The 461,373-nt window shown below is 39.9% G+C and carries 399 protein-coding genes, 7 tRNA genes, 3 rRNA genes, 3 pseudogenes and 1 riboswitch (2 of these 413 cut by a window edge); of the genes and pseudogenes, 219 read left to right on the forward strand and 193 right to left on the reverse strand.

Going from position 1 to position 461,373, the window contains the following annotated elements:
- Together FK004_RS06160 and FK004_RS06165 are read right to left on the reverse strand one after the other, a co-directional pair.
- Window positions 1-1,302, reverse strand: partial view of a zinc-dependent metalloprotease gene (locus FK004_RS06160; RefSeq protein WP_108736480.1) — the 5' portion only. Its footprint begins 936 nt before the window's first position; the window shows 1,302 of its 2,238 coding nt (coding positions 1-1,302); it begins with the start codon at window positions 1,300-1,302; its stop codon lies off the left edge, out of view.
- Between the two features lie 267 nt (window positions 1,303-1,569).
- Complete coding sequence (locus FK004_RS06165) at window positions 1,570-4,845, reverse strand: zinc-dependent metalloprotease (protein WP_108736481.1); 3,276 nt, start codon at window positions 4,843-4,845, stop codon at window positions 1,570-1,572.
- 150 nt (window positions 4,846-4,995) lie between these two features.
- Here FK004_RS06165 and FK004_RS06170 point away from each other — a divergent pair, with 150 nt between their 5' ends.
- From FK004_RS06170 to FK004_RS06180, 3 genes are all read left to right on the forward strand, one after another.
- Entirely contained in the window at window positions 4,996-5,925 is a 930-nt protein-coding gene (locus tag FK004_RS06170; RefSeq protein ID WP_108738768.1) for a bifunctional riboflavin kinase/FAD synthetase, read from the forward strand.
- Window positions 5,926-5,927: 2 nt separating this feature from the next.
- Complete coding sequence (locus FK004_RS06175) at window positions 5,928-7,253, forward strand: HTTM domain-containing protein (protein WP_108736482.1); 1,326 nt, start codon at window positions 5,928-5,930, stop codon at window positions 7,251-7,253.
- A gap of 218 nt (window positions 7,254-7,471) precedes the next feature.
- Window positions 7,472-7,918 (forward strand): hypothetical protein, encoded by a 447-nt coding sequence (locus tag FK004_RS06180; protein ID WP_108736483.1) that lies wholly within the window; start codon window positions 7,472-7,474, stop codon window positions 7,916-7,918.
- Window positions 7,919-7,976: 58 nt separating this feature from the next.
- On the opposite strand, the gene FK004_RS06185 is transcribed toward FK004_RS06180, so the two are convergent.
- The 4 genes from FK004_RS06185 to FK004_RS06200 all read right to left on the reverse strand — a co-directional run bounded on the left by FK004_RS06185 (window position 7,977) and on the right by FK004_RS06200 (window position 11,320).
- Window positions 7,977-8,417 carry a LexA family protein gene (locus FK004_RS06185; RefSeq protein ID WP_108736484.1) on the reverse strand — a complete coding sequence of 147 codons (441 nt, stop codon included), beginning with the start codon at window positions 8,415-8,417 and terminating at the stop codon, window positions 7,977-7,979.
- Window positions 8,408-9,385: a DinB/UmuC family translesion DNA polymerase gene (locus FK004_RS06190; RefSeq protein WP_227871706.1), complete on the reverse strand. Its 978-nt coding sequence runs from the start codon at window positions 9,383-9,385 to the stop codon at window positions 8,408-8,410. Before FK004_RS06190 ends, FK004_RS06185 begins: the two co-directional genes overlap by 10 nt.
- Before the next feature lie 134 nt (window positions 9,386-9,519).
- Entirely contained in the window at window positions 9,520-10,539 is a 1,020-nt protein-coding gene (locus FK004_RS06195; protein ID WP_227871680.1) for a tyrosine-type recombinase/integrase, read from the reverse strand.
- Window positions 10,523-11,320: a tyrosine-type recombinase/integrase gene (locus FK004_RS06200; protein ID WP_157956044.1), complete on the reverse strand. Its 798-nt coding sequence runs from the start codon at window positions 11,318-11,320 to the stop codon at window positions 10,523-10,525. The genes FK004_RS06195 and FK004_RS06200 overlap by 17 nt, the downstream gene beginning before the upstream one ends.
- Window positions 11,321-11,355: 35 nt before the next feature.
- Between FK004_RS06200 and FK004_RS06205 the strand changes: the two genes are divergently transcribed.
- Complete coding sequence (locus tag FK004_RS06205; RefSeq protein WP_108736488.1) at window positions 11,356-11,496, forward strand: transposase; 141 nt, start codon at window positions 11,356-11,358, stop codon at window positions 11,494-11,496.
- 195 nt (window positions 11,497-11,691) lie between these two features.
- Here the strand turns inward: FK004_RS06205 and FK004_RS06210 are convergent, their stop codons facing one another.
- Both FK004_RS06210 and FK004_RS06215 read right to left on the reverse strand, forming a co-directional pair.
- Window positions 11,692-12,285 (reverse strand): hypothetical protein, encoded by a 594-nt coding sequence (locus FK004_RS06210; protein WP_108736489.1) that lies wholly within the window; start codon window positions 12,283-12,285, stop codon window positions 11,692-11,694.
- Window positions 12,286-12,287: 2 nt separating this feature from the next.
- Window positions 12,288-15,713: a DUF6443 domain-containing protein gene (locus FK004_RS06215; protein ID WP_108736490.1), complete on the reverse strand. Its 3,426-nt coding sequence runs from the start codon at window positions 15,711-15,713 to the stop codon at window positions 12,288-12,290.
- Between the two features lie 125 nt (window positions 15,714-15,838).
- On the opposite strand from FK004_RS06215, the pseudogene FK004_RS06220 reads away from it, so the two are divergent.
- Window positions 15,839-17,011: pseudogene (locus tag FK004_RS06220) on the forward strand (IS3 family transposase).
- On the opposite strand, the gene FK004_RS06225 reads toward FK004_RS06220, so the two are convergent.
- On the reverse strand, window positions 16,952-20,497 hold the full coding sequence (locus tag FK004_RS06225) for a hypothetical protein (protein WP_108736491.1): 3,546 nt from the start codon (window positions 20,495-20,497) through the stop codon (window positions 16,952-16,954). The pseudogene FK004_RS06220 and the gene FK004_RS06225 overlap by 60 nt on opposite strands.
- A 15-nt stretch (window positions 20,498-20,512) precedes the next feature.
- Window positions 20,513-22,159 (reverse strand): T9SS type A sorting domain-containing protein, encoded by a 1,647-nt coding sequence (locus FK004_RS06230; RefSeq protein ID WP_108736492.1) that lies wholly within the window; start codon window positions 22,157-22,159, stop codon window positions 20,513-20,515.
- A gap of 411 nt (window positions 22,160-22,570) precedes the next feature.
- Here FK004_RS06230 and istA (FK004_RS06235) point away from each other — a divergent pair, with 411 nt between their 5' ends.
- A complete protein-coding gene (gene istA / locus FK004_RS06235) occupies window positions 22,571-24,118 on the forward strand; it encodes an IS21 family transposase (protein WP_108735486.1) in 1,548 nt (515 codons plus the stop codon).
- A 16-nt stretch (window positions 24,119-24,134) separates the two neighbouring features.
- A complete protein-coding gene (gene istB / locus FK004_RS06240; RefSeq protein WP_056251131.1) occupies window positions 24,135-24,872 on the forward strand; it encodes an IS21-like element helper ATPase IstB in 738 nt (245 codons plus the stop codon).
- Window positions 24,873-25,553: 681 nt separating this feature from the next.
- Here istB (FK004_RS06240) and FK004_RS06245 read toward each other — a convergent pair.
- Window positions 25,554-26,087, reverse strand: a complete 534-nt coding sequence (locus FK004_RS06245; RefSeq protein WP_108736493.1) for an HD domain-containing protein — start codon at window positions 26,085-26,087, stop codon at window positions 25,554-25,556.
- A gap of 664 nt (window positions 26,088-26,751) precedes the next feature.
- Here FK004_RS06245 and FK004_RS06250 point away from each other — a divergent pair.
- Window positions 26,752-27,504 carry an SDR family NAD(P)-dependent oxidoreductase gene (locus tag FK004_RS06250; RefSeq protein ID WP_108736494.1) on the forward strand — a complete coding sequence of 251 codons (753 nt, stop codon included), beginning with the start codon at window positions 26,752-26,754 and terminating at the stop codon, window positions 27,502-27,504.
- Between the two features lie 109 nt (window positions 27,505-27,613).
- Here the strand turns inward: FK004_RS06250 and FK004_RS06255 are convergent, their stop codons facing one another.
- The 18 genes from FK004_RS06255 to FK004_RS06340 all read right to left on the reverse strand — a co-directional run bounded on the left by FK004_RS06255 (window position 27,614) and on the right by FK004_RS06340 (window position 45,051).
- Window positions 27,614-28,990, reverse strand: coding sequence for an NADH-quinone oxidoreductase subunit N (locus tag FK004_RS06255; protein WP_108736495.1), 1,377 nt, complete (start codon window positions 28,988-28,990; stop codon window positions 27,614-27,616).
- Between the two features lie 12 nt (window positions 28,991-29,002).
- Window positions 29,003-30,442, reverse strand: coding sequence for a complex I subunit 4 family protein (locus tag FK004_RS06260; RefSeq protein ID WP_108736496.1), 1,440 nt, complete (start codon window positions 30,440-30,442; stop codon window positions 29,003-29,005).
- A 12-nt stretch (window positions 30,443-30,454) separates the two neighbouring features.
- Window positions 30,455-32,335 (reverse strand): NADH-quinone oxidoreductase subunit L, encoded by a 1,881-nt coding sequence (gene nuoL / locus FK004_RS06265; RefSeq protein WP_108736497.1) that lies wholly within the window; start codon window positions 32,333-32,335, stop codon window positions 30,455-30,457.
- A gap of 6 nt (window positions 32,336-32,341) precedes the next feature.
- Window positions 32,342-32,662, reverse strand: a complete 321-nt coding sequence (gene nuoK / locus FK004_RS06270) for an NADH-quinone oxidoreductase subunit NuoK (protein WP_108736498.1) — start codon at window positions 32,660-32,662, stop codon at window positions 32,342-32,344.
- Window positions 32,663-32,664: 2 nt separating this feature from the next.
- Complete coding sequence (locus FK004_RS06275) at window positions 32,665-33,180, reverse strand: NADH-quinone oxidoreductase subunit J family protein (RefSeq protein WP_108736499.1); 516 nt, start codon at window positions 33,178-33,180, stop codon at window positions 32,665-32,667.
- 1 nt (window position 33,181) lies between these two features.
- On the reverse strand, window positions 33,182-33,727 hold the full coding sequence (locus FK004_RS06280; RefSeq protein WP_108736500.1) for a NuoI/complex I 23 kDa subunit family protein: 546 nt from the start codon (window positions 33,725-33,727) through the stop codon (window positions 33,182-33,184).
- Window positions 33,728-33,872: 145 nt separating this feature from the next.
- Complete coding sequence (nuoH, locus tag FK004_RS06285) at window positions 33,873-34,910, reverse strand: NADH-quinone oxidoreductase subunit NuoH (RefSeq protein WP_108736501.1); 1,038 nt, start codon at window positions 34,908-34,910, stop codon at window positions 33,873-33,875.
- 3 nt (window positions 34,911-34,913) lie between these two features.
- Window positions 34,914-35,957, reverse strand: a complete 1,044-nt coding sequence (locus FK004_RS06290; RefSeq protein WP_108736502.1) for an NADH-quinone oxidoreductase subunit G — start codon at window positions 35,955-35,957, stop codon at window positions 34,914-34,916.
- A 70-nt stretch (window positions 35,958-36,027) separates the two neighbouring features.
- The gene (gene nuoF / locus FK004_RS06295; RefSeq protein ID WP_108736503.1) at window positions 36,028-37,395 is read right to left on the reverse strand and encodes an NADH-quinone oxidoreductase subunit NuoF; all 1,368 of its coding nucleotides are present in this window, start codon (window positions 37,393-37,395) and stop codon (window positions 36,028-36,030) included.
- An 11-nt stretch (window positions 37,396-37,406) separates the two neighbouring features.
- On the reverse strand, window positions 37,407-37,931 hold the full coding sequence (locus FK004_RS06300) for a complex I 24 kDa subunit family protein (protein ID WP_108736504.1): 525 nt from the start codon (window positions 37,929-37,931) through the stop codon (window positions 37,407-37,409).
- A 4-nt stretch (window positions 37,932-37,935) separates the two neighbouring features.
- On the reverse strand, window positions 37,936-39,171 hold the full coding sequence (locus tag FK004_RS06305; RefSeq protein WP_108736505.1) for an NADH-quinone oxidoreductase subunit D: 1,236 nt from the start codon (window positions 39,169-39,171) through the stop codon (window positions 37,936-37,938).
- A 24-nt stretch (window positions 39,172-39,195) separates the two neighbouring features.
- Window positions 39,196-39,717 (reverse strand): NADH-quinone oxidoreductase subunit C, encoded by a 522-nt coding sequence (locus FK004_RS06310; protein ID WP_108736506.1) that lies wholly within the window; start codon window positions 39,715-39,717, stop codon window positions 39,196-39,198.
- A 4-nt stretch (window positions 39,718-39,721) separates the two neighbouring features.
- Complete coding sequence (locus FK004_RS06315) at window positions 39,722-40,276, reverse strand: NADH-quinone oxidoreductase subunit B (protein WP_108736507.1); 555 nt, start codon at window positions 40,274-40,276, stop codon at window positions 39,722-39,724.
- A gap of 88 nt (window positions 40,277-40,364) precedes the next feature.
- Window positions 40,365-40,730, reverse strand: a complete 366-nt coding sequence (locus tag FK004_RS06320) for an NADH-quinone oxidoreductase subunit A (RefSeq protein ID WP_108736508.1) — start codon at window positions 40,728-40,730, stop codon at window positions 40,365-40,367.
- Window positions 40,731-40,992: 262 nt separating this feature from the next.
- Entirely contained in the window at window positions 40,993-41,193 is a 201-nt protein-coding gene (locus FK004_RS06325) for a cold-shock protein (RefSeq protein WP_027310289.1), read from the reverse strand.
- Between the two features lie 201 nt (window positions 41,194-41,394).
- On the reverse strand, window positions 41,395-42,558 hold the full coding sequence (locus FK004_RS06330; RefSeq protein ID WP_108736509.1) for a carboxypeptidase-like regulatory domain-containing protein: 1,164 nt from the start codon (window positions 42,556-42,558) through the stop codon (window positions 41,395-41,397).
- A gap of 137 nt (window positions 42,559-42,695) precedes the next feature.
- Complete coding sequence (gene aspS, locus FK004_RS06335; RefSeq protein WP_108736510.1) at window positions 42,696-44,441, reverse strand: aspartate--tRNA ligase; 1,746 nt, start codon at window positions 44,439-44,441, stop codon at window positions 42,696-42,698.
- Window positions 44,442-44,655: 214 nt separating this feature from the next.
- Complete coding sequence (locus FK004_RS06340; RefSeq protein WP_108736511.1) at window positions 44,656-45,051, reverse strand: hypothetical protein; 396 nt, start codon at window positions 45,049-45,051, stop codon at window positions 44,656-44,658.
- A 287-nt stretch (window positions 45,052-45,338) separates the two neighbouring features.
- Between FK004_RS06340 and FK004_RS06345 the strand changes: the two genes are divergently transcribed.
- A complete protein-coding gene (locus FK004_RS06345) occupies window positions 45,339-45,689 on the forward strand; it encodes a toxin-antitoxin system YwqK family antitoxin (RefSeq protein WP_108736512.1) in 351 nt (116 codons plus the stop codon).
- Between the two features lie 57 nt (window positions 45,690-45,746).
- On the opposite strand, the gene FK004_RS06350 is transcribed toward FK004_RS06345, so the two are convergent.
- From FK004_RS06350 to FK004_RS06360, 3 genes are all read right to left on the reverse strand, one after another.
- Window positions 45,747-46,301: a hypothetical protein gene (locus FK004_RS06350; protein WP_157956045.1), complete on the reverse strand. Its 555-nt coding sequence runs from the start codon at window positions 46,299-46,301 to the stop codon at window positions 45,747-45,749.
- A gap of 38 nt (window positions 46,302-46,339) precedes the next feature.
- Window positions 46,340-47,512 (reverse strand): PepSY-associated TM helix domain-containing protein, encoded by a 1,173-nt coding sequence (locus FK004_RS06355; protein WP_227871681.1) that lies wholly within the window; start codon window positions 47,510-47,512, stop codon window positions 46,340-46,342.
- 128 nt (window positions 47,513-47,640) lie between these two features.
- A complete protein-coding gene (locus FK004_RS06360) occupies window positions 47,641-50,082 on the reverse strand; it encodes a TonB-dependent receptor (RefSeq protein ID WP_108738769.1) in 2,442 nt (813 codons plus the stop codon).
- Between the two features lie 316 nt (window positions 50,083-50,398).
- Between FK004_RS06360 and FK004_RS06365 the strand changes: the two genes are divergently transcribed.
- Together FK004_RS06365 and FK004_RS06370 are read left to right on the forward strand one after the other, a co-directional pair.
- Window positions 50,399-51,373 carry a polyprenyl synthetase family protein gene (locus FK004_RS06365; RefSeq protein WP_108736515.1) on the forward strand — a complete coding sequence of 325 codons (975 nt, stop codon included), beginning with the start codon at window positions 50,399-50,401 and terminating at the stop codon, window positions 51,371-51,373.
- 14 nt (window positions 51,374-51,387) lie between these two features.
- Window positions 51,388-51,738, forward strand: a complete 351-nt coding sequence (locus FK004_RS06370; RefSeq protein WP_108736516.1) for a hypothetical protein — start codon at window positions 51,388-51,390, stop codon at window positions 51,736-51,738.
- A 57-nt stretch (window positions 51,739-51,795) separates the two neighbouring features.
- Here the strand turns inward: FK004_RS06370 and FK004_RS06375 are convergent, their stop codons facing one another.
- From FK004_RS06375 to FK004_RS06385, 3 genes are all read right to left on the reverse strand, one after another.
- A complete protein-coding gene (locus FK004_RS06375; RefSeq protein ID WP_157956046.1) occupies window positions 51,796-52,344 on the reverse strand; it encodes a hypothetical protein in 549 nt (182 codons plus the stop codon).
- Between the two features lie 61 nt (window positions 52,345-52,405).
- Entirely contained in the window at window positions 52,406-53,128 is a 723-nt protein-coding gene (locus FK004_RS06380) for a hypothetical protein (protein ID WP_108736518.1), read from the reverse strand.
- 96 nt (window positions 53,129-53,224) lie between these two features.
- Window positions 53,225-53,770, reverse strand: coding sequence for a hypothetical protein (locus FK004_RS06385; RefSeq protein WP_108738770.1), 546 nt, complete (start codon window positions 53,768-53,770; stop codon window positions 53,225-53,227).
- A 114-nt stretch (window positions 53,771-53,884) separates the two neighbouring features.
- Here FK004_RS06385 and FK004_RS06390 point away from each other — a divergent pair, with 114 nt between their 5' ends.
- Together FK004_RS06390 and odhB are read left to right on the forward strand one after the other, a co-directional pair.
- Window positions 53,885-56,671, forward strand: coding sequence for a 2-oxoglutarate dehydrogenase E1 component (locus FK004_RS06390; protein ID WP_108736519.1), 2,787 nt, complete (start codon window positions 53,885-53,887; stop codon window positions 56,669-56,671).
- 79 nt (window positions 56,672-56,750) lie between these two features.
- Window positions 56,751-57,989 (forward strand): 2-oxoglutarate dehydrogenase complex dihydrolipoyllysine-residue succinyltransferase, encoded by a 1,239-nt coding sequence (gene odhB, locus FK004_RS06395; protein WP_108736520.1) that lies wholly within the window; start codon window positions 56,751-56,753, stop codon window positions 57,987-57,989.
- Between the two features lie 122 nt (window positions 57,990-58,111).
- On the opposite strand, the gene FK004_RS06400 is transcribed toward odhB, so the two are convergent.
- On the reverse strand, window positions 58,112-58,585 hold the full coding sequence (locus FK004_RS06400) for a retropepsin-like aspartic protease (RefSeq protein WP_108736521.1): 474 nt from the start codon (window positions 58,583-58,585) through the stop codon (window positions 58,112-58,114).
- A 165-nt stretch (window positions 58,586-58,750) separates the two neighbouring features.
- On the opposite strand from FK004_RS06400, the gene FK004_RS06405 reads away from it, so the two are divergent.
- From FK004_RS06405 to FK004_RS06420, 4 genes are all read left to right on the forward strand, one after another.
- Window positions 58,751-59,518 carry a TatD family hydrolase gene (locus FK004_RS06405; protein ID WP_108736522.1) on the forward strand — a complete coding sequence of 256 codons (768 nt, stop codon included), beginning with the start codon at window positions 58,751-58,753 and terminating at the stop codon, window positions 59,516-59,518.
- A gap of 248 nt (window positions 59,519-59,766) precedes the next feature.
- Window positions 59,767-60,909, forward strand: a complete 1,143-nt coding sequence (locus FK004_RS06410) for a 1-acyl-sn-glycerol-3-phosphate acyltransferase (RefSeq protein ID WP_108736523.1) — start codon at window positions 59,767-59,769, stop codon at window positions 60,907-60,909.
- Entirely contained in the window at window positions 60,893-61,918 is a 1,026-nt protein-coding gene (locus FK004_RS06415) for an asparaginase (RefSeq protein ID WP_108736524.1), read from the forward strand. The genes FK004_RS06410 and FK004_RS06415 overlap by 17 nt, the downstream gene beginning before the upstream one ends.
- 66 nt (window positions 61,919-61,984) lie before the next feature.
- Window positions 61,985-62,072 (forward strand) — tRNA-Ser (locus FK004_RS06420).
- A gap of 107 nt (window positions 62,073-62,179) precedes the next feature.
- On the opposite strand, the gene FK004_RS06425 is transcribed toward FK004_RS06420, so the two are convergent.
- Genes FK004_RS06425 through FK004_RS06440 form a run of 4 tightly spaced genes read right to left on the reverse strand, consistent with a single transcriptional unit; the run spans window position 62,180 to window position 63,795 of the window.
- Complete coding sequence (locus FK004_RS06425; protein ID WP_108736525.1) at window positions 62,180-62,503, reverse strand: antibiotic biosynthesis monooxygenase family protein; 324 nt, start codon at window positions 62,501-62,503, stop codon at window positions 62,180-62,182.
- Between the two features lie 23 nt (window positions 62,504-62,526).
- On the reverse strand, window positions 62,527-62,988 hold the full coding sequence (locus FK004_RS06430; RefSeq protein WP_108736526.1) for a MarR family winged helix-turn-helix transcriptional regulator: 462 nt from the start codon (window positions 62,986-62,988) through the stop codon (window positions 62,527-62,529).
- Entirely contained in the window at window positions 62,981-63,421 is a 441-nt protein-coding gene (locus FK004_RS06435) for an EVE domain-containing protein (protein WP_108736527.1), read from the reverse strand. The genes FK004_RS06430 and FK004_RS06435 overlap by 8 nt, the downstream gene beginning before the upstream one ends.
- Before the next feature lie 8 nt (window positions 63,422-63,429).
- The gene (locus FK004_RS06440) at window positions 63,430-63,795 is read right to left on the reverse strand and encodes a VOC family protein (RefSeq protein WP_108736528.1); all 366 of its coding nucleotides are present in this window, start codon (window positions 63,793-63,795) and stop codon (window positions 63,430-63,432) included.
- 263 nt (window positions 63,796-64,058) lie between these two features.
- Here FK004_RS06440 and FK004_RS06445 point away from each other — a divergent pair, with 263 nt between their 5' ends.
- From FK004_RS06445 to FK004_RS06475, 7 genes are all read left to right on the forward strand, one after another.
- On the forward strand, window positions 64,059-64,538 hold the full coding sequence (locus FK004_RS06445) for an RNA polymerase sigma factor (protein WP_108736529.1): 480 nt from the start codon (window positions 64,059-64,061) through the stop codon (window positions 64,536-64,538).
- The gene (locus tag FK004_RS06450; protein WP_108736530.1) at window positions 64,522-65,118 is read left to right on the forward strand and encodes a hypothetical protein; all 597 of its coding nucleotides are present in this window, start codon (window positions 64,522-64,524) and stop codon (window positions 65,116-65,118) included. The genes FK004_RS06445 and FK004_RS06450 overlap by 17 nt, the downstream gene beginning before the upstream one ends.
- Entirely contained in the window at window positions 65,108-65,302 is a 195-nt protein-coding gene (locus FK004_RS06455; protein WP_108736531.1) for a hypothetical protein, read from the forward strand. The genes FK004_RS06450 and FK004_RS06455 overlap by 11 nt, the downstream gene beginning before the upstream one ends.
- Before the next feature lie 186 nt (window positions 65,303-65,488).
- Window positions 65,489-66,322: an alpha/beta fold hydrolase gene (locus FK004_RS06460; RefSeq protein ID WP_108736532.1), complete on the forward strand. Its 834-nt coding sequence runs from the start codon at window positions 65,489-65,491 to the stop codon at window positions 66,320-66,322.
- The gene (locus FK004_RS06465; protein WP_108736533.1) at window positions 66,323-66,793 is read left to right on the forward strand and encodes an RNA polymerase sigma factor; all 471 of its coding nucleotides are present in this window, start codon (window positions 66,323-66,325) and stop codon (window positions 66,791-66,793) included. It begins immediately after the preceding gene.
- The gene (locus FK004_RS06470; protein WP_108736534.1) at window positions 66,783-67,376 is read left to right on the forward strand and encodes a hypothetical protein; all 594 of its coding nucleotides are present in this window, start codon (window positions 66,783-66,785) and stop codon (window positions 67,374-67,376) included. The genes FK004_RS06465 and FK004_RS06470 overlap by 11 nt, the downstream gene beginning before the upstream one ends.
- Window positions 67,377-67,622: 246 nt before the next feature.
- Complete coding sequence (locus tag FK004_RS06475) at window positions 67,623-70,607, forward strand: AsmA family protein (RefSeq protein ID WP_108736535.1); 2,985 nt, start codon at window positions 67,623-67,625, stop codon at window positions 70,605-70,607.
- Window positions 70,608-70,718: 111 nt separating this feature from the next.
- Here FK004_RS06475 and FK004_RS06480 read toward each other — a convergent pair whose 3' ends face one another.
- The 14 genes and pseudogenes from FK004_RS06480 to istA (FK004_RS06545) form a co-directional block, all read right to left on the reverse strand.
- The gene (locus FK004_RS06480) at window positions 70,719-72,407 is read right to left on the reverse strand and encodes an alpha/beta fold hydrolase (protein ID WP_108736536.1); all 1,689 of its coding nucleotides are present in this window, start codon (window positions 72,405-72,407) and stop codon (window positions 70,719-70,721) included.
- A 122-nt stretch (window positions 72,408-72,529) separates the two neighbouring features.
- Window positions 72,530-73,855 carry a serine hydrolase domain-containing protein gene (locus FK004_RS06485; RefSeq protein WP_108736537.1) on the reverse strand — a complete coding sequence of 442 codons (1,326 nt, stop codon included), beginning with the start codon at window positions 73,853-73,855 and terminating at the stop codon, window positions 72,530-72,532.
- 248 nt (window positions 73,856-74,103) lie between these two features.
- Window positions 74,104-74,373, reverse strand: coding sequence for an FAD-dependent oxidoreductase (locus tag FK004_RS06490; protein ID WP_108736538.1), 270 nt, complete (start codon window positions 74,371-74,373; stop codon window positions 74,104-74,106).
- A gap of 20 nt (window positions 74,374-74,393) precedes the next feature.
- A pseudogene (locus FK004_RS19675) lies at window positions 74,394-74,580 on the reverse strand (transposase); the annotation flags it as partial.
- Window positions 74,581-74,687: 107 nt separating this feature from the next.
- Complete coding sequence (locus FK004_RS06500; protein ID WP_108736539.1) at window positions 74,688-75,521, reverse strand: IS3 family transposase; 834 nt, start codon at window positions 75,519-75,521, stop codon at window positions 74,688-74,690.
- Complete coding sequence (locus FK004_RS06505; protein ID WP_108736540.1) at window positions 75,518-76,045, reverse strand: transposase; 528 nt, start codon at window positions 76,043-76,045, stop codon at window positions 75,518-75,520. Before FK004_RS06505 ends, FK004_RS06500 begins: the two co-directional genes overlap by 4 nt.
- 187 nt (window positions 76,046-76,232) lie before the next feature.
- Entirely contained in the window at window positions 76,233-76,760 is a 528-nt protein-coding gene (locus tag FK004_RS06510; RefSeq protein WP_108736541.1) for a hypothetical protein, read from the reverse strand.
- A 635-nt stretch (window positions 76,761-77,395) separates the two neighbouring features.
- On the reverse strand, window positions 77,396-77,554 hold the full coding sequence (locus tag FK004_RS19125; RefSeq protein WP_121494806.1) for a transposase: 159 nt from the start codon (window positions 77,552-77,554) through the stop codon (window positions 77,396-77,398).
- Between the two features lie 44 nt (window positions 77,555-77,598).
- On the reverse strand, window positions 77,599-77,835 hold the full coding sequence (locus FK004_RS06520) for a hypothetical protein (protein WP_108736543.1): 237 nt from the start codon (window positions 77,833-77,835) through the stop codon (window positions 77,599-77,601).
- Window positions 77,836-77,910: 75 nt separating this feature from the next.
- Window positions 77,911-78,411, reverse strand: a complete 501-nt coding sequence (locus FK004_RS06525; RefSeq protein WP_108736544.1) for a TPM domain-containing protein — start codon at window positions 78,409-78,411, stop codon at window positions 77,911-77,913.
- Entirely contained in the window at window positions 78,359-78,817 is a 459-nt protein-coding gene (locus tag FK004_RS06530) for a hypothetical protein (protein ID WP_108736545.1), read from the reverse strand. Before FK004_RS06530 ends, FK004_RS06525 begins: the two co-directional genes overlap by 53 nt.
- 632 nt (window positions 78,818-79,449) lie before the next feature.
- Window positions 79,450-79,824: pseudogene (locus FK004_RS19680) on the reverse strand (RHS repeat-associated core domain-containing protein); the annotation flags it as partial.
- 161 nt (window positions 79,825-79,985) lie between these two features.
- Window positions 79,986-80,723 carry an IS21-like element helper ATPase IstB gene (gene istB, locus FK004_RS06540; RefSeq protein ID WP_056251131.1) on the reverse strand — a complete coding sequence of 246 codons (738 nt, stop codon included), beginning with the start codon at window positions 80,721-80,723 and terminating at the stop codon, window positions 79,986-79,988.
- Window positions 80,724-80,739: 16 nt separating this feature from the next.
- Window positions 80,740-82,287: an IS21 family transposase gene (gene istA, locus FK004_RS06545; RefSeq protein ID WP_108735486.1), complete on the reverse strand. Its 1,548-nt coding sequence runs from the start codon at window positions 82,285-82,287 to the stop codon at window positions 80,740-80,742.
- 163 nt (window positions 82,288-82,450) lie between these two features.
- Here istA (FK004_RS06545) and FK004_RS06550 point away from each other — a divergent pair, with 163 nt between their 5' ends.
- Entirely contained in the window at window positions 82,451-82,687 is a 237-nt protein-coding gene (locus tag FK004_RS06550) for a Dabb family protein (protein WP_227871707.1), read from the forward strand.
- 46 nt (window positions 82,688-82,733) lie between these two features.
- Window positions 82,734-83,228 carry a cupin domain-containing protein gene (locus FK004_RS06555; RefSeq protein ID WP_227871683.1) on the forward strand — a complete coding sequence of 165 codons (495 nt, stop codon included), beginning with the start codon at window positions 82,734-82,736 and terminating at the stop codon, window positions 83,226-83,228.
- A gap of 132 nt (window positions 83,229-83,360) precedes the next feature.
- Here FK004_RS06555 and FK004_RS06560 read toward each other — a convergent pair whose 3' ends face one another.
- A complete protein-coding gene (locus FK004_RS06560) occupies window positions 83,361-84,125 on the reverse strand; it encodes a phosphatase PAP2 family protein (protein WP_108736548.1) in 765 nt (254 codons plus the stop codon).
- A gap of 177 nt (window positions 84,126-84,302) precedes the next feature.
- Between FK004_RS06560 and FK004_RS06565 the strand changes: the two genes are divergently transcribed.
- From FK004_RS06565 to FK004_RS06585, 5 genes are all read left to right on the forward strand, one after another.
- Window positions 84,303-85,343 carry a sulfite exporter TauE/SafE family protein gene (locus tag FK004_RS06565; protein WP_227871684.1) on the forward strand — a complete coding sequence of 347 codons (1,041 nt, stop codon included), beginning with the start codon at window positions 84,303-84,305 and terminating at the stop codon, window positions 85,341-85,343.
- A gap of 113 nt (window positions 85,344-85,456) precedes the next feature.
- Window positions 85,457-86,728, forward strand: coding sequence for a chloride channel protein (locus FK004_RS06570; protein WP_108736549.1), 1,272 nt, complete (start codon window positions 85,457-85,459; stop codon window positions 86,726-86,728).
- A 1-nt stretch (window position 86,729) separates the two neighbouring features.
- Window positions 86,730-87,326, forward strand: a complete 597-nt coding sequence (locus tag FK004_RS06575; RefSeq protein ID WP_108736550.1) for an HPP family protein — start codon at window positions 86,730-86,732, stop codon at window positions 87,324-87,326.
- A gap of 92 nt (window positions 87,327-87,418) precedes the next feature.
- A complete protein-coding gene (locus tag FK004_RS06580) occupies window positions 87,419-87,997 on the forward strand; it encodes an NADPH-dependent FMN reductase (protein WP_108736551.1) in 579 nt (192 codons plus the stop codon).
- A 32-nt stretch (window positions 87,998-88,029) separates the two neighbouring features.
- Window positions 88,030-88,812 carry a porin family protein gene (locus tag FK004_RS06585; protein WP_227871685.1) on the forward strand — a complete coding sequence of 261 codons (783 nt, stop codon included), beginning with the start codon at window positions 88,030-88,032 and terminating at the stop codon, window positions 88,810-88,812.
- Between the two features lie 30 nt (window positions 88,813-88,842).
- On the opposite strand, the gene FK004_RS06590 is transcribed toward FK004_RS06585, so the two are convergent.
- From FK004_RS06590 to asnS, 3 genes are all read right to left on the reverse strand, one after another.
- Window positions 88,843-89,448, reverse strand: coding sequence for a hypothetical protein (locus FK004_RS06590; RefSeq protein WP_108736552.1), 606 nt, complete (start codon window positions 89,446-89,448; stop codon window positions 88,843-88,845).
- 56 nt (window positions 89,449-89,504) lie between these two features.
- Window positions 89,505-90,971, reverse strand: coding sequence for an RNA polymerase factor sigma-54 (gene rpoN / locus FK004_RS06595; RefSeq protein WP_108736553.1), 1,467 nt, complete (start codon window positions 90,969-90,971; stop codon window positions 89,505-89,507).
- 86 nt (window positions 90,972-91,057) lie between these two features.
- Window positions 91,058-92,491 carry an asparagine--tRNA ligase gene (asnS, locus tag FK004_RS06600; protein WP_108736554.1) on the reverse strand — a complete coding sequence of 478 codons (1,434 nt, stop codon included), beginning with the start codon at window positions 92,489-92,491 and terminating at the stop codon, window positions 91,058-91,060.
- Between the two features lie 347 nt (window positions 92,492-92,838).
- Here asnS and FK004_RS06610 point away from each other — a divergent pair, with 347 nt between their 5' ends.
- From FK004_RS06610 to FK004_RS06625, 4 genes are all read left to right on the forward strand, one after another.
- Window positions 92,839-93,609: a sensor histidine kinase gene (locus tag FK004_RS06610; protein WP_193844356.1), complete on the forward strand. Its 771-nt coding sequence runs from the start codon at window positions 92,839-92,841 to the stop codon at window positions 93,607-93,609.
- On the forward strand, window positions 93,575-94,294 hold the full coding sequence (locus tag FK004_RS06615) for a LytR/AlgR family response regulator transcription factor (protein ID WP_108736556.1): 720 nt from the start codon (window positions 93,575-93,577) through the stop codon (window positions 94,292-94,294). The genes FK004_RS06610 and FK004_RS06615 overlap by 35 nt, the downstream gene beginning before the upstream one ends.
- A 212-nt stretch (window positions 94,295-94,506) precedes the next feature.
- Entirely contained in the window at window positions 94,507-96,777 is a 2,271-nt protein-coding gene (locus tag FK004_RS06620) for a cation:proton antiporter (RefSeq protein ID WP_108736557.1), read from the forward strand.
- Window positions 96,778-96,904: 127 nt separating this feature from the next.
- Window positions 96,905-97,234 (forward strand): DMT family transporter, encoded by a 330-nt coding sequence (locus FK004_RS06625; RefSeq protein ID WP_108736558.1) that lies wholly within the window; start codon window positions 96,905-96,907, stop codon window positions 97,232-97,234.
- Here FK004_RS06625 and FK004_RS06630 read toward each other — a convergent pair.
- The 4 genes from FK004_RS06630 to FK004_RS06645 form a co-directional block, all read right to left on the reverse strand.
- Complete coding sequence (locus tag FK004_RS06630) at window positions 97,231-99,741, reverse strand: DUF5686 family protein (protein WP_108736559.1); 2,511 nt, start codon at window positions 99,739-99,741, stop codon at window positions 97,231-97,233. The two genes, FK004_RS06625 and FK004_RS06630, sit on opposite strands and share 4 nt — an antisense overlap.
- A gap of 239 nt (window positions 99,742-99,980) precedes the next feature.
- Complete coding sequence (frr, locus tag FK004_RS06635) at window positions 99,981-100,544, reverse strand: ribosome recycling factor (protein WP_108736560.1); 564 nt, start codon at window positions 100,542-100,544, stop codon at window positions 99,981-99,983.
- Window positions 100,545-100,610: 66 nt separating this feature from the next.
- Window positions 100,611-101,318: a UMP kinase gene (pyrH, locus tag FK004_RS06640; RefSeq protein ID WP_108738775.1), complete on the reverse strand. Its 708-nt coding sequence runs from the start codon at window positions 101,316-101,318 to the stop codon at window positions 100,611-100,613.
- Between the two features lie 134 nt (window positions 101,319-101,452).
- Window positions 101,453-102,262 (reverse strand): patatin-like phospholipase family protein, encoded by an 810-nt coding sequence (locus tag FK004_RS06645; protein ID WP_108736561.1) that lies wholly within the window; start codon window positions 102,260-102,262, stop codon window positions 101,453-101,455.
- 146 nt (window positions 102,263-102,408) lie between these two features.
- On the opposite strand from FK004_RS06645, the gene FK004_RS06650 reads away from it, so the two are divergent.
- Entirely contained in the window at window positions 102,409-103,002 is a 594-nt protein-coding gene (locus FK004_RS06650) for a thioredoxin family protein (RefSeq protein WP_108736562.1), read from the forward strand.
- A 9-nt stretch (window positions 103,003-103,011) separates the two neighbouring features.
- A complete protein-coding gene (locus FK004_RS06655; protein WP_227871686.1) occupies window positions 103,012-103,557 on the forward strand; it encodes a phytanoyl-CoA dioxygenase family protein in 546 nt (181 codons plus the stop codon).
- Window positions 103,558-103,756: 199 nt separating this feature from the next.
- Here FK004_RS06655 and FK004_RS06660 read toward each other — a convergent pair whose 3' ends face one another.
- Genes FK004_RS06660 through FK004_RS06680 form a run of 5 tightly spaced genes read right to left on the reverse strand, consistent with a single transcriptional unit; the run spans window position 103,757 to window position 107,047 of the window.
- The gene (locus tag FK004_RS06660) at window positions 103,757-104,386 is read right to left on the reverse strand and encodes a YiiX/YebB-like N1pC/P60 family cysteine hydrolase (RefSeq protein WP_108736563.1); all 630 of its coding nucleotides are present in this window, start codon (window positions 104,384-104,386) and stop codon (window positions 103,757-103,759) included.
- 7 nt (window positions 104,387-104,393) lie between these two features.
- Window positions 104,394-105,089, reverse strand: a complete 696-nt coding sequence (gene truB / locus FK004_RS06665) for a tRNA pseudouridine(55) synthase TruB (RefSeq protein WP_108736564.1) — start codon at window positions 105,087-105,089, stop codon at window positions 104,394-104,396.
- Window positions 105,089-105,874 (reverse strand): undecaprenyl-diphosphate phosphatase, encoded by a 786-nt coding sequence (locus FK004_RS06670; RefSeq protein WP_108736565.1) that lies wholly within the window; start codon window positions 105,872-105,874, stop codon window positions 105,089-105,091. The genes truB and FK004_RS06670 overlap by 1 nt, the downstream gene beginning before the upstream one ends.
- 3 nt (window positions 105,875-105,877) lie before the next feature.
- On the reverse strand, window positions 105,878-106,126 hold the full coding sequence (locus FK004_RS06675) for a DUF3098 domain-containing protein (protein ID WP_108736566.1): 249 nt from the start codon (window positions 106,124-106,126) through the stop codon (window positions 105,878-105,880).
- A 45-nt stretch (window positions 106,127-106,171) separates the two neighbouring features.
- A complete protein-coding gene (locus FK004_RS06680) occupies window positions 106,172-107,047 on the reverse strand; it encodes a cell division protein FtsX (protein ID WP_108738776.1) in 876 nt (291 codons plus the stop codon).
- A 227-nt stretch (window positions 107,048-107,274) separates the two neighbouring features.
- Here FK004_RS06680 and FK004_RS06685 point away from each other — a divergent pair, with 227 nt between their 5' ends.
- Both FK004_RS06685 and FK004_RS06690 read left to right on the forward strand, forming a co-directional pair.
- On the forward strand, window positions 107,275-110,232 hold the full coding sequence (locus tag FK004_RS06685) for a leucine--tRNA ligase (protein ID WP_108736567.1): 2,958 nt from the start codon (window positions 107,275-107,277) through the stop codon (window positions 110,230-110,232).
- A 98-nt stretch (window positions 110,233-110,330) separates the two neighbouring features.
- Complete coding sequence (locus tag FK004_RS06690) at window positions 110,331-111,029, forward strand: zinc metallopeptidase (RefSeq protein ID WP_108736568.1); 699 nt, start codon at window positions 110,331-110,333, stop codon at window positions 111,027-111,029.
- Between the two features lie 51 nt (window positions 111,030-111,080).
- Here FK004_RS06690 and FK004_RS06695 read toward each other — a convergent pair whose 3' ends face one another.
- Window positions 111,081-111,551 carry an Lrp/AsnC family transcriptional regulator gene (locus FK004_RS06695; protein ID WP_108736569.1) on the reverse strand — a complete coding sequence of 157 codons (471 nt, stop codon included), beginning with the start codon at window positions 111,549-111,551 and terminating at the stop codon, window positions 111,081-111,083.
- A 109-nt stretch (window positions 111,552-111,660) separates the two neighbouring features.
- Window positions 111,661-113,031, reverse strand: coding sequence for a saccharopine dehydrogenase family protein (locus FK004_RS06700; protein ID WP_108736570.1), 1,371 nt, complete (start codon window positions 113,029-113,031; stop codon window positions 111,661-111,663).
- A gap of 274 nt (window positions 113,032-113,305) precedes the next feature.
- Here FK004_RS06700 and FK004_RS06705 point away from each other — a divergent pair, with 274 nt between their 5' ends.
- Window positions 113,306-113,692, forward strand: coding sequence for a DUF423 domain-containing protein (locus FK004_RS06705; protein ID WP_108736571.1), 387 nt, complete (start codon window positions 113,306-113,308; stop codon window positions 113,690-113,692).
- Between the two features lie 77 nt (window positions 113,693-113,769).
- Entirely contained in the window at window positions 113,770-115,395 is a 1,626-nt protein-coding gene (pckA, locus tag FK004_RS06710; protein ID WP_108736572.1) for a phosphoenolpyruvate carboxykinase (ATP), read from the forward strand.
- 146 nt (window positions 115,396-115,541) lie between these two features.
- On the opposite strand, the gene FK004_RS06715 is transcribed toward pckA, so the two are convergent.
- Entirely contained in the window at window positions 115,542-116,291 is a 750-nt protein-coding gene (locus FK004_RS06715) for a uroporphyrinogen-III synthase (protein ID WP_108736573.1), read from the reverse strand.
- 21 nt (window positions 116,292-116,312) lie between these two features.
- On the reverse strand, window positions 116,313-116,978 hold the full coding sequence (locus FK004_RS06720) for a DUF4271 domain-containing protein (RefSeq protein ID WP_108736574.1): 666 nt from the start codon (window positions 116,976-116,978) through the stop codon (window positions 116,313-116,315).
- Window positions 116,979-117,075: 97 nt separating this feature from the next.
- Between FK004_RS06720 and FK004_RS06725 the strand changes: the two genes are divergently transcribed.
- From FK004_RS06725 to FK004_RS06735, 3 genes are read left to right on the forward strand one after another with little or no spacing between them, the layout of a single operon-like run.
- Window positions 117,076-117,801 (forward strand): polyprenol monophosphomannose synthase, encoded by a 726-nt coding sequence (locus tag FK004_RS06725; protein ID WP_108736575.1) that lies wholly within the window; start codon window positions 117,076-117,078, stop codon window positions 117,799-117,801.
- A gap of 11 nt (window positions 117,802-117,812) precedes the next feature.
- Window positions 117,813-119,153 carry a dihydroorotase gene (locus FK004_RS06730; protein WP_108736576.1) on the forward strand — a complete coding sequence of 447 codons (1,341 nt, stop codon included), beginning with the start codon at window positions 117,813-117,815 and terminating at the stop codon, window positions 119,151-119,153.
- Between the two features lie 10 nt (window positions 119,154-119,163).
- A complete protein-coding gene (locus tag FK004_RS06735; RefSeq protein WP_157956047.1) occupies window positions 119,164-119,640 on the forward strand; it encodes a DUF4296 domain-containing protein in 477 nt (158 codons plus the stop codon).
- A 34-nt stretch (window positions 119,641-119,674) separates the two neighbouring features.
- Here FK004_RS06735 and FK004_RS06740 read toward each other — a convergent pair whose 3' ends face one another.
- Window positions 119,675-120,670, reverse strand: a complete 996-nt coding sequence (locus tag FK004_RS06740) for an NAD-dependent epimerase/dehydratase family protein (protein ID WP_108736578.1) — start codon at window positions 120,668-120,670, stop codon at window positions 119,675-119,677.
- A gap of 256 nt (window positions 120,671-120,926) precedes the next feature.
- Between FK004_RS06740 and tyrS the strand changes: the two genes are divergently transcribed.
- Window positions 120,927-122,222, forward strand: coding sequence for a tyrosine--tRNA ligase (gene tyrS, locus FK004_RS06745; protein WP_108736579.1), 1,296 nt, complete (start codon window positions 120,927-120,929; stop codon window positions 122,220-122,222).
- 2 nt (window positions 122,223-122,224) lie between these two features.
- On the opposite strand, the gene FK004_RS06750 is transcribed toward tyrS, so the two are convergent.
- The 4 genes from FK004_RS06750 to FK004_RS06765 form a co-directional block, all read right to left on the reverse strand.
- Entirely contained in the window at window positions 122,225-123,208 is a 984-nt protein-coding gene (locus FK004_RS06750; RefSeq protein ID WP_108736580.1) for a LuxE/PaaK family acyltransferase, read from the reverse strand.
- A gap of 131 nt (window positions 123,209-123,339) precedes the next feature.
- Entirely contained in the window at window positions 123,340-123,669 is a 330-nt protein-coding gene (locus FK004_RS06755; RefSeq protein WP_108736581.1) for a T9SS type A sorting domain-containing protein, read from the reverse strand.
- Between the two features lie 162 nt (window positions 123,670-123,831).
- Window positions 123,832-124,977 (reverse strand): hypothetical protein, encoded by a 1,146-nt coding sequence (locus tag FK004_RS06760; RefSeq protein WP_108736582.1) that lies wholly within the window; start codon window positions 124,975-124,977, stop codon window positions 123,832-123,834.
- Between the two features lie 195 nt (window positions 124,978-125,172).
- On the reverse strand, window positions 125,173-127,926 hold the full coding sequence (locus FK004_RS06765; protein WP_108736583.1) for a TonB-dependent receptor: 2,754 nt from the start codon (window positions 127,924-127,926) through the stop codon (window positions 125,173-125,175).
- 184 nt (window positions 127,927-128,110) lie between these two features.
- Here FK004_RS06765 and FK004_RS06770 point away from each other — a divergent pair, with 184 nt between their 5' ends.
- Together FK004_RS06770 and FK004_RS06775 are read left to right on the forward strand one after the other, a co-directional pair.
- Window positions 128,111-128,797: a response regulator transcription factor gene (locus FK004_RS06770; protein ID WP_108736584.1), complete on the forward strand. Its 687-nt coding sequence runs from the start codon at window positions 128,111-128,113 to the stop codon at window positions 128,795-128,797.
- Window positions 128,798-128,875: 78 nt separating this feature from the next.
- Window positions 128,876-129,931, forward strand: a complete 1,056-nt coding sequence (locus FK004_RS06775) for a sensor histidine kinase (RefSeq protein ID WP_108736585.1) — start codon at window positions 128,876-128,878, stop codon at window positions 129,929-129,931.
- Here the strand turns inward: FK004_RS06775 and FK004_RS06780 are convergent.
- Window positions 129,896-130,969, reverse strand: coding sequence for a glycosyltransferase (locus FK004_RS06780; protein ID WP_108736586.1), 1,074 nt, complete (start codon window positions 130,967-130,969; stop codon window positions 129,896-129,898). The two genes, FK004_RS06775 and FK004_RS06780, sit on opposite strands and share 36 nt — an antisense overlap.
- A gap of 99 nt (window positions 130,970-131,068) precedes the next feature.
- Between FK004_RS06780 and trmB the strand changes: the two genes are divergently transcribed.
- From trmB to FK004_RS06795, 3 genes are read left to right on the forward strand one after another with little or no spacing between them, the layout of a single operon-like run.
- Window positions 131,069-131,743: a tRNA (guanosine(46)-N7)-methyltransferase TrmB gene (trmB, locus tag FK004_RS06785; protein ID WP_108736587.1), complete on the forward strand. Its 675-nt coding sequence runs from the start codon at window positions 131,069-131,071 to the stop codon at window positions 131,741-131,743.
- Window positions 131,744-131,795: 52 nt separating this feature from the next.
- Complete coding sequence (locus tag FK004_RS06790; RefSeq protein ID WP_108736588.1) at window positions 131,796-132,425, forward strand: LysE family transporter; 630 nt, start codon at window positions 131,796-131,798, stop codon at window positions 132,423-132,425.
- 9 nt (window positions 132,426-132,434) lie between these two features.
- Window positions 132,435-132,764, forward strand: coding sequence for an MGMT family protein (locus FK004_RS06795; RefSeq protein WP_108736589.1), 330 nt, complete (start codon window positions 132,435-132,437; stop codon window positions 132,762-132,764).
- Window positions 132,765-133,227: 463 nt separating this feature from the next.
- On the opposite strand, the gene FK004_RS06805 is transcribed toward FK004_RS06795, so the two are convergent.
- Window positions 133,228-134,439 carry an IS256 family transposase gene (locus FK004_RS06805; protein WP_108735429.1) on the reverse strand — a complete coding sequence of 404 codons (1,212 nt, stop codon included), beginning with the start codon at window positions 134,437-134,439 and terminating at the stop codon, window positions 133,228-133,230.
- 441 nt (window positions 134,440-134,880) lie between these two features.
- On the opposite strand from FK004_RS06805, the gene FK004_RS06810 reads away from it, so the two are divergent.
- The 6 genes from FK004_RS06810 to FK004_RS06835 all read left to right on the forward strand — a co-directional run bounded on the left by FK004_RS06810 (window position 134,881) and on the right by FK004_RS06835 (window position 141,562).
- Window positions 134,881-138,273 (forward strand): DUF6443 domain-containing protein, encoded by a 3,393-nt coding sequence (locus tag FK004_RS06810; RefSeq protein WP_108736590.1) that lies wholly within the window; start codon window positions 134,881-134,883, stop codon window positions 138,271-138,273.
- 5 nt (window positions 138,274-138,278) lie between these two features.
- Window positions 138,279-139,163: a hypothetical protein gene (locus tag FK004_RS06815; protein ID WP_108736591.1), complete on the forward strand. Its 885-nt coding sequence runs from the start codon at window positions 138,279-138,281 to the stop codon at window positions 139,161-139,163.
- Between the two features lie 87 nt (window positions 139,164-139,250).
- The gene (locus tag FK004_RS06820; protein WP_157956048.1) at window positions 139,251-139,805 is read left to right on the forward strand and encodes a toxin-antitoxin system YwqK family antitoxin; all 555 of its coding nucleotides are present in this window, start codon (window positions 139,251-139,253) and stop codon (window positions 139,803-139,805) included.
- Complete coding sequence (locus FK004_RS06825; protein ID WP_108736593.1) at window positions 139,753-140,100, forward strand: hypothetical protein; 348 nt, start codon at window positions 139,753-139,755, stop codon at window positions 140,098-140,100. The genes FK004_RS06820 and FK004_RS06825 overlap by 53 nt, the downstream gene beginning before the upstream one ends.
- Window positions 140,101-140,207: 107 nt before the next feature.
- Window positions 140,208-140,933 carry a toxin-antitoxin system YwqK family antitoxin gene (locus tag FK004_RS06830; RefSeq protein WP_108736594.1) on the forward strand — a complete coding sequence of 242 codons (726 nt, stop codon included), beginning with the start codon at window positions 140,208-140,210 and terminating at the stop codon, window positions 140,931-140,933.
- A 206-nt stretch (window positions 140,934-141,139) separates the two neighbouring features.
- Complete coding sequence (locus FK004_RS06835; protein ID WP_157956049.1) at window positions 141,140-141,562, forward strand: hypothetical protein; 423 nt, start codon at window positions 141,140-141,142, stop codon at window positions 141,560-141,562.
- Between the two features lie 147 nt (window positions 141,563-141,709).
- Here FK004_RS06835 and FK004_RS06840 read toward each other — a convergent pair whose 3' ends face one another.
- Together FK004_RS06840 and FK004_RS06845 are read right to left on the reverse strand one after the other, a co-directional pair.
- Complete coding sequence (locus tag FK004_RS06840; protein WP_108736596.1) at window positions 141,710-143,032, reverse strand: sensor histidine kinase; 1,323 nt, start codon at window positions 143,030-143,032, stop codon at window positions 141,710-141,712.
- A 57-nt stretch (window positions 143,033-143,089) separates the two neighbouring features.
- Window positions 143,090-144,451, reverse strand: a complete 1,362-nt coding sequence (locus FK004_RS06845) for a sigma-54-dependent transcriptional regulator (protein WP_108736597.1) — start codon at window positions 144,449-144,451, stop codon at window positions 143,090-143,092.
- Between the two features lie 143 nt (window positions 144,452-144,594).
- Here FK004_RS06845 and FK004_RS06850 point away from each other — a divergent pair, with 143 nt between their 5' ends.
- From FK004_RS06850 to FK004_RS06905, 12 genes are all read left to right on the forward strand, one after another.
- Window positions 144,595-145,836 (forward strand): efflux RND transporter periplasmic adaptor subunit, encoded by a 1,242-nt coding sequence (locus FK004_RS06850; RefSeq protein ID WP_108736598.1) that lies wholly within the window; start codon window positions 144,595-144,597, stop codon window positions 145,834-145,836.
- Window positions 145,837-145,895: 59 nt separating this feature from the next.
- On the forward strand, window positions 145,896-146,597 hold the full coding sequence (locus tag FK004_RS06855) for an ABC transporter ATP-binding protein (RefSeq protein WP_108736599.1): 702 nt from the start codon (window positions 145,896-145,898) through the stop codon (window positions 146,595-146,597).
- A gap of 67 nt (window positions 146,598-146,664) precedes the next feature.
- Window positions 146,665-147,432: a head GIN domain-containing protein gene (locus FK004_RS06860; protein WP_108736600.1), complete on the forward strand. Its 768-nt coding sequence runs from the start codon at window positions 146,665-146,667 to the stop codon at window positions 147,430-147,432.
- A gap of 41 nt (window positions 147,433-147,473) precedes the next feature.
- A complete protein-coding gene (locus FK004_RS06865) occupies window positions 147,474-149,897 on the forward strand; it encodes an ABC transporter permease (RefSeq protein ID WP_108736601.1) in 2,424 nt (807 codons plus the stop codon).
- 53 nt (window positions 149,898-149,950) lie between these two features.
- Window positions 149,951-150,691 (forward strand): GIN domain-containing protein, encoded by a 741-nt coding sequence (locus FK004_RS06870; RefSeq protein ID WP_108736602.1) that lies wholly within the window; start codon window positions 149,951-149,953, stop codon window positions 150,689-150,691.
- A gap of 51 nt (window positions 150,692-150,742) precedes the next feature.
- Window positions 150,743-153,157 carry an ABC transporter permease gene (locus FK004_RS06875; RefSeq protein WP_108736603.1) on the forward strand — a complete coding sequence of 805 codons (2,415 nt, stop codon included), beginning with the start codon at window positions 150,743-150,745 and terminating at the stop codon, window positions 153,155-153,157.
- A 79-nt stretch (window positions 153,158-153,236) separates the two neighbouring features.
- The gene (locus FK004_RS06880) at window positions 153,237-155,648 is read left to right on the forward strand and encodes an ABC transporter permease (protein ID WP_108736604.1); all 2,412 of its coding nucleotides are present in this window, start codon (window positions 153,237-153,239) and stop codon (window positions 155,646-155,648) included.
- Window positions 155,641-156,933: a TolC family protein gene (locus FK004_RS06885; RefSeq protein WP_108736605.1), complete on the forward strand. Its 1,293-nt coding sequence runs from the start codon at window positions 155,641-155,643 to the stop codon at window positions 156,931-156,933. Before FK004_RS06880 ends, FK004_RS06885 begins: the two co-directional genes overlap by 8 nt.
- A 165-nt stretch (window positions 156,934-157,098) precedes the next feature.
- Window positions 157,099-158,232, forward strand: coding sequence for an Mrp/NBP35 family ATP-binding protein (locus tag FK004_RS06890; protein ID WP_108736606.1), 1,134 nt, complete (start codon window positions 157,099-157,101; stop codon window positions 158,230-158,232).
- A 74-nt stretch (window positions 158,233-158,306) separates the two neighbouring features.
- A complete protein-coding gene (locus FK004_RS06895; protein ID WP_108738777.1) occupies window positions 158,307-158,546 on the forward strand; it encodes a NifU family protein in 240 nt (79 codons plus the stop codon).
- A gap of 242 nt (window positions 158,547-158,788) precedes the next feature.
- Window positions 158,789-159,841: an NAD(P)/FAD-dependent oxidoreductase gene (locus FK004_RS06900; protein WP_108736607.1), complete on the forward strand. Its 1,053-nt coding sequence runs from the start codon at window positions 158,789-158,791 to the stop codon at window positions 159,839-159,841.
- A gap of 7 nt (window positions 159,842-159,848) precedes the next feature.
- Window positions 159,849-160,181, forward strand: coding sequence for a 2Fe-2S iron-sulfur cluster-binding family protein (locus tag FK004_RS06905; RefSeq protein ID WP_108736608.1), 333 nt, complete (start codon window positions 159,849-159,851; stop codon window positions 160,179-160,181).
- A 62-nt stretch (window positions 160,182-160,243) separates the two neighbouring features.
- Here FK004_RS06905 and FK004_RS06910 read toward each other — a convergent pair whose 3' ends face one another.
- From FK004_RS06910 to FK004_RS06945, 8 genes are all read right to left on the reverse strand, one after another.
- A complete protein-coding gene (locus FK004_RS06910; RefSeq protein WP_108736609.1) occupies window positions 160,244-160,750 on the reverse strand; it encodes a hypothetical protein in 507 nt (168 codons plus the stop codon).
- A 15-nt stretch (window positions 160,751-160,765) separates the two neighbouring features.
- Window positions 160,766-161,446 (reverse strand): pirin family protein, encoded by a 681-nt coding sequence (locus FK004_RS06915; RefSeq protein WP_108736610.1) that lies wholly within the window; start codon window positions 161,444-161,446, stop codon window positions 160,766-160,768.
- Between the two features lie 36 nt (window positions 161,447-161,482).
- Window positions 161,483-162,220: a dioxygenase family protein gene (locus tag FK004_RS06920; protein WP_108736611.1), complete on the reverse strand. Its 738-nt coding sequence runs from the start codon at window positions 162,218-162,220 to the stop codon at window positions 161,483-161,485.
- A 104-nt stretch (window positions 162,221-162,324) separates the two neighbouring features.
- Window positions 162,325-163,005, reverse strand: a complete 681-nt coding sequence (locus tag FK004_RS06925; RefSeq protein WP_108736612.1) for a LytR/AlgR family response regulator transcription factor — start codon at window positions 163,003-163,005, stop codon at window positions 162,325-162,327.
- Window positions 163,002-164,021 (reverse strand): sensor histidine kinase, encoded by a 1,020-nt coding sequence (locus FK004_RS06930; protein WP_108736613.1) that lies wholly within the window; start codon window positions 164,019-164,021, stop codon window positions 163,002-163,004. Before FK004_RS06930 ends, FK004_RS06925 begins: the two co-directional genes overlap by 4 nt.
- A gap of 134 nt (window positions 164,022-164,155) precedes the next feature.
- Entirely contained in the window at window positions 164,156-164,941 is a 786-nt protein-coding gene (locus tag FK004_RS06935) for a DUF3050 domain-containing protein (protein WP_108736614.1), read from the reverse strand.
- Window positions 164,942-165,045: 104 nt separating this feature from the next.
- Entirely contained in the window at window positions 165,046-166,224 is a 1,179-nt protein-coding gene (locus tag FK004_RS06940) for an acyl-CoA dehydrogenase family protein (protein ID WP_108736615.1), read from the reverse strand.
- 139 nt (window positions 166,225-166,363) lie between these two features.
- A complete protein-coding gene (locus FK004_RS06945) occupies window positions 166,364-166,741 on the reverse strand; it encodes a helix-turn-helix domain-containing protein (protein WP_108736616.1) in 378 nt (125 codons plus the stop codon).
- Window positions 166,742-166,856: 115 nt separating this feature from the next.
- Here FK004_RS06945 and FK004_RS06950 point away from each other — a divergent pair, with 115 nt between their 5' ends.
- The 8 genes from FK004_RS06950 to FK004_RS06985 all read left to right on the forward strand — a co-directional run bounded on the left by FK004_RS06950 (window position 166,857) and on the right by FK004_RS06985 (window position 173,531).
- On the forward strand, window positions 166,857-168,434 hold the full coding sequence (locus FK004_RS06950; protein ID WP_108736617.1) for a vitamin K epoxide reductase family protein: 1,578 nt from the start codon (window positions 166,857-166,859) through the stop codon (window positions 168,432-168,434).
- 36 nt (window positions 168,435-168,470) lie between these two features.
- On the forward strand, window positions 168,471-168,722 hold the full coding sequence (locus FK004_RS06955) for a hypothetical protein (RefSeq protein ID WP_108736618.1): 252 nt from the start codon (window positions 168,471-168,473) through the stop codon (window positions 168,720-168,722).
- Between the two features lie 42 nt (window positions 168,723-168,764).
- Complete coding sequence (locus FK004_RS06960; protein WP_108736619.1) at window positions 168,765-168,950, forward strand: hypothetical protein; 186 nt, start codon at window positions 168,765-168,767, stop codon at window positions 168,948-168,950.
- 274 nt (window positions 168,951-169,224) lie between these two features.
- On the forward strand, window positions 169,225-169,425 hold the full coding sequence (locus tag FK004_RS06970) for a hypothetical protein (RefSeq protein WP_108736621.1): 201 nt from the start codon (window positions 169,225-169,227) through the stop codon (window positions 169,423-169,425).
- A 33-nt stretch (window positions 169,426-169,458) separates the two neighbouring features.
- Window positions 169,459-169,659: a hypothetical protein gene (locus FK004_RS19170; protein ID WP_157956050.1), complete on the forward strand. Its 201-nt coding sequence runs from the start codon at window positions 169,459-169,461 to the stop codon at window positions 169,657-169,659.
- A gap of 37 nt (window positions 169,660-169,696) precedes the next feature.
- Window positions 169,697-169,915 (forward strand): hypothetical protein, encoded by a 219-nt coding sequence (locus tag FK004_RS06975; protein ID WP_108736622.1) that lies wholly within the window; start codon window positions 169,697-169,699, stop codon window positions 169,913-169,915.
- A 104-nt stretch (window positions 169,916-170,019) separates the two neighbouring features.
- Window positions 170,020-172,206, forward strand: coding sequence for a peptidase domain-containing ABC transporter (locus FK004_RS06980; RefSeq protein ID WP_108736623.1), 2,187 nt, complete (start codon window positions 170,020-170,022; stop codon window positions 172,204-172,206).
- A 35-nt stretch (window positions 172,207-172,241) separates the two neighbouring features.
- Complete coding sequence (locus FK004_RS06985; RefSeq protein WP_108736624.1) at window positions 172,242-173,531, forward strand: HlyD family secretion protein; 1,290 nt, start codon at window positions 172,242-172,244, stop codon at window positions 173,529-173,531.
- Between the two features lie 2 nt (window positions 173,532-173,533).
- Here the strand turns inward: FK004_RS06985 and FK004_RS06990 are convergent, their stop codons facing one another.
- Genes FK004_RS06990 through FK004_RS07000 form a run of 3 tightly spaced genes read right to left on the reverse strand, consistent with a single transcriptional unit; the run spans window position 173,534 to window position 175,379 of the window.
- Complete coding sequence (locus FK004_RS06990) at window positions 173,534-174,244, reverse strand: tRNA1(Val) (adenine(37)-N6)-methyltransferase (RefSeq protein WP_227871687.1); 711 nt, start codon at window positions 174,242-174,244, stop codon at window positions 173,534-173,536.
- 45 nt (window positions 174,245-174,289) lie between these two features.
- Window positions 174,290-174,814: a ribosome maturation factor RimM gene (gene rimM / locus FK004_RS06995; protein WP_108736625.1), complete on the reverse strand. Its 525-nt coding sequence runs from the start codon at window positions 174,812-174,814 to the stop codon at window positions 174,290-174,292.
- A gap of 16 nt (window positions 174,815-174,830) precedes the next feature.
- Window positions 174,831-175,379, reverse strand: a complete 549-nt coding sequence (locus FK004_RS07000; RefSeq protein ID WP_108736626.1) for a 30S ribosomal protein S16 — start codon at window positions 175,377-175,379, stop codon at window positions 174,831-174,833.
- A 223-nt stretch (window positions 175,380-175,602) separates the two neighbouring features.
- Between FK004_RS07000 and FK004_RS07005 the strand changes: the two genes are divergently transcribed.
- From FK004_RS07005 to FK004_RS07040, 8 genes are all read left to right on the forward strand, one after another.
- Window positions 175,603-176,073, forward strand: a complete 471-nt coding sequence (locus tag FK004_RS07005; RefSeq protein ID WP_108736627.1) for a DUF6252 domain-containing protein — start codon at window positions 175,603-175,605, stop codon at window positions 176,071-176,073.
- Between the two features lie 276 nt (window positions 176,074-176,349).
- Complete coding sequence (locus FK004_RS07010) at window positions 176,350-176,757, forward strand: RNA recognition motif domain-containing protein (protein WP_108736628.1); 408 nt, start codon at window positions 176,350-176,352, stop codon at window positions 176,755-176,757.
- Window positions 176,758-176,946: 189 nt separating this feature from the next.
- On the forward strand, window positions 176,947-181,461 hold the full coding sequence (gene dnaE / locus FK004_RS07015; protein ID WP_108736629.1) for a DNA polymerase III subunit alpha: 4,515 nt from the start codon (window positions 176,947-176,949) through the stop codon (window positions 181,459-181,461).
- Between the two features lie 105 nt (window positions 181,462-181,566).
- On the forward strand, window positions 181,567-181,884 hold the full coding sequence (gene trxA, locus FK004_RS07020) for a thioredoxin (RefSeq protein WP_108736630.1): 318 nt from the start codon (window positions 181,567-181,569) through the stop codon (window positions 181,882-181,884).
- A gap of 98 nt (window positions 181,885-181,982) precedes the next feature.
- Window positions 181,983-182,909 carry a DUF58 domain-containing protein gene (locus tag FK004_RS07025; RefSeq protein WP_108736631.1) on the forward strand — a complete coding sequence of 309 codons (927 nt, stop codon included), beginning with the start codon at window positions 181,983-181,985 and terminating at the stop codon, window positions 182,907-182,909.
- Between the two features lie 86 nt (window positions 182,910-182,995).
- A tRNA-Asp gene (locus tag FK004_RS07030) sits at window positions 182,996-183,069 on the forward strand.
- Between the two features lie 334 nt (window positions 183,070-183,403).
- Window positions 183,404-183,757: a hypothetical protein gene (locus tag FK004_RS07035; RefSeq protein ID WP_108736632.1), complete on the forward strand. Its 354-nt coding sequence runs from the start codon at window positions 183,404-183,406 to the stop codon at window positions 183,755-183,757.
- Window positions 183,758-183,971: 214 nt separating this feature from the next.
- Window positions 183,972-184,427, forward strand: a complete 456-nt coding sequence (locus tag FK004_RS07040) for an adenylyltransferase/cytidyltransferase family protein (RefSeq protein WP_108736633.1) — start codon at window positions 183,972-183,974, stop codon at window positions 184,425-184,427.
- A 68-nt stretch (window positions 184,428-184,495) separates the two neighbouring features.
- On the opposite strand, the gene FK004_RS07045 is transcribed toward FK004_RS07040, so the two are convergent.
- On the reverse strand, window positions 184,496-184,996 hold the full coding sequence (locus tag FK004_RS07045; RefSeq protein ID WP_108736634.1) for a DUF456 domain-containing protein: 501 nt from the start codon (window positions 184,994-184,996) through the stop codon (window positions 184,496-184,498).
- A 50-nt stretch (window positions 184,997-185,046) separates the two neighbouring features.
- Between FK004_RS07045 and FK004_RS07050 the strand changes: the two genes are divergently transcribed.
- Entirely contained in the window at window positions 185,047-185,529 is a 483-nt protein-coding gene (locus FK004_RS07050; RefSeq protein WP_108736635.1) for a hypothetical protein, read from the forward strand.
- An 18-nt stretch (window positions 185,530-185,547) separates the two neighbouring features.
- On the opposite strand, the gene FK004_RS07055 is transcribed toward FK004_RS07050, so the two are convergent.
- Entirely contained in the window at window positions 185,548-186,666 is a 1,119-nt protein-coding gene (locus FK004_RS07055; protein WP_108736636.1) for a glycosyltransferase family 2 protein, read from the reverse strand.
- Window positions 186,654-187,598, reverse strand: coding sequence for a lysylphosphatidylglycerol synthase transmembrane domain-containing protein (locus tag FK004_RS07060; RefSeq protein WP_108736637.1), 945 nt, complete (start codon window positions 187,596-187,598; stop codon window positions 186,654-186,656). Before FK004_RS07060 ends, FK004_RS07055 begins: the two co-directional genes overlap by 13 nt.
- Before the next feature lie 117 nt (window positions 187,599-187,715).
- Here FK004_RS07060 and ruvC point away from each other — a divergent pair, with 117 nt between their 5' ends.
- Window positions 187,716-188,270 (forward strand): crossover junction endodeoxyribonuclease RuvC, encoded by a 555-nt coding sequence (gene ruvC, locus FK004_RS07065; RefSeq protein WP_108736638.1) that lies wholly within the window; start codon window positions 187,716-187,718, stop codon window positions 188,268-188,270.
- Between the two features lie 55 nt (window positions 188,271-188,325).
- On the opposite strand, the gene FK004_RS07070 is transcribed toward ruvC, so the two are convergent.
- Entirely contained in the window at window positions 188,326-190,224 is a 1,899-nt protein-coding gene (locus FK004_RS07070; protein WP_108736639.1) for a sialate O-acetylesterase, read from the reverse strand.
- 615 nt (window positions 190,225-190,839) lie between these two features.
- On the opposite strand from FK004_RS07070, the gene FK004_RS07075 reads away from it, so the two are divergent.
- The 13 genes from FK004_RS07075 (at window position 190,840) to hemW (ending at window position 208,829) form a co-directional block, all read left to right on the forward strand.
- On the forward strand, window positions 190,840-191,571 hold the full coding sequence (locus FK004_RS07075) for a FadR/GntR family transcriptional regulator (RefSeq protein ID WP_108736640.1): 732 nt from the start codon (window positions 190,840-190,842) through the stop codon (window positions 191,569-191,571).
- A gap of 193 nt (window positions 191,572-191,764) precedes the next feature.
- Window positions 191,765-194,905 carry a SusC/RagA family TonB-linked outer membrane protein gene (locus FK004_RS07080; RefSeq protein ID WP_108736641.1) on the forward strand — a complete coding sequence of 1,047 codons (3,141 nt, stop codon included), beginning with the start codon at window positions 191,765-191,767 and terminating at the stop codon, window positions 194,903-194,905.
- Between the two features lie 11 nt (window positions 194,906-194,916).
- Complete coding sequence (locus tag FK004_RS07085) at window positions 194,917-196,416, forward strand: RagB/SusD family nutrient uptake outer membrane protein (RefSeq protein ID WP_108736642.1); 1,500 nt, start codon at window positions 194,917-194,919, stop codon at window positions 196,414-196,416.
- Between the two features lie 10 nt (window positions 196,417-196,426).
- A complete protein-coding gene (locus FK004_RS07090) occupies window positions 196,427-198,727 on the forward strand; it encodes a polysaccharide lyase 6 family protein (protein WP_108736643.1) in 2,301 nt (766 codons plus the stop codon).
- Window positions 198,728-198,738: 11 nt separating this feature from the next.
- On the forward strand, window positions 198,739-200,172 hold the full coding sequence (locus FK004_RS07095; protein WP_108736644.1) for an IPT/TIG domain-containing protein: 1,434 nt from the start codon (window positions 198,739-198,741) through the stop codon (window positions 200,170-200,172).
- 10 nt (window positions 200,173-200,182) lie between these two features.
- Entirely contained in the window at window positions 200,183-202,390 is a 2,208-nt protein-coding gene (locus tag FK004_RS07100) for an alginate lyase family protein (protein WP_108736645.1), read from the forward strand.
- A 4-nt stretch (window positions 202,391-202,394) separates the two neighbouring features.
- Complete coding sequence (locus tag FK004_RS07105; RefSeq protein WP_108736646.1) at window positions 202,395-202,733, forward strand: cupin domain-containing protein; 339 nt, start codon at window positions 202,395-202,397, stop codon at window positions 202,731-202,733.
- Window positions 202,734-202,739: 6 nt separating this feature from the next.
- Window positions 202,740-204,002: an MFS transporter gene (locus FK004_RS07110; protein ID WP_108736647.1), complete on the forward strand. Its 1,263-nt coding sequence runs from the start codon at window positions 202,740-202,742 to the stop codon at window positions 204,000-204,002.
- A gap of 23 nt (window positions 204,003-204,025) precedes the next feature.
- Window positions 204,026-204,778 carry an SDR family NAD(P)-dependent oxidoreductase gene (locus FK004_RS07115; protein ID WP_108736648.1) on the forward strand — a complete coding sequence of 251 codons (753 nt, stop codon included), beginning with the start codon at window positions 204,026-204,028 and terminating at the stop codon, window positions 204,776-204,778.
- A gap of 10 nt (window positions 204,779-204,788) precedes the next feature.
- Window positions 204,789-205,796, forward strand: coding sequence for a sugar kinase (locus tag FK004_RS07120; RefSeq protein WP_108736649.1), 1,008 nt, complete (start codon window positions 204,789-204,791; stop codon window positions 205,794-205,796).
- A gap of 2 nt (window positions 205,797-205,798) precedes the next feature.
- Window positions 205,799-206,470 carry a bifunctional 4-hydroxy-2-oxoglutarate aldolase/2-dehydro-3-deoxy-phosphogluconate aldolase gene (locus tag FK004_RS07125; RefSeq protein ID WP_108736650.1) on the forward strand — a complete coding sequence of 224 codons (672 nt, stop codon included), beginning with the start codon at window positions 205,799-205,801 and terminating at the stop codon, window positions 206,468-206,470.
- 46 nt (window positions 206,471-206,516) lie between these two features.
- On the forward strand, window positions 206,517-207,563 hold the full coding sequence (locus FK004_RS07130; protein ID WP_108736651.1) for a T9SS type A sorting domain-containing protein: 1,047 nt from the start codon (window positions 206,517-206,519) through the stop codon (window positions 207,561-207,563).
- Window positions 207,564-207,701: 138 nt separating this feature from the next.
- Window positions 207,702-208,829 (forward strand): radical SAM family heme chaperone HemW, encoded by a 1,128-nt coding sequence (gene hemW / locus FK004_RS07135; RefSeq protein WP_108736652.1) that lies wholly within the window; start codon window positions 207,702-207,704, stop codon window positions 208,827-208,829.
- Here hemW and FK004_RS07140 read toward each other — a convergent pair.
- On the reverse strand, window positions 208,812-209,207 hold the full coding sequence (locus FK004_RS07140) for a hypothetical protein (protein WP_108736653.1): 396 nt from the start codon (window positions 209,205-209,207) through the stop codon (window positions 208,812-208,814). The genes hemW and FK004_RS07140 overlap by 18 nt on opposite strands.
- Window positions 209,208-209,337: 130 nt before the next feature.
- Here FK004_RS07140 and FK004_RS07145 point away from each other — a divergent pair, with 130 nt between their 5' ends.
- From FK004_RS07145 to istB (FK004_RS07170), 6 genes are all read left to right on the forward strand, one after another.
- A complete protein-coding gene (locus tag FK004_RS07145) occupies window positions 209,338-210,138 on the forward strand; it encodes a cyclase family protein (protein WP_108736654.1) in 801 nt (266 codons plus the stop codon).
- Window positions 210,122-210,481, forward strand: a complete 360-nt coding sequence (locus tag FK004_RS07150; RefSeq protein ID WP_108736655.1) for a DUF4260 domain-containing protein — start codon at window positions 210,122-210,124, stop codon at window positions 210,479-210,481. Before FK004_RS07145 ends, FK004_RS07150 begins: the two co-directional genes overlap by 17 nt.
- Window positions 210,478-210,849, forward strand: coding sequence for an MmcQ/YjbR family DNA-binding protein (locus FK004_RS07155; protein ID WP_108736656.1), 372 nt, complete (start codon window positions 210,478-210,480; stop codon window positions 210,847-210,849). Before FK004_RS07150 ends, FK004_RS07155 begins: the two co-directional genes overlap by 4 nt.
- Before the next feature lie 66 nt (window positions 210,850-210,915).
- Window positions 210,916-211,671 (forward strand): PH domain-containing protein, encoded by a 756-nt coding sequence (locus FK004_RS07160; RefSeq protein WP_108736657.1) that lies wholly within the window; start codon window positions 210,916-210,918, stop codon window positions 211,669-211,671.
- Window positions 211,672-212,069: 398 nt separating this feature from the next.
- Window positions 212,070-213,617, forward strand: coding sequence for an IS21 family transposase (gene istA / locus FK004_RS07165; protein WP_108735486.1), 1,548 nt, complete (start codon window positions 212,070-212,072; stop codon window positions 213,615-213,617).
- A gap of 16 nt (window positions 213,618-213,633) precedes the next feature.
- The gene (istB, locus tag FK004_RS07170) at window positions 213,634-214,371 is read left to right on the forward strand and encodes an IS21-like element helper ATPase IstB (RefSeq protein ID WP_108736446.1); all 738 of its coding nucleotides are present in this window, start codon (window positions 213,634-213,636) and stop codon (window positions 214,369-214,371) included.
- A 107-nt stretch (window positions 214,372-214,478) separates the two neighbouring features.
- Here istB (FK004_RS07170) and FK004_RS07175 read toward each other — a convergent pair whose 3' ends face one another.
- From FK004_RS07175 to FK004_RS07250, 16 genes are all read right to left on the reverse strand, one after another.
- Window positions 214,479-214,673, reverse strand: a complete 195-nt coding sequence (locus tag FK004_RS07175) for a hypothetical protein (RefSeq protein WP_108736445.1) — start codon at window positions 214,671-214,673, stop codon at window positions 214,479-214,481.
- 98 nt (window positions 214,674-214,771) lie between these two features.
- Window positions 214,772-215,293 (reverse strand): hypothetical protein, encoded by a 522-nt coding sequence (locus FK004_RS07180; protein ID WP_108736444.1) that lies wholly within the window; start codon window positions 215,291-215,293, stop codon window positions 214,772-214,774.
- A gap of 50 nt (window positions 215,294-215,343) precedes the next feature.
- Window positions 215,344-215,865, reverse strand: a complete 522-nt coding sequence (locus tag FK004_RS07185) for a hypothetical protein (RefSeq protein ID WP_108736443.1) — start codon at window positions 215,863-215,865, stop codon at window positions 215,344-215,346.
- A 34-nt stretch (window positions 215,866-215,899) separates the two neighbouring features.
- Window positions 215,900-216,598, reverse strand: a complete 699-nt coding sequence (locus FK004_RS07190; RefSeq protein WP_108736442.1) for a hypothetical protein — start codon at window positions 216,596-216,598, stop codon at window positions 215,900-215,902.
- Between the two features lie 125 nt (window positions 216,599-216,723).
- Window positions 216,724-217,179 (reverse strand): hypothetical protein, encoded by a 456-nt coding sequence (locus tag FK004_RS07195; RefSeq protein ID WP_108736441.1) that lies wholly within the window; start codon window positions 217,177-217,179, stop codon window positions 216,724-216,726.
- Entirely contained in the window at window positions 217,151-217,591 is a 441-nt protein-coding gene (locus FK004_RS07200; RefSeq protein WP_108736440.1) for a hypothetical protein, read from the reverse strand. The genes FK004_RS07195 and FK004_RS07200 overlap by 29 nt, the downstream gene beginning before the upstream one ends.
- Entirely contained in the window at window positions 217,588-217,917 is a 330-nt protein-coding gene (locus FK004_RS07205; protein ID WP_108736439.1) for a hypothetical protein, read from the reverse strand. The genes FK004_RS07200 and FK004_RS07205 overlap by 4 nt, the downstream gene beginning before the upstream one ends.
- 157 nt (window positions 217,918-218,074) lie before the next feature.
- Window positions 218,075-218,506: a hypothetical protein gene (locus FK004_RS07210; protein ID WP_108736438.1), complete on the reverse strand. Its 432-nt coding sequence runs from the start codon at window positions 218,504-218,506 to the stop codon at window positions 218,075-218,077.
- A gap of 93 nt (window positions 218,507-218,599) precedes the next feature.
- Window positions 218,600-218,797, reverse strand: coding sequence for a hypothetical protein (locus tag FK004_RS07215; RefSeq protein ID WP_108736437.1), 198 nt, complete (start codon window positions 218,795-218,797; stop codon window positions 218,600-218,602).
- A gap of 1 nt (window position 218,798) precedes the next feature.
- Window positions 218,799-219,620 carry a DUF3164 family protein gene (locus FK004_RS07220; RefSeq protein ID WP_108736436.1) on the reverse strand — a complete coding sequence of 274 codons (822 nt, stop codon included), beginning with the start codon at window positions 219,618-219,620 and terminating at the stop codon, window positions 218,799-218,801.
- A gap of 52 nt (window positions 219,621-219,672) precedes the next feature.
- Window positions 219,673-219,948 (reverse strand): hypothetical protein, encoded by a 276-nt coding sequence (locus tag FK004_RS07225; protein ID WP_108736435.1) that lies wholly within the window; start codon window positions 219,946-219,948, stop codon window positions 219,673-219,675.
- Window positions 219,949-220,091: 143 nt separating this feature from the next.
- On the reverse strand, window positions 220,092-220,463 hold the full coding sequence (locus FK004_RS07230; protein WP_108736434.1) for a hypothetical protein: 372 nt from the start codon (window positions 220,461-220,463) through the stop codon (window positions 220,092-220,094).
- A 4-nt stretch (window positions 220,464-220,467) separates the two neighbouring features.
- A complete protein-coding gene (locus FK004_RS07235) occupies window positions 220,468-221,100 on the reverse strand; it encodes an ATP-binding protein (protein ID WP_227871679.1) in 633 nt (210 codons plus the stop codon).
- Window positions 221,097-221,942: an AAA family ATPase gene (locus FK004_RS07240; RefSeq protein WP_108736658.1), complete on the reverse strand. Its 846-nt coding sequence runs from the start codon at window positions 221,940-221,942 to the stop codon at window positions 221,097-221,099. The genes FK004_RS07235 and FK004_RS07240 overlap by 4 nt, the downstream gene beginning before the upstream one ends.
- An 81-nt stretch (window positions 221,943-222,023) precedes the next feature.
- Window positions 222,024-224,048, reverse strand: a complete 2,025-nt coding sequence (locus FK004_RS07245) for a kinase (protein WP_108736432.1) — start codon at window positions 224,046-224,048, stop codon at window positions 222,024-222,026.
- A 12-nt stretch (window positions 224,049-224,060) separates the two neighbouring features.
- On the reverse strand, window positions 224,061-224,279 hold the full coding sequence (locus FK004_RS07250; protein WP_108736431.1) for a hypothetical protein: 219 nt from the start codon (window positions 224,277-224,279) through the stop codon (window positions 224,061-224,063).
- 129 nt (window positions 224,280-224,408) lie between these two features.
- Between FK004_RS07250 and FK004_RS07255 the strand changes: the two genes are divergently transcribed.
- Entirely contained in the window at window positions 224,409-225,182 is a 774-nt protein-coding gene (locus FK004_RS07255) for a S24 family peptidase (protein ID WP_157956040.1), read from the forward strand.
- A 620-nt stretch (window positions 225,183-225,802) separates the two neighbouring features.
- Here FK004_RS07255 and FK004_RS07260 read toward each other — a convergent pair.
- The 9 genes from FK004_RS07260 to FK004_RS07300 all read right to left on the reverse strand — a co-directional run bounded on the left by FK004_RS07260 (window position 225,803) and on the right by FK004_RS07300 (window position 233,803).
- Complete coding sequence (locus FK004_RS07260; RefSeq protein ID WP_108736659.1) at window positions 225,803-226,903, reverse strand: DUF4407 domain-containing protein; 1,101 nt, start codon at window positions 226,901-226,903, stop codon at window positions 225,803-225,805.
- A 232-nt stretch (window positions 226,904-227,135) separates the two neighbouring features.
- On the reverse strand, window positions 227,136-227,585 hold the full coding sequence (locus tag FK004_RS07265) for an energy transducer TonB (protein ID WP_108736660.1): 450 nt from the start codon (window positions 227,583-227,585) through the stop codon (window positions 227,136-227,138).
- A 104-nt stretch (window positions 227,586-227,689) separates the two neighbouring features.
- A complete protein-coding gene (locus FK004_RS07270; RefSeq protein WP_108736661.1) occupies window positions 227,690-229,432 on the reverse strand; it encodes a M56 family metallopeptidase in 1,743 nt (580 codons plus the stop codon).
- Window positions 229,429-229,803: a BlaI/MecI/CopY family transcriptional regulator gene (locus tag FK004_RS07275; RefSeq protein WP_108736662.1), complete on the reverse strand. Its 375-nt coding sequence runs from the start codon at window positions 229,801-229,803 to the stop codon at window positions 229,429-229,431. Before FK004_RS07275 ends, FK004_RS07270 begins: the two co-directional genes overlap by 4 nt.
- A gap of 25 nt (window positions 229,804-229,828) precedes the next feature.
- On the reverse strand, window positions 229,829-230,314 hold the full coding sequence (locus tag FK004_RS07280; protein ID WP_108736663.1) for a toxin-antitoxin system YwqK family antitoxin: 486 nt from the start codon (window positions 230,312-230,314) through the stop codon (window positions 229,829-229,831).
- 129 nt (window positions 230,315-230,443) lie between these two features.
- A complete protein-coding gene (locus tag FK004_RS07285) occupies window positions 230,444-231,073 on the reverse strand; it encodes a CatB-related O-acetyltransferase (RefSeq protein ID WP_108736664.1) in 630 nt (209 codons plus the stop codon).
- Between the two features lie 73 nt (window positions 231,074-231,146).
- A complete protein-coding gene (locus FK004_RS07290) occupies window positions 231,147-231,698 on the reverse strand; it encodes a GNAT family N-acetyltransferase (protein WP_108736665.1) in 552 nt (183 codons plus the stop codon).
- A gap of 58 nt (window positions 231,699-231,756) precedes the next feature.
- Window positions 231,757-232,182 (reverse strand): energy transducer TonB, encoded by a 426-nt coding sequence (locus FK004_RS07295; RefSeq protein WP_108736666.1) that lies wholly within the window; start codon window positions 232,180-232,182, stop codon window positions 231,757-231,759.
- A gap of 226 nt (window positions 232,183-232,408) precedes the next feature.
- Complete coding sequence (locus tag FK004_RS07300) at window positions 232,409-233,803, reverse strand: dipeptidase (RefSeq protein WP_108736667.1); 1,395 nt, start codon at window positions 233,801-233,803, stop codon at window positions 232,409-232,411.
- A gap of 141 nt (window positions 233,804-233,944) precedes the next feature.
- On the opposite strand from FK004_RS07300, the gene FK004_RS07305 reads away from it, so the two are divergent.
- Window positions 233,945-234,026 (forward strand) — tRNA-Leu (locus tag FK004_RS07305).
- A gap of 99 nt (window positions 234,027-234,125) precedes the next feature.
- On the opposite strand, the gene FK004_RS07310 is transcribed toward FK004_RS07305, so the two are convergent.
- Window positions 234,126-235,109, reverse strand: a complete 984-nt coding sequence (locus tag FK004_RS07310) for an ISAon1 family transposase (RefSeq protein WP_108736668.1) — start codon at window positions 235,107-235,109, stop codon at window positions 234,126-234,128.
- A complete protein-coding gene (locus FK004_RS07315) occupies window positions 235,102-235,449 on the reverse strand; it encodes an ISAon1 family transposase N-terminal region protein (protein ID WP_108736669.1) in 348 nt (115 codons plus the stop codon). The genes FK004_RS07310 and FK004_RS07315 overlap by 8 nt, the downstream gene beginning before the upstream one ends.
- A gap of 635 nt (window positions 235,450-236,084) precedes the next feature.
- On the opposite strand from FK004_RS07315, the gene nagA reads away from it, so the two are divergent.
- Window positions 236,085-237,215: an N-acetylglucosamine-6-phosphate deacetylase gene (nagA, locus tag FK004_RS07320; RefSeq protein WP_108736670.1), complete on the forward strand. Its 1,131-nt coding sequence runs from the start codon at window positions 236,085-236,087 to the stop codon at window positions 237,213-237,215.
- A 49-nt stretch (window positions 237,216-237,264) separates the two neighbouring features.
- Here nagA and FK004_RS07325 read toward each other — a convergent pair whose 3' ends face one another.
- The 5 genes from FK004_RS07325 to FK004_RS07345 all read right to left on the reverse strand — a co-directional run bounded on the left by FK004_RS07325 (window position 237,265) and on the right by FK004_RS07345 (window position 246,461).
- The gene (locus FK004_RS07325; protein WP_108736671.1) at window positions 237,265-237,756 is read right to left on the reverse strand and encodes a hypothetical protein; all 492 of its coding nucleotides are present in this window, start codon (window positions 237,754-237,756) and stop codon (window positions 237,265-237,267) included.
- 142 nt (window positions 237,757-237,898) lie between these two features.
- On the reverse strand, window positions 237,899-240,724 hold the full coding sequence (locus FK004_RS07330) for an alpha-amylase family glycosyl hydrolase (RefSeq protein ID WP_108736672.1): 2,826 nt from the start codon (window positions 240,722-240,724) through the stop codon (window positions 237,899-237,901).
- A 65-nt stretch (window positions 240,725-240,789) separates the two neighbouring features.
- Entirely contained in the window at window positions 240,790-241,881 is a 1,092-nt protein-coding gene (locus FK004_RS07335; RefSeq protein ID WP_108736673.1) for a SusE domain-containing protein, read from the reverse strand.
- A 22-nt stretch (window positions 241,882-241,903) separates the two neighbouring features.
- Window positions 241,904-243,502 carry a RagB/SusD family nutrient uptake outer membrane protein gene (locus tag FK004_RS07340; RefSeq protein ID WP_108738779.1) on the reverse strand — a complete coding sequence of 533 codons (1,599 nt, stop codon included), beginning with the start codon at window positions 243,500-243,502 and terminating at the stop codon, window positions 241,904-241,906.
- Window positions 243,503-243,512: 10 nt separating this feature from the next.
- Entirely contained in the window at window positions 243,513-246,461 is a 2,949-nt protein-coding gene (locus tag FK004_RS07345) for a SusC/RagA family TonB-linked outer membrane protein (RefSeq protein ID WP_108736674.1), read from the reverse strand.
- 586 nt (window positions 246,462-247,047) lie between these two features.
- Here FK004_RS07345 and FK004_RS07350 point away from each other — a divergent pair.
- From FK004_RS07350 to FK004_RS07395, 10 genes are all read left to right on the forward strand, one after another.
- Window positions 247,048-247,512 (forward strand): hypothetical protein, encoded by a 465-nt coding sequence (locus FK004_RS07350; protein WP_108736675.1) that lies wholly within the window; start codon window positions 247,048-247,050, stop codon window positions 247,510-247,512.
- Window positions 247,513-247,681: 169 nt separating this feature from the next.
- Window positions 247,682-248,707: a LacI family DNA-binding transcriptional regulator gene (locus FK004_RS07355; RefSeq protein WP_108736676.1), complete on the forward strand. Its 1,026-nt coding sequence runs from the start codon at window positions 247,682-247,684 to the stop codon at window positions 248,705-248,707.
- Window positions 248,708-248,907: 200 nt separating this feature from the next.
- Entirely contained in the window at window positions 248,908-250,269 is a 1,362-nt protein-coding gene (locus FK004_RS07360; RefSeq protein ID WP_108736677.1) for an MFS transporter, read from the forward strand.
- A 24-nt stretch (window positions 250,270-250,293) separates the two neighbouring features.
- Window positions 250,294-250,950: a beta-phosphoglucomutase gene (pgmB, locus tag FK004_RS07365; protein WP_108736678.1), complete on the forward strand. Its 657-nt coding sequence runs from the start codon at window positions 250,294-250,296 to the stop codon at window positions 250,948-250,950.
- A gap of 1 nt (window position 250,951) precedes the next feature.
- The gene (locus FK004_RS07370; RefSeq protein WP_108736679.1) at window positions 250,952-253,261 is read left to right on the forward strand and encodes a glycoside hydrolase family 65 protein; all 2,310 of its coding nucleotides are present in this window, start codon (window positions 250,952-250,954) and stop codon (window positions 253,259-253,261) included.
- Between the two features lie 112 nt (window positions 253,262-253,373).
- Window positions 253,374-255,218: a glycoside hydrolase family 13 protein gene (locus tag FK004_RS07375; RefSeq protein WP_108736680.1), complete on the forward strand. Its 1,845-nt coding sequence runs from the start codon at window positions 253,374-253,376 to the stop codon at window positions 255,216-255,218.
- Window positions 255,219-255,288: 70 nt separating this feature from the next.
- Window positions 255,289-257,682, forward strand: a complete 2,394-nt coding sequence (locus FK004_RS07380) for a glycoside hydrolase family 31 protein (protein WP_108736681.1) — start codon at window positions 255,289-255,291, stop codon at window positions 257,680-257,682.
- Window positions 257,682-259,352 carry an alpha-amylase family glycosyl hydrolase gene (locus tag FK004_RS07385; protein ID WP_108736682.1) on the forward strand — a complete coding sequence of 557 codons (1,671 nt, stop codon included), beginning with the start codon at window positions 257,682-257,684 and terminating at the stop codon, window positions 259,350-259,352. The genes FK004_RS07380 and FK004_RS07385 overlap by 1 nt, the downstream gene beginning before the upstream one ends.
- Before the next feature lie 10 nt (window positions 259,353-259,362).
- Window positions 259,363-260,724 (forward strand): alpha-amylase family glycosyl hydrolase, encoded by a 1,362-nt coding sequence (locus FK004_RS07390; protein ID WP_108736683.1) that lies wholly within the window; start codon window positions 259,363-259,365, stop codon window positions 260,722-260,724.
- Window positions 260,725-261,031: 307 nt separating this feature from the next.
- On the forward strand, window positions 261,032-263,392 hold the full coding sequence (locus FK004_RS07395; RefSeq protein WP_108736684.1) for a GAF domain-containing protein: 2,361 nt from the start codon (window positions 261,032-261,034) through the stop codon (window positions 263,390-263,392).
- A gap of 53 nt (window positions 263,393-263,445) precedes the next feature.
- On the opposite strand, the gene FK004_RS07400 is transcribed toward FK004_RS07395, so the two are convergent.
- Complete coding sequence (locus tag FK004_RS07400) at window positions 263,446-264,630, reverse strand: Pycsar system effector family protein (protein WP_108736685.1); 1,185 nt, start codon at window positions 264,628-264,630, stop codon at window positions 263,446-263,448.
- A 250-nt stretch (window positions 264,631-264,880) separates the two neighbouring features.
- Here FK004_RS07400 and FK004_RS07405 point away from each other — a divergent pair, with 250 nt between their 5' ends.
- A complete protein-coding gene (locus FK004_RS07405) occupies window positions 264,881-268,381 on the forward strand; it encodes a metallophosphoesterase (RefSeq protein ID WP_262497674.1) in 3,501 nt (1,166 codons plus the stop codon).
- A gap of 110 nt (window positions 268,382-268,491) precedes the next feature.
- Here FK004_RS07405 and FK004_RS07410 read toward each other — a convergent pair whose 3' ends face one another.
- A complete protein-coding gene (locus FK004_RS07410; protein ID WP_108736686.1) occupies window positions 268,492-269,355 on the reverse strand; it encodes a hypothetical protein in 864 nt (287 codons plus the stop codon).
- 253 nt (window positions 269,356-269,608) lie between these two features.
- Between FK004_RS07410 and FK004_RS07415 the strand changes: the two genes are divergently transcribed.
- Together FK004_RS07415 and FK004_RS07420 are read left to right on the forward strand one after the other, a co-directional pair.
- Window positions 269,609-270,277: a glycerophosphodiester phosphodiesterase gene (locus tag FK004_RS07415; protein ID WP_420358895.1), complete on the forward strand. Its 669-nt coding sequence runs from the start codon at window positions 269,609-269,611 to the stop codon at window positions 270,275-270,277.
- Entirely contained in the window at window positions 270,274-271,494 is a 1,221-nt protein-coding gene (locus FK004_RS07420) for a BaiN/RdsA family NAD(P)/FAD-dependent oxidoreductase (protein ID WP_108736688.1), read from the forward strand. The genes FK004_RS07415 and FK004_RS07420 overlap by 4 nt, the downstream gene beginning before the upstream one ends.
- Window positions 271,495-271,531: 37 nt before the next feature.
- On the opposite strand, the gene FK004_RS07425 is transcribed toward FK004_RS07420, so the two are convergent.
- Window positions 271,532-272,011 carry a TspO/MBR family protein gene (locus FK004_RS07425; protein WP_108736689.1) on the reverse strand — a complete coding sequence of 160 codons (480 nt, stop codon included), beginning with the start codon at window positions 272,009-272,011 and terminating at the stop codon, window positions 271,532-271,534.
- Window positions 272,012-272,102: 91 nt separating this feature from the next.
- Here FK004_RS07425 and FK004_RS07430 point away from each other — a divergent pair, with 91 nt between their 5' ends.
- The 5 genes from FK004_RS07430 to FK004_RS07450 all read left to right on the forward strand — a co-directional run bounded on the left by FK004_RS07430 (window position 272,103) and on the right by FK004_RS07450 (window position 276,788).
- Entirely contained in the window at window positions 272,103-273,197 is a 1,095-nt protein-coding gene (locus tag FK004_RS07430; RefSeq protein ID WP_108736690.1) for a diphosphomevalonate decarboxylase, read from the forward strand.
- Window positions 273,198-273,355: 158 nt separating this feature from the next.
- A complete protein-coding gene (locus FK004_RS07435; RefSeq protein WP_108738780.1) occupies window positions 273,356-274,294 on the forward strand; it encodes a mevalonate kinase family protein in 939 nt (312 codons plus the stop codon).
- Between the two features lie 55 nt (window positions 274,295-274,349).
- Window positions 274,350-275,276 (forward strand): geranylgeranylglycerol-phosphate geranylgeranyltransferase, encoded by a 927-nt coding sequence (locus FK004_RS07440; RefSeq protein ID WP_108736691.1) that lies wholly within the window; start codon window positions 274,350-274,352, stop codon window positions 275,274-275,276.
- Window positions 275,277-275,428: 152 nt separating this feature from the next.
- Entirely contained in the window at window positions 275,429-276,343 is a 915-nt protein-coding gene (locus FK004_RS07445) for a pseudouridine synthase (protein WP_108736692.1), read from the forward strand.
- Window positions 276,344-276,422: 79 nt separating this feature from the next.
- Window positions 276,423-276,788, forward strand: a complete 366-nt coding sequence (locus FK004_RS07450) for a nuclear transport factor 2 family protein (protein WP_108736693.1) — start codon at window positions 276,423-276,425, stop codon at window positions 276,786-276,788.
- 76 nt (window positions 276,789-276,864) lie between these two features.
- On the opposite strand, the gene FK004_RS07455 is transcribed toward FK004_RS07450, so the two are convergent.
- The gene (locus tag FK004_RS07455) at window positions 276,865-279,024 is read right to left on the reverse strand and encodes a M3 family metallopeptidase (RefSeq protein ID WP_108736694.1); all 2,160 of its coding nucleotides are present in this window, start codon (window positions 279,022-279,024) and stop codon (window positions 276,865-276,867) included.
- Between the two features lie 208 nt (window positions 279,025-279,232).
- Here FK004_RS07455 and FK004_RS07460 point away from each other — a divergent pair, with 208 nt between their 5' ends.
- On the forward strand, window positions 279,233-281,992 hold the full coding sequence (locus tag FK004_RS07460) for an AsmA family protein (protein WP_108736695.1): 2,760 nt from the start codon (window positions 279,233-279,235) through the stop codon (window positions 281,990-281,992).
- 403 nt (window positions 281,993-282,395) lie between these two features.
- Here the strand turns inward: FK004_RS07460 and FK004_RS07465 are convergent, their stop codons facing one another.
- Window positions 282,396-283,952, reverse strand: coding sequence for a DUF748 domain-containing protein (locus tag FK004_RS07465; protein WP_108736696.1), 1,557 nt, complete (start codon window positions 283,950-283,952; stop codon window positions 282,396-282,398).
- A gap of 132 nt (window positions 283,953-284,084) precedes the next feature.
- Between FK004_RS07465 and FK004_RS07470 the strand changes: the two genes are divergently transcribed.
- Window positions 284,085-284,453 carry a hypothetical protein gene (locus FK004_RS07470; RefSeq protein WP_108736697.1) on the forward strand — a complete coding sequence of 123 codons (369 nt, stop codon included), beginning with the start codon at window positions 284,085-284,087 and terminating at the stop codon, window positions 284,451-284,453.
- Window positions 284,454-284,653: 200 nt separating this feature from the next.
- Here FK004_RS07470 and FK004_RS07475 read toward each other — a convergent pair whose 3' ends face one another.
- Window positions 284,654-285,169, reverse strand: a complete 516-nt coding sequence (locus FK004_RS07475; protein ID WP_157956051.1) for a YqhG/Tai3 family protein — start codon at window positions 285,167-285,169, stop codon at window positions 284,654-284,656.
- A 356-nt stretch (window positions 285,170-285,525) separates the two neighbouring features.
- Here FK004_RS07475 and FK004_RS07480 point away from each other — a divergent pair, with 356 nt between their 5' ends.
- From FK004_RS07480 to FK004_RS07540, 14 genes are all read left to right on the forward strand, one after another.
- Window positions 285,526-287,112 (forward strand): L,D-transpeptidase family protein, encoded by a 1,587-nt coding sequence (locus tag FK004_RS07480; protein ID WP_108736699.1) that lies wholly within the window; start codon window positions 285,526-285,528, stop codon window positions 287,110-287,112.
- 304 nt (window positions 287,113-287,416) lie between these two features.
- Window positions 287,417-288,328, forward strand: coding sequence for a carboxypeptidase regulatory-like domain-containing protein (locus FK004_RS07485; RefSeq protein ID WP_108736700.1), 912 nt, complete (start codon window positions 287,417-287,419; stop codon window positions 288,326-288,328).
- A gap of 323 nt (window positions 288,329-288,651) precedes the next feature.
- A complete protein-coding gene (locus tag FK004_RS07490; RefSeq protein ID WP_157956052.1) occupies window positions 288,652-289,560 on the forward strand; it encodes a carboxypeptidase-like regulatory domain-containing protein in 909 nt (302 codons plus the stop codon).
- 145 nt (window positions 289,561-289,705) lie between these two features.
- Complete coding sequence (locus FK004_RS07495; RefSeq protein WP_108736702.1) at window positions 289,706-291,490, forward strand: ABC transporter ATP-binding protein; 1,785 nt, start codon at window positions 289,706-289,708, stop codon at window positions 291,488-291,490.
- A 67-nt stretch (window positions 291,491-291,557) separates the two neighbouring features.
- On the forward strand, window positions 291,558-291,755 hold the full coding sequence (locus tag FK004_RS07500) for a YqaE/Pmp3 family membrane protein (RefSeq protein ID WP_108736703.1): 198 nt from the start codon (window positions 291,558-291,560) through the stop codon (window positions 291,753-291,755).
- A 104-nt stretch (window positions 291,756-291,859) separates the two neighbouring features.
- Window positions 291,860-292,177 (forward strand): DUF6660 family protein, encoded by a 318-nt coding sequence (locus tag FK004_RS19175; RefSeq protein ID WP_157956053.1) that lies wholly within the window; start codon window positions 291,860-291,862, stop codon window positions 292,175-292,177.
- Between the two features lie 103 nt (window positions 292,178-292,280).
- The gene (locus FK004_RS07505) at window positions 292,281-295,421 is read left to right on the forward strand and encodes an efflux RND transporter permease subunit (protein WP_108736704.1); all 3,141 of its coding nucleotides are present in this window, start codon (window positions 292,281-292,283) and stop codon (window positions 295,419-295,421) included.
- A 55-nt stretch (window positions 295,422-295,476) separates the two neighbouring features.
- A complete protein-coding gene (locus FK004_RS07510) occupies window positions 295,477-296,718 on the forward strand; it encodes a TolC family protein (RefSeq protein WP_227871688.1) in 1,242 nt (413 codons plus the stop codon).
- 9 nt (window positions 296,719-296,727) lie between these two features.
- On the forward strand, window positions 296,728-297,963 hold the full coding sequence (locus tag FK004_RS07515; protein ID WP_108736706.1) for an efflux RND transporter periplasmic adaptor subunit: 1,236 nt from the start codon (window positions 296,728-296,730) through the stop codon (window positions 297,961-297,963).
- 93 nt (window positions 297,964-298,056) lie between these two features.
- On the forward strand, window positions 298,057-299,970 hold the full coding sequence (locus FK004_RS07520; RefSeq protein ID WP_108736707.1) for a heavy metal translocating P-type ATPase: 1,914 nt from the start codon (window positions 298,057-298,059) through the stop codon (window positions 299,968-299,970).
- A gap of 87 nt (window positions 299,971-300,057) precedes the next feature.
- Window positions 300,058-300,447 (forward strand): HYC_CC_PP family protein, encoded by a 390-nt coding sequence (locus FK004_RS07525; RefSeq protein ID WP_157956054.1) that lies wholly within the window; start codon window positions 300,058-300,060, stop codon window positions 300,445-300,447.
- A 101-nt stretch (window positions 300,448-300,548) separates the two neighbouring features.
- Window positions 300,549-301,382, forward strand: a complete 834-nt coding sequence (locus FK004_RS07530) for a DUF3347 domain-containing protein (RefSeq protein WP_108736709.1) — start codon at window positions 300,549-300,551, stop codon at window positions 301,380-301,382.
- 45 nt (window positions 301,383-301,427) lie between these two features.
- Entirely contained in the window at window positions 301,428-303,665 is a 2,238-nt protein-coding gene (locus tag FK004_RS07535) for a multicopper oxidase domain-containing protein (RefSeq protein WP_193844357.1), read from the forward strand.
- A 313-nt stretch (window positions 303,666-303,978) separates the two neighbouring features.
- Window positions 303,979-304,857, forward strand: a complete 879-nt coding sequence (locus FK004_RS07540) for a DMT family transporter (RefSeq protein ID WP_108736711.1) — start codon at window positions 303,979-303,981, stop codon at window positions 304,855-304,857.
- Between the two features lie 126 nt (window positions 304,858-304,983).
- On the opposite strand, the gene FK004_RS07545 is transcribed toward FK004_RS07540, so the two are convergent.
- Window positions 304,984-305,056 (reverse strand) — tRNA-Phe (locus FK004_RS07545).
- A gap of 99 nt (window positions 305,057-305,155) precedes the next feature.
- Between FK004_RS07545 and FK004_RS07550 the strand changes: the two genes are divergently transcribed.
- From FK004_RS07550 to FK004_RS07580, 7 genes are all read left to right on the forward strand, one after another.
- Entirely contained in the window at window positions 305,156-305,890 is a 735-nt protein-coding gene (locus FK004_RS07550; RefSeq protein ID WP_108736712.1) for a type III pantothenate kinase, read from the forward strand.
- On the forward strand, window positions 305,883-307,124 hold the full coding sequence (gene bamG, locus FK004_RS07555; RefSeq protein ID WP_108736713.1) for a BamG family beta-barrel-assembly machinery protein: 1,242 nt from the start codon (window positions 305,883-305,885) through the stop codon (window positions 307,122-307,124). Before FK004_RS07550 ends, bamG begins: the two co-directional genes overlap by 8 nt.
- An 18-nt stretch (window positions 307,125-307,142) precedes the next feature.
- Window positions 307,143-308,510 (forward strand): tetratricopeptide repeat protein, encoded by a 1,368-nt coding sequence (locus FK004_RS07560; protein WP_108736714.1) that lies wholly within the window; start codon window positions 307,143-307,145, stop codon window positions 308,508-308,510.
- Window position 308,511: 1 nt separating this feature from the next.
- Window positions 308,512-309,072 (forward strand): LPS export ABC transporter periplasmic protein LptC, encoded by a 561-nt coding sequence (gene lptC / locus FK004_RS07565; protein ID WP_108736715.1) that lies wholly within the window; start codon window positions 308,512-308,514, stop codon window positions 309,070-309,072.
- 10 nt (window positions 309,073-309,082) lie between these two features.
- Window positions 309,083-309,274: a hypothetical protein gene (locus tag FK004_RS07570; RefSeq protein ID WP_108736716.1), complete on the forward strand. Its 192-nt coding sequence runs from the start codon at window positions 309,083-309,085 to the stop codon at window positions 309,272-309,274.
- Window positions 309,275-309,285: 11 nt separating this feature from the next.
- Complete coding sequence (locus tag FK004_RS07575) at window positions 309,286-310,542, forward strand: hemolysin family protein (protein ID WP_108736717.1); 1,257 nt, start codon at window positions 309,286-309,288, stop codon at window positions 310,540-310,542.
- 109 nt (window positions 310,543-310,651) lie between these two features.
- Window positions 310,652-312,763, forward strand: a complete 2,112-nt coding sequence (locus FK004_RS07580; RefSeq protein WP_108736718.1) for a peptidylprolyl isomerase — start codon at window positions 310,652-310,654, stop codon at window positions 312,761-312,763.
- Between the two features lie 79 nt (window positions 312,764-312,842).
- Here FK004_RS07580 and FK004_RS07585 read toward each other — a convergent pair whose 3' ends face one another.
- From FK004_RS07585 to FK004_RS07595, 3 genes are all read right to left on the reverse strand, one after another.
- Window positions 312,843-313,757 (reverse strand): GYDIA family GHMP kinase, encoded by a 915-nt coding sequence (locus tag FK004_RS07585; protein WP_108738781.1) that lies wholly within the window; start codon window positions 313,755-313,757, stop codon window positions 312,843-312,845.
- A gap of 28 nt (window positions 313,758-313,785) precedes the next feature.
- Window positions 313,786-315,102 carry a hydroxymethylglutaryl-CoA reductase, degradative gene (locus tag FK004_RS07590; RefSeq protein WP_108736719.1) on the reverse strand — a complete coding sequence of 439 codons (1,317 nt, stop codon included), beginning with the start codon at window positions 315,100-315,102 and terminating at the stop codon, window positions 313,786-313,788.
- Between the two features lie 175 nt (window positions 315,103-315,277).
- A complete protein-coding gene (locus FK004_RS07595; RefSeq protein ID WP_108736720.1) occupies window positions 315,278-316,582 on the reverse strand; it encodes a T9SS-dependent choice-of-anchor J family protein in 1,305 nt (434 codons plus the stop codon).
- Between the two features lie 385 nt (window positions 316,583-316,967).
- Here FK004_RS07595 and FK004_RS07600 point away from each other — a divergent pair, with 385 nt between their 5' ends.
- The 5 genes from FK004_RS07600 to FK004_RS07620 are packed head-to-tail and all read left to right on the forward strand — an operon-like array spanning window position 316,968 to window position 324,750.
- A complete protein-coding gene (locus tag FK004_RS07600) occupies window positions 316,968-319,139 on the forward strand; it encodes a S9 family peptidase (RefSeq protein WP_108738782.1) in 2,172 nt (723 codons plus the stop codon).
- Window positions 319,140-319,166: 27 nt separating this feature from the next.
- The gene (locus FK004_RS07605; protein ID WP_108736721.1) at window positions 319,167-320,867 is read left to right on the forward strand and encodes a peptide MFS transporter; all 1,701 of its coding nucleotides are present in this window, start codon (window positions 319,167-319,169) and stop codon (window positions 320,865-320,867) included.
- Between the two features lies 1 nt (window position 320,868).
- Complete coding sequence (locus tag FK004_RS07610; protein WP_108736722.1) at window positions 320,869-322,356, forward strand: peptide MFS transporter; 1,488 nt, start codon at window positions 320,869-320,871, stop codon at window positions 322,354-322,356.
- A gap of 6 nt (window positions 322,357-322,362) precedes the next feature.
- The gene (locus tag FK004_RS07615; protein WP_108736723.1) at window positions 322,363-324,168 is read left to right on the forward strand and encodes a peptide MFS transporter; all 1,806 of its coding nucleotides are present in this window, start codon (window positions 322,363-322,365) and stop codon (window positions 324,166-324,168) included.
- Between the two features lie 39 nt (window positions 324,169-324,207).
- Window positions 324,208-324,750: a thioredoxin family protein gene (locus FK004_RS07620; RefSeq protein ID WP_108736724.1), complete on the forward strand. Its 543-nt coding sequence runs from the start codon at window positions 324,208-324,210 to the stop codon at window positions 324,748-324,750.
- 1 nt (window position 324,751) lies between these two features.
- On the opposite strand, the gene FK004_RS07625 is transcribed toward FK004_RS07620, so the two are convergent.
- The 5 genes from FK004_RS07625 to surE all read right to left on the reverse strand — a co-directional run bounded on the left by FK004_RS07625 (window position 324,752) and on the right by surE (window position 330,041).
- A complete protein-coding gene (locus tag FK004_RS07625; protein ID WP_108736725.1) occupies window positions 324,752-326,788 on the reverse strand; it encodes a ComEC/Rec2 family competence protein in 2,037 nt (678 codons plus the stop codon).
- Window positions 326,789-326,918: 130 nt separating this feature from the next.
- The gene (locus tag FK004_RS07630) at window positions 326,919-327,602 is read right to left on the reverse strand and encodes a C40 family peptidase (protein ID WP_108736726.1); all 684 of its coding nucleotides are present in this window, start codon (window positions 327,600-327,602) and stop codon (window positions 326,919-326,921) included.
- Between the two features lie 252 nt (window positions 327,603-327,854).
- Window positions 327,855-328,985: a lipid-A-disaccharide synthase gene (lpxB, locus tag FK004_RS07635; RefSeq protein WP_108736727.1), complete on the reverse strand. Its 1,131-nt coding sequence runs from the start codon at window positions 328,983-328,985 to the stop codon at window positions 327,855-327,857.
- A gap of 11 nt (window positions 328,986-328,996) precedes the next feature.
- The gene (locus tag FK004_RS07640) at window positions 328,997-329,269 is read right to left on the reverse strand and encodes a hypothetical protein (protein WP_108736728.1); all 273 of its coding nucleotides are present in this window, start codon (window positions 329,267-329,269) and stop codon (window positions 328,997-328,999) included.
- On the reverse strand, window positions 329,262-330,041 hold the full coding sequence (gene surE / locus FK004_RS07645; protein ID WP_170108580.1) for a 5'/3'-nucleotidase SurE: 780 nt from the start codon (window positions 330,039-330,041) through the stop codon (window positions 329,262-329,264). Before surE ends, FK004_RS07640 begins: the two co-directional genes overlap by 8 nt.
- A 187-nt stretch (window positions 330,042-330,228) precedes the next feature.
- Between surE and FK004_RS07650 the strand changes: the two genes are divergently transcribed.
- Window positions 330,229-332,469, forward strand: coding sequence for a carboxy terminal-processing peptidase (locus tag FK004_RS07650; RefSeq protein ID WP_108736730.1), 2,241 nt, complete (start codon window positions 330,229-330,231; stop codon window positions 332,467-332,469).
- A 4-nt stretch (window positions 332,470-332,473) separates the two neighbouring features.
- Window positions 332,474-333,580 (forward strand): ABC transporter permease, encoded by a 1,107-nt coding sequence (locus FK004_RS07655; protein WP_108736731.1) that lies wholly within the window; start codon window positions 332,474-332,476, stop codon window positions 333,578-333,580.
- Window positions 333,581-333,625: 45 nt separating this feature from the next.
- Here the strand turns inward: FK004_RS07655 and FK004_RS07660 are convergent, their stop codons facing one another.
- From FK004_RS07660 to purH, 9 genes are all read right to left on the reverse strand, one after another.
- Window positions 333,626-334,483, reverse strand: coding sequence for an IS3 family transposase (locus FK004_RS07660; RefSeq protein ID WP_262497642.1), 858 nt, complete (start codon window positions 334,481-334,483; stop codon window positions 333,626-333,628).
- Between the two features lie 14 nt (window positions 334,484-334,497).
- Window positions 334,498-334,926 (reverse strand): hypothetical protein, encoded by a 429-nt coding sequence (locus FK004_RS19410; RefSeq protein ID WP_227871586.1) that lies wholly within the window; start codon window positions 334,924-334,926, stop codon window positions 334,498-334,500.
- Between the two features lie 89 nt (window positions 334,927-335,015).
- Window positions 335,016-335,312, reverse strand: coding sequence for a hypothetical protein (locus FK004_RS07665; RefSeq protein ID WP_157956055.1), 297 nt, complete (start codon window positions 335,310-335,312; stop codon window positions 335,016-335,018).
- 37 nt (window positions 335,313-335,349) lie between these two features.
- On the reverse strand, window positions 335,350-336,603 hold the full coding sequence (gene rodA / locus FK004_RS07670) for a rod shape-determining protein RodA (RefSeq protein ID WP_108736733.1): 1,254 nt from the start codon (window positions 336,601-336,603) through the stop codon (window positions 335,350-335,352).
- A 1-nt stretch (window position 336,604) separates the two neighbouring features.
- Complete coding sequence (gene mrdA / locus FK004_RS07675; RefSeq protein WP_108736734.1) at window positions 336,605-338,461, reverse strand: penicillin-binding protein 2; 1,857 nt, start codon at window positions 338,459-338,461, stop codon at window positions 336,605-336,607.
- On the reverse strand, window positions 338,458-338,964 hold the full coding sequence (locus tag FK004_RS07680) for a rod shape-determining protein MreD (RefSeq protein ID WP_108736735.1): 507 nt from the start codon (window positions 338,962-338,964) through the stop codon (window positions 338,458-338,460). The genes mrdA and FK004_RS07680 overlap by 4 nt, the downstream gene beginning before the upstream one ends.
- Window positions 338,957-339,784, reverse strand: coding sequence for a rod shape-determining protein MreC (gene mreC, locus FK004_RS07685; RefSeq protein WP_108736736.1), 828 nt, complete (start codon window positions 339,782-339,784; stop codon window positions 338,957-338,959). Before mreC ends, FK004_RS07680 begins: the two co-directional genes overlap by 8 nt.
- Before the next feature lie 11 nt (window positions 339,785-339,795).
- The gene (locus tag FK004_RS07690; protein ID WP_108736737.1) at window positions 339,796-340,824 is read right to left on the reverse strand and encodes a rod shape-determining protein; all 1,029 of its coding nucleotides are present in this window, start codon (window positions 340,822-340,824) and stop codon (window positions 339,796-339,798) included.
- Window positions 340,825-340,879: 55 nt separating this feature from the next.
- On the reverse strand, window positions 340,880-342,406 hold the full coding sequence (gene purH / locus FK004_RS07695; protein ID WP_108738783.1) for a bifunctional phosphoribosylaminoimidazolecarboxamide formyltransferase/IMP cyclohydrolase: 1,527 nt from the start codon (window positions 342,404-342,406) through the stop codon (window positions 340,880-340,882).
- A 317-nt stretch (window positions 342,407-342,723) separates the two neighbouring features.
- On the opposite strand from purH, the gene FK004_RS07700 reads away from it, so the two are divergent.
- Complete coding sequence (locus FK004_RS07700; RefSeq protein ID WP_108736738.1) at window positions 342,724-343,974, forward strand: ABC transporter permease; 1,251 nt, start codon at window positions 342,724-342,726, stop codon at window positions 343,972-343,974.
- Between the two features lie 4 nt (window positions 343,975-343,978).
- On the opposite strand, the gene FK004_RS07705 is transcribed toward FK004_RS07700, so the two are convergent.
- The 4 genes from FK004_RS07705 to tamL all read right to left on the reverse strand — a co-directional run bounded on the left by FK004_RS07705 (window position 343,979) and on the right by tamL (window position 349,480).
- Window positions 343,979-344,749, reverse strand: a complete 771-nt coding sequence (locus FK004_RS07705; RefSeq protein WP_108736739.1) for a carboxypeptidase-like regulatory domain-containing protein — start codon at window positions 344,747-344,749, stop codon at window positions 343,979-343,981.
- Window positions 344,750-344,910: 161 nt separating this feature from the next.
- The gene (accD, locus tag FK004_RS07710) at window positions 344,911-345,765 is read right to left on the reverse strand and encodes an acetyl-CoA carboxylase, carboxyltransferase subunit beta (RefSeq protein WP_108736740.1); all 855 of its coding nucleotides are present in this window, start codon (window positions 345,763-345,765) and stop codon (window positions 344,911-344,913) included.
- Between the two features lie 56 nt (window positions 345,766-345,821).
- Window positions 345,822-346,889: a class II fructose-bisphosphate aldolase gene (fbaA, locus tag FK004_RS07715; protein WP_108736741.1), complete on the reverse strand. Its 1,068-nt coding sequence runs from the start codon at window positions 346,887-346,889 to the stop codon at window positions 345,822-345,824.
- Between the two features lie 47 nt (window positions 346,890-346,936).
- A complete protein-coding gene (gene tamL, locus FK004_RS07720) occupies window positions 346,937-349,480 on the reverse strand; it encodes a translocation and assembly module lipoprotein TamL (protein WP_108736742.1) in 2,544 nt (847 codons plus the stop codon).
- Window positions 349,481-349,518: 38 nt separating this feature from the next.
- Here tamL and FK004_RS07725 point away from each other — a divergent pair, with 38 nt between their 5' ends.
- Window positions 349,519-350,247, forward strand: a complete 729-nt coding sequence (locus FK004_RS07725; RefSeq protein WP_108736743.1) for a TrmH family RNA methyltransferase — start codon at window positions 349,519-349,521, stop codon at window positions 350,245-350,247.
- A 1-nt stretch (window position 350,248) separates the two neighbouring features.
- On the opposite strand, the gene porT is transcribed toward FK004_RS07725, so the two are convergent.
- The 9 genes from porT to FK004_RS07770 form a co-directional block, all read right to left on the reverse strand.
- On the reverse strand, window positions 350,249-350,953 hold the full coding sequence (porT, locus tag FK004_RS07730; protein ID WP_108736744.1) for a type IX secretion/gliding motility protein PorT/SprT: 705 nt from the start codon (window positions 350,951-350,953) through the stop codon (window positions 350,249-350,251).
- A 1-nt stretch (window position 350,954) separates the two neighbouring features.
- Window positions 350,955-351,686 (reverse strand): bifunctional demethylmenaquinone methyltransferase/2-methoxy-6-polyprenyl-1,4-benzoquinol methylase UbiE, encoded by a 732-nt coding sequence (gene ubiE / locus FK004_RS07735; protein WP_108736745.1) that lies wholly within the window; start codon window positions 351,684-351,686, stop codon window positions 350,955-350,957.
- A gap of 58 nt (window positions 351,687-351,744) precedes the next feature.
- Window positions 351,745-352,227 (reverse strand): dihydrofolate reductase, encoded by a 483-nt coding sequence (locus FK004_RS07740; protein ID WP_108736746.1) that lies wholly within the window; start codon window positions 352,225-352,227, stop codon window positions 351,745-351,747.
- Complete coding sequence (locus FK004_RS07745) at window positions 352,227-352,577, reverse strand: 2TM domain-containing protein (RefSeq protein ID WP_108736747.1); 351 nt, start codon at window positions 352,575-352,577, stop codon at window positions 352,227-352,229. The genes FK004_RS07740 and FK004_RS07745 overlap by 1 nt, the downstream gene beginning before the upstream one ends.
- 126 nt (window positions 352,578-352,703) lie before the next feature.
- Window positions 352,704-353,528 carry a thymidylate synthase gene (locus tag FK004_RS07750; RefSeq protein WP_108736748.1) on the reverse strand — a complete coding sequence of 275 codons (825 nt, stop codon included), beginning with the start codon at window positions 353,526-353,528 and terminating at the stop codon, window positions 352,704-352,706.
- Window positions 353,529-353,630: 102 nt separating this feature from the next.
- Window positions 353,631-354,257: a bifunctional nuclease family protein gene (locus FK004_RS07755; protein ID WP_108736749.1), complete on the reverse strand. Its 627-nt coding sequence runs from the start codon at window positions 354,255-354,257 to the stop codon at window positions 353,631-353,633.
- A 151-nt stretch (window positions 354,258-354,408) separates the two neighbouring features.
- Window positions 354,409-355,377 carry an electron transfer flavoprotein subunit alpha/FixB family protein gene (locus FK004_RS07760; RefSeq protein WP_108736750.1) on the reverse strand — a complete coding sequence of 323 codons (969 nt, stop codon included), beginning with the start codon at window positions 355,375-355,377 and terminating at the stop codon, window positions 354,409-354,411.
- 47 nt (window positions 355,378-355,424) lie between these two features.
- Window positions 355,425-356,171: an electron transfer flavoprotein subunit beta/FixA family protein gene (locus tag FK004_RS07765; RefSeq protein WP_108736751.1), complete on the reverse strand. Its 747-nt coding sequence runs from the start codon at window positions 356,169-356,171 to the stop codon at window positions 355,425-355,427.
- 162 nt (window positions 356,172-356,333) lie between these two features.
- Window positions 356,334-357,770: a S41 family peptidase gene (locus FK004_RS07770; protein ID WP_108736752.1), complete on the reverse strand. Its 1,437-nt coding sequence runs from the start codon at window positions 357,768-357,770 to the stop codon at window positions 356,334-356,336.
- 301 nt (window positions 357,771-358,071) lie between these two features.
- On the opposite strand from FK004_RS07770, the gene FK004_RS07775 reads away from it, so the two are divergent.
- The 3 genes from FK004_RS07775 (at window position 358,072) to FK004_RS07785 (ending at window position 362,380) form a co-directional block, all read left to right on the forward strand.
- On the forward strand, window positions 358,072-359,052 hold the full coding sequence (locus FK004_RS07775) for a pyruvate dehydrogenase complex E1 component subunit beta (RefSeq protein WP_108736753.1): 981 nt from the start codon (window positions 358,072-358,074) through the stop codon (window positions 359,050-359,052).
- Window positions 359,053-359,269: 217 nt separating this feature from the next.
- Window positions 359,270-361,756, forward strand: a complete 2,487-nt coding sequence (locus FK004_RS07780; RefSeq protein ID WP_108736754.1) for a DUF5686 and carboxypeptidase-like regulatory domain-containing protein — start codon at window positions 359,270-359,272, stop codon at window positions 361,754-361,756.
- A gap of 90 nt (window positions 361,757-361,846) precedes the next feature.
- Window positions 361,847-362,380 carry an inorganic diphosphatase gene (locus tag FK004_RS07785; RefSeq protein ID WP_108736755.1) on the forward strand — a complete coding sequence of 178 codons (534 nt, stop codon included), beginning with the start codon at window positions 361,847-361,849 and terminating at the stop codon, window positions 362,378-362,380.
- Between the two features lie 74 nt (window positions 362,381-362,454).
- On the opposite strand, the gene FK004_RS07790 is transcribed toward FK004_RS07785, so the two are convergent.
- Complete coding sequence (locus tag FK004_RS07790; protein ID WP_108736756.1) at window positions 362,455-363,069, reverse strand: deoxynucleoside kinase; 615 nt, start codon at window positions 363,067-363,069, stop codon at window positions 362,455-362,457.
- Window positions 363,069-363,857, reverse strand: a complete 789-nt coding sequence (locus tag FK004_RS07795; protein WP_108736757.1) for a hypothetical protein — start codon at window positions 363,855-363,857, stop codon at window positions 363,069-363,071. Before FK004_RS07795 ends, FK004_RS07790 begins: the two co-directional genes overlap by 1 nt.
- A 253-nt stretch (window positions 363,858-364,110) precedes the next feature.
- On the opposite strand from FK004_RS07795, the gene FK004_RS07800 reads away from it, so the two are divergent.
- Window positions 364,111-364,983, forward strand: coding sequence for a GLPGLI family protein (locus tag FK004_RS07800; RefSeq protein WP_108736758.1), 873 nt, complete (start codon window positions 364,111-364,113; stop codon window positions 364,981-364,983).
- Window positions 364,984-364,991: 8 nt separating this feature from the next.
- Here FK004_RS07800 and FK004_RS07805 read toward each other — a convergent pair whose 3' ends face one another.
- Both FK004_RS07805 and FK004_RS07810 read right to left on the reverse strand, forming a co-directional pair.
- A complete protein-coding gene (locus FK004_RS07805; RefSeq protein ID WP_108736759.1) occupies window positions 364,992-365,672 on the reverse strand; it encodes a response regulator transcription factor in 681 nt (226 codons plus the stop codon).
- Entirely contained in the window at window positions 365,665-367,218 is a 1,554-nt protein-coding gene (locus FK004_RS07810) for a sensor histidine kinase (protein WP_108736760.1), read from the reverse strand. The genes FK004_RS07805 and FK004_RS07810 overlap by 8 nt, the downstream gene beginning before the upstream one ends.
- A 119-nt stretch (window positions 367,219-367,337) precedes the next feature.
- Here FK004_RS07810 and FK004_RS07815 point away from each other — a divergent pair, with 119 nt between their 5' ends.
- Window positions 367,338-368,177 (forward strand): GLPGLI family protein, encoded by an 840-nt coding sequence (locus FK004_RS07815; protein WP_108736761.1) that lies wholly within the window; start codon window positions 367,338-367,340, stop codon window positions 368,175-368,177.
- Window positions 368,178-368,386: 209 nt separating this feature from the next.
- A complete protein-coding gene (locus FK004_RS07820) occupies window positions 368,387-371,077 on the forward strand; it encodes a carboxypeptidase-like regulatory domain-containing protein (RefSeq protein WP_108736762.1) in 2,691 nt (896 codons plus the stop codon).
- A 74-nt stretch (window positions 371,078-371,151) separates the two neighbouring features.
- Here the strand turns inward: FK004_RS07820 and metK are convergent, their stop codons facing one another.
- Window positions 371,152-372,402: a methionine adenosyltransferase gene (gene metK, locus FK004_RS07825; RefSeq protein ID WP_108738784.1), complete on the reverse strand. Its 1,251-nt coding sequence runs from the start codon at window positions 372,400-372,402 to the stop codon at window positions 371,152-371,154.
- A gap of 700 nt (window positions 372,403-373,102) precedes the next feature.
- Here metK and FK004_RS07830 point away from each other — a divergent pair.
- The 6 genes from FK004_RS07830 (at window position 373,103) to FK004_RS07855 (ending at window position 381,156) form a co-directional block, all read left to right on the forward strand.
- Window positions 373,103-373,555, forward strand: coding sequence for an OsmC family protein (locus FK004_RS07830; RefSeq protein WP_108736763.1), 453 nt, complete (start codon window positions 373,103-373,105; stop codon window positions 373,553-373,555).
- Between the two features lie 176 nt (window positions 373,556-373,731).
- The gene (locus tag FK004_RS07835; protein WP_108736764.1) at window positions 373,732-374,265 is read left to right on the forward strand and encodes a hypothetical protein; all 534 of its coding nucleotides are present in this window, start codon (window positions 373,732-373,734) and stop codon (window positions 374,263-374,265) included.
- A 139-nt stretch (window positions 374,266-374,404) separates the two neighbouring features.
- Window positions 374,405-374,509, forward strand: a riboswitch (SAM riboswitch).
- Window positions 374,510-374,739: 230 nt separating this feature from the next.
- Window positions 374,740-375,738, forward strand: a complete 999-nt coding sequence (locus tag FK004_RS07840; RefSeq protein ID WP_108736765.1) for a homocysteine S-methyltransferase family protein — start codon at window positions 374,740-374,742, stop codon at window positions 375,736-375,738.
- A gap of 51 nt (window positions 375,739-375,789) precedes the next feature.
- The gene (locus tag FK004_RS07845; RefSeq protein ID WP_108736766.1) at window positions 375,790-378,876 is read left to right on the forward strand and encodes a vitamin B12 dependent-methionine synthase activation domain-containing protein; all 3,087 of its coding nucleotides are present in this window, start codon (window positions 375,790-375,792) and stop codon (window positions 378,874-378,876) included.
- A 45-nt stretch (window positions 378,877-378,921) separates the two neighbouring features.
- A complete protein-coding gene (metF, locus tag FK004_RS07850) occupies window positions 378,922-379,878 on the forward strand; it encodes a methylenetetrahydrofolate reductase [NAD(P)H] (protein WP_108736767.1) in 957 nt (318 codons plus the stop codon).
- A gap of 183 nt (window positions 379,879-380,061) precedes the next feature.
- Window positions 380,062-381,156 carry an acyloxyacyl hydrolase gene (locus FK004_RS07855; protein ID WP_108736768.1) on the forward strand — a complete coding sequence of 365 codons (1,095 nt, stop codon included), beginning with the start codon at window positions 380,062-380,064 and terminating at the stop codon, window positions 381,154-381,156.
- 12 nt (window positions 381,157-381,168) lie between these two features.
- Here FK004_RS07855 and gldA read toward each other — a convergent pair whose 3' ends face one another.
- On the reverse strand, window positions 381,169-382,065 hold the full coding sequence (gldA, locus tag FK004_RS07860) for a gliding motility-associated ABC transporter ATP-binding subunit GldA (protein WP_108736769.1): 897 nt from the start codon (window positions 382,063-382,065) through the stop codon (window positions 381,169-381,171).
- Between the two features lie 365 nt (window positions 382,066-382,430).
- Here gldA and FK004_RS07865 point away from each other — a divergent pair, with 365 nt between their 5' ends.
- From FK004_RS07865 to FK004_RS07925, 13 genes are all read left to right on the forward strand, one after another.
- The gene (locus FK004_RS07865; RefSeq protein ID WP_108738785.1) at window positions 382,431-383,285 is read left to right on the forward strand and encodes a prephenate dehydratase; all 855 of its coding nucleotides are present in this window, start codon (window positions 382,431-382,433) and stop codon (window positions 383,283-383,285) included.
- An 11-nt stretch (window positions 383,286-383,296) separates the two neighbouring features.
- Window positions 383,297-384,505, forward strand: coding sequence for a pyridoxal phosphate-dependent aminotransferase (locus tag FK004_RS07870; protein WP_108736770.1), 1,209 nt, complete (start codon window positions 383,297-383,299; stop codon window positions 384,503-384,505).
- A gap of 11 nt (window positions 384,506-384,516) precedes the next feature.
- Window positions 384,517-385,374 carry a prephenate dehydrogenase gene (locus tag FK004_RS07875; RefSeq protein ID WP_108736771.1) on the forward strand — a complete coding sequence of 286 codons (858 nt, stop codon included), beginning with the start codon at window positions 384,517-384,519 and terminating at the stop codon, window positions 385,372-385,374.
- 81 nt (window positions 385,375-385,455) lie between these two features.
- On the forward strand, window positions 385,456-386,538 hold the full coding sequence (locus FK004_RS07880) for a bifunctional 3-deoxy-7-phosphoheptulonate synthase/chorismate mutase type II (protein ID WP_108736772.1): 1,083 nt from the start codon (window positions 385,456-385,458) through the stop codon (window positions 386,536-386,538).
- 124 nt (window positions 386,539-386,662) lie between these two features.
- A complete protein-coding gene (gene rsgA, locus FK004_RS07885) occupies window positions 386,663-387,640 on the forward strand; it encodes a ribosome small subunit-dependent GTPase A (protein ID WP_108736773.1) in 978 nt (325 codons plus the stop codon).
- A 25-nt stretch (window positions 387,641-387,665) separates the two neighbouring features.
- Window positions 387,666-388,118 carry a D-aminoacyl-tRNA deacylase gene (gene dtd, locus FK004_RS07890; protein ID WP_108736774.1) on the forward strand — a complete coding sequence of 151 codons (453 nt, stop codon included), beginning with the start codon at window positions 387,666-387,668 and terminating at the stop codon, window positions 388,116-388,118.
- Window positions 388,119-388,172: 54 nt separating this feature from the next.
- A complete protein-coding gene (locus FK004_RS07895) occupies window positions 388,173-390,080 on the forward strand; it encodes a DUF3857 domain-containing protein (protein WP_108736775.1) in 1,908 nt (635 codons plus the stop codon).
- A gap of 10 nt (window positions 390,081-390,090) precedes the next feature.
- Window positions 390,091-392,031, forward strand: coding sequence for a DUF3857 domain-containing protein (locus FK004_RS07900; RefSeq protein WP_108736776.1), 1,941 nt, complete (start codon window positions 390,091-390,093; stop codon window positions 392,029-392,031).
- Between the two features lie 2 nt (window positions 392,032-392,033).
- A complete protein-coding gene (locus tag FK004_RS07905; RefSeq protein WP_108736777.1) occupies window positions 392,034-392,360 on the forward strand; it encodes a nucleotide pyrophosphohydrolase in 327 nt (108 codons plus the stop codon).
- A 122-nt stretch (window positions 392,361-392,482) separates the two neighbouring features.
- Window positions 392,483-393,715 (forward strand): 3-phosphoshikimate 1-carboxyvinyltransferase, encoded by a 1,233-nt coding sequence (locus FK004_RS07910; RefSeq protein WP_108736778.1) that lies wholly within the window; start codon window positions 392,483-392,485, stop codon window positions 393,713-393,715.
- Window positions 393,716-393,934: 219 nt separating this feature from the next.
- The gene (queA, locus tag FK004_RS07915) at window positions 393,935-394,984 is read left to right on the forward strand and encodes a tRNA preQ1(34) S-adenosylmethionine ribosyltransferase-isomerase QueA (protein WP_108736779.1); all 1,050 of its coding nucleotides are present in this window, start codon (window positions 393,935-393,937) and stop codon (window positions 394,982-394,984) included.
- Window positions 394,985-395,159: 175 nt separating this feature from the next.
- Entirely contained in the window at window positions 395,160-396,434 is a 1,275-nt protein-coding gene (kynU, locus tag FK004_RS07920; RefSeq protein WP_108736780.1) for a kynureninase, read from the forward strand.
- 20 nt (window positions 396,435-396,454) lie between these two features.
- A complete protein-coding gene (locus tag FK004_RS07925) occupies window positions 396,455-397,543 on the forward strand; it encodes an agmatinase family protein (RefSeq protein WP_108738786.1) in 1,089 nt (362 codons plus the stop codon).
- Between the two features lie 66 nt (window positions 397,544-397,609).
- Here the strand turns inward: FK004_RS07925 and FK004_RS07930 are convergent, their stop codons facing one another.
- On the reverse strand, window positions 397,610-398,752 hold the full coding sequence (locus FK004_RS07930; protein WP_108736781.1) for an aldo/keto reductase: 1,143 nt from the start codon (window positions 398,750-398,752) through the stop codon (window positions 397,610-397,612).
- Window positions 398,753-399,081: 329 nt separating this feature from the next.
- Here FK004_RS07930 and FK004_RS07935 point away from each other — a divergent pair, with 329 nt between their 5' ends.
- Entirely contained in the window at window positions 399,082-400,419 is a 1,338-nt protein-coding gene (locus FK004_RS07935; protein WP_108736782.1) for an FAD-dependent oxidoreductase, read from the forward strand.
- A 31-nt stretch (window positions 400,420-400,450) separates the two neighbouring features.
- Here the strand turns inward: FK004_RS07935 and FK004_RS07940 are convergent, their stop codons facing one another.
- Window positions 400,451-400,810, reverse strand: coding sequence for a cupin domain-containing protein (locus tag FK004_RS07940; RefSeq protein ID WP_108736783.1), 360 nt, complete (start codon window positions 400,808-400,810; stop codon window positions 400,451-400,453).
- Window positions 400,811-400,812: 2 nt separating this feature from the next.
- Window positions 400,813-402,339: a helicase HerA-like domain-containing protein gene (locus FK004_RS07945; protein ID WP_108736784.1), complete on the reverse strand. Its 1,527-nt coding sequence runs from the start codon at window positions 402,337-402,339 to the stop codon at window positions 400,813-400,815.
- Window positions 402,340-402,803: 464 nt separating this feature from the next.
- Here FK004_RS07945 and FK004_RS07950 point away from each other — a divergent pair, with 464 nt between their 5' ends.
- The 8 genes from FK004_RS07950 (at window position 402,804) to FK004_RS07990 (ending at window position 409,881) form a co-directional block, all read left to right on the forward strand.
- Window positions 402,804-403,634, forward strand: coding sequence for a MotA/TolQ/ExbB proton channel family protein (locus tag FK004_RS07950; RefSeq protein ID WP_108736785.1), 831 nt, complete (start codon window positions 402,804-402,806; stop codon window positions 403,632-403,634).
- 89 nt (window positions 403,635-403,723) lie between these two features.
- Window positions 403,724-404,338 carry an ExbD/TolR family protein gene (locus FK004_RS07955; RefSeq protein ID WP_108736786.1) on the forward strand — a complete coding sequence of 205 codons (615 nt, stop codon included), beginning with the start codon at window positions 403,724-403,726 and terminating at the stop codon, window positions 404,336-404,338.
- 21 nt (window positions 404,339-404,359) lie between these two features.
- Window positions 404,360-404,905: an ExbD/TolR family protein gene (locus FK004_RS07960; RefSeq protein WP_108736787.1), complete on the forward strand. Its 546-nt coding sequence runs from the start codon at window positions 404,360-404,362 to the stop codon at window positions 404,903-404,905.
- Window positions 404,906-404,937: 32 nt separating this feature from the next.
- Entirely contained in the window at window positions 404,938-405,768 is an 831-nt protein-coding gene (locus FK004_RS07965; RefSeq protein ID WP_108736788.1) for an energy transducer TonB, read from the forward strand.
- A gap of 244 nt (window positions 405,769-406,012) precedes the next feature.
- Window positions 406,013-406,930 carry a PstS family phosphate ABC transporter substrate-binding protein gene (locus FK004_RS07975; protein ID WP_108736790.1) on the forward strand — a complete coding sequence of 306 codons (918 nt, stop codon included), beginning with the start codon at window positions 406,013-406,015 and terminating at the stop codon, window positions 406,928-406,930.
- A gap of 38 nt (window positions 406,931-406,968) precedes the next feature.
- The gene (locus FK004_RS07980; protein ID WP_108736791.1) at window positions 406,969-408,663 is read left to right on the forward strand and encodes a tetratricopeptide repeat protein; all 1,695 of its coding nucleotides are present in this window, start codon (window positions 406,969-406,971) and stop codon (window positions 408,661-408,663) included.
- Between the two features lie 144 nt (window positions 408,664-408,807).
- Window positions 408,808-409,434, forward strand: coding sequence for a 7-carboxy-7-deazaguanine synthase QueE (locus FK004_RS07985; RefSeq protein ID WP_420358889.1), 627 nt, complete (start codon window positions 408,808-408,810; stop codon window positions 409,432-409,434).
- 39 nt (window positions 409,435-409,473) lie between these two features.
- Window positions 409,474-409,881 carry a DUF2059 domain-containing protein gene (locus tag FK004_RS07990; protein WP_108736793.1) on the forward strand — a complete coding sequence of 136 codons (408 nt, stop codon included), beginning with the start codon at window positions 409,474-409,476 and terminating at the stop codon, window positions 409,879-409,881.
- A 55-nt stretch (window positions 409,882-409,936) separates the two neighbouring features.
- Here FK004_RS07990 and FK004_RS07995 read toward each other — a convergent pair whose 3' ends face one another.
- Window positions 409,937-410,650, reverse strand: a complete 714-nt coding sequence (locus FK004_RS07995; protein WP_108736794.1) for a class I SAM-dependent methyltransferase — start codon at window positions 410,648-410,650, stop codon at window positions 409,937-409,939.
- A 77-nt stretch (window positions 410,651-410,727) separates the two neighbouring features.
- Between FK004_RS07995 and FK004_RS08000 the strand changes: the two genes are divergently transcribed.
- Window positions 410,728-411,222: a YkgJ family cysteine cluster protein gene (locus FK004_RS08000; protein ID WP_108736795.1), complete on the forward strand. Its 495-nt coding sequence runs from the start codon at window positions 410,728-410,730 to the stop codon at window positions 411,220-411,222.
- 52 nt (window positions 411,223-411,274) lie between these two features.
- Complete coding sequence (locus FK004_RS08005) at window positions 411,275-411,517, forward strand: hypothetical protein (RefSeq protein ID WP_108736796.1); 243 nt, start codon at window positions 411,275-411,277, stop codon at window positions 411,515-411,517.
- Window positions 411,518-411,625: 108 nt separating this feature from the next.
- Here the strand turns inward: FK004_RS08005 and FK004_RS08010 are convergent, their stop codons facing one another.
- Both FK004_RS08010 and FK004_RS08015 read right to left on the reverse strand, forming a co-directional pair.
- Window positions 411,626-411,793, reverse strand: a complete 168-nt coding sequence (locus tag FK004_RS08010; RefSeq protein ID WP_157956056.1) for a hypothetical protein — start codon at window positions 411,791-411,793, stop codon at window positions 411,626-411,628.
- A gap of 156 nt (window positions 411,794-411,949) precedes the next feature.
- Window positions 411,950-413,197 carry an exo-beta-N-acetylmuramidase NamZ family protein gene (locus FK004_RS08015; RefSeq protein WP_108736798.1) on the reverse strand — a complete coding sequence of 416 codons (1,248 nt, stop codon included), beginning with the start codon at window positions 413,195-413,197 and terminating at the stop codon, window positions 411,950-411,952.
- Window positions 413,198-413,302: 105 nt separating this feature from the next.
- Between FK004_RS08015 and FK004_RS08020 the strand changes: the two genes are divergently transcribed.
- The 6 genes from FK004_RS08020 to rrf all read left to right on the forward strand — a co-directional run bounded on the left by FK004_RS08020 (window position 413,303) and on the right by rrf (window position 420,316).
- On the forward strand, window positions 413,303-414,538 hold the full coding sequence (locus tag FK004_RS08020) for an ABC transporter permease (RefSeq protein WP_108736799.1): 1,236 nt from the start codon (window positions 413,303-413,305) through the stop codon (window positions 414,536-414,538).
- A 678-nt stretch (window positions 414,539-415,216) separates the two neighbouring features.
- A 16S ribosomal RNA gene (locus tag FK004_RS08025) occupies window positions 415,217-416,732 on the forward strand.
- A 93-nt stretch (window positions 416,733-416,825) separates the two neighbouring features.
- A tRNA-Ile gene (locus FK004_RS08030) sits at window positions 416,826-416,899 on the forward strand.
- A 94-nt stretch (window positions 416,900-416,993) separates the two neighbouring features.
- Window positions 416,994-417,067, forward strand: a tRNA-Ala gene (locus FK004_RS08035).
- A 104-nt stretch (window positions 417,068-417,171) separates the two neighbouring features.
- A 23S ribosomal RNA gene (locus tag FK004_RS08040) occupies window positions 417,172-420,052 on the forward strand.
- A 154-nt stretch (window positions 420,053-420,206) separates the two neighbouring features.
- Window positions 420,207-420,316 (forward strand): 5S ribosomal RNA (gene rrf, locus FK004_RS08045).
- The 16S, 23S and 5S rRNA genes sit together here with 2 tRNA genes alongside, the layout of an rRNA operon.
- A gap of 102 nt (window positions 420,317-420,418) precedes the next feature.
- Here the strand turns inward: rrf and FK004_RS08050 are convergent.
- Together FK004_RS08050 and FK004_RS08055 are read right to left on the reverse strand one after the other, a co-directional pair.
- On the reverse strand, window positions 420,419-421,402 hold the full coding sequence (locus FK004_RS08050) for an ISAon1 family transposase (RefSeq protein WP_108736800.1): 984 nt from the start codon (window positions 421,400-421,402) through the stop codon (window positions 420,419-420,421).
- Complete coding sequence (locus FK004_RS08055) at window positions 421,395-421,742, reverse strand: ISAon1 family transposase N-terminal region protein (protein ID WP_108736801.1); 348 nt, start codon at window positions 421,740-421,742, stop codon at window positions 421,395-421,397. The genes FK004_RS08050 and FK004_RS08055 overlap by 8 nt, the downstream gene beginning before the upstream one ends.
- A 258-nt stretch (window positions 421,743-422,000) precedes the next feature.
- Here FK004_RS08055 and FK004_RS08060 point away from each other — a divergent pair, with 258 nt between their 5' ends.
- Together FK004_RS08060 and FK004_RS08065 are read left to right on the forward strand one after the other, a co-directional pair.
- A complete protein-coding gene (locus FK004_RS08060; protein ID WP_108736802.1) occupies window positions 422,001-422,303 on the forward strand; it encodes a hypothetical protein in 303 nt (100 codons plus the stop codon).
- 562 nt (window positions 422,304-422,865) lie between these two features.
- A complete protein-coding gene (locus tag FK004_RS08065) occupies window positions 422,866-424,206 on the forward strand; it encodes a sigma-54-dependent transcriptional regulator (RefSeq protein WP_108736803.1) in 1,341 nt (446 codons plus the stop codon).
- On the opposite strand, the gene FK004_RS08070 is transcribed toward FK004_RS08065, so the two are convergent.
- Together FK004_RS08070 and FK004_RS08075 are read right to left on the reverse strand one after the other, a co-directional pair.
- Entirely contained in the window at window positions 424,203-426,527 is a 2,325-nt protein-coding gene (locus FK004_RS08070; RefSeq protein WP_170108548.1) for a hybrid sensor histidine kinase/response regulator, read from the reverse strand. The genes FK004_RS08065 and FK004_RS08070 overlap by 4 nt on opposite strands.
- Window positions 426,528-426,712: 185 nt before the next feature.
- Window positions 426,713-427,855: an acyl-CoA dehydrogenase gene (locus tag FK004_RS08075; RefSeq protein WP_108736805.1), complete on the reverse strand. Its 1,143-nt coding sequence runs from the start codon at window positions 427,853-427,855 to the stop codon at window positions 426,713-426,715.
- Window positions 427,856-427,942: 87 nt separating this feature from the next.
- Between FK004_RS08075 and FK004_RS08080 the strand changes: the two genes are divergently transcribed.
- The 5 genes from FK004_RS08080 to FK004_RS08100 all read left to right on the forward strand — a co-directional run bounded on the left by FK004_RS08080 (window position 427,943) and on the right by FK004_RS08100 (window position 432,834).
- The gene (locus FK004_RS08080) at window positions 427,943-429,010 is read left to right on the forward strand and encodes an anhydro-N-acetylmuramic acid kinase (protein WP_108736806.1); all 1,068 of its coding nucleotides are present in this window, start codon (window positions 427,943-427,945) and stop codon (window positions 429,008-429,010) included.
- A gap of 75 nt (window positions 429,011-429,085) precedes the next feature.
- The gene (locus FK004_RS08085; RefSeq protein ID WP_108736807.1) at window positions 429,086-430,312 is read left to right on the forward strand and encodes a Glu/Leu/Phe/Val dehydrogenase dimerization domain-containing protein; all 1,227 of its coding nucleotides are present in this window, start codon (window positions 429,086-429,088) and stop codon (window positions 430,310-430,312) included.
- Between the two features lie 230 nt (window positions 430,313-430,542).
- The gene (locus FK004_RS19180; RefSeq protein ID WP_108736808.1) at window positions 430,543-431,421 is read left to right on the forward strand and encodes an energy transducer TonB family protein; all 879 of its coding nucleotides are present in this window, start codon (window positions 430,543-430,545) and stop codon (window positions 431,419-431,421) included.
- A 25-nt stretch (window positions 431,422-431,446) separates the two neighbouring features.
- On the forward strand, window positions 431,447-432,667 hold the full coding sequence (locus FK004_RS08095) for a bifunctional folylpolyglutamate synthase/dihydrofolate synthase (protein ID WP_108736809.1): 1,221 nt from the start codon (window positions 431,447-431,449) through the stop codon (window positions 432,665-432,667).
- Between the two features lie 92 nt (window positions 432,668-432,759).
- A tRNA-Val gene (locus tag FK004_RS08100) sits at window positions 432,760-432,834 on the forward strand.
- 161 nt (window positions 432,835-432,995) lie between these two features.
- On the opposite strand, the gene FK004_RS08105 is transcribed toward FK004_RS08100, so the two are convergent.
- The 3 genes from FK004_RS08105 to FK004_RS08115 form a co-directional block, all read right to left on the reverse strand.
- Window positions 432,996-434,438, reverse strand: a complete 1,443-nt coding sequence (locus FK004_RS08105; RefSeq protein ID WP_108736810.1) for an FAD-dependent oxidoreductase — start codon at window positions 434,436-434,438, stop codon at window positions 432,996-432,998.
- 252 nt (window positions 434,439-434,690) lie between these two features.
- The gene (locus FK004_RS08110; protein ID WP_157956057.1) at window positions 434,691-435,704 is read right to left on the reverse strand and encodes a hypothetical protein; all 1,014 of its coding nucleotides are present in this window, start codon (window positions 435,702-435,704) and stop codon (window positions 434,691-434,693) included.
- A gap of 233 nt (window positions 435,705-435,937) precedes the next feature.
- Window positions 435,938-436,228 (reverse strand): DUF6799 domain-containing protein, encoded by a 291-nt coding sequence (locus tag FK004_RS08115; RefSeq protein ID WP_157956058.1) that lies wholly within the window; start codon window positions 436,226-436,228, stop codon window positions 435,938-435,940.
- A 368-nt stretch (window positions 436,229-436,596) separates the two neighbouring features.
- Between FK004_RS08115 and FK004_RS08120 the strand changes: the two genes are divergently transcribed.
- Window positions 436,597-436,980 carry a VOC family protein gene (locus tag FK004_RS08120; protein ID WP_108736813.1) on the forward strand — a complete coding sequence of 128 codons (384 nt, stop codon included), beginning with the start codon at window positions 436,597-436,599 and terminating at the stop codon, window positions 436,978-436,980.
- 47 nt (window positions 436,981-437,027) lie between these two features.
- Here the strand turns inward: FK004_RS08120 and FK004_RS08125 are convergent, their stop codons facing one another.
- The gene (locus FK004_RS08125) at window positions 437,028-438,317 is read right to left on the reverse strand and encodes a UDP-N-acetylmuramoyl-tripeptide--D-alanyl-D-alanine ligase (RefSeq protein ID WP_108736814.1); all 1,290 of its coding nucleotides are present in this window, start codon (window positions 438,315-438,317) and stop codon (window positions 437,028-437,030) included.
- A 71-nt stretch (window positions 438,318-438,388) separates the two neighbouring features.
- On the reverse strand, window positions 438,389-440,059 hold the full coding sequence (gene gldJ, locus FK004_RS08130) for a gliding motility lipoprotein GldJ (protein ID WP_108736815.1): 1,671 nt from the start codon (window positions 440,057-440,059) through the stop codon (window positions 438,389-438,391).
- Between the two features lie 214 nt (window positions 440,060-440,273).
- Here gldJ and porU point away from each other — a divergent pair, with 214 nt between their 5' ends.
- From porU to cdd, 3 genes are read left to right on the forward strand one after another with little or no spacing between them, the layout of a single operon-like run.
- Window positions 440,274-444,173, forward strand: a complete 3,900-nt coding sequence (gene porU, locus FK004_RS08135; RefSeq protein ID WP_108736816.1) for a type IX secretion system sortase PorU — start codon at window positions 440,274-440,276, stop codon at window positions 444,171-444,173.
- 39 nt (window positions 444,174-444,212) lie between these two features.
- A complete protein-coding gene (gene porV / locus FK004_RS08140; protein ID WP_108736817.1) occupies window positions 444,213-445,403 on the forward strand; it encodes a type IX secretion system outer membrane channel protein PorV in 1,191 nt (396 codons plus the stop codon).
- Window positions 445,404-445,412: 9 nt separating this feature from the next.
- Window positions 445,413-445,895: a cytidine deaminase gene (gene cdd, locus FK004_RS08145; RefSeq protein WP_108736818.1), complete on the forward strand. Its 483-nt coding sequence runs from the start codon at window positions 445,413-445,415 to the stop codon at window positions 445,893-445,895.
- A 99-nt stretch (window positions 445,896-445,994) separates the two neighbouring features.
- Here the strand turns inward: cdd and FK004_RS19185 are convergent, their stop codons facing one another.
- Window positions 445,995-446,357, reverse strand: coding sequence for a hypothetical protein (locus FK004_RS19185; protein WP_157956059.1), 363 nt, complete (start codon window positions 446,355-446,357; stop codon window positions 445,995-445,997).
- A gap of 146 nt (window positions 446,358-446,503) precedes the next feature.
- On the opposite strand from FK004_RS19185, the gene FK004_RS08155 reads away from it, so the two are divergent.
- The 6 genes from FK004_RS08155 (at window position 446,504) to FK004_RS08180 (ending at window position 453,145) form a co-directional block, all read left to right on the forward strand.
- The gene (locus tag FK004_RS08155) at window positions 446,504-447,715 is read left to right on the forward strand and encodes an IS256 family transposase (RefSeq protein ID WP_108735429.1); all 1,212 of its coding nucleotides are present in this window, start codon (window positions 446,504-446,506) and stop codon (window positions 447,713-447,715) included.
- 392 nt (window positions 447,716-448,107) lie between these two features.
- The gene (gene pdhA / locus FK004_RS08160; RefSeq protein WP_108736820.1) at window positions 448,108-449,106 is read left to right on the forward strand and encodes a pyruvate dehydrogenase (acetyl-transferring) E1 component subunit alpha; all 999 of its coding nucleotides are present in this window, start codon (window positions 448,108-448,110) and stop codon (window positions 449,104-449,106) included.
- A 2-nt stretch (window positions 449,107-449,108) separates the two neighbouring features.
- Window positions 449,109-450,785, forward strand: a complete 1,677-nt coding sequence (locus tag FK004_RS08165; protein ID WP_108736821.1) for a pyruvate dehydrogenase complex dihydrolipoamide acetyltransferase — start codon at window positions 449,109-449,111, stop codon at window positions 450,783-450,785.
- A gap of 85 nt (window positions 450,786-450,870) precedes the next feature.
- Window positions 450,871-451,812, forward strand: a complete 942-nt coding sequence (locus tag FK004_RS08170; protein ID WP_108736822.1) for a M28 family metallopeptidase — start codon at window positions 450,871-450,873, stop codon at window positions 451,810-451,812.
- Between the two features lie 42 nt (window positions 451,813-451,854).
- On the forward strand, window positions 451,855-452,532 hold the full coding sequence (locus tag FK004_RS08175) for an SDR family NAD(P)-dependent oxidoreductase (protein WP_108736823.1): 678 nt from the start codon (window positions 451,855-451,857) through the stop codon (window positions 452,530-452,532).
- Between the two features lie 13 nt (window positions 452,533-452,545).
- Window positions 452,546-453,145 (forward strand): SprT-like domain-containing protein, encoded by a 600-nt coding sequence (locus FK004_RS08180; RefSeq protein ID WP_108736824.1) that lies wholly within the window; start codon window positions 452,546-452,548, stop codon window positions 453,143-453,145.
- A gap of 21 nt (window positions 453,146-453,166) precedes the next feature.
- Here FK004_RS08180 and FK004_RS08185 read toward each other — a convergent pair whose 3' ends face one another.
- The 3 genes from FK004_RS08185 to FK004_RS08195 all read right to left on the reverse strand — a co-directional run bounded on the left by FK004_RS08185 (window position 453,167) and on the right by FK004_RS08195 (window position 455,683).
- Window positions 453,167-453,943: an ABC transporter ATP-binding protein gene (locus FK004_RS08185; protein ID WP_108736825.1), complete on the reverse strand. Its 777-nt coding sequence runs from the start codon at window positions 453,941-453,943 to the stop codon at window positions 453,167-453,169.
- A 2-nt stretch (window positions 453,944-453,945) separates the two neighbouring features.
- The gene (locus FK004_RS08190) at window positions 453,946-454,689 is read right to left on the reverse strand and encodes an MlaE family ABC transporter permease (protein ID WP_108736826.1); all 744 of its coding nucleotides are present in this window, start codon (window positions 454,687-454,689) and stop codon (window positions 453,946-453,948) included.
- 145 nt (window positions 454,690-454,834) lie between these two features.
- Window positions 454,835-455,683 (reverse strand): glycosyltransferase family 2 protein, encoded by an 849-nt coding sequence (locus FK004_RS08195; RefSeq protein ID WP_108736827.1) that lies wholly within the window; start codon window positions 455,681-455,683, stop codon window positions 454,835-454,837.
- 60 nt (window positions 455,684-455,743) lie between these two features.
- On the opposite strand from FK004_RS08195, the gene FK004_RS08200 reads away from it, so the two are divergent.
- Both FK004_RS08200 and FK004_RS08205 read left to right on the forward strand, forming a co-directional pair.
- A complete protein-coding gene (locus FK004_RS08200) occupies window positions 455,744-456,628 on the forward strand; it encodes a glycosyltransferase family 2 protein (protein ID WP_108736828.1) in 885 nt (294 codons plus the stop codon).
- Window positions 456,629-456,662: 34 nt separating this feature from the next.
- On the forward strand, window positions 456,663-458,126 hold the full coding sequence (locus tag FK004_RS08205; RefSeq protein ID WP_108736829.1) for an oligosaccharide flippase family protein: 1,464 nt from the start codon (window positions 456,663-456,665) through the stop codon (window positions 458,124-458,126).
- 29 nt (window positions 458,127-458,155) lie between these two features.
- On the opposite strand, the gene FK004_RS08210 is transcribed toward FK004_RS08205, so the two are convergent.
- The 3 genes from FK004_RS08210 to gcvP all read right to left on the reverse strand — a co-directional run.
- Window positions 458,156-459,214 carry a 3-oxoacyl-ACP synthase III family protein gene (locus FK004_RS08210; protein ID WP_108736830.1) on the reverse strand — a complete coding sequence of 353 codons (1,059 nt, stop codon included), beginning with the start codon at window positions 459,212-459,214 and terminating at the stop codon, window positions 458,156-458,158.
- A gap of 282 nt (window positions 459,215-459,496) precedes the next feature.
- Window positions 459,497-459,865, reverse strand: a complete 369-nt coding sequence (locus tag FK004_RS08215; protein WP_108736831.1) for a group III truncated hemoglobin — start codon at window positions 459,863-459,865, stop codon at window positions 459,497-459,499.
- A gap of 78 nt (window positions 459,866-459,943) precedes the next feature.
- A protein-coding gene (gene gcvP / locus FK004_RS08220) for an aminomethyl-transferring glycine dehydrogenase (protein WP_108736832.1) crosses the window boundary here: on the reverse strand, window positions 459,944-461,373 show its 3' portion. The gene runs 1,420 nt beyond the window's last position; 1,430 of the gene's 2,850 nt are visible here — the last part of the coding sequence; its start codon lies off the right edge, out of view — the gene reads right to left on this strand; the stop codon is at window positions 459,944-459,946.

Consider the following 461,373-nt stretch of genomic DNA (forward strand, 5'->3'; position numbering starts at 1 on the left):
AAGATCATCTATGGTTGGAGGCGTATTGCCATTTGGTGTATTGATCTGACAAGTTGTAGAGGTCACATTGGCAAACATTTGAGCCAAACTTACTGCGTGGAAATAAGAATCAGAATTACCCTGAACATTAGCAGTACAAATACCAGCATAGGCCATGATGGTGCTTCCGCTTCCAGGCTCTACGGCTTGCGCTGCAGATCTGTTTCCGCTACAGCTTCCGCCAGTTCCATTAAAGGTATGGGAAGCTCCAAACTGGTGTCCCATTTCATGGGCAACATAATCAACATCGTAAGCATCACCTACGGGTTGTGGAGAACCTGTAATTCCTTTCGCTTTGTTGGCTGTACAAGGAACATTTAATTGTGCTAATCCACCACCACCTGTACTTACAGTATGGCCGATATCATAATTGGCGACTCCAATGCCAGAATTGATTACAGTCTGGCTTTGGTTAATAAGTGTATTGGGGTCATTGTTATTAAATGAATCAGAAGTAATAAAAATAATAGCATCATTGTTGGCTACCAATTTCATTGTTAAAGACATGTCCTTTTCGTAAATTCCATTTACCCGTGTCATGGTTATGTTCATTGCGGCTAAAACTGCTGCTTTTTTCTGGGCCAGGGTTCCCGATCCTAGTCCAGCTGCGTTAACATGGTAGGCAGCATATTCAATTGTACATGCCATGGCGAGGCGATAAGTTCTGAAAAAACTATCGTTAGCAAAAGTTTCAAGAGTGCTTCTTTCGCCCGTCTCGTTAATTTCCACTGGTTCATCAGTTACAAGGCATTGAAGTGTTTTTTCAGTTGTTAAGTCTTTTTTGTTGTAGACGATGTAGTTATTAAGGTCTTTGGTAAATGGATCTATAAAGCTGGTTCCGTTTTTTGAAGATAGCGTCATAGTGTGTAAACCGAATAGTGTGGTGCTAAACCGCATAGTAGCTGTAGGGTCTTCAATCGAAATACCGACATAAGATTGAATTTGAGGATAGCGTACTGCTAAAGCAGGATCCATTACTGAGGCTTCAAAAATTCGGTAGTGCTCAAATTCGCCTTGTGCATTTGGAAATTCTAAAACAAGGCTTGATACTGCGGTATTGCTTCTGGAAGGAGCATTTGCAAGTAGGCCTTTTAGTGCTTCAAAGTTTAATGAGTAAAGGTGGTACTTTAAAGGTGTGCTGGCACGGTCTACTTTTTCATTATTTGAAAGTCTTTCTTCAGGAATAGAATTCCATAAAGATTGCCCATAGCCGTGGGTAAAAAAGAAAATGGCTATGACAGCAATGAGTAATGTTTTTTTCATAATATAGTTTATAGTTTTGTTGCTCCAAATATATATAACATTGCTGAATATCAGGAATTAGCAACTGTTAATTTTTTATTTTTTTGTTTAAAAAAATATTTTTCACTCGTGTTATGTTATTTTTGACAGATTTAATGTAGAAATATAGCTGAATTTATGTTTTTATATTTTTTGTGGTCATATAGTAGTTTCAAGGTATGGCGAAACCCTTTTATATCAAAAAAGCTGTCCAAAGGACAGCTTTTAAAATAGAATATATGAAGTAAATTATTTGATAATAATTCGTTTTACTTCTTTTCGCTCTCCATCACTTATGTTTAATAAATAGACACCAGCCTGAACGGTATTAAGCTGAATGTTTTCATTAAAAGTAGCCTGATTAGCATATGTTTTTTCAAAAATATTACGTCCTCTCATATCGTAAACTGAAATTTTAATATCATTTACAGAAGAGATATTGGTAAACTGTACATTGAAATTACCATTGTTCGGATTTGGATATACCGCTAGGTTAGCAAACGCATCCTGTTTTACACTTAAGGCATCCGCAGTGCAAAATTCAAGGCTCCAGCTGTTCAGGATTCCGCCATCACTAGCATATCCATCTCTGATACGCAATGTCCAGGCTCCTTGAGCATCTTGTCCATTTAATATTGATAGTGCTTGTTGCGGCAGAACATTTCCTGAGATCGCTGGTAGGTTACCACAAACAAGGGCTGTACCCTGATCCGTGAATGTAGCATTAATATTATCGTTGCTTCCACATGGTTCTGTAAATAAAGGAATCGCAATTCCAGTAGGGCTGATCAAAGTAGCCGTTAAATCACTGACGTAAGTGTGTGTGATGTTCATGGTTACTTTTACATCAGAAATAGAATAAGATGTTGGAATATTGATTACCGAATTGATGGTTGGTGTACCTGAAGCAGAAATTGTAATTGGCGTAGTGTTTGACGCTACAGTACCACAGGTTAGTACTCCGGTAGTAAAGCTAAAAGTCTCACTAACCGTTCCACTGCAGGAACTGTTTTTTGGAAGTACTTTCCAAAAATATTGGGTAGATTCCTGTAGTGCTGAAACTGTAAGGTTGGTTGCTGCTATTATTTGAGAAGTGATTATATTGGTAAAAGCATCATCCGTTGCGAATACAACTTCATAGAGTGAAGCGTTTGCATTCGCTGACCAGGATAAGTTTACAGTTGTATTCTGGGCTGTTGCAGCATTCGCTGGCGCGGTCAAAACCATAGTCCCAAAATCCGAATTTAATAATTCAAAATAGAAAGGTACTGTCTTGCTCACAGCTCCTGAAGTTGCGGTAACAACAAGAGGATAAAATCCAGGAACAGTATTGTTGCTTATGGTCATAGTAACATCACCGCTTGCTGACATAGTTGCAGGGGAGAACGTAACTGTGGTGCCGGCAGGATTTCCAGTTGCACTGAATGTAGTAGTTCCGTTAAATCCGGCTAATGCATTATATTTTATGATATAGCTGATAGGACTGCCACTACATGCTGAACGATTCTGATCGCCAGAAGTACCTGAGAAGGCTACTGCAAAAGTAGAAGGGGCCGCTGTAATAGTAAAATTAGCATTGGAAAGATCATAGAAAATATGATTGTACCCTTTAATCATGATTCTGTTTTGTGTCCCGGGTGTATTTGGAACTGTAACTATTTCCGAGCCATCATTAGGTACTTTGCTGGCTAATACTACAGGATAGGTATTTCCCCCATCAGTAGATAACAGGATATCTACATAAGCAGCATTTATGCCGTTAGCAGTAGTTCCGGCAACATCCCAGGTTACGGTTTGGTTGGATCCTCCAGCAAGTGAAACGCTTGCGTTAGGAAAAGTCACTAAAAAGGGGCCTGCCGCAGCATTTACTGTAACGACCATTGCATCCGTATTTGTTTGGCCACCACCTTCGATATTATCACGACAGGTTAAGGTAAAGTTTAAAGTTCGTGAAACAGAACTCAAAGCTTCAGTATTGATATCAAGTCCCTGTGTTGTTGACTGATTGGCTAAAACCCTTGCTAAAGGCGGGAAGTATCGGGTTGGTGAGCTTACAGGATCATAGGATCTCCAGTTTGGTCCTCCGGTTTTTGTGGCCGAAGCCGCACTTCCTGATCCTGTTTGGTTTTGGGCTACTGGAGAGTCATTTTGCTCCCAGCAATAGGTAATAGGATCATTGTTAGGGTCAGAGGCAACACCGGTAAGCATAAAAGGAGTGCTTTTAGGTATGGTATAGTCAGCACCAGCATTTACAATTGGAGCTATGTTCGTTAAAGGCGTTCGGACTGGGCAGGTTTTTCCAGCCATATTATCCTGTATCTGTTTAATAGTAGCATACGTGAAGTAGTCATCGGAATGTGACTGTACATCATAAGGTGTAATGCCCGCGTAGCCCATAATGGTAGAACCACTTCCGACTTCAACATTAACCCCTGTGCCTTCAACAGCATAAGAATACGTGTGGTTACCTCCAAATTGGTGGCCCATTTCATGTGTTACATAGTCAATATCAAAATTATCACCAGCAGGAACACCGTCAGCAGGAGAGGTTATTCCGCTTCCTTTTTGGCCATTGACACATACACAGCCGATACAGCCAGCATTTCCACCACCACCACTACGGCCAAACATATGACCGATATCATAATTGGCTTCGCCAATAACATTGGTAAGGGTGCTTTGCAATTCGCCGTTCCAATTGTTCATATTGTTGCTGTAAGGATCGGTACTGCCATTGTAATAAATGACACTTGTCGTATTGGCAATGAGGTTCATGTGAATGGAAAGGTCTTTTTCAAAAACACCATTAACACGGGTCATTGTAGCATTAAATGCTGCCACTACCAATGCAGCGTTTGCCGCACTTGTCGCTCCAAAATAGTTAGCGTATTGTCCGTTGCAGGATAATGCAAGCCTAAAAGTTAGTAATTCACCAGTATTGGATAAAGTGCTGGTTGGTGCTTTTTCAGCAAGTCCTTTCATTAAGGCCTGATCAGGTGTAGAACAGGTAAAAGGAAGATTCCCTTTGTTTCGGGAAGAGTTGAAAACGGCATATGTTTGTCCATCTGTAGAATAAGGTTCAATGAACTCATTCTGTCTGTCCGTTCTGAAGATCATCGCCTGAATGCCATTTGGATCGGCACTCAATCGGATTTGTGCGAATTTATCATCAATGCCTATTCCTGAATAAGAACGAATTTCAGGATATTGTGCTTGTAATTCTGATGTGAAGTTGGAATTTTCAATGATTCTAAAATTTTCCATTCCTCCATTTGCATTGGGTACTGAAATAATAATTCCAGCGTTGGATTTTCCCTGGGCATTGCCTTTGCTAAGCGCTTGTCTGAATGAGGTTAAGTTGAGTTGGAAAAGTTTAAATTCAGTTGGAAAAGAAGCCCTTTCGGTGTTTTTGGAAACGGTAATTCCCTCTTTTTTAGCTGTTGAAAGCCATAGTTTGTCTGTTTGCGAGTAGCTCAAAGAAAAAGCCAGAACAGCTACTATGGTTAGTAGTAATGTTTTTTTCATTTTTTTAGAGTTGAGAAATTGAGATTTATATTGGGTAAGCGCAAATGTAACGATAACATAACAACGAATTTGTTAATACTAATAAATAAATAAATAGTATTTATTATTTAGAGTATATCTCTAAATTTGCACCCAGATAAACTTACGATTTTGAAAATTTTTCATTGCATACAGGATTTCAAGTCTGAGACCAGGACAATAGTTACTCTCGGGACATTTGATGGCGTACATATAGGACATAAAAAAATAATTGAAAGACTGATAAAGGCCAAGCAGGAAAGTGACTGCGAAAGCCTGGTGCTGACCTTTTTTCCACATCCCAGAATGGTGCTACAGGAAAATTCGGAAATCAAACTCCTTAATACAATAGCGGAAAGAACCGCATTGTTATCGGGTACCGGATTGGATAATCTGATCATCCATCCTTTTGATCAGGAATTTTCCCGGCTTACCGCTGAAGAATTTGTACGGGATATATTGGTTGCAAAATTTAATATCAGCAAGATAATTATTGGCTACGACCATCGTTTTGGAAGAAACAGGACAGCAACAATCGATGACCTTATCGCTTTTGGCCAAATCTATAATTTTGAAGTCGAACAAATTTCTGCACAGGAAATCGACGAAGTTTCCGTTAGTTCCACCAAGATCAGGACAGCATTGCTGGAAGGCAATATAGCTTTGGCAAATTCCTATTTAGGGTACGAATATACTTTAAGTGGGATTGTCGTAAAAGGAAAACAAATAGGGCGCACCATTAATTTTCATACGGCAAATATCCATATCGCTGAAGACTATAAGCTGATTCCTCTTAATGGGGTCTATATTGTAAAAAGCGAGATCGATGGAGCAACCGTTTATGGTATGATGAATATCGGTTTTAACCCTACCGTTAATGGAACGAAACAAACGATTGAAGCTCATTTCTTCGATTTCAATGCCGACATTTATGGTAAGGAAATTCAGGTAGCCATCTTATCCCGTATCCGGGCAGAAGAAAAGTTCGATTCCCTGGTACGCCTTCAGGAGGAACTTGAAAACGATAAGAAGATAGCACTCGACTATATTAAACATTTATAAGAATGAAAAACCGGCTTTTCCAGTCTATTGATAATGCACCTTTAATTGTCTTCAGGATTTTTTTAGGGCTTTTATTGGCTTTGGAAAGTTTTGGTTCCATCCTGACCGGTTGGGTAAAAAATGTCTACGTTGCCCCAAAATTCTTCTTCCAGCATATTGGATTTGAATGGCTGCAACCATTGCCGGGTAATGGCATGTATTACTATTATGCAATCATGGGGATTTTAGGACTGTGTATTATGGCAGGCTATCGCTACCGGTGGACACTTTCACTATTTACCCTTTTGTGGACTGGCGTATACCTGATGCAGAAAACATCTTATAATAATCACTATTACTTATTGATTTTAGTATGCCTGATGATGATTTTTCTGCCGGCAAACCGTTATGCATCTTTAGACGTACGGAGAAATCCTAAAATCAGGAGCCTGACAATGCCACGATGGTGTTCCGTAGTGATGATTGCGATGGTGGGGATACTTTATTTTTATGCGACTGTTTCAAAATTATATCCGGATTGGCTTGATGGTACCTTTACCAAAAACCTATTGCAGGGTAAAACAGACATCCCCTTTTTTAAAACGCTATTCAATACGAAAGCTTTTTATCTTTTTATCGCCTATGCCGGAATTGCTTTTGACCTACTTATCATTCCAATGCTGTTGTGGCGTAAAACAAGGAATTTTGCATTAATAGCATCACTGATTTTTCATCTCTTTAATGCCGTTACACTTCAAATTGGTATTTTTCCGTTTTTTGCTTTAAGTTTTGCTTTATTCTTTTATCCACCCGATACCATTCGTAAAATATTCCTCCGTAAAAAACCTGTGGCAGAAACCGGAACTCCGGATTATCAGTACAAAGCAATAGTGTATTATTTTTTTATTCCTTTCCTGTTTTTGCAGTTAGTGTTACCCTTACGGCATTATGCTATAAAAGGCGATGTGCTTTGGACAGAAGAAGGACACCGGTTGAGTTGGCGCATGATGTTGCGTTCGCGTCGGGGGTATTGCTTTTTTAGAGTAGTAGATAAAGAAACTCAGGAGCCGACTATTTATAATTTACAGCGTAATTTACTGCCGAAGCAGATCGGTTTTGTCTCCGATAAACCGGATGGTATCTGGCAGATGGCGCAGCATATAAAAAAGGAATACCAGAAGAGGGGAATTGATGTAGCGGTATATGCCGATTCTAAAATTTCGATTAACGGAAGTCCTTATAAAACATTTATCGATCCTGAGGTAGATCTGGCTACTGCAAAATGGGATTGCTTTTTTCACAATGACTGGATTCTATTGTATGACAAGCATGGGAATCGGTTGCCTTAAATTCTTTCTATCGGATTGTATTTCATTTAAATACTAAATAAAGTTTGTCTTTTTCTTTTTATTTGGGCTGTTTTTCCTACAAGACATTTTATTAAATTTTTATTAAAAAAGTAATTATACGATTTCATATTGTCTCGTTTACAGATAATATTTTGTACTTTTAATAAACGCCATATCAAAATAGCCAAATTGAAACACCAACTTTAAAATTATTTATTATGAAACTTTCCAGAGTAATAACAAACGGAGTACTTATCTTTTTAGGAATCGGGATTTATTTTTTATTAATGGAATTATTGGGATTGTCCAATCAGCCATTTTTAAGGATACTTAATATTGTATTCGTTGTTTTTGGAGTAAACAGAACCATAAAACAAAATGCTAAAGAAGGAGTCAGAGGCTATAACACTAATTTTCTGTCGGCTATACTTACCTCTATGATTGGTGCAGTACTGAGTATTGCAGCATTATTGATTTACATTAATTTTAGTGGCGGAGAAGCACACCTGGAAAAATTATCACAGGGCTTTATGTTTGGAGGAGGGAAACCATCAATACCACAATATTGTTTTGGGTTGTTATTGGAATCGGCGGCAGCCTCACTCATTGTCTCTTTTACACTGATGCAATATTGGAAAGATAAAATTGAAGTGATTAACAAATAAGCATTTGCCATAATTACGCTTACAAAAGGGACTGCCGTATTCAATACTGCAGTCCCTTTTATATTTTTTTGATGACATAGGTGACGATACCCCAAATGATAACCTGATTGTCTTCGGTTACTTTTATGGGTGTATAGGAATCGTTTTCCGGCATCAGGTACAGGCAGTCTTTTTCCAAGCGAAGCCTTTTTACTGTAAACTCACCATCAATAAAGCAAATGGCTATTTTATTATCCCGTGGCTCCAGGCTTCGGTCGACGACCAATACATCTTTATCATTGATACCCGCATTGATCATTGAATTCCCATTAACCCGTATGTAAAATGTAGCCAGGGGATTATCAGTAAGTTCTTTGTTCAGGTCAATTGTAGACTCCATGAAATCCTGAGCGGGAGAAGGAAATCCTGCCGAAATAGCATCTGCAGCAAAGGGCAGCCCCGCATCACTATCCAGATCAGGGCGGAAAAAAGTAAAGCTCTTTTTTGGCGTTAAAGACATTTGATTTCAAGTATTTGATCAAATTTAGTAGTATACCGTGAGGACAGGTGATCTTGCTTCATGTCCCACGTCTTTTTATTTTGGGTACCTAATTTTACAATCCGTTCTCCATTCTTACGGTTCAGGTAATCCATCGTTTTCATCAGCGCCAGGTATTTAGGATTTTCTTCTTCAAAAAGATTGAATTGTTTTTCATTCTCCGGAACCAGCCCGGTTACAATGACACCTGCTTTTTTGAATTTTTTGACTTCACTGTTATCCAGCAGATCCTTAAGCAACTGTACCGCAACCGTACTTATTGTAAGATCTGAATTGGTAGAATATGCCAGGGTGTGGGATTTCGAATAATAATGTTTCCGGTCTTCAATACGATGTTTGTCGGCCACCAGCATCACGATTATGGTGTGGCAGCAATCGCCTTGTTTCCGAAGCTTTTCGGCACTCACGCAGGCGAAGGTGGAAACCCTTTCGCGAATAAGGTCATAATCGGTTAGCTGTTTCGGGAAGCTACGGGTGGTCATGATTGTTTTTTTGTCATCCGTAATATTATCTTCCAGTTCCAATACCGGCTTACCCTCTAATTCTGATTTCAGGCGCAGGCCAATGACCCCCATTTCCCTCTTGATCCAGCTCTCCATATGAGGTGCAATAAAATCCAGTGCCGTATGGACATTCTTGGCTTTTAATTTCTTAGCCGACCGATAGCCGATTCCCCATACATCTTCAATTTTGGTCCATTTCAATGCTTTGATCCGTTTTTCATCGGTGTCAATAAGATAGACTCCATCAGTTCGGTGTTGAAAACGCTTGGCAATTTTATTCGCTACTTTAGAAAGCGCTTTGGTAGGGGCAATACCAACACAGATGGGTAGTCCCAGCCATTTCATGACCCGGTTTTTCATTTGGAGGCCATAATCCTGATAGTCGGTGATTGTCATGCCATCAAAATTCATAAAAGCCTCGTCGATATTATAAAAAGCTTTTGATAATGTGGATTATCCAAAGCTATTTATAATCCAAAGTATTTTTAAAATTTATGATTAAATCTTGTAAATACTGGAGTTTTTGTAAACTTTACTTGTGATAAAAATATTTAATATTTTCACTCGCCTAGGCTTTTAAGAAAATCTTTTAATGATTTATTTTTTTCCCAAGATCGTTCGCTATTTTTTTCTGGAATTACATTTACATAAACGGATTCGAGAGCTTCTCGTTTTTGGTTGGAATCAGCACGGGCATATATTTCAGTAGTCTGTATGCTTTTGTGGCCGAGAAAGTCTCTAATATATACAAGATTAATACCAGATTGAAGTAGATGCATTGCTTTAGAGTGTCTTAATATATGAGGGCTTAAAATGTTTGGAATTATTTTACTATTAACATTTTTAGCTGCATTTGCATACTTTTTTAAAATATAAGTAATTCCTGGATTGGTCAGTTTTTCGCCTACGCGATTTAGAAATAATGGACCAAATTCCTTCTCTGGATTGTCTAGCCCATGATCTTCAATATATTGTTTTAATAAATTAACTTGCTCTTTTTGTAAAGGAACTATTCTCTGCTTTTTTCCTTTTCCTGTTAAGCGTATAGTATAAGGTATTTCATGTCGTATACACGAAGGGGTTAAATCTATTAATTCTTGGACTCTTGCACCACTATCGTACAGAAGAGCCAAAAGAGCTAAATCTCTTTTTGTGCTTTGTGTATTGGTGGGGATTTGTTCCAATAGTAGTTTTATTGCTTCTATTGATAAATAGGAAATGGTTTTAGTTAGTGGCTTCTTTAACTTGATTGAACGGATGCTCTGCCATTCTCCTATTCGAGTAGGTTCTACATATTGTAAGTATCTGCAAAAAGAACGGATTGCCGCATATCTTTGATTTCTAGTAGATAGGCTGTTATTGTATTCTTTTTCAAGCCATAATAGAAAATCTAAAATAATACCTTTGTCGATGTTTTTTAACTCGATGCGATCAGCATTAAGACCCTTTGTCTTTTTCATAAATAAAAGCAATAATGAAAAACTATCTCTATATGCTCTAATTGTATGTCTCGATGATCCACATTCTCCAATTAAATATTTAATGAAGAAATTTTCTAGATGTTTAGCAAAATCCGTCATAATTATCATCTGTTTTGGAAGGTTGACTTGGAAAAATGTAAGATGTTAATGCTTCCGCCTCAATTATATCAGGAAACATTTCATGTGTTAATTTGACATACGTTTCAGTTGATCTAATGCATTTATGTCCTAAAAAAGCAGATATTAATGGTAATGCGCAATATATATCCATTCCGTCTTTAACTAATTTTTCTAATGTATGTACGGCAGTTGTATGCCTAATATCGTGAATCCTAGGACGATTAAAGTACGCTTGTTTTGGAATTTTACCGAAGTACAAGATTTTATGAAACCAGGTTAAAATATTTCCATATGAGCATGGTTTTCCTAGTTGAGTTAAGAAAAAATGGCTAGATGGAGAACTAACATGAGTAAATGGTATTTTATTCCTATAATCCCTATATTGTTCTAGAACCGACAAAAGAGAATCATTTATGACAGCTAGCCTTTCTTTATCATTTTTTGATTTTCTAATGTGAATTATTTTATTTTCATAATCAACATCTTCGTTTTTGATAGATAGGGCTTCGCCAATTCTGATGCCAGTACTATACAGTAATCTGCACAGAGCTGGTAGAATAAACATGGGTGTTCGATCCATACCTTTTAGGATTCTTAGATTATCGCTAATGGAGAAAATTATCCTTACCTCTTCGTGAGTATATATATATGGAATGTAATCATTTTGCCACCCTGATTTTGGGGTTTTCGGTATATAACATTCAATACCTAAGCTGCACATATATTTGCATAAGTGAATTGGACATGCTAACTTAGCCAACACATAAAGTTAAGAAATAATCTTAATTTTAATCTATGAAACAAGTCCGCAAAATTTACGACAAGGCTTTTAAGGAAAAAGCCGTTGAATTGAGTTATGATAGAACAAATGTATCAGAACTTGCCAGAGAGTTAGGAATACAGCCCCGCAGCTGTATAAATGGCGTAAAGAAATGAGTTGCATGAATTTGGATAAGGAAGTTTTCTATTTGTACTTATTATTTTTACATTCTGTAAAGATCAGTAAAAACAGCAATGCAAAAAAAGTTAACTGCAGAGATGTATTTCTCATAATTAAGGGTAACAATTTTACATTGTTTATAAAATATTGTCGAGGAGTGATAATCTTCACACAAATAATATGACCAATTATTATTTTTCAAGATAATATTCTTGGAGTTCGCCCTGAAAATTCCGGGGAATAATTTTTCCGTCTTTTATTACCCAACTTTCATTATCAAAAACTCTCGATGTTTCGAAGAGGATTTCAAAATAATTTGTATTAGTTCCCCTAATTATATATGTTGGAGATTTGAGCCCATTTTTATCTACAATGTAAAACTCTTTAATCTTTAACTTTTTAAATTTAGATTTTTCCCATTGATCTTTAACTTCAACTTCTTCTCCGTTACGTGATATAATATGAATACTATAAGAGAAATATGCACCCGATTTACTTTTAACTTCAAAAGTCGAATTTTTTATAGTCCCTCTTTTTGACTCAAATACCAATATTCTATCTTTTTGAGGAGAACTATTTAAAATTAGGCTATCATCTATTATATGATAATTGCCACTAACTTGATATTGAGAAAAATTAAATTTTACATTATAAATAAATTTATTATTTTCTTTTAGTTCAATATCTTCTGAAAAATGTGATGCACGGTATATATATTTTCCAGTTAATTCAAATTGCACCGATGCAATGAAAAATATTGGTAATATAAAGTAAAGTATTTTCATAACTATCTATTTTTAGTTCCTTTTTGATAATCTTTTTGCCATCCTATATAAACTTCCTGAATAGGAATTCCTTGCTCCCCAGCGTTAATTGCCGCTTTGCGTAATGCCTTTCCTTCTTTTGAGGACATGTTTAAAGAAGAAGAAGGTAATCCCTGATACGCCTTTGGAGTCATTCTACTTCCAAAATTTATTACATTAGCATCAGTGTAATCTGCTTTTTTTCCTTGACCAAATTGTGAAGGACCTAAAAAAAGATTTTGCTGCCTGTTATACCCCTCCGTTTCATCAGTAATATCAATTAGAGCAGAACTTCCATTTCTATTATATGAAATCTTTCCTTCCTCAAATTGATGTGCATGCTTAAGTTCATGCCCAATAACTGAAAATGATGCAGATTTTCCCATTTGTACAGTAACTTGATCAGTACTAAAATCATAAGACACAGAACCAGAATCACTATTGTTACCATTATCTGTGGAAACGTTATACACTTGTTTTGAGTTTTCAAGGTCACTGATCTCACCTAAAACTGATTTATAAAACGCTATAAATTTGTTACCTGCCTCAGCATCTAATCCTCCACTTTTTATTAATTGCTGGAAGGTTTTAATATCATCCTGTAAAGTACGTTTTTGCTTACTAACTATTCCATTATTATCCATAATTATCATCCCATCTGGATCAAGATAATAAACCGGATTATTAGCTGCATAAATATAGGGTGAAAAACTATAATATTGTTCAGCCAAAGGATCAACATTCATCCACCTGCCTATCGTTGGATCATAGTTTCTTGCTCCGTAATCATATACATTCATTCCCTTTTCATTCTGAAATTCTTTTCCATTATATTTATATTGATTTGAAGCATCATTAATAATACTTTGAAAGGTTACCTGATCATTTTCAAATACAAATTCCATAACGTCATTATTGTATCCTGAATGTTTTAAACCAAAAGGATAATAATTATTTTCCTCAAGAACTTTAGTAAGACCATCCTGGGGATCGCTCGTATATGAAACTCTTATATTCCCTAAATGATCAGTGTAATTATAGACATAATTATATTTACTTCGGGTATGCTTTACGTAACCTTCCTCGGTAGGAAAGAATTGTAGCTCTCCATCTTTATATTGAAATCCATCCACATAGTCAGTAACTGTCTCTATCGAATCATCAAAAACTTTTTTGCTTAACTTTTTTCCCAATCCATCGTAAATATATTCAATTTTTCGATTTGACGATTTAAAATAAATAGTAAGTGGAAGATTAAAATGATTATAAATGATCTTTGTAATATCTTTATTCTGATCCGATTTTAAATTACCGAAGTTATCGTATTCATAATCATCATCGATCATATTGTCACTATCACTAAAGCCTTGTGGGTGTTCGGAGTAATCAGTTACTTTCATCAATTGATTTACTTTCTCCACATCATACGAATATGCCAATTCGTCTATCATGATTGGAAAGTTGACTCCATCGTAATCAGCAGCACCATATCGCTTCAATTTAAGTATATTACCATTTTTATCATATTCCAAGCTTTCATTATAAGAACCAGTAGACAAGGTAGGGGTACTACCTTTTAGGTAATAGGAATTATTTAACCTACTCATTGCATCATAATGATAAATATAGCCACGATCAATATTGTCAGCACCAGTCCTCCAAAAAGTTTCTGCAATGTTTCCATTATATAGCTTTACACTCCCCAATGATTCCTGATTTATTTTATTATAATTTATTTTAAATGAGAATAGATCAGGTGGATATGTAATTCTATCTCCGATCCGTTCATTGATATCCGTAAGCCAACCTCTTATATTATACTTGTAATCAACATTTTGCAACGGATTATCTACACTACCCCCGACGCTTTTTCGCTGTAAATCTCCTAAATCGAAATAACTTCTTTCTGATAAAACTTCAATAGGATGAGTACCTATTTGGTGGGTATGCTGTAAAAGACGATCTTCAGGAGTGTATAAAAATGTTTCTTTAACCAAAACTTCCTGAGTATTTTCCCTGAGGTGATGTACTTCCTTTTTTAAGATCTTCCCGATAAAATCATATTGGTAATCGGTATTGGTAAAACTATTACCTAAATACTGATTTGAATTGAAAACTCGTATAGCCCTTGATTTTGAATCATATATAGTATAATTATAAATAAAATTACTACCTCCCTCATTTACTATTGCTCTAACACGTGATCCGGTAAGCAATCCGTTGGTATTTACTAAAACAGGTTGGAACAATACCATGTCTGGTAACTGTGTAAACCATGAAAAATTATAATTGTCGTAATGATTCTCGCTTAGTAAATCTATTTCTGATAAGACAAAAGGATTAATATTAACGTCTATCCTTCCCTGTGCAGTATTACGAGATTCAAAAGTCACTTTATTTTTAATCCAGCCTGTAGCGATGACACGCCCTAAAATATCGTACTGAGTTACTGCCCAACCATACTCACCAGTACCATACGGTGACAAGGAAGGTCCTTGCGCCACTGGTCTGTCCGCTTTATCGTAAACAATTAATTGCCAATCGTTACCAGGCATTTTTTTGGCTGCTAATCTATTTTTTTTATCATACAAATATTGAAAACAGACTCCATCCAACGTACCAGTGTCTGCAAGTGGAGGAAGAACAAAAGTCAGATTACCATATATATCATAAACATAATGTGAATTATGTGGCTCGCCTTGATCATAAGTCCGCTTAAGTATTAGTTTACCGTCTTTATCTTTAAATTCTTCCACCGTATGATCATTACCTGATTCCCAATTTTCATCCTTTATAATCAGTTTGAACAAACTTCCGGCAGAATAATTCGAATTAAGGGCTAATATTGCACGATACAAACCTTCACTTTCATTCCATAAAGTAGTTGCTGTATGCATAGAGACTTCATCTTGACTGTTGGTGGAGTTCACATACTTAATAGTATGATCGGTATCATTTGTTTGATTTACTTGCCAGTCGTCTCCTGGAAACCCTTTCTTCAAAACACGGTTGAGTGGCGAATTTTCGTATTTATTTTCGCCATATGGAAATTCACCGGCATAAGGTTCGTAATTTAAGGTCTCTCCAAGTGCGTTTGCAACATAGGATTGATCTGTCATATTTCCAGGATAAGGTAAATAATCCTTTGTCTGTCGTCCAAAAGCATCATATTCAATATGTGTAATGATATCCTGACCCGAAGCTGATTGCTTTCCAGCGATTTGTTGAATGGGCCTAGCAAGTCCGTCATAATAGACAACATTAACTTTTACCTGAGTACTTGGCGCATTTGATGGTAATGGAGTTGGAGTTGCAACTTTATAGGTTGAACTTTTTATATAGTTTTGATCGGTACTCTGGGCAAAAGCCAAAACAGGTACTAGAAAAAATAATAGTGTTATTTTTTTCATGATATTTAAAATTTATCTATAATGGTAATCATAGGTCTTTAAAATATAGCCTTTGTCATCTTTGATATGTGGACATGCTAACTTAGCCTGCATTGAAAGTTAAGAAATAATCTTAATTTTAATCTATGAAACAAGTCCGCAAAATTTACGACAAGGCTTTTAAGGAAAAAGCCGTTGAATTGAGTTATGATAGAACAAATGTATCAGAACTTGCCAGGGAGTTAGGAATAACAGCCCCCAGCTTTATAAATGGCGTAAAGAACTCCAGGAATTTGGAGAAGGAAGTTTTCCTGGAAAAGGAAATTTAAAACTAACTCCCGAGCAAGAAAAAATCCATGAACTGGAGAAAAAACTCAAAGATGCAGAGTTAGAACGTGACATATTAAAAAAAGCAATCGGCATTTTTTCCAAGAACGGTCGATGATTTATAGTTTCATTAAAAACAATGAACAGCTATTCCCGATTGAAAAAATGTGCAGAGTTCTACAAGTAAGCAATGGAAGTTATTACCGATGGAAAAAACAAATAAATACTGCAAGACAGCAACTAAAAAGCGCCATAAAAAAACAGATAGCATTGATTTATTTTCAAACCAAGCAACGATACGGGAGTCCTAGAATAACATTAGAACTTCGAAGCATTGGTTATAAAATTTCAAGAGTTACAGTTGCAAAGTATATGAAAGAACTTGGCTTGCGAAGTAAATTAAGCAAGAAGTTTAAAGTAACAACCAACTCTAGTCACAATTATTTAGTTGTCGAAAATGTATTAAACAGAGAGTTTACTGTAAAAATGCCATCAAAGGTTTGGGTTTCAGATATTACATACATCCAAACTAAAGAGGGATTTGTATACCTGACCACTATTATGGATTTATACGACAGAAAAATTATAGGCTGGAGTTTGAGCAACGCAATGAGCACTGAGCAAACGACACTTGGAGCTTGGAAAATGGCAATTAAAAACCGAGATCTTAAAATGGTTTGATTTTTCATTCCGACAGAGGTGTCCAATATGCCAGTAAAAAGTTTGTAAATGTTCTTGATTCCTATAAAAAAATAACTCGCAGTATGAGCCGTAAAGGAAATTGCTGGGATAATGCTGTAGCCGAAAGTTTCTTCAAATCTTTGAAAACGGAATTGATTTATGGCAACAAACTCATTTCTAAAGAACAAATGAAACTGGAAATCTTTGAATACATTGAAATTTGGTACAACAGAAAAAGAAGGCATTCTGCTTTAAATTATGCAACTATTGAAGAATTCAACAATCAAATTAATTACAAAAATGTAGCTTAACTTACTGTGCAATTTTTGTTTGCATATCCAATGTTGTAATCTCAGTTGATCATCATATTGATAATATGAAGTTGATCCCTTGACATCTGTAACACTTTTAACACCTATTAAAGGGTCATAGGTGAAGGTTATTATTTTCTTATTAGGAAAATTGCTTCGTAAGACATTGAGTTTTGTGCGCAACAGATTTTCTGTTGCGTCAGTATAATCCCCATTAGAAGAAGTTCTTACTTCACCGGAATAGGTATCTATAAGTGAATAATCCAAATCATCTACTTTGGCTATAGGATACTGAAGATTATAGCCCCAGATATAACAGGTCTGCAAACCTGCATGGTCAGTAGTATAAAGAGGGTTTCCAAGTCGGTCATAAATATGATAAGTAATTTTATCCTCCAAAACGTTATTTCCTTTAGCCGTTTTATACTTTCTTAGCGAATAAATATCCGGCCTGGTAAAACCATTATTAGAACCCAAGCGATAAAAATATTCATATTCCTCAGTAGCAGTAATCTCACCGTTTACTTTTAATTCTTTTTTAATTACAGGTGCCAAAACATTATTTGTTGCCATTTGCATTGCAATAGGATACAAGGTTGCATTAGTAATGTCTTTGGGGTACATAGCTCGGCTTTCTCTGATATCATTGTTACTTAGTAACTCCCTGGTATAAGTGACTTGATTGAAGCTATTATATTCATAATTTACTCTACTGATTATAGAATCATTAGCGAAATATTTGATATTCGTACTATTCTTTAATGATGTATGGCTTGCTATAATAGGATAAACCCCAACGTGGTACTTACTTTTTAAACTAACCGCTAAGGGATATGAAGTCAAAGCATACTGCATATAAAACGTTTGCTTCATCCCATAAAAACATCGCAGCTTTGTATATTCATAAAGGTTAGAAGTTCTTTCCTGCAATACATTACTCTTATCATAAATTTCCTGTTTTACCACTAAACCATTATTATATGTATTCCTTAAGGATGGAAGATTAAGTCCTACAGCATATCCTACATGAGCCCCCTGAAAAGGATTATTCGTATAATAATCTGTAGTCTTACCATTATTGGGAAGGTTGGTCGATGGAATAGTATTACTTATATATTCGTCTACTTTATCATAGCCTACATAGCGTCCCTCAGCATTGACTGCAGAAGTCACAAAACTATTCGAATTGAGCACTTTCTTTTGTCCTTCCGAGTAATATAAAGTACCATCAGAACCTCCAGGACCTAGCCATCTGTATCTGATTAACGCGCTGTTGAAAAATATTAGGGGATTCATCATTTTACCCCCAGCGTAACTGTAATTTTTCTTTAAAGCTACTGTACCCGAAGAGGAATAGCTTATAATTTCTTTTACCCGCAATCCTGCGCCATATGCTATATTATCTAAAGCTCTATAATCCCTATACGATAAAGCTAAATGAGCCTGACTTGAATTTACTGTACCATTATAGGTTCCACAACCGCCATGAGCTGTAAATAAAACCACGCCGTCTCCAATATTGTAAGAAAGATTTGGGTATTGATTTTCTTCAGGATCATTATAATTTTGCTGAATGTATTGAACATCTTCAATATACTGATTGTATACTGCTGGATTGGTAAAAATTCCTAGAGTATGCATCGCATACAGAAGTCCATAAGGATTATTTTCTATCAATGGAATTAATGACTGTTTAAATCGTTCAATCTTTATATAATTATCACTATAAGCATTTGGATTAGTTGCTGTACATCCTCTGGTACTTAACATAGCGGCACCATAAAATCGGGTCGTCCCCCCTTTAGTGATTATTGCTTTTTGGCTTGGAAGCCCATTTAATGCACGACTGTTAATTGAAAAAGTATATTCTGTACCCTGATCAAATGTTGGGACTTGATAGTTTTCAAAAGTATTAAGTTCGTAATCAAAAGTTGAATACCCGCCAGTAGGGTATGTCATTTTCGTAAGAATTCCTGCTTTAGCATACTGAAGCCGGCTTGATTTCTTATTATTTTCATAAGCTCCAAATTGAAAATTATTCTTTTCAATATTAAAGGCATAAATATTTACGAAAGGCCCCTGGTTGGTTAGGAAACCATTGTAATATCCCCAAAAATCAGTTGCGTAGGATGTCTTTTTAGGTAAAAGTTCTGTATTATATTCAAAATAATAAGGCTTGGAGCCCAATTCAACTACCGAGTTCAGTCTAAGCCTATAAGTCAATTCCTGCGCAGTTTTCGTTACAAATTCAGGAAATAAAGCAGAATCATTATTAGTACCATTTGTATGTCCTATAAAATAATCATAAGAGAAATTAAATGTTTTTATAGTTCTGAATTCCGAAGCAGAAGAAGGTATTTTTAATTCAATTTTATCTAATTTTTTAGCTCCCTGAATGTCAATTCTATCTGATACTGTAAAAGTAATATATCCATTATTAAAAATAATTTTACTTAAATACGAATAGGGTTGTTGTGTAAAATTATATGACGTAATGTTGTCACTCATGTTATTTGGGAATGCCTGGCTATATTCAGATACATACCTTACAATAGATTTCGAAACATTAGGATAGTTTTTTATAGGGTTTGTAATGGTGTATTCAAAATTTACTTCATCACCTTGATTTGTTATCACTGTAACTAATTGGTAGGATCGTGAACTTGCTGTACCTACAGTATTTATAGGAGATGCCTGATTGGGTGTAAATTCGTTTTGTGTAAATTCACTATTAACTATAGTCTCTTCTTTTAAATGAAAAGTAAATTTATGCCCTTCGGCTACCATTATACTAAAATACAAAGGCTTAGTACCCGGACTTGAATTCTCTGCTTCGATCCTTATTTTATTATCCGTCAGACAAACATATTTCCCATTTTGCCAATCCAGGATAAATTCCCCGGAATAACCAAACATATTAAATTTAAACAAGTCAGGCTCGTAATCCCTGGTGCCTCTGGTAAAAGTCTCAGGTATATTATAAGAACCTACTGCACTAGGATCAGAGATATAACGTTCATCATTATCTATTTCAAACATTTCACAATTGTTTACAACAGTTGCCCCAGGGGCATAACAGGTTTGCACTTGGCATTGAATATCAATAATCTGTGCTAAATTGGGTAATGTCCGATTATAAAATGTGGTATTAAAATCATCAAAACCTCTTACCATCTGAATTATTGCTCCTCCACCTGATAGTGACCACCCTAAGCCGGTCCACCCTGCTTCTTCAGTAACCATAAAACCATTGGAATTATAGCCTAAATTTATTGGCAAATCCAACCCTTTTGCATTTATAGTATAAATTGGGATATTTATCTGTGGAATACCAGTATACTTTCCTACTGGTATTTGATCTTGCTTCAAAAATTCAAATGACTTCGGACTGGGCGGAAGGTAACTTTGTACCTTATTATTCTCATTTATTTGAGAAAAAATATTTGTAAAAATAAAAAGCGTAAAAAATAAAAATCTTAGTTTCATGTCCAATACTGTTTTCTAATGTTTTTCAATTCCCTTTACCACCTTCACGGAATCTTCCTGTACATCGGTTTTGATTTGTACGATATAAATGCCTTCCGGATAGGTGCTTAAATCTACCGGAACGGTTCGGTTTTCAATAGCGAAGCTTTGTAGTAAACGCCCGCCTAAATCATAGACAAAAGCATTTCCGGTGTTGTATTCATAGCCTACAATCACGTTGGTAAACTGCTGCGCCGGATTCGGAACGGCCTGTATGTTCAGGCGGTTGTCTTTGGGCTTGTCTTTGTCTAAGAGTTTTACCACCCAAAAGTCATTTTTCCCGATAGCTGTATTCCGGTCCCGGGAATTGCCTTTGTTGTAGGCGGTTACTGAGGCTGGATTGGGTGTGGAAGTACCGGCTAAGATATAGCCACCATCCCGGGTTTCGACCAATTTCTTCAACAGGTCTTCCCCATTACTGCCTACCGTTTTACTCCATAACTCGTCTCCGGTAGCGGAGAGTTTCAGGGCGATATAATCGTTAATGCCTTCTTTGTCTTTCTTTTTGCTGCCCGGTACATTGCTGCTTTTGGAGTAGCCACCGACCATTAGCGTACGGTCTTTGTTTTCGGTAAGCGAAGTCAGGATATCCGTTTTGCCAAAGTCATAGGTACGGCTCCATAACGGTTGGCCGTATTCATCAAGTTTGATCAGCCAGAAATCGGTGTCGCGGGTACTGCCGCCTTTGGGTAAGCGGTTGCTGTTGGAGTTCCCGGCAGCGATATAATTGCCATCCTGGGTCTGGATAATGCTGTACAAATGATCATCGCCTTCACCCCCTAAAGTCTGTTGCCATTCTTCTTCACCTTTGGCATCTAATTTTACAATCCAGAAATCACCATAGCCCAACACGGCTTCGGTTTTATCGCTACGACGGCCGTCTTCCAGTACGCCCGATGGGCTATTGGAATACCCGCCTAAGATATACCCACCGTCGGTGGTTTGTTGCAGGCTTTCTAAGATATCGGCATATTGCCCACCTAATGTTTTCTGCCATTCCATTGTGCCTTTGCTATCGAGCTTGATCACCCAATAGTCCAAATTTCCACGGCTGGCTTCTGATTTCCCGGTAGGGTCCTGCAGGTTCTTTTTGTCCGGGCTGCTGCTGCTGGAGCCACCGATAAAATAACCGCCATCCCGGGTTTGGATCACAGCCGTGACCCGGTCCTGACCACTGCCGCCAAAAGTTTGTTGCCACTGCTCATCACCTTTGGCATTGAGTTTTATGATCCAGTAATCTTCCTTGCCTTTTCCGTCATGGAGTTTTGCAAATCCCTTATTGGATTCGGAAGTTCCAGCTAATATAAAACCACCATCCTGCGTGGTGCGAATACTTTGCAATAAGTCAGCTCCCGAACCCCCGATGTTTTTCTGCCATTCGTCCTGCCCTTTTTCATCCATCTTCCAGAGCCAAAAGTCCAAATCGCCATTATTGTCTTCGGTTTTCTTGCCTGTTTTTTTAGATAACGAACTGCCTGCCAGTATAAAGCCATAGTCGGCAGTAGGCTGGGCATCAAACAGGTATTCGGCGTGCTGGCCGCCATAGGATTTCTCCCAAAGGATGTCCTGGGAATAGGCATGAAGGCCCAATCCCAATAGGAATAAGGTGGTAATTTTTTGCATACGAAAAAAATGATCTATTAATTTTTACAGTAGGAAGGGGAGCACAAATTTAACTTTGCATTGGCAAAAATATAAAAATTATTATAATATTAAACAATATCATTAAATATATTTTACTATTTGAAAGATTATTAATTGTATAGTAAAATAAACTTAAAGCTTCCCAGATATTTGAAAAAATAATATTAAACCCGCCTGTAGAGGGCTTAATATTATTGTAAAGTGCTAGAATGGAAAAACCGGTCAATTTGACCACCTAATTCCGGAGTAAATTGACCACCCGTTCCGGAGCAAACTGACCACCTAATTCCGGAGCAAATTGACCACCAAGTTTTGTGGTGAATTAAGTATTAAAAACTATTGATTTTTTCATGTTGTTAGAACCATACATTCGTTAAAAATTTACGGATTATGGCAAACAAAATAACAGACATGAGTAAAATTAGAAAAGTAATTAAATTCTATTGTAATGGAAAGAGTAAGTTATTTATAAGTAGCTACTTATCCCTTTCAAGAAATACGGTAAAGAAATATATTTCTTTATTTGAAGTTCTCGAATTAAGCTTTGAATTAATCGACCAAAAAACCGATGCAGAGCTGGAACTTTTATTCTCCCAGACTAGTGTAGAGGCCATTAGCCCGAGATTACAGACACTTTATGATTTTTTTCCTAAAATGGAACGTGAACTAAAAAAAGTTGGCGTTACCGTACAGCATATGTGGGAACAATATATTGCTGTAAATCCTGATGGTTATCGAACTTCACAATTTCATTATCATTACAATATATGGGGCAAACGAGTTAATCCGGTCATGCATATGAACCATAAGGCTGGTGATAAAATGTATGTTGATTATGCCGGAAAGACACTCTCAATTATTGATATAGATACTGGAGAAGTCAAAGAAGTACAATTTTTTGTAGCAATATTGGGCGCTAGCCAATACACGTATGCTGAAGCTTCCATGAGCCAGCAAAAGGAAAACTTTGTTGACTCGGTAGAAAATGCCATGCGCTTTTTTGAAGGCACTCCTGCCGCCATTGTTCCAGATAATTTAAAATCTGCCGTAATAAAAAGCAGTCGTTTTGAACCGACAATCAATGAAACCCTGGCTGATTTAGCAGAACATTACGAAACCACAATTTTACCTGCCAGAGCTTACAGGCCCAGAGACAAGTCACTAGTTGAAGGAGCTGTTAAGATATTATATCGAAGGATTTATGTAACCATAAAAGAAACTAAGTTCTTTTCTCTGGAAGAATTAAACCAGCAGATCTGGGATTTACTTGACTCTCACAATAACAGAAAACTGACAGGACGCCCTTATTCCCGCTTTGAATTATTTTTAGAAGACGAGAAAGAAAAACTGCGTCCACTCCCACAAGATCGTTTTGAAATTAAATACCAGTCTTTTGCAACAGTAATGCAAAACGGTCATGTTCAATTAAGCCAGGACAAAAACTATTACAGCGTTCCGTATCAATATGTAAAGAAGAAAGCCAAGCTGTTATATACCAAATCAACAGTAGAGATTTATTATAAATACAATCGAATAGCTGTACATCCAAGAAACTACAAACCTTATGTCTATACAACAACTCCTGAGCATTTAGCCAGTACACATCAATTTGTAGCCCAATGGAGTGCTGCCCGCTTCATTGAATGGGCTAATAATATTGATGAGTCAGTAGGAGAATATATAATGCAGATAATCGAAAGCAGAAATCATCCAGAACAGGCTTATAAAAGCTGTTTAGGAATACTGAATTTTGAAAAAAAGGTAGGCAGACAGCGATTAATAAATGCCTGCAGGCGGGCACTTGATTTTAAAATTTACAATTTTAAGACCATACAAAACATTTTAGAAAACAACTTGGATCATATTGATTTTGATCAAGAACCTGAGCAGGAACTTCCCGATCACAGTAACATAAGAGGAAAACACTATTATAACTAAATTAAATCTTGAAAAAATGAATGAATCCACAGTAACCAAAATGAAACAAATGAAGCTTTATGGCATGTTTAATGCTTTTAAAACAGCCATTGAAAGCGGGAAAACAGATCATTATACCCTTGACCAGTTTGTATCGATGATTATTGATGCAGAATGGGATGAAAGGTACAATCGTCGTATTGAACGAAGTATCACTAATGCCAAATTCCATTACAAATCAAATATTGAAAGTATCAATTTTGATGTATCACGTAACCTGGACCGAAACATGGTACTGCGTCTGGCAGAATGCGAATTTATAGAGAAAAACGAAAACATTTTAATCACTGGAAGCACCGGTGTCGGTAAAAGTTATTTAGGTACTGCATTAGGTTATCAAGCCTGTATACAGGGTTTTAAGGTAAGTTATTTTAATACCTCAAAATTGTTCGCTAGACTAAAAATGGCTAAAGCAGATGGTACTTATCTACGGGAACTTACCAAAATACAAAGACAGGATGTTATAATACTTGATGATTTTGGACTCCAGGCACTTGACAGCCATAACCGAATTACTCTTTTAGAGATCATAGAGGACAGGCATAATAACGGCTCTATAATCGTGACATCACAAATACCAGTTCAAGGCTGGTATGATATAATTGGAGAAAAAACGATAGCCGATGCAATATTAGACAGACTTATACACCAATCTCATAGGCTTGAATTACATGGAGAATCCATGAGAAAGAAAAGAGGAATAAACAAAGAGTGATATTTTATTATATTTGAATACTAATTAACAGATGAAAAAATATAGTTTTTAATCAAAACGGAGGTGCTCACTTTGCACCGGAATTAGGTGGTCATTTTGAACTGGAATCAGGTGCTCACTTTAAAACGGAATGGGGTGATCAATATAACCGGAATTTGCACCTTTCGGCCACGGAGCCAGTTATAAATGCCATTATGATTATGGCTGTAAATCCAATTTTTTTCATGTTAAAAACTTTATATGATTATTTAGTTTTGTCGACCGCTCCAAATATATTTATAATAGCCAATACGTGTTTGTTTATTAACAAATGGACTGTATTTATGTAAAATTCTATATTTTGTTCTATTTTAATGCTATATTAATGGAGTGTTGATATTTTTTCGAACAAAAAATATCACTATACGGTTTTTTGTAGTCAGTAATTTGTGAGTTGAGTACTGATAAATTTATAGTTTTTTAGATTTTATGGCACTAAAAAGCTGCTAAATGTTACAAATAAAAGAATTCGTAGATTAAAACTTTAAAAAACAGGAGATTTCAGATGGGAAAATAGCATCTCTGAAGGGAAGAAATTATGAAGAGATAGTGCTATGCAATACTCCCAAATACAAAAGAGGTATTAGGGCATTTCGAAATAAATTCGATCTTGGACTAAAAAACTAAAACGATAAGCATTTGTTACAAATACTGGCTATACGCTTTAATCTTTTCTGCCAGGCGGTGTTCCAGAAACGTATTCCCACCCGACAGTTGGGCTAAGATTACTTTAGCCTGTTCCTGATAGTCGGCTTTTTTGGCAGTATCCCAATGCGCAGGTGGTTGCTGTAGATTCGTAATCCGGTCGGCCAATTTTACGGCCCATACTTCCGGTACCGATTCCCGGATCCGGTTCAGGCTATCCATCATGCGTGCCTCCTTGGGCAATGCACTGTTTTTAGTCAGCGCCAATACTCCTGAAGCTACCGTGGTTCCAAACTCCTCTTCCAGCTCATAGTAGGTCGTATCGGTATCTTCAATCGTATCATGAAGTAAGGCCAGCTGCAAGGCCAGTGTCAGGTTAAAATCGGAATGATGTTGTGCGGCCACCAGGATCTCCATGGCGACATTGCTCAGGTGGACCACATAAGGAATGGAAGACGAAGGTAACGTTTGTCCCAAATGTTTGATGCTGGCAAATCTAAGTGTATCCTGATAAATGGTTTGAACGGTCATAGGGATGTATTTGAGTTGTGCAATGTAGTTTTGTAAAAATACGACCGAAACCCAAAAGAAGCCATATCCGTTAGGGAATATTTATCAAAGGACACACTTCAGGCAAGACGTTTGTGATTCGAAGCAGCTGTAATGGCATCACAATAGGATAGTAATTGTAGTTACGGTATACAGTTGTATGCCAACGGAACGGAAGCCTATCCCCATCGATAGTAAGTCCTATGCTATCGACAACAATACTCATCGTTTCGAAAGAAAACCTTATCCTATCAAAAGTGTAGCTTATAGTATCGGAAGTTGGCCTGATCCTTTCGAAGTTTAATCCTACGTTATCGAAAGTTGATCCTATTCTTTCGATACTAATTCTTATCCTTTCGACATAGTATCAGATGCTATCGAGTCTAAATCTTATCCTATCGTATTCAAAGCTTACATTACCAATAAAATATCGGATGGTATCGAAATCAAATCGTATAACATCGATAAAGAATAATACGTTATCGAAGCTCCTCCGGCTAGGATAGCAAAGGAATTCCGGAAGTATGTTATAGTACGGGTTGCTATTGCATGAAATCCCACGTTAATAGTATATTAAACCGCGGATAAAGATTTTTCGTCCGGTGGATAAGCCGTAAATTAGAGGGATAACTTTAAATATTTACCAATGTCATTATTAAAAGATAAAGTGGCCGTAGTATCCGGAGCAGGTTCCGGAATTGGCCGCGCTGTTGCGGAAGCTTATGCCCGCGAAGGAGCTAAAGTCGTTATTGCTGATATTAATGTAGAACATGGAGAAGCTACTGTAAAGGCAATCAAAGAAAATGGGGGCGATGCTTTTTTTGTGAAAGCCGATTCCTCCAAAGCCGAAGAAAACCAGAAATTAGTACAGGCAGTAGTAGCCCAATATGGAAGACTGGATATCGCCTGTAATAATGCTGGAATGGGGGGTCCTGCAAAACCGACTGGAGAATATGACCCCGCCGACTGGGACAGGGTAATTGCCCTCAACCTGAGCGGCGTTTTTTATGCCTGTAGGTACCAACTGGAACAAATGGTTAAAAATGGTGGCGGAAGCATTGTCAATATTGCGTCTATCCACGGCGAGGTTGCAGCACCAAATAGTCCTGCATACACTGCTTCCAAACATGGTGTGGTGGGATTGACCAAAAATATAGCCGTAGAATACGGTCAGAAGAATATTCGTTGTAATGCGGTAGGGCCGGGTTATATTGAAACCCCGCTATTGTCCGACCACATGGATAAAAATACCATCGCTGCAATTGCGGCAAAATGTGCGATGAACCGTCTTGGAACACCACAGGAAGTAGCCGAGTTGGTTGTATTCCTTAGTTCAGACAAATCCTCATTCACCACAGGCAGCTATATCATTGCCGACGGTGGGTATACCGCAGTATAAAAATATTAAATAGACATACTGGAAAATAGTCCTAAAAAAACAGGCACTAAGCAAGTTGATCGGAGATCGTTGCTTAGTGCCTGTTATAGTATCAGGAACGGCCGAACCGTTATTGTATCAGGTGCAAAACCATATCTGGACATAATCCTAAAGCGATGTTCAGGAGGATGGCAACAACCGCTACCGCAGTATAAACATAGGAAGTAGGATGTTGTGTTTTTTCTGTAGCAGGTTTGGTATACATGGCAAGTATCACTTTAAAGTAATACCCCACACTAATAATGGAATTGATAACCGCAATGATCACCAAGGCTACAAATCCAGAATTCAAGACCTGGTTGAACAGGAAGAATTTACCAAAGAATCCGGAGAATATCGGAATCCCGGCCATAGACAGTAAGCCACCCGTAAGTACCGCTGCCAATAAAGGATTTGTTTTACCCAATCCATTAAAGTTAAAGATATCTTCGTCTTCCTTGTCTTTGCACACATACAGGATCACTGCAAACGAAGCGATACCAGCGAGTGCATAGGCTGAGGTATAATATAATAAAGTACCGCCAGCTGTAGTGATGCTCAATAAGGTCATCAGCATGAATCCGGCATGTGAGATTCCGGAGAATGCCAACATACGTTTTACATTATTCTGTTTCAAAGCCATGATATTACCTACGGTCATAGACAGTATGGAAATAACCAGGATAACATTTTGGAACGATGCCGAAACTTCAGGCATCATGGTGCTGATCAATCGGAAAAAAGCAGCCATAGCCACTACTTTAGCCAGAGTACTCATGGTTGCCGTAGTCAGTGCAGGGGAACCTTCGTAGACATCCGGAGCCCAGAAATGAAATGGGGCAGCCGCAATCTTGAAAAGCATCCCGATACTGATCAGTGTAATACCGATATGGAACCAGTCGTGTTGTGTTGTAGATAAACTCGCTGCTTTAAAAATTTCAGCGGTGTCAAAAGAAGCCGTAGCGCCATAGATCAGGGCGATACCAAAAAGGATAAATCCGGAAGCAAAAGCTCCCATCAGGAAATATTTCATTCCCGCTTCATTACTCTTTAAGCTTAATCGGTCGCTGGCAGCCAGGACATATAGGGAAATAGATAATATTTCGATACCCAGGAAGAACATCGCAAGGTTCCCAAAAGAAACCATGGCAATACCTCCGGCAAGGAGGAATAATTTTATAGCAACAAAATCAGAGATCTTTTCGATTTGTTTTTCGTGAAAATCCGGGCTCATCGCTACAAGGAAAACAGTCAGCAGAATGAAAAGGGAAGAAAAGGCTACCGAGAAGTTATCGGTAATCACCATATTGTTGTAATGTGCAGCAGGCAGATTGAATTGCGTCACCGTAAAGCCCAGAATTGCCAGTAATCCGATGATGGTTACCGGGACAATTGCCTTTCTCAAATTGAAAATTTCAGCTATAAGGCATAAAACCCCTAATCCGGTAATAGCTATTAATGTATACATTGTATGACTAAATTAAAATCTGTTTATATGAACTAAAATTTCTTCCAGGCTTGGTGTAATCAGGTCGATGATAGGTTTCGGGTACAATCCGAAAAACAACAGGAATCCGATGATTACAGTGAATACAAGGCCTTCGTTGAAAGTAACATCTGCAAATGGTTTGGCATTTTGCTCCCCAAGCATGGCATGCTGGAACATTTTCAGCATATAAAATGCTCCTAAGATAATAGTCGTTCCACCAATGATGGCATAGGTAATACTGCTTTGCGCCAGACTGTACAGCAATTCGAATTCACCAATAAAGTTGAAAGTTCCCGGTAAAGCTACAGAAGCCAATACCAAAATCAGGAACATCGAAGCGAATTTTGGCGACTGGACACGGATACCACCCATTTCGTCAATTTTCCCGGTCTGGAATCTCCTGAAGATAACTTCAGCAGCAAAGAACAACCCTACTACAACAAAACCGTGTGCGATCATTTGCAATACTGCACCACGAAATCCATCTAAAGTAAGCGTATAGGTTCCGGCGGCAATCAACCCTACGTGTGCTAAGGAAGAATAGGCCAGTAATTTTTTAAGGTCATTTTGTTTCAGGGCTACAACCGAACCATAAATTACTCCAGCAAGGCTTAAGCCTGCAAAGAAATACAGGTATTTGGTTGCTGCCAGTGGAGCAATTGGCAATTGCCATCTGATGATGCTGTACAGCGCCATTTTCAGCATGATACCGGAAAGCAGCATCGTACCCACAGCCGGAGCTTTTTGGTACACTTTTGCCTGCCAGGTGTGAAAAGGGATGATTGGAATTTTGATAGCATACGCCATAAAGAAACCAAGGAATATCCAGAATTGCGCTGTAGCCGACAAACGAAGTTCATACAAATCGGCCAACAGGAAGCTGCCTGCTTTTTGGTACAAATAAATAAAAGACACCAACATGAACAGGGAACCTGCAAAAGTGTAAATAAAGAATTTAATTACCGCTTTCTTACGGCTCTCCGCATCACCATTCCCCCATAACAGGGCAATGAAATAAATAGGGATCAGCGAAAGTTCCCAGAAGATATAATATAGGAATCCGTCAGCAGCCAGGAATGTTCCTGCCATAGCAAACGCCATGAACAAAACCAGGGCATAGAAATTTTTCGATTGTGCAAAAGTATTTCCAAAAGAGGAAAATAGAATAATCGGTGTTAAGGCAGTCGTCAGTAATACCATCGCCAGTGAAAGGCCATCTCCCTGAAGGGCGAAATAGATTTTCGGCAATGCGATCCAAGGTTTGGAAACACTGATATCCTGTCCGGCATTGTAGTGGTTTAACAGTACTACAGCAGCACCAAAAGCAGCAATACTAAAAAGCAGTGCTATTTTGGAAGCCCATTTATCCCCTGCAAAAAACGTTACCGCCGAGCCAAATAATAAAATAATTAATATATAAGATACGTCCATTATTGGTATGAATTATTGTACTAAAAATAAATAAGCGATGATGGAGCTCACTCCTAAAACAAAAACAAAAAGATAGAATCCTACACTTCCGTTTTGTATCGCTTTTCCTTGTGTTCCGATTCCATTAGTAAGCTTACCCAAGCCAAAGATAAATCCTGATAGGGCAGGCTCAACATAATTTTTCAGCAATCCGGATACTGCATAAATAGGTTTTACAATGATGGCATCGTAGATTTCATCTACATAGAACTTATTGTATAATACTTTTGAAAATCCGGTAATCTTACTGTCAGGTTCTGGAACCATACCTTTTTTAATGTAATTGACATAGGCGATCCCAATTCCGATCAAGGCACCTACAACGGCGATACCCATTAGCATATAAGCCTGGGAATCCAAATGATGGTGGAGGCGTGGGGTTACAAATAACGGAGCTAGGTAGTCATTCAGCCAGCTGTTATTTGGAAGGCTGATCATACCACCGAATAAAGCCAGTATAGCCAGAACGATTAGTGGGAATGTGATCAATGCCGGTGATTCGTGCAGGTGGTGTTTTTGTTCTTCCGTACCTCTGAATTCTTTAAAGAATGTCAGGTATAATAATCGGAACATATAGAAGGCGGTCATGATAGACGCCAAGGAAGCGATCACCCATAATACTTTGTTTTCATGGAAAGCCGTCATCAGGATCTCATCTTTAGAGAAGAAACCGGAGAATGGCGGTAAGCCGGAAATAGCGAGTGTCGAAATAAGGAACGTAATAAAAGTCACTTTCATCACTTTTTTCAGTCCACCCATGTTACGCATATCCTGCTCGTTGTGTAATGCGTGGATTACAGATCCGGAACCCAGGAACAGGCAAGCTTTAAAGAAAGCGTGTGTGATCACGTGGAATACCGCAATTTCATAGGCACCCAGACCCAAAGCCAGGAACATCAGCCCCAACTGTGACACTGTTGAGTAGGCCAGTACTTTTTTGATATCTGTTTGTACCAAAGCAATAAAAGCAGCCACCAAAGAAGTCAGTGCCCCGATTACAGCAATCAGTTGCTGCACATTTGGTGTAAGGTCAAAAAGGAAATTCAAACGGGTGATCATAAAGATACCCGCAGTTACCATTGTAGCAGCGTGAATCAACGCCGAAACCGGTGTTGGCCCTGCCATCGCATCCGGCAACCAGGTATATAAAGGAATCTGTGCACTTTTACCACAGGCACCGATGAATAAGCATAATGTTGCAGCAGCAAGCCAGTGCATATCAATAGCTGCACCAGAAATAACCGCAGCCTTAATCACGTTATAATCCAAAGAGTTGAAAAGCGAACCGATGATAAAAATTCCAATCAGGAATCCTAAATCCCCGATACGGTTCATGATAAAAGCTTTCTTGGCTGCATCATTGAATTTTTGATTCTGGTACCAGAAACCAATCAATAAGTAAGAGCACAATCCAACACCTTCCCAGCCAATGAACATGATGAGTAGGTTGCTTCCCATAACCAGGGTAATCATAAAGAAAATAAAGAGGTTCAGGTAGGCAAAGAATTTATGGAAATTGCTATCCTCATGCATATAGCTGATGGAATACATATGGATCAGGGTACCGATTCCTGTAACAAACAGCAACCATAATAAGGAAAGCTGATCCAGGAGGAACCCAAAAGTGACGTTGAAATTCACCAGTTGCATCCATTCGAACAGGTTTACCGTAATCGGTTGTTTCGTTTGGTTAAGCTGGATAAAGAAATAAAGGCTGATTACAAATGAAACTGCAATGGCCAGTGTACCCACAGCTCCGGATAAAGAGCGGTTTACTTTTTTTCCTAAAAAAACGTTGAATAAAAACCCGATGAACGGGGCTAGTACTAAGAGTAAAACTAAATTTGTCTCCATTCGGGATTATCCTTTTAATTTTTTTAAATTATCAATATCGATCGAAGCCGTGTTGCGGAATATTGCAACCAGGATGGCTAAGCCCACAGCTACTTCTGCAGCTGCTACTGCCATCGAGAAAAACACGAATACCTGGCCTGAAGCATCCTGGTGGTAGGTGGAAAAAACAACCAATAACAGGTTAACGGCATTCAGCATGATTTCAATTGACATAAACATTACGATGGCATTTCTCCGGAACAATACCCCAAAGATCCCGATACAAAAGAGTATCGCAGAAAGATACAGGTAGTTTTCAATGCCGATTTGCTGTAAAATATTTTGCATAATTAATAGATTCTTTTTTCTTTTTTAGACAATAATACCGCACCAATCATAGACACCAGCAACAATACCGAAGCAAATTCGAACGGGATCATAAAGCCATTTTTCTCATCCAGCAATACCTGACCCAACACACGGATGGATTGGTAATCCTGGCCTGAAACTTCATAACCGTTAATAATAGGTTGTGATTTCAGGAAAGCGGCCAATAGCACAAATGCCACAAGGCAGAAGGAAGCTACAGCGGCGACAATGGTCCAGGGTTTTTTATTGGGTTCATCTTCCTTGTTCAGGTTCATCAACATGATGGTGAACAATAACAGGATCATGATCGCTCCGGAATACACAATAATGTGGACAATGGCTAAAAACTGTGCATTGAACATCAGGTAATGACCGGCAATAGAAAAGAAACAGATAACGAGATAAATCGCACTGTGAATGGTATTCTTAGTTAGGATCGTCATAAAGGCGGAACCTAAAGTAAGGGCGGATAAAATATAAAATAGTGTTGTGATCATCTTAATTCGCCATTTTCATTTTAGTATTATTAATCGCTGCATCCAAAGGCATAACGAGCTTGTCTTTCCCGAAGATAAATTCACTACGGTCATAGTTCGAACGTACCATTGTTTTGGAAGTAGTCAGGTAAATTGCCTGTTTTGGGCACGCTTCTTCACACAGTCCACAGAAAATGCAACGCAGCATATTGATTTCATAAATCGAAGCATATTTCTCCTCACGGTACAGGTGCTTCTCTTCCGGTTTACGCTCTTCCGCTTTCATGGTGATCGCTTCAGCAGGGCAGGAAAGGGCACACAGTCCGCAGGCAGTACAACGCTCACGTCCTTCATCATCACGCATCAGCATGTGTTGTCCACGGTACACAGGGCTAAATTCCCGCATTTGTTCCGGGTATTTGATGGTAACTTTTCGCGTAAAAAGGTGTTTGATGGTAATAAGCAGGCCTTTACCAATCGCCACAAGATAGAGGCTTTCCCAAAAAGTCATCTTTTTGTTCGAAACCTCTTTTTTTCTTCCCGATAATGATACAGTATCTATTGACATTTTCAGTAATTTTTAATTTATAAGTGGAAGCAAAACATTGGGTTTTGGGATACACCCTGTTCCCGCTTTCCTTCCAAATCTCCCGGTACAAAACCGGAAGGATTTTCCCTCCAATCGGGGCTAATTTTTATCTTTTCGCTCTTGTTTATCGTCCGTCAAACAGCAAAATAACAATACCGGTAACGATGATATTCGCAATAGCAATCGGGATCAGGTATTTCCAGCCCAAACGCATCAATTGGTCATAACGGAATCTCGGAATCGTCCAACGCACCCACATAAAAAAGAAGATGAAGAAACAGATCTTGGCAAACAAGACTAGTATTCCAATCACATTCGCAGGATTCACACCCCAGTTTTCCACCGCCCATTGCATGCCAGGATAATTATATCCTCCGAAATACAATACCGATAGTATCGTTGACGAGATGAACATACTCGCATATTCAGCAAATAAATAGAATCCCATTCGCATGGAAGAATATTCCGTATGGTATCCACCGATCAGCTCTGCCTCACATTCTGCAAGGTCAAAAGGCGTACGGTTGGTTTCAGCAAAAGAACACACCAAAAAGATGATGAATCCGATAGGCTGGTAAAATACATTCCAGTGCATTCCGGATTGTTGTGCTGAGATTTCACGAAGGCTTAAGGTTTCGGTCATCATCAGTAAAGCGATGATTGAAAGTCCCATGGCAACTTCATATGAAATCATTTGTGAAGCAGCACGCATGGCACTCATCAGGGAGAATTTGTTATTGGAAGCCCAGCCTCCAATCATAATTCCGTATACCCCAACAGATAAAACGCCAAATACATATAAAATAGCCACATCAATGTCCGTCGCCTGTAAGATTACATCACGACCAAAAAGGTGTAATTTATCCCCCCATGGAATTACCGCACTCGTCATCAGTGCCACACTCATCGAAATGGCAGGACCGATAATGAATAGGAATTTATTTGGGGTGTTGGGTAAAAATTCTTCTTTGGAAAACAATTTAAGACCATCGGCCAAAGGTTGCAGCAACCCTCCTTTACCAGCTCTGTTCGGGCCAATACGATCCTGGAGCCAGGCGGCTACTTTTCGCTCTGCTAATGTGGAATACATCGCCATCACCATCGTAATGGCAAAAATGATGACAATGAAAATCCCTTTTTCTATAATGATTGCACTATCCATTGCTTAAACGTTTCCTTTTTTAAAAACTTCTTCTTCGTGTTGGTCCAGTGGAACCGCAGGCATACTGATCTTTTTACGATCCTGGTCACGCCCTTTTAATATATTTTTTTCAGTTTCAATAACAACTGTATCCAGTTTACTGGTATAGTTATTTTGGTTGATTACTGAATCTTTTTCAAATTTACGAGGCCCTTCAATCACCCAGTCTTTAGGATCTTTATGGTCAAAACGGCATTCGTTGCAGATGAATTCTTCTACTTCATGGTACTCGTCCTTACGTCCGGTTACCCTTTGGATTTCGTCACCAAACATCCAAACTGTAGTTTTACCGCAACATTTGTCGCAATCCCTGTGTGCATTGTATGGTTTGTTGAACCATACACGCTGTTTGAAACGGAATGTTTTATCAGTCAATGCACCAACCGGGCATACGTCAATCATATTACCGGAGAACTCATTATCGATGGCTTTGGAAATACAGGTAGAAATGTTGGAATGATCCCCACGATCCATAACTCCGTGCACACGATTGTCCGTCAATTGGTCGGCTACCATTACACAACGGTAACATAAAATACAACGGTTCATGTGAAGCTGGATATTCGGGCCGATATTTTCCGGTTCGAATGTTCTTTTTTCTTCAATATAACGGGTTTTTGATTTCCCGTGTTTAAAGCTCAGGTTCTGCAAATCACATTCTCCGGCCTGGTCACATACCGGGCAATCCAATGGGTGGTTGATCAGTAAAAATTCAGTTACCGATTTACGCGCATCTACCACACGTTCTGAAGAGATGCTATTCACTTCCATACCTTCCATAATTCCGGTTACACAGGAAGCCATTAATTTAGGCATGGGTCTTGGATCAGCTTCACTTCCTTTGGAAACTTCTACCAGGCAGGCGCGGCATTTTCCGCCGCTTCCTTTTAGTTTGGAATAGTAGCACATTGCCGGTGGAACGGATTCCCCGCCAATCATTCGTGCAGCCTGCAGGATAGTGGTTCCTGGCGCTACTTCTATACTTTGACCGTCTATTGTTACTTTCATACTACATTTTTCTTTAAAGCCTGAGGATACGGAATACACTCATGACTTTCAACTTTAAGGCTCTCGACTATTATACCGTTACTTTTGAAACCAGGTGCTTTACTTGTTCAAAAGGCTCAGCAACATAATGGTCTCTGTTTTTTACTTTTTCAGGGAAACGTACATGGTATTCAAATTCGTCCCTGAAATGACGGATGGCTGCGGCAACCGGCCAGGCTGCGGCATCACCCAATGGACAAATGGTGTTCCCTTCAATTTTTCTCTGGATGTCCCAAAGCAATTCAATATCTTCTTCACGGCCATGGCCGTTTTCAATGCGATGCAATACTTTTTCAAGCCATCCGGTTCCTTCACGGCATGGGGAACATTGCCCACAGCTTTCGTGGTGGTAGAAACGGGAGAAGTTCCAGGTATTACGAACCACACAAGCGGTATCGTTATACACAATAAAACCTCCGGATCCTAACATGGATCCTGTAGCGAAACCACCATCACTCAATGATTCATAAGACATCATACGATCATCACCGTTAGCCGTTTTATAAATCAGGTGTGCAGGTAATATAGGCACAGAAGAACCTCCCGGTACGAGCGCTTTCAAAGGGCGGCTGTCAATCATTCCACCAAGGTACTGGTCGGAATTGATAAATTCATCTACACTGATGCCTAATTCGATTTCATAAACTCCCGGATTCTTAATATGTCCTGAAGCAGAAATTAATTTGGTCCCTGTAGATTTTTCCGTTCCAATTTTAGCATATTCCGCCCCGGTGTTATTCACAATCCATGGCACTGCTGAAATCGATTCCACATTATTCACTACGGTAGGATTGGCCCAAAGACCGCTAATCGCAGGGAACGGTGGTTTGATACGTGGGTTACCCCTTTTGCCTTCCAGTGATTCGATCAGGGCAGTTTCCTCTCCACAGATGTAAGCACCCGCACCACAATGTACGTGAAGGTCCAGGTCATAACCGGTACCTAATATATTTTTTCCTAACCATCCAGCAGCATATGCTTCCTTAATGGCTTTTTCCAGTATTTTGTACACCCACATGTATTCCCCACGGATATAGATGTAGGATAAATGGGCTTCCAGGGCGAAACTGGCAGTAATCATACCTTCCACTAAAAGGTGGGGGATATGCTCCATCAGGTAACGGTCCTTAAAAGTTCCCGGCTCCGATTCATCGGCATTGCAAACCAGGTGTCTTGGGTTACCGGATTTTTTATCGATAAAACTCCATTTCATTCCCATTGGGAATCCGGCACCACCACGGCCTTTTAGACCGGAAGCTTTCACTTCATTCACGATATCATCCGGGGTCATGGTTTTCAGGGCTTTTTCTACAGAAGCATAACCACCATTCTGACGGTAGACTTCGTAGGTTTTAATACCCGGAATATTGATTTGGTCTAATAATATTTTTTTTGACATGATAGCTATTATTAGTGTAAACTGATTTTGTTGTCTTTGCAATCGTCAATCAGCTGATCTATTTTTTCTTTGGTAAGGTGCTCTTTATAGAAGTCGCCCAATTGCATCATTGGAGCGTAACCACAGGCGCCAAGGCATTCTACACCTACAACCGTAAAATTACCGTCAGGGGTAGTTTCACCTTCCTGGATTCCCAGTTTGTCACAAGTATATTCCATCAGGTCTTCTGCACCACGAAGGCAGCAGCAGGAAGTACGACAGAATTCAAACATATATTTTCCGATAGGCTGCTGATTGTACATCGTATAGAATGACACTACCTCATAGACTTCAATCGGTTTGATCTCAAGGATCTCAGCGACTTTGTCCATCAGTTCAATACTCAGCCAGTTATCGTGAGCATCCTGTACGTCATGAAGAATAGGCAATAATGCAGATTTCTTTTTATCGGCAGGGTAGTGGCTCAACAATTCATTGATGCGGTCTGTAAGCTTCGCATCTATATTGATTATTTGTTTTACGTTGGAATGTTTCATATTCTTAGGCGTCTAATTCGCCGGCTATAACATTAAGGCTTGATAAAGTGGCAATGGCATCAGAAAGCATCTGTCCTTTGACCATTTCATTAAAAGCCTGGTAATAAATAAAACACGGTCTTCTAAAGTGAAGTCGGTACGGTGTACGGCTTCCGTTTGTAATCAGGTAGAATCCTAATTCACCATTACCTCCTTCTACAGGATGGTATACTTCGGTTACCGGAACGGGAACTTCTCCCATTACGATTTTAAAGTGGTAAATCAGTGCTTCCATATTATGGTAAACTTCATCTTTTGGCGGAAGGTAATAATCCGGCACATCAGCATGAAAAGGGCCTTCCGGCAATTTTGCCAATGCCTGTTTGATGATGCTGATACTTTCCCATACTTCGGCATTACGCACGCAGAAACGGTCATAGGTATCTCCCGATTTTCCTACAGGGATATTGAATTCAAAATCCTCATAAGAACTGTAAGGCTGCATCACACGAATATCGTAATCTACACCGGTAGCACGAAGGTTAGGGCCTGTAAAGCCATAACTTACTGCTCTTTCTGCAGAAATTGGGCCTACGTCTATCGTACGGTCCATGAAAATTCGGTTACGGGAAAGCAAATTCTCGAATTCGCTCCATATTGCAGGAAACTCTTCCAGGAATTCGTTGATTTTACGGAAGGCAGCAGGGCTCCAGTCTCTTTCAAAACCACCGATTCTTCCCATGTTAGTGGTCAGTCGGGCGCCGCAGATTTCTTCGTAAATTTCGTAGATTTTTTCACGGTACTGGAAAACATATAAGAAACCGGTTAATGCTCCGGTGTCTACTCCCAGTACAGAGTTGCAAATGATGTGGTCGGCAATTCGTGCCAGCTCCATGATAATGACCCTAAGGTATTGTACTCTTTTTGGAACTTCTATATTAAGTGCTTTTTCCAGTGTCATCCACCATCCCATATTGTTGATAGGGGAAGAACAGTAGTTCATACGGTCCGTAAGTGGTGTGATTTGGTAAAAAGGCCTGTTTTCTGCAATTTTTTCGAATGCCCGGTGAATGTACCCAACAGTTCCTTCGCCATCCACGATTCTTTCACCATCCATCAATAGGATATTCTGAAAAATACCGTGTGTCGCCGGGTGTGTAGGGCCTAAATTCAGTATCGAAAGCTCGCTTCCGTCTTCATTCTGCCTTTTTTTTATGATATCGGCATATCGTAATTCCGGGGGTAGTAATAAGTCTGACATTTTAGTTTTTCTTCAGGTGCATTATTAGCAATTATCTGTTGTTCTTCCAAAGAACCTGTCATCTTTGTCGGTTCTTCCGCCATCTTCCAGCGGGAATTCCTTCCGCATTGGGAAAGAAACCATTTCGTCCATATTCAGGATACGTTTCAGCTGTGGATGACCTTTAAAAATAATCCCGTAAAAATCATAGGTTTCTCTTTCCTGCCAGTTAGCACTCAGGAACAATCCGGTTACGGTATCGATCTCCGGGTTATCGGCGCTCAGGAAACATTTGATTCGTATTCTTACATTATCATACCAATTGTGCATGTGGTACACCACTGTAAACTGGCGGTGGGCTTCATTATCAGGATAGTGAATTCCACAAACGTCTGTCAGGAAGTTAAAGCGTAATTCGCTATCTTCTTTCAGGAATTTCATCACATCCAGTATGGAGTCGGCATTTACTTCAAAAGTAAGGATATCGTGCAGCTGTACAAATTCAGATACCAGGGTATCAAATTTATGAGTCAGCTTATTTTGTATTACGGAGTTTTCTAAAGCCATTTTATTACTGTATGTTGTAGGAAGCTAATAGTTCGGTATATTCAGGAGAACTACGTCTTCGTACAGATTCTGATCGTACTAAATCCTGGAGTTTCATGATGCCGTCCAGAATTTGTTCCGGTCTTGGTGGGCACCCGGGAACGTAAACGTCAACTGGGATAATTTTGTCAATTCCCTGTAAAACAGAGTACGTGTCAAAGATACCACCCGAAGAAGCACAGGCACCTACAGCAATAACCCATCGTGGTTCTGCCATTTGTTCGTATACCTGCCGTAAGATCGGAGCCATTTTTTTAGCAATGGTTCCCATAACCAATAACATATCTGCCTGTCGTGGAGAGAAACTCATACGCTCTGATCCGAAACGGGCTACGTCATAATGGGAAGCCATAGTGGCCATGAACTCGATACCACAGCATGAAGTCGCAAATGGTAACGGCCATAGGGAATTGGCTCTTGCCATCCCGACTACAGAATCCAGTTTTGTGGCAAAAAAGCCTTCACCGGTATAACCATCCGGTGCTGCTGCATTTGTGTTTATTTTTGATGAATCACTCATGGTGTTGTTGTTTTTGAATTTTAAAAAAGCGCTTTTGATTGTTCTCGACGCTATGCTGTTTTAAAATCCGTCACTTATGATAATTTGATTATTCCCACTCCAATCCTTTTTTCTTCATCACGTAGAAAAATCCTACGATTAAAAGAAACATAAAGATGCCCATTTTTAGTAATCCTTCAAATCCCATATCCCTGAAATTAACAGCCCATGGGTACATGAAAATTACTTCCACATCGAATAATACGAATAAAATTGCTACTAAAAAGTATTTAACAGAGAACGGAACACGCGCATTTCCAATAGATTCGACACCACATTCAAAGTTCTTGTCTTTATTGGCGGAGTGCCTTTTCGGTCCTAAAAAACTGGACACGATTATGGTTCCTACTACAAATCCAACCGCGAGAATCATCTGCATCAGTATAGGGAAGTAGTCAATTTGAGTTGTTTGCATAAAATATTTACATTTAATGTAGATAATAACCACAAATATACGGGGCATTATTGAAAACGCAAGTTAAGGATTTCAATAGTATTCGTTATTAGATTAATTTTAATTTAGAATGAATAAAAATAATAAAATAAAATTATGTAATTGACAATTATGCCTGTATTTACGAGATATTCCCGTAAAACAGGGGCAAAAAAAAACCGCCTCAATTGAATGAGGCGGTTTCCTGATTTGGGGAGGGTAACTAAAAATAGTATTCTATATATTAGTCTTCAAGAACTGCAACTTGTGCAGCAACTTTACCTTTTCTTCCTTCTTCTTCTTCGTAGCTAACTCTGTCACCTTCGCGTAATTCTTCCGCTCTGATTCCTGATGCATGAACGAAAATGTCTTTTCCTGTTTCTTCGTCTGTAATGAATCCGTAACCTTTTGATTCATTGAAAAATTTAACTGTACCTGTACGCATTGTAATAGTAATAATAATTTATAATTAACAAATGTAATCTTTATTATAATACAAAAGGCAATTCACTGTTAAAAAAATGAAAAAAAAATGTTTATTTCCCAATCCATTTAATTTTTTTCAATGCCTGCAAGGGATTGACTGTTAAGTTTTAAAGAATACAGGCCTGTTTAATTCGTATTTGACAATGGGATTTTGACACTTTTATTTTAGCGTTTTCAAAACTTTGTCTTCTTCATTTGTTAGCAGGATAATATTATCTGTTTTCCAATATTCCGAGGTATAATTTTTACCCAGTGGAAAGAGGTTTTTTTCTTTGTAGCGCTGCTTTTTATCGAGTTCAAAGATGCCTTCTTTATAGTCCATGGTCATAATATCGCTGTACAGTTCAAAGGTATCATTGATTTTTTTCGTTTTGATCCTGATTGTTACCCGGTTCTGGTTGTACATCATGATGTACTGGTTGCCTTCAATTTTAAAAGATGATTTTCGGTATTCATCCAGGAATGTGACCCGAAACAGGAGTAAATTCATTTCTTTAATATACTGTTGGTGGCCGGGTGCTCTTTTGAGGTCAATTTCAAGTATGAGTTTGGTTTTCAGGTCGTAACTTACGGTGCCTTCTAAGAGTGCTTCCTTGATTTCTGCTTTTGGTGTAATAATCGCAACAGCTATGGTTTGCCCATTTTTTCCGCTTTTGGTTTTAATTTCAAAATCATATTTTTTGGTGTCCAGTAATTTGCTGAGACGCTTCAAATTGTAGGCATTGGAAACGGCATCCCTAACATCGAATACAGGGATCGCTTCATAGGCGGATTTCTGCTCTTCATCAATTTCTTTAGGTTGGTAAGCCCGGCTCTGTTTGACAAAGAGGTCTGCGGATCCATTTTTCTTTTTGATATAATAGTCCAGCAATCCATCGGAGAAGTTGTTGAAAATACCATTAACCTTCCCGAACTCACGGTAATAGGTATGGAGTACTAATGATTTGTCCAGTTTATTTTTGGAGGCAGCAATTACATCGGCTAACACTTTGTCTGCGGGTTTATCGAGGATCATAACTTCTTCCAGATCAAAAGCAGAAGGCTCCAGGAACAGCTCGGATGTACCTGCCATTTTTTCCAACTCGATGGTGTAAGGCTTATAGCTTAAGTGGCTTAGATTTAATGTTTTGGAATCTTCAGGGACGGTGATCCTAAAGTTTCCTTCTTCGTTAGTAATAGTGCCAATATTAGAGTTTAGGAGTGTTACTGAAACAGAGGGTATGGGTTCATTAGTAGTCATATCTTTTATGACTCCATTATAGGTTTTGGTTTGGGCGAATGTAATTAGGGGGAAAAGTAAAAAAAATGTAAGGATTTTATGCATTTGTGTTTGGGTTTAAAAAGTTAGTAACCAGTCAAATATAGTAAAAGTTTTGATGTTAGATTCAATTGGATTTTCTGGTATACAAAAAGGCCTCAAACATCGTTTGAGGCCTTTGAAAATAATACTATTGTTCTCTTTTATGCGAGTTTAATATGGAGTTCCTGCAGTTGTTTTGTGTCAATCGCTGCCGGAGCATCAATCATAACATCACGTCCTGAATTGTTTTTAGGGAAAGCGATGAAATCACGAATGGTCTCCTGGCCACCTAAGATTGCAACCAGCCTGTCAAGTCCAAAAGCAAGTCCACCATGAGGTGGTGCGCCAAACTGGAAAGCATCCATCAGGAATCCAAACTGGGCTTTTGCCTCATCTTCGGTAAATCCTAAATATTTAAACATCAGTTGTTGTGTCGCTTTATCATGAATACGGATGGATCCACCACCGATTTCATTTCCATTCAATACCATATCATAAGCATTGGCGCGCACTTTTCCGGGATCGGTTTCCAGTAAGGCCATATCTTCCGGTTTTGGTGAGGTGAAAGGATGGTGCATCGCATGGTATCTTCCGCTTTCTTCATCAAGTTCCAGCAGTGGGAAATCAACAACCCATAACGGAGCAAATACTTCCGGGTTACGCAAGCCCAATCGTGTGGCTAATTCCATACGGAGTGCGCTAAGCTGTACGCGGGTTTTATTAGCAGGTCCTGAAAGTACAAAGATCATGTCGCCTGGTTTCGCACCTGTAATTTTTGCCCATTGCGCTAAATCCTCCTGGTCGTAAAACTTGTCTACAGATGATTTGTAGGTGCCGTCTTCATTGCATTTTACATAGACCATACCACTGGCACCAACCTGTGGGCGTTTGATCCATTCTATAAGGCCGTCAATTTCTTTTCGGGTATATTCTCCAGCTTTAGGGACAGCGATTCCTACCACCAATTCGGCACTGTTGAAAACGCTGAATTCTTTATGTTGTGCTACGGCGTTCAGTTCCCCAAATTCCATTCCGAAACGAATGTCCGGTTTGTCATTGCCATAAGTTTTCATAGCATGATCGTAGGTCATTCTTGGGAACTTGTCTACAGCAATTCCTTTTATTTCTAATAACAGGTGTCGCGTAAGGCCTTCAAATACATCCAGGATGTCTTCCTGTTCTACAAAAGCCATTTCACAATCGATCTGTGTGAATTCCGGTTGGCGGTCTGCACGCAGGTCTTCATCGCGGAAACATTTTACAATTTGGAAATATTTATCCATACCGCCCACCATCAATAATTGTTTGAAGGTTTGTGGTGATTGTGGCAATGCATAAAACTGGCCTTCATTCATACGGGAAGGGACTACGAAATCACGAGCTCCTTCCGGAGTCGATTTGATCAGGTAAGGTGTTTCCACTTCGCAGAAATCCAGGTCCGAAAGGTATTTTCGAACTTCCATCGCTACTTTATGCCTGAAAAGCAAGCTGTTTTTTACCGGATTTCTTCGGATATCCAGGTAACGGTATTTCATACGGATATCTTCGCCGCCATCGGTATCATCTTCAATAGTGAATGGAGGGGTAAGGGCAGCGTTAAGGATGGTCAGTTCTGAAACTAAAATTTCAATTTCACCAGTAGGCATGTTTTTGTTTTTGGATTCCCGTTCGATAACGGTTCCTTTTACCTGAATTACAAATTCACGGCCTAAGGTTTTGGCAGCCTCAAAAACACTGGCTTCGGTGCGTGCAGTGTCAAAAATCAATTGGGTTACACCATAGCGGTCTCTTAAATCGACCCATGCCATAAAACCTTTATCACGTGATTTCTGAACCCAGCCAGCTAATGTTACTTCTTGATTGATATGTGATGCATTCAACGCTCCACAATTATGACTTCTATACATTATAACGAAATTTTAGATCGCAAATTTAATGATAATTGTCAATTATGGATGATGAAATGTAAATTATAAAGTGCATAATTGCATTTTCAGGGTAATGCTATGCTTTTAAATACAATGCTGTGGTCTATGTTGCTGGCCTGTTGTTACAAGTCCTATGGTATAAAAACAATAAAGCCACCCGAAGGCGGCTTTTATGATACAGAAAAGGAGTATATTATTTTCCAGTTTGTGCAGTAGCAAGTGCCTGAGCGAATTCAGCCCATTTTTTGGCATCTTCCGGAGTCATTTTAGCAGCAAGTGCCTGAGTTTTTGTAGCCCATTCTGCTCCTTTAGTCTGAAGTTCTTTGATTTTTGTAGCATCACCAGCTTTTGTAGCAGCAAGAACTTGAGCATAATAGTCAGCATATTCATTCGCTAACTTCTGAACTTCGTCATTGCTGAATTTTGGAACTGCAACCGTTGTTTCTGTAGTTTGTTCTACCACAGGCGCTTCTTCAGTTGGAGAATTTACTTCTGTAGTAGTTACTTCTTCTACTTTAGATTCGTCTTTTTTACAAGATACCATCGCAGTTAAACCAATTACTGACAAGGCAAATAACACTTTTTTCATAAATAATAAGATTAGATTAGTATGTCAAATGTATAAAAATGTTCTTAATATGGTCACAATTACCTATTAATTTTTTTAAAACACCAAAAAATTAATAATAAAAACACAATATGGAACTTGTCTGATTATGGGCTTTGTTAGTGTAATGGCGGGCATTTTCGCCTGTCGGGTAAAAATCCCAATGTTAAGTTTTACTTCAATGTTACTAAATTGTTATGTGAAAGCATCTTTAATGTAAATTAATATTTATATTTGTTAGGCTAATGTAAAATTAAAAAATCAAAAAGATGAAAAAGTATATGATATTAGGAGCTATTTTGGTGTCAGGTGTAATTTTTGCGCAAAATGAAGTAAAACCAAAATATGAGATTGTAAACGGTAGTGTAAAAGCAACTTATTTCTATGAAAATGGAAAAGTACAACAACAGGGATTTTATAAAGATGGTAAGCTCGATGGTAAGTGGATTACTTATGATGAGAGTGGAAATAAAAAATCTATAGGAGAATATGCTTCCGGTACCAAAACTGGAAAATGGTTTTTCTGGAATAATGATAAACTCAGCGAAGTGGATTATTCTGACAGCAGGGTTGCCAATGTAAAAACCTGGTCGTCGGATGCTTTAGTCAACAGAAACTAAGATAAACTATAAAGGCTCTTCATTGCGAAGAGCCTTTATTAGTATATAAGGATCGTATTATTTCGTTACGCTGCGATCCAGTTCTTTAAGGGATCGAACCATCTTCTCTAATTTTGCTTTGTGAGCCTCTTTCTTGGAAGCGAGTGTCCACGACATTATCTGGTAAAATTGTTTACGGCCTTCTATAAAACTCATGACCCAATAAATATCAAGACCATCAACTGTTCCCATGATGGTCACAGTACGGGCGTCCATGCCATTGATCTTTGTCAGATCAGGATCTGAAATAACAGGATCTTTCATGGTGGATGTCATGTTCTTTAAAATGAGATTGGAATAGCCTTCTAAATTCAGCGTATACTTTTCGTCCAGCCCATTTTCTTTAATGACATCATAATACTCATTTTTGTTTTCGTCAATTACAATGACATAGAGTTCCTGAAATAAATTTTGATAACCTAAAGAGGCATCTTCATTCAGTTCATTGTTTTCGGACATTGATGATGGAATCTCCAAACTGTACTTGTGATCTACTTTGACCACTTGAGTGCTGTCGGAATCACAAGCTACGAATAGTGAGGACAAGAATAGGAAGAGGGCTGTTTTTTTCATAAGATCTGGATTAGGTGAGGGATAAAGTTCCTGAAAATTTATCGTTTATTCGTTTTCTTTTTGAACTTTCTTCCATACCATATTAAAAATCCGGTTACCGGTAACATCCCGCAAATGAAACTGCCGATGAATGCCATGATCTTTCCCGGGATGCCTAATATTGCCCCTACATGGATATCGTAATTGGCGGTAATTAGTTTTTCACCAAAATTTTTAGCGTCCTGATTGCGCTCTACCAGCAATTTTCCGCTGTATTGGTCAAATTGCATCGAATGATTTACATAATAAGCATCTCGGTATTGTTGGATGTAAGCGCTGATTGCCCCGGTACTATCGGCAGGCATTGATAAATTGAAGGCATCGGCCGTAAGGTGTTTTTGTTTCACTTTTACAAATGCACTATCAATAGCGCTAACTTTAGGGGCTGTAGTGATAACTGAAGTGCCCTGCTTAATGTCGGGAGGTGTAAGGCTACCTGATCCGGCGACATATACAATGGACTGGAACCAGCTAAAGGCCCATATCATACCTGTAAAAGCAATTACTAATGCGATTGCAGCAATATAGAATCCAAAGATATTATGAATGTCGTAATTCTTGCGTTTCCATTGGGTGTCTTTTTTCCATTGGAATTTAAAACGCTGTTTGCGCGCCGCTTTATTTTTAGGCCACCAGAGTATAATTCCGGTGATCAGCATGATTACAAAAATAAAGGTGCTCCAGCCAATAATTTGCTGGCCGATAGGAATGTCGAGCAGTAGGCTCCAGTGGATGAATTTTACGATATTGAAGAAATCTGTTTTCTCATCATAAATACCCTGTATCTTACCGGTGTACGGATTGACATAAATCCTTTTGTAATAATCGATATTGCCGAAATAGAAAATCGATTCTGCTTTTTCATTTCTTTTAAAGCAGGTGAAAATCCAGGTTTTATCGGGCTGGTTGTAGACATTGACCGATGCGATTTTCAGGTCATTGCCTATTTCTTTCTGGGTATTCTCCCAAAGTTGGCTTACCGGAATGGTGTGGGTTGCCGGAGCGGTAACGTACATTGCGTCACTGCGCAGGACATTAGTGATTTCGACGCTAAAGACATAGAGGCATCCGGTTACGGAAAGTAAGAGTACGATGAGTCCGGAAGTCATGCCTAACCACAGGTGTATTTTGCCAATCCAGTGTTTTATACCTTTTTTTTTCTTTTTTTTCAAAATAAGCTATTTTTTTGGTTGTAATGGTTTGGTTTTGCTGAAGGATGCTTTTGATGCGCTAAAAACACAATCAGCCCGAAAGTGATTTCGGGCCTTCTATATTGTGCTAATCCGATACCGGATATTTGTTAGAAATTATAGGACAGGTTGGCTGCAAAAATCCTCGGTCGCTGAGGGCTGATCGTAGACCATCCTTTGTAATATTCTTTATTGGTTATGTTATCCAGTTTCAATGTAATCTGGAAGGCATCGATTGCATAAAAAACAGAAGCATTCAGTACCGTGTATTCTGGTAGTGTGAATGTACCTGCGGTATTTCTATTGAAAATTTTGTTTTCAGAAGCGTAGTTTCCACCAAATCCAAGTCCAAATCCGCTTAGTTTGGTTTGTGCACCAAATCGGTAGCTTGCCCAGAAATTAGCCAAGCTTCTTGGACCAGCACTTTCCGGTCTTCTGTTTGCGAAATCATTTCCTGGTTCGGCATCTGTTAATTTACTGTCATTGTAGCTGAAACCGGCAATAAGGTTAAGCCCTTCAATTGGATTGGCGCTAACACTCGCTTCAAATCCTTTGTTTTTTTGTTTACCATCCTGAAGATAATCTTCCGGGCTTAGTTGCAGTACAGTATTGCTTACTTCTACATTGTAATAGCTGAAAGTGGCTGTAAGGTGATTGTTCAACAGGTTTAATTTTGTACCGAATTCCATCTGGTTCGCACGCTCCGGGTCAAAGGTATAAATTCTCCCGCCTGGTGTGGTAACCGGTGCAACATTGCTAAAACCATTCATGTAATTGGCGAAAAGGGATACTTTGTCCAGAATCGGCTGGTATACCAAACCAAATTTAGGCGATAGTGCTGTTTGGTTATAGTTGTCCGCTTTGGTAGAAAGGTCTCCTTCGTTGATAAAACGGTCTACTCTTAAACTGGCCATAGCAGACAGTGCTGGTAAAATGTTTACAACGTCGGATACATAGGCGCTGTACACTTCCTGTTTTGTTTTAGAAGGAGCAATAGGAGAATTAGCCAATAAGGCATCAGTACCTGCCTGTGACAAAATACCAGTATCATCCGTATAGGTAGCCGGATCGGTATTGCCTAAATAATCATTAAATTGTTGCAGGTTGTTACCAATGTATATTTTTCCATTCTCAACATAACCTGAATTGTTGTTTACGGTATTTCTATTCCAGTAATCAATACCAGCAACTACTCTGTTTCGGATGTTTCCAATTTTGAAATCCCCTATAAAATTTTGTTGCAGGTCAAGGCCGTAAGTTTCAGAATTTTGTTTGCTGATGTAGCGTGATAACACAATTCCTTCGGTGACAGGTGTATATTGTGTCCCTTCATATAAATAGGAGTAATAACCATCAGATTTAGTAGATGCTCTGGAGATCACCGTTTGGGAAGTCCATTGACTGGAGATTTTATAGATCATTTGCCCCTGTAGGTTGAAAGTAGGGGTGTCCATGTAAAGGTCGTTGCTCGTGTAAGAACGTTTGGCGTCGTATCCTAATTGATCTAAATTGGTCACTCTTAGTTTGGCGCCACGGTCTAAGAATAGCATCGTTTGGTTGGTACTCCGCCCGTTGTAAAATTCAGTATTAATAAGGAAAGAGAGTTTGTCATTAACAGTATAGGATAATGAAGGAGCTACAAATATTGATTTTTTGAATCCTGCATCCTGAAAACTGTTTTCGTAGTGGTAAGCACCATTAACGCGAAGGTTTATTTTTTTCTCTTTATTCAGCGGTGTGTTGATATCCATCGTAATACGGTTCAGGCCATAAGTGCCGGAAGTATAAGAGATGTTACCACCGAAAGTGTCGTAAGGTCTTTTTGTAGTGATATTGATCAGTCCTCCGTAGGAAATGAGGCTACTGCCATATAATGTCCCGGAAGGTCCTTTGATCACATCAATGCGGTCAATATTCGCTGGGTCAGGGCTACCATTAGTCAATCCGGGAAGGCCGTTTACCATTGTCGGCTGTACGGCAAATCCACGTAATGAAAAATAACCCGCACCGTCTGAACCACGACCAGTAGATTCCCATAATTTATCGATACCCGGAGCATTTTTCAGGGCATCATCAAAATTAGTAATCACCTGTTCTTTTAAGAGTTCCTGTGTAATGGTATTATACACTTGTGGGTTTTCAATATCTTTCAATGTCATTTTCGAAACGTATTCGCTTTCGCTTCTTGAAAATTTGTTGGCTTTTTCCCCTTCAACGACTACTTCACTTAATTGTTCCTGGTTGTAACCAAGTGAAAAATCTTCATTGATGGTTTCATCAGTGCGTATAGAAATTGTTTTTTCCTGAGTAAGATACCCTACGCCGGTAATTTTTAGGGTATAGATCCCTGCTTTAAGTTTGGTAACTTTAAAAACACCCCAGGTATTGGTTGTGGTGGTTGGTACGCCGTTTACCGAGATAGAGATATTCTCTAATGGTGTTTGGCCGATATTGGAAACAATTCCCTGAATGATGGCATTCTGAGCGAATGAATTCAGGTTGAATAATACTACAAGACACGTAAGTAGTATTTTGATGCTATGTTTTTTCATGATGCTAAAAGGGGTATGTTTTCTTTTATTTTTGGCAAAAGTATTCGAAGTGAAGTTGATACGCAAGTAATCTTTAATCATTCTAAATAAAAATACGAGAGACAGGGAGTGTTGAAGTGGCTGAGGAATAGTGAGTTATTAATGAATAAAAGGGAAAGCGCGCTTTTTTTTATTATCTCAAAAAATATGACCGCAAAACAGTACTTATTTTACGATTTTTTAACATTTTGAAAATTGCTAAAAAAACCAGGCGTATAGGGTAGTTTAACCCTTGTCATGCCGTTACATTAGTGTAAATTAGCCGAAATTTATTTTCATGCACACTATAAGCCAGTATCAGAAGTTTTTTAAGGAGTATTTAGGGAGCCAGACCATTGATCAGGAGCCTAAAAATTTATATGAACCTATTCAGTATATTTTAGCATTAGGCGGCAAAAGGATGCGTCCGGTATTGACCCTAATGACGGCCGAAATTTTCGATACGGTCTATACGGAAGCTTTGCCCGCAGCAATGGCGGTAGAGGTTTTTCATAATTTCTCCTTGGTACATGATGATATCATGGATGCTGCGCCCCTGCGAAGAGGGCATGAGACGGTGCATAAGAAGTGGGATCTGAATACCGGTATCCTGTCGGGAGATGCCATGTTGATATTGGCGTATCAGTATTTTGAGAACTATGAGCCGGTCATTTTTCGGGAGCTTGCAAAGGTATTTAGTAAAACAGCATTGGAAGTTTGCGAAGGACAGCAATGGGATGTTGATTTTGAAAACCGCGATGATGTCACGATTCCGGAATACCTGAAAATGATTGAATATAAAACGGCAGTGCTGGTGGCTGCAGCCATGAAAATGGGCGCCATCATCGCCGGAGCTTCTGAGGAGTGTGCAATAGCGATCTATAAATTTGGGCTGTACCTTGGAATTGCATTTCAGTTACAGGATGATTACCTGGATGCATTTGGTGATCCGGAGACTTTCGGAAAACAGATAGGCGGTGATATTATCGAAAATAAAAAGACCTATTTGTATCTTAAAGCCTGTGAATTTTCATCCCCGGAGGAAGCAAATCAATTGTTCCACCTGTTTTCGGTTCAACCGGACGATGCTACGGATAAAATCCATGCGGTAAAAGAAATCTTTATCGCTTCGGGAGCTTCGGGAGCAACACTTCAGGCAATTCAGGAATATACCTTTAAAGCTTTTGCGACCCTGGACACCATCAATATCAGCGATAGCAAAAAAGAAATCCTAAAAACATTCGGGCAAAACCTGATGGACCGAAAAGTGTAATAAAAGCAGTCACTATGTATAAAGCGCCCGTTACCATGGATTTTTTATTGGCTGAAGCCGAAGAAGAAAATCTGTATTTGCAGTTAATCACTCAGGTAAATAAAGATTTTAACCTGGCTAATGAAGCGATTGATTTCCCGATGAGTACTTCGCCTCAGGAATTGAAAGTACAGTTGCATGAAAAAGTATACCGGTTGATACAGTATCGTTTTGCAGAATATTTGAACCTGCTGTACATTATTGACGTGCCGGAACAGCAAATTAAAAGTCTCGACGGCTCTGATATTGCTGCTTTGTCGGAACAGGTGGCATTCCTGATCTTAAAAAGGGAATGGCAAAAAGTGTGGTTCCGAAATAAATTGTAATGAACGTCTGTTTTTCTATTGCTTAACGCTGTGTGCCGATTTGGGTAAGCCTACTTTTTAAAGGGTATCGAATAGTACAGTTTCGTATCGTTCCGGATAGCCTAGACTGTTGAGGTTTTCGTTTGTTTTTAATCCAGCTAAGAGTTCGCGCTGGTATGAGATTTCATTTTCAAGTAAATTATTCCAATATTCTGGGTTGTCTGAAAAAGCCTCATAATAATCCAAGATATCAATTATTCCTATAAAAAGGCCTAAGGTGTTTGCTGCGTTTTTTAAATCGGATATAGCATTGCTAAAAGCTTCGATTATTAAAATGTCAATTCTATCTACTTCCTGAAAATCGTCAGCGTATTCATCGAATGTAGCGTGACATTTTTCAATAGCACTTCTATATTTTTCAAGCCTGTCATTTTTGATGTCATTGATCAGGTTTTGTTTATCGATATTTATTTTTAGATAATCCCTGAGTGTTTGTTCAAAGCCTGGGAGTAGGAAATAAAACCCTAAAAGTGTATTTGTAAGATTTTTTCTTTGTTCAGCCGAAACAGACAAAAGGCCTTGCTGTACCATTTTAGTATGCTCATTAATTAGTGCTGCAGCATCCATGATTCTTTTTTGTTGGAGGAAAACAGGTATCATGTGATAGGTCTGTTTAATAGCCTTTATTTTACTTTTCGTCGTTGTTATAAATATTGAATTTCTCAAAAGAGAGGCTTCCAAAATCTTTTACAGTCTTCGTTTTATCTTCGTCAACGGTTAGTGCTTCAGCATTGGGGTCATTGCCATCATTTAATTTATAACTTACATAATGGTCTTTGTAGAGGAACCAGTCTTTTTTGGATTTGTCATATTTGAAGGTAGTCACATGTTCATAGTGGCGTCCACCTGAAATGCCGTGTTCGATAGAAAAATAGCCGTTTTTAATCGTTGTTCCCGTGAACGGATCGCCAAATAAGCCTCCACAGTCAATGCAATACACGGCATTATCATTTTTGGCGATTAATTTTAAAGACTTGTCCGGCTGTCCTAATAATAGTAATAAAGGACGTTTGTCCGGTCGCTGTGCTTCGAAATTGGAGGTGCTTTCTTCTGATTTTTTTCTTAGGACTATAATAGTATCGGGCAGGCCGTCAAGGTTGGCATCGCCCGTGGAGATATTCATGATCGCATAACCTTCCGGGACAAACGATTTTAGATTTTCCGGAATCGGCTCGATATTTTCATTAAAAGTTTCATGCATGATAGTTCCTGCTGTCGGAGGTGCTGCCTGTGCAGTATCAATGATTTTGGAGGTTAGGGTGTCTTTTGCGGAACTGGTTGTTGTTTTTTCTGTAGGCTGCCCACAAGAGGCTAAAATCAATAAAATTCCAAAAGGGGCAAATCTGTTCATGGTTTCGGGGTTACTTGTTTTTAAAGGATGGTGGTCCGCTGTAGGTTGCGGAAGATTGGGAATTTGTATGTTAGTTATGTAAAAAATAAGTTCAATTTAGAAATACACCCTGACAAAAGGCATAAAGCCATTGCTATAGATGTTTTTGCTATTGTCCTGCAGGAGGTTGTAGCGTGCTCCAAAGGTAACATTTTGGGTGCGATAACCGGCACCTACAAAGAGTGCTGTGGCCCAAAAATTATCTTTAAAAGAGGCCGTGGCAGTATTATAAAGTTCATATTCACGATTAACGCGCAGTTGTTCTACTTCCAGGGATAATTGGATTTGTTCGATGGGATTAAAAAGTCCAATGACACTTGCCCCATAAATAGTAGAGGTATAAAAGTGCTTTTGATCCGTATAACTCACCTGAACCCCTAATCCTGCGGCGAACATTTCATTAAAATTGTAAATAGCACCGGGAGCGAGTGTTCCGCTGAAATAATCATTGCCAAAACCGAGTCCTACACCGCCGCCAAATCTTACTTTTTGCCAAAAATTAGTTTCTTGTGGTTGTTCTTGACTAAAAACTAAATTTGATACAAATAAAAAAAATAATAGGCTGTAAAATTTTGTTAAAAAAGTAAGAATAATAGATTTCATAAAAGCTTTTGTATTTAATTCGCTATATAAATGTAGTAAAAACATTAATGGATTATTATAAATAGTTTACTTTTGCATAAAAATTTTTAATAAAAGAAATCATTTCAAAATAGTATGGATAGGTTTTCATTTTTAAACGCAGCACATTCTGCATTTTTTGCGGATTTATACGAAGAATACTTACAGAATCCGGATAGCGTTGAGCCTAGCTGGAGAAGTTTCTTTCAGGGATTTGATTTTGGCTCAGTCAATTACGGATCAGACACTAATGCACCGGTTGCTCAACTTACCGATATGGCTTCCTGCAATGCGGATATTTCCGGCATTTCTGAAAAACTACAAAAAGAATTTAATGTACTAAACCTTATCGAAGGCTACCGTACCCGTGGACACTTGTTTACCAAAACAAATCCGGTTCGGGATCGGCGTATATTCAGTCCGTCCCTGAAGCTGGAAAATTTCGGCCTATCGGATTCCGACCTGAATACGAGCTTTGATGCTGCCAAAACAGTAGGATTTTCAGCAGCAGTAAGCCTGCAGCAAATCGTAGACCACCTGAGAAAAGTATACTGCCAGCATATTGGTGTGGAATACATGTACATCCGTAACCCGGAAACGCGGAAATGGATACAGGAGCGATTGAATATCAATGAAAATCTTCCGAAATTCTCTACAGATCAAAAAAAGAATATTTTAAGTAAATTAAATGAAGCGGTTTCTTTTGAGAACTTTCTTCATACCAAATATGTCGGGCAAAAACGTTTCTCTCTGGAGGGTGGTGAATCGATAATCCCGGGACTTGACGCCTTGATAGAAGCTGCGGCTGAAAAAGGGGTGGAGCAGTTTGTAATGGGTATGGCACATCGTGGCCGCCTTAATGTACTGGCTAACATTTTCGGAAAATCGACACAAGATATATTCTCTGAATTTGACGGTAAGGATTATGATGACGATATCCTTTTTGACGGGGATGTAAAATACCACCTTGGCCTTACGTCGGACCGGAAAACAAGCTCAGGCAAGAATATAAACCTGAACCTTGCACCGAATCCATCGCATTTGGAGACTGTTGGAGCTGTAATTGAAGGAATTGCCCGTGCGAAACAAGACCGTCACTTTGCGGATGATTTTTCCAAAGTATTGCCAATCGCGGTACATGGGGATGCTGCAGTAGCTGGACAGGGAATTGTATACGAAATTGTGCAAATGGCACAGTTGGACGGCTACAAAACCGGAGGTACTATTCACTTGGTAATTAACAATCAGGTTGGGTTTACAACCAATTACCTGGATGCGAGATCTTCTACCTATTGTACTGATGTGGCAAAAGTAACCTTGTCTCCGGTATTGCATGTGAATTCTGACGATGCTGAAGCAGTAGTACATGCGATGTTATTTGCTCTGGACTATAGAATGCAGTTTGGAAGCGACGTATTTATCGATTTATTAGGATACAGGAAATATGGGCATAATGAAGGTGATGAGCCTCGTTTTACACAGCCTAAATTATATAAAATTATTGCCACACATGAAAATCCAAGAGACATCTATGCTGCGAAATTAATTGCAGAAGGGATTATCGACGATAGTTATGTAGGCAAACTGGAAAAAGAGTACAAACAGGCCTTGGATGAAAACCTGGAAGCTTCCCGTAAAAAGGAACTGACGGTAATTACTCCATTCATGCAAAATGAATGGCAGGGTTATGTGCAGGCTGATGCCGAAGAAATGCTTCAGAAAGTCAATACCGCTTTCTCTAAGGAAATTCTTACGGAGATTGCAGAAGTGATTACGACGTTGCCTGCCGATAAAAAATTCATCAATAAGATCCAGAAACTGATCAATGACAGAAAGAAAATGTTCTTTGATACGGATAAGCTGGACTGGGCAATGGCAGAATTGCTGGCCTATGGTTCTTTGCTTACCGAAGGATATGATGTGCGTATCTCCGGCCAGGATGTGGAAAGAGGAACATTCTCTCACCGTCATGCCGTAGTAAAAGTAGAAGATTCAGAAGAAGAAGTGATCTTATTGCAGCAATTGAAAAACCAAAAAGGGAAATTCAATATCTTCAATTCATTGCTTTCAGAATATGGTGTTGTAGGTTTTGATTATGGTTATGCTTTGGCAAGCCCTAATACACTGACAATATGGGAAGCGCAATTCGGTGACTTCTCTAACGGGGCACAGATTATGCTGGATCAGTATATTTCGGCTGCAGAAGACAAATGGAACAATCAGAACGGTTTGGTGATGTTATTGCCACACGGTTATGAAGGGCAGGGAGCAGAGCACTCTTCTGCACGTATGGAGCGTTACCTGCAACTGTGTGCGAACCATAATATGTTTGTAGCAGATTGTACTACACCGGCCAACTTCTTCCACTTGCTGAGAAGACAGATGAAAACAACGTATAGAAAACCACTGATTGTATTTACACCAAAAAGTTTGTTGCGACATCCTTCGGTAGTTTCTACTGTAGATGAATTTGCAAACGGTAGTTTCCAGGAAGTACTGGATGATACAGCGGTAAATGCAAAAGAAGTAAAAACGTTAGTATTCTGTACGGGTAAATTCTATTATGACCTGGTAGCTGAAAGAGAAGCTAATGGAAGAAAAGATGTTGCTTTCGTAAGAATAGAGCAATTATTCCCATTACCGGTGGAACAACTGAAAGCAATTATCGCCCAGTATCCAAATGCAGATGATTATGTTTGGGCACAGGAAGAACCTAAAAACATGGGAGCATACAGCTACATGCTGATGAACTTTGATTTAGTGAAATTGCGATTGGCCTCATTAAAAGCCTATAGTGCTCCGGCAGCAGGAAGTTATGCCCGTTCTAAAAAACGTCACGCATCTGCTATTGCGATGGTATTTGACAAAAATTTATTCAATTAAAAAATAATTTAAAGTTTAAGGAGAAAGGCTTTAGTGTACTCAAAACCTTAAACGATTTTAAACTCTAAACTAAAAGTATATGATTTTAGAAATGAAAGTCCCTTCACCGGGGGAATCCATCACCGAAGTTGAAATCGCAACTTGGTTAGTAAAAGATGGTGATTATGTAGAAAAAGACCAGGCGATTGCTGAAGTAGATTCTGATAAAGCAACATTAGAACTTCCGGCAGAAGCCAGTGGAATCATTACGCTTAAAGCGGAAGAAGGAGATGCAGTAGCAGTTGGACAAGTAGTTTGCCTTATCGATACCGATGCAGCAAAACCAGAAGGTGGAGCGGCTCCGGCAAAAGAGGAAGCGCCAAAGGCAGAAGCAAAAAAAGAAGAACCTAAGAAAGAAGAAGCGCCAAAAGCGGCTCCTGCGGCAGAAAAAACATATGCTTCAGGAACACCATCACCTGCAGCCCGTAAAATATTAGACGAGAAAAATATTAAAGCAGATACCGTTACCGGAACAGGAAAAGACGGAAGAGTAACTAAAGATGATGCAGTGAATGCAGCTGTGCCTTCCATGGGAACACCAACAGGTGGAAACCGTGGTTCTGAGCGTAGCAAACTGTCTATGTTGCGTCGTAAAGTAGCAGAGCGTTTGGTATCGGCTAAAAACGAAACTGCGATGCTGACTACATTTAACGAAGTAAATATGACTCCGGTAAATGCAATCCGTAACGAATATAAAGATGCTTTTAAAGCAAAACACGGTGGTTTAGGCCTTGGATATATGTCTTTCTTCACGAAAGCGGTAACCAGAGCATTAAAACTGTATCCAGATGTGAATTCTATGATCGATGGTGATTATAAAATTGCTTATGATTTCTGTGATATCTCGGTAGCCGTTTCCGGTCCTAAAGGATTGATGGTGCCTGTGGTTAGAAATGCAGAAAACCTGACATTCAGAGGTGTGGAATCGGAGATCAAACGTTTGGCAATCCGTGCACGTGACGGACAAATTACAGTAGATGATATGACCGGAGGAACCTTTACCATTTCTAATGGTGGTGTTTTTGGAAGTATGCTGTCTACGCCAATCATCAACCCTCCACAATCGGGGATTTTAGGGATGCACAACATTATTGAGCGCCCTATCGCTGTAAATGGTAAAGTTGAAATTCACCCAATGATGTATCTTGCTTTGTCTTATGACCACAGGATTATCGATGGCCGTGAGTCAGTAGGATTCCTGGTAGCGATTAAAGAAGCTTTGGAAAATCCAGCAGAATTATTGATGGATAACAATCCTAAAAAAGCATTGGAACTATAGTTTATCCGCTTTTCATAAAAAAAATCCCGTTCGCTGTATTGTGAACGGGATTTTTTTATGATAGAGGGTATTGGATTTGCATCTTCAAAACCCTGTAGTTTATATATTAGGATAGAGATAACCTAAAAAAGTACCGATTGAACCGGAATCTTCTTTAACTTGATGAGGTATACACAGCTGTTGGCATAATCGATAATAGCACTTCCTTCCTGAAGGATGTCCGCACCGATGATTCCATGAACCGGATTGGCTTTGAACTCTTTTAAAGCAAGGTTGACATGGGAAAGGTCGAAGATTACCAAGTCGAATTGCTGGTATTCCCAACGGCCCATTTTGAGGTTATTGTTTTCGGAAACCTTGGTCGGCATTCCGGTAGCGCCTGCGCCTGCAGCACGGGTTTTGGAATCGTTTGCGTGCAGGTTGAAATAATCGATACTTTCAAATCCGACACAGCTATTGGAAGCACCGGTATCCAGGATGAAATTTCCTTCTACATCATTGATTTTTGCTTTGATCAGCAAGTGCTGAGTCTTAGAAATTTTAAATTTTATTTTCTTGTAACCGTTCTCCTTTAAAATTTCAGGCAAATTTTCCATAATCTGATTTTAGACAGACACAAATCTAAACATTCAATTCAAAAAGTGTGACAAATCTTTGATAAATTTACCTCTGGACCTTAAAATTCCGGATTACCGCCTGCTATTTCCCCGGTGGCCAAAACAATCCTTGCAACTCTATGTGTTTGTGCGTATTTTTGCGGCATGATTTTAACCGATACCCATACTCATATCTATAGCGAGGAATTTGCGCAGGATCGTGACACTATGATGCAGCGTGCCTTTGACTCTGGTGTACAACGCCTTTTTGTGCCTTCTATAGACTCAACGTATACGTCCGGCATGTATGCTATTGAAGCCCAGTATCCGGAAAATGTATTCCTGATGATGGGATTACATCCTACCTATGTAAAAGATAATTATGAAGCCGAACTCGATTTTGTAGCAGCCGAACTGGCCCGCAGAAAATTTGTAGCTATCGGTGAAATTGGGATTGACCTCTTTTGGGATAAAACGCGTCTGGAAGAACAAAAGATTGCATTCCGGCGTCAGATCCAGTTGGCGAAGCAGTATGGATTGCCGATCAATATCCATTGCCGTGATGCTTTTGATGAAGTATTCGAAGTATTGGAATCGGAGAAAGACGATGCATTATTTGGAATCTTCCATTGCTTTACCGGGACTTACGAACAGGCATTACAGGCAATATCCTGTAACATGAAACTGGGAATTGGGGGCGTGGCTACTTTTAAGAACGGTAAGATCGACCAGTTCCTGGCAAAAATTGACCTCAGTCATATTGTCCTCGAAACGGATTCCCCTTACCTGGCACCAGTGCCGTATCGTGGGAAGCGCAATGAAAGCAGTTATATTGTAAACGTTGCCGATAAGCTTGCGGAACTCTATGGAACAACCTCAGCAGAAATTGCACGGATTACAACAGCAAATTCCCAACAAGTTTTTGGGATTTAAATAGCATAAAAAGTACGATACATTCAATTTGTGCGTTTATAGCATTTGTTTGTAGCGATGCACTTGAAGAGCATTAGGGCTATTTTTGCGAAAATAGTAGCTTTTAGAGGAAATGAATTAGTAAAAACAAATAATACAGGTAAAAAAAGAGAAATCTCTTCTTTTTGAAATTGTATTTAACAAACAATCAACATTGATCTCAATAAATTTTTGTTCATTTGTAAATTGATTGAAAAAACACCCATTAAATGCATAAGTTTGACACCATCCGGCCGTTTTATGACAGTGAAGTCAACGGGACGCTTTGTAAAATAGCCCACCATCCGATGATGAAGGCATTAATGAGTTTTACATTTCCGGACCAGAAAGAGGAACAATGGATTGACCAATTGAAAAAGACCCATTCTATACGCGATTTCCAGGCCAATTTTATCTACAATGCCTTACAAAAAGTACTGGAGAAAAGTTCCGATGGATTGACCACTTCCGGATTTGAAAAACTGGAAAAACACGAGCCTTACCTTTTTATTTCCAACCATAGGGATATTATCCTCGATACTTCCCTGCTCAATGTATGCCTGATGGATCATGGGCTGGTGATGACCGCTTCTGCAATCGGTGACAACCTGGTGAAGAAATCCTTTATTTATGATTTGTCCAAACTGAACCGGAATTTTTTAGTGCAACGCGGATTGCCGCCAAGGGAGTTACTGCAAAGTTCCAAGCTGATGTCGGAATATATCGGGCAACTGCTGTTTCATGAAAACCGTTCCGTATGGATCGCCCAGCGGGAAGGGCGAACGAAAGATGGTAATGACGCTACGCATCCCGGGGTATTAAAAATGCTCTCAATGGCCTCTGATGAAGCCAACCTGATGGACTATTTCAAAAAGCTTAAGATCGTACCGGTTTCTATTTCGTATGAATATGATCCTACCGATGCCCTTAAAATGCCACAATTGAAGGCAGAAGCCAATGATGAGATTTACATCAAAGATAAAAATGAGGATTTCGTGACCCTTTTGAGTGGAATCATGGGGCAGAAGAAAAGAATCCACATCCATGTAGGTGAAGTGCTGGATACGGAAATTGATGCTATTGCAGCCGAATTTGATAATTCCAATAAACAAATTCAGGCTCTGGCGCAGGCGATTGACGACTCCATCCTCAATACCTATAAACTTTGGCCAACGAATTATATCGCTTATGATTTGCTGCACAATACAACAACTTACGCCCATTTGTATACCGATAAAGAAAAGTCACTTTTTGAAAGAAGGCTGGAAATCAGGATCGATGAAAATAATCCAGTAGAATTGCAAGGCTTCCTGGCGATGTATGCCAATCCTGTAATCAATAAATCCCGATACCAGGATGCACACAAAAGCTAATATCCTGCTCATTTATACCGGTGGAACCATTGGGATGATGAAGGACTTTGAAACCGGGGCATTACGCGCTTTTAACTTCAGCAAGCTTTTGCAGCGCATTCCCGAACTCAAGCAACTGGACTGCGAGATCGAAACCATTTCGTTCGAGCATCCTCTGGATTCGTCCAATATGAGCCCGGGCTATTGGGTAAAAATTGCTACGATGATCGAGGAAAAGTATGATGCTTTTGATGGTTTTGTTGTATTGCACGGTTCCGATACCATGTCTTATTCTGCATCCGCCTTAAGTTTTATGCTGGAGAACCTTTCCAAGCCGGTGGTTTTTACGGGATCCCAATTGCCTATTGGTGATTTGCGTACTGATGCCAAGGAAAACCTGATTACTGCGATACAGATTGCCTCGCTGCAGCATAAGAATAAACCGGTGGTAAATGAAGTATGTCTTTATTTTGAATACAAACTCTATCGTGCCAACCGTACTACAAAAATTAATGCGGAACATTTCAATGCCTTTAGTTCCCTGAATTATCCGCCATTGGCAGAATCAGGCGTGCACCTTAAAGTCAATACTGAATTATTGCTGCCGAAGACCACCAAAAAACTGATCGTCCACAAAGATCTGGAGAGTGATATCGTGATCATTAAAATGTTCCCGGGTATTACTGAAAGTATTTTGTCAGCGATTGTTTCCATCCCGGGGCTCAAAGGAATCATTTTAGAGACCTATGGAGCTGGGAACGCCCCAACAGACGACTGGTTTGTCGCTATATTGAAAAAAGCCATTAAAAGCGGCATACACATCATTAATGTGACCCAGTGTTCCGGAGGAAGTGTGAGTATGGGCCATTATGAAACGAGTACAATGCTGAAGAAAATCGGTATTATTTCCGGTAAGGATATTACTACGGAAGCCGCAATGGCAAAGCTTATGTATCTTTTAGGATTGCCTGTGGCATCGAAATCCTTTAAGACATTATTCGAAACCTCATTACGGGGTGAATTAACATAAATATTTATGGTAATAAATTTTCTTTAATGAGATTTTTTATTGTTCTTTGCAACCGCAAATAAATTTAGAGAGGTGGCCGAGCGGTCGAAGGCGCACGCCTGGAAAGCGTGTATACTCCAAAAGGGTATCGAGGGTTCGAATCCCTTCCTCTCTGCAAAAAGGGATAATCTGTACAGATTATCCCTTTTTTATTTATAAAAATAGAGTACTCTCGGAAGTTCCTGCAGAATAGGAATAGCCTACAGAAAATTGCATTACAGTCTATTTCTTATGCGTCCATATTTTACTATAGACAGCCGGTTTAAAATCGATGGCTAATGCTGCAGCATGTTTCATGCGTTCTAAGGCCTTTGTATCCTGAAGCACATTCTGATAATCCTGAAAAGATGCCCATTGCGCATAATTGGTCACTGTTTTTCCGTCATCGCTCAGATGCAGGTTTGCCGAAATGTATCCGGGATACGTACTCATAACATTTTCAGTGATCTCTTTTAACTGTTCCAGCAGCGCCAATTGGTGCTCCGGTTCCACGGTAAAAACATTGATAAGCGTGCAGATTTTTTGGTCATTAGTAATGAGAGTCATACTATTTTGATTTAGGTGTTGTATTACTGGTCCTTATTTTTAGCGATTAGTCCTGCCATTTTTAGGTTGAACGTTGAAAGGTCTGTCGTAAGCGGAGCAAAGAATTCCAGATCGACATTTTCGACAGTAATGATGGCTTCCTGAAGCACTTTTTCACCTCCTGGCGTCAGCCTTATAATTTTTGCCCTTGTATCAGTAGGGTGCTCATGGCGTGTGACAAATTTTTTATCTTCCAGTGTCCTTAATACCTTTGAGACCATCATTCTGTCGGAGTTACCCTGATTGGCAATATCAACCTGGGTAACAGCATCACTGCTTCGAGATAGCCAGGTCAATGCAGCCAACAGTACAAATTGGGTATGGGTAAGATCCAAAGGATCTAAAGCACGTTTTAGTTTTCGCTGCCAAAGCATGGTTAGCTGCCCCAGTAAATAGCCCGGGCTATCTTCAGGGCTTTTAAAATGGAATTCAATTTTTTCAGGCATATTCTTTTTGTAGCATTTGTGAATAGATAAGGCTAAAGTCGTGTTTATTAATTTCTAAGATGCCGAACCGGAACGGATAACCCCAGCTTTTTTTGTTCGGGATAAAATCCAGTTGGTGTATAAGGGGTAAAATAGAAACATCCACACCCGTAAAAAAAGTGATGTTGCGCCTTGAAGGACAAAAATCTTCCGACATCTGGAATTGAAATATAGCCTCATCGGCTACTTTTCCTATGGCTGTAAACTCATGGCATACATCTGGTTTTCCTAATGTTTGTTTTCCGGAGTAATAGATTATGAAATCACCTTTTTGCATCCTTTTAAGGGGGCCGGCCTTACCGTGGCAGGTTTGGGCGATACCGGCTGTAATCCCTGATTTTACGTGATCTTTAGAGGCCACAATGATCCAGTATTTTGTATCTCGGTTGTTCATTTGTATAATTATGCGTTAGCCTGTAGGAATGTTATGGTATAGCCGTCAGGATCTTTGGCCATAAGTGTGCGTCCAAAAGGCGTATTATTTATAGTACCAAGGATGATCACCTGTTTTTCTATTAGGCGGCTATGCAGCTCTTCGATATTTTCATCAATCGCAAACCAAAGCGATACCCCTACACCCAACTCTTTGCCGTCCAGATTTCCTATGGGTTTTCGTATGGCAAAGATCGCTTCGCCTTTTTCATGAGTAAAAATACAGGCTTCAGAATTGGATAAGCCTGATAATTCAAATCCTAATTTATGGGTATAAAAATCTTTTGAAACTTCGAGATCCCTAACTTGTAATGAAGCAAATTCTAACTTTCTCATTTTTCTATATTTTTATTGTTGTCGCAAATATAGTATTCGTGACAACAATATGCAAATTTATGAGATTTTATTTTTTTACGACTTCAGTCTGGATCGTAGAATTTGAATAAGTGGCGGAAATTCTATAGATTTTAATAGTTAGCCGACTCTTGCTTTACCATCCTGCAAATTAAAAATAGTAATCAGACGATATTACCTGTAACATTTCCACGAATGTTGTATCTAACCTAATACTACAAAACAAAATTTTACCAGGTATATCTATGACTGATTTTAAAGAATTATATGATCGTTATGCGCCACAGGTATTCAGGCCGTGTATCGGATATACTAATAATATAGATCAGGCGAATGACTTAGTTCAGGATGTTTTCATATCAGTATGGAAAAACCTGTCCGGTTTCCGTAACGAATCCCATATCAGCACCTGGATATTTAAGATCGCGACGAATACCTGTCTTCGGGCTTTGACAATTGCCAAACGGATGCCAATTGAACAACTGCCGTATAGTTTACCGGAAATCATTGAAGAATCTCCAGAAGAAAAATTGGCCATTTTATACCGCTGCATTTCTGAACTGGAAGAGACCGATCGTATCATAATCTCTTTGGAGCTGGAAGGTTTACCACAGGCTCAAATTGCGGCAGTGGTAGGATTAAGCAATGCAAACGTACGGGTTAAAATTCATAGGATCAAAGAAAAACTGGCTCAAAAATTAAAAGCATATGAACAATTTAGATGATTTAAAGGCCATTTGGCATTCAGCCCAAACGGATAGTTTGCCTACATCCGATGGGATGATAAGCATGATAAAAGAGTTCCGCAGTCAAAAGCTGCGAAAAAAATGGATGGTTATTATAGCATCATGCTTCCTGTTCGGGCTTATGATTACGGTTTTATGTACGGTATCCTTTACAGTAATGACCACCTATATCGGTGGAGGAATGATTGCGCTATCCTGTATCCTGTTAGCCATCATAAATTTCAGGTCGCTGAAGCGTTTTAATCAGCTTGACGAATGCAGTAACCTGGAATTCCTGTCTTTTGTAGAGCAAACGCGACAAAATCAGATTTACTATTATAAAAACACACAGGTAGTATTGCTGTTGTTTTCTTCTGTTGGGCTATTATTGTATCTGTATGAAGCGAGTGTAAGGAATGCCGTAGCTTCAATTGTTATATATGCCTTATGTGTAATGTACCTGCTTATCATGTGGCTGTATATCCGCCCGCGTTACTTTAGAAAAAATGCTGAAAAATTAAATGAAACGATATCCCGGTTAAAAAATATTTCCAAACAACTCCAACACGATGAAAAATAACAAAAAACCTGCTTTGGCTTATCTTGCCATAGGCCTGCTCCTGGTTGTGCTATCTCCGATAATAAGCCGGTATTTAGCACTACCTGACTTTTTAAAAGGATTTTTAAATGGCAGCGGCTTAATGCTGGAAGTCATTGGCCTTGTTACATTGCAATCACTAAAGAAAAATAAGCAATGCCTGTAATAATAACAGTCTATTAAAGAAAATGCTTTTTCAACGAACCAATTTCACAGTAAAATGTAAGGTTGGTTTTTTTATGGAAATACAACGGTTTGCGATCGTGTCCTGCAAAAAGTCAAAATTAAAATAACAGTACTGTAACATTTTGAATGTGCCCGTATCTAAAAGGCAAATTTAAAAATGAACAACATGAAAAAAACTATTGTAACAACCTTCTTATTGCTACTTTCCATTTTTGCAGCTGCGCAAGAATACCCTTTTTCCATTAAATCAGGAACGGGAAAACAAACATTGCTCTTTATTCCGGGTTTTGCGAGTTCGGGTACAGTGTGGAATGAAACCGTTGCAGCATTAAAAAAAGACTATACATGTGTAGTCTTAACAATGCCTGGATTTGCAGGCGTAGCTCCGGAACAAAATCCTACTTTCGAAAACTGGAAAGCACAAATTGGACGGTACATTAAAAACGAGAAGATTGAAAAGCCAATTGTAATAGGGCATAGCATGGGTGGGGCTTTAGCACTTGCTATTGCAGCTGATTTTCCCGACCTTACCCGTAAAATTGTAGTAGTGGATGCTTTACCTTGCCTGATGGCGCTGACCAACCCTAATTTTCAGGCCAATCCCAATAATGACTGTACTGCTATGGTACAGGAACTAACGAGTATGACTAATGAGCAATTTATTCAAATGCAGCAAGTGAGTATTGCAAGCCTTACTACCGAAACGTCAAAGTTTGATGAAATTGTCAGTTGGGGGGTGACGTCGGATAGGGAAACATTTGCAAAAATATTCTGCGATTTCTCCAATACCGATTTGAGGGCGAGGATAAAAAAGATAACAGTCCCTACTTTGCTATTGTTGGAGCCGTACTTTAAGAACATAGCATCCGCTATACAGGAGCAGTACAAGAATTTATCCCATGCTCAACTGCGCTATGCGACCAAAGGATTGCATTTTGTAATGTATGATGACAGAGACTGGTACATTAAAGAATTGACGGATTTTAGTAAAGAACAATAAATGGTATTTGAAGAACTATACAAGACCTATTGGGAAAGGATATTTCGGTTATGCATGGGCTATGTCAATGATTATACTTTAGCACAGGACATGGCGCAGGAAACTTTTATTGCGGTTTGGAAGCATTTGCCAAATTTCAGGAATGAATCGAATGTAGGAACGTGGGTCTATAAAATTGCTACGAATAACTGCCTGCGCCAATTAGAAAATCAAAAGCGGTTACGAACAACGGAATTACCAGTTAACCTTCCGGAAGAAAAGATCATAAATATAGAACCCCAGATTCAATTGTTATACAAATTTATCGCTGAACTTCAGGAAATAGACCGCATTATCATATCGTTGGAACTGGAGGAGATCAAACAATCTGAAATAGCAGAAATAGTGGGGCTTTCGCAAAGTAATATCCGGGTTAAAATTCATCGTATCAAAGAGCAGCTCAATAAAAAGTTTAAAGAACATGGAAAATAATATAAATCTGAAAGCATTGTGGAACCAACAAGCCGTTCCACCTGCGAATCAATCGGACATTTTTAGGAAAATAGGAAAACATAAAAGTGCAGGACTGAGAAAGATAATAGTACTTAACAGCCTGTTGTTCCTTACCATTGCTTTTGTGGTTTTTATTTGGATCTATTTCAGACCGCAACTGTGGACTACAAAAATAGGAGTCGTACTCGCGATTTTACCGATGGTAATGGTAATGATTTTTAGCACTAAGATTATTCCGCTGTATCGGAAAACATCCAGCATCCAGTCCAATTCCGATTACTTACACAACCTACTTGAAATAAAAAACAAAGAAAGTTATATGCAGACTAAAATCATGAATCTGTATTTTATTTTGTTACCCATCGGGATAGGATTGTATATGTATGAATATACAGCGAAGATGCCATCGGTATGGGGAATTGTAGTATATGGCGTTGTGGGAATGTGGTTTGCGCTGAATTGGTTTGTATTACGGCCGAAAATTATCAGGAAGAATACAGGAAAACTGAATGATTTGGTACAGCAATTAGAAAAGATAAAATCGCAATTGAAGGAAGCTTAGAAGCAGTAGTGTCTTTAAGTGCTATGACGGAATTCCGGTAACTATATTCTGCAGGGTTTTTGGTTGTACAGGAGGAAGACTTTTTTAGGAAAGTGCTTTTTTAGACGATGGCGTTTTCAGTTGGATCGATTATTGCTGTTGACGCCTTTAGTATAATTTTTTGTACGGTTGGTCTAATAAAAAATGAAAATTTGATGTTTTGTATTACATTACACGGTCAACCCATACGGATTTCCTTTGCGCTTTATGAAAATAAAAAAAATATTAAAAAGACTACTGATTGTTTCAGGATCACTACTATTACTTTTACTGCTACTCACAAGTGTTGCGCTTAACTTTGTTTTTACTCCCAAGAGGATTACGCCAACAGTAACCAATTTGCTCAATGAAAATTTAGATGCTAAAGTTTCCTGTGAAAGCATTGAACTAACATTTTTCTCCTCCTTTCCACATTTCGGGGTCAAGCTTAAAAACGGGGTTGTAATTACGCCTGCTTTCAGTGGGAATAAATCAGATACACTGGCACAATTTGAGGTATGCCGCGCTTCCTTTAATGTTGAAAAACTATGGCGAAAGCATGACCTTCAAATCAATAACCTTTCTATTATCAATCCCAAAATAAAAGCGGTGATCCATAAAGATGGGAAAGCCAACTGGAATATTGTGAAAGAAACCAGTGCCGATACCATCACAGTACAGGACAGTACCTCTTTTAAAATCAATTCCATTTTTATAAAAAAGCTCCATATTGAAAATGGCAGTATTGCCTACCATGATTTTGTGACCAAAGCACATGCTAAAGGTGATAGCCTGAATGTAACGCTGAAAGCCGCGAACACCGATAAAAAACTCACCTTTACTACAACCGCATCGGGTAAGCATATCCGTTTCTCGAAAGATGGCTACAGATTTGCCAAAAACCTGAAAGTAGCTTTGGCGACCAATATCTTGTATGATAAAAAGGCGCACAAGGTTGATTTTGACAAAAGTGAACTGAAGCTCAACGATATTGACTTTATAACAGAAGGACACTTTCAGCGGGATACGATAACCAATGAGGTACAAACCGATATCGTCCTCGAAATGAAGGTACCATCTTTAAAAACGCTATGGGAAACCGTTCCTCAGTATATTATAAAAAAAGAAGATATAGATGTACAGGGCAATGTGCTGTTAAAGGCTACCGCAAAGGGAATCTATAGTAAAAACAGGCTTCCACTGACGGATATTACATTTAAGATAGATCATGGTATTTTAAAATATAAAAAGTTTCCCGGTGAAATCCGCCATCTTGAAGCGGATCTGCATGCCGTACTGAATTTTGACCAGCCGGAGCAGTCGAACCTGACCCTTAGTAAGTTATTCCTTGAAGGGACTGGTGTCGACTTAAAGGGTAATGCCACGGTAAAAAACCTGCTTAAGGATCCTGAGATTGATGCGAATATCAAAGGCGACCTTGATTTGACGACGCTTAAAAAGAAATTCCCCATCGCTGAAGATATTCAGGCAAAAGGACTGGCTCATATCGATATTAATGCATTATTTAAAAGCAATGATATTCAGAACAACAATTATAACAACCTTAAAGTAAAAGGCAATTCCGTATTTACAAACCTGCTTGTGAATGCTCCCAAAGACACGATTTACATTCAAACCGAGAAAACAGAACTGGTATTCGGCAGGGTTGCAGAAGCGGGTTCCCGTAAAGCTTTCGGAAAAATAAATGTCACAAACCTGAAGCTGAATTACAAAAAGCAACATGACCTTATGCTGGCCGGACTTGTGATGAAGCTAAAAGCCAAAAAACTGAAGGACAGTACCGCAGCCCTTGCAGCAGACATCAGTATATCACAGCTGAAATATGCAGGGGCAGATAAATTAAGAGGCGTGATACGGCGTGCTAATATCACTGCCGAACTGAGTCCTAAAAGCACCAAAGAAAGGCCGGCGATAACGACAACTTTTACAGTAGACAGTGCCGGTGTATGGCAGGATAAAAAGTTTATAGGAATTAAAAAGGGCAATTATAAACTCCTGGTACGTAAAAACAAGGAGAATATATGGATGCCGCGGGGAACTGTAGAATTCAATAACCTCTATGCTTATACACCGGAATTTGCGTTGCCGCTGCGCATGGGTCATTCCAAAATAGCCATAAATAACAGGGCCATTACATTGCAGGATGCCCATATCACATTTGGTAATTCTGATGTTACCCTAACGGGGCAAATTAATAATATGCTGGCCAAACGATCTCCGGATAAAATGATCAATGCCACCCTGACGCTGACCTCAAACTTTATTGATGCCAATGAGATCATGAAAATCATGAATCCTGAAGCGGCTAAGGGGCAGCCCGAATTTAAACAGGTAGCGGAAAGCAAACGGCAAGATCCCAAAAATAGCAGTAATAAAAAGACTGTATTTAAAATACCGGAGAACATCAATCTCGTATTCAACAGTGCGATTAAGAAACTGCATTATGGTACGCTTGACCTGAACGACCTGAAAGGGGAATTAAAAATAGAAGAGGGCCACTTAAAACTGAACCACTTTGAACTGACGACACTGGCAGCCAAACTGACGACAAGCTTAAATTATGTTGCAGTGGGCGACCGTAAGGCAAAAGTAGATTTTGACCTGAATCTCGATGATATTGAAATGGCCAATATCGCAAAAGTAATGCCTGCTATGGACAGCCTATTTCCAATGACGAAGTCCTTTGTCGGGAAAGCCCATTTACGGATGCAGGGCAGCGCAATGCTCAATCGTAAAATGGATGTAATAGTGCCATCGGTCAGCAGTATTGCCGCACTGCAGGCAACAGATGTTATGGTGCTCGATAGTGAGACTTTTAAAGAAATGGCTAAAACACTCATGTTTAGGGAAAAAGAGAAAAATACCATCCAGTCGCTTAATATGGAAATGATTATTGAAAAAAGCCACATGGAAGTATTGCCGGCACTGGTTGAAATTGACCGCTACCGACTTGCAGTGGGCGGAATACAAAACCTGGACCTGAGTTATGATTACCATGTATCGGTGCTAAAGTCCCCCATCCCTTTTAAGACCGGTGTAAATATAAAAGGTAACCTTGATGATTACAAAATAAGCCTGACCAAAGCGAAGTATAAGTATTATTTTACCGATAGTGAAAGGCTTAAAGAAAAAACCGATGAGTCAATAATCAATAAAAAGAAAAGTATATTGGCGAAACTTAATTTTAAATAATTGGGGATGGTAATTAGGCGTATAGCGTTCTAAAGCAGATTTAAAACAATATATAAAAAGGAAGGCTATAACACTGAATGTATAGCCTTCCTTTTTTTATGGGTAAAGTTTCTATTTACTTTTCAGGAAAGACAGCACAGCGGTATTAAAGGCTTCCGGTTGTTCCTGCGGGGCATAATGGGTTGCGTTCTCCAGCAGTAGTATAGATGATTTTGGGATATTACGCGCAATTTCCTGAGTGTGTTCTTTTAGGATGACGTCATCCTCTCCGGCAAGTACCAAGACCGGAATTGTGATAGTATTCAGGTTTTGGGCTGGGATATTGGGTTCCTCAAGCAAGAGTTGCAGGAGGCGTTGCTGCTGTATGGACTTTGCATTGGTACGCCCTTGTAGGGTAGCACTTTCCGAATGTAGCCTTTTCATCAGTTGAGGAGCTACGCCTTCCGGATTGAGGTTGGCTCCCATAGTGACTAATTTCGTAACGTAACGAGGGTAGCGCAATGCCATAATAAGACCGGTATTTCCCCCATCGCTCCACCCCACGATGTTTGCTGATTTTAAATGAAGGGAATCCATCAGCGTCTTGACATCTTCTGCAAATAACTCGTAGGACAACGGGCTGCTGAAAGTATCGGTACTTTTGCCTTGTGCGCGGGTATCCATTGCGATTACCTGATAGTGTTTGGACAGTTCCGGGATTTGCTTATAGAAAGCAGCGATCGATTGGCCATTGCCATGTAATAGTAATAAAGGCGTACCGGAGCCATAGGTTTCATAATAGAGCGTTGCATCTTTCACGGATATTGTTTTTCCTTTTTCCTTATTGGAACCATAACCGGAAGTCTCGGCTTCCATACTGTAATTGGCCATATCCACAATGCTTTTGATGCTGTCATTGAGTTGGAATACCGCCTCCGTTTCCGTCTGGTCTTTATCCTTGTGGTAACTGTCTACTGTAATATTAAATCCAAGGAAAGCAGGAGATTTTTTGATCCATTCCGACTGGCTTTTGTCTCTTGTAAAAACAGCATGAAGTGGAATAGGAGCGATGGATATACCAAACGCTTTGGCCTCGGAATCATCCGCTACGCTCTGGATCCACTGTATTGCTACAGCAATTTTCTTATGGCCTTTCAGGTAGATGTTATAGGGTTTTAAGTCAACAGTTACCCAGCCGCTTTCGGCAGTAACATCAAACAGGATTTCTTTGTTTACAATGCGTTTGTTGGGCATTCCATCTTTGACATCATAAAAATTAAGTCGGAATTTGACCCGCTCAAACCGGTTAAAAGCCACGAGCATATTAAAGTCTTTGAGGTGACAGTAGTCGTCCATTTTGATAATTGTAGCCTGCTCTTTTCCTAAATTATCATCGATGAGGTTGCTTTCGGTATACAGGTTGGCAGCCATAAAAGTACTGCTGCTGGTGCGGCCTACTATTTTTGTTTTGGGCTTGGTTGCCTTGATGCTTACCATTTCCAGTTCGGTAGTTACAGCGCGGAGTATGATGTTTCGGGATGTATTGTCCTTAAAATCTGTCAGGGGAATTGTGGCTTCGGCATAACCAATAGAAGAGACAATAAGCTGATCCTGAAGGTTGAGGTTTTCGGGTGTAATGGTAAAGCGGAAAACCCCCTGCTCATTAGCAATAGTACCTACACTTTTTCCTTTAATACCGAGTGAGGCAAAGGGAATAGGCTGTTGACCGGAATCTACAATCTTGCCGGACACCATGAGGGATTGTGCCGACAGCATACAGGAAAATAACAGGATGAAAAGAGCAGTACAAATAGATTTCATGGAAAGTGGGTATAGCGTTAAAGGAACAACGGGATACTAAGTTCTTTCGAAATCAATATTCCGCTGTTAATAACATAGACGCTATAAGTGGTGCCAGGGTTGCATGGCCCTATACTTATTATTTATTTGGTGGCGCGGAGGAATTTTGCGACAGCATGATACGCAGGTAAGGAATAGGGATCATTTGCTCCATTCGCGGCAACAGGATGGGACGCAAAACGAACGATGACCATATCCGCTTTGGGATCGATGTAGATCACCTGCCCGTGTACACCCCGGGCACAAAAGGCGCCGTGTTCATTATTCGTAATCCACCACATATCCCGGTAACTCCATCCTTTTAACAGCTTATAGTTGGCTTTTTTAAAAGCCTTTTGGTCGCCGCCTTTACGGATATCTGCTATCGCCGATTTTGGGATGATCTGCTCACCGGAAACCACTCCGTTATTTAAGATTAGTTGTCCGAACCGTGCCATATCGTGAAGGCCTAAATTATAACCGCCACCCGCAAAAGGGGTTCCGGTTGCATCTACAGAATAATAGCCATCCTGTTCGGTACCGATTTTCTGCCATATCTTTTCCGATAACAGTGTGGGAACCGTTTTACCCGTTACCCGGGCTATGATCCAGCCCAGCACATCGGAGTTTACGGTTTTATAGCCAAAAGCAGTGCCGTGTTTCCCGCTTTTTTTTACAGTTGGAAGGTATTCGTAATAACTCTTCGGGTCCTGGTAGTCCTTGGGTTTGGGCAACGGATTCCCCGCTGCAGAAAACTTCCAGATCTCCGCATTGGGATCGGCATAGTCTTCACTGAACTGTAGGGCAGTGGTCATATCCATCACCTGACGTACCGTGGCATCCCCAAAGGCGGAATTCTTAAGCTCCGGTAAATAGTCGGCAACCAGTTTGGAGGGATCGATTAGCCCTTCTTCAGCTAACACAATACCTAATGTTCCGGTAAATGATTTGGTAACCGACATGGCAGCATGTTGCCCGTCGGGAGTAAGTGCGCCAAAATAGCGTTCGTATACCACCGTGCCATGATGGAGGATCAGTATACCATCAGTATAGTTTTTTTGTAATCCTTCTTCCCATGTAATGGCTTTTTTTTCACCGAGAGGAACATATTTCAGGGCATCAATATCAGTCCGGAGATCTACGGATAAGGGTATTGCATTGCCCAAACCACGTGAAACATTTACCGTAGGCATAAATTGCCGCATGTGTGCGACACTCCAACGCAAAGCGGGAAATTCAAAAAAGCTACCATCCTCAAAATGCAGGATACGATCGGGTGGTGGTGGTGATCCGACCATCCATCCTAATTTGACCGGGTCGCTTTCTGCAGCAGTCAGATAGGTTGTTTTTTCCTGTGCGGTTCCCGTAGGCGAATACAGCAACGCGGAGACTAAGAATACGGAAAGAGAATACGAATAAAAATGTTTCATAATGGCTTGATTTGAGGTTAAAGCATACTAAAAAACGGAAAGCTATTGTATGGGTGACCCATAACAACAGGTATCTTTTGATACTGACATACAAGTTACTACTATAATTTAAACATTCTTATGGTAAAAGGGGAAAAGTAAAAAGTAAAGTGCTGCAGGAACGTTGCACTTTAACATTCCGATTATATGCAATGAGTAAAAACGAGTTATAAAAAAAACACCTCAGGTTGGGCTGAGGTAGTTGTGGGTTATTCCTGATTTTCTTCCAAGCCATTGAATAGGGCGATCAGTTTGTTAATGGGATCATCGGAGTGGAGCATGGCAGTATATGCTAAGGTGATTTGTGTAATTTCTGCAGCCCTGTTGCACATTTGTTTTTCAAAGGCAGCGATAGCCGTATCCGTATCGGGATAAGCCGGGTCTGTAAGGCAATCTGCGAGTTCAAACGCATCCTGCATCGCCATATTGACACCTTCTCCTGCGTAGGGCGGCATCCGGTGTGCGGCATCCCCCAGCATCGTAAGGTTGGGTACTGTCCAGTCGTTGAAATTTTCAATATTCTTGCAGTACTTCTTATCCCTAAACCTTCTTTGGTAAACAAAATTATATTTTGATTGATATCTGATTTATAAGCTTGGTAACTATAACTTTCAACTCTTGTTTTCTTACAAAGTCTGCAAATATATCTTTGTATTACCAGACTTTGTTTTCCCATATTTTATCATGTTTTTAATTCCTCCAACACATCTGGAACACCAAGTCGCATTAAGACATTATAAAATAAAAAAACAACCCCGATAGAGTGCACCCAAAAGTTTAGACAAATTTATAATTAAGTTTGATAAAAATGAGCTCGATATTGTATCGGGCTCATTCCTTTTAAATTAAGTTTGATTCTATCATTGTTATAGTATCTGATATATTCCTTAATATCTTTTTCTAATTCTTTAATTGAAGTGTATTTCTTTAGGTAAAACAATTCTGATTTCAATATACCGAAAAAGTTTTCTATAACGGCATTGTCAAGACAATTTCCCTTTCTCGACATACTCTGCGTAATTCCTTTATCCTTTAATAATCTTTGGTATTGTTTCATTTGATATTGCCATCCTTGGTCAGAATGTAATATTAAATTATAGCCTGTTTTAATTGCCCTAAATGACTTTTTAAGCATCTTCACTACTTGTTCCATATTTGGCCTTTGTGCCAGCTGATAACTGATTATCTCGCCATTAAATAAATCAATTATAGGCGAGAGGTATAACTTTTTACCCCGCACATTAAACTCTGTTATATCAGTTGCCCATTTTTCATTCGGTTGAGATGCCTTAAAATCACGCTCCAGAATATTAGGAGCTATTTTACCCTGTTCTCCTCTATAGGATTTATATTTCTTTACCCTTATCAGACTTTTTAAGCCAAGTGATTTCATTAACCGAAGAACAGTTTTATGATTAATTACAACCCCCTTCTGCTTAACTTCCAAAGTTATACGGAGATAACCTAACCTGCCTTTATGAGTATGATAGATTGATTTAATCAATTCCTTTATATCTTTATATTTATCAGTAGTACTGTTTTTTTGATGGTAATAGTAACTGCTACGTGCCATATCTGCATAAGATAGCAAATATGCTAAATCATGCTTATGCCTTAATTCCTCTATGGCTTTTGCTTTCTGTTTTGAACAGCTTCTTCGGCTTGAATTAAGGCTTGCAGCTTTTTTAGATAATCAACCTGAGCACGCAAAGATTCATTTTCAAGTAAAAGCTCTTCTTCCCTGGTCAAAGGTTTATTGGATTTCTTTTTAGCTCGTTTGTAAGCCATATTGGGTCTGCCTTTAGGTTTATCAACAAGTCCTGTATTACCTAATTTTTCAAATCTCTTCTGCCAGCTAACAATTACAGAGGCATTTGGAATATTAAAAGATAAACAGGCTTCATTCAAAGATATAGACTTCCTTTTTATTGTACGCAAAACTTTTAGCTTAAAAGTAGAAGTATAAATTTGATTCCGCCGAGACTGAAGGCCAGCCGTACCATATTTGTTATAAAATCCCAACCATCTGGTAAGATTGGATTTATCAAATCCATATTTTTTCGCAACTGATTCTGCACTTAAGTTTTCCTTTAAAACTTCTTCTATACAGCGAAGTTTAAACTCATAACTGTATTTAATTTTTCTTTCCATAAAATTCCCCAAATAGTGTCTAACTTTTTGGGTGCAGTTCAGAAGGCTGTTTTAATTTTACTGCGATATTACTGTAAACCTCTGATTTTCTGTAAATGTTAGATGAAATAATTAACCATCAACATATCTGATACATTACCAAAATCGTACAGCCTCTTTCCATTTAATTGGCACAATTCTTTAAAATCTATTCTATTACTATAACTTTATGTGTCGCTCTTTCTTCATTGACAATATATCTTACCTTGTCTTCTTTTTGTTTATTAGGTATGTCAATAATGACATTGTCATTTATTATCCCATCAATATAATATGTACCAGTTTGATCGAATTTAATGTCATAAAAAGGAATTTCCCTATTGTTCGTTGCTCCAAAGGTATCAATGGCGATTGTTCTCAAATAGTCTTCATTATAATTTATATCTTTAACTTTAGTTAGACTATATAGTATATAGCGACTTTTACCACTTTTTTCATTATTAAACGCTGTTGTAATTGTATCTAATACACTTCTGTATATGATTTTGCCATCATATGGCTTATTTTTATGAACTGTATCAGGGAAAACAAACTCAAATTCCACAATTTCATTTTTGTGTTTTTTTATGTCTAATTGTTGTTTTAGATTTTGAAAATCAGAATCATCTCTTTTGCAAGATGAATTAATTACTAAAAGGATTATTCCCATTAATATTTTTGATAAATTAAAGCTCATAAGTACAATTTTGAGTTTTATATGAGTAATGCGAACAGTTCTTGAATTGGCACTTTTATTTCTTTATTGGTTTATTAAATTTAACGACCTTAATTGTATTCTCATTTTTCAGATTTTTGCAAAGTGTCGTTATGATACAGGTGAAAGTGAAATTTTTCGTGAATCTATTGTCGTAAAAACTCAAAAAGAGTAGATACTTATTCTACTCTTTTTTATGACTTAAATTTTAAAACTTTCGTTTAAAAACAAACGTGACTTAATAATAACTAACTTTCCATTTTCATTAATCATAGTAGACTTTTCAATTATTGCTCTGATTTTTTTCTCTCCTCTGGTTCTAAAACCTAAATTATAAATAAACTCATTTTTTTGAGCGGGTATAAATGTATCTAAAGCAATTCTGTTCAAATTGGAAAAATCATCATTTATTTTATTAGATATTATTAAAAAATAATACGTTTTACCAAGAAGATTTTTATCATCTTCTGTTTCATCAAAGTGATATTTTATTTTAAAAGGATATTGCTTGTCCTTAATTATATTCGGCGGTATAACTAATGTATAAAAATCGCTCTGTATGGAATCTATTTTTCCATTTTTGTATATATTTTTTCTATTTGTAATACTTTGGTTCTCTACAATGATTTTTTCTTCGGTTTTATAAATCTTATTATAAAGCTGGGGGCTGTTATTCCTAGCTCCCTGGCAAGTTCTGATACATTTGTTCTATCATAACTCAATTCAACGGCTTTTTCCTTAAAAGACTTGTCGTAAATTTTTCGGATTTGTTTCATAGATTAAAATTAAGATTATTTCTTAACTTTCAATGCAGGCTAAGTTAGCATGTCCACTCCATATTTTTAAAGAAAGCTATTTTATTTCCTCTTATGCTAATACCAGACAATGTATCTTCACTACTTATCCATTCTCCTTTTTGTATTATTTTTTGTTTGTTTAATTTTGAGTACTTAATTATTGGTTCGTCTTCCTTTAAAAAGGAATTTACAAATACCATAAACAGGAGAAGTATTAAAGAGAGACTTAAAGTTATTATTAAAATTAATTGCTTTTTCAAGAGTATTTCTTTTTAGTTTAGAAGCTATTGATTGTTAAAAAGTCGTTTAAATTTAAAATCTATATCTGATGGAATTTAATGCCATAGCGTTTCAAAGCTTAAAACGCCTCTATTTATACCTTCGAAATATCGGCCTTCTTTAAATTCAGGAATAATTATTTCAGACATTATCTCCATACTTTTTTCTTCTGATAAGTTTTCGGTATTCTCTGCTATTGACAATGCGACTTTTCTATTTTTTTTACTAAAGGCAATTATTATTGTATTTTTATTTTCAACACCAATCCTCCAGTTATTCCCCAAATCGACAATGTAATCTTGGAAATCATTATATGGAGCAAAAGATTCTACAGCGATAATAATAATTTCTTTATTCTCGTTAAGTTTGAGATCATAGAGTATTTTTTTTAATGCCGCATTTTGGTCTTTTGTAAAAACACCTTCATAATCATTAATTAATCCGATTTGTTTTGGAAATGTTTTTGGCGGTATATCATTAATTTTTTTTTCAGTATACTTCACTTCACAACAAATAAACAGTTGAAACATACCTACTAATAGTATTAAATTCTTCATCTATTTTTTTTTTACTTCTTTCAATTAATTCTTTATAATAATCTTTATAATTCAATATTATTTTAGTACTATCATTTCTATATACATTTATTTCTGCTTGTCCCCTAATTTTCACAACGGAATCGCCGACCATTATACTATCCCAAAACTCATTTTCTAAAGGGACATCATTATTATTATTATTATTATTATTATTATTATTAAGTTTTAGCATAGGTGTTGAATGTTCGAATGTATCAATATATTTCTCTACTACAATTCCAGAGAATTTTTTTTGTTTTCTCATTTCCAACATACTGTTGTAAAATTTTTCATCCATTGTTAAATATTGAGCAATAAAAAAGAATGCTATAATTACAGTGCATACTAATATTAATCGCATTAAATTATCTTTTAAAAATCCCATATTACCGTTTTTGATTTTGTCGCCATTACCCCTGCACTTACTTTCGGTGAAGGTCCATTTAATCCTGGAGAAATAGTTCCTGTTTTATAGCCTCTTTCACCTTTTCCAATGTTTGAAAATTGTTGAGAAACTGTTCCGTTAGAATCATTGCTAGTGCCCCCAAGAGCTATGCCGCCGCCGCCAATCGGCGAATTAACAGAAGCTGATAGCTCCATAGAAGTCCCGCTAAAATCGTTAAGTAAAAAAATACCTTTATGATTTGGTATTATCTCTGTAACACTCAAACCAACATCTTCACCGAGTCCCACGTTGCCTTTAAAAGTGAAATATGCTCCCCAATTATTGGTTCCATCTTTTACTAATCCAACTTCAAAACCTATTCCTCCTCCAAGGGCAGCGTTTGCACCTACCCCATAAGCAACTCCATTTTTCTGAAACGAGACATTAACTTCATCCAATTGTTGAACTTCAGTAGCAACATTAAAATCAGTACCATTAGTCCCTTCCCAAGTCTTAGTTTTAGCATTAAAAGCCCAACTTCCATCACTATCTTCCCAGGTTTCCCCATCTGCAATATCAGAAATACTATAGCCATAGTTTTCAGCATCTAATTCTGTTGGAGGCATCGCCATCATTCCATCTGGATCAATATAACGCAAAGGATTATTAAGCGCGTAAGTATAAGGACTAAAACGTCTTGATACCTCAGCAAGCGGATCCATATTCATCCACCTACCAATTGCAGGCTCGTAATTACGTGCTCCATAATCATACATATTCAGCCCAAATTCGCGTTGCAGCTCCTTCCCGTTGTATTTATACTCATAGTTTAAGTAATTATCCAAAGGAATGGGATCAACAAACGCATCCAATACTATAGCATCCTGAGCATTGGGTTGGAATGCCAATTGATCTGAATTATAGTTCGCATGCTTTAATCCAAACGGATAATAATGGTTCTCTTCAACAATCTTGGCGGACGTTGTAAGTGGATCTTTAGTATACGAGTGCAAATTCCGGTTATATTGATCACCCCATTCCGTTTTAAAGTGAGCACCTGATTCCAGTTCAAAATGACCACCTAATTCCGGTGCAAAGTGAGCACCTCCGTTTTGATTAAAAACTATATTTTTTCATCTGTTAATTAGTATTCAAATATAATAAAATATCACTCTTTGTTTATTCCTCTTTTCTTTCTCATGGATTCTCCATGTAATTCAAGCCTATGAGATTGGTGTATAAGTCTGTCTAATATTGCATCGGCTATCGTTTTTTCTCCAATTATATCATACCAGCCTTGAACTGGTATTTGTGATGTCACGATTATAGAGCCGTTATTATGCCTGTCCTCTATGATCTCTAAAAGAGTAATTCGGTTATGGCTGTCAAGTGCCTGGAGTCCAAAATCATCAAGTATTATAACATCCTGTCTTTGTATTTTGGTAAGTTCCCGTAGATAAGTACCATCTGCTTTAGCCATTTTTAGTCTAGCGAACAATTTTGAGGTATTAAAATAACTTACCTTAAAACCCTGTATACAGGCTTGATAACCTAATGCAGTACCTAAATAACTTTTACCGACACCGGTGCTTCCAGTGATTAAAATGTTTTCGTTTTTCTCTATAAATTCGCATTCTGCCAGACGCAGTACCATGTTTCGGTCCAGGTTACGTGATACATCAAAATTGATACTTTCAATATTTGATTTGTAATGGAATTTGGCATTAGTGATACTTCGTTCAATACGACGATTGTACCTTTCATCCCATTCTGCATCAATAATCATCGATACAAACTGGTCAAGGGTATAATGATCTGTTTTCCCGCTTTCAATGGCTGTTTTAAAAGCATTAAACATGCCATAAAGCTTCATTTGTTTCATTTTGGTTACTGTGGATTCATTCATTTTTTCAAGATTTAATTTAGTTATAATAGTGTTTTCCTCTTATGTTACTGTGATCGGGAAGTTCCTGCTCAGGTTCTTGATCAAAATCAATATGATCCAAGTTGTTTTCTAAAATGTTTTGTATGGTCTTAAAATTGTAAATTTTAAAATCAAGTGCCCGCCTGCAGGCATTTATTAATCGCTGTCTGCCTACCTTTTTTTCAAAATTCAGTATTCCTAAACAGCTTTTATAAGCCTGTTCTGGATGATTTCTGCTTTCGATTATCTGCATTATATATTCTCCTACTGACTCATCAATATTATTAGCCCATTCAATGAAGCGGGCAGCACTCCATTGGGCTACAAATTGATGTGTACTGGCTAAATGCTCAGGAGTTGTTGTATAGACATAAGGTTTGTAGTTTCTTGGATGTACAGCTATTCGATTGTATTTATAATAAATCTCTACTGTTGATTTGGTATATAACAGCTTGGCTTTCTTCTTTACATATTGATACGGAACGCTGTAATAGTTTTTGTCCTGGCTTAATTGAACATGACCGTTTTGCATTACTGTTGCAAAAGACTGGTATTTAATTTCAAAACGATCTTGTGGGAGTGGACGCAGTTTTTCTTTCTCGTCTTCTAAAAATAATTCAAAGCGGGAATAAGGGCGTCCTGTCAGTTTTCTGTTATTGTGAGAGTCAAGTAAATCCCAGATCTGCTGGTTTAATTCTTCCAGAGAAAAGAACTTAGTTTCTTTTATGGTTACATAAATCCTTCGATATAATATCTTAACAGCTCCTTCAACTAGTGACTTGTCTCTGGGCCTGTAAGCTCTGGCAGGTAAAATTGTGGTTTCGTAATGTTCTGCTAAATCAGCCAGGGTTTCATTGATTGTCGGTTCAAAACGACTGCTTTTTATTACGGCAGATTTTAAATTATCTGGAACAATGGCGGCAGGAGTGCCTTCAAAAAAGCGCATGGCATTTTCTACCGAGTCAACAAAGTTTTCCTTTTGCTGGCTCATGGAAGCTTCAGCATACGTGTATTGGCTAGCGCCCAATATTGCTACAAAAAATTGTACTTCTTTGACTTCTCCAGTATCTATATCAATAATTGAGAGTGTCTTTCCGGCATAATCAACATACATTTTATCACCAGCCTTATGGTTCATATGCATGACCGGATTAACTCGTTTGCCCCATATATTGTAATGATAATGAAATTGTGAAGTTCGATAACCATCAGGATTTACAGCAATATATTGTTCCCACATATGCTGTACGGTAACGCCAACTTTTTTTAGTTCACGTTCCATTTTAGGAAAAAAATCATAAAGTGTCTGTAATCTCGGGCTAATGGCCTCTACACTAGTCTGGGAGAATAAAAGTTCCAGCTCTGCATCGGTTTTTTGGTCGATTAATTCAAAGCTTAATTCGAGAACTTCAAATAAAGAAATATATTTCTTTACCGTATTTCTTGAAAGGGATAAGTAGCTACTTATAAATAACTTACTCTTTCCATTACAATAGAATTTAATTACTTTTCTAATTTTACTCATGTCTGTTATTTTGTTTGCCATAATCCGTAAATTTTTAACGAATGTATGGTTCTAACAACATGAAAAAATCAATAGTTTTTAATACTTAATTCACCACAAAACTTGGTGGTCAATTTGCTCCGGAATTAGGTGGTCAGTTTGCTCCGGAACGGGTGGTCAATTTACTCCGGAATTAGGTGGTCAAATTGACCGGTTTTTCCAACCGTATGTAAAAGCGCTGTATTATGGAAAGCCTGCGAATTCAACTCCGAGAAAAGTGGTAGACAACAGTTTTACCTATAATCTCGTAATGGAGTTTGACAGCCTGGAAGACCTGGAGGCCTACGGTAAACTGCCGGATCACCTCGATGCGATCAAAAAGTACAGTCCGTACTGGGAACGTATGATCGTTCATGATGCCGTACTGCAACAAGTGCGTTAATCTGTGTTTTATAATTCAACAATAACAATTCAAAGCAAACAAGAAAATGAAAAAAGCAGTGTTATTTTTAGCTGTAAGTGTAATGGCCGGATTCAGTACTTTCCCGCTTCAGGCCAAAGGGACTGATCCTAAAAAAGTAAAACAGGAAGTCCGAAAAGAGGAAGAGCAAACCTACATCAAAGCGATCCGGCTGGTGAATACCGAGGATGGAAAATGTACGTATGAAGTGGGTAAAATCCCCACAAAAATGCGAATGGAAACCACTTCGTTTTTCGGGCAGACCAAAGTGGATGCCTATGAGAAAGTGGCTCATCCCGCACCCCGTCGCCAGTATGTAGTGACGATTAAAGGCAAGCTGAAATTTAAAGTGAGCAATGGCGATACCTTTATTATTGAGCCCGGTGTAATCCTTATAGCGGAAGATACCAAAGGAACCGGGCATACCTGGGATCTTGTAGATGGCGATAAATGGGAACGTTTGTACATCCCGTTGAATGAAGGGGGCGAGGATCATTTTATTCCGGAGAAAAGTAAAAAATAAAAATGTGTAAGATCGTGGCAATGCTACGCATACTACTACATACGAGTAATGGAAAGGAAGAATGAAGCAGTAAAAGGTTGCGGTTAGGAACAAAAGGGCGGTTGTAAAGACCGTCCTTTTGTATTTTATACATTAAAAGATAACGACTACTGCACAACCCAGTTGATTGCCATTGTAAAACGGGGCGATCATAGAAGATACATTTTTCTCTTTGGAACCCCCAAAGAGTTTGTCTTTCAGGTAAGGGCTCACCCAATAGGCGATTTTAGTGCTCAGGATCCCAATGCCAGCACCCGCAGCAACATCCGTAAGCCAGTGCCGGTTGTTGTACATTCGGAACAGTCCGGTTCCAGTAGCCACAGCATAACCCGAGATCCCATACCATATCGATTTGTCTTTGTATTCCTGCCACATGAATTCTGCGCCGGCAAAAGCAGTAGCAGTATGACCCGAAGGGAAGGAATTGTTGGAACTGCCATCCGGGCGCTCAATATGGGTGATGGATTTTAGAGCCAATACCGAAGAGCTCATGATCACATAGGAAGTAGCCATAATAATCGTCCGGTCTTTGAGGTTATTCTTACCCTGTATTCCCATGGCATTTAGGCTATACACCGCAGCAAAAGGAGCATATTGCGAAAAATCATCCACCGTTATTTTTTTGTCGATGTCCTCTTTGACCTCGTCCCGGATCTGGGAATTGAACAATTTCAACTGATCGCTTTCCAGCCCAATTACGCCATAACCAATCAGTGCTGCAGGAACAATCAGTTGCTTATAGGTAAACTTATGGGGATTCACCGGCGTAAGATCCGGGATCGTATCCGGAGTAACTTCCTGTGCTTTTAGGGAAGAAAAGCACAAAACCATCAGGCAGAGTACAAATTGTTTTAGCATGGCAAAAGTTTTATAGTAGCATATATCCTCTTAACGGCAACAGGAAATTTAAATTGAATACCGGAATAATGATTAAGTGAATCTTAAGAATGGAAGCTGCGGTTTTGGAGCTGGAAATTGTACTTTTCGGGGGTTGAATTGAGAGGGCTGACAGTTGCAAAAACTGCGCAGCCACAGATGAAATTACAGATGATGGACTTGTTTTTTATTTTTTGTTGTGCGTGTATCGCCTTTTCGTTAAGTGCTATTTGTGGGGGTGGGGCAGGATTAATGCTGATTCCTGTTTTAGGATGGCAATTGCCCACAGCACAAATTCCGGCCGCACTTTCTATTGGCACATTTTCAAGTTCCGCCTCACGGCTGATTGTCTTTTACAAACAGATCCGGTGGACGATTGTCCGTTGGTTTGTTCCGGCTGCCATCCCGGCGGTAGGGATTGGAGCCTACCTGCTTCGCTACATCAATCCGCTGTACATCCAGATTATTATGGGGCTGTTCCTGGTGAGCAACCTGATGGCATTGGTCCGAAAGCAAAATACGGCAATGCCAAACGAGAATAATTCCCACAAATCATTGCTGATTATCGGTTTCCTTGCCGGATTCCTCTCTGGATTCACCGGGGCTGTAGGGTTGCTGTTCAATCGCTTTTACCTGAAATACGGATTGTCTAAAGAAGAGATTGTAGCCACACGGGCCGCAAACGAAATCGTACTGCACCTGATCAAATTAGTGTTGTACGGGCTCTTCGGATTACTGACCGTGCAGGTGCTTCAAATCGGTGCGGTGGTGATGGTGGCCGCAATTTTCTCTTCTATTGGAATGAAATGGCTACTGCCCTTGCTCAGTGAATTTTATTTCCGGAAAATTGGCTACCTGGCGATGGTGGTATCTGGTTTTGCCCTGATGGGGCAATCAGGGAATGCGCTATTGGCACAGAAGGGCGGCAGCTTTACTTTTCGTCCAGTTAGTAAAGGGATCGTTTCGGAATTGCAGTGGCAGCAGTCCCACCTGACCCTGGAGTTTGAATATGACGAAGGTTTCGAGTATGAGGTCCGGATCCCTTTTTCTGAGCTTCCAGCCGCAAAACAAAAATGGGTACTGGCGCAAAACAGCGATTATGATACAATTGTGATTGAGCAGGTTTTCAGCCGGAACAAAACATCCTACGAAGCCTATTATTTCAAAGCAGGAAAGTTGATCCGGAAGCTGGATTTCTAAAAGGCTAATAGGTTGGTTTTAAGCTAAAATATTCTAAAATTATCGCTTCCCAACCGGGTAGTCCTGATTGGTTTCCGTAATTTTGCAGCGTTTCAATACTTAATACCTTCAAAATGCGTTCTATTCCTTCCATAAAAGAAAATTATACCCGTATAAAATGGCAAAAACTGGTGATTGCCGCTTTGCTCATCGGTTTTTTAGCTTCATTATTAGCGGTATTTTTAAAGCACAGTACCGAACATTATGAAGCTGTTTTTTTTGCGAAGGCAGCCTCAAATAACATACTATTGGCACTTTTCCCTTTTGTTGGGTTGTCTGCGATTTATTTCCTGCGGCAATATGTGTTCAAAAAGAAGGAGAACAAAGGAATCAAAGAAGTATTTGAAAGTACAGCCTCCAAAAAAAACCTGCCCGCCTATAAAATCCCCTCTCATTTTTTTAATGGATTCCTTACCGTTATTTTTGGAGGATCCACCGGAATAGAAGTATCTACCGTAGTCGCTTCGGCAACAATAGGATCTATGGCCCACAAGAAGGAGAATTTTTTCCGTAAATATAAAACGGAGCTCATTTGTGCCGGTGTAGCAGCAGGGATTACGGCGCTTTTCAACAGTCCTTTAGCCGGGATGCTTTTTGCCTATGAGGTTATATCCAGGAAAATATCCAAAGTAATGGTGGTCACGATGGTCATTGCTGTAGGTATCGCGTATGCTTTTGTACTGATGATGGAAGAACAGCCCTTATTTGTAGTGACCATCAGGGCATGGCATTGGTATGCGGTTCCCTATTTTATAGTGTTGGGTATTATCGCAGGCCTCCATTCCGTGTATCTGACCAAATGTGTCCTGTTCTTTAAAAACCGGTTTTCAAAAATTGCAGTACAGTATCATAAAATACTCATTGGTGCTGTGGTGTTAAGTGGTACTTTATTTGTTTTTCCACAACTATACGGTGATGGGTATCATGCTATAAAAGAAAGTATACTTTCTGCGGATACAGCGGTGCTGACGTTATCCTTAGCGGCAACGTGTATAGGCCTGTTGATTATGAAACCCATACTTACGTCGATCACACTTTCTGCGGGAGGTGATGGCGGTGTTTTTGCACCGAGTATTTTTATCGGGGCGTTTTTGGGATTGTTCGTCGCCCTGTTTGTCAATACTTTTTTCAATGCGGGTGTGATTCCGCTGAACTTTATGGTAATTGGGATGGCAGCGATGCTCAGTGCGAGTATTCACGCTCCTTTTACTGCCTTATTCCTGGTTTGTGGCTTAGTGAATGATTATTCCCTGTTGCTACCGATTCTGGTCGTATGCCTGGTTTCGAAATATACGGCGCAAAAAGTCTATCCATTTACAGTATATACCTACACAACAGCCAAGTAATATGCCGGTACAAAAAATAAAACGGACTTACCGTAAAACAAAATATGTGCTATACAAAGAAACCCTGGTGGATTTCCGGGAGCATTTCTGGGCTTTTTTAGGTTCCTTTGTCGGAATGGGGATTATTGCCTACCTTCAATATGGGGCTTTTCCCGAGCAGGATTATATTTTCCTGATCGGTTCTTTTGGGGCTTCCTGTGTGCTGGTGTATGGTGTAATTCAAAGTCCGCTGGCTCAGCCCCGTAATCTTATCGGAGGACATTTGGTTTCGGCTATTGTTGGCGTGACGATCCAGAAATTGATTCCGGATGTGCTATGGATCGCAGCCCCTTTGGCAGTTTCGCTATCCATTGTTGTAATGCAGATCACGAAGACTTTACACCCGCCCGGGGGAGCCACAGCACTGATTGCAGTGACCGGTGGTGCGCAGATCAAAAGCCTCGGATATGGATATGTATTCTCTCCCGTTTTGAGCGGTGCTTTGATCTTGCTGGTAGTAGCCCTGATTTTTAATAACATGACACGCAAAAGGCAATATCCGAATCATAAGAAAATGACACATTTCCGGAAAAAGTTTATTTTTAAAGACAAAGCGTAATCCATCGGTACACCCATTCCTTTTTTGTAGCTTTGCTATTGATTTTTTAGGATTAAAAAATCAAGTATACCTTAACTACTGATTTTTAAAAGATGAACGTATTACTATTTAACGGTGCACCCGATAATTTCCCCAACAGCACATCCGACAGGATTTCAAACCATATTGCCCAATTATTTAAAGATAAAGATATCCAGGTAACTACCTATAACCTGGCCAAAGCCAATTTGCCTTCCCTGGACATGATGGGAAAGACTATTCCGGAAAGCGTAGCCGAAATGTGCCGTATTTTTACCAGCTCTGATATCCAGATTTGGTTGAGTCCCTTATATCATGGCGGTATACCGGGTACCATGAAAAATTGCCTGGACTGGCTGGAAATGACCAGCAAATACCCAAAACCATACCTGTCCGGACAGATTGTAGGTTTAGTATGCTGGTCCGACGGTATTCAGGCGATGCAGGGTATCAATAATATGGATGCAGTGGCCAAAGCCTTACGGGCCTGGGTATTGCCTTATGCGGTGCCGGTTTCCCGTGCTGATCTGTATACTGAAGATGGTACTGCCATAACAAATGCGTATACTTCACGTTTTAAGATTATGGCTGATCTGATGATCAGTACCGGACTAAAATTTGAATTGCCCAACGATTTGCAGCCTGAGCTGTAAGTAGTGGCAACCTAATTTCTTAACTTTACCTGATGAATAAAAAGGCTATAAAATTATATTGTGTATTGTTCTTTTGTCTGTTTTCGCTTCAGATGGCAGCACAGGTACCGGATAATGAGGAGTTATACCGAAATAAAACCCAGTCCGATAGTCTGATTACTATTGCAGAAAAGGTAGATACCGATACCCTGATCAAAGTAAATGATTTGCGGTACCGCGAAGATCAGTTTTATATGAACCTAACTTATAACCTGCTGCAAAGCCGGCCCGAAGGGGTTTCCCAAAACTCCTTTTCTGCAGGATTTCATTTCGGGTTTCTACGGGATATGCCCATCAACTCAAAACGTACTTTTGCCATAGCAGCTGGATTAGGGTATTCTTTTAATAATTACAAGCAGAACCTCGCCATCTCGGAAAGTAATGGGATATATTCTTATCAGGCGATACCGGATGATGTGAATTTTGATAAAAATAAACTGGCGTTACATTACATTGAGCTTCCGATTGAATTCAGGTGGCGTACTTCTACAGTACACAACCATAAATTCTGGCGGGTGTATACGGGAGTAAAATTGAGTTACCTGGCCTTTAGCCAATCGAAATATGAAGCAGGAGATCTACACGAATATGTAAAAGGGAATACGGACCTGAATAAATTCAGGTATGGAGCCTATTTAGCCTGTGGGTACAATACCTGGAATTTTTATGCCTATTACGGTTTAAATCCGATCTTTAAATCCTCAGCTAAAATGACTGATGGCAAAGCACTTGACATGTCCAACCTTAATGTGGGGCTGATGTTTTATATTTTGTAAAGGTTTTGGAATAATTCGAAGACAGAATAACTATACCCAGAAATACCATAAGACCAATTGCGGAAGTAAGCCGGTGAGTGCACCCAAAGCAAGCTCGGTATAAGTATGCGCTTTCATTTCCAAACGGGAAGAAGCGACCAATCCGATACACACCACCAGAAAAGCAATAATTTCATTCATGCGCACCTGCGAATGGATACTGATCCCAATAGCAAATACCGTAAGGGAAACAATGCCAATCATGTGGAGGCTCGCTTTGCGTTTCATAAAAACCAGGATCAATGCGATTACGGTACTGATCAGGCTGGCAAAGAAAAAAAAGTAAAGTTCCGGGAAGCGGCCAATTGTAATGCATTTTTTGATCAGGACCAACAGCAATACCGCATAGATTGCTAACGGGATTCTCCGTTCGGCTTTATCAGACAACATGATGGAGGTTACTTTTCCAAAGGTCATCAGGAAATAATAAATGGCCATTGGCAATAGAATGGTCAGGATAATGATCTGGATAAAAACCACATACATGTCCTGGTACTGAAAATAACGTCCACCACAAAAAAAGTAAAATAATACTGTAAAAACAGGAATGAAAAGTGGGTGGAGCAGATAGGAAAAAAAGGAAAGTAGTCGTTTCAAAGTAATGATAGTATTATAAAAACGGGAACCATGCCTGATAGCCGGTTCCCGTTTTTTTAGATTTTCTTCCGCATTCTGGCCACTGGAATATCAAGTTGTTCCCGATATTTGGCAATGGTTCTTCGTGCAATAGGATAGCCTTTTTCTTTGAGGATTTCGGCTAATTTATCATCGGGTAGCGGTTTGCGCTTGTCCTCATCCTCGATAGTATTCTGTAGTATCTTTTTAATTTCAATCGTTGAAACGTCCTCGCCCTGGTCATTTTTCATGGCCTCGGAAAAGTACTCTTTGATCAATTTGGTTCCATACGGTGTTTCCACATATTTGCTGTTTGCTACCCTGGAAACCGTTGAGATATCCAAGCCAACCATATCCGCAATATCTTTCAGGATCATCGGCCTCAGTTTGGTCTCATCCCCATCAAGGAAATATTCTTCCTGGTAGTGCATGATGGCATTCATGGTGACAAACAGGGTTTCCTGGCGTTGGCGTATGGCATCAATAAACCATTTTGCCGAATCCAGTTTCTGTTTGATAAACTGTACCGCTTCTTTTTGCTGTGTCGATTTCTGGCGGGCATCTTTGTAGGTCTGTAACATTTCCTGGTAATCCTTGGAAACGTGCAGTTCCGGTGCATTTCTGCCATTCAGTGAAAGTTCCAGCTCGCCATCGACAATCTTTATCGCAAAATCAGGAACGACATGTTCCACAATACGGTTATTACCCGCATAAGAGCCACCGGGTTTGGGGTTGAGCTTTTCAATTTCATCCACCGCTTTTTTCAGTACATCCTGGGTCACTTCATATTTTTGCAGCAGTTTGTCGTAATGCTTTTTGGTAAAAGCTTCAAACTGGTTTTCAATAATATCGGTAGCCAGGTCAATAGACTGTGTTGGCGTTTTATGTTTGAGTTGTAAAAGCAGGCATTCCTGCAAATCACGGGCACCCACACCCGAAGGTTCGAGTTCGTGTACAATGTGCAGGATACGTTCTACCGTTTTTTCATCCGTATAAATACCCTGTGTAAAGGCCATATCATCTACAATATCCTGGATGCTCCTGCGGATGTATCCCATATCATCAATGCTGCCCACGAGAAATTCTGCAATCTCCCGCTCATCTTCCGATAATATAAAAGTATTCAGCTGGTTGATCAGGTCCTGATGGAAGCTTACCGGAGCCGCCAGAGGCATACTGCGGTCTTCATCATCATCACTGTAATTATTCGCCTGGAGTTTGTATTCCGGCGTTTCATCGTCACTCAGGTATTCGTCTATATTGATATCTTCAGCTTCGATCCGGTCATTTTCGAATTCATCATAATCATCATACTCTTCATTTTCGAATTCGTCCTTTTCAAATTCATCTTCTTCCTTCCCGGTTTCCAGGGCTGGATTTTCGACCATTTCTTCTTTTAGCCGCTGTTCAAAAGCTTGCGTAGGCAATTGAATTAACTTCATCAGCTGGATTTGCTGTGGAGATAATTTTTGTGATAACTTAAGTTGTAAGAATTGCTTTAGCATTTATTTTTTTAAAATTTATATTCACAGTTTAAAGTTAGAGTATGTTGCCTTGTTCTGCAATTATCCCCTAAAACTTTAACCCGATTTTAGAACTCTGCGTTTTGTGGTGTTCTTGGGAATGGAATCACGTCACGGATATTGGTCATACCGGTTACAAAGAGCACCAGTCGTTCAAATCCTAATCCGAAACCACTGTGTACGGCACTACCAAAACGGCGCGTATCCAGGTACCACCATAATTCCTCTTCGTCAATACCCAGCGCTTTCATTTTCTCTACCAGTACATCATAACGCTCTTCACGCTGTGATCCACCAACGATTTCTCCAATTCCAGGGAAGAGGATATCCATTGCACGTACCGTTTTGCCATCTTCATTCAGGCGCATGTAAAACGCTTTGATGTTTGCAGGATAATCAAAAAGGATCACCGGGCATTTAAAGTGTTTCTCTACCAGGTAACGTTCGTGTTCCGATTGTAAGTCGGCACCCCATTCGTCGATGATATAGTTGAATTTTTTATTTTTATTCGGTTTTGAATTTCTAAGGATATCGATAGCCTCTGTATAAGAAACGCGTTTGAAATTGTTATTCAGTACAAATTGTAATTTGTCTAACAAAGCCAGTTCGCTGCGTTCCGCCTGTGGTTTCTGTTTTTCTTCTTCTAACAAACGGCCTTCTAAAAATTTCAGGTCATCGGCACATTTTTCCACTACATATTTAATCACATACTGGATAAAATCCTCTGCCAGGTCCATATTGTCTTCCAGGTCATTGAAGGCAACTTCCGGCTCAATCATCCAAAATTCTGCCAGGTGGCGGGACGTATTGGAGTTTTCAGCACGGAATGTCGGGCCAAAAGTATAAATCTGTCCTAAGGCCATAGCAAAAGTTTCCCCTTCCAATTGTCCGGAAACCGTTAGGTTCGTTTCTTTTCCGAAGAAATCTTTTTTATAATCCACTTTTCCATCTTCAGTACGCGGGGTACCATCAAAAGGCAAAGCGGTAACTTTAAACATTTCACCTGCACCCTCTGCATCAGATCCGGTGATGATTGGTGTATTTACATATACAAAACCTTTTTCCTGGAAATACTGATGTACTGCAAACGACAATACGGAACGTACGCGCATAATCGCACCAAAAGCATTGGTACGCACCCGAAGGTGTGCATTTTCACGTAAAAATTCCAAAGAATGCTTTTTGGGTTGCATCGGGAATTTTTCCGGATCAGAATCCCCAAGGATTTCCAATTCTTTCACCTGGATTTCAAAACGCTGTCCGGCACCTTTACTCTCGATAAGGGCACCTTTTACAGCAATAGCCGCTCCGGTGGTAATGCGTTTTAAAGTATCAGCCGACGTATTTTCAAAATCTACAACACACTGTATATTATGGATGGTTGAACCGTCATTCAGGGCAACGAACTGATTGTTTCTAAACGTTCTTACCCATCCTTTTGCATAAACTTCAGCCTTTACATCGGCACTCTGCAACAATTCCTTAATTTTTGTGTGTTTCATTTTTGTAAATATTGCGATATATAATTTGTTCGTATTTGAATTTTATGGAGCAGCACCCTGCGTTTCATCAGGACGACCGTCCCGCTGTCCGCACTATCTTTTTGGGATTCTTCCAAAAAAGGATAGTCGCTGCCATCGGGGCTTTACTACGGCTTTTTATTTGCCAAAAGTACCACTTCCAATCAGGCCACAATGTAGCAAAGGTAATAAAAACGAAACTAAAAGTCGACAGTGAAAAAAGCATAATATTGAAAGAATCATGCATACACAGGCTAAAAATCCAAAAATTCGGTTTGTCGGATTTTTAAAGTAATTTTACAGCCTGTTAATCCTTAAATTCCAGTACCATGAATTCCTTGATCGAAGTACAAAGCGCGACCTATTATTTCGGGATGGTACTCATTGTAGTATTGTTCCTCGTCATTGCATTTCTCGGCTATAAGCTTAATAATGCGGTACAGTTGCAAAAATCCATTCAGGAAAGTTACCACTCCCTCGAATTGAAGGTAAACGGATTAAAACTGGAGACGCTGGAGTCGAAACTCAATCCGCACCTGTTCAAGAACATCCTGAATTCCATACAGTCCCATGCCTACCAGACCTATTTTGCGCTGGACAAACTGGCCAATGTGCTGGATTATATCCTGTACGAAAGCCAGAAAAAATTTGTATCGCCCAAAGAAGAGATCGAATTTGCACTAAACCTGATTGAGATCAATAAGATCAAGGTAAGCCCGCTTTTTGAAATGAAGGTCAAAACTAAAATCCGGGAGGAAGAACCCCTGTATGAACAGCAAATCCTGGCACCTATGATATCGATCGACCTGATCGAGAATGCGTTCAAACATGCAGACCTGAAAAGCCCGGATGCTTTTATCTCTGTCGTATTTGAATTTAGCGAAAGCTGTTTTTACCTGACGGTTTCCAATAAAATTTCCGATCATAAAGCGCTCAAGAAAGACCACAGCGGACTTGGATCCGGAACGTTGGAACAACGCCTTAATATTATCTATAAAGACAATTATAAATTGGATAAGTTTATCGAAGACGATGTCTATATTGCTCATTTAAAAATAAACCTACTTGAATACAAAGCTCAAATGCTTACTGCTGGATGATGAACTGCCTGGACTGACCTACCTGAAAATGCTCTGCGAGCAAATTCCGGAGCTGGAAGTCGTTAAAGCATTCGATAATCCGGAAAAGCTCATTGCCGAAATGGACCATCTTGATTTTGACCTGTGCATCACTGATATTGAAATGCCGGGTATCGATGGCCTTAGTGTTGCCAACCTCCTTCGGGATAAGATGGTGATCTTTACGACTGCCTATAAGGAATATGCTGCAGATGCTTTTGATATTAATGCAGTGGATTATATTACGAAACCCGTAAAGAAAGAGCGGCTGCAAAAAGCGATCGACAAAGCGCGGGAACGGCTGGACAAAAAGCCTTCCGATAAAAAGTTCGTACACCTCAATACCGATAAAGGAAAAGCCTTGTTGTTTTTTGACCAGATCCTGTACATTCATCCCGCAGAATCCGATAGCCGCGATAAAATTGTATTGCTCAAAGACGAAAGTACCATCTTACTCAAGAATATTACCTATACCAAATTATTGGGGCAGTTTCCCAAAACCGATTTTTGCAGGATCAATAAAAAAGAAATCATTGCCATGGCGGTAGAGAAGTTTTTTGCACATGATGAAATTACCACGAATATCCTGGAAAAAAATGGCCGTATTAAAGTCGTATTCTTAAGCGATATCTACCGGGCTGATTTTTTGCAAAAAGTAAATTTATAGGAATTTCACCCTTATACCCATTGTGTTTTTGAGTCATAAAAGGAGGCTCAGGAGTAGTAGTGTTTTTGACTGATGCAGGCACTAATGCTTTTTATTACAAATTTTTCCCCACTTGTTACAGTAGGATCAAACTATCATGCAAAATCCGCTAATACAAGGTTTTGTATCCTGATATTTGCGCAGTAAAAAATATACGCCTAATTTTTAAGACTATGAAAAAGTATAAGAATTCCATATTTTATATTGCGGTTATCGGGGTATTCTCGGTATTGATCTACTGGTTCCTGAGCCAGGGGAAAAGGCTGGAAACAGGTCGTGATATTGTGGTGAAAACCTCCGAAAAATCCCAGTGGGCCGAATTTATTGATTCCATGGTTCACAGCCTGCAACATCCATTAGCGATTTTATTGGCACAAATTATTACCATTATCCTGGTAGCCCGTTTCTTTGGCTGGATTTGCCGTAAAATAGGGCAGCCTTCTGTAATCGGTGAGATTATTGCCGGTATCTTTTTAGGGCCTTCTTTAGTAGGGTTGTATTTCCCGGAATTCTCCCATGCCTTATTTCCAAAAGATTCCTTAGGGAACCTCCAGTTCCTGAGCCAGATTGGTTTGATCCTTTTTATGTTTGTAATTGGAATGGAACTGGACCTGAAAGTATTAAAAAATAAAGCGCATGAAGCTGTAGTAATCAGTCATGCCAGTATTATCTTTCCATTTACCTTAGGGATTGGCCTTGCTTATTTTATCTATGATGCATTTGCACCCGAAGGTATCGAGTTTATGTCATTCGCGCTGTTCTGTGGAATTGCGATGAGTATCACTGCTTTCCCGGTTTTGGCCCGAATTGTACAGGAGCGTGGCATCCATAAAACACGATTGGGAAGCATTGTAATTACCTGTGCTGCTGCAGATGATATCACCGCCTGGTGTATTTTGGCCGCCGTAATTGCGATCGTAAAAGCCGGTTCTTTTGTGAGCTCCTTATATATTATTGCCTTGGCCGTTGCCTATGTATTCCTGATGCTGATGGTCGTAAAACCTTTCCTGAAAAGGGTAGGAGACCTGTATTCTTCCCGAAAAACATTGAGCAAGCCTGTGGTGGCAATTTTCTTCCTCACATTGATTATTTCCGCTTATGCTACTGAAGTCATCGGTATCCACGCCTTATTCGGTGCTTTTATGGCCGGTGTGATTATGCCGGACAACAGCAAATTCAGGAATATTTTTATTGAAAAAGTAGAAGATATTTCCTTAATCGTATTATTACCCCTGTTCTTTGTATTTACAGGATTGCGTACGGAAATCGGTTTGCTGGACGATCGTTACCTGTGGGAAATTACAGGATTGATTATTGCAGTTGCCGTTATCGGTAAGTTCTTTGGAAGTGCCCTGGCCGCAAAATTTGTGGGACAGAGCTGGCGCGATAGCCTTACGATTGGTGCACTGATGAATACCCGTGGTTTGATGGAACTTATCGTACTGAATATTGGGTATGAGTTGGGCGTATTATCGCCGATGATTTTTACCATGATGGTCATCATGGCGCTGGTCACTACTTTTATGACCGGACCGGCACTTGACCTGATCAATTTTATCTTCAAAACAAAAAAGACCTATATTCCGGAGAATATCAGCAATAAAGTAAAATATAAAATACTTCTTTCTTTTGCTGTTTCAGAGCGTGGAAAATCCCTGCTGAAAATTGCGAACAGCCTGGTGAAAAAACAAAATGGAAATGCCATTGTGACCGCAATGCACCTTTCTTCCAGTAACGAACTGCATGCTTTTGATGTCAGCCATTACGAAAAAGAAACATTTACCCCAATTATAGAAGAAGCAGAGAACCTGAATCAAAAAATCATCACGCTGTTTAAGGCATCGGTAGATATTGATTCTGATATTACAGAAATTGCCAATCATGGAGAATACGATTTGCTGTTGATTGGGTTAGGGCAATCTATTTTTGAAGGCACTCTTTTAGGAAAGGTTTTGGGCTATACCACCCGAATCATCAATCCCGATCGCCTTATTGATAAGTTTACCGGAAAAGAAGGGCTTTTCGAAAATTCTCCTTTTGATGAAAGAACCCGTCATATTATTGCCTATAGTAAAATGCCAGTAGGGATATTAGTCGATAAGAAACTCGAAGATATTGATCGTGTGCTGATTCCGTTATTTACTGCCGATGATGCCTTCCTGATGGAATACGCACAAAAGCTGATTCACAACAACGATTCGCAGATCACAATTCTGGATCCGGCAGGAGAGATTAAGAATAATTCCGAAATCAAGGAAAATATTCGCTCCATTGAGCAGATTGCACCCAATCATATTACGCTTTCTTCGGAAAGAATAATGAAAAAAGAATTTCTAGAACAACAGGATTTAATGATAATTAGCCTGGATAGTTGGAAGAAATTGGTTGACTCTCAGAGTGTTTGGTTAAATAGTACACCTTCTGTGTTAATTATTAAAAGGTAATTCATAAAATTTGTACTTTTACAAATGAATTAAAATTATAGGTAGTACTAATCATTATTAATTCAAGAAATGAACCTGTCTGATATCTTATCAGGCAGGTTTTATTTATTTATAAAAACACGAAATAATGAATTGGATTTTATTGATCATCGCAGGATTATTTGAAGTGGGTTTCGCCACTTGTTTGGGGAAATCAAAGGAAACAACCGGAATGGTTTCCAACTATTGGCTGATCGGTTTTTTGGTATGCCTGACCATAAGCATGCTGTTGCTGTATAAGGCGACGCAAACCCTGCCTATCGGTACAGCTTATGCCGTATGGACAGGTGTTGGGGCAGTGGGGACAGTAATCATGGGGATTCTGATTTTTAAGGAGCCGGCAGACTTTTGGCGGGTGTTTTTTATCACCACGCTCATTGCGTCTATCGTAGGGTTAAAATTCGTTTCCAGCCACTAAAAACCAAGCGAGAATACATACGTAATTTTAACGGAGATATTATCTTCAAATCGAGGCAATTGGTTAGGGCCGTACCGGAGGAATCCGGAAAGTCCAAAACCACTGTAGATCTGGTTGAGCTCAATACCCGATTCAAAATACCCTTCATTTAGTGTTTTGTAGGGAAGCCCGATATGCTGTTCCTGTTTGTCCAGGTCTCCCCAGGCAGCACGGGAAACCAATACGAGTGAAGGACGTATTTTTTTTGCCAGTGTTACGCGTTTAAAAGCATGTTTGAATTGCAGGAATAAGTATTCGCTGGAGAAGAATTCGTTGAAGAACATGGTTTCAAAACTGTTTTTACCTCCAATAGTGATACGTTGTATAATACCATCTTTTTCGAGGTTATTCGGAGACGTACTGTACAGGTGTGTAATCGGGATATCGCCAAAGGCATAACCGCCCTGTAGCAGGAAAGAGGTTTTCTGGCCATTGAGGTATTTCTTTTCATAATCCGCACGGAGGTCAATTTTTCCAAAATCATAATCGTTGCCTAAAACATTCGGAAGTGATTTGGTAAACTGGAAAGTAATCCTCGGAAAGCGCTTCTCGATTTCAATACGTCCTGAAGGCGTTTGCATATAATCGCTATAGGGATTCCATTGTATCGAAACAGATGCTGCGGTCATTACAAAACGGTCATACAGCTTATCATTCAGCAGGTAGAGGTAGTCAAACTTCGGGGTAATATCCGACCGGGTCAATTCCCATTTACTCTCAGTTTTTGGAATGATTTTAGTTTCAATATAAGCCGACCATGTTTTGTAGGCATAGAACGTACTAACGTTAATCGGGCGTGGGTCGTACAGCCGGAAAACACGCTTATCAATGGTAAACGTAGTGCTACCGATCTCCCGCACATCTTCGGTATACGATCCGCCAATCCAGGTGTTTGAAAACTTGCCCAGGCGTGCTGCGCCGCCCAGGCTATATTTCCATCGTTCGTCTTTTAGCGCATACGCACCATACCCTTCCAGCCGGTATTTTGTTGAGAATTTTTCATTGGTGATGCGACCAAGGCCAAAACGGAAGCCTTCATAATTATTGTACTTTACCAGATAACGTAGATCGAGGTCAAAGAAGCCAATAGGCAGGTAGCCATTCAAAATCCGGCGCCCGATTTTTAATTTCTGTTCAATGCCTTCCTTAATCACGATACTGTCCAGCGCAATATATGTTTGTTTGCTGCGGCGGTTCAGGCTATCTTTTCTGTAGGTGTCCCAAAAGGCTTCGTTTTTATTGATGGCATCATCCTTTACCTGAATGGCAATGGCAGCCTTACGGATCGTGAATGGTACGTTAAACTGCGTGTCGAAATAATTAGACTCGGAGAGCAGGTAAACGTAATCCGAAGATACTTTAGGGCTTTTCCGCTTGGTCACCCCAATCCCCAATTCGTCCTCATCACCCTGAAACTGGATTTGTCCCACAAAGAGGTTAATGTTGTCCTCATTATTGCCTTTGGCAATTTTAAAAGTTTTGCCGGTCGGAAACCAGAGGTCCTGTTTGGGCAGGTATTCGTAGTCATGGATTCCGGTTACATCAATCACCCCTTTGATCCTGAAAATGGATTTCGCAATCCCGAAATTATTCTGATCAATATACAACACTCCCTGCAGGCCTTCTTTTTTCGAACGCTTTTTATTTTTAAAGAATACCATATAGGTATTTCGGCCACCGATAGCTATGGTGTCCAGTAAGGTAAAGTTGTATTCTTTCAGGGCGTCATTTGCCAATGGGCCATCATAACTGGTTTCCATCAGCTCATACTTGTTATCATATACCGAAAAAGATTGCAGTTTTAACCCGATGATCTCATAAATAGGCTGCTTGAATCCTGCCATCCGGGTGGCCAGTATCGTTTCCTTAAAGCCTTGTTCGTTAAATTGGAATTGCGATACTTTTTCCGTCTGGTAAAGGTGTTGTTTAGTAATCAGTTTTTTAAACTTGTAGTCTGCAGAGTCGATTTTGACAAATTTCCGGATCTCATTTTTTACGGTAAACACAGAATCCAAGGTACCTTTAATGGAATCGGGGTTGGCAGTAATTACTAATTTATTATAAGCTTTAAACTGGAAACTACTTAGTTTTTTCTCCGGATTATTGCGGTCTTTCATCTGTATGGCTTTCCGAACGATTGCTACTGCCGGATTTTCGCCCACCGTTACTTCATGGAGGTTTTCTACATTAGGGAGCAGCAATACCGTAAAATGTTTTTTGCTGCTGTCATTTGGTACCGTCTGGGGCTGGAATCCAATATAAGAAATCGTGATCTCAAGGGTGTTTTGTGACGTGTTAAGCTGAAACTTCCCATCGATATCACTAAAGACCAATAAGCCATCATTGGTGCTGATTGTAGCAAAAGGCAGCGGTTTATCGGTGCCTGCATTGCGCACAACTCCGGTAGTCTGGAATTGCGCCTGTAATGAAAGCGATAGTAGAAAAAATAATAAAGTGATTGGCTTCATAGGGTCTTACTGTAACAAACGAATCAAAATAGGTTTTATTACGACACAAAAGTAATCTTCCTGAATAAAAAAATCCACTCTTTAAGTGGATTTTAGTAATTCGGCTAACCACTTTGATTACAAGGAAGATAAAACTGCAATTTTCAAGAAGATCCTCCGTGTATTTTATAACCGATTGAGGGATAAAAAAACACCCGGATCTGGTAAGATCCGGGTGCAGTATACAGGTGTAAAGTAGATTATACTTTCATGATTTCAGCTTCTTTTGCGCTTAATAGTTCATCAATTTTTTTGATATACGCGTTCGTAAGATTTTGTATGTCATCTTCGGCAGTTTTGCAGATGTCCTCAGAAGTACCTTCTTTTTCCAGTTTTTTGATTTCGGTATTAGCATCTTTACGGGAATTACGAACACCAATTTTAGCGTCTTCAGCTTCCGTTTTTGCCTGTTTTGCCAGGTCGCGACGTCTATCTTCTGTCAATGGCGGCACACTGATAATGATAATATCACCATTGTTCATCGGATTAAAGCCCAGATTGGCAATCATAATTGCTTTTTCTATCGGGTGCAACATGTTTTTTTCCCATGGCTGAACAGTAATTGTTCGCGCATCCGGTACATTGACATTCGCTATTTGTGAAAGTGGGGTTTGTGAACCGTAATAATCCACAAAAACACCACCCAGCATAGCAGGATTGGCTTTCCCGGCACGGATGTTTAAAAATTCCTTTTCCAGGTGGGCAATAGAACCGTCCATAGATTCTTTAGTACTGTCTAATATAAAATTAATTTCTTCAGTCATTGTTTTGGTTATTTTAGATTTCGAACATCAGGTCTTGCCTGAAAGTGATGATCAAAAAATTATACGCTATATATTTACTACGGTTCCTACATTTTCACCTTCACAGATTCGTAGCAGGTTCCCTTTTTTATTCATATCAAAAACCACGATAGGCAGGCTGTTTTCCTGGCTTAAAGTGAACGCTGTAGTGTCCATTACATTTAGTCCTTTTCGCAGTACATCTTCAAAAGTGATGGAGTCGAATTTGATGGCATCAGCATTCTTTTCCGGATCGGCATTGTAAATTCCGTCGACGCGGGTACCTTTTAGGATCACATCAGCATGTACTTCTACACCTCTTAGAACAGCAGCAGTATCTGTGGTAAAATACGGATTACCGGTTCCGGCACCAAAAATTACGATCCGTCCTTTTTCCAGGTGGCGTACCGCCCGGCGTTTGATATACGGCTCTGCGATGGCTTCAATTTTAAGGGCAGTTTGCAAGCGGGTCAGCATACCTTTGTCTTCCAGTGCACCCTGAAGGGCCATGCCGTTGATTACAGTTGCGAGCATTCCCATATAATCACCCTGAACCCTGTCCATGCCATTGCTGGCTCCGGCTACTCCCCTAAAGATATTTCCACCGCCAATAACAATGGCAATTTCTACACCTTTATCATGAATTTGCTTGATTTCGTCGGCATATTCAGCAAGTCTTTGTGGGTCAATTCCATATTGTCTGTCGCCCATTAAGGCTTCGCCGCTTAATTTCAGGAGAATTCTTTTGTATTTCATTTTCATATTTAGTTGAGATGTGCAAATATAGACATTTCTGTTTTTCTAAAATATAGTTGGCAAAAAATATCTTTTCAGCATAAAATGGCCTGAATTCGCCCATTCCAATAGGGATAAGCGCAGGAAGGTGAGGTTTAGTCGTCCAGCTCAAGAGTCAGTTTAAAGCGGGTTTGCAAATCCTCAAATGATTTTTTAGCAGTAGCATAGCCAATATCAAAAATTTCGTGCATTTTGATTTTATTGGTTTCAAAAGTACTGTAGGCAGAAAGTTCTTCCGGTTCTACGATCCAGTCACAAATATTGAACTTCTGGATGTTGCTGTTGGCCGACAAAAGGTCGAAAGCCCGTGTTGTGACTGCTTTGATAGAATTCAGGTGTTTGGCCTCGATATTTTGAATCGGGCTGACATAAACGCCAATCAGTGTGTCACAGCGTCCCTGCAGAATATCGGTAGGGAAATGGTTGAGGATACCACCATCACTATAGTAATTCCCATCGATCTCATAAGGCGAAATCACACCGGGAAAAGCGGAAGAAGCCAGGATAGCATCGACGATTTTTGTGGTGGGGCTAAAAATTTTAAGCTTCCCCTTGACCATATCAGTCGCCGTAATGTGATTGGTGATGCTCAGGTCCGAAAGTACGGCATCCTGGAAGATCAGTTCAAAATAATTGCGGAAAGAATCAGAATCAATAAGCCCTGCTTTCCAGAAGGTGAAATGTTTCCAATGAAAAAAATAGATGGATTTAAAGAATTCCAGTATTTCTTCCGGGCTTTTGCCCCATGAATATAAGGCTCCAACAATGGATCCGGCGCTGGTACCGGCAATCTGGGTGGGTTTTATCTTTTTTTCATCGAGGAATTTTAAGACCCCGGCATGTGCAATTCCTTTTGAACCGCCGCCGGATAAAATTAACCCGATTGATTTGGTGTTAAAATACATTAGTGCTAAATTACAGAACATAAAAGTATGAATTTTGTAAAGCGCACACTGTATTTTAAGATTTTAATTTTTTTTCACGGCTAATTCCGCATGCCAGAGGCTATCTGTGATCGTAATGTGTTAATTTTGCAGTTCAATTTTACCTTATGAAAGCAATTATCGAAGCAGCATTGGCAAAAAGCATGAACTATATTCAATACCGTAATCTGGTCAGCACCTTTTTAGCCGAAGGCAAAGCTACCGGTCCGGAGCAATCCGAAGCCTTGGTGCATTACAGCTCATTGAATGATACGCGCATGAAACGCCTGGATAAAACCATGGTCGTTACCGAAGCCCATACCGAAAAAATTTTAGGGCTGGAATGGGAATACATCTGGCTGGTCCTTACCGAAGGCTGGTGTGGTGATGCCGCACAAATCGTACCCATATTAAATAAAATGGCCGCTATTGGGGATAAAATAGACCTAAAGATTGTCTTGCGGGATGAAAATGAAGCGTTGATGAATCTTTTCCTGACGAATGGTGGAAAATCCATACCCAAACTGATCCTATTGGATGCTGCCACACTGGATGTCCTGGCAGACTGGGGGCCAAGGCCTGCGGGAGCACAACAGCTGATCCAGGAGTACAAAGAGAAATTTGGTGTGATTGACGATACCCTGAAAACAGAATTGCAACTCTGGTACCACCATGATAAAGGCGTGAGTACTCAAAATGAAGTATTGGAACTCCTATCGTAAACGGGATTAATGGATCACTATAAAGAACAAGGCTATTGTCTATATCGTAATTTCTTCGATGAAAGTGAGATTCGGGAAATCGAACCTTTATTACTTTGTTTTCATGAACGTTGGCTGCAGGATAAGATGCAGCATTATAATAGTGGCCTGCTCAATAGCTACAGTCTTACTTCGGCAGATTACTGGACTGTACAGGAGAAAGAAATAATATTTGGGTTTATCGCACAGCCTAAAATTAACATCATACGGAAAGCGAGTTTTTTGGGACATTCGGTGTTTCTCAATACCCAATTGTTTTTTGATCCCAAAAATCCGGACCAGCAAAATTATTGGCATCGTGACCTACAATATACCGGAATGGACGTTGCCCAGCAGCAACAGGTGATACAAAAACAGGATGTGATCCACTTTCGGATTCCCTTACGGAAAGAAAACGGGATAGAATTGATTCCAGGAAGTCATCGGCAATGGGATACATTGACAGAATATGAGGTACGCAATAATCTAAATGGAAAAAAGAGTAATGATGCCCTGGAGCGGGGACAGGTTGTCTAATTGAACCGTACCGATCTTTTGGTATTTTCAGCGAATATGATACACCGGGGATTGTATGGTATAGATCGTTTTACATTGGATATCATCTATTGTGACCCACTTCCTGAATTAAAGTCGTTTATAAATCCAAACGATTATCCCAACATACAGTTAATGGCGCAATTAGGCTATCCGGAGGTTTTTCAACGCTGAGCTGATTTTATAGAGTTGCGATAATTGTGAGTTTGTCGGAAGTAGACATCCCACCCGGATTGCATCCCGGTTTTCCTTCTGGAATTTCTTTTCCAATTTCCTCATAATAGGTTTTCCAGGCTGGAAAAAAATCATCAGTTCCCGGTTTTTTGTAGGTCATAGGGAACAGTTGGAAAAAAGGTTTGTTTTTATTTGCCGATTTGAATGCGTCATAAATCAATTCGGAACAATAATATTTACCATTATCATAGACATATTCTTCGTCATACGGAACCCCCATTTGTTGTAAAGAAAAGGCAATAGCAGCTGGGATCAGTTTTTGATATTTTGATTTGAGTCGTCCCACATACATGGGTCTATGGGTATTTTTCGAAAAAGAAGAAAGAGGATTTAGGCGTACTTTGGTACCGGCAGCCTCTATAATGTATATGGTATCTTTTTGGATATAGACTAAACCCATATGGCTAAAGTCATGGCCGTCATACCCTTCAGTGACTGCTTCTATCGCATCGCAAAGTGGGCCGCAATCCATATCCTGGAAAATCAGGTCGCCTGTTTTAAGGGCGGAAAGGGGTAGCTGCTGGGATTGTGCGGTCCAGGAGAATAATAACAGGAATAGGAATGTATATTTTCTCATAAGATGTTTATTCGGCCACCGTAATCGGATCGGTATAGTGCTCAACGTCGATAGCATTTTCCACAGAAAAATCCCCGATTTTTGTACGGCGTAACGCAGTAAGATGCGCTCCGGAACCTAAGGCAGTACCAAAGTCAAAAGCAAGCGATCGAATGTAAGTTCCTTTACTGCAAACAACACGGAAATTAATTTCTGGCAATGCAATACGGGTGATTTCAAATTCGTAAATAGTAGTTTTCCGAAAAGCAATTTCTATTTCTTCTCCGTTTCGGGCATGCTCGTACAAACGCACACCATCTTTTTTAATCGCAGAGAAAATAGGCGGTTTCTGGTCAATTTCGCCCAGGAATTGTGGTATGGTTTCATGGATAAGTGCCTCGGTGATATGATCCGTTGGAAAAGTAGCATTGACTTCCGTTTCTAAATCATAAGAAGGGGTGGTAGCGCCCAATATAATAGTCCCGGTATATTCCTTAGGCATACCCTGAAGTTCCGTAATACGCTTGGTGAATTTCCCCGTGCAAATGATCAACAGCCCGGTAGCCAATGGATCTAAAGTCCCGGCATGGCCAATTTTAATTTTTTTAAGCGCGGGGTGTTTTTTTAGGGTCCACTTGATTTTATTAACCGCCTGAAAGGAAGACCATTTCAAAGGTTTGTCAATTAATAGGACTTGTCCGTCCTGAAAGTCTTCGGCTGTCATTAAATGATAGTAAGGGGTTGGATAAAGTAATGGATTGCAAGTAATGCCAGTCCCGCAATAATCCGGTAATAGCCAAAGATTTTAAAACCATGTTTGCTCAGGTAGCCTATAAATGTATTAATGGCAAGCAATGCGACTACGAAAGCCACCACATTGCCAATAATCAGCATATTGATCTGTTCTGAAGAAAGTACAAAGCCATGTTTGTAATAATCGTAACATTTTTTTGCGGTAGCACCAAACATTGTCGGTACGGCAAGGAAAAATGAAAATTCTGCAGCAGTAGTACGGGATAGTTTTTGGGACATCCCCCCTACGATACTGGCCCCGCTTCGTGAAACTCCCGGAATCATAGCAATACATTGGAAGAAACCAATTTTTAAAGCGGTGAGGTAGGTAATTTCTGTTTCTTCTGAACCTTTAAACCAGTCATCGACCTTAAGGAGGATTACTCCACCAATTACAAGTGAAATGGCTACGGTTAAAGGGCTCTCCAGTAAGGTGTCAATATAGTCGCTTAGCAATAAGCCCAAGACCACCGCAGGAATAAAAGCGACCAATAACTTGAAGTAAAAATCAAGGGACTGGAAAAAGCGTTTAAAATATAAAGCGACAACGGCGAGGATTGCCCCAAGCTGAATGACAATAGTAAAAAGTTTGGTGAAATCATCATGTGCGATTCCAAAAAACGAAGATGCGATAATCATGTGTCCGGTAGAAGAAACTGGAAGGTATTCTGTTAATCCTTCAATGATTGCAAGGATAATTGCCTGTAAAATGCTCATTCTTTAGTGTTTCGGTTTTTTGAAAATAGAGTAAATTGTAATTCCGAAACCAATCAAAACTACAGTAGGAGCGAGCCTGATTCTCCTGAAATTGAAGATGTCCTCGCTAAAAACCTTAGGGTCATTGGAACCACCGCCGGACATCAGGATAAATCCCAAACCGATAACGGCAATACCAATCAACAGTATTTTATAATTTTCTTTACCAAATAAAAAGCTGCCTTTTTCTGTAGTTGTGTCTTTAGTATCCATGCTGTATTTTTTAATAAGAGAAACGAACTGTTGCCAGTCGTATGATTAATATAGGTCGTCAGTTCTTAGGTTGAGGAAGCGCTGGGTAGCGAAAAAAGTACTGGCCCAGGTAATTAAGATTCCGAGCAGTAAAACACCAATCAGTACCAATCCGGTCATCAGCTGATCGGCCAGTATTTCAAGATTTGGGAAGGTGGTGTCCAGATAATATAACACCCCAATAAGGGCAATTACTGCCAGTACAGAACCCATAAAGCCCAGTTTGATGCTTCTCCAGATAAACGGTTTTCGGATGAATGATTTTGTAGCACCCACCATCTGCATCGTTTTGATGATAAACCGGTTGGAATAAATCGAAAGGCGCATAGAACTGTTAATGAGCAATACTGCAATAACAGCCAAGAAGCCACTGGCAATCAAAATCCAGAAACTGATCTTTTTAATGTTATCATTGACTAAATCCACCAGTTGTTTGTCATATACGATATCGGAAATAGCCGTATTCTGGCGCAATTCACTTTCAACTTTTACGATGCTGTCTTTTACCACATAATCCGCTTTCAGGTAGATATCATAAGAATTCTGTAGTGGATTAAACCCTAAAAAGGTCATGAAATCTTCCCCGATAATATCTTTGTGTTGTTTGGCTGCTTCTTCTTTGGATACAAATCGGCTGGTATTTACAAACCGTGCTGTTTTCAGGTTCTGGCCAAAGGCCTTTACGATACTGTCTCCCGCATCATCCTTGAAATAAACGGACATTGCAATCTCTTCCTTAAAGTCATCGGATAACTTCTTGGAATTGATGACAAACAGCCCTAAGATTCCCAACAGGAAAAGAACCAAAAAGATACTCAGAACTACCGAGAAATAAGAAGAAATAAGTCGCCTTTTCTGAAACTTTTCGAATGATGATGCCATAAAAACTTTTTTAGTGCCGTAAAAATAATAAAGATATTCTTTATACATAGTTTATAACGGCTAAAGTTTTGACTTTCGTACAATAAACGTAAATTTGCCCTTCCGAATTGATTTTTTTTGTATATAGTCGCTTTATTTGCGGCCAGGAATAAAATCATCGGGAAAATACCGCTTAAAAAATAGGGCACAATCCACATAAAAATATAGAAACGAAAGAATAGAAAATAATGAAATACAATCCGAACGAAATCGAAGCCAAATGGCGTAACTATTGGGCCGAAAACCAGACATTTCAAGCCGACAACAATTCTGATAAGCCGAAATACTATATTCTGGATATGTTTCCTTATCCTTCTGGCGCCGGACTCCATGTGGGGCATCCATTAGGCTATATCGCTTCGGATATTTATGCCCGATTCAAAAGGCATCAGGGATTTAATGTATTACATCCGCAAGGCTATGATAGCTTTGGCCTGCCGGCAGAACAGTATGCGATCCAAACCGGGCAGCATCCGGCCCTGACTACGGAAGCCAACATCAACCGTTACCGCGAGCAACTGGATAAAATCGGGTTCTCCTTTGACTGGGGGCGTGAAGTGCGTACCTCCAGCCCTGAATATTACAAATGGACCCAGTGGATTTTTATACAATTGTTCAATTCCTGGTACAATATCGATTCTGATAAAGCAGAAGATGTTGCCACATTAATTCCGGAATTCGAAACAAATGGAAATAGCAAGGTAAATGCAGTATGCGATGAAAATATAGCAGCATTTACTGCCGAAGAATGGAAAGCATACAGTGCTGACGAACAGGAGAAAATCCTTTTAAAATACCGAATGACCTACCTGGCGGAAACCGAAGTGAACTGGTGCCCGGCATTGGGAACTGTTTTGGCCAATGATGAAATTATCAATGGTGTTTCCGAACGTGGCGGGCATCCGGTAGTGCGTAAAAAAATGACGCAATGGAGTATGCGTATCAACGCCTATGCCGAACGATTATTGCAGGGGCTTACCACTATTGATTGGTCTGAATCTATCAAGGAAAGTCAGCGCAATTGGATCGGAAAATCAGTTGGGGCTTTGGTGACCTTTAAAGTAAAAGATTCCGAGTTCGAGCGTAATGCTTTCGATTACCTGATTACAGGAGACGATACCAACGATCATACGATTGAAGTATTCACCACCCGTCCCGATACCATTTTTGGAGTTACTTTTATGACTTTGGCTCCCGAACATGATTTGGTGGCTAAAATCACTACTCCGGATCAAAAAGAAGCGGTAGCCGCTTATATCGAAGCGACTTCCAAACGAAGCGAACGGGAACGTATGGCCGATGTAAAAACAATTTCAGGTGTTTTCACCGGTGGTTATGCAGAACATCCGTTTACAAGAGAGCCAATTCCGGTATGGATTGGGGATTATGTACTGGCGGGTTATGGAACTGGTGCCGTGATGGCCGTTCCTTGTGGGGACGATCGTGATTATGCCTTTGCCAAACATTTTGGTTTGCCAATTAAAAATATATTTGAAAATGCTGATATCTCCGAAGCGGCCTATTCTTCCAAAGAGAATGTCGTTATCGATAATTCCGATTTTCTGAACGGTTTGCCTTACAAAAAGGCTGCCGCGGCAGTGATTGAAGCATTGGAAGAACTGGGACAGGGGAAAGGAAAAACAAATTACCGATTGCGTGATGCCGTATTTTCCCGTCAGCGCTATTGGGGAGAGCCATTCCCGGTATACTACGTGGATGGATTGCCAAAGATGATCGATGTGAAACACCTTCCGATTGTATTGCCCGAAGTAGAAAAATACCTGCCTACTGAAGATGGACAGCCGCCTTTAGGAAATTCAAAAGAATGGGCATGGTCAGTGGCCGAAAATAAAGTAGTAGCCAATGACCAGATCGATCAGGTGAGTGTATTTCCATTGGAATTGAACACCATGCCAGGTTGGGCGGGAAGTTCTTGGTACTGGTTGCGTTATATGGATGCCCATAATGAAGACGAGTTTGTTTCTCCAGAGGCACAAAATTACTGGCAGAATGTCGATTTGTACATCGGTGGAAATGAGCATGCCACCGGGCATTTGCTGTATTCCCGTTTCTGGAATAAATTCCTGAAAGACCGTGGGGTCGTTTCCCAGGACGAGCCGTTTAAAAAACTGATCAATCAGGGAATGATACTGGGAACCAGTGCCTTTGTATACCGATTGGTCAATACCAACCAGCTGATTTCTAAAAACAGGTTTTTTGCACTATTAGATAAGGTAAAAAATAAAGTAGCTTTAAACGATGAAGAGAAAGAATTAGTAGAAGCAAACTGGAGCACTGCCGATAATGGAAGTATTTTATATCAGGCCCTTCATGCTGATGTAGCTTTTGTAAATGCTTCTGATGAATTGGATATGGAAGCTTTCAGGAATTGGAGAGCAGAATACAATACCGTGGAATTCCTTACAGAAGAGAATGAAAAATATATTGTAGGCCGTGAAGTTGAAAAGATGTCCAAATCCAAATACAATGTGGTAACGCCCGATGATATCTGTGAGGTACACGGTGCGGATACATTGCGTTTGTATGAAATGTTCCTCGGGCCCCTGGAGCAGGCAAAACCGTGGAATACTGCGGGTATCACCGGTGTTTCCGGATTCCTGAAAAAACTATGGCGCCTGTATTTTGACGATAATGGACTTATTGTAACCACTAATCCTGCAACACCGGAAGCGCTAAAAACATTGCACCGTACCATCAAGAAAGTACAGGAAGATATTGAGAACTTTTCTTTCAATACTTCTGTGAGCTCCTTTATGATTGCCGTGAATGAATTAACAGCGATGAATTGCCACGAACGCACCATACTGGAGCCACTTGCGATATTAATTTCCCCTTATGCACCGCATATTGCGGAAGAATTATGGGAGAAATTAGGCCATCAGCAAAGTATTTCAACGGTAGCATTCCCGATTTTCAAACCGGAATACCTGGTGGAGAGCAGTAAGGAATATCCGGTATCGTTTAATGGTAAAACCCGTTTTACAATCGAACTGGCATTGGATCTTACAAAAGATGAAATTGAAAAAATAGTAATGGCTGACGAAAGAACGATCAGGCAGCTGGAAGGCAGGACGCCAAATAAAGTAATTATTGTGCCTGGTAAAATTATTAACCTGGTAGGCTAAATGCCAACACACTGACAAACTTTCAGATACTTTAGAACCCCGCCCCTTTGGCGGGGTTTTTGATTCTAAACCAATAATAACCAAAAATATAAAAGCAAATGATACTATATTATGTTTTAATCGGGGCCATTGCTTTAGTCAGTTTTGCAGTGAGTTCAAAGCTGAAAAGCAAATTTGAATTCTATTCCAGAGTGCATTTACGAAATGGCATGAGTGGTGCAGAAATTGCACAGAAGATGCTTAATGATAACGGAATTTATGATGTACGCGTGATTTCTACCCCTGGTAGGCTGACTGACCATTATAATCCGGCAGATAAAACGGTAAACCTTAGTGAAGCAGTTTATAATGAGCGTAACGCTGCGGCTGCGGCAGTAGCGGCTCACGAATGTGGGCACGCGGTGCAACATGCTACGGCATACAGCATGCTGCAATTGCGATCCAAGATGGTTCCGGTTGTGAATGTGGCTTCCGGAATGTCACAATGGCTGGTAATTGGAGGCCTGATCTTAGGCGCAGCATCGGGATTGGGCATTGGATTTTATGTAGCTGTAATTGGATTGATCATGATGGCGGTAGCCACCGCTTTCAGTTTGGTGACCCTTCCGGTAGAGTATGATGCCAGCCACCGCGCCCTTGCCTGGCTGAAATCCAAAAACATGCTCACACAACAGGAATACGCCGGAGCAGAAGACTCCCTGAAATGGGCAGCAAGAACCTATCTTGTAGCGGCAATCGGTGCATTAGCATCGCTGCTGTATTGGGGCTTCCGCGTATTTGGAGGTTCCAGAAACTAAGCCCAAAGAAATAACAAAAAAAAATCCGCTTCGAAAGAGGCGGATTTTTTGTTATAACTGGATCTGTCGATCGATTTGCTGGTCGAGGGAAATAAATGTTTCGGTTCTGGAAACCCCCGCAATAGCCTGGATCTTGGAGTTGAGCAATTGCATCAGGTGCTCATTGTCACGGCAGATGATTTTAATCAATATGGACCAGTTTCCGGTAGTGTAATGGCATTCCAATACTTCCGGGATTTTCTTCAGTTCTTTTACGGCTTCGGAATTACTGGAGGCTTTGTCGAGGTAAATGCCAACAAATGACATTGTGCTATAGCCTAATATTTTGGTATTCACAATGAGTTTTGAAGCTGAAATCACACCCGATTGTTCCAGTTTGCGCAAGCGCTGGTGGATGGCTGCCCCCGAAATGCCGATTGTATTAGCAATTTGCAGAATAGGCTTGCGCGCATCTTCCATTAAGGCACGTAGGATTTCTTTATCGATACCATCGATTTCAATCTGGAACGAATTGATTTTCATAAGTAATGATTTAGAATCAAAAATACATTTTTTGTTTTAATTGTAAGCCAAAAACAAAAAAAGACCATATTCCGCAGAAGAGGTCTTTTTTGATAAGCTCGGGATGCAATTAGCTTGCCACATTATTAGGGTTATAGCCCATATAAGTGACCTGTTTTTCATTAAAAACAACGCCAAAGGATTCCAATTCCTGTAGAATCGGAAGATATACTTCTTTATTGAGTGGTAACTGTACTCCTGGTGTTTTGATATTCCCGTTTAAAATTTGCAGCGTAGCAATAGCTACCGGAAGGCCTACCGTTTTTGCCATAGCGGTATAGGTCTGGTCATCACCAATGCATACCATTTTGGAGTCAATTTGTTTTTTTTGCCCATTCACTTCATAGCCAAACTTATGATACATGACGATCATGTCCTTATCATGCTCTTCTAAAGACCAGCTATCGGATAATATTTTTTCAAGGATCTGAGCAGGTGTGGCGTTTTTAAGGCCAACAATTTTTTTAGGGTTGAAGAGGTCCAGTTCCAGCAATTTTTCCCATTTGATGTCATCCTGGTCGATTTTTAGGATATGGCGGAGTTTTAATTCAACCGAATCAGTTGGGTGATAGGGGAGAAATGCATTGGTAAAATCACGGTAGCTCATGGTTTCGGTATTTTCCATGGCATAGCTATCATCCGTCATCCCTAATTGGACAAACATATTCCAGGCTTTGGAATATCCTACTTTGCGTATGGTTCCACGGTATAATGTTAGCACATCATCTAAGCCATAAACGCTACGGTATTTTAGGGAATCCCGATTGGCGTAGGCTTCAAATTTCCCGTATCCTTCTACGTCAAGAAATTCAGTCCTGCGGAATAGTTTATTATACGGGATGTATTTATAAGTGCCTTCCTGGATGAATTTAGCGGCACCGCCCTGTCCGGCCAATACCACATTTCGAGGATTCCAAGTGAATTTGTAATTCCATAAGTTAGTATCCGATTCCGGGGCTACCAGGCCACCACAAAATGATTCGAATAAAATCATCTTGCCACCCTGCTCTCGGATTTCATCAATTACTTTCATGGCGCTCATGTGGTCGATACCGGGATCCAGCCCGATTTCATTCATAAAGACCAAATTGTTTTTCTTAACTTCTTCATCCAGTGCCTGCATGGCATCGCTGATATAAGAGGCAGTCACTAAGTGTTTTTTGTGTAACAGGCAGTCTTTGGCAACTTCAAGGTGTAAAAATGCAGGAAGCATTGAGATTACAATATCCGCTTTTTGAATTTCACGGTTCCGTTGTTCGCTGTTATGGATATCCAGCTCAATGGCTGTTGCATTTTTGTGGTTTTGTGTTTTTTTACGAGCCAGTTCTATGGATAAATCACCTATGGTAAGATGGATATTTTCCTGTTCCGATTTGTTTAAAAGATACTGAATCAGGGAGGATGCAGATCTTCCCGCCCCGATTATTAAGATATGTCTCATTAAGGTTGAATTTTTAATTCTAACACGAAAGTATGGATTTGTTATATTTATAAAAAATAAATCGCAAGACAATTGTCTTAAAATTTTAAGAGTACCTTTGTGAAAACGAATTCTAATTCGCGATTTAGCCTTACCAGTAATGGGATTCCGTACTATTTTTGATACATTTTTTTTTCGTGCATTTATTTCAAAAAAAATAATCAGGATTTCGAAAGTCAGGTAGTGTTAGTTTTTGGATCAGGATTGAATTTTACCATCACTAAATCACATTATCATGGAAAAAAAAGTAATTGCTACAGCAGCCGTACTCGGATTGACAGCAATAATTTTGGGTGCTTTTGGAGCGCATGCCCTGAAAAAAGTATTAACTGTAGAAGAATTGGTCACATTTGAAACCGGTGTCCGTTATCAGGTCTATCATGCGCTCTTTTTACTTTTTGTCGGGACAACCGCTTTAGTGACCGATAAGGCTAAAAAAACAATGTTTTGGCTCACTACTGCAGGTGTAATTTTATTTTCAGGATCCATCTATCTTTTGGCGACAGATCGACTTATGGGTATAGAATTGAAAGTCTTAGGGCCAATTACGCCTATTGGAGGATTCTTATTAATTATGGCATGGGGAGTTTTGTTCTTGAACATAATACGGAAAAATGCGTAAATTTTTCATAAATTGATTATAACGTGAAATTTATTTTTACTTTTGCAAAATAATAAACACAACACAATTCTAATTCTATGGACAATTACGCTCAATTTACGAAATCGATTTCGTTGGAAAAGTACGGTATTACAGATGTGAAGGAAATTATTTATAATCCATCGTACGATTTATTATACAATGAGGAGTTGGATCCGGGTCTTGAGGGCTTTGAAAAAGGCTTCCTGACAGAACTTGGTGCTGTAAACGTGATGACAGGTGATTTCACCGGACGTTCACCTAAAGATAAATATATCGTTAAAGATGAAGTGACAAAAGATACCATCTGGTGGACTTCTGATAAAGCGGTAAATGATAATAAGCCCATTACACAAAATACCTGGGATGCTTTAAAAGAAACAACAGTACAACAGCTTTCGGGCAAGAAGTTATATGTTGTGGATAGTTTTTGTGGTGCCAATGAAGATACTCGTCTTAAAGTGCGTTTTATCATGGAAGTGGCCTGGCAGGCACATTTTGTTAAAAACATGTTCATTCGCCCGACAGAAGAAGAGTTGGAAAACTATGGCGAGCCGGATTTTGTAGTGATGAATGGTTCTAAAACAGAATTCAAAGACTATGCTGCTCACGGATTGAATAGTGAAGTATATATTGCTTTCAACCTTACCGAGAAAATCCAGCTTATTGGTGGTACCTGGTACGGTGGTGAAATGAAAAAGGGATTATTCTCTATGATGAATTATTACCTTCCCCTACAGGGAATCGCTTCGATGCACTGTTCTGCGAATAAAGGAAAAGACGGTGATGTAGCTATTTTCTTTGGTCTTTCGGGAACAGGAAAAACGACGTTGTCTACAGATCCAAAACGCGAATTGATTGGGGATGATGAGCACGGATGGGATAATGATGGCGTATTCAACTTCGAAGGAGGTTGTTATGCGAAAACCATTGACCTGAGCCCAGAAAATGAGCCGGATATTTTTAATGCCATCAGAAGAGATGCATTATTGGAAAATGTAACTGTTGATGCAAATGGAAAAATTGATTTTAAAGATGGCTCTGTAACACAAAACACACGTGTTTCTTATCCGATAGATCACATTCAGAATATTGTAAAACCCGTTTCAAAAGCCGGGCATGCCAATAAGGTGATTTTCCTTACGGCTGACGCCTTTGGAGTAATGCCTCCAGTTTCCAAATTGACGCCGGAGCAGACAAAATATTTCTTCCTTTCCGGATTTACAGCAAAACTGGCGGGAACGGAGCGTGGTGTAACACAGCCGGAACCTACTTTCTCTGCTTGTTTTGGAAAAGCATTTTTATCCCTGCATCCTACCCAATACGGTCAGGAGTTAGTGAAAAAGATGGAAGAGCACAACGCAACAGCTTATATGGTTAATACGGGCTGGAATGGTACCGGGAAAAGAATTTCTATTAAAGATACCCGTGCGATCATTGACAGGATCCTTGACGGTTCTATAGAAAATGCTGAAACTACACTAATCCCTGTATTCAACCTGAATGTGCCTACGGCATTGGAAGGTGTGCATACCTCTATATTAGATCCAAGAAAGACCTATACTGACGAGAAGGAGTGGTTGGAGAAAGCGACTAATCTGGGACAGTTATTTGTAAAGAACTTCGTTCAGTATACCGATAATGAAGAAGGTAAAAGATTAGTTGAGGCCGGTCCTCAGTTATAAAAATACAGTGGTTAATTATAATGAAAAAGAGCTGCATCCTCCGGGTGCGGCTCTTTTTTTAACATGCGGTATAGCTACATAAAAATCAGACATAAAAAAAGCCTTACAGTCCTGTAAGGCTTTTTTTATGCTATAAACGATGTGCTTTATTTTCCTTTGTTGGCTTCGGCAACATATTTTTCCAGTGCCATTGTCATAGAGGGTGCTTCCGGAGAAGGCGCCATGATATCAACGCGGAGACCATGTTCTAAGGCTTCTTTCTGGGTTGTGCTTCCAAAAACTGCAATACGGGTATTGTTTTGTTCGAAATCCGGGAAGTTCTTAAATAAGGATTTGATTCCGGTAGGGCTAAAGAAAGCCAGGATATCATAATACACATCTTTAAGATCTGTAAGGTCGCTCATTACCGTTTTGTAAAAGGTAGCTTGTGCCCATTCTACTTTCAGGTTGTTCAGGGTAAGCGGTGCATCGGCATTGAGCTGGTCAGAAGCAGGTAAAAGGAATTTTTCGTCTTTGTACTTCTTGATTAAAGGAGACAGGTCAGCAAACTCTTTTTGACCAACATAAATCTTTCTTTTGCGGTACACCACATATTTCTGCAGGTAAAAAGCAACAGCTTCCGACTGGCAAAAATACTTTAGCGTTTCAGGGACTTTATAGCGCATTTCCTCAGCCACTCTGAAGAAATGATCAACAGAGTTTTTACTCGTCAGAATGATTGCTGTAAAGTTATTCAAATCGATTTTTTGTTGTCTTATATCCTTGGCACTAACGCCTTCCACGTGTATAAAAGGACGGAAATCAACTTTAACCTTGTGCTTATTCTGAAGCTCGAAGTAGGGTGAATTATCTACTTTTGGTTCTGGCTGCGATACTAAAATTGTTTTCACTTTCATATTTGACATATTCTAAAAAATCTAACTTTTTGTAAACCAATAATACATGAAATAGTAAGGTGCTATTTCAAGTGCGCAAAGATACAAAATAAAGTAAAACAACTTACTTATTATTAAATTTTGATAATTCCTTAAAGAAACCGCATATGTATAAGCATTTATTAATAATACGATAGCGATTAGTATATATACTAATAATACTACGGGCTTATCGTTATAGAATAGCACTAAATCTATAGGGAGCAGCGCCAATCCTATATAGGTTCTATAACTTACTTTTTGCAGATGCAATTGTTCATTGAACTCCTCAATATTAAAAGAGGTCGCAATAATTTTTTCAATCAGGTACTTTGACAGGATGAAAAAACCGAGCAAAGTAACGATCTGGATAAAGGCAATTCCGTTGGTTTTGGTAGTATATCCAAAATAACTCAGGATTAACTGGATGAAAAAAGCCAGGGAAAAAAGCTGTACAAAAAACAGCAATATATTAAACCAGTCGAGTGTATTGCCGCCTTCACGATAGATCTTGAGGTACTTATTGGAAATAACCAGTTTGATGAAATCGTTAAAACGGCTTTCAAAAGCGGTTTTAGTGATCGCAATCATGATCAGGCAGCCCACAAAAATAAGGGTCGCCCAATCTTTACTGTCCATAATTCTCGGAATAAGATCGAATTCTTTCATAACGGTACAAAATTACTAATTTTATTGTCGTATTTATACAATTATTATGAAAGAAGAGTAAAATAAAAGGTTACTTTTGTGCCGAAATTTATCACGTATGAGCGACGGTATAGTTATAATTCCAACCTATAACGAAATTGAAAATATCGAAAGTATCATCAGGGCAGTATTTTCATTGTCAAAACCATTACACGTTTTAATTGTCGATGATAATTCCCCGGACGGGACAGCCGAAAAGGTAATTCACCTTCAGGAAGAATTTCAGGGACGCCTGTTTCTGGAAAAGAGAATGAAAAAAGCAGGCCTGGGAACTGCCTATGTACACGGTTTTCGATATGCGCTGCAAAGAACCTACAGTTATATTTTTGAAATGGATGCTGATTTTTCCCATAATCCGAATGATTTGGAAAAATTATATGCGGCCTGCCATTTGGGTGGTGCCGATGTAGCGATAGGATCGCGCTACCTGACCGGGGTTAATGTGGTCAACTGGCCGCTCAACCGGGTGCTCATGTCCTATTATGCTTCGGCCTATGTAAGGCTGATCACCGGGATGGAAATCCGGGATGCTACCGCAGGATTCCTGTGCTACAAAAGGGAAGTGCTGGAGAAAATCGACCTCGATAAGATTAAATTCATCGGGTATGCTTTTCAGATTGAAATGAAATACAGGGCCTATGCCCATCATTTTAATATCCAGGAAGTGCCTATTATTTTTACGGACCGTACCAAGGGCCAGTCAAAAATGAGCAATGCAATTATCAAAGAAGCCGTATTTGGCGTGATAGCATTACGAATAAAAAAGTTATTTAATAAGTTATAAGAAAGAGGACAATGAACAGGGTTTTAATAAAAAATGCCAAAATAGTAAACGAAGGTCAGATTTTTGAAGGCGATGTCCTGATTGAAAATGATATCATCGTCGAAATCGCGGACAGTATCAGCGCAAAATCGGCTGATTGTAAAATTATCGATGCGGAAGGGAATTATTTGATTCCTGGGATGATCGATGACCAGGTTCATTTTCGGGAACCAGGCCTGACGCATAAAGGGGATATTGCCTCTGAATCCAGAGCTGCAGTTGCCGGAGGAATCACTTCTTTTATCGAACAGCCGAATACCGTTCCCAATGCGGTGACGCAGGAATTGCTCGAGCAGAAATACCAGATCGCAGCAGAAAAATCATATGCCAATTATTCCTTTATGATGGGGGCTACCAATGATAACCTGGAAGAAGTCCTGAAGACCGATCCTAAAAATGTAGCGGGAATTAAAATATTCTTAGGTTCTTCTACCGGCAATATGCTGGTGGATAATGAAAAAGTACTGGAAACTATATTTTCAGGCACTAAAATGCTGATTGCCGTACATTGTGAAGATGAAGCGACAATACAGGCGAACCTGGAGCATTATAAAGCAGAATTCGGCGAGGATATCCCAATGAAATACCATCCACTCATCCGCAGTGAAGAAGCGTGTTATATCTCGTCTTCTAAAGCCGTCGAACTGGCCAAGAAAACCGGGGCCCGTTTGCATGTATTCCATGTGTCTACTGCGAAAGAAACAAATTTGTTTACCAATAAGATTCCCTTAGAAAACAAACAAATTACTGCAGAAGTATGTATCCACCATTTGTGGTTCACCGACGCAGATTATGAGAAAAAAGGATCCCTGATCAAATGGAACCCTGCAGTGAAAACCGCAGAAGATAAAAAAGCATTGTGGGAAGCATTACTTGATGATCGTATTGATGTCGTGGCAACAGATCATGCACCACATACACTTGAAGAAAAGAAGAATGTATATACTAAGGCGCCGTCTGGTGGCCCGTTAGTACAGCATGCTTTGGTGGCTATGTTTGAAGCCCATCACCAGGGTAAGATTTCCGTGGAGAAAATTGTGGAAAAAACAGCCCACAATCCTGCGAAAATCTTTAAAATTGAGAAACGCGGTTTTATAAAAGTTGGTTATTATGCCGATTTGGCTATTGTCAACACCGGTCTTCCGTGGAATGTAAAAAAAGAAAATATCCTCTACAAATGTGGCTGGTCTCCATTTGAAGGATTTAATTTCAAATCCAGGATTACCCATACTTTTGTAAACGGGCAGTTAGTGTATCAGAACTTTAAAGTTAAAGAAATTCAGGCCGGAAAAAGATTGTCGTTTGACCGTTAATTTATTTCAGATGAAAAAGATTTTAGGATGTATTATCGCAGTACTGTTTTTGGTCTCCTGTTCCGATACACCGGTTCATAAACCAAAGAAGCTGATCAAGGAGAATGTCATGGTGGACATCCTGTATGATATGGCATTGCTACAGGCTATGAAAAGCTACAATCCTAATATGCTGGATGTGATGAACATCAACTCCACAAATTACATCTACAAGAAATATAATATCGATAGCCTGCAATTTGCGCAAAATAATGAATATTATGCCTCCCGTATCGAAGATTACCAAAAGATATATGAGAAAGTAGATGAACGGCTGCAAAAAACAATTAAGGCGTCCAAGCCGAAAGTATTGCCTGAGCTTAAAAAGGATGTCGTGAAAAAAGCGATAGATTCTACCAAAAAGGCTACAGATTCTATCAAATTAAAAAGCAATGATAGCCTCAGAAAAATAAGCATCAAAAAGGGCGCGCTTAAAAAAGTAAAATAGTCCCGGTACTATCGGGTGTGAGATAACTGGCGGTTTATGTATAATAAACCGCCATTTTTTTGATGTAGGTTTTAATATCTTCAAATTGATAATCCAGTGCTTTGATAATTTTTTCGTTGGAGAAAATATCTGCTGTATGCGAGGATTTCGCCGCTGAACGCGATAGTTTACGCTCCCTGAAAAACAACTTGGATAAGAGCCAGTCGGCACGCCAGGCAATGGATGTCATCCAGGGTTTTGCGGCTATGGTTGGTTTTTTGGCGTGTAAAGCGTCTGCAATCGTAAGAATCAGGTCTTTGTAGACGATATTTTCACTGATAAGCGTATACCGCTCTCCCTGAATCGGGCTATTCATTAGCTGGATCATGATTTTTACGACATCTTCTACCGCGACAAACCCTGTTGATCCGAACGTGTAATATGGAAGGCCAGCGGCAATAAGGCTAAAAATCTGTCCGCTTCCCTGATCCGGAAAACCGGGGCCTAAGATAATTCCGGGATTGACAATCACGACAGGCAGGCCTTCCTGGTCGCCACGCCAGACTTCCATCTCAGCACCATATTTTGAGATCGCATAATCTCCGTGGTTTTTATTCGGATTCCATTCCGTTTCTTCGGTAATCGGTGTTTTGGGAACAGCCACATCTCCGAGTGCCGCAATAGAACTCACATGGCAGAGTTTTTTGACCTTATAATCAATACAGAAATTGACGATATTGGCGGTGCCTTCAATGTTGATCTTCCGAAGCTGTTCTTCCTCTGAAGTGGTAACTGAAACCAGTGCGGCACAATGGTAAACATAATCAATACCAGTAAAAGCAGCTTCCAGTGCTGGAATTTCCGTGATATCAGCATGGAACCACTGGGCTTTATCGTATAACGCTTCTTTGTTGTAAAGGCGGAACAGTGCTTTTACCTTTTCCAGCTTTTTCGGATTCCGGTAGAGCGCACGAACAGGCATTCCATCCTCTAAAAGTTGAAGTACTAAATGTGAACCCACTAATCCTGTTGCTCCGGTGACTAATATCATAGAGACAAATATAATGAGATTTGATGATTTTAGCAGGATTTCATTTTGAGAATTGCCCGCAGTGAAAAAAAAGAAAGGGGGAAGGAATAGCCCCGACAGCAACGGTATCCTTTTTTTGCGGTGTATTCGTATGCTGTTGCCGCAAAAAAGATACAAGCGTATGGCGGGAATTACCATTCCGGATAAATCACTGTAGTTTCGCTCCTCAATATTTATCCTGAATTGTTATCTTTGCGCAAATTATTGAAGTAAAAAAATGAAGAATTTAGTCGAAGAATTGCGTTGGAGAGGTTTGTATCACGATAGTATGCCGGGAACGGAAGAGCAGTTGCTGAAAGAAGCGACCAGCGCTTATATTGGATTTGACCCGACCGCAGATTCGCTTCATATCGGGAGCATGGTACAAATCATTCTTTTGGTACACCTGAAAAATTTCGGGCACAGGCCTGTTGCTTTAGTAGGTGGTGCTACCGGGATGATTGGGGATCCGTCCGGGAAATCGGATGAGCGCAACCTGCTGAATGAAGAAACCCTGGCGAAAAATGTCGCTGGGATTAAAAGTGTATTGTCCCGCTTCCTGGATTTCAATGCAACAGGAGCTAACGCACCTATCATGGTCAACAATTATGACTGGATGAAAGAATTCTCCTTTATTGATTTTGCCCGTGAAGTTGGAAAACGAATCACCGTAAATTATATGATGGCGAAGGATTCTGTAAAAAAACGATTCTCCGGTGACGGTGTAGGGATGTCTTTTACTGAATTTACCTACCAGCTGATCCAGGGGTATGATTTCTACCATTTGTACAAAACTGAAAACTGCCTGTTACAGATGGGGGGATCCGATCAGTGGGGAAATATTACCACCGGAACGGAATTAGTACGCAGAATGGGTGGCGAAGGTGCTAAGGCTTACGCTATGACCACGCCATTGATCACCAAAGCCGACGGTTCTAAATTTGGAAAATCCGAAGGTGGAAACATCTGGCTGGATGCCGATAAAACGTCGGTATATAAATTCTACCAGTTCTGGTTGAATACGACTGATATTGATGCAGAGAAATATATTAAAATATTTACCTTTTTAGAGAAGGATGTGATTGATGCACTCATTGCAGAACATCATGAAGCGCCACATTTACGTATACTGCAAAAGAAATTAGCAGAAGAAATTACGGTATTTGTACACGGTGCCGAAGCATTTGAAACTGCGGTAAAAGCATCAGCTATCCTTTTTGGAAATGCGACAGCTGCCGATTTAAAGCAACTGGATGAAACAACCTTCCTGGATGTTTTTGAAGGAGTGCCACAAGCTGAAATTGCGCGTGCTGATGTAGATGGCGGACTTGATATCGTTACATTGCTCAATGAGAAATCCGGATTTTTAAAATCCAACGGGGAAGCGCGTCGTGCTTTGGCGGAGAATTCCATTTCGGTAAACCGCGAGAAGATTACGGAAGAATTCAAGCTTTCAGCCAATGACCTGATCAACGACCGTTTTATCTTGTTGCAGAAAGGAAAGAAAAACTATTTTGTAATCCGGGTGGTGTAATATTACAAAACCATCAGGTTACAGCCTCGTATATCTGAATTATCAAAACGTCCCAATACTTCGAAAGAATTGTTGGGATATTTTTTGCCCAGATCCTGGGTGGCTATAAAAGAGCAGGAATTGATATTAGCCAGGTCAATGACATTAATACCGCCTGTTTTTCCGGTTTCCACATAAGAAAGTGCATCTTCAGTATCCCGGATGAGTACCTGCATCCAGTTGGGGCATTCGAAGATACCCTGGCCTAAAGAATAGGCCTGTGACAACAACTCCGTCATGCCATATTCGGAATGGATGGCCGATACACCAAAACCTTTACAAAGCTGTTCGTGCAGTTCTTCCCGTATCATTTCTTTTCTCTTGCCTTTCATACCACCTGTTTCCATGATAATCGTATTCTGGAGCTGGAAATCCTGTTTTTCAATCAGGTCCAAAAGGGCATATGTCACCCCAATCAGGAGGACATTTTGTCCGGAAGCATCTAAGGCGACCAGTTTTTCGATCAGCTCATCGTGGTTGAAGAGGTAAAAGCCGCTATTTTCATTATTGGAAAGCCGGATCAGGTCTTCAACCATGTGGATCAGGGAAGAACCCTGGCGCTCCAGGTAGGAGGGTAGTAGGGCAAGTACCGCATAATCTTCGATGTTGCCATAGAAGGAGGCAAAAGCTTTGCGATAGCTGTCTTCATAAAGCGAGATATCGGTAATAAGATGCCTGCTGGTTACCATGCCTGTGGTGCCGCTGCTTGTGAATGTTTCCTGTACCGGGTCGGTTGTAGTCGAAAGGATTTCATGGGTTTTGAAAAACTGTATCGGCAGGAAAGGGATTTGCTGGAGGGATTTTACGGCTGCTTTGTCTACATTTAAAAAACGGCAGAATTCACCATAGACATTGTTGTGCTCGTATTGATGACGGAACACTTTCAATGCAGTCTTTTCAAATTCTTTATGGTTTTTTATCGTGAAAATATCGGCAGCTATACTCAAGGAAATGTTTTTTACAAAAGTAATTAAAATAAAAAAGCACCCGGCTGTACGGATGCTTTTTTGCTGTTATTTTTAGGCATTACGCTGATCTTTTGCGTAAGGCATTGTTTCATTGTATCTTTTTGAAAGGGTTACTTCACAATCAGTTTTCGGGTAGAAGCCATATCGCCTTCTTTGATCTTGATGATGTAAACGCCGGGCACTAAACTCGAAATATTCAACTCTTTAGCGCTAATGCTGCTTTGGAACACCTTTTTCCCCAATACATCAAAAATCTCTACATCTTTGTTGGAAGCTGATTTGGAAGTAATATAAATCTTTCCATTGCTCACAGGATTAGGGTAGAAGTTAAGTCCTTCTATAGTGTTATCCTGATTCTTTGGTGTTTTTCCTTCCTGGGCGGCTGCCGGGAGTGAAATAAAGAGTAGGAAAAATAAAATATAAAAGTAATTTTTTGTCATTTCTTGAAATTGGTTATGTAAATATAATAAATGTTTTTCAAATACTATACCACAATATGTAATTTCGCTAAAAGGCCCTGAAAAAATGTCTTATAGTGTTATTTTAACGCCAAAAGCATCCCTTTTGAGGATGCTTTGGTGTAATAGTATGTTGGAATTGGATTATAGTCCCATCCAGCTCATCCATGTTGGTTTTGCTGCTCCGCTTCCTGCTCCTGTAGCATTAGCATTAGCAGTATAATTTTCAGGTTTATTAGAATTTTCAGTAACGTTATTGATGCTTACGTTAGTTACCGGGCTGGCAAGGAAGAATGCCTGAGTTTCAGCTCCGTTGAAGTTGATTCCGTAGCTTCCTGTAGAACCTTTAAAGTTTGCGATGTAAACGTTGTTGATTGTTCCTTTAGTTCCTCTTCTTAGCATGATTCCAGCTTCACTTGTTACGGCAGCACTGTTTCTTCCGATCAATGTGATGTTTGATAAAGTTGGGTTAGAGATTGGCGCTAATGTTGGTGTAGCAGTGTTGTTGTCTGCTTCCATACCACGGCTATCAGAAGAGAATGTAGTAGCTACTGACTGATCAGAGTACATGTTTGTAAAAGTACCATTCCATCCTTCAGTCCAGTCAAAAGAATCATCCTGGCATCCGATTGCAGCAATGTTAGAACCTCCAACAGAACCACCGAACCACTCAAATCCATCATCAGCACCTTGTCTTACCAACAAGTTGTTTACAGTTGTTCCAGATCCTACAGCGTAGAATGTGAATCCGTTGAATTCTGCTTCTTCGTTGATTAAGTTACCTGTGTATTCTGCAATGATGTACGATAATGTTCCTGAATTATCTGCAGCATTTGTTCCACCGTAGTTTAATCCTGTAACTTCTGCCAATACGTTTGTACCTAAGTTAGTGATAGCATTACCACAGATTACGATTCCACCCCAGTCACCTGCAGCTGGATTTGCTTTACTGGAAGTAAAGATAATTGGTTTTGCAGCTGTTCCTACGGCATTGATTTTTCCACCTTGTTTGATTGCAAGGAACGCTACTTCAGTGGCATCATCTTCTGAGTATGCTTTGATTTTTGTTCCAGCAGGGATTGTAAGTGTTGCACCACTGGCAACATATACGCCACCTTTTAATGTATAAACCGTTCCTGCGTTCAATGTCATGTCGGCACTGATGGTTCCGGTTAGGGTTCCAGTTGCAGGTACATTACCACCATTGTCGGTACTGTTACCACTATCATCACTGGAACAGCTTGTTAAAACTGACGCTAATACAGCCAGGCTTAAGAATAAATTTTTCATGTTGTAATTTTTTTGTTGTTTTAATTTAGTACTGCAAATATGGTAGTTGTGTGGGAGTTAGAGGTTAAGTCATAATTATTGAATTATTATCATAACTCCTTTTTAGTGTTATCGAATTGTTACGGGGTTACATTCCCTTAAAGCATAAAAAAAGCGGCTTTATGCAAGCCGCTTTGATACTGAGGGATTTTGTATTTAAAAGATATCATATTTAAGGCCCAGGCTGAAATCCAATCCTGCTCTGTAGGAGTAGGTTTTGATATCGGATTCTTTATTCTCCTGTACTCTTTCAATTTTACTGTCTAAAAGGTTTTTTACATTGAAGCTGATGTTCAGTTTGTCTCCAATTTTAGCACTGGAAATGAAATTCAGTACGGTATATCCTTTTTCTACAATGTTTCCGGCACCATAATTTCCTAAGGAATAGATACGGTCGTGGAAGTAATTGGCTACGATCGATACGGTAGGCTTGAACGTTGCATTCTCCATACGGTAGCTTAAATCAGCATTGATCAGTAATGGGGAAGCACCTTGCAGGGCTTCTTTGCTTTCATTGAAATTCACACTGATCGTTTCATTCGTGTCTTTGTTTACTTTTTCAGAATCCAGTTTTTGTTGTGAATACATGTACGTAAGGTTGAATCCTCCGGATAAGGCACGTTTTCCTTTTGGTGAATCTACCGACCAAAGGTCTTTACGAACTTCAAATTCGGCTCCTACTACATACGCATAATCTCCGGCATTGATAAAGGTGAAATCATTCAAGGCAGAATTTTGTCTTACTTTACTGATCGGGTCAGAAATGTATTTACCAAAACCAGTTACCGAAAATAATTCTTCATTCTTAGGGAACATTTCCCATTTGATGTCAAAATTGTAATTATCAGAAGGTTTCAGGAAAGGGTTTCCTACCATACTTTCTGTAACATCCTGGTAACGGAAAGGTGCCTTTTCGATAAATTGTGGTAACGTATAGGATTTACTGGCCGCCAATCTCAGGTTTTGTGTATCGGACAATTTGTATTTCATCGTCGCTGCAGGCAGGATATAGAACTTGTCGATTTTAGCATCATCAAAATTTACGTTAGGTAATGAGATGTTCGTTTCCCATTCCATTTCCTGTAGTACTTTTTCGGCTCTTACCCCAATAGTGTACGTAATCTTATCTGTTGGATTATGTTCGAAATTTACGAAACCGGAATGTACGGTAAGGTCAGCGTTGTATGTAAAAGGTTTTAAACTTTTGTTACGGGCTGTACCGATGTTGAAGGTATTCAGGATTCCGTTTTCAATAGACTGGTTGTCGGGATTCAGGAAGTTGTCGATCGTGTTTTTAGTTACTGCAATGTCGTTTCCATTGATCCTGAAGTTGAATTGTGTCGCTTCGAAATCTCTTGATTTTGACCTGCCATTGTACCCCACACTGATTTTTCCTTTATAGCTCTCATCTGCTCCTTTTAGTACCTTATAATTGAATACTGCTTTTCCCGCTTTTTCAGTTTCTTTCAGGAATTGGTAGTAACGGCTGTTGGAAGTCTGGGAAGCAGAATTGTAGATGAAATTTCCGTCATTGCCCTGGATCAGGTTGTTGGTGATACGATCCGGCATGTCAGCATTTACAATACTGTAGGAAGCACCCCATTCTGCACTAAGGCGATCGGATAACTTGTGATCTCCTAATAATTGGTTCACGAACAGTTTGTTTTGCTCGGTCAAAGTCTGTCTGGTAAAACTGTTACGCGCATTCTCATCTAAGAAGTCGTATTCGCTTACGGTACTTTTGGAAGAGTTTACAAAAACACTGTTCACCTTGATTTTGTGGTTGGAGTTGATTTTATAGGTCACATTGGCCATAGCGGTAGTCTTTGTGCCAAATTCAAATTTATCCACATTATAGTAATCCTGGATGATGTTGTCATTGGTAATCCCGACTACTTTTTGAGATCCGTTTTTGTAACGGTAGCCGTTGGCGTAGGATGCAGTAGCAAAAGCACTGATTTTTCCATTTTCACCTACATTAAAACTTGTACCTCCCGAAGCACCAAAATTGATGTTCACCGGTTTTCCTTCAGTACCAGGAACCCATTTGTTCTGGAATTGGTATTCGTTAACCGATGTAGGCGTTTTGGTGGTATAAAAACCGGATTTCTTTACATTGTCTGCAATTCTGAAATCGGTGTTGAAGGCTTTATTGTTCAGTCCGCTGCCCACTTCGATATCCATTTTTGTAGCACCGGTGTGCTCTTTGGAAGCGATGTTGATATTCGCACCACCCATATCACCATATAAATCAGGAGTGTAGGTTTTGTTGATGCCTACCGATTGGATAACATCTGTAGAGAATAAATCCAGTGCGATATTTTTATTTACCGGCTCATTGGAAGGAAGGGGAAGGCCATTCAGTAACGTACTGTTATAACGATCGCCTAATCCACGTACAAAGATACCGCTGGAACCTTCCTGTTTGGAAATTCCCGTAACCTTGGTTACTGCAGAAGCAGCATCGCTAACCCCTTTTCGGGAAAGTTCCTGTGCCCCGATACTTTGAGTCATGACCACTGCTTTTTGTTGCTCCGCCAATAAAGCCGATTCTTTTTCGCGGTTTACCGTAGCTTCGATAAGTACGTCTTCCAGAAGGACGCTGTCTGCGCCTAAAGCCTGGTTGATCATTCGTTTCTCATTTGGTTTTAAGGCTACGGAAACCTCTACATTCTTATAGCCTACAAAGCCAAAAACCAGTACATAATTCCCCGGTTTGATTTCAAGGTTATATTTTCCGTTCTCATCCGTATTTGTGCCAATTGTTGTACCTTTAACTGTGATACTCGCAAAAGGAAGGGTTTCGTTATTCATTTCCTTATCGGTTACTACACCGGAGACGGTTGCCTTGTTTTGTGCAAATCCCAGAGTAGCAATGAATAATGCGATTAATAAAAATTTAAGTTTCATTGTGTGTGTTGTTTATTTTGCTGCAAATAAACTCCACGATTGTAAACTTCATGTTAGTTGCCTGTTACTTTTAGGTTCGGCGAATATTACCAAAAGGTTACCACATTAAATTACGGTTAACAGCGATAAAACATTTTTTTTTATATTTACATTTACACCCGAAAACAACGAACCCTACGTTATTATGAAGAAAAAAGAAATCAAAATTCTACTGGTAGATGATGAAGCGGATATCCTCGAAATTGTCGGATATAACTTGTCACAGGAAGGCTATCAGATTGTTACGGCAAGTAACGGTAAAGAAGCAGTCCTAAAGGCCAAAAAAGAATTGCCGAATCTTATTATTATGGATGTAATGATGCCGGAAATGGACGGTATGGAGGCTTGTGAAAACATTAGAAAGATCCCGGAACTCAGTAACGTAATCATAACATTCCTTACGGCACGAAGCGAAGATTATTCCCAGGTAGCCGGATTTGATGCTGGTGCCGATGATTATATCACCAAACCCATTAAACCGAAATTACTCGTTAGCAAAGTGAAAGCCCTGCTTCGAAGACTGAAAGAAGATGACAAAACTTCCGATACGTTAAATGTTGGAGGCATCGAAATCAACCGGGAAGAATACAAGATCATTAAAGAAGGCCGGGAGATTATATTACCACGAAAAGAATTTGAATTGTTTTACCTGCTGGCTTCCAAACCTGGAAAAGTATTTAAGAGAGAAGAAATTCTGGATAAAGTATGGGGTAATGAAGTAATTGTAGGCGGTAGGACTATTGATGTCCACATCCGTAAACTCCGCGAAAAAATAGGCGAGGAATTGTTTAAAACGATCAAAGGGGTTGGATACAAACTCGAAGTCGTTTAGAAAACGGGAAAGTATATTGCCACGACTATATTTTTAGTAACTTTAACCACGCGGCACTAAACTTTTAAGCATCATATAATGTCTATTACTTTTAAGAAAACCTACAGATTCGCAGTGAAATCAGCACTTTATGTTACGCTGTTTTCCACCGCATTTGTAGGCTTACTGATTTCAATCTTCTTCAAAGCCGGAAATCAGGAGCTCATACGGTTCTGTATGATCTTCGCCTTCTGTGTGGCCATTTTCTCTTTTTTTGTATTGCAATATCGCGTGGAGCGGTTCATTTACCGCAGGGTAAAGAAAATATACGATGATGTATCGCTGCTGGAATCCAGTTCATTCCGGAAACAGCCGATCACTACCGATATGGCTACACTAACGCGGCAGGTAAAGAAATTTGCCACCGATAAAAAACTCGAAATTGAAACGCTTAAAATCCGCGAAGAATACCGTCGCGAATTTCTTGGGAATGTATCCCACGAACTCAAAACCCCTCTTTTTACAGTTCAGGGCTACCTGCTCACATTATTAGACGGGGCCATGAACGATAAAACCATTCGTAAAAAATACCTGCAACGCGCTGAGAAAGGGGTGGAACGCCTGATCTATATTGTGCAGGATTTGGATATGATTACCAAACTGGAAGTTGGGGACCTCAACCTGATGACTACAAAATTTGATATTGTTGAGGTCGTGCAGAATGTATTTGACCTTTTGGAAATGAAAGCTTCCGAAAAGAATATCATGCTCATGTTCGATATGAAATACATCAAGGCCATTGAAGTATTTGGTGATCGGGAAAAAATACAGCAGGTGGTCATGAACCTGATGGTGAACTCCATCAAATACGGAAAAGAAGACGGTACTACAGAAGTGAGTATCGAGGACCTTGTCAATAATAAAGTCATTGTCCGCGTGATGGACAATGGTGAGGGGATTGAAAAGCAACACATCCCCCGTCTTTTTGAACGTTTCTACCGTGTTGATAAAAGTGGTGCCCGTAGTGAAGGGGGCTCAGGCCTTGGCTTGGCGATCGTCAAACACATTATCGAGGCCCATGATGAGAAAATCTACGTAGAGAGTAAGGTGAATGTAGGCTCAGAATTTTCGTTCACGCTCGAAAAGGCCAAATAAAGCACTCCAGGTAATCTCAGTACCAAAACATTTTAATCCTTTATAGTCCGTTACAGTGGCCAGTTGGCTCAGGGTGAAATCATCCTGGCTGGCATAGGGAACCAATCCTTCTTTTTTGAGTTTCCGTGCCAGATATTCCTGTTCGTATTGCCCCGGTGTCGGGATAAAGAAGGCTTTTTTGCCCAATTGTGCCAGGTCCATAATGGTAGTATATCCAGAGCGGCACAATACCGTCGCACTTTCATTAAACGTCTGCTCGAGTTGGGTGGAATTCATAAAATTATAATAGGTCACATTACCGGATTCTTCCCGGGTTTGTTCCGCTTCTACTTTTCCTTTGATAAATACCGTTTTTTGCGGGTAGTCCGCCAGCTGCACTTTCAGTTTTTCTTCCAGCAGCCCCCGTTGTGGTTCCGGGCCGGATAAAATGACCATCAGTTCATACTGTACCGGGAGGTTCTTCTTGTGCAGTCGGCTGAGTGGGCCAATATATTTAATGCGGAGGTCCGGGCTTTCCAGGTGTCCGAGTTTGCCGGTCAGGTTCGGGCGGTCCGCAACATCGGGGACCCAGCATTCGTCAAATTTCCGGATGATATTCTGGTGGAGCATGCTCGTGAGCCAGGTTGTATTCCCTGTGAGTACATTCAGTTGGTGGGTAATAATGACAGAAGGGATTTTCTTGCTGTTTACCCCCAGGCGGTTGTCGGAAATAATACCGATGAACTGGTATTCCTCCGCCCATTTTTTTACCTGTCGACGCTCATTGCGAATGGCTTTCAGCATCCTGGGGCTGTTCCAGAAAAGTTTCCATTTGAAAAAAGCTCCTTTTTTGGCATATTCGATATGATAAGAAGGGAGCTCCAATGCCTGCAGGTGCGGAAATTCCTTTTTCAGCATTTCGAGGGCCACACCATCAGAAGCCAGGACAGGCGTATAACCGGAATTTTCAAGCGCTTTAATGATTGGGATGCAACGTGTCGCATGTCCAAGTCCCCAATTTAAGGGAGCAACCAGAATATTTTTGCTGAATGTGTTCAATAGAAGGGCTTTTTTTGGTGAATATGTTTAAACCTGAAAGATAATTGTATTCCCGTTTAGTTATATTTCCTTAATTTTACGAAAATTTTAAGTTTAGTCGTGGGAAGTAAAAATAAGTTAAAAAGATTCAGGGAAAACGAAACTTTCGGAAATGTTTTCCAACCGTCCAGAGAAGAAGTAATCGGTGATACCTTTCCTTTAAAAGGAAAATGGAACAGTGATTTTTTCAAAAATGAAAATCCATTAGTGCTGGAATTGGGCTGTGGAAAAGGAGAATACTCTGTCGGGCTGGCAGAACGTTATCCGAACATGAACTTTGTCGGGATCGATACCAAAGGGGCACGGTTCTGGCGTGGTGCTAAAACGGCAGTGGAAGATGGCCTGCATAACGTAGCTTTCCTAAGAGCACAGATTGAGCTGATCAACCATCTTTTTGCAGAAAACGAAGTGGACGAGATCTGGATTACTTTTCCAGACCCACAAATCAAGTACAAAAGAACCAAACACCGCCTTACGAACTCCGAATTCCTGCAGATGTATAAAAAAATACTGAAGCCGGATGGGGTAGTCAACCTGAAAACCGATAGTGAATTCATGCATGGGTATACCTTGGGATTACTACATGGGGAAGGACACGAAGTGCTGTATGCCAACCATAATGTGTATACCAATGAAGGAAGCCCGGAGATTGTAACGGCCATCCAGACTTTTTATGAGAAACAATATCTCCTGATTAATAAAGCAATTACTTATATTAGATTTAAAATTAAATAATTAAGGTATAACAGTACTGTTAGCAGACTGCGATCTTTATAGCAGAATAGGAATGATTATACTTTTGCCGCTACTTTTGGGTTTTATTATATCGTTTGTCGGGACCATGCTTCCCGGCCTGATTAATATGACAGCAGCGAAAATCAGTTTGCGGGAAGGGCGTACCAAGGCTAAGAATTTTGCTTTTGGTGCTACTGTGGTTGTTTTTTTACAAACCTACATTGCCGTTGGATTTTCAAAATTCATCAACGAACGCCCACATGTGATTGCATTGTTGCAGGAAGTTGGGCTTGGTATTTTTGTGGCGCTGACACTTTACTTTCTCTTTTTTGCCAAAAAACCAAAGGTGAAGGATAAAGAGTTGAAAAACAAAAGCAAGACCGGGCGTTTCTTTTTTGGGATGTTACTTTCGGCACTGAATTTTTTCCCGATCCCCTATTATGTCTTTGTGAGCATCACGCTTTCCACCTACGGGATCTTCCTGTTTGAAAGGCTATTTTTACTCCTGTTTGTATTGGGGGTAGTATGCGGTTCCTATACCGTTTTTTACCTTTATATCTTTTTCTTTCACAGGATCCAGGGTAAGGCTGACTTCTTCATGAAAAATATAAATTATTTTATCGGTTCGGTAACCGGACTGATCTCCATACTGACCCTGATTAAAGTATTGCGAAACCTGTAATAATAGCGAATGGATACTAACGACAATTTCTTTGAGCGGGTGTACAGCATTGCAAAGCAGATTCCTTACGGCAGGGTAACTTCCTATGGTGCTATTGCCAAAGTACTGGGTGCTGCGCGTTCTGCCCGAATGGTGGGGTGGGCGATGAACGCCTGTCATGGCAGGGATGATATTCCTGCGCACCGTGTCGTAAACCGTAAAGGGCTACTAACGGGAAAACACCATTTTGAAGGCACGAATCTCATGCAACAATTACTGGAAAGTGAAGGTGTCAAAGTGGTCGATCACCAGATCGTTAATTTTGATACCGTATTCTGGGACCCCAATACTATGGTGTAAGCCTTCGCTTTATGCTCTTTAATTATACAAACGATTTCCTGGTAAGGAGGTCGTTTTTTTTTTGTCTTATAATAGCGTGACCAGAAGCTTAGGCAATGCGACAAATGGCTCCGAATTTCCGGAAGCTGCATATACAAATTGCATTTCACCTTTTAGTCCAGTGACAAGAAGCAAAGAGTGCGTGACAAGAGGCGTAGAAGGCGTGACCAGAAGCAAAGAGTGCGTGGCAAGAGGCATAGAAGGCGTGACCAGAAGTAAAGAGTGCGTGACAAGAGGTGTAGAAGGTGTGACCAGAAGCAAAGAGTGCGTGGCAAGAGGCGTAGAAGGCGTGACCAGAAGCAAAGAGTGCGTGACAAGAGGCGTAGAAGGTGTGGCAAGAAGCAAAGAGTGCGTGACAAGAGGCGTAGAAGGCGTGGTAATTTTCTGGTTGGAGAGACTGGTCGAAATTTTGTGTAAACAGTTCTTAGTGTTTAATATTACACCTTTCTCCAAATATGACCAAGAACTGATTCATGATTAATCCCCAGCTTGGTATTGCATTTATCCAGCTTTTTTCACAATTTTGTATTGCTAAATAGACTGATTTCTTGACGCTTTTTTCATCTGGGAACTGCACTTTTGTTTTGGTATATTTTCTAATTCCCCTGTTTAAGTTTTCTATTGTATTTGTGGTGTACATTATTTTCCTGATTTCAGCAGGATAGGCCAAAAAAGGCATGAGATTTTCCCAATTCTTTTCCCAGGAGCAAACGGCATATTTATATTTTGCTTCCCAGTTTTTTTTAAATTCAGCCAGAGCTAAAACGGCTTCTTCCTGATTTATTGCAGTATATACTTCTTTCATTGCACTGCAAAATGCTTTTCTATCCTTAACTACTACAAACTTAAGGCTATTCCTTATTTGATGAACAATGCAAAGCTGGGATTCTGTATTTGGAAAAACACCTCTGATAGCTTTTGTAAATCCGGTAAGGTTATCTGTACAGGCAATGAGAATATCCTTTACTCCACGAGATTTTATGTCAGAGAGTACAGTCATCCAAAATGAAGCCGACTCTTCTTTATTTAGCCACATTCCTAATACTTCTTTCTTACCATCTGTTTTTAGTCCGATTACAATGTAAATTGCATGGTTTTCATATTTCCCATCTGTTCTTACTTTCATATGCACAGCATCCATCCAAACAATCAGATACTGTGGTTCTAAAGCCCTTTTAGTCCATAAATCAACATCAGCCAGTATTCTATCAGAGATGGTCGAAATCGTGGACTCACTTACTGATATCCCATAAACTTCTTTAACTTGTTCTACAATATCACTACGGGTCATTCCACGACTGTACATTCCTAAAATAGCATCTTCAATCTTTTCACTCATCGATTGGCCTTTTCCGATGACCTGAGGCTCGAATTCACCATTTCTATCCCGGGGAATAGCCAGGACCATATTGCCCAAAGTCTCTGATTTTATATTCTTTGAGAAAGAACCATTACGGCTATTGCCTGTATTGTATCCGTCAATATTATGCTTCTCATATCCCAGATGAGCATCCAATTCTCCCTGGAGTAGCTGTTCAATGCCTTGTTTATACAGGTCTTGAAAAAAAGTATGGAAGTCTTCTTTGTTTTTAAATTGCTTTGCAAAATCTTTGGGTAATTTACCATCTTCGATCATAATCCGCTCTTTTTAAATTATTTAAATGTAGTTCTTTTAAATTCTATACTTAATGATCTGTTGTTTTTTGGCTAAGCCTTAAAATCTCAAATCAAATTAAAATCAATTTCTACGTTTACACAATCTAACGACTACTCCCTCTACATCCACAAGATGAAATAGTTGTGATAATATATATGATTATCCGATGTTTTTCATATTTTTACTTTTATAAAGTTAAATTTGTAAAACCCCTCTTCGTACAAATTCCCCGATAAAAATCAAATTGCGTATAAAGCATTCCGATGCCTAATGGAATGCCTTTGTTTTTTTCAGGCAGATTATTATTATTTGTCACATGACGACTAATACGCTCAATCTATGCTTTTATAGTCCTGGCAGTAGCAGGCTATACTAAGGCTGTCTTTTGTATAATGAATACCAACATAAAACCAATCGCGGATGAAGAAACACTACTTGCTTGTCGTATTATTTCCACTGCTTGCCTTAGGACAGAGTGCGGATCAGAATTATGTAAAAACGACCACATATAAAAAACCGGTGACACAGGTGTATACTGGTATTCCTGAACCCGATGAGGCCGATATCCAGATTACTTATTTTGATGGATTGGGCCGCCCGATGCAGCAACGTGCCCACCGGCAGTCCGGCAGTGGCAAGGATTTGGTCACACCGATTGCGTATGATGCCTTCGGGCGCCAGGTAAAACAATACCTGTCCTATCCCACAGAAAGCGCTTCACTTGCTTATGATGGGAATGCAATAACGGCACTGGAAACCTATTACAACACACCTGTTGGAGCGGCGCAACCCTATTTCGAAACGACTACTAATCCTTATAGTGAAACGCTTTATGAAGCTTCTCCATTGAATAGGATACTCCGGCAAGCCGCTCCCGGGAATGATTGGGTGATGGGCAGCAATCATGAAATAAAAACAGAGTATCACGCGAATTCCGCTGCAGATGCCGTACGCTATTTTAAAGCCTCGGCAACCTGGGACGGCAGCCTGTATAACATCGCGTTAACAGCAGCAGGGACTTCAAATTATGACCCCGGGCAATTGTATAAAACGATAACCCGGGATGAAAATGACACCCCAACGGAAGAATTTAAAGACAAGGAAGGCCGTGTAGTACTGAAAAGAGGATATAATAACGCGGTACCGCATGATACGTATTATGTATTTGATCAATATGGCAATCTTACCTATGTGATGCCACCGATGGCTGATGGAATCATTAGTCCAACTGTTTTAGACGAGGTGTGCTACCAGTACAAATACGATAGCCGTAACCGTTTGGCAGAGAAAAAACTACCAGCGAAACAATGGGAGTATATTGTTTATGATAAATTGAATCGTGTAGTAGCCACAGGTCCTGCCTATTCGCCATTTGGTGATGGGACAGTTGGCTGGATGGTCAATTATTACGATGCTTTTAACCGACCGGCTTATAGTGGGTGGTTTCCGGGAGATGTGACGGGCGTTAGCCGTAATAATCTTCAACAGGGTATATTGGGACAGGTCAATTCAGCAATTCGTGGACCTTATACGATTGATAATATAACCGTAGATTATGAAAACCGGAATCTTCCGGCAGGTTTTAAACTGCTTCGGGTAGATTATTATGATGATTATAATTTTCCCAACGCCCCTACCGATTTTACCGCCACAGCAACAGCGGCCGTATATTATAACAACAGTACCCTAAAACCCAAAGGGCTGCCTACTGGTAACTGGACCCGTACTATTCAGGCAGCAACTGATAGTGCCGGGGCAACTGCCTATATGTTGTATGATCTCAAAGCCCGGGTAGTACAAAGCCATACTACCAATTACCAGGGCGGTTTTACCCGAGTGGAGCAGCAATATGATTTTGTCGGCAAAGTTTTAAAAAGTAGTACAACACATAACAATCAGGGCACCACAGCTGCAGTTATTACAACTGAAACTTTTGAATATACCAACCAAAATCGATTACTACGCCATAAGCATCAGGTGAATGCCCAGGCAGAAGAGGTATTGGCCGAGAATACCTATAATGAAAGAGGAGAGCTGACCCGGAAAAGAGTAGGAGGCATTACAGGGAATCCTTTACAAAATGTAGATTATGAGTATAATTCCAGAGGATGGCTGACTACTATTAATCCTGCAGAAACAAGGACGTATGCTCCTTTTGACCTTTTCTTTTTTAAAATCAATTACAATACCGTCGGTAATGTATACGGTGGGGTGGTGCCCTTGTATAACGGCAATATCTCGGAGACATTTTGGAGGACCAGATCGGATGGAATCTGGAGAAAATACGGTTATGTGTATGATGGGCTAAATCGTTTTATACAATCCTATTACCAGCGCCCTAATGAGGCGAATCCCGTTACTAATTCCTATACAGAAGGGGTGGACTACGATAAAAATGGAAACATCTTTATTTTGATTCGTTATGGAGGGCAGGATAGTGCGCCGCTGCGGACAATAGATGAATTGCATTATACGTATGATCCCAATAGCCCGAACAGATTGATGAAAATAAAGGATAGTACCAATAGCCCTCAGGGTTTTAAAGACAGTCCAACCGATACGGACGATTATATGTATGACGCCAATGGCAATATGACTATGGATAATAATAAAGGCATTACGGCAGTTACCTACAATCATCTGAACCTTCCCGTGAAAATAGTTTTCGGTAGTGAAAGTCAAAAAATTGAATACCTTTATGATGCGGTGGGTACCAAATTACAAAAGAAGGTCACAGAGGGCGCAACCATAGCCACAACGGATTACTCAGATGGATTCCAATATAAGGATGCGGTATTGCAATTTTTCCCAACGGCTGAAGGGTATGTGAATTGTACCACAGGGACGTATAATTATGTTTACAATTATACCGATCATTTGGGTAATGTCAGGGTTTCCTATGCTAAAGATCCTGTAGATGGCCTCACTAAAATTATAGACGAAAATAATTATTATCCGTTTGGATTAAAACATACCAATTACAATTCGTATGTTCCTATCAACACTTATAATTATAAGTATAATGGTAAAGAATTACAGGAGGAGTTGGGACTGAATATGTACGATCATGGCGCGAGAAACTACGATCCTGCTATTGGAAGATGGATGAATATGGATCCGCTCGCTGAGGTATCAAGACGTTTTAGTCCTTATACTTATGCGCTTAATAATCCTTTGCGTTATATTGATCCAGATGGGATGATGGCGATGCCTCCAACAGAATTGGATGCTGAAAACTATGGCTATAGTATTTCTGATATTGCAGATGGGGAAACGTGGGTAGATAGTGATGGAAGTTGGGCTTTTAATGCTGAAAGTAAGACTTGGGAAGGGACTAATGGTACCGATTTTAATGTTGCTACTGAAGTTCAACAATTGGATGAGGTAAGTGTTACAGGGAAAAGTGGACAGGGACAGGGAGATGGTTTTGGTTGGTTTACTGTATGGGGAGATCAGAGAGATGGTGATACAACGGGTTTGAAAGGAACTACATCTGAATCCATTAAATCATCAGACATACCAACTCTTTCTAATGGAAATGCAAACGGTAGACCAGGAAACTGGTTGAAATTTTGGGAACAATTATTTGGATTTGCACGAGATATGGATGCTACTGTTAATAGAACAAATGCTATTATTCCAATTGTTGACGACGCAATTAATGAAAGAAAAGAAAATAACGTTTTTATAGAATATGCAAGTGGAGCCACTTCAAGAACAGTTATACCAGTTACTGAATCACAAGCTATATCTGATTCTATAGAACAGACAAAACAAGGAGGAAAAGTTATTATAAATAGGCCAAAAAAATAAGATTAATGAAAAATACAATAACTATCATTTTACTCTTTATACTTTATTCATGTAATAATACTGATTACAGTGAAAAAGAATACTATCCTTCAAACAATTTAATGAGTCTTAAAGAATATAATAAAAAAGGCGAATTAGAAAAACATACTATTTATTATGATACTTTAGGAGATTTACCGTATATAATATATTTTAAGAAACTGGACTATGATAGTATAAGCTATTATTATAAGAATGGGCAAGTATATAAAACAGGAAATCAAGATTATAAAAACAGAAAATTTGGGATATGGGATAGGTATACGCGAGAGGGATATTTAAGTGAAAAAAGAGAATATTTTATTATAAAAGATGATTACTTGCTAAATAGACAATGGTATTTTAGTAAGAATGGGGATACCTTATGGTATGCAGGGAGATTTAATCGATATGAACAGAAAGAATTTGCAAACGATACTCTCAATTCTCGAAATTCAAGTATGATTGAGATTAGTTTTTATTCCAAAGATACTTTAAAAATTAATGAACCATTTGCGGCTTCAATTATTTGTAATAGCCCATTAATGAGAGAAAAAAATTCTCAAATTATAGTGATATTAGGCGAAGAAAAAAACAATTTTGCCAAAAATTTTTCGAATGAAAAGCGAGTAAAAACAGATACTTTTTATAATTTGAACAGAGATAAACAAAATAGAATTAATTTTCCAAATGCAAATTTTAATTATGTTGTTGTATTTGGAAGATGGTTTGATACACCTGGAAAAAAAATAATACGAGGTTATATGTTGGAATATTTCACAGATGAACCCATAAACAAAAACGATGTAAGAAGAGGGGAAAGAAGAGTATATTTTGAAAAAGAAATTTATGTAAAAGGGATAAAAACCTAATAATATTTTGTGGGCTAAATGGATTTTAGATACATGCTTATAAAGCTGGTTCACTGAAAGTAAATGGACAATATTAGACAGGGATTTATGAGAAAGACAAATAGTATGAAAACTGGTTTACTAATTAAAATGGTTGTATTGCTATTTCTTTTTTTTACGTCATGTGAAGACAGTTTATTAAAAGAAGTGAAAACGTATCATCAAAATGGTACTTTAAAAAGTATAGAATATCTGAATAAAAAAGGAAAAAAGGAAACGGAGAGTAAATACTATAATGAGCATGGTATTTTAAGTTATACAACTACATTTAAAAATGGAAAACCAATAAAAACTTTACATTTTTATGATGATGGGAAATTACGATACAGTTCTGAAGTAAGGCAAAACGATACAATAAAAGCAATAAGTTATTTTAAAAACGGTAAATTCAAAACTGTGGGAAATCTCATTGATACTATAAAAGTCGGTTGGTGGAAGGAATATCGCTACGATGGAACTTTAGTAGCAGCATATGAATACCTTAATAATAATGGGAAACAATATCTAAATCAGCTAAAAGTTTATACTAAAAATGGTACCCTAAAGGAAAATGAAAGTTCTTTTTTTTACTCTAAATCTTCCAGACACATTACAAATAGGTAAAAATGCAGGAAGCATAAAATATTATTCTATCCCAAATGAAAATCCTGAAAGACATTTATATGTGATTATCGACAATGAATATGAAGGTGGAATAATAAAAAAGGATACTTTTTTTATTGAAAGTAATGAAAAGAATCGATTCGGGATTTATGCTTATAAGCCCGGTTTGTTGAATGTAAAAGGGACAATATTGGACAGGGAATTATATGAGAAAAAAGTAGGTAAAAATTTTTATGAGTTAGAATTTAAAGACGGATATAAATACTTTGAAAAAGAAGTGTATGTAAAGGATTAGATTGGATATAATGAAAAATTATCAAATTATGAATGTTAATTTAATGAAAGGAATGGATTAGATCCAATAGAAGTTATTCCAACCTATAAAAAATAATTTCCAATAATATGATGACTAAAAAAAATATACTATTCCTATCAATGATTTGCTTGTTATTTTCTTGTATTAATCAGGAGAAAATAATTGATTATTATTCCAATGGACAGATAAAAAATGAATACTACATTGACAAGACACTCAAAGTTGGGAAATACAAAGAATTTTATGAAAATGGTAATCCTAAAACAATCTATGTCTATGAAAAAGGCATGAAGCAAGACTCATCGATTCATTATTATAATACTCCTAAAAAAGTAGTGAAAACAATAAAATATTGGAAAAATAATACCCCATTTTATCAGAAGGACTTTTTTGAGAATGGACGATTAAAGAGAGAAGGAAAACTTTTGAAAGATAATTTTAGGATAGGGAAATGGAATTTATATAGTCCTGAAAATTATAAGTCAGAAATTATTGAATATTTTGATATCAATAACCAATCTTATAACAATCAAACTTGGAAGTTAAATAGAGAAGGGGATACAATTGCAGGAGGAAATTTTTATCGCTTACTACATTTTCGAGATACGGTTATTTATAATCAGCCCAGTAGGACTCATTTTTTACTAAAACAAAGAGTATTGGAAGGGAGCTACTGGTATGTTTGCCTAAGAAAGGTGAGTCTCTCAAACCTGACTTTTCTAATGAATATGAAATATCGTGGGATACGATTAATAATATATTTCGCGAATTTAAAAATGCACCGAAGTATGAAAAAGCAAAATACGATGTGATATTTGGTTTAATCTGACAGTAGAGGAATAAACACTTTGAGGGGATATTTGCTGGAACGACAGGATGTGAGACATTCTGATACATTAGATTTTATTACCAGGAAAATTTATTTTGATATCCCTTACTATGTAAAAGAAAAGAGGTAATCAATAAATGATCTAAAAACAATAAATAAATTTTTAACTTAAAGTAATAATCAATATTCTTGAAAAAACAATTAATTGTAGTAACGATGAGTCTATTTCTACTATTTATCCTTTTTTGGGTATTTGGAAATTTCATTCTAAAAGGTGACTCCGTAATTAAATACTCAAAATTAAACAAACAAAAAATAATACAAAAAGGAGAATGGATAAGTAGTGAAGATACATTGTCTGGTATTAGCATAAGAGGAAATAAAATAGCTTTCTTCAAAAATATGGAGTTTACATCTGATGATATTTATGAGTATCTAATAATAGATTCTATATACAAGCATAAAAAAGATCAAAAGAAAGTAGGAGAATTTTTAATGATGAAAGATTTCTCAGATACAATTTACTATCAAATTATTAGAAAAAATGATAGCAATTTTGTTTTAAAAAACAATAGAAATAAACAAGAAACTTTTAATCTTAAAATGAAATAGAGACACTGAGATTAGCCGATTGTAACCAAATTCCATGTGGTGCAGTATTAGTTGATACAATTGAGACTTACAGTCCAAAAAAATAAATAGTACACTACACCTATGAGATTCTAACTTTTGGAAGTGGTTGTTTTTCTATGTCATAAGTTACTCAATAAAGCAGATCACAAAGTGTGTCCCGCTACTTTCAGACTGGTAATTGAGGTAGCCACCGTGAGCTTCAATAATATTTTTGGATAGGGTGAGTCCGATTCCGGCTCCATCTTTCCGGGTTGTAAAAAAGGGAAGGAATATTTTGTCCTGAATTTCTTTTTCGATCCCGCTTCCGGTATCAGAAATGGTCAGGAATATCCGGTTGTTTTTGGCGACGGAAGTAATGGAAATAGTTCTTTCCGGAGCCTCTTTCAGCGCATAGATGCTGTTAGTGAAGAGGTTGATCAGGACTTGCTCTATTTGTAATTTATCCATTGGTAACCATCGTTTCTCCACAGTATTCGTGATGGTGATCTGCTCTTTTTTAAGGAGTGGCTGCATCAGTTGTAACGTGGTGGCGATCAGTTGCTGGATATCGGTATTTTCTTTATGGGGCGAAGGCAGCATAGCGAGCTGGCGGTAACTGTCTACAAAGTGCTGTAGGTGGTCACTGCGGTGTAGTATGGTGGTCACGCTTTCGCGAATATCTTCCAGGTCTTCCTGTGAAAGGTTTTCCTGCTGCATCAGTTCATTCAAGTTTTGGGTGAGGGAACGGATAGGGGTTATGGAATTCATAAGCTCGTGCGAAATCACTTTCATCAGGTTAATCCAGGCTTCTTTCTCTTTTTTCTCTACCACTTTCTGGATGGAATCAAGCAAAATAATATAGTATTCTTCCCCAAAGGTGGTCGTACGGGAGGTTTGCAGGACAAATGTCTGGACATCCTGCTGGTCAATCCGGATTTGTAAAGATGTTTTGATATCCCGGAAATCCCGTTCTTCAACAACGCTGCACAGGGTGGGAAGTTGTTTTTTAAGGTAGGTCCACCGTGATACTTTAGGTACCATAAAATGATTAGAGAAATAGTCATTCATTAGAAAAATGATCCAGTCATCCCCCGATTTTTTCAGGATTAATACCCCGGTTTCAATAGTATTCAGGAGGGTATTGTATACTAAGCTTTCCGAAGCCTGCTCGTTGCGCTTGGTTTTGAGGGTGGTGTACAGCCGGAATAACATTTGATATTGCTGATTGTCCTTGTGTTTGGTGTAGTCGGCAGAATAGTCATTGTTGAGTATGGCGCTGATGGTCTTATCATATACCGATACCGTATCGTTGATTGCGGTGAAAACAAAATACAGTTGCAATACCACAAGAACAATACAAAATACACCGGAATACACATAATCTTTATGGAATAGCACCAGGGTTAGTGTAATACTCAGGACCAGTACGATCAAATGGATAATAAGCGAAAAATAGTGTTTTGGGATCATAGGATTGGGAGCTAAAGAATCAAAAGGAATAACGATTGAAATGTACTGTAAGGCTCATTAATGCCCATCATCTTCAGGAGAACGAATACCGAATTTTTCGATCCGGCGGTAGAGCGATGCCCGTGACAATCCAAGCTCATCTGCCGATTTACTGATATTGTGCTGGTGTTTGGCCAATACTTTTTCAATGGTGTTTTTTTCCAGCCCTGATAATTGGGAGTCCTGTAGTGCTGGTGCTGCAGTCGTTATTGTAAGGTCAAGGTCGCTCGCAGAAATCGTATCGTTGTCGCATAAAATCACAGCGCGTTCAATACGGTTTTCCATTTCCCGGATATTCCCCTGCCAGGGATGTTTTTCCAATTGTTCCAGTGCGTGCTTGTCATAGGAAATGGTATTCCGGTCGTATTTCGCCATCATCTTAGCGAGTAAAAATCCAGCCAGTGGGATGAGGTCTTCCGGTCTTTGGCGTAAGGGTGGCAAGAGGATCTCCATAGTATTGATCCGGTAGTATAAATCTTCCCGAAACTGCTTGTCGGCTACTTCCTGTTTCAGGTTGATATTGGTAGCGGTAATGATACGGACATTCAGTTGGCGTGCTTTCGCTTCTCCAAGCCGGGTGACCGATTTATTCTGTAATACCTGCAGCAATTTGGATTGCAGGTGCAGCGGTACATTGCCGATTTCATCCAGGAAGATCGTCCCGTTTTGTGCCAGCTCAAACCGGCCGGGAGTATCGATTTTGGCATCGGTAAAAGCACCTTTGGCATAACCGAACAATTCACTTTCAAAAATATTATCATTCAACGACCCTAAATCCACATGGATAAAAGGCTGGGACTGTCGTGCAGAATGTTGGTGGATGTGGTGTGCCAGGACGTATTTCCCCGTTCCGTTTTCGCCCAACACCAATACATTAGCATCTGTTCGCGCGACCTTTTCAGCCAGGTTATAGGCTTTTTGGATGGTGGGAGAACTGCCTGTGAAATAGGATTCGGCAACAGGGACTTTTTTAGCTTTGGCTTTTTTCTTACGGCTTTCCTCTACTGCGGTTTTGACAATCTCGACTAACTTTTCGTTGTCCCAGGGCTTTAGGATGTAATCGAAAGCGCCGGATTTCAGGCCTTCTACAGCCGTTTCTACTTTGCCAAAAGCCGTCATGAGGATCACGACAGTCTGTGGTGAAAAGGTTTTTATTTCTTTTAAAAGGTAAATGCCTTCACGGCCATCTTCAAATCCGATCCTGTAATTCATATCTAATAATACCACATCAACAGGCTGTTCGGAGAGCAACCGGATGGCATTTTTGGGATTATTTAAAGTAGAGATGGTTTCAAAATGTTTTTTGAGCACCATTTTAGAAGCAAATAATATGTCTTCCTGGTCATCGATTACTAAAATATGAGCCTGTGTTTTTTTCATCGTTGTTCGGTTTCGTACAAAAGGTGTTCATTATCGGACACTTTTAGCAGAGTATGTTTTTTAAAAGGTACTGAAAATAAGGGTGTTGTGATTTTTAAAATACTGGCACAATATTCCTTTACTACATTGTAAATCAAATTGATATGGATACCGTTGTCGCTCGTAAAAATAGAAAAAATAAATATTGGATCTTGGCATTACCGCTCTTTTTATTTGCGGGTTATGCCGTATATTCCGCCGTCACTAAAAAAAGAAGCCTGGTGGTTCATCGTGGTGAAGTCGTGATAAAAACGGTGGAAGATGATTATTTTGAAGATTTTTTGGTATTCCAGGCGAAAGTAGAACCGTTGAATTCGATGTTGCTGAATGTTATTGAAGGGGGATCTGTACAGGAGATATTTGTAGAAAATGGCGATCATGTTACCCAGGGGCAACCGTTGGTGAAATTATACAATCCCAATACGGAATTAGGGTATATGACTCAGGAAACTTCTATTATCGAACAGATCAATAACCTGAATAAAGGGAAACTGGATCTCCGTAACCAGGAACTGAACCTTGCGAAAGACCTTGTGGCAATAGAACACGATTACCAGGATGCGAAAACATTATATGACCTGAACCAGAAACTTTTCAAACAGGAAATTCTCGCGAAGAATGAATGGGATAAAACGGCAGAAAATTTCAGGTTCCAGAAAGAGCGTAAAAATATTATTGAGCAAAGCATCCGCAAAGAAAAACAGGCCAATCAGCTGCAGATTTCCCAAATGAGCCAGTCGCAGGGAATTATGTATAAAAGCCTTGAAATACTGCGGAAGAATAAAAAGAATTTCCTGGTAACGGCACCGGTATCGGGAAGGCTGTCCTCGTTTGAACCTGTATTGGGAAAGAATTATATTGCTGGCGAGACCATTGGAAAAATCGATGTGATGAAAGGGTATAAACTGATTGCTGATGTGGATGAGTTTTACCTGGAAAAAATAGCCGAAGGGCAAAAGGGAAGCATTGACTATAAAAACAAAACGCTGACCGTAACGGTGGCAAAGGTGATTCCGGAAGTAAAAAATGGAAAGTTCCTGGTGGAACTCAATTTTAACGGAGCTGATGAAACCGACTTACGTCAGGGACTGAGTTTTGGTGTACGGCTGACACTGTCCGGAAAAGTAAAAACACTGGTACTGTCGAAAGGAAGTTTTTACCAGGAGACCGCAGGGAGATGGATTTTCGTAGTCGATGGAGACAAAGCCGTACGACGGGCAATCAAGACGGGGCGGGAGAATCCATTGTATTATGAAATTCTGGGCGGGCTTAAAGCAGGAGAGAAAGTAGTGACCTCTTCGTATGCCGATTATAAGGAAGTACAAGAATTAAATATTGAAAAATAAAATACCTTATTCATAAGGACCAATTATAAAGAAATCTATCAACTCAAAAAATAACAGTTATGATCAACATTCAAAAACTATCAAAAATTTTCAGAACCGATGAATTGGAAACCAAAGCGCTGAATGAAATTGTGCTGCAGGTAACCGAAGGGGAATTTGTAACGATCATGGGGGCTTCCGGCTGTGGAAAATCAACACTGCTTAATATTATCGGATTACTTGACAGTGCTACATCGGGTAGCTACCAATTGCTGGGACATGAAATCATTGGATTAAAAGAGCAGGAGAAATCTAAAATCCGCAAGCAGAATGTAGGATTTATTTTTCAGAATTTTAATCTGATCGATGAACTATCGGTATATGATAATATCGAACTGCCCCTAATTTATAACAATGTGCCTGCTTCAGAACGCCGCCCAAAAGTGGAAGCTATTGCAGAACGCCTTGCCATTTCGCACCGATTGAAGCATTTTCCGCAACAACTTTCCGGAGGGCAGCAACAAAGGGTAGCGGTAGCAAGAGCCCTGATCAACGATCCTAAAATTATTCTTGCCGATGAGCCTACCGGGAATCTGGATAGTAAAAATGGAAACGAAGTGATGGAACTGCTCACCGACCTGCATGCCAATGGAGCAACCATCCTTATGGTGACTCACTCGGATTATGACGCTTCCTTTTCGCAACGCACTATTTTTATGAAAGACGGCATGATCCTGTCAGAAAAAAATAACAGCCGCAATGTGGATGTCATTGTAGGATAACCAGCGGCACAACATATAAACAATCAATCATCAATCAAATACGAACAACCTTATAAAAAATACAATTATGACACGAATTATTCTTTTTACCGCTTTTTTCTTAGCCACATTAGCTGCAGCAGCACAGGTAACAGAAAACAGGAACCTGAGTGGGTTCTCTAAAATTGAAGTAGCAACAGGTGTGGAGCTAATTTATACACAATCGGCCAATACAAGCCTTAAAGTAGCGGCGGAAACAGCAGAACAACTTCAGGCGATAACCACGGAAGTTTCGGGAAATACCTTAAAAATAAAGATTACAATACCTGAAAATCAAAAAGGCAAAAAACGAAACAAGCAATGGAATAATTTTAAAAATGCCAAAGTATACCTTTCACATCCTGCTATCACCGATTTTAAAGCGTCTTCGAGTGCCACAATTCGTTTTGAAAACGAAGTGGCTGTAAAACAATTGCAATTGGAAGTTTCGTCTTCGGGCAGTATTTATGGCAGTGTAAAATGTACCGGGGCAACCATTGCAATTTCTTCCAGTGGTACATTGAAAAGCAACCTGAATGCAGACAAGGCCACCGTGAAAATGAGCAGCTCAGCTACAGCATCTTTAAGTGGGAAAGTAAACAACCTGACGCTGGAAGCCAGTAGCTCATCCAGTTTTGAGGCCAAGAAATTGGAAGCAGTAAATGCCAGTATCATGACCAGTAGTTCTGCCGATGCCACTATTACGGTATCCGGGCACCTGAATGCCGAAGCGACTTCCAGTTCCAGCATTAACTATTATGGAAATGCAACTGCCGATGTGACTAAAAGTTCTTCAGGATCAGTTTCTAAAAAGTAATCTGACTTTAAAAATAACTGCAAACCTTAACCTATAGTACCATGTTAAAGAACTGGATTAAAATATTTTTATACAACAGCAGGCAGAACAAGCTGTTTGTATTCCTCAACATTTTTGGGTTGAGCATTGGTATTGCAGGATTGGTATTTGCCATGCTGTACTGGAATGATGAGCAGTCGTATAATGCCTGGAATCCTGAAAAGGAAAAGGTATTCCAGGTGGTTAACGACCAACCACGATCGGGGTTTTTATCGTATAATGTAGCACCTTTGGGGCCCAACCTGAAAGCGCTATCGCCACAGGTGGAAAGTTACTGTACGTTTCAGTCGGGATATCGTCAGGGGCTTATGGAGTACCGCGGTAAAAAAGAACTCGTCTATAAAATAACAGTTGCCGAAAATAATTTCTTTTCTTTTTTTCCATTCCAGTTTATAAAAGGAAAGGGTGCTACGGCCTTAAAAGAAAAAAATAGCATCGCCATCTCGGACGAAACAGCGGAACTCTTTTTTGGCAAAATCGATCCAATAGGCCAACAACTGAAACTTTGGGATAAAACCTATGTAGTACAGGGCGTATACAAGATAACCGGGAAATCTTCTGTGGCGCCTAAAATTGTTATCCGCGACCAGATGGATGACTATATGAAAGAAAATGCAGATAACTGGAGAAGCCATTCGAATTTTTTGGTCATCAAATTGAAAAATCCTGCAGACAAATCCATTGTCGAAGGACAGATAAAGGCGCTTTATTTTGAAAAACAGGCTAAAGCCGGTGCCAGGGATAAAGGAGTAGCTCCGGAAGCTTATATCAAAAATTATGGGATGGATGTTCCGTATTTAGAGGTATTGAAAAGCGCCCGACTGCATTCCCAGGTAAAAGATGGATATCCTGAAGGAAGCGGGAATTACCAGTTCCTGATGATTATGCTGTCGCTGTCGGTACTCATCCTGATCCTTTCGATTGTGAACTATATCAACCTGGCTACGGCCAACGCGATCAAACGCGCAAAAGAAGTCGGGGTACGAAAAATTATTGGAGCCAGTAAAGCACAAATTGTATGGCAGTTTCTTTTTGAAACCGTTGTGACTACTGTGGTAGCCATTCTTATTGCTCTGGTAATAGTAGAATTGTCATTGCCTTATTACAACGAATTTTTAGGAAAGGAACTGGTTATTCACAACAATCAGTTTTACCTTCAGTTGATTCTGGTGTTTCTGGTCACCATCGTTTTTGCAGGTATTTTTCCCGCAATTTACATTTCGAATTTTGAAGTGCTAAAAGTATTAAAAGGCAATTTTGGACGTAGCAAAAAAGGAATATGGCTTCGCAACGGAATGTTGATCCTGCAGTTTGCCATCGCTTCCTTCTTTATTACCGGATCCTATATCGTCTACCAGCAAATTGATTTCCTGACCCGCAAGGAATTGGGTTTCCAGGGGTCGCAGATTATTGAAGCACGGTTGTATAATCCAAAGCCAACATCGGACTACGAGATGATACGAAACGAATTATTGCGCATTAAAGGGGTGGAGGAAGTGTCTTCCGGGAACTTTACCTTCGGATATGGCTCTTATTTTACCAGCGTTTTTGCCTACAAAGGGAATGATGTGGAAGTGGAAAATATGGCTATGGAATTTGAACTCCTGGATATGATGAATATCAAGGTACTGGAAGGGCGGAAATTAATGAAGCAATATGCTTCGGATACTGTATCGTCAGTATTGATTAATGAAGCTGCGGCAGAAATGATGACCGAACCCCATCCGGTAGGAAAAGAATTTGATTTTCGCGATGATGGTGTCAATTCGGGAATGCGTCACCTGAAGATTGTGGGGGTGGTTAAGAATTTTAACCTACAAGGCCCGGATCGTAAAATTCCACCGATGTTATTTTACCACCATAAAACCATTTCTGAAAACAACTTCCTGACGAAGTTTTTTATAAAAATAGCACCGGAACATGGCGCACAGACACTGGCTGATATTGAAACATTCTGGAAAAAGAACGTCGATCAGGAATACCCATTTGCCTATGATTTTGTAGACCAGAATTTTGCGAGAACCTATAAATCATACGTTGACCAAAGGAACCTGTTTTCACTGCTGAATATTGTTGTGATTATTATTGCCCTTTTTGGATTGTTTGCTCTGGCATCCTATTCCATACAGAGCCGTATGAAAGAAATTGCCATCCGTAAAACGCTGGGTGCAGAAACGGAACGTCTCCTGGCTACGCTTTCAAAACAATATATATTCTTTTGTGTGCTCGGATTTTTGATCGCTGTAGTACCGGTATATTTTTTACTGGATCAGTGGCTGGGCAATTTCGCTTACAGGATTACGATTTCGGCGTTGCCTTTTATCATCGGCTTTTTTGCCCTGATGATTTTAACCCTGGCGGTCGTACTTTCAAGAGCCTATCAGGCGACGCGTGTCAATGTACTGGATTACCTAAAATATGAATAAAACTGGCTGAATCCATTATGGATAACACCACATTAAAACGATAAACCCCTATTATGATACGAACTATTTTATATACTGCCTTTTTGCTGATCGTGGCAAATGGCGCTCACGCACAGGTTTCTGAAAGCCGGAAGCTGGCCTCTTTTTCTGCCGTAACTGTAGCAGATGGCATTGCACTTATTTATACACAGTCCGAAACCGTAAGTGTAAAGGCTGAAGCGAATAACGCAGCAGCATTACAGCTGCTGAGTACCGAAGTTGTGGATGGCGTTTTGATCATAAAAGGCCTGAAAGAAAACGGGAATAAGCTTAGAAATACAACAGTATACCTGTCAGGCCCTGCCATTGGAAAATTTGAAGTTACGACTCAGGCAGCTGTAATATTTGAAAATGGGCTGGACTTTCCTAAAGTCGAGATAACACTAAAAGAAAAAGGAAGTGTTGAGGGGAATATCCATTGTGAAGAGGCCATCATCAGGATGTCTTCCTGGAGCGAACTGGTTACCAATGTAACCGGAGGGCGCCTGAATCTTAAAATGGAAACCAATGCTACTGCGACAGTATCGGGAACAGTAACACTGGCAGAAATACAGGCCAGTACGACAGCGCGTTGTACGGCTAAAAACTTAGTGGCACTGAATGCGGTAGTATACGTAAACACAGCTGCATTTGCCAGTATTATGGCGTCAGGAACATTGGATGCGAAAGCATCTTCCCATGCTTCGGTGGCTTATTATGGCAATCCGACCACTACGATACAAAAAGGCCTTTCCGGTACCGTTTCCAAAAGGTAACAGGCATCATTTGAATCGTATCTGAACTAAATGCATTAATCAAATACTATCATGTTAAAGAACTGGACCAAAATATTTTTATACAATATCAGGAATAACAAACTCTTTACCTTCCTGAATGTGCTTGGATTGGGTATTGGGATCTCGGGATTAATTTTCGCGATCCTGTACTGGAATGACGAGCATGCCTATAATGAATGGAATCCTGAAAAAGAAAAGGTATACCAGGTATTAACTGTAATAGGAAGCGGGCTTGATCCGTGGGCGACCACGGTATCGCCTTTGGGGCCTTTGCTGAAAAGTGAAGCTCCCCAGGTCGAGAGTTACTGTTATATTGAAACCAATTATAGTACAGACAATATTGGCTATAAGGGGAGGAAAGAACTCATTACGAAAGTTTTTGATGCCCAGGGTAACTTCTTTTCCTTTTTTCCTTTTGATTTTATAAAGGGGAGCGCTGGGGGAGCATTGCCGGACGATAGCAGTATTGCGCTTTCAGAAGAAACAGCGATCCGTTTGTTTGGTGATGAAAATCCGTTGGGGAAGCAGGTGGTCTATAGCAAGAAAAACCTCGTCGTACGTGGGGTGTATCGAATTCCCGGAAAATCTTCCATTGCCCCAATGGCCGTAACCAGCTTTATGAACTATAAATTAAAGTCCAGCGAAGGCTCCTGGGGGGATTATAATTTTGGGTTATTGCTCAAAATAAAATCTCCGGAAGCAGTACCAGGTGTCATAAAAAAAATAGACCAGTTATTCCTGGACTATAAGACAAAACCGGGTGCCAAAGAAGAAGGAATAGCCCTTGAGGACTATATTAAAAAGGATGGGGGGGAAGGCACCGTATTATTGGAATCCCTGAAAACGGCACGGTTACATTCGGCTGACAATGCCTACCCGGAAGGGAAGGGAAATTACCAGTCTTTGGTTATCATGTTGGGATTGTCCCTATTGATCCTGATTCTTTCCATTGTCAATTATATCAATCTTGCGACCGCCAATGCTATTAAAAGAGCCAAGGAAGTAGGCGTTCGTAAAATATTGGGAGCAGATAAAGGGAATATTATACGCCAGTTTGTCTATGAAACCGTAATAATGACCATCGCTGCTATTTTGCTGGCGCTTGTGATTGTAGAATTGTCCCTTCCGTATTACAATGATTTTCTGGGAAAAGAATTAGTGATCCATAGCGGGCAGTTTTACGGGCAGTTGTTACTGATTTTTGGAGTAGTAGTGATTTTTGCCGGCCTTTTTCCAGCGGGTTATGTGGCGAATTTTGAAACGCTTAATGTACTGAAAGGAAATTTCGGGCGTAGCAAAACAGGCACCTGGCTCCGGAACGGAATGCTGATCCTGCAGTTTGCCATTGCTTCTTTTTTTATTATTGGTTCCTATATTGTCTACCAGCAGGTGGATTATATGTCCCATAAAGACCTGGGATTTCAGGGAAAGCAGGTCGTTGAGATCAGTTACCGGCAAAAAGGGGAAAAAAGCCCCTACGAACGCTACCGGACAATAAAGCAGGAGTTATCAAAAATCAAAGGTGTAGAACAGGTTTCAACAGGAACGTTCTCTTTTGGGAAAGGCGGCATGTCGTCCACAGGATTCGAATACAATAACAGGAATATCCAATCGAAAAATATGGCCTATGATTTTGGAATGCTGGAAATGATGCACATCCAAATTGCGGACGGCCGTGATCTCTCGGAATCCCTGTCTTCGGATACGATTAACACCATTCTTATTAATGAGACTGCAGCCCGGATGATGAATGAGAAAAATCCGGTGGGTAAGGAAATTAACTGGAATGATAAAAAATTAAAGATTGTAGGGCTGGTAAAAGACTTCCATATTAATGGGCCCCAGAATAAAATACCACCCATGACTTTTTTACATTTTAAGACGATCCGTTGGATGGAGGGTAATATGAGCCAGGTGTTTGTGAAAATAGGACCCGAAAATACAGAAGAAACACTATTGTCGATAGAGCAGTTCTGGAATACAAAAGTAGACAGTGACTATCCGTTTCAGTATGTTTTTGTAGACAAAGGTTTTGCCAGGGCTTATGAAAGTTATGTAAAGCAAAAGAACCTTTTTTCCCTGTTGAATATTGTTGTCATCCTGATTTCACTTTTTGGTTTATTTGCACTGGCAACGTTCTCTATCGAGAGGCGGATGAAGGAAATCGCCATACGGAAAACATTGGGAGCCGAAACCAGGGTGTTACTTCGGGAGCTGTCTAAGCAATACCTGATCTTCTGTGTGATCGGATTTCTGATTGCATTGTTCCCCGTATATTATTTACTGGAAATGTGGCTGGATAATTTTGCCTTTCGCATTGGGATTACAGTCCTTCCTTTTGCCATTAGCTTTGTTGTCCTTTTACTGCTTACATTGATTGTAGTATTGTCGAGGGCGTTACAGGCTACCCGCATTGATGTCCTGAAATACCTGAAATACGAATGAGGGGATACACCTAATTATACAATGAATTACATTTTTGCGTGATGGCGCAATCGCGTTATATTAACTAATTGATACGAGCATGTTAAAGAACTGGACCAAAATATTTTTATACAACATTAGGAACAATAAGCTTTTTACCTTCCTGAATATTCTCGGGTTGAGTATTGGGATCTCAGGATTGATTTTTGCCATTTTGTATTGGAATGATGAGCACGCCTATAATGAATGGAATCCTGAAAAGGAACACATTTACCAGGTGCTGAATGACCTGGGCAATGGCATGGATGTATGGGCTACGAATGTGGCTCCCCTGGGAGCGGCCCTGAAGGAAGTGGCTCCCGAAGTGGAAAGCTATTGTTATGTGGAAACCATTTACGGCAGTGAGAATATACGCTACAAAGGAAAAAAAGTGCTCCTGACCAAAATCATGGATGCGCAGCAGAATTTTTTTACGTTCTTTCCTTTTGACTTTGTACAGGGCAACGGTGCTGAAGCATTGCCCGATGGAAATAGTATAGCCCTTTCAGAAGATGCTGCAAAACAGCTGTTTGGGGATGAAAATCCAATAGGAAAACAAATCCTGTACGGAACAAAAAACCTGGTGGTACGGGGAGTTTATAGAATTCCGGGAAAATCATCGATAGCCCCAACGGCCGTCACGGGATTTATGGAAGGAAAACTGAAAGGCAGTAAAGATCACTGGGGCAATTATTATTTTGGGCTCCTGCTGAAACTAAAATCGCCCAATGCCGTGGCCGCGATAGAGCAAAAAATCAAGACGGTATTTTTTGAGCATAAAGTAAAACCACAGGCCAAAGAAGAAGGGATAAGCCCTGAAGAATATATGAATAAATATGGGGTGGGAGTAGTGATCCTGGAGCCTTTGGAAAGCGCCCGATTGCATTCGGTTACCCAGGGGTATCCGGAAGGCAGGGGCAATTACCAGTTTTTATTGATTATGCTCGGGCTTTCCATCCTGATCCTGGTGCTTTCGATTGTTAATTATATCAACCTGGCGACCGCTAATGCCATTAAAAGAGCCAAGGAAGTAGGGGTCCGTAAAATTTTAGGGGCAAATAAAGGCAATATCATACGGCAGTTTGTCTATGAGACAGTGTTAATGGCAGTGGTAGCGATTTTGCTCTCCCTTGTTATTGTTGAATTATCCCTGCCCTATTATAATAATTTCCTGGGAAAAGAATTAGTGATCCATAGTGGGCAATTTTATGCGCAGTTGGTATTGATCTTTGGTATTGTAGTCGTTTTTGCCGGTATATTCCCGGCAACCTATGTTGCTAATTTCGAAACGCTAAATGTGCTGAAAGGTAATTTCGGGCGTAGTAAAACCGGAACCTGGCTCCGTAATGGAATGTTGATCCTCCAATTTGCAATTGCTTCTTTTTTCATTATCGGTTCTTATATTGTCTACCAGCAGGTCGCGTTTATGAGCCAAAAAGAACTGGGTTTTAAAGGGGCACAGATTATAGAGGTCAACTATCGTGTGGAGGGTAAAAAACAACCGTATGAGCATTACCGTACAATACGGCAGGAATTGCTTAGGATGAAGGGGGTGGAAGAAGTCTCTACAGGAACCTTCTCTTTTGGGAATGGGGTTCCGTCTTCATCGGGATTCGAATACAAAGGTGTGAATATCCAGGGAAAGAATATGTCCTTTGATTTTGGGATGCTGGAAATGATGCACATCCGTATTGCTGAAGGGCGTACTTTATCAGAATCCCTGTCTTCGGACACTATTAATGCTGTGTTGGTCAATCAAACGACAGTGAAATTAATGGGCGAGAAAAATGCAATTGGAAAGCAGTTGTTGTGGAATGGTGAAAAATTTAATGTCGTGGGTGTCGTGGCTGATTTTCATATTGAAGGGCCTCAGAATAAAATACCACCAATGATTTTCTTCCATTTTAAAACCGTAAGGTGGATGGAGGGTAATATGAACCAGATTTACGTGAAAGTAGCGCCTGAGAATATGGGCGAAACAATAGGTGCATTAGAGCAGTTTTGGAATAAAAATGTCGATGCTGATTATCCTTTTCATTATGAATTTGTCGATAAAAACTTTGCAAGGACTTATGAAAGTTTTGTAAAACAACGGAACCTGTTTTCCCTGCTTAATATTGTGGTGATTACGATTTCCCTCTTCGGATTGTTTGCCCTGGCGACTTTTTCGATTGAAAGGCGAATGAAGGAAATTGCCATCCGGAAAACACTGGGTGCAGAAACTAAAGTACTGCTCCGGGAGCTCTCAAAACAATACCTGATATTCTGTATTATCGGATTCCTGATTGCCTTGTTCCCGGTCTATTTCCTGCTGAGCATGTGGCTGGATAATTTTGCCTTCCGCATCTCCATCTCGATCCTGCCTTTTATTATTGGTTTTGTTATCCTAGTCGTGCTTACACTTTCAGTAGTGCTTTCCAAAGCCTATCAGGCTACCCGTGTCAACGTTTTAAAATATTTAAAATATGAGTAATAAAGTAGCATTGCTGTTTGCATTGACAAGTTTTTTTGCAACTGCCCAGCAAACCTGGTCCCTGCAGCAATGCCTGGATGCCGGTTTGAAAAATAGTATCCCGGTAAAAATAAAGCAACTTGAAATTACACGATCCCAGAAGCTGTATACCAATCCGCTTCTGGAATTAGTACCGACAGTAAGCCTTAACGGAAACCATAATTATAATTTCGGTTCTACGATCGATCCTTCTACGAATGCCAGGGTCAGTTCAGATATCCAATCGGACAATCTGTACCTGAATGCCAATGTCAACCTGCTGGATTTTACGATGCTGGCTACTGCACGCAAAAATAAGATTGATATTGCCATCGCCCGCGCCGATGCTGCTGTAATTTCCTATGAATACAAACTCCAGTTGCTTTCTTTTTATTTTGATGCCCTTTTTTCACAGGAGCTGGTTAAAATACAGATAGAGCAACTGGAAAATACGACCTACAACCTGGAGCGCATTACAAAAGAAGTACAGATTGGGAGTAAGCCCCAAAGTGATTTGTATGATATCCGGCTCGCTTTTTCACAGGATGAAAAGCGGCTGATGGAAGCACGGCAGCTTTTTGACGTACAAAAACTGCAATTGTTCCAGCTGATGAATGTGGCGACAGACAAGCTTTCGGAAGTACAGCTGGATTATATCCTGGCCGCACCGGAAGAAGATTCCAACGTAATAGGGAGCAACCCGAAAATCGAATTGGCCGCTTTACAGTATGAAAGTGCGCAAAAAGCAATTGCAATACAGCGTTCAGTAAACCTTCCTACGGTTTCGGCATTTTATAATATGTCAACCTTTTATTCCGCTCCGCTACAAGGATCGGGTGCCGGGGTGACCAATTTCGGGACGCAGCTCGAAGACAATAAAAACCATCAGGCGGGACTACAGGTCAGCATTCCGGTATTTACCGGATTCCGCCGAAATCGCCAGATCACCGCTTCCAAAATTGAAGCGGAGAAGAGCAAATGGGCATCAGAGCAGGAAAAGAATCTCGTGAAACAGGAAATTGAACAGGAAGAAAAACGACAGTCCCAGTACGAACAGTTGAGTGTTAACATCAGCAATACAGTACAATATGCCAGGGAATCGTTCCAGACGACCCAGTCAAAGTTCCTTAGCGGTAAAATTGAGGCAGTACTTTACACGACGGTAAAAAACCAACTGCTGGCTTCGGAATACGACCGGCTGAAAAATGATTTGCAACTACAGCGCAGCAGGATCAAGCTTACTATCCTTCGTACCAACGGGATTTAGAGGCTTTTATGTCTCCAATCCAAAGGTGTGTTCAGGCCATTAAAAAACGTCTATAGTATTATAAACAATTTCAATCTATTAACTTTACTTTTAAAACTTTTCATACTATCTTTGTTATTTAAAATAAGTCTTAATTAAGGGCTTGTAAAAGAACGATATACACGGATGAAAATAGATAGAAAAGAAGTTCTGAAGGCATTGGAAACTATTTCCGTTGCCGGAGAAGGGAAAAATATGGTTGAAAGTGGCGCAGTACAAAATGTGCTTACTTTTGGGGATGAGGTCGTTGTAGAACTCACCTTAACGACACCAGCACTGCACATTAAAAAACGTGCAGAGGTGGATGTCATGAAAGCCATTCAGGATTTGGTATATGAAAAAGCCAAAGTAAAGGTCAATATCAAGGTTGAAACTCCAGAAAAACCGGAGATCAAAGGGAAGTCAATTCCCGGAATAAAAAATATTATTGCTGTTGCTTCCGGTAAAGGGGGCGTAGGAAAATCTACCGTTACGGCTAATCTGGCTGTAACATTAGCAAAAATGGGTTTTTCGGTAGGGGTACTGGATGCCGATATTTACGGGCCTTCGATGCCCATCATGTTTGATGTGGAAAGAGAACGTCCATTATCGACTACTATTGATGGAAAATCAAAAATGCTACCTGTTGAAAATTATGGTGTTAAGTTATTGTCGATCGGGTTTTTTACCGCTCCGGATCAGGCGGTTATCTGGCGTGGGCCAATGGCTTCCAAAGCACTGAACCAAATGATTTTCGATGCGGATTGGGGCGAATTGGACTTTATGCTTATTGACTTGCCACCCGGTACAGGCGATATCCACCTTTCCATTGTACAATCATTGCCAATCACCGGTGCAGTAGTGGTAAGTACACCACAAAATATTGCTTTGGCTGATGCTAAAAAAGGAGTAGCAATGTTCATGTCCGATAGTATCAATGTCCCTGTATTGGGAATTATCGAGAACATGGCTTATTTTACCCCGGAAGAATTGCCGGAAAACAAATACTATATCTTCGGAAAAGAAGGGGCACGAAATCTTGCAGAAGATCTTGATGTGGCTTTCTTAGGCGAAATCCCATTAATACAATCCATTCGTGAAGCAGGAGACTACGGTCGCCCGGCAGCATTGCAAACCGCTACAGCATTAGAAAATTCTTTTGAAGAACTGGCGCGTAATGTAGTACGTGAAGTAGTAGACAGAAATGAAAACCTTCCGGCCTCTGAAGCGGTGAAAATTACCACTATGGCAGGTTGTGCTGCTGTGACTAAAAAAAAATAATTTGAAACCCATAGGATATACATCCGGAGCTGATCCGGATGTGTGCCAAAAACGATTTCAATAAAAAAGAAAAAATGACAACAGAAGAAATCAAATTAAACGTAGAAAAAGCTCTTGATGAAATCCGTCCGTTCCTGAATTCGGATGGCGGCGATATCACGCTAATTGCTATTGAAGATGATAAGTTGGTAAAAGTTCGCCTGGAAGGTGCCTGTGTGGGATGTAGTGTCAACCAGTCTACCATGAAAGCGGGTGTAGAAACCACGATTAAAAAATACGCACCACAAATAGAGACCGTAGTTAATATCGCGTAATATATTTTTATAGTGGTGTTGGCGTAAAAATGCAAAATTGTATTGCAGTACCTTTTTACCAGTATCCGGATGTATTTCCGGGATGCGGTAAAAAAAGAGGCACAGCTATTACGCACCACAGCATTGTTGTCAGTTTTTAAATTTATTATAAATTCCTCCGACTGATATTTATCATATAGTCATGGAGCGTTTTCAACGAAATTTGTCGCATTGAAACGAACCATACCAGAATACTTACTCTAATGATTGAAACAGATATACTAATAATTGGTGCAGGTCCCACAGGGCTATTCACCGTTTTTGAAGCAGGATTACTAAAGTTAAAATGCCATATCATTGACGCGCTTCCGCAAATAGGTGGGCAGCTATCCGAATTATATCCTAAGAAACCGATTTTTGATATCCCGGGATACCCTTCTGTACTGGCAGGGGATTTGGTTGAAAACCTGATGGAACAAATTAAACAATTCCAACCTGGATTTACGCTGAATGAAAAAGCAGAAACTATTGAAAAACAGGAAGACGGGACTTTTATCGTAACTACGGATAAAGGAACAAAACATGCTGCGAAAGCCATAGCTATTGCAGGTGGGCTTGGTAGTTTTGAACCTCGTAAGCCACTAATCGAGGATATTGAATTCTACGAAGATAAAGGGGTTGAATATTTTGTAAAAGACCCGGAACTTTTCCGTAATAAAAAAATTGTAATTGCCGGTGGTGGCGATTCAGCCCTGGATTGGAGTATCTTTTTATCCAGTGTAGCTTCTGAAGTAACCTTAATACACAGGCGAAATGAATTCCGTGGCGCTTTGGATTCCGTAGAAAAAGTACAGGAATTAAAACACGCCGGAAAAATTAACCTGATTACCCCAGCAGAAGTGATAGGGTTAAATGGAGCAGAGCATATTGAATCGATCGATATCGAGCAGGATGGTGCACACCGTACCATTGAAACTGATTATTTTATTCCTTTATTTGGACTGACGCCTAAATTGGGTGCTATTGCCAATTGGGGACTGGAAATCGAAAAGAATGCGATCAAGGTAAATAATGCACTGGATTACCAAACGAATATTGAAGGGATTTATGCTATTGGGGATATTAATACCTACCCGGGAAAATTAAAACTGATTCTTTGTGGTTTCCATGAAGCGACCTTAATGTGCCAGAGTGTATTTAATAAACTTAACCCTGGAAAAAAATATGTGCTGAAATACACTACAGTAAGTGGTGTGGATGGCTTTGATGGTACCCGCAAAGAAGCTGAAAAAGCGGTGGTAAAATCAATAAACTAAAAGGGCCATGGCACAGGATGTTACTATAAAAATTACCGATAGGGATGGGGTTACCCATGAAGTGCAGGCACCCACCGATATGAATATGAATATCATGGAGCTGGTACGGGCTTATGAACTGGCACCGGAAGGTACAATAGGAGTTTGTGGCGGTATGGCCATGTGTGCTTCCTGCCAGTGTTATGTACTGAATGATGTAGCCCTGCCAGAAATGGGTGATGATGAAGAAGCGATGCTTTCGGAAGCCTTTTTTGTAAAGGATAACAGTAGGCTTGGTTGCCAGATTGCCATTACAGAAGATTTGGAAGGCCTTGAATTAGCCCTGGCACCAGAATACTAAATAACAATCCCAATGGGATCGTCTAATACACTAAAAGCGGGAGTTCATTTCTCCCGCTTTTTTCATTCTATTGTTTCGTAATAGCAAATGGATAAATCAGGACGTACCGGAAACATAAGTGTTTCATGGCCATTGCTCTTTCCCGTATCTTTAGCGACCAGGTAACAGTTATTGATAATATCCAGCAATAACAATTCCGGAGAATAAAAAGTAATGCCCACTTTATGTTTCGTACGATCGCGTATGTCAGTATTGATAATATCAAAGCGATACTCCGTAAACGGAAAATAACTGCTGCCGAGTACATCGGTAATCCTGTGAAAATGGCCTTTGAGCTGTAAAGTATAATTGTGCGCTGCAATTCCGGTAAGAAAATGCAGTTTTTCAGCTTTTTCATTTTCATTCAACAGTTCCCGAAACGTATTTTTAGGATTTTCAACGGAATTATAAAGTTGGCTCTGCATAGCATATTCAAGGAATGTATCTTCAAAAACATAACGATCCCAGAGGAAGTCGGAGTCTGAAGTGATGACAAGGCGGTAAGCCAGCCGTATTTTTGCTTTTTGCATAGGATATATTTTTGTTTAAATTTCCAGCAATAATAACACGGCATTTTCACTTAGGGCTTCAAAATCAATTGTGGAAATGTCCCATAGCGCAAGCCCGTCCCGATTTTCCAACAACCGATCCTGTACCTCAAAGGCACCATTCAGCACGAATGCAAATATACCGTCTGCCGTTTCCTGCAATTGGTATTCCCCTTTTTGGCGACCATCAAAAACGCCTATGCTAAGCTGTACTCCGGGCTGTTCCAACAGTGTGGAAACCATGTTCCTTTGCGGGATATGACACGGGTGTACTGCAGTCCCATCCTGTGGAAAAGAAATTCCGGAAACCTGAATGTGCAGGTAGCTGGATGACTGCTTTTGTTCGCTGTTGCTAATGGTTACTGCCTGCTTTTTAGGATGTAGGCAGGTTAGTAGCTGCTCCGGTTCTATATTGTAAGGCTTTCCATCGTGTACTTCGACGGACAGGCTGCCGGATAGGGGAAACAGGAGCATCAGTTCATTGGCTTCCAAGGTAAGAAGTAGATTCTTTAGTGGTGCAAGAGCTACCTCTTTAAAAACACCGAGCGTTCCAAAAGGGTTGTCGGATGCAACTCTATCATCTCCAGGATTGAGGTAAGACAAACAACGAAAATTATTATTTTCCTGTTTGTTGACCAAATGGCTGTTGAAAATTCTCGAGGGGTTTTGTAGTATCATGGCTTTTTATTTTAGGATCAACGGTACGAAAAATGGTTATCCATTCACTTTAATAGTGTGCATCAAGCTGAATCCTTCGGCTATGTTACCACTTACTGTAGCCATTTCCGTACCTGTGCCATCAGAGAATACATTATCATTGGCATTATAAGTATAGCCTGTTAATCCATTCCCATAGCCTGCCGATGAACTGACCAAAGCCACAGCACTATCATTACCTTCCGGGAATGCAATTTGTGTGACTAAAAGGGATGTCCCCGAAGCATTATAGATGTGGACATGAATATGGGTAGCCCGCCCATTGTACCAGGCTGGAAATATAGAGGTGAAAGCGACGGTCCCGTTTACATCTGTAGTTTGCCTGCCCCTTAAAAAGTGTACTGCAGTATAATTGGTGGATTGCATACCTGTTCCGCCATATTCTGAATACTCCCCGTCTTTATTGCAATGCCAGATATCAACAATTGCACCTGCGAAGGCGGCACAATCGGCAGTAATATTTTGCACAATTAGTGTAATCGCAAGGGGTATGCCGGTTTGCCCGTCGGTGATGTCGGATTTTACAAGGGCAGACGGAATGTATGTAGGAAATGGACCCGCAGTTTCTGTAGCGGTTACTGTACAGGTACCGGAATTGCTCCCACCAGAAGATGAATTTCCGGTAGCCGGAGTTGTTGTTTCGTCATCATGGCTGCAACTGCTTAATAAAGCCGGAGCAGTACTAAGTAATCCTGCAAATCCAATTCCTGCGGTTAAAAAATCTTTCCTTTTCATAACGTGTAGTTTTTAAGTTATGAATTAAAAGTATTGTATCGATTCAAAATGCTAAAATAATAGCGATAAACGTGCTTTTTTTAGCGGTAAAACAATGAATACCGTTAAAGTAACTTTGAGATTACATCCTTGTAGGTATCCCCTATCGGGATTACAAAGGTGCCAATGTGTATCGTTTTATGCTTTATGGTCTGTATTTTTTGTATCGGTACAATGTAAGAGCGGTGTACCCTGATGAAATCGGAAGCAGGCAGTTTCTCCAATAGTGTTTTCATTGACAATCGGGCAACGAGCTTTGTACTGTTTGCTAAGTGGATTTGTACATAATCATCCAGGCTTTCAATCAGTACAATCGTATCAAATTCGATACGGTGTAATTTATAATCCGCCCGTATCAGGAGATGGGTATGCTGATGGGTGTACTGGCGCGACAGGAGTTCATTTTTGCCTTTTGCTACGGCTGCCTGAAACCGTTCCAGGGAAAAGGGTTTGAGCAGGTAATCTACCGCATTGACATTAAAGCCCTCTACCGCATAATCACTATAGGCTGTGGTGAAGATTACCATAATCTCCTGATTGAGGCTTTTGTAAAAATCAATTCCATTTTTGGCCGGCATGTGGATATCCAGGAAAATTAAATCTACCGGAAATTTCCGAAGGAATTTTTGGGCTTCAGTAATCTGGGTAAATGTTTTTTCCAGCACAATATCTTCTGTCTCCTCACAAAAGCGGCTAATAATTTTTAAAGCCAACGGTTCATCATCTAAGGCTATTGCTCTAATCACTGCAGGTCTATTTGTAGTTCAACAAGATAATTTTTTTTGGTTTGTGCGATGTCCAGCTTATGCTTGCCGGGATAAATAAGATCCAGTCTTTTCTGGGTGTTTTCTATTCCGGTTTCGCTTTTCTCCTCCTCGGTAAGGGCAACGTCAACGATGGTATTGCGGACTCTTAAGAACAACTGCTGTTCTGTGCTATGAATAAAGATACTGATTTCTGATTTTTCTTCAGGGCTAAGGCCATATTTAAATGCATTTTCGATAAAAGGGAGCAACAGTAAAGGAGCAATTTGCTTGTCGTGAGTTTCTCCTTTTATATCCAGCGAGAATGTGAGGTTGTCTCCGGCCCTGAGTAACTGCATGGCGATATAATCTTTGAGATAGGCTATTTCTTTAGCGAACGGAACATAGTCCCTGGAACTCTCGGTGACTAAATAGCGCATGATAGCGGATAATTTTAAAACCGCTCCCGGTGCTTCATCCGATTTTTCAAGCGTGAGCGCATAGAGGCTATTAAGTGTATTGAAAAGAAAATGAGGATTGATTTGTGCTTTGAGATAGGATACTTCCGCATGTAATTTTTGCATCTGGATGTTATTCAGCTGCTGATTGATCCGGGATAAAAAGGAAAGCATGAATATAAAAAGAAATTGCGGGATATAATTGTCGGAAAACAGCATACCTGGAGGTGGTCCCGCTTGTGGTGGCCTATCACCCATCGGTGCCATCGGTCCTCCGGGAATTAGTATTCCTGGGAGGAAGGAAATGATTGAAAACATTCCAAGTATAATGATAGCGTAGGCTATTTTTTTGTCGGAGAGGTAATAGGCGGGAATAAAATACAGATAATTGGCATAGAAGAAACCCAGTAAGAAAACATAAGAGAGGAAGTTTCTTTGAAAGGGAGCTACCCGGAAAAGCTGCAGGCTATAATTAAAATCGGGTGATGACAGTATGGGGATGCACAGGAAAAATATGCTGGCAATGCTGTAAATGAGGAATAAACGATGCTGTTTTGACATGATTCTAAATATCTTTAGTTCAAAGCTACTAAGAAAAAGGAGAGGTCCTCTATTTTTGAGGCGAATAGGAAGATTATGAGGGTAAACAGAAACGCCTTATGATTCGGTTGAAAAATAAGGCGTTTTTTATACTGTTATATAGAAGCTAAATTCTGGTGGGAAATAGTTTCTTCAATGGCATTCCAAAGCCCGATACGAACTTCCAATGCCTGGATTGAAACTTCTTCTACTTCTTTCCATCGTGTTGGGTTATTGTCACAAAGTTCGGTGATCATCTGCAGTGCCATAGGACCATGCTCGTCGGCATCCAATTCAATATGGCGTTCGAAATAATAGATGAGTTTACTAAGATCTTTCTCTGGGAAATTTTCCTGGAAATTTTTTAAGATTTCGGTAAACATAGAAGGAATAAGGTCTTCTCTCCCAAATGTAAAAGCAGCTGCAATTTCATGAGGTTTACCTTCTTCGATAACACGGAAGGTAAAGTCAAGAAAAGCCTTGATGTTGATATGCAGGTCGCTTTGCCGAATGGAGACAAATATATTTTGTGTGCTTACAACATTCTCCAGGAAATGCTCAACTGGAGCAGTATCAGCACCACAGGCTTTCATGGCGTCAATGTACATTTCATAATGGCTTTGTCTTTTTCCATCCAGGGAGATATCAGTTTCCTCTGCCAATACAATTTCATTGATGAGGTAACGGATTTCGGGATTTCCAATAGGAAGCCAGGGTGTTGTGGTACAGGTAAGTTTGGATTGTAATGCTTTCAATAAAGACATAAAATCCCAAACGGCATACACATGGCTTTCGAGGAAGCGGTGTAAATCATCGGGATGTTGTACTTTTTTGTATAAGGGGTGCTGTAGTAGGATATTTTTTTGAGGCTGAATACTGTTGTTAATAGTTTCAATAGTCATAATAAGGAATTTTTACAAATGTAAAAAAGCTTCCTGTTTCCGGGAAGCTTTTTCTATATATTTTAGGTATTGTTCTATCGAAAACACCAATGGAAAGAAATCTCTTATTTAAATGCAGGAAGTCCTGTAATATCCATACCGGTAATCAGCAGGTGGATATCATGTGTTCCTTCATAAGTAATCACAGATTCTAAATTCATCATGTGACGCATGATTGAATATTCTCCGGTAATCCCCATTCCACCAAGGATTTGTCTTGCTTCCCTTGCGATAGTAATCGCCATATCCACATTGTTTCTTTTGGCCATAGAGATTTGTGCAGAAGTTGCTTTGCCTTCATTTCTAAGGACACCCAGTCTCCAGGTCAATAACTGTGCTTTAGTGATTTCTGTAATCATTTCTGCCAGTTTCTTCTGTTGTAACTGCGTTGCTGCAATCGGTTTGTCGAATTGTATTCTTTCTTTAGCATAACGCAAAGCCGTATCATAACAATCCATCGCTGCACCAATTGCTCCCCAGGCAATACCATAACGGGCAGAATCCAGACAGCCTAGTGGCGCGCCTAATCCTGATTTGTTTGGTAACAGGTTTTCTTTAGGAACTTTTACATTATCAAAAATCAACTCTCCGGTAGCTGAAGCACGAAGGGACCATTTATTATGAGTTTCCGGGGTAGTAAAACCTTCCATACCTCTTTCTACGATTAATCCGTGTATTCTTCCACTTTCATCTTTGGCCCATACTACGGCAATATCTGCAAATGGAGCATTTGAAATCCACATCTTAGCGCCATTCAATAAATAATGATCGCCTTTATCTTTAAAATTCGTCACCATACCACTTGGATTGGATCCGTGGTCCGGTTCTGTAAGGCCAAAACAGCCGATAAATTCACCCGAGGCCAGTTTTGGGAGGTATTTCATACGTTGTTCTTCATTTCCATATTTCCATATCGGATACATGACCAATGAAGATTGTACTGAAGCCGTAGAACGCACTCCAGAATCTCCTCTTTCTATTTCCTGCATGATCAGTCCATAAGAGATTTGGTCTAATCCGGCACCGCCATATTCTTCAGGTATGTAAGGTCCAAAGGCACCAATTTCTGCCAAACCGTTAATGATTTGTTTTGGAAATTCTGCTTTTTGAGCGTAATCTTCGATAATTGGTGATACTTCACGTTTTACCCATTCACGGGCTGCGTCGCGTACCATTTTATGTTCATCAGACAATAATTCGTCCAATAGGTAATAATCTGGGGCTTGGAATAGATCTGGTCTCATATTTTAGTTTTAAATCTTCGCAAAAATAGGTAATGAATTCTAACAAATCAATAATTAAATGTGGTATTTAATCCTGAAAAGCAAAATATGTTAGATAAAACATGACTATCCTGCGATGACGGGCGGTAGTCTGGGAATGTTATTTTTTCAGGAGTGCAATTATTTCCTCTTTTTCTTTGAGCCGCCCTTCATAAAGTTGCTTTTGCTTTTTTAGTTTTCCCTGAAGTTCTGTAATCCGGAATTCATATTGTTCAAATAGTTTTTGAAGTACGCCGGCATAATGAATTGCATTTTCAGGATCGTTAATCACGCTTGCATTTCCCGTTTCATTAAATAATTCGGAAACAGGCGTGTTGAGTAGTTTCGACAATATGAGAATTTCTTCTGGGGTAAATTTCGTTTCGCCTCGTTCTCTGCGGCTGTATTGTGATTGATTCAGCTCTAAATTAAAGGCAATTGCTTCCTGGGAAATCTTCTTGGTTTCCCGTATCGATTTAATTCGCTGGTGTAATTTCATTATGTTAAAGTTAAGTAGGTTTGGGGGATTATGTGTAATTCACATGTTATATGCTAAAATAGTATTTAATAAGCGAATACTATTGGATATATTTGAAAAAAACATATTTTAAACTGTGATTGGAATTATTAAAAAATTTTTAGCATTAAATCAATACTCACAATTCGTCCCTGAATTTGAGAGTCTCGTTTTGTCCCATCCCAATTATCCCAGCATTTTTGCGATTACGGATACTCTGGATATGCTTTCTATAGAAAATGCTGCCGTCAAAGTATCCAAAGAGCAACTGAACGATCTTCCGGAGACTTTTTTGGCAGTGTATGATAATCAAATCACTTTGGTTTTAAAAAAAGAGACCTTACGTGTTGAAACCGAAAAGGGAGAGAATATTGTGTTAACTCCGGAGGTATTCCAACAAAAATGGGATGGCATCATCATAGCCATTGAACCCGGAGTAGTGATAGTGCAAAAAAAGGCAAAAATGCAATTCGGCTTCTTAAGATATGTGCTGCCTTTTGTTTTGTTAGTATTAGTTTCTTTTTGGTATACCAGCTATGATTTGACCGCTGTATTGTTTTTGATCACAGTAACTCTGGGAGTAATAGCAAGTGTTTTTATCCTGCAGGAGAAATTAGGAATGCAAAATGAGATCGTGTCAAAATTTTGTACTTCCAATGCCGCAACTTCCTGTGATTCTGTTATAAATTCAAATAAGAGCATTATTACAAAATGGATTGATTTTTCAGACTTACCGATTCTTTTTTTTAGCAGTAGTTTATTGGCAATTTTAATCCAGCCTTTGTATTCCGTTTTAGCCATTGGTAGTGTGGGTTTGCTTTCGCTTCCTGTAGTGGCCTATTCCATAGTGCTTCAAAAGACACAGTTAAAAAAATGGTGCCTGATGTGCCTGTTTGTTTCCGGTATATTGGTGATTCAAAGTATTCTTTTTGTAGGGCTAAGTAGGGTATTTACAACGGAAGCTTTTCTATCAGGGGGTGTACTCTATTTAAGTGCATTAGTGCTTGTCACTACAGTATGGTTTGCGATAAAACCTGTAATAATTGAAAAAATTGAGGCACAAAAGGGATTAAATGAATTGAAAAAATTCAAGCGTAACTATGGGCTGTTTAATTTTTTATCAAAAGCTATTTCCTCACCGGACGGATTGAGCAAGTTAAAAGGAATTTCTTTGGGGAACGACCTCGCTGCTGTAAGGTTAACTCTCATTGTGAGCCCCGGCTGTGGACATTGTCATAAAGCAGTAGAAGAAGGACTGGAACTGATTGCTAAATATCCTGAAAAAATAGGATTGGCAATACTATTTAATGTGAATCCTGAAAATGAAGAGAATCCGTATACTGCCATCGTGCGGGAACTATTAGCGATTAATGATGTTGAGTATAGTAGGGTGAAAGAAGCACTCAAGGATTGGCATATTAAAAAAATGACTATGGAGCAGTGGAAAAAGAAGTGGGGGAATCATACGGCCACAATGCAGGTTACCCAACAAATTTACCTGCAATACCAATGGTGTGTAAAAAATGACTTCAATTACACTCCGGTGAAAATTATCAATAACCGCCTGTTTCCAAATGAATATGATATTTCGGAATTGAAATATTTCCTGAATGATTTTTCAGAAGCAGCCGATTTTTCGGAAGTAGAGGTAATGACGGAAGTGGAAACGGTTTAAAAGGAGAGGGTGTAATCACCTGGAAAATACTGTGAAATGATTGAAGCCCAACAATCAATAAAGGATTGGGCGATTTTAAAACCTAAACTGTATACTATGTTACAAAATATTTTAAATCTCAAAGGAGCAACATTACTCAGCGCTACGGAGCAAAAAACAATCGCAGGTGGACGCTTGATCTGTTTTGATTTTCTTGCCGGAGTGTGCCGGCAAATTTCCAAAGGCTGTGGTGAAGTAGCATGCCAGCCTCCAGCGCCGTGTTGTATTATTGATATTGATCCTGTTTAATAATAATTCAAATAAATTATAACCCTTAAATCATTAATTACCATGTTAAAAAACATTTTGAAACTAAAAGGCGCAGCCATGCTAAGTGCAACGGAGCAGAAAATGGTCGTTGGCGGCCGATTGATTTGTATTAGACCTGACACTGGACAATGCAAATACATTTCGAAGTTTTGTGGCGAAACAATTTGCCAGCCAGGAGGCGGAGGTATTATCGATCCTGTTGAATAACAGGGGCTTTCTAAATAATTTTAATCCTGAATCTTTATACCGATGTTAAAAAATATTTTAAAATTAAACGGTACTCAACAATTGTCTAAAACGGAGCAAAAGTCGATCAATGGTGGAAAGAAACAATGCAAGGAAGTACCTCCATATGATCCCGAGAATCCTGACGCAGGCGCTGTATGCGTAGATCATGGCCCTCAATGTGCTGAAGTGGATTGTAGATTTCCCATTATAGAATTATAAATCATTTCGTAATTTTTTAAAACCCCAAATAGTTATGTTAAAGAACATTTTAAAATTAGAAGGTGCTCAACAATTATCTAAAACGGGGCAAAAGTCAATCAATGGTGGGAAAAAGCAATGTAGACAAGCACTTCCTTACGATCCTGAAAATCCTGGATCAGGAGGGTATGCCTGTGTAGAATATGGACCTCAATGTGCTGAAGCAATTTGCAGATTTCCTGGTATAGAATTATAAATCATTTCGAAATTTTTTAAAACCCCAATATCTATGTTAAAGAATATTTTAAAATTAAGTGGTGCTCAACAGTTATCTAAAACGGAGCAAAAGTCAATCAATGGTGGAAAGAAACAATGCAAACAATCAATTCCTTATGATCCTCAGAATCCTCCTGGTACAGGTAATGAGTGCAAAGAATTCGGGCCTCAATGTGCCGAAGCAGATTGTAGATTTCCTCCCTTAGAATTCTAAATCATTTCGTAATTTTTAAACCTTTAAAAACAGTATCATGTTAAAAAAAATTTTAGATTTAGAACAAGTGCATTCTTTAACTAAAGAAGAGCAAAAAACAATTAACGGAAGTGCGCCAGTAGGCTGTATGAATCCTAATCTTATTGGGATAGATCCAGATGGAGGGTCTCCCAGTATCTGTAATGATGGCTATTATTACCAAACTCAGATTAAAAAATGCTGCCCAAGAGGTGGTGGTGGTCCGATTCAGGTATAAAAATAGTTTGAATCTGAACTGGTAGATATTTGATAAAAAAAATAGAGAAAATGTTTTATTTTCTCTATTTTTGATTTTATAACCTACATAAATAAAACGTTTTTTTGAAAAAATTTCCGAATTATATACAGACCGACAATAAAGATTGTGGGCCTACCTGTTTGAAGATAATAGCAAGGCATTATGGGAAATCTATCAATATACAGGATTTAAGAGATTTTAGTGAAACTACCCGTGAAGGAAGTAATTTGTTATTCCTTAGCGATGCTGCCGAAAAAATAGGATTCCGCACCTTGGGTGTAAAACTGAATCTGGAACGACTGGAAGAAGCCCCGCTTCCTTGTGTGTTGCATTGGAATAAAGATCATTATGTCGTATTGTACAATATAAAAAAAGGCAAATACTATGTTTCAGATCCTGGATTTGGCCTTATTACCTATACTAAGGAAGAATTTATAAAATTCTGGATTGGAAATAATGCGGATGAAACTACGCAGGAAGGAATTGCTTTACTGATGGAAGCCTCTCCAAAGTTTTACCAAACAGAATTTAATAAGGATAAAAAAATCGGCTTCGGTTTCCTTTTTCAATATATCTATCCCTATAAATCATTTATCATTCAATTGAGTATCGGATTGTTAGCGAGCAGTTTGCTGCAGCTGATATTTCCTTTCCTTACTCAGAGTATTGTGGATGTTGGGATACAAAATCAGAATCTGCATTTTATTTATCTGGTACTTTTTGCGCAACTTTTCCTGTTCTTTGGAAAAACGGGACTGGAACTTATACGGAGCTGGATATTGCTGCATTTGTCTACACGGATCAATATTTCATTGATATCTGATTTTTTTATCAAATTGATGAACCTTCCAATTTCATTTTTTGATGTCCGTATGACTGGTGACATTATGCAGCGTATCAACGACCATCACAGGATCGAACGCATATTGACTACATCATCACTTAATGTTTTGTTTTCGGTAATCAATATGTTTATAATGGGAGGTGTTTTGGCCTATTATAATGTCCAGATATTCTTTGTGTTTTTTATAGGCAGTGCGCTGTACTTCGGATGGATTATTCTCTTTTTGAAAAGACGGGAAGAACTGGATTACAAACGTTTCTCTGAAGTAAGCCAGGAACAGAGTAAGGTCATTGAGTTGATTAATGGGATGCAGGAAATTAAACTCCACAATGCAGAAAAACAAAAACGATGGGGTTGGGAATATGTGCAGGCACGATTATTCCGCATTTCTATAAAAGGGCTGATATTGGAGCAGACACAAACAGTCGGTTCTAATTTTATCAATGAGCTTAAAAATATCATTATTGTCTTTTTGTCTGCTAAGTTGGTAATCGATGGTGAAATTACATTGGGTATGATGATGGCTATCACATCTATTGTGGGAAGTTTGAATGGCCCGGTAGTGCAGCTTATAAACTTTATACGGGAAGCCCAGGATGCTAAAATATCTTTGTCAAGACTTTCCGAAATCCACGATAAAGAAGATGAAACGCAAAATGAATCTGAAACTACAAGTGATATTCCACTAAACAGTGATATTGTTATTAAAGACCTTTCTTTCCGCTATATTGCGTCTGATATTCCGGTATTGGAGGATTTGAATCTGGTGATCCCGGCAAATAAAGTAACTGCAATTGTAGGTGTTAGTGGTAGTGGAAAAACAACACTTATGAAACTACTGCTGAAGTTCTATGAACCAAATAAAGGAGAAATTAAATTGGGGAATGTCAATTTTCAGAATATATCCCAAAAAACATGGCGGAGTCATATTGGTTCCGTGATGCAGGAAGGCTATATTTTTAATGATTCCATTGCTCAAAATATTGCCATTGGTGTGGATAGCATTAATAAGGAGCGCTTGCAATATGCTTCTGAAGTAGGAAATATAAAATCATTTATTGAAACATTGCCACTCCGGTATAATACCAAAATTGGTATGGAAGGAGTAGGAATGAGTACTGGGCAAAAACAACGGCTTTTGATTGCCCGGGCTGTATATAAAAATCCTGAAATGTTATTTTTTGATGAAGCAACCAGTGCCCTGGATGCCAATAATGAAAAAGAAATCATGGAAAAACTGGATATCTTCTTTAAGGATAAAACCGTTGTTGTGATTGCACACCGCCTTAGTACTGTGATGAATGCAGATCAGATTGTGGTTCTGGATAAAGGGAAGATTATAGAAAAAGGAAACCACGAAGAACTTGTGGCCCTGAAAGGGAGTTATTATCAATTGGTAAAAAACCAGTTGAGCTTAGGAAGCTAAAATAAGGAAATCCAATTAATAGTACCGAAAAAAAAATGCCTCAAAATAAAGAAATAGAACTTCGTAGTGATGAAGTTCAGGAAATTTTAACCCAGGTCCCGCATTGGATGATCCGTTGGGGGAATATGCTTATTTTAGTGATCTTACTGTCATTATTTGTGCTTTCCTGGTTTGTACGGTATCCGGATATTGTAACTACTGAAATTACCATTACCACTCAAGTGCCTCCGCAAAAACTGATGGCCCGCACGACGGGAAGGATTCAGAAGATTTTCGTAAAAGACCGGGAAACGGTTGCCGTGAATATGCCATTGGCGATCATCGAGAATACCGCGAATTATAGCGATGTTTTTCTACTCAAAAATATCATAGATACCCTGAAGATGAATCCCCGAGCTTTTCGTTTTCCTTTTGATAAACTTCCGTTACTGGAACTCGGGGAAATTCAAACTCCTTTCACCTTATTTGAAAAGGATTATATTGCCTATACGCTGAATAAAGAGCTGCAACCTTATGAAGTAGAAGGAAAAGCACAAAGCTATGAGGTGGTTCAGCTTCGGGAGCGTTTGTCCTTATTATTGCAACAGGCGTCGATTTCAAAAGCAGAAATGGAGCTGAAGAAAAAAGAACTGGAACGGTACCATAAGCTTTTTGATAAAGGCATAATCTCACAGCAGGAATGGGAAAGTAAAAGTTTAAACTATCTCCAATCGGAAAAGAGTTTGCGGGATCTCAATGCCTCCATTTCTCAAATGCATTCGTCGCTGAATGAACTGAGCAGAAGTACAAAAACAACACAGATTAATGAAACGAAAGATGATATTAATTTGTTTCGCAACACTCTGCAGTCCTATAACCAGTTAAAAAAGGCAATTGCCGATTGGGAACTGGCTTATGTTCTGAGGGCGTCAATTTCCGGCGAAGTCTCTTTTCTTCAGATATGGACGGAAAACCAGACAATAACCTCTGGAGATAATGTGTTTACCATAATTCCTAAGGATGAAAAGCATTATATCGGTAAGGTAAAAGCAAAAGCGCAGAATTCGGGTAAGTTGAAGATCGGGCAGAAAGTGAATATACGCCTTGCGAATTATCCGGATCGTGAATTTGGTATTATCACGGGAAAGGTACAGTCTATCTCAATGACTCCTGATAAAGACGGAAATTTACTGTTGGATATCGCTTTGCCGAATGGCTTGGAAACATCTTATAACAAGAAGATTGCGCTACAGCAGGAGATGACTGGCACGGCAGATATTGTGACAGAAGATTTACGGCTGTTAGAACGGCTACTGTATCAGTTCCGGGATATTTTCAGGAGGTAATTTTACATTTTCAGGTAAAAATCACGGGTAAGTTCGGTATATTCCGGGGTGTATTGATGACGGGTAATTTCAATAATTAATTCGTCGATAGCTATTTCAGTTGTTGCCGTTCGGGAAAAAGCAATCAGGCTGCGTTTAATTGGTGATGTTGCAGTTCCTTTGACCCGGGTAATTTTTTCAGGATATAATTCCTGTTCTTCGGCCATAGCGATAAAATTGGCTTCATCACGGAAAGGAATGATAACAGAAAAAATGCCTTTTTCAGAGAGTAATAGTGCAGCTGCTTCAATAAGGTCTTCAAAAGGCAGTGCCTGTGTAAAACGCGCCTGCGTTCTAAGCTCGTCCTCAGGCGTATAATCTTCGGTAAAAAAAGGAGGATTGGAAATGATAAGATCGTACTCGTCTTCTGGTTCTTCCATGAATTCATCCAAACCGGCATGAAAACAAAACAACCGATCGCCCCAGGGGCTGTTTTCGAAATTATCAACACATTGTTCGTACGCATTCTCGTCGATTTCTAAGGCGTCAATTTGTTCTGCGCCAATGCGTTGTGCAATCATGAGCGCAAGTACTCCGGTTCCGGCACCAATATCTAAAACAGAAAAAGGATAATTGTCAAGGGGTGTCCAGGCGCCTAAGAGTACGGCATCGGTACCGATTTTCATCGCACAACGATCCTGTTCCACAGAAAATTGCTTAAATTGGAATGGCATAAAATGTATTTTTAATGGAGTACAGTAAGTCCTTCGCTGGAAATTTTAGAGGTACATCTCTATAAGTCCTTCCGGAAGATCCATGATAACTTTTTTATTCTCCCTGTCGATTTTAATCAGGAACTGATCAATCATAGGGACAAGAATTTCAACGGAACCATTTTCAACTTCAAACAGGGGCTGGGCAGTAGAATCATTAATAGAAACTATTTTTCCAAAAACACCACGTCTCTTGTCTTCGATTTCAAAGCCAATTACTTCGTGAAAATAGAACTTGTTACCGGTAAGTTTTGGTAACATTTTTAGGGGAAGGTAAATCCCGCAGCCTAAAAGTTTCTCGGCATCCTCTTCACTATGCATGTCTTCAAAACGGATGCGTAGGAAATCATTTTTATGGATGGAGCTACTTTCAATAAAAAATGGAACCAGATTTTTGTTGAATTCAACAAAAACTGATTCCAGATTTTCATACAATTGAGGTTCGTCCGTGTCTAAATAAGCCAGAACTTCTCCCTTGAAACTAAATTTTTTAGCGATTTTACCTAAATAGAAACAGTCTTCTTTGCGCATAAAATCACTTCAAAAATTAAGCTTGGGTTTCCTCGTTGTTTTCTTCTGCAGCAGGTGCTTCAGTAGCTTCTTCTTCTACAGCAGGAACTTCTTCCGCTTTAGCAGCATCAGCTTCTGCTTGTTTAGCAGCAGCAATACGATCTTCGTTTACTTTTTTCTCAGCAGCAAATGCTTTTGCTTTTGCGTCTGCTTTAGAAGTAGAAAGAGTGTCTTTTTTAGCATCAACTTTTCCAGATTTCTCATCAAGCCATTTTGCTAATTTTTCGTCAGCTTGTTCTTGAGTTAAAGCACCTTTACGAACTCCGCCATCAAGGTGGTGTTTCAATAAAGCTCCTTTGTAAGAAAGGATAGCTCTTGCAGTGTCAGTTGGCTGAGCACCATTGTGAAGCCATTGTACAGCGCTATCAAGATTTAAATCGATAGTTGCAGGGTTTGTGTTTGGATTGTAAGTACCGATTTTCTCTAAGTATTTACCATCTCTTTTTGAGCGTGCATCAGCAGCTACAACCCAGTAAAAAGGTTTTCCTTTTTTACCGTGTCTTTGTAATCTAATTTTTACAGACATAATCTTGTGATTAAATTTTGAGGTACTCGACCTCTGTTAATTAAGGGCGCAAAGATACTCTTTATTTTTATTTGAGACTATTTATAATGCTAAAAAATAGTATGGCTACTAATTGTACTAACGAGTTAGATTGTTTTTTTAAGATTTAATTAGCATATTTCGTTTTAAAAACTATTTTTGTAAAGATTTTTACCCAATCCTAATTTTTATAAATTCACTAATAATGAAAAGATTATTGTCACTTTTGGTGCTTGTATTGGCATTTAGTTCTTGTGAGGAAGATGTTAAGTTTAATAACCCGTCAGTACAGGGTATAAAAGATAATGAAATGTGGCGCGCGGTTGATTATAAAGCAACGCTACAGGCAAATGGAGGTTTGATCGTTACAGGATATACAAATTTCGAGACACTAATTTTGAAAACATCCAATATTACTCCGGGAACCTATGAGTTAGGTGCAGGTACGGCCAACAGCGCTACCTATAGCTTTACTGCCGATGGTACTGAAGTAAATTATAGTACAGGAGTGAACGCAACAGGACAAATTACTATAGAAAATTATGACACTGCAAGCGGTACATTTACAGGTCAGTTTAAATTTAAAGCGAAAAAATTAGGAAATGCTGTCGCGGGTGATTCTATCGTAACCTATCAAAAAGGTGTTTTTTACCATATTCCGGTAACAGCACAATAAAAATAAAATTATTTTTATTTGAAGCCAAAACCACCATCAGGTGGTTTTTTTATGCAATTATGTTAATATTAGGGATTTAAGAAAAAAATAAAAATTAAGATACAACTTATTGTGTCATAGGGAGAATCGTAGTTATAGCAGTACCTCACGAGTATAAAAAAAAGTTTAAAAGTTTTATCAGAAATAAAACATATAATATATTTTAGAAATAACTTAATATTTAGTAATTTAGAAAAAATTAAGTTACATTTGTTTAATTATAATAAATTATAAAGTATGAATATTTTCGTGGGAAGCCTTCCGTTCAGTATTGAGGAAGCAGATTTAAGAGAGTCTTTCGAGGCTTATGGAGCAGTTGATTCTGTAAAAATTATTACTGATAAATTTACTGGAAGAAGTAAAGGATTTGGTTTCGTTGAAATGCCAAATGATGAGGAAGCTCAGAAAGCTATTGACGAATTGAACGGTGCAACTGTTCAGGGACGTGCTATAGTAGTTAACAAATCTGAACCGAAACCGGAAGGTGAAAGAAGAAGCTTTGGTGGCGGCGGAAATAGTCGTGGTGGAAGTGATTTCAGAGGTGGTAATAGCCGTGGTGGAAGTGACTACAGAGGTGGAAACGATCGCAATAGCGGTGGTGGATACAATAAAGGTGGTAACGGCGGAAACCGTGGAGGTTACTAATACTTTAAAAGAAAAAACATCGGATAAATAAATTTTATCTCTCGGTATATTTTAAACCACTCTTTACAGAGTGGTTTTTTTTGTGATTAGGTTTGTCAAAATAATAGGTGAAAATTTTGTAATTTTGTCGGGTTCGGGGTGTGCCCCTGAATTGACCTCTTTTCAATAATAAGAATCACAAAATCAGCTATGTATTTAATTTTTGATACCGAAACTACCGGTTTGCCGAAGCGGTGGGATGCACCAATTACCGATACAAACAACTGGCCGAGATGTATACAGATCGCGTGGCAGCTTCATGATGAAATGGGAAATTTAGTTGAGCATCAGGATTATCTGGTTCGTCCTGACGGTTTTAATATTCCTTATGATGCTGAGCGTATCCACGGAATTTCTACCGAATTGGCAATGGAGCAGGGAATCGCGCTTCAGGAGGTTTTAGAAAAATTCAATATTGCTTTGTCTAAAGCCAAATTTGTCGTAGGGCAGAATGTTGGCTTTGACATTAATATCATGGGATGTGAGTTCCATCGTCTCGGCGTGGGATCGGATATGGCTCAAAAGCCGGTACTGGATACCTGTACCGAAGTTACGGCTGGATTATTGCAGCTCCCTGGTGGTCGTGGTGGCCGATTTAAATTGCCAACACTTACAGAACTACACGAATATCTTTTTGGAGTTCCTTTTTCAGAAGCCCATAATGCTACTGCCGACGTTGAGGCAACAACACGTTGTTTCCTGGAACTGATAAAAAGAGAAGTTTTTACCCAGGAACAACTCGATGTTCCTGCTGATTATTTCAGGAACTTTAATGAACGTAATCCTGCTGGAATAAAGTTGATCGGCTTAAGGCATATCAATTTAAAGGCCGCTTCCGATGCGATACGGGAGCGACTGCTACAGCAAAAAACGGCAAACCAGTTTCAAAATCGTTCCTCAGAAGACCTTCAGGTTTTTAAAGATTGCGATTTCGTGCACCTGCACAATCATACACAGTTTTCCGTTTTGCAATCTACGATTAGTATCCCTGCGTTGGTGCAGGCTGCAGCAAAGCACAAGATGCCGGCAGTAGCCATGACCGATCATGCCAACCTGATGGGGGCTTTTCATTTTGTGAGTGCGGTGTTCAATCAGAATAAAGCGGCGGAAGCTAAAAATAAAGAACTTGTAGAACAGGGTGAGGAGCCTACAGAGGTGATAATGAAACCTATTGTAGGATGTGAATTTTTTGTTTGTGAAGATCATAAAGACAAGTCCAGAAAAGATAATGGGTATCAGATTGTCCTTTTGGCAAAGAATAAAAAAGGGTACCATAACCTGGCTAAAATGTCTTCTATCGCTTATACGGAAGGATTTTACTATGTGCCCAGGATTGACCGTAAGGTAATATTGGAATTTAAGGAAGATATTATTGTTTTGTCAGGAAATCTTTATGGGGAGATTCCTAATAAGATCCTGAATATAGGGGAGAACCAGGCTGAAGAAGCTTTGTTGTGGTGGAAAGAGAAGTTTGGTCCCGATTTTTATATTGAGGTAATGCGCCACAATCAGGAAGATGAAAATCGTGTGAATGCGACATTAATCGACCTGGCGCATCGTCATGATGTGAAGATCGTGGCCTCGAATAATACGTTTTATGTAGAAAAAGAAAATGCCAATGCCCATGATATTTTACTCTGTGTCCGTGATGGCGAGAAACAGGGGACACCGATAGGCCGGGGTAGGGGCTATCGTTTTGGATTACCGAATCAGGAATACTATTTTAAATCGGGAGAAGACATGAAAGCGCTTTTCAACGATTTGCCGGAAGCAATTACATCAATTCAGGAAGTGGTTGATAAAATTGAACCCTATTCCCTGCATCGTGATGTACTGCTGCCTAAATTTGATATTCCGGAAGAGTTTTTAGTTGTCGAGGATGAGGCAGATGGCGGAAAAAGAGGAGAGAATCTTTTTTTGAAGCATCTTACTTTTGAAGGAGCCAAAAAACGGTATGGCGAAATCACTCCTGAAATTCAGGACAGGCTGGATTTTGAATTGCAGACTATCGAGAAAACCGGATATCCGGGATACTTCCTTATTGTACAGGATTTTATCGCTGCAGCAAGGGGGATGGATGTGTCGGTAGGTCCGGGAAGGGGATCGGCAGCAGGTTCTGTTGTGGCCTATTGCCTTTGGATTACCAATATCGATCCGATGTTGTACGATTTGCTTTTTGAGCGTTTCCTGAATCCGGATCGTGTGTCTATGCCCGATATTGATATTGATTTTGATGATGAAGGACGTAGCCGTGTCATGGACTATGTAATTAATAAATATGGCTCCAAACAAGTAGCTCAGATCATTACCTATGGTAAAATGGCTACAAAATCAGCAATCCGTGATACTTCCCGAGTGCTGGATTTGCCTTTGTTTGAAGCCGATCGTATTGCAAAACTGATTCCGGGTATGATGCCTTCCAAATGGAATCTGGCCCGTTTTCTTTCTGAAGGGGAAGATCTCATTAAAAAAGCAGTTCGTACTGAGGAATTTGATAAGATTAAGGAGCTGATTGCAATTGCCAATGAAAATGATTTGGCGGGAGAAACGATCCAACAGGCGAAAGTATTGGAAGGAAATCTTCGAAATACTGGGATCCATGCCTGTGGGGTAATTATTACGCCAAGTGATATTACCAACTTCGTACCGGTATCCACAGCAAAAGATTCTGATTTGTATGTTACGCAATTTGATAACTCTGTTGTAGAAAGTGCAGGACTGCTAAAGATGGACTTTTTGGGTTTGAAAACCCTTACCTTAATTAAGGATACTGTAAAATTGGTAAAATATAGGACGGGTATTGAATTGGATCCTGACTTTTTTCCAATTGATGATGTTAAGACATACGAACTGTTCCAGCGTGGAGAAACGGTAGGGATCTTCCAGTATGAGTCTGCCGGGATGCAAAAATACATGAAAGAACTGAAGCCGACTGTCTTTGGGGATTTGATTGCGATGAATGCCTTATACCGTCCAGGGCCATTGGAATATATTCCGAGTTTTGTCCGCCGGAAAAATGGAGAAGAGCCAATTGTATACGATTTGGATGCCTGCGAAGAATACCTGAAAGATACCTATGGAATTACAGTATATCAGGAACAGGTAATGCTGCTGTCACAGAAACTGGCCAGTTTCTCTAAAGGTGATGCCGACGTTTTGCGTAAGGCGATGGGTAAGAAACAGAAAGATGTACTGGATAAAATGAAATCCAAATTTATCGATCAGGCGGTAGCTAATGGGCATGCTGCAGACAAACTGGAAAAGATATGGAAAGACTGGGAGGCTTTTGCGCAATATGCTTTTAATAAATCCCACTCGACCTGTTATGCCTGGATTGCGTATCAGACAGCGTACCTTAAGGCGCATTATCCTGCAGAATATATGGCGGCAGTGCTGTCTAATAATATGAATGATATCAAGCAGGTTTCTTTTTTTATGGAAGAATGTAAGCGGATGGGACTTCAGGTTTTAGGACCCGATGTTAATGAGTCCTTTTACAAGTTTACTGTAAACGATAATTATGCAGTACGTTTCGGAATGGGCGCTATTAAAGGTGTGGGTTCTGGTGCGGTAGCGACTATTGTAGAAAAAAGGAAAGACGGTAATTATAAATCAATCTTTGATCTGGCCAAACGTATTGATTTGCGTGCGGCGAATAAGAAAGCATTTGAAAACTTAGCCTATGCCGGTGGATTTGATTGCTTTTTGAACACACATCGTGCGCAATATTTTCATGATGAAGGCGATGGAATTGTCTTTTTTGAAAAAGCGATGCGCTATGGATCAAAGTACCAGGAAAACGAAAACTCTTCCCAGGTCAGCCTTTTTGGGGAGAGTAGTGAAGTTGAAATCCCGGAACCAGTTGTGCCGGCCTGTGAAGACTGGAGCACAATGGAAAAATTGGCGAAAGAAAAAGAAGTGGTCGGGATTTATATTTCAGGGCATCCGCTTGATGATTATCGTTTTGAGATGAAATACTTCTGTAATGCAAAACTGGAAGCCCTGAAAAGCCTGGAATTGCATGTAAATAAGAATTTGAATATTGGAGGGATATTGACAAACATCCAGCATAGAGTTGCTAAAAATGGTAAAGGTTGGGCTTCATTCACGATGGAGGGTTATGATGAAAGTTCCGAATTCCGGATTTTTGGAGAAGAATACCTTAAATTCAGGCATTTCCTGATTCAGAATAATTTCGTGTACGTTAAATTGATGGTGCGTGAAGGCTGGGCCAACCAGGAGACAGGTAAAAAAGGAGAGCCACGAATACAATTTATAGGGATTCAATATTTGCAGGATGTCCTGGCTGCATTTGCTAAAAAGCTAATCATACAAATGAATATCTCCGATCTGCAAACAGCACTTATTACGCGTTTGAGTGAAATATTCCAGGCCAATCACGGGGATCATACGGTAACTTTTGAAATGATGGAGCTCGAACGCTACACTAAAAAAGTAGAAGTCCAGAGCATGGTTTCCGATGTCGATCCGGTCGAATATGACGTTGATAGTCCCGAACAGGTAGATATTAAGATTGAAGAAGAGGTAGAGCAAACAAAAGTAATTACGCATCTGAAAATGAATAGCCGAAAGCTTAAGATACAGATTTCTACGCCTTTATTGGAAGAGTTAGAAAAAATGCAGCTTAATTTCAAGCTCAATTAGAAATCAGTTTTACCAATTTATGTATAGTTAAAACTGATTTCTAATTAACAATAGATTACGATTTAATTGATTAAATTTGTACCTGAAACTAAAAAATAAAATAATATGGCATTAGCAATAACTGATGCTACTTTTGATGAAGTAGTATTAAAGTCCGACAAACCAGTTTTGGTTGACTTTTGGGCAGCATGGTGTGGACCTTGCAGAATGGTTGGACCAATCATTGAAGAAATCAGCAGTGAATATGACGGTAAAGCCGTTGTAGGAAAAGTTGATGTAGATGCAAACCAGGAATTTGCTGCTAAATATGGTGTAAGAAACATCCCTACTGTACTTGTTTTTCAAAACGGTGAAGTAGTAGGCAGACAAGTTGGAGTAGCTCCAAAACAAACTTACACGGACTCCTTAGACGCATTATTATAATCTTCGGATGATTCTCATAAAAAAGGTTCGGCTCTTGCCGGACCTTTTTTAGTTTAGCCTACGACCAACTTCCAAATTATCTCATTATATTTGGAAGTATGAAGATTGAGAATCAAATAGAAAAAATATCCGGCTTCCGACATTTGGAATTGCTGGCCAATCAAGTGGTAGAAGGATTTATCTCGGGAATGCATAAAAGTCCTTTTCATGGCTTTTCAGCAGAATTTGCCGAGCATAAGACTTACAATCAGGGGGAAAGCACAAAGCACATCGACTGGAAGCTTTTTGCCAAAACCGACCGCTTGTATACCAAACGATTTGAAGAGGAGACCAACCTCCGTTGCCATTTGATCGTGGATAATTCTTCTTCCATGCATTATCCTAAATTAATTGATACAGCGAAGTTTTACGAGAGTAAAATTGGATTTTCAGTACTTGCCGCAGCCGTACTGATGACCCTGCTTAAAAAGCAACGTGATGCGGTAGGGTTGAGTATCTATTCCGACACCTATGAGTACTATGCTTCGGAAAAGGGAAGTGACCGCCACCACCGGATGCTGATAAATGCACTGGAACAGACATTGCAGGCGCCTAAAGAAGCTAAAAATACTGATACCATACAATTCCTCCATCAGATCGCAGAGAAGATGCACAGGCGTTCTATGATCATCCTTTTTACGGATATGTTTCAGCCGGGAGGGGAAGAAGCGCTCTTTAATGCACTGCAACATCTAAAACACAACAAGCATAAAGTGGTATTATTTCATGTCATTGATAAGAAAAGAGAGCTTAAATTTGATTTTGATAACACCCCAAGGAAGTTTATTGACCTCGAAACAGGGGAAGAAGTGAATTTATTTGCCGAAAATGTACAGGTAGAATATGAAAAAAAGGTAGATGACTACTTTAAAAAGCTAGCATTAACGTGTGCTCAATACAAAATCAGGTATGTTCCGGTAGGAGTAGGTGAAAATTTTGAAAAAATAATGACGACATATCTTGTTGAGAAACAAATATTTGGGTAAAAAGTGAAATTTTTTTTAAAATTTTCTTCCAAAAAGGTTTGTAGAAGTCAAAAACAGCTGTATATTTGCAACCGCAATGAAGCACTGGTTTGGTAGTTCAGTTGGTTAGAATACATGCCTGTCACGCATGGGGTCGCGGGTTCGAGTCCCGTCCAGACCGCTTAAATTGGGGAAAGCCTTTCGTAAGAAAGGCTTTTTTGCCCAAATAAGGTTTTTAAAATTAGTTGTGTTGTTTTGGTACGAAAGTACCGGGTTTAGTAGTTAGACCAATGAAAAGCTTTCCAATAAAATGGAGGGCTTTTTTGATTATCTCTCCTTTCGTTTATAGTGCTCAATTTCGATTGTTTATTTTCTCTCCTTATATTTATTAAGCCTATACTGCGATAGTGTTAATCATATAATGTAAAGGGAAAATTCTATAATGGTTTCTATGTTTTGAAATAGTAATTTTATATGACCTTACTGCTTTAAATGTATAACTTAAACACGCTATTATGAAAAAGATCATTGTAACCTTCGCAGCAGTATTGGCTGTTAGTATTGCCTCAGCACAAGTTGACAGGACTACTAACAAACAAACAGATTCCAGAAGTACGGAAGCAAATAAAGTGCAGCAGTCACAATATCCTGCTAAAGATGCTAAAATACAGGATGTAAAACGGACTACTAAAGACCCGGAAATTAAGGCGCTTCCAACAAGTCCTTATGCTACACCCACAGTGGAACCCGCAAAAACTGTGATGCCTGTAACGCCAGTACACACTAATGGTACCGATAATCCGGTAAACGGGACGAATACAACAGGTAAAACCGGAGTTCCGACAACTACTACCACCACGAAGCCATAAAGTGCTCTTGTGGCTTAAAAAGGATTCAGGATTAAATTCTGAGTCCTTTTTTTGTGTCTTTTAATCACTTATTGTTTTTAGATTGATTCGTGTTTTATGCTATTTGTGGGTATAATGCGTAGTAATTGTATAAAAACAATGGCAAATTGTATAAGCAAATTTGCATTTTATTGGATCATATTTGTAACCCCCAATAATTATTAAACAAATGAAAATGAAAATGGATCTAGAAATACAAAGAATAGGAATTACATTTAGCGCTTTTGACTTATTGCATGCAGGGCATATAAAAATGCTGGAAGATGCCAAAAAAATATGCGATTACCTGATTGTAGGGCTGCAAACAGATCCTACAATTGACCGTCCTGGAAAAAACAGGCCAACACAATCAGTAGTCGAAAGATATATACAGTTGAAAGGCTGTAAGTATGTAGATGAAATAGTTCCTTATACTACAGAGCAGGATCTGGAAGATATACTGCGTTCTTTTACCGTTCACGTGCGTATCATAGGTGATGAGTATAAAAAGAAAGAATTTACCGGTAGGAAATATTGCGAGGAAAAAGGAATTGAACTTTTCTATAACACACGTGACCATCGCTTTTCCAGCAGCGGATTGCGTAAAGTTGTGTACGATTGTGAATGTAGTAAAGTAGAGCAAAGTGCTTAATTGCATTGTAGATCACATAAAAAACACTGGTGAATTACCAGTGTTTTTTATGATATAGTGTTGCTTTTCTAGAACCAGATGGTACTGTGATTCCAAACAATATTGAGGAACAGGCCAAAGAAAATAATACTCACTACAAAGCTGACGAATGTAGAAGCGAGAAACCCAAGGAGCGAGCCTGTGGCAGCTTTTACTGCGCGGCTAAGGTCTTCTGAGTTGTAAAGTAGTTCGCCTATTAGTGCCCCAGCAAACGGGCCGATAATTACGCCAAATGGGATCGGGGCAATAAGTCCGAATACTAATCCGATATTGGTTCCCCATATACCATATTTACTACCGCCAAAACGCTTTGTTCCCTGTGCGGGAATAGTATAATCTAAAACGACTACAACCAAAACAACGATTAGTGTGACTCCCAGTAGCCAGTAATTTGTTTCTACACCATTTGTAATAGAAATGAGTAATAAGCCGAGCCATCCCAAAGGTGCTCCTGGTATTGCAGGAAGTAAACTTCCTATGATTCCTGAGATTACACATATAAAACCTGTAATAAGAAGAATATATTCCATAAATTTAAATTTAGTACTTTTGACAAACGAATGTACAGTAGCTGGAAAATATGATAAAAAAAATCCTGATAATTTTTCTGTTTTCGATAGTAACATCATCCTGCCAATATTTTGAGAAGCCAGTGCCTTCTGAGCAGGAATTACTACAAAAGGAACTTCAGAAAATCAATTGGTCACAGGTCGATGAGATGCCCTCTATAGATTCCTGTGGACCTATTCAGGACAAAAACCAGCGTCAGGAATGTTTCTTTTCCTTTCTGACACATATTATTCAGCAAAAACTGGATACCGATACTTTGTCTGTCTTGTATCCTAATGTTGATACAATTCTGGTCAAAGTTACAGTTTTCCCTGATTCTACACTAAAATTTGAGCCACAGTTTCCAAATGATTCTACCCGCTATGACAAAGCAATAATTGATTCAGTGTTGTTGTCAAGACTGAAGGATTTTCCTAAAATACATCCCGCTGTTAAAAGAGGAATTCCGGTGAAAACCCAATTTATTCTTCCTGTAATCCTTAATGTGGAATGACCTCCCTTTGATTTTAATCTATTTAAAAGAACGCCCTTTCCATTGATAGCTTCCAAATAGGCTGTAACATCCTACAAGTGTATTGAATACTGGATAAAACAGGCTGCTTGCTATGAGGAATCTTGGTCGTGATCCGGTAATGAAATGCTGTGTTTTTAATATTAAAACCCAGTCAATTGCTATTTTTAGTGCTAATAGGATGGCTAAATGTACTATTGAAAATCCTGCAGCAGCAGCTACAAAAATCCCTAAAAAGGTTAGGTTTCCAGCCAAAACTACTACTGCTAATAGTTTTTCAAAAAGACTATTGTAGGAAGTTGTTTTGGAAGCCCAGCGTATCCGTTGGTGGAATATGGATTTCCAATCCTGTAAAGGCATAGTGTGTACAACGGCCGCTTTGCATTTTAAATAATGAACTGTTTCGGAATGTGATGCTACAGCTTTCTGTAATAAAAAAACATCATCGCCACTGGCTATTCTGTCATTCCCTTCAAAACCATTAAGGGCATAAAATAGTTTTTGGGTATAGGCAAAGTTGGCACCGTTACAAAGAAAGGCTTCGTGGAGACCAAAACTTCCCATTGTTGCACCTTGCAGGCTCATAAAGTCTAATTGTTGGAAATGATCGGAGAAAGAGTATCTACAATCATAAGTTACAGGGCCTGCAACCATTTCCGGATGGTGTTTCCTGATATAATTATCGAAAGACAGCAGCCATTCCCGGGGAAAGGTACAGTCGGCATCTGTGGTGATAATCCATTCATTTTGGGCTATGGGTATACCAGTGGTGATAGCATCTTTTTTGGGTGATCCTGATTTTCGCTGGTTGGGAAGCACCTGAAAATCAAATGGCATTTTTGTGTTTTGAAGCAAAACCAACGAAGTGTCGCTGGAATCATCATCGATAAAAAGTACTTCAAAGAGAGTTGCTGGGTAGTTTAGTGCCGAAAGGGAGCTGAGTAGTTGGGGTAAATTTTCAGCTTCGTTGCGAATGGGAATTAGGATGGAAAAACGGGTGGTGGGATTGGTATCATATAACTCAAAAGCTGACAGCCGGACAAAACCATAAATCAGGCTGCCTATTGCAGCAGCATAGAGCAGCATGATGCTATAAAAGGCCAGGATCAGGATTTCCATTTTGACTTGAAATTAATGACATAATAACTCCCAATTACTACAGGCAGTACCACATTCAGGAACCACATCAGGGTGCTGACAAAAACTGCAATCCATTCATTCACGCCCAGTAGCCCGAAAAAGAAAACGGCAACACTTCCCTTGACTGCAAAATCCAGAAATTGGAAAGTGGGCAGGGACGAGGCCAGGAAGTAAACCGCAAAAATCGTGGACATCAGTAAAAGATAAGGTAATTCTACATCAAAAGCCCGGAATAGGAAATAATACTGATGGGAAAAAATAAAGTAGCGGGCACAGCCTAAAAGGATATTTTTTTGATGTACGGCCCGGGGTAGGGCATTGACTTTGTCCCAAATGCGCTGTATCGAATAGCCACGAATCGTTATTTTTTTTAAAGAAAAAAATAAGGCTCCTGTAAATAAAATTACTGCGGTTATGATGCTTAGTGTCGTATTGGAAACCACAGTATAATAGTGATTGAAAATCAATAGTCCAATAATTCCCATGACTACAGACAGTAAAAGCTGAATGCCGTTGCAGATGAGATTCAAAAAAACGACTTTTTTAGCCTCTTTTTTATCGAAATATAGGGCTTTTGCGCCATATTCTCCTATGCCATTGGGTGTAAAAATCGAAGCGGTGAGTGCTGCCAGAACCTGTTCTGTTGATTTTTTTACAGTTATGGGTGTTATTGTTGAGGCGAGATTTTGCCATTTCAGGATTTCCAGAAAACGGTTGGCAAAACTTAGAAACAGGATGAATAAAATGCCGAAAACTGACTGGTTTTTACGGAATTGTACAATGAAGCGACCCCAATCCAGTTTGTCATTATGTGCCAGTTGGTTGTAAATAAAGTAAAGGGCACCGCCAACAATGAAAAGTTTGACCAGAACCGTCAGGAATTGTTTAGCTTTGTGGGGTATTGAAATCATGGGTGCAAAGTAAATGAAAACACTTTACATTCTGCCTGATTTTAAAATGGGATTACGAATTACGGTGTAAAAAAATACTGGCTATAGCTGCTATCGCGGTTATAAATGCAAAGAATTATGGCAAACGAACGTATTATATTGGGGATTGATCCAGGGACAACCATTATGGGTTTTGGATTGATTAAAGTGGTGAATAAAAAGATGGAATTTCTTCAGCTGAATGAATTGATTTTGAATAAGTACGATGATCATTACATGAAATTGAAGGTAATTTTTGAGCGTACCATTGAGTTGATCGAGACACATCATCCGGATGAGATCGCTATTGAAGCCCCTTTCTTTGGAAAAAATGTACAATCCATGCTTAAATTGGGGAGAGCACAAGGTGTTGCTATGGCTGCCGGGCTTTCCCGCCAAATTCCAATCACAGAATATGAGCCTAAAAAGATAAAAATGGCAATCACCGGAAATGGAAATGCCAGTAAAGAACAGGTTGCTAAAATGTTACAGCAGCTGTTAGGTTTAAAAGAACTTCCTAAAAACCTCGATAGTACCGATGGATTGGCAGCGGCAGTTTGTCACTTTTTTAACTCTGGAAAAGTTGTGGGTGCTAAAAGTTATTCGGGATGGGATGCTTTTGTAAAACAAAATGAAGCACGGGTAAAAAAATAAGCCCGCCCTTTACAGGACGGACTTACTCCTGAAATGAAATATAACTAACGAAATTTTACCAGTTGTATGTACGAAATGGAGGGGTAACCAGTCCGTCGGTATTGTAGAGCATGACTTTTCCGGGCGCATCTTCCCATAAATAACGTACTGCCATTGGTTTTTTGACTTCTTTACTACTTACCTGTATGGTTTTTAGATCTGTACCTAAAACCGCAGCTTCTGCCGGATAGAACTTTTTATCAGAGCCTGCCACCTGAAAGCCACCGATATTGTTTTTTTTTGTTTCCGGAGTAAATGTCCCATTGCTAAAGTGAATTGTAATAGCGTTCTCATTAGTGCTATAATGATCGTAGGTGGGTGCTGTCATAGGAGTTTTTCCATTATAGGCCAATTGATCGGCTATGATGGCCATACGTTTACCAACAATCTGTTTGTATATCGGATGGATATTATCATCATCTCCAACATCAATCAATACTACCATTGCGGTATTTTTAAGTGTCAATGCTTTTGCCTGTGATTCCCGTAACGTGATCCAGCGGTTATTTTGTCCGCCATAATTGGGAAGCTGTGCAAAAATAAAAGGGTAGTCTACTTTCCAGTTCTTGCGCCAGTCGGTAATCATATTTTGAAATAGATCGGCATATTCTGTAGCGTTTTTAGAATTTGCTTCGCCCTGGTACCAAATTATCCCTTTGATTTTTATCCCAAAGAATGGTGTCACCATCCCATTGTATAGCGAGGTTGGGTATTTTGTAGGGTGTTGGCGTACCGGGACCTCTTCAATGTCTGGTGTTCCGGCTTTGTAGGTCCATGTTCCGGCAAGCAATAATTTCCTGTTTGATGTTTCTAGATAAAGAGAAGACGCATCCCCACGAAAACCACCAATATCACCTGTATTTTTGACGCGGATTGTAATCCTGTTTTTTCCTGCTAAAAGAATGCCTTTGGGAATTGTATATAAACGATCTAAATCTTTTACTGGGCTTTCGCCTATTTTTTTACCGTTGATGTAAGTAATATCTTCATTGTCCACGCGGCCAACGCTAAGTGTAGCAGAATTAAGGTCGGCAGGCGTAAGGTCAAAGGTTCGGGTGACCCATATGATACCGTCATTGGGTGTGACTTTGGCTTTGCTCCAGTAGGTAGGTAATGTAATGTCTTTCCAGGTGGCTGTATTTACATCGGTGCTGTACCATTTTTCTTTCATGCCGAGATCCAGTGTTTCGGCCTTCGCTTCCCAGGCTTTGGATTCTTTTTTGTAATTCTCCATCACGTCTGAAAAATTCATGCTTTTCATTTCGGCGATCACTTTTTTTGCCGTGGCATGTTTTCCCATTAGGTCTTCGCTCATCCAGGCTTCGATATTAGTGCCACCCCAGGAGGAATTGATAAGTCCTATAGGAACATTGTATTTTAGGAACAGTTCCCGGCCAAAGAAATAAGCTACTGCAGAAAATCCTTCAGCACTTTGTGGGGAGCAGGTCTTCCATTCGCCTTTTTCAATATCCTTTTGCGGTGTGCCTGCCATGGTTCGGGAGACCTGGAGCAATTTTATTTTCTCATAATCAGCTTTGGCCAGTTCTTCCTTCCCATTTCGTGCGTCTTCCAGTTTCCAACCCATATTGGATTGGCCTGAGCAAAACCATACATCGCCCAAATATATGTCTTTCAAGTGAATGGTTGCATCCTGGGTAATACTCATTTCATAAGGCCCACCTGCTGGAAGAGCCGCAAAGTCAATACTCCATTCTCCATTCGCATTGATCTTAGCCGATTGCGTTTGGTTATTGAAGTTTACAGTTATTGATTTGTTGCTATCTGCCCAGCCGTAAATGGTGATCACTGCATCGCGTTGCAGTACCATGTGGTCTGAAAAAAACTTAGGCAGCGTTACTTTCGCCGATACCATACTGGATAGCACCAGTAAAAACAGGGTCAATATTTGTTTCATGATTATTCGTTTGTAGAGGAGCTAAACTAAATAATAAAAATTGGTTGACCAAATAATAAAATAACATATTGCTAATTTTAACTAAATATAATTATGATATGCATAATGTATGGTCATTACTGTTGTAAATATGGCAATTAATTAAAGCAATGAAAGATGATGTTGTATGTTAGGAATAGTATGGGGAAGAAAGAGGCTATAAAAAAAGGAGCTTACAGCAAGTGTAAAGCTCCTTTAAAGGCTATTTTTTACGTCCATTATGTAAAGTTGCATCGCTTTTGGGAAGTGGTTGAGGCTTTTACCTATTGAATGTAGTATAAACTAGTCCTTATAAGAAACAAAAATAATCAAATTCGACTGGAGTTATGTGAATGACGCGTTAATAATTCGATTTTTTGGTAGTATTTCCTTATAATTTTTAGATTAAACAAACCGAAAACGTTTGAGTACAAATCCTAAAACACAGATTTTTTAGAAATATTTTGGTTTATATTAACTTTTTAGATCAATAATATTCATTGAAAGTAAGTTTTAATTTAATTAAATGAAAAAAATACGTCATTATTTGGTGATATAAAAAAATGCGTATATTTGGTCAACCAATTACAAATAGAAATGCAAGAGTTTGGTTTAAACGGATTTAAAACTTCGGAAGAAGAGGAAATCATTACAAAGATTAGGGATTTAATAACCTCCAAAAAGCTAAAACCTGGAGACCGGTTGCCTTCGGAACGTAAGCTATCAGAAGAATTTGGGGTAAGTAGAGGTAATGTGCGGGAGGTGATCCAGAAATTGGAATTCTATGGTTTACTAAAAACACTTCCGCAAAGTGGGACTTTTGTAGCTAATCTTGGTGTTCCGGCATTAAGTGGGATGATTACCGATATCTTACAGCTGAAAAAACCAGATTTTAAATCGCTGGTCGAAAGCAGGATTATGCTCGAAATGCAGGTTGTAGCTCTGGCGGCAGAACGGAGGACAGAGCGCCATCTGGAACAAATCGGAGCGGCTTTGGAAGCATATCGTGTGAAAGTGGAAAATAATGAAGATGCTGTTGAGGAAGATCTCATGTTCCATTTAAAGATTTCAGAAGCCAGTGGTAATCCGGTATTGAATACATTAATGCTAATTATAACGCCAGAGATCATCGCCAATTTTGAAAAATACCATGTGTGTACCAAATCAATGACCGGAGATAATATTGTAGAGCACCAACAAATTTATGATGCGATAAAAGAAAAAAATCCTGAAAAGGCAAAACGGGAACTGCAATTTCATTTTAAAACATTATATGAATATTGTAATAAAACAGATACGTTAATGAATATCAACGAAAATATTTTCTAGGAATTACAATTCCGGAATGACGGTTATGACCATTGTGTAAAGTTGCATCGCTTGGGGAAGTGGATTTTTACTGCACGTTAAGTCAAGAAAAATAAATCTGAAATCAGATTGTACGAGTACAAAAGCACTACCGACTCATCGTCGGTCAGGATGGCTTTATCTTAATGTTATTGAATGTAAGTTATAAATTTTTATGAAATTAAAAACACTTTTTCTGTTTTCGGCATTATTGCTGACGAGCTTCCTTTTTGCTCAGGAAACGTATACCCTCAAGGGCACAGTTACTTCTGCAGAGGATAATCTCACCTTACCGGGAGCCACGGTTACGGTTTTGGGAACTACAAATGCGGTAATGACCGACATTGACGGCGCTTTTAGTATTAAAGTCAACGCCAACAGTTCGCTGCAAATCTCTTTTATGGGGAAGATTACCCGAACCATCACTGTTGATGGCAAAAAGGAAATCACTATAGCACTTACTGACGAAAGTACCAATCTGGATGAAGTTGTGGTAGTAGGCTACGGGACACAAAAAAAATCATCCATTACCGGATCGGTATCGAAACTGGAAAATACCAACCTGGATGAGAACACTGTTTCACGGGTGGATAAAGCATTACAGGGAAGAATAGCAGGGCTTCAGATTCAGAATGTAAGTTCAGAAGTTGGAGAAGCACCACAGATCCGGATTCGTGGTTTGGGATCCATCAGTGCGAGTAGTGATCCATTGGTGGTGGTTGATGGATTTCCGGTACAAAATGGACTGGAATTTATCAACCCCAGTACCATAGAATCGATTGAAGTCTTGAAAGATGCCAGTTCTACGGCAATCTACGGTTCACGAGGAGCCAACGGAGTAATTATTGTTACGACCAAAGGCGGATCGGAATCCAAAACATTATATGAATTCAAAACGTTTTTCGGGGTGAAATCAGTTTATCAGAAAGTTGATTTGCTGGATACTTACGGTTATACGGATATGCTGCGTAATGAACGTCAGCAACACGAGAATTATATGGCCGGGGTGAACGGTACTATGCCGGCACAAATTGCGTACTCGGCTCGTGAAAAAGGAATGCGCAATGTAGCCGATAATTCCAATGGCGGTACTGACTGGCAGGATGAAGGCATCCGGAATTTTGCCACAATCAAAAATTACCAGCTGAATGTATCGGGGGGTGGAAAAGCATCCAATTATTATGTCTCCGGTCAATATATTGAAGACGAAGGCCTGATGAAAGACAACTACCTTACCCGTATTAATTTCCAGAGCCGTGTTCGTGCCCAATTGAGCGATAAACTTTCGCTGGATTTCAACCTGCGTCCGTCTTACACGAAGAAAAGAAGATCTACCATTGCCTATTCCGACCTTACCCGTTCTTTGGGATTTATGCCTTCACGGCACAACGCCTACACTTCGGCACTGACAGGCTATCCGGAAGGTTCTTATGCTCATGGGCGTCACTTTAATAATGCTCATTTTAATTACCTGGATGAAAACGGGGTACAACAGGATTTTACTACTTCACTTTGGGGAACCAATAATAACAGTCCTATCTCAAGGATGGAAAATGAAAAACGTTTTGTACATGATTACAGGATGCTTGGGAACTTTGGACTGGACTATAAAATATCAAAATCCTTTACGTTTCGTAGTTCAGGAGGTGTGAATGTGGACTATTCCAATTATGAGCGTTTCCGTAACAGCCAGGCAGATCAAACCGGTCAGGCTATCGGAGAAGATGACAGCACGATGAAAGTGGATATGCTTACCGAAAATACCATCAATTATAAATGGAAAAACAAAGTCCACAGTATTGATGCTTTGGGGGGGATTACCTATCAAAAAACAAATCTAAAATACTCCGGGATCTATGGGACGCAATTTCCATCAGATTATATTGAGACGATCAATGGGGCTAATGTTATTGATGCAGGCCAGACTTTTACACGAAAAGAGCAAATCGGGCTTTTATCCTTTTTAGCACGATTCAATTATTCCTATAAAGACCGTTACCTGATTTCGCTTGCGGCCAGAGCTGATGGATCTTCGCTCTTTGGACCCGATAATAAATATGGGATTTTCCCTTCGGTCTCGGTAGGATGGAATATTGGTGAAGAAGATTTCTGGAAAAATAATGTACAATTCATGAACCGCTTTAAACTGCGTACCAGTTTTGGGGTAACCGGAAATAATGATATTGCGAATTACTCTTTTACGAATTTATTATATACCACAAACTACTCTTTGGGAGAAGGAGCGGGAAATGTGAATTCCGGTTTGGGAGAAACGGGGAATGTACTCGGAAATCCGGGTATTGGATGGGAACAAACATTGGAATATGATTCCGGTGCCGATCTGAGCTTTTTTGACAACAGACTGAATTTCACCTTTGATTATTATTATTCCATTACCGATAAATTATTGCTGCAACAGAATATCTCCTACATCACAGGGCATTCCCAATACTTTAATAATATCGGTAAAATCCAGAACCGTGGTTTTGAGATTGAAGTTTCCGGAAACCTGCATACCAAGAATTTCTCCTGGAAACCGAGTTTTAATATTTCTGCCAACCAAAACAAATTGGTATCGTTGGGTGGTGAAGCACAATTCATCAGCCAGGGAGAACGCAATGAGGAATATATCGCTAAAGTAGGAGAACAGGCAATTCAGTATTATGGCTATAAAATGATAGGAATCTGGCAAACTGCCGAAGAACTGGCCAATAATCCACACTCTGCAGATGATGCTGTTGGTGGAATCCGTGTGGCAGATATCAATGGGGATGGGGTAATTAATGCCAGTGACCGTACGACTTTAGGAAGTCCTTTCCCTGATTTTACCTGGGGATTTTATAACGGGTTTACCTATAAGAATTTTGATATGAACTTTTTAGTTCAGGGATCTGTAGGAGGCGAGACATTTTATGGGGATGGATATTATAATGAAACCCGTTTTTTATATAAAGATTTTACCGAAGGACGTTGGTTCAGCGAAGGCGTTCCGGCAACAAAACCCAAAGATAATAACGGGAGGGCGTGGCAGAATACGGATTATCTGATTCAGGATGCTTCCTATATGTCGCTTCGTAATGTAACAGTTGGGTACAGCATGCCCGCAGATTTTATCAAAAGAATGCGACTGACCAAGGCCCGTTTCTACCTGTCCGGTGAAAACTTACTTTACATTAAATCCAGTGACTTCTGGGGATTGAATCCGGAAGGGATTACTACTGGTGGTGTATACAGTTCGCCACTGATTTCGGGATACCAGCGTGGTGCTTTCCCGGTTCAGCGTACAATTTCATTTGGAATTGATATTAATTTCTAAAAATCAGGATTATGAAAATACATACATTTCGTTTTACTACTATAAAAATTTTATGCCTCAGCGCGGCATTCTTATGCTCCAGCTGTGATGAAACATTGGATTTACGGCCTATTTCTGAAATTGGCGTCGATGACTTTTATACTACCCCTGAAGAGGTAAATTTAGCTGTTATTTCCATTTATAATAGCCTTTATGGCATGCAAAACCGGGAATGGATGCTGACGGAGTTGCGTTCAGACAACACCTATATGAATCCGAATTCTACAGAAACCAAGGATTTGGCTGTCCGGGAAATTGATCGCTTTGTGCAAAGCTCGCAAAATATCTACATTCAGGAATATTGGAAAGCATGTTACAGGACGATTAACCTATCCAATATCGTTTTGAAAAACCTGGATGTGGTTGCAGATGCCAATAAAAGGAATGCATATGAAGGGGAAGCCCGTTTTCTAAGAGCGCATGCCTATTTTAACCTTGTGCGTTTATGGGGTGGCGTATTTATCGTTGAAACTCCTGTTTCAGGAAGCCAGGCTAAAGAAATGGACCGTAGCCCTCAAAATGAAGTCTATGCGTTTATCCTGAATGACCTGCGTATCGCTGCCGAAAAACTTCCGGCTGTACAAAATGGCGCTTCATTGGGAAGAGTAACAGCTGATGCGTCAAGGACATTATTGGGTAAGGCCTTATTAACCGCGGGGGGTGAACAAAACCTGGCAGAAGCGCGTACGGTACTTGCTCAGGTTGTGGGGGGCACTTTTTCGCTGCAACCAACGTATAACGCCGTGTTCAGCATTTCGAATGAATACAATAATGAAATATTATTTGCTGTGCGTTACCAGTCCGGTAGCGTAGGGTTAGGTTCCCCTTTTCAAAATTATTTTGCGCCATTGCAAAGTGATAACTATGTTGTTTTTGGAAATGGTGATGGCCTGAATGCCCCGACAGAAAATATATCACAGGCCTATGTTACAGGCGATCCGAGAAAAGCAACGTCTATGGCAGACAGCTGGATTGGCTTTAACGGAGCAGTGAATAATGACCGCCATGTTGTAAAATACAATTCTGTTTTTAATACAGTAGACGATGGAGGTAACGACTGGATCGTTTTGCGTTATGCAGATGCCTTACTGTTATTAGCAGAAACAATCAATGAGCAAAGCGGCCCAACAGGGGAAGCATTGGGATACCTGAACCAGGTGAGAACCCGTTCCTTAGGGCCTGATGCAGCATTGACAACAGCTGATGCGGGAACCTATTTTGATTTTAAACTGGCCTTGGAAAAAGAAAGAAGGGTAGAATTCGGTTTTGAAAACCACCGATGGTTTGACCTGGTTCGGACTGGCAGGGCAGAAATTGTAATGACCCAGCATTTTGCAACGGAATTCCAGTATAATGATCCCGCACATCCTTCCCTGAATACTCCGGGATTACAGCATTATCAGATTTTGCTGCCGATACCTCAGTATGAAATTGACCTGAATCCAACGATTGCCCAAAATACGGGGTATTAATTATAGTATTATGAGTGTGAAATATTCCCCAATATTCATCATGGTCCTGCTGCTGCTATCCGGTATAAAAGCCATAGCAGCAGAAATCAGGGTAGCCAATGGTAAGGAACTGGAAGCTGCGATTGCTGCTGCCAAACCAGGCGACCGGATTATTATGCGGGATGGCATCTGGAAAGACACCACGATTCGCTTTAATGCAATCGGAACCGAGAAGGATTCGATAGTGTTGGAAGCACAGACAGCAGGAAAAGTGATCCTTAGCGGTAATTCTTCCCTCAAAGTTTCGGGAACTTATCTTGTGACCCGGGGACTATGGTTCAAAGATGGGTATAGCAAATATGTAATTACTTTTTCAGATAAAGAAAAAAATGCCCTTCATTCCAGGGTGACCAATTGTGCCATCACGGATTACAATCCATCACTAAAAACAGAAACCAATCATTGGATTGAATTATGGGGTAAAAATAACCGGGTAGATCACTGTACTGTTTCAGGCAAAACAAATGAAGGCTGTACCTTAGTTGTTTGGCTCAAAGGAGTCGAAAACCACGAAAATTACCATCGAATCGACCATAATTATTTTGGAGAAAGGCCACCGCTGGGATCCAATGGGGGCGAAACCATCCGTATTGGGACAAGCCATAACTCAATGTTTCGGTCGAATACAATAGTGGAATGGAATACATTTGAAAAGTGTAGTGGTGAGGTTGAAATCATTTCCAATAAATCCTGCAATAATACCTATCGGAATAATTTGTTTTTGGAATCGCAAGGCTCGATGGTGTTCCGGCATGGGAATGACTGCCTGGTAGAGAACAATATTTTTATGGGGAACAACAGGCCCTATACTGGTGGTGTGCGTATCATTAACGAAGGGCACACAGTACGGAATAATTATTTTATGGGACTTACCGGCCAGGATTTCAGAGGCTCGCTGGTACTGATGAATGGTGTACCGAATAGCCCGTTGAACCGTTACAATCAGGTAAAGAATGCTACTGTAACCAAAAATGTATTTTATAACTGCAGTGCTTTCCAGTTGGGAGCCGGAAGTGATGAAGAACGGACACTCCCTCCTATTACTTCGGTACTAAGTGATAACATCATTTATACAACTACAGCAGTGGCACCGATGGCCGTGTATACCGATATTAAGGGAATAGATTTTAAAAATAACATTCTCGATAGCCCTTATAGTAAATCGATAAATGGATTCACAGCCAAAAAACTGAAATGGAAAAACCAAAACGGAATTTTTGTCCCACAAGGTCATGATGGAATTGATTTTAGTGTTTTCCAGGCTGTATTGAAAACGGTGACAGGGACCAATTGGAAGGTAAAAGATAAAAGTACATATGGAACTAAAGAAGTGGTGATCCCAGTAGTTCCAGGAGTAGGAACGCTTGAAAAGGCACTGAAAAAAGCGAAAGGCCCTACACGATTGGTATTGGCTGCCGGGCAATATGTTATACAGGAACCCTTGGTTATCCTTGGTACTGTTACAATTTCCGGTAGTACGGCAAAGTCACAGCCAATAGTCCATTATGAGGCTAAAGTCAAAAACGATGGGCCGATGATCCGTATGGAAACAGGAGCAAGGTTACAATTGGAAGCAGTTACTATAGAAGGAAAACAAAATCCGGCATTGCGTTATGTGATCAGTTCTCCTGTTGAAAATACACCGGGATCTTATAGTATTTTTATGAATAAGGTACAGGTTAGCGGATTCAGGAATACGGGAAGTGCTATTTTCAAGGCAGAAAAAGGCACATTTGCCGATACGCTTCAAATCACCAATTCAAGGTTTACAGATAATAATATAGGATTGGAACTTGCTGCTGAAAAAGAAGACAAAGGTACTTATAATGCGGAGAACGTTATTCTTAAAAATACAGTATTTGCCAATTTCAACCGTTCCGTTCTCGATTATTATCGGGGTGGGAATGATGAATCTACTATAGGAGGCAATCTTGTAGTTGATCATTGTGTTTTTACCAAAATTGGTACCCAAAAAGAAGACCAGGTTATAGCGAGTACCGGGATTGTAAATGTCAGGATCGCTAATAGTGTTTTTACAGAAAATAAAAACATACCACTACAGCTTAAAGGCAAAAACAATACGCTGACCCATTCCGTTTTTTTTAATTCCGGAACAGTAAAAACAAGTACAAATGCGGTAGTATCAGAATTACAATTCGACAAACCGCAATACGATGATACAGCAAATTTCACCCTTAGTCCAACATCACCGCTAAAGAATGCGGGTAGTGATGGAAAAAATATTGGAATCATAGATCCTAAAAACGAATAATAGTAATGAGTATGAAAAAAATGATACATAAAAGAATAATCCGCATCTGTTGCCTGTTGCTTACAGTGGCTGTTTTATCCTGTGATGCGGAGACAGAGGTAGATCAGACTTTCGAGGAAATTTTAGGTGCACAACCCGCTATAGTAAGTTTTTCACCGACTTCGGCTCCCATTCAAAGTTTGGTCACCATAACCGGCAGCAATCTTAATTTTGTAACGAAAGCCTATATTGGGACTATCGAAGCAGAGATTTATTCCCGCGAGAATTCCAAAATATTAATTATAAAAGTTCCTGCAAATGCCGTGAATGGTATCATCCGACTGACCACAGATTCGGACAAGGAAGCTTCGGCAGCGAGTAACCTTACCATTACCTATCCGGTTCCGGAAATCACTACAGCCATCCCGGGCGGTAGTGTGGTAAATGAAAATATTACACTTGAAGGGAATAACCTCCAGGTGATTACCAAAATCACTTTTGGGACAGTGGATGGTGTGATGGAATTCCAGGACGATCGTACTATTATTGTACGTACCCCGAATACCGCGCCAAGCCCAATGCCGTTGACATACAGTTACAATACGGTAGCAGGAGAGGTAACCGTGAGTTTATCCGATAGCTTTGTGATTGATATACCAAGTCCGGAAGTTAGTGGTTTTCCAAAAAGTGTGATCAAGGATACTCCGGTAGTCATCAGTGGAACCGATATGAACCTCGTAACGGGTGTCCTGTTTGGCACTACTGTAATCACAGATTTTACAGTAACGCCTACCACTATCACTTTTACAGCTCCGGCTGCATTGCCTACAGGTTTTTATCCGATTACTCTGGTGTATGGTGAATCGACTGTGGTAAGTGATCCGGTAGCGTATATCAACCGCAATGTGCAGACCTATTTTAATTTTGAAGCACAGGGAATGGAAGTCATTACCGTAGGCCAGGCCGCCCAAATTTCAGCCAACCAGCTGAACGGAACTGTACTACAGGCACCTTTTCCAAGCAGTACCAATTACCACCACCTGAGAATGCTATCACCGACAGATAACGGAAGTAGTATCGCCTTTATGCGCTTTTCATTTGCAACCAATGTAACCTGGAAAACAATTTTTGATCCGGGTGCCTTTAACAATAATCCGGTACTGCACTTTTGGCTGAATACCAATAATACCACACCAACATTACGCTTGTATATGACGTCTGCAGCCAGCAAAAAACTGGTGCACTATAATACAAATGGCGAATGGAAATTAGTAGCCGTGCGATTGAGGGATTTGTTTCCGGATGTAACAGCCTCCGATTTTGTAAGTGGAAACTATATGAGAATGAATTACCTGACGGATAATCAGGCGAACATGCCATTAGAAGTCAACGCCGACTGGTTTATCATTACAGATGAGGTACTGACAGGTGTTGGTGCGATAGACCTTACGAACAGTTTTAACTAAAAAATAAAAGATGAATTTAAAAACCATAAAAGCAATCGGTCTTACAGCACTTTTTGTAGTGTTATCGGAAGGTGTTTTCGCACAATCGGGACCGGTATTGCTTTTATCCAAAAAAGAAGCCGCAGCCATCAATAGCCATCTTAAGGATTATAAACTGATGGGGAAATCGTTTGGTAAAATCAAACGTACGGCTGACAAAGCACTGGAAAAAAAGATAGAAGTGCCTATCCCTTCCGATAACGGTGGAGGCTATACGCACGAAAAGCACAAGCAAAATTATCGGGAGCTGTATAATGCCGGCCTCGCCTATCAGGTAACGGGAGAACGCAAGTATGCCGATTTTGTAGAGAAAATGTTGTTGGAATATGCCAAAGTATATCCCGGGTTGCCTTTGCATCCGATGCGGAAACAGGAACAGAATTCCGGAAAACTTTTCTGGCAGGGACTAAATGACTGTGTATGGTTAGTGCATGGAATCCAGGCTTACGATCTGGTACGTGAAAACATTAGTGCAGGCAACCGAACCATTATTGAACGGGATGTATTTCGCAGTATGGCGGCTTTTTTAAGCGAAAGCGACAGTGGAAAAGACACCTTTAATAAAATCCACAATCATGGGACATGGGCAGTTGCCGGAGAGGGAATGACCGGATATGTATTGGGAGACAAAGACATGGTCGACCGTGCTTTATATGGTTCTGCCAAGGATAAAAAAACAGGCTTCCTGAAACAGATCGAACAACTTTTTTCTCCGGATGGCTACTATTCTGAAGGGCCCTATTACCAGCGCTATGCATTACAGCCATTTATGGTTTTTGCGGAAGCGATCAACCGGAATCAACCGGAACTCAAGATTTTTGACTATCGTGGGCAGGTCTTGAAAAAAGCAGTAAATACCGTATTGCAGCTCACCGACTCCAAAGGCTATTTCTTTCCGATCAATGATGCCCTGAAAGAAAAGAACTTTATGACCGAAGAATTGGTTTTTGCAACGAATATCGCTTATGAGAATTATAATGATCCTGCCATACTACCGGTGATTAGCCAACAGAATGAAGTTACCGTTTCCGGAGCAGGATTAAAGGCGGCGGAAGCAATCCAGCAGGCAGGAAAATTGGACTATATTAAAAATCCAATGGTTATTGCAGATGGCCCGGAAGGGAAATCCGGAGGGTTATCTTTATTTCGAATGCCTACAAAAAACAAGGACGAACAGTTAACAGCCGTTTTCAAATATGCCTCACAAGGAATGGGACACGGCCATTTTGATCGTTTGGGTATATTGTTATACAATAATGATAAGGAAATCTTACAGGATTATGGTGCAGCCCGTTTCCTGAATGTAGAATCCAAAAGTGGTGGCCGGTATCTTGATGAGAATAAAACCTGGGCGCAACAATCCGTAGCACACAATACAGTTATTGTAGATGAAGAATCCCATTATAAAGGCGACTGGAAAGCCGCCGAAAAACAAAATCCGGAATTGCAGTTCTCCGATATTTCAAATCCTGAAACCCTGCAAATTACCAGTGCTGTAGAACGGAATGCTTATCCCGGTGTCCTGATGCAGCGCACCGTTGCCATGATCGGGGCAGAAACCCCTTTTATCTTGGATATTTTTACGTTGCGTTCCGATAAAGCTCATCAGTATGATCTGAACTTTATGTACAGCGGGCATATCATGGAAACCGCTTTCAAATACGATCCTGCGGTTGCGACCTTAACGCCTATGGGAAAAACTAATGGCTATGAACATTTATGGAAACTGGCAGAAGGAAGAGCCAATGTCGGTGTTTCAAAATTCACCTGGCTGAACGACAGCCGTTTCTATACCATAAGTACCATGACCGATGCCAATACGAAATTGTTTATGACCCGTCTTGGTGCTGCAGATCCCAATTTCAACCTGCGCAATGAATCCGGTTATATGGTTCGGGTAGGGGACAGGAAGGATTATACTTTTGTAAGTGTAATCGAACCTCATGGCAGTTTTGATCCCAAATTGGAATCAGTACAGGATCCCCATTCCAAGGTAGCCAACATAAGCTTGCTGCAACAGGATGCCAGTTACACCGCAGTTCGGGTGACTTTCACGAATAAAGAAACCTATACTTTGCTTTTTGCCAATGCAGCAACAGCACCCAATACGACACACAAGCTTTCCATCGAAGGTAAAAAATATGAGTGGAAAGGAAATTATACAGTAATAAAAAAGTAAAAAAATGGAAATCAGAACAGACGCATTTTACGTAGCCAGCGAAAATCCCTGGGAAACCGTTTCAGAAGGAGTAAAGAGACAAATCACCGGATATGATGTGAGTATCATGATGGTGAAGGTTGATTTTGAAACCGGAGGCATTGGCCCCATCCACCAGCATTATCATTCACAAACGTCCTATGTGGTTTCAGGAAAGTTTGAAGTAAGCATTAATGGCGAAAAGAAAATCCTGCAAACCGGGGATGCTTTTTATATCGCTCCTAATATTCTTCACGGTGCGGTATGTCTGGAAGCAGGAATGCTGATCGACGTATTCAGCCCGATCCGTGAAGATTTTATATAAAAAAATATGAAAATTAAAGGATTACGATGGTGGATTATCACCCTTATCGGTTTTGCCACCATCATTAATTATATCGACCGTTCCGCATTGTCCATCATGTGGCCTGCAATGGGAAAAGAACTTGGGATGACCGATGCGGACTATGCACTGATACTGAATATGTTCATGATTGCCTATGCGGTAGGACAATCGGTATCAGGGAAATTGTTTGATAAAATCGGTACCCGTATGGGATATGTCATTGCCATTTTTGTCTGGTCGATGTCCTCTTTGCTGCACTTTGCTGTAAAAGGAATCGGATCCCTGGCTATTGTTAGGGTTACGCTTGGAATTTCCGAAGCAGGAAACTGGCCCGGGGCGGTAAAGAGCAATGCCGAATGGTTTCCACTAAAAGAAAGAGCAGTAGCCCAAGGGATTTTCAATGCCGGAGCCTCTATTGGATCTGTGATTGCACCGCCATTTATTGCTTTTATGTATGCCGGATTTGGTTGGAAAACCACCTTTGTCATTATTGGTAGCATGGGTTTGCTATGGATTATTCCCTGGCTGATCGTCAATAAGAAATTACCCAAAGACCATCCCTGGATTACTCCGGAAGAACAATTGTTGATCACAGAGGGTAAAGTAGCACCTACTGAAACAGACGATAAGCCCGGTATGTCCATGAAAGAAATACTATCCTATAAACAAAGCTGGGGTGTTATCATCTGCCGCTTTTTTATGGAGCCGATCTGGTGGCTTTTTGTGGGATGGATGCCTTTGTATTTGCAGAAGACCTATGGTTTTGACGTGAAACAAATCGGGTTATTTGCCTGGGTACCTTATGTGGGTGCTGCCTTGGGAAGTATTGCCGGAGGATGGTATTCCGGGAGTGTGATTGCCCGGACACAATCGGTGGATAAAGGACGCAAGCGTGCGATTATAATCGCTGGAGTAATAATGTTCCTGGGATTGCTGGCGACAATTTTTATGGGTGATACGCCACTGAAATTTGTGGTGATTGTATCCTTTGTATTGTTTGGATTCCAGTTTGGAATCGGGAATATACAAACGCTGCCGAGCGACCTGATGGATAAAAAATCAGTCGGTTCCCTTGCGGGACTTGGAGGTTCTATCGGTGTAATCTCGGTGATCATTATGAACTTTATGATCCCGGTCATTACCAAGACATCCTACACACCCGCGTTTATACTGATTGCGGTCTTTGTGCCACTTGGTGTATTATCGGTCTTTGCATTCATCAAAAAAATAAAACCCATTAAAGAATAATCTAATATTTAAATAGAAATACAATGAAGTTAAAAGGAAAAACAGCGGTAGTAACCGGAGGAGCAAGAGATATAGGAAGAGAAGTAGCTATTAAACTGGCGAAAGAAGGAGCAAACGTAGTAGTGAACTTTTATTTAAGCAAAGAAGACGGTGATGAAACACTGAAGCAAATAGAAGCTATAGGTGGAAAAGCAATTATAGTACAGGGTGATATGACCAAACAGGCAGATATTGACCTTTTGGTACAGGAAACCAAAAAGGCTTTTGGAGCAGAAGTGCATGTATTGGTAAATGTTGCTGGTGGATTGATCGCCCGTAAAACCATTGAGGAAATGGACGAAGCGTTTTTTGACACGATGATGGATGTGAACCTGAAATCAGTATTCCTGGTGACGAAAGCTATTAAGCCGATGATGAAAAGTGGTGCTTCTATTGTTAATTTTGCGTCACAGGCAGGACGTGATGGAGGAGGCCCCGGAGCAGCATTGTATGCTACTGCCAAAGGTGGGGTAATGACCTATACCAGAGGACTGGCAAAAGAATTCGGCCCACAGGGCATTCGTGTCAATGCATTATGCCCGGGTATGATCGCCACCGCTTTTCACGATACTTTTACCAAACCGGAAGTGCGTGTAAATGTCGCCAACGGAACACCATTACGCCGTGAAGGTAAAGCTTCGGAAGTAGCAGACCTGGTTGCCTACCTGGCATCTGACGAAGCTTCATTCATTACTGGAAATAATATTGATATTAACGGAGGCCTGGCATTCAGCTAATCAGAAGACCATGAAAAAAGTAGTCACTTTTGGTGAAATACTCGCAAGACTGACCCCGCCGGGATTTAAAAAAATGTCCCAGACGAATCAGCTTGAAATTTATTATGGGGGGACCGAAACGAATGTTTCGGTTTCCCTTTCCGTGTTGGGATGCAAATCGGTACATGTGAGTAAAGTTTCCCGTGATTTTCTGGGAAAAGCAGCACTTTCCAACTTAAAAAGCAATGGAGTGGATACTTCTTTTGTTCAGGATGGCGATGCACCACTCGGGTTATATTTTGTAGAACCGGGGGCTGTAGTGCGTCCCGGGGTAATTTCATACAACCGCAATCACTCGGCCTTTCGGTCATTGGAGCCACAAAGCATTCCGTGGGAAGAAATCCTGACAGGAGCCGACTGGTTTCACTGGACAGGGATCACTCCGGCACATTCCGAAAATAATTTCCAGGCGCTGAAAGCAGCTTTAGTTATGGCAAAAGAAATGAACATCACCGTTTCCTGTGATCCGGCATACCGGACCGGGCTTTGGCAATATGGCAGGAAAGCTGTAGATGTGCTACAAGAATTAGTTGCTTTATCCGATGTTTTTATTGGAGGTGCAGAACAGTTTAACGAATTGCTGGGAAGTGATTTTTCGCTTTCCGATGCCGATTTTACCAAAGGAAGCATCGTTCTCAAAGCAGCATTTCCTAAATTGGGGAATATTTACGATAAAACCCGAACCGGGAAAAATGCCTCATGGCATCAGATTGAAGCCCGCATGTGGAATGGGGAAGCCTTTTTTTCCTGTGAGCCTATAGAGATTACGCATATCGTAGACCGGATTGGGACGGGTGATGCCTTTGCTGCCGGAATCATATTCGGGGAACTGAATAACTATTCGGAACAGCGAACCCTGGCTTTTGCCAATGCGGCCTGTGCGATAAAACATACCATAGAAGGCGATGCCAATCTGGCCGATTTTAATGAGATAAACCAAATTGCCGAAGGGAATACTTCGGGAAGATTAATACGATAAACATGGCAGTATTTTCAAAATTAGAGGTGTTGAATACCATCAATGGAAACGGAATCGTTCCTGTTTTCTACCATCCCGATGTGGCATTGTGCAAACAAGTCCTGCAGGCGGTATACGATGGTGGGATCCGTGTTTTTGAATTCACCAATCGGGGAGATGGTGCCCATCTGGTCTATAGCGAACTGCTGGCTTTTGTCAAAAGTAACCTTCCGGGGCTTATTCTTGGGATTGGATCGGTTGTGGATGCCGGAACAACAGCGCTTTACCTGCAATTAGGGGCTAATTTTATAGTATCTCCCATTGTAAATGCCGAGATGGCAGTTACCTGCAACCGCCGAAAAATTCCCTGGATGCCGGGTTGTGGTTCCCTGACAGAAATTAGTTATGCGGAGAGCCTGGGGGCTGATATTGTAAAGATTTTCCCGGCGGAACAGGTGGGTGGCGTTGATTTTATAAAAAATATCAAAGGCCCATGCCCGTGGACGACTATCATGCCTACCGGTGGTGTACGTCCCGAAGAAGAAAATTTAGCACAGTGGTTTGCTGCCGGCGCACACTGTGTAGGGCTGGGATCCCAGCTTTTTGTAAAAGATGTCCACGGCAATCTCGATTTTGAAGCCATACAACATACTTCCCGTATAGCAGTGGAAGCCTTTAAGAAGCATAAAAAATAATTTTTCAGAATTTAAATACCAACCCCGAATCTTTAAATTTTAATGTATGAAAATAATTCAACTTTCTTTAGTGCTTTTTTGCCAGCTTAGCCTGGCTCAGGTAACGCTCACCGCAGATGGTCCCGGCAATACCTATGAATTGATCAACAGTGTACTGGCGCCAGGCTATAATGTGGTGGAAGCTCCCGACTGTGCCCATACGGATTTTGGTCGGCATATTGAAGAGGTCTGGGATGCCGAACTGAATAAATATGTTTTTAAGTTCCACATCCATGTCACTCCGGACGACGACCGTTGCCTCAAGTCCGACCGCCAGCGCAACGAGATTAAAACCTACAATCAGTCACCAGCGAACCTGATTGGTACCTATGGTGAAAAAGTAGTGTACAAGTGGAAGTTCAAATTGGACAGCGGTTTCCAGGCTTCGAACAAATTCACACACATCCACCAGATTAAGGCGTATGGCGGTCCGCATGAGGATATTCCGGTGGTGTCCCTGATTACCCGTGGCGGTAGCAGCCCAAAGCTTCAGGTGATGCATTCCGACAGTATTAATTCGGTTGAAAAAGCATCGGCAAACCTGGCTCTTTTTAAAGGCGTATGGGTGGAAGCTACCGAAACCATTACTTATGGCGAAAGTGGTAAATACCAAATTGTCCTGAAGAAAGTCAGTGACGGAACTGTTTTATTGACCTATACCAATAATAACATCCGCATGTGGCGGGATGATGCCCAGGGTATACGCCCAAAATGGGGAATCTACCGCAGCTTGCTCAGTGCGTCACAACTTCGTGATGAAGCTTTATTGTATGCTGATTTTTCGATAGAAGAAGTTGCCACATCCTTAAAAAATAAAACGGGGGCTGTAGACAAACTATTATTTCCCAATCCGGTAAAAAACATATTGAATTTGGGGCATAACGAAACCTATGAGACCATTGCGATTAGCGATGTACAAGGGAAAATGGTATGGCAAAAAGAAAATTACCAGTTGAATGCCATTGATGTTTCGGGCCTGGAAGCAGGGATGTATGTTCTACAATTTAAAACAGCAACCACTGCGGCATCAGAAAAATTTATCAAAACAAAATAAGAGTATCCTTCCTCGCGATATTCTTACCACCAACCTGCAGGCCTACGGGATTTTGCAGGTTTTATTTTTTATGGATAAAAGATTGTAGCTTTGCATTCCTGTAATCCTTTATTTCAGGCTATAAATTGCTATCAAACAATGTCCGGCATCTACATCCATATTCCTTTCTGCAAACAGGCCTGTCATTACTGTGACTTCCATTTTTCGACTTCCTTAAGCAAAAAGGAAGCTATGGTGGAGGCACTAATCCGCGAAATGGAATTGCGAAAAAAGGAATTGGGTGAGGAAGTGGTCGAGACCATTTACTTTGGTGGGGGTACGCCCAGTGTACTGAGCAATGCTGAAATTCAAAAACTGATTGATGCGGTATACCAGCATTATACCGTTAGTGAAGATCCTGAGATTACGCTGGAGGCCAATCCGGATGATTTGTCGGGCAACCGGCTGCTGGAGTTGTCTCAGACTCCCGTAAACCGGCTGAGCATAGGTGTACAGTCTTTTTTTGAAGAAGATCTCCTGATGATGAACCGGGCACACAATGCTACCGAAGCATTAAAATGCCTGCAGGAAGCAATAACTTATTTTGACAATATCTCCGTGGATCTTATTTATGGGATTCCAGGTATGGACAATACAAAGTGGCAGCAGAATGTACAAACGGCACTTGATTTGGGAATTCCGCACATTTCCAGTTATGCACTGACGGTAGAGCCCAAAACAGCACTCAAAAAACTAATACAGACTGGAAAAGTAGCCGCTCCTAATGATGAGGTGGCTCAGGAACATTTTATGCTGCTGGTAGACCTGCTTGAAAGCAATGGATTTATCCATTATGAATTGTCAAACTTTGGAAAGGAAGGTTATTTCTCAAAAAATAATTCAGCGTATTGGCTGGGTAAAAAATACCTGGGAATCGGACCTTCAGCACACAGCTATGATGGAATCTCCCGAAGCTGGAATAAAGCGAATAATGCATTGTATTTAAAAGCAATAGCCGAAGATCAGTTGCCAAATGAAATAGAGATCCTCACCGAAACCGATCGCTATAATGAATATATCATGACGGGATTACGAACTGTTTGGGGCGTTTCCTTAGATCGTATTGGAAAAGAATTCAGTACTCAATACCTGCACTACTTACTGCAGGAATCAGAACGTTTTGTAAAGGACGGCCTGCTTTCGGTCGAAAATAACATCCTGCGTACGACACGCAAAGGAAAATTCCTTGCCGATGGTATTGCCAGTGACTTATTTATAGTGGAATAATACGATATCACCGTTAAAAATGGTCTGAATGACACCCAAAACAAGCATAGAACCAAAATCGGTTGCCCCATTCGGATTGTAAGAATCTATTTTCACGCCCCGCCAATTATTTTCAGGAAGGTATTCCGACCTGTTGTAAGAATACAGGCTGTTATTCCGCAAGCTTATTGTATTGTTCTGCGTTGCCGGAGTATAGGACGAAAAGAAATAAGGATTAAGGATGGGTGTTGTTGCAATGCCAAAAGTAAAATGCGAAGGCATGCTACTGGAAGCGACAAAGGCATATTTTTTCTGGGAATTAAAGGATGGTGTTTGTAAAATTTGGCCGAAAACACCACAACTACAGATAAGGGCGAGCCATAAAAATGATTTTTTCATAGTATTTATTTTAAATATAAATTCGGGTTCACAAACCTATTTTACTAAATTTGAACCAATGTAATAATTTTAAGGCAGATATGGTAGTGTTGCTATCCCCTATTTTGATCCTTATGTAAACAAAACAACATTGAAAGCAAAAATCCGGCAGAATGATCAGATTGTAGAAATTGATTTGGCCAAACCTATTGATATTTCGATTCCAATTACGAACACAGACGAAAACCCCATTGCATGGTACATCGATAAGCCCGTTATCGAGCCTGTACGTTTTGGCGATTGGGTAGGGAAAGTTTCGGAAGGGGCTTCTTCGACAAATTTCAATACGATTTCATTCAATCCCCACGGTCATGGTACCCATACCGAGTGTTTGGGGCATATCACAAAAGATTTTTACAGTATCAATGAGAGCCTGAAAACCTTTTTCTTCTGGGCGGAACTCATTTCGGTAACACCAGAAATACAGGATGGGGATGCTGTGATTACCAAAGATCAGGTCGCTACAGCTTTTTCCGCAGCGCAGGCCAAATCGGGTGGTACTCCGGAAGCCATCGTAATCCGGACAATACCGAATGAGGATACCAAACGATCCCTAAAATATTCGAATACCAATCCACCCTACCTGGAAGCTGCCGCCGCTTTGTATTTGCGGGATAATGGCATTTGTCATTTATTGATTGATCTTCCAAGTGTGGATAAGGAAAAAGATGAAGGAAAGCTGTTGGCGCATAAAGCATTCTGGAATGTCACCAATACTGATGTACTGAATGCGGATGCCCGAAAAGATGCTACAATTACAGAAATGATTTATGTTGCTGATTCGGTGGCAGATGGCAGTTACCTGCTGAACCTTCAGATTGCTTCCTTTGAGAACGACGCAACACCCAGTAAGCCTGTTTTATACCTGATTGAAAATGAATATACTGATTAAACTGGAGGAAGCTGCCTTGTTTGTTTTAGGCATCTATCTCTTTAGCCTTTTGCCATTGGCGTGGTGGTACTTTCCATTGCTGCTGTTGCTGCCCGATTTTTCAATGTTGGGCTATGTGGCCAATGCCAAAATTGGAGCGGTATGCTATAATATTTTCCACCATAGGGGAGTAGCAGTTATCGTATATCTTTTGGGTCTATATCTTGGAAATGATGCGGTTCAGTTGTGTGGGATTATCCTATTTTCCCATAGCGCCATGGACCGGATGTTTGGGTATGGACTGAAATATGAAAGCGGATTTAAATACACCCATTTAGGGATTATCGGTAAAGAAAAAATATGAACATAGAGAATTATTTTGAGTATTGCCTTTCCAAAAAAGGAGCTACGGAACATTTTCCATTTGATGAGGATACGCTGGTGTTTAAAGTTGGCGGTAAAATATTTGGGTTATCATCGCTGAGCGAATGGGAAAAAGGAACACCATCGGTGAACCTGAAATGCGATCCGGAACGGGCCGAATTACTGCGTGCGGAATATGCCGACATTATCCCGGGATACCATATGAGTAAGATACACTGGAATACAATTCGGATTAACCAGGATGTACCTGACAAATTGGTATGGGAGCTTATTGATCATTCTTATGAATTGGTTTTCAAAAGCCTGACTAAGAAAATACAGGCAGAAATTACTGAATTAGAGAATTAGGTATTACTTTTGTGACACATTATCGAAGCTGAATGCTATTCAGGATAATAATTTGAACTACAAACGATGAAAGAACAGATAAAAAAATTTCTCAACGAGGAGCAGGACCCTAAAGCGATTGAAAAAATCACGTCTAAACTGACGGATCTGCTAATGAAAAATGAAGAAATCAGCTATATCGGCGTGCAGAAAAAACCTGCGCTTACCGTTTTTCCCGATAGCATTGTACTAACGAATAAACGTATTATCATCTGTAAGCCTAAAAACCTGGGCTTATCTATGGATTTTACAGATTATACATGGGATGATATCGTAGGTACTTTTGTAAAAGAAAATATACTGGGTTCTGAATTTTCATTCACTACCAAAACCGATCTTACCCTATCCATAGATTATATTCCTAAAACACAGGCGCGCAAGATCTATACGTTTGCCAAAGAACAATTGGAATTGCTCAAAGAGGCTGCTCATGCCCCGGTTGTTCCTGTCGTGACTCCAGAGGTGGAGGCCCCGATTGCCTATTCACAGCCGGAAGCAATTGGTATCGAAACGGAAGAAACCATAGAAGAACCCGAAGCAATAGAGGAAATGGAAACGGAAGAAGTGGTGAATTATGCCGAAATTATGAAACCGGAACATATTGAACCGATTCCAATCTATGATGAATCGAAAATAGTGCAGGAAGAGGATAAATCACTAAAAAACCTCTCTAAGGAAGAGCTTTTCGACAAGCTTCAGCAATATAAAAAACTACTTGATAACGGACTGATCCTTCAGGGGGAATACGATGCCTTCAAAAAAGAAATTCTTCATTACCTTTAAGGTATACGAATTGAAGTGCGTTCCCATAATCAAGGAACTTTCCGGAAAGGAACAAATTGACATAGGATTTCCGATAACGAGCACAAATAAAAAAAAGAGGCTATTTCACAAATATAGTGGAATAGCCTCTTTTTTTACCTGTAATTGTAACTATGGCTTAAGTAATTTGAAGTGCGCATTGCATCGCTACAGGTGTGTTTTACATTTCGAAGTGTGTGTGGAAAAACCGGTCAATTTGACCACCTAATTCCGGAGTAAATTGACCACCCGTTCCGGAGCAAACTGACCACCTAATTCCGGAGCAAATTGACCACCAAGTTTTGTGGTGAATTAAGTATTAAAAACTATTGATTTTTTCATGTTGTTAGAACCATACATTCGTTAAAAATTTACGGATTATGGCAAACAAAATAACAGACATGAGTAAAATTAGAAAAGTAATTAAATTCTATTGTAATGGAAAGAGTAAGTTATTTATAAGTAGCTACTTATCCCTTTCAAGAAATACGGTAAAGAAATATATTTCTTTATTTGAAGTTCTCGAATTAAGCTTTGAATTAATCGACCAAAAAACCGATGCAGAGCTGGAACTTTTATTCTCCCAGACTAGTGTAGAGGCCATTAGCCCGAGATTACAGACACTTTATGATTTTTTTCCTAAAATGGAACGTGAACTAAAAAAAGTTGGCGTTACCGTACAGCATATGTGGGAACAATATATTGCTGTAAATCCTGATGGTTATCGAACTTCACAATTTCATTATCATTACAATATATGGGGCAAACGAGTTAATCCGGTCATGCATATGAACCATAAGGCTGGTGATAAAATGTATGTTGATTATGCCGGAAAGACACTCTCAATTATTGATATAGATACTGGAGAAGTCAAAGAAGTACAATTTTTTGTAGCAATATTGGGCGCTAGCCAATACACGTATGCTGAAGCTTCCATGAGCCAGCAAAAGGAAAACTTTGTTGACTCGGTAGAAAATGCCATGCGCTTTTTTGAAGGCACTCCTGCCGCCATTGTTCCAGATAATTTAAAATCTGCCGTAATAAAAAGCAGTCGTTTTGAACCGACAATCAATGAAACCCTGGCTGATTTAGCAGAACATTACGAAACCACAATTTTACCTGCCAGAGCTTACAGGCCCAGAGACAAGTCACTAGTTGAAGGAGCTGTTAAGATATTATATCGAAGGATTTATGTAACCATAAAAGAAACTAAGTTCTTTTCTCTGGAAGAATTAAACCAGCAGATCTGGGATTTACTTGACTCTCACAATAACAGAAAACTGACAGGACGCCCTTATTCCCGCTTTGAATTATTTTTAGAAGACGAGAAAGAAAAACTGCGTCCACTCCCACAAGATCGTTTTGAAATTAAATACCAGTCTTTTGCAACAGTAATGCAAAACGGTCATGTTCAATTAAGCCAGGACAAAAACTATTACAGCGTTCCGTATCAATATGTAAAGAAGAAAGCCAAGCTGTTATATACCAAATCAACAGTAGAGATTTATTATAAATACAATCGAATAGCTGTACATCCAAGAAACTACAAACCTTATGTCTATACAACAACTCCTGAGCATTTAGCCAGTACACATCAATTTGTAGCCCAATGGAGTGCTGCCCGCTTCATTGAATGGGCTAATAATATTGATGAGTCAGTAGGAGAATATATAATGCAGATAATCGAAAGCAGAAATCATCCAGAACAGGCTTATAAAAGCTGTTTAGGAATACTGAATTTTGAAAAAAAGGTAGGCAGACAGCGATTAATAAATGCCTGCAGGCGGGCACTTGATTTTAAAATTTACAATTTTAAGACCATACAAAACATTTTAGAAAACAACTTGGATCATATTGATTTTGATCAAGAACCTGAGCAGGAACTTCCCGATCACAGTAACATAAGAGGAAAACACTATTATAACTAAATTAAATCTTGAAAAAATGAATGAATCCACAGTAACCAAAATGAAACAAATGAAGCTTTATGGCATGTTTAATGCTTTTAAAACAGCCATTGAAAGCGGGAAAACAGATCATTATACCCTTGACCAGTTTGTATCGATGATTATTGATGCAGAATGGGATGAAAGGTACAATCGTCGTATTGAACGAAGTATCACTAATGCCAAATTCCATTACAAATCAAATATTGAAAGTATCAATTTTGATGTATCACGTAACCTGGACCGAAACATGGTACTGCGTCTGGCAGAATGCGAATTTATAGAGAAAAACGAAAACATTTTAATCACTGGAAGCACCGGTGTCGGTAAAAGTTATTTAGGTACTGCATTAGGTTATCAAGCCTGTATACAGGGTTTTAAGGTAAGTTATTTTAATACCTTAAAATTGTTCGCTAGACTAAAAATGGCTAAAGCAGATGGTACTTATCTACGGGAACTTACCAAAATACAAAGACAGGATGTTATAATACTTGATGATTTTGGACTCCAGGCACTTGACAGCCATAACCGAATTACTCTTTTAGAGATCATAGAGGACAGGCATAATAACGGCTCTATAATCGTGACATCACAAATACCAGTTCAAGGCTGGTATGATATAATTGGAGAAAAAACGATAGCCGATGCAATATTAGACAGACTTATACACCAATCTCATAGGCTTGAATTACATGGAGAATCCATGAGAAAGAAAAGAGGAATAAACAAAGAGTGATATTTTATTATATTTGAATACTAATTAACAGATGAAAAAATATAGTTTTTAATCAAAACGGAGGTGCTCACTTTGCACCGGAATTAGGTGGTCATTTTGAACTGGAATCAGGTGCTCACTTTAAAACGGAATGGGGTGATCAATATAACCGGAATTTGCACTAAAACACCTACTGGTGCCGATAAAATAACAATTGTTGCAATTATTAAAAACCACTTTTCTTTACGGTGCCGCTTCTCCATTTTACGCATACTCTCTTTATGTTCTACCCATATTTCATAAGCTGTCTTATTATCATCCATGACATTTTTTTTTCAAAATTAAATATATTCATTCTTTAATAATTACGGTTTTACTCAATTTGGAATCTTTGGAATAACAGGAATCTTTAGAATCCTAATTAATACCTAAAATCTGTAAAATGGATCATGCGGCCAAAATATATATTATCCCGGCATTTTTCGGCTTTCGGTCGCCAATAGTCTGAGAAGTCCGCCCAGGTGTCGAAACCCTCATTAACGGCAAACTTTAAGCTGGCGGCCTTATCGTACGATTTACGGCCGTTAACAGATATTTGCAAATTAGTTTTATCAGCTTCAATAATTACATTTTGGTAGCCGTTAATTTTAAATGGCCGTGAAATGTGAACCATTTCATAACACTTGAGTTCGCCCATTTTTTTACGGATAACGGCTATAGTTGGCACAATGTATTCGTGCGGCTCAAAGTATAAATTAAAGTCGATTATCTCATGTATTTTCGGGGCACAGCAGGCATACACATCAGCATCAAATAATACCCGCACCCGATCTATCATTTGTTCCCTTAATTGGATATCCTTGTTTTGAAGCAACCCCTTTGTAAGTTTTTCGGCAAAATACGTCGGCTTATCATTTATCTGTGATAAAAAATTTAATACCATACTTTTAACGTTTTAGAATAATTAGAATCTTTGGAATCTTTGGAATTCCATTAATATAGAAACCCTGTAAAATGGATTATTTTGCCTTGATACACGCCCTGGGGTGATTTTTTTATAATCGGCTTCCAATAGGCTGCAAAATCACTCCAATAGTCGAATCCGTCATTTAGTGCAAATTTTAGCCTTTCAAATATTTCATGTATTGGGCGGCCATCAATTGTAATTTGGATATTATTATCCGTGATAACCATTACTACTTTTTGAATTCCCATACAATGAAAAGCTGGTGCAAACTGGATCGTTGGGTTTTGGTCGGGGTTTTCGGAAACTAATCGTAACACAGGGATTATAACCTCCCTAATTTCCCAAACATTCTGCTCGTCTTTTCTAATTGTATGTATTTTTTCACCACAAGTGAAATAAACCTTTTTATCAAAATTTAGCGGGCGGCGTTGTTCGGCTTCAATCAAAAAATACATCGGCTTACGATCGCATATTCCTTTAATAATCTTTTCCGCGAAATAGGTAGGTTTGTCTTTTATATGTGATACAAATTCTAAGGGTATAGCCATTTTTAATAGTGTTTTGGAATAGTTGGAATTCCAATTATTCGTTTATTATTTTTAAATTTCTTTTTGGGGAGTTATATTCAAAAATTATTGTTTTTCCTTCGAATTCGGCTCGCATTACATTTGTAGAGTACTTATCAAATGATTTGAGTTGTTTTTTATTTTTAACATCTATAACCCTCAAAGAATTCGTACTTAATGTATCGTAGACTGCGAGTGATCCGTCAGGAGTTATGAGACATAAATCCCCTATATTTTCGTTAATACTTCTTTTGTAATGTATTTCTCCATTTACGTCATATATCAAAAACTTACCCTTAGAGTTAGCAACCTTCCCCCAGTCGTTACATGCTATAAAACCGTTATTAGATACTTTACAATCATGTGGACGTATAGCGTCGATGGAAAATAAAACTTTCTCCCTAGGTGTATGTATTAATGAAATATAACCTTTCATAGAATCATTGCCGGCAGATAAATAGGCTACGGCATATTCACCACTTTCTGAAAAATTAATTAAACCAGTATTTCCAATTATAGTTTGTTCATAAGAGTTTAAAGAACGTCTTTTCGAACCTTTGGATTTCCAGGATTTTTTTTTAAGCAACTCAAATTCTGCTGCTCTTTCTTTCGTTGCCTCATTACTCAAATCAATAATATATTCTTTTCCCAAAATATTGATAACAACAGTTTCGTTTTTTTTATAACTGGAAAATAACCATTTAAAAATGTTCATGTTTTTGTTTTTCCAGGCAAGTTACAAACTTCAATTATTCCAACCTTACGGAAAACCGTAAGTTTGGAATTTTTGGAATTTTTGGAATTTTTGGAATCTTTGGAATCTTTGGAATTTAAAAAGGTTTAAGCTGCTTTCTGCCAATCATCTGCGTAATATTGCTGATTGATGAAAGTTGATAAATGCGCTTTGGCTGTATTTTTACGGGCTAAGTATCTATTATAACCAGGGATTGCCAGGAAGCATTTAATTACGTCGGCAGGCTTTAATTTTTTAAAGGCTTTTTCGGCCTCTACTCGCTTAACTTTATTATCGTAAAGATTCCAAAGGGTTTCGAAAGTTAATTCGGGTAATGCCGTTGTAATCTCAAAATTAGCCTTACCCTTCGGAATCCAAACCGTTTTCATAGCTGATTCGGTTGCAGGAAAATTACCATCGTAAAAAAACCAATTAATTTGTTTTTGGGTGAGGTTTCCGTCCAGGACTTCGAACCTACTTAAAGCACCGTTTAAATGATATTTAAAGACCCAAAGGCCTGGCGCGTTCCTCGCTTTAACTGTATATGTTGTAACTTGCTCCATAGCTAAAATATTTTGTTATCCAATAATCCGGGCGGGCTTTTCGGTACCTCTTATGTACTCCCAATTTGATAGGCCTACGTTTCCGCTGTAACATAAAGCGGTTATACATATCCCCGGCATACTGTCTTCCGGAATTTCGTGAGGGATTATGAAGGGTGTACCATTTTAGCAAGTTTTTTTTTGTTTGTTGGGTAATTACGGTATCGTCGTCAATATCATCAATAACAATAATATTATTTATCTTGTTATGTTTTTCAATTGCTGCGTAACGCTTTTCGGCTGCCTGTTCTTCCTGCTCCATTCTTTTTTTAATTAGTCCTATTGATAGCGAAGCAGATTTAAAAGCTACAGAAACGGCTTTAATTGATTCAGCTATTGTTTCTGCAAAAAAAAATGTTTTAAAATTACTCATGCTATTTTTTCCGTTAATTCGTTAGTAATAATTAGCAAAGCATTTTTTTTATATGTGTCATTTACTAAATGGGAATAGACATATAAAATACCATTTAAGGCTACAGCTTCGTGATACTCAAGGTTAATTTTTACAGCTTTTTTCTTTTGCTCACTCAGCAGCTGCCCGCCAACATGTTGCTTTTTAAGCTTAACCGATGTTTTTGATAGAATACTGCGGACAAACCTTTGGTCGCTGGTTTTTATTTGGACTTGCTCCATAGCCTGTAAACTTTCAATAATTACTTCGAATTGCGACCAGTTTATTTTTAAATCTATTTTTAACATGCTTCGGTGGTGGGTTTAGTTAATACTTTTTTGCAGTCCTCACATACCATAACTGTGGTTTCACATGTGGCCTGTATGGACACAACTCCTATGTATGCGATATCGTGGTTGCATTTCTTTTGAATACTCCAGGTTCCTACCTTTTTTTGCGTTGCCATTACACTTTGTATTTCGTGGTTAGGATAATACGCTGGAGGGCTTTAATAATCTTGGATAGTTCATTGTCTATCATTTCTTTTAAAGGCTTTTTAACCGGTGATTTATCACTTTTTAAAAAATCACTAAGCAGTAGCATATTTGGTACTTCGTGGTGGACTGGGTGGGGTTTCGTCCACTGCAATTCACGCATCAGCGATAGTATTTTTTTATGCTTTGGGTTTAAGGCATCGAAATAAGCCCAATTTTCACCTGTGTGGGGCTTTTCTCCCTGCTTGATAAGGATTTGGTTAGCCTGGTCAAAAGAAAGGTCGTTAAGGCTTGTTTTCGCGTTGTCGTTGGTAGCCCATTGTACATATTCCTCCTTTACCCCGATATCGTAGCCGACATTTCGCCGGATAGCCAGTTTTTGGTCTTTGGTTGCTGTTGTCATTGTCTCGTTATTTTGAATTTTAAAATATCCCCAGCTAAGTTTGCCGGGGATTACTATTATATGTAATAATTGAGTTTATTACTATTTACGCACTTATAAGTACGTTGCGGGCTTATGTGGCTTGAAAGCTGGGTTATTAATAACCCCCCGTTTGTAGTTGGCAAATGCCTTATGTTCTGCACTGGTCAGGGATTCCCTGGCGATCCAGTTATTATACGAATCCTTGTAAACTTCCTTCCCGTTTACCTCGTAAACTTCGTGGTCAGTAATTGGTTTGATTTTTACGGACATGTTATGATTTGTTAAATTGAAACTCATAACCGGCGGGAAAATCAGCTGAGGACATTGCCAGGGGTATATTTACCTTTTTGCCATCGTCCAGGATAGTGTAGGCCTCAATGAACCAGCAAGACCGTACCGGCTTGTAAGCGGCTGCGATGATCTTAACACCGTCGGAAAACTCAGCGTTATTAAACTTCGTTTCCAGCTTTTGCAACTCCAACACCCTGGAGCCTTTCAAATTCCCTTTTGCATCCTTTTTCAGTAAGTTAAATACCATATCGACCAGGGCGGCAGTTTCGGCATTTTTTGACAAAGAATTTATAAACTTCGATACCTTTTCAATCCCGGCGCTGGCGGTGTCGTCCCAACCATCTGTTACACGGTACCCGATTGTAATTTCGCCTATTTCTGTGCTAAAGGTGTGGGTTTGCTGTTTTTCCTTTATTCCGAATACCTGGCTTTTTAATTCCAGGATATTTTCGAAGTATTTAAAAATATCCCTTTTAGCTTCGGAAAGAAGCTGTGATAAAGCGGTCAGGTTTAACAATGCTTTGGGTAGTGTGTCCTGAACTAAATCTTTATACGATTCCCTGGCCGATACCTTTGCCGATTCACGACGATTTAATTCGGCTTTCAATTCATCATCGGACAGCTGTAACACTTTTGCTTTTTGGGTTTCGTTAAAGTTGTCGACGTCCGATTTGTGAATCTGGGATAACCTTTCTTCCAGTAGCGTATCATTTGGATAATTGGGATTTGTTTTAAAGGATTCGGGGCGTGAAGCTGACTTTAAAAAAGTTTCAAACGCTTCATTTTCTGTTTGTGTGTTCATGGGTAATTGATTTGAAATTAATTGTAGTTCTATGACAGTAATATTATTTATGTTATTCGATTTCATTTTTGTAAAGCTTGTCGATTTGTACTAAGGGTTCCCAGTCGTAAACACCGGTTAAGCGGGTAGCCTCTTTTATTTTTTCTTCGATTTCCGCTGACACTGGTTTTGTGGGTGCGTCGGAGTAATCCAATTCATGAAGCAGATGGCCGCGCTCCTGGTTAATCATTATTCGTTCGCCAGCCGTAAATATTGCTTTCTCCTGGGTATCGAATTGAAGCACTATAAAAAGTAGTACTAAGCGTTCCTGTATTTCTTCTTTATTCATTGTCGTTTTCTTTTAAGAGTTTTTCAAGGTTTTGTTTGTCTCGTAGGATAATTCCATATTCGGGCTGGCGGGGTTTTCAATCAACCATAAACCCAAAGACATTATTTTTAATTTGATTTCGTTTTTTCGCATAGCTTAGTTATTTAGTTATAACATAGTTTAACTTCCGGTCGCCTAATCCCATCTATTTTAAAAGGCATAGGCAATTCCTTTGGGCGTTCAGCGTCTAACAGTGTTTTGGGATAAATTGAAAACACTCTTAGGATACATATACCATACAGGTCACCAATTTCGAGTAAGCTTAAATTTTCGTAACGCTCATAAAGCATTATAAATTCGTCATTACATTTTTTAAGTTCGTTCATAAACCAGTGGCATATTTTAGGACTGGCAAACACCTTTTGGAAGTGTTTTTCAGAGACCGAATTGTTTAAACACCATTTGTGATATAATTCCAGGGGCTTGTCGCTTTGTTCCGGTTTTTGATTTAGGAACCATTCAATATCGTTTTCCATTGCTCTAATTTGTTAAGTCGTTCCAATATTCCGCAGCCGCTTCCGGCCATATTACAAAAGGTTCACCACCGCCATACCGGCTTATTGGAAACGCTTTAAAACCTTCTACCCTGATTTTAATATCAGCATCATACCGTATAAATTCTGCGACACTGCCTTTTGGTTCTGTACCGTTGGCGTGGCTTATGAAAATAAAAAGCACGTCGGTAAACTCTTCTTTTAGGGATAAATATTCCTTTTTGGTTAATCCGGTGTATTGTAACGAATCAATAAAAACAATACCCGGCCGCCTCTTTTTTCGTAACCGTTCTTTTAGTTCCGGTATCGGCTCCCTGGCCAGTATGACAAACTTTTCTTTAACTTCTATCATTTTACAGTCATTAATGTTTTTTTGAAGCGATAACCGTGCGCCCTCTTCCAGGGAGTTATAAGCTACTTTTTCGAACTCAGTTAACATTTTGGCCAGGATCATATTAAACCGGGACTTCCCCGAACCTGATTTGCCCCATATTATCCAAACGCCCGACGCTTCCGGCAACCCTAATATTTTTTGCCAAAAAGCATTCAGTTGCAACACCTTAAAAACCATCTTTTTTATTTCATCTACTGAAACCGCGCGCTTTAATCTTGTACTCATGCCATTTGTCTTTTAAAAGCGTGTATTTTTCGTTTAACTCGTCTTAAATCATTTTCGCAGTCCTCAACAACAGCTTTAACCATGCTCTTATCACTTATCCCATTAGCACTACATATTTTAAATACGTCGGTAGAAGTAACCCCGCCTAACTCAATGAACTTGCGGCCTAATCGGCTGTATATCTCGGTATACCCCTTTTTATTCAATTTGCGCCCTCTTCTAATTCTTTTCTCTAAATGATCCGTTGCGCACATTACAAGGGCGCAAAGGTCTTCTAATGCATTAAAAAGGGTAATAAAGAAGTATAACACCTGATCGGGTAGTTTGTCTGCCTCGTCTAAAACGACGATTGGCTCGTCCTTTGCTTTAAGCCGGCGTACAACCTCCGCCATCATATCGCCAACCGTAAGCCCGGCGGAATCATAACCCATCGCTGTAAGCAATTCAGTTAAAAATGTTTTTCGGTTCCAAAACTCGTTACATGATAGTACGTAAGCGTTTTTATTCTTTGCAGCAAATAGTTTTGCCGTTTGTGATTTTCCGGAACCAGCTGCCCCGATGATACCCATTGCCATGCTATGTTTTTTCGCATCTTCTAAACAGAGGGTCATTTTAACGTAGTCGGTGGTTTCAACATAAACCCATTCGGTGGATGATCCGATTTGTGCTGCGACGTTGCGAAACATATCGTCGGTAATCAAATCCCAATTATTATTCATCATTTGGGAAATAGTGGCAGCACTTACATTTTTAAGCGATTGTGCGGCTTTGTTTTGGCTTTCGTGACGGGCGATGTAATTTGATAAGCTTTCTACAATTTGTTGTTTCTGTGTAAATTCCATACTTTTGAATTGTTTAAGTGTTAAGTGTTAATTGTTGGGTAATCTTCCGGCGGACTTTCTCAGGGTGACACCGGTTTTTTATTAATAAATTGATACGTAATCCATTTTATCGGATTCATCACTTTCAAAAACGGCATTGCTGATTTTCTTTTGATAATCTCCAATGCCGTAATTTTCTTCTTGCGGTTTTGAAGCCTGTTTTATTTTTGCTTTCTGCTTTCTACTACTTTCTATCCCTTTAAGCCCTGGACTACGCAGTCCGTAATCTTCCGCCAGGCGGTCATGATCTGCCAGTAATTCGTCCATTTCGTTCCTGGTGTTAATTCTGATCGCTTTATTTTCGGCATTTACTTTTCTTGTAAATTCTGCTTCCCAGTCTTCCTGCTCCTGTGCATTTCGATGTATGACCGTTTTCGGTTCTGCCTCCGCTACACGTCTAAGGCCTAAAGGCGTTTGCTCGTATAAGTGTATTAGTGTCATATCGGACGGATCAAACTTTACAATGAACTTTTTATCTATATTTTTGTGTAACCACTCTTGGTCAGGCATGTTATTTTTCATTACCATGAAATCGTACTTAATCTTTTTCTCAGTGAACGAAATACCGTAGGCATTGGCTGTAACTGGTTTTTCCCTGGTGATCCAAAACATATCTACCATATCCCAAATGGAAACTTCCGGCGTGGCTGGGTTCTGACTGTTTAAATACATTTCTAATCGTGAAACCCCTGTTTTTGGATGCGGCGCAGCGTTCCATTGTTCCCGGCGTTGTTTGTACACTTGTTTCACCTCGTCGAGGGATGGAAGGTTTTTAACATTGTCCAGGATAAATTCCATATTTGCCCGCGATTCCAGCTTTTTGGTGGTAATATTCATCCCAGTAAAAAACCAGTCTCTTTTCAAGTATTCCGCCTGGAATCTTCCGAACGCGTTTTCAATTGTTTTAGACTTACCGTTGTAAGGCTGCGTTTTATTGGTAATTCTTGAAATCTTACTTAAAAAGCTTGATGCCTCTAACTTACCGTGGCCGCCCTGGTTGTCAAACTTGATTTCGTATGGCTTGTGGCCTGCCGTTTGTAAAGCCATTTTAAAGGCAAAATACTGGGCTTCGTAATCTTCTGTTTGGCTAATGTGGTAACCAACAAAAACCTCACTGTAAGTGTCGAAAACCTCGTAAACCTGGCACGTTTTCATTTTTCCGTTTTCCAAATAGTAGTAATTCAACTTTGTACCATCTGAGTACCATAGAGAATCGCGCATACTTGGTAATTTGGTTGAATGCTGATAGGTGTACTTTTCTTTTGCTTTCAATTCCCCGTATCGGTACCCATACCAAAGGGCTTCTATTTTCGGGTCTTGGAGAAAATTCCGCAGGGATAGTTCCGTTTTTAGCGTCGGCCAGTCTAAACCGGTAGCATGTTCGTTGTAATCCCTCAGTAATTGTGCGAAACTTGCGCATTTCCTTACTCTATCACTCCAGCGGGCTAAAACCCAGCTTTTTGCCACGTCGGCCAGCTTTTCGGTGTTTTTGTTGCAAAATCCTTTATGTATCAGGCTCACATACCCCTCAGCGTTGTAAATCTTGTAACGATCCTGCAATCGTCTTTCATTTGCTGGCAAAGAATGCGGCCACGTGTGGCGAGGTAATTCCTGTACAATTGTTGTGATCTTTTCCCAGGGTTTCACTTTCGAACCTAATGCCTTTCGTTTGCTCATTGTCGATTCCAAAATCGTTTTAATGGCATTTAGTACTTCGGCGTTGGCGATATACTCTTTTATACTCTTGTCAGGCAGTGGGTCGTTACTGTCAAGCGTATAGTTGTTAAAGAAGTCGACCGCGTTTTGATCAGTTTTAAGGTAGTCACTAAAATGTATGTGCTTTGCTCTTTCCGTTGGATCGCCAGCCAGGGCGATGATCTTTTCTTTTATATCGGAGCGGATCGTTTCGTACTCTATCAGTGCGACCCTTCCATTTCCCCCGCGCTGCAGCCTTTTAATTTGCCCCCTTAGTATTAGGCTATCAAAATTTGGCTTTGTTAATATACCTTCTTCTATCAGCCAGGCTGCCTGTACGCATAAAATGTTGTTGTTATAGTATTCGAACATTTTTTGGTTGTTTTAATTTTCATTTATGAACTTAGATATTATCGGTTGCATACCTTTTTGATACTGTTTGACACCCTCTTCATATTCTAATATTATTATTTCCGGCTTTTTACCTTTTCGTGAACCTCGTAAACATTTTCTAATGTAGTTTACAGTAACGCTGTACTTAAATGCTAAGGCGTTGAGGATTTCCGTATTGTAATTGTTATTTTTTTGTGTTTCTTTGCTCATAATTTATGTCCTTTTGTACGGGACAAATTTAGTATGAAATATTCATACTAAATATAAATAATATGAATTTTTCATGCTTTTTTTTATATGGATAACGTAAAACATAGGTTTTTCAAGGCTTACGACTACTTGAAAGAAATTGAAGCAGTAAAGAATTTGCAGGATTTTGGTGATAATATAGGCACCAACAAGGCTGGAATTAGTGATATTAAAGCTGACAGAAAGAAAATAAGTGTCGAAAATTTAATTAATCTAAATGAAAAGTTCCCGGTTATTAATATTGATTGGTTGATTACAGGCAAAGGGAGTATGATAATTTCATACTCCAAAAAAGACAATTCGTTATCGCATGTAAAAGAACCTGAGCCAATATATAATCACACACCAAACATTGTGACCGTCGATAACAGTGGAAAGGAAAATATAGTACTGGTTCCTGTAAAAGCTGCTGCTGGTTATTTGAATGGTTTTGGTGATCCGGAATTTATACAAAGCTTACCTACATATTCAATACCTAATATTCAGAATGGGGTTTTTAGAATGTTTCAGGTTAATGGACATTCAATGTACCCAACCCTACACAGTGGGGCTTATGTGGTAGGCCAATTTGTAGAAAATTGGATAAAGGACATAAAGGACGATCGAGTTTTTATACTTGTGTCCAAAAATGAAGGTATAGTTATTAAGCGTTGTCTGAACCGTATTTCAAAGTATGGTACAATATATTGTAAAAGTGACAATAGGCGCGAATACCCCAGTTTCGCTATGGCACCAAGTGAAATATTAGAAGTATGGGAGTTTAAAATGGCATTAACCTGGGAACTTTCCAATCCTGCTGATATATACGAGAGAATTAACGATTTAGAAGCCAAAGTTAATTTTTTAGAGAGTAGAAGTAAATAATATAATGCTAATAAACTAAATAACAGGTGTTTAACAAAACATTGTCGATGCTTAGTAGGTACATAAGTAGGTACTTAAAGCCTAAAACACATCATTTATGATCTGTTTTAGGCTTTTTCTATATCTTTTAAACTGTTAAATTGGTGTTTTTTGAATGCCCAACTGAATGCCCAACTGAATGCGCAACTCTATATTTCACATTTTAAAACCACTTTTCAAAGCATAAAAAAGCCTCTGTAAAGAGGCATCAACAAACAAACCATACATACAGACCTTATATACTTTAAAACCCCTTAAAACGCTATTTTATCAGTGTTTTAAGGGGTTTTAACATGGGTTACATTGGCTCAATGGTAGTATTTAAACAGTACTGAACCTTTTTATAAATCTAAATGGTAGTATAATAGTAGTATATGGTAGTATATGTACAATTCATTATTTTTTTGATTTTGACCTTTTTTATTGTCAAGTCCTTATTTTACTGGGTTTTTCGACCTTTTTTATTTAATGTCTTTTTGTACAATTCATTTTATAGCCCTTAATCCGGGGACTGATGCCTTTGGATCTGGTGGGTTCTGTGAATCCGTAGCAGTGTGCTACGGATCCTGAACCTATTTTATTTACATCACTCCTTTTTGCTTCACAGAAAAGCTGTCAGCCTGCAATTCGAGCAGTTCGATGGCTTTTTTCTTTTTATAATTATGGAGTTCACGGTCTTCGGCAATCTCGGCATATACGTTATCATAGATTCCGGCATCCGTTTTACGCAGCAGGTCGCGTTGGTAATTGTTTTGCTGTAAGTTGGTTTTGATGGCCATTTCGGCATCTTCCTGTTTGAAGTCATATTCTCCTTTTGGGGATAATAATTTGGCAATAATCGGAGACGTTTCAATAGCTAAAAAGAGGAGCATGATAAAAAGTGAAGGGAGTCGTGGCAATTTGTCCAACGCATTGATTCGCGCCATTAGCCCGTCGAATCCATCGATGATAGGCTGGGTTTCGGTTACTTTTTTATCCAGGTCTGCCTGTAAGGCCGTTGCTTTCTTTTCATTATCGGCAATCTTCGCCAGATTATTTTTACGCAGGGTATCCAGTTCCTGTAAGGCCAGGTTGTGCTTGGCAATCTTCTCTTTAAAAACTGGCCCTTTCCCTAATTTGAATGTGCCTTTGGTTCCTTCTGCTTCCGCAATATAGGTTTCATACAGGGTATTGACTTCTTTTTCTTTTTTGGCAATAGCCGATTTTAGGCTGTCGGTGGAAGCTTTATTTTTATCGAGATCAGATTTGAAATAGTTGGCCACTTCTTTTTTATTGTTCAGTGCCATAGCATTCTTTTCTTTCAATAAAACGGTATTGATTTCTTTTTGGAAAATCTTAATCTCCAGTGGTTTTGAAATTACGATAGCAATGATGACCGCCAGGGCAATACGGGGGGTAGCCTGAAGGAATTCGCTCCAGAAACTGTCTCTTTTTCGAATGGTGGATACGATAAACCGGTCAAGGTTAAAGATGAGTAATCCCCAGACGAGGCCAAATGCAATAGCGGGGTATACGCTGTCAAATACTGTAAAGAGGGCATAGGCAGCTGCAATAAATGCCATGACTGCAGTAAAAAATACAGTGGCGCCAATACCGGCGAATTTGGTCTGCTCGCCGTCGGAGCAGCCTTCCAGCAGCTTTTTGTCAGCTCCTGAACATAGGATGAAAAATTGTTGTAACATGATTGATGATTTTTGATTGATGATGATGGTACAAAAGTAACGCCAAATTTTCGATTATGGTATAAGCTACTGGAAACTTTTGTGTTAGGGATCGTAGCGGCATCCTTTTTGGGCGGCTGAAGCATACGGAATATCCGTCCCAAAAGATACAGCGAAGTGCCCGGCCCGAAGGGAACACCATAAAAAAATCCGCCCTTTACAAGACGGATTTTATTGATATGACGGGGCTTTCTCAGGCTTTATTTTTAATCAGGATTGGCATGCTGTATTGTACACGAACCGGTTTTGTATTCAGTTCGCCAGGTTGCCATTTTGGGGATAACTTCATCGTTCGGATGGCTTCTTCGCCTGTGCCGTATCCGGGATCCTTCAATATTTCGTAATTGGAAAGGGTACCATCTGGTTCTACAATAAAGCGGATCATAACTTTCTCGGACATATTACCAGACATTTTGGGTACTTTATATGTTTTTCCGACGAAGGAATATAATCCATTGATGCCGCCCGGAAATTCAGGGGTTTTTGTCAGTTCACCGGGATCGTAAACGGTATCTTCCCAAGGCATAATACTGGGTTTTTTGGGTTTTCCCTGGGCCGAAAGTGGCGCGGACGTGAGTAACAGGCAGGCAGCACAACAAAAGGCAGCAGCTATTTTTTTTAGTAATTTGAAAGTTGTTTTCATATCGATTTTTTTTGATTTATAAGATTGTAAAGCATAGGTATCGTATCGCAATGGAGGTTATTCCGTGAAGCAATCAGTTCAGTATGGCATTAAAATAATTTACACTATGTTTTTGCTTTGATGTTCACCATGATTGGCAGGCTGTAGCTCACTCGTACCGGAATTCCATTAGCTTGTGCAGGGATCCATTTTGGTGAAATAGAGAGCAGTCGCATAGCTTCTTCCCCGGTTCCATACCCAAGATCCCGGATGACTTCCGTATGCGAGAGGCTGCCGTCTTTTTCGACTATAAAAGTAATGATCACCCGACCGGTAATGTCTTTGTCGACGACCGGTGTTTTGAAATTTTGCTGGACAAACGTATAGAATTGTGCAATGCCACCCGGAAATTCCGGTTTCTGGGATAATGTATTATCGGTATATACTTCCTCTCTTGAAGCATGATCCCGAACTGTAGTTTTGAGTGCTTCCGGAATTGCTTTATTCGGAGTATTGGCCGGCGCCTTTTCCGTTACTTTTTTTGTTTTGGTTTCCGGTTGTAAAGTCCATTCAAGGACTTTTGGATAGTGGTCTGCCGGATTGCTAAAGGCTTTTTCAAATCCTTTATGAGTGTAGAGTTGCAACTGAAAGGGTTGGGGGAACTTTTTGCTTCTTGCATTTTTATACACCGGGCTTACGCTATAAAATGCAATGTCTTCAGGTTTGTATTTTTGGAGTGTTGCGGTACTGGTATTTTGACTATCGATCCATAAGGCAAATTTCGCAGCATCCTGCCATTCCTTAAGTTGTGCAGCAGTAGGAGTTTTTTTGACCAATGGCGGCGGTGGTTTTGGGAGCCTGGCTTTTTCGGCTGTTGTTAACGCCCCATATTTTTTGGTTGTAAGTGTACCGTCTGCATTTTTAATTTTAAAGATCGTTTCTGCATAATATACTTCACTGGTCGGTGGAAGTGTAACCGGGTTTTCCTGAGGTGTTGCCTGTAGGCTGTTTTGACTTGCTACAGTTTCGCTACAGATGAAAAACACGAGTATAGCCATCAAAGGCAATACGATCGTTTGTTTGAAGAGGCGACGGGTCACCGGGGTATTTTTAGTCATCATGAGCAGTCTTTTTTTAGTTACGGAGAAAGTAAGGGTACTGGCGAGGCTATAATTTTGTTTCCGTGCTGCTTTTTCGAGCAACAGATTTTGATAGTATGGAATGTCATCGTACGATTGTATCACCTTATCATCGGCCAGGAATTCATGGTTGAGTTGTATTGCTTTTTTGTACAACAGGAGTAATGGGTTGAACCAAAAAACAGTTTTTAAGATTTCGATAAACAAAATATCAAAGGTGTGATGTTCCCGGGCATGGGTGAGTTCATGTGTATACAATACAGCTTCGATATCGCGGTTGTCATAATCCTGTTTGTTGATAAAGATATACTGCAGGAACGTATGAGGCAGTATTTTCTCTTCCAGTAAAATGAGTATGGCTCCCTGGTAATAGATTTTTGAGTTTTTCCTGATTCTCTGTCGAAATTTATACAAATTACGGATTAACCTTATCGTAAACAATAAAGTGACTAATGCATAAATGATGCCCACTGCAAGCAGTGCATAATTGGATTCATTAGCTGCAATAGTGATATCTCCTGATAGTGGAAGTATATTCGTCTCGGGCATTGCCTCAACGGTTTCGGTATACTGCGTTATAGTAATAAATGGAATGCCCATTGAAAATACAAGCGCAACTAACAGGAAAAAGCGATTAAAGCGGTGCATTTTTTCTTTTTCCAATACTAAGGAGTAGAGCAACAGCAATAGCCCCAGGGTAAGTGTAGATTTGAGTAGGAAGTCTGTCATGCTTTCTTTTTTTGGAGTTGCCTGTCGATAATCTTTTGAAGTTCTTTCAGTTCTGCCTCTGTTAAATTGGTTTCGGTCGTAAAGAAAGAAGCGAACTGGGAAGCGGAATTATTAAAGAAATTTTTAATCAAACCGTTTACATGCCTGGAGAAGTAATCCGTTTTTTTGACCAAAGGATAGTATTCTCTCGAATTTCCATATTCTTTATAGGCAACAAATTTTTTATCAATCATGCGTTTCAGCAGTGTCGCTACTGTCGTATTTGCCGGTTTGGGATCAGGATAGGCTTCGAGCAGGTCTTTCATAAATGCTTTTTCGAGTTTCCAGAGGTGCTGCATTAATTGTTGTTCGGTTGCGGATAACTGCATCATAATTTTATTTTAGCGTGTTGTTGTATTATTTAGAAGGTAGTTCAGGCAATGTCATTTCGATCAATGGTGTTAAGGGAATATCCTGCCCGGCAGCATCCTGTTCCCGGATCAATTCTCCTTCTTTATACGTCATAATCCCGGTACGTTTGCCACTGGTATCATAATTATTCCAGGCGCCGTCGTAGGACCAATGCAGGCCATTTTGTTTTGTTTCCCCTTTTTTGCTTTTTCGTCCGTTGGGATGGTAATAGGTGAGTGTACTCCTGGAACCATGGTAGCGTTCTTTTTTGACCAGCCTGCCATTTTCATAATAGCGCCATTTCCGATTCTCCTCTCCCTTGTGGTAATGACCATGGGATTCATACCGTACGCCATCTTCAGTTCGTTTCTCAATCCAATGCCCAACCCGTTCGTTATTTTCCATGCGATTGGTGACACAGGAAGTGCATATAAGCGCCATTAAAATCAGGATAAAAACAGCACTGCGGTTGATTGGGATCAGGTAATTCATGTCTACAAGTATAGTTTGTGTTCTACAAATGTAGAATAAAAAATTAATCCTGCAACAAAACACCATAAAAAAATAATCCACTCGTTAGGAGTGGATTAAGGGTTGTTGAAGTCTGTGATTGGTATGGATTTAGTCGGTTAAATCCAATTGGTCCAATTGGTTTCCGGTAAGGGATTTTCGATTTTTGGTTATTTTCTCGATACTCCAGTTCCACCATTGCAGTTCCAGCAGTTGTTGAATTTGCGCTTCTGAAAATCTTTTTTTGATTTCGATTCCTGGATTCCCGCCTACAATAGTATAGGGTGGAACATCTTTGACAACAGTAGCGTTTGTAGCAATTATTGCGCCATCTCCAATGGTTACTCCGGCCATTATTGTAGCATTATAACCAATCCAGACATCGTTTCCGATGACAATATTGCCCCGTTTGGGATAGGATTTTCCTTCCATTGCATCTTCCCAGCCGTTTCCGAAAATAGCAAAAGGATAGGTTGTCAATGCGTCCGTCAGGTGGTTGGCGCCATTCATGATAAAGGTGACGCCGGAAGCAATCATACAGAATTTACCAATGATCAGTTGATCGCCGATAAAGTCGAAGTGGTATTTTACATTGCGTTCAAAGTTTGCTACATTTTCAAAATCATCATAATAGGTATAATCTCCCACGATGATGTTAGGATTTTTGATGGTATTTTTCAAAAAGCACATTCGATCATAATGGGGAAGTGGGAATTGCAGGTCTTTATCGGGTCCGTTCATACGATAGGTTTTAAGAGTTTTAGATCAATTTCATGTTTTTTATAGCCTTGAAATTGCTTCCAGTATTTGTTTTTTAGCTATTTTTCAAATAGTCACTTTTGAGGATACGGTATTGTATGTGGTCGTGGTATACGGTTCCTTTTTTGGTGTGTTGCTTTAATTCAGCTTCCCAGACCATACCACATTTAAGCATTACAGCTCCGGAAGCCGGATTAATGGTCAGGTGCGTAGCCAGAATCTTATTCAGTTGTAGGATTTCAAAACCAAATTGTATTATGGCTTTCGTCGCTTCTGTCATGTATCCTTTATTCCAGTATTCCTTAGCAAGCCAATAGCCTAATTCGCCCCGATCAAAACGTTGATTGATCATAAGGGCAATGCTGCCTATTAGTTTTGGATCGCCCTTTTGCCGAATGGCGAAAGAATAATGGTTACCCAAAAGGAATTGTTCGTGGATGTGCCTGGACCAGGCTATTCCATCCGCTTCGGTATAGGGATACGGAATATTAAGGGTGCGCTGTGCATAGACAGGATCTTTGAAAATAGCAAGCAATTCGGGAATATCCGAAGAACCAAATTTATTTAAGATGAGGTGTTCCGTATTGAGCTCTGGGAATGGATGCATGGTCAAGGCAGTCTTATAATGTTATTGGGAAAGGGGATTCTAAGGTAAGAAATTTAAATCAATAATTGATTCGGTAATACATGGGGACCAGAACAGGCTTTTCATTTTGCATTGCCGGAGCCCATTGGGGCGCACTTTGAATCAGTTGTACCAATTCCTTTTTCTCCCCTGCCTGCTCCAGCCCTTTAACAATGGCAATATTAATCAGGCTGCCTTCCTGGGTAACAGTAAACACAATCCCAATATGGCCATGTTCTTTAAGCAGCCTTTGTGGGAATTGGTAATGGCTGGTTATATAATCATGAAAAGCTACCGAACTGTTTTTGAAACCGGTTCCGTATCCTGCAGAAAGCGCTTCGAGCTTTTCGGGTTGTATGGCTTTGATGCCCGATTTTTGGGAGGTACAACAACAGAGGAGTAGTACGATGCTAAGCAATACTGCGGGAGTAATACTGTTTCGGGATAAAGAAAAAGGAAAAGCCATGTACGGAATTATTTTCGGTTACTAATTATGGTATAGTAGTATGAAAACCGTTGGCTGTGGGAAAAGGCCTTCAGGAATTTTGCAAGTATCCGGAACAGGCTCGATGGGGAGGAGCTATCGGATAGTATTCTTGGAATGCAAAAATAAGATAAAATTCCATTGCAGTCCCAACTTCATAAAAAAATCCGCTCGGTGGGAGCGGATTATAGTATAAGTGGTGATAGAATTATTTTGCCTGGAATAATTCAACAAAATATTTGTAGAACAATGGAATGGTTTCAATTCCTTTAAGGTAATTGAACACGCCAAAATGCTCGTTAGGGGAGTGGATGGCATCGCTGTCCAGTCCAAAGCCCATTAATATGGTTTTGCTTTTTAATTCTTTTTCAAATAGCGCTACAATTGGAATGCTGCCTCCGGAGCGTACCGGAATAGGCTGAACACCAAAGCTTTCGTTATAGGCTTTTGCAGCAGCCTGGTAGCCAATGCTATCGATAGGTGTTACATATCCTTGTCCACCGTGGTGTGGTGTCACTTTTACGCGTACGCCACTTGGGGCAATGCTTTCAAAATGCTTGGTAAAGAGTGTGGTGATTTCCTGCCAGTCCTGATTTGGAACCAGACGCATGGAAATTTTAGCATAGGCTTTACTTGCGATTACAGTTTTAGCGCCTTCGCCGGTATAACCACCCCAGATCCCATTAACATCCAGTGTAGGGCGAATGGAATTGCGTTCGTTAGTTACATAGCCTTTTTCACCATATATGTCGGTAAGGTCCAGTGCTTTTTTATATTTATCCAGGGAGAAAGGTGCTTTGGCCATTTCTGCTCTTTCTTCTGTTGAGAGTTCTTCTACTTTGTCGTAGAATCCCGGAATTGTAATATTGTTGTCTTCGTCATGCAGAGAGGCGATCATTTTTGCCAGGATATTAATAGGATTGGCTACTGCACCACCATACAATCCGGAATGCAGGTCACGATTTGGTCCTGTTACTTCTACTTCTACATAACTGAGTCCGCGCAAGCCGGTTGTTATGGAAGGTTGTGTATTGGAGATCATTCCGGTATCGGAGATCAGGATGACATCATTTTTTAATTTTTCCTGATTGCGTTCTACAAACCAACCCAGGCTGGCAGAACCAACTTCTTCTTCTCCTTCAATCATGAATTTCACATTGCAGGGCAGGTTTTTGGTCTGGACCATGTATTCCAATGCTTTGACATGCATGTACATCTGTCCTTTATCATCACAGGCACCACGGGCGAATATTGCACCATCAGGATGGATGTCTGTTTTTTTGATTACAGGTTCAAAAGGAGGTGAGGTCCATAGTTCCACCGGATCTGGTGGTTGGACATCATAATGGCCATAAACCAGGACAGTAGGAAGATTCGGATCGATGATTTTCTCTCCGTAAACAATAGGATATCCCGGAGTATCACAGATTTCTACAAAATCACATCCTGCTTTTTCGAGGCTGGCTTTTACGGCATCTGCAGTATCGATCACATCCTGTGAATAAGCACTGTCAGCACTGACAGAAGGTATTTTTAATAATTCTATTAATTCATTAAGGAAACGTTCTTTGTTTTGCTGAACGTAGTCTTTTATATTGTCCATTATATCGGTTTGAAATATTACTATAAAGTCAAAAATACAAAAAAAGATTTATATGAAAATTTTTGCTTTTTTAGTTTGATAATTAAAAAATAGGACTATCTTTGCACCCACTTAGAGAAACAACTACTGTTTTATAAGCCTGCGGGTGTGGTGAAATTGGTAGACACGCCAGACTTAGGATCTGGTGCCTCACGGTGTGAAGGTTCGAGTCCTTTCACCCGCACATCTAAAAGCTCCAATGGTCTATTGGGGCTTTTTTTATGCCTTTATTTTTCATATTACCTTTTCTATGAAATTCTGGATCAAACGCAAAGCTTGGGGATTACCCAAAAAGATTAGATAATCTAAATAAGAAGAAATCTACTTTACGCACTCCTCTAAATTGACTTCTAAATGCTTTTACTTTAGCATTAAAAGATTCTGCTGAAGCATTTGTACTTCTATTGTCAAAATAGTTTAAGATTGACTGGTAATTAACCGTTATAGTATTTAAAAGGATATTAAAATTTTTAAACCCTGACTCCTCTACATTCCTGTACCAATGTGCCAATTTTGTCATCGCAACGTGTTTATTGTTATGATTGTTGTAAATACCTCGTAGTTGTTGGGTTAAACTGTATGCCTTTTTAATATCGGGATATAAGCCAAATAACAATTGGGCTCGTTCATTTTGTCTTTCGGTCCATTTATCGCGGGATTTATAAAGAACATATCTACTTCTGGCGAGCAACTGTTTTACAGAGTCTCCATTAGATAAAAGATCTGGGAGATAAGTTTTTTTTTCTTTTTCCGCTTGTAATATGAATCGATTCTCAGTATCCATCGCTTCCCAACGATATTTTATTCTAATCTCCTGTAATGCTTCTAGAGCTAATTTTTGAACATGAAATCTATCGGTAACCTGTACCGCTTTTGGAAAACATTTTTTGGAAATCAACTTCATGGAATTAGCCATGTCAAGTGTTATTTCTTGAACCCAACTTCTTTTTTTGTAATCAATTTTACAGATATGTTCAATGACCTGATCTGCCTTTGTCCCTGCAATAATAGCAACTAGGCAACCTTTTTTACCTTTAGCTTCCTTATTGGTTACAATAGTAAAAAGCTCACCCTGAGACAAGGCTACTTCATCAATTGACAAGTGGGTACCTATATTTTCAGGATAAATAATCCACTCATGTGCATGTTCACGTTGAGCCCACGTACTAAAGGAGCTTAAATGTTTTTTGTATTGTCTTTGTAACTTTTTCCCATTGACTCCAAAGAAACTTCCAATGGTATGACAGTCAATAGCAGTTTTATCTATTAATTTCTTTTAAAAAAGCCGCAAACTCCTGAGTCATGCGGGTTCCCTTGGCAACTAGATTCCAATCTCTTTTAACGATCTCACTTGTGTCTTTATTGGTCCAGCGACGTCTTTTGATGTGTAGATACACAAACTTCCCTCTCAAAGGAAAGTCCTGAATAGTGATCTCATCCTGGAAACCCTTTGAGATTAACTGAAGTCCATTAAATTCTGACGGAGGTTTGGCATGCTCTTCAAAGTATAGGTGTAATATTTCTTCTGCATTAGTAGAAGAAACCACTTCAAAATGGGCAACTAAAAAATCAGGAAGCATAAACTTCAATAGCTCTATAGGGGTCATATCAAATTCTTAGATTGCAAATTTCTGATTTTATTTTGACATTCCTCCCCAAGTTTTGTTCTTGATCCATAACGGATCATTCTCAGATCGCGAAAGATTATAACGAAATGAATTTAAAAATTACTGTTTTGTCGTATTCTGATACTTTTTTGACGTATAGGGGCAATTCTGGGAAAATTGATTTTGTAGTTTAGCGTAACTGTTTTAATAGTCAGTTAAGTTAGGGTATAGCTTACAGTTAATAGGTGATTTTTATGAAAACCATTGGTTGTTATAATGTCCTGTAGCTATTACCTTGGTTCTTTCCATTTCAGCCATTATTATATTTAGGGGTAAATTAATAATGGCTGGGGAGGACCTCAAATTTGACTTTCTTTTACAGTAATCTTACTTCGGATATCGGATCTTACTATAAACCACCCATTTTAGGTCTTTCCAGTGCCAAGAGCTGGTGTATGGGTTATAGGGCTTTTGGCAGGAAAGTCTGATCAGTAGATCCCAGAGGTTTAATTTTCTACACTAAAAATCGGTTCGCTACTACTTTTACTCCTTCTACTACTATTATTTTTATGCGCTTTGGTTTCGGCCTAAAATGAATAACTTTGACGTACTAACCACCATGAACGTTCGCAACTATGCAAAAAGCATTAATCAATAGCATTCTACTATCGGGAGGCAATTATTACTATGACCAGGCAGTAATTCTTCGTTCCGGGATTATTGAAAACGTAATTCCTGAGGCTGAGGTTCCGGATGAGATGATCCGGATAGATCTGAAAGGTGACTGGCTCTGTCCTGGATTTATAGACCTTCAGGTTATGGGAGCCGGAGGGGCACTTTTCGGCGGAGTACCTTCTGTGGAGTATCTTGCAATTATGGAGCACGAATTGTTGCGACAGGGCGTCACGACTTTTTTACCTACAGTATCGACGAATGCTCCTGAAATTATGGAGCAGGCAATAGCGTCGGCTGTGGCCTATCGGAAAGTGGCAATCGGAAATTTCTTAGGATTACATTTGGAAGGCCCCTATATTAATCCGAAATATCGTGGGGCACATCCGGAATCATTGATCCATAAGGCTTCTATATCGGAAGTAAAAAATAGGATAAGGAATGCTGCGGGAGAAATCAAAATGATAACCCTGGCACCGGAACTTCAAGATGCTGATGTGCTTGATTTTTTACAACATCAAAAAATTGTAGTAGCAATTGGGCATAGTGGCGCAACATATGAAGAAGCCATTGCGTTTTTCTCAGGTGAAATAAAAACAGCCACCCATCTTTTTAACGGAATGGCCCCAATGCATCACCGAACCCCCGGACTCATTCCTGCAATCTTTAGGGAGCGGCCATTTACGAGCATTGTAGCGGATGGAATTCATGTTTCGTTTGCCATGCTTGAACTCGCCAAAAAACTTTTGGGTGACCGGTTGTATCTTATCTCTGATGCTGCTACGCTAACAACTACCGGTATTTATCAGCATACTTTTAAAGGCGATCATTATGTAACAGTTGCTGAAAATGGACAAGAAGTCCTTTCTGGATCTGCATTGACCATGTTGCGTGCCCTACAGAATTGCGTGATCCATGCTGGGATTGCATTACCGGAAGCGGTAAATATGGCCACTCTATATCCGGCACAAGTCCTGGGATTAGCAACCGAGATAGGACTGATCGCACCCGGTTATGCTGCCAACTTAGTCGCCTTTGACCAGCACTATAACTGTAGTGCTGTATTTTTTAAAGGCAATCTTGTGGAGGCATAAAAAAAGAGCAGTATCCTGCCCTTTTAAACTGTAATTCTATTAATGTTCCTTAGATTAAAGGGCGTAATGAATTGCTGTATGTAATTTTATAAGGACTGGCGGAATTGGTATAGTCCTTCATGATATAAATGAATTTGTATTCTTTTGCTTTTTCAGCTTCAATTATAAATTCCTGTTTCTTGTAGCGGTCAATAATTTTAGTATCCAGTGTATTTTCAATGCGTACTTTATTAGCAACACCCGAAGACATATTGCTGATCAGTTGATTATTGAATAAGGAGCCTTTTTCATTTGATACACTAAACTCTTCTCCCTGGTATTTATTGGTAAATATAATCACAGAGTAGTTGGCGGCGGTAGCATTGATTTTTTTTAGAAAATTGCTTTTCTGGGTGTCGGAAACCTTTTTGAAATCATCACGGTATTGCTCGGTATACAACAGGCTGGCTTCTTTTGAATCGGGCGATGTTGAGATCGTCTTTTTTGCAGTATGGCACATCGTGAATAGTGCGATAAAAAAGAGCAGGCATAATTTCTTCATAAGAGGACTTTTAGTTATGATTTTAAAATTAAAAGAAACCGTTGCAAATCGCTATTCTTTTATGATTCTACAATTTAATTTTAACAAAAAAGCCTTCCCGCGAAGGAAGGCTTTAAAAAAAAGAACCAATTAACTAACTCAACTATTGTTTTACTATTTTTAGTGTTGCCACATTATTATCAGCATCTGTTACCTTGACAAGGTAGAGGCCTTGTGCTACATCATCAAATGAAAATGCATGACGGGCTTCGAAATTTCCTTTGTATTCTTTGGCCAGTTGTCCCTGTATCGTATATAACGAAACCTGGTTTACGGCTTTCGTGAGATAAAAAGAAGCCGAGGCTGGATTGGGATACAGGCTGATTGCAGGTTGCGCTATGAATTGTTCATTCCCCAAAACAGCGGCCTGGTTCCCATAGATTTTATACTCGCCCGGTTGTAGGGTAACTGTAGTTACAGTACTACTGATGGTGGTATTGTCCAGGAGATTGTACCAGGTTCCGGTGATAGGGAAATTGGTGTTTACAGTTTTGGAGGTTAGGTCAAAATTGGCCAGCACAATTACATTTTTCAACTGATCTGCCGCCAGGGCAGCATTGCTGATCTCAATTCGGGGTAATAAATTTCCTGAAGTGATGGTAAAGGTAGGGGAATCGAATACCGGGTTGTTTTGGCGCAATGCGTTTATCGCAGCCCAGGAATTGTAAATCGCCATACGGTCGGGATTGCTACTGTATCCATTTTCAAATGGAATGGGTTTAGGGCTGGTACGACAATCATTATTAATCGTCCCATTTTCACATTCATTGATGGAATGGTCATAACCGAGTTCTCCAAATTGCCAAATCATTTTTGGGCCTGGTATTGTCAGCAGTACTGCTCCAATGGCTTTCATTCTGTTCAGGGCTGTGGTTAGTGTCCTCACATTGTAAACAGGTGCCGTTGTAGAAGCATTCCCATATTGCAGGTTTTTGAACATCAGGCGTTCTTCATCATGGCTTTCGGCGTATCCGACCAGGCGGGGAGCGGTAAATCCGCGGTTTTCAAAATCCATGCTGTTGAAATTACTGTTGGAAGCATAGCCCATACTATTTTGATTGTAAGGATCGGTGGTTTTACCCCAGAGCATAATTCCTTTGCCTTCATTCACCCTATAGTTGGCCCATTCTGTTTCTTCCGTAGCTGATCCTCCAATACCCAAATGTTCGAAGATAATATAGAAGTTGGGATCAATAGCCCATTGTATATCGGCATATTGCTTCAATACAGCCACACGATCGGCATTATAATTATTGGTACACGCTTCGTTATTGGTACAATTTTGTGTAAATCCTTTGGTAAGATCCCAACGGAAACCATCGATTTTAAATTCGTTCATCCAGTGTTCGATAGTACGCTGTACATAGTATTGTGTTGCGGCTGATTGGTGATTCAAATCGGAACCTACACTATAACTGTGCGTAGCGACAACATTGCAATAAGGATTCTGTGCGGTAGGATCTCCAAAACCATCTCCATCGGGATCATTCATCCACATGCGTACCAATGGGGAACGACCGTAAACATGATTCAACGCCACATCAAGGATTACTGCGATACCATTTTCGTGGCAAAGGTCAATAAATTGCTTCATTGAATCGGCTGTTCCATAAGCTTTGTCCAAAGCCAGGTGAAATGCGGTATTGTAGCCCCAGGAATTGTTACCTTCAAATTCCATTACCGGCATGATCTCAATCGCATTGATTTTAAGATTTTTGAAGTATTCTATTTGTGCACTTAAAGAGGTCCAGGTCTTCTGGCTGTTGAAATCCCGGATTAACAATTCATAAATAACCAGTTTTTCTTTCGAAGGGCGGATGAAGTTACTTACCTGCCAGTTGTAGGCCGCCTGATTGGTTTTTAAAACCGAAACATCAAAAGACTGGCCTGCGGGATAAACGGGCACATTAGGATAGGTAGCTGCTGTAATATAAGGATCGTCATAAGGGGAGAGAATCAGGGTAGAATACGGATCTGCAGTTTTGATTCCGTCATTTGTACGGTATTGAAAAGTATAATCTGTTCCTGGTGTGAAGCCTGTAATTTCCATCCAATACAGATCCGGGTTAGCGGTGTCTTTTTTCATTAGGTAGGCGTTGGACAGTTGCCAGTTGTTAAAACTTCCCAGTACATGCACATACGATTTTAGCGGAGCATAGAGTACAAGGGTTGCTTTTGTAGCGTCGGCAGCGTTGTAATTAATTCCCTGGCGCATACCAGCAGGAAGTGCCTGAGCCTGGACAACAGGGGTAGTGATGGCTGCATAGGTTTTAGAAAGTACTGTACCGGAAGCTGGTTCTGTAGCAGTAAGTTCAAAGGCAGCATCAGTATTCATGGTATAGTTATGGCTGAATGTAGTAGTGCCATTTGTAGTAGCAACATTTACTCCATTCACTTTCAGTACCCAGTTCGCTGCCAGGGATGATGATGCGGTAATAGGAAGTATGCTTCCTGCATTGACAATCGTAGTACTGCCTTGTGCAGGATTGGAAGCTGTAATTTGAAAAGTACCTACTTCAAGGTAAATATCCTGTGATTTTTTATCTCCGTTCGCATTTTTGGCTTTGACCAATAAACCGATTTTTCCAATACCAGTACGGTTATAAAAAGTGGTAGGGACAATGGTTTTAGTATAGGTGTCGTTGGCTGCATTATAGGTAAACTTATTCGTTTCCGACGAATTTTCCCAGCTGCCATTGGTTGGGCAGTCGATACTGTTAGTATCATTAAGGTCATAGGACCAGCTCCATAGGTAGAGCGCATTTCCGGTAATACCCCAGGCAGCTTCATTGACGCTACTGCCGTTGATAGTAAGGGTGACTGACTGCGTTTCATCAAAGGAGGCGGGGGTAGCATTATAGGTCACGGTTTGGACCTGTGCCCATCCAAAGAAGGAAACCAGACAAAGTAAAAAAGTAATTTTTTTCATATAGGGGTGGGGATTTAAAAAAGGGCTGTTAAGTAACAGCCCTTTGGTTTTAAATGTATTCTATATTATTGCAATGTGATAGTATAAGTATACGCTCTTGGATTGCTTAAGTCAAGTGTGATAACGTATGTTCCTGCAGTAGCAACACCGATATTGGCACCGGAATATACCAGTGTTCCATCAGAAGCATTTGCAACAGTATCACCAAGATTTAAATCCCAGGCATTATTTGCTCTGAATTTCCATCCGTTATCCGGAGCGTTTTGTGCTGTAAGTGCTACTGTAAGCGTCCATTTTTTAGTGGCAGCATCGTAGGTCATTGGCGTACTGTTTTCCCAACCCCCTGGTGTTGAATTACCAATGATTCCCCAGTTAGTCTGTGTCAGACTATACGTTAATAAACTTGGATTGGCTTTTACCAAATAGTATCCGGCTGTTGCAGTAATATTTCCAGCGGTTGCAGATAATACACCATCAGAAGCCGTACTTCCGTAGTTTGTTCCGTTCTCGTTTGGCTGAGTAGCGAATTTAAATCCATTATCTGGAGAAGTGATTGTGTTGGCAATATACATGTAGCCTTCAAATTCGAAATTACCGTAGGCTAAAGATTTCAATTGTGGCGCAGTCTCATAGCTAAAGTTTGCACCATAGCCACTTTCAGCCTGGTATCCGCCAGGGATCCATAATCGTGGCGTTTCAGTAGTATAAGGTGTTATGATCATTTCCACGGCATTACTATACATTACCACATCGCCAACATAGGCTTTGATACGTACCTCAAAGTTAGCGGTTTCATAAGGTGTAGCACCCAAAGTCAGCAATGCTGCATTTAAAATACTATGGGAAGCAGCAAACTGAAGTGTCCCGGATGTGATTCCTACAGTAGTAGGAGTAGCAAAATTCTGTCCCTGTGTATCGATTTGAATCGCATAGTTTGGAATAATCCCAGCACCTAAATTAGCGGCACTCCATACGAAACGTTCTGCAAGCTGATCCATCGTATCAGGATTCAGTGTATATACGTTTCCTGTTTCTGGTGCCTCCAATACAGGGGCATCAATCCCTTGGACAACTGGACGGTCCTGTACATCATCAGTGTTACACGACAAAGCGAGTAAGGCAAATAATGCTATAAATGATTTTGTTATATTTTTCATGGTATAAAATAATTAGTTTTTATTAATATCCTGGATTTTGTATCAGTTTAGGGTTGGCTGCCAGTGCATTGGAAGGAATTGGGAAAATACTACGGAAACTTGGTGTTGGATTTCCACTTGGTGTATTTCCTTTCCATGGCCATACGTAGGCACCTCCGGTGAATTTACCAAAACGGATCAAATCCGTTCTGCGGTGTCCTTCCCAGTGTAATTCACGTGCTCTTTCATCCAGAATAAAATTCAGGTCAATTGACGTTACGTCTCCACTGGCATTTCCGTAAGCTCTTTCCCGAAGGCTGTTTACATAAGAAAGGCCTTGTCCTACATTGGCTCCGGTTCTTACGGCACATTCTGCATACATTAAATAAGCATCCGCAAGACGGAACATTGGGAAGTCTGTATCGACAAAATCTCCGGAAGCATCAGATCCCTGATTGCCATTGATATCCACATTTTTGAATTTTTTTATCGCATACCCATCAGCGAAATTACTCACATCACTAATTACCAGGGACTGACCGGCAGTATGGAAGTTAGAACGTGTATCCTGAGTCCCGGTCTGGAATTTATTTACAAAAGCGGAGGTTGTACGAATACCGCCCCATCCACCATTGATACCAAATTCGGCTGCAGACATAGATCCTCCTACAGGTGCATGTACCAGAAAAGTAGTACCACCATAGGTTTTAGTATTCAATCCGTCGAAAGCAACGGCAAAGATCACTTCATTCTGAGAACCGTTACGGTCATTGTCTGCTAAGAATAACTGTCTGTAGTTACTATGAATGCTGTAACCGCTATTGATCACCTCGGTCAGTAAAGGAAGTGCTTCGGTATATTTTTCGATTCCGGTATATACTTTGGAATTCATCATTAGTTTGGCATGTAACATCCAGACTGCAGCACGGTCAGCACGAGGGTATTCATTGGTTCTCGGTGCTTTTAGCAATGGTGCAATTTCAGTAAGCTCCGTATCGATGAAATCGAACATTTCCTGAGCTGTAACCTGATCCGGAAGGAAATAGGTAGTTGGGTCGTTTTCGGTTACTAAACCTACCCTTCCTCCAAATAAATCCAGGAAGTGCCAGTAGCTAAGTGCTCTTAAAAAACGAGCTTCAGCCCTGAAAACAGTAATTTCAGCTTTTTGCTCTTCTGAAACACCTCTGGAGTTCAGTTTTTCATCGGTAGTCTGGCGTAAAAATTCGTTACAGTTTTTTACCTGGAAATCCAGCCTGCTGAAAGTAGCATTGATAAAAAGATCGGAAGCCGACCAGCTTTGGTTATGAAAATCTCTAATCGTATTGTCATTCCAACCAATAATAGCCTCATCTGTTGTCAGTTCGTTCATCATCCATAATCCACGGATGTACTGGCTTGTACCTTCGTCAATTCCAGAGATATCCGGTGTTCCGGCTGGGCCATTCTGACCTGTTGTTGCCAGTCCTGCATACAGTTTGGCTAACGTTTGGCGATAAGCCGCCGGATTGCTGTACAGATCCTCAACAGAAGGATTGCCTTCGTTTGCAGGGTTGGACTGGTCTAAGTCGTCCATGCAGGAAGTGAGTAACAGCGCCAGGAATAAAATTCCTATTCGGGATAGCGTTATACTTATTTTTTTCATATCGTTTTTATTAGAAATTAACATTAAGACCTAAAGTATAGGTTCGGGGTCTTGGATAGATATTATTGTCGATACCATTTTGTACTTCAGGATCAATTCCTTTGTATCCGGTAATTACGAATACATTTTGTACAGCTCCAGTTAATCGCATTGTTGTGCCTTCTGTAAATACATTTTTAAAAGTATAGCCCAGTGTTACGTTATCCATTCTCAGGAAAGAAGCATCCTGGATGTAGTAATCTGACTCGTATCTTGGCGCACTGAAATTGGTGTCCAATATACTGGTATGTGCATTGGAAAGGTAATTCCCATTGGAAGGCAATGCCTGAGCCTGGTTTCCGAAATTAGAGAAGATGTTATTGTAATTGTAGTTGCCATAACTTCCTCTGAAACTCATAGAGATCCACCAGTTTTTGTAAGTAAAATCGGTGTTGAATCCGTAGAACATATCAGCAGATGGTTTGCGGAAACGGTATTTGTCATCTGCATTGATGATACCATCACCATTACGGTCTACGTATACACCATCCAATACTTTTCCATTAGCATCATACGCCTGTTCGTATACAAAAAATGAATTTGGAGCAAATCCTACCTGGTTGTTCTGTACTGTTGTACCAGTTCCTCCCGAAATTCCACCGACATTATAGCCTGCAAATCCAGGAGTATCAGAATTTGTCAATTTTGTTATCTCAGAATTCTGGAAGGTGATGTTAGCGCCAATGCGCCAGGAGATATCCTCTTTTTTAATTGGATAAGCCTCTAAGCTAACTTCCATACCTTTATTTTCCAGGTTTCCAATGTTGTAAAAGGCGCCATTTGAAAAGTTAACTCCTTGTGGGTTTGGAGCATATACGATCAGGTCATTGGTTTTACGTTTATATAATTCCACAGATCCTGTAATACGGTCGTTGAAAAAACCGAAGTCCAACCCTAAATTGAGAGTTTCCGTTTCTTCCCATTTCAGGTCCTGGTTGTAGGCTAAAGGAGTATAAGTCTGTACATAGATTGGGCTTCCATCGGGATTGTAGCCAATCTGGTAGGCCGCTGTTGAAGTTGACGAACGGTACAAAGGATAAGAAGGATAACGTGCTCCGGTGTCCTGTTGTCCGGTGATACCCCAGCTGGCACGTAATTTCAAATCACTTACAATAGTACTGGTCTTCAGGAAATCCTCCTGGTTGATTTTCCATGCTGCTGCTGCTGCAGGGAAATACCCCCAACGGTTGTCTTTGGTGAATCGGGAAGATCCATCGGCTCTTAACGATCCGTTCAGGATATATTTATCAGCAATAGTAATGGTAGCACGGCCAAAGAAAGATTGTAAATTCAAACGTTCCTTTGATGGGATTCCAGGGTTTAGTATGTTGTTTACCGCATCAAAATTATAACTGTTGTTTTCATAACGGAAATCCTGATAGTTGTATCCTCCAGTAAAATCAAAATTGGTATTCAGGGATTCCGCTGTTTTGTTGTAGTTGAAGTACAAATCCATTACCTGGTTTTTGTTAGCCTGAGTTCGGCGGTAAGCAGAACCAGCTTCAGCAGTTACTACGTAGTCAGCATCGGTGTTGCCATAAGCACGGCCCGAAGCATAATCATAACCAAAGTTGGCAATTAATTTCAAGTCTTCAAAAGAATGGATTTTATATTCAAATTGTGCATTTCCAATACTTCTGTAGGTATTACCAAAATTGTGCTTTTGCTCGATCATGGCTACCGGGTTACGGCTTGCGTTCACTTCATAAGCACCATTGGTTGCCCATTGGTAGTAATTTCCAAAAGCATTATCCTGATACACATTTTGTGTAGGGTCAAAAGCTATAGCCGCTCCAACAGCACCTCTTTCACTATAATTATTTTTCATAGCGGTAGTTTTGTTGTTCAGCTCAATTTTTAAATGATTATCAAAGAAGTTTCCGGTAACGTTAGCGCCCAGGGTTGTTCTTTCGAAATTATCATATTTCAGCAAACCATTTAAGTTAGTATAACCTACGGAAGTACGGTATACGATATTATCGGTACCACCGGATAGGGCGATATTATGGTCTGTTCCCAAAGCAGTTCGGTAAATTTCTTTCTGCCAATCGGTATTTGCAGTGCCTAAAAAAGCTTTTTGAGGAACTGATCCGTGGGCGTTTACATACGAGCGGTATTGGTCACCGTTAAATACATCTACAGTCTTAACGATCTCACTCACCTGAAAGTTACCGTTATAGGTCACCTGCATTTCGCCTGATTTTCCTTTTTTGGTGGTGATAATAATAACACCATTGGAAGCTCTCGATCCATAGATTGCAGTAGCAGCAGCATCTTTCAATACGGTCATGCTGGCAATATCATTCTGGTTCAGGTTCGCCAATGGATTACGGCCCCCTTCTACACCTCCACCACCAGTATCAACCGGCACACCATCAATCACATACAATGGATCATTATTGGCATTTAAGGAAGATCCGCTTCGGATTCTGATTAAGGCACCACCACCTGGTTCACCACCAGCATTGGTAATCTGAAGTCCCGAAACACGTCCCTGCAACATTTGGTCTGCAGATACGACCGGTCCTTTGTTCAATTGCTCGGAAGTAAGGTTTGTTAATGCTCCGGTAGCATCTTTTTTCTTTACACTTCCGTAACCTACTACGACTACTTCCTGTAATTCAGAAGCATCTTCAGTAAGCGTAATTATCACATTTTTTTGTCCACTATACGTTAAGGTATTGTTTTTAAATCCCAGAAAAGAAAAAAGAATGACATCTCCTTGTTTTAAATTTGGTAAGGCAAATTTACCGTCGAAATCAGTTGACGAACCTGTAGTGGTTCCCTGAATTACCACATTTACTCCTGGTAATGGCTGTCCGGTATTATCCTGGACAATTCCATTCAGTGTCCCCTGAGCGAGGATACTAAAAGGGAGCAAAAGCAATGAAAGTAAGACCTTTTTATACATTGGTTTCATACATTTTGTTTAGGTTAAAATCTTTTTTTTGTACTTATATTTTCACTTCGAATGTTAAATCTATGTAAATATCCCGTTCAAAAAAATTTAGCCGATTTTTAAATAGACCGAAAACGTTTGCGTGTTGAAAACTTTCTCGAAAACACAGTATTAGCCTCTTAAAAATAGGATTCTTGGAAATAAAATTCGCGTTTTTTAGAGAATCAGCAATGAGCCCAAAATGATCCTCAAAAGTACATTTGGTTAAACACTCTAAAAACACGAAATCCTATTCGCCTTTAGATATAATTTGATGTGGATTATGGCCTATATTTTTTTCGAAAGCAAAAATCCGTGCGGAAAATGAAATTTTGTACTGCAGTTATACTTCTGAGGATTCTTGATTTTGAAATAACTGGAAATTCTGATATATTTGTAATTCCCTATGCTGCTGTATGCTATGCTGCGACAGTGCAAAACATTCCTTAGTAATGGAAACGTAATAGCTCCATTATCCCCACTACTATATATAGTATCATACGTTTTCGCATTACAATGCTAAGGCGTTTGGGCTTATTTTGAATCAGTCATAACTAAAACAATGTGTATGAGACAAAAACTACTTATTGCCCCTTTTATAGGTATAGCTCCGGTCCGCTTTGGCATGACAACCCGTGAAGTGACGCTTTTACTGGGGCCGCCGGAAGAATTACTGATCGATAGTTCCAATGGTGAATTGCGGGAATTCAGGCGGGGCAATACCTTACAGTTACTCTATAAGAATAAAGGAGAACACCTGGTCGAAATTGGACTGGATGCAACCATCGATGAATTATACTTTGAAAATATCGCTGTTTTTAAAGGAGATCCGCTCCAAATTGCCCAGGCGTTATGCAGTATGGATGAAAATCCCCATGAATATGAAGGTTGTATATTGTTGCTGAACCTGGGAATAGCACTCAGGGGGTTTGAAGAGGGAAGTGTAGTACCCAGGACGATTACGGTATTTGAATCACTCCGGTGGGGCGAACTTAAAACCGGTGTAAAGCCCTATCAATCCTATAAAGTGTAGTGGAAATATCATAACTTTACTACCATAAAAAATATAAAATTGAGACTACAGTCGCTGTTGTTTTTGTGTTGAGAACATGCTATCCAACACAGAATTAATGGGGTAAAATTGTGATTACCCTAAATATCAATTACCTTTAGTGGCAAAATAATATTTTACTACAAAGAGTATGAAAAGAAAAGTAACTCTTAAACAGATTGCTAAGGAGCTGGATGTTTCGATTTCAACCGTTTCAAAATCATTGCGCGACAGTTCCGAAATTAGTGAAGATACACGGCTAAAAGTCAAGGCCTTTGCAAAGCTGTACAACTACAAGCCTAACAATATTGCACTAAGCCTTAAAAACAAACGAACCAAAACCATTGGGATTATCATCCCGGAGATTGTACATCATTTTTTCGCTACGGTCATCAGTGGCATTGAGCAGGTAGCCAATGAAAACGGATATAACGTTATCGTTTGCCTGTCCGATGAATCTTTTGATAAAGAGGTGATCAATATGGAAATGCTTGCCAATGGCAGTATCGACGGGTTTATTATGTCTTTGTCCAAAGAAACACAGTTAAAAAAAGACTTTCATCACATTACGGAAATCATCAATCAGGGGATGCCGGTAGTGATGTTTGACCGGATTTCCAACGATATCCTTTGCGATAAAGTAATTATAGATGATGAATTTGCCGCCTACTCCGCAGTACAACACCTGATTAATAAAGGATTCCGAAAAGTTGCCCTGATTACCACAGTGGATTATGTTAGTGTTGGGAAGTTGCGTACAGACGGTTACCGTCATGCGTTGCGGGACAATAACATTGCAGTAGATGAAAATCTAATTATTAAGATAGAAGACATCGATCATTGTGCTGAAGCAATAGAAGCATTAATTGGCAATCATGCTATTGATGCCATATTTGCTGTAAATGAACTCTTTGCTGTAACAGCTATAAAAGCAGCTAATAAGTTCAATATCAAGGTTCCGGAGCAGTTGTCTGTCATCGGTTTTACCGATGGTATTATTTCTAAATATTCTTCGCCATCCATTACAACAGTAAGTCAGAATGGGATTAAAATGGGCGGGAAGGCTGCAAAAATGCTGATTGAAAGACTGGAAATGGAAGATGAAGAAGAAGAACATTACAAAACAGAAGTTATAGAAACCCACCTGGTGGAACGAGAATCTACGCTATCGTTGTAGTTTGGTGTAACGTATTGATAGTTAGGATTTAAAAATTGTTTTAGGGCAATTTTTAAATCCTAATTTTTTTTAAAATAAATTTTCAGGTTAAAAAAAGCTTTATATTTACGGCATTATTCAAAACTTATATTTTTCACTTCAACCTAAATTAAGTTTTGATAAGCATAGCGCTTATCGTATATAATCAACAAATTACGATAATGGAAAAGCGTAGATTAAGTTTCTGGGAAATTTGGAACATGAGTTTCGGTTTCTTAGGGATACAGATGGGTTTTGCCCTGCAAAATGCCAACGCAAGCAGAATTCTACAAATTTTTGGTGCCGATGTGCATGAGCTTTCCTGGTTTTGGATTATCGCACCATTAATGGGGTTGATTGTCCAGCCGATTATAGGCCATTACAGCGACAACACCTGGAGTCGTTTTGGGCGTAGGAAACCCTTTTTTCTGGTAGGAGCTGTTTTAGCTTCTGTCGGGTTAATCCTGATGCCACAAGCCGATATTTTTATTGCTGTACTTCCCGCATTGTGGGTAGGTGCAGGAATGCTCATGATCATGGATGCCTCCTTTAATATTGCCATGGAACCGTTCCGGGCTTTGGTAGGTGATAATTTAAGAACCGACCAGCGTACTGCAGGATTTAGTATACAGACCGCACTGATTGGCTTTGGAGCCGTAATCGGTTCTTGGATGCCGTATGTATTGACCAACTGGTTTGGTATTTCCAATGAAGCTGCTCCCGGAGCCGTGCCTTTCCACCTGACACTTTCTTTTATTATTGGTGCTGCAATCCTTATTTTGTCGATTATAGTGACTTTGGTAACCACCAAGGAATATTCACCAACAGAACTGGCAAATTTTGTAGATGAAAATGTACATCAGGAACCTGTGCGCAAGGAAGAGTTTGCCGAAAAAGCAAAGCTGACGGATATCTTTTCTGATTTTGCCAAAATGCCAACAACCATGCGGCAGTTGAGCTGGGTACAGTTTTTCTCCTGGTTTGGTCTCTTTGGGATGTGGGTATTTACCACGCCGGCTATCGCACACCATATTTATGGTTTGCCATTAACGGACACTTCCAGTAAAGCATATCAGAATGCCGGAGATTGGGTAGGTGTACTTTTTGGAGTATATAATCTGGTATCTGCGTTAATCGCTTTGTTCTTTTTACCGATGATTGCTAAAAAGATCGGTAGGAAATCCACACATGCAATGTCGCTTATTATCGGGGGAATCGGACTGATCTCTGTTTACTTTATGCCCGATAAAAACTGGATCATACTTTCCATGATTTGCGTTGGAGTAGCCTGGGCGAGTATATTGGCCATGCCTTATGCCATCCTCGCAGGATCTATTACGCCTAAGAAAATGGGCGTCTACATGGGAATATTCAATTTCTTCGTGGTGATTCCTCAAATCATCAATGCCCTCATCGGTGGACCGATTGTAAAATACCTCTATGGCGGTAACGCAATCTATGCTTTAATCACCAGTGGCGTTAGCTTTATTATAGCGGCACTCCTGGTCTATAAAGTAAAAGATGTCGATGATATCAAATCCTAATTAAAATTACTTAACCTTTTTTTGATGAATAAGAAAGCATTTGTATTCGACCTTGACGGAGTCATTGTCGATACCGCAAAATACCATTTCCTGGCCTGGCAGAAAATCGCCGGTGGCCTCGGAATTGATTTTACCCACGAACATAATGAACAACTAAAAGGAGTGAGCAGAGTACGCTCGCTGGATCTGATCCTTGAGCTGGGCAACATAAAAGCATCGGAAGAAGATAAGAACCAATGGTTGGTACAGAAAAATGACGATTACCTTACCTATATGGCTACAATGGATGAAAGTGAGATTCTTCCAGGTGTTGTAAGGGTATTACAATACCTAAAAGATACGAATCAGCCCATCGCACTGGGATCAGCCAGTAAGAATGCACGACCAATATTGGAAAAGGTAAAAATCATCCATTTTTTCGACGAGATCGTTGATGGAAATGATGTAACCAATGCCAAGCCAGATCCTGAAGTATTCCTGTGCGCGGCACGATTGTTACACACTGCTCCCGAAAACACTATTGTTTTTGAGGATTCCGTAGCCGGAATACAAGCTGCGAATACTGCCGGAATGACGAGTATCGGAATTGGAGATGCCAAAGTATTACACGAAGCACAATATGTGTTTACAGATTTTACCCAGATAGATACTAAATTTTTAGAAACCTTAGTTAATAAATAAGATGAACCAGGATTATATAGTACCAGATAATTGGTCAATCATAGAAGAAGGATTTGATGCAGAACGAGTAAAATCCTCCGAAAGTCTTTTTAGTATCGGGAACGGTGCTATGGGGCAACGGGCAAATTTTGAAGAGAATTATTCCGCTGAAACATTTCAGGGAAGTTATATCGCCGGGATCTATTATCCGGACAAAACAAAAGTGGGATGGTGGAAAAACGGATATCCGGAATATTTTGCCAAAGTATTAAACGCACCCAACTGGATTGGTATTGCCATTGAAATTAATGGTGAGGCATTTGACCTGAATACCTGTAAAGAAGTCAGGGATTTCAAACGGGAACTGAATATGAAAGAAGGATGGTACCACCGTTCTTTTACTGCAGTCCTGAAAAATGGCGTTGAAATTTTGGTGGACATTCGTCGATTCCTGAGTTTAAACGAAGATGAGCTTGGGGTTATTCAGTATGAGATCACCCCAATAAACCAGGAGGCTACCATTGTGTACCATCCTTATATCGATGCTGGAGTAAAAAACGAAGATGCCAACTGGGAAGAGAAATTCTGGGAAGCTCTGGAAGTGGAACATTCCGGGAATGAGGCTTTTGTAGTAGCAAGAACCTACAAGACCCATTTCAATGTGGCGACTTTTATGCACAATAGTATTTTTTCCAATGGTAAAAACCTCGGGCTTGCTCCGGAAAATACTGTTGCCGGAACCGATAAGGTAACCTTTACCTATAGCGTTCAGGTAGCCAAAGGCGAAAAATCAGCGATCCAGAAATTTGGCGGTTATACCGTTTCGCTCAATCATGAGAATGAGGAACTGATCTCGGCAGCCCGTAACGTTATTGCCACAGCAGTAGCCAAAGGATATGAAACATTATTACAGGAGCAGGTAGCAGCATGGGCGAAAATCTGGGAAATGTCAGATATCACCATTGATGGCGATGTAAAAGCACAACAGGGCATCCGATTTAATATCTTCCAGCTGAATCAGACTTATCTTGGTAAGGATTCCCGATTGAATATCGGGCCTAAAGGATTCACCGGAGAAAAATATGGTGGATCAACCTATTGGGATACCGAAGCATATTGTATTCCTTTTTACATGGCGACCAAAGACCAGCAAGTAGCCCGGAACCTATTGACCTACCGCTACAATCAGTTGGATAAAGCCATTGAAAATGCAACCAAATTAGGATTCAAAGATGGCGCAGCCCTCTATCCTATGGTAACGATGAACGGAGAAGAATGCCATAACGAATGGGAGATTACCTTTGAAGAAATCCACCGTAATGGAGCGATTGCTTTTGCCATCTTTAACTATTACCGATTCACCGGGGATTACAGTTATATCCCGGAAAAAGGATTAGAAGTTTTAGTAGCTATCGCACGTTTTTGGCAACAAAGAGCGACCTATTCTACCGATAAAAACCAGTACGTGATCCTGGGCGTAACAGGCCCTAATGAATATGAAAATAATGTCAATAATAATTTTTATACGAATTATTTAGCAAAATGGTGTATCGATTATACGGTTGAGCAATTGAAGAAAGTGGCATTGGAATATCCTTCCGATCACAAACGTATTACCGAGAAAGCGAACATCACAGAAGCAGAACTGCAATTGTGGCGAAAAGTTGCCGACAACATGTACCTTCCCTATTCTGAAGCACATGATGTGTACCTGCAACAAGATGGTTTCCTGGATAAAGACCTGGTAAAAGTGGCAGACCTCGATAAGTCACAACGCCCGATCAACCAAAAATGGTCCTGGGACAGGATATTGCGCTCGCCTTACATCAAACAGGCGGACGTATTGCAGGGATTCTATTTCTTCGAAGATCATTTTTCGAAAGCAGAACTGGAAAAACACTTCGACTTCTATGAGCCATTTACCGTTCATGAATCGTCACTGTCACCCTGTGTACACTCCATACAGGCTTCCGCTTTAGGAAGAATGGAACAGGCGTATACTTTTTATCTCAGGACTTCCCGATTAGATCTTGACGATTATAACAAAGAAGTAGAAGAAGGATGCCACATCACCAGTATGGCCGGAACCTGGATGAGTATTGTAGAAGGGTTTGGCGGAATGCGTGTAAAAAATGATGCGCTGCATTTTGAACCGAGAATACCAGAACAATGGGAAGGCTATAGTTTCAAAATCAATTTCAGGAACCAGATTCTTCAGGTTTTTGTCGCTGCAAATGAAACCCGATTCACTTTGGAAGGTACGCAGGAACTCACCGTTTTTGTAAACGGAGAGGCAATTACCGTAACACCGAATGCAGAGGTTACCGTTTAAAATAACCCATTACTACAAAAGAGTAAGGTTGGGAGTTGCCTCCCGATCTTACTTTTTAAATATTACCCGCAATGTACTATAGTGTACTTGTGAAATTTTAATAGTTGAAAAGATGAAGTTTCTTTCTAAAATTTATGTACTGTTTTTGTGTGTTACCTTTTCGGTAGCAGCGCAAATCGATAAAGTAGAACCACCTTTCTGGTGGAGCAATATGCACAATCCCGAATTACAGATTATGTTTTACGGAAAAAATATTGCCCGTTATGAAGCCTCCGTTTCCAATAATATTACCATTAAAAATGTAGTAAAGACCGAAAATCCAAACTATATTTTTATTACCATTGATACCAAAGATATTCCCGCTTCTGATTTTGTTTTCACCTTCAAAGACAAAAATAAAGTGGCTTTTAAGCAGCCTTATACCCTCAAAAATAGAAATGCCAATTCGGCACAACGAAAGAGCTATGATGCTTCCGACATGATGTACCTGATCATGCCCGACCGTTTTGCGAATGGCAATCCGGACAATGACAGCAGCAAATGGACCTTAGAAAAAGGAAACCGAAACCTTCCTAACGGGCGTCACGGTGGGGATATCGAAGGGATTATCAACCACCTGGATTACCTGCAGGAGCTGGGAGTAACCGCACTTTGGAATACACCGCTTTCCGAAGACAATGATCCACAGGGGTCTTATCACGGCTATGCACAGTCGGATGTGTACAAAATAGATCCGCGTTACGGGACGAATGAGGATTATCTTCGTTTATCCGCAGCAGCGAAAAACAAAGGCATTAAACTGGTAATGGACTATGTGACCAATCACTGGGGAGCAGAACACTGGATGATCAAAGATTTGCCAAGCTACGACTGGATCCACCAGTTTCCAGGATATGGGCAAACCAATTACCGTATGACCACACAATTTGATACCAATGCAGCAGCAATCGATGCAAAGTATTGTATGGATGGCTGGTTTGTAAAATCCATGCCCGATCTGAATCAATCCAATCCGTTAGTGCTGAATTACCTGACGCAAAATGCCATCTGGTGGATTGAGTACGCCGATTTAGGAGGTTTTAGGGTAGATACCTATTCGTATAATGACAAAACAGCCATTGCGAAATGGACCAAAGCCATTACTGACGAATATCCGAATTTCAATATTGCCGGCGAAGTATGGATGCATGATCAGGCACAGATGGCCTATTGGCAAAAAGACAGTAAAATCGGAGCCATACAAAACTACAATTCCCACCTGCCTACTGTAATGGATTTTACCTTACATGATGCTTTGGGAGTGGCTTTCAATGAAAATGATGCCCAATGGGATAAAGGCATGATCCGGATTTATGAGAACTTTACCAATGATTTTCTGTATCCAAACATCAACAGTATCCTGACTTTTATCGAAAACCATGATACTGCCCGTTTCAATCATAGCTATAAGAATGATTTGTCAAAATATAAAATGGCCATTGGGCTTATTGCCACCGTTCGTGGAATTCCACAATTGTATTACGGATCTGAAATAGGCATGGCAGGTGACAAAGACAAAGGTGATGCAGACATCCGTCAGGATTTTCCGGGGGGATGGAAAGGGGATACCAACAATGCCTTTACCAAAGCCGGAAGGACAGCAGCGCAAAACAAATACTTCGATTTTACGGCCAAAGTATTCCAATGGCGTAAAACCAGCAAAGCCGTTCAGTACGGAAAAACCACCAATTACATTCCGGAAAACAATGTTTTTGTGTATTTTAGGACAATTGAAGGAGAAACCGTAATGGTGCTCATCAATAACAATGCAACACAACAAACTGTTGCTACAGATCGTTTTAAAGAGAACATCGGAAGTTTTACCAAAGGTGAAGATGTAATCTCAAAGCAGGCAATAGGCCTGCAAAAAGAAATCAAAATGGAACCAAAATCAATACTGATTCTGGAATTGCAATAAGCCATTATACCGGGTACTCAAAATTGCCCGGTTTTACCTGCCAATCAGCATGATCTAAATCGTAAAAGAAATGATAAAACAATTAATTGTAGTATTCCTCCTGCTAACCAGTAGTGCGTACACCCAAAATGAAACACGCAGCTATCTGGGGCATACAGTAGATGGAAATCATCTGGAAGTGCAAACTTCGGATGGGAGCTATAGGATCCAATTTTACACTTCGCAAATAATAGAAACGACGTTTATTCCCGCTGGAGAAAGCTACAATGCCAAATCACATGCCGTAGTGCTGGCTCCGGGAAAAGCTATTCCGGTGCTTTCCGAAGATAAAAATGCGTTGGAATACGGAACGGAAGGAATAAAAATGCGGATTCAATTTTCCCCATTTCAAATCTCCTATAGCTATAAGGATAAAATAGTGCTTTCCGAAAAGGAAGGTTATGTCAAGAAAGACAGTACCGAAGCCATTCGTTTTTCTATTGAGGAAACGGAAGCATTATATGGCGGTGGCGAACGTGTACTGGGCATGAACCGTAGGGGAAACCGCTTGCAATTGTACAATCGCGCCCATTATGGTTATGGTGATCGTTCGGAGCTGATGAATTTTTCCATCCCGATGGTATTGTCCTCCAAATTGTATGCGGTACATTTTGATAATGCACCCATCGGTTATTTGGATTTGGATAGCAAAAAAGAAAATACCCTGGAATATGAAACCATTAGTGGACGTAAAACTTATCAGGTGATTGTTGGAGATTCCTGGGAAGAACTGGTAGGGAATTATACGCTGTTAACGGGAAGGCAACCATTACCACCGCGTTGGGCGTTTGGAAATTTCTCCAGCAGGTTTGGCTACCATTCCCAAAAGGAAACCACGGCTGTCATCGATAAATTCCGGGCTGAAAAAATTCCGGTGGATGCTATTGTTTTGGATCTATATTGGTTTGGAAAGACCGTGCAGGGGACAATGGGCAACCTCGAATTCTTAAAGGACTCTTTCCCGAATCCGAAGAAAATGATCACCGATCTAAAGCAGAAAAATGTAAAAACGATATTGGTGACCGAACCTTTTATATTAACGACTTCCAAGCGTTGGAATGAAGTTGTGGAAAAAGGGATAGTAGCCTCCGATTCCCTTGGAAAACCGTACACGTATGATTTTTATTTTGGGAATACAGGCTTGGTTGATATTTTTAAGACGGAGAGCCGCAAATGGTTCTGGGATATTTATAAAGAGCTAAATACGATTGGCGTGAGTGGCTGGTGGGGTGATCTTGGAGAGCCCGAAGTACATCCGTCCTATGTTACCCATGCCACAGGAACTGCCGATGAGGTCCATAATATTTATGGGCACAATTGGGCGCAGGTCGTTTATGAGGGGTATCGTAAAGATTTTCCGGAACAGCGCCCTTTTATACTGATGCGTTCCGGATATTCCGGATCACAACGGTTTGGGATGATTCCGTGGTCGGGAGATGTGGGCAGAAGCTGGGGAGGCTTACAGGCACAACCGGAAATCGCCATGCAGATGGGAATGCAGGGATTAGGATATATGCATTCTGATTTAGGAGGATTTGCCGGCGATAACCTCGACAATGAATTGTATGTGCGATGGTTGCAATATGGTGTTTTCCAACCTATTTTCCGGCCCCATGCGCAGGAATCCGTGCCACCCGAACCCGTTTTCAGGGAACCTAAAACAAAAGCACTGGCTAAGAAAGCAATTGAACTTCGTTATCAGTTATTGCCCTATAATTATTCGGCAGCATTTGAAAACAACCAAAAAGGGACACCGCTGATGCGTCCGGTATTCTTTGAAGATAATAGCGATACCGCACTTGCCATTTCCGATGAATACCTCTGGGGAGCAAACCTGTTGGCCGCCCCGATTACCAAACCCGGAATTACAGTGCGGGAAGTATATTTCCCAAAGGGAAGCAACTGGATCGATTTTTTTTCAGGGAAAAAACACTATGGCGGACAACGCCAATGGGTGACCGTAGCACCCGATCATATTCCGGTTTTTGTACGGAGTGGCTCTTTTGTTCCGATGATTAAAACCATACAGTCTACAGAAGAGTATACGTTGAAAAGTTTTAACCTTCATTTTTATTTCGACGAAAATAAAAATCAGAGTACCTACGATCTGTATAATGACGATGGCGTAACCCCGAATGCCTTTGAGAAAGGAAAATATGAAACCCTACGTTTTACAGGAACCTACAGCAAAGAGGATACAACACTAACTGTAAGAGCAGCAACTCATAACGGAAATCAGTATTTGCCGGAGGAAAAAAGAATCAACCTGATCGTGCACCAACTGAAAGCAAAACCGAAAAAAATTACGATTGACGATAAAAAAGTAAAGAAATTCACCTGGAATCCTAAAACCCAGGTACTGGAAGTGGTGCTGAAAGCATCACAGGGCGCACCCACCCAGGTAACCATTCAATTAGCAGAATAATGAAAAAATACAACATTACCTTACTCCTTTTAGTACTCATGCTGTCCATTGCCGCTTTTGCGCAGCAGGGCGGGAAAAAGAAGCTCTCAAAATCGGAAACTCCTTTTGTGTGGGAGGGAGCGAATCTTTATTTCCTGTTGACCGACCGTTTTAATAACGGCGATACTACAAATGATGTTACCCTGAACCGTACGGAACCTACGGGAGTCCTTCGTGGATTTGAAGGAGGTGACATCCGGGGGATCATCCAGAAAATTGACGAAGGCTATTTCCGCGAACTGGGAATTAATGCTATTTGGTTTACTCCCGTAGTAGAGCAAATTCACGGAGCTACAGATGAAGGTACAGGAAACTCCTATGGATTCCACGGCTATTGGGCCCGGGACTGGACTAAATTAGACCCTAATTTCGGAACTGAAAAAGACCTGGCAGAGTTAGTCGATAAAGCCCATAAAAATGGGATCCGAATTGTCCTGGATGGTGTGATAAACCACACCGGGCCTGTGACAAAAGAAGATACAGTGTGGCCTCAGGAGTGGGTGCGGACCTCACCGGAATGTACCTACAACAGTTACCTGAATACCATCAGTTGTACCTTAGTAAAAAACCTCCCGGACATTCGTACCGACAGTAATGCTGAGGTAGCTTTGCCACAGTTTTTGGTTGAAAAATGGAAAAAAGAAGGGCGCTACGACCAGGAAGTAAAAGAACTTGATGCCTTTTTTGCGCGTACCGGTTATCCAAGAGCCCCGCGTTATTATATTATCAAATGGCTTACAGATTATATTTCAGATTATGGAGTCGATGGCTATCGTGCAGATACGGTAAAACACACCGAGGAATATGTATGGAGTGATTTCAGCAAACAATGTGATTATGCATTTGCCTTATGGAAGAAAAATAATCCTGTCAAAGTGTTGGACGATAATCCATTTTTTACTGTTGGTGAAGTCTACAATTACAATATAAGCAGTGAAAAATTATACGATTTCGGAGATAAAAAAGTAGATTATTATGCAAATGGTTTCACGGCACTGATCAACTTCGAACTGAAATATGATGCAGTACAGGACTATGAAACCATTTTTGCCAAATATTCAAATATCCTGAACAAGGGCTTAAAAGGGAACACTGTCATGAACTATATGACCAGCCATGATGATGGTGCACCATTTGACAAATCAAGGACTAAAAATGAAGAAGCTGCGAATAAACTGCTGCTGACTCCCGGGATATCCCAGGTATATTATGGGGATGAAACCGCAAGATCATTGGAAATAAAAGATGCCGTTGGCGATGCTACTCTACGCTCGTTCATGAACTGGGATGATATCAAAAATAATCCTAAGACTGCTGCCACATTATTGCATTGGCAGAAACTGGGGCAATTTCGTGCCAACCATCCAGCGGTTGGAGCAGGTATACATGCGCTGATTTCCAAAGCGCCGTATGTATTTTCAAGAACCTATTCCAAAGCCCAATTCCAGGATGCGGTAGTGATCGGACTGGAGTTGGCAAAAGGCAAAAAGGAAATACCAACGGGTACAATTTTTAAAAATGGAACTGTAGTACGCGATGCCTATTCCGGAAAAACAGCCACAGTAAAAAACGGGAAAGTAACACTGGATACCGATTTCACCATACTATTATTAGAAGTAAAGAAAAAATAAACAATTGATAATGATAAAACACACACTTATTGCCGCGCTATTGATAGCAACACTAAGCAGTTGTAAAAAAGAAGCAACAACAGGGAAAGACGAAGAAAAAACAACCGCCTTTGTGCCGTACACCCATGATAAGGCAGAGAATGCCGTAATCTATGAAGCCAATATCCGACAATATTCTCCCGAAGGTACTTTTGAAGCTTTTACCAAAGATATTCCGAAGCTTAAAGAACTGGGGGTAAAAGTACTTTGGGTAATGCCCGTATATCCTATAGGCGAGAAAAATCGTAAGGAAGGATTGGGGAGTTATTATTCCATTCGTGATTACCGCGGGATCAATCCGGAATTTGGTACCAAAGAAGATTTTAAAAAACTGATTGCCACAGCACATGAGAATGGAATTTATGTCATCATGGACTGGGTAGCGAATCATACCGCCTGGGATCATCCTTGGATTACAGAACATCCGGATTATTATGTAAAAGATAAAAAAGGGAATCTGGTTTCTCCTTATGACTGGACCGATGTAGCAGAACTGGATTATGCCAATCCGGAAGTGCGAAAAGCAATGGTGTCCGAAATGAGTTATTGGGTAACCGATTTTAATATTGATGGATTCCGTTGTGATATGGCGCATGAAGTGCCTACCGATTTCTGGAATGACGCAGTGGGTAAAATTGCTCCTGGAAAGACGCTCTTTATGTTAGGCGAAACCGAAAATGCCGATTTACTTGAAAAAGCATTTGATGTCGTATATGGCTGGGAACTGCATCATATTACCAATGATATCGCACAGGGCAAAAAAAATGTAAAAGCCTATGACGATTACATCCGTAAAAATGACTCGCTGCTACAGCCGGATGATTTTAAAATGAACTTTACGTCCAACCACGATGAGAATACCTGGTCGGGAACCGAATATGAGAGAATGGGCGATGCCGTAGAACTTTTTGCAGCGTTAACTTATATGACTCCGGGAATGCCTTTGATTTATAACGGGCAGGAATACGATTCCAAAGTACGGTTGAAATTTTTCGAGAAAGACCAGATTACACATGATAAAGGGAAAATGTATCCCGTATATGAAAAATTGGGTAAACTGAAAAATGAGAATCCGGCTTTAAACGGTGGAAAAAAAGCAGCAGCCTATAAACGTATTGCCACTTCTTCCGATTTAAATGTCCTGGCTTTCAACAGAAGTAAAGACAACCAGGAAGTCCTGTTTATCGGAAACCTGACCAAAGCGGCACAATCCTTTACAGTGCCGGTAAGTGGCGTATACCTGGATTATATGAAAGGTACGAAAGTTACCCTATCCCAGGATCAGAAGTATACCTACCAGCCTTGGGAGTATAAAATATTAGTAAAACAATAATTCCAAAAGAAGTTATAAAAGGGGCTGTTTCACAAAGCGTGGGACAGCCACTTTTATTTTAGGATGAATACAACTTGCCAGATAACAGCGTAGTAGCTGTTGCCAACAAATACGATTTCGGTAGAATGTTGGATTTTTAATACCCGTAATACTACAGATCAAGGGATCTTGCAGCGGATAAAATAAAGAAAAACCTAATCAAACGTGTGCGGCGATGTTTTAGTATGGGCATAGATAAAAATTATGCAGATTTTAATTTTGAACCCAATCATTTCGTAATTTTGTATCCAATTTCGAATCCCCGATTATGAAGACTACCGATTACACGGAAAACCCTTTCAAGTTACAAATCTCCTTTCATAAAGTAATTGAAAGCCTGGAAGAAATAGCATTGACAGATGTGGATTACCGTGCCAATTATGCCAAAGCATTGCTGAAAGAGATTGAGCCGTTTCCGGAACTTCGGGACGGAATAGCATCTCTGGCACAGATTGAAGAACATAGCGTACTTATACAATACCTGCTGGCTGATTTATTCCCTACAGCATTGAGCAATAACGAAATAAAAGCGGTTAGTATACCGTTCCAGGATATTACATTTAATTATTCCGGGCGTTTTACCAGAATAATGGATCAGGCAGGCCCTGATTTTGATATCAGCATACGAAATTTCGATGAACACCAGTTTTATGTTTTCAGTTGTTGTATGATTCTGAATTCCTACTATGGGCAGCATTTCGACTTTGCAAAACCTTTATTTTATGATATCCCGGATGCCGATGGTATAATAAAACACTACAGGATTCTCTACAATGCCGATTTTATCGAAGTAATACCGACCGAAAAAGCAGTGCCTATCACTCCGGAAGATATATTACTGCTGGCTGATAGTTTTGACAACCTGGAACTCTGGAAAGAGAAGTTTCCGAATGAAAGCTGGATCTTAAAAGGATTTGGGATTATGACCCTTTTCGATGCTACCATAGAAAGTTCGATTTCCAACCTGAAAAGTACTTTACTGAGCCTGGAAGAAAAGAGCGAAATAAATCAGGAAAACCTTACGTCAATTTTCCGGTCGATTTATAGAATGTCCGATCTTGAAATCGGGTTTACAGCCTTTAATGCTGTAGAAGCAAAATTTGTAAGCATTCCTTTTGAAAAGGGAATCAAAAGCCATATCCTGGCCGATGACAACACCGATTGTGATAGTTTTTTGTGTGATTGTTCCTATGATACTTTGGTAAGCGAACAAAAATACTTTATCATTTCGGATGTACAGGCTTATGCAGATGAGCATCCGGAAGAAGCACGCTTTACAACACACCTGCTTTCCCAGAATATCAGGAGCTGTATTTTTGCGCCACTTGTGAAAAATGAGAGGATATTAGGCGTTATTGAATTAGTCTCCGCTCAGCCTCGGGAGTTAAATAGTATCAATGCCAATAAATTGGATTTTGTGCTGCCATTCCTGGTTGATACAATTGACAGGCATTATTCCGACTTGCAAAACCAGATCGATGCTATTATTCAAAAAGAATATACGGCCATCCATCCAAGTGTGTACTGGAAGTTCCGGGATGAAGCTTTGCTGCATGTGGCAGATCGTACCAACAGCCTTGCCTTTAAGGAAATTGTTTTTAAGGAAGTAATTCCTTTATACGGGCAAATTGATATTAAGGGGTCGTCTACTGCGCGAAATGAAGCGATCCAAAAAGACCTTACGACGCAATTGTCCCTTTTGCAAACGCTTTTTGGATACATTGGAAAAAACATGGATCTTCCAGTAGTGCAACAGAATGTTTTTGAACTGGGGCAATTAGAAAAACAATTGCAGCTCAACCTGAAAGCAGACACCGAATCGCAAATACAAAACTATATTGTGGATGAGATCCATCCGATATTGGAGCATTTTAAATCCAATGGTGGCAATGTAAATGCATTGATCTTACAGTATTTTGAAGCACTGGATCCAAAGATCAATATGATTTATGCAGCCCGGAAAGATTTTGACAAAACGCTGTCCGTCATTAATAAAAAAATGGCCTATATACTGGATCAGAAACAGGAAATGGCGCAAACATATTTTCCACATTATTACGAAAGATTTAAAACGGATGGTGTAGAGCACAATTTATACATAGGGGCTTCCATTGCGCCTCAGCAGCCTTACAATACCATTTACCTAAGCAATTTACGCTTATGGCAGCTTCAGGCCATGTGTGAGTTGGAAAACGAATATTTCAGGTTGCGCCCCAGCCTTCCGTATGATCTGGACGTGACTTCACTGATCTTAGTCTTCAGCAGCGCAATATCCATTCGTTTCAGGATGGATGAAAAACGTTTTGACGTGGATGGTACATATAATGCGCGTTACGAAGTAGTGAAAAAACGAATCGATAAAGCGAATGTCAAAGGAACCAATCAAAGGATTACAGAGAAAGGTAAGATTACGATTGTATATTCCCAGAATCATGAAGAAACGGAATACCGTCGCTATATCGAATTCCTGCAGCATAAAAATATTTTAGGAATGGATGTGGAGAAGCTGGAAGTTGAGGATCTTCAGGGAGTGACAGGACTTCGGGCGTTACGGATCAGCGTATTGTACCAGGAAGAAATAGAAAAACTATCCTATACCTATCAGGATCTTTTGGAAGAACTGAATTAAAAAACAATGCCCCGGATAAACTATCCGGGGCATTGTTTTTTATTGGTTTATGCTTAAAGGGAACGGAATGCCATTACAAAGGCTACTACAGAAGCAATGATACCGACCATAAATACCATATAGGTAATGCGCAGCAATTTGTATTTTCTGTTGAGCACCAAGCCCAGGAAGTACAAATCTTTAATCATCGAATTGTACAGGTATTCTTTGTCTTTCATCATAACATTTACCGCCCAGAGGTATTCTTCCAGTGGCATTTTATAAAAATTCCCAAAGAACAGCAAATTGACTTTTTGGTCTTCAATATCCTTACGGGTAAACGTTCCGCTGGTTACTTTGGGACGGGTGGACAGTATGGCAAAAATAATGGAAATTACGCTAAAAATCAGCATGATAAAAGTAGGGTAGACCAAGTGTGCATTCGTAGGGCTGTCGAGTTTTGGGATTAAAGTCGACAAGGCAATCGAAATAATAATAGCATTTACCGATAACAGGATGTTGGCCTTGCTGTCTGCAATATCGCTCAGTCGGGTATGATTGCTCAGGGTCACCCGAAACATGGTATCGATACCGCGTTCCGGAGCATCGAATTTCTCCAGCTTCTTCTGATTGAGGATGGTTTTCATCTTCTTATTCTTACCTTTTTTGGGTTTGGATATTTTCTCCTGCAATAAAGCAGTATTCTTATCCTTTCCGGGCTGCCAGTTCTTTTTGGCGAAATCAGTATAAAAACGGTGTTTTTGGGTCAGCATATCGCGATTGCCAAGGTTCCATTCGGAGTTGGAATACTCTTTGTCCTGGGTGAGTTTCCATTCTTCCCGCAGCAATTCAGAAATTTCAAGGTAATTTTTATCTGCAAAATGGGAACAGTCCGCATCGCGGATGATTTTTTCCAAAAGAGTCTCCGGTTGGACACACAGTTCCGTAACACGGATCAGGGCAGCAACTTTATCAATTCGTTCCTGGGGATAGTTATTTTGCTGTAGAAAATCAGTTGCAATGGCAATACTATTGGCTTCATGCTTTTCATAACCATCAATATAACCGGTGTCGTGAAGCCAGGCACATAAAAGTAGTATTTCCGCATCCTCAGGCCCAATCTTCTCGCCCTCAATAAGAACCTTACTGCTGTTTACAACCCGTAAAGTATGATTAAAATTATGATAAATATAAGAGGAAGATAATCTATCTTTGAATAACTGGAAAACAAAATCCTCGGCTTTTTGAACGATATCCATACAGTATGAAATTAAAACACTACCAAATTATGAAATTATTTTGGGTTTACAGGAGCAATAAACGAAATATAACAGCATTAAAGTATATGCTGATTGTGATTTTTTTGCAATCCTGTGCCACACAGCATTCTCAGTTCGGAAGCCGTGTGCCGGTACCCGTAAAAGATAATTTTGACAAAAAAAAATATCCCATACTTTCTATCTGATCGGTGATGCCGGAAATACAGAAGCTATAGCAGCAAAGGAAACTTTGGACCTGTTGAATGAGCGCTTGCAAAAAGCCGATTCCAACAGTACCTTACTCTTTTTAGGTGACAACATCTATCCGAAAGGAATGCCGAAAAAAGGCGATCCGGGACGGGCATCCGCAGAGCAAACGCTAACCAGGCAACTGGAAATTTCGAAAGGCTTCAAAGGCAAAACGATTGTTATTCCAGGGAATCATGATTGGTATAGCGGTATCGACGGACTAAAAGAAGAGGCGCAGTTTGTACGGGATTATCTCGGTAAAAAGTCATTTCTGCCGCGTAAAAGCTGTGGTATCGACCATATCAATATCAACGATGACGTCAGCCTGATTGTGATTGACAGCCAATGGTTTCTGGAAGATTGGGACGCACAGCCCTCCATCAACGATGACTGTGTGATCAAAACCCGGGAAGACTTTTTCGAAGAGTTGGAAAGCCAGATCAATAAAGACCAGAAGAAAGCGACGATTATTGCCATCCACCACCCCCTGATGAGTAATGGCCCTCATGGCGGTGAATTTTCGCTGCGAAAGCATATTTTTCCTTTTCAGTCTAATATTCCCCTTCCGGTAATTGGAACGGTCATCAATTTGTTTCGAAAAACCTCCGGAGTGAATCCACAGGATTTGCAGAATAAGAAATACAATACCTTGATCAAAAGGATCAAAACCCTGATCCAGGATAAGGAAAACGTGGTGGTGGTCTCCGGGCACGAACACAACCTGCAATACATCGATAAGGATAACGTAAAACAGGTTATCAGTGGGGCCGGATCAAAAGAAGCGCCGGCACGGGCCATTAATAAAAATGATTTCTCCTACGGGAATAATGGTTATGCCGTACTCGAAGTTAAAGATAATGGCGCATCAAAAGTATCCTTTTTTGCTACAGAAAAAGGCAAAGAAACGCTGCTTTTCGAACAGCAGCCAACATTTGCACGGCCGAAGCCAACGTTGAAAATTTTCAAAGATAAATTCCTGGCGGTAAAAGATACCGCTATTTATACTACCCAAATGACGACCAAGAGCGGTGCTTACCGTTTCCTTTGGGGGAATCACTATCGCAAATATTATAGTACACGCATTAAAGCCCGTTCGGTGGCACTGGATACGCTTTATGGCGGTTTGAAACCCACAATTGAAGGGGGAGGCCACCAGTCCAAATCATTGCGAATTGAAGATAAGAACGGACGCGAATATGTAATGCGGGCATTGCGTAAAAGTGCAACACGTTTCCTGCAATCAGTAGCTTTTAAAGACCAGGCAGTTGAAAAAGATTTCAGGAATACTTTTGCGGAAGATTTTATTTTAGATTTTTATACCACAGCACATCCTTATACGCCTTTTGTAGTGGGGAACCTTGCCGATAAAGTTGGGATCAACCATACAAATCCAAAGTTATTTTATGTGCCCAAGCAAAACAGGCTGGCACTTTTTAATGAAAACTTCGGGGATGAACTGTACATGATCGAAGAACGCCCGATGGACAAATTCAGCGACCTGGAGAGTTTTGGGAAACCGCCGAAAATTGTAAGTACAGAAGACGTACTGTCCAATGTGAAAAAGAGCAAAAAATACAGTGTTGATGAGCCAGCTTATATCCGGGCCAGAATGTTTGACATGCTGATTGGAGATTGGGACCGGCACGATGACCAATGGCGTTGGGGAGAATATAAAGAAAATGGAAAAGTAATATATCGCCCTATTCCAAGAGACCGCGACCAGGCCTTTACGAAATACGACGGAAAGCTGCTATCCATTTTGATGAACATCCCGGCCTTGCGCCACATGCGAAAATTTGACGATGATCTTGACAATGTACGCTGGTTCAACCGGGAGGCTTATACCCTCGATTTGGCACTGATTACACAATCAGATGAAAAGGTATGGCAGGAACAGGCGCAGTATATCGTAGACCACCTGAGTGATAAAGAAATAGATATCGCCTTTGAGAATGTACCGAAAGAAGTCAAAGGGGTAACAATTGATAAAATCAAGAGTGACCTTAAAATCCGTAAAACCCACTTAGCAGAATATGCCCGGAAATACTACGATGTACTTCAGGAAACGGTATTGGTAGTAGGAACGGAGAACAAAGATCAATTCCTGATTACCAGGGAGCCGGAAGGAGGGACACGAGTGCAATTATACAGTTCGGTGAATGGAGAGCAGCAATTGGTACAGGACCGCACTTATTTTAAGCCAAAAACCAAAGAAATCTGGTTGTATGGTTTGGATAAAGAAGATACCTATACCGTAAACGGAAAAGGGAAAAAAACAATATTGATTCGTCTTTTGGGAGGCCAGGATAATGATGTATATCATATCAATGCTGGAAAAAGGGTGAAAATATATGATTTCAAATCCAAGGAAAACACGTTCAATAACGACGGTCATGCCCGTAAAATACTGTCTGATGATTATACGGTGAATACTTATGATTATGAAAAACCAAAGTACGATGTAGTAGCGGGATATCCCTGGATTGGGTATAACCCTGATGATGGCGTAAAACTGGGTGCGGTGGCCAATTATACCGTAAATGGTTTCAATCGCTATCCGTATACACAAAGGCACAGCATAGGAGGAAATTACTATTTTGCGACTGGTGGTTATGAATTTACCTATAAAGGGATCTTTACCCATTTGATCGGGGACTGGAACCTGGTAGTGGATGCAAAGTATACCAGCCCGAATTTCAGCGTGAATTTCTTCGGATTTGGTAATGAAACCCCCAATCTTCAAAAAGAAATCAACAGGAATTACAACCGTGTAAAAATCCGTAAGCTTATTGCGGCTCCTTCCTTACAGTGGAAAGGAGAGCAGGGTGGTGCTGCCGTTATTCAGAGTTCATTTCAGAGAATCAGGGTGCTGGATACCGAGGGGCGCTTTATTTCAGAACCTGGTGTTGTGCCGGACGATGCATTTGGCTATAAGAATTTTGTGGACCTGAATGCCAAATACAGCTATGACAATTATGACAATACTTCCAATCCAACCTTGGGAATGAGCTTTTCGATGTTGGGTGGTTTTACGATGAATGTCAATGAAACCGACAGGCGATTTCCGTATGCAGAAACCGCATTAGGATTCAATTACAGGCTGACACCAAGCGGGAAATGGGTATTGGCAACGGTGATGAAAGGGAAAGCACTTTTTGACGATAAATATGAGTTTTACCAGGCTTCTACCTTAGGGGGCGATTATGACCTTAGGGGTTTCCGCAACCAGCGTTTCTCCGGGAAGCAGTCCTTCTACCAAAGTACTGACCTGCGCCTGAATCTGGGTAAACTCAGGACCGGAATAGCACCTACACAGTATGGAGTATTCGGAGGCTACGATTATGGAAGAGTATGGCTGGATAATAACGATTCCCGAAAATGGCATCAGTCATTCGGAGGCGGAATCTGGATTAATGGGGTGAACCTCGTCACCGGACAGCTTTCGGTATTTCACTCCACAGATGGGCTTCGAATTTCAGGCGGTATAGGTTTCGGTTTCTAATAGCCAGACTTAATAAAAATAAAAAAAGGTTGCTAAAAATCACAGTGGATTTTTAGCAACCTTTTTTTATATGCACTCTTATCCTGATCTAATTTCAGGTGCAACACTATTTATTCCAGTTCAAACTCATAAAGCTTCCCGCCGGTCTTTTTCTTTCTTTCGTCAGTAATAAAAAGGGTGGTATTGTCTTTAAAGCAAACGCCTTCTTTTTGGGAAATAAGCCCAAGTTCCAGCATTTTAGCAGTACCATCCAGGAAGTGATCCCCTTTATAATTGGTAAATAACCAAACACGGCTATTGCTTAATAGTACCATTTTACTGCCGTCCGGACTAATGGCTGCACTGGTGATCGCACAATGGTTGAAAATATTACAGGTTTTATACGAACCTACATATTCGGCCGCATGGTTTCCGGGAGTATTTGGGATTTTGTACACCAGTGTCGTACCATCAAAGCCTTTGCTCCTGTTCTTGGTAAAAAGGTAAAAGGTATTCTGGAAAATAAAAAAGGCTTCGCAATCATAAAAATAGTCGCTTTTCTTTGGAGGGAACGCCTTTTGTTCCGGATAGTAAAAGGTAATCGTTTCTGCAGGGACAGCGGCGGTTTTTTCTAAATCTTCGGCTTTGATTTTGTAAATGGCCAGGTCTTTACGCTTATTGTCATTATTACCAAAATCGCCCACATATAAGTTGCCGGCAGCATCCGATGTCAGTTCCTCCCAGTCTACATTAGTCACTCCGGTAAGCGATACCGTATGGCCTATTTTTCCTTTGCTGTTGATTCCGTATACCATCGGTGCATTACCGCTGTCTTCAAGGGTCCACAACAAATCAGAATGTGCCACTTTCTCAACAGCCGAAATTTCCTTTAGTTTTTTCGGGAGTTCAAAAAGTTCTTTCAAGCCGGTTTTTCGGGCACAGGAAAGCAGAATAAAGACAACAAGGAGCAAGGTAGGCAGTCGTAATGTTTTCATAGTAAAATTTTTAAGGTGGGCAATCCCTTCGGGCCGGGCTATTCGCTATATCGTACCTCCTGAAAAAGGAGGTAAGGATACCGCTGCTATCCCTATTGCAAAAGTAAGATATTTTAGAACCATCCTGGGAATACAGCAGTTGAAAGTTATGCAGCAGGTGTTTTTATCAGTAAAACCAGGAAAAAACCATTCGGAATAATTAAATTTACACCCTTATTTATAAATTCATCAGATCCTGAAAACTATTCTCACTATCGGACACCGTGGCGCCAAAGGGTATGAACCCGAAAACACGCTGCTTTCCTTTAAAAAAGCCCTTGACCTGGGCGCTACCGCAATTGAACTCGACGTACACCTGTGTGCGTCCGGAGAATTGGTAGTCATCCATGATTTTACGGTAGACCGGACTACTAATGGTACCGGAGGAGTGGATCAGTTGACACTTACCGAGATAAAGGCATTGTCGGTAGAAGGAAAAACGGTAGTGCCGACATTGGAAGAAGTACTGGATTTTGTAGACCGCCGTTGTTTGGTCAATATAGAATTAAAAGGAGAACATACCGCTAAGGCTGTTACAGAAGTGATGGCAGGATATGTAAATTCGAAAGGATGGAGCTATGATGATTTTTTAGTTTCCAGCTTTCAAAAGGAAGAACTCGATACGACCTTTAAGCTGAATCCTAAAATTCATTTAGGGGTACTCACCCAAGCCAGTGTTGGGCAGGCTTTGTATGCGGCGGACAAACTTGCGGCAAAAGCCATCCATCCGCATTACGGATTGTTGACAGCCGAAAACGTAAAGTCAGCACAGAAGAAAGGGTATAAAGTATTTACCTGGACCGTGAATGAGCCTGCCGTTATTGCACGGATCAAGTCCTATGGTGTCGATGGTATTATCTCCGATTATCCCGATAGAATATGATCCAGAATTTTGATATTATTATCGTAGGTGGAGGGGCAGCCGGTTTTTTTACCGCACTGAATATTGCAGAAAAAAAGCCAAAGCTAAAAATCGCCATACTCGAAAGAGGAAAAGAAGTACTGACGAAAGTACGAATCTCCGGTGGCGGAAGATGCAATGTTACCCATGCCTGTTTTGAACCCAATGAATTGGTGAAGTTTTACCCACGTGGTGAAAAAGAACTTCGGGGGCCATTCCATCAGTTTTGTAGTGGCGATACCATTGCATGGTTTGAAGAACACGGCGTAGCTTTAAAAATAGAAGAAGATGGGCGGATGTTTCCGGAATCCAATTCTTCCCAAACCATCATCGATTGTTTTACCCAATTAGCAGACAAACTCAATATAAAAGTCTATACCGGACAAAGTGTCCAGGCAATTTATAAAGCGGAGGAACACTGGAAAATTACCACGCAAAATGATAATTTTACTTGTGCAACCCTTGTAATGGCAACCGGCAGCAATCCTAAAATATGGGAACTGTTGCAGGAAATGGGGCATACCATCGTGCCACCCGTGCCTTCCTTGTTTACCTTCAATATCAAAGACAAACGGATTAAAGAATTACCCGGTGTTGCTGCAAAGGTAACGGTAGTAGTAAAAGGGACAAAACTCATTTCCACTGGTCCCTTACTCATTACCCATTGGGGAATGAGCGGCCCTGCAATATTAAAACTGTCCGCGTGGGGGGCAAGGATATTAGCTGAAAAAAATTACCAGTTTACGATTGTGGTCAACTGGCTGAATGACGTGGATGCGGAAGATGCAGAAAAAATACTAAAAGAGCTCAAACTCGAACATGCTAAAAAAGCGGTTAGTAAGAAATCGCCTTTTGATTTCCCAAACCGATTGTGGGAAAGTATGGTAATTGCTTCTGGCATTGAAGTAGAAACCAAATGGGCCGATTTGTCCAGGATACAATTGCAGCAACTCGTTAATGAACTCACAAATGCTCATTATCAGGTGAATGGTAAAAGTACCTTTAAAGAAGAATTTGTGACAGCAGGTGGGATTGACCTCAGGGAAATCAATTTTAAAACCATGCAAAGCAAAAGGCACGAGAACCTCTATTTTTCAGGAGAGATCGTTAATATCGATGCGATTACGGGTGGATTTAATTTCCAAAATGCATGGACGAGCGGTTTTATCGCCGCCCAATCAATCATCGGTCTACCGTAGTCCGTAGCACTGCTACGGACAAGGGACACATTATTATTTATGGATTCAGCCACCAGATGCTGGCGTTTAAAGCCGTTGCAAACGACACCCATAAAAGATATGGAATCAGCAAATAGCCTGCGATAGGGCGTATCTTATAGAAATAGGAGATGGTAAGCAATATAAATAATAACAGGAAGATAATATCCACCAAAGCCAGTAACGGATCATTTTTCCCAAAGAATAAAATCGACCACAGGGCATTCAGGAACAACTGAATACCGAAAACCCACAGTGCTTTTTTTACTGCTGAAGGATAGAGGTATTTTTGATGCCATACGAGCCCGGCTGCAATTCCCATCATAATATAAAGTACAGTCCAAACCGGTGCGAAAATCCAGTTGGGCGGATTAAAAGAAGGTTTGTTTAAAGTGGGGTACCAAGTGGAAATACTGGATTGTGTAGCAATACTGGAGAGCAATCCGATCGCGACACAAATCACTACGGTAATGCAGATTTTAGAGAATTGGGACTTCATAAGTGGTTGTTTTGTGTTTAAAATTACTCAAAAGAAAAGGAAATAAATCATAATGTTTTTGTAAAAATGTATCTTTGGCAAAATTTAAAACATGATTGCAGCTGCAGATTTTATTCCTTCTTCCTACCCTCAGACCTCCGAAAAAGGACACTTCGAATGGAGTGCGCCAAGTAATATTGCTTTAGTGAAATACTGGGGTAAAAAGGACAATCAGATTCCTGCAAACCCTTCTGTAAGCCTGACTTTGAATAATTGTAAAACGATTACTTCGCTTTCCTACACCAAAAAAGAAAATACAGGGAATGGGTTTTCATTCGACCTGTTGTTTGAGGGGCAGCCCAAAGAAGATTTCAAGCCTAAAATCCAGAAATTTTTCGAAAGGATAGTGGTATATCTTCCTTTTCTGAAAGAATATCATTTTTCGATTGCAACACAAAATACATTTCCCCACAGCTCGGGAATTGCTTCTTCTGCTTCCGGAATGGCTGCATTGGCTATGAACCTGATGGCATTGGAACGCGTATTGAATCCCGAAATGACCGACTCCTATTTTTTTCAAAAAGCCTCTTTCCTGGCCCGCCTGGGATCTGGAAGTGCCTGTAGGAGTATTCAGGGAAATGTTGTCGTATGGGGGCAGCATGCCGGGATCGCCGGAAGTTCCGATTTGTTTGGGGTGCCTTATCCGAATCCGCTTCACGAAGTATTTACCGATTTCCAGGATACTATATTGCTGGTTGACAAAGGCGAAAAACAGGTCTCCAGTACGGTAGGCCATGAGTTAATGCATGGCCATCCATACGCCGATAGACGTTTTGTACAGGCACACGAGAATTTAGCGGCCCTGATTCCTGTATTTGAATCGGGTAACCTGGAGGAGTTTATTAAAATTGTGGAAAGTGAGGCATTGACCCTGCACGGGATGATGATGACTTCCATGCCGTATTTTATACTGATGAAGCCCAATACACTGGAAATCATTAACAGGATCTGGAAATTTAGGAATGCTACCGGAACCCCGGTCTGCTTTACCTTAGATGCCGGTGCGAACGTGCATGTACTTTATCCACAAAAAGTTAAAGAAAGTGTAATGTTCTTTATAAAAAATGAATTAATTGACTTTTGTCAAAATAGTCAGTATCTTTGCGACGAAATTGGAAGCGGTGCTGTGGCCCTTACAGCAATGTAAATACAGCAACGATTCACTTGTATTCAGGATAAGAAAAGCGTACCTTTATAAGGGAATTGTGTACCAAAAGCAAGTATTTTCGCTATGATGCCCCAAACATTAAAATCAAACAAACAATTGTCCCGAATAATTTCCGGAGCAATTTATACCAACAACCTATGAAAGGACCATTATTTTACTCCAAAATTTTACTCTTCGGTGAACACGCCATTAATAAAGGTTCCCGGGGATTGTCCATTCCTTATAATTTCTATAATGGCGGACTGAAAGTAGATGATAATCTTTCAGCTGAAGCTCAAAAATCCAATGCCAGCCTTAGAAGTTTTGTTGACTATCTTGACGAGATGCAACAGGAAGACAATGGTTTGGTACAGTTTGATATCGATACCCTAAAATTGAATGTGGAAGCCGGAATGTATTTTGATTCCAGTATTCCCCAAGGCTATGGAGTAGGAAGCAGCGGCGCACTTGTAGCCGCAATCTACGATCAATATGCCCAAAATAAAATCACGGTATTAGAAAACCTTACCCGTGACAAATTATTGAAACTAAAACAGATCTTTTCCAAAATGGAATCGTTTTTCCACGGTACCAGTTCCGGTTTAGATCCGTTGAACAGTTACTTGAGCATTCCTATCCTGATCAATTCTCACGATAATATCGAAGCTACCGGAATACCAACCCAAAGCCTGGATGGTAAAGGTGCTGTGTTTTTGCTGGACTCCGGAATGGTAAAACAAACCGCTCCCATGGTGAGTATCTTTATGGAAAGCCTTAAAGACAAAGGATTCCGTGCGATGGTGAAAAATCAGTTCGTAAAATATACCGATGCCTGTATCGAGAACTTCCTGCATGGCGATGTAAAAGCATTATTTGCCAATACCAAAGAACTTTCCAAAGTCGTGTTGAGTAATTTCAAACCGATGATTCCGGAACAATTTCATGAACTTTGGCAAAAAGGGATTGAGAGCAATGATTATTACCTTAAACTTTGTGGTTCCGGCGGTGGTGGTTATATCTTAGGCTTTGCAGAAGATATCGATAAAGCAAGGCTATCCTTAAAAGACTACAAATTAGAAGTCGTATACCAGTTTTAAACCAGTCGGAATTTGTTTTAATTGAGAGAATAATCAACACCTGAAATCCATTTAAATGTTAAGCAGAAAGAACAAACTCTTAGTAATGAAAATTATCAGTTTGTTTTCTGTGGTGCGCGGCTACAACATCCCTGTGATTGTATTGGCGCAATACCTGGCGGCTATATTTATATTGGCAAAAGACCAGCGGGCATTGAATGTTATTCTGGATGGCAATCTTTTTATTATTGTATTCGCGACTTCCCTGACCATTGCTTCCGGTTACATCATCAATAGTTTTTATGATAGCCAGAAAGACCTGATCAACAGGCCTAAAAAAACAATGCTCGACCGCCTGGTCAGCCAGAAGACTAAGATCAGCGTTTATTTTGCACTGAATCTGATGGTAACGGTGATTGCTTTTTTTGTTTCTTTCCGGGCAGTACTGTTCTTTTCTGCTTATATTTTCCTGATTTGGTTCTATTCCCATAAAATAAAAAAGATTTCCATTGTAGGCAACCTGATGGCCGCGTTTCTGGCCGTGCTCCCATTTTTTGGAATCCTGTTGTATTATAAAAATCTCTATCCCGAAATTTTTGCCCATGCGGCTTTCCTGTATTTGCTGATCCTGATCCGCGAATTGGTGAAAGACCTCGAAAACCTGACTGGTGATTTTGTAAGTGATTACCGGACGATCCCTATTCTTTATGGGGAAAAAACAGCGAAGAAAGTCATTACGACCTTAACGCTTTTAACGGTTATACCCGTTTATTTTCTGATAGAAGTATACCATGTGGGCTACATGGATATTTATTTTTATGCCAGCCTGCTGATGCTGCTTTTTTTCCTTTTCCAGCTTCGGAAATCGAATACAAAAAGCGACTATATCCAATTGCACAACCTGCTTAAATTTATTATTGTAGCCGGAGTATTCAGTATTGTGCTTATCGATCCAATTGTCCTGATCCGGGGACGAAACATACTTTTGATGGTGTGTTACTAATTGAAAATCATTACAATATCCGTTTTTATACTGTTTTGGAAAAGGCTCAGCCCGCCAGTAATGGGCTAATCGTACGATAGTTGCCTAAAAATGCAATAATCTAACAATCAACCGATCCAAATACCTATCTTTGCATCAAATTATCAAAATTTATGAATAAGAAAGAAGGCAGCAGCAGAAACAGTTCTTCGGGACGGCCGGGAGGCGAGAGAAAAAGCAGTTCAAAATCGAAGCCTGCCCTGAACAAAAGATCGCAAAAACCTAAAAAAGCGACTGACAAGCCCAAAGCGGCGGCTGCAGCAGATGCAGAAAAAAAAGTTCCTAAACCGAATCAGGCACCTAAAAGGATTAAAAATCCGGATGAGATGCGTCTGAATAAATATATTTCCAATTCCGGGGTGTGTTCACGCCGTGATGCCGATATCTACATTCAGTCCGGAAACGTAAAGGTAAACGGTATACCAGTAACCGAAATGGGCTATCTGGTAAAACCGGGAGATGTGGTTAATTTTGACGGAGCAGTCCTGAATCCGGAACGTAAGGAGTACATACTGCTAAACAAACCGAAAAATTTTACTACCGCTATGGACGAAGCTAATGAATTCCGTAATGTTATGGAACTCGTTCGTGGAGCAACCAATTCAAAAATCCAGCCGGTAGGACGAATGGATAAGAATACAACCGGACTATTATTGTTTACCAATGATACCGATATGATTCGTAAATTCACTATGCCCAATCAGAAATCTTCTAAAATTTATCAGGTATCCCTGGATAAAAACCTGAAGTATGAAGACCTGGAGAAAATCTCTGGCGGTGTAGTATTGGATGGCCACCGATTGTTCGTGGAAGAAGTGAGTTATATTGATAACGAACCTAAAACCGAAATCGGCATCAAGTTACGTACTACAAATGTAAAAGTAGTTCGTGCGATTTTCGAAAATTTCAAATATGATGTATTGCGTATTGACCGTGTATCGTATGCAGGACTAACGAAGAAAAACCTTCCTCGTGGAAACTGGAGATTCCTGACAGATCAGGAAGTGATCAACCTGAAAAATATTTAATTCCAAACGGAATATTTAAGAAAATCCTGTTTCAGAGATGGAACAGGATTTTTTATTTTTGCATTAAATTCACCTTACAATGACACCCGAAAAAATAATATCCATAGCATACAAATGGTTTGATGCTTTCAATAAGCATGAATTGGAGCAGCTACTGTCGCTATATGATGATGAAGCGCGGCATTTCAGCCCAAAACTAAAGATCAGGAAACCGGAAACCGAAGGGTATGTAACCGGAAAAGCAGCTTTGCGCGAATGGTGGCAGGATGCTTTCGACCGTTTGCCAACCTTACACTACAAAGTAACGTCACTCACGGCCAACGGTCAACGGGTATTTATGGAATATGTACGAACGGTAGATGGCGAAGACGATATGCTGGTGGCGGAAGTACTGGATGTTGATAAAGAAAATAAAATTATCTTTTCCCGGGTATACCACGGGTAATAAATACAGGTTACAAGGTTGTAACAAAGCAAAAAAAATCCCGGAAGTAGCTTCCGGGATTTTTTGTTATATCAAATTACAGTTTTGCTTTTTTACCTTTTGGGAGGTTGCTTTTTACTGCTGTTTTGGGATCCAGTCCTCTTTTGCGCAATAACGGTTCAATGCTTGGCTCAGCACCACGGAAACGTTTGTACAATACCATCGGGTCTTCTGTACCTCCTTTTTGCAGTACATTCTCACGGAATGATTTTGCTTTTTCGGGGTTGAATAAATTGGTTGATTTGAAGGCATCAAAAGCATCAGTATCCAACACACCCGACCAGATATAGCTATAATATCCTGAGGAATAGCCCCCAGAAAAAATATGGCTGAAATAAGTACTGCGGTATCGTGGGATAATTGCCGATGTTAGTCCGGTTTTTTGCATTGCATTTTTCTCAAATGTATTGGCATCAGTTGTAATGTCCTGCTTCTGGGTATGGTATTCCATATCCAGTAAGGAAGCAGCCAGGTATTCGGTAGTAGCAAATCCCTGGTCAAAAGTTCCTGATTTTTGCAGTTTTGCAATCAGTGCATCCGGGATTACTTCACCCGTTTTATAATGTTTGGCGTACATTTTAAGTACTTCCGGTTCTGCTGCCCAGTTTTCCATGATTTGCGAAGGCAATTCTACGAAATCACGTGGCACGCTGGTACCGGAAAGGCTTCTGTAGGTTACGTTGGAAAGCAGTCCATGGAGGGCGTGCCCAAATTCATGGAAATAGGTCGTTACTTCGTCAAACGTCAATAAAGCAGGAGCATTTGCCGTTGGTTTCGAGAAGTTACATACAATAGAAACTATCGGAGCTTCACGAACACCGTCCACAGTACGCTGGGAGCGGTAAGAAGTCATCCAGGCACCGCCACGTTTGGAAGCACGGGGATGAAAGTCCATGTAGATAATTCCTACATGCTGGCCATTGGCTTCGGTAACTTCATAAACGGTAACATCTTCATGGTATTTTGGAACATCTTTCAGTTCTTTGAATTTCAGGCCGTATAATTTTTCGGTTACGCCAAAGACGCCTTTTTGCACATTTTCAAGACTGAAATAAGGTTTCAGTTGCTGCTCGTCCAGGTCAAAGCGTTCCTTGCGGATTTTCTCCGTATAATATCTCCAGTCATAAGGCTGTACCGTATCCTTAATGCCGTCTTTATCCATCAGTTCCTGTATGGCTGCTGTTTCTTTTTTGGCATTTTCCAATGCAGGAGCCCAAAGGTTATTCAGCAGTTCGTATACTTTTGCCGGTGTTTTAGCCATTGATTCTTCCAATACATAATGAGCATGGGAAGCATAACCCAATAAGCGGGCTTTTTTGCCGCGTAGGTTGGCCAATTCGATTACATAGGCTTTGTTATCAAACGCATCATCATTATTGCCTCTGTTTTGGTATGCAGTCCAGATGGCTTTACGCAATTTGCGATTGGAGCTGTACTGCAGGAAAGGCATTACACTTGAATTTTGCAGGGTGAATATCCATTTCCCTTCTTTACCTTTTGCTTTGGCATCTGTAGCAGCATTCTCAATTACTTCCGCTGGCAAGCCGGCAAGATCGGCCTTCTTGTCGATGACCAATTCATAATTGTTGGTTTCAGCCAATATATTCTGTCCATATTTTAGGGACGTCAGGGAAAGTTCACTGTTGATGGTTCGCAATTGCTTTTTATCAGTATCGGACAAATTAGCTCCACTGCGTACAAATGATTTATAGGTATCCTCTAATAATTTAGTTTGCTCTGATGTTAGGCCGAGCGTACTTTTTTTATCATAAACTGTTTTAATGCGCTGGAATAATTTGGCATTCAGGGAAATATTATCATTGTGGGCGGAAAGGTCCGGAGAAATTTCCTTGGCAATTTTTTGGATTTCCTCGTTTGTATTGGCAGAATTCAGGTTATAGAAAACAGTGCTGACTGAGGCTAAAAGTTGCCCTGAATTTTCCAGTGCCACTATCGTATTGTTAAAATCCGGTGCAGCAGGGTTTTCAGCGATCACTTTGATCTCCTGGTCATGCTTGGCAATTGCTGCCGCAAAAGCCGGTTTGAAATGCTCATTTTTAATACTGCCAAAAGGCGGTACCTCAAAAGGAGTAGTGTACTTTTCTAATAAAGGATTCATGTTTTGTGCTTTAGCTTGTGGTGCAGATAAAAGGCTCAGGCCAATTACCGTACAAATAAAGATAGTCTTTTTGTTCATGGCGAAAATTTGAATAGCAGTAAAAATAATTGAAATACCGCTAAACTGTGCCAAAAATGCTGTTAAGGTTTTTATGTTTTTGGAAATAGCCTGCGGTAAAGTATTATTAATACGTTAAATCAGATTAAATATTACTTTCAAAAAGTTATCTTTAAAGTATAAATCAGCTTAAATTACTGTAGTTTTGCCGGCTTAAAATGTCTTCCCTATGAATCCTACTATAAAAAAAATAGCGATAAAAGTATCCAAGATACTTGGAATTACGGTCGCAGTGATTTTGTTTCTGCTGTTTATTATCCCTATTCTTTTTCCCGGGACTGTAGCTGAGCAGGTTAAAAATTTCGCCAATCAGAAACTTGCGGGAGAATTGAATTTCTCCAAAGCACGATTGTCTTTTTTCGACCATTTTCCATCACTCACCGTGACGCTTGATGATTTCTCTTTAAAAGGTTCGGCACCATTTGAGAAAGACACGCTAATTGCAGCCAAAAATGTATCCTTTGGGATCAACCTGAAACGACTGATCTTTGATAGTGAAATCCGAATCAACAAACTCTATATTTCTAAAGCCAATGCCAATGTCATGGTGGATGAAAAAGGGCGAGCCAACTACAATGTCTATATTGCAGACCCGAGTGTCCCGGTAGACACCACATCCAGTACCGCACTGCGACTGGATAAAATCGATATTACAGACACCCATATTAAATATTACGACAAATCAACCAAAATGCTCGTCGATGCACAAGGGTTTAATTATGTAGGGAAAGGGGATTTGAGTGAAGATGTATTTGATTTGGCTACCGATGCACAAATCGAGCAGTTGGATTTTTACTATAATGGAGCGGCCTACATGCAAAAGAAAAAAGTGCATGCCGACCTGATTACCCGGATCAATACCAACTCCCTGGCCTTTATGTTCCGTAAGAATGAATTACTGATCAATAAGCTACCTATTAAATTTAATGGGTATTTCAAAATATTAAAAGACGGTTATGATATTGATGTAACTGTAACTTCGATCGACAGCCAACTGGAAGACCTCTTTGGGGCACTTCCGGCACAATACCTGAATGAAGTGGAAAAAGGCAAATTCCAGGGTCGTACCAGCGTGTTGTTTACGTTTAAAGGAAACTATAATGCTTCCCGGAATTTCAAACCGGATATGGCATTCAATATGGACATACGTGACGGGTACATCCAGCATCCTTCCGCACCTTTTCCGGCCTCTAATATTTACTTAGACCTAAAAACAAAAATGCCATCCCTGAATACTGACAGCCTTAGTGTGGAACTGGATACGTTGGCAATGAAAATTGGGGGTGGGTATGCACGGGCAAAAGTGAAAACTATAGGATTGGAGAAAATGAAACTGAAAGCGGCAATAGTAGCGAATATTGACCTTGGTAAAATCCAAACCGCTTTTAATATCAAGGATGTGGATATGAAAGGTGTATTTCGTGCCAATATCAAATCGGAAGGGCAATTCGATTACGAAAAAAGAAAATTCCCGGTTACGGAAGGAATTGCCGTATTGGAAAATGCCAGTATCAAAACGCCTTATTACCCGAATCCGATTACCGGAATTAACTTCAAAGCTACAGTAATCAATAAAACAGGAGAATATAAGGATTTGTATGTGGCATTGAATCCTGCGACATTCACCTTCGAGCAGCATCCTTTTTTCCTGACAGCCATCTTTAAGAATTTTGAAGATGTCAATTATAATGTACGGGCCAAAGGAGACATTGATGTAGCGCAAATCTATAAAGTTTTTTCCCGTAAAGGGCTTGACCTGAAAGGGTATATCAAAGCAGATCTTTCGCTGAAAGGAATTCAGAGTGATGCAACGAACGGGCATTACGAGAGGCTGGATAACAAAGGCACCTTATTATTAAGCCAGATTAAAGCGACATCGGAATTATTCCCAAAACCATTTTATATCCGGGAAGGGCGTTTCAGTTTTCATCAGGATAAGATGCGTTTTGATAAATTTACTGCTGATTATGGGCATTCCGATTTTGCGATTAATGGGCATTTGCGTAATGTAATCAACTATATATTCTCCCGTCACGGCACTTTAAATGGTAGTTTTAATGTCAATTCCAATCTCATTAATGTGGATGAGTTTATGGCTTTGAAACCGAACGAGACTAAAAAAGAAACAACAGCTGTAGTGGTGGCCAAAGCAGAAAATCCAAAAGAATCGGGCGTTGTCCTGTTGCCTAAAAATCTGGATGTTGCCCTAACCGCCCAGGCTAAAAAAGTAAATTATACAGGACTGACTTTAAGTGACCTGAACGGGACTGTTGCGCTGAGCAAAGGCCGTGGCATCTTGAAAAACACCAATTTTAACCTGATCGGCTGTAAGGTAAATATGGATGCCGATTATGAAGCCAGCAGCCCTACAAAAGCGTTATTTAATTTTCATCTCGTGGCAAAGGATTTTGATGTGCAACGGGCGTATAAGGAAATTGAGCTTTTTCGGGAAGTCGCCAGTGCCGCTGAAAAAGCTGAAGGTATTATCTCCGCGGATTACACACTAAACGGAGCCCTGGATGGTAATATGTCCCCTATAACAGAATCCTTGGTTGGAGCAGGAACGATACAAATTAGTAAAGTAAAAGTAAGCGGGTTGAAATTATTCAATAATCTCGGGGCTAAAACGGGGCTGGGTGTTGAAGATCCCGATCTTTCAAAAATTGACATCAATACAACTATTAAAAACAATGTGATTACGGTGGAGCGTTTCCGCATGAAAGTCTCGGTATTCCGCATCCGACTGGAAGGAGAAACCAATCTCAAAGGGCCTATGGATTTTAAACTCCGTGTAGGATTGCCGCCATTCGGGCTTATTGGTATCCCGGTGATGGTCACAGGAACACATGACAAACCGAATATTAAAATATTCAGCAAAACCCATGAAGATGTAGAGGAGACCAAATACGATCCCAATGCAAAAGAATAGTATTGTAGATGGTGTATAAAACTCTACTACGCTCTTATGGGTGCTCTGATTGTTTGCTGTTCATTGATATCCTTCAAAAAAAGCAATAGTTATTGCTCTATAATGATGACAAGATTTTATGGTCAAACGAAATAAAATTGGTCTGGGATGTCTTTAAAGGAATTCCAGATACTAGCAGAACCAAAAAGAAAGTAGGAATTGAATTAGCCAGATTAAAAAAATACGAATACATCCCGGAAGAATAAATAAATCGGGCTATTGCAATAGTTTGTTTAGTACTATTTAAAACAGAAACGCCGGAATTTTTCGGCGTTTCTTATTATTATACATTTTTTAGAGCGCCAGATAACACTGGCCTTTACTCATTTATCCTTTTACCCCTTACTTTTCACTTCTTACCTGCCTATAATAATGTCTTTTTCAATCCATCCGCTACAGAGCGCCAAAGCAGGTTATAAAACGATTTATCAGGGATGCGTTCCGTTTCGGTTTTAGCTTCACGGAATTGTTCTTTAGAATCATCGCGAACAAACAGGTTCCCGATGGCACTTAGGAATTTGTTCTTCTCCTTCCCATTTTTCTTTAAGATTTTGACTTCCAGGTCGTGGTATTTAATGGAGAAATCGCCTTTGGAACCGTATTTATTGCCGGTAAAATTAAAAAACACATCATCCAGTTGCCCGGTCATCGTCGCATTGATATAAGGTTGCATAAAAGGGGATAGTTTCTGGCTCGCGAAATTCTTCAGGTGTCCATTAATGGTAAATCCGTCCGTTTTATCCAGGGGATTAAATTTCCAGTTAACGGCTAAAGGTGCCGCATTCATAAAGCGGCAATTTACCTTGATATTTACATCGGGTAGTTTCGTTTGTTTGTAGCCACTTTTAATATGGGTGATGGTCGCATTAAAATTATGAAAAGAGACCAGTCCCGGTCCGCGTTTCATTTCGACTTCCTCTTCATATTCCACAATCGACTTCCGGATCTGTAAGGTATCCACGTTAAGTGGAAATTTCAATTCCCGAAGTAACTGATTGTACATTTTTTTAGTTTTAAGGTCATCCGGCGAAACTTTGTTGCGATAGATGTTGGCGAAAAGAGTATCCAGGGTAATCCGGGAAGCATCAAAGAAAAAGACATCTTCTTTAAAGCCCCATTTCATATCGTGTATGGCCAATGCTTCTGCCGAAAGGGTGAAGAGGTCTTTCTCCAGCGGGATTCGTTTGATGAATCCTGCACGGCTGTAGACCGGAATCATCCTGAAATTTTCCAGTTTCAATCCGTCATTAGTCGTCCTGATATTGATTGCAGACATGCGGTAGAATTCGTCCGAACGGAAAAATACACTGTCGCAGTTGATGCTGTAGGACTCGTACTGAAATGGGATTTTATGCTGTAAAGTGTTGTCGTCAAGTATGACACCATTCAGGCCGATTGATAGATTTTTGACGATCAGCGCAACTTGATTGTCCTTGATCGAAAGGATCTTAAGGTTGCATTTTGTCAGGTTGATATCCGAAACGGTGATGACATTGCGGAATGGTTTTACGACATTCTCATTGATGCTTTTGGAATTATTGATAGGGCGGTCGTTATCTTTGTACAGCGTAATTTCGGGTTCACTGACATCAAGCCTGCGTGCTTTGATTTTATTGTGGAAAAGCAAAGACCAGCTGCTGATATTCTCGATCCGAATCACTTTTACGGTAGCATAAATACCTGCTTTGGTACTTTTTCCTAAGGATGATTTAGGGACAATGATAATGTCCTTGGCAATAGCATTCCCATCCAACAGGGAAACTTCGAGGCTCTTGTAGGTAATCTGGTAAGGGGATTCATTTTTCGCATTGATGATGGAGGGCAATTGCTTGCGAATCCAGAAATTCAATCCGATATTCACGACAACAATCAGTAACACCAGGCCTAACACGGCAATCAATATCTTTTTAATCCACTTCATAGAATATAAATTATCATTAGTCTCTTACAAGGTACTGATTAAATTTAAAAATAGAAATTCATTTCACTTTTCGATAGTACTTTCCCTAAATGAGATTTAAAAAATACTGTACTTTTACAAAAAAAGAAAGCCATGTTACGGAACATAAAAAAAATGGGGATATTAGGTATTGTCGTATTGGGAAGTTGCAATTCGGCATACCGGCCTAAAAATGCCATCGAAGAGATTGTACAGGAGCGTGTGGTGGCGAAAGGGGTAGTCCTGTCCAAAACCGATCGGGATTATGAACTGTACAAAGTATTTTCGGATAAGCCGGACCTGCTGTTGAATGCCCATGTGGATAGTATCGCTGTGGTCGATAAAGTGGTGATTTACGCCAGGAATCAATATTACTATCTTGTAAATGACAGCCTTTCTGCGGAATTGGTAAAAATGGAACGCAATAAAAAATTACGCCTGAAGCCTGCCGCTCTTTTTGTATGGCAAAAAGATAAGGAATAATAAAAATGATTAGTGTCACTAAGTGGCCTCAAGTGCTTTCACAGTAATTTCCCGTACAACATTCCCATCGTGAAATAGTCGATCAGGCACAATAATCCAAATGCACCAGCAAAAATGAAAAAAACAGGATTCGGAAATTACGTTTAACAACAATGAAATTTTGTAAAGGATAGGCACTCGTACTCCTTAATAAGTAATAGTTATTCTACCGGTACACCTTTGGCCAGAATCACTTGTTGTAATTGTTTTTTGGTACTTCCGGAACTTTCCTGTTCCTTATAATATACATCGTCAATTTTCCATCCACTTCCATCCTGAATCAGTGCTACTTTATCTTTCCAGTTGATAGCATATAATGTGTTTTTAAAATCCACGGTTACAGTCGCTTTCGATCCTTCTATTGTTATTTCGCCTATAGTAAAAGCATTTTGGCCTTCATATAAGCTGGTAAAAATATCGCCCTCTATCATAATGGGTTTGTCTGTTGGGAAAGCGCTTTTTTTCATATTTTCGGCTTCCTGTAATTCTTTGGCTGCAGCTTTATCAATTAACCCCGCCAATTCGGTACTGATCAGCGCCTTGTCTGCAGCCCTGAAATCTCCTTTGTACTCCTTGAAAAAAGTAGTCACGACCTTTTTTATGTCTTTTTCGGGATCATTTAAACAGCCGGACAGCAGTAATAACAAGCCGGAACATAAGAATAGTATTTTTTTCATAAATGGATTTTTAGTGTGTTTATAAATGAGAAAAGCCAATTGGTATTTATATTTCATTATTGCGTACTACTACAGCATGTTGACACATAAATATATAAAAAAAGCGTGACAAATAGAGTAGTCATTTGAAAAACAGCAGGTTATCATGATGTGGTGGTGTTTAAAATGGCGAAAATATTTTAATAAAGAACTTCGTAGGCGTTTTTGGATACATGGTAGAAAGAGTTGTATTTCCTAACGAATTAATAAATACTATTAAATTTAGTTAAAACAGTCCGCACATTTCTTACAGATCTACTAATCGCTGTTTTTTTTGCTATATTTAATCTACCAAAAGCAATACAAAATAAAACATTATGAAAAGAATACACCTTTACTTCGTCCTGCTCGTTGCAGGTTTTTCATTCGCTACAGCATCCTGTAAAAAGGAGCCGGAGGGAAAGACAGCCAAAGAAGTTATAAATGATGAAGACAGCATACCATTGGACAGCACTAAAGTGGCTGCTTTTTTTGTGAAATACCCCGATTTTAAATCTTTTGAACCTGAAATCAAAGAGCTATACAAAAAGTACCAATACCATTATATCTGGCATGATAAAAGCGGGCGAATGGATTTTGCCGATGCTTTATACAATAAGGTAAATCAAATTAAGTCAGAAGGCGTACAGACGGAGATTCCTTATAAGGATAAGTTTGCCGAATTGTTCGCAGGGACAGCAGATAAAAAAAATCCCGATGTGAATGACGAATTACTAATCAGCTGTATGTATTTTTTCTATGTTAAAAATGTATACGAAGGGGTAGATTCAAGTGCCAGTAAGGAAACCGGATGGTTCCTGCCACGTGAAAAAGTATCCTATGTAACCTATTTGGATTCCCTGATGAAAGATCCAAGCAGGATTAAAAAAGATGATAAAGAGCTGATTGGACAATACTATAACCTGAAGAAAGGATTACAGTTTTATCAGGAAATCCAGAAAAAAGGTGGCTGGGGAGCTATTACACTGGGAGAAGGCGTGAAAGCCCTAAAACCGGGTGATAGTGCCACGGCTATTGTCCAGGTTCGTAAACGCCTTGCTGCTACCGGTGATTTAAAATCCGATTCAGGAAGTAATGTATATGATACCGATCTACAGGCAGGTCTGGATAGTTTTGCAAAATCCCATAACCTCAATCCGGAAAAAAATGTTACGCCTGCATTGGTAAAACTGATGAATGTAACCGTAGAGGATTGTATTAAGACAATTGTAGTCAATATGGAACGTTGCCGTTGGATTTCGCCTGATATTGCTGAAGCCAAAGAATTCATTTCGGTAAATATCCCTTCCTACCGATTGCATTATATGGTTAATGGGAAACCAAAATTAATTTCGAATGTGGTTGTAGGGAAAGAACTGAATCAAACCGTAGTATTCAGTGGACAAATGAGCTATATAGTATTTAGCCCTTATTGGAATATCCCTAAAAGCATCATTGAAAAAGAAGTAAAACCAGGAATTGCGAAAAATAAAAATTACCTGGAACAGCACAATATGGAATGGAATAATGGGAATGTAAGGCAGAAACCGGGTAATGCGAATTCTCTTGGACTGGTAAAATTCATGTTCCCAAACTCCAATAACATTTACCTGCACGATACACCAGCCAAAAGCCTTTTTAATAAAGAAAGTCGTGCTTTTAGCCATGGCTGTGTACGGGTGGAAAAAGCTAGGGATCTTGCTGTAGCCATATTAGAAGGAGATAAAAACTGGAATCCATCAAAAATAGATGCTGCGATGCATGCAGGTAAAGAGAAGAATTACACTTTGAAACATAAAATACCCGTTTATATCGGCTATTTTACAGCCTGGGCTGACGAAAATGGTAAAGTAAGCTTCTTTGAAGATGTTTATAACCGTGATAATCGCCTTGCGCACCTGCTTTATAACGAAACCGCTAAATAAGAGTTTGAATGACTGCACCTAATGGTAAAAAATCCCCAGCAATGGGGATTTTTTTTTTCACTACTATTGCCATCAATCAATTTTTTATTAAATAATCATTTTAGTTTATTGTATTCGTTTGTGTAAAATAATTTTTTATTGATAAATAAGATGTTATATTAGGATAGGCCTTATTTTGACCAATTCAATTGTAATCAAAATAGTTTATTTTAGACAGCATATTGGCTTATAAAACATCTTTTTTGTTTATATTTGACTATCAATAATAATCAATAATAATCAATAATTAAAACATGACGATATTATGGATTCCAAACAACGAGCAAAATTAAAAATGTACCGGACCATAGAACGGTTTGGGGCAGAAAATGCGGAACGCGTCGCGATGATTCCTCTATTTGAGGATGCCTTTCGTTTGTTTACCACCCGTGTAGCAGCCATTGGTTATGCGACACAGCAGGGTGAAATGGTTTTGAAGGGGCTGCAGGATGGAGTACCGGTTCGTGAAATCTTATGCAGGGCGGGAGCAGATCTTGCAGCGGCAATAGCAATTTATGCACGGCAGCAACAAGATAAGGAACTGGAACAGCAGGCAGATTGCACTTTCTTCGAATTGATCTACAGTATGGATCAGGAAATGAACGCCAAGCTGGCCCACATCCATAAGACCGGAATGTCAAGATTGTCCGAGCTTCAGGGTGCAGGGATTACAGAGGGCCTTTTTGAATTGTTTGGAAAGCTATTGGAAAGTTACCGAAAACATTCAGGGAAAATCAGGAATCCTGCCGGAGTACGGCGTGAAATTCGGATGCGGCAATATTATCTTTTTGAAGAAGCTGAAAAAGTATTGAAACAGCGTCTTGACAAAACCATACAACTCTATAAGGAAGCCCATCCGGAATTTGTCTACAATTACAAATACAGCCGGTTGAACCTTTATCCTTCTTGCCCGTCTACTCAGATTACCGGAACGGTGCGTTGCAATCAAAAGAAGATTCCCATACCGGGAGCCCTGTTCCGGATTGAATCGGAAGGTTTGAGTACCCATACGGATTTGGGGGGCAGGTACCATATTAAGGAAATACCCGAAGGTATTGTGACGATTATAGTGGATGCGCCTGGATATGTCAAAAGCCGGAACAACGGTATCCTGATTAAACGGGGCCTTATTGCCCATCTCGATATTGCGATAACACCCCAGCAAATCGAATCTTAAAATACCGTTTGTTATTTTCTACTACTATATTTTAAACAGGATTACTAAAAAGCCACTTCCCTCCGCATTTTACTCCTGCATTTTACCTAAAAAAGCCTATTATTACCTTTTTTAGTGTCTCTGGTGATAGCCTATAAGCCTTACTATTTTTTTATCCACGAGAATTAGCCTTAAAAGCTATAAATCAAGCTTGATTGTCCCCTAAAAGTTATATTAATATTAAATTAAGACATAATTTAACTCGGTTTAAGTGTGTTTACATGCAAAGTCGTATTTTTGTGTTAAATATCGGAAACTAAATGTTTGAGCTAAAATGTACTAAGATGGATTCAAAACAAAAATTAAGATTAAAAATGTATTATAATGTGGAAAGGTATGGAATGGACAATGCATATATTGCAGTTCTTGCGCCGCCATTCCAGGATGCTTTTAATCTTTTTCGCGTCAAAATCGTTGCGATTGAGAATGCTTTACAACAAGCCGATTATGTAACCCGATCTCTCGAAGATAAGATCAGCCTGAAAGAAATGTTATGCCAGGTGGCGACAGATATTGCAGTGCTGCTACATAATTATGCAGTAGAAAAAAATGATGCTGTCTTACAGGATCAATTCAGTTATGCCATGGATGAACTGATGGAAATGGAAAAATATGCCTTGGTGAAAATGCTCGATAGTGTACGGGAAACCGGATTCGAATGCCAGGTGGCGTTAGAAGCTGTGGGAATTACTGCAGGTTTGTTTGAAATATTGGGGTTGCTGTTGGACGATTACCGCAGGCCAGCAACCAAATTGAGAAATCCGGCAATTTTAAGGCGTAAACTTCGCCTGACGATGCATTACCATTTTATGGAAGCAGACCGGGTATTAAAATACAGGCTGGATAAAACTGTCAACCTGTTCAAGTTTATCAATCCTGATTTTGTGGTGAACTACAAAGCCCTACGTGTGATTTCTTCTTATACCGGAAAAATGACACAAATTGAAGGGACCATAACCTGTTTTAAAGAAAATAAACCAATTCCAGGTGCTGAATTTACCATTGCCGAAGAACAGACAGCCATAACGGACGGAGAAGGAAAGTACCACATCCGAAAAATACAGGATGGTATAGTAACCGTAAAAGTTCATGCTACGGGGTATAAAGACAGTTATAACAATGGAATTTTTATAAAAGAAGGAACAGTAGCACACCTGGATGTGGCTCTGACTCCGGAATACGATTATGATTAATCCACTAGAAGACAAGTAGAAGATTTGAAGGAGATCGTTTAAAATCTTCAAAATTATTTAGTAATTTTAAGTGCGTGTAGGGTTCTGTTCTAAAAGACGGATTCTACACGCATTTTTCTATAGTAACTAAATCCTCTTCCTGCCCGTGTCCATTAAAAAACTATTTGCCCATCTCAGTCCTTTTGTCAAGCCTTATCGACTCCTGGTGCTGGCAACATTGCTGTTGACGCTTGTAGGTTCCTTTACCGCACAGGTCAATGCCTGGATATTGCGGTATACGGTGGATAATATCACACAGATTATTGAAGCGGGAAAGGGGCTGGACGCCGGAATTCCCATCCTGATATTCATTACAATTGTACTTTTAAGCAAAGAATTAATCAATGCTTTTGTACAATTTGGGCAAAAATTTTACGGGGAGAAATTGCGTATTTTAGTTTCCCAGGACTTAGCTCAGGCAGTGATTGAAAAAATACTGACTTATAAACTTTCCTTTTATACTAATAGCAATAATGAATCAGGGAAACTACAAACCCGTATTGATCGTGGTATTGAAAGCCTGACGCGGTTGGTACAGAATTTCTTTATCGATATCCTGCCATTGTTTGCCAATTCTATTGTGGCACTTTTCCTGATGTTCAATGCAAATTTCTATGTGGGTTTGGTAGGCCTGTGCATCGTACCGGTTTATTTTGTAATTACCCAACGGCAGGCGTCCAAGCTCAGTGGATGGCGCCGGAATCTTCGGGGATATCGCGAATCAAAAAGCCAGGGGATATTAAGTATTATTGATTCCATAACCGTGATCAAATCCTTTAACCGCGAACAAATTGAAGCCAAAAAGCAACTGGATCTCCAGCGTAGCCTGACCGAAAACCAAATGCAGACCCGGCGGATCAGTTTTCTGTTTGATGGGCTTAAAACATTTGTAGAACAAATAGGAGTCGTATTAATCATTATCCTTACAGCCTACCTGGTACTTTCCGGAAAAATGACCATAGGGGCGATTATGTTTCACATACTGCTGTTCAATAACGTGTCTGCACCCATCCGCCAGCTCCATCGCATTTATGATGAGATGAACGATGCCATGATTTATTCGGAAGGCTTTTTTGAAATTTTAAATGCAGACGAACAAAAGGAACGCACAGGCAATTATAGGAGTACAGCACTCAAAGGAAGATTTGAAATACAGGGAGTTGATTTTACGTATCCCAATGGTACCAAAGCACTGTATGATATTAATATGAAAATTGAGCCCAATACGATCACCGCATTGGTGGGGCTTTCCGGAGCTGGAAAAAGCACGATCATTAACCTGCTGGATAAATTTTATACGCCGGATAGTGGAAGGATTTTGCTCGATGGAATTGACCTTAACGAATATGATACGCATTTCTTGCGGGACAATATCGGGCTTGTTTTGCAGAAGAACCATATTTTTAATGGGACTATTGAAGAAAATATCCGTTACGGAAATATGAATGCCTCCCGTGATGACATTATTGCTGCTGCAAAAAAAGCATATATCCACGATCAGATCATGCAGATGCCAGATCAGTATGATGCCAAAGCGCTATTATTATCGGGTGGACAACAACAACGTATCGCGATAGCCCGGATGTTTATTAAAAACCCACCTATTATTTTCCTCGATGAGCCCACTGCAAGTTTGGATGCAATTGCGACGGAGCAAATTAAAAATAGCCTGGATGCGATAAAAAAAGACAGGACCGTAATAATTATCTCGCACTCCATTTCCCAGATTATTGATGCCGACCATATTTATGCCATGAAAGAAGGACACATTGTAGAGCACGGTACACATGAGGATATTTACCGCCAGAAAGGAACCTATAAAGACATTTTTGATGCCAGTGCCCGAAGCCTCAATATCGAAAAAATTGCCCGGACAATGGATGAAACATAATTTGTATTTGCATTGCCTACTTTTTGACCATTATTATATATATTCGTACACTCTAAATTAGAAGAATATGCGTTATGTGTTGGCATTTTTTTTGCCTTGGTTGTCGTTGATACTCCAGGGTAAAATAGGTTCAGGAATTATATGCCTGATTTTACAAATTACAATTATAGGCTGGATTCCCGCATTTATATGGGCGGTAACAGCACTTAACAGGATGTATGCCGACCGTAGGACTGCTCAAATTATACGGGCTGCCAGAAGGTAATTTGTCAGAGGATTATTTTGTTTCCAGCCGCTTGCGAAAGGTAATACCATAGATTTTAACATGTTGTTAATGGGGGCTGCCAAAAAAATAATTACATTTACCGGGTGAAAAAATTACGCTATATAACAACTCTTGTCCTGTCGGCCTGGCTATTGCTGCTGACGGTATTGCCATGCAGTGACGCGCATGCACAAGGAATAGCAGTTTCACAAACCGCAGTCGTTCAGGCTGGCGATTCCCATCAGGACTTTTGTAGTCCGTTTTGTGTGTGTTCCTGCTGTGCAAGCCCAATTATCATGCAGGCATTTGTACTTTTTGAATTGCCACAGTTTACCACTTCTTACGAATTGGTAGCGAGTTTCTACGAATCCATCATCTCCGATTTCCACGGCTCCATTTGGCAGCCACCCCAGTTAGTATAATGATAGGCCGAAATGTTCGGCTGTTTTTGCGAGGCTTATAGCCACAAAATGCTATTACCAGTAGTGCTGGTAATGGAATGTATCATTATAATACACCTTCCTAATGTTAGATCGCATTATTCATTTCAGTATTACCAATAAATTCAGTATCGGATTAATGACACTGGCGTTGGTAGTAGTGGGGACTTATTCCTTATACCACCTGCCCATGGATGCCCTGCCGGACATCACCAACAATCAGGTACAAATTATTACAACCTCTCCCACACTGGCGACCCAGGAAGTGGAACAATTTATTACCTACCCTATTGAGCAAGCTGTAAAGCCCATTCCTAAAATCGTGGAATTGCGATCCATCAGCCGCTTTGGGCTGAGTGTCGTTACCGTGGTGTTTGAGGAAAATGTCGATATCTATTGGGCGCGAGCCCAGATTTCTGAACGCCTCAAGGAAACTGAGGAGCAAATCCCCAAAGGCGTCGGACGGCCCGAAATGGCTCCTGTAAGTACCGGATTGGGTGAGATTTATCAATATGTGGTATTTCCGGAAGCGGGATACGAAAAAGATTTTTCTGCAACCGAACTCCGTACCATCCAGGACTGGATTATTAAACCCCAATTGATTGGAACGGCTGGAGTGGCTGAGGTGAATACCCTTGGGGGGATGCTCAAACAGTATGAGATCGCGGTACAGCCGGATAAATTAAAAAGTATGAATGTCACCATTGCTGAGATTTTTACAGCATTGGAATCCAATAATGAAAATACCGGTGGTGCCTATATTGATAAAAAGCCCTATGCTTATTTTATCCGTGGTATCGGGATGGTAAGCAGTATCGATGATATCAATAAAATTGTGGTCAAAAACCAAAATGGTATTCCAATACTCGTTCGCGATATCGCCAAAGTACAAATTGGCAGTAGTATCCGTTATGGGGCTGTTACCAAAGATGGAAAAGGAGAAGAAGTGAGCGGTATGGTAATGATGCTGAAAGGAGAAAACAGCGGTGAAGTCGTTGCTCGTGTAAAAGAAAAAATGGAGCAGATTAAAAAATCACTACCCAAAGGGGTCTCCATTGCTCCTTTTATGGATCGTACGAAGCTGGTCGATAAAGCGATTGGTACCATTCGGACCAACCTGATTGAAGGGGCATTGATCGTTATTTTTATATTGGTGCTCTTGCTGGGGAATTGGCGTGCTGGCCTGGTCGTGGCTTCGGTCATTCCGTTAGCGCTGCTTTTTGCAATCGCCATGATGAAACTCTTTGGCGTTAGTGGTAACCTGATGAGCCTTGGTGCCATAGATTTCGGGCTTATTGTTGATGGCGCGGTGATTATTGTCGAAGCCATTGTCCATCGCTTACAGGTCAGGAGCAAAGGACAGCTGACGGCCGCACAAATGGATGCTGAGGTGTATGAAGCCTCTTCTAAAATCAGGAGTAGTGCTGCATTTGGAGAAATCATCATCTTAATTGTATACCTGCCGATATTGGCTTTAGTAGGGATTGAAGGAAAAATGTTCGGCCCTATGGCGCAAACGGTTTGTTTTGCCCTGTTGGGTGCTTTTATTCTCTCTTTGACCTATGTGCCCATGATGAGTGCCTTGGTTCTCAAAAAAGAAACTGGACATACCAAAAATATCAGTGACAGGATTATCAATGCCATTTACGGCGTATACCGTCCGGTATTGGAAGCGGCGCTTCGGGTAAAAGTAGCGGTCATAGGAGGTTCGATAGCACTTTTTGCAGTAGCACTATTCCTGTTTAGCACTTTAGGCGGAGAATTTATCCCAACACTGGATGAAGGTGATATTGCCACCCACCTGATTATTGCTTCCGGAAGTTCACTTTCTCAGGAAATTGAAGCAACCACCAAAGCGGAACAAATATTAAAATCCAGGTTCCCGGAAGTACGGATGGTCGTGAGTAAGATCGGGAGTGCTGAAATCCCGACGGATCCGATGCCTATAGAAGCGGGTGATATGATCATTTTGCTAAAAGACAAAAGCGAATGGACTTCTGCGAAAACAAAAGAAGAACTGATGGAAAAAATGGAGAAAGCCCTGGAAGAAATCCCGGGCGCCACAACCGAATTTTCCCAACCGATACAAATGCGTTTTAACGAATTGATGACCGGTGTCCGTAGTGATGTGGCTATTAAGATCTTTGGAGAAGACATTGATATGCTGGTTAGCAAAGGAGAAGAAACGCTACAACTGATTAGTGGTGTGGAAGGCGTTACAGATGCCAAGCTGGAAAGAGTGGCGGGATTACCACAGATTGCTGTACGGTATAATAAAGATAAACTGGCATTATACGGATTGAATATTGGCGACCTGAACCGCGTGATTCGTATCGGATTTGCGGGGGAAGCTGCGGGAAGAGTTTACGAAGGGGAAAAACGTTTTGACCTGGTGGTACGCCTCGATGAAAACAGCCGTCAGGATATTTCCAACCTGAAATCACTCTTTGTAACCCTGCCTACCGGAAACCAGATTCCATTGGAACAAATTGCAGACATTAATTATGAAGATGGCCCCATGCAAATCAGCCGTGAGGATGGCAAGCGCCGTATCGTAGTTGGATTCAATGTGCGTGGGAAAGATGTCAAAGGTGTGGTCGAGGCCATTCAGGCGAAACTGGATAAAAACCTGCATTTGCCGGATGGGTATTATACCACGTTTGGCGGTCAGTTTGAAAACCTGATTGATGCCAACAAGCGCCTGATTATTGCGGTACCTATTGCGTTGTCCCTTATTTTTATATTATTGTTTTTTACATTTCATTCCATCCGCCAATCGCTGCTCATTTTTACTGCCATTCCTTTGTCTGCTATCGGAGGCATATTTGCGTTATGGCTTCGGGGAATGCCGTTTAGTATCTCTGCCGGAGTAGGTTTTATAGCACTATTTGGTGTCGCAGTACTCAACGGGATTGTATTAATCGGGTGTTTTAACCAATTGCGGAAAGATGGGATGCACAAGATTGAAGACCGTATCCGGGAAGGGACAAAAATTCGGCTTCGTCCTGTGATCCTGACTGCTGCCGTAGCCTCATTAGGGTTTCTGCCGATGGCATTAAGCACTACTGCAGGAGCTGAAGTACAAAAGCCTTTGGCGACAGTAGTTATTGGCGGATTGGTAACAGCGACCTTGTTGACGCTAATCGTATTGCCGATATTGTATTACTTTTTTGAAAAGAAAAAAGAGCCTGCAATAGAAAATGAGCAACCGGAGCAACACGTATAGAGTAAACAATAAAGGAAGGGAAATTCATAATTCCCACCTTCAAAAAATAGAAAAAATGAAAAATAATTTTCAAAGAAACGGAATACTACTACTCTGTAGCCTACTCTGGGCAACTGTCACGGTAGCACAATCTCCGCTTACTTTAAATGAAGCCATTGCAGCAGGAATTAAGAACAATCCCAACCTGCAGGCGGCACAACTCGATAGTAAAATGCAATTGCAATTGGTGAAATCGGCTTATGAATTACCACAGACGGAATTCACAGGGACATTTGGCCAAATCAATACCAAAGCCAACGATAGGAATTTTGCAGTATCGCAGACGTTTAGCCCATTTCAGTATGGTGCCAAAAAGAAATTACTGCAGGCCAATAGTGCTTTAAGTACTTTGCAGGCAGCACAGACCCAACAGGAATTGATTTTTAGCATCCGGCAATCCTGGAATGCCATGTTGTATTATGCCGAATTGAATAAGATTATGGAAAAACACAACAGCCTGATGAAGCGCTTTGTGAGATCGGCAAGCCTGAAATTTGATACTGGTGAAACGAATGCGCTCGAAAAAACAACAGCCGTAGCCAAGCAGCAGGAGCTGGAACAACAGATTAAGCAAAACCAGGCTTTATTGTGGGTCGAGCAATCAAAACTTAAAACGTACCTGAATGATACCGGAGATTTCCGGATTTCCGATACACTGCTCACTGCACTTCCGGCATTGACAGTACTGGACAGCAGTATGGTCGTAAAAAACAACGTCCTACAGGTAGCCGCTGAAAATGTACGGGTAGCAGAAGCCGCTACAAAAGTGCAGCGCTCCACCCTCATGCCGGATGTTACTGCTGGTTATTTTATCCAATCCTTTACCGGGAATCAGGAAGTCAACGGGGCGACGGTATATTATGATGGAGCACCTCGCTTTCAGGGTTTTACGGTAGGGATTTCACTACCACTTTTTGCGGGTAGTGGCGTAGCTAAGATCAAAGCGGCAAAAACGAATATTGAAATTCGCCAGAAGGATGCCGAATACCTACAGGCACAGCTGAAAAATCAATATTATCAATTACGGGAGCAATTGGCGACCTATGAATCCCTGATTGCGTATTACAAAACAACAGCATTGCCCAATGCGGAGACGATGACTGAAAATGCCTCCAAAGCCTATCGCAACGGAGACATATCATATGTAGAGTACGTTCAGGCTGTAGAAACCGCAATGACCATACGAACCAATTACCTTAATGCTTTAAATAAATACAACCAGACTGTAATCAATTTGCAGTTTATGGTGAATCAATAATAGAAGACAATGAAAAACAAGAATAGTATATATGGTGGTATTGCAGTAGCTGTTGTGCTTGCAGCAGTGCTTTATTTTGCTTTCCGAAAGACTCCGGCTCCTGCTAAAACTACAGCAGAAAATCCAACCGAAATCGAAAAAGCGGGTACTGCGGTACGGGAAGTGGAACTGAACGAGGCGCAGTATAAGGCTTCCGGTATTGTGTTGGGGAGTTTCGCCATGAAAAACCTGAGTGAAGTGGTGAATGCCAATGGGTATACCAAGTTACCCCCACAAAACCAGGCTGATGTTTCGGTATACCTTCCCGGAATAGTAAAATCGATTTTGGTGATCGAAGGGCAATTAGTACGTAAAGGACAATTACTCGCTACCCTGGAAAGCCCGGAATACGCGCGCCTGCAACAGGATTACCTCACGTCTAAAAGCAATCTGGAATACCTGAACCTGGAATACGACCGCCAGAAAACCCTAAGTGACGAAAATGTAAACTCTAAAAAGACATACCAAAAGACCAAATCAGACTATGAGATTGAAAAGGCACGGTTCAGTTCATTACAGCAGCAGTTAAACCTGTTGCACCTGAATCCGGGAGGCCCTGCGACATTACCGATATTGGCTCCAATAGCCGGTTATATTACCGAAATCACTATTAAATTAGGAAGTAATGCCGAAGTAGGAAAACCGCTTTTCAGCATCGTGGATAATTCCAAACTGCATGTTGATTTATTGGTATACGAAAAAGACCTGTACAAAGTAAAACCCGGACAGAATATTAGATTTGTACTGACAAATCAGGATAATACGGAAATCCGTGGAAAAGTATTTAATGTGGGTAAAGCCTTTGAAAATGAAACTAAGTCGGTAGCTGTTCATGCTGATATTTTAAATGCGAACCAGGCATTGATTTCCGGCATGTATGTGAATGCATTGATTGATGTAGGAGCGAAAGATGTGCAATCGCTACCTGTGGAAGCTGTAGTAAAGGCAGAAGGGCGTGAGTTTATTTTTATCCTTGAAGGTGAAGAAACCGAAAAAAAAGAAGAGCACGGTAAGCCCGCTGTAGAAGAAGGGAAACATTTTCACTTCCAGCGTATAGAAGTTAAGACCGGGACTTCACAATTAGGATTTGTTGAGGTATCTTTATTGCACGAAGTACCACCCAATGCACCTATAGTGCTAAAAGGGGCGTATTATATTCAAAGCCACTTGCTGAAAAGCGAAGGCGGTGGCGGGCATGAGCATTAATCTCTTGCGTGCTGAATAGTAAACGAAAAAAAGAATCTGTTGCTTTATTCCTGCTGTGATCGGCAGTGGAATAGCACTATAAAATGTAAAAGTATGGGACATAACCATGAAGATCATGATCATGAGGGGCACAGCCCTGCTCATGATGAAGAAAGTACAATTAAAGCCTATATCCCGGCTATTGTAAGTTTTATATTATTGGTTTCCGGGATGGTATTACAGCATCAGGAAGCGGAATTCTTTAAAAATCCACTTCGATTGGGCTGGTACCTTGTTGCCTATGCTTTGGTCGGGCTTCCGGTAAACTGGGAGGCCTTGAAAAGCATACGCCGCGGTGATGTATTCTCTGAATTTTTCCTGATGTCAATTGCAACGATCGGTGCCTTTTTTATCGGAGAGTATGCAGAGGGTGTAGCGGTAATGCTATTTTATGCGATTGGTGAACTTTTCCAGGATGCCGCTGTTAATAAGGCCAAAAGAAGTATCAAAGCCTTATTGGATATACGTCCTGACACCGTAACGGTACTACGCGATACCGGTGCGGTTACTATCAATCCGACAGCAGTTACCGTTGGGGAGATTATCCAGGTGAAACCGGGAGAAAAAGTCGCCCTTGATGGTATATTGTTATCGGAAAAAGCGGCTTTTGATACGGCTGCATTAACCGGAGAAAGCAAACCCGATACCAAAAAAGAAGGTGAAGTTGTACTGGCAGGGATGATTAACCTGCAAACCCTTGCCGATGTTAAAGTGACAGCCTTGTTCAAAGACAGTAAACTCTCCGGAATCTTGAAAATGGTGCAGGATGCTACGGCGAGGAAGTCACAGACGCAATTGTTTATCAGTCGTTTTGCGAAAATATACACCCCAATTGTGGTGTTTTTGGCTATTGCAATTACCATAGTTCCGTACTTTTTTGTAGCGGATTATGTTTTTACCAATTGGCTGTACCGTGCTCTGGTATTCCTGGTGATTTCCTGTCCATGTGCTTTGGTAATTTCCGTTCCATTGGGTTATTTTGGAGGAATAGGGCTGGCGTCACGTAAGGGTATACTGTTCAAAGGCAGTAATTTTCTGGATGTGATTACAAAGGTAGATACCGTGGTAATGGACAAAACCGGAACCCTGACAAAAGGAGTTTTCGAAGTACAGGAAATCCATACGGTTGATTTTGACCGTAAGGAACTGTTGCTGTTGGCTGCGGCACTGGAGGCAAAATCGACACATCCTATTGCCGCTGCTATCGTTAGGCATGCGGGAAGTGGGGAACAACTGCCGGAAGTTAGTGGAGTGGAAGAAATTCCGGGTCATGGGCTTTCCGGAACAGTCGGTGGAAAAAAGGTACTGGCAGGGAATGTGAAGCTATTGAAAAAATATAATATTGCCTACGATAAAACAGTAGATGATAATCCGGAAACCATCGTTGTGGTAGCAGTAGACGGCCGTTATGCGGGCTATATTACTATTGCCGATGAGATCAAGGAGGATGCTGCTGAAACGATTGCGAAATTGCATGCACTCGGTATAAAGACTGTAATGTTAAGTGGAGACAAACAGAGCATTGTGGACCGTGTAGCACAGCTCTTAAAAATAGATACCGCCTTTGGTGATTTGCTGCCAGAAGGCAAAGTTGCAAAAGTGCAGGAGCTGAAAGACCAAAAACGGATCCTGGCTTTTGTAGGCGATGGTGTTAATGATGCTCCTGTAATTGCGCTGGCAGATGCCGGTATTGCTATGGGTGGACTGGGTAGTGATGCTGCTATCGAAACCGCAGATATTGTGATCCAGAACGACCAGCCGGGCAAAATCCCGGTAGCCATACAAATAGGGCGTGAAACCCGTAAAATTGTAGTGCAGAATATCAGCCTGGCTTTTGCAGTGAAAGCTGTAGTATTAATTTTAGGTGCCGGAGGACTTGCGACGTTATGGGAGGCAGTATTTGCAGATGTTGGGGTAGCATTACTGGCCATATTAAATGCCGTACGCATCCAACGCCTGAAATTGTAAAGCTGCGATGAGAAATTACTTTTAACGTCATATTAGACATAATCTACGCCGATTTGCCTAATTTTGCTTTTATTCTTTTTTTGACAAATGAAAAAGTTATTCGTTACATTACTTATGATCCTGTACATCGTTCCTGCCATAGGAGTGAATGTATCGGCACATTTTTGTGGTAGTGAACTGATGGCTATTTCACACAAGATGTCAGCAATGGAAAAATGTTTCTGCGGCTCGCAGAAAATGAAAAAAGGATGCTGCGAAGACAAAGAGCAGACTTTTAAGATGGACGACAGCCAGCAAAAGGCAGAATTGTTCTCTCAGAGCTTTGCCAATCCTTTCTGCCTGCTTCCTGCCGTAACGGAAATTTTTCCCATACCGGGTATTTTTGAGGCTGCATTTCAAAAGGAAACTACTTTATTTCCACCGCCACCGCTATTTAAAAGGCCAATCTATCTGTTGAACAGGGTTTTCCGTATTTGATTTACCGTTTTATTAGACTAATGCCGATGTATCTCATACAATCGGATGTGCTGTAGTATAGCAATACTACGGATTAATTTTAAACGCAAATACGATAAATAATGAAAACAATCCATAAAATTTTAATGGTCCTGATGATTTTTACCACTGTGACCAGCTGTGAATCCCAAATTAAAAATGCCAAAACCGCTACTGTAAAAATATACGGAAACTGTGGTATGTGTAAAAAAACAATCGAAAAAGCCGCCAATGAAAAAGGCATAGCTCAGGCGGATTGGAATGTCGATAGTAAAATGCTTACGCTAACCTATGACAGCCAGAAGACAACTCCGGAAGCTGTTACTAAAAAAATAGCGTATGCCGGGTATGATAGCGATGCTTTCCGTGCCCCTGACGCAGCCTATGCTAAATTACCTGAATGTTGCCAGTATGAAAGGCCGGTGCAAACAAAAACGGTAGCTGCAACTGCTCTTCTTGAAGCAAAAACTGTTACACCAGCTCAGGAAAAAGGAGTAGGGAATGTGTATGCGGCCTATTTTAATTTAAAAGAGGCATTGGTACAATCTAACGGGGTCACTGCAGCAGCAAAAGGAACCACTTTGGTCACTGCGATCAAAGGTGTGGCTATGGAAGGGATGAAGCCGGAACAGCATGCAGTGTGGATGAAGGCGCTGAAAACAATACAGGAAGATGCTGTTCATATTGCAGGCACAAAAGATATTGAACACCAAAGGGAGCGTTTTGTTTCTTTGTCAAAAGCAATGTATCCTGTATTTAAAGCTTTTAAATCCGGAGGAACAGTCTACTATCAAAACTGTCCAATGTTTAATGATGGAAAAGGAGCCACATGGGTAAGCCGTGAAAGTACGGTGAAGAATCCATATTACGGAGCACAGATGTTAAGCTGTGGCAGCACGGTAGAAACCATACAATAACCTTAGGCCGGTCTGGCTTAGGGCCGGCTTTACATCATGGCTCTTATGAAACAAAAATTAACTTTACTGCTCTTCTTTTTTGGAGTGCTGATCCTGCGGGCACAGGACACTAAGGAATATGATTTATACGTTAGGGATACGGTAGTGAATTATACCGGGAAATCGGTAAAAGCGATTGCGATCAATGGGCAGATTCCGGCACCTACTTTATATTTTACAGAAGGTGATACTGCGGTAATTCGCGTACACAACACCATGCATCATGAAACGTCAATCCACTGGCACGGATTATTGCTGCCTAATGAACAGGATGGGGTACCTTATCTTACCACTGCTCCGATAAAAGGGATGTCGGTACATACTTATAAATTTCCAATCCGGCAAAGCGGCACCTACTGGTATCATTCCCATACGATGCTACAGGAGCAGTCAGGAATGTATGGCGCGTTGGTGATCCATAAAAAAGAACCACCAAAACTAAGGGAATATACCTTATTGCTGAGTGACTGGACAGATGCCGATCCCCATGAGGTAGAGCGGTCTTTGCACAAAGCAACCGATTGGTATGCCATTAAAAAAGGGGCGACCCAGAATTATGCAGCAGCAATTGGGAAAGGACACCTGAAAACCAAACTCACCAATGAATGGAAACGCATGCATGCGATGGATGTAAGTGATGTGTATTATGAACGCTTTTTTGCCAATGGAAAAACCGATGCCGAGGCACCTCAGTTTAAAGCCGGGGAAAAAGTACGCATCCGGGTAATAAATGGCAGTTCTTCAACCTATTTCTGGCTGAATTATGCCGGAGGGAAAATTGACGTTGTAGCATCGGATGGGCAGGATGTGGTTCCTGTAGCAGTAGATCGCTTGATTGTAGGGGCTTCGGAAACCTATGATGTCCAAGTTACGATTCCCGCGGAGGGCATGGCGTATGAATTCCTGGCAACTGCCGAAGACCGTACCGGGCATGCTTCTTTATGGCTGGGAAGTGGTGTGAAGCAATTGCAGGCACCGTTGCCGAAACTGGATTATTTCGAAGGCATGAAGATGATGAACGATATGATGACACTGGGTGGGAATATGAAGGATATGGGAATGAATATGAGCCTGCAGCAAATGGATATGAATGCCGTCATGTATCCTGAAATAACCGGAAAAACAGACAAATCCGGAGCTACCATGCCCGAACATCAGCCATCAAATGAGAAGATGGAGGCTATGGATATGCCGGGCATGAAAGGGCATACTATGCCAACTGGAGGTACTGAGGATTTGGTAACATTAAACTATGCGATGCTAAAAGCGCCGGAGAAAACGGTATTGCCCGAAGGGCCGGTACGGGTATTGAATTTTGAGCTGACGGGTAATATGAACCGCTATGTCTGGACAATCAATAATAAAACAGTTTCGGAAACCGATAAAATCCTGATTAAAAAAGGAGAAAACATCCTAATTGTAATTTACAACAATTCAATGATGCGCCATCCGATGCACCTGCATGGGCACTTTTTCCGGATATTGAATGGACAGGGCGATTATGCACCATTGAAAAATGTGATTGATGTCATGCCTATGGAAACCGATACAATCGAGTTTCATGCATCAGAAGAATATGGCGACTGGTTTTTTCATTGCCACATATTGTATCACATGATGTCGGGAATGGGAAGGATTTTTACCTACGAAAATTCGCCGCCCAATCCCCAGATTCCGGATCCGGAGAAAGCCCTGAAAATTGTGTACAATGATGACAGGCGGTATTACTTCTCTGCCAATATAGGACTCGAAAGCAATGGGAGTGATGGTGATATGCGCCTCGAAAATACCCGCAATTTTTTTGATGTCGAATGGAGGCTTGGCTTTAACGACCGATCCGGATATGAAACAGAAGCACATTTTGGGCGCTATCTGGATCGGAATCAATACCTTTCCGCATACGGGGGATTTGATTTCCGGTACCATAGCAACGATGATCCGGGGAGTAATCTCTTCGGGCAGGCGAGTACCCAGAACCAGCGGGCTGTAGTGTGCATCGGGATTATCTATCAGTTGCCCTGGCTGGTCAATGCGGATTTCAGGCTGGATCATCAGGGAAAAGCCCGGGTGCAGTTCAAGCGGGATGATATACCGGTTACATCACGATTACGGCTTTGGGGATCCTGGAATACGGATTTCGAATACAGTGTCGGTTCCCGGTATATAATGACGAAATACTGGTCGTTATCCGCACATTATGATAGTGATATGGGAATGGGTGGCGGATTAGTGCTGACTTATTAATTGCATAAAAAAAGCTTCTGAGGGATTCCTTCAGGAGCTTTTAGTTATTACGGGCTTGCTGATTCCTCGGTGCTTATAAAATGACTACTATGTAGCGCTATGAAGGGATAAACTGTAAGCAATAGTATTGTAGTATTTTTGGAAGCCTCCAAAAATACTATATTCGTGTTTTACTATAGCAGCTATTGATCCTCTAAAGATTTTCTGCAGGCATACTTAATATAACACCCCCTCTTATAAAATTGCATGTGGCTTTTGCCACAGCAGAAAGTATTGTTTGGTGTTTTGGTAGCCGCGTTTAATTTTACTACAGATGAAAAAAGCATTACTTCAATTGCATTTTGCCGTTTTTTTAGCAGGATTTACAGGTGTTTTTGGGAAATTAATCATTATAAATGAAGTGTTGCTCACATGGTACCGCTTGATTTTATCCGCTTTATTCCTGTTATTGATAGCTCGTTGGCGGAAAACAGAACAAATTTCATTAAAATCAATGTGCAGCATCGCAGCTGTGGGATTGCTCTTAGGAATCCACTGGTTGCTTTTTTACGGCAGTATTAAGTATGCCACAGTATCCGTTGGAGTCGTTTGTTTTGCATTAACAGGTTTCTTTACTGCTTTTCTTGAACCATTGCTGAATCGTAATAGGATTTCAATCCGCGAAATAGGGCTGAGCAGTCTTACAGTGATAGGGCTTGTCCTTATTTTTAGTTTTGATTCCAAATACCGCTTTGGGATTATACTGGGGGTTATTTCCTCTTTCTTTTGTGCCTTGTTCAATATTTATAATGAACGGTTGTCAAAACGCTATCAAACGCCAACGATCACCCTGTACCAGATGATAGGCGGGGCTTTGGGGATTGGTTTGATCGTGCCGGTGTATCAATTGTGGATTCCGGCTTTGGATTTTATCCCATCCCGGCAGGATGTACTTTATCTTTTAGTGCTTTCGTTGGTCTGCACCGTGTTTATGTATTATTTGATTACCAATGCATCCCGTAAACTAACCGCTTTTACAGTAAGCCTGAGTTTTAATCTGGAACCGGTATATAGTATTATTTTAGCCATTTTGCTCTTTAACGAAAGTAAGGAGATGACAATCTATTTTTACATGGGAGTTGGTTTAATCCTGATGTCGCTACTTTTTCAAATCCTGGATTTACTTTATTTTCAGAAAAAGTCCCGAGTTTGATTTAATAAGAGCATGCTTTTGCTTTGGGAATAATGCAGTAAGGAAAATTTTAAAGGGCAAGTACCCAATAGGGTTTAATAAGAAAACCCCGATTATCGTAAGATAATCGGGGTTTCGGTTTTAAAGTGGTACCTCCAGGGATCGAACCAGGGACACATGGATTTTCAGTCCATTGCTCTACCATCTGAGCTAAGGTACCGGCCTTGTTGCGGGTGCAAATATAGGATGTTTTTTAGTTTCTCCAAAACATTTTTAAAAAAAAATCAATTCGTATCTTCGCTTTTTTAAATCTAAGGATATGGTGTTAACAGTCGATGTGGGGAATACGAGAATTAAAGGTGCTGTCTTTGAGAAAGATACTCTTTTGGAGCAGTTCGTTTTTGATCGTGAAAATTTTAAAAAAAATATTGAAAAAATTTTCAGTGCCTACCCGAAAATTAGTGATTTGGTCGTCGCTTCGGTCGGAAAATTGGAAAAAGAGGACTTTCTGGCTTTTGAAAAACGGGCTAAAATAGGCTTTATTACGAATTCCGGTCTTTTTCCTTTTCAAAATAACTACGCCACACCGATGACTTTAGGAATTGATCGTATGGTTTTGGCAGCAGGAGCCGTTTTGGCTTATCCCGGACAGAACCGATTAGTTATTGATATAGGTACCTGTATTACGTATGACTTTATAAATGCCGAAGATCAGTACTTAGGTGGGGCTATAGCCCCGGGATTCCGTTTGCGTTATGAAGCCTTGCATAATTTTACAGCGAAATTACCGTTATTAACCTTCGGTGATCCTACACATTTTATCGGGAACTCCACAGAACAGTCCATCCACTCCGGAGTCGTTAATGGGGTGATTTTTGAAATAGACGGATTTATAGATCAATATAAAAAGGAATATTCAAAATTTACAATAATTTTAACGGGTGGAGACGCTGATTTTTTGGCTAAACGATTAAAAAATACCATATTTGCCAATTCAAATTTTCTTTTAGAAAGTCTGAACAACTTATTCCAATATAAAATTCACAATGATTAAAAGACTTTTAGTAAGCATTGGGTTGCTTTTTTCATTAGTTTCTGCTGCTCAGGAAGGGACTTCGTCACCATATTCCTTTTACGGGATAGGAGATCAAAGGTTTAAAGGCACCGCCGAAAACCGTGCAATGGGAGGATTGAGCATTTTTCCTGATAGTACACATATCAATCTTCAGAACCCTGCTGGATATGCTTCATTAAAAAGGGCTACATTTTCATTAGGAGGAAGTACAAGTTCAGTAGGCCTAAAAACAGATACTGAAACTGCCAATTCAAGCAGGACATCACTGGATTATCTGGCTGTTGGAATCCCGGTTGGAAAATGGGGATTTGGTTTTGGATTGATGCCTTATACTTCGGTTGGGTATAAAATTGAAACCAATACCGTAAATGTTGATAGCAGACGGTATACCGGAGAAGGGGGAATGAACAGAACCTTTCTTGGAGCAGGATACCAAATCACACCACAGTTGAGCCTGGGTGGAGAGATACAATATAATTTTGGACAGATCGATACAAGAAATATCCTTTTCCGACAAGCAGTACAATACGGAACACGGGAATACAATAATTCGGACCTGGGTGGACTTAGTTTTAATTTTGGTGCGATGTATGCTGCCAAAATAAATAAGAAGTATGATTTCTACAGCAGTGCCATTTATACCCCGGAATCAAAAATAAAATCTAAGAATTCCAGAAATATTGCTACAATCTCATATGGTAGTACCGGAACAGAAGTTATTCGCGACAGCCAGGACATCCCAATGGGTGATACTGATTTGGTAATACCGTCTAAATTTGCTATTGGTGCAGGTTTTGGAGAAAATAGAAAATGGATGGTCGGAACGGAACTTACTTTTTCAGAGACCAGCAAAATGACCAACCGATTCCAGGATATTTCTGCCAGCTATAAAAATGGCACTAAATTATCTGTAGGAGGCTATTATGTCCCTAACTATGCTTCTTTTAGCAGTTATTTCAGTACAATTACCTATCGTGCAGGTATAAAATATGAGAACACGGGGCTGGTAGTAAACAATCAGGATATAAAAGACCTTGGTTTTACTTTAGGGTTTGGCCTTCCGGTAGCGAATAATTTTTCGAGCCTGAATATTGGATTAGAATACGGAAAAAGAGGTACTAAATCTGCGGGGCTGATACAGGAAAATTATTTTAACCTGGTGATTGGCATCACGGTAAGTGACAGTTGGTTTAGAAAAAGATATTACGATTGATAAAATAACGACATAATTATGAAGCTTAAACTTGTTTTTTTGTTTGCGATCCTGAACGGATTCCTGGCTTCAGCTCAGGATAAGAAAAAGGAATGTGAAAGGGATTTTACTGCTTTTGAAGAACTTCACAGAGCTGACAAATTCGATGAGGCTTATGAGATGCTGGCAGGTCTTAGAAAGAAATGTCCAACGTTTAGTGAGGCGCTTTATACCTATGGAGAGGCAATACTGAATCATAAGATGGAAGTCATGAATAACGGTGATGAGAAAAATGCTGTTGCCCGTGATTTTGCGAAGCTTTATGATGAGTATGATAAAAACTACCCTCAGAATACAAAAAACAATTCCCTTAAAAAAGCATTAGTGCTGTACCGTTTTCAAGCGGTTCCTGAAGATGAGGTATATGCTTTATTCGAACAGGCATTTAAGGCAAATCCAACCGCTTTTAAAAGTCCGGAGGCAGTAGATGCTTATGCGACATTGTTGTATACCCGCTATAAAGCCAAGGACAAAGGAGTGACTATTGCACATTTTATAGAAATTAGTAGCGCTCTTTCCTTAATCGCAGACCAGGAGCTAAAGCTGGCTTCTGAAACTGAAAATGGATTGCTTTCAAAGCAAAAGTCACAGGAATTGAGCCTCGATGAGAAGATTGTATTACAGGCTGCTGCCCAAAAAGCAGAGTCATTTGAGATCATTTCTAAAAATTTAGATAAGTCCGTAAAGCAACTGACAAATTGTGATGCATTGGCTGCCTATTATGATGGTGCATTTGCAGCGCATAGTGCTGATGGTCCATGGTTAGAAATGGCATTGTACCGATTGGATACGCAACATTGTGATCGCAATGCGGTATTCCCAAAGCTGGCGGATGCTTTTTATAAAGTTTCACCTACTGCTACAGCGGCTTTTTATATGGGAGTACTTGCCCAAAGAGATAAGAATACAGAAAAAGCAACGGCTTATTTCAATGAGTCCATAAGCAAACAATCCGATAAGAAGGAGAAAGCAAGATTATATTTCAGAATGGCAAACAGCTATTCCGGAAAAGATAATGCTACGGCAAAAAAATATGCAACTCAGGCGATGCTTGAAAACCCGGCTTTTTCACAACCCTATTTTTTCCTGGCCCAGCTTTATACAGCTGCCGGTGACCAATGCGGGACAACGGCATTTGAGAAAAAAGCCTTATACTGGCTGGCTGCTGAAACAGTAATGAAATCAGTAGTGGCAGAGCCCAAAATGAAGGTTTCTGCAGAGCAGATAGCTGCCGGATACCGTAAAAAAGCGCCTTCAAAAGAAGAAATTGCTGCAGCGAAGATGAAAGGTAAACAAGTGGCTTTTGGCTGTTGGATACAGGAATCAGTATCGGTGCCAAAATTATAATATGGTATTAGATCCAACTAAAATACGACTGACACTTCTGGTGTTGCCTGCTGTGCTATTGCTTTATGGCTGTGAAAGTAATTTCAAAGATGTCCAGAAGTTTAATGTTACCGAGTTTACCCCGGTAGGTGAAGCAGAGAATTTTACTATGAAATATACCGATTCCGGAAAAATAAAAGCCATATTAGTCAGCAAACAGATGCTTGATTTCTCGAATATCGCCTATCCTTTTACCGAGTTTCCAAAAGGGGTGGATGTGACTATATTTGATAATAATGCTAAAAAGAGCTATGTGGTTTCTGACTACGCGATAAGCTATTCCCAGTCGGATATTATCGATTTACGGGGGCATGTCAAGGTTACCTCTCAGGATGGCAAAGTCCTGGAAACATCCCAGTTGTATTTTGACCAAAAACGGGAATGGTTTTTTACAGAACAAAAATGCAGGTTCACATCGGGACCTGAAAATGTGTTCTACTCCAATGGGTTTGATGCAAATAAAGACCTGAGCTATTTTAACGCACAGGATTTTACAGGAGTAGGGCAGGCATCCGATTTTTAAAATACATATCATGAAATTTCTACAATACGTTTATTTTTTTTATTTAATTTTAGCAGTACTTTTTCTCTATGATGGAATCAGTAAGCTGAATGCGCCGGGTACAGGAACGCCGGTTATCAGTTTCCTTTTTGCAGCAGCAGCTGTATTCATGTTTTTTTTCAGACGCAGGCATACCCGTAAATTTCAGCAACGGGATAAATAAAAAGTTCATCTATGGGAATTAGTATCATTATCATAACGTTATTATTTTCCGCCTTTTTTTCTGGAATGGAAGTCGCTTTTATTTCAGCCAACAAAGTCTATCTCGGTATCGAGAAACAACAGGATAATTTTCTTTCCGGTATATTAGCCCGGCTTATTGAGAAGCCTTCCCAATTTATAGCGGCAATGCTCGTGGGGAATACGGTTTCTATGGTGATCTATGGTTTTGTGATCAGCCGTATTATATTGGATGAGCTCGATTCGGCCTATATATTACATCCGGTTTTTCGGCTATTTCTCCAAATGGCCGCCGCGGCACTGCTAATTACGATTACCGCCAAATTTCTTCCCAAAGTTTTTTTTAGGATTTATGCGAATACGATTATGAAAGTATTTGCGCTTCCGGCATATTTTTTTTACCGGATCTTCTATTATGTTTCCTGCTTTATCATTTGGATGTCAGACCTGATTCTGCAAAAGCTTTTTAAAATTAAAGGACCGGAACTGGAGCTTGCATTTAGCAAAATAGAGCTTGGGGATTACATCAACGAGCAGATGGATCAGGTGGAGAACCGTGAAATGGTCGATTCGGAAATTCAGATATTTCGAAATGCATTAGAGTTTTCAGACCTGAAAGCCCGGGATATTATGACGCCAAGAACCGAATTGGTTGCCGTAGAAGCAACGGAATCGGTAGCTGGGCTACGGGCACTTTTTGTAGAAACGGGATATTCCAAAATTTTAGTCTACCAGGATTCTTTTGATGATATCCTCGGTTATGTCCATTCTTTTGACCTTTTTAAAAAACCAGCACTTATTGCTGATGTGATGATTCCTGTAGAGTTTGTTCCGGAAACAATTTATATCAAGGAAGTGCTGAATATACTGACGAAAAAGCGTAAAAGCATTGCGGTTGTACTCGATGAATACGGAGGGACTTCCGGTATGATTTCTATTGAGGATATTGTAGAAGAGCTTTTCGGCGAAATTGAAGATGAGCATGATCAGGACGAAGAACTGATAGAACAGCCACTTGAAGATGGATCCTATTTATTCTCTGCCCGCCTGGATGTGGAATACATCAATCAAATATACAAACTGGACATTCCTGAATGTGATTCTTATACCACATTGGGTGGATTTATTGTAGATGCTACGACAGAAATTCCGCATAATGGCGATCAAATCCGAATTGGGCGTTATTATTTTACAATACAATCAGCCACAAACAATAAGATTGAGTTAGTCAAATTAAGACTTGGGGAATAAAAACCCGATTTATTTTACATATTTATTTGAAAATATAACTTTACTGCTTTTATTATTAAATAGATAATTGTATTTTCGCCCACTGAATTTAAAATTAATAACTATAAAAATGGCAGTTTTATCAAAAATTAGACAACGTTCCTTTCTTGTGATTGCAATTGTTGGTTTAGCATTGTTTGCTTTCGTATTGACAGGTTTGTTTGATAAAGGCGGTGCGAGCAGGATGTTCCAAAATGTCGGAACCGTGAATGGGGAAGATATTTCAACAGAAGATTTCAGGATCAAAGTTGACGCAGCAGAGAAGAATTCTCAGGGTATGTCAATGATTCAGGCCGTAAATGGTGTTTGGGACCAGGAAGTAAAAAGAGTTTTACTGGAAGGTGAATATGAGAAACTTGGATTGAGAATTGGGAGAGACCAATTGATCGAAGTAATCAAAAACAATCCAAACTTCAGCCAGGATCCAAGATTCTTGAACGATGCAAAGCAATTTGATAAAGCCAAATTCAATGAATTTGTAGCCAGTATAAAAAGTAATAATCCTGAACAATGGCAATCTTGGTTGGCTTTCGAAAAACAAATCGAAGAAATGGCAAGAGAGCAAATGTACAGCACTTTGATCAAAGGAGGCCTTAACGCTACGAATGTAGAAGGCAAACTGAGCTATGAAATGGAAAACAACAAAGTAGCATTTGACTATGTTGATGTTTCCTATGCCAGTATCAATGATGACCAGGTTAAAATTTCAGATAATGAAATTATTGACTACATGAGAAAAAACGAAAAGAAATACAAAGCTGATGCTTCCCGTGATCTTGAGTTTATCCTGATTGATGACAAGCCTTCTGATGAAGACCAAAAAGAAGTTAAGGATTTAGTAAATTCTTTACTGACAAGAAGAGTAGTTTATAACGAAGCTACTGCTAAAAATGATACATTACCTGGATTTGCAGCAGCAACGAATGTAGCTGAATTTGTAAATGCAAATTCTGATATCCCTTATGATACGACTTATGTAACCAGAAAAGATTTACCAGCGGAACACGCTGATAAATTGTTCAACCTGGCAGCAGGTGAATTATATGGTCCTTACATGATTGGAGATTACTATTGTGTTTCTAAATTAGTAGACCGTAAGGCAGGTGCTTCTGCAAAAGCAAGCCATATCCTTATCAGCTTCGCTGGAAGTAAAGCTCCGAATCCGGCTATTACAAGAACGAAAGAAGAAGCAAAAGCGAAAGCTGAAGACTTATTGAAACAAATCCAGGCTAATCCTGCAAGTTTTGAAGCATTAGTTCCTACAAATTCTGATGATCCGGGATCGGCTCAAAACAGAGGAGAATATGATAACATTAAGCCAAACCAAATGGTGAAGCCATTTAATGATTTCATATTTAATAATCCAGTTGGAAAATTAGGAATCGTTGAAACAGATTTCGGATACCATATTATAAAAGTAACAGGAAAAGAAGATGCTGTACGATTGGCAACAATTGCACAAAAAATCGAAGCTTCTGAAGCTACCAGCGATCAAATCTATACTAAAGCTTCTAAAGCAGAGCAGGAAGCTGCAACTGCACCATTGGAGAAAGTTGGAAAAGAACTGAACCTTCCGGTAACGCCTGTAAACGGATTATTGGCATTTGATGAAAATGTTCAGGGATTAGGAAGCCAAAGAGGAATTGTACAATGGGCTTTTAATAAAGATACTAAAGAAGGAGATGTTAGGAAATTTGATATTCCTGCAGGACATGTAATTGCTAAATTGAAAAAAATCAATGAAGAAGGATTACAGTCTGTAACTTCTGCAAGAGTAGCCTTAGAACCAATCTTAAAAAACAAGAAAAAAGCAGAATTGATCAAAGCTAAAATGAAAGGGGCAACTCTGGAAGAAGTAGCGAAAAACAATTCCAAAACAGTACAGCCAGCGATCGGAATTACAGTAGCAAATCCTATGATTGCTAATGTAGGGATGGAGCCAAAAGTAGTAGGTACTGCTTTTGCTACTGCTGATGGAAAAACTTCAGGATTAATTGAAGGTAAATCAGGAGTATTCATGGTAAGAACTAAATCTGTTGTTAAAGCACCAGTATTACCAAATTACGGTAGCTATACTAACAGAATCAGAACAGAAGTTCAGGCAGCCGCTCCACAAAGAGCTTTAATGTCTCTGAAAAGCAATGCAAAAATTAAAGACCACAGAGCAGAAATCGGTTACTAATCGTTTTCTACTGGTTCCAAAAAAAGCATCCCGATTTAATAATCGGGATGCTTTTTTTTTGGGATAAAACTATGAGGTATTATAGCAGGATCATTTCTTCAAATGACAGCAGGGTAGGGTAGCCTTTAGTCTTAAAGTAGGCAGTGGGATCAGTAGTAGTGACTGCCATGATAAAATCACCACCCCAGGCGCCGAGGCTTTTAATCGTACCATTAAAATCGGCAAAATGTTCCGATTGGATTGTTGGGATTCCGAGTAAACTGCTCAGGAGTACTTCGTGTTGTTCTAATATAGCGGCAAATGCAGTAATTGAGGTAGCTCGGAGCAATTGTTGGGTTAGTGCTGTTATCGCTTCTGTATTTGTAGTGCTGCTGCCATTGTTCTTGCGATATGCCTGAACTGCGGTTTTGGTATTTTGTTTTTTATTGAGGTAAACAAAATAAATATGATTTTTGAAGGGAGGGTCGAAAATTACCTTTTCCACTTCAGGATGACCTGAATTAAGTTGATAGCATAATGGCCCGTCAGTCTTCGCGCAGGCAATATCATAACCGCTGCCACCAAAACTGTTTTTAAGCAGCGTGAAGGGATCAATAGCAAACCAGCTGGCAATGTTGTTGATGACTGTAGAAGAAGTCCCTAGGCCCCATTGTCTTGGAAAGGTAAGGTGGGTGGTAACGTCATAGCCGCCAGAATTGGACAATACCACCGGATTCATGATATGAGCAGCATGTAAAATCTCAATTAATGTATTCTTGACAGCATCATCGTTAAACTGATGGGATTGTATTACATCTTCAATAGTGAAAGTGCCTTCAAACCAAATGCTATGATCGGCATCAAAACTTTTCCAGGTAATATGCGGTGTAGAAATAGAGGCTACAATAAGATCCTGTCCCATCCTGGTGGGCAGGGCAAAAGCCATCGCGCCATCAAGGACTGCATATTCTCCTGTGATGAGGAGTTTTCCGTTACTGTAATATTGCTGTGTCAAAAAAGCTTGTTTTATAGTTGTTGGGGATTTATTTTCGAAGATTTGCAATGTGGCTTACCACTGCGGCATGGGTCACGGTATTGCTCTTAAAATGATGTACCGTGTTTTCTTTTTCGGCATCGGTAGCATGCAGTTGATTCAGGATGTTCATTAGGTGCATTTTCATATGCCCTTCCTGTATTCCGGTGGTTGTCAGCGAGCGAAGGGCGGCAAAATTCTGTGCAAGCCCCGCTACCGCAACAAGCTGCATGAGCTCTTCTGCTGACGGATGCTGCAGCATTTCGAGTGACAATTTAACCAGGGGATGTAAGGAGGTTAAGCCGCCTACAGTGCCTAAGGCCAAAGGAATTTCGAGCCAAAATGTAAAAATACCATTTTCAACTGTTGCATGTGAAAGGCTGGAATAGTGGCCGTTCCTACTGGCATAGGCGTGTACTCCTGCTTCCACAGCCCTAAAGTCATTACCCGTTGCCAGCACTACCGCGTCAATGCCGTTCATGATGCCTTTGTTATGGGTTACTGCCCGGAAGGGCTCAATTTCTGCAATTCTAACGGCGGTAAGGAATTTTTTGGCAAAATCCATCGGGTCAATAGCCGGATTTTCATTCAGTTCTTCGATTTTACAGGATACTTCGGCACGAACAGTACAATTGGGTACGTAATTCGATAAAATGCTCATGATAACTTCGATGTTCTGCTCCGTTTCGTTAAAATCACTGTAATCGCAGGCTTCTGCTTTTAGTGTCCTTGCAAATTGTTCCAAGCAGGAGTTGATGAAATTGGCTCCCATGCTATCCCTGGTATCAAAAGTAGCATGCAGCTGGTAATAGTTTTCCAGTAAATCGGTTTTGTTTTTGAGGAGGATATCCAGAATGCCACCGCCTCTTTTCTGCATATTTTTTGTGATGCTGTCGGTAGCGGTGTACAGTTTTGGTTTCAGGATTTCGAAAAAAGCATATAACTTTTCAGGATCACCTGTATAGGTAAAATGAACCTGGCCAATTTTTTCGGTATTGATTACTGTGGCTTTGAATCCGCCGCGTTTCGACCAGAATTTTGCGGTCTTGGCTGCTGCGGCTACGACAGAGCTTTCTTCGATAGCCATTGGAATGGCATAGTTTTTACCATTAATGAGGAAATTCGGCGCTATTCCTAAGGGAAGGTAAAAATTGGTAATTGTATTCTCTATAAATTCATCATGGAGTTGCTGTAATTCGGTATCGGTATTCCAATATTTTTTAATTAAGGCTTTCGCTTCCTCTGGAGCACTGAAATAATGTGCTGCAATCCAGTCAATTTTTTCTTCTTTGGATAGTTTTGAAAAACCTTTATGGGCTTGGGTCATTGTGATGCAATTTTAATGCAGCAAAGATAAGGGATTATATGTAATATTAATAGAACGGAATGCTTTCCATATGCGTTTAACTGTTTCTAATCCTGATGAAAACTGAATAGGCAAATGTGGGTTATAGGCAAAAAAAAGGCTGCCATAGCGGCAGCCTTTGAATAATTTAAATAAGCTATTGTTTTACTATTTTCATAGTATTAACGGTTGTGCCAATAGTCGCTTTTACAATATATGTTCCAGTAGGCAGGCTGGTTACGTCTACCTGTGCGGTACTGGCTCCAGGATTCTGACGTAAAACTTCCTGTCCGATCATATTATAAACCGCTACATTTTCAATAGCATCTTTATACTTCAGGTTCAGGTAATTTTTTACTGGATTTGGATAATATGAGAAAGCAGCATCGTCAAAGGTATCAATACCTAATGGGGAAGCAGTAACGGTCAGAGTATAATCTTCAGTTTGCCCAAAGCTGAAATCATCACTGGAAGTACAAGGCGTTGTGGTGTATTCATCATAATATTTCACTACACGCATACGGGTATTTCCAAGTAGTGCTGTAGCAGGTACAAGGATATTTCCAGCTGCCTGGATTGCATCGCTTCCGGTAGAATTGATAATAGATCCAATTTGATAGGCTTCTCCTGCATCATCTAAGGTGCCATTTTGGTTCCAGTCGATATACACGGTGAAGTAATCAGTATAATTACCGCCTGTATTTCCTTTTAAGGTAATAGGATACGTTTGGCCCTGTTGTACGGTTCCTGTTACTGTGGTGAAATCCTGGTATTCGTTTACATCATCAGCAGGATCGGAAGGGTTGTTGATTCCGGCAAAATTCACATTACTGATCGCTTCAACAAATAAATAAGTGGAGGCGCAATAGGTAACTGGGATTTCTACTTCGGCAGTTGTTACGGAAATATTATCGACCAGCAGTACATAGGAGTCGTTGGAATTATTGACGAAAGCAATTCTTACATTTTGACCTATATAGGCAGAGATATCTACAGACCGCGTAGTCCATATTGGGTTTTCTCCGGTTGTTGTGTATAGGTTTACAGTAAAATCAGCTACTGTGTTACCACCATTTGGAGCTAATTTTAAGGAATATCCATCAGGATAGTCCGCGTCCTGAGCCTTGGCGTCCCACGAAAGAAAAGCGGAAGGTGCTGCGGTAAGATTAATGGTAGGGGAAATTAGCCAATCATTTGCGGATCCGGCAGGGGTATACCATGAGGTGCTCATTGCGGCGAAATTACCGTCCGGTCCTCCGAAATTTGGGGTTGCACCACCACGGTCGCGGGTGATCCATGCAGCATTAACATAGCTCACTCCGCTGGCCGGAGTCAGGCCATCAACGTTAATAAGCGTCCAGGCAGTAATGCCAGGTCCACTTCCATCCCAATTTTCCTGAAAAATTTGTCCATAGCCAAATAGGGGCAAAATGACAATAGCGTAAAGTAGTTTTTTCATCATATATTAATTTTGAGGTTTACGCTAAATTACGAAAAAATAAATTTAAAAGTATTATGAAATGTTAAAAATGGACACTATAAGGTTGTTATGAAGGCTTTTGTTGGATGCTATTACTATTGTGTAGTTGGATTTGATGAGCATGGAATAAAAGGAGAACTATCAACAGGTAACGAAATTTATGCCTAATGAGTCATTACTGAGCTTTGAAAAAGCGGGCTTTTAAAATGATAAATAACTAAAAAAAGAATAAAGTTATAAAGTGTAAGGTGCTGTATTACAGGGAATGCTGACAGGTGTCTGTAGGTTAAAATTGCATTTAACACAAAAAATAATCATTTATTCCGATTTTTTCACTAAAATTGGGAGTTTTTTACCACTACTAAAAATGAATTATTTTAAACACGCTTTTATCCTGTTTTTAGCAGCGGGATTTTCAACTTTTGCTCAGCAAAAAATCACTATTGAAGAGATCTATGGCGGCGCATTCCGGGGCAAGAGCCTTGATGAATTGCAGGCGCTGAAAAATACGAATCAATATACGGTACTCAATACCGATCGTGCTTCGAAGTCAATGCAAATCGATTTGTACGATTATGCAACGCTGAATAAAGTAGCCACGTTAATCAATACCAAAGATCATAAGGAATTGCCCCCAATTGACAGTTATACCTTTAGCAGTGACGAAAAACAAATCCTTATCGCCTGCAATAGTGAGTCTATCTTCCGGCATTCCTTTGTGGCAGATTATTATTTATATGATATCGCTTCAAAAAAGCTTCAGAAACTGTTTGATTTCAAAATCCAGGAGCCTGTTTTTTCTCCGGAAGGAACAAAGATCGCGTATGCCAAAGAAAATAATCTATACGTTTATGCTATTACGACAGGAAAAACGACCCAACTGACTACTGATGGGAAGAAAAACAGTATCATTAATGGTATTACAGACTGGGTATACGAAGAGGAATTTGCATTTGTAAGAGCATTTGACTGGAACAAAGCGGGTGATAAAATAGCCTATATCCGTTTTGACGAAAGCCAGGTTCCGGAATTTACAATGGATATGTACAATACCGGATTATATCCTTCACAGGAAACCTTTAAATATCCGAAAGCTGGAGAGAAAAATGCAGAGGTATCCCTGCATATTGTGGCGGTGGCTACAAATACTACACAAAAAATTAACTTAGGGAATTATAACGACTTTTACATTCCCAGAATTAAATGGACTACAGATCCTGCGCTATTGAGTGTTCAGGTATTGAACAGGCATCAGAATAACCTGGATCTTATTTTTGTAGACGGGAACACCGGAAGTGCCAAAGTAATCCTGACGGAAAAAGATAAAGCCTATGTGGATGTTACTGATAACCTTACATTCCTGAAAGACAACAGTTTTATCTGGACCAGTGAAAAAGACGGATTTAACCATATCTATCATTATGATAAATCCGGTAAACTAAAAAATCAGATTACCAAAGGCAATTGGGAAGTAACTGAATATTATGGACTGGATGAAAAATCCGGAACTATTTTTTACCAATCGGTTGAAAACGGCTCTATAAACCGTGATATCTATAGTATTCGCCTTACCGGGAAGGACAAGAAGCGACTTTCGGTACAGGCTGGAACACATGCGGCTACCTTTAGCCCGAATTTTGACTTTTATATCAATACATTCTCCAGCGCACTGCAACCACCAACCTATACTTTAAACGCTGCCAGTACTGGTAAAGAAGTAAAAGCAATCGTTGGAAATGATGAGCTTTTGGCGAAATTCAAAAAATACAATCTTCCTGAGAAAGAATTCTTTGTGCTTAAAACGGCAAAAGGACATGAATTAAACGCCTGGGTAATCAAACCGAAAGACTTTGATGCTACTAAAAAATACCCGGTACTGATGACACAATATAGCGGTCCAGGATCCCAACAGGTAGCCAATAAATGGTATGACAGTAATGATTATTGGTATATGTTACTTTCTCAAAAGAATTATATCGTTATTTGCGTCGATGGAAGAGGAACCGGTTTCAAAGGGGCTGACTTTAAAAAAGTAACCTATAAGGAACTGGGTAAATTGGAGGTAGAAGACCAGATTGATGCTGCAAAAGTTATCGGAAAATATAACTATGTTGATGCTTCAAGAATTGGTATCTGGGGCTGGAGTTTTGGAGGTTTTATGGCATCAAACTGTATCCTGAAAGGGAATGATGTGTTCAAAACTGCTATCGCAGTGGCACCGGTAACCAGCTGGAGATTTTACGACAGTGTCTATACCGAACGTTTTATGCAGACACCTCAGGAAAATGCTTCGGGTTATGATGAAAATTCACCCATTAACCATGTAAGTAAACTGAAAGGTAATTTCCTTCTGATTCACGGGACGGCAGATGATAATGTGCATGTGCAGAATTCAATGACCATGATAGAAGCACTGGTTCAGGCCAACAAGCAATTTGACTGGGCTATTTATCCCGATAAAAATCACGGTATCTATGGCGGAAAAACGCGCATACAGCTGTTTACAAAAATGACAAATTATTTAGAAGAGAAACTATAAAACTTAAGAACAAAACAAACTACAAAAATGATAGAAAATAAAGTAATTGCAGATCATCAGGAAGGTCCGTCAAAAGGTCATCCAAAAGGACTTTGGGTATTATTCGGAACCGAGATGTGGGAACGATTCAATTTTTATGGCATGCGCGCCATCCTGACATTGTTCCTTGTAAATTCATTGATGATGAAAGAAGAACAAGCTTCTATTATCTATGGTGGATTCCTGGGATTGTGTTATTTGACGCCAATGTTGGGTGGTTTTATTGCCGATCGTTTTTTTGGAAATAGAAACTGTATTTTATTAGGTGGATTGATGATGGCTTCAGGGCAGTTTTTGCTGTTTGTAAGTGCCAGCGTTTTTGGTTCTGATATCGGTCTGGCAACGACCCTGGTATGGATCGCGTTAGGGATCATCATTTTTGGAAATGGATTCTTTAAGCCAAATATTTCCAGTATGGTAGGTAGTTTATACCCAAAACAGGAAAAAACAAAATTAGATACAGCATTCACCATCTTCTACATGGGGATTAATATGGGGGCTTTCCTGGGACAATTTATCTGCCCAATTATCGGGGATGTTAAAGATGCCAATGGTGTACGTGATATCCATGCGTTTAAATGGGGATTCCTTGCTGCGTCTGCAGCAATGTTAATTGGAACAGCTGTTTTTTACTTTTTGAAAAATAAATATGTAGTAACACCGGAAGGAAGACCATTAGGAGGATTACCATCTAAGAATGTTGCTTCAGATTTTGAAGAAGGTGAATCGCAAAAAGCAGTATTCTCTTCGAAAGCTTTAGCCATTGCTGGAATTGCATTTTTTATTTTAGGTGCGATTATCCACTACGGATTAGACCAAAATTTAATTTATACCCTGATCTACTCCAGTGGACTGACACTGGCAGGATTGATCATCTCTGATACATCATTGACTAAAATTGAACGCGACAGGATTTTTGTAATTTATATTGTTGCCTTTTTTATCATCTTCTTTTGGGCTGCTTTTGAACAGGCAGGATCATCATTGACCTTTATAGCAGACAACCAGACCGATCGTAATTTCTTCGGATGGCAGATGCCGGCTTCTATGGTTCAGATTTTTAATGGAATCTTCGTAATTGTATTAGCAGTACCTTTTAGTATGCTGTGGGATTACCTGAGAAGTAAAAATTCAGAACCTATTTCTCCGATGAAACAATCCTTCGGACTTGCGCTGATTGCTTTGGCTTACCTTATTATAGCCTTTAATGTAAAGGATTTAGGGAATAATGGATTATTGGCTATTAAATGGTTGATCTTATTATATTTCATCCAGACCTGTGCCGAACTTTGTTTATCACCGATCGGTTTGTCATTAGTGGGTAAATTATCACCAAAAAGATTTTCATCATTGTTATACGGAGTATTCTTCCTTTCCAATGCAGCGGGTTATGCGCTTGCAGGAACTTTAGGGGCAATATTACCAGCAACAGGGGACAAATACAATAAAGCAAAAGAACTGGGAATTGATCTTCAGGGTGTACTGAACAAAACGGTGACGCCAACAGCAGAACAATTAAAGTTATTGGAAACGAATCAAATTAGTGCTTCAAACCACTTTTTTGCAGGATTTGAAATCCATAACCTGTTTGAGTTCTTTATGGTTTTTGTGGTGCTTTGTGGATTGGCAGCTTTAGTGTTGTTCGCCTTAACACCGGTTATGAAAAAAATGATGCACGGTATACGATAATATGGAACAGACACTGACAGATTTAGAATCAATACAGAATTTTGAAGGCAAATACCCTAAGCAATTATGGTATTTGTTTTTAGTTGAAATGTGGGAACGTTTTTGTTTCTACGGAATGCGTGGGGTATTGACCTTTTTTATGGTTGATCAATTATTTTTAAAAGATGCAGAAGCCAATTTGCAATATGGAGCCATCCAGGCCTTTGTGTACGCTTTTACATTTATTGGTGGAATTTTTGCCGATAAGATACTCGGCTTTAAAAAGTCCTTGTTTTTTGGTGGTATCGTAATGATTTTAGGGAATTTGCTCATCGCTTTTTCGCCACAGGAAATGTTTTATTACGGGATTGCTTTCTCAATCATTGGAACCGGTTTTTTTAAGCCCAATGTATCCTCAATGGTAGGGGAGTTATATACAGAGAAAGATCCGAGAAGAGATGCCGGATACGGTATGTTTTATGCAGGGATTAATATAGGAGGCCTTTTAGGAGGTGCTTTATGTATTTATTTGGGTAAATACCATTCCTGGACCCTGTGTTTCCTTTCTGCCGCTATTGTAATGGGATTTGGTCTGCTCACCTTTTTGTTTACTAAAAAGTACCTTGGGCCTATCGGAGATTCACCATTATTAAGCCTGCCTTCTTCAAAACGTAAAATCCGCGAGATTGCGGTATACATAGGTTCCCTGTTGAGTATACCATTTATCTTTTTGATGGTAAAAAATACCCACTACACGGATTATTTCATGTATACCATCGGGGTCATTGCAATTGCCTATTTCCTATATGAAGTATATAATTTGCAGAATACGGCCTTACGTAAAAAACTGGTAGCAGCTTTCCTGTTTATCTTTTTCTACTTTTTATTCAATGCTATTTATGAGCAGAGTGGAGGATCGTTATCCCTTTTTGCAAAAGACAACCTGAACAGTAGATTGCTCTTTTTCGATATAGATCCTAATATTGTGAACAATAGTTCGAATACGCTTTTTGTCATCATCCTGAGTCCGATTATTGGATTGTTATGGCTGTGGCTGGCCAAAAAGAAAATTGAGCCGAATACCATTATCAAATTTGGAATTGGCTTCCTGTTCCTTTCGGCTTCATTTTACATTTTCTACTACACAAAATTCTTTGCTAATGCTGAAGGGATTACATCCCTGAACGTATTCACGTTTGCCTATTTTATTACTACGATTGGTGAATTATGCCTGGGGCCTATCGGAATGTCGATCATCACTAAACTGTCTCCAAAAAGGCTTTTTGGAATGATGATGGGATTATGGTTCCTCGCCAGTGCATTTGGGCAACTTGCCGCAGGAAAACTTGGGGCAGAAATGTCAAAATCGAATACAGGCGCTACGTTGCTTTTTAAATTACAATCCTATACCGATGGTTATTATAAGCTCGCAATCTATTCGCTTATTGCAGGAGTTATTCTTATAATTTCAGCTCCTTTGATAAAAAAATTAATGCAGGAAGTAAAATAAATACCTATGAGTCAGAATACGACAGATCAGTTTTTTAAGAATACAGTTATCGGCCACCCCGCCGGATTATTTATCTTATTTTTCACCGAAATGTGGGAACGCTTTTCCTTTTATGGAATGCGCTCTTTATTGATTTTGTTTTTAACCGCTTCCTTTACAGATGGTGGTTGGGAATGGACGCGTGAAAATGCTTCTGCCTTGTTTGGGTCTTATGTAGGGTTAGTATATCTTTCTACAATGTTAGGAGGCTATTTTGCCGATAAAGTCATTGGTTTCCGATGGGCTGTTGTAGTGGGTGCTGTGCTAATGACCTTAGGGCACGCTGCTATGGCTGTGGAAACGGAATTTTCGATTTACCTCGGATTGATATTGTTAGTTTTTGGAAATGGTTTCTTTAAGCCTAATATGACCTCCATTATTTCGGAGATGTACAAAGACCGTCCGGAAAAGAAAGATGGTGCTTATACTTTGTTTTATATGGGTGTAAATGCCGGAGCTTTTTTTGGAATCCTGCTATGTGGTTATCTTGGAGAAAAAGTAGGCTGGAGTTATGGTTTCGGACTGGCTGGAATCTTTATGTTCTTTGGGATGCTCCAGTTTTGGCTTTCCCAGAATATCTTTGGAGATATCGGGTTAAAACCGAATAAGGAAAGTAAAGCGAAAGCGGAAGCCCTGGATTCGGACAAAAGAAATCCATTCACGCCTTGGCAATTGGCACTGATCGCCCTGACTTCTATTTTAGGATTGTTGTGGATATTGAATGCTCCGGCATCTAAAATATCGGGTGGTAAAATTGATGTTTTTGCCTTTTTAGGATCGGGAGGAAATAATTATGCTATCCTAACCGCATTGGTATTGTTCATAATATTATTGGTTTACAGGTTTACACAATATTCTAAAATTACCAGAGAGAAATTAATGGCGGTAACTTTCTTTGCCTTCCTTACTATTTTCTTTTGGGCTATTTTTGAGCAGTCCCCTAACAGTTTAACCATTTTTGCAAGTGATTATACGAACAGGGTTCTGGAAGGAAACTGGAGCGTCATATTTTTAGTGATGAACTCCCTGATTACAGTTTTGCCTTTGGGAATTATTACCTGGGTATTGTTCCTGATGTTCAAGCAGACTTTTAAAAATTACGCTTTGGCGAATATTATCCTCAGTTTGAGTTTTGTAATTGTATGGGGTATTGCCCTTTGGATGCTGGCAAAAGATTATTATACTGCGGGTTACTTAGACCTTTCTGATGGCACGCTTGAATTATTAAAAATAGAAAAAGTAACCACAGCGTTAACGGAAGTTCCGGCGACCTGGTTTTCAACGCTGAATTCCCTATTCATCATTTCACTGGCACCATTGTTTTCAAAATGGTGGGAAAGTAAATACAATCCTTCTGCCAATATAAAATATGGGATTGGAATGTTCTTATTAGCACTTGGAATGGCATGCGTAGCGATTGGAGCTTCAGGTATTGCACCGGGTGCGAAAACAGCTTCTGTAAGCATGATATGGCTGATATTGGTATATCTTTTCCATACCATGGGCGAGTTGTGTATTTCTCCGGTTGGGCTGTCGTACGTAAGTAAGCTGGTTCCTGGAAGAATGATTGCTTTTATGTTCGGAGTTTGGTATCTTGCGGTGGCTATCGGAATGAAAGGTGCCGGTATGTTTGGAGAAAATATCGATACCATTGCCAACGAGCATGGATTGAGTTATTTCTTTTGGATGCTAACCATTATTTCGGTTGTAGTAGCCGTGTTTTCGATTATTATGACGCCAGTAATTAAAAAATTAATGCATGGTGTGCGATAGCGGCACCATTTTTGAAAATAACGTCAAAAAAAAATTAGCATGAAAAAAATAGTATTCGCACTTTTTCTTATCTTAGGTGCTGCTGCAGTAAAAGCACAGGAAATAAAATGGATGACTTTTGAAGAAGCCCTGAAAGCGCAAAAAAAGAAACCTAAAGCCATTCTTATGGATGTTTATACCGAATGGTGTGGGCCGTGTAAGATGTTGGATAAAAATACCTTTCAGAATAAGGATGTAGCAGCCTATATCAATAAGAATTATTATGCTGTTAAGTTTAATGCAGAAGGTAATGAAGAAGTAAATTACAAAGGGCAAAAGTTTGTTAATGCAAGCTATGATGCTGCCCGTAAAGGAAGAAACGGAACGCATCAGTTCACACAGGCTTTAAAAGTTACCGGATATCCTACAATGATGTTTTTTAATGATAAAGGAGAAGTGGTAACGCCTTTGGTAGGGTATTATAAACCGGAACAAATTGAGATTTACCTGAAAGCATTTTCAGCTGAAGAATATAAAAAATTAGATACCCGTGAAAAATGGGAAGCCTATATGGCTGCCTTCAAAGGCGAATTCAAAAGTTAGATCAATTATTAATTCTATAAAATCCCTTTTCTGCAATAGCGTGAAAAGGGATTTTTGCATTACTGCAGGTTCGTTTCCATAGCTGGACAGTAGTATTGTAATTGGTAGCATCAGCAATAATGAGTTTGGGTTGTACTTTTTTCAGCAGCCTTTCAAGATTAATTTTGGGCGATTGCGAAAGGATGATAATGTCGGGATCACAATGTTCCGGAAGGATTCCATGTTGATCCAGTATAAGGATTTTTTGATGCTGAAAGTAATACAGATTGCGTAGGGGTAATAAGGTGTCAATGTGGCTGTGTGTTGCAATCTGATAGGGTTTTAGGCTGCTGTCTTGCAGTATATCTTTCCTGTCCCGATTGCTGAACACGGTAATCTTATTTCCTTGTCGTTCCAAAAGCAGCGGATTTTTATATGAATGTAATACTATAAAATCAGCTGTGCCTGTCGACTGTATGCGTGACATCCAACAGGTCAATTGTGTAATGATGACAAAGCTGCACAGGATAAGCAGTCTTGGAAAAGTGGGCTTTTTTAGCCAAAGGACAATAGCAATCACACACGAGTAAAGTGAAAGCATGACCGGTAAACTACAAGGCACATCCCGGAAGATAAAATCATCATACGACGCAATCTTATGAATAATGCTATTTAAGGCGCTGATAGCAATTTCTAATAGTTTTGACACAGTAGCGTGCGTGATGTCTAAAGCGGCTAATAAAAGCACTATGAGGCCATAAATCATGATAATTGTAAGCAGGGGGAGCACAATGATATTGGTGAGGAAGAATAATCCTGGAAACTGATGGAAATAATACAGCGATAAAGGTAAGGTTCCTATCTGTGCAGCTATTGAAACGGTGAGTATGTCCCACAAGTAGCGTAATATCTTAAATTTCGGTGTCCAAAAACCGGAAAGTGCAGGCTGGAGCCATACAATAAAAAATAACGCACTGTAACTGAGTTGGAAACCGACGTCAAAAAGTGTAGCAGGATCCCATAACAGCATTAAAAGTGCTGATACTATTAGGGTGTGGTATATTGAAGTTCCCCTTCGTAATAAGGCTGCAATTGCTGCAAAAGTAAACATCACAACCGATCGTACTACCGAAGGTGACCCTCCGGCGATCATAGCGAAAAGCCATAGCGTTAGAATTACAATTCCGGTTTTGATAAAAAGGCTATAACGGGTATTGGGGAGGAATTGCAATAGGGAAGATATAAAAAAGTAAATAAGGCCGATATGCAACCCGGATACAGATAGTATATGAACGGCACCGGCAAGGCGATAGTCCTGTAATATTGTCGGATCCATGTCTTGTTTCTGTCCTAATAACAATGCTGCAACCACCTCCAGTGCTGCAGGAGCAAAACCGCTATTTTTTAAATTAGTAAGGATGGTGTTTCGAAACTCGGCACTATAATAATGGCTGTTTTTGGTTTTGATGTTACACAATACTACCGCATTTGGATTAATCTTCATGTATCCTAAAATACCTTTATGTTCCATATAGCTGCGGTAGTCAAACTGGTGGGGATTGAAAGGGATATGAAACTGTTGGATTTGTCCGTGTATTTTTATCCTGGATCCGATAGAAAGAGAGCGTTCTGGAATTGTCCTACGAATTTGGATTAATAGTTTTCCATGATAATCCTGAGTGTTAATGCGGTATACTGAAGCAATATAACGTTGGTATGTAGCAGTATTTTTTAGTTTTTCCTGGATTCTTACTTCGACATGATTGTGTGTAGGAAACTTGTCAAGATGTGTTATATAATGACCTGGCTGATTATAGGGATTATGAAGTGCCTGACTGGTAATACCAATACTGAAAGCAAGCATGCACACGGAGATGCCTAAAAAAACAGTCTGTTGAAAATTTTTAAAAGCTTGGAGGTAAAGCAGGAAACAGATAATGAAACTGATCGCTAACAAGCAAATGCTGAAACGAAGTGAAGGATTGTAATAAAAGCCAGTACAGAGCCCGGTACAATACAACGCCGTAATTTTGAACAAAGGATACTGTGCTATTTTCATAAGTACAATGCAGCGTAGTCGGCTGATTAAACATAAAAATAGTAGTAGTCCGAACGATCTTAGGGTTATAATCGTTTGCTATTGTAGGGTGGAATTACAATAACGACATCCAATAAATAGGGGTTGTGTTTTAGAAAACAGGATCAATTACACGGTTAGCCTGTGCAAATGTTCTTTTGTAATACGGTTCATTCGTTGAAGAAACCATCACGCCTTTTGAAGTAGAAGAGTGGATGAATTTAATTTCTTCACCATTTACTTCAGTAACCATGCCTACGTGGTTGATTCTTTTGCTGCCATTGGTTTTAAAGAATACCAAATCACCTTTTTTGATTTCGCTATGATCCAGTTTTTCACCGTATTGTGCCTGTTCAAAAGAGGAACGTGGTAATTTTATACCGAAAATATTAAATGTTGCTGTCACCATTCCGGAGCAATCCATTCCGGAAGTAGAAGTGCCACCACCGCGATAATGAACACCAATGAATTCCATGGCATTATTTATTAGCTGCATCGCAAGATAATTCTCTGTAGGTTGTGGAGTGAAATCTTTATCTTCTTCCTCGTTGATTAATGATTTTTTGTTGGTGTTGCTTTTAGCGCTTTTGCTAACGCTTTTCTTGTCCGTTTTTGCAACTGCCTTTTCGGGAGTAGCTTTAGTAGCGGCTACTGTTTTCTTTTCTGTTGCTGCCGGAGTGGTGTATACACCTTTCTTTACAGCTTCTTTTTTTGAGGTAATAATCTGAGCATGGCCTAAATTCGTTGCCAATAACAAGATGGGCAAAAAGAGATAGAAGATTTTCGTTGATGTCATATTTTATTTTTTATTTTTTTAGCACTTTTTGAATCGGGTGCTATAGATTTATAAATAAAATTCCGGAAAGAATTTAAAAATAATGCTTTTCAATACAGAAGCAGCATTACTTCAAAACGATTCTTGAAAATTAATATTGCATAATTAAACGTAAATTTAATATAATTTCCATGTAAACCTACCTTTTTCAATATTATTTTTATGCTAAATAATTTAACACAGCAAGATTGATACGTTTTAAGGTGCTGGTATTCAATTCTTTTTAAGGCGATCCCGGATATCGTCAACAATAAGTTTTGCAGTAGTCTCACTGGCGCCAGCTCCTCCTAATTTCTGTTCCAGGATCGTGTAATCATTCAATATTTTAGCACGTGAATTGGCGTTCAGTAATTTGTTTATTTCTTCAACAAGCCTTTTGGTATTCAGTTCGTCCTGTATGAGTTCCGTAACCACTTCCTGGTCCATGATGAGATTAACAAGGGAAATGTATTTGAGGGTGAGGATTCTTTTGGCAATCTGATAAGATACCCAGCTTCCTTTGTAGCACACTACCTGTGGTACCTTAAATAGTGCTGTATCGAGGGTAGCCGTACCCGAAGTGACCAGTGCCGCTGTAGAAATGCTTAGTAGGTCATAGGTTTTATTGTCAATATAATGAACGTTTTTGGTCTTTAAGAAAGGTTCATAAAAAGAGAATTCCTGCCCTGGCGCTCCGGCAATTACAAATTGATATTCTGGAAAATGATTGACAACACTAAGCATTATGTGCAACATTTTGGAGATTTCCTGTTTACGGCTTCCGGGGAGCAATGCAATGATGGGTGTTTTATCCAAATGATTCTGCTTGCGGAATTCTTCAAACGACAGCGTAGGGCGATTGTGAATCGCATCAATGATGGGATGGCCTACGAAGTTTACATTATAGTGGTGCTTGTTTTCGTAAAACTCTTTTTCGAAAGGAAGGATAACATGCATACGCTCTACATCACGTCGGATCGCATTAATGCGGCTTTCTTTCCAGGCCCAGATTTGGGGTGAGATATAATAATGAGTAGGGATTCCTTTTTCCTTTGCCCATTTTGCAATACGCATATTGAATCCGGGATAATCGATGAAGATAATTGCATCGGGATTGAATTTCTCAATGTCAATTTTACAGGATTTTATGTTTTTGATGATGGTCTTTAGGTTGAGTACCACTTCCAGAAAGCCCATGAATGCTAAATCCCGATAATGTTTCACCAGCCTGCCGCCGGTTTTCTCCATCAGGTCACCACCCCAAAACCGGATATCGGCTGCAGGGTCTTCTTTATACAATGCTTTCATGAGATTTGATCCGTGAAGATCTCCCGAAGCTTCACCGGCTATAATGTAATATTTCATTCCTTAAATTTTTAAACCAACAATGTAATAACGGTCCAGCTTATAGTTGCGAAAACTACTCCTTTGGCAATCTGGTCTTTGTTTATTTTTAACAGGATAAGAAAGATCACCATATTTAAGAGGGCGCCAATGGCAATCACTTTCCCCAGGTAACCGGAACGCTTAACCTGTTGCAGGTTTTGCGTGAATGTTCCGCTTACAGCAAATTCAAGAAACAACCATGTGCCCAGGCAGGTAGCGGCAATACCAATAAGGAATCCAATCAGAAGATCACGCTTACTCATTCAGTTTCCAGGTATTTAAATTTTGGATGGCATGGTGAGCAGTAAGGTCAAATTGTACAGGGACCAATGAAATATAGCCATTTTTTAAAGCCCATTCATCGGTGTCTTCTCCTTTGTCCAGATTGACAAATTCTCCTGTAAGCCAGTAATAATCGCGGTTATGTGGTGTTTTTCGCTTGTCGAATTTTTCAACCCACATGGCTTTTGCCTGCCGGCATACCTTAATTCCTTTAATGTCGTTTGCTTTGAGTTTCGGAAAGTTTACGTTTAGGATCACGCCTTCTGGCAATCCTTGTTCCAGTACTTCGAGCGCTATCTTTTGGATAAAATTCCGTGTCGGTTCAAAATCCGCATTCCAGTCATAATCGAGCAATGAAAATCCGATGGCCGGGATTCCTTCTATCCCCGCTTCCACCGCAGCACTCATCGTTCCGGAGTAAATGACATTTATAGAAGAGTTAGAGCCGTGATTGATGCCGGAAACACAAAGGTCTGGTTTTCGTTTTAAAATTTCATTGACCGCAAACTTTACACAGTCTACTGGAGTGCCAGAGCAGCTATATTCCTGTTCCAATTCCCCGTCAATATTGACTTTGTTGAGATACAATGTATTGTTGATCGTTATAGCATGGCCAGTAGCCGATTGTGGGCTGTCAGGGGCAACAACGACAACTTCTCCGATTTCTTTCATTACCGAAATCAGGGTACGGATTCCAGGCGCAGAGATACCATCATCATTCGTAACCAGAATAAGTGGTTTTTTCTTCATTATAGTGTTCAATTAATAGTGTTCTGAATGTATTGCTGTAGCACCTTTTATATTTGGGATACAACTAAAAATTAAACCGCTAAAATACGCATTTTTAGCGGGAACACTATATATTTGTACCTTTAACAAAAAATTATACGGGCATATCCAACCCTGGTATGATTTTTATGTAATTTAGTTAAAAATATAGATGAATACTATTATGCAATTTATGAAAAGAAATTATAAAATCGTACTGCTGGTCGTTGCATTCTCAGTGGCACTATGGAGTTTTATGCCCAAACCTAAAGCTTCAGATCCGGAAAAAGATAAATTACTACTCGAACTATTAACATTTGTAATTGAAAAAGGACATTATCATCCTGCTGCAATTGACGATACATTCTCTAAAGGTGTTTATAAAAGCTATATCAACGGACTGGATCCTTCCAAAAGATTTTTCCTACAGTCGGATATTGATGAATTTGCACAATATGAAACCAAAATTGACGATCAGATTTTAAACAGGGATTTATCCTTTTTTGAATTAACTTACAACAGGCTGCAACAGCGTATGGATGAGTCGCGTGGTATTTATAAAGATATCCTGGCCAAACCTTTTGATTTCAATGTGAATGAAGAATTCAATGTGGATTATGAAAAAATGCCATATGAAAAAGATGAAGCTGGCTTAAGAAACAAATGGCGTAAGCAATTGAAATTATCAGTTTTATCATCCGTAACGGATAAGATGAAAATTCAGGAAGAACTGAAAAACCCTAAAGCGGAAGACAGTGATGATGTAGCTGCAAAAGCGGTAGCGGATAAAGCTAAGAAAGCCGTTAAAAACGAAAAGCCGAAAACATTTGAAGAAATTGAAAAAGAATCCAGAGAAAATTCTTTAAAATCATTAGATGAATATTTTACTTTTATTAAAGAACTGGACAGAAATGACTGGTTTAATATTTACCTGAATGCTATCGTGGAACGTTTTGATCCGCATACCTTATACTTGGCTCCGGATGATAAAGAAAAATTCGATGTGAGCATGAGTGGTAAATTTGAAGGTATTGGTGCCCGACTGCAAAAGAAAAATGATATGGTGGAGATTTCAGAACTGATCTCCGGAGGTCCGGCATGGAAAGACAGAAAACTGGAACAAGGGGATTTGATTATGAAAGTAGGACAGGGTGATAGTGAACCTATCGATATCGTAGGAATGAAACTGGATGATGTCGTTAAGAAAATTAAAGGGCCTAAAGGAACTGTTGTAAACCTTACAGTAAAAAAAGTCGATGGAACTATTAAGGTAATTCCGGTTACCAGAGATATAGTAGAATTGGAAGAAACCTATGCGAAATCCAGTATTGTAAATAAAGATGGTAAGTTATATGGTATCATCTATTTGCCTAAATTCTATATCAATTTTGATAACAAAGACGACAGGGACGCTGCAAAAGATGTTGCTATCGAAGTAGAAAGGCTGAAAAAACAAGGTGTAGAAGGAATTGTGATGGATCTTAGGGATAATGGAGGAGGTTCATTGCGAACTGTAGTGGATATCGCTGGATTGTTTATCGACAAAGGACCGGTTGTACAGATAAAATCAGCCGGAGATAAAAAAGAGATATTGTCCGATACTGATGGTAAAATCCAATGGGATGGTCCTTTGGTTGTGATGCAGAATAATTTCTCTGCTTCGGCATCGGAAATATTTGCTGCGGCTATCCAGGATTATAAAAGAGGAATTATTATTGGAAGCAAACAGAGTTATGGTAAAGGAACGGTACAAAATGTTATTGACCTTAACCAGTTTGTAAGAGGCAATTCGATGGGAGATTTGGGGGCGTTAAAAACAACCACACAGAAATTTTATAGAATCAACGGTGGCTCTACGCAGCTGAAAGGTGTGGAAAGCGATGTTGTAATGCCGGATCGTTATTCCTATATTGAAATTGGGGAACGTGATACTGATAATGCAATGCCTTGGGATAAAATCGAAATGGCACCTTACAAAGTATGGGATAAACAACAGAATTTTGCTTCAGCGATTGCCAATAGCAAAAAACGTCTGGCTCAAAGTGCGCAATTCAAATTAATTGATGAGAATGCAAAATGGGTGAATAAACGTAAAGATGAAAATGTATTCAATTTGGATTATAAAATATTCAAAGCAGAACTGGACAAAGTGGATAATGAGGTGAAGAAATACAAACCGATCTCTCAATACAAAAACCATTTAGAGTTCAAATCCCTTCCGTATGAAGTGGAAGCGATGGCAAAAGACACTTCCTTTGCGACCAAAAGAAACAGATGGCACGAGAGTCTTGCAAAAGACGCTTATGTAGAAGAGGCATTAAATATATTAAACGATTTGCAGGCGAAACCATCTTCCGGTGGTAAGATTGCAATTAAAGAAAAAAAGGAAAAATTAGTAGTTCCTGTTAATTGATTGAATGAATAAAACATCACGATCTTTATCTGGTTTAGCGCTTCAGAAATTTAAAAAAAATTTCTGGGGCGTTTTCAGTTTGGGGCTAATTGTAGTATTGGTATTTGTAGCCCTATTTGCCTATTTTTTTGCGCCAGATGCTTCGCGTAATGCCAATCAGATGCATTTGTCAATTCATTCCAGGCCACCTGGCTTTGAGGTGCTAATGCTTAAAATCCCATTGCTGGAGAAAGAGCCAACATCGTGGAAGGATTATTTTTTTGGGCATCCCGATGTCGCTACAGAAATTCCATTGAATGCTTATGTTATTCAGGGCAATAATATAGTGTATTCAGAATATTCTGAGGATCCCAGCCTTTCGGTTAAAAAAGAAGCACATCTGAATCAGTTTCCAGGTTTTAAATCGATACAGGATGTCGAAAAAGCCTGTATTACTAAACAGCGTTTTAGTTTAGGAACGGATAAGTATGGGCGGGATTTATTAAGCAGAATGCTGGTGGGATCCCGGGTTTCCTTATCTATTGGATTTATTGCGGTTTTTATCTCGATAGTCCTTGGAATATTTTTCGGTGCTTTAGGTGGGTTTTATGGTGGCAAAACGGATGCTTTTGTCATGTGGCTGGTCAATATTATCTGGTCAATACCGACATTGCTATTGGTTATTGCAATCACGCTAACGTTAGGCAAAGGATTTTGGCAGGTTTTCATTGCAGTAGGGCTTACGATGTGGGTGGAAGTAGCTCGTGTCGTCAGGGGGCAGGTAATTAGCCTTAAACAGGCGCAATTTGTTACTGCGGCCCGTGCTTTGGGCTATAATGATTTTCGAATCATTGTTCATCATATACTGCCTAATATTATGGCGCCAATCATTGTAATTTCAGCCGCTAATTTTGCTTCCGCCATTTTGGTTGAAAGTGGATTGAGTTTCTTGGGATTAGGCGCACAACCCCCAATACCAAGTTGGGGGGGTATGATTAAAGATCATTACAGTTATATTATTCTCGGCAAGCCTTATCTCGCCGTTATTCCTGGGACGGCTATCATGGTGCTCACACTCGCCTTTATGTTGACCGGCAATGCACTCCGGGATGCCCTGGATGTGAATGTCTAGTCCTAGAATAGCAATACAGGATTAATAATAATAAAAGTACATTTTTTAGACAGAAGTAGCTTCATGGTTACTTCTGTTTTTTGTTTTATAGGTTTTCATTTCTATTTCTTTTTGCTGATGCATTTGCATCGGAGTAAGCATATGATTAGAGCAATGCGGTCTTACTAGATTATAAATCTGTATAGATTCCTTAACTACTAACTTAATAATATTAAGTTGCTGATCATTATACCTATCTACTAAAAACTCCTGTTTTAATATTCCATTTACCCTTTCAGCGACCGCATTTTGATATGGATCATAAGACTCAGTCATGCTACAGCGCAGGTTTTTAGTCTTGCGTATCACTTTTTGATATTCATCAGAACAATATTGTATACCTCTATCTGAGTGATGGATTAACGACAAACAACTATTTTTCCTGCTCTTAAGAGCCATTTGTAAAGCTTTAAGACTATTTTCGGCATTTAAATTAGTAGCTACATTAAATCCCATGATCCGTTTTGAATATGCATCTGTTACTAAGCTTAAATAGCAGGGCTTACTTCTTTTTCCGATGTATGTAATATCGGATACCCAAACCTGTTCAGGACGTATTATTTTTAAGTTTTCAATTAAATTCTTGTGTTTTTTAAAACGATGATATGAGTTAGTCGTAATATGATAGCTCCGTTTTGGAGATATTAGCAGATGGTTTACTTTGAGGATATTAAAAAACATATCTCTTCCAATCTTCAATGCTCTAAGCTCCTGGTTTAATAAATAATACAACTTTCTCGTACCGATACGAGGCATTTTCATCCTAATCTTTCTTACCATAAGAATGACTTGTTCAGACTTTGATTGCTTTAAGATTTTTCTTTTAATGCTACGATAATAGACCTGCCTGTCTATCCCGAACAAACTACAGGTAAAACCTAAGGTTTGTTTTTGTTCTTCTTTAAATAGGACAATTGTTCGGGTGATGAGTTTTTTCGGATATCGATATTATATTCTTTCTCTGCAATATCAATAAGCATATCAAAAATAATAGCTTTCTTATCCGTAAAATTAACTTGTTGCTCCAGATGAGCTTTCTGTTTTTCAAGAAGCGTAACTTTAGCTTCGAGTTCCATGATTTGCTGTTCAGGTGTTTTAGCCATTTGAGATGGGGTTTGGGTTTCCCAATCAAAGTTACCAAATTTTCTAAGCCAACTAACAACTGTTGAACGTGCTTGCACACCATATTTTTTACAAGCTCCATGTGTAGATAACTCTCCTCGTTCAATCTCATGGACGATTTGCAATTTGAGAGACATACTGTAATCTCGCTGGGTTCGCTTTACATAATTTTTCTCTTTAGACATAATTGAGTTTTTTTTTGTATCGCTATTTCAGGACGGGACAGAAAGAATAAAAAAAAAATCCATTTCGTTTGAAATGGATTTTTTTTGTTTTATTCTTGTGTTGTTGGAGTAGCTATTTTTAAGTCCGTATTTTTTTGCTTCTTTGCCTCGGTTTTTCTTTGGGCTTTTTCTGCCGTGCGCTTTGTTTTTTCCTGTTGCCGGGCTTCTTTGTCTTTTTGGCGTTCGATCTTAGCCTGCTCTCTTTCTTTTTTCGTTTCTTCTTCGAGCAATTTCTCCCCAATGGCGTTGGTGTTGTGTATGTTATTTGATGGGCTTGGGTTTTCCTGCGCGTGCAGTGATTTTGAAGCCAGGATCAAAAGTAGTGGAAGTAGGAATCTTAAACTCATTGTATTTGGTTTTAAGAGATTATAAGTAGCAAGCTGTCTACCATTCATTCACTTTATTGGCATCGAGTTTTACAAAAATGAAGAGTAAAATTGTGAACGCCAGTAATCCGGAACCTCCATAGGAGAAAAACGGAAGGGGCACGCCAATTGTAGGGAATATTCCCAGAACCATGGAGATATTGACAAAGAAATGTACGAATAAAACCGCAGCTACGCAATAGCCGTATACCCGGCTGAATTTTGTTTTTTGGCGTTCTGCCAAATATAGGATTCGTAGAATTAGTGTGGCAAATAGGATGATGACCACCAATGATCCTGCAAAACCCCATTCTTCGCCGACTGTCGTGAAAATATAATCGGTATGTTGTTCCGGGACAAAATCACCTTTGGTTTGTGTGCCTTCCAGGAATCCTTTTCCAAACCATCCTCCGGAACCGACTGCGATTTCAGATTGATTGGTATTGTATCCGATCCCTTTCATGTCTACTTTTTTACCCAAAAGGATATTGAAACGATCCCTGTGGTGCTGCTGGAAGATATTGTCAAAAACATAATCTACAGAGTATACAAAAACGGACATAGCCGCAAAAATGATCAGGCTCAATATGGGATTTCGGTGTGCTTTTCGTGTTTTTAGGAGTTGCAGCAGGATGAGTACAAAAACCACAGCAATGATAAACCAGGGTTCAAAAATTAAGGCTGCAACAAAGAGTACAATAGCGGCAAACCCGGTAAGCAGGTACCAGGATGGCAAACCTTCACGGTAGAGTACTAATACAAACATGATGTATATCAGTGCGCTTCCGGGATCATGTGGGGCAATTAAAATAATAGGAACGCCTATTATCAGTAAGGCCTGGATCTGATGATTTACAAGTTTCAGGTTGACCTGTACGTCACTCATATATTTTGCTAATGCAAGTGCAGTACCTGCTTTTGCGAATTCAGAAGGCTGAATACTGAAGCCTCCAAAGGAATACCAGTTCGTCTGGCCTTTTACGGTGGAACCAAAGACAAAAAGCCCTGCGATAAACAAGAGAGAAAGAACGTAAATCACACTAGAAAAACGTTCGTAAAACTTAGCGTCCAGGGCTAATATGACAAAAATAACGACAATGCTTATGATGATAAATACGAATTGCTTGCCATAGATCTGGCTAACATCAAAAATAGAAGTTTCCTGTATGGGCAAAGAAGCAGAATAGATATTCAACCAACCCAATACTACTAATGCAATATAGAGGAATATGGTAATCCAGTCTATATTACTAGCTACGCTTTGGTTTTTCATCTTATTTATTTATCGTAAATGGAACGCCGCTGGTTACTTTGGCATATTCAACTTCCAGGCTTCCATTGAGCATTCGGGTCTCTAAATCGGTACGGGTAATTTTACCCCTAAGGTATTTTTCGATCATAAGGCTGGCAATTGGCCCGGCCCAACGCGCTCCCCAATAACCGTTTTCTACGAATACGGCAACTGCAATTCTTGGATTATCTTTTGGCGCAAAAGCAACAAAAATAGAGTGGTCGGTCAATTGTGTTCTTTTACCGTTGATTTTAGGGAAATTTTCTGCTGTTCCGGTTTTACCACAAATGTCAATTCCTTCAACGCGTAATGAACGTGCAGTTCCCATGTTATAGACATCGAAAAGCCCCTGGATCATCGGTTTGAAATATTGCTTGTCGATGGTTGTCGTATGGCGGGTAGTAAATTTTTTATCAATAGTTTGTCCCTCGATTTTTTTAATCATGTGGGGCGTATAATAATAACCTTCGTTTGCTACTGCTGCCATCATATTGGCCAATTGGATTGGGGTCATCAGTACCTCGCCCTGTCCAATGGAATTGGATATGATGGTAGTACTTTTCCAGCCTCCGTTCGGGTAAAATCGATCGTACAGCTTGGATGTAGGAACAGAGCCTTTTTTTCCGGGTGGTAAATCATATCCCATGAAATTGCCCAAGCCAAAACTTAGCAGGTGGCTGCTCCAGGCATCTACACCATATCTCGGTTTTGGATATTTCTCAATGATCCGTTTGTAGACATTAGCAAAATAGGTATTACACGAGTGAAAAGTTCCGCTGTGGAGGTTGTTGCTTCCGGAGTCATGACATTTCATAAAAGCACCACGGGCATAAGAAAAACCATGATGGCACACGAATGTAGTGTTCTCATCAATAACTTCTTCCTGGAGCCCTATAAGTCCCGTGAGGATCTTAAACGGAGAGCCCGGAGGATATTCCGCTAAAAGGCCACGGTCATACAGCGGTTTCGCAATGGAGTCGTTGTATAATTTAGTATAATTGCGGGAACGTTCCCGTCCTATTAGTATGGATGGGTCATAAGAAGGCGCAGTTACCAAAGCCAGGATTTCACCCGTTTTAGGTTCTATGGCTACGATACCGCCTCTTTTATTGATCATTAGGGATTCGCCATATTCCTGAAGAATAATGTCAAGTGTAAGGTTGATATCTTCTCCCTGGATGGCAGTAGTATCAAAAATCCCTTCTTTATAGGGGCCAATTTCGCGATTAAAACGATCCCTCTGAATGTATTTTACCCCTTTTACGCCCCTGAGTGCTTCTTCGTAATATTCTTCAACACCCTGGCGGCCAATTAAATCACCACTTTTATAGTAAGGATTTTTTTCGATGATACGGTCGTTCACCTGAGTGATAAAGCCAAAAACATTGGCGCCAGCTGTAGTCTGGTAATCCCGTAACGAACGTTTTTGAATGTAGAAACCTTCAAATTTGCGTATTTTTTCCTGAAGCGCAGCATACTCTTTTTTGTTGAGCTGCGGTAAAAATACCGAAGGTAACATTGGGCTGTATACCCTTGCTTTCGCAATATTAATTTTAAAGTCATCCAGCGTGATGTTAAGCAGCTTGCAAAACTCCAGCGTGTCTAAAGATTTGATTTCTTTTGGGATAACCATGATGTCATAGGAAGGCTGGTTGGCAACCAGTAATTTTCCATTACGGTCGTAGATATAACCGCGTTCCGGATATTCATATTTTCGTTTGATGGCATTATCATCCGATTTCACTTTAAATGAATCGTCAAAAACCTGCAGGTACAAAAGCCTCGCGATGATTGCCAAAGCGGCCAGGATAATCAGGGATGGGAAAAGGGCTTTTCTCATTTTTTAGCAGGCTTGAAAATATAGATCAGGATAATGCACAAGATCAGGGTGAATAAAGCCGAAGCAAATGTCCGGATAAGAACATCTATAATCAGGTTAAATTTAAAGATTTCCAATACAAAAAGCAATAAATGGTGTATTATAACGGAAATCAGTATGAATGAAAAGCGTTCCGGCGTTAACCGGTCATTGATTTTTACAGTCTGGTATTCGTAACTTACCCCAAAGGAAAACTTGAAAATTGTAGGCCTGATATAGGCCAGTACTAGAGATGCTGTAGCGTGTACGCCTCCTGAATTGCAAAACATATCCATTAGTATCCCAAGCGCAAAACTGAATAGCAATAAAGCAGTTTTATTTCCATTGACCGGATACAGGATAATGAATAAAATATAAGGGTACGGGTTTATAAAACCGAAAAGATTGATATTATTGAAGAGTACCACCTGAGCGAGTAGCAACAAAACAAATCGGATGATATTTGTGAGTAAGGCGCTATTCATTTGGAGTAGTTTCTTCTTCTAATTTAATAATTTCTTCTTTGTCCATGTTTTCAATGACATAGATATCGCCCACATTCGTCATGTCGTTAAACAGTCGGATGTTCAGGGTGTAGTAATTCGTTTCTTTATCAATGTAAATTTTATCAATAGTTCCAATAGGAATGTTTTCCGGGAAGATCACAGAGCGCCCACCGGTTACGATGGTATCGCCTTTGCGTACCGAAGCTAATCTTGGAACGTCAATTAACTGTACAAATCCGGTGCTTTCACCGTTCCAGATCAGCGATCCAAAGTGATTTGATTTTTTAATTTTAGCGTTGATTTGCGATTTACGGTTGAGGATACTGATGACCGTTGCGTAATTATTGGATGTCTTTTCAATAATACCGACAATTCCCAGGCTGTTGATTACGCCCATATCAGGTTTGATGCCCTGCATTGCTCCACTTTTAATCGTAAGGTAATTTTCGGGAACATTATAGGAGTTTTTAATAACCTTAGATTGGATTACTTTGATAGTGTAGGCGCCAATCATGCTGTCTTTGACAATTGGCTTCAGGGAATCCGCTTTGTTGTACAGTATGGAACGCAGGTTGGCATTTTCAAGTGCCAGTTTATTATTTTCTTCTCGTAGGCTAAGATAGGCTGTAGCTTCATCTATTTTGGAATAGATATATCCGGTAACCCCGTTTGCCGATGTAATCGCTTTACTCCTGTGAAAAGAATGCGACTGTATGGTCAGGGTTAACGAAATACCTAAAAGCAGCAAAAACAGCAATTTATTGCTGTTTTTAAAAATAAAATTTACTATTTGCTGCATGTACTATGCTGTTATTTTATGAGAATACTTTTGAATTTTTGAATGTTTTTAAGAGCCATTCCTGTTCCACGTACGACAGCTCTTAAAGGATCTTCTGCAATGTAAACAGGTAAGTCCGTTTTCTGTGAAATCCTTTTGTCCAGTCCTCTTAGCATCGATCCACCACCAGCAAGGTAAATACCGGTATTGTAAATATCTGCGGCAAGTTCCGGAGGTGTTTGTGACAGGGTTTCCATCACGGCATCCTCAATGCGTTGAATCGATTTGTCCAAGGCTTTAGCAATTTCGCGGAAGGATACTTCTACTTGCTTTGGTTTCCCGGTTAGCAAATCCCTTCCCTGTACGGACATATCATCTGGTGGTGTTTCCAAATCTTCGGTCGCAGCACCAATGGTGATTTTTATTTTTTCAGCCGTACTTTCTCCTACGAAAAGGTTGTGCTGGGTTCTCATATAATAAACGATGTCATTTGTAAAAACGTCACCGGCAATTTTTACAGATTTGTCACATACAATTCCTCCAAGAGCAATTACCGCAATCTCTGTAGTACCACCACCGATATCAACGATCATATTTCCTTTTGGTTGCATGATATCAATTCCAATACCAATCGCAGCAGCCATTGGCTCATGGATCAGGTATACTTCTTTTCCGTTTACACGCTCACACGATTCTTTTACCGCACGCATTTCCACTTCGGTAATTCCGGAAGGGATACATACGACCATACGAAGCGCTGGAGTAAACATCCTTTTCTTCAGTGCGGGAATGCTTTTGATGAACATACTGATCATTTTTTCAGAAGCATCGAAATCAGCAATTACACCGTCTTTCAGTGGCCTTATGGTCTTAATGTTTTCATGCGTTTTCCCCTGCATCATATTCGCCTCCTTACCCACAGCTATAATTTTGCCAGAGATACGATCACGGGCAACTATTGAAGGGCTGTCAATCACAACTTTGTCGTTGTGGATGATAAGTGTATTTGCGGTACCAAGGTCGATCGCAATGTCCTCGGTCATGAAATCAAAAAATCCCATAAGTCATTTAAGGGTTTAAAAGTTTATAATATACTAGCCTGCAAAGGTAAACAAATTAATGTTTGAAATGACGTGTGCCGGTAAATACCATGGCAACTTTATTTTCATTACAATATTTAATACTTTGTTCATCTTTTATGGAACCACCTGGCTGAATTACTGCAGTTATACCAGCAAGATGTGCAATTTCCACACAATCTGGGAAAGGGAAAAATGCATCACTGGCCATTACAGCTCCGTTTAGGTCAAAATTAAACAAATGTGCTTTTTCAATCGCGTGCTTTAAAGCATCTACTCTTGAAGTTTGTCCGGTTCCTGAGGCAACCAACTGGCCATTTTTGGCAAAAACAATAGTGTTGGATTTGGTATGCTTGCAAATTTTAGATGCAAAAAGTAAATCCTGAACTTCCTGTTCAGAAGGGGCTGTAATGGTAACGGTCTTTAAATGCTCTTTATTGTCGGTAATGTTGTCTTTATCCTGAATTAACAAACCATTAAGACAAGTGCGTACCTGCTTCTCTGGTAAGGTAACATCATTTTGTACTAAGATGATCCTGTTTTTCTTCTCTTCTAATATCACCATTGCTTCAGCATCATAGGAAGGAGCAATCACAACTTCACAGAATAGTTTGTTGATTTCTTGTGCAGTCTCGATATCGATATTGGTATTTGAAATCAACACGCCTCCGAAAGCAGAAGTAGGGTCGCCAGCCAAAGCATCAAGGTAAGCTGCTTTGATAGTGCTTCTTGTTGCTACACCACAGGCATTATTGTGCTTCAGAATGGCAAAAGTAGGGTTGTCATTTTTAAATTCCTGCATCAGGTTTACTGCAGCATCAACATCCAGGAGGTTGTTGTATGATAATTCCTTACCGTGTGTTTTTTTGAAAATCGCATCAAAATCCCCAAAGAAATATCCTTTTTGATGTGGGTTTTCACCATAACGTAAAATCTGGCCGTTTTCCTGGCTGGATTTGAAATACGTTTCATCAGTATTGAAATAGTTGAAAATTGCTGAATCGTAATGAGAAGAAACGTGGAATGCTTTTGTAGCCAAAAGTTTTCGGTCTTCCAGCGTTGTAGCTCCATTCTGGTTCGTAATCAATTCCAGGAAGGAAGCATATTGCTGTACGGAAGAGATAATTACAGTATCTTTAAAATTCTTAGCCGCAGCCCGGATTAAGGAAATGCCACCGATGTCGATTTTTTCGATAATATCCGCTTCAGAAGCGCCGGATGCAACAGTTTTTTCAAAAGGGTACAGGTCAACAATCACTAAATCAATTTGTGGAATATTGTATTCTTCCATTTGCTGCACGTCACCTTCATGGTCCTGACGGTTCAGGATACCTCCAAATACTTTTGGATGAAGTGTTTTAACACGTCCGCCAAGTATAGAAGGATAAGAAGTTACATCTTCAACCGGTACAACAGGGATGCCTAAGTTTTTAAGAAATTCCTCTGTTCCTCCTGTAGAATAGAACGTAACATTTTGTTCGTGTAGTTTTTTTACTATCGGTTCTAATCCCTCTTTAGAGAAGACTGAAATCAATGCTGATTTAATGCTTTTTGCTGTGCTCATTGTGTTGTTGTTTTTGAAGGTGCAAAAGTAATCATTTGGGACTGAATTACCAATGTGGATATGTGCAATATTTAACAGCTTTGTGATCTTTTTTTTATACGACAATGTTTTTTCTATTTTAAGCTCCCGAATTTTGCTTTTAGTGCTGGAGTTGTGTTTTATACAGATTCAATTCGGCCCATTTTTTTTGGGTTATTAAAGTCCTTGAAGCCGCTATTGGATTCCCGTTTTTAAGGTGATCTGTTTTTGAGGCGTGTAAAAAAAGATTAGGTTTTTCTCTATTTTTTCTTCAATTTTACAAGAGTAAAAATGTAGCTATGGTAGTTTATTTCCGCTTGCTGGGCGAAAGCCTGAGTTTTGCACTGAATGCGCTCCGCAATAATAAGTTGAGGACTTTGTTGTCGCTTTTAGGAGTTACAATTGGGATTTTCTCCATTATTGCAGTACTTGCTGCTGTGGATTCTTTGGATACTAAAATTAAGAACGACCTGAGTTCCCTGGATAAAAACACCATTTATTTATTGCGTTTTTCTTTCGGCCCTACCGATATCCCCCAATGGAAGCGCGAGCAATTTCCAGATGTGACGTATGAAGAATTCCAGTACCTGAGCCGGAACCTGAATGATGTCGATAAAATTAGCTTTAATGTTTTTACACGGGATGAGAATATAAAATACGATACCAAAACCGTTACAGGCGTTAAAGTGGCGCCAAGTACAGATCAGTATCAGGGAATCCGGGGTTTTGAATTCTCGGAAGGCCGCTTTTTCAACGAGTCGGAATCCAATTCCGGCACACCTGTTATTATAATAGGGCATGAAGTCGCACAGGGGCTTTTTGGGGATAGTGATCCTATCGGAAAAAAAGTGCGGTTGTACGGCCAGCGCTTTACGGTGATAGGGGTTTTGAAAAAACAAGGTGCCAGTGCATTTGGCGATACGAACGATAATACCGTAGCTTTTCCGGTTAACTTTCTCCGGAGATTGTATGGCGATAATAGTAAGTCACTCACGCCAGCGATTATGATTAAGCCTGCTAAAGGTGTTGATATGGAGGCTTTTAAAGGAGAATTGAGTCAGAAGTTACGCAATTTCAGAGGGATGAAACCTGGAGAAATTGATAATTTTTTCGTGAATGTTTTCTCGGGCTTTACCGATATCATCGATGGGATTGTTGGCGGATTGAAAATTGGTGGGTGGATTATCAGTGGCTTCTCCCTTATTGTTGGTGGCTTCGGGATTGCTAATATTATGTTTGTATCGGTAAAAGAACGAACGAATCTTATCGGGATCCAGAAGGCTTTAGGGGCAAAAAATAGATTTATCCTGTTTCAGTTTTTATTTGAGGCTGTCATACTGTCCCTGATCGGAGGGCTGGTGGGGCTTTTCCTGGTTTGGATGATCGCCCTGATCATGACCAATGTGCTCGATTTCGAATTTATATTGAGTTTTAATAATATCGTTTTGGGAACTACAGTTGCGGGGGTTATTGGATTGCTCTCCGGGATTATTCCTGCGGTGATTGCATCGCGCCTGGATCCGGTAGAAGCGATTCGTACCGGTATGTAGTTTTTTACTCCTTATTACGGATCAGTATAAAATAATTTCGCTCAAAATCTTTAATAGTATATGATGGATGGAGAGGGCTGGTTTTGCTTTCCAATTCTAATTGGTCTTTTTTCAGAGCCCATTTCCCTTTATACAAAATTGCTTCTTTTGAATCTTTTTGAATCATCTGAATTGAAAGCTGATTCTCTTTTTGGAATGTCACAGTGAATTGTGGTATTCCAGAAAATGTCGTAGCGCGCTGGTTTTTACTGTTTTCTATGCCAGCCTTACTATACTGTTGGTGGAAAATAGCACAATCCTGAGTAATGCATCGCGCCTGAAAATTGGGATGGATGAAAAATAGCGTATCTGCGTTTTGTGTGCTGCGTACATCCCAGGATTTTTCGAATAGTTTAGGATCGATAGGGGATGCTGCCGCACGTTTCATAAAGATAGTGTCAATAGTGTGGGTATTCCCTTTTCGGGCACCACCACCATGAGTGCTCATTTCAAAAAAATGCTTTTCCTGATAGCCTTCTTTTGTTATGGTAAAACCATAGGCCAGGGGTGGGGCTTCCATTGTTAGCAGTTCCGTGATCAGGAATTGTGAATAGCGTTGCTCCTTTAAGGTAAAGCTGCCGTCGTTTTGTGATTGTGTTTCTGCAATGGCTGCGCCCGGTATTGGGTTGCCTTCAAAATCGGTGACTGTACCGCGGATTTCCGGTCTTTGCAGCCGGGATATGCAGGAACTAAAGGTTATAAGCAGAAGTATCGGGAATAGGTACTGTTTTATCATAGGTGTTGGTGGATACTGCAACAAAATTTATAGGATGCGCTCCTATTGTTACTTTTCGCAGCTGCATCAAATAGGGGAGGTCTGGGGAAACAGCATCGCGAAAAGTCAGGTTGTGTTTCATTATTAGGTAAAAAAAATCCCGGAAAGTCCGGGATTTTAAATTATCGAATATCTTGATTCAAAATTAAATCGAGATATAAATTGATTTTGTCTTTGAGTTCCTTTCGGGGTGTAATGAAATCAAGGAAGCCATGCTCCATTACAAATTCAGCAGTCTGAAAACCTTCTGGCAGCTCTTTTCCGGTGGTGTCTTTTACAACACGTGGGCCAGCAAATCCAATCAATGCTCCCGGCTCTGAGATATTAACGTCACCAAGCATTGCGTAAGAAGCTGTAGTTCCTCCGGTTGTTGGGTCAGTACACAAAGAGATGTATGGAATCTTGGCATCTGCTAACTGAGCCAATTTCGCTGAAGTTTTGGCCAATTGCATTAAAGAATACGCTGCTTCCATCATACGCGCTCCGCCAGATTTTGAAATCATGACGAAAGGAATATTGTTTTTGATAGAGTGGTCAATTCCTCTTGCAATTTTTTCCCCTACTACTGCACCCATTGATCCGCCGATAAAGGCAAAATCCATACAGCATATTACCAGGTCTTTCCCTTTTGATTTGCCTACACCAGTACGGACAGCATCTTTCAATTTGGTTTTCTCCATCGCATCATTCAAACGATCGGAATATTTTTTGGTGTCAACAAATTTCAGCGGATCTTTAGACGTGATATTCTTGTCTAATTCTTTAAATTCATTGTTGTCAAATAATATTTCAAAATATTCCTTGCTTCCGATTCTTACGTGGTAACCATCTTCAGGGCTTACATAAAAATTTCGTGCAAGCTCATCTGTATCGATGATTTTTCCAGTCGGAGATTTATACCAAAGTCCTTTTGGGACATCTTTTTTATCTTCGGTTGCGGTTTGAATTCCTTTTTCTGTTCTTTTAAACCAAGCCATATATGTAATATTCAGTGTGCTGTTGCGGGAGTTGAAGCCAGTAACAGTACGTTAAACTATAGTGTATTTATGTTGTTCAAGTCTTCGAAAGCTTGCTCTAATCGTTTGATGAAAGTAAGTTCTCCTTCACGTGCCCATTTTCTAGGATCGTAATATTTTTTGTTCGGTACTTCAGCTCCTTCAGGATTACCAATTTGTGTTTTCAGGTAATCGATGTTTTTAACCATATAATCACGGATACCTTCAGTAAACGCAAATTGTAAGTCGGTATCCAGGTTCATTTTGATTACACCATAACCAATAGCTTCTCTGATTTCTTCTACTGTAGATCCTGATCCACCGTGGAATACGAAGTCTACAGGGTTTTTCTCTGTGTTGAATTTTTCCTGAACGAAATCTTGTGAGTTTTTAAGGATTTTCGGAGTAAGTTTTACGTTTCCTGGTTTGTATACACCATGTACGTTCCCGAATGCCGCTGCAATAGTGAATCTTGGGCTTACTTTCAGAAGTTCTTCATAAGCATAAGCAACTTCTTCCGGTTGTGTGTATAGTTTTGAGCTGTCTACATCAGAGTTGTCAACACCGTCTTCTTCACCACCAGTGATTCCAAGTTCGATTTCAAGTGTCATTCCCATTTTGCTCATACGCTCCAGGTATTTTTTTGAAATCTCCAGGTTCTCTTCAATTGGCTCTTCAGAAAGGTCAATCATGTGAGAGCTGAATAATGGTTTTCCTGTTTCAGCAAAATGTTTTTCGCTGGCATCCAATAAGCCATCAATCCAAGGCAATAATTTTTTAGCACAATGGTCAGTATGTAAAATTACTGTCGCTCCGTAAGCTTCAGCAAGGGTATGAATGTGTTTTGCTCCTGCAACACCACCTAATATAGCTGCTTTTTCATTTTCATTAGATAATCCTTTTCCAGCATTGAACAGACAGCCACCGTTAGAGAACTGAATGATAACCGGAGCATTTACTTTCGCAGCAGTTTCAAGCACTGCATTGATGGTATTTGAACCTGTAACATTGATAGCCGGTAATGCAAATCCTTTTTCTTTTGCGTAATTAAAAATTTCCTGAACCTGATCTCCGGTAGCAACTCCTGGTTTAATATTATGTGCCATTATTTAGTTTTTTTGATTATAAGTCTACAAAAATAATAATTCTACACTTAGAAAGGATAATTAATTCCAATATTTAGCACAGTCTTGCTAAAATTGTACCCTCTGAACCAACGTTGACCCTCTTCGCTGGCAGGGTTATAGGTCTTGTAGCCCAAATCCAGACGGATGACAAAGAAGTTCAGGTCATAGCGGATTCCGAAACCGGAGCCTACGGCAATTTCCTGCAAATCCTTTATTCCTTCAAATGTATATTTCTTATCCGTTACGTTATCCAGTGTATTCCAGATATTTCCTGCGTCAACAAATACAGCGCCGTAAAATTTCCCTAAGAGGTTGATCCTGAACTCTGCGCTTCCGGTGAGTTTCATGTTGGCTTCATTAAAGTCATTCACACCACCACTACTTCCGGGACCAAGGCTATACGACTGCCAGCCCCTGTTGTCATTTGACCCTCCGGCAAAGTAACTCCTCGAAAAGGGGATATTGTTTGAATTTCCATAGGGGATAGCAATACCACCAAAGGCCCGCACTGCAAGAATTTGTGTTTTTCCAAAATCCCAGTGTTTGATGAATTCAAATTCTGTTTTTATGTATTGGGAATATTCGACATTAAAGAGGCTTTTTTTGCCATCTTCATTTTTAGGCTCTTTTGTCAGGTTGGAAAGCAGCGATAGCGCATTTCCGGCCGATTCTACTTTCGCTTTAAAGATGTAGAAATCATTATCATATAGATCCCGTTTGGTTGTTTTAGAATAACTGAAGTTAGAAGCAAAAATCAGGTTGTTTTCGGTCAGTCTTTTTCGGCGTTCTTCAATACTGCTGACCGTTTTATAATCTTCAGAATTAATAAGTATAGGCGTATTCCCGTCCTGTACATCCCTGATGAAAGCTGCTGTTCCCGTTTGGTGGTCCAGTTCCTGGTCTGATGGGATATAGCCTATGGCACGCGCCAGGTTATTCAGCCGGTCATAGGACGAACTGTATACGTTGAAATAATTGCCGGGATTTACATTCCGTACATACTGCACGTTTAATAAGTCGAAACGCGATGTGACAAAACGTTTGGGGCTCCAGTTGTAATTGACGATTCCCGTGAAATTTTCTTTGTCCAGTCCGATATTTTGCTGTTTTGAAAAACCAAAACTCATTATTGTGGACGGGATCATGTTCTTGGGGATGATACGCTCCGTATTAAAAGGCAGGAAGATCCTTGGGAAATTCAATTTGATGTCAGCACCATATTCCGAAATATTAAAGAATACACCATTCGGATTGGCAAGGTCTCTGGAAGATCCAATGTTTCCACGGGTAGAAATATCCAGTGTTTCGGCACCCCGGAAGATGTTTCGTATGGTTAAGGTAGGGCTCGCTGTAATACCGAAATCCTGTATGTTGGAGTGTGTAATATCCCCGGTAACATTAAAAGTATATTTCTTCATTGGCGTAAGAAATATATTCGTAATCAACGACGTTCCGGTGCTGTCCGCAGGATCTTCTACATATTGTATTGAAGGGTAATTAAAAACTTTAAGGTTGTTCAGGTAGCGCAGGGATAGTGTTTTACGGAAATCGCTAAACATCGTCCCTTTGGTAATGAACACCGCATCAGTAATCGCTTTTGGCCTGTAATTCAGGGTTCCGGAACTGTACAGATTGAAGTCATTATAGGTAACGCTATCTACAATTTTTGCAGTGTTTTTTGCGGAAGTATTATCCGTAAAGATATTGACTTCACTGATCTTAAAAAGCTTAAAAGGTTTTTTTACCGTACTGTCATTTACCCGGATGTCCTGATTGCTGACAATCAGCTCGATATTGGCTTTATGGCCTGTATCAATGGTATCTACACTATAAGTAATGTAGTTTTGCTGAAAATAATAAGCGCCACGGTTCCTGAAATTACTGGTAATCCGGTCCCGCTCATCATCCAGATTTTGCTTGTTGTATTGTACATCAGATAACAATACCGATTCTGATTTTGTTTTTTCATACAGGGAGTCCAATGCAGGAGTTGCAATCCGGGTCGAAATCGAATCTACCATATACGGCATTCCGGTACGGATGTCATATTTGATTGTGGCCCTTTTGTTGGCAAGCGTATCTACTTTATAAGTTGTTTTTACATTGAAGTAACCGGCATTATAATAATGGGAATTCAGGCGGGTAATTGATTTCTTTGTTTTTGCTTCATCAACAATTACAGGAGCTTCCCCTGTTTTTTTTAAGAAATTACTCAGGCCTGATACGATAAAAGATTGCCCCAGGCGCTCCACTTGTTTTTCAGAAAGCACTGCGGAAAGATTTTTATAGCGTCCCGGTTTCTTCTGAAGCCAGGCCTTATAAGAAGAGTCCGGATTTTTTTTTGCAAGGTTATAAAGGCCAAGACGCAGTCGGTACCCGAGTACGGAACTGTTAGGTACCTGATACAAAAGGTTGGTGTTTGTTTCGTCTTTAGTGACATCGCCATTCATATGAACGGTATTTTTTGTCAGTAAGTGTTTTCCGTCCGGAACCCTTTTTACACTGTTACAAGAGTATATAATTGCACCAATTAAAATAATTAGTGATATTTTTGCTGTATTCTTTTTCAAACGTCTCGGGATATTTAATTCAAAAGTACATTATTTCTATGGTTAGTAAAAACCAAATAAAACTTATAACGGGTTTACAGCAAAAAAAATACAGGAAACTGCATAAATTATTTATTGCCGAAGGGGCAAAAGTTATCCAGGAACTCATAGCTGCTGATTTTCAATTGGAACAGCTGTTTGTGACCGAGTCGGTACTGCCTGAAATTCCGGAATCCAAAAAGGAGTATATTACCGAAAGTGAGCTAAAAAAAATTACAGCACTTACAACGCCTAACAATTGCCTGGCTGTTTTTAAGATTCCGGAGGAACGCCCCATTATTGAAAGTGGGCTTATAGTAGCTTTGGATGATATTCGCGATCCGGGGAATCTCGGTACGATATTACGCCTGTGCGATTGGTTTGGTATTCAGCAATTGTTATGTTCGGAACAAACGGTCGATTTGTACAATCCAAAAGTAGTACAGGCTACTATGGGATCTATAGCGCGGGTGAATGTGACTTACCTGGACCTGAATGCTTTTGTAGGCCAATCGAAACTACCGGTTTTTGGAACTTTTATGGACGGCGAAAATATATACAAAAGCGAACTTCCAGCAAAAGGCATTATTGTTTTGGGTAATGAGGCCAATGGTATTTCGGCGGCTTTGGAGCAATTAACTACTCATAAGCTGAGTATTCCAAGATTTGGAAAACTGCAAAAAACAGAGAGCCTGAATGTGGCTACTGCTACGGCGATAGTTCTAAGTGAATTCCTGCGGAATACGTAGGCTATTGGAAGGTGAAGTTCACAAAAACACCACGGGTTTTCATCGAAGCGATATCACTTGTCCATGGGCTGTTGGGGTCGTTATCGCGGATTAATTCGTCTTTAAGGCTGAATACACCTCTGATAGAAGGGGAGAATTTAAAGTATTCCAGGTACAAATCAACTCCAAATCCAACTTCATAGAAATTAGACCATTTTGTCATTCGAAAACGATTAGTATAATTATCATCCTTGATTTTTGCATTACTCGAAAGGTTCAGGGCTGTAGAGACACCTCCCAAAAGGTAAGGCCTTACATTTCCGGTGCGTAATGCTGAAAATTTTAAAAGTAATGGAAAATGAATATAGGTTGATTTTACTTCCCTTAAAATATCTTTAGGTTGGGTCAGATCCGGAAAAGCAAGGTCACGCTGGGTGTAATACAAACCAGGCTCAAAACGCAGGTCGATGTATTCGTAAAGGCGGACATTCCCAACCAGTCCCACATTGAATCCTGTAGTGCTTTTTACCTGTACATCCGGGCCTACCGATTTATAGTCAAACTTGAAGTCATAGGAGTTAAAGCCGAGGTAATATCCCCAGGTCAGCCTTTGCTTGTCCCAGTTTTCAAGATTGATATAGGGATCTTTTGCAAACATGTTTTTACGCAACTGAGCTTGTGTGTTCAGTACCAGCGATAGTAGGATAAAAGCAAAAATTTTTTTCATATTATTTTTTAGATGCAGAATATATAGTGGCTACACCCAGCGTCTGAGGTAAATCTACAACATCTATAAACCCAATTTTTCTTAAAATATTGTTTAAGGCTTCACCAAAAGGAAAAACAGAGGCAGAATCCGATAAATATTGGTATGCTTTTTTGTCTTTAGAAAAGAGCCTCCCGATCAATGGTAGCAAGGTTTTGCTGTAAAGTACGTAGCCTTGTTTGAATGGGAATTTTGTTGGATTGGAAGTCTCCAGAATTACAAAAATACCACCCGGGCGCAATACCCGAAGTATCTCTGAAAGCCCTTTGTCCAGTGTTTCAAAATTCCGGATGCCAAATGCTACGGTGATAGCATCAAAGGAATTGTCGGAGAACGGTAGCTTTTCCGAATCTCCCAAGACCATTTCTATTTTGTCAGATAGTTTTCGATCTGCAATTTTCTTTTTACCCACTTCAAGCATACCGGCAGAGATGTCAAGCCCTATGATTTTTTCGGCTTGTGTTTGTGACATTAAAATAGCCAGGTCACCTGTTCCGGTTGCAATATCCAAAATGGTTTTTGGTTTTTGTTCCGATACGATTTTTAATACTTTTTTACGCCACTTGATGTCAATGCCAAAAGAAATGACACGGTTTAGTCCGTCATACTCGCCTGAAATAGTATCAAACATCTGTGCGACCTGTTCTTTTTTGCCTAAGGCAGAATCTTTATAGGGAATAACGTTTTTTGACATTTTGTAAATTTGTGCAAAGATAATGCTAATTAGTCAATTTGAAAATGAACAAATTAAATCATTTTCTTAAAAAGGTCTCGTAAGTAAAATCGATCGTATGTTTTTCGTCTTTTGGATGGTATTCGGAACTGCTGATTTTCCATTGGTCTAAATTAATAGCCGGAAAAAAAGCATCAGCCTCAAAAGTACCGTGCACACGGGTAAGGTAAATTTTGTCCGCATAGGGTAGTCCTAAAGTATATATTTCTCCACCACCAATAATAAAGACTTCTTCATTTTTTGGAGCAATTTGAAGCGCTTCTTCCATGCTCTTTACAACAATACAGCCTTCTTTGGTATAGTTTTCCTGTCGGGTGATGACAATATGGACGCGATTTGGTAATGGTTTAGGGAAGCTTTCAAATGTTTTTCTTCCCATGATGATGTGATGACCGGTTGTGATGGATTTGAAACGTTTAAAATCATCGGGCAGGTGCCAAATCATTTCATTGTTTTTCCCCAGTTCGTTATTCTCGCCTGCTGCGGCAATCATTGTAATCATTAGAGTGTGTTTTTTTTAGCAAAATCTTCTTCTACCTGTGATTGAAGGTGTTGTATTTTTTGCTCCTGTTTTTGAACGAGGCGGTCTATTTGTTGCCGCTCCCAGTCTTTGTTCATGAATCCCTTGATGATAAAAACATTGACGAAGTGAAATGTAAACAGAAAAGCCCATGCCAGTATGGCCCATACAAACCAGTTTTCCATGGTTTGCTCACCAACGTGAAGTCCTTTGTTGATGACAATGATAAAAATACTCCCGATTAGAAAAATTACGAAATGGTAAAAAAGCCTTTTTTTCTGGACAATTCTTTTTCGGGCATTTTCATATAATTCATGCTGGTTTGTTTCCATACGTTTCACAATTTGAATTTAAAGATAGAGTTTATTTTCTTAAATTCAAAAGCCTTTATTGAAACTATCCTGAACGCCAATTACGGCTGTTTCCGGTGGGGTAATTCAGGTTGTAAATGGGTATGATTATATGGCTACGGCTCCTTTGATATGTGGGTGTGGCTCGTATCCTTCCAGTGTGAAATCTTCAAATTTAAAATCAAAAATATTCTTGATCTCGGGATTGAGGGTCATTTTTGGTAAGGCTTTGGTTTCTCGCGATAATTGCAGTTCCAGTTGCTCAAAATGGTTGTTGTAAATGTGTGCGTCGCCAAAAGTATGAATAAAATCTCCGGGCTGGTAGCCACAAACCTGTGCAATCATCAGGGTGAGTAAAGCATAGGAAGCAATATTGAATGGAACACCCAGAAAAATGTCTGCACTTCTTTGGTACAGCTGGCAGGATAACTTTCCGTCAGCTACATAAAACTGAAAAAAGGCATGACAGGGTGGAAGGGCGACTTTGCCGTTGGCTACATTTTCTGAAAAAGATTTTGTAGTGTCAGGAAGTACCGAAGGATTCCAGGCGGAAACCAACATTCTCCTGCTGTTTGGATTGTTTTTCAGGGTATCGATTAATTCAGTGATCTGGTCGATCTCCTCACTGTTCCAGTTGCGCCACTGGTGTCCGTAAACAGGGCCCAATTCACCATTTTGATCTGCCCATTCATCCCATATTTTTACCCCGTTTTCATTCAAATAAGCGATATTGGTGTCGCCTTTCAGAAACCACAGCAATTCATAGATGATGGATTTTAGGTGTAGCTTTTTTGTAGTCACCATGGGGAAGCCTTCGCTCAGGTCGAAACGCATTTGATAGCCGAAAACACTTTTTGTTCCGGTTCCGGTCCTGTCGCCTTTTTGGCTACCGTTTTCTAAAACATGTTTGACTAAGTCCAGGTACTGTTTCATGGCGGGATATTTTAAGCTTAATGCGAATTATAAATCGGTGTTTACCGTGTGGGTCAGGACGATGAGTTGGTCCTGTAGCAGCAGTAAAAACAGGATTTTCAATTATAGATTTTCTCTTTTAGAAATTTCGTCGCGTATTTTTACCGCTTTCTCATATTCTTCACTGGCAACAGAGCTTTCCAGCATTTCGTGCAGTTCAGAAAGGGAATATTGCTGAAAATTTTCGCTAGGATTATGATCCTCTTCGATTCCGAAAGTTTCCGGGCTGGTGAGTACATCATCAATATCCTGTGTTTTCTCCGGTTCTAATGGGTTTACTTTAAGGTAGATTCCTGCTTTGTCCAATATGTTTTTATAGGTAAAAATAGGAGCATTGAAACGAAGGGCAAGGGCAAGGGCGTCCGAAGTACGCGCGTCAATTATCTCTTCTATTTTATCCCTTTCGCAGATGATACTGGAATAAAAAACACCATCCACTAATTTATGGATGATTACCTGCTTTACGATAATATCGAACCGGTCAGCGAAATTCTTGAATAAATCATGCGTTAATGGGCGCGGCGGCTTGATTTCTTTTTCCAGTGCTATAGCAATAGACTGGGCTTCAAATGCGCCGATAACGATTGGTAATTTGCGGTCACCGTCTACTTCATTCAGAATTAGGGCATAGGCACCATTTTGTGTCTGACTGTAGGAGATCCCTTTTATTGTTAATTTTACTAAACTCATAGGCTGATGTGCGACGTACTGCGCAAGTGGGGTTTTCTTGCGAAATACTGGAAATTAAACTTTTGCATAAATAGAAAAAAGACTATTTAAACAAAGATACTACTATCTTATATTTAAATAGTCTTTTTTGAAGACGCAATATTAAAAAAAATTATGAATTCTGAGCCTTAAATTCTTTAATTTTTTCGGTTAGTTTAGGAACAATATCAAAAGCATCACCTACTACACCATAGTCGGCAACCTTAAAAAAGGGTGCTTCCGGATCGGTATTGATGACTACTTTTACTTTGGAAGAGTTGATCCCGGCGATGTGTTGTATTGCTCCTGAAATACCTACAGCAATATACAGATTGGCAGCTACCGGTTTCCCCGTTTGGCCTACGTGTTCGCTGTGAGGTCTCCATCCTAAGTCGGAAACCGGTTTGGAACAGGCAGTTGCAGCACCAAGGGCAGCAGCAAGATCTTCGATCATTCCCCAGTTTTCAGGACCTTTTAGGCCACGTCCGGCAGAAACAACAATCTCTGCATCGGCAATGGTTACTTTACCGGTTACTTTTTCTACATTTTCTACTTTGATGTCAAAATCAGCATCATTTAAAGTAGGGGTGAAATCTTCCTCAGCTGGTGAAGAAGCACTTTCGATAATTCCAAATGAATTTTTAGCGATAGCCAATACTTTTACATCTGTGCTGATTTCAGTAATGGTGAAAGCCTTATTGGAAAAAGCATTTCTTTTTACTAAAAATGGAGCAGTACTTTCCGGAAGTGCTACCACATTGGAAGCATATCCTGCATTCAGTGATACAGCTACAAGAGGTGCCAGGTAAAGGCTGTCTGTTGTAGAAGATACTAAGATCAGTTTTGCGCTTTCTTTTTCTGCTGCATGTTTGATCACGTCAGCATATGCTCTTGCGTTGAATTTTGCTAATTTATCATTGGATACTTTCAGCACTTTGTCCACTCCGTATTGTGCCAATGCGCTGGTATCAGCGACATTCACAGTAACAGCGGTAACAGTTGTACCTAATGTTTGTGCTACTTTCTTAGCGTACGAAGCTAATTCGAAAGCTACTTTTTTAAATTTTCCTTCTGCAGATTCTGCATATATTAATATAGACATCGTTTTGTAATTTTAAATTGGATTATAATTTGAAAGCAAGGATAGCCTTAGATTACTTTCGCTTCCGTATGCAACAGGTTTACCAGTTCGTCCAGGTTGTCCGCACTGATCAGTTTTACAGCTGATTTTGGTGCTGGTTTTTCAAATTTTACCGTTTTGGTATTGTGCGTAGCAGCTACAGGCTCCAATAGGGTAAGAGCTTTTGTTCGTGCGGTCATGATTCCACGCATGTTTGGTATTCTCAGGTCTTTTTCTTCTACCAATCCTTTTTGTCCACCAATAATTAATGGAAGTGTAGTGCTTAGCGTTTCTTTACCACCATCAATTTCACGGGTTACTTTGGCATTGTTACCGTCTACTTCCACGTTGATGCAGGAGTTTACGAAATTACCACCGATAAGGGCAGCAATCATCCCAGGGACCATACCGCCATTATAATCTAAAGATTCTTTACCGGCAATAACCAGATCGTATCCGCCATTTTTGATTACTTCAGCCAATTGCGTAGCTACAAAAAAACCATCTGTTGGTACTGCGTTGATCCGGATTGCCTCGTCGGCACCAATTGCTAATGCTTTTCTAAGTGTTGCTTCGGTTTCGGGTCCACCTACATTAACAACAGTCACGTTAGCGCCTTGTTTTTCTTTGAACCAAATGGCTCTTGTAAGGCCAAACTCGTCATTAGGGTTGATTACAAACTGTACTCCGTTAGTGTCAAATTCTGAATCGCCATTCGCAAAATTAATTTTTGAAGTAGTATCAGGAACGTGACTGATGCAAACTAATATTTTCATTGGTATAGTATTTATATTTTTTAATTTTCTGCGGACTAAATTACTAATTAATTTTCAAAAATAAACTATGCACGCATAATAATTTTTAAAAACTATTTCGTTTTCGTAACGGAATAAATTCCCTTAGCCCGATTTACAAGGGTTTAGTTTTGAAAGCCCGGACTAATCATTATTTAAAATTTTGACAACAAAAGGTACCCAGTCTTGTTTTGGGATGCTTTTGTCCATATAAAAGTCCGGTTGAATACCTTTGTCATCAATCGTCATATCGGGAATTCGAAAGCTTTTAGAAAGGCTGTATCCCAAGGTAAGTGTAGTACAGGGCGAATCTACAAAATGCATGTTGGAGATATCGAGCACTCCAAAAGTTGTGGTGCCAAAAAGTTTTACTTTTCGGCTTTGCTTGGCAGCCAGGAGGAATTGTTCCGCCGTACTTCCATTATTTTCATCAATGAGGACCGCTACATTTTTTGGATACGCATACACACTGTCCATCTTTTGGGTATATACAATGTTGTCCCCGCTCAAATTGACAAATTTGCCCAGATTGGCGTTTAGCATCGCTAAATCTTTTTGTATTTCTTTCTTTTCGGCTTCCGTGATTCCGGGTTCCGATAAAAAGCCTTCCATCCTTTGGTTGTTTAAAAGGGTGGAGTACAATTCCAAACCTACAATCCGTATGGGGTTAGTATAGAGGTAGGGGATGATTTTGTTGTAGCTGCCGTCCGAACCACCGCCATTGCCCCGGATATCAATAATTAGATTTTCGGTACTGGTAATCTGGTTGTGGTAGGTTTTTAACAGGCTGTCAATCGCTTTTTTATTGGATGGAGCAAAGGAAGGGATACGGAGCAATAGCGTGTTTTTGTTTACTTCTTTAATCATCGGCTGGGCAGCGGTAAGCAATTCGGAATACAACTGGATTTCCGGACTGTCTTCCTGTTTTGGGTTGACCCTCTTTAGCATAAAAGGCCCAAGGTTAAGGATGTTTTTACCAATGAGTTCGGCGTTTTCAAAATGTTGGGTGGCGTAATTCCGCATATAAAATTCGCCATCATAAGTGCCATGTGTGGCATTGGGCTTTAGGATCAGCTTGATTTGATTCTTTTGCCAGTTGGTTCCCGGGGCAGCAATAATGAAACCGACATATCCTGTTCCGGTTTTTAAAATCCCAATGGTGTAGGGATCGGTTTTCCAAATGCCCTCAAAACCTTTTTCACCAGCGCTTTCGAGTTGTTTTTGAAGTTTTTTATCGCTGATTTCATAAGTCTTCCAGGGGACTTGAGAATTTGATACAACAGTTGTAGCTGTAGTATTGTCTTTTGGAGAGACCGAAAGATGCGCTTTTCGAAAGAATAACAGCCATTCCATTAACGTTGTGGAACAAGCTGTGGGGGAAGTAATCGATTTTACTTTTTCGGCATATAGCGCTGTATGTTTTTCATATTCCGCAGTTCCTTTCCGGTCCAGTGCATACTGGAAACCCGCATCGTTTTCTTCGAATGTTTTTTTTAGCCACAGAAAATTAGCTTCACAGGAGCAATCCTGGGCCAATAGAAAACCTGGAAACAAGAGCAACAGAAGTAGTAGTTTTTTCATTTATATGGTCAGTTGTTGGAGGTTGTTAAAGGGAGTAAATATAGAGCCAATTTTGAAATCGCACAACAAAATCACACAACAGAGCCGTTGTTGTTGAGTGACTTAGTCTGATATTTCGGCTTGATTTTTTGTAACAGTCGGATAATAAGCAGTGCAACGCTATCGTTTTCGTAAATTTAGGATCGGCTTGTTGGTGGAGGGTATAAAATTCCAAATCATTTTTTAACCTCAAATTATTCTGTTTAGTGATTTAAAATATTTATTTTTGCGTCTTTAAATCAAAGAAGAAACAAAAAAACATATGAGAACAATACAATTTAGGGAAGCAATTTGCGAGGCGATGAGCGAAGAGATGCGTCGTGATGAGTCCATATATTTGATGGGTGAAGAAGTAGCGGAATACAATGGAGCTTACAAGGCATCCAAAGGCATGTTGGATGAATTCGGTCCAAAACGCGTTATCGATACTCCAATCGCTGAACTTGGATTTTCTGGGATTGCAGTAGGTTCTGCAATGAACGGAAACCGTCCGATTGTAGAATTTATGACTTTCAACTTCTCTTTGGTCGGAATTGACCAGATAATCAATAATGCAGCTAAAATGCGCCAAATGTCAGGCGGTCAGTTTAATATGCCTATTGTTTTCAGAGGACCTACTGCTTCAGCAGGACAGTTGGGAGCGACACACTCACAAGCTTTTGAAAACTGGTTCGCCAATACTCCAGGGCTTAAAGTGGTAATTCCTTCCAATCCTTATGATGCAAAAGGACTTTTAAAATCGGCGATACGTGATAATGATCCTGTGATCTTCATGGAATCAGAGCAAATGTATGGTGACAAAGGTGAAGTGCCGGATGGTGAATATACATTGCCACTTGGTGTTGCTGAAATAAAACGTGAAGGTACAGATGTAACTATCGTCTCTTTCGGTAAAATCATCAAAGAAGCTTATGCAGCAGCAGAAGAATTAGCCAAAGACGGTATCAGTTGTGAAATCATCGATTTAAGAACTGTACGTCCAATGGATCAGGAGACAATCTTAAAATCAGTAAAAAAAACCAACCGTTTGGTTATCCTGGAAGAAGCGTGGCCATTTGGAAGTGTTTCCTCTGAAATTACTTATATGGTTCAGGAAAAAGCATTTGATTACCTGGATGCCCCTATCCAAAGAATTACTACTGCTGATACCCCAGCACCATACTCTCCAAATTTATTGAAAGAATGGTTGCCAAATGCTTCCGATGTAGTGAAAGCAGTTAAAAAAGTAGCGTACAAAAAATAATATTTCAGGACATAATCTGAACAGCGGGAATGCAGTAGTGCATTCCCGTTCTTGTTTAAAATCGGCAGTACTACTGGTTATTTGTTTACAATCCAGTGGACACCACATTATATTTTGTTTTTTTCGGTCTTGGGAATGATTTAATACAATCAAATAAAAAAATATCCGTTATATTTGAACTTCATCAGAAACATCTCTGTTGGAGTTTTTTTTATCTATGACGAAGACCGTATTCCACACTATAGCTTTACTCTTTATATTAACTACTTCCGTTACCGCACAAACCAAAGTCAGCGGTATGGTAGTGGATGCTTTTAATAAACCTGTTGCCTATGCCAATGTCGTATTTAAAGGCACTAATGAAGGGGTGATTACCAATGAAGACGGGCGATTCTATATTGAATCAAAAAATAGCTATAAGACCGTTGTGGTTAGTTTTGTAGGCTATTCTTCCCAGGAAATCCCACTGGAAAAAGCCGTGAATTACAATGTTAAAGTCGTACTGGAAGACGGAGAGCAATTGGCCGAAGTAAAAATCTATTCCGGAAAAACCTCCAAAAAGAATAATCCGGCAATTGATATCCTCCGGAAAATCTGGGAACGCAAGCGTAAAAATGGCTTGTACATGTTCAATCAGTACCAGATGGACAAGTATGAAAAAATTGAATTTGACTTCAATACGATCGATAGTGCGTTTATGAAGCGGAAGATCTTCAAAGGCATGGAGTTTATTTTTGATAAAGTCGATACCTCTGATGTGACCGGAAAAACCTACCTGCCTATATTTATCAATGAATCCCTTCATGAAGTATATGGTGACAATACTACCAACAGGAAAAAAGAGATCCTAAAAGCGAATAAAAATTCCGGTTTTGATTCCAATCAGCAAATCCTTGCGTTTATCAAGGACTTGTATGTGGAGTATAATATTTATGATAATTACCTGAATTTCTTTGATAAGAGTTTTACATCCCCACTTTCGCGTACTGGAATTGACGTGTACAATTATGTATTGGCAGATAGCGCCTTTATTGATAAGAAGTGGTGCTATAATATCGTTTATTATCCGAGGCGTAAAGGAGAACTGACCTTTAAGGGAGATTTTTGGGTGAACGATACGACATTCGCCATCAAGAATATTAATATGGCCGTCACCAAAAGTGCCAATATCAACTGGGTCAAAGATATCTATATCGAACAGGATTTTGATGTGTTGAATGATTCGGTATTTCTACTGAAGCGGGACCATATGATGACTGATTTTAGTCTCAACAAAAAAGAAAAATCAAGAGGAGTATACGGAAAACGGACTACGTTATACCGCAACCACGAATTCAATAAAGTAAAGCCGGGCGATTTTTATAAAGCCGATGTCAATTACAATGACGAGTCCGTATATGTCAAAGATGATGAATACTGGCGACAGAATCGTTTTGAATCCCTCAATAAAGATGAGGTCGGGATTTATAAAATGCTCGATACCCTAAAAACCGTCAAGAAGTTCCAACAGCTTTATAATGCAGTTTCTATTTTGGGAAGCGGTTATGTGCAATATGGAAATTTTGATTATGGCCCCATATTCTCCACTTTCGGATATAACGATGTGGAGGGCGCCCGCGTCAGGGTAGGAGGCAGGACTTACTTTGGGCAAAATGATACCTGGAGGCTTCAGGGGTATACAGCGTATGGCTTTAAAGACAATCAATTCAAATACGGGATTTCCGGAAAATGGATGATCGATAAGAAAAACAGGGTGATCCTGACTGCGGGGAATCGCCGTGATGTAGAACAGATTGGGGTGAGCCTGACAACTACCAATGATGTACTGGGCCGAAGTTTTGCTTCATCATCCCTGTTTTCCAGCGGTAGCAATAACAAACTGACGTCGATTAACCTGACCACGATCGGTGTGGAAGTGGAGCCGCTTCGCAACCTGACCTTCCAGATGGGCTTTACCTACAGAACCTTAAAAGCAGCTTCATCCGCCTTCAGCCTGGATTATTTCACCGATATTCCGGCAGGGATAACAGCAGGAGAGGTCAAGCAATATGAGATGAATATGATGATTGACTACACGCCAAAGCGAAAAACAATCGGATATGGTGTAGAGCGTTCTATAGTTGATTATAATTTTGCCCGTGTATTTTTTAATTACAGCCAGGGTGTTAAAGGTATTTTTAATAGCGATTTTGATTACGATAAACTGCAGTTTTATTACCGCCAGCCGATTGTCATCGGACCTTTGGGCCGTTTGTTTGTCACGACAGAAGTGGGTAAAATCTACGGAAATGTACCGTTAGGATTGATGGGTGTTGTGCCCGGAAACCAATCGTATTTTATCATCGACAACACATTCAACCTCCTGAATTATTATGAATTCGTAGCTGACACGTATGTGAATATGCAGGTGGAGCACCATTTTAATGGGAAGCTTTTTGCCAGAATTCCGGGAATCAGGGATTTGAACCTGCGGGAAATTATTGGGGTAAAAGGAATATACGGAACCGTATCAGACGGCAATATTGCACTGAATGCCTCTAACCTAGTCTATCAGGCACCAGAGCAGGTATATTGGGAATACCATGCCGGTATTGGCAATATATTCAAGGTATTGCGGGTTGATTTTGCCTGGAGAGGAAGCCATCTTAATGTGCCGGGAACCAATAAATTCGGCGTCAAAGCATCGTTCGGATTCTATTTCTAATTTACTTTTTTTAAGTAAATTAAACTTGTATGGAAGCCTCCATTTACATACATTTGCTCCCGCTTTAAGAACTATCTATAAATAATAAAAATGAGTGTAGAAAAATCAAAAACTTTCGATGTATTAATTGAAATACCAAGAGGAAGCAGAAATAAATACGAATACGATTTTGAATTAAAAAGAATCCGTTTTGACAGAATGTTATATTCTGCAATGTTTTACCCGGCAGATTACGGATTCATTCCGGAAACATTAGCATTAGACGGGGATCCATTGGATGTATTGGTATTGTTCACGGAGCCTTCTGTACCAGGATGCATTGTAGAAGTAAAACCAATTGCTATTTTTAAAATGGCAGATGACAAAGGTCCGGATGAGAAAATTATCTGTGTACCGGTTTCTGATCCAATCATGAACAAACTGAATGATATTTCCGATATCAACGAACACCTGATTAAAGAAATAGAGCATTTCTTCCGCGTGTACAAAGATCTTGAGAACAAAAAAGTAGACGTTCAGGGATGGGGTGATGTTACTGTGGCGAACGCTATGATCGCTGAATGTACAGAGCGTTTCAACGCATTGGACGATGCCAAAAAAGCAAGTTTCAGTATCCGTTACTAAAACACGATACATACTATAGAAAAAATGCCCTTCAGGTTTCTGAAGGGCATTTTTCATGGATGCTATTTCAAATTTTAAAAAAGGCCATTGAGTTCGGAGTTGATGCGGTGTACGATATCTCCTAGATCTTCCGGATTGTCTACAAAATTGATATTGTCTACATCGATGATTAAGAGTTTACCTTTGTCATATCCCTGAATCCAGGCTTCATAACGTTCGTTCAGGCGGCTCAGGTATTCAATGGATATGGAATTCTCATATTCGCGGCCACGCTTGTGGATCTGTCCTACAAGGTTTGGGATAGAACTCCTCAGGTAGATCAGCAGATCCGGAGCTTCAACCAACGATTCCATCAGTTCGAATAAAGATTTGTAATTGTTGAAATCCCGGTTCGTCATCAGGCCCATGGCATGAAGGTTAGGCGCAAAGATGTGCGAATCCTCATAAATGGTTCTGTCCTGTATAATGTTTTTGCCACTTTCACGGATTTGTAACACCTGGCGGAAACGGCTGTTTAGGAAATAAATCTGCAGATTGAATGACCAACGTTCCATTTGGTGGTAAAAATCATCCAGATAAGGATTGTCCACCACATCTTCAAAGTGGGGTTCCCACTTAAAATGTTTGGCTAATAGTCGTGTTAATGTCGTTTTTCCGGCCCCAATGTTCCCTGCTACAGCTATATGCATTATGGTAAGTTGATTTTATAATTTGAAATTCCTTTGGTTGTAAAAATAGATAAAATTTGGTTTTTGTACAGGTAACTGCTATAGGTTTTTTCGATATTATTTATCGTATAGTACAGTTCCTTTTTGGCATCATAAAAATACAATTGTCCCTCTTTTCGAAATAATAAAGTTTGGTTTTCTAAAAGTTGCGCATCGTCAAATTCGGCGATAGTGCCTAACGATAGTGTTTTGCCATAGACATCACAAAAAGACCAGTTCCGGTGGGCATCGATCCATTGGAAATAATTATAGTCTGACTGATAGGAAACCAATGTCTCTTTGAACGTGACGGAGATGGGTTGAAATGTCTGCTTCGTAATATCGTAAAGCCCTAATTTTTGTGTATTCAAATCAAAAATCCAAAGTCGGTTTTGGGAGGCCAGGCTCACCGTTTGTGGAAAAAGATCAGGAGCTGTCTCCGAAAAATTAATCCGTTTTATTTCATTAAGCTGATTGTCCAGCAGGATTACAGTATTGAATTCTTTATAAAAGACAACCAATTGCAGCGGATTCAGGATGTCTACACTCGTAATTTTTCCGCTTGCGATGTTTTTATATTGCCATGATTTTTGGTCATTTTGCTTTACAAGGACATTGTTGGTAACGGTATAGGAATAGCCCAGTCCATCAATCCCGATAAAACGATCGGCAGTAATAGAAATCCCTGGTAATGGGATAGCAGTTACTTTTAGGTTTTGGCCGATGGCGGTGAGGCTAAAGAGCAGGATGGTAAAAAAAAGTTGTTTCATAGTGTACCCATTCTCTAAATGGTTTTAGTAAAAATAGCATTATTTCACCAAAGTTGTTTCTTAGTTGTTGGTAAAGTAACGGTCAAAATTAAAAAATCAGTAGGATAATAGCACAAAACAGTAAATAACATTTTACTATTCTAATTATTAAAGTATTGATAAGAAGATGATCGCCGTTTTATTTAACAAATAATTCAGATAAAAAAGAGTGGAAAACAGTCATATTTGTTTTTCTATAATCAAATTTATAAGTATGAAAAAAGGAATAATATTTTCATTGTTATGTTTAGCCTATAGTGGTGAAGTACTGGCGCAAAATTTTCAGGGAATGGCAGTATATGAATCCAAAACAGCCATAAATGATTTTGTTGCACAGGGGAAGCAATTTTCCGGTGAGATACAGAAAACAATGGAAGACCGCTTGAAAAAAGCATTTGAGAAAACGTTTGTACTCACTTTTGATAAAACGGCTTCCATATATGCAGAGGAACAAAAGTTGGATGCACCCAATGCCAATAATGCCGGTATGAAAATGATGGCCTCTTTTACCGGAAGTGGGGGGACACAATATAAAAATATTAAGGATAAGACCTATGTTGTTGACAAGGAATTTATGGGTAAGGAATTCCTGATCAAAGACAGTTTGCCAAAGTTGGATTGGAAATTAGAAGGAGAAACCAAGAAAATCGGTGAGTATACCTGTTTTAAAGCGACAGCGATCCAAAAGGCCAGCGCGACAGATTTCAGGAACCTTAAAATTAAAATGAAAACTACTAAGCCGGACGATACCAAACCTGCAAAAACAACGAATCTGATGGATCAGGTGGATATGCCTAAGGAAATTGTAGTTACTGCATGGTATACTACCGACATACCGGTAAGCCAGGGGCCTGAAACCTATTGGGGATTGCCGGGACTCATTTTGGAAATTAGCACCGGGAATACCACCGTGTTATGTTCAAAAGTAGTATTGAATCCAAAACAGAAAACAGAAATTAAATCCCCTAAAAATGGGAAAGTAGTTACACAGAAAGAATACGATGAAATTGTAGTAAAAAAAATGGAAGAGATGAAGCAGCAATTCCGTGGTGCGCGACCCAACCAGACCATACGGATCGGCGGGTAATACTTTCGTTATTCAATCAGTTTGTAGCCTTGACCCCTGACATTAATAATTTGGATGTTGGGGTCAAGGTTTAATTTTTTACGCAGTTTGGTAATAAATACATCCATGCTCCTACCATTAAAAAAATCATCATCACCCCATATTTTTTTCAGTAGGATGGAGCGCTCGATGACCTCATTTTTATTGGCGATGAGGAGGTGTAATAATGAAGCTTCCCGATGGGTAAGGGAAATGCGGGTATCCGAAATGATCAGGAGTTGCTTTGTCAGGTTGAAATGATACTTTCCGATGGTGATTTCCGTATCATTTTTGGGTGTTGGTACCCGACGCAGGAGGGAATGAATACGGACGATAAGCTCTTCCATGCTGAATGGTTTTTTGAGGTAATCATTACCGCCAGAATTGAATCCATCGACAACATCCTGTGTTTGCGATTTTGAAGTGAGAAAAATTATAGGAATTTCTTTATCTGTTTTTCGAATGTCCCTGGCAACTGAAAAACCATCTTTTTTAGGCATCATTACATCCAGTACCAGCAATTCCGGCTTTTCTTTTAAATAGCATTCCAATGCATCTTCTCCATTTTTACAAATGAACACATCAAAATTGCGTGTTTCCAGGCTTTCCTTGATAATTAAGGCCAAAGCCGGTTCATCCTCCGCAAGGATGATTTTAATTCGGCTATCCATTGGGTAGGGTGATTTTAAAGATTGTTATCGGGCTATTCGGTACCAGTTCCAGTATTCCAGTGTGTTTTTCAATGATCTTTTTAGCATAAAATAATCCAATACCGAAACCTTTTATGTCATGGCGGTTACCGCTTTGAATCCTGTAGAATTTCTCGAATATCTTCTCACGCTGATTTTTTTCAATACCAATACCATTATCTTCTACTGTAATCTGGAGTGCGTCACTAGTAGCATGTAATCGTATGGTAATTGTGTCCCCTCCATATTTCAGGGCGTTATCAATAAGGTTGGATAGTGCATTTTCAAAATGGAAATAATCAATAGGGGCAATTGCGCTGATCAGTTCCGTCCTAAAAACAATATTTTTTTCCGGGCAGATCATACTGTGTTTTTCGATCTGTGCTGCTATAAGTGTGATTATGTCAGTGTCTTTGTGTTCGATCATCAGGACATCAGTATTTAAAGCGGCCGTTTCCAAGAGTTTTTCTACCATAGTTTCCAGCTTCTTTAACTGTTGGCTGGAAATGTCCAGGTACCGTTCTGTTTTCTGAGGATCATTATTCGCATTGAAATGCCGAATCCCTTCAATCGCAGTGGCTACTGTCGTGATCGGGGTTTTGAATTCATGAGTGATGTTGCTGATCAGGTCATTCTTAATCTCATCAATTTTTTTCTGTTTGTTTATCGTTTTTAATAAGTAGAGCAAACATCCGATAATCGAAAAAGACAAAAACAAAGAAAGTAAAATCTCAACACTACTCCTTTTAAAGACTAAAGCTACCGGATTGGAAAATGACAATTGTAATTTCTGTTTGGGCGGAAGATAAGAGGATTTGGAATAGGTGACCAGCGGAAATGCTGCTAATTTTTGGCGGGGGAAATAATCAAATAGTTTGTTTTCTTTATAATATGCGATCGAATATTGTACCTGAATGTTTTTCCGGGATAGTTCCTGATCCAGTGCTGCACTGATTTTCGTAAAATCAATAGAATCGCGTACCATTGAAATCACAAGTTTAGTGGCGAAATTTTTAATCTGAGTCGCACTTTCCGGATTGCTCTTTCCTTTATAGACATGAACGGATGAAATTTTATTAGGGCTTATTTTAAGCGGGTTCGTGTCGGTTTTTACGACTCCTGAATCATTCTTAATGAATAAGGTTATGGGGAAAGGAATAGGAGGATCCTTTTTTTGGAGTGCATTGGTATCGTTACTGATCGTAATTTGGGTTTTTTCAGCCTCCCTTTTTGCCACAATTACAGTAGGCAAATGCTTTTCGTTGGTTTTTGTAGGTTGTAAATCTATATTTTCCGCAGTGCTATAGTTGGTTACAGGCAATTGCTCTTTAAAGGAAAAAAGATCATTTTTGGAGTCAAGAAGATAATAACTGTCAATACTATTGTCAAAGGCAATCTGTACCTCATTGACCAATCGGAGTTTGTTCTCCTTATAGTTTTTGATATTCCAATAAATCTGTAATCCGATAGTCGCCAATATGGCAATAGTTATAAAAAGTAAAATAGGATTGTATTTCTTATTTTTCATTTTCCAAAAGTAAACAGTAAAAACATTTAAAACGAGCCGTTAACAATCGTTAACATTGCTTAACTCAAAATGTAAACTGATGGCGTTTACTTTACAACCAAATCATAAAAACACAAACCATGACTAAAGCCATTACATTACTGACATGCTTCCTAATGATCAGTACGATAACTATAGTGAAAGCCCAGAACTTCCAGGGACAGGCAACCTATGAAACGAAAAGAGCAGTCTCTGATATACAATTTCAGGGAGGAGGAATGACGCCGGCAATGCAGGATCAGTTTCGGGAAAAATTAAAAAAAAGCATGGAAAAAACATTTATCCTGACATTTGATAAAACAACATCACTTTATGAACAGCCCCAGGTGCTTAGCGCCCCAGTGTCCGGACTGACTACAGTTGTAGCCTCCAATGCTACGGGCGATGAAAAACAATATAAAAATATAAAAGACCAAAAGGTAATGATTGAAAAAGATTTTTTCGGGAAAGAATTTCTGATCGTCGATTCATTACCACACTGGGACTGGAAATTAACAAACGAAACTAAACAAATAGGCGGATATACAGTATACAAAGCCACTGCCCTGATTGTAGTGACCGAAAAGGAAAAAGCGGCCTATGGGAAAAGACAGCTGGAACAAAGCAATAAAGGAACACAAATGATGCAGGAACCGGAGCCACAGGATAAATTGGTCACCGTTTGGTATACTCCGGATATTCCAGTGAGCCAGGGACCGGAAGAATATTGGGGATTACCAGGATTAATACTGGAAGTAAATGACGGAAACAACATGATCCTATGTTCAAAAATTGTACTAAATCCGAAAGAGAAGACCACGATTAAAATGCCTAAAAAAGGAAAAGTAGTCTCTAAAAAAGAATATACTGAAATTATTGAAAAGCAAATGGAAAAAATGAAAGATGGGAAAGGCAATATCAGGATCGAAATGAATAAATAATTTATATATTTACGACTCCTCACAAATTTTAACGCTATTGGTTTTCGTTTACTCTTTCCAGTGTAGTCCTCTTTTTCAGATGATGCCGAAAGGTGCCCTGTCTTTGATGCGATTGGAATGGAGCAGTTTCCGAAATCCGAATACATCATCAATCAAAATCAACGAAGTAACCAATCGCGATAGCGAAACGCTTCTATAATAATTGCATAATGAATAAAGTCTTGTTTTTTTTATTTTTACTGTTGACCGGGTGGTCACAGGCCCAAAATGTAAAGTTTGAAGGTGCTGTGGTAGATTCTCTGGCACATGGGCTGGAAATGGCAAATGTTATGGCAATCAATAAAAACACCAATGTCATGGATGCTTATGCTATTACCAATGACAAAGGCAGGTTCCAGCTCTCGTTAAAGCCCAATTCCAATTATACGATTAAAGTGAGTTACCTCGGTTATAAGCCTAAAGATCTCAGCATCGTTACTACTATGGAAAGTATGGTCCAGACGATTGTCATGCAATCCGGCGGAATAGAATTGGATGGGGTGGAAATTGTGCGGGAAATGCCAGTTACCATAAAAGGGGATACGATAATTTACAATGCCGACTCTTTTACCACAGGAGCGGAAAGGAAATTAGGCGATATCCTGAAAAAGCTTCCCGGTGTGGAGGTAAATGCTGATGGTGAAGTGGAAGTGGAAGGTAAAAAAGTAACCAAACTAACGGTAGAAGGAAAGGATTTCTTTGATGGAGATACCAAACTGGGCGTACAGAATATTCCTGCTGATGCCGTGGATAAAGTGCAGGTGCTCCGCAACTATAACGAAGTCTCCGCATTGAAAAAACTGGAGAATAATGAAGAAAATGTAGCGCTTAATATCAAGCTTAAAGAGGGCAAAAAGAATTTCTGGTTTGGTGATATGACAGCGGGCGTCAGTATTGGTGAAGGAGAGCGATATATTGTCAATCCCAAGCTATTTTTTTACAGCCCGAAATACAGCATCAACCTGATGACTAATTTCAATAATAATGGAGAAGTGCCTTTTACAGCACAGGATTATTTCAAGTTTAGTGGCGGGTTCCGGAATATGATGCGAAAAGGGGGGACAAACTTTAATGTATCGTCCAATGACCTTGGGATCTCCCTGTTGCGGAACAATCGCGCCAAGGAAATCGAAACCCAGTTTGGAGCGGCTAATTTTTCCTATAATGTGAATAAAGCGTGGAGCCTGAGTGGCTTTGGAATTCTGTCATCCACACAAACGGATTTGGAAACCCAGACGAAAACCCAGGTATTCCGGAATAATTCATCGGAAATCCTGACTACGGAAAATCGTACTGATATGACACACCAAAAAAGTAATTTGGGATTGCTGAAACTGAGTTCCAGTTACAAACCAAATGATAAACTACAGTTTGATTATGACGTTTTCCTGAAAACATCCTCACAGGTAGAAGATAATAACCTGTTGTCCGACTTGCAGGGTAGTATATTGGCCAATAAAAAGCAGGATCCGGTATCCGTAAATCAAAATCTGAATTTGTATTATACCAAAAGTGATAAGAGTGTATATGCTTTTGAAATGCAGCATCTTTACCAACAGGAAGATCCTTTTTATAATGCAAATCTTTCAGAAAATCCCTTTGCTGCACTGAACCTGGTCGATCAAAGCCGCTTTAATATCAATCAGGAGCGATTTGTAAGGACAAACAAGCTGGATGCTAAATTCGATTATTATTACATGCTTACGCCAAAGAGCAATATCAATGTAACAGTCGGGAATACCTATTCCTATCAAAATTTTAATTCCAGTATTTACCAGATCTTAGACAATTCTGATCGAAATAACCTGGACGGGGCCGATAAAAAAAATGATGTGAATTATACTTTTAATGACGTTTTTGTGGCGCTGCATTATAAATTTATTACCGGAAAATTCACCTTCAACCCCGGAGTGAGTTTCCATGCCTACAGTATGAATAATGAGCAGTTAGGGTCAGCATATAAAAATAATTTTTACCGTGCATTGCCAGATGTGTATGCATTGTATCAGATCAAAAAATCGGAAACGCTGACGTACAATTATACCATGACCACTGATTTTACCGATATCAACCAATTGGCGCAAGGGTATACTTTTACCAATTACAATAGCCTCTACCGCGGAAACAGGATGCTGGAAAATGCGCTTTCGCAGAATCATGCCCTTCGGTATTTTAAGTACAACATGTTTAATTTTACAAATGTGTTCGCCTATGTGAATTACAACCGCAGGATGGATGCCGTAAAGACCAAAGCCGCTTTTGACGGTATTAATCAGTCCTCTGTGCCTTATAATTCTAATTTTGCAGACGAAACCCTGACCGGGGCAGGAAGTTATGGGCGTTCTTTTGGTTCCTACAAAGCTTCCGTGAGTGCCAATATCGCCTGGTCGAAATTTAATAACATCAGGGTTGATCCGGTGACTGCAGTTGAAACACTCAATACTACTGAATCTTTTACACAGTCGTATACTGCAAAAGTAGCCACAAACTATAAAACCCTGCCGAATCTGGAAATTGGCTATAACCTGACCATGAACGATTATAATAATACCACCTTTTACACCCAAAAACCTTTTGCCCGGATGGATTATTATTTCCTGGATAGTTTTACGTTTACGGCGGAATACGATTATTACCACTATACCAACAATCTGAAAACGGTAGATAATGAGTATGATTTCCTTAATGCGAACCTGATGTATCAGAAAAAGAACAGCAAATGGGAATACCGGGTAACGGTGACCAATTTGCTCAATACAAAATCGCTGAATGATGATAGTTTCTCCCAGTTCTCTACACGGACGTCACAATATATCGTACAGCCGAGATACCTGATGTTCTCACTCAAATACAATCTTTAAAAGCTGTTGCGCTTTTAGCAAAAAAAAAAAATGCTGTCCGTTAGGACAGCATTTTTTAGTATAATGAAATTGAATTATAGTCCAAAAGCGGTTTTAACCTGCTCTACGAAATCAAGTTTCTCCCAGGTAAATAATTCTACAGTAACTGTTTTTTCTTCACCGTTTGGTGTACGGAATGTTTTAGTTACCGTTTCAGGTTTGCGTCCCATGTGGCCATAAGCGGCAGTTTCGCTATAAATTGGATTTCTTAGTTTTAGGCGTTGCTCGATAAAATAAGGGCGCATGTCAAAAAGAGCCTCTACTTTTTTAGCAATTTCACCATCCGTAAGATTTACTTTGGCAGTGCCATAAGAGTTGATGTAAATCCCCATTGGTTTTGCCACACCGATCGCGTAAGATACCTGTACCAGAATTTCTTCTGCTACACCTGCAGCCACAAGGTTTTTAGCAATATGACGTGTCGCATAAGCAGCACTACGGTCTACTTTACTCGGGTCTTTACCAGAGAAAGCACCACCACCATGAGCGCCTTTTCCACCATAGGTATCTACAATGATTTTTCTGCCTGTAAGTCCTGTATCGCCATGAGGGCCTCCAATTACGAATTTTCCGGTTGGATTGATATGGTACTGGATAGCATCATTAAAAAGGTGTGCATATTGTGGATTCTTAGCAATAATCCTTGGGATAAGGATATCCAGGATGTCCTGCTTGATTTTAGCAAGCATAACCGTTTCCTCGTCAAAATCATCATGTTGTGTGGAAATAACGATCGCATCAATGCGTACAGGCTTGTTGTTATCGTCATATTCCAGTGTAACCTGGGATTTTGCATCCGGGCGCAGGTAGGTGATCTCACTATTCTCGCGGCGTAATGCAGCCAGTTCCTGTAATAATTTATGGGAAAGGTTAAGCGCAAGAGGCATATAATCCTCTGTCTCATTGGTTGCATAGCCAAACATCATTCCCTGGTCGCCGGCACCCTGCTCTTCTTTGCTGGTACGGTCTACACCCTGGTTGATATCTTGTGATTGCTCATGAATAGCCGATAATACACCACATGATTTCGCTTCAAACATATACTCACTTTTGGTATAGCCGATTTTTTCAATCACGTTACGTGCAATCTGCTGTACGTCAAGGTATGTTTTTGATTTTACTTCACCAGCAAGGATAACCTGCCCGGTCGTTACTAAAGTTTCGCATGCTACTTTCGAATCCGGGTCAAAGGCTAAAAAGTTATCTATTAAAGCATCTGATATCTGGTCTGCAATTTTATCGGGATGCCCTTCACTTACGGATTCTGACGTAAATAAATATGCCATAATTTCTATTAAAGTTAAACGAGAAAAAAGTAAAGGATAGCAACGTACTAAAGAAGAAAAGTCTGCTTTAGCATTTTTTAATGAGGTTGCAATCAGTTCAAATTTTTCCTCTGGATTTTGAAGTGCAAATGTATGAAAGCTTTTTGAAATGAAAATAAATCTTAACTTTTTTTTCCATTTAATATGCAAAAAGGGCCATTTCAAAAAAATATAAATACGTAGTATTTAAATATATATACTAAAAGGTTGAAATGTTAAAGTTTAGATTTGAGCATTGTAATTCCAAAAATAGTTCTGAAGTTTGCAGTATCAAAATGAAATAAAAATGAAAATTACTATTTGCAATATGTGTCGTACGATGTGGAATCTTTCCGCAGGGGACTCTTTTGCATAATTTTAATTTTTTAAAATATAGCATTCAGCCTCTGCCATTCGCAGAGGCTTTTTTTTTATATAAAATTCAATAACGGGAGCAAGCCAATTTTGGCAGCACTAAAAAGAAATAAAAATGACAGCAGGAACAACAATTTGTATGAATATGATTTGCCGCATTATGATGTGCTGCTATCGCTGTTGCCATTGCCAAATGAAATGACTTAATCTTAGTTTTTATATCTAGTGAAGAGTCCTTTTGGCAGCCAGGCCAAAAGGGCTTTTTTATTTTCAGTAACAAACCATCAACTTCAATATACCTAAAATCATGAGTACAACTTCCATAAACGTTCTGGGATATGCCAGAAGCAAAGAACAATTTGTAGTAAAAACCCAAAATGCCGATGTGAGGATAGGGACTAATTCCCGTTATCCCGAACTCAGTGGCGCGAGCCCCTATGAATATATACTCGCCGGATTCGCCGGATGTATCAATGAGATCGGAAAAGTAGTTGCCGCAGAGCTGAATTTCGAATTAAAATCCCTGCAGGTAGAAATTTCGGGAGATTTGGATTTCCAAAAGTTTGAAGGTATCGCTACTGGGGAACGTGCGGGATTCAGCCGTATTGAAATCGTGCTGAAGCCAACAACGGAAGCCACCCTGGAAGAACTGCAACAATGGTTGAAAATAGTACAGTTCAGAAGTCCCGTATATGATAATCTGATCAACAGCACTCCGGTAGAGCTGGTTTTATATAAAGAATATTCCCATGTTGCGTAAAAGCAATACTGGAATCAAACGGTGTTATTTGTTTTTTTGTTATTTGTGAAGAGCACAATTTTGTTTAGGTTGTTGTGCTTGTAAAAAGGCTGTCTTTGAAATGTCAGTCAAAGACAGTTCTTTTTTAGGCACCGTATCAATTAATCAACCTGAACCCAACAATTAAAAATAAAAATATGTCAGTTCAAAAAATAAACATAGTCGTTTTTGGCCTTGGAACCATCGGGAGTACCCTGATCAACAGTGCCATAAAAGAACAGAAAGTACTACTCGAAAAAGAAGGACTGGACCTGAGTTTTCCAGTTATTACCAATTCAACAGTAGCCTTTTTTGAGAAAGAGTCCCTTAAAAACTCATGGGAAGCCAATTTTACGCAGTTCCCGATCCCATTCCAGTTTGAAGCTGTTGTAGCCTATCTGAAAGCCCAGCATTTGGAAAACCTGATTGCGATAGATGCTACCGGTAGTGATACGTTGGTCCGCGATTACGATACACTGATCCGTAATGATTTTGATATTATCTCGATAAATAATACGCTCTCCAGAGTGCATCCGGCTTTTAATACTGAAATCAATGGACTGCTGAGAAAATTCGGGAAGCAGTTTTTCTACCTGCATCCTGATGGGAAAAATAGTATGGAAACAGCAAAAGCACTGCTGCAGAAAATTATTGTGATAGCCAGGCAAAAGCAATTGGAAATAGCAGTATAACTTTTTCCTGTTGGTCCTGGGGGTATAGTAAAAATATCAGGGACGTAATGCCTAAAGGCCACACACAGCATTAATTTGGGCAAAGTGTTGTAAATTCCAAACATATTGCATTACTTTGCAGTGTTCATAAACATATTGACAGTTATCACGAAAGGCAGAGGGATTAGACCCGGTGAAGCCTTAGCAACCCTTTAATCTTTTAAAGAAGGTGCTACATTCTACCAAGAAATTGGATAGATAACATACAGAAATACTTTCCGGTATTCTCCGCTTTTCCTGATTACATACACATATTATTTTTTTCGAAACCAATAGTTCCGGCTTTTGCCATGCTGTTTTTGCCATACCTATTTGGATTTTCCAATAGGGAAGCTCACTAGGGTGCTGGCGCAAATGAAAAAGACATTGAACTTTTTAAGGACGTAGCTCCGGATTAAAATCCGAGAGTAACGAACCCATCAATAAATAAAAAGTATGTCAAGAATAAACGAAGCAATAAAAGAAAGAATCCTGGTCCTTGACGGTGCCATGGGAACAATGCTACAGCGGTATAATTTCTCTGAAGCCGATTTTCGTGGGGAACGTTTTAAGGATTTTCCACATCCGCTCAAGGGCAATAATGACCTGTTATCCCTAACCCAGCCACAGGCAATACGCGACGTCCACCGCCAATATTTTGAAGCGGGTGCCGACATTGTGGAGACCAATACTTTTTCAGGAACCACTATTGGGATGGCCGATTACCATCTGGAGGAACTGGTCTATGAACTTAATTATGAATCGGCGCGTATTGCCCGTGAAGTGGCAGATGAGTTTACGGCAAAGAACCCGGCAAAACCCCGATTTGTAGCCGGATCTATAGGGCCAACCAACCGGATGGCCAGCATGTCGCCTGATGTGAACGACCCGGGATATCGCGCAGTTACCTTTGATGACCTGAGAATTGCCTACAAGCAACAAACGGAAGCCCTTATTGATGGAGGTTCTGATTTGCTATTGGTAGAAACCATATTCGATACACTCAATGCCAAAGCGGCTTTGTTTGCCATCGAAGAAGTGAAAGAAGAGCGCAATATTGAAATTCCAATCATGGTTTCCGGCACCATTACCGATGCTTCCGGGAGAACACTTTCCGGGCAAACCGTAGAAGCTTTCCTGATTTCCATATCTCATATCCCCTTATTAAGTGTGGGGTTTAATTGTGCTTTGGGAGCCGATCAATTGAAGCCGTACCTGCAGCGATTATCCCACAATACCAGCTTTAATATTTCAGCCCATCCAAATGCCGGATTACCAAATGCTTTTGGGCAATACGACCAGACTCCTGAAGAAATGCAGGTCCTGATCCGGGAATACCTGGAAGACAACCTGATTAATATAATAGGAGGATGCTGTGGAACAAATCCGGAACATATCCGCCTTATTGCGGAAGTAGCCAGCGCTTATCCACCGCGTACTGTAGTTGCCCAATAATACGCATCAATACAATGTGCCGTACAGCACGATCATAAAAGAAACAAGAAAATGGCAGATGTTGACTGTAAAAGATATTTAAAATTATCAGGGCTGGAGCCCTTAATCATAACACCCGAAAGTGTTTTCGTGAATGTAGGGGAACGTACCAACGTGACCGGCTCCCGGAAATTCTTACGGTTAATCAAAGAAGAAAAATACGAAGAAGCACTGGATATTGCCAGGACTCAGGTAGAAGGCGGTGCCCAGATCATCGATATTAATATGGATGAGGGAATGCTGGATGGTGTTCATGCCATGACGACCTTCCTGAACCTGATCGCTTCCGAACCCGATATATCCCGCGTTCCGGTGATGATTGACAGTTCCAAATGGGAGATCATCGAAGCCGGATTAAAAATCGCACAGGGTAAAAGTGTAGTGAATTCCATCAGCCTGAAAGAAGGCGAAGAAAATTTTATCCGTCAGGCGAAACTCATCAAGAAATATGGTGCTGCGGTTATTGTCATGGCATTTGATGAAACTGGGCAGGCAGACAACTATGAGCGCCGTATTGAAATTTGTAAGCGCTCCTATGATGTGCTTACGCAAAAGGTAGGATTCCATGCTGAAGACATTATTTTTGATCCGAATATCTTCCCGGTTGCCACAGGAATGGAAGAGCACCGCCAGAATGCTGTTGATTTTTTCCGGGCAACCAAATGGATCAAAGAAAATCTTCCGTATGCCAGTATTAGTGGTGGGGTGAGTAATGTATCCTTCTCTTTTCGTGGAAATGACCGTGTTCGGGAAGCAATGCATTCTGTTTTCCTGTATTATGCTGTGCAGAATGGAATGACAATGGGGATTGTAAACCCTGAAATGCTGGAAATTTACGATCAAATCCCTAAAGACCTGCTGGAACATGTCGAAGATGTACTGTTAGACCGAAGGGATGATGCTACAGAACGACTGCTGGCCTTTGCCGAAAATGTAAAAGGCGGTACTAAAGTTACCGAAAAGCAGGCGCAGGAATGGCGTTCATTTCCGGTACAGGAAAAGCTAACCTACGCGTTGGTAAAAGGGATTGACGAATTTATAGAAACCGATGTTGAAGAAGCACGGCAACTGGCTTCAAAGCCTATAGAGGTTATCGAAATTAACCTGATGGCGGGAATGAACGTTGTCGGGGATTTATTTGGAAGTGGGAAGATGTTCCTGCCGCAGGTGGTGAAATCGGCACGGGTGATGAAAAAAGCCGTTGCCTATTTGTTGCCTTTTATAGAAGCTGAAAAACGCCCTCCAATACCTGAAGGCGGTGTGAAAACACCGGAATACTGGAAAAATAAAAACCCCGAGGCTTATGTGGCACTGGAGGACTACATCCAAACCCATAAAAATATCGGTACTCCCGGCGAAGAGGTTCTGGAAACCGCTTTGGCAGGTGGATTAGGTGGGTTTCAATTCACCCGGAATTATACTATAGGCGACTACTGCGCCGATTTTGTCTGTGTTCCCGAAAACCTGATTATCGAAATTGAAGATGCAGTGAACCAATTGCCTTCCACAACAACGACTCCAGAAGAACGTGGGCAGTTTTACCGTGCAGAAGGCTATCGTGTGCTTCGATTTACCACTTTGGAACTTACGGACTTCACCCAAAAAGCACTGGATCGGATCCTGGCTGTATTGCTGGCGCCGCCTTCGGGTGCGGGTGGTGCAGGCCGGGTATTGATGGCCACGGTGAAAGGAGATGTGCATGATATTGGGAAGAATATTGTTTCCGTTGTTTTAGGGTGTAACAACTATGAAATTATCGATTTGGGCGTCATGGTACCGCCGGAAAAAATTATAGAAAGTGCCATTCGGGAAAATGTCGATATCATTGGGCTCAGCGGATTGATTACGCCTTCACTGGATGAAATGGTGTACCTGGCCAAGCAAATGGACAAACTAAATATTAAAATCCCGATTATGATTGGTGGAGCAACCACCTCGCGTGCGCATACCGCTGTGAAAATAGCCCCGGAATACCGGGAAACAGTAGTACATGTCAATGATGCGTCAAGAGCGGTGACGGTAGCGGGTAACCTGGTGAATAAACTAACAAACCAGGCCTATTTTAAGAGCCTGCGATCTGAATATGATGAATTGCGGGAAGGCTACCTGAACCGAAGCCGCGACAAAAACTTCCTGAGCCTGGAAGAAGCCCGAAAAAATAAACTACAACTCGACTGGGAAGCTTTTACTCCAGTACAACCCCGAAATACGGGTGCACAAACGATTGAAGTAGGCTTGGAGGAACTGGTTGATTATATCGACTGGACTCCTTTTTTCAGGACCTGGGACCTGCACGGGAAATATCCGGCACTATTAACCGATGAGGTTGTTGGCGAACAGGCACAGTTATTATTTGCCGATGCCCAGAAAATGCTGGAACAGCTTATTGCAGAAAAATGGCTGCAGGCCAAAGGAATTTACGGTATTTTTCCAGCCAATCAGGTGAATGATGATGATATCGAACTCTACGATGATGAAGGGAAACTATTGCAGACTTTCCTGACATTGCGGCAGCAATCCCAAAAAACGAAAACGGCTCCTAATATTGCATTAGCGGATTTTATAGCACCTGTAGAAAGTGGTAAAAAAGATTATATGGGGGCATTCTGTGTAACGACTGGTTTTGGAGTGGATGAAAAAGCTGCAGCATTTGAAGCCCAGCATGACGATTACAATTCGATTATGGTCAAAGCGCTGGGGGATCGTTTTGCAGAAGCTTTTGCCGAATTCCTGCACCGGAAAGTGCGAATGGAAATTTGGGGTTATGCTTCCGATGAGGTATTGTCCAACGAAGACCTGATCAAAGAAACCTATAAAGGGATTCGTCCGGCACCGGGATATCCGGCTTGTCCCGATCACCTGGAAAAACCAACCATCTGGAAATTACTCCGGGTCGAAGAAGAGATTGGTGTTACCCTGACGGAAAGTATGGCCATGTGGCCGGCATCTTCGGTTTCGGGATATTATTTTGGAAATCCCGAGAGCAAGTATTTTGGACTGGGAAAAATCAAGAAAGACCAGGTGGAAGATTATGCCAAACGCCGGAATGTTTCCTATGACTATGCCGAAAAATGGCTGAATCCCAATATTGCAGATTAAAAAATAAGGATAGCAGAATCCTGAAGAATAATACCTAAAACAGACATGAAAGTAACCGAACATATAGAAAACGCCAACGGAAAACCTTTATTTTCCTTTGAAATATTACCCCCGCTAAAAGGGCAGAACATCCAGTCTATTTTTGATAGCATCGATCCACTAATGGAATTCCAGCCTCCTTTTATCGATGTGACCTACCATAGGGAAGAATATGAATACAAAGAATTACCCAGTGGACTGCTGGAAAAGAAAATTGTAAAAAAACGTCCCGGTACGGTGGGTATTTGTTCTGCAATCCAGAATAAATACCAGGTAGACGCCATCCCACACATCCTTTGTGGCGGATTTACCAAAGAGGATACCGAGAATTTCCTGATTGACCTGGACTTTTTAGGAATCCAGAATGTGGTTGCCCTACGGGGTGATGCTGTAAAAAATGAAACCTATTTCAAACCTGAAAAAGAAGGCAATCATTATGCTTCTGAACTGGTTTCCCAGATCACCAGTCTGAATCAGGGAATTTATCTTGATGACGAGCTGCAAAATTCCTCTGCAACCAATTTTTGTATCGGTGTGGCCGGGTATCCTGAAAAACACATGGAAGCGCCCAGCCTGGATAGCGATATTTATTTCCTGAAGCAGAAAATAAAAAATGGAGCCTCCTACATTATTACGCAGATGTTTTTTGACAATAAAAAGTTTTTTGATTTTGTAGCCAAATGCAGGAAAGAGGGCATTACGGTACCGATAATCCCGGGATTGAAGCCCATAGCGACCAAAAAACAACTGAATTTAGTGCCACACCGGTTTAAAGTCGATATCCCGGATGAATTGATTATGGCAGTAGTTCGCGCGGCAGATAGTGAAGCCGTAAAACAAATCGGGATAGAGTGGTGTATCCAACAGAGTAAAGAATTACTGCAGGCTGGTATTCCGGTGCTGCATTATTATTCTATGGGCAAAGCAGAGAATATCAAAGCAATTGCCAAGGCAGTTTTTTAATCGGGGTTGTATGCAATGCCTGTACCATTTTATGTAGCCCTGATAGAACCGGTATCCTTTCCTCTTGTCCTTTACAAGGGGAAAGATATAGGGGATAGCAGGAACCGGCCTTTCAAATAATAACGGGACATTTGCTCCTCCAATAAAATATCCTTTATATTTGCTTTTCATTAAAAAGGAACAATGCATCGAATCGTTTACCTGTTTTTTATTTTTACTCTGACTACGTTTGCACAAGAATCACCCAGGTACCAGTATAGCGTTGATGCCAATTATTATTATGGGAATATACTGAAACACAGCGACGCCATAGCCCCACTGATCAAAGGGCATCCCGATGGATTTCTGCTGAGTGTCAACCGGAAAACATTTGGGCATAAAGCCTGGGAATCCCGTTATAATTATCCTGATTATGGAATCTCATTGCATTATGAGGACATGAAAAATGAGGTGCTTGGCAAAAATTACGGTGCTTACCTGCACTATAACTTCTATTTTTTCCAGCGCAACCTGATGCTCCGCGTAGGACAGGGTGTTGCTTACACTACCAATCCTTATGATGCGGTAAGCAATCCTGAAAATGTAGCGTATGGGACACATTGGATGCCTACCACCTATTTTTTACTCAACTTCAAGAAAGAAAATCTATGGAAGGGCTTTGGTGTTCAGGCCGGAGTTTCTTTTTTCCACCATTCAAATGCCAATCTTCGTTCGCCCAACACCAGTACCAATACAATTGCATTCAACGTGGGGGCGACTTATACCATCAATACCGACGAAACGCCAGAATACATTAAAAATACGGATACCGTACGATTTACACAGCCGTTAAAGTACAACCTGGTTTTCAGGTCAGGCGTGAATGAAAGTGATCTTATTGGGGCGGGACAGCTTCCTTTTTATGTCTACTCGGGATTTGTGGATAAACGGATCAACCGGAAGAGTGCGCTACAAATAGGGGCAGATTATTTCGTGATGAAATACCTGCAGGATACCGTTAACCGTATCGTAGCGGACAACCCAAACGGGAAAGTGAAATCCGATACTGATTATAAGAAAATTGGTGTGTTTATAGGGCATGAATTGTTCATTAACCACCTTTCCGTAGAAACCCAGATTGGGTGTTATGCCTATCGTCCTTTGGACTACCTCGACCCTATTTACCAACGTATAGGTGCCAAATACTATTTTGGCGAAACCATTTTTGCCGAAGTCTCCCTAAAAACGCATGCTGCCAAAGCCGAAGCGATAGAGTTCAGCCTCGGGATCCGATTGTAAGGTGCTAAAAACTTATTTTTTAGTCATTTCCCGGAAAATAGCTTCCAGATTTTTGTTTTTCTGATTGAGTTGTAACGTCTTGAGTCCATTATCATGGGCAAAATCAAATACAGCGGGACGCATGTCTTTATCGGAAGTAAAAGTCAGCTCCCAGATCATGTCGTGGGTGTTGACAAAAGCAGTCAGGTGCGGAATGGTGGCGATCAGCTGCTCTTCGACTTTGTAGTCAAATTCCACTTCAATAACCTGCTCTTTATCCTGTAGTAATGTATTCATTTTTTTGTCGGTCACAATCCTGCCTTTGTCGATGATAATGACACGGTCGCAAATTGCCTCCACTTCCTGCATGATGTGTGTGGAAAGAAATACAGTTTTGTCTTTTCCTACATTTTTAATCAACTGGCGTATTTCAACCAATTGGTTCGGATCCAGTCCTGTAGTCGGTTCATCCAGAATGAGTACATCGGGATTGTGCAGTAATGCATTCGCCAATCCTACTCGCTGCCGGTATCCTTTGGACAGTTGGGCAATCTTTTTATGTGCTTCAGGAGTCAGGCCGGTGAGTGTGATGACTTCATCGATCCGGGATTTGTTCACCTTATACACATCCGCATTAAAAGCCAGGTATTCGCGAACATATAAGTCCAGGTACAGTGGATTGTGTTCCGGGAGATAGCCTACCGATTGTTGTACCGCTTTTGGGTTAAGATGGACATCATGACCATTGACAGCCGCTTCCCCTGCATCGGCATCGATATAAGTGGTCAGAATTTTCATTAGCGTAGACTTTCCGGCACCATTTGGCCCCAGGAAACCGACAATCTCTCCTTTATTGATGGAGAAAGAAACAGCATCAAGTGCTTTTTGGGTGCCGTAGCTTTTGGAAATATTCTGAACAAGTATAGACATAGCTGCAATTTTGAACAAATGTACTAAAAAATCATTTTTGTTTCGACGGAATATTTCACGAAGCAAGACTTGGGTTTGTCAGTAAAATACTATTGGAATCACACAGTAGAACGTTTAATATAACGTGATAGTGTTAAATTTAACAAAAAAAGATCCTGCATTTTGGTGTTGATTTGAAAAAACAATTACTTTAGCAAAAAATTACAAGCGCATACCATGCAAAATAACAGTTTTTATTATAGCAATTCATTTTATTTCTTCTGGAAAGAGGATAGGGATTGTCGTATTGTTATTTAAATGAATTTAATTTACAGAACCAATATATAATCCCGATGCAAATCGGGATTTTTTTTTGCCTAAAAGTTATGGAAACAAAAATTGCTATTCAGGGAATACAGGGATCTTTTCACCATCAGGTGGCGATGGAATACTATCATCCGGAGGTGGTGGTGGAAGAATGTCTTTCGTTCAATGCCTTGGTTGTTAATTTATTAAATGGGGATTCCGCACAGGCGGTTATGGCAATTGAAAATTCGATTGCCGGATCCATTATTCCCAATTATGCATTGATAGACCGGAATAACCTGCACATCATAGGCGAACATTACATCACGGTACACCAAAATCTAATGGCCCTGAAAGGACAACGAATTGAGGAAATCAAAGAAGTGCATTCGCACCCGATGGCTTTATTGCAATGTGGGGATTTCTTTTCAAAACACCCACACATCAAGTTGGTTGAAGATGTGGACACTGCCGAAACGGCCAGGAGAATCCAGTCCGGACAGCTGAAAGGGATAGGCGCTATCGCCAGTAAAACGGCGGCCCAATTGTACCAACTGGAAATAGTGGCACCGGAAATCCAAACGATCAAAAATAACATGACGCGTTTTGTTATTGTAAAAAAGGAGAATTCGGTTATTCCGGAGGAATTGATCAATAAGGCTTCTTTGAAGTTTGAACTGGATCATAAGCGCGGTAGCCTGGCAGCAGTATTGAATGTCATGAGCGATTGCAAACTGAACCTTACCAAAATCCAGTCGCTGCCCAAAATTGAAACTCCCTGGAAATATTCATTTTTTGTGGATGTTACTTTTGAACGATATCAGGATTATAGCAAGGCATTGCAACTTTTAGGGATTATGGCATCGCACTTAAAAGTGCTGGGAGCCTATCAGAATCAAAACACGTCAGAAAAGAACACAGCATATTCATTGTAAAAATTAGAAAAATGTCAGCAACAAAAACAGTAACTGAAATACAAAATAAAACTACTATTCCAAACGGGCAATTGTTGGCGAACCGCCTTCAAACGGTAGAAGAGTATTATTTTTCTAAAAAATTACGTGAAGTACGACAATTGATTGCCGAGGGGAAGCCGGTAATTAATATGGGAATTGGAAGTCCCGACATGGCACCGTCTGCAGCGGTTATTGAAGCCATGCAAAAGTCCTTAGGGGATCAGAAAGCACATGAATATCAAAGTTACCAAGGGCTGCCTGAATTTCGTAAAGCAATTGCCGGGTTTTATGAGACACATTTTGGTGTTACTGTGAATCCGGATAATGAAATCCTGCCACTAATGGGATCCAAAGAAGGAATTATGCACATATCATTGGCTTTCCTCAATGAAGGTGATCAGGTGCTGATTCCGAATCCGGGATATCCTACTTACACTTCGGTAACGAAACTGGTAGGAGCCGAGCCTATTTTTCATGAGCTGGATGAAAGTCGCAACTGGGAACCTGATTTCGAAGCATTGGAACAACAGGATTTATCCTGCGTAAAACTGATGTGGGTGAGCTATCCACACATGCCGACCGGGGCCCCGGGAAGTATGGAGCTGTTTGATCGCCTGGTTGCTTTTGCTAAAAAGCACACCATCCTGCTCATTAATGATAACCCGTACAGCTTTATACTGAACGATCATCCGATTAGCCTGTTGCAGGCAGAAGGTGCATCCGACGTAGCGATTGAGCTGAATTCGCTCAGCAAAACCTTCAATATGGCCGGCTGGCGGGTAGGGATGGTGCTTGGGCAGTCCCGGTTCATGGATGCTATATTAAAGGTAAAAAGTAATATGGACAGTGGGATGTTTTACGGAATCCAGAAAGGAGCCATTGCCGCTTTAAAAAGCGAAAAATCATGGTTTGAAGAACTGAATGCTATTTATGCCTGTCGCAGGAACCGCATCTATGAACTGGCCGAATTATTGGGATGTACGTACGATCGGGAAAGTACTGGTTTGTTTGTCTGGGCAAAGCTACCGGAAGGAACACTAAAATCGGAAGATTTTATTGATAAAGTATTGGCAGAGCAGCATATCTTTATTACACCGGGAACTATTTTCGGGAGCCGTGGAGAAGGCTATATCCGTTTTTCATTATGCCTGGAAGAGGACGTAATACAGGAAGCGATTAGTCGATTTAATCCGTTTTAAGAAGAAAAGAGATGAAAGTAGTAATAATAGGAATAGGACTGATTGGAGGTTCTATAGCTTTAGATATCAAAAGGCTGCATCCCAATGCGGAAATTGCCGGGATTGATAACCGCGAAGAGCATCTGGATCGCGCATTGGAGCTGGGATTGATCGATTGCAAAACAACAGTAGAAACCCTGAATGAAGCAGATTGGGTTATTGTATCCGTTCCGGTGAATACCGCAGTTAAGTTATTACCGGAAGTATTGGATAGGATTGGCGACCAAACGATAGTAATGGACGTAGGATCGACAAAAAATCCCATTTGTGAAGCGGTACAAAATCATCCGAAAAGGCGTAATTTTATCGCAATGCATCCTATTGCAGGAACAGAATTTTCGGGACCACAGGCAGCAGTACCGGGTCTCTTTCAGGACAAAACGAATATTATCTGTGAGGTAGAAAAAACCGCTTTCCTATTGCAGGAAAAAGCGTTATCACTGCTGGTATCTATGGGAATGCGCATTCGGTATATGGAACCAAAATCCCACGACCGGCATATTGCGTATGTATCCCATTTATCGCACATCAGTGCCTTTATGCTGGGAAAAACAGTTATTGAAAAAGAAAAAAATGAACGCGATATTTTTGATATGGCCGGAAGTGGATTTGAAAGTACCGTGAGGCTGGCCAAAAGCTCACCCGCCATGTGGACTCCGATATTCCAGCAGAATAAAACACAGGTAGTGGAGACACTGGAGGAATATATTGCTAACCTTGTCCATTTTAAAGAATTGCTTCAGAATGACGATTATGAGGCGATTTTTAATGAGATGGAAAGCGTTAACAAAATCCGGGAAATATTAAACGGGATTGGCATAAAAAAATAAATGCTGGAAAGCATAAGAAAATAATAAAAATCAGCGGAGCATATAAAAAAGAAATAAGCTCCTTATAAAAAGAATACAAAAATGGAAAATACAAAAGCACTCAGAACCTGGTTAGACGATTTCAAATTAGAGCACCCTTTGGTCATTGCAGGTCCCTGCAGTGCAGAAACGGAAGAGCAGGTGCTGGCCATTGCACATGAATTAAAAGATTCCGATGTAAGTATATATAGAGCCGGAATCTGGAAACCAAGGACACGTCCGGGAGGATTTGAAGGTGTAGGCACTATCGGATTGAAATGGTTGCAAAAGGCAAAAGCCGAAACCGGATTATTAATGGCTACTGAAGTTGCCAATGCAGCCCACGTAAAATTAGCGTTGGAACATGATATTGATGTATTGTGGATCGGAGCCCGTACTACGGTAAATCCATTTGCAGTACAGGAAATTGCAGATGCACTGGCAGGAACGGATAAAATTGTATTGGTAAAAAATCCGGTAAATCCAGACCTGGCTTTATGGCTTGGAGGCGTAGAGCGTTTGTACAATGCTAATATTAAAAAATTAGGAGTGATCCACAGAGGATTCTCTACCTATGAGAAAACAAAATACCGAAATATACCAGAATGGCAGCTGGCGATTGAATTGCAGAATAAATTTCCAGATTTGCCACTGATTTGTGATCCATCACACATCACTGGAAAACGCGACATGATCCAGGAAGTTTCACAGCAGGCTTTAGACCTCAATTACGACGGGCTGATCATCGAGACCCATACTGATCCGGACAATGCCTGGAGTGATGCCGCACAACAAGTAACTCCAACGGTTCTAAAGCAGATTTTCAAAAGTCTGAGAGTGCGTAAAGAAACAGATCAGGCCCATGATTACAATCAGAAAATGGCCAGTTTACGGGTGAATATTGATGAAATTGATACGAAGTTACTCGAGACATTAGGGAAAAGAATGAAAATTTCCGATCAGATCGGGGAATTGAAAAAAGAGAAAAACGTTGCTGTATTGCAGAACAAACGCTGGAATGAGATATTGGGTAAAATGATCCTGGAAGGGGAGCAGAAAGGATTGAGTGAGGAGTTCATATTGCGGATCTTCAAAGCCATTCACCAGGAGAGTATCAGCCACCAGGAAAAAGTGATTAATAATTAAGGAATAATTTTTTGAATGTTGGATGGCTATGCAATCGGTGCATCACATTTTTTGTCGGTTTTTATCGGCAAACAATCAGAACGCATAGCTGTCGAACAATCGAAAAAAATAATACCTTTGCAGGATGACAGGAACAGTTTATAAATCTACAGGAAGTTGGTATACCGTAAAAGCTACGGATGGCACTTTTATGGAGTGTCGGATGAAAGGGAAATTTCGATTAAAAGGAATTAAGAGTACGAACCCCATTGCTGTAGGTGATATTATTGACTATGAATTGGAAGAGACGTCCGATACGGTTACCGGATTGATTACCAAAATACACAACCGTAAGAATTATATTGTTCGAAAGTCGGTTAACCTGTCCAAACAACTGCATATTATTGCCTCCAATATTGATCGTGTTTTTCTACTGGTGACAATTAACAATCCTCCAACGACCACAAGTTTTATCGATCGTTTTTTGGTAACTGCCGAAGCTTATGGGATTGAGGCCATTATTGTTTTCAATAAAATTGATACCCTGACTGAAGCCACATTGGACGAACAGCTTTATTTGCAGCATATTTATACCGAAATAGGCTATCAGTGCCTTAGGGTTTCTTCGACAGAAGGAAAAGGGATTGAGAAGCTCAAAGAAATGATGATTGGAAAAGTAAGTATGTTCTCAGGGCATTCCGGAGTAGGGAAATCAACTTTGGTCAATGCAATGGAGCCGACATTACACTTAAAAACTACCGTTATTTCAGAACAAAGCAAGCAAGGGCAACATACAACTACATTTGCTGAAATGTATGATCTTTCGTTTGATGCCCAGATTATCGATACCCCAGGAATCAAGGGATTTGGTATTGTGGATATGGAAAAATCAGAAATCAGCGGTTATTTTCCAGAGTTCTTCAAATTACAGGATAAATGCAAATTCAACAATTGCCTCCACAAAGAAGAGCCCCAGTGTGCGGTCAAGGAAGCATTGGAAAATGATGAAATTGCCTGGTCACGTTATAGAAGTTACCTCCAGATTCTTGAAGGAGACGATGAACATTACCGTACAGACGTCTATGGCGACGCAAGGGAAGCCAGCGATGAAACTCGAAAATAATTTATAAACCCCCAATTTTTATATAATGAAAGCTGTAATTCAACGAGTTACCCAGGCTTCCGTGACTATAAGCGGAGTAAAAATTAGTGAGATCCAATCCGGATTATTACTGCTGATTGGTATAGAAGATGCTGATAATCAGGAGGACATTCAATGGCTATCATCAAAGATTGTTAATCTTAGGATTTTCGGTGATGAAAATGGCGTGATGAACCGATCGGTAAAAGAATGCGATGGTGATATTATCATTGTAAGTCAGTTTACATTGCATGCAGCAACCAAAAAGGGCAACCGCCCTTCCTACCTAAAGGCATCCAAGCCAGAAATTGCCATCCCGTTATACCAGAATTTTGTGCATCAAGTGGAAAAGGATCTTGGTAAGCAAGTACAAACCGGGGAATTTGGTGCCGATATGAAAGTTGCACTCTTAAATGATGGTCCGGTAACAATTGTTATCGATACTAAAAACAAAACGTAATATTTGATATAAAATTAAAATTATTCTTCTATTTTTGGCAAAAATTAACAATTAATGAAAAATATTTTACTTTTTATGTTTTTGGGTAGCTGGACGCTGTCAGTCAGTGCGCAAAACACAGATTATACGGTTAGTGCTATTGCTCCCGTTCTGAAGGAAAATGCCAATGCCGTAATACGATTGAATCAGAAGGTTGTTGTCATTTCTTCCCGAAAATCACTCAATACAAAAAATAAAAAAGTCATCACCGTATTAAATGATAATGGACTCAGCCATTTAGGAGCCTACGAATATTTTGATAAATCAACACGGGTAAAATCAATAGAGGCCGTAGTGCTAAACGCGGCAGGAAAAGAAATAAAAAAGATACGAAGCAAAGACTTTAAAGAAAGTGCGCTCTCTGATGGAGCTACTATTACTGATAATAGAATTATTGCACTGGACTATACTCCTACAGAATATCCTTTTACAATCGTATACGAAAGTGAAACCGAAAGCTCGAACACAGCTTTCATTCCAAGTTGGTATCCGATTAACGCATCATTTATGAGTGTTGAAAACGCGAGTATAAGCATTACCACTGCAGCAGCGTTAGGGTTTAAATATAAAGAGGTAAATATTGCGGGAAATGAGGGAATTATAAAAGAAGAAAAAAACAATACCCTTACCTATAAAGCCCAAAATTTACAGGCAGTTAAATCAGAAGAATATGCTCCTTCATTTCAGAATATCCTTCCGCATGTTATGTTTGGCCTGGATAATTTTAATCTCGAAGGCGTGGAAGGTGTGGCTACAAACTGGAAAGAATTTGGATCCTGGATGTATTCCAATTTATTAGAGGGGACAGACGAGATTCCGGCAGCTACCCAAACGAAAATAAAGGCTTTGGTTGGAGACGAAAAGGATCCGGTAAAGATTGCTAAAATTATTTACGGATATGTGCAAAATAAGACCCGCTATGTGAGCATTCAATTGGGAATCGGAGGTTGGAAACCGATGTTGGCTAAAGATGTGGATCGTTTAGGGTATGGGGATTGTAAAGCATTATCCAATTATACACGCGCTTTATTAAAAGTGGTAAATGTGCCTTCTTATTATACGGTAATTTACGGCGACACACAAAGACAGGATTTACAGCAGGATTTTGTCTCCATGCAGGGGAATCATGTGATTCTGGCGCTCCCAGTAGGCGATAAAATGTACTGGCTTGAGTGTACAAGTCAGGTATCTCCTTTTGGATTTCAGGGAGATTTTACAGACAATCGCCTTGCTTTGATCGTAAAGCCTGAGGGTGGAGAAATTATTAGAACCCGGGAATATACTATGGGGGATAATACCCAGATTTCCAAAGGAACATATCAGATTGATGAAAAGGGTGGAATTACAGGGACTTTACAAATAAAGTCCAAAGGGACACAGTACGATAATAAATACGGATATAGCGGAAAATCCAATGAGGATCTGAATAAGTTTTATAAAAGGTATTTCGGAAATATCAATAACCTGAAATTGAAAAAAATCAATCTTTCCAATAATAAAGAAGAGATAGAGTTTTTGGAAGAACTCACACTGGAAGCCACAGAGTATGGAAATATAGCAGGAGGTAAATTAATGTTTGCATTGAACGCTTTTAATCAGGTAAATGGTGTACCACAACGGTATAGAAACCGGAATCATCCATTTGAAATATCCAGAGGTTTTTCTGATTATGATGAGGTAGTTATCGATTTGCCTAAAGGCTATAGTATCGAAGCCAAACCGGAAAATTTTGAATTAAAAGATGCTTTTGGGGAATATAAGACCGAGTATATAGTGATCAATGAGAACCAATTATTATACAAACGATTTTTCCAAACGAATGGGGGTTCCTATCAAAAGGATCAATATGAAAACTTCAGGAAATTCCGTGATCAGGTTGCCCGAAATGATAACGCCAAAATTGTATTAGCCAAAATCCAATAATCTCTTACTTATGAAACACATTTACCTTATTATCGGCCTTTTTTTAGTAGGATTGAATCTCACAGCTCAAAAATTTGACTTGGGGAAAGTAACTACTGAAGAAGTCAGTGAAAAAGTTCATCCTAAAGATACCGCTGCAGTAGCAGCCTATCTCTTTAAAGATGGCAGAACCTATTTTGAATGGGATGGAGAGGGCCATCAGATCCTGGTAACGGAAGTAAAATCCAAGATTAAAATATATAAAAAAGAAGGCTACCATTGGGCTAATCATTCCATAGCATATTATGTAGGGGGCAGCAATAAGGAAAAAGTATCATTTTCAGATGTCGCAGTATATAACCTGGAAAATGGGAAAGTAGTAAAATCTAAGATGAAGAGTGATGGTGAATTTATGGAAGAAGTGAATCCAAAATGGAAAGTCCGTAAAATAACACTACCCAATGTGCGTGAAGGATCTGTCGTGGAATATAGCTATGTCATCCGATCTCCTTTTATTGTCGCTTTTCCAATCTGGGAGTTTCAATATAAAATCCCGGTAAATTTAGTCAATTACAATGTAAACTTGCCCTCAATATACATTTACAACAGTAGTATAAGAGGCGGATTGGCACCTAAAATAACAAAATCAAATGGTATCGGAACGTCAAAGACTGTAGAGAGTAAAACAAATTATCTGTTGGAGAATGTGCCGGCACTTAAAGATGAACGGTATGTGAATAATATCCGGAATTATACCTCTCTAATCCAGCATGAATTGGCATCAGCCAAAAGTGCAAACGGTACGATAACGAATTATGCTCAAAGTTGGGATGATGTAGTAAAAAACATCTATGATGATACCGATTTTGGACAGGAACTGAATTACAAATCGTATTTTGAAGAAGATATTAATGCCATAATTGCCAAAGCAGGATCTAAAGATGAAAAAATAAATCTGATTTTTGACTATGTCAAAAACAGGATGAACTGGAATGAAATTAATAGTTATAGTTGTGAAAAAGGAGTAAAGAAAGCGTATAAGGACAAGGTAGGTAATGCTGCTGAGATCAATCTGATGCTAACGGCCATGCTACGTTATGCAGGTATTGGGGCAAATCCAATTATATTAAGTACCCGTTCCAATGGAATTGCTTTTTTTCCAAGCCGTACCGCTTTCAACTATGTAATCTGTGGTGTAGAAATTGATAATGGTATCATATTCCTGGATGCTACCAGTAAAAATACACAACCTAATATCTTGCCATCAAGAGCATTGAACTGGTTCGGCAGAATTATACGGGAAAATAAATCTTCTGCGGAAGTAAGTCTTGATCCAAAATTGGTTTCTAAAGAAACAGTAAGTATCATTGCAACAATGGATGATACCGGGAAGATTACCGGTAAAGCCAGAGATCAGTATTCAGAATACAATGCCTATAATTTTAGGGAAAACTTTGCAGGACTTTCAAAAGATTCTTATGTTGAAAAACTGGAGAAAAAATATTCCGGAATTGAAATCGACGATTATACTACAACCAATGAGAAAGACCTAACACTACCCGTTATAGAAAACTTTAGTTTTGGACATAGTGGATTGGTAGAGCATATTGGAAATAAAATATACTTTTCACCGTTATTGCACTACACGATCAGACAAAATCCTTTTACTCAGGAAACACGTGAATACCCAGTGGATTTTAGGTATCCGTATCAGGATCGTTATCTGATCAATATTACAATTCCAAAAGGCTATGAAGTAGAATCACTGCCTGCTCCAATTTCGTTAACAATGGAAGAGAATATCGGTAATTTTAAATATAATATTATAAGTTCCGGAGAGCAGATTCAATTAAAAGTAAGTTTCGATATGAATTATTCGAATGTGTCTCCGGAATATTACGAGACACTTAAGAATTTCTACAAAGGCATGATTGAGAAACAAAATGAAAAAGTAGTCCTAAAAAAAGTATAAAGATGGAAATTAAAAATGCCCAACTCGAAGTCGATAAATGGATCAAGGAACATGGCGTACGCTATTTCAATGAGCTGACCAATATGGCACAACTAACGGAAGAAGTAGGGGAAGTAGCCCGGATTATTGCCCGCCGTTATGGAGAGCAATCCGAAAAAGAAAGCGATAAAAATAAAGATCTGGGAGAAGAGCTTGCCGATGTGGTGTTTGTGGTTCTTTGCCTTGCCAACCAAACAGGAATTGACCTACAGGCTGCATTTGATAAAAAACTTGATCTGAAAACGAACCGCGATCATGATCGCCACCAGAATAATGAAAAGCTAAAGTAGCCGAGCAAAAAAAAGGTAATGAATGTGAACCGTAAGGAGCCATTTATGACCTCTTTTTGAAGATACTAAATTCTGTGTATTGGGATTTGAAATTCCCAATACACAGAGAGACAATCAAAAGAATGAATTTACAATTATACCGTTCCGAGGCCTTTCCTGAAAGTACCATTCGTGTTTCAGGATCAAAATCGGAAACCAATCGATTACTGCTATTACAGGCTTTATTTGCTACAATCCAACTAGAAAACACGTCGAATTCGGATGATTCGGAAGTGATGATTAAAGCGCTTCATACTTCAGGAGAACTTATTGATATTCACCATGCCGGAACAGCAATGCGTTTCCTGACGGCTTATTTTGCGACCCAGCCCGGTCGTGAAGTAGTACTTACCGGATCACCCCGGATGAAAGAGCGCCCGATAAAAATCTTAGTGGAGGCCTTACGCCAATTAGGAGCAACAATTTCTTATGAGGCAGAAGAAGGCTATCCACCCATTCGTATTGTAGGAAAAAAATTATCAGAAAGTAAAGTCGCATTGCCTGCGGATGTTAGTAGCCAATACATTTCTGCATTGCTGCTCATTGCAGCGGGGCTTGAAAATGGGTTAGAATTGACCCTGGAAGGAAAAATCACATCCATTCCTTATATTCAGATGACTTTGCAACTGCTCAAAGAAGTAGGGATCACGGCACATTTTGAAGGTAACACTATTCGTGTGGTACCGATGAAAGAGATCTTGGCTCCGGTAGTAGTAACTGTGGAAAGTGATTGGTCTTCAGCATCCTATTTTTATTCTATTGTAGCGCTTGCAAGTCCGGGTACTGCAATCACACTGTCCAGTTACAAAGCGAATAGCCTGCAGGGAGATAGTGCTTTGGCAGATTTGTACCAAAGTTTTGGAGTAGAGACCACTTTTGAAAATAAGCATGTAGTACTGAAAAAGACGAATGTACCATTAAAACCGGTAACTTTTGAACTCAATCATACTCCCGACATTGCGCAGACGATTGCCGTGACCTGTTTTGGACTAGGGATTGGATGCCACCTTACCGGATTATACACCCTAAAAATTAAGGAAACGGATCGGTTGGAAGCACTGAAAACCGAGCTCGAAAAATTAGGTGCTGCAATAACCATTACTGATGACAGCCTCACTTTGGAAGCGTCAACTACGATAAATCCCAATGTTAGCATTGCTACCTACCACGACCATCGTATGGCAATGGCTTTTGCCCCCTTAGCATTAAGGGTACCTATTATTATAGCAGATGCCGGAGTAGTTTCCAAATCCTATCCGCAATTCTGGGAAGACATGAAAGCTGTGGGATTGAAAATGGAGGAAGTAAAAGCCTAACAGTATTCTGTCAGGAATGCCTTCGGTTACATATCGCAATGGTCAGGACAGAATCCGTAAAATTGTTTTACAACTCGCTTTGGAGCTTTTTCGTATCGGAAATGCAATTAAAAAATAAATAAAAGCCAAAACACTTGACATCGCCTGTCCGACGATAGTATATTTGCAGTCTGGTTATTAGCGGTGTACGCTTACAACCTTAATTCTTAAATAAAACAGATGAAGTTATCACATTTTCAATTTAATTTACCAAAAGAACTTCTGGCCGAATATCCGGCAGAAAACAGGGATGAAGCCCGTTTGATGGTTGTAGATCGTAAGAACAAAACCATTGAACACAAAATGTTTAAGGATGTAATCGATTATTTTGATGAAGGCGATGTGCTTGTTTTAAATAATACTAAAGTTTTTCCGGCACGTTTATACGGAAATAAAGAAAAAACAGGGGCAAGAATTGAGGTTTTCTTATTAAGAGAGTTGAATTCAGAACAACGCCTTTGGGATGTACTGGTAGATCCGGCACGTAAAATCAGGATTGGAAACAAACTTTATTTTGGGGATGACGATTCATTAGTGGCTGAGGTAATTGACAATACCACATCCCGTGGAAGAACATTACGGTTCCTATATGACGGGTCGTATGAAGAATTCCGTAACAAGCTTACAGAACTTGGTGAAACACCAATTCCAAAATACATTAACAGGGAAGTTACACCCGAAGATGCAGAACGTTACCAAACTATTTATGCAAAAGAAGAAGGAGCTGTTGCAGCGCCAACTGCAGGATTGCACTTCTCCAAACATTTATTGAAACGTCTTGAAATTAAAGGGGTAGATTTTGCTGAAGTAACCCTTCACGTAGGATTGGGAACTTTTAATCCCGTAGAAGTTGAAGATTTGTCTAAACACAAAATGGACTCTGAAGAGTTGAAAGTAACACAGGAAGCCTGTGATATCGTAAACAATGCTAAAGCGAAGAAGAAAAAAATATGTGCGGTAGGGACAACATCCATGCGCGCATTGGAAAGTTCCGTATCTTCTGCAAAAACACTAAATCCTTTTGACGGATGGACCAATAAATTTATTTTCCCTCCTCACGATTTCAGTATTGCAGATTGTATGATTACCAACTTCCATACACCGAAATCAACATTATTGATGATGATCTCGGCTTTCACAGGGCATGACCTGATGAAAAAAGCTTATGAAGAAGCCATTAATGAAGGATATAAATTCTATTCTTATGGTGATGCCATGCTGATTATCTAAAAAATTGGATAAGACAAAAAAATCCCGCCATCATGGCGGAATTTTTTTTGCATTGTAGCGATACCCTGAATAATGAATGAAGAAGCATCTTATCGGTATAGCACTGTTGCACATCCTTGCCCATTCTCTTTTTTTGATTATTTTTGCCTACCAACATAAACTATTTAGACCACTAATGACCTATAAAAATACACGTGAATTTGCGCAACAGCTCGATTCAGAAGACCAGCTAAAACACTATCGGGAAGAATTTCTTTTTCCACAGGTAAACGGTAAGCAAGTAATTTACTTTACCGGAAACTCTTTGGGATTACAACCAAAGCGGGCCAAAAAATATGTAGATGAAGTGATGAATGACTGGGCAAATTTGGCTGTAGAAGGTCATTTTTATGCCGAAAAACCATGGTGGGATTACCAGGAGCGTTTTGCAAAACCATTGAGTAAAATTGTGGGAGCACTTCCTGCTGAAGTTACGGTGATGAATACACTTACGGTTAATTTACACCTGATGATGGTTTCTTTTTACAGGCCTACAGCGAAACGCTATAAAATCATCTGTGAGTCCAAAGCTTTTCCAAGTGATCAATATATGATCCAGAGCCAGGTGCATTTTCACGGACTGGATCCTAAGGAGGCTATTGTGGAAATAGAGCGAAGACCAGGAGAGCACAACATCCGCCTGGAAGATGTATTGGCTAAAATTAATGCAATAGGAGACGAACTCGCTTTGGTTTTAATAGGTGGGGTAAATTATTATACGGGTCAGGTATTCGATATGAAAACGATAACCAAAGCCGGGCATGACGCAGGTGCTTATGTAGGTTGGGATCTTGCCCATGCTGCAGGGAATATCAAGCTGGAATTGCACGACTGGGATGTCGATTTTGCAGCCTGGTGTAGCTATAAATATATGAATTCCGGACCAGGAAATGCTTCGGGATTATTTGTGCACGAAAAGCACCACCACAATCCGGATCTTCCACGATTTGCAGGATGGTGGGGACATAATAAGGAAAGACGTTTTAAAATGGAGCCAAAATTCGATCCGGTACATGGAGCAGAAGGCTGGCAAATCAGTAACCTGCCGATCCTTTCACTGGCGCCTTATTTGGCTTCCGTGGATATGTTCGACGAAATCGGAATGGATAAGCTGATTGAGAAAAGAGATAAGATCACGGCTTACCTCGAATTTATATTGCATGAAATCGATAAGGAAGTAGCGAGTACTTTTGAGATTATTACGCCAGAAAATAAAGAGGAAAGAGCCTCGCAACTTTCTGTTTTCCTGCATGGAGAAGGCCGAAGCCTGTTTGATTACCTGATGAAAAACGGTGTGATCACAGACTGGAGGGAACCCAATGTAATTCGTTTGGCTCCTGTTCCATTATACTGTTCTTTTGAGGATATGTATGAGTTCGGGCAGATTTTGAAAAAAGGAATTACAGGATAATTAATCGATAACTAATGGAAATGAATAAAGCAGATAAAATTAAAAGTTTCGATCCGTCACAGCCGGGACTTGCTGATGAAAGTATATTCGGATTGCCTTTTACGGCAGAAGAGAGTGAAATTATTATTATCCCTGTGCCCTGGGAGGTAACGGTAAGTTACGGAGCAGGCGCATCAGAAGGGCCAGAGGCAATATTGGAAGCTTCCTTTCAGGTAGATTTACACCATCAGGAATTTCCGGAACTTTGGAAATTAGGGATGTACCTTGACCTGACGGAGCAAACTGACGAATGGGCAGCGAATAGTGCAAAGTATAAAGCATTGGCACAACCGATAATCAGTGCTTTGGAAAGTGGAGAGAAGATAGAGCAGAACATGGGCTTAAAAAGGGATTTGGATTCCATCAATACAGTATGTTCAGACCTGAAAGACGAAGTTCGGGAACGTGCTTTGTACTGGCTGAGCCAAGGTAAGAAAGTAGTGCTTTTGGGTGGCGACCATAGTACACCATTAGGGTATTATGAAGCTTTGGCAACACAACATGACTCGTTTGGGATTTTGCACCTTGATGCGCACATGGACCTGAGGATTGCCTATGAAGGATTTACTTATTCTCATGCTTCCATCATGTACAATACTTTGAAATTACCACAGGTAGCGAAAATTGTACAGGTAGGAATCCGTGATTTTTGTGAGCAGGAAGCCCAAACGGCAAATGCTGAAAACGGAAGAGTACATGTGCATACGGATATGGATTTAAAAAAGGAAAATTTTGAAGGGATTACCTGGGCGCAACAGTGCGATGCGATTATTGCTTCATTGCCTCAGAAGGTATGCATCAGTTTTGATATTGACGGGATGTATCCGTGGTATTGCCCTAATACGGGAACTCCGGTTCCTGGAGGTTTTTCTTTTGAAGAAGCTGCCTACCTGCTGAGTAAATTGGGAGAAAGCGGAAAAGAGATCATTGGTTTTGACCTCGTAGAAGTTGCTCCGGGTGAAGATGACTGGGACGGGAATGTAGGAGCCCGAATGTTATTCCATATGTGTGGTGTCCTCGCTAAAAACCAAAAGCTTCCGGTTGGGGAACGAATTAAATTCCACCGATAATTATCGATAGTTAAAAAAAAGACGAGCCTTTATCGCTCGTCTTTTTTTTAAGGGTCATTTTTTATATTACACTTTTGGTACCGGTGCATTCGCTTCGATAAGTTTTTCTTTTTTAAGTTCCTCCCAAAAATCGGTTGGAATAGTAGCTTTCATGGAGGCCGTATTTTCCTGAACCTGTTTGGCAGTCCTTGCGCCTGGAATTGTTGCCGAAACAACTTGTGGCGCAGCCGTAAATTGGAGTGCTGCTGTACGGAGGTCTACCTGGTGGGCTGTCGCAATTTTCTTGATTTTTTCCCGTTTTTCGACATATGCTTTAGGCATTTTCCCACTGTAATCGTAGCGTTCCACACCGGCCAGGAATCCGGCATTGAGTGGTGCGCCAACTACAATAGAAACTTCTCTTTTCTCACAAGCCGGGAAAAGGGTATTCAGGTCATCCTTATGGTAGATCATAGAATATTGGGTGGCAGATAGGAAGAGATCTGGATCGGCGACTTCGAGTGTCTTAAGTGCCGGTTCTATAGTATTAATACCAAGCCCCCATCCTTTAATCAGTCCTTCATCACGCATTTTGCTTAATTCTTTCATCGCACCATTTTGGGCAATTTTAAAGTAATCGAGCCACTTGCTGCCCAAATCTGCATTGTCGGGGGACAAGTCATGAATAAAAACGATATCAAGCGAAGGGATTCCCAGGCGTTGTAGGCTGTCTTCAATAGACCTACGCGCACCATCGGCGGTATAGTCATATTTGTAATTAAAATTTAAACGGCCTTTCCACATTTCATGCTTAAAGTTAGTGTCCGGATATAAAAGCCTGCCGATTTTGGTGGATATAATGTATTCATCCGGATTTTTTCCATGCAGGAAATTTCCCATGCGGCGCTCACTTTGTCCCAGACCGTACCAGGGAGATGTATCGAAATAACGGATACCGGCATCCCAGGCACCTTGCATCGCTTCCAAAGCTTCGGTATCGGTTGTTTCCTTAAAAGCATTGCCCAAGGCTACGCCGCCCATTCCTATTTTATGTGGTGGACGGTAATGTTTATGATTTTTGATACTGCCGGAAACGGTGGTCAGGATAATCGGGGGTGTCTCATTCTTAGAAATTGTAGTATCAAAGGCACTTGCCACAAATGGAGATAATGAGACTGCTGCAAGTCCTTTTCCAGCGGTATTTAAAAAGTCGCGTCTTGAAGTTGTCATAAGTAGGAATTTAATGTTGGGTTACCCAAATATAACCATTACAGAAGCGAAGACCTAAGTCGGTTTTATTAAAAAAAATATAAAAAAGCTATTGGTGCTGTTGTTAGCTGCTGATAATCTTATTGTTATGAGAGGTATTTCGCGTGAGGGATGGGCGCAGGCTACCGCAGTAGCGCATACAGCCCGGCGCTTCTCCTGAGAAGGAGCGATGACCACAAAGCATATTGCTCCTTCTCAGGAGGAGGGAGACGCCCCGAGAATACAAGGTTAATTGTGGGGTTACTCAAAAGTAATTCGTATTTTTACATTCCATTTAGTATAATTATTCTATGCAGCATTCTCAAAAAATTGCCATTGTCGGTTCCGGATTAGTCGGATCACTTTTGGCAATTTACCTCAAAAAAGCGGGTCATCAGGTTCATGTTTATGACAGAAGTCCGGATATTAGAAAAATACAATTCTCCGGGCGTTCGATTAACCTGGCCATGTCCAACCGGGGATGGAAAGCGCTGGATGATGCCGGAGTAGGCGATCAGATTCGTGAAATTGCGATTCCGATGGAAAAAAGAGCCATCCACATTGGAGATAAGCTGAATTACCAGCATTATGGTAAGGAGGGCGATAATATTTATTCCATTTCCAGAGGAGTGCTCAACCGTAAGATGATTGATCTTGCAGAAGCTGCTGGTGCTGAATTCTTTTTTGAGAAAAAAGTCTGGGATGTTGATTTAGCCGAAAGTACACTCCAGATTGGGGAGACCGAGCGTGGCGCGTGGGAAGCTATTAAATACGATAAAGTGTTTGGTGCTGATGGCGCCTTTTCGAGGGTACGCCACCGGATGCAACGCCAAAGCATGTTTAACTATTCCCAGGAATTCCTGAATACGGGTTATAAAGAACTGAATATACCAGCCAATGCCGATGGTACACATAAATTAGATAAAAACTCTTTTCATATTTGGCCCAGGGGCGAATACATGCTGATTGCTCTTCCGAATCTGGATGGTAGTTTTACCTGTACATTGTTTATGCCTTTTGAAGGCGAAAATTCTTTCGAATCCCTGAAAGACCGTAAAGCGGTTGAGGATTTTTTTGAAAAAAACCTACCGGATACTATAGATGTTATACCGAAGCTGGCCGAAGACTTTTTTGAAAATCCTACAAGTACGTTGGTGACCATGAAGTGCTTTCCGTGGACTTATAATGGAAAAGTAGCCCTTATTGGTGATGCCTGCCATGCAATTGTACCTTTTTACGGACAGGGAATGAATGCAGGTTTTGAAGATATCACAGTATTGAATGTGCTCATGGAGCGCCATGGGGACGATTGGAATACCATTTTCACGGATTATGAAAAAAGCCGTAAGCCGAATGCCGATGCTATTGCAGAGCTTTCATACCGTAACTTTATGGAGATGAGTACGAAAACCGCCGATGAGAAATTCCTGTTGCAGAAAAAAATAGAGAAAATATTTTCTGAAAAATATCCGGAAAAATGGATTCCCTTATACAGCAGGGTGACTTTCAGCGATCGTCCCTATGCCGAAGCACTGGCTATTGGTGATCGGCAAAAAGCGATCATGGACGAAGTGATGATGCTGCCTGATATCGAACAGATTTGGGATACGGAAACAGTAGAGAAGAAGATATTAGCATTATTGAAATAAAAAAAGGCCCACTGGGCCTTTTTTGTTGAAGCTACTCTTCCCGGTGTACCAGGTCGATGTGGAATGCAGGTTTGCAAATCGCAATATATTCACAGGGCTCGTCAAAAGGATTGGAATATTGTACCCGTGTATTCTTTTCTATTTTTATAGATTCCCCGGCTTCCAAAATGATTTTTTGATTTTCAATAATGAATTGTTTACGCCCTTTAATAATATAGGTGTATTCTTCAAATTCTGGAGTTTGGAAAGGTTCGCTCCATTTTGCAGGCGCGACCATATGGGCAACGGAAATTTCGCTATTGTCTGTTGCATTGCCAAAATGCTCTTCAATTAATTTGCCGTCGGTTGTGGGCACTACAAATGGGCTTCTCTGGATGTGGAATTTTATCATATTTATTTTTTGAATAATTTGGTCAGAAGGTTCATCGCTCCTTTTATAAAAGTAGCGCTTGTAACTACCTTTAAAACTGATTTTTGTATCTGGCCTGATCCCGAATCGGAAGATCGGGTGGTTTTTTGTTGTTTTTCTTCTTGCTTTTGAGCCTCTTGTTGTGCAGCTGCCTGTTCGGAAGCTTCCGTCCTTTTGGTAAGTACTTCAAATGCACTTTCCGTTTCTATAGTATCCTTGTACTTGCGGACGAGCTTGGATTTGGAATTTACAGCGCTAATTTCATCAGGCGTCAGGATATCCATACGGCTCATGGGTGTTCGCAGCATCGTTGCTGCCAATGGAGTAGGGATGCCTTTTTCATTCAACGCAGTAATCAGCGCTTCCCCGGTACCAAGTTGCGTGATGATCTCATCCGTTTTATAATACTCCGAAATGGGATAATTTTCTGCTGTCATCTTAATTGCTTTTCGGTCATTGGCTGTAAAAGCCCGTAAAGCATGTTGTATTTTAAGCCCCAGCTGGCTGAGTACACCATTGGGCACATCAGTAGGATTCTGGGTTACAAAAAATAATCCGACTCCTTTGGAACGAATCAGTTTTACAATATTCTCAATCTGATCCAATAGTGTTTTGGAAGCCTGGTTGAATATTAGGTGTGCTTCATCGATAAAGATCACCAATTCGGGCCTTCCGGAATCGCCTTGCTCCGGCAAACGGTTGTAAATTTTTGTGAGCAATGAAAGCATGAAGGTCGAGAATAGCTTGGGTTTGTCCTGTATATCGGTAAGGCGTATAATATTAATGTAGCCATTGCCATTTTCGTCAATGCGCATCAGGTCATTGATGTCAAAAGAAGTTTCTCCAAAAAAGACATCAGCTCCCTGCTGTTCTAGTTCTACAATCTTACGAAGGATGGATCCAGTGGAAGAAGTCGAGATACGGCCGTATTCTTTTTCAATTTCTGCTTTGCCTTCTTCGGTGATATATTGTATGGCTTTTTTAATGTCTTTGAGGTCTACCAGTGTCATGGTATGATCGGAACAATATTTGAAAATAACGGAGATCACACCCGATTGGGTATCGTTTAAATCCAATATGCGGGAGAATAAAACGGGGCCAAATTCAGAAACCGTAGCCCGTAACCGCACACCATCCTGTTCGGAAAGGCTCATTAGTTCTACGGGGAAACCTTTGGTAGTATAAGGGATATTGATTTTGGCATGGCGTTCTGTGATGAATGGTTTCACTTCACCAGGTTCGGCAATACCACTCAGGTCGCCCTTGATGTCCATCATTAATACGGGAATACCATTGTCAGATAAGTTTTCAGCTAATACCTGAAGCGTTTTTGTTTTCCCGGTACCCGTTGCTCCGGCGATAAGGCCATGTCGGTTGAGGGTTTTTAGGGGGATTTTTATATGGGCATCCGGGATGGTTTCCCCATCCAGCATGGCAGCTCCTAGAATAATGGAATCACCGCTGGTTTCGTAACCTTTATTGATATAATTTAGAAAATTAGTCGAATCCATAGGTGTCGTTTTAGATAAGGTAAAGTAAAGAATGCTTAACAAAAATAGGATAGTTTTCGTTTAGTCACTATTTTTTGTCGGGAAAGTTTAGCGTTTTCGGAGATAAATTCAGCCGTTTTTAAATAATGCGCAATGCAAAACAACAGTTTTGTTTGTTGTGGCTAAAACGTTGTAAAAATTAGGGATATGCGTGCTTTTTTAACGGTTTTAACGGTTTTCAATAATCTAATATTTTCATTATTAAATAATTAATCTTTCAACTGTTAAAAAAAAAGCTTTAAACTATGCTATTTTACGGTTAAGAGATTTATAATATATTGTTAATAATAGCAAAAATCTGTTTTTTTATTTTTTTATATCCACTAAAAATATAAATTTGTCGTTCTTATATAATAGATTGTCCAAATCTATAAGTAGGCAATAACAACTTTAATAAATTAAAAAAACTAAAATTTTAAAAAAAAATGACAAAGGCATCAAACGCATCAGTTCAAAAAAGTGAGGGAAGCAAAAGTTCAAATGTATTCGCAAGTTTAACAATTTTATTCTGTATCATCTTAGGAATCTTAGTTTGGAAGTTCGTAATGGGCGATGGATCTAACTTCGTAGATGGTAATCCAGAAGGTCACCCACTACCAGGAAACTATTTGGGGATGGTTTATAAAGGTGGATACATTGTTCCAGTGTTAATGGGATTATTGATTATGACATTTGTGTTTTCAATCGAAAGATTTTTTGTTATTTCAAAAGCAGCAGGAAAAGGTGATGTGGAGAAATTCGTAAAAACAGTTCAGGTACAGGTTGCAGCAGGAAATATCGACGCTGCTCTTGAAGAGTGTGATAAACAACAAGGATCTGTAGCAAACGTGGTAAAAGCAGGATTAATTAAATATCTTGAAGTAAAAAGAGAAGGTTTTGATAGCGAAAAAGCATCAGAAATCATTCAGCATGAAATTGAGCAGGCTACTACATTAGAAATGCCAATGCTGGAGAAAAATTTAACAGTACTTTCTACATTAGTATCTTTAGGTACATTATTAGGTTTGATGGGAACGGTATCAGGTATGATTAAAGCGTTCGCGGGTCTTGCAACTGCAGGTACTCCAGACCAGGCACAATTAGCAAATGGTATTTCTGAAGCACTTATCAATACTCTTACAGGTATTAGTACATCTGCTTTCGCAATTATCGCTTATAGCTACTTTACCTCTAAAATTGATACATTAACTTATTTTATCGATGAAGCTGGGTTTACAATCACTCAAGCTTACAGAAGAGCGAAAGCTATCGTATAATCATTTGATTTATAAATAAGTTGTTAATTATTAAAGTCAGGAAATAAAGTTTTGATTTTATTTCCTGTCTTTGATTTAAAAATATAAAAATGGCTAAAATAAAAATGTCTAAAAAAAGTACAAGAGTCGATATGACAGCGATGTGTGATATGGCTTTCTTGTTGTTATCTTTTTTTATTATGACATCTACAGCTAAGCTTCCTGAGCCGATGCCTGTAGATACTCCGGCCTCAACCGTGCAGGCTAAGCTGCCTGAATCAAACCTGGCAACTTTAACGGTGGGTAACGGTAAAGTGTTTTTTGGTGTTACTGGACAACAAATCAGAATAGAAACACTAAAAAGAATGGGGGAAAAGTACAAAGTACAATTTACTCCAGATGAAGAAAAGAAATTTGCACTGATTGATGGTTTTGGTGTTGGCATCGGAAACCTGAAACAGTTAATCGCCATGGAGAATTCTGAAAGAATGGTAGAAGGCCTTCAGCCTGGAATTCCTTATGATTCTTTAAATAACCAATTAGCGGACTGGGTTCGAATTGCAAGGGAAACTACAAGAGACCTTGACAGAAAAGACCTTCAGATTGCTATTAAAGGTGATGCGAAAGCAGAATATCCTACAATTAAAAAAGTGCTTGACATTTTACAGGATCAAAAAAGAAACAACTTTTTCCTGGTAACAGGTCTGAGAAGTGAAGATTTTTAATAAAATAATATTCTATAAGAAATGGCAGAATTAAATACCGGCGACGGTGGTAAAAAAGATGGTGGTAAGGTAAGAAGTAAAAAATCCAGTGCTGGTGTCGATTTGACGGCTATGGTGGATTTGGCATTCTTATTGATTACATTCTTTATATTGACAACAACCTTATCCAAACCTCAGTCCATGAATTTGGCTTTGCCGGATAAAGATCCTGTTACAGATACTGAAAGACCAGAGGCTCCTGCATTCAGAACCTTACAATTGGTTTTGGGAACTAAAGACCAATTGGTGACTTATGTAGGTCAAAAGCCAGATGGTGTTTTAGGTGCTCCGGTTGAAACTGGGTATGGTAAAGAAGGTGTCAGAGGCATCATCCTTAAAAAAATTGAGGAATTGAAATCTCAGACAAAAGAGGGAATTATTGTGATTATAAAGCCAAGTAAAAAATCAAACTATAAAAACTTAGTTGATATTCTTGATGAAATGGCGATCACAAAAGTGGAGAAATATGCTATTATGGATATTACAGATGAGGATGTTAAACTTTTAGATGAAAAAGGTTTAAACTAATCTGATATCATTAACTTTTAAATTTAATAATTATGTTAAATCCAAAAATAGACCTTTTTGAAAAAGACTGGATCAATACAGTTTTTGAAGGTCGTAACAAAAGTTACGGAGCATACAACCTGCGTGTTGAAAATCCAAAGACTACGATAAAAGCTTTATTGATTGGAGGCCTTATCTTTGTATTGCTGGTAAGTATTCCGGTAATATCAAGATTGATCTCTGAAAACTTAGGCTCTAAGGACCAGGAAGAAATTGTTACAAAAGTAGAGCTTACCGATATTAAACTTCCGGAGCCGGTGGCACCAGAACCTATTGTTGAAGAGCCTATAGTACAAAAAGAAACGAAATCTATTGTGGAAGTAGTGAAAAACGTTCCTCCAGTTGTGGTAAACAAAAGAGAGGTAGCGGAAGAAATGAAAACGGTAGATGAGCTGAAAGATAAAGTATCAGGATCAAAAGATGTTAAGGCAAGCGACGACGGAGTTGTTGTATTGGATGGTACACAAAGTACAATTACCAATAACGCTAAATTGATTGAAGAAGATCCTAATAAAATTTATACTGCTGTTGAAGTAAAACCAGAATATCCAGGTGGTATTGCTGCGTTCTACAAATTCGTGCAGAAAAACTTTAGGACTCCTGAAGTTGACCAGGATGTTAACGGACGCGTTATTGTAAACTTCGTTGTGGAGAAAGACGGTAGTCTTACCGATATCAAAGTAGTACGTGACTTAGGTTTCGGAACAGGTAAAGAAGCAATCCGTTTATTGAAATCAGCTCCGAAATGGAAACCTGGTATTCAAAATGGAAACCCGGTAAGGGTACTTTATTCACTACCAATTATGGTTAATATCAAGTCATAAGCGGTGTCAGAAAGAAGTAGATACAGAAATATAAGAGAACAGAAATCGCCCAAAGAGCGATTTCTTCTCGTTATAGGTATAGTGTTTTTTTTACTTTACTTTGTTTTGGGAATGTTTGTCATCTTTTGGAAAGACTTCCCGATGGATATGCCGCAGGGCTACAGAATCATGTTTGGAGTGCTGCTGATCGTGTATGCATTTTTCAGATTTATACGACTATTACAGAAAAACTAATCACAATTATATGAAGACTATTGCCAGAATTTTTATCGGATTATTTGTTTTCGGATGTATCATTGTAAGTTCCTGTAAGCGTGATTCTGCAACTGAAGTGAAAGAATCGATATTGAAGGGTACAGCCACAGTAATTGTGGATGAAACGGTTCAGCCTATGCTGGAAGATCAGGCAGCAGTATTTGAAAGCCAATATCCGGGTAGGATTAAGCTAGTTAATAAGCCGGAAGCCGAAGCTATCAATGAGTTGATCAGTGATAATTCCCGTATTATCATATTATCCCGTAAATTGACTGAGGAGGAGGAAACGTATTATAGAAAACGTAAAATTATCCCTGCCATAACCCCGATAGCTGTAGATGGCATTGCTTTAATTGTAAATAAAACGGCAAAAGATACCGTGATTGATTTGCAGGAAGTAATTGATTTTATACAGGGCAAAACAAGCAAAATTAAAAAATTGGTTTTTGACAATCCAAATTCCAGTACCTTGCGTTATGTAAAGGGAATTGCTGGAGTTGATAAAGAAGCCAATTCAAATGTTACGGCATTAAAATCGAATAATGAAGTCATAGAATATATTGCGGGACATGATGACGCAATAGGTGTGGTGGGTGTGAACTGGATTACACAACCTTCTACACAAATGAAAAAACATACTGACAAGATTACCGTTTTGAGTGTCAAAAATGTTAAAAACAAAAAAGGCTCAGAAGGCTATTATAAACCGTCTCAGTCCAATCTTTCTGAGGGTTTATACCCACTATCCCGTGAATTGTATTTGTTAAATTACCAGGGAATCGACGGATTAGGCATGGGGTTTGCCTCTTTTGTTGCAGGGGATATAGGACAACGGATTATTTTAAAGTCAGGCCTGTTGCCGGTGAGAATACCACCGAGACAAATTATCCTTAGAAATAACATCTAAATTACTAATATCAAGAATAATAATTTAATAGTACTAACATGAAGAACATCAAATTTATCAGTTTATCACTATTGTTTTTTGGAACGATGAGCCATGCTCAGGATTTAGAGCAAGCCAAAAAAGCAATTGATGCTGAACAATATCAACAAGCCAAAACTATTTTAAAAACACTAATCGCCTCAAAGCCGGATGAAGGTAAAAATTATTTTCACCTGGGAGATATTTATTTGACTCTGAATAATATTGACTCTGCGAAAATTTACTTCGATAAAGGAATCACAGTAAAGAATGATCCACAATTTAATTATATCGGATTAGGGGAAATAGAACTTGATAAAGCAAATGCTGCCGGTGCACAGGATAATTTTACCAAAGCCACTGCGGATATGAAACGTAAAGACACCGATCAGTTTTTATATATCGGAAGAGCGTACACAAAGTCTGACAATCCAGATTATAAAAAAGCTGCTGAATATATCAATAAAGTAATTGCAATTGATTCAAAATCTGCTCAGGCTTATTTAAGTCTTGGTGATGCACAATTCGGAGATAAAAACGCGAATGGAGCTTTTAGTTCCTACCGTACTGCTTATGATCTGGACAATACCCTGATCAGAGCAAAAATGCAATTAGCTGTAATTACCAAAAATGCAAAATCATTTCCTCAGGCTGTAAAATCTTTTGACGAAATTGTAGCGTCAAATCCAAATTACGGACCGGTATACCGTGAGCTTGCAGAAACATATTATTTTTGGGGTGTTAGTGAGCCTGCAAAATATAATGATTATGTAAAAAAAGCATTAGGCTATTATGAAAAATACATGAGCCTTACGGACTATTCTTTGGAATCCAGAATGCGTCATGCTGACTTTTTAATCCTGGCTAAAGACTATAAAGCGTTGGAAGTTGAAGCACAGAAAATGCAGCAATTGGATAAAGTAAATCCAAGGATCCTGCGTTATTTAGGATATTCAGCATATGAAAATAAAAATTATGATGCCAGTATTAAAGCATTGTCAGATTATATTGCAAAAGCAGATCCTAAGAAAATTACAGGTAGTGACTATGTATATTTAGCAAAAGCACAATTGGCTCAGGCAATTTCTCCAGAAGGGCAGATTACGAACCAGGCACAATTTGACAAAGCAATTGCAGAGCTTAAAAAAGCAGTGACTACTGATCCATTAATTTCAGGTGATTTCAGTGAACTTGGTGTAAACTTATACAAACAAAAATTATACTCGGAATCGGCTAAAGTTTTTGAATTGTCTACAAAAAATCCAAAGTCACCAAATTATGTATTAGATAATTTCTACTTAGGAAATTCAATCTTCTTTGATGCTGCGAATAAAGCTACTGATGCAGAAAGAGCAGCTATGGTAGAGAAATTGACTTTAGCAGATTCTGCTTACGCAATTGTTATTGAAGCTTCTCCTACAACACAGGATGCGCATGCGAACAAAGCGAAAGTAAATCGTTTCATCAATACACCGGAAGCTAAAGCAAAAGCTGTGGCAAGTTATGAAGAATACATTAATGTAGTAACTACTAAAGGTGCTGAAGAAACTGCAAAAGCGGGTGTAAAATCAAACCTTATTGAAGCCTATTCGTTCTTAGGATCATACTATTCTGAGACAGATAAAGCAAAAGCAATTCAAAATTTTGAAAAAGCATTGGCTTTAGAACCAGGGAACAAATATTTTACGCAGTCCCTTCAGGTATTACGTAAATAATAAATGATTGTATAGAATAAAAAAACCGATGCTTCACAGCATCGGTTTTTTTATATTCAGGGTCAATTAGGCTTTTTTAAGGCAGATTGCTTATTAAAATAATTTTATAGAGTATCTTTGCCAACTTAATATTTTAGAATAATTATGGAAGATGTTTCCCAATTAGTGGACAAAGGAGAAATGCTCCCATTGATGGAAGAGTTTTACACCATTCAGGGTGAAGGTTATCATACCGGTACTGCAGCTTATTTTATCAGATTGGGAGGGTGTTATGTAGGATGCCACTGGTGCGATGTGAAAGAGAGTTGGAATGCAGAATTACATCCTCCAACAGCAACATCAGTTATTGTTGAAAATGCAAAAAAGAATGCCGATACAGTTGTAGTAACGGGTGGAGAGCCTTTAATGTGGGACATGACTTCACTTACGCGACAACTCAAAGAAAAAAATATGCGGGTGCATATTGAAACTTCGGGAGCCTATGTTTTGTCCGGAACCTGGGACTGGATTTGTTTATCTCCAAAGAAAAATAAATTGCCAACCCAAACGGTATATGATAATGCACATGAACTGAAAGTTATCATCCACAATAAGCATGATTTTATTTTTGCAGAAGAACAGGCTGCATTGGTGAATGATGGTGCTATTTTGTTTTTACAGCCGGAATGGAGTAAAAAAGAACAAATGACACCGCTTATCGTAGAATATGTAATGAGCAATCCAAAATGGAGAGTATCATTGCAAACGCATAAATATTTGAATATCCCATAATCATACTCCTGTATTTTATTAACCAATTACTATAACACAATGAAAAAATTATTTGTTACAATTGCATTACTGCTGATTGCCAATGTGGGTTTTGCACAACAGAACGCTGCATTCAAAGCAGATGTATTACGTTACCTGGAAGTAAGCGGACAATCTGCTGCTATCAAAAGTTTATCAAAACAAATCGCAACCCAAATTCCGGAAGCGAAACAAGCAGCATTCCTGGTTGAATTTGATGCTTCAATCAAAGATTTCCTTAGTAAAACCGCTGATGTTTACATGACGGAATTTACACCTGAGGATATGAAACAGATTTTAAAGTTTTACGATAGCCCGGTTGGAAAAAAACTAACGTCTAAATCTGAGTTGTTATTGGAAAAAGGAAAAACAGTAGGCGAAGAGTGGGGAAAATCACTACAGCCAATGATGATGAAATACGCTCAATAATTTGACGGAGATCCTATAAAAAAACCGAACAGGGAACTGTTCGGTTTTTTTTATGCTATGATTTTAGGCTCAGGCGGGCTAAATAATCGAAATGTTCCCCTTCCTGTATCAATTCGCATTTCAATCCATTGGCGATAGCGGCATTTTGAAGTGTGTTATAGTCCAGATAAAGCCAGTCAAAAGGCGTTTCGGTTTCTTTTTTGTAGTGTAATGTAAAGGTGAGTTCGCCATAATAATCGCTATCAGTAGGAATCCACTTACCGCCATCTTCATCTTCATCAAACATATAAATGATATCAGAAGAATCAATGAGGATTTGGCCTCCCGGATTCAATAATGATTTTAGTTGTTGCAGGTAATCGGAGACTTTTGATAATTTCCCAAAAATTCCTGTTCCGTTCATAAGCAACAAAATAGTATCAAATTTCTCCTCTTGCAAGTTCATAACATCTATTACAGCTACTGATTCCAAGCCTCTCAGGCGGCAAGCTTCAACGGCATAAGCTGAAATATCTATGGAGATAACTTCTAACAGCTTTTCTTTTTGCAGGTAAAGGCTATGGCTTCCAGCGCCACATCCCACATCCAGGATACGACCATTCGAAAGTGTAAGCGCTTTTTGCTCAATTTCAGGCATTTCCATAAAGGTCCGAAACAGATAGGCAACGCTCATCTCATCGGGTTCCGAGATAGAGGTTTCGGTGATTAAATCTTCAGGGTGATTATTGGTCTGATAATCATAAATGGCTTTTCCGAAAAGATCCTTCATAGTAGTTTATTTGGTGTTTTTGATTAAAGTGTAAAAGTTTCACTAATTTTGCTGTTCTGTAAAACGCAAATACAAAATTGAAACACATTTTAAATGGCTTGCAAAAGTCTGCCAAAGATAAGCATAACGAAAACAAAAAGTATTTCGATAAGCTCAAAAAGAAAACGCCTAAAAACCTGGATTATGTAATGCAGGAAATACATGATAAGGAATTTAAAAAAACGGACTGCCTGAAATGTGCAAATTGCTGTAAGACAACCGGACCCTTATTTACGCTGGCTGATATTGAACGGATAGCGAAACATTTACGGCAAAAACCACACCAGTTTATTGATCAATATTTGCATATTGATGAAGATAATGATTATGTATTGCAACAGGTGCCGTGTACGTTTTTGGACAATGAAAATTATTGTATGATTTATGATGTGCGTCCTAAGGCTTGCCGGGAATTCCCGCATACAGACCGGAAGAAGTTTCAGCAGATTTCAGATCTTACCCTGAAAAATGTTGCGATATGTCCCGCGGCATATAATATTGTAGAGGAAATGAAAAAAAGAATGCCACTGTAAGGTATACTAAAAGTGAGTATTTAAAGTTATAGCAATAAAATAGGAATAAATAATGAAACACAAAAGGAACTTAGGGATACTTTTTTTAATTTCAGTAGTACTATCACTACTCGGTTTTTTTAGCGATTCAGATCTTGTGGTTTCTTCTATGGTGACCAAAGTGATTGAGATTGCACTGATAGCTATTGTAATTTTTATTGTTTTGGCAATTCTTTATTTTATAATGAGTTTTATGCTGAAGACATCAACAAGGGTACTCACCAAAAACAAAAAAAAGAGGGAGTCTCAAAACTAAAAAAAGTCCTTAAGAATTGCATATTTGAGACCTGCGCTCTGTACAGGAGTCCGAGTAAAAAACAGAAAAAGAGGCTATTTCACGAGTTGTGAGACAGCCTCTTTTTTTTTAGGCTGCAATTCCGATGATAGACTGCTTTGCATCGGAGATCATTTCAACAACATGCTCTATAATATCTTTTACATAATCCAGGACGCCATCAATTTTGTCTTTCAGGCTCATGAAATATTCAATTATTTTTTGGATGTAATCTTTTGCTATTTCGACATAGCCCATGAATTGGTCTATTAGATTTTTTATGTGGTCAGCATTTATCATTTGGTTTGTTTTAGAGGTTAGTTGATGAGATGAATTTACAACATTGAATCTGAAACCTAAAAAGGTTTATATAAATATTAAGAATTTAATTACCCTGTTGTAAATCCGTTCTATTTAATACAGTAAATAGGGCTCTCGCATTTTTTTGAAGGCTTCCAGCCCGCTTTCCCAACTTTTTCGGATGTCCTGTTCTGGTACATTTTTTTCAATTTGAGTTTTCAATTGCTGTGTCCCGGCCAATTTTGTAAAAAAAGGAATAAAGAATTTCGTTTTATCTTCTGTTTCTTGATAGGCCCTGATAAGCCATTTTAATTCTAATTTAGTCACCCTCGGAGCATTTGATAAATCTTCGCCATAACAAGCGATACCATTATACATTGGATCTTTGGCACCCTCATTCGGTTTGGGAGTGAAAGAGAAGCCCTTTTTAGGTAGATAAGGAGAACCATAGATCTGGAATTGTTTCTCCGTTCCCCTTCCGGAACTTACAGTAGTACCTTCAAATAAGCACAGGCTGGGATATAAATTGATGGATTGTGAATTTGGTAAATTAGGCGATGGCTTTACGGGGACGTCATAGCGCATGTCTCTTTTGTAATTCAGGCATGGAATAACGGTAATCTTGCAGGTGACATTATTTTTAAGCCACTTTTCACCGTTGATCATTTGACCATATTCACCGATTGTCATTCCGTGTAATATTGGAATAGGGTGCATGCCTACGAAACTGGAATTTTCTTTTTCCAAAATAGGGCCGTCAATTATACCGCCATTAGGATTTGGCCGGTCTAAAATAATAAGTGGGATATTGTTTTCTGCACAGGCTTCCATAATATAATGTAAGGAAGAAATATAAGTATAAAATCGGGCACCTACATCCTGAAGATCAAAAACGAGAACATCAATTCCTGCAAGTTGTGCTGCTTTTGGTTTTTTGTTATTGCCATACAGCGAAATTACGGGAAGCCCAGTTTTGGTGTCGGTACCGTCTTTGATATGTTCACCAGCATCTGCAGTACCACGGAAACCATGTTCTGGAGCAAATATTTTTTGAAGATTGATTTTTTTCGAAAGTAAAAAGTCTACAATTGAAACTGGTGTTGTTCCTTCAGTAATGATTCCAGTTTGATTGGTCACTATACCGATACGTTTTCCTGCTAATAAGGGAAGGTAAGTGGTGTAATTTTCTGCTCCGGTCTTAATCGCGGCAGTTGCTATAGGATTATTGAGGGAATCAGTTGTGGCAGTAGGAGGATTATGGTTTTTTTTTGAAGGTGCATTCCTGACTGTAGTATTGCCACAGGTGCTTAGAATTAGCAGGCCTGCTAAAATGAATTGGGAATAGTTGAAAATAGTGCTCATAGGGTTGGCTGTAAATGTTTATTAAAATTGTATTATCAACTTAAGCCAGCGGAAAGGCAAGGCAAATAAGTTTGTGTATATTTGTGCTATTAAAAATAAGTCAATTTGAATTTAGAATATTTTATAGCCAAAAGATTGATTACTGCTAAAGATCATAAAAGTAGTATATCCACACCAATTATGAAAATTGCAATAGCAGCAATTGCTATCGGAATGGTTATGATGATTGTGTCCGTTGCTACAGGTATTGGATTACAGCAAAAAATCCGTCAAAAGGTTTCTGCTTTTAATGGGAATATTATCATATCCAATTTTGACAACAATAGTTCAGATGTGAGTCTGGTGCCGATTTCTACCCAACAGGATTTTTATCCGCAATTTAAAACAGTCGCTGGTATAAGGCACATACAGGCAATTATTAAAAAGGCAGGTATCATCCGGACCGAAAAATCATTTGAAGGAATAATCTTTAAAGGAATCGGTAAAGATTTCGAATGGGATAATATAGAAGAGTATATCGTAAAAGGGAGGAAACCGAATCTTAGCGGAACTCTCAATGAGGAAGTCTTAATCTCAGAATTTCTGGCAAACCGGCTTAATCTTAAAATAGGGGATCGTTTTAATACCTATTTTATGAAAGAGGAAGCGAATAAATTACCGAATCGGAGGGTTTTTACATTAGTGGGAATCTATAATTCCGGTCTTCAGGAGTATGATGGCACTTATATCATGGGGGATATCCGTCATATGCAACGAATCAATAAATGGCAGCCGGATCAGGTGGGAGCATTTGAACTTTATGTAAAGGACTTCACGGCTATAGCTGCTACCGGTAAAGAAGTATATGAAAAAATTCCACCTACGCTCGACACTCAGACTATTGTAGAGAAATACGCTTACATATTTGATTGGCTCAAACTTTTTGATTTCAATATTGTATTGATTTTGGTGCTTATGATTCTTGTAGCTACAATTAATATGGTAGTTGCATTATTGGTGTTGATTTTGGAGCGTACACAAATGATTGGAACTTTAAAAGCGCTTGGTGCGAGTAATTGGGTGATCCGTAAAATATTTCTCTATAATTCTGCCTACCTTATTTTTTCCGGGCTAATTATTGGAAATGTTTTAGCGATTGGTTTATTATTGATCCAAAAATATTTCGGGGTAATCAAACTGAACCCCGAGAATTACTATGTGACAGAAGCACCTGTTTATTTTAATTGGTTGTATATTGTAGGATTGAACGTGGGGACAATTGTAATTTGTCTTTTGGTTCTGCTGATTCCTTCCTATATAATAACACGAATTTCTCCAATCAAAGCAATTCGTTTTGATTAATATTGATGATAACGGCAATGTGATTGCTGTCTATATAATATAGGTATAGTATATAAAGTATAAAAATCCCCTTTTTGATTCAGATCAAAAAGGGGATTTTGTTTTAGGGTAGTAGCTGGAGTTGCCTATTATATAGGAGTAGTACTGTGGTTAAAATAGAAATCAACGCACGGCTGAAGAAAGTTTTAAAACCTTCCTGTGGTTAGTTTATTGTTTTCCAGACAATTAAAATATAATATTAAATAAATCTTAAAAAAAGGGTATTAAAGGCTAGGAAAAGCGGAAAAAGGGGTTACTTTTGCACCCGCAATAAGGGCGAGTTCATAATTATATTGAGATGGGTTTAAGAAAAGGTGTTGAAAAAATACTTTACAAAAAGCTTGTCAGAAATAAAGAGATGATTTACCTTTGCGCTCCGCAAAACACGGGAAGTTCGTTGAAAGATTGAGTAAGTAATAGAAGGGAAAAGGAGGTGTTAAATCTTCCGAAAAAAAAACTTCAAAAAAAGCTTGCGAGATAGAAACGAAAGATATAGTTTTGCAGCCGCTTTGAGAGACAAGCGAAACACAAGAAGACACGTTCATAGACATATTGAATTGACAGCAAATAAGAGAGAGTAAGGCTACTATAGGTAGTAAAGAATACGCTAAATTTTCGTCGACAAATTATTAAAATTATACGATGAAGAGTTTGATCCTGGCTCAGGATGAACGCTAGCGGCAGGCTTAACACATGCAAGTCGAGGGGTATGGTTCTTCGGAACCAGAGACCGGCGCACGGGTGCGTAACGCGTATGCAATCTACCTTTTACAAAGGGATAGCCCAGAGAAATTTGGATTAATACCTTATAGTATTATTGAGTGGCATCATTTAATAATTAAAGATTTATCGGTAAAAGATGAGCATGCGTCCCATTAGCTAGTTGGTATGGTAACGGCATACCAAGGCAACGATGGGTAGGGGTCCTGAGAGGGAGATCCCCCACACTGGTACTGAGACACGGACCAGACTCCTACGGGAGGCAGCAGTGAGGAATATTGGACAATGGGCGCAAGCCTGATCCAGCCATGCCGCGTGCAGGATGACGGTCCTATGGATTGTAAACTGCTTTTATACGGGAAGAAACCCTGGCTCGTGAGCCAGATTGACGGTACCGTAGGAATAAGGATCGGCTAACTCCGTGCCAGCAGCCGCGGTAATACGGAGGATCCAAGCGTTATCCGGAATCATTGGGTTTAAAGGGTCCGTAGGCGGCCTCGTAAGTCAGTGGTGAAATCTCCCGGCTCAACCGGGAAATTGCCATTGATACTGCAGGGCTTGAATTATTAGGAAGTAACTAGAATATGTAGTGTAGCGGTGAAATGCTTAGATATTACATGGAATACCGATTGCGAAGGCAGGTTACTACTAATATATTGACGCTGATGGACGAAAGCGTGGGTAGCGAACAGGATTAGATACCCTGGTAGTCCACGCCGTAAACGATGGATACTAGCTGTTCGGGTGCAAATCTGAGTGGCTAAGCGAAAGTGATAAGTATCCCACCTGGGGAGTACGTTCGCAAGAATGAAACTCAAAGGAATTGACGGGGGCCCGCACAAGCGGTGGAGCATGTGGTTTAATTCGATGATACGCGAGGAACCTTACCAAGGCTTAAATGTAGATTGACAGGACTGGAAACAGTTTTTTCTTCGGACAATTTACAAGGTGCTGCATGGTTGTCGTCAGCTCGTGCCGTGAGGTGTCAGGTTAAGTCCTATAACGAGCGCAACCCCTGTCGTTAGTTGCCAGCGAGTCATGTCGGGAACTCTAACGAGACTGCCAGTGCAAACTGAGAGGAAGGTGGGGATGACGTCAAATCATCACGGCCCTTACGCCTTGGGCTACACACGTGCTACAATGGACGGTACAGAGAGCAGCCACTGGGCGACCAGGAGCGAATCTATAAAACCGTTCACAGTTCGGATCGGAGTCTGCAACTCGACTCCGTGAAGCTGGAATCGCTAGTAATCGGATATCAGCCATGATCCGGTGAATACGTTCCCGGGCCTTGTACACACCGCCCGTCAAGCCATGGAAGCTGGGGGTACCTGAAGTCGGTGACCGCAAGGAGCTGCCTAGGGTAAAACTGGTAACTGGGGCTAAGTCGTAACAAGGTAGCCGTACCGGAAGGTGCGGCTGGAACACCTCCTTTCTAGAGAAAGACGTAAAATGAAGCTCTTTATGATGTATATGATGCATTACTCTCGCTGTTAGTTCAAATAATACAAATTAAGCAAAAAAACAGAGTCTCGTAGCTCAGCTGGTTAGAGTACTACACTGATAATGTAGGGGTCGGCAGTTCGAGTCTGCCCGGGACTACTATTTTAAGCTTAATTAAAAGGAAATTTTAGAAGTATGAGTATGAATTACCATTAATTCAAAATTCAACATTCATAATTTAAAATTAGGAAATGGGGGATTAGCTCAGCTGGCTAGAGCGCCTGCCTTGCACGCAGGAGGTCATCGGTTCGACTCCGATATTCTCCACAATTCACGTAGAGTGAAAAAAGTTCATTGACATATTGAGATAAGAAAAATATTAAAAAGTAGAAAGCACAATTTTTTACATAGTAATATGTAAAGAGAAAGTACAATAAGCAAAATAAGGGCGTATGGGGAATGCCTAGGCTCTCAGAGGCGATGAAGGACGTGATAAGCTGCGAAAAGCTACGGGGATCGGCACACACGACTTGATCCGTAGATATCCGAATGGGGCAACCCGGTATGTTGAAGACATGCCACACCGATAGGTGAGCAAACCCGCTGAACTGAAACATCTAAGTAGGCGGAGGAGAAGAAAACAAAAGTGATTCCGTAAGTAGTGGCGAGCGAACGCGGATTAGCCCAAACCAAAGTTGTTACGGCAATTTTGGGGTTGTAGGACCACGCGATTTCTTGCGGATAGAATAAGAATTAACTGGAAAGTTAAACCATAGAGGGTGATAGTCCCGTATTAGTAATAGAAGATAAGAATAGTGGTATCCTGAGTAGGGCGGGGCACGTGAAACCCTGTCTGAATTTGGCGGGACCATCCGCTAAGGCTAAATACTCCTGAGAGACCGATAGTGAACCAGTACCGTGAGGGAAAGGTGAAAAGAACCGTGAATAACGGAGTGAAATAGATCCTGAAACCATACGCTTACAAGCGGTCGGAGCCCTTTCGTGGGGTGACGGCGTGCCTTTTGCATAATGAGCCTACGAGTTAACGTTGCTGGCAAGGATAAGTGGTTAAGCCACGGATCCGTAGCGAAAGCGAGTCTGAATAGGGCGCTTTAGTCAGTAGTGTTAGACGCGAAACCGTGTGATCTACCCATGGGCAGGATGAAGCTGTGGTAACACATAGTGGAGGTCCGAACCGGTTGACGTTGAAAAGTCTTCGGATGACCTGTGGGTAGGGGTGAAAGGCCAATCAAACTCGGAAATAGCTCGTACTCCCCGAAATGCATTTAGGTGCAGCGTTAGTTATAAAGTTATATAGAGGTAGAGCTACTGATTGGATGCGGGGGCTTCACCGCCTACCAATTCCTGACAAACTCCGAATGCTATATAATGTTCACTAACAGTGAGGGCATGGGTGCTAAGGTCCATGTCCGAGAGGGAAAGAACCCAGACCATCAGCTAAGGTCCCCAAATATATGCTAAGTTGAAAAAACGAGGTTTGTCTGCCCAGACAGCTAGGATGTTGGCTTGGAAGCAGCCATTCATTTAAAGAGTGCGTAACAGCTCACTAGTCGAGCGGACGAGCATGGATAATAATCGGGCATAAGCATATTACCGAAGCTATGGATTTGTAATTTATTACAAGTGGTAGGGGAGCATTCTAACAGGGCCGAAGGTGTATCGTGAGGTATGCTGGACCGGTTAGAAAAGAAAATGTAGGCATAAGTAACGATAATGCGGGCGAGAAACCCGCACACCGAAAGACTAAGGTTTCCTCAGCTATGCTAATCAGCTGAGGGTTAGTCGGGTCCTAAGGCGAACCCGAAAGGGACAGTCGATGGCCAACGGGTTAATATTCCCGTACTACTGATAACTGTGATGGGGTGACGGAGTGATGAAAGTGTCGCGAACTGACGGAATAGTTCGTTGAAGGCTGTAGCTATATTCTCGATAGGCAAATCCGTTGAGAATGGCAAAGGCCGATAGTACTCGGAGTCTTCGGACAAAGAGATAGTACACCTAAGGGCTTCCAAGAAAAACCTCTAAACTTCAGGTTATTAGTACCCGTACCGTAAACCGACACAGGTAGTCGAGGAGAGAATCCTAAGGTGCTCGAGAGATTCATGGCTAAGGAATTAGGCAAAATAGACCTGTAACTTCGGGAGAAAGGTCGCCAGCGCAAGCTGGCCGCAGTGAAGAGGTCCAGGCGACTGTTTATCAAAAACACAGGGCTCTGCAAAATCGTAAGATGAAGTATAGGGCCTGACACCTGCCCGGTGCTGGAAGGTTAAGAGGAGATGTTATCTTCGGAGAAGCATTGAATTGAAGCCCCAGTAAACGGCGGCCGTAACTATAACGGTCCTAAGGTAGCGAAATTCCTTGTCGGGTAAGTTCCGACCTGCACGAATGGTGTAACGATCTGGACACTGTCTCAGCCATGAGCTCGGTGAAATTGTAGTATCGGTGAAGATGCCGATTACCCGCAGTGGGACGAAAAGACCCTGTGCACCTTTACTATAGCTTAGTATTGACTTTGGATAAGTGATGTGTAGGATAGGTGGGAGACTTCGATCCAGCGTCGCCAGGCGTTGGTTAGTCATTGTTGAAATACCACCCTTTGCTTATCTGAAGCCTAACCCCGTATTGCGGGGGACATTGCTTGGTGGGTAGTTTGACTGGGGTGGTCGCCTCCAAAAGAGTAACGGAGGCTTCTAAAGGTTCCCTCAGTACGCTTGGTAACCGTGCGTAGAGTGCAATGGCATAAGGGAGCTTGACTGAGAGACATACAGGTCGATCAGGTACGAAAGTAGAGCATAGTGATCCGGTGGTTCCGCATGGAAGGGCCATCGCTCAAAGGATAAAAGGTACGCCGGGGATAACAGGCTGATCTCCCCCAAGAGCTCATATCGACGGGGGGTTTGGCACCTCGATGTCGGCTCGTCACATCCTGGGGCTGGAGAAGGTCCCAAGGGTTGGGCTGTTCGCCCATTAAAGTGGCACGCGAGCTGGGTTCAGAACGTCGTGAGACAGTTCGGTCTCTATCTACTGTGGGCGTTAGAAATTTGAGTGGATCTGACTCTAGTACGAGAGGACCGAGTTGGACAAACCTCTAGTGTATCTGTTGTCCCGCCAGGGGCATCGCAGAGTAGCTACGTTTGGAAGGGATAAGCGCTGAAAGCATATAAGCGCGAAACCCACCACAAGATGAGATTTCTTTTAAGGGTCGTGGAAGATGACCACGTTGATAGGCTATAGATGTAAAGGCAGTAATGTCATAGTCGAGTAGTACTAATAACCCGTAAGCTTATGTACGAATCCTCCCGGGGAACCGGGAGGGTGCAACTTTCTAAAAATAGTAAATAAAAATACTTTCTTTATCTCAGTATGTTAAGATATTGTCTGTTGTTTTGCATCAATTTATGGTGTATTAATAATAGAAAGATTGCCCAAAGCAATTGTAACGACTTAAGGTGGTTATTGCGGCGGGGCTCACCTCTTCCCATCCCGAACAGAGAAGTTAAGCCCGCCTGCGCAGATGGTACTGCAGTTATGTGGGAGAGTATGTCGTCGCCTTTCTTTTAAAAACCCTTCATCTATGATGAAGGGTTTTTTGTTTTACAACACTTCTGTACAACAAAACAAAACAACAAAAGTGGGATCAAACGCAAAGCTTGGGGATTACCCAAAAAGATTAGATAATCTAAATAAGAAGAAATCTACTTTACGCACTCCTCTAAATTGACTTCTAAATGCTTTTACTTTAGCATTAAAAGATTCTGCTGAAGCATTTGTACTTCTATTGTCAAAATAGTTTAAGATTGACTGGTAATTAACCGTTATAGTATTTAAAAGGATATTAAAATTTTTAAACCCTGACTCCTCTACATTCCTGTACCAATGTGCCAGTTTTGTCATCGCAACGTGTTTATTGTTATGATTGTTGTAAATACCTCGTAGTTGTTGGGTTAAACTGTATGCTTTTTTAATATCGGGATATAAGCTAAATAACAATTGGGCTCGTTCATTTTGTCTTTCGGTCCATTTATTGCGGGATTTATAAAGAACATATCTACTTCTGGCGAGCAACTGTTTTACAGAGTCTCCATTAGATAAAAGATCTGGGCGATAAGTTTTGTTTTCTCTTTTCGCTTGTAATATCAATCGATTCTCAGTATCCATCGCTTCCCAACGATATTTTATTCTAATCTCCTGTAATGCTTCTAGAGCCAATTTTTGAACATGAAATCTATCGGTCACCTGTACCGCTTTTGGAAAACATTTTTTGGAAATCAACTTCATGGAATTAGCCATGTCAAGTGTTATTTCTTGAACCCAACTTCTTTTTTTGTAATCAATTTTACAGATATGTTCAATGACCTGATCTGCCTTTGTCCCTGCAACAATAGCAACTAGGCAACCTTTTTTACCTCTAGCTTCCTTATTGGTTACAATAGTAAAAAGCTCACCCTGAGACAAGGCTACTTCATCAATTGACAAGTGGGTACCTATATTTTCAGGATAAATAATCCACTCATGTGCATGTTCACGTGGAGCCCACGTACTAAAGGAGCTTAAATATTTTTTGTATTGTCTTTGTAATTTTTTCCCATTGACTCCAAAGAAACCTCCAATGGTATGACAGTCAATAGCAGTTTTATCTATTAATTTCTTTTAAAAAAGCCGCAAACTCCTGAGTCATGCGGGTTCCCTTGGCAACTAGATTCCAATCTCTTTTAACGATCTCACTTGTGTCTTTATTGGTCCAGCGACGTCTTTTGATGTGTAGATACACAAACTTCCCTCTCAAAGGAAAGTCCTGAATAGTGATCTCATCCTGGAAACCCTTTGAGATTAACTGAAGTCCATTAAATTCTGACGGAGGTTTGGCATTCTCTTCAAAGTATAGGTGTAATATTTCTTCTGTATTAGTAGAAGAAACCACTTCAAAATGGTCAACTAAAAAATCAGGAAGCATAAACTTCAATAGCTCTATAGGGGTCATATCAAATTCTTAGATTGCAAATTTCTGATTTTATTTTGACATTCCTCCCCAAGTTTTGTTCTTGATCCCTTTTGTGTACTGCTTCCACATAGTGTAGAAATAAAACTGCTTTTTTAGATTTCAATATATCGCACGAAAATGCCATAAAGCGCTGTAATATAGCTATTAAGTAAGTGGCTTTAATAAAACGGAATGCTTTGGTATAGTTCTTTCATACTGATTATACAGAGAACAAGTACAACCTTAAAATATAGCATTATGAAAAATTTATTTTTAACAGCCGCTTTAGTAATTGCCTTATCGTTTAATGCTTCTGCTAACACAGTAACTGAATCCACAACTACCAATACTACTATCCACCAGGAGAAAGAATATAAGAAAATAGAAGCCTCAGAGATCTCTCAGGATGCTTTGAAAGTAATTGGAGCCAAGTACTCGGGTTATAGCCTTGAAGAGGCTTATGTAGCCGCTGATGGAGAATACAAATTGATACTCTCGAAAGACGGGCAAAAAGTAACCGCTCTCTTTACCGCTGCCGGTGAATTTGTGAAAGAAGTATAATTAATTACGTTACATGATTGTGCGTAATAAGATAATTATTATACAGGCTTATGGTATTTAATATCATAAACCCGTTTTCTGTAATGGCAATTTATACTAATGGGATCAATAAATTTTGTTTTTGAGCTTATAAATAGACACTTGTGAAATGGGGTCAATTATCCAAATCCACACTAATATGTTGATTTTTTCCACACTATTGTGTAGAATTCCACATAATTAAATATGTGTAATAAAAAAATAGCTTGACTAAAAATGGCTTATCTGTTTGTTTTTCAGTTAATTGTATAGTGTTTGTGCTTAGAGTCATTTTTTGGCACGTTTATTTCATATACTATAATAACGAACAAGGATACAAATTGAAATTATATCAATACAATATATAGCTATCTAACCCATAGGCTAAAATTTTAAGTAAGGTGAAAAAGAGAATTTATTCTCACTAAGGAGACAGCAATGTCTCCTTTTTTATTTTATAATAAATGCTGCATTATAACATTTATTAACACTATTAATTAACATTAAACTATAAATTTGTAATGCCTAATATATAATCTCCCAGATGAGTTCGAAAATTTTAGTTGTTGATGATGATACATCTTTTTGTTTAATGCTTCAGACTTTTTTACAAAAGAAAGGATTTGAAGTAACTAATGCTTTCACAGCGAAAGATGCAGTAGACATTATAAAAGCTGAAAAATTTGATATTGTTCTTACCGATATCAGACTCCCGGATAGTGATGGTTTACAGGTCCTTAAAACGGTCAAAGAAATTTCATTTGATACCCAGGTTATCTTAATGACCGGTTATACCGATATTAAGACTGCGGTTAATTCTATGAAATTGGGTGCCTATGATTATGTTGGGAAACCAATTAATCCGGACGAAATCCTCCATACTATTAATGCAGCCCTAAAGAAAACCAATATACAGGATACCAAACCGGTTGCTCCTCAAAAAGCAGTTGCGACTGAATCCGTTCAATTTGTAAAAGGGATCAGTAATCATTCCAATCAATTACATGAATACATAAGCCTCGTGGCTCCTACCAATATGTCGGTATTGATTATTGGTGATAGTGGTACTGGTAAAGAATATATAGCACATTCGATTCATATGCAAAGCAAGCGTCATGCAAAACCTTTCATTGCAGTAGATTGCGGCGCAATACCAAAGGAATTAGCGTCCAGCGAGTTTTTTGGACATCTTAAAGGCTCATTTACAGGAGCGATTAATGATAAAATTGGTCATTTTGAAGCAGCTAATGGCGGTACGATTTTCCTGGATGAAGTAGGTAATCTATCTTACGACGTACAGGTTCAGTTATTGCGGGCACTTCAGGAGCGAAAAGTAAAACCGATTGGAAGCAACCAGGAAATAAAAGTTGATATCCGTGTGATCGCGGCAACCAATGAAGATTTAGCCGAAGCCGTTAAAAGAGGCGATTTCAGGGAAGATTTGTATCACAGGCTTAATGAGTTCTGTATTCAGGTACCAAAGCTCTCAGAGCGCAAGAATGACCTTATGATTTTTGCGAATCACTTCTTGGCACAAGCCAATGATGATCTCGAAAAAGATGTCATCGGATTTAGTGATGATGTTACTGATCTGTTTAAGAATTACGAATGGCCTGGCAATTTGAGGGAAATGAAAAACATCATCAAAAGATCGGTTTTATTGACCAAGTCCGATTATGTGACTATTGATGTACTGCCTTTGGAAATGCTCGAAAGCCCTGAAAAACAGGTGACCTATTCGCTGTATTCCCAACAGGATGAGGAAACAGCGATACGACAGGCATTGGAAAAGACAAATTACAATAAATCCAAGGCAGCAATTATGCTGGATATAGATCGTAAAACGTTATATAATAAACTTAAGCTTTATAATATAGAGCTCTAATTTAAAATATCCTCTTCAAATTTTTGATTCAGTGCCTGAATCGATGCCACAACATTTTTTACAAAAATTAGAGCTTCCTCATTGGGGGCTAATTTTTTGTCTTCAATAATTTCTAATAAGGAAACTATAGAGTGTACATTCATTTGTTTCAGCATTGGAATCATTTTATGTGCTAATTCCGACATAGCATTTTGATCTTGCTCCATCGTTTTTTGGAGTAATAATTCGCAATTTTCATCTGCGCTTAGAATGAAATTTTTAAGAATCAATTTTAGTGATTCCTGATCATTTTGGGTAAACTGGTTCAGACTGCTCAGGTCATAAAGGTCCTCTGAATATTCTATTTTGGCAGGAATGACCAAAGGAAGGATAACACGATTTTCAAAAATATCGCGGAGCAATGACAATAATGCTTCAAGCTGTATGGGTTTCGGGTGAAAAGATGTAAATCCTTTTGCAGTAAAATCATCCATGCTCAAATCTCTTTTACCGGATAACGCGATCACAGGCAGGTTTGATATTTTTGGATTTTTATGGTTCCGGATTTGATTGACCAGTTCAAAGCCGTCAATTTTAGGCATCTGTATATCGCTTAAAACCAAATCAAACGGCTCATTCGTTAAAATATCAATAGCAAGGGCTGCATCAACGGTAGTTTTTATTTCCGGAGGGTAGTTGCTGAAAATTTCTTTCATAAGGCCCAATTGCATAGCGTCATCGTCAATGATAAGTATTTTTTTATTCCTTAAAAAATTATATTCCTTTTCGGCATCGGTGTTTTGCGCTATCGGATCAGTTACATTTGATTTTTCAAGAGGTATTTTGATAGTAAATACGGCCCCTTCAAGAGGTTCACTTTCTACCGTAATATCACCGCCCAATAAGTGTAATATCCTCTGTGCAATAGTAAGGCCTAATCCGGTACCACCAAATTTTTTCTCAATTCCCGAATGTGCCTGTGTAAATTCCTTGAAAATGATCTCCTGCTGGCTTTTGGGAATCCCGATCCCAGTATCAATGACCTGAATGACAATAAACGGTCGCGCATTTGGATATTGTATTGTTGCCGCCACCTGGACGGAACCTTCCTGGGTAAATTTGATGGAATTTGTAATCAGGTTCGTCAGTATCTGTTTGATCCGGTAGGGATCGGAAATATAATTGTTATTGAGGTGCTCGTCAATATTCCATTTTAACTGTATGCCTTTGTTCAGGGCGTTGGGCTCTAAGGGCTGGCAGGTATTTTCAATGAGTTCCTTGAAATTGAAACTGATCTGTTCAATCTTGATCTTATCATTCTCCAGTTTGGAAAAGTCAATAAGGTCATTGACCAGTTTTAAGATGTAATGCGATGAATGTTTGACATTGTCGAGGTATTGTTTCTGTTTCGGATTTAATTCTGTACCTTTTAAGAGGTCTGAAAATCCGATGATACTGCCTAATGGTGTCTGGATGTCATGGGTCACTGTGGCTAAAAGCATCATTTTACTGCGCAACAAATCCTCCTTTTCTACATTCAGGACTTCAAGTTGGGTTCTGTACCGTTGATTTTTAGAAAGGTCACTGATGATAATCCATGCAAAAACGATTAAGAGCAGGAAAGTGCCGGCACCAATCCAGGCCATTGTTTGGGTAGTATGGTCAATCGCAGCTTTGGACTGTTTTATTTTGACATAAGATTTTTGGAGGATCTCATTCTCAAGAGAACTTAAAATTACCCGAAGCTTATCGGAGATGATTCTGTTTTCGTCCTGTAGTTTCTGTTCTTTTTTGAATAACTGAAATTTAAGGAGATTATCTTTAATCACGAGGTCAGTCAGGACATCTTCAAAGGCCATAGCGAGCGAGTCATTGGGAATCTGAAGCTTGCTCAGGGAATCGTAGATTCGTGGCGGCAGCGCGTCTTTGATCACTTTCCGAACCTGATTGCCATCTTTAAATTTGACCGGTTTGACTTTACTGGTCAGGGAGTCTTTAGTTCTGTAAATACCATTAACGGCTTTGTCAAAGGTTGAGTTTTGATTGTATTTTTTGCGGAAAGTAATAATGTCAGTGATACTCTTTTTCTTTTTATTGAGTAAAAGCTGTATGGAGTCGAATTTGCTCAGCTGATCCGGTTCGGCATGATATTTTATGATTTCTATTTCTGAATTGACACTATCCAGCATTTTGTTGTACTCTGTAAAATCTTTGATGGAGCCAGTAAGGATGGAATTCCGGCCTACTGCTTCAGAAGCATATAGATTAGCAATCGCAGTACTGATCTGGATGATCTTTTTATTATCGGTATCCGCATCGTTATCGGGGACGGCAATTTTCAAAATTTCGGTGTATACAAACCAAACCGAAACAACGGCGATAACAAATAATAATAAATAGCCTATTATGACTTTTGTTTTAAGCGATTTAGGCTTCTGATTCATAGGGAGTACATTGGATAGGTAAATTTAAATCAAAAAAAATGCCCAACGGTTGTTGGGCATTCTAAAATATCGTTAAAAGACGTTTATCCGTTGATAATTCCGCGGGAAATTACAATTTTTTGAATTTCAGACGTTCCTTCATAAATCTGAGTGATTTTAGCATCACGCATCATTCGCTCTACATGGTACTCTTTAACATAGCCATTTCCACCGTGAATTTGTACCGCTTCAACAGCTACATCCATTGCAGTCTGCGAAGCAAAAAGTTTTGCCATAGCGCCACTCATATCGTAGTTATTATGGTTGTCTTTGTCCCATGCCGCTTTCATGCATAAATGACGGGCTGCTTCAATGCTTACAGCCATGTCGGCCAATTTAAAAGCGATAGCCTGGTGATTGCAGATTTCTGTACCGAAAGCTTTACGCTCCTTAGAATATTTTAAAGCCAGTTCATACGCTCCGGAAGCTATTCCAAGGGCTTGTGAAGCAATACCGATTCTTCCGCCAGCTAAGGTTTTCATTGCAAATTTGAATCCGAATCCATCTTCGCCAATCCTGTTCTCCTTTGGTACTTTTACATCGGTAAACATAAGGGAGTGAGTGTCTGAACCACGAATACCCATCTTTTGTTCTTTTGGCCCGATTTCAAAACCAGCCATGCCTTTTTCCATGATCAGGGCATTGATCCCCTTATGTTTTTTCTCTACATCCGTTTGTGCGATAACCAGATAAACATCAGCAGTACCACCATTGGTAATCCAGTTTTTGGTGCCATTTACAAGATAGTGATCCCCTTTGTCTATAGCAGTTGTTCTTTGTGAAGTAGCATCGCTACCTGCTTCCGGCTCTGAAAGACAGAAAGCACCGATGATTTCACCTGAAGCCAGGCGGGGTAAATATTTTTGTTTTTGTTCTTCTGATCCAAAAGCCTGCAGACCCCAGCATACTAAAGAGTTGTTTACAGACATTACTACAGAGGCGGATGCGTCTACTTTCGAAATTTCTTCCATGGCAAGCACATAAGAAATGGTGTCCAGACCGCTTCCTCCATATTCGGGGGAAACCATCATACCCATAAATCCAAGTTCTCCCATCTTCTTGATTTGTTCAGCCGGGAAAATCTGTTTTTCATCTCTTTCAATCACACCTGGGAGCAATTCGTTTTGAGCAAAATCTCTTGCTGCTTTTTGAATCATTAAATGCTCTTCTGTAAGTTTAAAGTCCATAATTATATTTTGCTATTGTTTTAAAAAATGTTGTCAAAGATAATTTTTAATTATGAAATTTTCAATTTTGATTAGTAATTTTGGCGAATGATGGAAAAAAACTACAACGTTATCGGAATAATGTCAGGAACATCACTTGACGGTATCGATTTGGCTCATGTATTTTTGAAAAAGACAGCCGAAAAATGGACGTATGAAATTGTGGAATCGGAAACGGTACCCTATAGTACGGAATGGATAACAAGGCTAAAATCGGCCATTGGATTTTCCCCGGAGCAACTTCATATTCTCAATGTGGATTATACCTGGCTTTTGGCGGAAGTGATTAATGATTTTATAGACCGGCATAATTTGGAGGCGATTGATGCGGTTTGTTCCCATGGGCATACCATTTTGCATCAGCCCCAGAATGGGATTACCCTGCAAATTGGAAACCTGCCATTGCTTTCGGGGTTAGTTCAGCAAAACATCGTATGTGATTTTCGGGTACAGGATGTGGAATTGGGAGGGCAGGGAGCGCCATTAGTACCTATCGGTGATCAGTTGTTATTTCTGGAATATGACTATTGCCTGAATTTGGGTGGTTTTTCCAATGTTTCTTTTGAATACCGGGACCAGCGGATTGCGTTTGATATTTCTCCTGTAAATACAGTCCTGAATTTCTATGCCAATAGTATGGGGCTCGATTATGATGATAAAGGACAGTTTGCTCAAAGTGGGAACTGTAATGAGGCGATGCTAAATGCATTGAATGCACTGCCATTTTACAGGATGCCATTTCCAAAATCACTGGGGTTTGAATTTGTGCGGGATACTGTTTTGCCTTTAATGGAAGAATTTGAAATTCCTGTGGCTGATAAGCTGCATACTTTTATTACCCATGTCGCTTTTCAGACAGCGGCAGCACTCCCTAAAAAAGAAGGGAAGATGCTCGTTTCTGGCGGTGGCGTTTATAATGAATACCTGATTTTAAAAATTAGGGAATACCTTCCGGATATGGACATCCGGATCCCAGACGCAAAAACCATTGAATATAAAGAAGCCCTGATCTTTGCGCTGTTGGGCGTACTGAAATTAAGAGGTGAAATTAATGTGCTGGCCAGTGTTACCGGAGCGCAAAATAATCACAGTTCGGGCCAGATTTATTATATCTGAGTAAAAAACAAAATCACTATTCATAATTCACAATTCATTTCTATATTTGTGAAATCTTAAAAACAACGCAGTATAATGAAAGATTTATTAAATAAATTTGAAAATAAAGAGCCAGAAATCATTTTTAACTGGAAAGATGCTGAAACAGAGGCTGAAGGATGGACTGTTATTAACTCTCTGAGAGGTGGTGCTGCCGGTGGTGGAACACGAATGAGAAAAGGCCTTGATATGAATGAAGTGCTTTCCCTTGCTAAAACGATGGAAGTGAAATTTTCAGTGTCTGGTCCTGCCATTGGAGGCGCAAAATCCGGAATCAATTTTGACCCGAATGATCCCCGTAAAAAAGGGGTTTTGCAACGTTGGTATAAAGCTGTGTCTCCACTTTTGAAAAGTTATTATGGCACTGGGGGCGACCTAAATGTAGATGAAATCCATGAGGTGATTCCAATGACGGAAGAATGTGGTGTATGGCACCCACAGGAAGGTGTTTTTAACGGACACTTCAAGCCAACGGAAGCGGATAAAATTAACCGTATTGGACAGTTGCGCCAGGGCGTGGTAAAAGTGATCGAAAATCCTTCCTTCTCTCCGGATGTGGCCAAAAAATATACTGTTGCCGATATGATTACTGGTTATGGTGTGGCGCAGGCCGTACGTCATTTTTATGATATCTATGGTGGTTCTGTAAAAGGCAAAAAAGCCATTGTACAAGGTTTTGGTAATGTGGGTTCAGCAGCGGCATTTTACCTGGCTGATATGGGGGCAAAAGTTGTAGGGATTATCGATAGGGATGGTGGTGTGATTAATGAGGATGGTTTTAGTTTTGAAGAAATCCGTACCTTATTCCTGAATAAAGATGGGAATAAATTAGTAGCTGATAACATGATTCCATTTGAAGAAATCAATCAAAAAATATGGACGATAGGAGCTGAGATCTTTACTCCTTGTGCAGCGTCAAGACTGGTTACTCAAAGTCAGGTCGATAGTATGATCGGTTCAGGACTGGAAGTGATTTCCTGTGGTGCCAATGTTCCTTTCGCTGACAAAGAGATTTTCTTTGGTCCTATTATGGAGCAAATAGATCAAAAGGTAAGCCTGATTCCTGATTTTATTTCCAACTGTGGAATGGCACGTGTATTTGCCTATTTTATGGAGAAAAAAGTACAGATGACTGACGAAGCTATTTTCAATGATACTTCGGATACGATTAAAAATGCCATTGTTAAAGCCCATAGCCTTAGCAGTGCTAAAACAAATATCAGTGCTACAGCATTTGAAATTGCATTAAAACAATTAGTATAATATTCAGTAATAGATTGTTTTCGTTTGTGCATGAAGGAATAATGGGGGATCCTATTGTGAATTTTAAAGATAAACCGATAGATAATTTAATTTGATTATATTCGTTATAGCTATAAACCTGGCTGGTTAGTATTACCAGCCAGGTTTAATTGATTAAAAGCAATTTTAATATGGTATAAGATTTGCTTAAATTTGCAGTAATTAATGAATTTCCAGGCAATACATAAACTATGACTATTTTAAAAACGGAACAGGAAAAAAAATCATTTGGTATAACAGCCCTGCTGTTTGCTATTCTATTACTGGGATTATTCTACCTGAGGTTTGCCAAGAGCTTAGACGTTCCCGAACTGGAAGGTGGTGGAGGCGGTGGCGATATTGCTATAAATTTTGGAGATAGCGATGTAGGATCCGGGACTAATTATGAATCCATGGAAAGTGTACGTCCTGCAGCAAAATCAACTCCAGTAAAAGCGGATGAAGAAGAAATCATTTCACAGGAAAATGAAGATGCTCCCGTAATACAACAAGTCGTAAAAAGAGATAAGCCCAAAGTAGAAACGAAACCTGTGGTAAAAGAACCTGTAAAACCTCAGGCATCCAAATCTACTAATGATGCTTTGGCAAGTATATTGAACAGCTCCAGTAAAGGCGGTGATGGTAATGATGGCATTTCCGGGAATAAAGGAAAAGCCAATGGAGAAGCGAATGCAAGAGGTTACAATGGCGGTGGCGGAAGCGGCACTGGATCCGGTGGCGGTAATGGTAGTGGAGAAGGATTGGGTACCGGAAGTGGTTATGGTAATGGAAATGGTGCGGGACGTGGTAATGGGAATGGAAATTACCAGCTGGCCGGAAGGAAATTCCTTTCGACACCACAACCCAATTATACCTGTAATGAACAAGGAACTGTAGTAGTACAGATTTCGGTGGATAAAAATGGAAAAGTAACCAATGCAGAACCCGGTGTTCGGGGTAGTACAAATTTGGCCAAATGCCTTTTGGATCAGGCTAAAATTGCTGCTATGAATACCAAAGTAAATCCAAGTGCTGATGCACCGGACAAACAAGTCGGGAAAATTATTTATAATTTTAAGCTGACAGAATAAAAGCATTTAAATATTAGACTGAATAATGAATTATCCGGAAACCTTACAGTGGATGTTCAGCCAGTTGCCAATGTACCAGCAACAAGGCGCATCTGCGTACAAAGAGGATTTAACCAATACAATCCTTCTTTCGGATTACCTTGGGAATCCTGAAAAAGGAATGCAATTTATCCATGTTGCCGGGACCAATGGCAAAGGATCAACGTCTCACATGCTGGCTTCTATTTTACAGGAAGCCGGATACAAAGTAGGGCTCTATACTTCACCGCACTTAAAAGACTTCAGGGAACGCATCAAAATTAATGGGAAAGACATTTCCGAATCTTTTGTTTGTGAGTTTATGAATACCCACAAGGCTTTCTTTGAAAAGAACCAGCTTAGTTTCTTCGAAATGACCGTAGGGCTGGCATTTGACTATTTTAAGAAGGAACAGACCGATATCGCCATTATTGAAACCGGTATGGGAGGCCGTCTGGATTCAACCAATATTATTACACCATTACTATCGGTAATTACCAATATCGGATTGGATCATACACAGTTTTTAGGGAATACAATTCCACTGATCGCTGCGGAAAAAGCCGGGATTATTAAACCGGGTATCCCTGTGGTGATTGGGGAGTATACTGCTGAGACAAAAGTAGTATTTGAAAATAAAGCCAATAGTTGTAATGCTCCCATCTTTTTTGCGTCAGACCTGATTGACGAAACAAAGCCTTCGGATCTGTTAGGGGATTATCAGCAATATAATAAGAAAACAGTACTTCAGGCCATACGTGTGCTCCGGGATCTGGATCTTTTTACGATTAGTGAGAAGGATATTGATTCGGGCTTAATGAATGTAGTAAAAAACACAGGACTGCAAGGAAGGTGGCAGCAATTAGGTCTTGCGCCAAAAATCATCTGTGATACAGCCCACAACAAACATGGCCTCGAAATTGTCATGAAGCAAATATTGAACGAAAAATTTGATCAGTTGCACATGGTAATTGGGATGGTAAATGATAAAAATCTCGACGAAGTATTGCCTTTGTTCCCTGAAAAAGCAAAATATTATTTTTGTAAACCCAATGTGCCAAGAGGAATGGATGTTTCCGTTTTACAGGAAAAAGCTGCAGTATACCATCGTGTTGGTTCGGCATTCGATTCTGTTTCAGAAGCTTATGTGGCGGCAGTCGCAGCAGCAGAAAAAGCCGATCTGATTTATGTTGGGGGCAGTACTTTTGTTGTAGCAGAAATTTTATAATTTTTTTCAAAAAATGCTTGCAAATCCCAATTGTTGATGTATATTTGCACACGCAATAACGACAACGAAACACTTGTAAGATTTGTAAAATAGGGCGATTAGCTCAGTTGGTTCAGAGCATCTGGTTTACACCCAGAGGGTCAGGGGTTCGAATCCCTTATCGCCCACAAAAAACTCCTTAAGAAATTAAGGAGTTTTTTTATGCCTTTTTTTTGAAATTTATGGGATGGAAAGTAGTTTTTATTTTGTAGCAAAGAGATACAGTATTTTTTGATGAAATCCAGTAAATTAAACTACCACACACGAAAAGATAGTATAGCTTTTTAAACTACTTTTTCTTTAAGCACCGTCCTCTTGGTTCATCGCCTTCATGAAGTACGATTTCGGAATGTAGGAACGCTGCAGCTTCTGCTGAATCTTGTACTTTGATAGCACTGCGTTCTAACATTTCTGATTCAAAGTCTGTTAATACGCTTTTTCGCAGTCCGGCTTCCCTCCATTCTGATAAAGGTCTGCATCCTTTTGAGATACTTCGTGCTAGTGTAAGGGCGTCCAGCAGAGCCTGATTTGCTCCCTGTCCTTTAAATGGGCTCATGGGATGAGCCGCATCGCCCATCAGCGTTATTGACCCGCTTTTTTGCAACAATCCGGATTCGAGTAATTCCCGATCGTATACTGGGTAGCCAGAGACTTGGGATTCCAGGGTTGCTGCGACAATCTGAGGGATGGGGTCGTGCCATTGCGTTCTGCGGCAGGCTTCTTCCTTGAGTGCGTGAGATCCCTGAGCACTTAATGCCTTAGCTTCTTCTTCAGGCATTGGGAAGCTAAGTTGCCACATCACCGAGTCTGCTGTATACGGCATCATGTAGATGCGCTCATTGCCGTTAGCGGTTTGAAATACAGTAGCTGAGTCCAGTAGGGGATTGGTAAGCCCATCGAGTGCGCTAAGCGGGCAAATGCCCAATATCACAATACATCCCAGATACCGTAGTGGAGTATTATCCTCACCAATCAGCAACCGTCGTACCGAACTGCGGATGCCATCAGCGCCAACCACAAGATCAGCCTTGTAATGCTTTGTCTCTCCATTGACTTGAAAGCTCAGGTCAACACCTTTGTTTCCATGTTCCTTAAAATCGATTAATTGGTGTCCCCACTGTACTTTAGTATGTCCGCCGAGTTGCTCCAGTAATGCTAAGCGCAAAGATTGCCGGGCTATATGCACGTTGGTGCGTTTCGAGAATGTTTTCGCGTCTGATTCCACCCACTTTCTGATGCCCCATTCTCCAATTACTTTTCCTTCTGTCGTATGTACTACATGCCTTGTGGAAATTACCCCTTCATCCAATGAGAAAATACCCAATCCTTCTATCGCTTTACTGGCTTGTTGTAGCGTGAGGCCGTAGCCTTGTGATCGGGTGTTAAAGTTGTTGTCGCGTTCATAAAGGGAAAAAGGGATTCCGCGGTGCAAACAGGCAACAGCTAATGCTACACCTCCTATGCCCCCGCCAATAATAGCAACATGAGGATAGTTTTCCGGATCTGCTATAGGAGGAGTAGCAGAATGAACCAATCCAGATCCATTACAATTCAGGCAGGTATGGAGGTGCCCCTTAGGGCGAACGGGGGCTGTTCCTACACCTTGCGTTTTTTCAAACTGATTAAGTTCCCTCTTGTAGCGGAGACGTGCTTTATTGCTGAGTCCTCTGCTTTTTTTGCCGCGCCCCTGGCATTCCTGGCAAATAGTCCAGTTTGCTTCTTTATTTTCCACTTTTTCTCTTCCTCTTTATTTTGTGTAAGCTTAAAGCAAAGATTACCAGTGCAAAATTACTTAAGAAAACTTCGAATGCAACTGAATTAGCAATTATTATAAACCTATACTGAATGCTACGATATTTTTAGCCTGAAGAAGTGATTGGTATATTCCTAAAATGCAACAACCTCCAAGGAGCTGATCGCTCTTGGAGGTTGATATAGATAGAATTGTAGTGGAAATTGTAGTAATTTTCAGCGATTATGATTCTTATCTTTTTGGTTTGTAAATTTTCATTGCTACGTCCATAAACTGATTTTTTGAATTTAGAATATAGCTGGTTGTCATGGTTCTATTGTGTTCAATTTCATACTCGATAATATTTTCGAGGCTGCTATAATAGAGGCCTTCAAACTTATTTTTTGGACTGAATTTTATTTTCCATTGCATTGTTGTTAAATCCAATAGTCCCGAATTTGTAGTGTCCTTAATTAATGCATACCCGGTTGATGTCTCGAAATTACTCCAGCCATAAGGATATTGCTCAAAAACTTCCGGAAGGCTTCTGTTTTCCAAAAGTGATTTAAAAGTATATTTCTTATCGGCATTTTCAATTAAAAACCAAATATCGGTATCACTTTTATAATTGTATTTTGTGTAGGGATATTTTTTTAAATTTTCAAAGCCTGGCATAAGCTGTCCATTTTGTCGGATAATACTACAGTGATCCTTTTCTCCTACAATAGCAAAATACTGATCTTTAAAGACTAATATCTTAATGATGGTCGATTCATTTTCTTTTGGATCATAAAATCGCTCATTAAAATAAGTCAATTCATTATTTGAATTGACTTCAAAGCCAGTAATGTCATTTTTTATAAAAGCGGCGGCATTTTTATTATTGGATCGGTTACCTGCAGCCTCAGATATAGTATAATTACTGGGTCTCAGGCCTTCGGTTTCATAATTTTTTACAGAACTATTAATTGTGACATCGCACCCATTGTCACTGCCATTTGTTTCCAGTTCATAGTAAAGTTTGAGTTTTGGATTGAAAAATTTTGGTCCTTTTAACGTAGGCTCAGTGACTATTTTTCCATCGTTTTTATTAAAATAGCCCCACTTTTCATTCTTGGAAGAATAATAAGGTATGAGCTCATTGGAGTTGTAGGTTTTCATTTTCGCAATTAGCAGGCTGTTTATTTTTTTCTCACAGCTTTCTTCTTGCGCTGTCGCGAACGGATTGAAAATTATAAGCGTAAAAAATAGTACTAGTTGTTTCATTTTGGCATTGGATACAATTCGTTTTATTTGGAAAGAATCATCAAACACTTGTTTAAGTATTTACGATAAAACGAATTGGCTTTTGGGTTAGTTGTATGTGTAAGCAAATTTTTTGCTGGGCGAATATAGAATTATTTTGAGTAATATCGCTACAACTATTACAGTACTAACAATAAAAAAATGCCCTGTTTATAAAAACAGGACATCTTTAAATGAAAAAAATCGAAAACTACCTATTTGGTCATTTTCGATTCCTTAGTCATCATCTTTGTCATTTTTTCTTTTTTCGGCATCATCATTCCGTCCATGTCCACCATATCGCCATTTTTCATCATCATGGTTTTGCCATCTTTCATGGTAACCATGCCTTTTGTGGAAACCATGGTTCCATTGGCCATATTCATGTCTTTGTCCATCATCATTTTTTTGCCATCTTTCATGACCATCATTTTGCCGTCCATCATCATGACGTGGTCTTTCATTTTTTGTTCCTTCATTTCTTTTTTCATTTTTTCTTTTTGCATGTTGTCTGTTTGTGCAACTGCGCCAAGAGAAAATGTTACGGCTGCTACTAGTAATAAGAATTTTTTCATGTGAGATTGAGATTAGGTTGGTATTATTAAATGTGTATATTTATATGATTAAAGTTAGTAAATATTTATTTTACATGCTTATTTTTTAAATATAATTTATTTAGAATTTTTTCACCATGTTTTTTATCAAAAATAGTTGCAATCTCAGGTGTTTTAGAAAGCAATTTTACTTATTTAGTCCGTTTTTATACTGTTAAGCTAACTATTAGATGCTGTTTCCAAATAGGTAGAGATGGCTCCTTACTTTATTTTGTTTCAAAAAACATATTAGTTAACTTCATGGTACTAATTTCAATGTTATGGAAATTCAAAATTTAGACCATGTGGTATTGACTGTCGCAGATCTCACTGTAACCTGTAATTTTTACCAGGAAGTTTTAGGGATGGAAGTACTAACATTTGGAGGTGGGCGCAAGGCTTTAAGATTTGGAAACCAAAAAATAAATCTGCACCAAAAAGGATACGAGATACAGCCTGCTGCTGCTTTTCCAACAAAAGGATCTGCTGATCTTTGTTTTATTGCGATAACGCCTATATCGGAAATACTAACAGAATTATATCAAAAGGGAATTGCTGTGCTGGAGGGTGGAGTTGTACAGCGTACCGGTGCTATGGGGAAGATGGCTTCAGTATATTTTCGCGATCCCGATCTTAATTTGATAGAAGTTAGCAATTATCGATGATACACAAAGCCCCCATTAGTATCCTAATGGGGGCTTTGTGTAGAGTGTTATTCTGGCAGGAGTTGGAGGCAGCGCTCTAACGCCATACCGCGGGATCCTTTTATAAGGATAAAATGATCTGTAATGACGTGGGCTTTTAGTGCTTCTGCGACTGCTTCAAACGTGCTGAAAAACTTAAAATGAGGTAAGGATATATTTTGGCTATAAAAATCATGGCCTACAAAATAAACCAATATGTCCTTCGTCTCAATCAATAGATCGATAATGTTTTGATGTTCCTGCAAGCTTTCCGAACCGAGTTCGAACATATCGCCCAAAATCATCATTTTATTGGCTTGCTCCAGTTGGATGAAATTTTCTATCGCCGCTTTCATACTGCTTGGATTGGCATTATAAGCATCAAGGATGATTTCATTGGTGTTTTTGCGGATCAGCTGTGAGCGATTGTTTGTAGGAGTGTAGTGCTCAATGGCATCTTTAATTTCCGCATCGCTGATGTTAAAATAATGTCCAATAGTAATGGCAGCGTTAATGTTGTTGGCATTGTACAATCCGATAAGGTGTGAATTAACCGTAGTATGATTAAAGGTAATGCTTACTAAGGGAGTTGTTTGTATATCGTAGATCGAAATGCCTGCTTCGGGATTGCGGTAGCCAAACGTAAAACGGCGCATGGCTTTTGTTTTGGAGTCCTGTAACGCATCATCCAGGTTAACAAAAACGACTTTATCCTGCTGCATAAGATAATCATACATTTCACTTTTGCCTTTAATGACACCTTCAATTCCACCAAAGCCTTCCAGGTGTGCTTTTCCAAAATTGGTAATATACCCAAAATCAGGAGTTGCAATGGTGCAGAGGAATTCGATTTCTTTTTGGTGATTGGCACCCATTTCTACGATTCCGATTTCTGTCGAAGCATCAAATGAAAGCAAGGTCAGGGGTACGCCGATATGGTTGTTTAGGTTTCCTACTGTGGCTTTTACATTGTATTTCTTTGATAATACCACATTGATCAATTCTTTGGTGGTGGTTTTTCCATTACTGCCTGTGAGTGCAATGATGGGAAGTCCAAGATAGGTACGGTGAAAGCGTGCTAATTCCTGGAGTGTTTCGAGACTGTTGTCTACAAGAATCGTCCTTTCATCAATATAATAGTCTTTGTTATCAACGATCACATAGGAAGCTCCTTTTGTAAGGGCTTCGGCAGCAAAGGTATTGGCGTCAAAATTGTCACCTTTTAATGCGACAAAGAGAGCGTTATCGCCAATCTTTCGGGTATCGATAGATAGGGAATGGCAGGTTAGGAATAAAGAATGAATTGCTTGAATATCCATTGTAATTGTTTTAAAACAATAAAAGCCCTAATGAAAGGGCTTTTATTTGTAAGTATGAATGTTGTGAAATACTAGTTTCTAGCTTTCTTTTTACCATCTGATTTTGGACCTACTCTTGACATTGCGCAACGGAATCCGATATCATCAGTTGCCATATCTTGTGGGTAGTATCTTCTTTGTGCAGGGTCTAACCAGTAGGCTCTGTCTCTCCAGGATCCACCTTTGTAAACTCTTACGTTATCATTGATTAACGTTGTTCTTGAAGAAGAATGGTCGTATTTACGAACCATGTTTCCTAAACTGTCAGTTACAACTTTGTGCTCAGGAGAATCATACATTCTTTTAGAATCATCTAATTTATCTCCTTCTTCTGAAGAACCAAAATCAAAATAGCGTGTTGATTGTTTGTCACCATCACGGTAGTTTCGGTTATCACTTTTGTCAAAGTTTTGTCTCAGGTACGTTTCTTTGTCATCAATTGGCACTTGTGCAATTTGTCCCGGTAAATTTCTTGCGATAATTCTTCCGTTACTTAAAGTGTCATACTGGATGTCTGCAGAAGTTACAATTTCTGCTTTTCCATCTTCTCCAATTTTGTTTTTCATGTAAACGTTACCCCTGTAGTAATTGAAGTCATTCGCTTCATCATCTACCATAGGTCGGTAAACATCGGCAACCCATTCGGAAACGTTACCAGCCATATCATAAAGGCCAAAGTCATTAGCAGCATAAGATTTTACTTTTGCAGTAATATCAGCACCATCATCAGACCATCCAGATACGCCTCCGTAATCCCCTTTTCCTTGTTTAAAGTTGGCCAATTGGTCTCCTTTATATTTTCTTTTTCCAGAACGGGTGTATTGACCACTCCATGGGTATTTCTTTTTACCTCTGTAAAGGTTGTATTCTCTTGTGCCTACTAAAGCCAATGCTGCAAATTCCCATTCTGCTTCTGTTGGAAGCCTGTATTCTGGTAAAATGATTCCAGAAGTTCTTTGGGCATAAACATTTTTAGCATCTTCTTTATTGGCTAATTTGTTACGTTGTCCTTTTAATACGATTTCCTCGTTTCCACCATACGCTTTGGTTGGTGCATTAAGGTAAGTTTCAGTATTAAAACTGCTTTCTCCGGTTACATCAACCGTTTTAGCATCTCTTTTTAAATAACCTTCACGCTCTAAAACTGCCTCGTTCACACGGTCTGTTCTCCATTTGCTGAATTCTACAGCCTGGATCCAGTTCACTCCAACTACAGGATAATCTCCGTAAGCCGGGTGTCTTAGGTAGTTGTTTGTCATGGTTTCATTGTAACCAAGACGGTCTCTCCATACTAATGTATCCGGTAGAGCCCCTACGTAAATGTTTTTATAGTTTTCATCTTCTGGTGGGAAAACACGTTTCAACCAATCCAGATATTCCATGTACATTTTATTGGTAACTTCCGTTTCATCCATGTAAAATGATTGTACATGCTGTTGGTTCGGTGAGTTATTCCAATCGTGCATAACATCATCCTGCACTCTACCCATCGTAAAAGTTCCACCCTCTACTAATACAAGACCAGGAGCAGTTTCCTGTTTCTTGAACTTCGAGTTGTACTGGAATCCGCCTTTTTTGTCATTGATCTTCCAACCGGTAGCATTCGATGCGTTAGAACCGGAATTTTTACTACAACTAGTAAAACCTAAGGTTATTGCTACCGCTAGCAACATCTTAAAAGCCATAATTTTGTTGATTTTCATACTTTCAGTAGGTAATAAATTTGTGCCGCAATATAATAATTAACCATTAAACTACAACATGTTTTTTTTAATTAGCGAAAAAAGTTAATAATTTTCTGTTAAATGCCTTTTTAATAGAACGCAAATTTAATATAAATATTATAGGATAGATTACTCTAAATAAATTATTTTTACTTTTTGTAATATTTAACATTTAACCACGTTATTCACATTAATGAAAAATGCCATTGCCTTACTTTTAAGCTTTTATTCGTTCGTTTCTGTCGCTCAGGTACAGGGCAATGTCGTTATAGAATGGAAAGATAACGGGAAATTTTCTTCAGAGAACTCCAGTTATACGATGCTGCAGTTTGCTTCCGATAATTTTTATTTTGATGATACAAAAATGCAAATTTTCTATCGTCTTTCTATTCCGGCAACTTCTGATGCCCAGGAAAGTTCACTGCAAATCACCAATATTACCTACGAAACTATCAGTAATCAGCAATTGGGGAACTTGTCTTCTGCCAATTTGCCCACAACGTCTAAAGCTACTATTTCCAATCATCTTGCCCGGGACTATCGGTATGTTGCACTGAGCCTTTCTCCTATCATTAAAGAAGGGGGGGCGGTGCGAAGAATAAAATCGTTTACCTATTCCTTTAATTATGGTGCGGCAGCACGATCGGCGATTCAGAATACCACAATGAGCGCGAACAGTATATCAAATTCTGTACTGGCAAGCGGCGATTGGTATCGGTTTTATGTGGAAAAGTCGGGAGTATACAGGATTTCTAAAAGTTTTTTACAGAGCCTCGGGATGAATACGGATAATGTTGATCCCCGCAGGCTTAAGATTTTTGGACATGGCGGAAGGATGGTGCCCTTATCCAATAGTGTAGCTTATCCTTTAGATCCGTTGGAAAATCCGATTACAGTAGTGGGTGAAAATGATGGTGTTTTTAATAATGAAGATTATATCCTGTTTTATGCAGAGGGTCTCGATAACTGGAGTCGTGAAAACGGTACCCACAATAACCTGTACAGTTCACGGTCCTATTATTATGTTACCGCCAGTGGCGATATGGGAAGCAGAATCACACCGATGAATCCGCTAACCAATAATCCGGCTACCATGACGGTAGCTGCTTTTGATGATTATCAGTACCATGAGGTGGACAAGGAAAATATCGTTCGGTTGGGGCGTCAGTGGTTTGGGGAGAATTTTACAATTGAAAGTGAACAGCTATTTACGTTTAATGTGCCCAATGTTGTGGCATCCGTTCCGGTAAAAATAGATGTTGTGGCTGCAGCAGTGTCTTATACGGCCACTTCTTTTGCAGTAAAAGCGAACGGGCAGGCGGTAGGAAGTGTCGATATTCAGGCACTCTCAGCCGGAGCACCGACCATCCATGCTTATGAGCGGAAAATGACGGGAAGTTTTACTACCGCAACCGATGAAATTAAAATAGGGCTCAACTATAATAATAATGGGGTGCCCAATTCTGTAGGGTACCTGGATTATATCGCGCTAAAAGCAAAAAGAAACCTGCAGGGAATTGGGAAACAGTTTCGGTTTCAGGTGGATGATGCAGCGACCAATATTGGGATCATACAATATAATGTGGCGAATGCTTCAGGGATTAACCTTATTTGGGATATTACCGATATTCATAATGTCACCAAGGCGGAGGTTAATGGGCAATCTGTTTTTTCCTTTAAAGCCGTTTTGGGCGAAGTGCGCAATTACATCGCGATAGATCCCAACGATTATTATGCGCCTTTGAAAGAATCGCAGTCCAGGGTAGCGAATCAAAACCTGAAAGGTACTATTCTAAAGAACAACCAGGGACTTATTGAAGATGTGGATTATTTGATCATAACCCCTTCGGCATTGAATTCCCAGGCAGAGCGACTGGCGAATTTTCACAGATCCAACTCCGGGCTCAATGTGCGTGTAGTGAACCTGGAAAATATCTATCAGGAATTTTCTTCCGGTAAGCAGGATGTGGGGGCGATCCGTAATTTTGTAAAGTATGTGTACAATAATGCCTCTTCGCCTTCCAGAAGGGTAAAATACCTGAATCTCTTTGGAGATGCTTCTTTTGATTATAAGGACAGGATCCCGAATAATACCAATATCGTTCCCATATTCCAGAGTTTTAACCCTGCGGAAAATGATAACCTGTCCAATAATCCAACCATGTTTTCTTCGTTTACCACTTTTGCTTCCGATGATTTTTATACCATCACCGGAGATAATAGCGGGATATTGGCGATGACCGGTTCTGACGCACTTGATATTGCTGTTGGGCGTATGCTGGTGAGTTCAGTATCTCAGGCTGCGGAAATGGTGAGTAAGGTAATTGATTACCACGATAGTAAATCCTATGGGAAGTGGCGTAATAATTTTGTGCTGATGTCCGATGATGTGGACCGGGAATCTGATGCCAGCTTGCAATTCAGGCTGGATAATCTTGGGGAAGTTTTAGCGGCACAAAAGCCTTTTATCAATGTCAAAAAAATACATTCCGATTCCTATGTACAGGAAAGTTCGGCGGGTGGCCAACGGTATCCTGCAGTTCGGCAGGAATTTATAAACTCTTTTGAACAGGGCGCTTTGGTATTCAATTATATGGGGCATGGTGGTGAAGACGGCCTTGCCAGCGAACGTTTGTTTGAAAAATCAGATGCACAAAATCTGAGCAATCAGTATAAATATCCACTATTCATTACGGTGACTTGCGAATTTACGCGCTTTGATAACCCGTACCGACCTACGGCCGGCGAATATACTTATTGGAATCCCAGAGGTGGCGCAGTGGCGCTGATCACGACTACCCGGGAAATCGGTGTAGGGACGGCGCTTGATTTTAATGACCGCCTTTCGGGGATCTTGTTTTCATACGGTAACGATACCTATCCTACTATTGCTGAAGCATTGCGGCTATCCAAAATGGGAACCAGTAGTAATGAAGTGACCCGTATGGTTTTTTGTATCGGTGATCCGGCACTGAAGCTGGCAATACCCAAACCTAAAGTGATCCTGACCAAAATTAATGACAATCCCGTGGCTACAGCTACAGATGTGCTACAGTCTTTGTCTTATGTAAAATTAGCAGGACAGGTAACTGACGAGAATGGAACGCTGCTGACAGGGTACAACGGCGACCTGGCAGTGAATATATATGATAAGCGCATCGACAGGGTAACGCTGGGCAATGACGGCTATACGCCTACTGGTGGGACTTTATTGATTATGAATTTTAAAACACTCGGGGAGACTATTTTTCGTGGAAATGCTTCGGTGGCCAACGGGCAGTTTGAGTTTGGTTTTGTAGTCCCAAGGGATATCAGGATTCCGGTAGGAGAAGGGCGTGTGAGTTTTTATGCTAAAAAAGACACACCGCTGCAGGATCAGACCGGATATAATACTACTATTAAGTTAGGAGGCGTAAATTTAAATGCGCCGGTGGACAATACGCCGCCAACTGTGAAGTTATATATGAACGATACCTCATTTGTGTCAGGAGGGATTACCAACGATTCACCAATATTCCTGGCATTCCTGTTTGATGAAAACGGGATGAATACGGCCAGTGGTATCGGGCATGATATGGTAGCGATCCTGGATGGGGACGAAACGAATCCGTATATACTGAATGATTATTACGAAACCACCCTGGATGATTATAAAAATGGAAAAACACGCTATCCGTTCCGGAATCTGGCGGTAGGCCTCCATACCATACTGTTTAAGGCATGGGATGTTTATAATAATCTGGTTACGGCAGAGATACAGTTTGTGGTGGTAGGTGATGATGAGTTGAAACTGGAGAATGTGCTGAATTATCCCAATCCGTTTGTGAGTTATACCGAATTTTGGTTTTCCCATAACCGCCCATTTGAACCGCTGGAAGTGCAGGTACAAGTGATGACGGTGACTGGTAAAATTGTATGGACAAAAAACCAGGTGGTCACTACGACCGGGTTTTTATCCCGCGAAATTACCTGGGACGGCCGCGATGACTTTGGCGATAGGATTGGAAAAGGAGTTTATATTTATAAACTTACGGTAAAGTCGACCTTAACAAATAAAAAGACAGAAAAGTTTGAGAAACTTGTAATACTTTAAGAAAACGCTATATTTGTTCCATAAATTTTCAAAATCACCATGAAAAAATTATCACTATTAATTATTTGCCTGCTAAGCCTCCAGGCGGTTAGGGCACAGGATAATAACCGGGCCATTACGACCGGGGTTCCATTCTTGCTTATTCCTGCGGATGCCCGTGCAGCCGGTATGGGAGATGTGGGTGTTGCTACTTCAACAGACGCCTTCTCGCAACAATATAACCCTGCTAAATATGCCTTCGCTCTGGATGAGCAAGGGCTCTCTGTAAGTTATACGCCGTATCTTACGGCTATCGTAAATGATATTTCTCTCGGACAGGTAACTTATTATAATAAGATCAACGAACGAAGTGCCTTTGCGGGTAGTCTTCGCTACTTTGGACTGGGTGAAATTCAGTTGACCAATGAAAATGGGGATGCATTACAAACAGTAAATCCAAATGAATTTGCAATAGATTTATCCTATTCCTTAAAGCTGGGCGAACGTTTTTCTATGGCAGTTGCCGGAAGATACATCCGTTCCAATCTAAAAATTCCGGATGATAATAACGATGCTTCTGCCGGAAATTCCTTCGCGGTTGACGTGGCAGGATACTATCAGTCAGAGCAAATTGCTTATGATGATTTTGACGGAAGATGGCGTGCCGGTTTTAACTTCCAGAACATGGGCCCAAAAATCAGCTATGATAATGATGAGTTCAGCAGTAATTTCCTGCCTGCGCAAATGAAATTAGGGGGAGGATTTGATTTTATTTTTGACGAATATAATAAACTGGGCCTAACCGTAGAGGTGAACAAGCTGATGGTACCAACACCTCAGAAACCAGAATACATAGATCTTGATGGAGACGGAGTGATATCACCTTCTGAAATTTCAACCGCAATTTCAACGAATAACGATAACTATCGTAAAATTGGATGGGTTTCTGGGATTTTTAAATCCTTTGGAGATGCTCCAGATGGATTAAAGGAAGAGCTTAAGGAGTTTACTTATGCTGTTGGAGCGGAATACACCTACCAGGATTCGTTCTCTTTGCGAACCGGTTACTTTAATGAAAATCAAACTAAAGGAGCCCGTAAATACTTTACCCTTGGAGCCGGATTTAAATATTCCTCTGTGAAAGTAGATGTCTCTTATTTATTCTCTGCATCCAAAGTACAAAACCCATTAGAAAACACCTTACGTTTCTCACTGACCTTCAATTTTGGAGATAAGTATGAAGAATACTAGATTTAATACATGAAAAAAATAACGATTCCGGTGAATTTCACGGTTTTTGATTCCCTGGAAGAACTGCCTGCAACGGTGCGGACTTTGATGGAAGAGGCTGTTGCAATCCGAAAAAAAGCATATGCTCCTTATTCTAAATTCAGGGTTGGTGCTGCCATTCAGCTTGACAATGGGAAAGTAGTAGTGGGATCCAATCAGGAAAATGCAGCATATCCCTCCGGGCTTTGTGCAGAAAGGGTTGCGATTTTCCAGGCAGGAGCACTTTATCCGGATGCCAAAATGCTAACAATGGCGATCTCGGCAACATCGGATAACAAACCTGTAGTATCGCCTATTCCGCCATGTGGTGCCTGCCGGCAATCAATTGCAGAATATGAAACCCGACAGGATGTGCCCATTGTAATGTATTTTATGGGGGAAACCGGAGAAATATACCAATCCGATTCCTTGCAGAACCTGTTGCCTTTTGTGTTTGATAAAAATCATCTGTAAACAATACAATAAAAATAGTACCAAAATCCCGCTTTCTATAGGAAGGCGGGATTTTTTTTTGGTCTTTACTGTAGTAGTTGAAGTTGGTTTTTCTGCATGTTATAGTGGGGTTTGTGCTAAGGTTTTGGTTTTGTAGGATAATGGTCCTGCTACTGTGACATGAAGCTTAGGTAACGCGACAAGAAGCAAAGAAGGTGTGACAAGAAGCGTAGAAGGCGTGACAAGAAGCAAAGAAGGTGTGGCAAGAAGCATAGAAGGCGTGACAAGAAGCAAAGAAGGTGTGGCAAGAAGCATAGAAGGCGTGACAAGAAGCAAAGAAGGCGTGGCAAGAAGCAAAGAAGGCGTGACAAGAAGCAAAGAAGGCGTGACAAGAGGTAAAGAGGGCGTGACAAGAAGCGTAGAAGGCGTGGCAAGAAGCAAAGAGGACGTGACAAGAAGCAAAGAGGACGTGACAAGAAGCATAGAAGGTGGGAGTAGTCGTTAGATTGTGTAAACGTAGAAATTGATTTTAATTTGATTTGAGATTTTAAGGCTTAGCCAAAAAACAACAGATCATTAAGTATAGAATTTAAAAGAACTACATTTAAATAATTTAAAAAGAGCGGATTATGATCGAAGATGGTAAATTACCCAAAGATTTTGCAAAGCAATTTAAAAACAAAGAAGACTTCCATACTTTTTTTCAAGACCTGTATAAACAAGGCATTGAACAGCTACTCCAGGGAGAATTGGATGCTCATCTGGGATATGAGAAGCATAATATTGACGGATACAATACAGGCAATAGCCGTAATGGTTCTTTCTCAAAGAATATAAAATCAGAGACTTTGGGCAATATGGTCCTGGCTATTCCCCGGGATAGAAATGGTGAATTCGAGCCTCAGGTCATCGGAAAAGGCCAATCGATGAGTGAAAAGATTGAAGATGCTATTTTAGGAATGTACAGTCGTGGAATGACCCGTAGTGATATTGTAGAACAAGTTAAAGAAGTTTATGGGATATCAGTAAGTGAGTCCACGATTTCGACCATCTCTGATAGAATACTGGCTGATGTTGATTTATGGACTAAAAGGGCTTTAGAACCACAGTATCTGATTGTTTGGATGGATGCTGTGCATATGAAAGTAAGAACAGATGGGAAATATGAAAACCATGCAATTTACATTGTAATCGGACTAAAAACAGATGGTAAGAAAGAAGTATTAGGAATGTGGCTAAATAAAGAAGAGTCGGCTTCATTTTGGATGACTGTACTCTCTGACATAAAATCTCGTGGAGTAAAGGATATTCTCATTGCCTGTACAGATAACCTTACCGGATTTACAAAAGCTATCAGAGGTGTTTTTCCAAATACAGAATCCCAGCTTTGCATTGTTCATCAAATAAGGAATAGCCTTAAGTTTGTAGTAGTTAAGGATAGAAAAGCATTTTGCAGTGCAATGAAAGAAGTATATACTGCAATAAATCAGGAAGAAGCCGTTTTAGCTCTGGCTGAATTTAAAAAAAACTGGGAAGCAAAATATAAATATGCCGTTTGCTCCTGGGAAAAGAATTGGGAAAATCTCATGCCTTTTTTGGCCTATCCTGCTGAAATCAGGAAAATAATGTACACCACAAATACAATAGAAAACTTAAACAGGGGAATTAGAAAATATACCAAAACAAAAGTGCAGTTCCCAGATGAAAAAAGCGTCAAGAAATCAGTCTATTTAGCAATACAAAATTGTGAAAAAAGCTGGATAAATGCAATACCAAGCTGGGGATTAATCATGAATCAGTTCTTGGTCATATTTGGAGAAAGGTGTAATATTAAACACTAAGAACTGTTTACACAAAATTTCGACCAGTCTCTAGAAGGTATGGTAATATTCCCTTAGGCACGTGACAGGGGACTTTAGGATGCTGCCTGAATGCAGGTGATGGAACTGTCAGTTTGGGATGATCATGCAGCATTATTGCTCCTTGGTTTGTGCGTGGGGGGTATAGGGTTTTGGCGGGATACAAAGTAGAATAGGGCTATTATTTTGCTTTTTGAACCCTGAATTCTAAGTTTTAACAACTTTTTCCAAAATAGAGGTAAATTACTTTGTTTAAATTTTTAGTACTACAATTGAAAGTCTTATTTTTGCATTTCGCAAATTTGTGTGAGGAGACTATTTTGCGTTCAAGCAATTTACTGAACAATAACATAAACGCAATACATTAAGAGCAGATGAAAGAAGTTACTAAAGAAGTTTATTTAAAGTGGTATGAAGACATGCAGTTTTGGAGGAAGTTTGAGGACAAACTAGCCGCTTTATACATACAACAAAAAGTTAGAGGATTTCTACACTTATACAATGGACAGGAAGCAGTTCTTGCTGGTGCATTACATGCTATGGATTTGTCGAAAGACAAAATGATTACAGCCTATAGAAATCACGTACAGCCTATCGGTATGGGCGTGGACCCAAAAAGGGTTATGGCTGAGCTTTTAGGAAAAGCAACCGGTACTTCCCAGGGATTGGGTGGTTCTATGCACATCTTCTCTAAAGAGCATGGTTTTTATGGTGGTCACGGAATCGTTGGGGCTCAAATCCCAGTAGGAGCCGGAATCGCTTTTGCGGACAAATATTTCAATACAGGTGGTGTTACCCTGACGTACTTCGGAGACGGAGCTGCACGACAAGGATCACTGCATGAAGCTTTCAATATGGCAATGTTATGGAAATTACCAGTAGTATTCATTGTAGAAAACAATGGTTATGCAATGGGAACTTCTGTAGAAAGAACAGCCAACCACACGAACATCTGGAAATTAGGTTTAGGGTATGAAATGCCTTGTGGACCAGTGGACGGAATGAATCCTATCAAAGTTGCTGAAGCAATGACCGAAGCAATCGAAAGAGCGCGTCGTGGTGATGGGCCAACCTTCCTGGAAATGAAAACATACCGGTACAGAGGACACTCCATGTCGGATGCACAACATTACCGAACTAAGGAAGAAGTAGAAGAGTACAAAAAAATAGATCCTATTACTCAGGTATTGGATGTGATCAAAGAAAACAACTATGCTACTGAAGCAGAAATTGAAGCAATTGATGCACGAGTGAAAGAGCTTGTAAGCGAATGTGAAAAATTTGCTGAAGAATCTCCATATCCTGATGCTAACGTTATGTATGACGTAGTATACAGTCAGGAAAATTATCCATTTATACCTCATAAATTATAAGTATGGCTAAAGTTATAACAATGCCCCGTTTGAGTGATACCATGACTGACGGTACGGTTGCGACCTGGCTGAAAAAAGTTGGTGACAAAATTAATGAAGGTGATATTCTTGCCGAAATCGAAACGGACAAAGCAACGATGGAGTTTGAATCTTTTGATGCCGGAACGCTTTTGCATATCGGTATTCAGGAAGGTGAAACAGCTCCGGTAGATTCATTACTGGCAATTATCGGTAAAGAAGGCGAAGATGTTTCAGCACTTCTGAATGGCGATGCCCCTAAAGAAACTAAATCGGAAGATAAAGCTCCTGCGAAAGAAGAAGCTCCAAAAGAAGAAAGTAAAGAAACAAAAGAAGCCCCTAAAGCAGAAGCTCCGGCTGCAGCACTTCCAAAAGGAGTGATCGTAGTAACAATGCCCCGTTTGAGTGATACAATGACGGATGGTACGGTAGCAACCTGGTTGAAAAAAGTGGGTGATAAAGTAAATGAAGGCGATATCCTTGCTGAAATTGAAACGGATAAAGCTACTATGGAATTTGAATCTTTTAATGCCGGGACGTTATTGTCTATTGGTGTGAAAGAAGGAGAATCAGCTCCGGTGGATACCGTTTTAGCGATTATCGGGCCAGAAGGTACTGATGTTAGCGGTATCATTGAAAGTTATAAAAAAGACGGTGGTGCTCCAGCTCCAAAAGCAGAAGCAACAGAAGCTCCGGCAGAGAAATCAGCTGATAAAGCAGAAGCACCTGCTGAAAAGCAAGAGGCTGCGCCAGTAGCTACTGGTGACCAACGAATTTTTGCTTCTCCACTGGCTAAAAAAATAGCTCAGGATAAAGGTGTAAACCTTGCTCAGGTAAAAGGATCAGGCGAAAATGGCCGTATTGTGAAAAATGATGTGGAGAACTTCACGCCAGCAGCAGCAGTACAGGCACCAGCCAAAGCGGCAGAAGCTACTTCAGCTCCGGCAGCAGCAGTCCGACCATTTGTACCTGCAGGAGAAACTTCGGTAGAAGAAGTGAAAAACTCCCAAATGCGTAAAGTAATTGCACGTCGTTTGGCAGAATCTAAATTTACAGCGCCACATTATTACCTTACTATTGAGGTGGCAATGGACGACGCGATGAAATCCAGAGCGGTTATCAACTCGATCCCGGATACCAAAGTATCGTTTAACGATATGGTAATTAAAGCTTGTGCTATGGCGTTGAAAAAACACCCACAGGTAAACTCACAATGGAAAGACGATGTGACGGTAATCAACCACCACGTAAGTATCGGTGTGGCCGTTGCAGTAGAAGATGGATTAGTAGTGCCTGTATTGAAATTTACAGACCAGATGAGCCTTTCTCAAATCGGAACCAGCGTAAAAGATTTCGCAGGAAGAGCCCGAAACAAAAAATTACAGCCGGCAGAAATGGAAGGCAGTACTTTTACTGTTTCGAATCTTGGAATGTTTGGAATTACTGAATTTACATCCATTATTAACCAACCGAATTCTGCAATCCTTTCTGTAGGGGCAATCGTTGAAAAACCAGTGGTTAGAAACGGCAATATCGTAGTTGGAAATACAATGAAAGTAACTTTAGCCTGTGACCACAGAACGGTTGACGGTGCTACTGGAGCACAATTCCTTCAGACTTTAAGACAATATCTTGAAAATCCGGTAACGATGCTGGCATAAACCAGTGTAGTTGCATTATAATAAGTCCCGTCATGGTTTTACCTGACGGGATTTTTTATTATTTTAGCTATCCAAAAAGAAACCGATGAAAAAAATACTACTACTCTCCTCTTTACTTTTTTTAGCGTGTAAATCTGCTCCTGTGGTCGAAAATGCACCTTACAAAGTAAGCCCTGAAAGCGTGTCCAAAACCTTGAAGTACCTTTCTTCTGATGAACTTGAAGGTCGGGATACCGGAAGTGTGGGCATTGCGAAAGCAGCGACCTACATTGAAGGTATTTTTAAAAAGTCCGGAGTACAGCCTTATTTTAAGACCTATCGCGATACCTTGACGAATTATCCGGAAACAGCCTATAACATTGTCGGTTATATTGAGGGAAATGATCCGGAACTGAAAAAGGAGTTTATTGTACTCGGGGCACATTATGATCATATTGGAATTGCGGGAACAGCAGTGGATGGAGATGTGATCAATAACGGGGCGAATGATGATGCTTCCGGCACAACCGCAGTACTGGAGATGGCAAAGTATTTCGGAACGCATAAGACCAATAAGCGCAGTGTGCTTTTTGTACTTTTTTCTGCAGAGGAAAAAGGATTATTGGGATCCCAACACTTAGCCGCTAAACTGAAGAAACAAAATTTTAACCTGTACCTGATGTTCAATTATGAAATGATTGGTGTGCCGATGAAAAGAGATTTTACAGCTTACCTGACGGGCTACCAGAAATCGAATATGGCAGATGAGCTTAATGGGTATGCGGGTAAAAAACTGGTAGGATTTCTTCCTGCCGAACTGACGTACCAGCTTTTTAAAGCTTCGGACAATTATCCTTTTTATGAAACCTTTAAGGTACCGGCACAAACTATCTGTACCTTTGATTTCGAAAATTTTGAATATTACCACCATGTAAAGGATGAATATGAACAAATGGATGTAGCACACATGACCTCTTTCATACAAGAGATGGTTCCGGTGATGGAACAAATGATTAACAGCAAAAACAGGACAATTCATTTAAATTAAAATAGCGGTAAGAGTGTTCTGCGCTTTTATCCGATAGTACCGATGAAAAATATAATTATTACAGGAACGAGCCGTGGTATCGGTTTTGAACTGGCATTACATTTTGCAACTGCCGGACATAAGGTCCTGGCGCTTTCGCGAAAAACGTCCAAAGCATTATTGGAGAACGAAAACATTACCTGCCTTTCTGTAGATTTGGCCCAGGAAGATGATCTGGATAAAGTAACCGGTTTTCTTGCCCAAAACTGGAAACAGGTGGATGTATTGATTCACAATGCCGGAGCATTGCTGCTGAAGCCTTTTGCAGAAATTACTACCCAGGATTTCGAGTCCATTTATAAAGTAAATGTTTTTGCGGTAGCCGCTTTGACCCGAATCGTATTGCCTTATCTACAGCCTGGAAGCCATGTGGTAACCGTGAGCAGTATGGGTGGGGTACAGGGTTCCATGAAATTTGCGGGCCTTGCAGCGTACAGTTCCAGTAAAGGGGCGGTAATTACCTTGTCAGAGTTGCTTTCTGAAGAATACAAAGAACGAGGCATTGCATTTAATGTCTTAGCACTGGGATCGGTACAAACCGAAATGCTTGCAGAAGCTTTTCCGGGATACCAGGCACCGCTAACGGCGAAACAGATGGCGGATTATATTTATAATTTTGCCCTTACAGGAAACCAGTTTTATAATGGAAAGGTGTTGCAGGTATCGTCCAGTACGCCTTAAAAAACGATAGAAATTGAAAGATGTTTTAGCACCTTATCTACCGGAGCATTCCCTCGATCTGGCCTTTGAGCTGATCCGGGTGAATGCTGTGCATCTTAAAATCGTCAATGAGCGGGTTACCCGGCATGGGGATTATAGGAAAGGACCGGGAGGCAAGCATGAGATTACAGTAAATGCCAGCCTGAATAAGTATCGTTTTCTGATGACTCTAATACATGAAATAGCGCATTTGGTGGCCTTTGAGAAATTCGGTAGAAAGATTAAGCCACACGGGACAGAATGGAAATATACGTTCCAGCGGCTGATGTTACCCTTTTTGCGGCCTGAGATTTTTCCGGGTAGTTTGTTGCCGTTATTGGCACGGCATTTTAAGAACCCTACAGCCAGTAGTGATACCGATGCCACTTTAGCACTTGCTCTAAAGCAGTATGATGCGCAGAACGATAAAAATTATGTATTTGAATTGCCGTATGGCAGCCTGTTCCGGATCCATAATGGAAAAATATTCCGGCGCGGTGCCCAGCGGACCAAGCGTTTTGAATGTGAAGAAATAGGGACGGGAAAAATATTCTTGTTCAATCCCAATGCAGAGGTTGATCTTTTGCCAGGATAGCCATAAAAACAAAAATCCGGACTAACGTCCGGATTTCAATTCTTTTAAGTGGGTCTCTCTAACTTTCTTGAAAAGATCGGAAGAATATACAAATTCTACAATATCTTCATTATCGGTCGTTAAAACCTCTTCTTTATTGCCTTCCCAGGCTTTGATTCCCTGTTTCAGAAAAAGGATCTTCTCCCCAATCTGTAATACGGAGTTCATATCATGGGTATTGATTACAGTAGTAATATCATATTCTACGGTGATTTCGTGGATGAGCTCATCGATTAATATCGATGTTCCCGGATCCAGTCCAGAGTTAGGCTCATCACAAAATAAGTATTTTGGATTGTTGACAATCGCACGGGCAATTGCGACCCTTTTTTGCATTCCGCCCGAAATTTCAGAAGGGAATTTTCGAAAGGCTTCCGTAAGGTTTACACGTTCCAGTACAGCATCGACACGTTCTTTGATCTCCGACCTTCTTTTATTGGAAAACATACGCAGGGGGAAGCCTACATTCTGTTCTACCGTCATTGAGTCAAATAAGGCACTGCCTTGGAAAACCATTCCGATTTCAGTTCGTAACTCTCTTTTTTCATCTTTCGTCAGGTCAGAATAAATCCTGCCATCAAAAGAAATAGTACCCGAATCCGGGGTATTGATACCCAATAGTGTTTTGAGCAATACCGTTTTCCCGGATCCACTCTGTCCAATGATAAGATTGGTTTTTCCGTTTTCAAATTCGGCAGAAATACCTTTTAGGACTTCTTTATCATCAAACGATTTTTTTATGTTTTCGATCTTTATCATAACTATGAGCTTAATAATAATTGGGTTAACACATAATTCACTAAAATGATGACCACACTCGTCCATACGAATGAAGTCGTACTCGCTTTACCTACTTCCAGTGCACCACCTTTCATGTAATAGCCATGGAAAGAAGGGATGGTAGCCAGGATAAAGGAGAATAATAAGGTCTTAATAAAGGCGTAAATAATATGAAAAGGGATAAAGTCATTTTGTACACCCTGGATGAATTCATCAGCAGAGACAAAACCACCGTATACACCAGCCATCCATCCGCCTAAGATTCCTAAAAACATGGCAATAGCAATAAGGAACGGATACAGCAATAGGGCTATGATTTTTGGAAAAATAAGATAATTCAATGCATTTACTCCCATGACATCCAGTGCGTCAATTTGCTCTGTAACCCGCATCGTCCCAATACTGGAAGTGATATAAGAGCCTACTTTACCAGCCATAATGATGGAAATGAAAGTAGGGGCGAATTCTAAAATTACGGACTGACGGGTAGCGAAACCAATCAGGTTTTTAGGAATCAAAGGATTGGTTAAGTTCAATGCGGTCTGTATGGCAACTACCCCACCTACGAAGAAGGAGATAAAGGCTACAATTCCAAGGGAACCGATGATCAGGTCATCAATTTCTTTAAAAATCAGGTCTTTTAGAACCTGCCATTTTGTGGGTTTGCTGAAAACATCTTTCAGCATTATAAAATAACGGCCTATCTGGGTTAAATATCTTTTCATTAGCGGAAATAAATAATTGGCTAAAATACGAATTTTGAATTATCAATCCGGATTTATGATTTTAGTTTTATGAAATAAATGGCAAAAGCGGGCGTAAATACTGGATTTTAATAGTCGTAAAGCCGTAGTGGTGCCGGTAGTCTTTTTAGAATAGTTTTTCTTTCATCTTTTGCAACCGGTAGTGGCGGATGAATTTTGCCTGCTCGTTGCTGACTAATAGGGGTTTTTTGTCCGATTTTGCTTTTTGGAACCCACGGATATAATCGATAAAGAGGAGGGGTTTCTTTTTGAGTAATGCCAGTTTGAGCGATGCGATAGCGGTGATCATAAAACCATAACCCAATGCGTAGAAGGCTTCGCCCTGCTTGTACCGGGCAGCTTTGTTATAATTGGCTCCGGTAGGCTTGAGGTGTTTAATTTTTAAGGTGGCATCGGTCACTATTTTCCAGCCATAGAAGCGGCACAATAGTTCGTCTACCGTGTCCCAGCCCATAGCCGGTTTCAGGTTTCCGATCTGTTCAAAACAACTTTTCCGATAGGCTTTAAAGGCACCACGGATATGATCCTTGTCCGTCAGGTTTTCCAGGATCCATTCCCCATCTTTCTCGATATAGGCAAAACCGCCAGCCATTCCAACCTGTGGATCTTTGGCAAAAAGGGAAAGCACGGTTTCAAAATAATGATTGGGAATAATCAGGTCCGCATCTAATTTTACAATGATATCATAGTGGTCATCCAGCGTCTCATAGCCTTTGTGGAAGGCTTGTATTACTTTGCTGCCCGGCATGTGGATGTTCTCGGAACTTTTGTCAACCAGGGTAATCCAGGGATGTTTTTTAGCGAATTCCAGAACGATGTTCCGGGTATTGTCTGTGGAGTTGTCATTCACGACCACCACTTTTCCGGGCAAAATAGTTTGTTCCGCAAGTGATTGTAAGGTCAGGCTGATAAAGGCCTCTTCATTATAGGCAGGAATAACAATATAATATATCATAATTTATAGAGAGGTCAACTGCAAATATCTTTATTTTTGTCGAATAAAAAAAAGTGCGTCTTGAATAAAAGAGTTTTTGTAATCATCGTTACCTATAATGGTGCCCAATGGATGCAGCGCAACCTGCAATCGCTTCGGGAATCGGACTATCCGGTTGAAGTCATTGTGGTGGATAATAATTCTACAGATAGTACGCTGGAAAAAATAGGAGACTTTCCGGAAGTGATGCTTATCCGTTCTGCAGAAAATCTCGGATTTGGGAAAGCAAATACGGTAGGGATCAAAAAAGCATTGGAAGCAGGAGCAGATTACCTGTTTTTACTAAATCAGGATACGTGGGTCTATCCCGCCACCATTGGTCATCTCGTGGAGGCTCATATGCACAATCCGGAATATGGAATTGTGAGTCCGGTACACTTGGGCCCGGATGAAAAAACACAGGATGTCAATTTTGCGCAGTACCTGAGCAGGAAGACAGCACAAAAGGGCGATGTAGTAACTGTTCCTTTCGTCAATGCTGCCGCCTGGTTGGTGAGCCGCGACTGTATTGAAACCGTCGGGAGTTTTGAGCCATTATTTGGGCATTACGGTGAAGATCGTAATTACAGCGACCGGGTGCATTACCATAAGCTTAAAATTGGCATTGCCCTGAATGCGGTAATATGCCATGACCGTACCATTAGCCGTAGTTTTAAAAAGGATGTCATTCAGTCGCAATATACCATCTTGGTTACTCTATTGGATATTAATTATAGCTTTGCCCAAAGCAGTATGCGCGCTTTTAAAGCTGTAGTAGGTTTGCCGAAATACTTTATCAGGTTTTATGGTTTTGTAAAGGCTTTGAAATTATTCGGATTATTGGCGTGGTATTACTTCAAAACTATTTTAAACCTTCGGGCGTTACAGCATGCCAGGGAGCATGCCCGAAAAAGTCCGGTTTTATAATAGTATATTTGCATTTACTGACTGAATTCTATCCATGAAAAATAAAGCTACCGCGAAACAGGTTTTTTTGTACTCCCTGATCAATTACCTGGGAACCGCCATCGGAACCCTTTCGGCTCTTTTTATCTATCCACTGGATTTTGACTTTTTGGGAAAAGTACGTTACGTGGATAATATCTCACAATTGCTTTTCCCTGTGATGATATTAGGGGCTTCCCATGCGTTGATTAAATTCTATCCATCATTGGACGAGCATAAGAAAAAAGATTTATTTACTTACAGCCTTTTGTCTATTGCTATAATCAGTGCAGTCGTTTTGGTGATTTTGTTCCTATTTTCCAATTTTACAACTTTCGAAAGCCTGCATTTGTATTGGTTTGCTTTTCCGATCGCCATTTGCCTGGCCTATATCGAACTCTTTAAGAAACAGGCAAATGATTTGCAAAAAGTAGCTGTTCCCACTTTATTGGAGAAGCTAATCCCTAAAATTATATTACCCATCTTATTTTTATTGTTACTACGGGATCTGCTGGATACAGAGGAGACTATAGGGCTATATGTAATAGGGTATATTGTGATTCTTATTTTGACGACAGTTTATATTTTCAGGCATTACAAACCGGTATTCCGATTTGACTTTAAGCCGTTGTTTGCGACCATTTCCAAAAAGGATTATTTCCGTTATAGCCTGTACGCATTTACCGGTAGTATCGGTTCGATGCTGGCATTCCGGATTGACGGGATTATTATTCCACAGTTTTTTTCGATGGAGGCCAATGGTGTTTTTAGCAATGGCGTCACGCTGGCTTCCACGTTACAAATTCCGGCTATTGGAATGTTTGCCTTATATGCGCCCATCATTTCGGATTATTTGAAATCGGAAAATTATACCGATCTGAACCGGAAATACAAAGAGATAGCAAAGTTGCTGTTTTTTATTGGCGCCCTCTTATACAGCTGTATTTTTATAGGAATAGAAGATCTTTTCCGGATGTTGCCTTCCTACGAGAAGTTAAAGGCGACAGTGCCAATTATACAAATCCTTGGACTGAGTGTATTGATTAATATGGCTACAGGATTCAATTCTGAAATCATTACGTATTCCAAGTATTACCGTTTTAATCTGGTCACTATACTGATCCTAATCGCTTTGAATCTTTCGCTCAACCTTGTCTTTATTTATTATACTGATATGGGTATTACCGGCATTGCGATTGCTTCGCTGTTGGCCATGTTGCTCTTCAATATTTCGAAGTTGGTTTTTATTTATAAGAAATTCGGGCTGCTGCCTTTTGATGCGGCTTTCCTAAAGCTCCTGATTATCTTTTGCCTGAGCGGTTTTGCTGTTTATTTCCTGCCAACAAGCCCTGTGCTTTGGATGAACCTGGTTTATAAAGTAGGGCTGTCGCTTGTAATCAATGTAATGGTAATTTACCGTTTGCGACTCGTGTACCAGTTGAATTTTTGGTTGGATAAGCTCCTAAAAAAAACAGCATAACTGAATTTCGGTTATGCTGTTTTTTAGTGTTATATTTTGTAGACAATCGCATTGATGTTCATACCGGCGCCCACAGACGCGAAGATGACTAAATCTCCCGGGTTCAGTTCATGATTGACCAAATCCCCTTTCATTAAGATATCATATAAGGTCGGGATGGTGGCTACACTGCTGTTACCAAACTTATGGATACTCATGGGCATAACGTCTTTTGGAGGCGTTTCTTTGAACAGTTTGTAAAAGCGTTGTATGATGGCTTCGTCCATTTTTTCATTTGCCTGGTGGATCAGGATTTTCTTGACATCGGTAATGGCATAGCCACTTTCGTCAAGGCATTCTTTCATTGCTTTCGGAACATTGTTCAAAGCAAATTCATAAATTTTTCTACCGTGCATTTTGATATAACGCACATCAGGATCCAGGTCTTTATTGAATGAATTTCCAAAGAATAAATAATAGGCTTCGTCATAAGTAAAGGATGCTGTAGCATGCCCTAAAATTCCGCCTTCTTCTGTGGTAGCTTCAATTACGGTTGCACCGGCACCATCGGAATAAATCATACTGTCCCTGTCGTGGATATCGACAACACGGGATAATGTTTCAGCGCCAATTACCAGGCATTTTTTTGCCATGCCGGCTTTGATATACGCTTGTGCCTGGATGACACCTTCGATCCAGCCTGGACAGCCAAATAAAATATCATATGCCACACATTTTGGATTCTTAATGCGAAGGTTGTGTTTTACCCGGGCAGCAAGGCTCGGCACTAAATCGGTTTGAATGGTTCCATTTTTCACATCCCCGAAGTTATGTGCAAAAATGATATAGTCTAAAGTCTCGGGGTCTATTTTAGCATCTTCAATGGCTTTTTGAGCCGCAATAAAGGCAATATCCGAAGTTACCATGTTATTGTCAGAGTAGCGCCGTTCTTCAATTCCCGTAATATCCTTAAACTTTTCAGCAATAATATTATTAGGTTGCGAATAGGCACTTCCGTCCTCATTCATGAATTGATGCTTTCCAAAATCAAAGTTGGTAATGATGTTTTCAGGGATGTAACTTCCTGAACCGGTAATACGGATATTCATAATGGTAAAATTTTAGCTAATTTAGGGATAATAAAATTAGAATCAGACAAAAATAATATGCGCGCATAGTAATTTGTTGAAGAATTATATATTTTTCAATTTTACAACTTATTTGAATATTTTAAGGTTGTTTTTGAGTTTATTTTTATGGGATTAATAAAAAAAAGGAGAGAATGCTGAATGATTATTTTGATTATGAACACACTACCCCTGTTTTATTACATATAATTTATTTCAAAGCCTTTGGTTGTAAAAAAGTAAGGCTGCGATGAGCCGTAATTTTCAGGAATGAATTTTGATTTGCATGACGGTTGCAATAGATAAAGCGCGTGTTTTAATCTTCTCAGCCATAGGGCCTTTGAAGTTGGCATCGACTGCGGTATTAAAACAGGAAAGCCAGGTTTTAAAGTTTTGGGCTGTCAGGTTTGCTTTTTGATGCAGTTGCTGATGTATCGCTAAGGTATTGTTGCGATAGGTTCCTTTCCCAAAAAGAGCCTGTTCCCAAAAATCGACGATAATAGGAAGATGGGCTGCCAGGTCTATTTTTGCAATGTCAGTGAATATAGGGCGTATCTCCGGATCTTCCAGCAGTGAAATGTAAAACTGACCCATCAAAAGTTCGAGATCCTGCCGGGTTGTAATATCAGTCATGGTAGTGCTTGGTATTTAAAAAGAACCCTTTCAAAGCGGTGCTCTGAAAGGGTTCAATAGTTATAATTGCAATAAAAATTAATTTTCCATGTAAGCTTCAATCGGGGCACAGGAACAAATTAAGTTACGGTCACCATACGCATCGTCAACACGGCGTACAGATGGCCAGAATTTGTTATCGGAAATATACTCCAGTGGGAAGGCAGCTTCCTGTCTGGTATATGGGAAATCCCAAGTGTCTGTAGTTAGCATTGCTAAAGTATGTGGTGCATTTTTCAATACATTGTTTTTCTCTTCAGCAGTAGCAGCTTCGATTTCTTTACGGATGGCAATCATCGCATCACAGAAACGATCCAGTTCTTCCAGGTTTTCACTTTCAGTAGGTTCGATCATTAGTGTTCCGGCAACCGGGAAAGATACAGTAGGTGCGTGGAATCCATAATCCATCAAACGTTTCGCGATATCGGTAACTTCGATTCCTTTTTCTTTAAATGGACGGCATTCCAGGATCATTTCGTGAGCAGCACGTCCCATTTCTCCGGAATATAATGTATCATAATGACCGCTTAAACGGGCTTTGATATAATTGGCATTCAGGATTGCATATTTTGTAGCATTCGTTAAGCCTTCAGCACCTAACATAGTGATGTAGCCATAAGAGATCAGGCATACCAATGCAGAACCCCATGGAGCAGCAGAAATAGCCGTGATAGCGGTTTCGCCTCCAGTTGGGATTACCGGGTTCGTTGGTAAAAAGGGAACAAGGTGTTCCGCTACACAAATTGGTCCAACACCAGGTCCACCACCACCATGAGGGATAGCGAAAGTTTTGTGCAGGTTCAGGTGGCATACGTCAGCACCAATCGTTGCAGGGTTGGTCAGTCCAACCTGTGCATTCATGTTGGCACCATCCATATATACCTGTCCTCCATTTTCATGGATCAATTTGGTAATTTCAATGATTGAAGCTTCGTAAACACCATGAGTTGAAGGGTAAGTTACCATTAAGCAGGACAAATTATCTTTGTGCTCAATTGCTTTGGCTCTTAAATCTTCTACATCGATATTTCCTTCTTCTGTTGTTTTGGTTACAATGATCTTCATTCCTGCCAATGCAGCAGAAGCCGGGTTAGTTCCATGCGCAGAAGCCGGGATCAGTGCAATATTTCTATGGTGGTCACCTCTGGATTGATGATAGGCACGAATAACCATTAATCCGGCATATTCTCCCTGTGCACCAGAGTTAGGCTGTAATGTTGTTCCGGCAAAACCAGTAACGACATTCAGCTGCTCTTCTAATTTTTTAAGCATTGTCTGGTAGCCTGCAGCCTGCTCGATTGGAGCAAAAGGGTGTATGTTGTTCCAGTTTGGCATACTTAGCGGCAGCATTTCAGCAGCAGCATTCAGTTTCATAGTACAGGAGCCTAAGGAAATCATCGAATGGTTCAGGGCTAAATCCTTACGTTCCAGTTTTTTGATATAACGCATCAAAGCTGTTTCCGAATGGT

The sequence above is a fragment of the Flavobacterium kingsejongi genome, from assembly GCF_003076475.1.
GTDB classification, from domain to species: domain Bacteria; phylum Bacteroidota; class Bacteroidia; order Flavobacteriales; family Flavobacteriaceae; genus Flavobacterium; species Flavobacterium kingsejongi.

Excerpts from the sequence above, each read along its gene's own strand:
- FK004_RS06165 (WP_108736481.1), bottom strand. The coding sequence starts at position 4,845 with ATGAAAAAAACATTACTACTAACCATAGTAGCTGTTCTGGCTTTTTCT.
- FK004_RS06175 (WP_108736482.1), top strand. The coding sequence starts at position 5,928 with ATGAAAAACCGGCTTTTCCAGTCTATTGATAATGCACCTTTAATTGTC.
- FK004_RS06180 (WP_108736483.1), top strand. The coding sequence starts at position 7,472 with ATGAAACTTTCCAGAGTAATAACAAACGGAGTACTTATCTTTTTAGGA.
- FK004_RS06185 (WP_108736484.1), bottom strand. The coding sequence starts at position 8,417 with ATGTCTTTAACGCCAAAAAAGAGCTTTACTTTTTTCCGCCCTGATCTG.
- FK004_RS06195 (WP_227871680.1), bottom strand. The coding sequence starts at position 10,539 with ATGACGGATTTTGCTAAACATCTAGAAAATTTCTTCATTAAATATTTA.
- FK004_RS06205 (WP_108736488.1), top strand. The coding sequence starts at position 11,356 with ATGAAACAAGTCCGCAAAATTTACGACAAGGCTTTTAAGGAAAAAGCC.
- FK004_RS06210 (WP_108736489.1), bottom strand. The coding sequence starts at position 12,285 with ATGAAAATACTTTACTTTATATTACCAATATTTTTCATTGCATCGGTG.
- FK004_RS06215 (WP_108736490.1), bottom strand. The coding sequence starts at position 15,713 with ATGAAAAAAATAACACTATTATTTTTTCTAGTACCTGTTTTGGCTTTT.
- FK004_RS06225 (WP_108736491.1), bottom strand. The coding sequence starts at position 20,497 with ATGAAACTAAGATTTTTATTTTTTACGCTTTTTATTTTTACAAATATT.
- FK004_RS06230 (WP_108736492.1), bottom strand. The coding sequence starts at position 22,159 with ATGCAAAAAATTACCACCTTATTCCTATTGGGATTGGGCCTTCATGCC.
- istA (WP_108735486.1), top strand. The coding sequence starts at position 22,571 with ATGGCAAACAAAATAACAGACATGAGTAAAATTAGAAAAGTAATTAAA.
- istB (WP_056251131.1), top strand. The coding sequence starts at position 24,135 with ATGAATGAATCCACAGTAACCAAAATGAAACAAATGAAGCTTTATGGC.
- FK004_RS06245 (WP_108736493.1), bottom strand. The coding sequence starts at position 26,087 with ATGACCGTTCAAACCATTTATCAGGATACACTTAGATTTGCCAGCATC.
- FK004_RS06250 (WP_108736494.1), top strand. The coding sequence starts at position 26,752 with ATGTCATTATTAAAAGATAAAGTGGCCGTAGTATCCGGAGCAGGTTCC.
- FK004_RS06255 (WP_108736495.1), bottom strand. The coding sequence starts at position 28,990 with ATGTATACATTAATAGCTATTACCGGATTAGGGGTTTTATGCCTTATA.
- FK004_RS06260 (WP_108736496.1), bottom strand. The coding sequence starts at position 30,442 with ATGGACGTATCTTATATATTAATTATTTTATTATTTGGCTCGGCGGTA.
- nuoL (WP_108736497.1), bottom strand. The coding sequence starts at position 32,335 with ATGGAGACAAATTTAGTTTTACTCTTAGTACTAGCCCCGTTCATCGGG.
- nuoK (WP_108736498.1), bottom strand. The coding sequence starts at position 32,662 with ATGCAAAATATTTTACAGCAAATCGGCATTGAAAACTACCTGTATCTT.
- FK004_RS06275 (WP_108736499.1), bottom strand. The coding sequence starts at position 33,180 with ATGATCACAACACTATTTTATATTTTATCCGCCCTTACTTTAGGTTCC.
- FK004_RS06280 (WP_108736500.1), bottom strand. The coding sequence starts at position 33,727 with ATGTCAATAGATACTGTATCATTATCGGGAAGAAAAAAAGAGGTTTCG.
- nuoH (WP_108736501.1), bottom strand. The coding sequence starts at position 34,910 with ATGGATAGTGCAATCATTATAGAAAAAGGGATTTTCATTGTCATCATT.
- FK004_RS06290 (WP_108736502.1), bottom strand. The coding sequence starts at position 35,957 with ATGAAAGTAACAATAGACGGTCAAAGTATAGAAGTAGCGCCAGGAACC.
- nuoF (WP_108736503.1), bottom strand. The coding sequence starts at position 37,395 with ATGTCAAAAAAAATATTATTAGACCAAATCAATATTCCGGGTATTAAA.
- FK004_RS06300 (WP_108736504.1), bottom strand. The coding sequence starts at position 37,931 with ATGAAACATTCCAACGTAAAACAAATAATCAATATAGATGCGAAGCTT.
- FK004_RS06305 (WP_108736505.1), bottom strand. The coding sequence starts at position 39,171 with ATGTCAGACTTATTACTACCCCCGGAATTACGATATGCCGATATCATA.
- FK004_RS06310 (WP_108736506.1), bottom strand. The coding sequence starts at position 39,717 with ATGGCTTTAGAAAACTCCGTAATACAAAATAAGCTGACTCATAAATTT.
- FK004_RS06315 (WP_108736507.1), bottom strand. The coding sequence starts at position 40,276 with ATGAGTGATTCATCAAAAATAAACACAAATGCAGCAGCACCGGATGGT.
- FK004_RS06320 (WP_108736508.1), bottom strand. The coding sequence starts at position 40,730 with ATGCAAACAACTCAAATTGACTACTTCCCTATACTGATGCAGATGATT.
- FK004_RS06325 (WP_027310289.1), bottom strand. The coding sequence starts at position 41,193 with ATGCGTACAGGTACAGTTAAATTTTTCAATGAATCAAAAGGTTACGGA.
- FK004_RS06330 (WP_108736509.1), bottom strand. The coding sequence starts at position 42,558 with ATGCATAAAATCCTTACATTTTTTTTACTTTTCCCCCTAATTACATTC.
- aspS (WP_108736510.1), bottom strand. The coding sequence starts at position 44,441 with ATGTATAGAAGTCATAATTGTGGAGCGTTGAATGCATCACATATCAAT.
- FK004_RS06340 (WP_108736511.1), bottom strand. The coding sequence starts at position 45,051 with ATGAAAAAAGTGTTATTTGCCTTGTCAGTAATTGGTTTAACTGCGATG.
- FK004_RS06345 (WP_108736512.1), top strand. The coding sequence starts at position 45,339 with ATGAAAAAGTATATGATATTAGGAGCTATTTTGGTGTCAGGTGTAATT.
- FK004_RS06350 (WP_157956045.1), bottom strand. The coding sequence starts at position 46,301 with ATGAAAAAAACAGCCCTCTTCCTATTCTTGTCCTCACTATTCGTAGCT.
- FK004_RS06360 (WP_108738769.1), bottom strand. The coding sequence starts at position 50,082 with ATGAAAAAACATAGCATCAAAATACTACTTACGTGTCTTGTAGTATTA.
- FK004_RS06365 (WP_108736515.1), top strand. The coding sequence starts at position 50,399 with ATGCACACTATAAGCCAGTATCAGAAGTTTTTTAAGGAGTATTTAGGG.
- FK004_RS06370 (WP_108736516.1), top strand. The coding sequence starts at position 51,388 with ATGTATAAAGCGCCCGTTACCATGGATTTTTTATTGGCTGAAGCCGAA.
- FK004_RS06375 (WP_157956046.1), bottom strand. The coding sequence starts at position 52,344 with ATGGATGCTGCAGCACTAATTAATGAGCATACTAAAATGGTACAGCAA.
- FK004_RS06380 (WP_108736518.1), bottom strand. The coding sequence starts at position 53,128 with ATGAACAGATTTGCCCCTTTTGGAATTTTATTGATTTTAGCCTCTTGT.
- FK004_RS06385 (WP_108738770.1), bottom strand. The coding sequence starts at position 53,770 with ATGAAATCTATTATTCTTACTTTTTTAACAAAATTTTACAGCCTATTA.
- FK004_RS06390 (WP_108736519.1), top strand. The coding sequence starts at position 53,885 with ATGGATAGGTTTTCATTTTTAAACGCAGCACATTCTGCATTTTTTGCG.
- odhB (WP_108736520.1), top strand. The coding sequence starts at position 56,751 with ATGATTTTAGAAATGAAAGTCCCTTCACCGGGGGAATCCATCACCGAA.
- FK004_RS06400 (WP_108736521.1), bottom strand. The coding sequence starts at position 58,585 with ATGGAAAATTTGCCTGAAATTTTAAAGGAGAACGGTTACAAGAAAATA.
- FK004_RS06405 (WP_108736522.1), top strand. The coding sequence starts at position 58,751 with ATGATTTTAACCGATACCCATACTCATATCTATAGCGAGGAATTTGCG.
- FK004_RS06410 (WP_108736523.1), top strand. The coding sequence starts at position 59,767 with ATGCATAAGTTTGACACCATCCGGCCGTTTTATGACAGTGAAGTCAAC.
- FK004_RS06415 (WP_108736524.1), top strand. The coding sequence starts at position 60,893 with ATGCACACAAAAGCTAATATCCTGCTCATTTATACCGGTGGAACCATT.
- FK004_RS06425 (WP_108736525.1), bottom strand. The coding sequence starts at position 62,503 with ATGACTCTCATTACTAATGACCAAAAAATCTGCACGCTTATCAATGTT.
- FK004_RS06430 (WP_108736526.1), bottom strand. The coding sequence starts at position 62,988 with ATGCCTGAAAAAATTGAATTCCATTTTAAAAGCCCTGAAGATAGCCCG.
- FK004_RS06435 (WP_108736527.1), bottom strand. The coding sequence starts at position 63,421 with ATGAACAACCGAGATACAAAATACTGGATCATTGTGGCCTCTAAAGAT.
- FK004_RS06440 (WP_108736528.1), bottom strand. The coding sequence starts at position 63,795 with ATGAGAAAGTTAGAATTTGCTTCATTACAAGTTAGGGATCTCGAAGTT.
- FK004_RS06445 (WP_108736529.1), top strand. The coding sequence starts at position 64,059 with ATGACTGATTTTAAAGAATTATATGATCGTTATGCGCCACAGGTATTC.
- FK004_RS06450 (WP_108736530.1), top strand. The coding sequence starts at position 64,522 with ATGAACAATTTAGATGATTTAAAGGCCATTTGGCATTCAGCCCAAACG.
- FK004_RS06455 (WP_108736531.1), top strand. The coding sequence starts at position 65,108 with ATGAAAAATAACAAAAAACCTGCTTTGGCTTATCTTGCCATAGGCCTG.
- FK004_RS06460 (WP_108736532.1), top strand. The coding sequence starts at position 65,489 with ATGAAAAAAACTATTGTAACAACCTTCTTATTGCTACTTTCCATTTTT.
- FK004_RS06465 (WP_108736533.1), top strand. The coding sequence starts at position 66,323 with ATGGTATTTGAAGAACTATACAAGACCTATTGGGAAAGGATATTTCGG.
- FK004_RS06470 (WP_108736534.1), top strand. The coding sequence starts at position 66,783 with ATGGAAAATAATATAAATCTGAAAGCATTGTGGAACCAACAAGCCGTT.
- FK004_RS06475 (WP_108736535.1), top strand. The coding sequence starts at position 67,623 with ATGAAAATAAAAAAAATATTAAAAAGACTACTGATTGTTTCAGGATCA.
- FK004_RS06480 (WP_108736536.1), bottom strand. The coding sequence starts at position 72,407 with ATGAAATCTATTTGTACTGCTCTTTTCATCCTGTTATTTTCCTGTATG.
- FK004_RS06485 (WP_108736537.1), bottom strand. The coding sequence starts at position 73,855 with ATGAAACATTTTTATTCGTATTCTCTTTCCGTATTCTTAGTCTCCGCG.
- FK004_RS06490 (WP_108736538.1), bottom strand. The coding sequence starts at position 74,373 with ATGCTGGGGGATGCCGCACACCGGATGCCGCCCTACGCAGGAGAAGGT.
- FK004_RS06505 (WP_108736540.1), bottom strand. The coding sequence starts at position 76,045 with ATGGAAAGAAAAATTAAATACAGTTATGAGTTTAAACTTCGCTGTATA.
- FK004_RS06510 (WP_108736541.1), bottom strand. The coding sequence starts at position 76,760 with ATGAGCTTTAATTTATCAAAAATATTAATGGGAATAATCCTTTTAGTA.
- FK004_RS19125 (WP_121494806.1), bottom strand. The coding sequence starts at position 77,554 with ATGAAACAAATCCGAAAAATTTACGACAAGTCTTTTAAGGAAAAAGCC.
- FK004_RS06525 (WP_108736544.1), bottom strand. The coding sequence starts at position 78,411 with ATGAAGAATTTAATACTATTAGTAGGTATGTTTCAACTGTTTATTTGT.
- FK004_RS06530 (WP_108736545.1), bottom strand. The coding sequence starts at position 78,817 with ATGGGATTTTTAAAAGATAATTTAATGCGATTAATATTAGTATGCACT.
- istB (WP_056251131.1), bottom strand. The coding sequence starts at position 80,723 with ATGAATGAATCCACAGTAACCAAAATGAAACAAATGAAGCTTTATGGC.
- istA (WP_108735486.1), bottom strand. The coding sequence starts at position 82,287 with ATGGCAAACAAAATAACAGACATGAGTAAAATTAGAAAAGTAATTAAA.
- FK004_RS06555 (WP_227871683.1), top strand. The coding sequence starts at position 82,734 with ATGAAAAAAGCAGTGTTATTTTTAGCTGTAAGTGTAATGGCCGGATTC.
- FK004_RS06560 (WP_108736548.1), bottom strand. The coding sequence starts at position 84,125 with ATGCTAAAACAATTTGTACTCTGCCTGATGGTTTTGTGCTTTTCTTCC.
- FK004_RS06565 (WP_227871684.1), top strand. The coding sequence starts at position 84,303 with ATGAAATTACAGATGATGGACTTGTTTTTTATTTTTTGTTGTGCGTGT.
- FK004_RS06570 (WP_108736549.1), top strand. The coding sequence starts at position 85,457 with ATGCGTTCTATTCCTTCCATAAAAGAAAATTATACCCGTATAAAATGG.
- FK004_RS06575 (WP_108736550.1), top strand. The coding sequence starts at position 86,730 with ATGCCGGTACAAAAAATAAAACGGACTTACCGTAAAACAAAATATGTG.
- FK004_RS06580 (WP_108736551.1), top strand. The coding sequence starts at position 87,419 with ATGAACGTATTACTATTTAACGGTGCACCCGATAATTTCCCCAACAGC.
- FK004_RS06585 (WP_227871685.1), top strand. The coding sequence starts at position 88,030 with ATGAATAAAAAGGCTATAAAATTATATTGTGTATTGTTCTTTTGTCTG.
- rpoN (WP_108736553.1), bottom strand. The coding sequence starts at position 90,971 with ATGCTAAAGCAATTCTTACAACTTAAGTTATCACAAAAATTATCTCCA.
- asnS (WP_108736554.1), bottom strand. The coding sequence starts at position 92,491 with ATGAAACACACAAAAATTAAGGAATTGTTGCAGAGTGCCGATGTAAAG.
- FK004_RS06610 (WP_193844356.1), top strand. The coding sequence starts at position 92,839 with ATGAATTCCTTGATCGAAGTACAAAGCGCGACCTATTATTTCGGGATG.
- FK004_RS06620 (WP_108736557.1), top strand. The coding sequence starts at position 94,507 with ATGAAAAAGTATAAGAATTCCATATTTTATATTGCGGTTATCGGGGTA.
- FK004_RS06625 (WP_108736558.1), top strand. The coding sequence starts at position 96,905 with ATGAATTGGATTTTATTGATCATCGCAGGATTATTTGAAGTGGGTTTC.
- FK004_RS06630 (WP_108736559.1), bottom strand. The coding sequence starts at position 99,741 with ATGAAGCCAATCACTTTATTATTTTTTCTACTATCGCTTTCATTACAG.
- frr (WP_108736560.1), bottom strand. The coding sequence starts at position 100,544 with ATGACTGAAGAAATTAATTTTATATTAGACAGTACTAAAGAATCTATG.
- pyrH (WP_108738775.1), bottom strand. The coding sequence starts at position 101,318 with ATGAAATACAAAAGAATTCTCCTGAAATTAAGCGGCGAAGCCTTAATG.
- FK004_RS06645 (WP_108736561.1), bottom strand. The coding sequence starts at position 102,262 with ATGTATTTTAACACCAAATCAATCGGGTTAATTTTATCCGGCGGCGGT.
- FK004_RS06650 (WP_108736562.1), top strand. The coding sequence starts at position 102,409 with ATGAAAGCAATTATCGAAGCAGCATTGGCAAAAAGCATGAACTATATT.
- FK004_RS06655 (WP_227871686.1), top strand. The coding sequence starts at position 103,012 with ATGGATCACTATAAAGAACAAGGCTATTGTCTATATCGTAATTTCTTC.
- FK004_RS06660 (WP_108736563.1), bottom strand. The coding sequence starts at position 104,386 with ATGAGAAAATATACATTCCTATTCCTGTTATTATTCTCCTGGACCGCA.
- truB (WP_108736564.1), bottom strand. The coding sequence starts at position 105,089 with ATGACAGCCGAAGACTTTCAGGACGGACAAGTCCTATTAATTGACAAA.
- FK004_RS06670 (WP_108736565.1), bottom strand. The coding sequence starts at position 105,874 with ATGAGCATTTTACAGGCAATTATCCTTGCAATCATTGAAGGATTAACA.
- FK004_RS06675 (WP_108736566.1), bottom strand. The coding sequence starts at position 106,126 with ATGGATACTAAAGACACAACTACAGAAAAAGGCAGCTTTTTATTTGGT.
- FK004_RS06680 (WP_108738776.1), bottom strand. The coding sequence starts at position 107,047 with ATGGCATCATCATTCGAAAAGTTTCAGAAAAGGCGACTTATTTCTTCT.
- FK004_RS06685 (WP_108736567.1), top strand. The coding sequence starts at position 107,275 with ATGAAATACAATCCGAACGAAATCGAAGCCAAATGGCGTAACTATTGG.
- FK004_RS06690 (WP_108736568.1), top strand. The coding sequence starts at position 110,331 with ATGATACTATATTATGTTTTAATCGGGGCCATTGCTTTAGTCAGTTTT.
- FK004_RS06695 (WP_108736569.1), bottom strand. The coding sequence starts at position 111,551 with ATGAAAATCAATTCGTTCCAGATTGAAATCGATGGTATCGATAAAGAA.
- FK004_RS06700 (WP_108736570.1), bottom strand. The coding sequence starts at position 113,031 with ATGAGACATATCTTAATAATCGGGGCGGGAAGATCTGCATCCTCCCTG.
- FK004_RS06705 (WP_108736571.1), top strand. The coding sequence starts at position 113,306 with ATGGAAAAAAAAGTAATTGCTACAGCAGCCGTACTCGGATTGACAGCA.
- pckA (WP_108736572.1), top strand. The coding sequence starts at position 113,770 with ATGGACAATTACGCTCAATTTACGAAATCGATTTCGTTGGAAAAGTAC.
- FK004_RS06715 (WP_108736573.1), bottom strand. The coding sequence starts at position 116,291 with ATGAAAGTGAAAACAATTTTAGTATCGCAGCCAGAACCAAAAGTAGAT.
- FK004_RS06720 (WP_108736574.1), bottom strand. The coding sequence starts at position 116,978 with ATGAAAGAATTCGATCTTATTCCGAGAATTATGGACAGTAAAGATTGG.
- FK004_RS06725 (WP_108736575.1), top strand. The coding sequence starts at position 117,076 with ATGAGCGACGGTATAGTTATAATTCCAACCTATAACGAAATTGAAAAT.
- FK004_RS06730 (WP_108736576.1), top strand. The coding sequence starts at position 117,813 with ATGAACAGGGTTTTAATAAAAAATGCCAAAATAGTAAACGAAGGTCAG.
- FK004_RS06735 (WP_157956047.1), top strand. The coding sequence starts at position 119,164 with ATGAAAAAGATTTTAGGATGTATTATCGCAGTACTGTTTTTGGTCTCC.
- FK004_RS06740 (WP_108736578.1), bottom strand. The coding sequence starts at position 120,670 with ATGATATTAGTCACCGGAGCAACAGGATTAGTGGGTTCACATTTAGTA.
- tyrS (WP_108736579.1), top strand. The coding sequence starts at position 120,927 with ATGAAGAATTTAGTCGAAGAATTGCGTTGGAGAGGTTTGTATCACGAT.
- FK004_RS06755 (WP_108736581.1), bottom strand. The coding sequence starts at position 123,669 with ATGACAAAAAATTACTTTTATATTTTATTTTTCCTACTCTTTATTTCA.
- FK004_RS06760 (WP_108736582.1), bottom strand. The coding sequence starts at position 124,977 with ATGAAAAATTTATTCTTAAGCCTGGCTGTATTAGCGTCAGTTTTAACA.
- FK004_RS06765 (WP_108736583.1), bottom strand. The coding sequence starts at position 127,926 with ATGAAACTTAAATTTTTATTAATCGCATTATTCATTGCTACTCTGGGA.
- FK004_RS06770 (WP_108736584.1), top strand. The coding sequence starts at position 128,111 with ATGAAGAAAAAAGAAATCAAAATTCTACTGGTAGATGATGAAGCGGAT.
- FK004_RS06775 (WP_108736585.1), top strand. The coding sequence starts at position 128,876 with ATGTCTATTACTTTTAAGAAAACCTACAGATTCGCAGTGAAATCAGCA.
- FK004_RS06790 (WP_108736588.1), top strand. The coding sequence starts at position 131,796 with ATGATTATACTTTTGCCGCTACTTTTGGGTTTTATTATATCGTTTGTC.
- FK004_RS06795 (WP_108736589.1), top strand. The coding sequence starts at position 132,435 with ATGGATACTAACGACAATTTCTTTGAGCGGGTGTACAGCATTGCAAAG.
- FK004_RS06805 (WP_108735429.1), bottom strand. The coding sequence starts at position 134,439 with ATGATCGAAGATGGTAAATTACCCAAAGATTTTGCAAAGCAATTTAAA.
- FK004_RS06810 (WP_108736590.1), top strand. The coding sequence starts at position 134,881 with ATGAAGAAACACTACTTGCTTGTCGTATTATTTCCACTGCTTGCCTTA.
- FK004_RS06815 (WP_108736591.1), top strand. The coding sequence starts at position 138,279 with ATGAAAAATACAATAACTATCATTTTACTCTTTATACTTTATTCATGT.
- FK004_RS06820 (WP_157956048.1), top strand. The coding sequence starts at position 139,251 with ATGAGAAAGACAAATAGTATGAAAACTGGTTTACTAATTAAAATGGTT.
- FK004_RS06825 (WP_108736593.1), top strand. The coding sequence starts at position 139,753 with ATGAAAGTTCTTTTTTTTACTCTAAATCTTCCAGACACATTACAAATA.
- FK004_RS06830 (WP_108736594.1), top strand. The coding sequence starts at position 140,208 with ATGATGACTAAAAAAAATATACTATTCCTATCAATGATTTGCTTGTTA.
- FK004_RS06840 (WP_108736596.1), bottom strand. The coding sequence starts at position 143,032 with ATGATCCCAAAACACTATTTTTCGCTTATTATCCATTTGATCGTACTG.
- FK004_RS06845 (WP_108736597.1), bottom strand. The coding sequence starts at position 144,451 with ATGAAAAAAACACAGGCTCATATTTTAGTAATCGATGACCAGGAAGAC.
- FK004_RS06850 (WP_108736598.1), top strand. The coding sequence starts at position 144,595 with ATGGATACCGTTGTCGCTCGTAAAAATAGAAAAAATAAATATTGGATC.
- FK004_RS06855 (WP_108736599.1), top strand. The coding sequence starts at position 145,896 with ATGATCAACATTCAAAAACTATCAAAAATTTTCAGAACCGATGAATTG.
- FK004_RS06860 (WP_108736600.1), top strand. The coding sequence starts at position 146,665 with ATGACACGAATTATTCTTTTTACCGCTTTTTTCTTAGCCACATTAGCT.
- FK004_RS06865 (WP_108736601.1), top strand. The coding sequence starts at position 147,474 with ATGTTAAAGAACTGGATTAAAATATTTTTATACAACAGCAGGCAGAAC.
- FK004_RS06870 (WP_108736602.1), top strand. The coding sequence starts at position 149,951 with ATGATACGAACTATTTTATATACTGCCTTTTTGCTGATCGTGGCAAAT.
- FK004_RS06875 (WP_108736603.1), top strand. The coding sequence starts at position 150,743 with ATGTTAAAGAACTGGACCAAAATATTTTTATACAATATCAGGAATAAC.
- FK004_RS06880 (WP_108736604.1), top strand. The coding sequence starts at position 153,237 with ATGTTAAAGAACTGGACCAAAATATTTTTATACAACATTAGGAACAAT.
- FK004_RS06885 (WP_108736605.1), top strand. The coding sequence starts at position 155,641 with ATGAGTAATAAAGTAGCATTGCTGTTTGCATTGACAAGTTTTTTTGCA.
- FK004_RS06890 (WP_108736606.1), top strand. The coding sequence starts at position 157,099 with ATGAAAATAGATAGAAAAGAAGTTCTGAAGGCATTGGAAACTATTTCC.
- FK004_RS06895 (WP_108738777.1), top strand. The coding sequence starts at position 158,307 with ATGACAACAGAAGAAATCAAATTAAACGTAGAAAAAGCTCTTGATGAA.
- FK004_RS06900 (WP_108736607.1), top strand. The coding sequence starts at position 158,789 with ATGATTGAAACAGATATACTAATAATTGGTGCAGGTCCCACAGGGCTA.
- FK004_RS06905 (WP_108736608.1), top strand. The coding sequence starts at position 159,849 with ATGGCACAGGATGTTACTATAAAAATTACCGATAGGGATGGGGTTACC.
- FK004_RS06910 (WP_108736609.1), bottom strand. The coding sequence starts at position 160,750 with ATGCAAAAAGCAAAAATACGGCTGGCTTACCGCCTTGTCATCACTTCA.
- FK004_RS06915 (WP_108736610.1), bottom strand. The coding sequence starts at position 161,446 with ATGATACTACAAAACCCCTCGAGAATTTTCAACAGCCATTTGGTCAAC.
- FK004_RS06920 (WP_108736611.1), bottom strand. The coding sequence starts at position 162,220 with ATGAAAAGGAAAGATTTTTTAACCGCAGGAATTGGATTTGCAGGATTA.
- FK004_RS06930 (WP_108736613.1), bottom strand. The coding sequence starts at position 164,021 with ATGTCAAAACAGCATCGTTTATTCCTCATTTACAGCATTGCCAGCATA.
- FK004_RS06935 (WP_108736614.1), bottom strand. The coding sequence starts at position 164,941 with ATGACTATTGAAACTATTAACAACAGTATTCAGCCTCAAAAAAATATC.
- FK004_RS06940 (WP_108736615.1), bottom strand. The coding sequence starts at position 166,224 with ATGAGACCAGATCTATTCCAAGCCCCAGATTATTACCTATTGGACGAA.
- FK004_RS06945 (WP_108736616.1), bottom strand. The coding sequence starts at position 166,741 with ATGAAATTACACCAGCGAATTAAATCGATACGGGAAACCAAGAAGATT.
- FK004_RS06955 (WP_108736618.1), top strand. The coding sequence starts at position 168,471 with ATGATTGAAGCCCAACAATCAATAAAGGATTGGGCGATTTTAAAACCT.
- FK004_RS06960 (WP_108736619.1), top strand. The coding sequence starts at position 168,765 with ATGTTAAAAAACATTTTGAAACTAAAAGGCGCAGCCATGCTAAGTGCA.
- FK004_RS06970 (WP_108736621.1), top strand. The coding sequence starts at position 169,225 with ATGTTAAAGAACATTTTAAAATTAGAAGGTGCTCAACAATTATCTAAA.
- FK004_RS19170 (WP_157956050.1), top strand. The coding sequence starts at position 169,459 with ATGTTAAAGAATATTTTAAAATTAAGTGGTGCTCAACAGTTATCTAAA.
- FK004_RS06975 (WP_108736622.1), top strand. The coding sequence starts at position 169,697 with ATGTTAAAAAAAATTTTAGATTTAGAACAAGTGCATTCTTTAACTAAA.
- FK004_RS06985 (WP_108736624.1), top strand. The coding sequence starts at position 172,242 with ATGCCTCAAAATAAAGAAATAGAACTTCGTAGTGATGAAGTTCAGGAA.
- FK004_RS06990 (WP_227871687.1), bottom strand. The coding sequence starts at position 174,244 with ATGCCATTCCAATTTAAGCAATTTTCTGTGGAACAGGATCGTTGTGCG.
- rimM (WP_108736625.1), bottom strand. The coding sequence starts at position 174,814 with ATGCGCAAAGAAGACTGTTTCTATTTAGGTAAAATCGCTAAAAAATTT.
- FK004_RS07000 (WP_108736626.1), bottom strand. The coding sequence starts at position 175,379 with ATGTCTGTAAAAATTAGATTACAAAGACACGGTAAAAAAGGAAAACCT.
- FK004_RS07005 (WP_108736627.1), top strand. The coding sequence starts at position 175,603 with ATGAAAAGATTATTGTCACTTTTGGTGCTTGTATTGGCATTTAGTTCT.
- FK004_RS07010 (WP_108736628.1), top strand. The coding sequence starts at position 176,350 with ATGAATATTTTCGTGGGAAGCCTTCCGTTCAGTATTGAGGAAGCAGAT.
- dnaE (WP_108736629.1), top strand. The coding sequence starts at position 176,947 with ATGTATTTAATTTTTGATACCGAAACTACCGGTTTGCCGAAGCGGTGG.
- trxA (WP_108736630.1), top strand. The coding sequence starts at position 181,567 with ATGGCATTAGCAATAACTGATGCTACTTTTGATGAAGTAGTATTAAAG.
- FK004_RS07025 (WP_108736631.1), top strand. The coding sequence starts at position 181,983 with ATGAAGATTGAGAATCAAATAGAAAAAATATCCGGCTTCCGACATTTG.
- FK004_RS07035 (WP_108736632.1), top strand. The coding sequence starts at position 183,404 with ATGAAAAAGATCATTGTAACCTTCGCAGCAGTATTGGCTGTTAGTATT.
- FK004_RS07040 (WP_108736633.1), top strand. The coding sequence starts at position 183,972 with ATGAAAATGGATCTAGAAATACAAAGAATAGGAATTACATTTAGCGCT.
- FK004_RS07045 (WP_108736634.1), bottom strand. The coding sequence starts at position 184,996 with ATGGAATATATTCTTCTTATTACAGGTTTTATATGTGTAATCTCAGGA.
- FK004_RS07050 (WP_108736635.1), top strand. The coding sequence starts at position 185,047 with ATGATAAAAAAAATCCTGATAATTTTTCTGTTTTCGATAGTAACATCA.
- FK004_RS07055 (WP_108736636.1), bottom strand. The coding sequence starts at position 186,666 with ATGGAAATCCTGATCCTGGCCTTTTATAGCATCATGCTGCTCTATGCT.
- FK004_RS07060 (WP_108736637.1), bottom strand. The coding sequence starts at position 187,598 with ATGATTTCAATACCCCACAAAGCTAAACAATTCCTGACGGTTCTGGTC.
- ruvC (WP_108736638.1), top strand. The coding sequence starts at position 187,716 with ATGGCAAACGAACGTATTATATTGGGGATTGATCCAGGGACAACCATT.
- FK004_RS07070 (WP_108736639.1), bottom strand. The coding sequence starts at position 190,224 with ATGAAACAAATATTGACCCTGTTTTTACTGGTGCTATCCAGTATGGTA.
- FK004_RS07075 (WP_108736640.1), top strand. The coding sequence starts at position 190,840 with ATGCAAGAGTTTGGTTTAAACGGATTTAAAACTTCGGAAGAAGAGGAA.
- FK004_RS07080 (WP_108736641.1), top strand. The coding sequence starts at position 191,765 with ATGAAATTAAAAACACTTTTTCTGTTTTCGGCATTATTGCTGACGAGC.
- FK004_RS07085 (WP_108736642.1), top strand. The coding sequence starts at position 194,917 with ATGAAAATACATACATTTCGTTTTACTACTATAAAAATTTTATGCCTC.
- FK004_RS07090 (WP_108736643.1), top strand. The coding sequence starts at position 196,427 with ATGAGTGTGAAATATTCCCCAATATTCATCATGGTCCTGCTGCTGCTA.
- FK004_RS07095 (WP_108736644.1), top strand. The coding sequence starts at position 198,739 with ATGAAAAAAATGATACATAAAAGAATAATCCGCATCTGTTGCCTGTTG.
- FK004_RS07100 (WP_108736645.1), top strand. The coding sequence starts at position 200,183 with ATGAATTTAAAAACCATAAAAGCAATCGGTCTTACAGCACTTTTTGTA.
- FK004_RS07105 (WP_108736646.1), top strand. The coding sequence starts at position 202,395 with ATGGAAATCAGAACAGACGCATTTTACGTAGCCAGCGAAAATCCCTGG.
- FK004_RS07110 (WP_108736647.1), top strand. The coding sequence starts at position 202,740 with ATGAAAATTAAAGGATTACGATGGTGGATTATCACCCTTATCGGTTTT.
- FK004_RS07115 (WP_108736648.1), top strand. The coding sequence starts at position 204,026 with ATGAAGTTAAAAGGAAAAACAGCGGTAGTAACCGGAGGAGCAAGAGAT.
- FK004_RS07120 (WP_108736649.1), top strand. The coding sequence starts at position 204,789 with ATGAAAAAAGTAGTCACTTTTGGTGAAATACTCGCAAGACTGACCCCG.
- FK004_RS07125 (WP_108736650.1), top strand. The coding sequence starts at position 205,799 with ATGGCAGTATTTTCAAAATTAGAGGTGTTGAATACCATCAATGGAAAC.
- FK004_RS07130 (WP_108736651.1), top strand. The coding sequence starts at position 206,517 with ATGAAAATAATTCAACTTTCTTTAGTGCTTTTTTGCCAGCTTAGCCTG.
- hemW (WP_108736652.1), top strand. The coding sequence starts at position 207,702 with ATGTCCGGCATCTACATCCATATTCCTTTCTGCAAACAGGCCTGTCAT.
- FK004_RS07140 (WP_108736653.1), bottom strand. The coding sequence starts at position 209,207 with ATGAAAAAATCATTTTTATGGCTCGCCCTTATCTGTAGTTGTGGTGTT.
- FK004_RS07150 (WP_108736655.1), top strand. The coding sequence starts at position 210,122 with ATGAATATACTGATTAAACTGGAGGAAGCTGCCTTGTTTGTTTTAGGC.
- FK004_RS07155 (WP_108736656.1), top strand. The coding sequence starts at position 210,478 with ATGAACATAGAGAATTATTTTGAGTATTGCCTTTCCAAAAAAGGAGCT.
- FK004_RS07160 (WP_108736657.1), top strand. The coding sequence starts at position 210,916 with ATGAAAGAACAGATAAAAAAATTTCTCAACGAGGAGCAGGACCCTAAA.
- istA (WP_108735486.1), top strand. The coding sequence starts at position 212,070 with ATGGCAAACAAAATAACAGACATGAGTAAAATTAGAAAAGTAATTAAA.
- istB (WP_108736446.1), top strand. The coding sequence starts at position 213,634 with ATGAATGAATCCACAGTAACCAAAATGAAACAAATGAAGCTTTATGGC.
- FK004_RS07175 (WP_108736445.1), bottom strand. The coding sequence starts at position 214,673 with ATGGATGATAATAAGACAGCTTATGAAATATGGGTAGAACATAAAGAG.
- FK004_RS07180 (WP_108736444.1), bottom strand. The coding sequence starts at position 215,293 with ATGGTATTAAATTTTTTATCACAGATAAATGATAAGCCGACGTATTTT.
- FK004_RS07185 (WP_108736443.1), bottom strand. The coding sequence starts at position 215,865 with ATGGCTATACCCTTAGAATTTGTATCACATATAAAAGACAAACCTACC.
- FK004_RS07190 (WP_108736442.1), bottom strand. The coding sequence starts at position 216,598 with ATGAACATTTTTAAATGGTTATTTTCCAGTTATAAAAAAAACGAAACT.
- FK004_RS07195 (WP_108736441.1), bottom strand. The coding sequence starts at position 217,179 with ATGGAGCAAGTTACAACATATACAGTTAAAGCGAGGAACGCGCCAGGC.
- FK004_RS07200 (WP_108736440.1), bottom strand. The coding sequence starts at position 217,591 with ATGAGTAATTTTAAAACATTTTTTTTTGCAGAAACAATAGCTGAATCA.
- FK004_RS07205 (WP_108736439.1), bottom strand. The coding sequence starts at position 217,917 with ATGTTAAAAATAGATTTAAAAATAAACTGGTCGCAATTCGAAGTAATT.
- FK004_RS07210 (WP_108736438.1), bottom strand. The coding sequence starts at position 218,506 with ATGACAACAGCAACCAAAGACCAAAAACTGGCTATCCGGCGAAATGTC.
- FK004_RS07215 (WP_108736437.1), bottom strand. The coding sequence starts at position 218,797 with ATGTCCGTAAAAATCAAACCAATTACTGACCACGAAGTTTACGAGGTA.
- FK004_RS07220 (WP_108736436.1), bottom strand. The coding sequence starts at position 219,620 with ATGAACACACAAACAGAAAATGAAGCGTTTGAAACTTTTTTAAAGTCA.
- FK004_RS07225 (WP_108736435.1), bottom strand. The coding sequence starts at position 219,948 with ATGAATAAAGAAGAAATACAGGAACGCTTAGTACTACTTTTTATAGTG.
- FK004_RS07230 (WP_108736434.1), bottom strand. The coding sequence starts at position 220,463 with ATGGAAAACGATATTGAATGGTTCCTAAATCAAAAACCGGAACAAAGC.
- FK004_RS07235 (WP_227871679.1), bottom strand. The coding sequence starts at position 221,100 with ATGAGTACAAGATTAAAGCGCGCGGTTTCAGTAGATGAAATAAAAAAG.
- FK004_RS07240 (WP_108736658.1), bottom strand. The coding sequence starts at position 221,942 with ATGGAATTTACACAGAAACAACAAATTGTAGAAAGCTTATCAAATTAC.
- FK004_RS07245 (WP_108736432.1), bottom strand. The coding sequence starts at position 224,048 with ATGTTCGAATACTATAACAACAACATTTTATGCGTACAGGCAGCCTGG.
- FK004_RS07250 (WP_108736431.1), bottom strand. The coding sequence starts at position 224,279 with ATGAGCAAAGAAACACAAAAAAATAACAATTACAATACGGAAATCCTC.
- FK004_RS07260 (WP_108736659.1), bottom strand. The coding sequence starts at position 226,903 with ATGTTACAACAATTTTTCATCCTATGTTCAGGAGCTGACAAAAAGCTG.
- FK004_RS07265 (WP_108736660.1), bottom strand. The coding sequence starts at position 227,585 with ATGAAAACAACTTTCAAATTACTAAAAAAAATAGCTGCTGCCTTTTGT.
- FK004_RS07270 (WP_108736661.1), bottom strand. The coding sequence starts at position 229,432 with ATGACAGACTTCCTACTCAAATCTACACTTACCCTGGGGCTATTGCTG.
- FK004_RS07275 (WP_108736662.1), bottom strand. The coding sequence starts at position 229,803 with ATGATGCAGTTATCCGCAACCGAACAACAATTAATGCAGCACCTCTGG.
- FK004_RS07280 (WP_108736663.1), bottom strand. The coding sequence starts at position 230,314 with ATGAATTACCTGATCCCAATCAACCGCAGTGCTGTTTTTATCCTGATT.
- FK004_RS07285 (WP_108736664.1), bottom strand. The coding sequence starts at position 231,073 with ATGAACGGACCCGATAAAGACCTGCAATTCCCACTTCCCCATTATGAT.
- FK004_RS07290 (WP_108736665.1), bottom strand. The coding sequence starts at position 231,698 with ATGCATCCATTCCCAGAGCTCAATACGGAACACCTCATCTTAAATAAA.
- FK004_RS07295 (WP_108736666.1), bottom strand. The coding sequence starts at position 232,182 with ATGGCTTTTCCTTTTTCTTTATCCCGAAACAGTATTACTCCCGCAGTA.
- FK004_RS07300 (WP_108736667.1), bottom strand. The coding sequence starts at position 233,803 with ATGGACAATATAAAAGACTACGTTCAGCAAAACAAAGAACGTTTCCTT.
- FK004_RS07315 (WP_108736669.1), bottom strand. The coding sequence starts at position 235,449 with ATGACCCCTATAGAGCTATTGAAGTTTATGCTTCCTGATTTTTTAGTT.
- nagA (WP_108736670.1), top strand. The coding sequence starts at position 236,085 with ATGCAAAAAGCATTAATCAATAGCATTCTACTATCGGGAGGCAATTAT.
- FK004_RS07325 (WP_108736671.1), bottom strand. The coding sequence starts at position 237,756 with ATGAAGAAATTATGCCTGCTCTTTTTTATCGCACTATTCACGATGTGC.
- FK004_RS07330 (WP_108736672.1), bottom strand. The coding sequence starts at position 240,724 with ATGAAAAAAATTACTTTTTTACTTTGTCTGGTTTCCTTCTTTGGATGG.
- FK004_RS07335 (WP_108736673.1), bottom strand. The coding sequence starts at position 241,881 with ATGAAAAATATAACAAAATCATTTATAGCATTATTTGCCTTACTCGCT.
- FK004_RS07340 (WP_108738779.1), bottom strand. The coding sequence starts at position 243,502 with ATGAAAAAAATAAGTATAACGCTATCCCGAATAGGAATTTTATTCCTG.
- FK004_RS07345 (WP_108736674.1), bottom strand. The coding sequence starts at position 246,461 with ATGAAACCAATGTATAAAAAGGTCTTACTTTCATTGCTTTTGCTCCCT.
- FK004_RS07350 (WP_108736675.1), top strand. The coding sequence starts at position 247,048 with ATGAGACAAAAACTACTTATTGCCCCTTTTATAGGTATAGCTCCGGTC.
- FK004_RS07355 (WP_108736676.1), top strand. The coding sequence starts at position 247,682 with ATGAAAAGAAAAGTAACTCTTAAACAGATTGCTAAGGAGCTGGATGTT.
- FK004_RS07360 (WP_108736677.1), top strand. The coding sequence starts at position 248,908 with ATGGAAAAGCGTAGATTAAGTTTCTGGGAAATTTGGAACATGAGTTTC.
- pgmB (WP_108736678.1), top strand. The coding sequence starts at position 250,294 with ATGAATAAGAAAGCATTTGTATTCGACCTTGACGGAGTCATTGTCGAT.
- FK004_RS07370 (WP_108736679.1), top strand. The coding sequence starts at position 250,952 with ATGAACCAGGATTATATAGTACCAGATAATTGGTCAATCATAGAAGAA.
- FK004_RS07375 (WP_108736680.1), top strand. The coding sequence starts at position 253,374 with ATGAAGTTTCTTTCTAAAATTTATGTACTGTTTTTGTGTGTTACCTTT.
- FK004_RS07380 (WP_108736681.1), top strand. The coding sequence starts at position 255,289 with ATGATAAAACAATTAATTGTAGTATTCCTCCTGCTAACCAGTAGTGCG.
- FK004_RS07385 (WP_108736682.1), top strand. The coding sequence starts at position 257,682 with ATGAAAAAATACAACATTACCTTACTCCTTTTAGTACTCATGCTGTCC.
- FK004_RS07390 (WP_108736683.1), top strand. The coding sequence starts at position 259,363 with ATGATAAAACACACACTTATTGCCGCGCTATTGATAGCAACACTAAGC.
- FK004_RS07395 (WP_108736684.1), top strand. The coding sequence starts at position 261,032 with ATGAAGACTACCGATTACACGGAAAACCCTTTCAAGTTACAAATCTCC.
- FK004_RS07400 (WP_108736685.1), bottom strand. The coding sequence starts at position 264,630 with ATGGATATCGTTCAAAAAGCCGAGGATTTTGTTTTCCAGTTATTCAAA.
- FK004_RS07410 (WP_108736686.1), bottom strand. The coding sequence starts at position 269,355 with ATGAAAACATTACGACTGCCTACCTTGCTCCTTGTTGTCTTTATTCTG.
- FK004_RS07420 (WP_108736688.1), top strand. The coding sequence starts at position 270,274 with ATGATCCAGAATTTTGATATTATTATCGTAGGTGGAGGGGCAGCCGGT.
- FK004_RS07425 (WP_108736689.1), bottom strand. The coding sequence starts at position 272,011 with ATGAAGTCCCAATTCTCTAAAATCTGCATTACCGTAGTGATTTGTGTC.
- FK004_RS07430 (WP_108736690.1), top strand. The coding sequence starts at position 272,103 with ATGATTGCAGCTGCAGATTTTATTCCTTCTTCCTACCCTCAGACCTCC.
- FK004_RS07435 (WP_108738780.1), top strand. The coding sequence starts at position 273,356 with ATGAAAGGACCATTATTTTACTCCAAAATTTTACTCTTCGGTGAACAC.
- FK004_RS07440 (WP_108736691.1), top strand. The coding sequence starts at position 274,350 with ATGTTAAGCAGAAAGAACAAACTCTTAGTAATGAAAATTATCAGTTTG.
- FK004_RS07445 (WP_108736692.1), top strand. The coding sequence starts at position 275,429 with ATGAATAAGAAAGAAGGCAGCAGCAGAAACAGTTCTTCGGGACGGCCG.
- FK004_RS07450 (WP_108736693.1), top strand. The coding sequence starts at position 276,423 with ATGACACCCGAAAAAATAATATCCATAGCATACAAATGGTTTGATGCT.
- FK004_RS07455 (WP_108736694.1), bottom strand. The coding sequence starts at position 279,024 with ATGAACAAAAAGACTATCTTTATTTGTACGGTAATTGGCCTGAGCCTT.
- FK004_RS07460 (WP_108736695.1), top strand. The coding sequence starts at position 279,233 with ATGAATCCTACTATAAAAAAAATAGCGATAAAAGTATCCAAGATACTT.
- FK004_RS07465 (WP_108736696.1), bottom strand. The coding sequence starts at position 283,952 with ATGAAGTGGATTAAAAAGATATTGATTGCCGTGTTAGGCCTGGTGTTA.
- FK004_RS07470 (WP_108736697.1), top strand. The coding sequence starts at position 284,085 with ATGTTACGGAACATAAAAAAAATGGGGATATTAGGTATTGTCGTATTG.
- FK004_RS07475 (WP_157956051.1), bottom strand. The coding sequence starts at position 285,169 with ATGAAAAAAATACTATTCTTATGTTCCGGCTTGTTATTACTGCTGTCC.
- FK004_RS07480 (WP_108736699.1), top strand. The coding sequence starts at position 285,526 with ATGAAAAGAATACACCTTTACTTCGTCCTGCTCGTTGCAGGTTTTTCA.
- FK004_RS07485 (WP_108736700.1), top strand. The coding sequence starts at position 287,417 with ATGGATTCCAAACAACGAGCAAAATTAAAAATGTACCGGACCATAGAA.
- FK004_RS07490 (WP_157956052.1), top strand. The coding sequence starts at position 288,652 with ATGGATTCAAAACAAAAATTAAGATTAAAAATGTATTATAATGTGGAA.
- FK004_RS07500 (WP_108736703.1), top strand. The coding sequence starts at position 291,558 with ATGCGTTATGTGTTGGCATTTTTTTTGCCTTGGTTGTCGTTGATACTC.
- FK004_RS07505 (WP_108736704.1), top strand. The coding sequence starts at position 292,281 with ATGTTAGATCGCATTATTCATTTCAGTATTACCAATAAATTCAGTATC.
- FK004_RS07510 (WP_227871688.1), top strand. The coding sequence starts at position 295,477 with ATGAAAAATAATTTTCAAAGAAACGGAATACTACTACTCTGTAGCCTA.
- FK004_RS07515 (WP_108736706.1), top strand. The coding sequence starts at position 296,728 with ATGAAAAACAAGAATAGTATATATGGTGGTATTGCAGTAGCTGTTGTG.
- FK004_RS07520 (WP_108736707.1), top strand. The coding sequence starts at position 298,057 with ATGGGACATAACCATGAAGATCATGATCATGAGGGGCACAGCCCTGCT.
- FK004_RS07525 (WP_157956054.1), top strand. The coding sequence starts at position 300,058 with ATGAAAAAGTTATTCGTTACATTACTTATGATCCTGTACATCGTTCCT.
- FK004_RS07530 (WP_108736709.1), top strand. The coding sequence starts at position 300,549 with ATGAAAACAATCCATAAAATTTTAATGGTCCTGATGATTTTTACCACT.
- FK004_RS07535 (WP_193844357.1), top strand. The coding sequence starts at position 301,428 with ATGAAACAAAAATTAACTTTACTGCTCTTCTTTTTTGGAGTGCTGATC.
- FK004_RS07540 (WP_108736711.1), top strand. The coding sequence starts at position 303,979 with ATGAAAAAAGCATTACTTCAATTGCATTTTGCCGTTTTTTTAGCAGGA.
- FK004_RS07550 (WP_108736712.1), top strand. The coding sequence starts at position 305,156 with ATGGTGTTAACAGTCGATGTGGGGAATACGAGAATTAAAGGTGCTGTC.
- bamG (WP_108736713.1), top strand. The coding sequence starts at position 305,883 with ATGATTAAAAGACTTTTAGTAAGCATTGGGTTGCTTTTTTCATTAGTT.
- FK004_RS07560 (WP_108736714.1), top strand. The coding sequence starts at position 307,143 with ATGAAGCTTAAACTTGTTTTTTTGTTTGCGATCCTGAACGGATTCCTG.
- lptC (WP_108736715.1), top strand. The coding sequence starts at position 308,512 with ATGGTATTAGATCCAACTAAAATACGACTGACACTTCTGGTGTTGCCT.
- FK004_RS07570 (WP_108736716.1), top strand. The coding sequence starts at position 309,083 with ATGAAATTTCTACAATACGTTTATTTTTTTTATTTAATTTTAGCAGTA.
- FK004_RS07575 (WP_108736717.1), top strand. The coding sequence starts at position 309,286 with ATGGGAATTAGTATCATTATCATAACGTTATTATTTTCCGCCTTTTTT.
- FK004_RS07580 (WP_108736718.1), top strand. The coding sequence starts at position 310,652 with ATGGCAGTTTTATCAAAAATTAGACAACGTTCCTTTCTTGTGATTGCA.
- FK004_RS07590 (WP_108736719.1), bottom strand. The coding sequence starts at position 315,102 with ATGACCCAAGCCCATAAAGGTTTTTCAAAACTATCCAAAGAAGAAAAA.
- FK004_RS07595 (WP_108736720.1), bottom strand. The coding sequence starts at position 316,582 with ATGATGAAAAAACTACTTTACGCTATTGTCATTTTGCCCCTATTTGGC.
- FK004_RS07600 (WP_108738782.1), top strand. The coding sequence starts at position 316,968 with ATGAATTATTTTAAACACGCTTTTATCCTGTTTTTAGCAGCGGGATTT.
- FK004_RS07605 (WP_108736721.1), top strand. The coding sequence starts at position 319,167 with ATGATAGAAAATAAAGTAATTGCAGATCATCAGGAAGGTCCGTCAAAA.
- FK004_RS07610 (WP_108736722.1), top strand. The coding sequence starts at position 320,869 with ATGGAACAGACACTGACAGATTTAGAATCAATACAGAATTTTGAAGGC.
- FK004_RS07615 (WP_108736723.1), top strand. The coding sequence starts at position 322,363 with ATGAGTCAGAATACGACAGATCAGTTTTTTAAGAATACAGTTATCGGC.
- FK004_RS07620 (WP_108736724.1), top strand. The coding sequence starts at position 324,208 with ATGAAAAAAATAGTATTCGCACTTTTTCTTATCTTAGGTGCTGCTGCA.
- FK004_RS07625 (WP_108736725.1), bottom strand. The coding sequence starts at position 326,788 with ATGAAAATAGCACAGTATCCTTTGTTCAAAATTACGGCGTTGTATTGT.
- FK004_RS07630 (WP_108736726.1), bottom strand. The coding sequence starts at position 327,602 with ATGACATCAACGAAAATCTTCTATCTCTTTTTGCCCATCTTGTTATTG.
- lpxB (WP_108736727.1), bottom strand. The coding sequence starts at position 328,985 with ATGAAATATTACATTATAGCCGGTGAAGCTTCGGGAGATCTTCACGGA.
- FK004_RS07640 (WP_108736728.1), bottom strand. The coding sequence starts at position 329,269 with ATGAGTAAGCGTGATCTTCTGATTGGATTCCTTATTGGTATTGCCGCT.
- FK004_RS07650 (WP_108736730.1), top strand. The coding sequence starts at position 330,229 with ATGAATACTATTATGCAATTTATGAAAAGAAATTATAAAATCGTACTG.
- FK004_RS07655 (WP_108736731.1), top strand. The coding sequence starts at position 332,474 with ATGAATAAAACATCACGATCTTTATCTGGTTTAGCGCTTCAGAAATTT.
- FK004_RS19410 (WP_227871586.1), bottom strand. The coding sequence starts at position 334,926 with ATGTCTAAAGAGAAAAATTATGTAAAGCGAACCCAGCGAGATTACAGT.
- FK004_RS07665 (WP_157956055.1), bottom strand. The coding sequence starts at position 335,312 with ATGAGTTTAAGATTCCTACTTCCACTACTTTTGATCCTGGCTTCAAAA.
- rodA (WP_108736733.1), bottom strand. The coding sequence starts at position 336,603 with ATGAAAAACCAAAGCGTAGCTAGTAATATAGACTGGATTACCATATTC.
- mrdA (WP_108736734.1), bottom strand. The coding sequence starts at position 338,461 with ATGAGAAAAGCCCTTTTCCCATCCCTGATTATCCTGGCCGCTTTGGCA.
- FK004_RS07680 (WP_108736735.1), bottom strand. The coding sequence starts at position 338,964 with ATGAATAGCGCCTTACTCACAAATATCATCCGATTTGTTTTGTTGCTA.
- mreC (WP_108736736.1), bottom strand. The coding sequence starts at position 339,784 with ATGCAGCAAATAGTAAATTTTATTTTTAAAAACAGCAATAAATTGCTG.
- FK004_RS07690 (WP_108736737.1), bottom strand. The coding sequence starts at position 340,824 with ATGGGATTTTTTGATTTCATGACCGAGGACATTGCGATCGACCTTGGT.
- purH (WP_108738783.1), bottom strand. The coding sequence starts at position 342,406 with ATGAGCACAGCAAAAAGCATTAAATCAGCATTGATTTCAGTCTTCTCT.
- FK004_RS07700 (WP_108736738.1), top strand. The coding sequence starts at position 342,724 with ATGGTAGTTTATTTCCGCTTGCTGGGCGAAAGCCTGAGTTTTGCACTG.
- FK004_RS07705 (WP_108736739.1), bottom strand. The coding sequence starts at position 344,749 with ATGATAAAACAGTACCTATTCCCGATACTTCTGCTTATAACCTTTAGT.
- accD (WP_108736740.1), bottom strand. The coding sequence starts at position 345,765 with ATGGCTTGGTTTAAAAGAACAGAAAAAGGAATTCAAACCGCAACCGAA.
- fbaA (WP_108736741.1), bottom strand. The coding sequence starts at position 346,889 with ATGGCACATAATATTAAACCAGGAGTTGCTACCGGAGATCAGGTTCAG.
- FK004_RS07725 (WP_108736743.1), top strand. The coding sequence starts at position 349,519 with ATGGTTAGTAAAAACCAAATAAAACTTATAACGGGTTTACAGCAAAAA.
- porT (WP_108736744.1), bottom strand. The coding sequence starts at position 350,953 with ATGAAAAAAATTTTTGCTTTTATCCTACTATCGCTGGTACTGAACACA.
- ubiE (WP_108736745.1), bottom strand. The coding sequence starts at position 351,686 with ATGTCAAAAAACGTTATTCCCTATAAAGATTCTGCCTTAGGCAAAAAA.
- FK004_RS07740 (WP_108736746.1), bottom strand. The coding sequence starts at position 352,227 with ATGATTACAATGATTGCCGCAGCAGGCGAGAATAACGAACTGGGGAAA.
- FK004_RS07745 (WP_108736747.1), bottom strand. The coding sequence starts at position 352,577 with ATGGAAACAAACCAGCATGAATTATATGAAAATGCCCGAAAAAGAATT.
- FK004_RS07750 (WP_108736748.1), bottom strand. The coding sequence starts at position 353,528 with ATGAAACAGTACCTGGACTTAGTCAAACATGTTTTAGAAAACGGTAGC.
- FK004_RS07755 (WP_108736749.1), bottom strand. The coding sequence starts at position 354,257 with ATGAGTTTAGTAAAATTAACAATAAAAGGGATCTCCTACAGTCAGACA.
- FK004_RS07760 (WP_108736750.1), bottom strand. The coding sequence starts at position 355,377 with ATGTCTATATTAATATATGCAGAATCTGCAGAAGGAAAATTTAAAAAA.
- FK004_RS07765 (WP_108736751.1), bottom strand. The coding sequence starts at position 356,171 with ATGAAAATATTAGTTTGCATCAGTCACGTTCCTGATACTACTTCAAAA.
- FK004_RS07770 (WP_108736752.1), bottom strand. The coding sequence starts at position 357,770 with ATGAAAAAACTACTACTTCTGTTGCTCTTGTTTCCAGGTTTTCTATTG.
- FK004_RS07775 (WP_108736753.1), top strand. The coding sequence starts at position 358,072 with ATGAGAACAATACAATTTAGGGAAGCAATTTGCGAGGCGATGAGCGAA.
- FK004_RS07780 (WP_108736754.1), top strand. The coding sequence starts at position 359,270 with ATGACGAAGACCGTATTCCACACTATAGCTTTACTCTTTATATTAACT.
- FK004_RS07785 (WP_108736755.1), top strand. The coding sequence starts at position 361,847 with ATGAGTGTAGAAAAATCAAAAACTTTCGATGTATTAATTGAAATACCA.
- FK004_RS07790 (WP_108736756.1), bottom strand. The coding sequence starts at position 363,069 with ATGCATATAGCTGTAGCAGGGAACATTGGGGCCGGAAAAACGACATTA.
- FK004_RS07795 (WP_108736757.1), bottom strand. The coding sequence starts at position 363,857 with ATGAAACAACTTTTTTTTACCATCCTGCTCTTTAGCCTCACCGCCATC.
- FK004_RS07800 (WP_108736758.1), top strand. The coding sequence starts at position 364,111 with ATGAAAAAAGGAATAATATTTTCATTGTTATGTTTAGCCTATAGTGGT.
- FK004_RS07805 (WP_108736759.1), bottom strand. The coding sequence starts at position 365,672 with ATGGATAGCCGAATTAAAATCATCCTTGCGGAGGATGAACCGGCTTTG.
- FK004_RS07810 (WP_108736760.1), bottom strand. The coding sequence starts at position 367,218 with ATGAAAAATAAGAAATACAATCCTATTTTACTTTTTATAACTATTGCC.
- FK004_RS07815 (WP_108736761.1), top strand. The coding sequence starts at position 367,338 with ATGACTAAAGCCATTACATTACTGACATGCTTCCTAATGATCAGTACG.
- FK004_RS07820 (WP_108736762.1), top strand. The coding sequence starts at position 368,387 with ATGAATAAAGTCTTGTTTTTTTTATTTTTACTGTTGACCGGGTGGTCA.
- metK (WP_108738784.1), bottom strand. The coding sequence starts at position 372,402 with ATGGCATATTTATTTACGTCAGAATCCGTAAGTGAAGGGCATCCCGAT.
- FK004_RS07830 (WP_108736763.1), top strand. The coding sequence starts at position 373,103 with ATGAGTACAACTTCCATAAACGTTCTGGGATATGCCAGAAGCAAAGAA.
- FK004_RS07835 (WP_108736764.1), top strand. The coding sequence starts at position 373,732 with ATGTCAGTTCAAAAAATAAACATAGTCGTTTTTGGCCTTGGAACCATC.
- FK004_RS07840 (WP_108736765.1), top strand. The coding sequence starts at position 374,740 with ATGTCAAGAATAAACGAAGCAATAAAAGAAAGAATCCTGGTCCTTGAC.
- FK004_RS07845 (WP_108736766.1), top strand. The coding sequence starts at position 375,790 with ATGGCAGATGTTGACTGTAAAAGATATTTAAAATTATCAGGGCTGGAG.
- metF (WP_108736767.1), top strand. The coding sequence starts at position 378,922 with ATGAAAGTAACCGAACATATAGAAAACGCCAACGGAAAACCTTTATTT.
- FK004_RS07855 (WP_108736768.1), top strand. The coding sequence starts at position 380,062 with ATGCATCGAATCGTTTACCTGTTTTTTATTTTTACTCTGACTACGTTT.
- gldA (WP_108736769.1), bottom strand. The coding sequence starts at position 382,065 with ATGTCTATACTTGTTCAGAATATTTCCAAAAGCTACGGCACCCAAAAA.
- FK004_RS07865 (WP_108738785.1), top strand. The coding sequence starts at position 382,431 with ATGGAAACAAAAATTGCTATTCAGGGAATACAGGGATCTTTTCACCAT.
- FK004_RS07870 (WP_108736770.1), top strand. The coding sequence starts at position 383,297 with ATGTCAGCAACAAAAACAGTAACTGAAATACAAAATAAAACTACTATT.
- FK004_RS07875 (WP_108736771.1), top strand. The coding sequence starts at position 384,517 with ATGAAAGTAGTAATAATAGGAATAGGACTGATTGGAGGTTCTATAGCT.
- FK004_RS07880 (WP_108736772.1), top strand. The coding sequence starts at position 385,456 with ATGGAAAATACAAAAGCACTCAGAACCTGGTTAGACGATTTCAAATTA.
- rsgA (WP_108736773.1), top strand. The coding sequence starts at position 386,663 with ATGACAGGAACAGTTTATAAATCTACAGGAAGTTGGTATACCGTAAAA.
- dtd (WP_108736774.1), top strand. The coding sequence starts at position 387,666 with ATGAAAGCTGTAATTCAACGAGTTACCCAGGCTTCCGTGACTATAAGC.
- FK004_RS07895 (WP_108736775.1), top strand. The coding sequence starts at position 388,173 with ATGAAAAATATTTTACTTTTTATGTTTTTGGGTAGCTGGACGCTGTCA.
- FK004_RS07900 (WP_108736776.1), top strand. The coding sequence starts at position 390,091 with ATGAAACACATTTACCTTATTATCGGCCTTTTTTTAGTAGGATTGAAT.
- FK004_RS07905 (WP_108736777.1), top strand. The coding sequence starts at position 392,034 with ATGGAAATTAAAAATGCCCAACTCGAAGTCGATAAATGGATCAAGGAA.
- FK004_RS07910 (WP_108736778.1), top strand. The coding sequence starts at position 392,483 with ATGAATTTACAATTATACCGTTCCGAGGCCTTTCCTGAAAGTACCATT.
- queA (WP_108736779.1), top strand. The coding sequence starts at position 393,935 with ATGAAGTTATCACATTTTCAATTTAATTTACCAAAAGAACTTCTGGCC.
- kynU (WP_108736780.1), top strand. The coding sequence starts at position 395,160 with ATGACCTATAAAAATACACGTGAATTTGCGCAACAGCTCGATTCAGAA.
- FK004_RS07925 (WP_108738786.1), top strand. The coding sequence starts at position 396,455 with ATGAATAAAGCAGATAAAATTAAAAGTTTCGATCCGTCACAGCCGGGA.
- FK004_RS07930 (WP_108736781.1), bottom strand. The coding sequence starts at position 398,752 with ATGACAACTTCAAGACGCGACTTTTTAAATACCGCTGGAAAAGGACTT.
- FK004_RS07935 (WP_108736782.1), top strand. The coding sequence starts at position 399,082 with ATGCAGCATTCTCAAAAAATTGCCATTGTCGGTTCCGGATTAGTCGGA.
- FK004_RS07940 (WP_108736783.1), bottom strand. The coding sequence starts at position 400,810 with ATGATAAAATTCCACATCCAGAGAAGCCCATTTGTAGTGCCCACAACC.
- FK004_RS07945 (WP_108736784.1), bottom strand. The coding sequence starts at position 402,339 with ATGGATTCGACTAATTTTCTAAATTATATCAATAAAGGTTACGAAACC.
- FK004_RS07950 (WP_108736785.1), top strand. The coding sequence starts at position 402,804 with ATGACAAAGGCATCAAACGCATCAGTTCAAAAAAGTGAGGGAAGCAAA.
- FK004_RS07955 (WP_108736786.1), top strand. The coding sequence starts at position 403,724 with ATGGCTAAAATAAAAATGTCTAAAAAAAGTACAAGAGTCGATATGACA.
- FK004_RS07960 (WP_108736787.1), top strand. The coding sequence starts at position 404,360 with ATGGCAGAATTAAATACCGGCGACGGTGGTAAAAAAGATGGTGGTAAG.
- FK004_RS07965 (WP_108736788.1), top strand. The coding sequence starts at position 404,938 with ATGTTAAATCCAAAAATAGACCTTTTTGAAAAAGACTGGATCAATACA.
- FK004_RS07975 (WP_108736790.1), top strand. The coding sequence starts at position 406,013 with ATGAAGACTATTGCCAGAATTTTTATCGGATTATTTGTTTTCGGATGT.
- FK004_RS07980 (WP_108736791.1), top strand. The coding sequence starts at position 406,969 with ATGAAGAACATCAAATTTATCAGTTTATCACTATTGTTTTTTGGAACG.
- FK004_RS07985 (WP_420358889.1), top strand. The coding sequence starts at position 408,808 with ATGGAAGATGTTTCCCAATTAGTGGACAAAGGAGAAATGCTCCCATTG.
- FK004_RS07990 (WP_108736793.1), top strand. The coding sequence starts at position 409,474 with ATGAAAAAATTATTTGTTACAATTGCATTACTGCTGATTGCCAATGTG.
- FK004_RS07995 (WP_108736794.1), bottom strand. The coding sequence starts at position 410,650 with ATGAAGGATCTTTTCGGAAAAGCCATTTATGATTATCAGACCAATAAT.
- FK004_RS08005 (WP_108736796.1), top strand. The coding sequence starts at position 411,275 with ATGAAACACAAAAGGAACTTAGGGATACTTTTTTTAATTTCAGTAGTA.
- FK004_RS08010 (WP_157956056.1), bottom strand. The coding sequence starts at position 411,793 with ATGGGCTATGTCGAAATAGCAAAAGATTACATCCAAAAAATAATTGAA.
- FK004_RS08015 (WP_108736798.1), bottom strand. The coding sequence starts at position 413,197 with ATGAGCACTATTTTCAACTATTCCCAATTCATTTTAGCAGGCCTGCTA.
- FK004_RS08055 (WP_108736801.1), bottom strand. The coding sequence starts at position 421,742 with ATGACCCCTATAGAGCTATTGAAGTTTATGCTTCCTGATTTTTTAGTT.
- FK004_RS08060 (WP_108736802.1), top strand. The coding sequence starts at position 422,001 with ATGAAAAATTTATTTTTAACAGCCGCTTTAGTAATTGCCTTATCGTTT.
- FK004_RS08065 (WP_108736803.1), top strand. The coding sequence starts at position 422,866 with ATGAGTTCGAAAATTTTAGTTGTTGATGATGATACATCTTTTTGTTTA.
- FK004_RS08075 (WP_108736805.1), bottom strand. The coding sequence starts at position 427,855 with ATGGACTTTAAACTTACAGAAGAGCATTTAATGATTCAAAAAGCAGCA.
- FK004_RS08080 (WP_108736806.1), top strand. The coding sequence starts at position 427,943 with ATGATGGAAAAAAACTACAACGTTATCGGAATAATGTCAGGAACATCA.
- FK004_RS08085 (WP_108736807.1), top strand. The coding sequence starts at position 429,086 with ATGAAAGATTTATTAAATAAATTTGAAAATAAAGAGCCAGAAATCATT.
- FK004_RS19180 (WP_108736808.1), top strand. The coding sequence starts at position 430,543 with ATGACTATTTTAAAAACGGAACAGGAAAAAAAATCATTTGGTATAACA.
- FK004_RS08095 (WP_108736809.1), top strand. The coding sequence starts at position 431,447 with ATGAATTATCCGGAAACCTTACAGTGGATGTTCAGCCAGTTGCCAATG.
- FK004_RS08110 (WP_157956057.1), bottom strand. The coding sequence starts at position 435,704 with ATGAAACAACTAGTACTATTTTTTACGCTTATAATTTTCAATCCGTTC.
- FK004_RS08115 (WP_157956058.1), bottom strand. The coding sequence starts at position 436,228 with ATGCAAAAAGAAAAAATGAAAAAAGAAATGAAGGAACAAAAAATGAAA.
- FK004_RS08120 (WP_108736813.1), top strand. The coding sequence starts at position 436,597 with ATGGAAATTCAAAATTTAGACCATGTGGTATTGACTGTCGCAGATCTC.
- FK004_RS08125 (WP_108736814.1), bottom strand. The coding sequence starts at position 438,317 with ATGGATATTCAAGCAATTCATTCTTTATTCCTAACCTGCCATTCCCTA.
- gldJ (WP_108736815.1), bottom strand. The coding sequence starts at position 440,059 with ATGAAAATCAACAAAATTATGGCTTTTAAGATGTTGCTAGCGGTAGCA.
- porU (WP_108736816.1), top strand. The coding sequence starts at position 440,274 with ATGAAAAATGCCATTGCCTTACTTTTAAGCTTTTATTCGTTCGTTTCT.
- porV (WP_108736817.1), top strand. The coding sequence starts at position 444,213 with ATGAAAAAATTATCACTATTAATTATTTGCCTGCTAAGCCTCCAGGCG.
- cdd (WP_108736818.1), top strand. The coding sequence starts at position 445,413 with ATGAAAAAAATAACGATTCCGGTGAATTTCACGGTTTTTGATTCCCTG.
- FK004_RS19185 (WP_157956059.1), bottom strand. The coding sequence starts at position 446,357 with ATGCTTCTTGTCACGTCCTCTTTGCTTCTTGTCACGTCCTCTTTGCTT.
- FK004_RS08155 (WP_108735429.1), top strand. The coding sequence starts at position 446,504 with ATGATCGAAGATGGTAAATTACCCAAAGATTTTGCAAAGCAATTTAAA.
- pdhA (WP_108736820.1), top strand. The coding sequence starts at position 448,108 with ATGAAAGAAGTTACTAAAGAAGTTTATTTAAAGTGGTATGAAGACATG.
- FK004_RS08165 (WP_108736821.1), top strand. The coding sequence starts at position 449,109 with ATGGCTAAAGTTATAACAATGCCCCGTTTGAGTGATACCATGACTGAC.
- FK004_RS08170 (WP_108736822.1), top strand. The coding sequence starts at position 450,871 with ATGAAAAAAATACTACTACTCTCCTCTTTACTTTTTTTAGCGTGTAAA.
- FK004_RS08175 (WP_108736823.1), top strand. The coding sequence starts at position 451,855 with ATGAAAAATATAATTATTACAGGAACGAGCCGTGGTATCGGTTTTGAA.
- FK004_RS08185 (WP_108736825.1), bottom strand. The coding sequence starts at position 453,943 with ATGATAAAGATCGAAAACATAAAAAAATCGTTTGATGATAAAGAAGTC.
- FK004_RS08190 (WP_108736826.1), bottom strand. The coding sequence starts at position 454,689 with ATGAAAAGATATTTAACCCAGATAGGCCGTTATTTTATAATGCTGAAA.
- FK004_RS08195 (WP_108736827.1), bottom strand. The coding sequence starts at position 455,683 with ATGATATATTATATTGTTATTCCTGCCTATAATGAAGAGGCCTTTATC.
- FK004_RS08205 (WP_108736829.1), top strand. The coding sequence starts at position 456,663 with ATGAAAAATAAAGCTACCGCGAAACAGGTTTTTTTGTACTCCCTGATC.
- FK004_RS08210 (WP_108736830.1), bottom strand. The coding sequence starts at position 459,214 with ATGAATATCCGTATTACCGGTTCAGGAAGTTACATCCCTGAAAACATC.
- FK004_RS08215 (WP_108736831.1), bottom strand. The coding sequence starts at position 459,865 with ATGACTGATATTACAACCCGGCAGGATCTCGAACTTTTGATGGGTCAG.